The organism is Myxococcus sp. MH1, assembly GCF_059738865.1.
On sequence record NZ_AP026947.1, the window covers coordinates 5,143,579 to 5,604,951 of the forward strand.

At 70.3% G+C, this 461,373-nt stretch carries 295 protein-coding genes, 1 pseudogene and 1 riboswitch (2 of these 297 cut by a window edge); of the genes and pseudogenes, 154 read left to right on the top strand and 142 right to left on the bottom strand.

Features of this window, described 5'->3' with window-relative positions; all coding sequences use genetic code 11:
• Positions 1 to 245, top strand: partial view of a histidinol-phosphate transaminase gene (hisC, locus tag AC6JA9_RS20475; protein ID WP_223749914.1) — the final stretch only. The gene continues 847 nt to the left of window position 1, outside the view; the window shows 245 of its 1,092 coding nt (coding positions 848–1,092); its start codon lies off the left edge, out of view; it ends in the stop codon at positions 243 to 245.
• Positions 242 to 937, top strand: coding sequence for a (d)CMP kinase (gene cmk / locus AC6JA9_RS20480; protein ID WP_497960488.1), 696 nt, complete (start codon positions 242 to 244; stop codon positions 935 to 937). Before hisC ends, cmk begins: the two co-directional genes overlap by 4 nt.
• Before the next feature lie 40 nt (positions 938 to 977).
• Here the strand turns inward: cmk and AC6JA9_RS20485 are convergent, their stop codons facing one another.
• Positions 978 to 3,116, bottom strand: coding sequence for a lytic transglycosylase domain-containing protein (locus AC6JA9_RS20485; RefSeq protein ID WP_497960490.1), 2,139 nt, complete (start codon positions 3,114 to 3,116; stop codon positions 978 to 980).
• Positions 3,117 to 3,468: 352 nt separating this feature from the next.
• On the opposite strand from AC6JA9_RS20485, the gene AC6JA9_RS20490 reads away from it, so the two are divergent.
• Entirely contained in the window at positions 3,469 to 3,702 is a 234-nt protein-coding gene (locus AC6JA9_RS20490; RefSeq protein ID WP_046713590.1) for a hypothetical protein, read from the top strand.
• 81 nt (positions 3,703 to 3,783) lie between these two features.
• Here the strand turns inward: AC6JA9_RS20490 and AC6JA9_RS20495 are convergent, their stop codons facing one another.
• Together AC6JA9_RS20495 and AC6JA9_RS20500 are read right to left on the bottom strand one after the other, a co-directional pair.
• Positions 3,784 to 5,367 (bottom strand): CAP domain-containing protein, encoded by a 1,584-nt coding sequence (locus tag AC6JA9_RS20495; protein WP_473565563.1) that lies wholly within the window; start codon positions 5,365 to 5,367, stop codon positions 3,784 to 3,786.
• The gene (locus AC6JA9_RS20500) at positions 5,364 to 5,708 is read right to left on the bottom strand and encodes a DciA family protein (protein ID WP_483577834.1); all 345 of its coding nucleotides are present in this window, start codon (positions 5,706 to 5,708) and stop codon (positions 5,364 to 5,366) included. The genes AC6JA9_RS20495 and AC6JA9_RS20500 overlap by 4 nt, the downstream gene beginning before the upstream one ends.
• A gap of 134 nt (positions 5,709 to 5,842) precedes the next feature.
• On the opposite strand from AC6JA9_RS20500, the gene AC6JA9_RS20505 reads away from it, so the two are divergent.
• Both AC6JA9_RS20505 and AC6JA9_RS20510 read left to right on the top strand, forming a co-directional pair.
• On the top strand, positions 5,843 to 8,461 hold the full coding sequence (locus AC6JA9_RS20505; RefSeq protein WP_223749910.1) for a carboxypeptidase regulatory-like domain-containing protein: 2,619 nt from the start codon (positions 5,843 to 5,845) through the stop codon (positions 8,459 to 8,461).
• A 96-nt stretch (positions 8,462 to 8,557) separates the two neighbouring features.
• Complete coding sequence (locus AC6JA9_RS20510; protein WP_046717966.1) at positions 8,558 to 9,433, top strand: GGDEF domain-containing protein; 876 nt, start codon at positions 8,558 to 8,560, stop codon at positions 9,431 to 9,433.
• 45 nt (positions 9,434 to 9,478) lie between these two features.
• On the opposite strand, the gene AC6JA9_RS20515 is transcribed toward AC6JA9_RS20510, so the two are convergent.
• A complete protein-coding gene (locus tag AC6JA9_RS20515) occupies positions 9,479 to 11,137 on the bottom strand; it encodes a lysophospholipid acyltransferase family protein (protein WP_223749909.1) in 1,659 nt (552 codons plus the stop codon).
• Positions 11,138 to 11,928: 791 nt separating this feature from the next.
• Positions 11,929 to 12,894, bottom strand: coding sequence for an SDR family oxidoreductase (locus tag AC6JA9_RS20520; protein WP_223749908.1), 966 nt, complete (start codon positions 12,892 to 12,894; stop codon positions 11,929 to 11,931).
• A gap of 101 nt (positions 12,895 to 12,995) precedes the next feature.
• Here AC6JA9_RS20520 and mutL point away from each other — a divergent pair, with 101 nt between their 5' ends.
• From mutL to AC6JA9_RS20545, 5 genes are all read left to right on the top strand, one after another.
• Entirely contained in the window at positions 12,996 to 14,861 is a 1,866-nt protein-coding gene (mutL, locus tag AC6JA9_RS20525) for a DNA mismatch repair endonuclease MutL (protein WP_223784447.1), read from the top strand.
• A gap of 128 nt (positions 14,862 to 14,989) precedes the next feature.
• Entirely contained in the window at positions 14,990 to 15,148 is a 159-nt protein-coding gene (locus AC6JA9_RS20530; protein ID WP_170300476.1) for a hypothetical protein, read from the top strand.
• A gap of 18 nt (positions 15,149 to 15,166) precedes the next feature.
• Entirely contained in the window at positions 15,167 to 15,895 is a 729-nt protein-coding gene (locus AC6JA9_RS20535; protein WP_223749906.1) for an outer membrane protein, read from the top strand.
• A 154-nt stretch (positions 15,896 to 16,049) separates the two neighbouring features.
• The gene (locus tag AC6JA9_RS20540; protein ID WP_370640404.1) at positions 16,050 to 17,018 is read left to right on the top strand and encodes a tetratricopeptide repeat protein; all 969 of its coding nucleotides are present in this window, start codon (positions 16,050 to 16,052) and stop codon (positions 17,016 to 17,018) included.
• A gap of 88 nt (positions 17,019 to 17,106) precedes the next feature.
• Complete coding sequence (locus tag AC6JA9_RS20545) at positions 17,107 to 17,622, top strand: hypothetical protein (RefSeq protein ID WP_408890517.1); 516 nt, start codon at positions 17,107 to 17,109, stop codon at positions 17,620 to 17,622.
• A 7-nt stretch (positions 17,623 to 17,629) separates the two neighbouring features.
• On the opposite strand, the gene AC6JA9_RS20550 is transcribed toward AC6JA9_RS20545, so the two are convergent.
• The 7 genes from AC6JA9_RS20550 to AC6JA9_RS20580 form a co-directional block, all read right to left on the bottom strand.
• Positions 17,630 to 19,258, bottom strand: a complete 1,629-nt coding sequence (locus AC6JA9_RS20550) for a carboxypeptidase-like regulatory domain-containing protein (RefSeq protein WP_223749903.1) — start codon at positions 19,256 to 19,258, stop codon at positions 17,630 to 17,632.
• A complete protein-coding gene (locus tag AC6JA9_RS20555; protein WP_141331004.1) occupies positions 19,255 to 19,788 on the bottom strand; it encodes a hypothetical protein in 534 nt (177 codons plus the stop codon). The genes AC6JA9_RS20550 and AC6JA9_RS20555 overlap by 4 nt, the downstream gene beginning before the upstream one ends.
• A gap of 80 nt (positions 19,789 to 19,868) precedes the next feature.
• Positions 19,869 to 21,764: a sigma 54-interacting transcriptional regulator gene (locus tag AC6JA9_RS20560; protein WP_141330990.1), complete on the bottom strand. Its 1,896-nt coding sequence runs from the start codon at positions 21,762 to 21,764 to the stop codon at positions 19,869 to 19,871.
• A gap of 30 nt (positions 21,765 to 21,794) precedes the next feature.
• Positions 21,795 to 22,808 carry a tetratricopeptide repeat protein gene (locus tag AC6JA9_RS20565; RefSeq protein ID WP_408890516.1) on the bottom strand — a complete coding sequence of 338 codons (1,014 nt, stop codon included), beginning with the start codon at positions 22,806 to 22,808 and terminating at the stop codon, positions 21,795 to 21,797.
• On the bottom strand, positions 22,805 to 24,838 hold the full coding sequence (locus AC6JA9_RS20570) for a serine/threonine-protein kinase (protein WP_223749900.1): 2,034 nt from the start codon (positions 24,836 to 24,838) through the stop codon (positions 22,805 to 22,807). The genes AC6JA9_RS20565 and AC6JA9_RS20570 overlap by 4 nt, the downstream gene beginning before the upstream one ends.
• A 32-nt stretch (positions 24,839 to 24,870) precedes the next feature.
• Positions 24,871 to 25,968 (bottom strand): 6-phosphofructokinase, encoded by a 1,098-nt coding sequence (locus AC6JA9_RS20575; RefSeq protein WP_223749899.1) that lies wholly within the window; start codon positions 25,966 to 25,968, stop codon positions 24,871 to 24,873.
• A gap of 141 nt (positions 25,969 to 26,109) precedes the next feature.
• Positions 26,110 to 26,592 carry a hypothetical protein gene (locus tag AC6JA9_RS20580; RefSeq protein ID WP_141330997.1) on the bottom strand — a complete coding sequence of 161 codons (483 nt, stop codon included), beginning with the start codon at positions 26,590 to 26,592 and terminating at the stop codon, positions 26,110 to 26,112.
• Positions 26,593 to 26,767: 175 nt separating this feature from the next.
• Here AC6JA9_RS20580 and AC6JA9_RS20585 point away from each other — a divergent pair, with 175 nt between their 5' ends.
• Entirely contained in the window at positions 26,768 to 27,451 is a 684-nt protein-coding gene (locus AC6JA9_RS20585) for a hypothetical protein (protein WP_420715304.1), read from the top strand.
• Positions 27,452 to 27,616: 165 nt separating this feature from the next.
• On the opposite strand, the gene AC6JA9_RS20590 is transcribed toward AC6JA9_RS20585, so the two are convergent.
• Entirely contained in the window at positions 27,617 to 28,036 is a 420-nt protein-coding gene (locus tag AC6JA9_RS20590) for an acyl-CoA thioesterase (protein WP_223749898.1), read from the bottom strand.
• A 126-nt stretch (positions 28,037 to 28,162) separates the two neighbouring features.
• Positions 28,163 to 28,400, bottom strand: a riboswitch (cobalamin riboswitch).
• Positions 28,401 to 28,519: 119 nt separating this feature from the next.
• Between AC6JA9_RS20590 and AC6JA9_RS20595 the strand changes: the two genes are divergently transcribed.
• The 4 genes from AC6JA9_RS20595 (at position 28,520) to AC6JA9_RS20610 (ending at position 32,969) form a co-directional block, all read left to right on the top strand.
• Positions 28,520 to 29,860, top strand: a complete 1,341-nt coding sequence (locus AC6JA9_RS20595) for a S1C family serine protease (protein ID WP_223784452.1) — start codon at positions 28,520 to 28,522, stop codon at positions 29,858 to 29,860.
• Positions 29,848 to 30,816 carry an FHA domain-containing protein gene (locus AC6JA9_RS20600; RefSeq protein WP_483577835.1) on the top strand — a complete coding sequence of 323 codons (969 nt, stop codon included), beginning with the start codon at positions 29,848 to 29,850 and terminating at the stop codon, positions 30,814 to 30,816. The genes AC6JA9_RS20595 and AC6JA9_RS20600 overlap by 13 nt, the downstream gene beginning before the upstream one ends.
• Before the next feature lie 88 nt (positions 30,817 to 30,904).
• Positions 30,905 to 32,008 carry a DUF4130 domain-containing protein gene (locus AC6JA9_RS20605; RefSeq protein ID WP_223749895.1) on the top strand — a complete coding sequence of 368 codons (1,104 nt, stop codon included), beginning with the start codon at positions 30,905 to 30,907 and terminating at the stop codon, positions 32,006 to 32,008.
• Positions 32,009 to 32,162: 154 nt separating this feature from the next.
• Positions 32,163 to 32,969 carry a hypothetical protein gene (locus tag AC6JA9_RS20610; protein WP_223749894.1) on the top strand — a complete coding sequence of 269 codons (807 nt, stop codon included), beginning with the start codon at positions 32,163 to 32,165 and terminating at the stop codon, positions 32,967 to 32,969.
• A gap of 16 nt (positions 32,970 to 32,985) precedes the next feature.
• On the opposite strand, the gene AC6JA9_RS20615 is transcribed toward AC6JA9_RS20610, so the two are convergent.
• A complete protein-coding gene (locus AC6JA9_RS20615) occupies positions 32,986 to 33,966 on the bottom strand; it encodes an aldo/keto reductase (RefSeq protein WP_223749893.1) in 981 nt (326 codons plus the stop codon).
• 238 nt (positions 33,967 to 34,204) lie between these two features.
• Between AC6JA9_RS20615 and AC6JA9_RS20620 the strand changes: the two genes are divergently transcribed.
• Genes AC6JA9_RS20620 through AC6JA9_RS20630 form a run of 3 tightly spaced genes read left to right on the top strand, consistent with a single transcriptional unit; the run spans position 34,205 to position 69,166 of the window.
• Entirely contained in the window at positions 34,205 to 39,553 is a 5,349-nt protein-coding gene (locus AC6JA9_RS20620; protein ID WP_497960501.1) for an amino acid adenylation domain-containing protein, read from the top strand.
• Positions 39,546 to 50,903 carry a type I polyketide synthase gene (locus AC6JA9_RS20625; protein ID WP_497960503.1) on the top strand — a complete coding sequence of 3,786 codons (11,358 nt, stop codon included), beginning with the start codon at positions 39,546 to 39,548 and terminating at the stop codon, positions 50,901 to 50,903. Before AC6JA9_RS20620 ends, AC6JA9_RS20625 begins: the two co-directional genes overlap by 8 nt.
• Complete coding sequence (locus AC6JA9_RS20630) at positions 50,900 to 69,166, top strand: non-ribosomal peptide synthase/polyketide synthase (RefSeq protein ID WP_497960505.1); 18,267 nt, start codon at positions 50,900 to 50,902, stop codon at positions 69,164 to 69,166. Before AC6JA9_RS20625 ends, AC6JA9_RS20630 begins: the two co-directional genes overlap by 4 nt.
• 47 nt (positions 69,167 to 69,213) lie before the next feature.
• Here AC6JA9_RS20630 and AC6JA9_RS20635 read toward each other — a convergent pair whose 3' ends face one another.
• From AC6JA9_RS20635 to AC6JA9_RS20645, 3 genes are all read right to left on the bottom strand, one after another.
• Positions 69,214 to 69,681: an SRPBCC family protein gene (locus tag AC6JA9_RS20635; protein ID WP_046713612.1), complete on the bottom strand. Its 468-nt coding sequence runs from the start codon at positions 69,679 to 69,681 to the stop codon at positions 69,214 to 69,216.
• Complete coding sequence (locus AC6JA9_RS20640) at positions 69,678 to 70,067, bottom strand: ArsR/SmtB family transcription factor (RefSeq protein WP_223748777.1); 390 nt, start codon at positions 70,065 to 70,067, stop codon at positions 69,678 to 69,680. The genes AC6JA9_RS20635 and AC6JA9_RS20640 overlap by 4 nt, the downstream gene beginning before the upstream one ends.
• 82 nt (positions 70,068 to 70,149) lie before the next feature.
• A complete protein-coding gene (locus tag AC6JA9_RS20645) occupies positions 70,150 to 71,154 on the bottom strand; it encodes an N-acetylmuramoyl-L-alanine amidase family protein (RefSeq protein WP_497960508.1) in 1,005 nt (334 codons plus the stop codon).
• Between the two features lie 149 nt (positions 71,155 to 71,303).
• Between AC6JA9_RS20645 and AC6JA9_RS20650 the strand changes: the two genes are divergently transcribed.
• Positions 71,304 to 74,873, top strand: a complete 3,570-nt coding sequence (locus AC6JA9_RS20650; RefSeq protein ID WP_497960510.1) for a DEAD/DEAH box helicase — start codon at positions 71,304 to 71,306, stop codon at positions 74,871 to 74,873.
• Positions 74,874 to 74,964: 91 nt separating this feature from the next.
• Here the strand turns inward: AC6JA9_RS20650 and lon are convergent, their stop codons facing one another.
• Positions 74,965 to 77,457, bottom strand: coding sequence for an endopeptidase La (gene lon, locus AC6JA9_RS20655; RefSeq protein ID WP_141332086.1), 2,493 nt, complete (start codon positions 77,455 to 77,457; stop codon positions 74,965 to 74,967).
• Between the two features lie 262 nt (positions 77,458 to 77,719).
• Here lon and AC6JA9_RS20660 point away from each other — a divergent pair, with 262 nt between their 5' ends.
• The 4 genes from AC6JA9_RS20660 (at position 77,720) to AC6JA9_RS20675 (ending at position 82,032) form a co-directional block, all read left to right on the top strand.
• Positions 77,720 to 78,934: a vWA domain-containing protein gene (locus AC6JA9_RS20660; RefSeq protein WP_223783181.1), complete on the top strand. Its 1,215-nt coding sequence runs from the start codon at positions 77,720 to 77,722 to the stop codon at positions 78,932 to 78,934.
• Positions 78,935 to 79,120: 186 nt separating this feature from the next.
• Positions 79,121 to 79,984, top strand: a complete 864-nt coding sequence (locus AC6JA9_RS20665; RefSeq protein WP_497960513.1) for an ImuA family protein — start codon at positions 79,121 to 79,123, stop codon at positions 79,982 to 79,984.
• A gap of 7 nt (positions 79,985 to 79,991) precedes the next feature.
• Positions 79,992 to 81,491: a Y-family DNA polymerase gene (locus AC6JA9_RS20670; RefSeq protein ID WP_223748772.1), complete on the top strand. Its 1,500-nt coding sequence runs from the start codon at positions 79,992 to 79,994 to the stop codon at positions 81,489 to 81,491.
• 7 nt (positions 81,492 to 81,498) lie between these two features.
• On the top strand, positions 81,499 to 82,032 hold the full coding sequence (locus tag AC6JA9_RS20675) for a hypothetical protein (protein WP_267696308.1): 534 nt from the start codon (positions 81,499 to 81,501) through the stop codon (positions 82,030 to 82,032).
• A gap of 6 nt (positions 82,033 to 82,038) precedes the next feature.
• Here the strand turns inward: AC6JA9_RS20675 and AC6JA9_RS20680 are convergent, their stop codons facing one another.
• Positions 82,039 to 82,572 (bottom strand): FHA domain-containing protein, encoded by a 534-nt coding sequence (locus tag AC6JA9_RS20680; RefSeq protein WP_046713622.1) that lies wholly within the window; start codon positions 82,570 to 82,572, stop codon positions 82,039 to 82,041.
• A gap of 121 nt (positions 82,573 to 82,693) precedes the next feature.
• Between AC6JA9_RS20680 and AC6JA9_RS20685 the strand changes: the two genes are divergently transcribed.
• Together AC6JA9_RS20685 and AC6JA9_RS20690 are read left to right on the top strand one after the other, a co-directional pair.
• Positions 82,694 to 83,668, top strand: a complete 975-nt coding sequence (locus AC6JA9_RS20685) for an NAD-dependent epimerase/dehydratase family protein (protein ID WP_497960725.1) — start codon at positions 82,694 to 82,696, stop codon at positions 83,666 to 83,668.
• Positions 83,669 to 83,753: 85 nt separating this feature from the next.
• Positions 83,754 to 85,175 (top strand): hypothetical protein, encoded by a 1,422-nt coding sequence (locus tag AC6JA9_RS20690; RefSeq protein WP_426746486.1) that lies wholly within the window; start codon positions 83,754 to 83,756, stop codon positions 85,173 to 85,175.
• Between the two features lie 3 nt (positions 85,176 to 85,178).
• Here AC6JA9_RS20690 and AC6JA9_RS20695 read toward each other — a convergent pair whose 3' ends face one another.
• The 6 genes from AC6JA9_RS20695 to AC6JA9_RS20720 form a co-directional block, all read right to left on the bottom strand.
• Positions 85,179 to 86,681 (bottom strand): ATP-binding cassette domain-containing protein, encoded by a 1,503-nt coding sequence (locus tag AC6JA9_RS20695; RefSeq protein ID WP_497960517.1) that lies wholly within the window; start codon positions 86,679 to 86,681, stop codon positions 85,179 to 85,181.
• A gap of 246 nt (positions 86,682 to 86,927) precedes the next feature.
• A complete protein-coding gene (locus AC6JA9_RS20700; protein WP_223748769.1) occupies positions 86,928 to 88,043 on the bottom strand; it encodes an SPFH domain-containing protein in 1,116 nt (371 codons plus the stop codon).
• Positions 88,043 to 88,534, bottom strand: coding sequence for an NfeD family protein (locus AC6JA9_RS20705; protein ID WP_223748768.1), 492 nt, complete (start codon positions 88,532 to 88,534; stop codon positions 88,043 to 88,045). The genes AC6JA9_RS20700 and AC6JA9_RS20705 overlap by 1 nt, the downstream gene beginning before the upstream one ends.
• Positions 88,535 to 88,655: 121 nt before the next feature.
• On the bottom strand, positions 88,656 to 89,321 hold the full coding sequence (locus tag AC6JA9_RS20710; RefSeq protein ID WP_223748767.1) for a hypothetical protein: 666 nt from the start codon (positions 89,319 to 89,321) through the stop codon (positions 88,656 to 88,658).
• Positions 89,322 to 89,558: 237 nt separating this feature from the next.
• Positions 89,559 to 90,008, bottom strand: a complete 450-nt coding sequence (locus tag AC6JA9_RS20715) for a GNAT family N-acetyltransferase (RefSeq protein ID WP_497960520.1) — start codon at positions 90,006 to 90,008, stop codon at positions 89,559 to 89,561.
• Positions 90,009 to 90,126: 118 nt separating this feature from the next.
• Positions 90,127 to 91,848 (bottom strand): Hint domain-containing protein, encoded by a 1,722-nt coding sequence (locus AC6JA9_RS20720; RefSeq protein WP_497960522.1) that lies wholly within the window; start codon positions 91,846 to 91,848, stop codon positions 90,127 to 90,129.
• 267 nt (positions 91,849 to 92,115) lie between these two features.
• Between AC6JA9_RS20720 and AC6JA9_RS20725 the strand changes: the two genes are divergently transcribed.
• The gene (locus AC6JA9_RS20725; RefSeq protein ID WP_497960524.1) at positions 92,116 to 93,405 is read left to right on the top strand and encodes a glycosyltransferase; all 1,290 of its coding nucleotides are present in this window, start codon (positions 92,116 to 92,118) and stop codon (positions 93,403 to 93,405) included.
• 15 nt (positions 93,406 to 93,420) lie between these two features.
• On the opposite strand, the gene AC6JA9_RS20730 is transcribed toward AC6JA9_RS20725, so the two are convergent.
• Together AC6JA9_RS20730 and AC6JA9_RS20735 are read right to left on the bottom strand one after the other, a co-directional pair.
• Complete coding sequence (locus AC6JA9_RS20730; RefSeq protein WP_497960849.1) at positions 93,421 to 93,867, bottom strand: hypothetical protein; 447 nt, start codon at positions 93,865 to 93,867, stop codon at positions 93,421 to 93,423.
• Entirely contained in the window at positions 93,818 to 94,897 is a 1,080-nt protein-coding gene (locus AC6JA9_RS20735) for an NADPH-dependent F420 reductase (protein ID WP_497960526.1), read from the bottom strand. The genes AC6JA9_RS20730 and AC6JA9_RS20735 overlap by 50 nt, the downstream gene beginning before the upstream one ends.
• A 624-nt stretch (positions 94,898 to 95,521) precedes the next feature.
• Between AC6JA9_RS20735 and AC6JA9_RS20740 the strand changes: the two genes are divergently transcribed.
• The 4 genes from AC6JA9_RS20740 to AC6JA9_RS20755 all read left to right on the top strand — a co-directional run bounded on the left by AC6JA9_RS20740 (position 95,522) and on the right by AC6JA9_RS20755 (position 99,576).
• Complete coding sequence (locus AC6JA9_RS20740; RefSeq protein ID WP_141332539.1) at positions 95,522 to 96,073, top strand: RNA polymerase sigma factor; 552 nt, start codon at positions 95,522 to 95,524, stop codon at positions 96,071 to 96,073.
• A complete protein-coding gene (locus tag AC6JA9_RS20745) occupies positions 96,070 to 96,840 on the top strand; it encodes a hypothetical protein (RefSeq protein WP_473565519.1) in 771 nt (256 codons plus the stop codon). Before AC6JA9_RS20740 ends, AC6JA9_RS20745 begins: the two co-directional genes overlap by 4 nt.
• Positions 96,837 to 98,426, top strand: a complete 1,590-nt coding sequence (locus AC6JA9_RS20750) for a caspase family protein (RefSeq protein WP_267696300.1) — start codon at positions 96,837 to 96,839, stop codon at positions 98,424 to 98,426. The genes AC6JA9_RS20745 and AC6JA9_RS20750 overlap by 4 nt, the downstream gene beginning before the upstream one ends.
• 229 nt (positions 98,427 to 98,655) lie before the next feature.
• On the top strand, positions 98,656 to 99,576 hold the full coding sequence (locus AC6JA9_RS20755) for a hypothetical protein (protein WP_223748760.1): 921 nt from the start codon (positions 98,656 to 98,658) through the stop codon (positions 99,574 to 99,576).
• 27 nt (positions 99,577 to 99,603) lie between these two features.
• Here AC6JA9_RS20755 and AC6JA9_RS20760 read toward each other — a convergent pair whose 3' ends face one another.
• Positions 99,604 to 100,197 (bottom strand): hypothetical protein, encoded by a 594-nt coding sequence (locus AC6JA9_RS20760; protein WP_223748759.1) that lies wholly within the window; start codon positions 100,195 to 100,197, stop codon positions 99,604 to 99,606.
• A 271-nt stretch (positions 100,198 to 100,468) separates the two neighbouring features.
• On the opposite strand from AC6JA9_RS20760, the gene AC6JA9_RS20765 reads away from it, so the two are divergent.
• On the top strand, positions 100,469 to 101,287 hold the full coding sequence (locus AC6JA9_RS20765; protein ID WP_223783193.1) for a GNAT family N-acyltransferase: 819 nt from the start codon (positions 100,469 to 100,471) through the stop codon (positions 101,285 to 101,287).
• Between the two features lie 76 nt (positions 101,288 to 101,363).
• On the top strand, positions 101,364 to 102,062 hold the full coding sequence (locus AC6JA9_RS20770; RefSeq protein WP_267696299.1) for an iron-containing redox enzyme family protein: 699 nt from the start codon (positions 101,364 to 101,366) through the stop codon (positions 102,060 to 102,062).
• A 49-nt stretch (positions 102,063 to 102,111) separates the two neighbouring features.
• On the opposite strand, the gene AC6JA9_RS20775 is transcribed toward AC6JA9_RS20770, so the two are convergent.
• On the bottom strand, positions 102,112 to 103,206 hold the full coding sequence (locus tag AC6JA9_RS20775; RefSeq protein WP_267696298.1) for a helix-turn-helix transcriptional regulator: 1,095 nt from the start codon (positions 103,204 to 103,206) through the stop codon (positions 102,112 to 102,114).
• Positions 103,207 to 103,713: 507 nt separating this feature from the next.
• Between AC6JA9_RS20775 and AC6JA9_RS20780 the strand changes: the two genes are divergently transcribed.
• Together AC6JA9_RS20780 and AC6JA9_RS20785 are read left to right on the top strand one after the other, a co-directional pair.
• Positions 103,714 to 104,355 carry a hypothetical protein gene (locus AC6JA9_RS20780; RefSeq protein ID WP_223748755.1) on the top strand — a complete coding sequence of 214 codons (642 nt, stop codon included), beginning with the start codon at positions 103,714 to 103,716 and terminating at the stop codon, positions 104,353 to 104,355.
• Between the two features lie 151 nt (positions 104,356 to 104,506).
• Positions 104,507 to 105,949, top strand: a complete 1,443-nt coding sequence (locus tag AC6JA9_RS20785) for a serine hydrolase domain-containing protein (protein ID WP_267696297.1) — start codon at positions 104,507 to 104,509, stop codon at positions 105,947 to 105,949.
• On the opposite strand, the gene AC6JA9_RS20790 is transcribed toward AC6JA9_RS20785, so the two are convergent.
• The 4 genes from AC6JA9_RS20790 to AC6JA9_RS20805 form a co-directional block, all read right to left on the bottom strand.
• The gene (locus tag AC6JA9_RS20790) at positions 105,950 to 107,239 is read right to left on the bottom strand and encodes an adenylate/guanylate cyclase domain-containing protein (RefSeq protein WP_267696296.1); all 1,290 of its coding nucleotides are present in this window, start codon (positions 107,237 to 107,239) and stop codon (positions 105,950 to 105,952) included.
• A gap of 110 nt (positions 107,240 to 107,349) precedes the next feature.
• Positions 107,350 to 107,637 carry a hypothetical protein gene (locus AC6JA9_RS20795; protein ID WP_267696295.1) on the bottom strand — a complete coding sequence of 96 codons (288 nt, stop codon included), beginning with the start codon at positions 107,635 to 107,637 and terminating at the stop codon, positions 107,350 to 107,352.
• A gap of 22 nt (positions 107,638 to 107,659) precedes the next feature.
• The gene (locus AC6JA9_RS20800; protein ID WP_223783199.1) at positions 107,660 to 108,418 is read right to left on the bottom strand and encodes a DUF5953 family protein; all 759 of its coding nucleotides are present in this window, start codon (positions 108,416 to 108,418) and stop codon (positions 107,660 to 107,662) included.
• Entirely contained in the window at positions 108,415 to 108,999 is a 585-nt protein-coding gene (locus AC6JA9_RS20805) for a DUF6310 domain-containing protein (RefSeq protein WP_497960532.1), read from the bottom strand. Before AC6JA9_RS20805 ends, AC6JA9_RS20800 begins: the two co-directional genes overlap by 4 nt.
• A 497-nt stretch (positions 109,000 to 109,496) precedes the next feature.
• On the opposite strand from AC6JA9_RS20805, the gene AC6JA9_RS20810 reads away from it, so the two are divergent.
• The 4 genes from AC6JA9_RS20810 (at position 109,497) to AC6JA9_RS20825 (ending at position 118,246) form a co-directional block, all read left to right on the top strand.
• Complete coding sequence (locus tag AC6JA9_RS20810) at positions 109,497 to 112,565, top strand: error-prone DNA polymerase (protein WP_267696293.1); 3,069 nt, start codon at positions 109,497 to 109,499, stop codon at positions 112,563 to 112,565.
• 216 nt (positions 112,566 to 112,781) lie between these two features.
• A complete protein-coding gene (locus AC6JA9_RS20815) occupies positions 112,782 to 114,044 on the top strand; it encodes a Tat pathway signal protein (protein ID WP_223783202.1) in 1,263 nt (420 codons plus the stop codon).
• A gap of 328 nt (positions 114,045 to 114,372) precedes the next feature.
• Positions 114,373 to 117,168, top strand: a complete 2,796-nt coding sequence (locus tag AC6JA9_RS20820; RefSeq protein WP_497960535.1) for a phospholipase D-like domain-containing protein — start codon at positions 114,373 to 114,375, stop codon at positions 117,166 to 117,168.
• A 175-nt stretch (positions 117,169 to 117,343) separates the two neighbouring features.
• Positions 117,344 to 118,246, top strand: coding sequence for a serine protease (locus AC6JA9_RS20825; RefSeq protein WP_483577861.1), 903 nt, complete (start codon positions 117,344 to 117,346; stop codon positions 118,244 to 118,246).
• Positions 118,247 to 119,383: 1,137 nt separating this feature from the next.
• On the opposite strand, the gene AC6JA9_RS20830 is transcribed toward AC6JA9_RS20825, so the two are convergent.
• The 11 genes from AC6JA9_RS20830 to AC6JA9_RS20880 all read right to left on the bottom strand — a co-directional run bounded on the left by AC6JA9_RS20830 (position 119,384) and on the right by AC6JA9_RS20880 (position 141,023).
• Positions 119,384 to 119,923: a hypothetical protein gene (locus tag AC6JA9_RS20830; RefSeq protein WP_483577862.1), complete on the bottom strand. Its 540-nt coding sequence runs from the start codon at positions 119,921 to 119,923 to the stop codon at positions 119,384 to 119,386.
• A 565-nt stretch (positions 119,924 to 120,488) separates the two neighbouring features.
• Positions 120,489 to 120,806 carry a hypothetical protein gene (locus AC6JA9_RS20835; protein WP_223748746.1) on the bottom strand — a complete coding sequence of 106 codons (318 nt, stop codon included), beginning with the start codon at positions 120,804 to 120,806 and terminating at the stop codon, positions 120,489 to 120,491.
• 47 nt (positions 120,807 to 120,853) lie between these two features.
• Positions 120,854 to 122,470, bottom strand: coding sequence for an FAD-binding oxidoreductase (locus tag AC6JA9_RS20840; protein ID WP_497960538.1), 1,617 nt, complete (start codon positions 122,468 to 122,470; stop codon positions 120,854 to 120,856).
• A 27-nt stretch (positions 122,471 to 122,497) separates the two neighbouring features.
• On the bottom strand, positions 122,498 to 123,475 hold the full coding sequence (locus tag AC6JA9_RS20845) for an amidohydrolase family protein (protein ID WP_267696285.1): 978 nt from the start codon (positions 123,473 to 123,475) through the stop codon (positions 122,498 to 122,500).
• Positions 123,472 to 123,771, bottom strand: coding sequence for an acyl carrier protein (locus AC6JA9_RS20850; RefSeq protein WP_046713658.1), 300 nt, complete (start codon positions 123,769 to 123,771; stop codon positions 123,472 to 123,474). The genes AC6JA9_RS20845 and AC6JA9_RS20850 overlap by 4 nt, the downstream gene beginning before the upstream one ends.
• A 27-nt stretch (positions 123,772 to 123,798) precedes the next feature.
• The gene (locus AC6JA9_RS20855) at positions 123,799 to 125,415 is read right to left on the bottom strand and encodes an AMP-binding protein (protein ID WP_223748743.1); all 1,617 of its coding nucleotides are present in this window, start codon (positions 125,413 to 125,415) and stop codon (positions 123,799 to 123,801) included.
• The gene (locus AC6JA9_RS20860) at positions 125,412 to 131,996 is read right to left on the bottom strand and encodes an amino acid adenylation domain-containing protein (protein WP_497960540.1); all 6,585 of its coding nucleotides are present in this window, start codon (positions 131,994 to 131,996) and stop codon (positions 125,412 to 125,414) included. Before AC6JA9_RS20860 ends, AC6JA9_RS20855 begins: the two co-directional genes overlap by 4 nt.
• The gene (locus AC6JA9_RS20865; protein ID WP_497960541.1) at positions 131,993 to 135,313 is read right to left on the bottom strand and encodes an amino acid adenylation domain-containing protein; all 3,321 of its coding nucleotides are present in this window, start codon (positions 135,311 to 135,313) and stop codon (positions 131,993 to 131,995) included. Before AC6JA9_RS20865 ends, AC6JA9_RS20860 begins: the two co-directional genes overlap by 4 nt.
• A gap of 15 nt (positions 135,314 to 135,328) precedes the next feature.
• Entirely contained in the window at positions 135,329 to 138,664 is a 3,336-nt protein-coding gene (locus AC6JA9_RS20870; protein WP_497960543.1) for an amino acid adenylation domain-containing protein, read from the bottom strand.
• Positions 138,661 to 140,535 (bottom strand): alpha/beta fold hydrolase, encoded by a 1,875-nt coding sequence (locus tag AC6JA9_RS20875; protein ID WP_497960545.1) that lies wholly within the window; start codon positions 140,533 to 140,535, stop codon positions 138,661 to 138,663. The genes AC6JA9_RS20870 and AC6JA9_RS20875 overlap by 4 nt, the downstream gene beginning before the upstream one ends.
• 14 nt (positions 140,536 to 140,549) lie before the next feature.
• The gene (locus AC6JA9_RS20880; RefSeq protein ID WP_497960547.1) at positions 140,550 to 141,023 is read right to left on the bottom strand and encodes a hypothetical protein; all 474 of its coding nucleotides are present in this window, start codon (positions 141,021 to 141,023) and stop codon (positions 140,550 to 140,552) included.
• 198 nt (positions 141,024 to 141,221) lie between these two features.
• Here AC6JA9_RS20880 and AC6JA9_RS20885 point away from each other — a divergent pair, with 198 nt between their 5' ends.
• Positions 141,222 to 142,496 (top strand): FAD-binding oxidoreductase, encoded by a 1,275-nt coding sequence (locus AC6JA9_RS20885; RefSeq protein ID WP_483577870.1) that lies wholly within the window; start codon positions 141,222 to 141,224, stop codon positions 142,494 to 142,496.
• A 9-nt stretch (positions 142,497 to 142,505) separates the two neighbouring features.
• Here AC6JA9_RS20885 and AC6JA9_RS20890 read toward each other — a convergent pair whose 3' ends face one another.
• The 11 genes from AC6JA9_RS20890 to AC6JA9_RS20940 are packed head-to-tail and all read right to left on the bottom strand — an operon-like array spanning position 142,506 to position 152,518.
• Positions 142,506 to 143,597 (bottom strand): aminotransferase class I/II-fold pyridoxal phosphate-dependent enzyme, encoded by a 1,092-nt coding sequence (locus AC6JA9_RS20890; RefSeq protein WP_497960550.1) that lies wholly within the window; start codon positions 143,595 to 143,597, stop codon positions 142,506 to 142,508.
• Between the two features lie 2 nt (positions 143,598 to 143,599).
• Positions 143,600 to 144,616 carry a TauD/TfdA family dioxygenase gene (locus AC6JA9_RS20895; protein ID WP_141323952.1) on the bottom strand — a complete coding sequence of 339 codons (1,017 nt, stop codon included), beginning with the start codon at positions 144,614 to 144,616 and terminating at the stop codon, positions 143,600 to 143,602.
• The gene (locus AC6JA9_RS20900) at positions 144,613 to 145,170 is read right to left on the bottom strand and encodes a GNAT family N-acetyltransferase (protein WP_141323953.1); all 558 of its coding nucleotides are present in this window, start codon (positions 145,168 to 145,170) and stop codon (positions 144,613 to 144,615) included. Before AC6JA9_RS20900 ends, AC6JA9_RS20895 begins: the two co-directional genes overlap by 4 nt.
• A complete protein-coding gene (locus AC6JA9_RS20905; protein WP_223748735.1) occupies positions 145,167 to 145,661 on the bottom strand; it encodes a GNAT family N-acetyltransferase in 495 nt (164 codons plus the stop codon). The genes AC6JA9_RS20900 and AC6JA9_RS20905 overlap by 4 nt, the downstream gene beginning before the upstream one ends.
• Before the next feature lie 15 nt (positions 145,662 to 145,676).
• On the bottom strand, positions 145,677 to 147,401 hold the full coding sequence (locus AC6JA9_RS20910; RefSeq protein ID WP_426746465.1) for a fatty acyl-AMP ligase: 1,725 nt from the start codon (positions 147,399 to 147,401) through the stop codon (positions 145,677 to 145,679).
• A 38-nt stretch (positions 147,402 to 147,439) separates the two neighbouring features.
• Positions 147,440 to 148,441, bottom strand: coding sequence for an acyl-CoA desaturase (locus AC6JA9_RS20915; RefSeq protein ID WP_141323956.1), 1,002 nt, complete (start codon positions 148,439 to 148,441; stop codon positions 147,440 to 147,442).
• 16 nt (positions 148,442 to 148,457) lie between these two features.
• Entirely contained in the window at positions 148,458 to 149,486 is a 1,029-nt protein-coding gene (locus AC6JA9_RS20920) for a zinc-dependent alcohol dehydrogenase (RefSeq protein ID WP_497960555.1), read from the bottom strand.
• Complete coding sequence (locus AC6JA9_RS20925; protein WP_141323958.1) at positions 149,483 to 150,271, bottom strand: thioesterase II family protein; 789 nt, start codon at positions 150,269 to 150,271, stop codon at positions 149,483 to 149,485. The genes AC6JA9_RS20920 and AC6JA9_RS20925 overlap by 4 nt, the downstream gene beginning before the upstream one ends.
• A gap of 3 nt (positions 150,272 to 150,274) precedes the next feature.
• Positions 150,275 to 151,237 carry an SAM-dependent methyltransferase gene (locus AC6JA9_RS20930; protein ID WP_141323959.1) on the bottom strand — a complete coding sequence of 321 codons (963 nt, stop codon included), beginning with the start codon at positions 151,235 to 151,237 and terminating at the stop codon, positions 150,275 to 150,277.
• A complete protein-coding gene (locus AC6JA9_RS20935; RefSeq protein ID WP_141323960.1) occupies positions 151,237 to 151,509 on the bottom strand; it encodes an acyl carrier protein in 273 nt (90 codons plus the stop codon). Before AC6JA9_RS20935 ends, AC6JA9_RS20930 begins: the two co-directional genes overlap by 1 nt.
• The gene (locus AC6JA9_RS20940) at positions 151,490 to 152,518 is read right to left on the bottom strand and encodes an acyl-CoA desaturase (RefSeq protein ID WP_223748731.1); all 1,029 of its coding nucleotides are present in this window, start codon (positions 152,516 to 152,518) and stop codon (positions 151,490 to 151,492) included. The genes AC6JA9_RS20935 and AC6JA9_RS20940 overlap by 20 nt, the downstream gene beginning before the upstream one ends.
• Positions 152,519 to 152,592: 74 nt before the next feature.
• Between AC6JA9_RS20940 and AC6JA9_RS20945 the strand changes: the two genes are divergently transcribed.
• Positions 152,593 to 153,432, top strand: coding sequence for a carbon-nitrogen hydrolase family protein (locus AC6JA9_RS20945; protein WP_497960558.1), 840 nt, complete (start codon positions 152,593 to 152,595; stop codon positions 153,430 to 153,432).
• Positions 153,433 to 153,444: 12 nt separating this feature from the next.
• Here the strand turns inward: AC6JA9_RS20945 and AC6JA9_RS20950 are convergent, their stop codons facing one another.
• On the bottom strand, positions 153,445 to 154,017 hold the full coding sequence (locus tag AC6JA9_RS20950) for a prolyl hydroxylase family protein (protein ID WP_267696272.1): 573 nt from the start codon (positions 154,015 to 154,017) through the stop codon (positions 153,445 to 153,447).
• The gene (locus tag AC6JA9_RS20955) at positions 154,017 to 154,337 is read right to left on the bottom strand and encodes a hypothetical protein (RefSeq protein WP_483577873.1); all 321 of its coding nucleotides are present in this window, start codon (positions 154,335 to 154,337) and stop codon (positions 154,017 to 154,019) included. The genes AC6JA9_RS20950 and AC6JA9_RS20955 overlap by 1 nt, the downstream gene beginning before the upstream one ends.
• Positions 154,338 to 154,780: 443 nt before the next feature.
• Between AC6JA9_RS20955 and AC6JA9_RS20960 the strand changes: the two genes are divergently transcribed.
• Positions 154,781 to 155,605 carry a hypothetical protein gene (locus tag AC6JA9_RS20960; RefSeq protein WP_223748727.1) on the top strand — a complete coding sequence of 275 codons (825 nt, stop codon included), beginning with the start codon at positions 154,781 to 154,783 and terminating at the stop codon, positions 155,603 to 155,605.
• Positions 155,606 to 155,668: 63 nt separating this feature from the next.
• Here AC6JA9_RS20960 and AC6JA9_RS20965 read toward each other — a convergent pair whose 3' ends face one another.
• Entirely contained in the window at positions 155,669 to 156,769 is a 1,101-nt protein-coding gene (locus AC6JA9_RS20965) for a class I SAM-dependent methyltransferase (protein WP_483577874.1), read from the bottom strand.
• 117 nt (positions 156,770 to 156,886) lie between these two features.
• Positions 156,887 to 157,663, bottom strand: a complete 777-nt coding sequence (locus tag AC6JA9_RS20970; protein ID WP_497960562.1) for a DUF6209 family protein — start codon at positions 157,661 to 157,663, stop codon at positions 156,887 to 156,889.
• Between the two features lie 172 nt (positions 157,664 to 157,835).
• Between AC6JA9_RS20970 and AC6JA9_RS20975 the strand changes: the two genes are divergently transcribed.
• Entirely contained in the window at positions 157,836 to 159,650 is a 1,815-nt protein-coding gene (locus AC6JA9_RS20975) for a DUF8689 domain-containing protein (protein ID WP_497960564.1), read from the top strand.
• A 17-nt stretch (positions 159,651 to 159,667) separates the two neighbouring features.
• Here the strand turns inward: AC6JA9_RS20975 and AC6JA9_RS20980 are convergent, their stop codons facing one another.
• Positions 159,668 to 160,450 carry a WbqC family protein gene (locus AC6JA9_RS20980; protein WP_223748724.1) on the bottom strand — a complete coding sequence of 261 codons (783 nt, stop codon included), beginning with the start codon at positions 160,448 to 160,450 and terminating at the stop codon, positions 159,668 to 159,670.
• Between the two features lie 139 nt (positions 160,451 to 160,589).
• Here AC6JA9_RS20980 and AC6JA9_RS20985 point away from each other — a divergent pair, with 139 nt between their 5' ends.
• Entirely contained in the window at positions 160,590 to 162,650 is a 2,061-nt protein-coding gene (locus AC6JA9_RS20985; RefSeq protein WP_223783223.1) for an ATP-binding protein, read from the top strand.
• Between the two features lie 8 nt (positions 162,651 to 162,658).
• On the opposite strand, the gene AC6JA9_RS20990 is transcribed toward AC6JA9_RS20985, so the two are convergent.
• Entirely contained in the window at positions 162,659 to 163,450 is a 792-nt protein-coding gene (locus AC6JA9_RS20990) for a phytanoyl-CoA dioxygenase family protein (protein ID WP_223748722.1), read from the bottom strand.
• 104 nt (positions 163,451 to 163,554) lie between these two features.
• Here AC6JA9_RS20990 and AC6JA9_RS20995 point away from each other — a divergent pair, with 104 nt between their 5' ends.
• The 3 genes from AC6JA9_RS20995 (at position 163,555) to AC6JA9_RS21005 (ending at position 166,663) form a co-directional block, all read left to right on the top strand.
• On the top strand, positions 163,555 to 164,508 hold the full coding sequence (locus AC6JA9_RS20995; protein ID WP_223748721.1) for an alpha/beta fold hydrolase: 954 nt from the start codon (positions 163,555 to 163,557) through the stop codon (positions 164,506 to 164,508).
• Between the two features lie 65 nt (positions 164,509 to 164,573).
• A complete protein-coding gene (locus tag AC6JA9_RS21000) occupies positions 164,574 to 165,260 on the top strand; it encodes a response regulator transcription factor (protein WP_223748720.1) in 687 nt (228 codons plus the stop codon).
• Complete coding sequence (locus tag AC6JA9_RS21005) at positions 165,257 to 166,663, top strand: sensor histidine kinase (RefSeq protein WP_223783224.1); 1,407 nt, start codon at positions 165,257 to 165,259, stop codon at positions 166,661 to 166,663. The genes AC6JA9_RS21000 and AC6JA9_RS21005 overlap by 4 nt, the downstream gene beginning before the upstream one ends.
• Positions 166,664 to 166,708: 45 nt before the next feature.
• Here the strand turns inward: AC6JA9_RS21005 and AC6JA9_RS21010 are convergent, their stop codons facing one another.
• The 4 genes from AC6JA9_RS21010 to AC6JA9_RS21025 all read right to left on the bottom strand — a co-directional run bounded on the left by AC6JA9_RS21010 (position 166,709) and on the right by AC6JA9_RS21025 (position 176,716).
• Entirely contained in the window at positions 166,709 to 168,295 is a 1,587-nt protein-coding gene (locus AC6JA9_RS21010; protein ID WP_223783225.1) for an ABC transporter substrate-binding protein, read from the bottom strand.
• 4 nt (positions 168,296 to 168,299) lie between these two features.
• The gene (locus tag AC6JA9_RS21015; RefSeq protein WP_408890469.1) at positions 168,300 to 169,418 is read right to left on the bottom strand and encodes an SCO family protein; all 1,119 of its coding nucleotides are present in this window, start codon (positions 169,416 to 169,418) and stop codon (positions 168,300 to 168,302) included.
• Positions 169,415 to 171,400 (bottom strand): YncE family protein, encoded by a 1,986-nt coding sequence (locus AC6JA9_RS21020; RefSeq protein WP_223748716.1) that lies wholly within the window; start codon positions 171,398 to 171,400, stop codon positions 169,415 to 169,417. Before AC6JA9_RS21020 ends, AC6JA9_RS21015 begins: the two co-directional genes overlap by 4 nt.
• Before the next feature lie 84 nt (positions 171,401 to 171,484).
• On the bottom strand, positions 171,485 to 176,716 hold the full coding sequence (locus AC6JA9_RS21025) for a copper oxidase (RefSeq protein ID WP_497960568.1): 5,232 nt from the start codon (positions 176,714 to 176,716) through the stop codon (positions 171,485 to 171,487).
• 518 nt (positions 176,717 to 177,234) lie between these two features.
• On the opposite strand from AC6JA9_RS21025, the gene AC6JA9_RS21030 reads away from it, so the two are divergent.
• The 3 genes from AC6JA9_RS21030 to AC6JA9_RS21040 all read left to right on the top strand — a co-directional run bounded on the left by AC6JA9_RS21030 (position 177,235) and on the right by AC6JA9_RS21040 (position 183,100).
• Positions 177,235 to 181,443 carry a lamin tail domain-containing protein gene (locus AC6JA9_RS21030; RefSeq protein ID WP_497960569.1) on the top strand — a complete coding sequence of 1,403 codons (4,209 nt, stop codon included), beginning with the start codon at positions 177,235 to 177,237 and terminating at the stop codon, positions 181,441 to 181,443.
• Between the two features lie 85 nt (positions 181,444 to 181,528).
• Complete coding sequence (locus AC6JA9_RS21035) at positions 181,529 to 182,311, top strand: exodeoxyribonuclease III (RefSeq protein ID WP_223748713.1); 783 nt, start codon at positions 181,529 to 181,531, stop codon at positions 182,309 to 182,311.
• A gap of 18 nt (positions 182,312 to 182,329) precedes the next feature.
• Positions 182,330 to 183,100: a lysophospholipid acyltransferase family protein gene (locus AC6JA9_RS21040; RefSeq protein WP_141327203.1), complete on the top strand. Its 771-nt coding sequence runs from the start codon at positions 182,330 to 182,332 to the stop codon at positions 183,098 to 183,100.
• Positions 183,101 to 183,122: 22 nt separating this feature from the next.
• On the opposite strand, the gene AC6JA9_RS21045 is transcribed toward AC6JA9_RS21040, so the two are convergent.
• Positions 183,123 to 183,653 (bottom strand): hypothetical protein, encoded by a 531-nt coding sequence (locus AC6JA9_RS21045; RefSeq protein WP_223748712.1) that lies wholly within the window; start codon positions 183,651 to 183,653, stop codon positions 183,123 to 183,125.
• A gap of 261 nt (positions 183,654 to 183,914) precedes the next feature.
• Here AC6JA9_RS21045 and AC6JA9_RS21050 point away from each other — a divergent pair, with 261 nt between their 5' ends.
• Entirely contained in the window at positions 183,915 to 184,865 is a 951-nt protein-coding gene (locus AC6JA9_RS21050) for a hypothetical protein (RefSeq protein ID WP_473565472.1), read from the top strand.
• An 11-nt stretch (positions 184,866 to 184,876) separates the two neighbouring features.
• Here AC6JA9_RS21050 and AC6JA9_RS21055 read toward each other — a convergent pair whose 3' ends face one another.
• Positions 184,877 to 185,344 (bottom strand): universal stress protein, encoded by a 468-nt coding sequence (locus tag AC6JA9_RS21055; RefSeq protein WP_497960573.1) that lies wholly within the window; start codon positions 185,342 to 185,344, stop codon positions 184,877 to 184,879.
• Positions 185,345 to 185,505: 161 nt separating this feature from the next.
• On the opposite strand from AC6JA9_RS21055, the gene AC6JA9_RS21060 reads away from it, so the two are divergent.
• Positions 185,506 to 186,369 carry an SDR family NAD(P)-dependent oxidoreductase gene (locus AC6JA9_RS21060; RefSeq protein WP_223748709.1) on the top strand — a complete coding sequence of 288 codons (864 nt, stop codon included), beginning with the start codon at positions 185,506 to 185,508 and terminating at the stop codon, positions 186,367 to 186,369.
• A gap of 4 nt (positions 186,370 to 186,373) precedes the next feature.
• Here AC6JA9_RS21060 and AC6JA9_RS21065 read toward each other — a convergent pair whose 3' ends face one another.
• From AC6JA9_RS21065 to truD, 7 genes are all read right to left on the bottom strand, one after another.
• The gene (locus AC6JA9_RS21065) at positions 186,374 to 187,168 is read right to left on the bottom strand and encodes a trypsin-like serine peptidase (RefSeq protein WP_223748708.1); all 795 of its coding nucleotides are present in this window, start codon (positions 187,166 to 187,168) and stop codon (positions 186,374 to 186,376) included.
• A gap of 349 nt (positions 187,169 to 187,517) precedes the next feature.
• The gene (locus AC6JA9_RS21070; protein WP_267696257.1) at positions 187,518 to 189,005 is read right to left on the bottom strand and encodes an FAD-dependent oxidoreductase; all 1,488 of its coding nucleotides are present in this window, start codon (positions 189,003 to 189,005) and stop codon (positions 187,518 to 187,520) included.
• Complete coding sequence (locus tag AC6JA9_RS21075; protein ID WP_497960576.1) at positions 189,002 to 190,348, bottom strand: 2Fe-2S iron-sulfur cluster-binding protein; 1,347 nt, start codon at positions 190,346 to 190,348, stop codon at positions 189,002 to 189,004. Before AC6JA9_RS21075 ends, AC6JA9_RS21070 begins: the two co-directional genes overlap by 4 nt.
• Before the next feature lie 248 nt (positions 190,349 to 190,596).
• Complete coding sequence (locus AC6JA9_RS21080) at positions 190,597 to 192,069, bottom strand: DUF8173 domain-containing protein (protein WP_223783230.1); 1,473 nt, start codon at positions 192,067 to 192,069, stop codon at positions 190,597 to 190,599.
• 7 nt (positions 192,070 to 192,076) lie between these two features.
• Positions 192,077 to 192,580, bottom strand: coding sequence for a hypothetical protein (locus tag AC6JA9_RS21085; RefSeq protein ID WP_223748704.1), 504 nt, complete (start codon positions 192,578 to 192,580; stop codon positions 192,077 to 192,079).
• Positions 192,577 to 193,146, bottom strand: coding sequence for an RNA polymerase sigma factor (locus AC6JA9_RS21090; protein ID WP_174816812.1), 570 nt, complete (start codon positions 193,144 to 193,146; stop codon positions 192,577 to 192,579). The genes AC6JA9_RS21085 and AC6JA9_RS21090 overlap by 4 nt, the downstream gene beginning before the upstream one ends.
• Before the next feature lie 122 nt (positions 193,147 to 193,268).
• Positions 193,269 to 194,918: a tRNA pseudouridine(13) synthase TruD gene (gene truD / locus AC6JA9_RS21095; protein WP_483577881.1), complete on the bottom strand. Its 1,650-nt coding sequence runs from the start codon at positions 194,916 to 194,918 to the stop codon at positions 193,269 to 193,271.
• A 216-nt stretch (positions 194,919 to 195,134) separates the two neighbouring features.
• Between truD and AC6JA9_RS21100 the strand changes: the two genes are divergently transcribed.
• Together AC6JA9_RS21100 and AC6JA9_RS21105 are read left to right on the top strand one after the other, a co-directional pair.
• Entirely contained in the window at positions 195,135 to 196,793 is a 1,659-nt protein-coding gene (locus tag AC6JA9_RS21100) for an adenylate/guanylate cyclase domain-containing protein (protein WP_267696254.1), read from the top strand.
• Positions 196,790 to 199,627: a serine/threonine-protein kinase gene (locus AC6JA9_RS21105; RefSeq protein ID WP_497960579.1), complete on the top strand. Its 2,838-nt coding sequence runs from the start codon at positions 196,790 to 196,792 to the stop codon at positions 199,625 to 199,627. Before AC6JA9_RS21100 ends, AC6JA9_RS21105 begins: the two co-directional genes overlap by 4 nt.
• Positions 199,628 to 199,678: 51 nt before the next feature.
• Here the strand turns inward: AC6JA9_RS21105 and AC6JA9_RS21110 are convergent, their stop codons facing one another.
• The gene (locus tag AC6JA9_RS21110) at positions 199,679 to 199,960 is read right to left on the bottom strand and encodes a hypothetical protein (RefSeq protein ID WP_408890461.1); all 282 of its coding nucleotides are present in this window, start codon (positions 199,958 to 199,960) and stop codon (positions 199,679 to 199,681) included.
• 319 nt (positions 199,961 to 200,279) lie between these two features.
• On the opposite strand from AC6JA9_RS21110, the gene AC6JA9_RS21115 reads away from it, so the two are divergent.
• The gene (locus tag AC6JA9_RS21115) at positions 200,280 to 201,227 is read left to right on the top strand and encodes a hypothetical protein (protein WP_223783232.1); all 948 of its coding nucleotides are present in this window, start codon (positions 200,280 to 200,282) and stop codon (positions 201,225 to 201,227) included.
• Positions 201,228 to 201,374: 147 nt separating this feature from the next.
• Here the strand turns inward: AC6JA9_RS21115 and AC6JA9_RS21120 are convergent, their stop codons facing one another.
• The 3 genes from AC6JA9_RS21120 to AC6JA9_RS21130 all read right to left on the bottom strand — a co-directional run bounded on the left by AC6JA9_RS21120 (position 201,375) and on the right by AC6JA9_RS21130 (position 206,269).
• On the bottom strand, positions 201,375 to 203,711 hold the full coding sequence (locus tag AC6JA9_RS21120; protein WP_497960582.1) for a hypothetical protein: 2,337 nt from the start codon (positions 203,709 to 203,711) through the stop codon (positions 201,375 to 201,377).
• Positions 203,712 to 203,842: 131 nt separating this feature from the next.
• Complete coding sequence (locus AC6JA9_RS21125) at positions 203,843 to 205,420, bottom strand: sigma-54-dependent Fis family transcriptional regulator (RefSeq protein ID WP_223748699.1); 1,578 nt, start codon at positions 205,418 to 205,420, stop codon at positions 203,843 to 203,845.
• Between the two features lie 15 nt (positions 205,421 to 205,435).
• Positions 205,436 to 206,269 carry an MBL fold metallo-hydrolase gene (locus AC6JA9_RS21130; protein WP_497960584.1) on the bottom strand — a complete coding sequence of 278 codons (834 nt, stop codon included), beginning with the start codon at positions 206,267 to 206,269 and terminating at the stop codon, positions 205,436 to 205,438.
• 271 nt (positions 206,270 to 206,540) lie between these two features.
• On the opposite strand from AC6JA9_RS21130, the gene AC6JA9_RS21135 reads away from it, so the two are divergent.
• Positions 206,541 to 207,305, top strand: coding sequence for a ParA family protein (locus AC6JA9_RS21135; RefSeq protein ID WP_473565459.1), 765 nt, complete (start codon positions 206,541 to 206,543; stop codon positions 207,303 to 207,305).
• A 55-nt stretch (positions 207,306 to 207,360) separates the two neighbouring features.
• Here the strand turns inward: AC6JA9_RS21135 and rnk are convergent, their stop codons facing one another.
• Entirely contained in the window at positions 207,361 to 207,777 is a 417-nt protein-coding gene (rnk, locus tag AC6JA9_RS21140) for a nucleoside diphosphate kinase regulator (protein ID WP_223748696.1), read from the bottom strand.
• Between the two features lie 108 nt (positions 207,778 to 207,885).
• The gene (locus tag AC6JA9_RS21145) at positions 207,886 to 210,699 is read right to left on the bottom strand and encodes an ELWxxDGT repeat protein (RefSeq protein ID WP_497960587.1); all 2,814 of its coding nucleotides are present in this window, start codon (positions 210,697 to 210,699) and stop codon (positions 207,886 to 207,888) included.
• Between the two features lie 208 nt (positions 210,700 to 210,907).
• Here AC6JA9_RS21145 and AC6JA9_RS21150 point away from each other — a divergent pair, with 208 nt between their 5' ends.
• Together AC6JA9_RS21150 and AC6JA9_RS21155 are read left to right on the top strand one after the other, a co-directional pair.
• Positions 210,908 to 212,011, top strand: coding sequence for a carboxypeptidase-like regulatory domain-containing protein (locus AC6JA9_RS21150; RefSeq protein ID WP_267701069.1), 1,104 nt, complete (start codon positions 210,908 to 210,910; stop codon positions 212,009 to 212,011).
• A 36-nt stretch (positions 212,012 to 212,047) separates the two neighbouring features.
• A complete protein-coding gene (locus tag AC6JA9_RS21155) occupies positions 212,048 to 212,659 on the top strand; it encodes a hypothetical protein (protein ID WP_248542739.1) in 612 nt (203 codons plus the stop codon).
• Between the two features lie 30 nt (positions 212,660 to 212,689).
• On the opposite strand, the gene AC6JA9_RS21160 is transcribed toward AC6JA9_RS21155, so the two are convergent.
• Entirely contained in the window at positions 212,690 to 214,147 is a 1,458-nt protein-coding gene (locus tag AC6JA9_RS21160; protein ID WP_248542738.1) for a glutamate synthase subunit beta, read from the bottom strand.
• A 3-nt stretch (positions 214,148 to 214,150) separates the two neighbouring features.
• The gene (gene gltB / locus AC6JA9_RS21165; RefSeq protein ID WP_248542737.1) at positions 214,151 to 218,707 is read right to left on the bottom strand and encodes a glutamate synthase large subunit; all 4,557 of its coding nucleotides are present in this window, start codon (positions 218,705 to 218,707) and stop codon (positions 214,151 to 214,153) included.
• A gap of 238 nt (positions 218,708 to 218,945) precedes the next feature.
• Here gltB and AC6JA9_RS21170 point away from each other — a divergent pair, with 238 nt between their 5' ends.
• The 5 genes from AC6JA9_RS21170 (at position 218,946) to AC6JA9_RS21190 (ending at position 224,903) form a co-directional block, all read left to right on the top strand.
• Positions 218,946 to 219,434 carry an NUDIX hydrolase gene (locus AC6JA9_RS21170; RefSeq protein WP_223748690.1) on the top strand — a complete coding sequence of 163 codons (489 nt, stop codon included), beginning with the start codon at positions 218,946 to 218,948 and terminating at the stop codon, positions 219,432 to 219,434.
• A 133-nt stretch (positions 219,435 to 219,567) separates the two neighbouring features.
• Entirely contained in the window at positions 219,568 to 220,428 is an 861-nt protein-coding gene (locus AC6JA9_RS21175; protein WP_473565448.1) for an energy transducer TonB, read from the top strand.
• Between the two features lie 8 nt (positions 220,429 to 220,436).
• Positions 220,437 to 221,774 carry a PepSY-associated TM helix domain-containing protein gene (locus AC6JA9_RS21180; protein WP_497960592.1) on the top strand — a complete coding sequence of 446 codons (1,338 nt, stop codon included), beginning with the start codon at positions 220,437 to 220,439 and terminating at the stop codon, positions 221,772 to 221,774.
• Positions 221,775 to 221,903: 129 nt separating this feature from the next.
• Positions 221,904 to 224,204: a TonB-dependent receptor gene (locus tag AC6JA9_RS21185; RefSeq protein WP_267701064.1), complete on the top strand. Its 2,301-nt coding sequence runs from the start codon at positions 221,904 to 221,906 to the stop codon at positions 224,202 to 224,204.
• 18 nt (positions 224,205 to 224,222) lie between these two features.
• A complete protein-coding gene (locus AC6JA9_RS21190; RefSeq protein WP_497960594.1) occupies positions 224,223 to 224,903 on the top strand; it encodes a Fe2+-dependent dioxygenase in 681 nt (226 codons plus the stop codon).
• Between the two features lie 9 nt (positions 224,904 to 224,912).
• On the opposite strand, the gene AC6JA9_RS21195 is transcribed toward AC6JA9_RS21190, so the two are convergent.
• From AC6JA9_RS21195 to AC6JA9_RS21240, 10 genes are all read right to left on the bottom strand, one after another.
• The gene (locus AC6JA9_RS21195) at positions 224,913 to 226,634 is read right to left on the bottom strand and encodes a DEAD/DEAH box helicase (RefSeq protein WP_223748685.1); all 1,722 of its coding nucleotides are present in this window, start codon (positions 226,632 to 226,634) and stop codon (positions 224,913 to 224,915) included.
• 88 nt (positions 226,635 to 226,722) lie between these two features.
• Positions 226,723 to 227,571 (bottom strand): metallophosphoesterase, encoded by an 849-nt coding sequence (locus AC6JA9_RS21200; protein WP_497960596.1) that lies wholly within the window; start codon positions 227,569 to 227,571, stop codon positions 226,723 to 226,725.
• Positions 227,572 to 227,654: 83 nt separating this feature from the next.
• Positions 227,655 to 230,411 carry a phospholipase D-like domain-containing protein gene (locus AC6JA9_RS21205; RefSeq protein WP_497960598.1) on the bottom strand — a complete coding sequence of 919 codons (2,757 nt, stop codon included), beginning with the start codon at positions 230,409 to 230,411 and terminating at the stop codon, positions 227,655 to 227,657.
• A gap of 434 nt (positions 230,412 to 230,845) precedes the next feature.
• Positions 230,846 to 231,607, bottom strand: a complete 762-nt coding sequence (locus AC6JA9_RS21210; RefSeq protein ID WP_223748682.1) for a class I SAM-dependent methyltransferase — start codon at positions 231,605 to 231,607, stop codon at positions 230,846 to 230,848.
• A 51-nt stretch (positions 231,608 to 231,658) separates the two neighbouring features.
• The gene (locus AC6JA9_RS21215; protein ID WP_497960601.1) at positions 231,659 to 232,669 is read right to left on the bottom strand and encodes an MlaD family protein; all 1,011 of its coding nucleotides are present in this window, start codon (positions 232,667 to 232,669) and stop codon (positions 231,659 to 231,661) included.
• On the bottom strand, positions 232,662 to 233,408 hold the full coding sequence (locus AC6JA9_RS21220) for an ABC transporter ATP-binding protein (RefSeq protein WP_370640374.1): 747 nt from the start codon (positions 233,406 to 233,408) through the stop codon (positions 232,662 to 232,664). The genes AC6JA9_RS21215 and AC6JA9_RS21220 overlap by 8 nt, the downstream gene beginning before the upstream one ends.
• Positions 233,408 to 234,154 (bottom strand): MlaE family ABC transporter permease, encoded by a 747-nt coding sequence (locus tag AC6JA9_RS21225; protein WP_141324091.1) that lies wholly within the window; start codon positions 234,152 to 234,154, stop codon positions 233,408 to 233,410. Before AC6JA9_RS21225 ends, AC6JA9_RS21220 begins: the two co-directional genes overlap by 1 nt.
• The gene (locus tag AC6JA9_RS21230; RefSeq protein ID WP_497960603.1) at positions 234,151 to 234,957 is read right to left on the bottom strand and encodes an MlaE family ABC transporter permease; all 807 of its coding nucleotides are present in this window, start codon (positions 234,955 to 234,957) and stop codon (positions 234,151 to 234,153) included. The genes AC6JA9_RS21225 and AC6JA9_RS21230 overlap by 4 nt, the downstream gene beginning before the upstream one ends.
• Positions 234,954 to 235,652, bottom strand: a complete 699-nt coding sequence (locus AC6JA9_RS21235; RefSeq protein ID WP_223783247.1) for an ABC transporter ATP-binding protein — start codon at positions 235,650 to 235,652, stop codon at positions 234,954 to 234,956. Before AC6JA9_RS21235 ends, AC6JA9_RS21230 begins: the two co-directional genes overlap by 4 nt.
• Positions 235,653 to 235,674: 22 nt before the next feature.
• Positions 235,675 to 237,645: a putative metal-binding motif-containing protein gene (locus AC6JA9_RS21240; RefSeq protein ID WP_223783248.1), complete on the bottom strand. Its 1,971-nt coding sequence runs from the start codon at positions 237,643 to 237,645 to the stop codon at positions 235,675 to 235,677.
• A gap of 195 nt (positions 237,646 to 237,840) precedes the next feature.
• Here AC6JA9_RS21240 and AC6JA9_RS21245 point away from each other — a divergent pair, with 195 nt between their 5' ends.
• The 4 genes from AC6JA9_RS21245 (at position 237,841) to AC6JA9_RS21260 (ending at position 244,727) form a co-directional block, all read left to right on the top strand.
• Complete coding sequence (locus tag AC6JA9_RS21245) at positions 237,841 to 239,274, top strand: TolC family protein (RefSeq protein ID WP_497960605.1); 1,434 nt, start codon at positions 237,841 to 237,843, stop codon at positions 239,272 to 239,274.
• A gap of 5 nt (positions 239,275 to 239,279) precedes the next feature.
• Positions 239,280 to 240,479 carry an efflux RND transporter periplasmic adaptor subunit gene (locus tag AC6JA9_RS21250; RefSeq protein WP_223748674.1) on the top strand — a complete coding sequence of 400 codons (1,200 nt, stop codon included), beginning with the start codon at positions 239,280 to 239,282 and terminating at the stop codon, positions 240,477 to 240,479.
• Positions 240,476 to 243,604, top strand: a complete 3,129-nt coding sequence (locus tag AC6JA9_RS21255; RefSeq protein ID WP_497960608.1) for an efflux RND transporter permease subunit — start codon at positions 240,476 to 240,478, stop codon at positions 243,602 to 243,604. Before AC6JA9_RS21250 ends, AC6JA9_RS21255 begins: the two co-directional genes overlap by 4 nt.
• Before the next feature lie 598 nt (positions 243,605 to 244,202).
• Positions 244,203 to 244,727, top strand: a complete 525-nt coding sequence (locus tag AC6JA9_RS21260) for a DUF2267 domain-containing protein (protein ID WP_223783251.1) — start codon at positions 244,203 to 244,205, stop codon at positions 244,725 to 244,727.
• A gap of 59 nt (positions 244,728 to 244,786) precedes the next feature.
• Here the strand turns inward: AC6JA9_RS21260 and AC6JA9_RS21265 are convergent, their stop codons facing one another.
• The 4 genes from AC6JA9_RS21265 to AC6JA9_RS21280 form a co-directional block, all read right to left on the bottom strand.
• Positions 244,787 to 246,526 carry an LVIVD repeat-containing protein gene (locus AC6JA9_RS21265; RefSeq protein WP_497960610.1) on the bottom strand — a complete coding sequence of 580 codons (1,740 nt, stop codon included), beginning with the start codon at positions 246,524 to 246,526 and terminating at the stop codon, positions 244,787 to 244,789.
• Between the two features lie 188 nt (positions 246,527 to 246,714).
• A complete protein-coding gene (locus AC6JA9_RS21270; protein WP_223748670.1) occupies positions 246,715 to 248,463 on the bottom strand; it encodes an LVIVD repeat-containing protein in 1,749 nt (582 codons plus the stop codon).
• A 152-nt stretch (positions 248,464 to 248,615) separates the two neighbouring features.
• Positions 248,616 to 250,325: an LVIVD repeat-containing protein gene (locus tag AC6JA9_RS21275; protein WP_497957750.1), complete on the bottom strand. Its 1,710-nt coding sequence runs from the start codon at positions 250,323 to 250,325 to the stop codon at positions 248,616 to 248,618.
• Between the two features lie 120 nt (positions 250,326 to 250,445).
• On the bottom strand, positions 250,446 to 250,994 hold the full coding sequence (locus AC6JA9_RS21280; RefSeq protein WP_223748668.1) for a glutathione peroxidase: 549 nt from the start codon (positions 250,992 to 250,994) through the stop codon (positions 250,446 to 250,448).
• Positions 250,995 to 251,331: 337 nt separating this feature from the next.
• Between AC6JA9_RS21280 and AC6JA9_RS21285 the strand changes: the two genes are divergently transcribed.
• From AC6JA9_RS21285 to AC6JA9_RS21300, 4 genes are all read left to right on the top strand, one after another.
• Positions 251,332 to 252,738, top strand: a complete 1,407-nt coding sequence (locus AC6JA9_RS21285) for a PQQ-dependent sugar dehydrogenase (RefSeq protein ID WP_408890446.1) — start codon at positions 251,332 to 251,334, stop codon at positions 252,736 to 252,738.
• Positions 252,739 to 253,089: 351 nt separating this feature from the next.
• Complete coding sequence (locus tag AC6JA9_RS21290) at positions 253,090 to 254,469, top strand: metal-dependent hydrolase family protein (protein WP_223748666.1); 1,380 nt, start codon at positions 253,090 to 253,092, stop codon at positions 254,467 to 254,469.
• Positions 254,470 to 254,487: 18 nt separating this feature from the next.
• Positions 254,488 to 255,030, top strand: coding sequence for a GNAT family N-acetyltransferase (locus AC6JA9_RS21295; RefSeq protein WP_223783257.1), 543 nt, complete (start codon positions 254,488 to 254,490; stop codon positions 255,028 to 255,030).
• 415 nt (positions 255,031 to 255,445) lie between these two features.
• The gene (locus AC6JA9_RS21300) at positions 255,446 to 260,638 is read left to right on the top strand and encodes a PDDEXK-like endonuclease domain-containing protein (RefSeq protein ID WP_497957751.1); all 5,193 of its coding nucleotides are present in this window, start codon (positions 255,446 to 255,448) and stop codon (positions 260,636 to 260,638) included.
• Here AC6JA9_RS21300 and AC6JA9_RS21305 read toward each other — a convergent pair.
• Both AC6JA9_RS21305 and nhaA read right to left on the bottom strand, forming a co-directional pair.
• Complete coding sequence (locus AC6JA9_RS21305) at positions 260,519 to 262,210, bottom strand: ABC1 kinase family protein (RefSeq protein ID WP_141324077.1); 1,692 nt, start codon at positions 262,208 to 262,210, stop codon at positions 260,519 to 260,521. The genes AC6JA9_RS21300 and AC6JA9_RS21305 overlap by 120 nt on opposite strands.
• Positions 262,211 to 262,236: 26 nt before the next feature.
• Entirely contained in the window at positions 262,237 to 263,592 is a 1,356-nt protein-coding gene (gene nhaA, locus AC6JA9_RS21310) for a Na+/H+ antiporter NhaA (RefSeq protein WP_497960727.1), read from the bottom strand.
• 151 nt (positions 263,593 to 263,743) lie between these two features.
• On the opposite strand from nhaA, the gene mutS reads away from it, so the two are divergent.
• A complete protein-coding gene (gene mutS / locus AC6JA9_RS21315) occupies positions 263,744 to 266,509 on the top strand; it encodes a DNA mismatch repair protein MutS (protein WP_497957752.1) in 2,766 nt (921 codons plus the stop codon).
• A gap of 53 nt (positions 266,510 to 266,562) precedes the next feature.
• Here mutS and AC6JA9_RS21320 read toward each other — a convergent pair whose 3' ends face one another.
• Positions 266,563 to 267,147: a DUF2911 domain-containing protein gene (locus tag AC6JA9_RS21320; protein WP_408890441.1), complete on the bottom strand. Its 585-nt coding sequence runs from the start codon at positions 267,145 to 267,147 to the stop codon at positions 266,563 to 266,565.
• A gap of 265 nt (positions 267,148 to 267,412) precedes the next feature.
• Here AC6JA9_RS21320 and AC6JA9_RS21325 point away from each other — a divergent pair, with 265 nt between their 5' ends.
• Entirely contained in the window at positions 267,413 to 267,919 is a 507-nt protein-coding gene (locus tag AC6JA9_RS21325; RefSeq protein ID WP_408890440.1) for a hypothetical protein, read from the top strand.
• Between the two features lie 44 nt (positions 267,920 to 267,963).
• Here AC6JA9_RS21325 and AC6JA9_RS21330 read toward each other — a convergent pair whose 3' ends face one another.
• A complete protein-coding gene (locus tag AC6JA9_RS21330) occupies positions 267,964 to 269,778 on the bottom strand; it encodes a hypothetical protein (protein ID WP_408890439.1) in 1,815 nt (604 codons plus the stop codon).
• Positions 269,779 to 270,537: 759 nt separating this feature from the next.
• Between AC6JA9_RS21330 and AC6JA9_RS21335 the strand changes: the two genes are divergently transcribed.
• Both AC6JA9_RS21335 and AC6JA9_RS21340 read left to right on the top strand, forming a co-directional pair.
• Entirely contained in the window at positions 270,538 to 271,095 is a 558-nt protein-coding gene (locus AC6JA9_RS21335) for a TonB C-terminal domain-containing protein (RefSeq protein WP_408890438.1), read from the top strand.
• 101 nt (positions 271,096 to 271,196) lie between these two features.
• Complete coding sequence (locus AC6JA9_RS21340; protein WP_408890437.1) at positions 271,197 to 271,901, top strand: hypothetical protein; 705 nt, start codon at positions 271,197 to 271,199, stop codon at positions 271,899 to 271,901.
• Positions 271,902 to 271,988: 87 nt separating this feature from the next.
• Here AC6JA9_RS21340 and AC6JA9_RS21345 read toward each other — a convergent pair whose 3' ends face one another.
• Genes AC6JA9_RS21345 through AC6JA9_RS21355 form a run of 3 tightly spaced genes read right to left on the bottom strand, consistent with a single transcriptional unit; the run spans position 271,989 to position 274,547 of the window.
• A complete protein-coding gene (locus AC6JA9_RS21345; RefSeq protein WP_141332782.1) occupies positions 271,989 to 272,210 on the bottom strand; it encodes a P-loop NTPase family protein in 222 nt (73 codons plus the stop codon).
• Positions 272,211 to 272,247: 37 nt separating this feature from the next.
• Positions 272,248 to 273,669: a radical SAM/SPASM peptide maturase DarW gene (gene darW, locus AC6JA9_RS21350; RefSeq protein ID WP_408890436.1), complete on the bottom strand. Its 1,422-nt coding sequence runs from the start codon at positions 273,667 to 273,669 to the stop codon at positions 272,248 to 272,250.
• Positions 273,670 to 273,719: 50 nt separating this feature from the next.
• Entirely contained in the window at positions 273,720 to 274,547 is an 828-nt protein-coding gene (locus tag AC6JA9_RS21355; RefSeq protein WP_408890434.1) for a phytanoyl-CoA dioxygenase family protein, read from the bottom strand.
• 344 nt (positions 274,548 to 274,891) lie between these two features.
• Here AC6JA9_RS21355 and AC6JA9_RS21360 point away from each other — a divergent pair, with 344 nt between their 5' ends.
• From AC6JA9_RS21360 to AC6JA9_RS21370, 3 genes are all read left to right on the top strand, one after another.
• Positions 274,892 to 275,914 carry a DUF3616 domain-containing protein gene (locus AC6JA9_RS21360; protein ID WP_497957753.1) on the top strand — a complete coding sequence of 341 codons (1,023 nt, stop codon included), beginning with the start codon at positions 274,892 to 274,894 and terminating at the stop codon, positions 275,912 to 275,914.
• Between the two features lie 138 nt (positions 275,915 to 276,052).
• A complete protein-coding gene (locus tag AC6JA9_RS21365; protein WP_408890432.1) occupies positions 276,053 to 276,817 on the top strand; it encodes a DUF3592 domain-containing protein in 765 nt (254 codons plus the stop codon).
• Between the two features lie 87 nt (positions 276,818 to 276,904).
• Positions 276,905 to 278,695 carry an N-acetylmuramoyl-L-alanine amidase gene (locus tag AC6JA9_RS21370; RefSeq protein WP_223748653.1) on the top strand — a complete coding sequence of 597 codons (1,791 nt, stop codon included), beginning with the start codon at positions 276,905 to 276,907 and terminating at the stop codon, positions 278,693 to 278,695.
• A gap of 4 nt (positions 278,696 to 278,699) precedes the next feature.
• Here AC6JA9_RS21370 and AC6JA9_RS21375 read toward each other — a convergent pair whose 3' ends face one another.
• Both AC6JA9_RS21375 and AC6JA9_RS21380 read right to left on the bottom strand, forming a co-directional pair.
• Positions 278,700 to 279,179, bottom strand: coding sequence for an anthrone oxygenase family protein (locus tag AC6JA9_RS21375; protein ID WP_408890430.1), 480 nt, complete (start codon positions 279,177 to 279,179; stop codon positions 278,700 to 278,702).
• Between the two features lie 5 nt (positions 279,180 to 279,184).
• Complete coding sequence (locus tag AC6JA9_RS21380; RefSeq protein WP_408890429.1) at positions 279,185 to 280,054, bottom strand: NmrA family NAD(P)-binding protein; 870 nt, start codon at positions 280,052 to 280,054, stop codon at positions 279,185 to 279,187.
• 156 nt (positions 280,055 to 280,210) lie between these two features.
• On the opposite strand from AC6JA9_RS21380, the gene AC6JA9_RS21385 reads away from it, so the two are divergent.
• Positions 280,211 to 281,170, top strand: a complete 960-nt coding sequence (locus tag AC6JA9_RS21385; RefSeq protein WP_223748650.1) for an AraC family transcriptional regulator — start codon at positions 280,211 to 280,213, stop codon at positions 281,168 to 281,170.
• 2 nt (positions 281,171 to 281,172) lie between these two features.
• Here AC6JA9_RS21385 and AC6JA9_RS21390 read toward each other — a convergent pair whose 3' ends face one another.
• Positions 281,173 to 282,156: a Xaa-Pro aminopeptidase gene (locus tag AC6JA9_RS21390; RefSeq protein WP_408890427.1), complete on the bottom strand. Its 984-nt coding sequence runs from the start codon at positions 282,154 to 282,156 to the stop codon at positions 281,173 to 281,175.
• Positions 282,157 to 282,213: 57 nt separating this feature from the next.
• Here AC6JA9_RS21390 and AC6JA9_RS21395 point away from each other — a divergent pair, with 57 nt between their 5' ends.
• The 3 genes from AC6JA9_RS21395 to AC6JA9_RS21405 all read left to right on the top strand — a co-directional run bounded on the left by AC6JA9_RS21395 (position 282,214) and on the right by AC6JA9_RS21405 (position 285,587).
• Positions 282,214 to 283,083: a helix-turn-helix domain-containing protein gene (locus AC6JA9_RS21395; protein WP_408890426.1), complete on the top strand. Its 870-nt coding sequence runs from the start codon at positions 282,214 to 282,216 to the stop codon at positions 283,081 to 283,083.
• Positions 283,084 to 283,184: 101 nt separating this feature from the next.
• Positions 283,185 to 284,213, top strand: a complete 1,029-nt coding sequence (locus tag AC6JA9_RS21400) for a hypothetical protein (protein WP_223748647.1) — start codon at positions 283,185 to 283,187, stop codon at positions 284,211 to 284,213.
• A 132-nt stretch (positions 284,214 to 284,345) separates the two neighbouring features.
• Positions 284,346 to 285,587 carry a chymotrypsin family serine protease gene (locus AC6JA9_RS21405; protein WP_223748646.1) on the top strand — a complete coding sequence of 414 codons (1,242 nt, stop codon included), beginning with the start codon at positions 284,346 to 284,348 and terminating at the stop codon, positions 285,585 to 285,587.
• An 86-nt stretch (positions 285,588 to 285,673) separates the two neighbouring features.
• On the opposite strand, the gene AC6JA9_RS21410 is transcribed toward AC6JA9_RS21405, so the two are convergent.
• Together AC6JA9_RS21410 and AC6JA9_RS21415 are read right to left on the bottom strand one after the other, a co-directional pair.
• Positions 285,674 to 288,373 carry a M20/M25/M40 family metallo-hydrolase gene (locus AC6JA9_RS21410; RefSeq protein ID WP_408890424.1) on the bottom strand — a complete coding sequence of 900 codons (2,700 nt, stop codon included), beginning with the start codon at positions 288,371 to 288,373 and terminating at the stop codon, positions 285,674 to 285,676.
• A gap of 167 nt (positions 288,374 to 288,540) precedes the next feature.
• A complete protein-coding gene (locus tag AC6JA9_RS21415; RefSeq protein ID WP_223748644.1) occupies positions 288,541 to 292,044 on the bottom strand; it encodes a pyruvate carboxylase in 3,504 nt (1,167 codons plus the stop codon).
• A 133-nt stretch (positions 292,045 to 292,177) separates the two neighbouring features.
• On the opposite strand from AC6JA9_RS21415, the gene AC6JA9_RS21420 reads away from it, so the two are divergent.
• Positions 292,178 to 293,536, top strand: coding sequence for a cytochrome P450 (locus AC6JA9_RS21420; RefSeq protein WP_194869111.1), 1,359 nt, complete (start codon positions 292,178 to 292,180; stop codon positions 293,534 to 293,536).
• Positions 293,537 to 293,546: 10 nt separating this feature from the next.
• Here the strand turns inward: AC6JA9_RS21420 and AC6JA9_RS21425 are convergent, their stop codons facing one another.
• Positions 293,547 to 294,812 (bottom strand): MFS transporter, encoded by a 1,266-nt coding sequence (locus AC6JA9_RS21425; protein ID WP_223748642.1) that lies wholly within the window; start codon positions 294,810 to 294,812, stop codon positions 293,547 to 293,549.
• Between the two features lie 255 nt (positions 294,813 to 295,067).
• On the opposite strand from AC6JA9_RS21425, the gene AC6JA9_RS21430 reads away from it, so the two are divergent.
• Positions 295,068 to 296,930, top strand: coding sequence for an SBBP repeat-containing protein (locus AC6JA9_RS21430; RefSeq protein ID WP_473565405.1), 1,863 nt, complete (start codon positions 295,068 to 295,070; stop codon positions 296,928 to 296,930).
• A gap of 3 nt (positions 296,931 to 296,933) precedes the next feature.
• Here AC6JA9_RS21430 and AC6JA9_RS21435 read toward each other — a convergent pair whose 3' ends face one another.
• The 3 genes from AC6JA9_RS21435 to AC6JA9_RS21445 form a co-directional block, all read right to left on the bottom strand.
• A complete protein-coding gene (locus tag AC6JA9_RS21435; RefSeq protein WP_473565404.1) occupies positions 296,934 to 298,379 on the bottom strand; it encodes a FlgO family outer membrane protein in 1,446 nt (481 codons plus the stop codon).
• Complete coding sequence (locus tag AC6JA9_RS21440; protein WP_223748639.1) at positions 298,376 to 298,822, bottom strand: CsgG/HfaB family protein; 447 nt, start codon at positions 298,820 to 298,822, stop codon at positions 298,376 to 298,378. The genes AC6JA9_RS21435 and AC6JA9_RS21440 overlap by 4 nt, the downstream gene beginning before the upstream one ends.
• Positions 298,823 to 299,139: 317 nt before the next feature.
• Entirely contained in the window at positions 299,140 to 299,643 is a 504-nt protein-coding gene (locus tag AC6JA9_RS21445; protein WP_223748638.1) for a hypothetical protein, read from the bottom strand.
• A gap of 214 nt (positions 299,644 to 299,857) precedes the next feature.
• Between AC6JA9_RS21445 and AC6JA9_RS21450 the strand changes: the two genes are divergently transcribed.
• The 3 genes from AC6JA9_RS21450 (at position 299,858) to AC6JA9_RS21460 (ending at position 302,088) form a co-directional block, all read left to right on the top strand.
• On the top strand, positions 299,858 to 300,061 hold the full coding sequence (locus AC6JA9_RS21450) for a hypothetical protein (protein WP_223748637.1): 204 nt from the start codon (positions 299,858 to 299,860) through the stop codon (positions 300,059 to 300,061).
• A 136-nt stretch (positions 300,062 to 300,197) separates the two neighbouring features.
• Complete coding sequence (locus AC6JA9_RS21455) at positions 300,198 to 301,289, top strand: sensor histidine kinase (RefSeq protein WP_497957754.1); 1,092 nt, start codon at positions 300,198 to 300,200, stop codon at positions 301,287 to 301,289.
• Entirely contained in the window at positions 301,282 to 302,088 is an 807-nt protein-coding gene (locus AC6JA9_RS21460; RefSeq protein WP_497957755.1) for a LytR/AlgR family response regulator transcription factor, read from the top strand. The genes AC6JA9_RS21455 and AC6JA9_RS21460 overlap by 8 nt, the downstream gene beginning before the upstream one ends.
• Before the next feature lie 4 nt (positions 302,089 to 302,092).
• Here the strand turns inward: AC6JA9_RS21460 and AC6JA9_RS21465 are convergent, their stop codons facing one another.
• A complete protein-coding gene (locus tag AC6JA9_RS21465; RefSeq protein WP_223748634.1) occupies positions 302,093 to 303,085 on the bottom strand; it encodes an AraC family transcriptional regulator in 993 nt (330 codons plus the stop codon).
• Between the two features lie 168 nt (positions 303,086 to 303,253).
• On the opposite strand from AC6JA9_RS21465, the gene AC6JA9_RS21470 reads away from it, so the two are divergent.
• The 3 genes from AC6JA9_RS21470 to AC6JA9_RS21480 are packed head-to-tail and all read left to right on the top strand — an operon-like array spanning position 303,254 to position 308,070.
• The gene (locus tag AC6JA9_RS21470; RefSeq protein ID WP_483577904.1) at positions 303,254 to 304,429 is read left to right on the top strand and encodes an isovaleryl-CoA dehydrogenase; all 1,176 of its coding nucleotides are present in this window, start codon (positions 303,254 to 303,256) and stop codon (positions 304,427 to 304,429) included.
• Between the two features lie 11 nt (positions 304,430 to 304,440).
• Positions 304,441 to 306,048 (top strand): carboxyl transferase domain-containing protein, encoded by a 1,608-nt coding sequence (locus AC6JA9_RS21475; protein WP_223748632.1) that lies wholly within the window; start codon positions 304,441 to 304,443, stop codon positions 306,046 to 306,048.
• 9 nt (positions 306,049 to 306,057) lie between these two features.
• On the top strand, positions 306,058 to 308,070 hold the full coding sequence (locus AC6JA9_RS21480) for an acetyl/propionyl/methylcrotonyl-CoA carboxylase subunit alpha (RefSeq protein ID WP_223748631.1): 2,013 nt from the start codon (positions 306,058 to 306,060) through the stop codon (positions 308,068 to 308,070).
• Between the two features lie 144 nt (positions 308,071 to 308,214).
• Here AC6JA9_RS21480 and AC6JA9_RS21485 read toward each other — a convergent pair whose 3' ends face one another.
• From AC6JA9_RS21485 to fdh, 5 genes and pseudogenes are all read right to left on the bottom strand, one after another.
• Complete coding sequence (locus AC6JA9_RS21485) at positions 308,215 to 308,625, bottom strand: hypothetical protein (protein WP_483577906.1); 411 nt, start codon at positions 308,623 to 308,625, stop codon at positions 308,215 to 308,217.
• Positions 308,626 to 308,996: 371 nt separating this feature from the next.
• A complete protein-coding gene (locus tag AC6JA9_RS21490) occupies positions 308,997 to 310,103 on the bottom strand; it encodes an isopenicillin N synthase family dioxygenase (RefSeq protein ID WP_223748629.1) in 1,107 nt (368 codons plus the stop codon).
• Between the two features lie 112 nt (positions 310,104 to 310,215).
• On the bottom strand, positions 310,216 to 311,370 hold the full coding sequence (gene nrfD, locus AC6JA9_RS21495) for an NrfD/PsrC family molybdoenzyme membrane anchor subunit (RefSeq protein ID WP_497957756.1): 1,155 nt from the start codon (positions 311,368 to 311,370) through the stop codon (positions 310,216 to 310,218).
• Entirely contained in the window at positions 311,367 to 312,164 is a 798-nt protein-coding gene (locus tag AC6JA9_RS21500; protein ID WP_223748627.1) for a 4Fe-4S dicluster domain-containing protein, read from the bottom strand. Before AC6JA9_RS21500 ends, nrfD begins: the two co-directional genes overlap by 4 nt.
• A gap of 117 nt (positions 312,165 to 312,281) precedes the next feature.
• Positions 312,282 to 315,419, bottom strand: a pseudogene (fdh, locus tag AC6JA9_RS21505) (formate dehydrogenase); the annotation flags it as partial.
• 588 nt (positions 315,420 to 316,007) lie between these two features.
• On the opposite strand from fdh, the gene AC6JA9_RS21510 reads away from it, so the two are divergent.
• Positions 316,008 to 316,985: a terpene synthase family protein gene (locus AC6JA9_RS21510; protein WP_497957757.1), complete on the top strand. Its 978-nt coding sequence runs from the start codon at positions 316,008 to 316,010 to the stop codon at positions 316,983 to 316,985.
• On the opposite strand, the gene AC6JA9_RS21515 is transcribed toward AC6JA9_RS21510, so the two are convergent.
• Positions 316,955 to 319,837: a carboxypeptidase regulatory-like domain-containing protein gene (locus tag AC6JA9_RS21515; RefSeq protein ID WP_497957758.1), complete on the bottom strand. Its 2,883-nt coding sequence runs from the start codon at positions 319,835 to 319,837 to the stop codon at positions 316,955 to 316,957. The genes AC6JA9_RS21510 and AC6JA9_RS21515 overlap by 31 nt on opposite strands.
• 272 nt (positions 319,838 to 320,109) lie before the next feature.
• Here AC6JA9_RS21515 and AC6JA9_RS21520 point away from each other — a divergent pair, with 272 nt between their 5' ends.
• The 4 genes from AC6JA9_RS21520 to AC6JA9_RS21535 all read left to right on the top strand — a co-directional run bounded on the left by AC6JA9_RS21520 (position 320,110) and on the right by AC6JA9_RS21535 (position 323,976).
• A complete protein-coding gene (locus AC6JA9_RS21520) occupies positions 320,110 to 320,781 on the top strand; it encodes a phosphoribosylanthranilate isomerase (RefSeq protein WP_408890411.1) in 672 nt (223 codons plus the stop codon).
• 113 nt (positions 320,782 to 320,894) lie between these two features.
• Entirely contained in the window at positions 320,895 to 321,839 is a 945-nt protein-coding gene (locus AC6JA9_RS21525) for a patatin-like phospholipase family protein (RefSeq protein WP_223748623.1), read from the top strand.
• A gap of 77 nt (positions 321,840 to 321,916) precedes the next feature.
• Positions 321,917 to 322,693: a hypothetical protein gene (locus AC6JA9_RS21530; protein WP_497957759.1), complete on the top strand. Its 777-nt coding sequence runs from the start codon at positions 321,917 to 321,919 to the stop codon at positions 322,691 to 322,693.
• Positions 322,694 to 322,809: 116 nt separating this feature from the next.
• Positions 322,810 to 323,976, top strand: coding sequence for a proprotein convertase P-domain-containing protein (locus AC6JA9_RS21535; RefSeq protein WP_497957760.1), 1,167 nt, complete (start codon positions 322,810 to 322,812; stop codon positions 323,974 to 323,976).
• 55 nt (positions 323,977 to 324,031) lie between these two features.
• Here AC6JA9_RS21535 and AC6JA9_RS21540 read toward each other — a convergent pair whose 3' ends face one another.
• Positions 324,032 to 324,772 (bottom strand): TVP38/TMEM64 family protein, encoded by a 741-nt coding sequence (locus AC6JA9_RS21540; RefSeq protein WP_255653314.1) that lies wholly within the window; start codon positions 324,770 to 324,772, stop codon positions 324,032 to 324,034.
• Between the two features lie 354 nt (positions 324,773 to 325,126).
• Here AC6JA9_RS21540 and AC6JA9_RS21545 point away from each other — a divergent pair, with 354 nt between their 5' ends.
• The 8 genes from AC6JA9_RS21545 (at position 325,127) to AC6JA9_RS21580 (ending at position 331,937) form a co-directional block, all read left to right on the top strand.
• On the top strand, positions 325,127 to 325,576 hold the full coding sequence (locus AC6JA9_RS21545; RefSeq protein ID WP_141324348.1) for a general stress protein: 450 nt from the start codon (positions 325,127 to 325,129) through the stop codon (positions 325,574 to 325,576).
• A 38-nt stretch (positions 325,577 to 325,614) separates the two neighbouring features.
• Positions 325,615 to 325,953: a hypothetical protein gene (locus tag AC6JA9_RS21550; protein WP_046713755.1), complete on the top strand. Its 339-nt coding sequence runs from the start codon at positions 325,615 to 325,617 to the stop codon at positions 325,951 to 325,953.
• 32 nt (positions 325,954 to 325,985) lie between these two features.
• On the top strand, positions 325,986 to 327,206 hold the full coding sequence (locus AC6JA9_RS21555) for a sodium:proton exchanger (protein ID WP_223748619.1): 1,221 nt from the start codon (positions 325,986 to 325,988) through the stop codon (positions 327,204 to 327,206).
• On the top strand, positions 327,203 to 328,501 hold the full coding sequence (locus tag AC6JA9_RS21560; RefSeq protein WP_223748618.1) for a cation:proton antiporter: 1,299 nt from the start codon (positions 327,203 to 327,205) through the stop codon (positions 328,499 to 328,501). Before AC6JA9_RS21555 ends, AC6JA9_RS21560 begins: the two co-directional genes overlap by 4 nt.
• A 35-nt stretch (positions 328,502 to 328,536) precedes the next feature.
• The gene (locus AC6JA9_RS21565; RefSeq protein WP_223748617.1) at positions 328,537 to 329,148 is read left to right on the top strand and encodes an L-threonylcarbamoyladenylate synthase; all 612 of its coding nucleotides are present in this window, start codon (positions 328,537 to 328,539) and stop codon (positions 329,146 to 329,148) included.
• 60 nt (positions 329,149 to 329,208) lie between these two features.
• Positions 329,209 to 330,159 (top strand): hypothetical protein, encoded by a 951-nt coding sequence (locus tag AC6JA9_RS21570; protein ID WP_223748616.1) that lies wholly within the window; start codon positions 329,209 to 329,211, stop codon positions 330,157 to 330,159.
• A gap of 66 nt (positions 330,160 to 330,225) precedes the next feature.
• Positions 330,226 to 331,152, top strand: a complete 927-nt coding sequence (gene xerD / locus AC6JA9_RS21575) for a site-specific tyrosine recombinase XerD (RefSeq protein WP_223748615.1) — start codon at positions 330,226 to 330,228, stop codon at positions 331,150 to 331,152.
• A gap of 128 nt (positions 331,153 to 331,280) precedes the next feature.
• A complete protein-coding gene (locus AC6JA9_RS21580; RefSeq protein WP_497957761.1) occupies positions 331,281 to 331,937 on the top strand; it encodes a Uma2 family endonuclease in 657 nt (218 codons plus the stop codon).
• On the opposite strand, the gene AC6JA9_RS21585 is transcribed toward AC6JA9_RS21580, so the two are convergent.
• Entirely contained in the window at positions 331,841 to 333,025 is a 1,185-nt protein-coding gene (locus tag AC6JA9_RS21585; RefSeq protein ID WP_223748613.1) for a DUF4388 domain-containing protein, read from the bottom strand. The genes AC6JA9_RS21580 and AC6JA9_RS21585 overlap by 97 nt on opposite strands.
• Positions 333,026 to 333,307: 282 nt before the next feature.
• Here AC6JA9_RS21585 and trpS point away from each other — a divergent pair, with 282 nt between their 5' ends.
• The 6 genes from trpS to AC6JA9_RS21615 all read left to right on the top strand — a co-directional run bounded on the left by trpS (position 333,308) and on the right by AC6JA9_RS21615 (position 343,261).
• Positions 333,308 to 334,354, top strand: a complete 1,047-nt coding sequence (gene trpS / locus AC6JA9_RS21590) for a tryptophan--tRNA ligase (RefSeq protein WP_223748612.1) — start codon at positions 333,308 to 333,310, stop codon at positions 334,352 to 334,354.
• A gap of 163 nt (positions 334,355 to 334,517) precedes the next feature.
• Positions 334,518 to 335,387 carry a segregation and condensation protein A gene (locus tag AC6JA9_RS21595; RefSeq protein WP_141332429.1) on the top strand — a complete coding sequence of 290 codons (870 nt, stop codon included), beginning with the start codon at positions 334,518 to 334,520 and terminating at the stop codon, positions 335,385 to 335,387.
• Complete coding sequence (gene scpB / locus AC6JA9_RS21600; protein ID WP_223748610.1) at positions 335,374 to 336,357, top strand: SMC-Scp complex subunit ScpB; 984 nt, start codon at positions 335,374 to 335,376, stop codon at positions 336,355 to 336,357. Before AC6JA9_RS21595 ends, scpB begins: the two co-directional genes overlap by 14 nt.
• A gap of 24 nt (positions 336,358 to 336,381) precedes the next feature.
• The gene (locus AC6JA9_RS21605) at positions 336,382 to 339,039 is read left to right on the top strand and encodes a pseudouridine synthase (protein ID WP_408890407.1); all 2,658 of its coding nucleotides are present in this window, start codon (positions 336,382 to 336,384) and stop codon (positions 339,037 to 339,039) included.
• An 83-nt stretch (positions 339,040 to 339,122) separates the two neighbouring features.
• Positions 339,123 to 341,243, top strand: coding sequence for a HEAT repeat domain-containing protein (locus tag AC6JA9_RS21610; RefSeq protein ID WP_267701007.1), 2,121 nt, complete (start codon positions 339,123 to 339,125; stop codon positions 341,241 to 341,243).
• Complete coding sequence (locus tag AC6JA9_RS21615; RefSeq protein WP_408890406.1) at positions 341,243 to 343,261, top strand: cyclic nucleotide-binding domain-containing protein; 2,019 nt, start codon at positions 341,243 to 341,245, stop codon at positions 343,259 to 343,261. Before AC6JA9_RS21610 ends, AC6JA9_RS21615 begins: the two co-directional genes overlap by 1 nt.
• A 15-nt stretch (positions 343,262 to 343,276) precedes the next feature.
• Here the strand turns inward: AC6JA9_RS21615 and AC6JA9_RS21620 are convergent, their stop codons facing one another.
• A complete protein-coding gene (locus AC6JA9_RS21620) occupies positions 343,277 to 344,044 on the bottom strand; it encodes a cyclic di-GMP-binding domain-containing protein, MshE-related (protein ID WP_497957762.1) in 768 nt (255 codons plus the stop codon).
• An 86-nt stretch (positions 344,045 to 344,130) separates the two neighbouring features.
• On the opposite strand from AC6JA9_RS21620, the gene AC6JA9_RS21625 reads away from it, so the two are divergent.
• On the top strand, positions 344,131 to 344,955 hold the full coding sequence (locus AC6JA9_RS21625; protein ID WP_223748606.1) for a hypothetical protein: 825 nt from the start codon (positions 344,131 to 344,133) through the stop codon (positions 344,953 to 344,955).
• Position 344,956: 1 nt separating this feature from the next.
• Here AC6JA9_RS21625 and AC6JA9_RS21630 read toward each other — a convergent pair whose 3' ends face one another.
• Positions 344,957 to 346,204, bottom strand: coding sequence for an ArsB/NhaD family transporter (locus AC6JA9_RS21630; protein WP_408890402.1), 1,248 nt, complete (start codon positions 346,202 to 346,204; stop codon positions 344,957 to 344,959).
• A gap of 89 nt (positions 346,205 to 346,293) precedes the next feature.
• Between AC6JA9_RS21630 and AC6JA9_RS21635 the strand changes: the two genes are divergently transcribed.
• The 3 genes from AC6JA9_RS21635 (at position 346,294) to AC6JA9_RS21645 (ending at position 350,892) form a co-directional block, all read left to right on the top strand.
• Positions 346,294 to 348,711: a DEAD/DEAH box helicase gene (locus AC6JA9_RS21635; protein ID WP_223748604.1), complete on the top strand. Its 2,418-nt coding sequence runs from the start codon at positions 346,294 to 346,296 to the stop codon at positions 348,709 to 348,711.
• 19 nt (positions 348,712 to 348,730) lie between these two features.
• Positions 348,731 to 350,299, top strand: a complete 1,569-nt coding sequence (locus AC6JA9_RS21640) for a ribonuclease H-like domain-containing protein (RefSeq protein WP_497957763.1) — start codon at positions 348,731 to 348,733, stop codon at positions 350,297 to 350,299.
• A gap of 110 nt (positions 350,300 to 350,409) precedes the next feature.
• Positions 350,410 to 350,892, top strand: coding sequence for an FKBP-type peptidyl-prolyl cis-trans isomerase (locus AC6JA9_RS21645; protein WP_141333454.1), 483 nt, complete (start codon positions 350,410 to 350,412; stop codon positions 350,890 to 350,892).
• Between the two features lie 90 nt (positions 350,893 to 350,982).
• On the opposite strand, the gene AC6JA9_RS21650 is transcribed toward AC6JA9_RS21645, so the two are convergent.
• The 3 genes from AC6JA9_RS21650 to AC6JA9_RS21660 all read right to left on the bottom strand — a co-directional run bounded on the left by AC6JA9_RS21650 (position 350,983) and on the right by AC6JA9_RS21660 (position 354,785).
• Complete coding sequence (locus AC6JA9_RS21650; protein ID WP_223748602.1) at positions 350,983 to 351,990, bottom strand: hypothetical protein; 1,008 nt, start codon at positions 351,988 to 351,990, stop codon at positions 350,983 to 350,985.
• Positions 351,991 to 352,046: 56 nt separating this feature from the next.
• Positions 352,047 to 352,937 carry a bile acid:sodium symporter family protein gene (locus tag AC6JA9_RS21655; RefSeq protein WP_223748601.1) on the bottom strand — a complete coding sequence of 297 codons (891 nt, stop codon included), beginning with the start codon at positions 352,935 to 352,937 and terminating at the stop codon, positions 352,047 to 352,049.
• 222 nt (positions 352,938 to 353,159) lie between these two features.
• Entirely contained in the window at positions 353,160 to 354,785 is a 1,626-nt protein-coding gene (locus AC6JA9_RS21660; protein ID WP_497957764.1) for a M28 family metallopeptidase, read from the bottom strand.
• A gap of 149 nt (positions 354,786 to 354,934) precedes the next feature.
• Between AC6JA9_RS21660 and tesB the strand changes: the two genes are divergently transcribed.
• The 5 genes from tesB to AC6JA9_RS21685 all read left to right on the top strand — a co-directional run bounded on the left by tesB (position 354,935) and on the right by AC6JA9_RS21685 (position 361,823).
• Positions 354,935 to 355,813 carry an acyl-CoA thioesterase II gene (tesB, locus tag AC6JA9_RS21665; RefSeq protein ID WP_223748599.1) on the top strand — a complete coding sequence of 293 codons (879 nt, stop codon included), beginning with the start codon at positions 354,935 to 354,937 and terminating at the stop codon, positions 355,811 to 355,813.
• A gap of 54 nt (positions 355,814 to 355,867) precedes the next feature.
• Positions 355,868 to 356,563 (top strand): type 1 glutamine amidotransferase, encoded by a 696-nt coding sequence (locus tag AC6JA9_RS21670; RefSeq protein ID WP_223748779.1) that lies wholly within the window; start codon positions 355,868 to 355,870, stop codon positions 356,561 to 356,563.
• A gap of 266 nt (positions 356,564 to 356,829) precedes the next feature.
• A complete protein-coding gene (locus tag AC6JA9_RS21675) occupies positions 356,830 to 357,369 on the top strand; it encodes a PDC sensor domain-containing protein (RefSeq protein ID WP_408891726.1) in 540 nt (179 codons plus the stop codon).
• Positions 357,370 to 357,386: 17 nt separating this feature from the next.
• Complete coding sequence (locus tag AC6JA9_RS21680) at positions 357,387 to 359,279, top strand: methyl-accepting chemotaxis protein (protein ID WP_223783291.1); 1,893 nt, start codon at positions 357,387 to 357,389, stop codon at positions 359,277 to 359,279.
• Between the two features lie 186 nt (positions 359,280 to 359,465).
• Positions 359,466 to 361,823: a hypothetical protein gene (locus AC6JA9_RS21685; RefSeq protein ID WP_473565372.1), complete on the top strand. Its 2,358-nt coding sequence runs from the start codon at positions 359,466 to 359,468 to the stop codon at positions 361,821 to 361,823.
• A 115-nt stretch (positions 361,824 to 361,938) separates the two neighbouring features.
• On the opposite strand, the gene AC6JA9_RS21690 is transcribed toward AC6JA9_RS21685, so the two are convergent.
• The 4 genes from AC6JA9_RS21690 to AC6JA9_RS21705 form a co-directional block, all read right to left on the bottom strand.
• Positions 361,939 to 362,865, bottom strand: coding sequence for a bifunctional helix-turn-helix transcriptional regulator/GNAT family N-acetyltransferase (locus AC6JA9_RS21690; RefSeq protein WP_408890399.1), 927 nt, complete (start codon positions 362,863 to 362,865; stop codon positions 361,939 to 361,941).
• 27 nt (positions 362,866 to 362,892) lie between these two features.
• Entirely contained in the window at positions 362,893 to 363,882 is a 990-nt protein-coding gene (locus AC6JA9_RS21695) for a bile acid:sodium symporter family protein (RefSeq protein ID WP_408890398.1), read from the bottom strand.
• Between the two features lie 58 nt (positions 363,883 to 363,940).
• Positions 363,941 to 365,029, bottom strand: coding sequence for an exonuclease/endonuclease/phosphatase family protein (locus AC6JA9_RS21700; protein WP_408890397.1), 1,089 nt, complete (start codon positions 365,027 to 365,029; stop codon positions 363,941 to 363,943).
• A 127-nt stretch (positions 365,030 to 365,156) separates the two neighbouring features.
• On the bottom strand, positions 365,157 to 366,929 hold the full coding sequence (locus tag AC6JA9_RS21705) for a hypothetical protein (RefSeq protein ID WP_497957765.1): 1,773 nt from the start codon (positions 366,927 to 366,929) through the stop codon (positions 365,157 to 365,159).
• A gap of 178 nt (positions 366,930 to 367,107) precedes the next feature.
• Here AC6JA9_RS21705 and AC6JA9_RS21710 point away from each other — a divergent pair, with 178 nt between their 5' ends.
• The gene (locus tag AC6JA9_RS21710) at positions 367,108 to 368,331 is read left to right on the top strand and encodes a threonine aldolase family protein (protein ID WP_497957766.1); all 1,224 of its coding nucleotides are present in this window, start codon (positions 367,108 to 367,110) and stop codon (positions 368,329 to 368,331) included.
• A 92-nt stretch (positions 368,332 to 368,423) separates the two neighbouring features.
• Positions 368,424 to 368,618: a hypothetical protein gene (locus tag AC6JA9_RS21715; RefSeq protein ID WP_046713785.1), complete on the top strand. Its 195-nt coding sequence runs from the start codon at positions 368,424 to 368,426 to the stop codon at positions 368,616 to 368,618.
• A 2-nt stretch (positions 368,619 to 368,620) separates the two neighbouring features.
• Here the strand turns inward: AC6JA9_RS21715 and AC6JA9_RS21720 are convergent, their stop codons facing one another.
• The 6 genes from AC6JA9_RS21720 to AC6JA9_RS21745 all read right to left on the bottom strand — a co-directional run bounded on the left by AC6JA9_RS21720 (position 368,621) and on the right by AC6JA9_RS21745 (position 375,067).
• Positions 368,621 to 369,907 carry an MFS transporter gene (locus AC6JA9_RS21720; RefSeq protein ID WP_497957767.1) on the bottom strand — a complete coding sequence of 429 codons (1,287 nt, stop codon included), beginning with the start codon at positions 369,905 to 369,907 and terminating at the stop codon, positions 368,621 to 368,623.
• A 111-nt stretch (positions 369,908 to 370,018) separates the two neighbouring features.
• Positions 370,019 to 371,155, bottom strand: a complete 1,137-nt coding sequence (locus AC6JA9_RS21725; protein ID WP_223748590.1) for an ABC transporter permease — start codon at positions 371,153 to 371,155, stop codon at positions 370,019 to 370,021.
• A 16-nt stretch (positions 371,156 to 371,171) separates the two neighbouring features.
• Complete coding sequence (locus tag AC6JA9_RS21730) at positions 371,172 to 372,305, bottom strand: ABC transporter permease (protein WP_497957768.1); 1,134 nt, start codon at positions 372,303 to 372,305, stop codon at positions 371,172 to 371,174.
• 4 nt (positions 372,306 to 372,309) lie between these two features.
• Positions 372,310 to 373,248 carry an ABC transporter ATP-binding protein gene (locus AC6JA9_RS21735; protein WP_497957769.1) on the bottom strand — a complete coding sequence of 313 codons (939 nt, stop codon included), beginning with the start codon at positions 373,246 to 373,248 and terminating at the stop codon, positions 372,310 to 372,312.
• A complete protein-coding gene (locus AC6JA9_RS21740; protein WP_223748588.1) occupies positions 373,245 to 374,006 on the bottom strand; it encodes an ABC transporter ATP-binding protein in 762 nt (253 codons plus the stop codon). Before AC6JA9_RS21740 ends, AC6JA9_RS21735 begins: the two co-directional genes overlap by 4 nt.
• A complete protein-coding gene (locus AC6JA9_RS21745) occupies positions 374,003 to 375,067 on the bottom strand; it encodes an HlyD family secretion protein (protein WP_223748587.1) in 1,065 nt (354 codons plus the stop codon). Before AC6JA9_RS21745 ends, AC6JA9_RS21740 begins: the two co-directional genes overlap by 4 nt.
• Before the next feature lie 303 nt (positions 375,068 to 375,370).
• On the opposite strand from AC6JA9_RS21745, the gene AC6JA9_RS21750 reads away from it, so the two are divergent.
• From AC6JA9_RS21750 to AC6JA9_RS21790, 9 genes are all read left to right on the top strand, one after another.
• A complete protein-coding gene (locus tag AC6JA9_RS21750) occupies positions 375,371 to 375,559 on the top strand; it encodes a hypothetical protein (RefSeq protein WP_223783297.1) in 189 nt (62 codons plus the stop codon).
• 124 nt (positions 375,560 to 375,683) lie between these two features.
• Positions 375,684 to 376,235 carry a TetR/AcrR family transcriptional regulator gene (locus tag AC6JA9_RS21755; protein ID WP_408890391.1) on the top strand — a complete coding sequence of 184 codons (552 nt, stop codon included), beginning with the start codon at positions 375,684 to 375,686 and terminating at the stop codon, positions 376,233 to 376,235.
• A complete protein-coding gene (locus tag AC6JA9_RS21760; protein WP_408890390.1) occupies positions 376,232 to 377,446 on the top strand; it encodes an MBL fold metallo-hydrolase in 1,215 nt (404 codons plus the stop codon). Before AC6JA9_RS21755 ends, AC6JA9_RS21760 begins: the two co-directional genes overlap by 4 nt.
• Before the next feature lie 12 nt (positions 377,447 to 377,458).
• Positions 377,459 to 378,802, top strand: coding sequence for a sensor histidine kinase (locus tag AC6JA9_RS21765; protein ID WP_497957770.1), 1,344 nt, complete (start codon positions 377,459 to 377,461; stop codon positions 378,800 to 378,802).
• Positions 378,803 to 378,869: 67 nt separating this feature from the next.
• The gene (locus AC6JA9_RS21770) at positions 378,870 to 380,222 is read left to right on the top strand and encodes a sigma-54-dependent transcriptional regulator (protein ID WP_370640372.1); all 1,353 of its coding nucleotides are present in this window, start codon (positions 378,870 to 378,872) and stop codon (positions 380,220 to 380,222) included.
• A gap of 89 nt (positions 380,223 to 380,311) precedes the next feature.
• The gene (locus AC6JA9_RS21775; protein ID WP_223748581.1) at positions 380,312 to 382,252 is read left to right on the top strand and encodes a CocE/NonD family hydrolase; all 1,941 of its coding nucleotides are present in this window, start codon (positions 380,312 to 380,314) and stop codon (positions 382,250 to 382,252) included.
• A gap of 411 nt (positions 382,253 to 382,663) precedes the next feature.
• On the top strand, positions 382,664 to 383,740 hold the full coding sequence (gene rtcA / locus AC6JA9_RS21780; RefSeq protein ID WP_074952728.1) for an RNA 3'-terminal phosphate cyclase: 1,077 nt from the start codon (positions 382,664 to 382,666) through the stop codon (positions 383,738 to 383,740).
• Positions 383,737 to 385,059: a hypothetical protein gene (locus AC6JA9_RS21785; RefSeq protein WP_223748580.1), complete on the top strand. Its 1,323-nt coding sequence runs from the start codon at positions 383,737 to 383,739 to the stop codon at positions 385,057 to 385,059. The genes rtcA and AC6JA9_RS21785 overlap by 4 nt, the downstream gene beginning before the upstream one ends.
• A gap of 74 nt (positions 385,060 to 385,133) precedes the next feature.
• On the top strand, positions 385,134 to 386,153 hold the full coding sequence (locus AC6JA9_RS21790; RefSeq protein ID WP_223783299.1) for a hypothetical protein: 1,020 nt from the start codon (positions 385,134 to 385,136) through the stop codon (positions 386,151 to 386,153).
• A gap of 49 nt (positions 386,154 to 386,202) precedes the next feature.
• On the opposite strand, the gene AC6JA9_RS21795 is transcribed toward AC6JA9_RS21790, so the two are convergent.
• Positions 386,203 to 386,556: a hypothetical protein gene (locus tag AC6JA9_RS21795; RefSeq protein ID WP_141324930.1), complete on the bottom strand. Its 354-nt coding sequence runs from the start codon at positions 386,554 to 386,556 to the stop codon at positions 386,203 to 386,205.
• 103 nt (positions 386,557 to 386,659) lie between these two features.
• Here AC6JA9_RS21795 and sppA point away from each other — a divergent pair, with 103 nt between their 5' ends.
• The 12 genes from sppA to AC6JA9_RS21855 all read left to right on the top strand — a co-directional run bounded on the left by sppA (position 386,660) and on the right by AC6JA9_RS21855 (position 397,019).
• Entirely contained in the window at positions 386,660 to 388,447 is a 1,788-nt protein-coding gene (gene sppA, locus AC6JA9_RS21800; RefSeq protein ID WP_223748579.1) for a signal peptide peptidase SppA, read from the top strand.
• Positions 388,444 to 389,046: a hypothetical protein gene (locus AC6JA9_RS21805; protein ID WP_223748578.1), complete on the top strand. Its 603-nt coding sequence runs from the start codon at positions 388,444 to 388,446 to the stop codon at positions 389,044 to 389,046. The genes sppA and AC6JA9_RS21805 overlap by 4 nt, the downstream gene beginning before the upstream one ends.
• A gap of 200 nt (positions 389,047 to 389,246) precedes the next feature.
• Positions 389,247 to 390,332, top strand: a complete 1,086-nt coding sequence (locus tag AC6JA9_RS21810) for an Mrp/NBP35 family ATP-binding protein (protein ID WP_141324925.1) — start codon at positions 389,247 to 389,249, stop codon at positions 390,330 to 390,332.
• A 19-nt stretch (positions 390,333 to 390,351) separates the two neighbouring features.
• On the top strand, positions 390,352 to 390,879 hold the full coding sequence (locus AC6JA9_RS21815) for a hypothetical protein (RefSeq protein ID WP_141324923.1): 528 nt from the start codon (positions 390,352 to 390,354) through the stop codon (positions 390,877 to 390,879).
• A 2-nt stretch (positions 390,880 to 390,881) separates the two neighbouring features.
• Positions 390,882 to 391,316: a hypothetical protein gene (locus AC6JA9_RS21820; protein WP_141324921.1), complete on the top strand. Its 435-nt coding sequence runs from the start codon at positions 390,882 to 390,884 to the stop codon at positions 391,314 to 391,316.
• Between the two features lie 69 nt (positions 391,317 to 391,385).
• Positions 391,386 to 392,234, top strand: coding sequence for a 3-hydroxyacyl-CoA dehydrogenase family protein (locus AC6JA9_RS21825; protein ID WP_223748577.1), 849 nt, complete (start codon positions 391,386 to 391,388; stop codon positions 392,232 to 392,234).
• Positions 392,235 to 392,255: 21 nt separating this feature from the next.
• Positions 392,256 to 393,032, top strand: a complete 777-nt coding sequence (locus tag AC6JA9_RS21830; protein ID WP_223748576.1) for an enoyl-CoA hydratase-related protein — start codon at positions 392,256 to 392,258, stop codon at positions 393,030 to 393,032.
• A complete protein-coding gene (locus AC6JA9_RS21835; protein WP_408890383.1) occupies positions 393,029 to 393,781 on the top strand; it encodes a hypothetical protein in 753 nt (250 codons plus the stop codon). The genes AC6JA9_RS21830 and AC6JA9_RS21835 overlap by 4 nt, the downstream gene beginning before the upstream one ends.
• 69 nt (positions 393,782 to 393,850) lie before the next feature.
• The gene (locus AC6JA9_RS21840; RefSeq protein WP_223748574.1) at positions 393,851 to 394,993 is read left to right on the top strand and encodes an acyl-CoA dehydrogenase; all 1,143 of its coding nucleotides are present in this window, start codon (positions 393,851 to 393,853) and stop codon (positions 394,991 to 394,993) included.
• A gap of 5 nt (positions 394,994 to 394,998) precedes the next feature.
• Entirely contained in the window at positions 394,999 to 395,448 is a 450-nt protein-coding gene (locus AC6JA9_RS21845) for an AgmX/PglI C-terminal domain-containing protein (RefSeq protein WP_497957771.1), read from the top strand.
• Between the two features lie 10 nt (positions 395,449 to 395,458).
• Complete coding sequence (locus AC6JA9_RS21850) at positions 395,459 to 396,604, top strand: acyl-CoA dehydrogenase family protein (RefSeq protein ID WP_141333060.1); 1,146 nt, start codon at positions 395,459 to 395,461, stop codon at positions 396,602 to 396,604.
• Positions 396,605 to 396,608: 4 nt separating this feature from the next.
• On the top strand, positions 396,609 to 397,019 hold the full coding sequence (locus AC6JA9_RS21855) for a hypothetical protein (RefSeq protein WP_223783304.1): 411 nt from the start codon (positions 396,609 to 396,611) through the stop codon (positions 397,017 to 397,019).
• A gap of 13 nt (positions 397,020 to 397,032) precedes the next feature.
• Here AC6JA9_RS21855 and AC6JA9_RS21860 read toward each other — a convergent pair whose 3' ends face one another.
• A complete protein-coding gene (locus AC6JA9_RS21860; RefSeq protein WP_223783305.1) occupies positions 397,033 to 397,218 on the bottom strand; it encodes a hypothetical protein in 186 nt (61 codons plus the stop codon).
• 336 nt (positions 397,219 to 397,554) lie between these two features.
• On the bottom strand, positions 397,555 to 399,948 hold the full coding sequence (locus AC6JA9_RS21865; RefSeq protein WP_497957772.1) for an Ig-like domain repeat protein: 2,394 nt from the start codon (positions 399,946 to 399,948) through the stop codon (positions 397,555 to 397,557).
• 596 nt (positions 399,949 to 400,544) lie between these two features.
• Here AC6JA9_RS21865 and AC6JA9_RS21870 point away from each other — a divergent pair.
• The 7 genes from AC6JA9_RS21870 (at position 400,545) to AC6JA9_RS21900 (ending at position 408,289) form a co-directional block, all read left to right on the top strand.
• Complete coding sequence (locus tag AC6JA9_RS21870; protein ID WP_141330440.1) at positions 400,545 to 402,257, top strand: 30S ribosomal protein S1; 1,713 nt, start codon at positions 400,545 to 400,547, stop codon at positions 402,255 to 402,257.
• A gap of 219 nt (positions 402,258 to 402,476) precedes the next feature.
• The gene (locus AC6JA9_RS21875; protein ID WP_223748570.1) at positions 402,477 to 403,658 is read left to right on the top strand and encodes a thiolase family protein; all 1,182 of its coding nucleotides are present in this window, start codon (positions 402,477 to 402,479) and stop codon (positions 403,656 to 403,658) included.
• An 81-nt stretch (positions 403,659 to 403,739) separates the two neighbouring features.
• Positions 403,740 to 404,438, top strand: a complete 699-nt coding sequence (locus tag AC6JA9_RS21880; RefSeq protein ID WP_046713813.1) for a CoA transferase subunit A — start codon at positions 403,740 to 403,742, stop codon at positions 404,436 to 404,438.
• A gap of 7 nt (positions 404,439 to 404,445) precedes the next feature.
• The gene (locus AC6JA9_RS21885; protein WP_223748569.1) at positions 404,446 to 405,102 is read left to right on the top strand and encodes a CoA transferase subunit B; all 657 of its coding nucleotides are present in this window, start codon (positions 404,446 to 404,448) and stop codon (positions 405,100 to 405,102) included.
• 68 nt (positions 405,103 to 405,170) lie between these two features.
• Complete coding sequence (locus tag AC6JA9_RS21890) at positions 405,171 to 405,554, top strand: TIGR02266 family protein (protein ID WP_141330444.1); 384 nt, start codon at positions 405,171 to 405,173, stop codon at positions 405,552 to 405,554.
• 36 nt (positions 405,555 to 405,590) lie between these two features.
• A complete protein-coding gene (locus AC6JA9_RS21895) occupies positions 405,591 to 406,892 on the top strand; it encodes a class I SAM-dependent RNA methyltransferase (RefSeq protein WP_223748568.1) in 1,302 nt (433 codons plus the stop codon).
• Positions 406,892 to 408,289, top strand: a complete 1,398-nt coding sequence (locus tag AC6JA9_RS21900) for a vWA domain-containing protein (protein WP_223748567.1) — start codon at positions 406,892 to 406,894, stop codon at positions 408,287 to 408,289. Before AC6JA9_RS21895 ends, AC6JA9_RS21900 begins: the two co-directional genes overlap by 1 nt.
• Positions 408,290 to 408,322: 33 nt before the next feature.
• Here the strand turns inward: AC6JA9_RS21900 and AC6JA9_RS21905 are convergent, their stop codons facing one another.
• A complete protein-coding gene (locus AC6JA9_RS21905; protein WP_223783308.1) occupies positions 408,323 to 409,285 on the bottom strand; it encodes a bifunctional helix-turn-helix transcriptional regulator/GNAT family N-acetyltransferase in 963 nt (320 codons plus the stop codon).
• Between the two features lie 103 nt (positions 409,286 to 409,388).
• Complete coding sequence (locus tag AC6JA9_RS21910; RefSeq protein ID WP_497957773.1) at positions 409,389 to 412,406, bottom strand: HYR domain-containing protein; 3,018 nt, start codon at positions 412,404 to 412,406, stop codon at positions 409,389 to 409,391.
• 220 nt (positions 412,407 to 412,626) lie between these two features.
• Between AC6JA9_RS21910 and AC6JA9_RS21915 the strand changes: the two genes are divergently transcribed.
• The 7 genes from AC6JA9_RS21915 (at position 412,627) to AC6JA9_RS21945 (ending at position 419,097) form a co-directional block, all read left to right on the top strand.
• On the top strand, positions 412,627 to 413,154 hold the full coding sequence (locus tag AC6JA9_RS21915; RefSeq protein WP_223783310.1) for a hypothetical protein: 528 nt from the start codon (positions 412,627 to 412,629) through the stop codon (positions 413,152 to 413,154).
• Between the two features lie 73 nt (positions 413,155 to 413,227).
• Complete coding sequence (gene miaB, locus AC6JA9_RS21920; RefSeq protein WP_426746364.1) at positions 413,228 to 414,616, top strand: tRNA (N6-isopentenyl adenosine(37)-C2)-methylthiotransferase MiaB; 1,389 nt, start codon at positions 413,228 to 413,230, stop codon at positions 414,614 to 414,616.
• 3 nt (positions 414,617 to 414,619) lie between these two features.
• A complete protein-coding gene (locus tag AC6JA9_RS21925; RefSeq protein WP_046713821.1) occupies positions 414,620 to 415,135 on the top strand; it encodes a gamma carbonic anhydrase family protein in 516 nt (171 codons plus the stop codon).
• A 39-nt stretch (positions 415,136 to 415,174) separates the two neighbouring features.
• On the top strand, positions 415,175 to 415,645 hold the full coding sequence (locus AC6JA9_RS21930) for a cyclic nucleotide-binding domain-containing protein (protein WP_141330461.1): 471 nt from the start codon (positions 415,175 to 415,177) through the stop codon (positions 415,643 to 415,645).
• 28 nt (positions 415,646 to 415,673) lie between these two features.
• The gene (locus tag AC6JA9_RS21935; protein WP_497957774.1) at positions 415,674 to 416,693 is read left to right on the top strand and encodes a hypothetical protein; all 1,020 of its coding nucleotides are present in this window, start codon (positions 415,674 to 415,676) and stop codon (positions 416,691 to 416,693) included.
• 16 nt (positions 416,694 to 416,709) lie between these two features.
• Complete coding sequence (locus tag AC6JA9_RS21940; protein WP_223783312.1) at positions 416,710 to 417,549, top strand: DedA family protein; 840 nt, start codon at positions 416,710 to 416,712, stop codon at positions 417,547 to 417,549.
• Positions 417,550 to 417,705: 156 nt separating this feature from the next.
• Complete coding sequence (locus AC6JA9_RS21945; protein WP_223748560.1) at positions 417,706 to 419,097, top strand: MATE family efflux transporter; 1,392 nt, start codon at positions 417,706 to 417,708, stop codon at positions 419,095 to 419,097.
• A gap of 75 nt (positions 419,098 to 419,172) precedes the next feature.
• Here the strand turns inward: AC6JA9_RS21945 and AC6JA9_RS21950 are convergent, their stop codons facing one another.
• On the bottom strand, positions 419,173 to 461,373 hold the 3' portion of the coding sequence (locus tag AC6JA9_RS21950; protein WP_497957775.1) for a non-ribosomal peptide synthase/polyketide synthase. It continues 1,296 nt past the right edge of the window; only the last 42,201 of its 43,497 coding nucleotides appear in the window; the start codon falls outside the window, past its right edge — the gene reads right to left on this strand; the stop codon is at positions 419,173 to 419,175.

Below are 461,373 nucleotides of genomic sequence, written 5' to 3' on the forward strand. Positions count from 1 at the left end.
AAGGGTTGCGCTACTTCGAGGCGGAGCTGCCCAGGCTGGGAATCACGCTCACGAAGAGCCACGCCAACTTCGTGTTCGCCGACTTCCGCCGCTCGTCCACGGAGCTGTATGAGCTGCTGTTGCGCAAGGGGGTCATCGTCCGGCCGTTCGCGGGCGGCGGCTTCCCGACCTGCCTGCGCATCTCGGTGGGCACCGCGTCGGAGAACGAGCGCTGTGTGCGCGCGCTGAAGGAGGTGCTCGCGTGACGGGCGCTCGCTGCTTCATCGTCGCCATCGATGGTCCCGCGGGCGCGGGCAAGTCCACGGTGTCCAAGCTGCTGGCGCGCCGGCTCGGGTTCAGCCTGGTGGACACGGGCGCCATCTATCGCTGCGTGGCGCTGCTCGCGCGGCGTGAGCGCATCGCCTACGACGACGATGCCCGCCTGGGCGGGCTGCTCGGCCGCGTGCACATCCACTTCCAGGTGGTGGGTGAGGAGAACCGCGTGTTCCTCGGCGACGAGGACGTGTCCGGGGAGATCCGCTCGCCGGAGATCTCCATGGCCGCCTCGCAGGTGTCGGGCCGCCCGGTGGTGCGCGCGGGGCTGCTGCAACTGCAGCGGCGGCTCGCGCTCGAGTCGAGCAAGGGCTCCATCCTGGAGGGGCGCGACATCGGCACGGTGGTGTTCCCGGACGCGGACGCCAAGTTCTTCCTGGAGGCCAGCCCCGAGGTGCGCGCGCGTCGTCGCTTCGAGGAGCTGTTCCAGAAGGGCGTGGAGAGCAGCCTGGGCGACGTGCTCGCGGACCAGACCAAGCGCGACAAGGACGACTCCGCGCGCGCGGTGGCCCCGCTGAAGGCCGCGGACGACGCCGTCCGCGTGGACTCCAGCAGCCTCCCGCTGTCGGAGGTCGTCCACGACATGGAGGCGGAGATCCTCCGCCGCATGGCCGCGCGAGGGTAGGGGACGGGCCCGGAGCGACGGGCCCGCCGCCGCTCGACTTCTAGAAGGTGACGCCCTCCTTCGAGGGGGCGGGCACCACGAGCGACAGCCGGGGCTGCTGGGTTCCCTGGGCGCCGTAGAAGCCGTGGTAGAGGAACAGGTCCGCCACCACCTGCTTCACGTAGCCGCGCGTCTCGCGGAACGGGATGGACTCCACGAAGAGGTCCAACGGCAGGTCACCGCGCTCCTGGGCCCACTTCGCCGCGGCGGTGGGGCCCGCGTTGTAGGCGGCGGCCGCGAGCACCGGATGCGCGAAGCGCTCCATCAGCCGTGACAGATACCAGGCCCCGTAGCGGATGTTGCGCTCGGGCGAGAAGAGGTCCGCCGGCGCGGGAGCCGGCTCGGCGAGCTTCTGCGCGATCTCCGTCGCCGTCTTCGGAATGATCTGCATCAGCCCGCGCGCGTCCGCCGCGCTCATCACCTCGGGCTTGAACGCGCTCTCGCGGCGCATGATGGCCCAGACGAGGAACGGGTCGACCTTGTGCGCGGTCGCTGCCTGCTCCACGGCGTTGGAGAACGCGCGGGGGTAGAATGCCGCCAGCGCGTCCGGCTCGCGCGAGCCGAAGGCCCGGCCCCAAAGGTGTCGCGCCGCCACGGTGTGCGCGTGGCCGAACTCGCCCAGGCTCAAGAGCGCGTGCGCGAACGGCAGCGCCTGGTCCGCCGAGCGCAGCCTCGCCACGTGGGTCTCCACCTCGTCCGCCGCGTCCCGGAAGAGCCCCGCGCGCGTCAGCTCCACCGCGAGCGCCAGCTCGGGAGGCCGTGGCAGCTCCAGCGCCAGGGGCGGCTTGGGGAAGCGCGCCGGAGCCGGCCGTCCCAACTCCTGGAGCCGCTCCGAGGCGAGCAGCGCGTAGAACGACGCCGGAGACGAGGCGATGAGCCGCTCGTACTCCGGCCCCACCACGTCCGCCGTGGCGCCGCCCAGTTCCTGGCTGCGCGCCATCCAGTAGCGGGCCTGGGGCGCGAGGCTTCCTCGGGGATAGGCCGTCACCAGCGCGTCCAGCGCCTCGCGCGCCTTGGCGTAGTCCGCGAGCCGCAGATACGCGAGCGCGCGGAACCACATGCCCTCGTCCCGACGGCGCGAGCGCGTGTAGCGGTCCGCGTGCGAGGTGAAGGACTTCGCGGCCTCCTCGAAGCGGCCCGCCTGTAGATCCAACCAGCCCGCGAAGAAGGCGCCTTCCTCACCCGCCGACTGCGCCGCGTACTTCTTGGCCAGGCCCGCCATCAGCTCCCGGGCCCTGTCGTTGTCATCCGCCCGCAGGGCCCGCCGCGCGACGACCAGCTCCGCCTCCGCGGCCGTCTCCGCAGAGCCCTTGCGCGCCAGCGCCAGCGCCTTGTGCGCCTCCTCGTCCCGCTTCTGCGCGAACAGGCCCTTGGCCCTCAGGAGCGACACCTTCGCCGACTGTTCCTTGCTGAGCTTCTCACCCGCGAGCGCGTCCAGCTCCGCCAGCGCGCGCTGTGACGCGCCACCCGACAGGAAGCCCTCGGCCCGTCGCGTGCGCTCGGCGAAACCCAGGCGCACCGCGGGGCGACGCTCGGAGAGCGCCTTCAACGCGTCATCGGCATACGGGTGTGTGGGAAAGCGCAGCGCGACCTCCAGCAGGTCCGCCTGCTGACCCGCGCGGTTGCCCGACTCGCCCCGCGCCTGCGCCCGCTGGAACAGCAGCTCCGGCGTGGGCGTGGCCTTCACCGCCGACTCGAGCACCCCCACCGCCTGCTTCGCCTTGCCCGCCTTGAGCAGGGATTCCCCCAGCCGGGCCCGCGCGCGGGTCACCAGGTCCAGCGGCGCCCCCGGGAACTCCAGCACGCGCGCGAAGTCGAGCGCGGCGCCCGGTGCGTCCCCGGCGTAGAAGCGGGCCTGGCCCAGGTAGAAGGCGCGGTAGGGCTCCAGCAGGGCGGGGGCGGGGTTGGCCGCCAGCATGTCCCGGGCCTCGGCCGCGCGCCCCTCGGAGAGGGCCAGCGTGCCCGCCAGGAGGCCCAGCCGTCCCGCATCCGCGCAGCGCTTCGCCGCGCACTCGGTCCACTCCCGCTCGGCCAGGGAGGTCGCGTCCGCCTGGTGAAGCCGTACGGCCTCCAGGGTTGTCGGGGATTGTCCGAGGGAAACCCCCAGTGCACACCCCGCGACCATCCCCATCCAGCTCATGTGGTTCTTCCTTTCACGACGCGGCTTTGCGACCAGCCAACGAGATGTATCCGTCAGGCATTCCCCTCTCACACCAGGGGGGTGGTTTGACAGCCGGCCCGACAAGTCCTAAATCCGCGCGCCATCGGGCCGGTCCGAACTGTTCTTCATCCGCAGCATTCGCTGAAAGCGTTCAGGCGATTACGTGCTCTTGGGTCCGCCGAGTGGACCCATTGCGTCACCCGGGGTGCATCACTACGTTGCGCGGCCGTTGCGCGCTACCCCGGTCCGTCGAAGCCTGGCGGGACCTGTCGTCCGGTAACACTGCTCGTTCACAGCGCTCGGGGGGGAAACAGCACAGAGGGAGGGCTCCATGAAGCCGTGTCCAGCCGATCTGCCGCAAACCATCAATCCCGAGGCCGGGCCGAAGCGTGCCGGCGTCGAGACGCATCGCAATCTGAATTGCCATCAGTACGACAACTGCCTGGATGAGGCGGTGCGTCGTGGGTGGCAGTCCTTCACCTGCATGAAGTGCCCGATGTACCAGCACGTCGCGCCCCCGCAGATGGGGCTCGAGGCGTACGCCACCCAGCGTCGCCCCGTCTGATGCCGCACCGGAGTCGCTTCACCGTGTGAGGGGATGCCCCGTTATGGAGAGGGGCGCCCCACACGGAGGTTCCGCCCGTCGTCACTGCACGGCGGCGTAGATGACGGCGACCCAGTATTGCTTCGCGCCGAAGCGCTTCGAATCCCCGCGCACCACCCCGATGCCCACCCGGTTGTTGGTGGCCTCGGCGACGCTGCGGGACTCGGGGAGCGAGGCCGGGTCCGACACCACGAAGAAGTCCACCGACGCCGTGCCCGCGTCGGGCAGCACCTGGAACACGCGCTCGTGCAGCGGGGCCTCGCCCGGCTGCGCGGCCGGTTGGTCCATCTCCAGCGCGTGCCGGGCGTGCGCCTGCGCGAGCGACTCCAGCACCTCGCTGCGCGCCATGGGCGGCAGCTTCTTCGCCGTGCGGTGGCGGGCCAGCGCGTCGTAGGCGTCCTGCCTGGGATTCTCCGGGTCCGCGGACGCGGGAGACGCGGCGGTGAAGACCTCGGTGACGATGGCCTCGTTGCGTCCGCCGACCTTCTGGAAGGTGACGCCCACGCCCATGAACCGGAAGCCCGGGTCCAGCAGGTTGCGGCGGTGGCCGGGGCTGTGCTCGATGCCGAAGTGCGCCGCGAGCGGCCCGGCGGCCTGGCCCAGGTTCTCACCCGCCCGCACGTAGCGGGTCCCTGGCGGGAGTCGACGGGTGAGGGTGCTGCCATCCGGGGCCACGTGCGCGAAGAAGCCCTCGGCGGACATGCGCTGGCTGTACGCCTGGGCCACGCGCTCGAGCAGCGGGTCCGGCGTCAGCTCCACCAGGCCATGCGCGCGGCGCAGGGCGTTGATGCGCTCATGGAGCGCCACGCGCGCGGTCTCCACGGTGGTGGGCTCCACGTTGCTCTCGCGCAGGCCGCGTCGGCGCACCTCGCCAATCTGCGTGAGGAACAGCGAGGTGACCTCCGGTCCCGCTTCGCCTCGCGCCACCACCTCCACCGTGTAGGTGCCGGGGGTGAGGAAGTCCAGGCGCGAGCAGAAGTCGGAGCCCTGGGTGCCTCGCCGCGTGAGCGGGACGATGATGACCTCGCCATCGGGACGGGTGACGTAGATCTCCGGCTGGCTCAGCGAGGGGCCCAGCCGTCCGCAGAGCGTCTGGACCGCGCGCTCACCGGGCATGACGCGCGGGAAGGGGCGCAGCTCCGCCTTGCGGTCCGACAGCAGCGTCACCAGCGCGGCGCGCTTGTCGACGAACGCGACGCCCACGCCGAAGTGGGTGGCCCGCTCCGTGTTCAGGTCCGGCCGGGCGCGCAGGGACTCGAGCGCGTGCTGGTGGGCCCACGCTCGGATGACGAGCGCCCGGGGCGCGGGGTCCGCGGCGCCCGCGTCGCTGATGGCCTCGGTGAGCGTGAAGAGGTCCGGCGCGCCGGTGAAGGCCCCGCTGAGCGCCTCGCGCGCCAGCCGTCGGGCCGCTTCGACGAGCGAGGCGTCCTCGGCGGGGGCGCGGCGGCCCACGCGCTCGAACTCGCGCACCACGTGCTGCGCGGCTTGCTGCTCCATGGCCTCGGTGGGTGTCAGCGGCACCTTCGGCTTGGGCGGGGGCGCCTGTTGTTGTGCGGGCGGCGCGGCCGGGCCACGTGGCGCGGGCGCGGCGGTGAGCAACAGGGAGAGGGCGAGCGCGGCGATCATCGCCCCTCCCAACGGAAGGCGAGCGCCCTCACCGTGTCCGCGCCCAGCCGCTCGTTCAAGCGGGCGCAGAGCGACGCGGCCTCGGGCTCCAGCGTGCGCGCCCACTCGGGGCTCGTCACCGACACGAGCAGGGTGCCACCCTCGAGGGCACGTGGGGTCGCATGGCGGGCAATGTGCGCACCCACCACCGAGGCCCACACCGGCGCCAGGGGATGTCCGCGCCCGGACTCACCGGCGAGGCGACCCAGGACTCGGGGGAGAAGGCTTTCAAGTGACTTCGGCTCGCCGCGGGCCATCGCGCGCGATGATGATTCGTGAGACCCTGAAAGCCAACCTTCCATTGCGTGGTGGAAGGGCGAGCGGGCGGCCGGGTCCGACGAAGTCCAGTGGAGGCAGGTCGAGCCTCCACGACGTCGCGCGTCGGTCGTCGTCCCTGTAAGGTCGAGGGTGTTCCGCCCCCCGGGAGCCGCATCGCATGAGTCGCTCGCTTCGTCCCTACCTGCTGTCGGCCCTCGTGTGTGTGCTGGGGATGCTGGCGGGCTGTGGTGACGCGTTCGACTCGACCCCTGGCATCCCCGCGGAGCCCAAGCCCAAGCCGACGGCGTGCGCGGTGGACCAGGACTGCCCGGACCCCGCGCTCTTCTTCTGCAACACCGCGCAGTCCCGCTGTGAGCCCGCGTGTCGCACGCGCGCGGACTGTGGCTCGGCCCGGCGTCAGGAGTACGCGCTGCCCATGTGCGACGCTCCAATGGGGTGCGAGTGCGACATGAACCGGTGCATGGCGGCGCTGTGCGCGGCGGACGCGGACTGCGAGGTGGACGAGGTCTGTCGCGATGGCGCCTGCGTGGCGCCGCCAGCGCCCGTGCTCGCGGCCTCGTGTCAGGTGACGCCGGACGTCGTCATCGGGCGCCCAGGCACCTCCGTCGTCTTCAACGTGTGGGTGCGTGACGCCGCGGGCAGGCCCGTGGTCCCCCTTGACGGAATCGCGTGGGAGGCGCGCGCGCCGAGGGTGAAGGGGGGCGGCTCCGGGCCCCGGGTCGCGCTCGTGCTGGGCGAACCCGGTGTGGATCGCGAGGCCGTCACCGTCCGCGTCGGCTCGGCGGTCTGCTCCGCGAATGTCACCGTGCTGAGCCCCGAGGTCCCCGACGGCGGGCTCCGCGTGCTGGTGGTGGATGAGCTGACGGGACGCTCCCTGCCGCTCACCACCATCGCCATCTCCAATGAGAAGGGCGAGGTGCTCGACACGGCGCTGACGGGGCTGGACGGCGCCACCTGGGTGCCCGCGTCGGGGACGGTGGGCGTGACGGCCTTCCACCCGGACTTCGGCTACCTCACCCTGGCCCGCCATGAGGTCGAGGAGGGGCGCGACCTGCGACTCGCGCTGCGGCGCAATCCGTTGGACCTCTCGGGTGGACTCCAGGTCGACTTCGTCGAGCCGCGCGTCGTCACGCCGCCTCCGTTGACGACGCGGTCGCGGCTGCGGCTGGGATTGACGGGCCTGTCGGTGCCGGGACTCTTCTCCGAGGTCTCGACGGAGACGTTGCTGGGGTTCGAGCGCGAGGTGGAGGTGGATGCGGGCGGCACGCGCAGGCTGTCGCTGCCGTCGGGCACGGCGTTGTGGGTGGAAGGAGGGGTCGCGCCGCGGGTGTCCGCGCCGGGCGTGGCGGGGGTGTGTGACTTGTCGCTGTCGGGCGTGTTGGAGCCGGAGCTGTCCATCGCGATGGGCACGTGCGGCACGCGCTCGGCGTGGGCCGTGACGGGAGGCCTGCCGGTGGCGGAGCTGCCCCTCAACGCGTTCGACCTGGGCATGGATCCGCTGCTGATGCTGGGTCGGCTGCTGGTGCTGTCGCCCGACTTCCACTCGTCGGTGGTGCGCGACGCGTCCTTCCGCCTGGTCCCCACGCCGGGCCTCGTCGAGGGCGGGCCCCGACCGGACGCGGTGACATATCCGGAGGGGGTGTCGCTCGACTTCGAGGGCGTGCGGCTGGCGTTCCCGTTCGCCGTGCGCGTCCCGGCGCTGCCTCGCTACCGGGGTGCGTATCTGGACCGGGCCTATGTGCTGAGCACCGTGGCCGCGCCGGGTCGAGGGCTCGTGCCGCTGGGCCTGGGCGCCGCCGCCAATGTCGCGCCGGCGGATCCGAACACGGACGCGGACTCGCGGCTGGGACAGCCCGGCGTGATGTTCGTGCGCATGGCCCCCGCGCACCACGGGCTGGAGGGGCAGCCCTACCGCCTGCTCATGGGCGCCTCGTCCCGGGCGGCGCGGGATGATGCCTCGGCCGGCGTGGCGACGAGCCTGGTGGTGGCGGACCTGGCGGGGCCGCTGTTCGACCCGTCGGGGGAGCACCCGGTGCAGACCTGGTCGGGCTTCCTGCCCATCCCCGAGGACGTCCGCTACAACTTCGATGGCGCGGCGGAGGCCCGGGGGCTGGGGCCGCGTGAGCTGCGCGGCGAGGTGGACGGGCCCGCGACGTTGATCCGCGTCGTCTTCACCAACCGCCTCGGGCGCAGGTGGACGGTGCTCGTCTCTCCCGATGACCTGGAGGACGGGGTCCGGGTTCCCCGGGCGCCCATGGGCATCGAGGACCGGACCTTCTTCGGGGACCACCAGGGCTCGCGCTCGCTCTTGCGCACGGAGGTGTTGCAGGTGACGGGGCGGGACTCGCGGGATGTGCTGGGGCCCTCGCGACTGGCCGCGGCCGATGGGCCCGGGCTCGACCATGTGGGGGACCTGACCCAGGCCGCGTCGTCCCTGGACGTGGGACGTCCCGAGGTGGCCTGGCTCTATCCGGAGCTGGAGGGACAGCGGCTCACCCGGGGGAGCGCCGTGCGGGTGCGGGTCACCGGTTTCCGCCTGGGGACCAGCGCGGAGGCGGACGGCCGCGTGCGCATCGTGGTAAGGGGCGGCGCCAAGGGGTGCGAGGAGGTCCTCGTGAGTGACACGGCCTCATCTCCCACCTCGGGCGAGGTGGAGCTCCGGCTGCCGGCGAGCTGCTCCGGCCTGGGGGTGTCACTCATCGCGTCACTGGAGGACCCCGAAGGTCGCCTGCTCCGGCCCGCGGTCTCGGCCCTGCGAGGCGTGGATATTCCCTAGGTCAGGCGCGGATTCCCTACCCGGAGTCGCGTGCTCTGACTCGCTTTCTTGTTTTGCAGGGTGGTAGCGTCCCGAGGGTCGTTCGCTGGAGGAGTGGTGCAGAACGAGACGGTCGTCACGGTCATCTCCAAGATCTCCGACCGGCCGGTCAACCTCGACGCGGCGCTGGTCGTGATCTACGGATTGGACCTGGGTCGGAAGCACGATTTGACGCGCGAGGAGACCCTGATTGGTCGCTCGTCGAAGTCGGACATCCAGATCGACCAGGAGTCGGTGAGTCGCAACCACGCGGCCATCTCCAATACCCGGGAGGGCGTGCGGATCCGCGACGCGGGCTCCACCAACGGCACGTTCATCAACGACGAGCTGGTGGAGGGGGTTCGCGAGCTGCGCAACGGCGACCTGGTGAAGATCGGCCGCACCATCTTCAAGTACATCGCCGGCGGCAACATCGAGGCGGCGTACCACGATGAGATCTACCGGCTGACCACGATGGACGGCCTGACGCAGATCTACAACCGGCGCTATTTCGACGAGCAGCTGGACCGGGAGCTGTCCCGCAGCCGCCGGTACGAGCGCGGGCTGTCGCTGGTGTTGATCGACATCGACCACTTCAAGAAGGTGAACGACAAGTTCGGCCACCTCGCGGGGGACTCGGTGCTCAAGCAGCTGGCGTCCACGGTGCGCACGCGCATCCGCCGCGAGGACGTCTTCGCCCGCTACGGCGGTGAGGAGTTCGCCGTCCTGTTGCCCGAGGTCGCTCTGACGGGCGCGCGTCAGCTCGCCGAGAAGGTGCGCCGGCTGGTGGAGAAGCAGCGCTTCGAGTTCGACCGTCAGGCCATCCCCGTCACCATCTCCCTGGGCGTGGCGGTGCTGGAGCCTCGCCACCGCGAGCCCGGAGACCTGGTGCGCGCGGCGGACGAGAAGCTCTTCGAGGCGAAGACGACGGGCCGCAACCGCGTCGTCGGCTGAGGGCTCCGCGCGGAGGATTCGCGCGAACCGGTGGGGTCCCCCGCTTCAGCCCGCGAAGACGGAGCGCCGCTCGCGCAGCAGGGAGTGGAGCATGCCCTGGATGGCCTCGCGGGTGCGCTCGGTGAGTCGTCCCACCTCGCCCAGATCGTCCGCGGCCTCGGGGGGCAGCCCGTCCATGGCGATGGGCTCGCCGAAGCGGATGCTCCACTTGGCGGGCAGGGGCAGGGGACCTGGCATCAGCGGCAGGTAGGGCAGGCCGAGGAAGCTCGCGGGGATGCGGCCGAGCATCGGCGATGTCTCCTCCGCGCCGACGATGGCCACCGGGACGATGGGCGCGCCCGTGCGCAGCGCGAGCTTCACGAAGCCGCCGCGCCCGAAGCGCTTGAGGCGATAGCGCTCACCGAAGGGCTTGCTGAGGCCCTGGTAGCCCTCGGGGAAGACGACGAGGGGGCGCTGCTCGTCGAGCAGCCGCAGCGCGTTCTCCGGGCACGCGCGCACCGCGCCCAGGCGGTTGAAGAGCGTGCCCAGCATGGGCGCGTGGAAGACCTGGTCCTCCACGAGCCAGCGTGACTCGCGCAGGTCCGGCCGCTCACGACCGAGCGTGAGCGACATCACGAGGCCGTCGTAGGGCAGGGCACCCGAGTGGTTCGCCACCAGGATGACGGCGCCGCCGGGGATGTGGTCCGTCCCCTGCGCGGAGACCCGCCAGTACTGGCCGTAGAGGAACTCGAGCACCGGCTCCAGCCGTTCGACGAGGGACGGGTCCTTGCCGTACTCGTCCAGGTGCGCGCCGCCGCCCGTTCCCAGGCCCGCGCGCACCGCGTCCAGCATGCCGTTCATCGCGCCCCACGCGCGTCCCAGTCCCTCGCTGGCCAGCGCCTGTCCGGCGATCTCCCGGGCCAGGGCGAACATGCCGCTGGCGCGCTGGGCGAGGGGACGGGGGGACCCGGCGTCGTGAGCGGGCTCGGAGGAGGCGCCGTGAAAGGCGTCGTCTCGCGAGGGGGGCACCAGGGACAGCGGGCCTCGGCGACCCGGGGGGAACTCGTCGCGCGTCGTGTCTGGCATTTCCACCTCGGGCGCCTGGAAGGTGCTGTCCACCACGGGCCTGGAGATGGTCCGCTCCCAGCCGTCCTCGACCTCCTCGGGGGTCTCGTCGAGGTCCTCGAGCTCCAGCACGGCGCCGGCCATGGCCAGGTCCTCGCGCAGCTCCAGCGTGGAGACCTCTTCGTCCTCGGCCAGCTCGTCGAGGAAGCCCACCGTGGCGCGCTCCTCGAAGGAGTCGGTGAAGGGCGGCTCGGCGGAGCGGTGGACCATCACCTCGGCGACGGCGAGCTCGGCGGCGCTCTCGGCGACCTGCGCGGCGACGGTGGCGGCGAGCTCGCGCTCGTGCTCCGGCTTGCGAGTGACGGGGCTGTGGTCGAGGACCTCCTCCACTGCGGCCTCCGCCAGTCCGGTGGCCATCTCCGTGGCGAGCAGCCGGTCCGTGGCCTCCTCGCGGCCGGCGCGTCGGTCCATGGCTTCGTCCACGGCGTGCTTCGCGGTGACCTCGGCCACCTCGGCGGCCAGGGCCTCCGCGAGCGCGTGGTCCACGTTGCGCTGCTGGGGCGTCCGCTCCGCGGCGCGCTCCTCGAGCACCGCGGGGGGCCGAGACGGTGGGGCTGCTCGCGGAGTCACCGGCGCCGCGGGCTCGCGCAGCGGCTCCACTTCGTTCTCCGTCGCGGCGAGCGGGCTGCTGGCGGACGTGCCGGTACCACGCGAGGAGTGGCTGGCGGCGACCGGAGCCTGAGCGCTGGCCGCGTGAGATGGGTCGAGCGGAGGCGTCGAAGTTCCACGGGAGTCGCCCGCAGCGGTGGTGGCTTCTCCACGGGGCCTGCTCTCACCCGGGGTGGCGCCCGCGTGGAGCGCGCGCTCGCTCGTATCGGAGGCGCCCTTGTTGGTTTCAGAGGGCGTGCCACGTGCTGTGGTGGTGAGGGGCCGCTTCAGGCCATCCCTTTCGCCAGCGGAGCCTCGTGAAGGCGAGCCCTGCGTGGAGGTGGACGGCGGCTTCCCCCGGGCCGGGGCGCCGCGTGCGGCCTTGTTGTTTCGCGACGTCGAGGCAGGCCTCGTGTTGGCGGGGCGCTGCTCTCCATTCGACTCACCTTTCGCGCCCTTGTTGTTCCGAGCCGCACTCCGCGCGGCCGTGCTGTTCCGGTTGTCGGCGTCGCGCGCGGAAGAAGGCGCGGACTTCTTCGCGTCCTTCGGCTGGACGCGCCCGTTCTGCTCCGAGCCCCGGGCCTCGGGACCACGGGACTTCGCCTTCCCGGATGCGGGCTTTCCACGAGCGGGCTGCTTCTTCGCATCGGCCCCGTTCTTCGAGTGGGCCTTCTGCGTCGCCGTGCCCTCGCGCTCGGAGGGCGGGCGGTCCCGCGGAGGGGTGCCGGGTTTCGTGCGCTCACCCTCGCGGGAGGCGGCTCCGCGCTGGAAAGGATCGTTCCCGAGGACACCCTTGGCCATCTCTAGCTCCTCTTGAGCGCCGCCGCGGCGTCCCTGACGTGGTGGAAGGGGATGAAGCCGAGGGCAGTCTCCGCGCGCTCGCCGTCGGCCACCCACGAGTAATGGATGTAGTCGAGAAGGGCTACGGGCAACGTGTCCGCTCCAACCACATCCAGCGCGTGGAGTGCGCCACGGAACAATGGGCCGGGCAGGGGGAGCGGCCGGGCACCCGCCTGTCGGATGAGGCCGGACAGCGGGAGTACGCCTTGGCCAACGATGTTGAACTCCCCGGACGCCTCCGCCCGCAGCGCCAGGTGCAGCGCCCGCCCCGCGTCCTCCTCGTGCAGCCCCTGCCACAGCGGGTCGAACCCCAGCAGGGTGGGAACCACGGAGGTGCGCGTCAGCAGCCGCGTGACGGGGCTCTCGAACGCGGCCCCCAGCACCGGCGCGAAGCGCAGCACGAGCACCTTCATCTCGGGGTGCCGCTCACGGAACGCGCGGACCTGTCCCTCCACCTCCACCTTGTCGGTGACGAAGCGGCTGTGCGGACAGCCCTGCAGCGGCGAGTCCTCGCGCAGGAGCGCCGGGTTGTTCCCCCGCGCTCCATAGACGGCCGTCATCGACGGCACCACCAGCCGGGGGATGCGCGCGCGGCCCGCCGCGGTCAGCACGTTCATCGTGCCGATGACCTCCAGCTCGTGCGCCAGCGAGCCGTTGCGGATGGGGCCGAACAGGAACGCCAGGTGGTAGAGCGCGTCCACGGGGCGCTCGGTCAGCGCGTCGGTGAGCTCGCTCTCGGCGTCGTGCCGCGTGAGGTCCACCCGGTGGAACTCCACCTTGGCGCCCTCGGGACGGTTCACGTCCAGCACGACGATGCTCTCCACCTCCGGATCGCGCTCGAGCCGGGGCAGCAACAGCTTCCCGTACTCGCCGCTGGCTCCCGTCACCGCGACACGCAGCCGTCCCTTGCCTGGTCGTGACTCGTCCATACGCGAGGTCTCCTGTTAGCCCAGCCGCTCTCGAATGTCAGCCTGCACGGCTCTGTCTTGCTGGACAACGTCGTCCGGGTGGCGGAGGGTGGACGATTGCCATGGCACGCATCGCCCGTCTCAGTGACGTCCTCATCAACAAGATCGCCGCCGGCGAGGTGGTGGAGCGGCCCGCGTCCGTCGTGAAGGAGCTGGTGGAGAACTCGCTCGATGCCGGGGCGAGCACCGTGCGCGTGGACCTGTCGGGTGGGGGCGTGGACCGCATCATCGTGTCCGACGATGGACACGGCATGGGCCGCCAGGACGCCACGCTCTGTCTGGACCGCCACGCCACCAGCAAGCTGCGCGAGCTGGACGACCTGTTCCACATCGACTCCATGGGGTTCCGTGGTGAGGCGGTGCCCGCCATCGCCTCCGTGTCCCGCTTCAGCCTGCACACCGCGGAGGTCGGCGCGGACGTGGGCACGCGGGTGACGCTGGAGGGTGGGGTGGACGTGGTGGTGGAGGACGCCCCGCCGCGCACCGGCACGATCATCACCGTGGAGGACCTGTTCTTCAACGTGCCCGCGCGCCGCAAGTTCCTGCGCCGGGGCGACACCGAGCTCAAGCACGCCGAGGAGGCCGTCGTCCGGCTGGCCCTGGCCAACCCGGACGTGGGCTTCTTCGCCACCCACGAGGGCAACGAGCTGTTCTCCAGCGCGGCCTGTCCCGAGGACCCGCGCGAGCGCATCGCGGCGGCCCTGGGGCCCGCCTGTCACCCGCACCTGTTCCCCGTCGAGGAGCGCCGGCTGGGCGTCAGCGTCACCGGGTACGCGGCCTCGCCCGAGTTCACCTTCCCCAACGCGCGCGGCCTCTACACCTTCGTCAACCGCCGCTTCGTGAGGGACCGCGGCCTCATCGGCACCATCCAGCGCGCGTACCAGGACTTCCTCGCCGCCGGACGTCAGCCGGTGGTGGTGCTGAACATCGACGTGGACCCCGTCGCCGTGGACGTCAACGTCCACCCGCAGAAGCTGGAGGTCCGCTTCTCCGATGCGCGCGGCGTGTACGAGGCCATCAGCGCCGCGCTCAACCGCATGCTGCGCGCGGCCCCCTGGCTGGGCACCGGCGCCGACGCCCAGGCCGCCCTGGGCAACACGCCGCGAGACGCCGCGCACTACGCGCACGCCGTGGAGCGCTTCCTCACCCGCGCGCAGGAGGCGTCGTGGGGCGGCCCGCTGCCCACCACGCTGGACGCCGCCTCGCCCGGTCCGGGCCCCGCGCCCCTGTCCGGCGCCCCCGGCCCCATGGCCGGGATTCCCGCGCCGCTGCCCTTCGCCCACACCGGCATGCGCCCGCCCGCGTTCGGCGAGGCCCAGCCCCAGCTCAACGAGGCCCCTCCGCCGGGCTACTTCGCCGCGCTCAGGCCCATGGGCCTGCTGGGCGGCCGCTTCCACATCTGCGAGGGACCGGGCGGCACGCTGGTGGTCCTGGACCCGCACGCGGCGCTGGAGCGGGCCCGGCTGACGACGTACCTGCGCGCGCTCGAGGACGAGAAGGGCCCTCCGGCGCCGTCGCTGTTCGGCACCACGCTGGAGTTCCCCGTCGCGGTGGCCAAGTCGCTCGTCGAGGGCCGCGAGGCGCTCTGCCGGCTGGGCGTCGACGTGGAGCCCTTCGGTGGCACCACCGTGGCGCTCAAGACGGTGCCGCCGGGACTCGAGGGCGCCGATGCGCGCTCGCTGCTGGAGGCCCTGGCGCGCGCGCTGCCGCCTCGGGGCGCCACGCTGGACGCCGTCACGCTGGCGGAGGCGGTGCGGGTGCTGGCCTGTCACGCCGCGCGCAAGGCGAACACCGTGCCGCTCACGGACGCGCAGCTGCGCGCGCTGCTGGGCGAGCTGGACCGGGCCGACTTCCATCCCCCGTGCAGCCACGGCACGGTGGTGGTGCTGGAGATGCCGCTGCTGGAGCTGGAGCGCCGCGCCCGTTGACCTGGCCGGAAAGTTGACCCGTGGGAGGTCACTGCTACGGTGGGCCACACGCCTGTAGCACCGGGCGTTCCCCGGCACGGACGTCCAGGCCGAGCACCCCTCACGGCAACGCACACGGGAGCGGCCACATGCGCGGTGTCATCACCCTGCGAGACGTGGTGTCCAACCTGGGCGTGGTGCTCCGCGAGTTCGGGGCCTTGTGTGTCGTCCGCTGCGTGGTCGCGTCGCTGTGTCGTCAGCGGACGACCTTCCTGGAAATCGCCGTGCGCTGCTCCAAGCGCACCTGACCTTCGCCTCCGAGTCCGATGCTCCGTCGCCTCCTGCCGCCCCTCGTCCTGCTCTTCGCCACTCCCGCCGTCGCCCAGGACGAGGAGGAGCCCATCCCCACGTCGCTGGCGGGAGTGGGGCGCATCACCGTGCAGGGGGGCTGGCGCGTCACCTCCAACGAGACGCTCTACAAGACCTGGTACGACGTCGAGGCGAACAGGGGCCTGCCACGGGCGCGCGAGACGGACGGTGGTCCGCTCGGCGTGGCGACCTTCGCCTACTCCATCTCCGACCTGGTGGAGCTGGGCATCGACCTCTTCTTCACCGGCTCCAAGCTGTACCTCAACAGTCCCGGCCTGGAGGGCGCCGCGCCCGTCGAGCGCAGCCTGGAGACGCTGGGCTACGGCGCGCTGGTGGGCGTGCGCTTCCAGACGGTGCTCCCGGAGATCGGCCCGTATGGCCTGGTGCCCTTCGCGGGGCTCGCCACGGGGCCGGCCATCGCCAGCTCCAAGCTGTCCGGAGAGAAGCTGGAGGACAAGACCACCCAGGCCTGGGCGGGCTCGCTGGGGGCCACCTGGCGGCTGTCCCCCCGCTGGGGCCTTTCCGCCGAGTACCGGTTCATGTTCCTTCGCGGACCCGTGGGCCCGGCGCTGAACGACCAGGACAAGCGCATCGCCTCGTTCAGCCTCGGAGGCAGCTGGATGTCCCTGGGCGTGACGTACACTTTTCCGCCCGAGCCATCCCGCTCGTTGACGGGCGGCCTGTAGCCCGAGCAGGCATGCGCCGAGCAGGTTGAACGCTTCCGGAAATGCGGTGGAACGATTGCGGTGTTCCGCTGCGGAAATTGTCGCCGTATGACCGGGAGAACTCCTTACGATGCGTGAGTCGGCCGAGATCGTTACCGGGCCCAGGAAGATGTCCATGCCAGAGCAGGCGAAGACCGAGATTGATAAGGAACTGGCGGACCTCCGCCGCGAAGTCGTCGAGGCCCGCAACCTCGTCATCAAGAGTGACAACCTGCTGAAGAACCTCCACGCGGAGGTCAAGGCGGTAGGCAAGCGTCACGAGGACTTCCAGAAGCGTCAGTGGATTTCTTCCGCGGCGGCGTATGTGCTGTTCGCCGTCATCGCGGTGGGCGCGGCGGTGATGATCACCAGCGCCCGCTCCTCCAGTGCCACGAACGAGCGCGAGCGGCTGGAGAAGATGGTGGCGGACCTGACGGGCCAGCTGGAGAAGCAGCGCGCGGACACGTCCGCGCACCAGACGGCCCAGCGGGGCGCCGCGGAGGTCTACAAGATGATGACCTCGCTGCCCGGCGACGAGCGGCTCAAGGGCATCGACGCGCTGATGAAGCTGGACACCTCCCGGCTCAGCTCGCTGGAGCGTCAGGCGCTCAACGACCGGGCCTCGTCCCTGCGTCGTGAGACGGGCGACGTCGCCTTCGAGCGCGGGAAGATCGCCTTCCGCAAGAACGAGATGGACCAGGTCGTCGCGGAGATGGAGCGCTTCCTGGCCATGAACCCCCCGAACGAGCAGGCGCTGGACGCGTCCTTCTTCCTGGGCACGGCCTACAACCAGCTGCGCAAGCACGACAAGGCCGTGCCGCTGCTGGCGCGCTTCGTCGAGGGCGACCGCACCTCCAAGACGCGCGACTACGCCATGCTGCTGCTGGCCCAGTCGTACCAGGAGGTCGGGCAGATGGAGAAGGCGCTGGAGACGGCGCGTGACGCCGCGGGCAGCTACCTCAACAGCCAGTACCAGCAGCAGTTCCGCAGCCGCATCGCCATGGTGAAGCGCGCCATGAGCGGCAACACGGAGGCCGCGGGGCCCGCCCCGGTGGCCCCCGCCGCGGCGCCCGCCCAGCAGGTGGCGAGCCCCGCCGGTCAGTAGTCCCGGCCGCACCCCCGCCCGCTCAGCCGGGTGGGGAGACCACGGAAGCGTTGCCACGCGGGGTCCACGGTCGTAAGACCTGGACCCCGTGTCCGCTCCCGACCCCCGCAAAGACCCTCGCTTCCGCCGCTACCGTGGTGCCGCGTATGGGCTCTACATCGCGCTCACCTCGCTGTTCTCGGTGTGGATCATCGTGAACGTGAGCCGCTCGGTGGCGGCCATGACGCCGGAGAAGCTGCCGCCCGCCTCCGTGACGCTCGGCTTCCCGGAGTGTCTGGCCGGCGCCCGCGCGCTGTGGGACGAGCTGGAGCTGGGCCGCGAGAAGCTGGTGCGCGTGTCGCCCGCGCGCGACGTGGACCAGGAATGGATGCGCTTTCGCACCGAGTGGCTGACGCGGCTGCGTGAGCGCGAGTCCCAGTGTGACCTGCAGACGCGCGAGCGCGCCCCGCTGCGCACCGTGTACCGCCGGCTGGAGGCGGTGCTGGACCTCTACACCACGCACGCGGTGCAGTACGCGGACGAGGTGGGCGGCACGGTGGACTCGTTCCACGCGGCCTTCAAGGCGGCGAGCGCGAGCCCCGCGGCGAGGTCCTCGCTGCCCTGAGCGGCCTTCAGCGGATGGGCAGCAGCGCCGTGTAGCGGCCCAGCGTGTCCGTCACGGACTGGGCCAGCAGCACCGAGGTGGGACGGCCCTCCACGTTCACCACCCGGTAGAAGCGGATGGACGCGAAGGCCAGGCCCGGGGGCACGCCCGGCTCGCGAGCGAAGGACAGCGCGCGTCCGCGCAGCGTGCGCCCGCGCTGGAGGGAGAAGGTGGACACCGCCTGCTCGACGCCGTCGCTGCCGGGCACCACCGAGACGAAGCGGGCGATGCGCGGCAGGTTCTCCCCGGGCACGGCGTCCAGCCGGTACAGCGCCGGGTCCAACCGCAGCGTGTATTCGCCGTTGCCGTCCGTGATCGTCTCCGTGGCCAGGTCGGGCGGCAGCCGTCGCCCCGAGACGGTGTCCACGGGCTCCACCACCAGGCGCACGCCGGCCGCGGGCGTCGTGTCATCCGGCAGCCGCAGCAGGCCGCGCACCAGGCGTCGCTCGGCGCAGACCACGTCCGGCAGCACCGTGTCCGTGCGCGGCACCACCGCGTTGGTGATGGTGAGCCCGGAGGCGGCGCCGGGCGGCGGCACCACCACCAGCTCCAGGGGCGCCTCGGCGGGGCTGGGCAGTGAGCGCAGCTCGAAGCGGCCCTCCAGGTCCGTGGTGGCCAGGGGGCTGGCGAAGGTGCCGCCTCCGCTCACGCGCCCCTGGAGCGACACGGTGGCGGAGGCGACGGGGCGGCCATCCTGCGCCACCACGCGGCCCGTCACGCGCACCGGCGCGCCGAAGTCTCCCAGCTCCAGCTCCACCGGAGCCGTGAGGTCCACGGGGAAGGTCTGCTGGGGGATGAGCGCGTCGTCGTGCAGCGCCGTCACCCGGAGGAGCACGGTGCTGGCGCTGGCGGCCTCCGGGGCCAGCGCCAGCGAGAAGGCCCCGGTGGAGGCCGTCACCGGGATGCGCTGGGACAGCGGACGCAGCTGGGCGTCCAGGGCCTCCACCGCGAGCCCCGCGGGGACGGGGGCGCCATCATGGAGCGCCACCTGGCCCTGCACCCGCACGACGGCGTTGGAGGCGGGCAGCAGCCACTGCATCGCGAGCGTCTCGCCCGGGGACACGGTGCCGGTGTTCGTCACGGGCGGCACGTCCGGGTCCTCGGCCAGCAGCGTCACCGCGTACTGGCCGCTGGCGACGGGGAGCGTCCACTGCCCGTTGTCGGGCACGAGCAACGCCTGGTGGTAGCGGGCCACGCCCGGGATGAGGGCGCTGGTGCCGACGGCGCGCACGAAGAGCGGATCCGAATAGGGGCGGGTGGCGCTGCTCGACGGCGTGGGCGGCGTCACCGTGGCGCGCGTCACCAGGCCCCGCACGGACGCCTCGCCGAAGAGCTGCAGGTTCTGCTCGGCGCGCAGGCGCCCCACCGGGAAGTCCTGGGCGTACAGGCCCAGCGCCGGGTTGGGCGTCACCTCCACCACGATGTCCTGGCCCGGGTCTCCGCAGCCGTCGACGAAGCAGGTCTCGTTGGCCGAGCAGTCCGCGTCGGAGGTGCAGACGAGGAGCGAGTCCGCCGGGGGCTCGTCCAACAGGGCGCAGCGGGTGTTGCCGGACAGCAGCACCAGCGCGGCCAGGAGCCGGGCGGGAGCGCGGGTCATCGGCAGTCTCCCTGCACCGTGTTCACCACCCAGGTGTAGCTGATGACGAAGCCCGGGTCGATGATGGTGCCTCCGTCGGGCAGGTTCACCACGCGCGACTCGGGCTGCCGATCCGTCAGCTCCGCGTCGCTCACCAGGGCCTCCACCAGATGCTGGCCCGGCGCGCTCAGCTCCGAGTTCGCGGAGGCCAGGTTGATGCGCAGCGTGCCCCGGTCCGGCCGGCGCGCCTCGCCGTTGTTGGTGAGGGCGATCTCCCGGTAGGGTCCGCGCGGGTCCTGCGGGTTGTAGTCGATGAACCAGTGCACCTTGATGCGGTCATCGACGTCCGGGTCCTCCACGGCGACCTCGAACGTCAGCTCGCACCGCGTGGCGCCGAAGTCCCGGATGATGCGCTCCTCGGGCAGCACCAGCGACTCGATGATGCGCGGCGAGCGGTTCATGAACCGGGGCACGTCGTCGAGCAGGGTGTCGTCCTGGGGCAACAGACAGCCGACGAGCAGCAGGCCCAGGGCCGAGGCCAGGACACACATCGCCCGTCCCTGGCCGGGCGGCCTGTCCCTGGGTGCTCGCGCCGTCGTCGAATCCATCCGCGGTGTGTCGGGCGCCGCCGTCAGAGCAGCTCCTCGCCCTCCTCGGGGGGCAGCGGCCGGCCGGTCTTCTCCGCCTCCAGCTTCTCCAGGTGCCGGAAGATGGTGCGAGGGTCCACGCCCAGGTCCTTGGCCGTCTTGGTCCGGTTGCCGTTGTTCCGCGCCAGCACTTCGTTGATGTAACGCTTCTGGAACTCTTCCTTGGCCTGGAGCAGCGGCATGATGGGGTCCAGGTTCTCCGGCTTGAGGTCCAGGTCGTCCGGGCCCAGCAGCGGCTTGTCGGACAGCACGACGGCCTTCTTGATGCGGTTCTCCAGCTCCCGGATGTTGCCCGGCCAGCCGTACTTCTTCATGGCCACCGCGGCGGACGGGGTGAAGCCCTTGGCCCGGGAGCTGAACTCACGCGAGTACTTCTGGAGGAAGAACCGGCCCAGCACCACCACGTCCTCGCCGCGCTCGCGCAGCGGGGGCAGCTTCAGCGTGACGACGTTGAGGCGGTAGTAGAGGTCCTCGCGGAAGGTGTTCCGCTTCACCTCGTCCTCGAGGATTTTATTGGTCGCGGCGACGACGCGGATGTCCACCGGCTCGCCCCGGTTGTCGCCGACCTTGTAGACGATCTTCTCCTGGAGCGCGCGCAAGAGCTTCACCTGGAGCTGCAGCGGCATCTCGCCAATCTCGTCCAGGAAGAGCGTGCCGCCGATGGCCGCCTGGAACTTGCCCGCCTTGGTGGCCACCGCGCCGGTGAAGGCGCCCTTCACGTGGCCGAACAGCTCGCTCTCCAGGAGGTTCTCCGGGATGGCGCCGCAGTTGATGGTGATGAACGGGCCCTTCAGGCGCGGCGAGCGGCGGTGGATCTCCCGGGCGATGAGCTCCTTGCCCGTGCCCGTCTCGCCGGTGATGAGCACGGAGATGTCCGTGGGCGCGATTTTATCGATGCGCTTGTAGACGTCGCGCATGCCCTGACAGGCGCCCACGATGTCGCCGTAGCGCTGGTCCTCCAGCTTGCGGCGCAGCTCCGTGTTGTCCAGCTTGAGGTCGTTGACCAGCATCGCGTTCTGCAGGACGAGCGACGCCTGCGCCGCGAAGATGGTGAGCATGTCCGCGCTCTTGGGCTCGAACCGGTTCACCAGCCGGTCGTTGCCCACGTAGATGACGCCGAACAGGTCGCCCTTGTGCATCAGCGGCACGCACATGACCGAGTGCACGCGCAGGTTGACCACGGACTCGCTGGCCTTGAACTCGGGGGCGTCCACCGCGTCCGCGACGATGAGGGGCCGCTGCTCCTTGACCACCTTGGCGATGATGGAGTCGGACAGCTTCTCCACCGCGTCTTCGATGTTCTCGCGCGCCACGTTGCGCGCCACCTTCACGCGCGGGTCTCCGCTCTCCATCAGGATGAGGAAGCCCTTGTCGGCGCGCGTCACCTCGATGGCCTCGTCCATCAGGCTCTCGAGGATGCGCTCCACGTCGTAGAGCGCCAGCAGCCGCTCGCTGAAGGCCGTGAGCCGGCGCAGCATGGCCAGCTCGCGGCCGGGCACCCCGGGCAGCTCCGTGGTGTGTGAGTCCGACGTGTCCCTGGTCGCCGGCGCCTCGCGCTGCGCCGGGGCGAGCGTGGAGGGCGGGGGCGCGCGCGGGGCGTCCTCGCGGGAGAACTTCAGCTCCGTGTTGCCCACGCGCAGCACGTCGCCGGTGGCGAGCGCGTGGGTGTCGCGCTTCTTGCCGTTGACCTGCACGGTGGCGCCCAGGGTGCCCACCTCGTAGCGCGTGCCGTCGAAGGTGACGTGCAGGGCGCTGTCGGGGACACCGGGGTCGTCGAGCGCGATGTCGTTGTCCGCGCTGCGGCCGATGCTGGTGATGCGCTTGTGCAGGGCGATCTCGCGGACCTTGCCATCAGGACTGCGGACGGTGAGGCTGGCCATAGGGCTTCACATACCTGGAGGTTGAGGGGCTCAGAAGGTGAGGGACAGGGCGACGCCGCCGCCGCCGGAGGTGGGGTACACGCCCACGCGCGCGGTGGTGCGCGGCGGGGTGGCGCGGGGAGTCAGGACCTCGGAGCGCGGCGTGGTTCGCGCCGGAGGCTCGCGCGTCTCCACGGTGGTGCGCACCACCTGGTCCTCATGGTGGTACAGCGCGTCCACCACGCCCAGGGCGTAGATGGTGTAGAAGCCCGCGGCCGAGGCCAGCTTGAGCAGCTGCCAGGTGTCTCGCTGGCGCTCGCGGCTGGTGGGGATGAAGCGGATGGTGATGGAGGCCTTGCCGTCGTCATCGAGCACGTTGTCCAGCTCGAGCGTGCGCTCCTCGAAGAGCGACTCGTAGGCGAAGTAGGAGATGACGCTTGTCACCGCGAGCACACCCTCGGTGGCGGCGAAGACGATGCCCAGGCTGTTGCGGCCCTGCTGGAACTGGCCCGCGCCGAACGGGACGAAGTTGACCAGGAAGTTGCGCTTCTCCACGGTGCGCACGTTGACCTGGCTGGCCAGCTCCTCGGCGCGGCGGCGCAGCACCTCCGCCTCCACGCGCTCGCGCTCGCGGCGCTCGGTCTCCGCCTTCTCGCGCTCCTGGCGCAGCCGGCGCTCCTGACGCAGGAACTCCAGCTCGTTGGTCATGTCGTCCTTGATGCCCTCCAGGAAGGCCACCGCGGGGGGCGGGACGACGAACGGGTCCAGGCTGAAGTCGGGGTCCAACCGGAGCAGGGCGCGCAGGTGGCGCGAGGCCTCCTCGGTGCGGCCCAGGTTGAACGCGGCCAGGCCCGCCAGCTTGTGCAGCTCCACCAGCTCGTCCTCGCCCAGCCCGCCCCGGTCGATGCGCGCGCCGGCGCGGTCCAGGACCTCGGCGTACTTGCCGTACTCGAAGCTGGCGCGCAGGGCCGTCACCTCCGGGTCCCCGGTGTCCTCCTGCGCGAGCGAGGCGGCTGGCGTCCACAGCACGAGCCAGAGCGAGATGAGCGCGAGCCCACGGTTCATTCGGGGGACAGGCTCCCGGCCACGAGCGTCGGCTCTCCCGGGCGCAGCTGCACGACGCGGCGCTCCGTCTTGTAGCCGGGGTGGGAGATCTCCACCGCGACGGTGTGGAGGAAGCCCGCGGGGCCGCGCGGCGCGCGAATCTCGAACGGGTGCTGGACGCTGTCGCGGGCGGTGCGCACCTGGTCGCCCACGCGCACGGTGGCCTCGGCGGGCGTGTACTCGAGCGAGAGCGGTGACGGCTTGGGCTGGGCCCCCAGGTGGAAGCGGTTCTCGCCGTCGGACTGGACCTCGATGTCCTCCTTCACGTCCAGGCAGTAGTCGCAGGAGATGGTGACGGTGTGGCGCCCCGGGGACAGCTCCACGTCGTGCTTCGACAGGGCCTGGGCGCTCGGCGCGCCGTCGCCCACGCGGATGACCCCGAAGGGCCGCACGAGGATGGTGGCGAAGACCTTCTTCGCCCCGGGCTGCCGTCCGGCGACGCGCTCCTCACCAGGGCCTCCCACCGCGCGCGCATCGTCCGCGGCGCGAGGTGTGCCGCCCACCGCGCGCGGACCGCCCGTGCGCGGGGAGGGCCCGCCGGGGACCAGGGACAGCGCGTCGGCGCGGGTGCCCGGCGCCTCGGTGGGAGGACTCTTCGACGCCATGCCGCGCGAGCCCTCGCTCCGGGGCGACGGCGTGCGAGTGCCTGGACCCTCGGGGGCTCGCGGCAGCGCGCCGGGGGCCACGCCGGTGCCCGTGGGCGCGGCGGGCCCAGCCCCGGTCGGGTCGGTGGAGGAGGGCGCCGTCGCCTCGGGGCCGCTCGGCTCGCGGCCTCCGGACGTCATGGACGGGGGCGTGGAGGGCGTGCTCGCCTCGGGCGGATGGAACGCGGCGTCGGCGGGCGCGTGGTACAGCTTGTAGCCGCCGAGGCTCACGGCCGTGAGGGACGCGAGCCCCACCGCGAGCCGGATGCCGCGCCGTCGCCACTTCCGCGCGCGCTGCGCCCGCTGGATGCCCTTGAGCAGCCCCAGCGCCCGCGCGTTCTGCGCGTCCAGCGCCAGCACCTGGTTGAGGCAGCCGAGCGCGCGCGGCGTGCGCTTCTCCGCGAGCAGTCGCTCACCGCGCTCCAGCAGCGACGCGACGATGCGCTGGCGCGCGAGCTTCCGGTACGACGGCGGGTCGGCGAAGAACGACACCAGCTCCTCGCCCACGCGGGCGAAGCCCAGGCCCGCCAGGTAGTCCGCGAGCGCGTCGCGCAGCTTGCCGGCGTCAGGGTAGCGCTGGTTCGGGTCCCTCTGGAGACAGCGCGCGCAGATGTCCGCCAGCTCATCCGACAGACACGGGACGCGGCGGCGCGGGTCCTCGTAGTCGCCGTCGAGGATGCGCTTGAGCGTGGCCGTGGTGTTGGGCGCGGAGAAGGGCAGCCGGCCCGTCATGGCCGCGTAGAACATGATGCCCACGCTGAAGACGTCCGCCTCGGGGCCGGCCTCCAGGCCCTCGATGATCTCGGGGGACATGTGCGCGGGCGAGCCCACGAGCGTGCCCGTCACCGTCATCCGCTCCTCGATGTCGAGCAGCCGCGCGATGCCGAAGTCCATGAGCTTGAGGATGCCGTCCTCGCGCACCATGACGTTCTCGGGCTTCAGGTCGCGATGGATGACGCCCGCCTCATGCGCATGCGCGAGCGCCGCGGCCAGCTCGTGGATGACCATGGCCGCCAGCTCCGGCGGATCCATGGGCCCCTCGTCGAGCACCGTCTTGAGCGTCTGGCCGCGGATGTACTCGGTGACGATGAACGCGTCCTGCGCGTCCGCGGCGGAGAAGTCGAACACCTCGAGGATGTTGGGGTGGTGCAGCTTGGCCACCGCGCGGGCCTCGCGCGCGAGCCTCCGCCGCGACTCGTCCTTGCCCGCCAGGTGGGGGTGCAGCACCTTCACGGCCACTTCACGGTCCAGGGCGGTGTCGAGCCCCTTGTACACGACGCTCATGCCCCCCGAGCCGAGCTGCTCGAGGATGCGATAGCGACCGATATGGCGGCCGACGAGCGTCATGACGTGTGCGGCGAAAGTGCCTTCCCCCTCCCTCAGTCCCCGAAGCTGATGCCCATGCTCTTCGCGAAGCGCACCAGCTCGCCGGAAGGGTCCACCCGGCGCTCCTTGCGCGACTCGCTCAGCGGTACCGCGACAATCTCTCCGGCGCGCAGGGCCACCATGTGGTCCCACTGTCCATCGCGCACCAGGTCCAGCACCTTGCAACCATAGCGCGTGGCGAGCACGCGGTCCGCCGCGCTCGGGCTCCCGCCACGCTGCAGGTGGCCCAGCACGTTGACGCGGATCTCCGCTTCCACGTGCTGCGCCAGCAGGTCCGCGCACACCTTGCCGGAGCCGCCCAGCCGCACCACGCCGCGTCCGGGCACGTCCTCGGCCTTGTCCAGCACGGCCAGCGTGCCGCCCACGGGGAAGGCGCCCTCGGAGATGGCGATGATGGAGAAGCTGCGGCGGCGCGTGGCCCTGCGGCGCAGCTTCTCCACGATGGACTCCACCCGGTAGGGAATCTCCGGGATGAGGATGACGTCCGCTCCGCCAGCAAGCCCGCTCTCGAGCGTGAGGAAGCCCGCGTGCCGGCCCATGATCTCCACCAGCATCACCCGGTCGTGCGCCTCCGCCGTGGAGTGCAGCCGATCCAACGCCTCCGTCACGATGAGCCGCGCGGTGTCGAAGCCGAACGTCTGGTCCGTCCCGCTCAGGTCGTTGTCGATGGTCTTCGGACAGCCCACCACCTTGAGGCCCTTCTCACTGAGCCGGTGGCCGATGGACAGCGTGCCGTCGCCGCCCACCGCGATGACTCCGTCGAGCTTCAGCGCCTCGCAGCGGCGCAGCACGGCGTCGGACACATCGCGCTCCACCCAACGTTCACCCTCCCTGAAGGCGTAGATGAACGGGTTGGCGCGGTTGGACGTGCCCAGGATGGTGCCGCCCTTGGGGAGGATGCCGCGCGTGTCCTCCTCGGTGAGGGGACGCGTGAGGTCGGGCTCCACCAGGCCCATGTAGCCGTTCTCGATGCCGACGAACTCGTGGCCGAACTCGTGCGTGCCCCGCTTGACGAGGCCGCGGATGAGCGCGTTGAGCCCGGGGCAGTCTCCGCCACCGGTGAGGACTCCGAGTCTCAGTGAACGGGCCATAGGGGTCGGACGCGGGTGTCAGAGGCAGGAGTGCCCACCATGACAGCGACGTCGGACCTGATGATAGGAGGCCCCCGCGCCGGGGTGCAACGCGCGAATCACCTCACGGATCGGATTTCCGAGTGGAAACGCGAGCTTCCATCAGTCCCGCTTGAGGCGGCGACGAGAGGCGACGCGGTCCAGCAGGGCCTGCAGACGGGGCTGGGGCGCCTTGGGCAGCGCCTTGTCTGTCGGAGATTGTAGGGGCATCTCCTTCGCCATCCGGTAGACCTCGATCAACCGCTCCTTGAAGAGCTCGTTGTCGGGGCGCTCCTGGACGGCGCGGCGGTAGGCGGCGGCCGCTCCCACGTAGTCGCCGAGGGCGAACAGGCGCTCACCCTCCTGGGCGGGTGAGGAGGGGCCGAGCGGGAGCTCAGGCTCCTCGGGCGGTCGGGAGGCCTCCAGCTTCTGGAGCTCCAGGGGCTGGAGGGACTCGCGGAGGTTGGCGAGCTTGTCGGCGAGCGCGCCGTCGTCCGGGAATGCCAGGAGGAGCGCCTCATAGAGGTCGAGCGCCTCGACCAGCTCTCCACGGCGCAGCGCTCGGTCGGCGCGAGCCTCCATCTCCACCCGGGCTGCAGGATTCATCTCGGCGCGAGGTTACCCGTGCCCGACGGGGATGTCACAACGAAGGCGCGCCGGGCGCTGACTTCGCGGTGTGCCGGGCCGGCGGGCTCCGCGCCCGTGAAGCCGTGTCTTCTGGGTATCCATGGGTTCATGCGGCCCGGCACGCGAGTGGCCGCGTCCGGGGCGCGGGGGACCTATGCTGCGCGGTGTGAGTCTCTCGTGGGTGGCAGGAGGGTGGTTGTTGTTGTCGGGCGCGCTCGGCACCGAGCTGCGGCGCGACGGCTACGTGCTGCGTCCGCCCGAGGGGTTCCACATGGTGCGGTGGGAGCCGTACACGGGCTCGGTGGCGGGGGCGGTGACGTTGGACGCGGAGACGCCGAGGGCCTTGTCCGCGGCGCTCGCGGATGGTGAGGGCCCGGAGGCCGCGACGATGTTGGTGTCGGTGGTGGAGCGCGGCTTCTCCGCGAGCCCGTCCGAGCGTGACGACTTCGCGTCGGCGGTGATGCAGCACTTCCAGCGGGAGCTGGGGGTGGTGCTGTCGCCGGAGCGCGTGGACCGGATTGGAGGCGATGCGCCGCGCGTGGAGGTGCTGGGGACGCTGCGGGACGCGGGGCAGACGCGCACGGTGCTGGTGGCGGGGCTCGCGTCCGAGGGGCGGCACGCGGTGGTCGTCGTCAGCGCGCCCGCGGTGCGCTGGGAGGTGCTGGCGCCGAGCGTCCGAGCCTCGCTGGAGACGTTCCGCCTGGAGCCGACGACGACGCCTGGCGTGGTTCCCCGGCGCTTGTTGGGCGCGCTCGCGGGGGCGCTGGCCGGTGCGCTGGTGGCGTCATACGCGGCGTGGCGCCGGGGGCGCGCGGGGCGGATGGCCTCCGAGTCGTGACGACCGCGCGGCTCGCGCACGAATGAATCCCCGGTGGCGCCCTGGGCGGCGCCGCGAGCGGGCCGCCTCGGAGGCGGGCGGGTCCCCGCGTGATGCCATCTGCTGGAGTGCGCGCCGGAGCCCGAGGAGCCGGCCCCGGCGCACGTTGCGTTTCAGGGCTTCACGTCACTGCGCACCCGGCTCGGGCAAGAGCGGGGGCACGGCGGTGGGCTTGCGGTGCTCATCCAGCGCCACGAGCACGAAGCGCCCGCGCGTGCACAGCTCCCGCGCGCCCGTGAGCAGGTCCTCGGCGAACATCTCCACGTCCACGGTGACGGAGGTGCGGCCCGTCGCCGTCACGCGGCTGACCAGCTCCACGAGCTGCCCCTGCTGCACGGGCATGTGGAAGTCCACGCGCTCGCTGGACGCGGTGACCACGGTGCGGCGCGTGTAGCGGCTGGCGGTGATGAACGCGGACATGTCCATCCACCTCAGGGCCTGACCTCCGAAGAGGGTGCCGTAGTGGTTGGTCTGATCGGGAAACACCATGTCCACCATCCGCGTCTCGGTGGCGGAGGAGGGGAGGGACGGCTGCATGTGACTCATGGACGGACTCCTGGCCCACGGGCCTCCCCGGACATGAAGACCTCCGAGGGCGGCGGTGGGCCGCGAGGGATGGCCTGACCTTCCCGCGAAGGCCGGGGGCGAAGCGCCACCCGGGGCGCTGTCCGCGTCCCAGATGGGCTCGAGGCAGGTTTTCGGGCTCCGTGGGCCTCCCACCACCCGCCCCTCATCGCGGCGCGTGCTGGCGTCCTAGGCGCCGTCCCTTCCCAGCCCTCGTCTGCCGAGGACCAGTGCGTTCGACGGCGTTCGTTCCCACTGACCGCTGCGGGGCAGCTCCGGATTCACACCGGATTCCCTTGCTAAACCTCGTGGACCCCCACGAGGCACCTCGGGCGGGGCGGACCCTACCCGCTGCCCGGCGCGTCGCCAACAGGGCAGGTGGGTCGACGAGCGCACCGGAGGCCTCATGCCCCCGCCACTCGGTACCCCCGCGCGCGCGGCGCTGGGATAGCGTGCGCCGCATCCATGTTCGTCTTCCTCCTCGTCGCCGTGCTGGGGCAGGCGCCGGCCGTCGCCCCATCCGAACCGGGCGCGCCCTCCGCCGTCCGAAGCCAACCCGACGTCGTGCCCGCTCCCGCGCCCGAGCCGCCTCCGGCCGTGTTGCCCCCGGCCACCCACGAACTCTTCCAGCGCATCCAGAACCGCGTCGCCCAGGTGCGCATCATCGAGCGCCGCTCGGGCACGCGCTCCTCCATCGGCTCCGCCTTCTTCGTCTCGGGCGACGGGTACGCCATCACCAACTACCACGTGGTCTCCGACGTGGTGCTCCACCCGGAGGACTACACCGCGCAGCTCGTGCTGCGCACCGGCGGGGAGCCCGTGCCCGCGCGCCTGGTGGACGTGGACGTGGTGCACGACCTGGCCGTCATCCGCATGGATGAATCGGTGAAGGACTACTTCGTCCTGGAGGACCGCGAGCCGCCCCAGGGCGCGCGCCTGTTCGCCATGGGCAACCCCCATGACCTGGGCACCACCATCGTCGAGGGCACGTACAACGGCTTCATCCAGGACTCGCTCTACGAGCGCCTGCACTTCAGCGGCGCCATCAACCCGGGCATGAGCGGCGGCCCGACGCTGACGGGGCAGGGCACCGTGGTGGGCGTCAACGTGGCCACCATGGGCAACCAGCTGGGCTTCCTGGTGCCGGTGCACCGCGCGAGGACGCTGCTCGGCCGGGCGCTGAAGATGGCGCCGGACGCGACGCCCGCGCTGCTGGAGACGGTGCGCGCGCAGCTCATCGAGAACCAGCAGCGGCTCACCGAGCAGATGCTCGCGGCCTCGCTGCCGAAGCAGGCCCTGGGCAGCTACCACGTCCCGGGGCGGTGGATTCCCTTCCTCAAGTGCTGGGGCGACACGCCGCATGATCCGGAGGTGCCGTACACCGTGACGAACTACCAGTGCTCGTCCGAGGAGGACATCTACCTGTCCTCGCGGCACCGCACCGGCGTGGTGGCCTTCCTGCATCAGCAGGCCTCCAGCCAGGAGCTGGGCGCGCTGCGCTTCTCCGCGCTCTACACCGCGCTGTTCTCGCAGGACCCGGACACGGTGGAGGCCTCGCGCGAGGACGTCACCAACTTCCGGTGCACCTCCGAGTTCGTGGACGTGGGCGGGCTGCCCGTGCGCGCGGCCATGTGCCTGCGCGCGTACAAGCGCTTCCCGGGGCTCTATGACCTGGTGCTGCGCGCCGCCGCGCTCAACGCCAGCACCAGCGGGGTGGACACCAGCCTCACGCTGGGCGGCTTCACGGCGGACAACGCGCGCAAGCTGGCGCGCCGCTACCTGGAGGGGCTGTCGTGGACGAAGTGATCTTCCTGGAGGTGTTGGAGGGTGACTCCGTCCACACGCGTCACCGGCTGGAGCGCTTCCCGGCCACGGTGGGCCGCGCGTACTCGAACGACGTCATCCTGGATGACCCGAAGGTCTCCGCCGAGCACCTGCGCATCGACCGCCGCGAGGACGGCGCGCTCGTGCTGCGCGACGTCGGCAGCGACAACGGCACCTGGCGCGTGCAGCCCTGGACGCAGCTGGCGGAGCTGGAGCTGGTGCCCGACACCCGCGTGGCGGTGGGGGACACGGTGCTGCGCTTCCGGGCCCGCAACCACGCGGTGCCGCCCACGGTGGTGAGCACCGTGTCCGGCGAGCCCCGCGAGCGCGTGTTCGAGCACCCGCGCGCCTTCCCCGTGGCGATGCTGTCCCTGCTGCTGTTCAGCGCGCTGGCGTCCTACCTGGGCAACTACGCGCGCACGGACTGGGGCGAGCTCACGGTGGCCCTGGTGATGCCCCTGACGCTCACGCTCCTGTGGGCCGGAGGCTGGGCGGTGGCCAGCCGCATCTCCCGTCGCCACTTCCACTACCGCGCGCACGCGACCATCGGCGCGCTGGTGCTGCTGGGCGCCGTCGCGCTGCCGCTGCTGGTGGCCGCGCTGGGCTTCAGCCTGGGCCTGGGCGCGAGCCTCTCCTGGGTGTACCACGCGACGTTCCTGCTCCTCATGGGCTGGGGGCTCTTCTGGCACCTGCGCTACGTGGCGCGGTGGGAGCCGGCGCGGCTGGTGCGGGTGCTCGTCGTGGTGACGCTGGCCTTCGGCGCCGTGTCGCGGGCGAACGATTTGCTGGGCAACGAGCCCTTCAGCACGTCGCTCGACTTCTCCCGCACGCTGCTGCCGCCCGTCTTCCGGGTGGCCCGCGCCCAGCCCGTGGAGTCCTTCTTCGAGGACCTGGACGGGCTCCAGGAGCAGGTGGACGCGCTCGCCAAGGAGGAGTAGCGCGCGACGACGCCCTGGGTGGGCTGGCGGTGTCAGACCTGGAAGGTAGCCTGCGTCGCTCGGGTGGTCGAGCGACCAGGAGGTCCAGGTGCGAGTGAGCGTGGCGCCGGAGCTGTCGTCGTTCCGGGAGGTGGCGCGTGGGTTGTTGGTGCGCGGCATGCCTCCGGACCGGGTGGAGTTCGAACAGGGGCAGGGGGCGTGGACGCAGTGGGTGGACCCGCTCCTGTCCGGTGGTGGCGCCCGGGCCGTCCCGGCGCTGCCCGCGGACTTCCTGTCCCTGGCGGAGAAGGTGGTGTGTCACCGGGATCCGGAGCGCTTCGCGCTGCTGTACCGCGTGCTGTGGCGGCTGACGCACGGTGAGCGGCGCCTCCTGGAGAAGGACGCGGACCGGGACGTCCAGCGGCTGCGGCGCATGGAGCGCGCGGTGCGGCGGGACCTGCGGGAGCTGGTGATTCGCGTCCGGTTCCATCGCGCCGCCTCGGATGGAGAGGCGCGCCATGTCGCGTGGTACCGGCCGGAGCACCTCGTCGTCCGGCTGGCCGCGCCCTTCCTCGTGGGGCGCTTCCCCTCGCTCCACTGGAGCCTCTTCACGCCGGACGCCAGCGCGCATTGGGATCGGGCGAGGCTGTCCTTCGGCGCGGGGCTCGTGTTCCCGGAGCCTGGGCCCTTTCCGGCCCGCGCCGCGTCGCCGGACCCGGTCCACGCGCGGCCGCGGGTGTTGCTGCTGGGGGACGTGCCCGGCACCCGGGAGGAGGGAGACGCGGCGTGCTTCGTGGGGCCCTCGGGCCGGCTGCTGGAGCTGGTCCTCTCGCGCGCGGGGCTGCGGAGCTCGGACCTGCGGGTGTCCCGGGCCCGCTGGCCGGGGCGTCGCTCGGGCGCGCTCAGCTGGCCGGAGACCCGGGCCCTGCGGGAGGAGCTGGCCTCGGAGGCGGCGCGGGTGCGTCCCCGGCTGCTGCTCGCGTTGGGCGGCGCCGCGGGGCAGGTGCTGCTGGGACCGGGCTTCCGGCTGGACGTGGGGCGGGGGCGGCTGGTGCCCTCCGAATGGGCTCCCGGCGCGCTGGCCACCTTCGCGCCGTGGGACGTGCTGCGTCGGCAGGACCCTCGCGAGCGCGCGGAGGCCCGCATCCACTTCGAGGCGGACGTGCGCGCCGCGGCGCAGTGGCTGAAGAGCCCGGAGGCCCTGGGCTCCTGAGCGGGCGCACGCGGGCGGCCTCGACAACGCGCGAAGCCGCCCTCCATATCGACAGGGCTCCTGGATGATTGCCTTCCGGAGGGCACTGCAGCCGGGCGCGTGAGCGCGGTGCTAGCCTCGACCTGGCCCAGGTGCGCTTCTCGGAGGGGACGCCATGCGTCGTTCAGCCCTGACCCTGTTGTTGCTGTTGTGCGCCGCGTGCGCGCGGACCTCGTCGGTGGTGCCGCGCCGCGGCCCCCCCGTCACCGTCGTCCCACCGGAGCTGGCGCTCGAGTCCGGTGACTCGCCCTGGGCCATCTCCATGCCCTTCGGCCTCGCGCAGGATGGCAGCGCGCTGGTGCTGCGCTTCCTGGAGCGGGCCGAGGCGTCCGGCGCGCGCTACCTCAGCAACGTGCAGGTGGTGTTCGTCGCGGACGACGCGGGCACGTCCATGGAGTGCCGGACGAACCTGATGCCGGAGGGCACCATCCCCCCGTGGAAGCCGCTGATCCGCACCGCGATGGCCGCGGGCGAGTACGCGCCGCTGAAGCTCGTCAGCCGTCCCGTGCCGGACGTGGTGGTGAGCTGCCAGGAGACGTGGGCCGTCACCATGGTTCCCCAGGCCGTCCGCGTGTCCAACGTGGGTGGCGCGCACCCGGGAGAGCTCACCATCGGCGGCAACATGGTGCGCCGTCCAGAGGTGCGCTGCGGGCCGGTGGCCACCCTGCGCCTGCTCACGCGCTACGCCTTCGAGGACGCCGTCGGCTACGTGCCCCCGCGCATCGAGCGGATGGGCGAGCACCGCCCGGAGCTGAAGCTCCAGGAGACGGAGGCGGAGTGCTACCCGAGGGACCCGGCCTCTCCCGGCGTCAACCGCATCGAGGCGATGGCCTATGGCGGCGCCGGACCGCGCGCCGCGTTCCTGGACGGCCCCATGACCCCGATGGAGGCGCCCAGGTCCGCACCTCAGATGGACCTCTGAGGTGCCCGCGCGCGGCTCACATGCCGCGCAGCGCGTGGGGCTGGTATGGCGCCTCGAGCTGCTGAAGCTCCTCCGCCGTGAGCTTGAGGTCCACGGCGCGCACGGCGTCCTCCAGGTGCTCCGGCTTCGTGGCGCCGATGATGGGCGCCGTCACCACCGGCCGTGACAAGAGCCACGCCAGGGCCACCTGCGCGGGCGGCACGTTGCGCGCCTCGGCCACCTTCCGGTTGGCCTCCGCCACCTCCCAGTCACCCGGCTGGTCATACAGCACGGGCGCGTACGCATCCGTCTTCGCGCGCGTCGTGGAGCTGCGGTCCGTGAGCGACTTGCGGGAGCCCGCGAGCAGCCCGCGCGCCAGGGGAGACCACGGGATGACGCCGATGCCCTCCGCCTCGCACAGGGGCAGCATCTCCCGCTCCTCCTCGCGGTAGACCAGGTTGTAGTGGTCCTGCATGGACACGAAGCGCGACCAGCCGTGCAGGTCCGCCACGCCCAGCGCGCGGGCGAACTGCCACGCGAACGTGGACGACGCGCCCAGGTAGCGCACCTTGCCCTGGTTCACGAGCTGATCCAACGCCGCCAGCGTCTCCTCCAGCGGCGTGTGCGGATCCATCCGGTGGATTTGATACAGGTCGATGGTCTCCACCCCCAGGCGCTTGAGGCTCGCCTCGCACGCCTGGACGATGTGCTTGCGAGACAGGCCCCGCATGTTGGGCCCGTCCCCCATGGGGAAGTACACCTTGGTGGCGAGCACCACCTCCTCCATGCGCGCATACCGTCGCAGCGCACGACCCGTCACTTCCTCACTGACTCCCAGCGAGTACATGTCCGCGGTGTCGAAGAAGTTGATGCCCAGCTCCACCGCGCGGCGGAAGAAGGGCTGGGAGGCTTCCTCGTTCAGGACCCAGGGTCGCCAGGAAGGCGTGCCGTAGCTCATGCAGCCCAGGCAGAGGCGGGAGACACGCAGGCCGGTTCGGCCCAGCTGTGTGAACTTCATGAAGTGCTCCTCTCGTCGGTGTCGCGGGCCGTGAATATGCAGCCTGCGAGCGCCGATGTGCTGGGTCATTCGTGATGACACGCCTTTTCTGGATGCCCCGAATCCATTAAAAGATAGGCGCATCCAGGGGACGCCAGTCGGTGCAGCCAAGACAACGCCCCCGGGTCGCTGGGACGCGTGTGTGCCGAGCTGAAACGGCTGGTGTCCTGCTGAAAAAATCCCCCCTCGGGACATCGACATGTATCTGCCGACTCGCGCTGCCCCCGCCTCCGCGTTCGTCCGTCCAGGTTCCGCCACGCTCGTGGATGTCTGTCGCATGCGAGCGTTCGATCAGCCCACGGACCCCATCTACACATTCGTCGATGAGGAGGGGGAGCACACCGTCACCTACGCGCAGCTGGATGCGCAGGTGCGGGCCGTGGCGGCCCGGCTCCAACGGGAGCTGGCTCCGGGAGAGCGCGCGCTCCTCATGTATCCGCCGGGGCGTGAGTACGTGGTGGGGTTCCTCGCGTGCCTGTATGCGGGCGTGGTGGCGGTGCCCGCGTATCCGCCGGACGTGATGCGGCTGGGCCGCACGCTGCCGCGTTTGCAGGCGCTGGTGGCGGATTGCGGCGCGAAGCTGGCGCTCACCACCTCCGGCATCTCGGAGCTGGTGGGGCCGCTCACCGAGGGCCTGGACGACCTGCGCGCGCTGCGCTGGTTGTCGACGGACGCGGTGCCGCTGTCGGAGGCGGACGGCTGGCGCGCGCCGGCGCTGAGCGACGCGACGGTGGCCTTCCTCCAGTACACGTCCGGCTCCACGGGCACGCCGAAGGGCGTGGTGCTGGCGCATCGCCAGCTGATGCACAACAGCGAGCTCATCGCGCACGGCTTCGACGCGAGCCCGTACCCGCGAGTCGTCTCGTGGCTGCCGCCGTATCACGACATGGGGCTCATCGGCGGCATCCTCCAGCCGCTGTACCGGGACATGCATGTGTCGTTGATGTCGCCGATGTTCTTCCTCCAGCGGCCCATGCGCTGGCTGGAAATCATCTCCCGCCACGGTGGGACGGTGAGCGGCGGGCCCAACTTCGCGTTCGACCTCTGCGTGCGCAAGAGCACACCCGAGGAGCGGGCCGCCCTGGACCTGAGCCGCTGGGAGGTGGCGTTCTGCGGCGCGGAGCCGGTGCGCGCGGAGACGATGGAGCGCTTCGTCCAGGCCTTCGCGCCCTCGGGCTTCCGGCGTGAGGCGCTCTATGCCTGCTATGGCCTGGCGGAGGGGACGCTCATCGTCACGGGGCGCAAGCGCGTCGCGGCCCGTCCCGTGGACCTGGTGGTGCGAGACTTCTCGCGCGAGGCGCTGGAGCGCGGCGAGGCGCGCCGTCCGGAGCCGGGCGCCGAGGGTGTGACGCTGGTGGGCAGCGGCGAGGTGCTGGGCACGCAGGTGCTGCGCGTGGTGGACCCGGTGACGGGGGAGCAGAAGGCCCCGGGGCAGGTGGGCGAGCTGTGGTTGCAGGGGCCGAGCGTGGCGGAGGGCTACTGGCAGCGCCCCGAGGAGACGGAGCGGACCTTCCACGCGCGCATCGCGGGCACGGGTGAAGGACCCTTCCTGCGCACCGGAGACCTGGGCGTCGTCGACGGTGGCGAGGTCTTCGTCACGGGGCGCCTGAAGGACGTGCTCATCCTGCGCGGCCGCAACCTCTACCCGCAGGACGTGGAGCTGACGGTGGAGCGCAGCCACCCGGGCCTGCGCCCGGGCTGTGGCGTCGCGTTCTCGGTGGACGTGAAGGGCGAGGAGCGGCTCGTCGTCGTCCAGGAGGTCTCCGGCAAGGCGGTGGAGGCCGGGGCCGTCGAGGAGGCGGTGGCGCGCATCCAGGCCTCGGTGGCGGAGGAGCATGGCGTGGCGGCGCTCGCGGTGGTGCTCATCGCCGCGGGCAGCCTGCCGAAGACCTCGAGCGGCAAGGTGCAGCGGCGCGTCACCCGGCAGACGTTCCTGGAGGACGGGCTGGAGGTGGTGCACGCCTGGCGGGAGGGGAGGGTGGATGCGCACGCGCCGGACGCCGGTCCGCGCGAGCCCGTGTCGACGACGCAGGATGGAGACGTGCTCGCGTGGCTCCGGGAGGAGCTGTCGCGCAGCCTCGGTGTCGCGCCGGGTGGGCTGGATGCCGACGAGCCGCTCACACGCTACGGCCTCGACTCGTTGCGCGGGCTGGATGTGATGCACGCCGTGCAGCAGGCGTGGAAGGTGTCGCTGCCGCCCACGTTGTTGCTGCAGGGGCCCAGCCTGCGCGAGGTGTCCGCGTGGGTGGAGCGCATGCGGGGCACGGCGGAGGCGTCGTCCGCGACCGCGGGCGCCGAGGACTCGACGCCCCACGTCTCGGACGGGCAGCGAGCGCTGTGGTTCCTCCAGCGACTCGCGCCCGGTGCCACCGCGTACCACATCACGAGGGCCGTGCGGCTCTCGCCGAGGGTGGACCTGGCCGTCCTGGAGCGTTCGTTCAACGCGCTCGTCGCCCGTCACCCGGTGCTCGCGTGCGCGTTCCCCGAGGAGAAGGGCGAACCCGTGTGGCGCGCCGCGACGGCGCCGGTGTTGGAGCAGGAGTCCGCGCGAGGCTGGACGGAGCAGGTGCTCCACGAGCGACTGGTGTCGGAGTCACATCGGCCGTTCGATCTGGAGCGTGGGCCGCTGCTGCGGCTGCGTGTCTTCACGGACGTGGAAGGGGGGCCGGTGTTGTTGATGGTCCTCCACCACCTGGTCACCGACTTCTGGTCGCTGGAGGTGTTGGCCGAGGAGCTGGGCGTGCTCTACACGGCGGGGAGACGCGGGGTGCCCCCGCTGCTCCCCGCGCCTGCTCCCGCGGTGGGGCCCATCCTCCGGGCGGAGGAGGCCCGATACACGGGGGCCCGGGGCGAGGCGCTCCAGTCCTGGTGGCGTGAGCGGCTGAGCGGCGAGCTGCCCGTGTTGGAGCTGCCCACCTCGCGTCCCCGGCCCCGGCTCCAGTCGTTCCGTGGCGGGACGGTGTCCTTCCGTGTGGAGGCGGAGACGGCGTCGCGGCTCGTGTCATTGGGACAGGCCAAAGGCGCCACGCCATTCATGGTGCTGCTCGCGGGCTACCTCGCGTTCCTGCGTCGCTACACGGGACAGGAGGACCTGGTGGTGGGCACGCCCACGGCGGGCAGGTCGCGCGCGGACCTGGCGCGACAGGCGGGGTACTTCGTCAACCCGGTGCCCCTGCGCGCGCGGGTGGCCCGCGGGGTGTCCTTCTCCGGTCTGCTCGCGGAGGTGCGAGGCACGGTGCTGGAGGCGCTGGAGCACCAGGAGCTGCCCTTCGCGCGCCTCGTCGAGCGGCTCCAGCCGCGACGTGATGCGTCCCGTCCACCCGTCTTCCAGACGATGTTCGTGCTGCACTCGGGACGTCCGGGGCGCGAGGCGCTCGCGCCGTTCGCGCTCGGCGGCGCGGGGGCCCGCGTGAGGCTCGGCGAGCTGGAGCTGGAGTCGGTGCCGCTGCGCAACCAGGCCTCGGCCTTCGACCTCACGCTGTCGATGGCCGAGTCGTCTGGCGGCTTCGAGGCCAGCCTGGAGTACTGCTCGGACCTCTTCGACACCGAGCTCGCGGAGCGCATGGCCCGGCACCTTCGCGGGCTGTTGGACGCGGTGTCGCGAGCGCCGGAGACGCCGGTGCTGGACCTGCCGTTGCTCGATGAGGAGGAGCGACGCGCCACGCTCGCGCTGGGGCGGAGGCCCGCGGCGACCCGGCCCCCCGAACCGCGAGGGCTGCACGAGGCCTTCGAGGCCTGGGCGGTGAAGACGCCCGACGCCGTGGCGCTGGTCGCGGGCGCCACGAGCTGGACGTACCGCGAGGTCAACGAATGGGTGGACCGGATCGCGAGCAGGTTGCGTCATCAGGGTGTCGGGCCGGAGGGGCGCGTCGCGACGTTGTTCGAGCGCGGTGGACCCGAGGCGGTCATCGCGTTCCTCGCGGTGCTCAAGGCGGGCGGCGTGGTGATGCCGTGCGAGCCCTCGCATCCTCCCGAGCGCATCTCCTGGTTGTTGCAGGACTCGGGGGCACGTTGGTTGCTCTCGCAGGACCGACTCGCGCGGAGGCTCGAGGTCCCCGCGGGGGTGATGTCGCTGCGTTGGGAGGAGTACGGCGCTCGTGACGCGCAGGCCGAACCCTCCGCCGAGCGGACCCCCTCCGTGCCGACGCTGGAGGGCGCGGCGTACCTCATCTACACCTCCGGGAGCACGGGGCGTCCCAAGGGGGTGCTGGTGCCGCATCGCGGGGCCCTGCACCTCGCGGAGGCGATGGGCCAGCGCTTCAACCTGGGGCCTGGCGCGCGGGTGCTCCAGTTTGCCTCGCCGGTCTTCGACGCCTCCGTGTCGGAGTACCTCCAGGCGCTGATGACGGGCTCGACGCTGCACTTGCCGCCGTCGGGCGAGGTGCTCGCGGGAGAGGCCCTGCACCGCATCCTCCGTGAGCAACGCATCACCCACGTGACGTTGCCCCCGTCGGCCTGCGCGCTGTTGCCCGATACTCCGTTGCCCGATTTGCGGATGCTCATCTCCGCGGGAGAACCCTGTCCCGAGGACCTGGTGACGCGCTTCGCGCCGGGTCGGGAGATGGTCAATGCGTACGGCCCCACCGAGGCCACGGTGTGCTCCACCTGCGCCACGTGTCGGGCCGGGGAGGGGGCGCCGGACATCGGTCGGCCGCTGCCTCATGTCGACGCCTATGTCCTCGACGAAGCCCTGCGGCCCGTCCCCTCGGGCGTCGCGGGCGAGCTGTACGTGGGCGGTCCCCTGGTGGCCCGCGGCTACCTGGGGCGCCCGGAGCTGACGGCCGAGCGCTTCGTTCCGGACCCCCATGCCGACGAGCCGGGGGCGCGGCTGTATCGCACGGGAGACGTGGCGCGCTGGCGCGCCTCCGGTCACCTGGAGCTGCTCGGCCGCGTGGACGCGCAGGTGAAGCTGCGTGGGTTCCGCATCGAGCCGGGCGAAGTGGAGTGCGCCCTGCGTGAGCTCGCTGGCATGCGCCAGTCACACGTGCGCGTGTGGAGCCCGCCGTCGGGTGGTGAGCCTCGACTGGTGGCGTACGTGGTTCCTCCGGACGCGGGGATGCCGCCGCCAGGCGAAGTGCGCGCGAGCTTGCGGGCGCGCCTGCCGGAGTACCTGGTCCCCGCGGACTTCGTCGTCCTGGAGGCGCTGCCCGTGTTGTCCAGCGGCAAGGTGGACACGCGGGCCCTGCCACCGCCGACGCGCGCGACGCCGCAGGAGGGCGCGCCGCGCACGCCGCTGGAGGAGACGCTGGCCAAGGCCTGGGCGGAGACGCTCGGCTTCCCGGCGGTCAGCATCCACGCGCACTTCTTCGACGACCTGGGCGGCAGCTCGCTGTCGGCGGTGCGCGCGTGCGCCCGCCTGCGCGAGGCGCTCGGTCGTGATGTCCCCATCACCCACTTCTTCGAACACCCCACGGTCCAGGCCCTGGCTCGGAGGCTGTCCTCCGAGTCGGAGCCCGGGACGCAGGCCGTGAAGCACCAGGAGCGCGCGGAGGCCCGTCGTCAGGCCCTCCAGCGTCGCGGCGGAAGGAACAACCGAGATCATGGCTGACCAGGACCAGACGGGCGGTAGCGGCAACGACATCGCGATCATCGGCATGGCGGGCCGGTTCCCCGGCGCCGCGAACGTGCGGGACTTCTGGCGCAACCTCCTCGACGGCGTGGAGTCCATCTCCCTGCTGAAGCCCGAGGAGCTGGAGGTCTCGCCGTTGGTGCCGGAGTCCCTGCGGCGTCACCCGGACTTCGTGCCGATGGCCAGCGTGCTGGAGGACGCGGACGCGTTCGACGCGGGCTTCTTCGATGTGCCTCCTCGCGAGGCGCTGTGGATGGATCCCCAGCAGCGCGTGTTCCTCGAGTGCGCCCACGCGGCCCTGGAGGACGCGGCCTATGACCCCGCGCGCTACACCGGGAAGATCTCCCTGTACGCGGGCGCGGGGCCGTCGCTGCACACGATGGGCATGTTGGGGCAGGGGCAGCTGGACCCGGCCTCGCTCTACGAGGTGATGGGCACCTCGGGCGAGAACCTGGCCACCAAGGCCTCGTTCAAGCTGCGGCTGCGCGGCGAGAGCCTCGCGGTCTACACGGCGTGCTCCACGGGCCTCGTGGCCGTCCACATGGCCTGCCAGAGCCTGCTCCTGCGCCAGTCCGACATCGCGCTCGCGGGCGCGGTGCGGGTCTCGCTTCCGCAGCGCACGGGCTACCTCTTCCAGGAGGGGATGATCCTCTCCCCGGACGGGCACTGCCGCGCGTTCGACGCGAAGGCCGCCGGCACGGTTCCGGGCAATGGCGCGGCGGCGGTGGTGCTCAAGCCGCTGGAAGACGCGCTCCGGGATGGGGACCACGTCTATGCCGTCATCCGAGGCTCCGCGCTGAACAACGACGGTGGCCTGAAGGTCGGCTACACGGCGCCCAGCGTCGAGGGCCAGGCGGATGTGATTGGCGAGGCGCTCGCCTACGCGGGGCTCACCGCGGACGACATCGGCTACGTCGAGGCGCACGGCACCGGCACGGCGCTGGGTGACCCCATCGAGGTGGCGGCGCTCACCCGCGCGTTCCGTCGCGACACGGACCGAAAGGGCTACTGCGGCCTGGGCTCGGTGAAGACGAACGTCGGTCACCTGGACACGGCGGCCGGGCTCGTGGGCCTCATCAAGACGGCCCTCGTGTTGTCGGAGGAGGAGCTGCCGCCCACGCTCCACTTCACGACGCCCAACCCCTCCATCGACTTCGCGAACAGCCCGTTCACCGTCGTCGCCGAGCGCAAGCCCTGGCCCCGGGGCGAGGTGCCTCGGCGCGCGGGCGTGAGCTCGTTCGGCATCGGCGGCACCAACGCGCACGCGGTGCTGGAGGAGGCGCCTCGACGCGAGCCCTCGGCCGCGAGCACCCGGCCCTCACAGGTCGTCACCCTGTCCGCCCGGAGCGAGCAGGCGCTCTCCGCGTCCCTGCGCGAGCTGGCGGACTGGTTGGAGACGGCGTCGCCGGACGTGTCCCTCGCGGACGTGGCCTTCACGCGCAACCGGGGGCGCGGCGCCTTCGAGCACCGGCTCTCGGTGACGGCGACGGACCGCGCGGAGCTCATCAAGAAGCTGCGCGGCAAGAACACCCCGCGGGTCCTGGAGGACGTGGCTGCGGCCCGCGAGCGTCGCGTGGCCTTCCTGTTGCCGGGGCAGGGCGCGCAGTCGCTCGGCATGGGGCGGGAGCTGTACGGCGCGGAGCCGCGCTTCCGCGAGACGGTGGATGCGTGCCTGACGCAGCTGGGACCCGTGCTCGAGAAGGAGCTGCGGGGCGTCCTGCTGCCAGTCGCGGGCGAGGAGGCCGCCGCGCGTGAGGCCTTGAAGGACCCCCGCCTGTCGCTGCCCGCGTTGTTCTGCGTGGAGTACGCGCTGGCGAAGCTCTGGGAGTCGTGGGGCGTCCAGGCGCACGCGCTGTTGGGACACAGCTTCGGTGAGTACACGGCGGCGTGCCTCGCGGGTGTCCTTCCGCTGGAGGACGCGCTGACGCTGGTGGTGACGCGCGGGACGCTGATGGCCCGCATGCCTCCGGGCAGCATGACGGCGGTGGGGTGCGCGGAGGAGGTCATCCGTCCGCTCATCACGGGGACGCTGTCCCTGGCGGCCGTGAACGCGGCGGAGCGCTGCGTCGTCTCGGGCCCGACGTCGGAGGTGGAGGCCCTGGAGCAGGAGTTGCTCGTGCGCGGCATCGCCGTGATGCGGCTGCCCGCGGGCCACGCGTTCCACTCCGTGGCCGTCGAGCCGCTGATGGACGAGCTGAAGAAGGTCGTGTCGGGCCTGCGGCTCTCGGCGCCTCGGGTGCCGTACGTGTCCAGCGTGACCGGCACCTGGATTCGGCCGGAGGAGGCGACGGACCCTGCCTACTGGGCCCGCCAGATGCGCGCGCCGGTGCGCTTCGCCGATGGCATGGAGACGCTGAAGCAGGACGGCGTGGCCGTGTTCCTCGAAGTGGGACCGGACCAGGCGCTCACCGCGCTGGCGAGACTGGCGCTCACGGGCCCCTCGGGACGCGTGGTGTCTTCGTTGCCGCGCTTGCACATGAAGGTGTCCGAGCACGGCGTGCTCATGGCGGCCGTGGGCGCGCTGTGGGAGTCCGGGCTGGCGCTGGACTGGAAGCAGTTCTACGCGCACGAGCGGCGACGCCGCGTGTCCCTGCCGACGTACCCCTTCCAGCGGCAGCGCTTCGCCCTGGAGGCGCCCAGGCTGCCCGTGGCCGCTGTCGCCACGCAGCCCGTCGCGCCCGTTCCCGTCGCCGAGCCCGTCCGTGTCGAGCCCCCTCGGGAGGACGTCGCGGTGCCAGGCGACAAGGCCGCGCCGCGCACCGAGGTGGAGCGAGGCGTGCTCGCCATCTGGCGCGAGCGGCTGGGCCGCGCCGACTTCGGCATCCACGACGACTTCCTGGAGCTGGGTGGCAACTCGCTGATGGCGGCGCAGATGCTCACGCGGCTGCGCGAGGCGTTCCCGGTCCAGCTCCCGCTGAGTGACTTGTTCGAGGCGCCCACCGTCGCGGGCGTGGCCGCGCGCATCCAGGCGCGGATGGGGACGCAGAGCGCGGCGGGGAAGGCGGGCGTGCTCCCTCCGCTCGTCCCCATTCCTCGCGATGGCGAGCTGCCGCTGTCCGTGGTGCAGGAGCGCGTCTGCGCGCTGGAGCAGGCGCTCCCCGGCAACCCCGCGCTGAACATGTCGGCGACGTTGCGACTGTCCGGTGTGCTCGACGTGGCGCTGTTGAAGCGCTCCCTGGAGGCCATCGCGCAGCGGCACGAGGCCCTGCGCACGACGTATCCCCTCATCGGTGGTCGCACCGTGCAGCGCGTCTCCGCCGAGCCTCGCGTCCCCCTCGTCGTGGACTCGTTGAAGGCGCTCTCCCCGGAGGCGCGCGAGACGCAGTGGCGTGAGCGGGTGTACGAGGAGATGGCCCGGCCGTTCGACCTGGCCCAGGGGCCGGTGGTGCGCGCCCTGTTGCTCGAGCTGGAGGAGCGCGAGTACGTCCTGGTCGTCTCGGTCCACCACGTGGTGTGTGACACGTGGTCCCTGGTGGTGATTGGCGGCGAGCTGGGGGCCTTCTACGGTGCCTTCCAGCGCGGTGAGCCCGCGCCGCTGCCCGCGCTGTCCATCCAGTACATCGACTACGCGGCCTGGCAGCAGAAGGCGCTGCTGTCGGGCGCGTTCGCGGAGCAGACGCAGGCGTGGCGCGAGCGACTGGTGGAGCTGCCCGGGCCGCTGGAGCTGCCCGTGGACCTGCCTCCCACCGACGGGCCCGCGCTGAGTGGTCGGCGCAGGAACGTCGGCTTCCCCGAGGCGCTGACGGGCGCGGTGCATGCGCTGGCGAAGCGTGAGGGCGTCACCTCGTTCATGGTGCTGCTCGCCTCGTGGAAGGTGTTGCTGGCCCGTTGGGCGGGGCGTGACGACATCGTGGTGGGGACACCCATCGGCAACCGGAGTCGCCCGGAGCTCGAGCCGCTCATCGGCTACGTGGCGCACGCGGTGCCGCTGCGCACGGACCTGTCGGGAGACCCGACGTTCCGTGAGCTCATCGGCCGGGTGCGGGACGTGGTGGTGGAGGCGTACTCCCAGCCGGACGTGCCCTACGAGCACCTCATCCGCGAGGTGGAGCCCACGCGAAACCCGGGACGCGAGCGCGTCTTCGACACGCTCTTCATCCTGCATCCCCGCTTCGATGCGAACCTGGAGCTGCCCGGGCTGCGAATGCGCATCGTCGAGGTGGAGGACGGGCCGGCGCAGTTCGGCAACGTGTTGTCGCCGCTGTCGGTGTCGATGGGCGAGGACGCGGGCGGCTTCACCGGCACGCTCGACTACGCGTCGGAGCGCTTCGCGCCGGAGACGATGGCGCGGCTCGTCGCGCACTGGACGTCGCTGCTGACGGCGGCGGTGGAGGACCCCGAGCAGCGGCTCTCCTCGCTCCCGCTGGAGCACGTGGCCCCGAAGCCCCTCGTGCCCGCGCGGGAGGAGCCGCGCACGCTCGCGGCGCTCTTGGATGCCCGGTCCTCGGAGGCGCTCGACCGCGTGGCCCTGTCGGTGGAAGGTGGCGCGGACGTCACGTGGCGGGAGCTGCGCTCGGAGGCGAAGCGACTGGCGTCGGAGCTGCGTGCGAAGGGCGTGAAGCCCGAGGTGCTGGTGGCCCTCTGCCTGGAGCCGTCGGTGGAGCGCGTGGTGGCGCTCTGGGCGGTGATGGAGGCGGGAGGCGCGTACGTGCTCCTCGGCGCGCCGCAGCTCAAGGAGCTGTCCGCGCTGGCGCCCGAGGGGAGCCTGCCGCCGGTGTTGCTGACGCACGAGCGGTTGCAGACGAGCGTCCCGTTGGACCCGGACCGCGTCATCCGGGTCCGGCTGTCCTCGCAGCTCGACATGCCGCGAGCCTTCAAGCTCTTCCCGGTGCTGCCGTCGCGGATGCCGCCGGAGACGATGGTCTGCCTGGAGACGCTCGTCGCGCCCTCGGGTGAGCGGCTGCGCGCCGTGCACACGGTGCGGACGGTGGACGCGCTGTTCCGACGTCTCGATGGGGACGGCGTGGCCGGGGAGGGGACATGGCTGGCCGCGGAGGAGACGGGCTCACCGGGGACGGGCCTGGAGTTGTTGTGGGCGCTGACGCGGGGCCTGCGCGTGGTGCTGCCATCGGAGCGGGCGCGCCTGGTGTTCTCCTCGGCGCGCTCCGCGGGAGAGCGGCCCGGTCCGGACTTCAGCCTGTCCTTCTTCGCGAACGACGAGGACTCGCTGGGGGGGCGCAAGTACCGGCTGCTGCTGGAGGGCGCGAAGTACGCGGACACGCACGGCTTCTCCGCGATGTGGACGCCGGAGCGGCACTTCCACTCCTTCGGCGGCCTGTACCCGAGACCCGCGGTGGTGGGCGCGGGCGTGGCCACGGTGACGGAGCGGCTGGGCATCCGCGCGGGCAGCGTGGTGTTGCCGCTGCATGACCCCGTCCTCGTCGCCGAGGAGTGGTCCGTCCTGGACAACCTGTCCAACGGCCGCGTGGGTGTGTCCTTCGCCTCGGGCTGGCACGCGAACGACTTCGTCTTCGCGCCGGACCGCTACGCGAAGCGCAAGGAGGTCATGTTCAAGGGCATCGAGGAGGTGCGCACGCTGTGGCGTGGCGGCTCGGTGCTCCGACGCAACGGCGCGGGGGACGAGGTGGAGGTGTTCCTGCGCCCGCGGCCGGTGCAGAAGGAGCTGCCCTTCTGGCTCACGGCGGCGGGGAGCCCGGACACGTTCCGCATGGCGGGCGAGCTGGGGGCCTACGTCCTCACGAACCTGATGGGGCAGAACCTGGAGGACCTGGCCTCGAAGGTCGCGCTCTACCGCGAGGCGTGGCGGCAGCATGGCCACCCGGGCCGGGGCCATGTGAGCCTCATGATGCATGCGTACCTGGGGACGGACGAGGCCGAGGTCCGTCGGCTCGTGCGCAAGCCGTTGCTCGATTACTTCCGCAGCTCGGTGGACATCCTCCAGGCCTTCGCGTCCAGCCTCGGTTTGAAGGGGGACCTGCGCACGCTGACGAACGCGGACGTGGATGCCCTGCTGGAGCACGGGCTCACGCGCTACGTGGAGGAGGGCGGCCTGTTCGGTACGCCGGACACGTGCGGGCCGGTGGTGGAGCGGGTGCGGAAGCTCGACGTGGACGAGGTCGCGTGCCTCGTGGACTTCGGCGTCGAGGTGGAGGCGACGCTCGAAGGACTCGTGCACCTGAACACGCTGCGGCGTCGGTATTCACCGAGGCCCTCCGCCGCGATTCCGGGCATGGCCATCCAGGAGGGGCCTGGGGCCGCGGCGTCGCTGCTGTCGCTGGTGCGGCAGACGCAGGCGACGCACCTGCATGTCACTGCGTCGCTGGCGCGAGCGCTGGCGGAGCTGCCGGACGCCTCCGAGGCCCTGAGCCCGGTCCGTCATGTCCTGGTCGAGGAGGCGAAGGAGGACGTCACCGCCGCGCTGGCGCACGTGCTCTCCGCCCAGGTGTCCCGGCGTGACCCGCTGCTCGGCGTGGGCGCCTGGATTCGCGCGGGCGCGATGGAGGACTCCGGCTGGGAGGTGGTCGATGCGCAGGGCCGCCCGGTGCCGGTGGGCGTCGTGGGTGAGCTGGCCGTCACGGGGGAGCGCGCGCCTCGGGGGCTCTGGAATGCACCCGCGACCTCCGCGCTGCGCGCGCTCTCCGGCGCCGTCACGGGCTTCTCCCTGGGACGCAGGGCGCGCCGTCGCCTGGATGGAACGGTGGAATTGTTGGCACCCGTCCGGGGGCCTTCACGTCGACCGAAGCCACCCCGCGTCGCCCCGCAGTCCTCGGCACCGACGAAGCGCGAGGGCCCTCCGCCCATCCCGCGCATCTCGCGCGAGCAGCCGTTGGCGCTCTCGTTCGCGCAGCAGCGCCTCTGGTACCTGGACCGGCTGGAGCCGGGGAACGTCGCGTACAACAACTCGGTGATGCTGTCGCTGAGCGGCCCGGTCGACGCGGCCGCGCTCCAGCGGGCCCTGGAGGAGGTCGTGCGGCGCCACGAGGCGCTCCGGACCACCTTCTCCATGTCCGACTCGGGCGCGGTGCAGCACATCACCGCGCCGGGCCCGCTGCCACTCCCGCTCTCCACCCTCGAGGAGGATGTGTCGGTGGAGGCCTGGGCCAGGGCCGAGGCGCGCAAGCCGTTCGACCTGGAGCAGGGACCGCTGTTCCGCACGTCGCTGCTGCGCGTCCACGAGCAGGAGCACGTGCTGCTCATCGTGATGCACCACATCGTCTCGGACGGCTGGTCCTCGGGCGTGTTGTTCCACGAGCTGGCCACGCTGTACGCGGCGAACATCGAGGGCCGGCAGGCCACGTTGCCCACGCTGCCGGTGCAGTACGCGGACTACGCGGCCTGGCAGCTCGAATGGATGCGGGGCCCCGAGCTCGCGGCCGAGCAGGCCTGGTGGCGTGACGTCCTCGCGGACGTGCCCGTGCTGCGACTGCCGACGGACCGTCCCCGTCCTCCCGTGCAGACGTACCCGGGGGCGCGTCACGCCATCCGCATCCCGCGCGCGCTCACCGAGTCCCTGACGTCCATGGGCCGACGTGAGGGCGCCACGCCGTTCATGGTGTTGATGGCCGCGTGGCAGACGCTGCTCCATGCGTACTCGGGGCAGGACGACTTCGCGGTGGGCACGCCGGTGGCGGGCCGCAACCGGCCGGAGGTGGAGCCGCTCATCGGCTGCTTCATCAACTCCATCGCCCTGCGCGCCGACCTGTCGGGGGACCCCACGCTGACGGAGGTCATCGGGCGGGTGCGCCGCGCGGCGCTCGGTGGCTTCGGGCACCAGGAGGTGCCGTTCGAGAAGCTGGTGGACGCGCTGCACGTGGCGCGCGACCTGAGCCACACGCCCATCTTCCAGACGATGCTGGTGCTGCACAACACGCCGCCCATCGAGCTGTCCATGGCGGGCCTGCGTCTGGGGAGCCAGGTGGTCCACACCGGCTTCACCAAGCTGGACCTCACGCTGGAGCTGGTGGAGTCCAAGGACGGCCTCTCCGGAGGCATCGAGTACAACACCGACCTCTTCGACGCCGAGACCATCCGCCGCCTCTCCGGTCATCTGGTGGGACTGCTGGAGCAGCTGGCCGCGCGTCCCGAACAGCGGGTCTCCCAGCTCAGCCTTCTGTCCGAGGCGGAGCGTCATCAGCTCCTCGTGGAGTGGGGACCGACGCCCCTGCCGGAACCCACGGCGGCGGAGACGGTGTCGTCGCGCTTCGCGGCGCGGGCCGCGAGTGTGCCGGACGCCGTGGCGGTGGAGGACGACTCGCGCCGCCTCACGTACCGGGAGGTGGAGTCGCTCTCCTCGCGACTGGCCTCGGCGGTGAGCGCGCTGGGGGCGGGGCAGGGCGCGGTGGTGGCGCTCGCGTTGGCCCAGCCCACGGACGTCGTGGCCGCGATGCTCGGCGTGCTGCGCGCCGGAGCGGCGGTGGTGGTGCTGGACCTGGAGCACCCGGCGGAGCGGCTCGCGCGCATCCTCGAGGACACGAAGGCCTCCGTGGTGGTGACGTCGGGCGCCTGGCGTGCACGGGTGCCCGAGCGTGAGGGCCTGTCGGTGGTGACGGTGGAGTCGCTGCCGACGACTGTCGGAGCGCTGCCGCCGATGCCCGAGCCGCATCACGCGGCGTGCGTCGTCTACACATCGGGTTCGACGGGACGTCCGCGCGGCGTGGTCATCGAGCATCGCCAGCTGGTGTCCGCCACGCGGGCCCGACAGGCGGTCTACGGGGCTCCGGGCGTCGTGTTGTCCCTGGCGCCGTTCACCTTCGATGCCTCCCTGGCGGGCCTGTTCTGGTCGCTCTTCGAGGGCGGAACGCTGCGCTATCCCGACGTGGAGGAGCGCGAGGACCCGAGGCGGCTGGCGGAGCTGGTGGCGAGGGCGCGCGTCACGCACCTCATCTCCGTGCCGGCGCTCTATGCGCAGGTGCTCGCGGCGGCGCCCGCGGGTGGACTGTCGGGCCTGCGCGCGGTGAGCGTGGGCGGCGAGGCGTGCGCGGTGGAGCTGGCGCAGGCGCACCATGAGGCCCTGCCCACGGTTCCGCTGTTCAATGAGTATGGTCCCACCGAGGCGACCATCTGGAGCACGGTGCACCGTGTCCAGAAGGACGAGCAGGGCAGCGTGCCCATCGGCCGCGCGGTGCCGGGCGCGAGGGTGTACCTGCTCGACTCGCGGCGAGGGCTCGCGCTGCCCGGCGCACCGGGCGAGGTGTACGTCGGCGGCGGCGGTGTCGCGCGAGGCTACCTCGGTCAGCCCGAGCTCACCGCCGAGCGCTTCGGCGTGGACCCGTTCGACGCGCGTCCCGGAGCGCGCATGTACCGCACCGGCGACGTGGCGCGCTGGCGTCGGGACGGGACGCTGGAGTTCCTGGGGCGCGCGGACTCGCAGGTGAAGGTGCGTGGCTTCCGCATCGAGCCCGGTGAGGTCGAAGCGGCGCTGCTCGCGAATCCGGAGGTCCGCGAGGCCGCGGTGGTCGCGCGAGCGGACGGTGGGCCCAAGCGACTGGTGGCCTACGTGGTGGCCTCGGCCGTCGAGCCGGGGGAGGCCGTGTCCTCGGGCGCGCTGAAGTCCTGGCTGCTCTCGCGGCTGCCGCCCTACATGGTGCCGTCGACGTACGTGACGCTCGCGTCGCTGCCTCGTACGCGGCACGGCAAGGTGGACACGCGCGCGCTGCCCGTGCCCGAGTCCCAGGTGACGAAGTCGACGAGCGCGTCGAGCACGGGGCCGCGCACCGAGGTGGAGGAGCGGCTCGCGGCGCTGTGGAAGGAGGTGCTCAACGTGGACCGCGTCGGCATCCACGATGACTTCTTCGAGCTGGGAGGCGACTCCATCCTCGGCTTGCAGATCGTCACGCGGGCGCGCGCCGCCGGACTGGAGCTGTCACCGAAGCAGCTCTTCCAGAACCCCACGGTGGCCAGGCTCGCCGCGGTGGCGGGGACGCGGCTCACGGTGCAGGCCGAGCAGGGGCCCGTGGTGGGCCCCGTGGCCCTCACGCCCATCCAGCGCTGGTTCTTCGAGCTGGAGCTGGAGGACCCCGACCACTGGAACATGTCGCTGATGTTCCAGTCCCGCACGCCGTTGGACGCGGCGCTGCTGGAGCGCGCCCTGGCGCACGTGGTGGAGCACCACGACTCGCTCCGCCTGCGCTACGCCAGGACGGCGGACGGCTGGCATCAGACGTCCGAGGCTCCCGGGGCGCCCATCCCGCTGGAGCGCGTGGACCTGTCCGACGTGCCGCGCGAGGCCCTGGCGAGCACGCTGGAGCAGCGGGCGATGGCGCTGCAGCAGTCGCTGTCGTTGGACGGCGCCATGATTCGGGCCGCGCTGCTGGAGCCCGGGGATGGCGAGCCCGTGCGACTGGTGCTGGCGGTCCACCACCTCGCGGTGGACGCCGTGTCGTGGCGCATCCTGGTGGAGGACCTGTCCACCTCGTATGCGCGACTCGCCGAGGGCGCGCCGGTGCAGCTGCCGCCGAAGACGACCTCGTACCAGGCCTGGGCGCGGGGACTGGAGACGCTGGCGGGCTCGGAGAAGCTGGGCGCCGAGCGCACGTGGTGGCGCGAGCGTCCGTGGTCCGAGGTGGCGCGGCTGCCGCGGGACTTCCAGGAGGGCGGCAACACCGAGTCCACGGTGCGCACGGTGCAGGTGGCGCTGGATGCGGAGCGGACGAAGGCGCTGCTGCACGACGTGCCGAAGGCCTGGCACACGCAGCCCCAGGACCCGTTGCTGACGGCCCTGGCACAGGCGCTGTCCGCGTGGACGGAGCGGGGCATCGCGCTGGTCGACGTGGAGGGCCATGGTCGCGAGGAGGTGCTCCCGGGCGTGGACGTGTCGCGCACGGTGGGCTGGTTCACGCGCTTCTTCCCGGCGCTGCTGGACGTGCGTGAGGCACGAGGGCCCGGTGAGGCGCTGCGCGGCGTGAAGGAGTCGCTGCGCGCGGTGCCGACGCAGGGCATGGGCTGGGGCCTCCTTCGCTACGTGGCGCGGGACGCCGCGCTGGCGGAGTTGCCCCGGGCGGAGGTCGGCTTCAATCACCTGGGACAGGTGGACGGCCTCGTCGGAGCGGAGGGGCCCTTCACGCTCGCGCCGGAGAGCGAGGGCTTGCGGCAGCGCGCGGCGAGCTCGCGTCGGCCGTACCTGTTGGATGTGACGAGCGTGGTGCGAGAGGGCCGGCTGGAGGTGACGTGGACCTTCAGTGAGGCGGTGCACCGTCGTGAGACGGTGGTGCGAGTGGCGGAGGACTTCGTGGCGCGGCTGCTGGCCTTGATCCAGGCCTCGAGCGCTCCGGACGCGGGCGGGCATTCGCCGTCCGACTTCCCCCTCGCGAAGGTGAAGCAGTCGCAACTCGACAAGCTGGCGGCCCGGTTCGGAAAGAAGACGCGATGAGCGACAACATCGAGGACCTGTACCCGCTGTCGCCCCTCCAGGGCGGCATGCTCTTCCACGCCATCTCCGAGCCCGGCAAGGGCCTCTACTTCAACCAGCTCGTCTGTGAGCTGCGAGGCGCGCTGGACGTGCAGGCCTTCGCCGCCGCGTGGCGGGGCGTGGTGGCGGCGCATCCCGTGCTGCGCACCGCGCTCGTCTGGGACGACGTGGACGAGCCGGTCCAGGTCGTGCTGCGCGAGGTGGACCTGCCCCTGCGCGAGGAGGACTGGCGGGACCTGTCCCCGGAGGGCTTCGAGGCGCGGCTGGAGACCTTCCTGGCGAAGGACCGGCAGGAGGGCTTCGATTTGTCGCAGGCGCCGCTGATCCGCCTGACGCTCCTGCGCGCCGCGGACCGGGTGTATCGCTTCGTCTTCAGCCACTCGCACCTGGTGCTGGATGGCTGGTCCGTGCCGTTGGTGGTGAAGGACTTCTTCACGCTGTACGAGGGGACGGTCGCGGGCCGCGCTCCGAGGCTCGCGCCTCCGCGTCCCTTCGGTGACTACCTGGGGTGGCTGGCCGAGCATGACCTGAAGACCTCGGAGGACTTCTGGCGCCGGGAGCTGGCGGGGTTCCACGAGCCCACTCCGACGGGCGCGGGCGTTGGCGAAGGCGAGGGCCGGGCCACGCTCATCGGCCACCTGTCCGAGCAGACCACGGCCGCGCTCAACGCCTTCACGCGTCGCCACGGCGTCACCCTGAGCACCGTGGTGCAGGCCGCATGGGCCCTGGTGCTCGGGCGCCTGTCGGGCTCCGAGGACGTCGTGTTCGGAACCACCGTCTCCGGTCGTCCTCCGGACCTGGCGGGCGTGGAGGAGATGGTCGGCCTGTTCATCAACACCCAGCCGGTGCGCGTGCGCTGGTCGGGGGACCTCACGTGGGCCACCTGGCTCCGCCGCATCCAGGAGCAGCAGGTGGACGCGCGCCAGCACGAGCACGCGCCCCTGGTGAAGGTGCAGCGCTGGAGCGAAGTCCCCGCGGGGACGGCGCTGTTCGACACGCTGGTCGTCTTCGAGAACTACCCCCTGGACTCCGCGCTCACGTCGGCCTCGCGAGCACTGGAGGTCCACCGCGTCCAGTCGAAGGAGGAGGACCACTTCGGCCTCACGCTGACGTCGTCCCCGGAGGCGCGGCTCCCGCTGCACTTCCGCTACGACCGGAGCCGCTTCACGCGGGAGTTCGCGCAGGCGCAGCTGGACCGCATGGTCCTCGTGATGGAGACCCTCGCGACGCGGCCGGAGAGTCGCCTGGGCGAGCTGTCCCTGGTGTCCGCCGCGGAGCGGGAGCTGCTCCTGGTGCGCTGGAACGACACGGACCGGGAGCTTCCGTGGGAAGGCGCGCTGCACGAGCGCTTCGAGGAGCAGGCCGCGCGCACGCCCGAGGCCCTGGCCGTCCTCGACGACGAGACGTCGCTCACGTTCAGGCAGCTGGACCGTCGGGCCAACAGGCTCGCCCATTGGCTGCGTGCTCGCGGCGTCGGGCCCGAGTCCCGCGTCGCGCTCTGCCTGGAGCGCGGCGTCGACATGGTGGTGGCCCTCTTCGGCGTCCTCAAGTCGGGAGGTGCGTACGTCCCCCTGGACCCGGCCCATCCACCGGAGCGACTGGGCTTCGTGGTCCAGGACGCGGGCGCCACGTTCGTCCTCTCGCAGCGCTCGCTGGCCAAGCGACCTCGGAGCCAGGGCACCGAGGTCATCTGCCTGGATGACCCGGGCATGGTGGAGGCGCTCGCCGCGGAGCCGGACACCGCGCCGCCGCGGGTCTCGCTCCCGGCGCACCTGGCCTACATCATCTACACGTCGGGCAGCACGGGCCAGCCGAAGGGCGTGATGATTCAGCACGCGTCGGTGATGAACCTGCGCGCGGCGCTCGCGTCCAAGGTCTTCGCCGGACTGAGCGGCCCGCTGCGCTTCAGCCTCAACTCGCCGCTGGCGTTCGACATGTCCGTCCAGCAGCTCGTCCACATCTCGGATGGCCATGCCTTGTGCGTGGTGTCGCAGACCGTCCGCCAGGACGCGGCCCTCCTGGTGGAGTGGGTGGAGCGACACCGCGTCGACGTGTTCGACGGCACGCCGTCCCATCTGCGCGTGCTGCTCGATGAGGGGCTGGGAGCGCATCGCCCGCTGCGCATCCTCTTCGGAGGCGAGGCGACGGACGAGACGCTCTGGGCTCGCATCGCCGCGCACCCGCACATCACCGCCGTCAACGTCTACGGGCCCACCGAGTGCACGGTGGAGGCGACGGTGCGCTTCGTGCGCGGCACGTCGGGACCCTCGCTCGGCCCACCGCTGGCGAACGTGCGGGCGTATGTCCTGGACGCGAACCTCCAGCTCGCCCCCGTGGGTGTCGCCGGCGAGCTGTTCATCGCGGGCGAGGGCGTGGGGCGTGGCTATCTGGGCCGCCCCGCGCTGACCGCGGAGCGCTTCCTCCCGAATCCCTTCAGCACCGTCCCGGGCGACCGCATGTACCGCACGGGAGACAAGGTGCACTGGCTCCCGAATGGCGAGCTCCGGTTCCTCGGGCGCATCGACTTCCAGGTGAAGCTGCGTGGCTTCCGCATCGAGCTGGGGGAGATCGAAGCCACGCTCTGCCGACACCCCGAGGTTCGCGACGCCCTGGTCCTCCTGCGCGAGGACGCGGGGGCGGCGCCGAGGCTCGTGGCGTACGTGGTGTCCTCCGGCGAGCGGGGACGAGAGCCCGCCGTGCTGCGCGAGTTCCTGCTGGAGCAGTTGCCCGAGTACATGGTGCCCGCGGCCTTCGTCGCGATGGATGAGCTCCCCAGGACGAGCAGCGGCAAGGTGGATCGCCGCAACCTGCCGGCGCCCGAGATATCGGTGGTGGAGCGCACCGACGAGGTCGCGCCGCGCGACGCGAAGGAGGAGACGCTCGCCGCCATCTGGGCCCAGGTGCTCGGACGCCCCCGGGTGAGCGTGCACGATGACTTCTTCGAGCTGGGAGGAGACTCCATCCTCGGCATCCAGGTCATCTCCCGTGCCGCGCAGGCGGGGTTGCACCTGCGCGCGAAGCAGCTCTTCGAGAATCCGACCGTGGCGCGGCTCGCGGCGGTGGTCTCCGAGGCGCCCCGGGAGGTCATCGCCCAGGGCCCCGTGACGGGACCGGTGGCGCTGACGCCCATCCAGCACGGGTTCTTCGAGCACGAGCGGTCGGGAGTGCACCACTTCAATCAGGCCCTGCGCCTCACGCTGCGCGAGCGGATGGTGCCGGAGCACCTGGGCCGCGCCCTCCAGCTCGTGCGCGAGCACCACGATGCCCTGCGGCTGCGCTTCACGAAGGACGCGGAGGGACGCTGGCAGCAGGAGCTGTTGGGCCTGGACGGCGTCCTGCCCCTGGAGACGGTGGACCTCAGCAAGTCCCAGGCGCGCGAGGCCGAGTTGGTGGCCCACGCCGCGCGGGTCCAGGCGAGCCTGACGCTCTCCACGGGAGAGGTCGCGCGAGCGGTGCTGTTCGAGTCGGGACCGGACGTGCCGCAGGAATTGTTGATCGTCATCCATCACCTCGCGGTGGATGCCGTCTCCTGGCGCGTGTTGGTGGAGGACCTGCTGTCGAGCTACCAGCGGCTCCGCGCGGACGAGCCCGTGAAGCTCCCCGCGAAGACGGTGTCCTATCAGTCCTGGGCGTCACGTCTGGTGGAGCACGCGCGGACCCCCGCCGCACAGGCGGAGGCGACCTTCTGGCTCGGGCTGCCATGGGAGCGGGTGGGCGCGTTGCCGCGTGAGGTGGAGGGCGGCCCCGCGAACACGGAGGGCGCGTCGAAGGTGGTGGAGGTGGCGCTGGAGCCCGCGGAGACGCAGTTGCTCCTCCAGGACGTGGCGAAGGCGTTGCGCGCGAAGCCGGACGAGCTGTTGCTGGCGGCGCTCGCCCACGTGCTGCGTCGGTGGACGGGGGCGTCGTGCGTGCGGGTGGACATGGAGGGCCACGGGCGCGAGAACGTCTTCGGCGAGGTGGACCTCTCGCGCACGGTGGGGTGGTTCACCAGCATGTTCCCGGTGTTGGTGGAGGCGACGGGGGAGGGGCCCGGAGCGTGGGTGCGCGCCGCGAAGGAGGCGATGCGGCGCATCCCGTCCAAGGGCGTGGGCTTCGGCGTGCTGCGCTACCTGTCACCGGACCCGGCGCTGCGTGAGCGCCTGCGTGCGCTGCCCGCGCCGGAGGTGGGGTTCAACTACCTGGGACAGTTCGACAACGTGCTGCCGGCCACGGCGCCGCTGCGGATGTCCGAAGGCTCGGTGGGGCCCACGCGTGCGCCCGAGGGCATGCGCGAGCACCTGCTCGACGTGGACTGCATCGTCAGCGGCGGCCGGATGCGGCTGATGTTCACCCACGGCCCGGGGATTCATCGGACCGGGACGGTGGAGACGCTGGCTCGCGGGTTGAGCTCGGCGCTGCGTGAGCTCATCGCGCATGCGACGTCGGAGGATCCGCGCGGACTGTCACCTTCGGACTTCCCCTTGGCGAAGCTGGGCCAGGGCGCGCTGGAGGGGCTCGCGGACCGGATGGCCTCGAAGGGCCTGCGCCTGCGCGACGTGGAGGACCTGTATCCGCTGTCTCCGTTGCAGCAGGGCATCCTGTTCCACATCCTCCAGGACGAAGCGTCCCAGCCCTACTTCAACCAGATGGCGTTCGAGCTGGAGGGCGCGCTCGACGTGAAGGCGCTGACCGAGGCGTGGCGACAGGCGGCACGTCGCTTCTCCATCCTCCGGACGGCGTTCTACTGGGACGGGCTGGACGCGCCGCTGCAAGCGGTGATGCGTGACGTGGAGCCCCCGGTCCAGGTCGAGGACTGGCGCGCGGTGCCTCGGGGCGAGGTGGAGGCGCGGGTGTCGGCGTTCCTGGAGGAGGACCGTCGCCGCGGCGTGGAGCTCTCCGTCGCGCCGCTGTTCCGGCTGGGGCTGCTGCGGACGGACGAGCGGGTCTGGCGCGTGGTGTTCAGCTTTTCGCACCTCTTGCTGGATGGCTGGTCCACGCAGCTGGTGACGCAAGATGTGTTCACCCGGTACGAGGCGCTTCGGCGCGGTGTGACGCCGCCGCGAGGAGAGGTCCGGCCGTATCGAGACTTCATCGCCTGGCTGGAGCGACAGGACCCGCGCGCCGCGAAGGAGTTCTGGAGCAAGGCGCTCGTGGGGTACTCGGAGCCCACGCGCGTGGACGTCGCGGCGGCGGCGCGGGGCCTGTCGGGTCGAGGCGGACAGGAGCTGCGGCTCGGAGCGGAGGAGACCGCGGCCCTCGTGGCCTTCGCGAGGCAGCAGGGCATCACCCAGAGCACCCTGGTCCAGGGCGCGTGGGCCGTGGTGCTGGGGCGCTACAGCGGTCGGGATGACGTGGTCTTCGGCGCCACCGTCGCCGGACGTCCCGCGGAGCTGACGGACTTCGAGAGCATGGTGGGCTTGTTCATCAACTCCATCCCCGTGCGCGTGCGGATGCCCTCCGAGGCGAGGGTGGGCACGTGGCTGCGGGAGCTCCAGGGATGGATGCAGGAGGCCCGCCAGTACGAGTCGACGCCGCTGGTCGACGTGCGTCGCTGGAGCGAGGTGCCCTCGGGCGAGCCGTTGTTCGAGACGCTGTTCACCTATGAGAACTATCCGATGGAGGCAGGGCTCTCCACGCCGTCGGAGGACCTCGTGGTGCGCAACCCCATGGCGGTGGAGGCGGACCACCACCCCATCTCCCTGGTGGTCATGCCGGGGAACGAGTGGGTGCTCAAGCTGAACCATGACGCCGCGCGCTTCGACGCGCTCGCGGTGCGGCGGATGCTCGAGCAGGTGCGCCACCTGTTGTCCGAGCTGCGCGGCAAGGTCGAACAGCCCTTGTCGACGCTCGACCTGATGGGCGCGGACGAGCGGCGGCGGCTGCTGGAGGAGTGGAGCGGGCGGAGCGGGATCTCGTCACCCGGCCAGACGCTGCACGAGCGCTTCGAGGCGCAGGTCGCGCGCACGCCCGAGGCGTTGGCGGTCCTGGATGACGAGACGTCGCTCACGTTCAGCCAGCTCGACCATCGGGCGAACAGGCTCGCCCGGTGGCTGCGCGCTCGCGGCGTCGGGCCCGAGTCCCGCGTGGCCCTCTGCCTGGAGCGCGGCGTCGACATGGTCGTCGCCGTGCTGGGTGTCCTCAAGTCGGGCGGTGCCTACGTCCCCCTGGACCCGGCGCATCCTCGCGAGCGACTGGCCTTCGTGCTCCAGGACGCGCGCGCCGCGTTCGTCCTCACGCAGCGTTCTCTGGTCGAGCGAGTGGAGGCACAGGGCGTCGAGGTCATCCCTCTGGATGAGCCGGACATGGTGGAGGCGCTCGCCTCGGAGTCGGAAAGCGCGCCGCCGCGTGTCTCGCTTCCGGAGCACCTGGCCTACGTCATCTACACGTCGGGGAGCACGGGCCAACCGAAGGGCGTGATGATTCAGCACGCGTCGGTGATGAGCCTGCGCGCGGCGCTCGCGTCCACGGCCCTCGTGGGTTTGAACGGTCCGCTGCGCTTCAGTGTCAGCGCGCCGCTGGCCTTCGACGCGTCCGTCCAGCAGCTCGTTCAAATCTCGGATGGACACACCTTGTGCGTGGTGCCTCAGGCCGCTCGCCAGGATGCGGCCCTGTTGGTGGCGTGGGTCGAGCGACACGGCGTCGACGTGCTCGACTGTGCGCCGTCCCACCTGCGCCTGCTTCTCGGTGAGGGGCTGGCGTCACGTCGCGAGCTGCGAGTCCTCGTGGGCGGCGAAGCGGTGGACGAGGCGCTCTGGGAGCAGCTCTCCCTCCACCCGCGCATCACCGCGTTCAACGTCTATGGGCCCACCGAGTGCACGGTGGACTCCACGGTGCGTGCCGTGCGTGGAGCAGCGCGGCCTTCGCTTGGAGCCCCGCTGGCGAATGTCCGGGCGTACGTCCTGGACGCGAACCTCCAACCTGTCGCCGTGGGTGTGCCCGGGGAGCTGTTCCTGGCAGGCGAGGGTGTGGGGCGTGGCTATCTGGAACGTCCAGCGCTGACAGCGGAGCGGTTCGTTCCCAATCCCTTCAGCACCGTCCCGGGTGCGCGCATGTACCGCACGGGAGACAAGGCGCGCTGGCTCCCCGACGGTGAGCTCGCGTTCCTCGGCCGCCTCGACTTCCAGGTGAAGCTGCGTGGCTTCCGCATCGAGCTGGGGGAAATCGAGTCCGTGCTGCGCGCGCATCCCTCGGTGGGGGATGCGGTGGCGGTGGTGCGTGACGAGGGCTCCGCGGGCGCGAAGCTGGTGGCGTACGTGGTGCCCTCGCGTGAGCATCCCGAGCGGCCCGACCCTACGGAGCTTCGTGCGCATCTGGTGGGCCGGCTGCCTGAGTACATGGTTCCCTCCGCGCTGACGGTGTTGGAGTCATTGCCACTGACTCCGAGTGGCAAGGTGAATCGCAAGGCGCTGCCCGCGGTGGAGCTGGGGGCGACGGCGGGAGTCGACTTCGTCGCGCCGGGGACCGCGACGGAGCAGTTGCTGGCGGGGATCTTCGCGGAGGTGCTGGGGCTCGACAGGGTGGGGATTCACAGCCACTTCTTCGAGCTGGGCGGACACTCGCTGCTGGCGACGCGAGCCATCTCGCGGATTCGGAGCGCGTTCAGTCTGGAGGTCCCGCTGCGGGAGCTGTTCGTGTCGCCCACCGTGGCGTCGCTCGCGGTGCGCGTGGACCGGTTGATTCGAGCGGGGGCATCGTTGGCGGTGCCTCCGTTGAAGCCTCGTGAGGACAAGGGTCAGCCGGCGCGGCTCTCCTTCGCTCAGCAGCGACTGTGGTTCCTGGACCAACTGGAGCCCGGCAGCGCTTCGTACAACATGCCGGGTGCCGTGCGGATGAGCGGTCCGCTGGACACCGAGGCCTTGGCGAGGACGTTCCAGGAGCTCGTCCGCCGTCATGAGGCACTGCGCACCACGTTCCGGAGTGAAAACGGCGTGGCAGTGCAGAGTGTTTTGTCCGAAGTCGAGGTGCCCCTGCGCGTGGTCCAGTTGGAGGGACTCCCGGAGGCCGCGCGTGAGGCGGAGGCGCGTCGTCATGTGGAGCAGGAGGTGTTGCTCCCGTTCGATCTGGCGCGAGGGCCGCTGCTGAGGGTGACGTTGCTGAGGCTCTCCGCGGAGGAGCACGTGTTGGTGGTGGTGATGCACCACATCGTGTCGGACGGTTGGTCGACGGGGCTGTTGGTGAGGGAAGTGGCGGCGCTCTATGGGGCGTATGCGGAGGGGAAGCCGTCGCCGTTGGTCGAGCTGCCGGTGCAGTACGGAGACTACGCGGAGTGGCAGCGAGGGTGGCTGCGGGGGGAAGTGCTGGAGCAGCAGGTGGAGTACTGGCGCAAGCAGTTGGAGGGAGCGCCAAAGGCTCTGGAGTTGGTGACGGACAAGCCGAGGCCCGCGGCGCAGAGCTTCCGTGGGGCGGTGTTGGAGCGGCGGTGGGAGAAGGAGCTGTGGAGGAAGGTGGAGGAGGTGAGTCGTCGTGAAGGGGTGACACCCTTCATGGTGCTGCTGAGCGCGTACCAGGTGGTGCTGTCGAGGCACGCGGGGCAGCGGGAAGTGGTGGTGGGTTTCCCGATTGCAGGGCGTACGCACGCGGAGACAGAAGGGCTGATCGGGTACTTCGCGAACACGCTGGTGCTGAGGGGGCGAGTGGAGGAGGGGGAGACGTTCGGGGAGTTGGTGGGGAGGGCGAAGGAGGTGACGTTGGGGGCGTACGCGCACCAGGACGTGCCGTTCGAGAAGCTGGTGGAGGAGCTGCTGCCGGAACGGGATTTGAGCCGAAGTCCGCTGTTCCAGGTGAGCCTGACGTTGCAGAACACGCCCGGGGTGGAGGTGAAGCTGGGGAAGGGGCTGGTGCTGAAGGGGCTGGAGACGGACACGAAGACGTCGAAGTTCGACCTCTCGCTGTCCGTGGGCGAGGACGCGGACGGGGTGGTGGTGGCGCTGAACTACAACAGCGACCTGTTCGAGGAAGGGACAGCGGAGCGGTTGGTGAGGCACGTGAGGCGAGTGCTGGAGGGAGGCGTGGAGGGGTGGGGGAAGAAGGTGCGGGAGCTGTCGCTAGAGACAGCGGCAGAGCGGCAGCGAGTGGTGGTGGAGTGGAGCGGGCGTAAGCATGTGTCCGGGACGAAGTCCCGCGAGCACGGCCAGCTTCCGCACGCGATGACGAGCGCTGCGCTGTCTGATGTCCAATCGATGGCGGCGTGGAACGACCGAGGAGGAAGTCCTTCTTCACCAGGTGAACAAACCCTGGCTGCGCTGTTCGAAGCGACGGTGGCCGCTGGACCTGACGCGGTCGCGGTGGTCGACGCCGCCGGTGAGTCATTGACGTACGGGCAGCTCAACGAGAGAGCGAACCAGCTGGCGCACCACTTGAGGAGCGTGGGAGTGGGCCCCGAAGTGCGGGTGGGGCTGAGTGTGGAGCGCTCGTTGGAGTGGGTGGTGGCGGTGCTGGGGGTGGTGAAGGCGGGAGGAGCGTACGTGCCGCTGGAGGGGAGCAACCCGGCGGAGCGAATGAGGTGGATGAAGAGGGAGGCGGGGGTGGCGGTGGTGGTGGGCCGCGAGGAGTTGGTGGAGGAGGTGGCGGAGAGCACGGACGTGGTGGTGAGCCTCGACGCGGACGCGGCGTTGATTGGACGTCAGCCAAAGAGCAACCCGCCGCTCCGAGGAGATGGAAGCAGTCTGGCGTACGTCATGTACACGTCGGGAAGCACGGGGACGCCGAAGGGCGTGGGGGTGCCGCAGAAGGCAGTGGCGAGACTGGTGAAGGGAGCCACGTACGCGAGCTTCAGCGCGGAGGAGGTGTGGTTGCAGTTGGCTCCGGTGGGCTTCGACGCGTCGACGCTGGAGGTATGGGGTGCGCTGCTGAACGGAGCGAAGCTGGTGGTGTACCCGGCGAAGGCGCTTGCGCTGGAGGAAGTGGCGGCGACGCTGAAGGCGCACCAGGTGACGTCGCTGTGGCTGACAGCGGCGCTCTTCGAGCAGATGCAGGCGTACCAGCCGGAGGCACTGGCGGGAGTGAAGCAGGTACTGGCGGGAGGAGACGTGCTGCCGGTGCAGCGGGTGAAGGAGCGGCTGCGCGCGGGAGGCACGCTCATCAACGGGTACGGCCCGACGGAGAACACGACGTTCACGACGACGTGGAGGATGCAGAAGGAGTCGGACGTTGGAGAGAGAGGCGTGCCGATTGGGCGTCCGGTGGAAGGCACGGAAGTGTACGTGCTGGACGAGGGACTGCGTCCTGTGGCGGTGGGAGTGCCGGGAGAGCTGTACGCGGGAGGCGAGGGGCTGGCGCGGGGGTACGTGGGGAAGCCGGAGCTGACGGCGGAGCGCTTCGTGCCGAGTCCGTTTGGAGAGGGCGTGAGGCTGTACCGGACAGGGGACGTGGTCCGCTGGAAGGACGACGGAGCGCTGGAGTTTTTGGGGAGGCGAGACGGGCAGGTGAAGGTGAGGGGGTACCGGATTGAGTTGGGGGAGGTGGAGGAGGGGCTGAAGGCGGTGGCGGGGGTGCGTGAAGCGGTAGCAATGGTGAGGGAGGAGAGAGGGGACAAGAGGCTGGTGGGGTACGTGGTGGGAGAGGTGGAGGGGGCGGCGGTGAAGGAGGGGATGAGGAGGAGGCTGCCGGAGTACCTGGTGCCGACGGTGGTGGTGGTGCTGGAGGCGCTGCCGCTGACGGCGAACGGGAAGGTGGACCGCAGGGCGCTGCCGGCGCCGGAGGCGGTGACGTCACCGGAAGACGCCTACGAAGCACCGGGAGAGGGACTGGAAGCGAAGCTGGCGGAGGTGTTCAGCGAAGTGCTGGGAGCGAAGCGAGTCGGGAGGAAGGACGACTTCTTCGAACTCGGAGGACACTCGCTGCTGGCGACGCAGGTGGTGGCGCGAGTGCGCGCACTCACTGGCATCGACCTCCCGCTGCGGACTCTCTTCGAAGCACCGACCCTCGAAGCGCTCGCGAGACGTCTCGATTCCTCGCGTGGGGACAGCACGACGCCCGACGTCTTCCCGCTGGTCCCTCGGCCTCGCTCTGGCCCGCCGCCGCTGTCGTTCGCGCAGCAGCGCCTATGGTTCTTCGAGCAGCTCTCTCCTGGCAGCGCCGCATACAACGTTCCGATCCACCTCCAGTTGAATGGAGCGCTGCGAATCGACGCGCTCGAGCGAGCGTTCTCCGAGTTGGTGGCGCGTCACGAATCCCTGCGCACCGGCTTCGCCCTGCACGAAGGGGTCCCAGTCCAGGTCATCCACGCCTCCGAAGACTTCCAGCTCGCCTTCGAGGACCTGAGCGCGTTGCCCGAAGTGGGCCGCCGGAGCGCGGTGCGGCGCCGTGCCGTCGAGGAGTCGCTGCGACCGTTCGACCTCGGGCAGCCCAGGCTCCTGCGCGCCACACTGCTCCGACTCGCTCCCGAGCAACATGTGCTGTCGCTGGTGATGCATCACATCGTCTCGGACGGCTGGTCCCTGGGGGTGCTGGTGCGAGAGCTCGGCGCGCTCTACGTCGCCTTCTCCGAGGGACGACAGTCGCCGCTGCCCGCGCTCCCGGTGCAGTACGCGGACTACGCGCTCTGGCAACGCGAGTGGCTGAGCGGAACGCGACTGGAGACGCAGCTCGACTGGTGGAGGGAGCGGCTCGCCGGAGCGCCCCCGCATCTGGAGTTGCCCATCAAGGGGCCTCGCCCCGCGGTCCAATCGCAGCGAGGCTCCACCGTCCCCGTACGGCTCCCGGGCGCGCTGCGAGACGCGGTGGGCGCGCTGGCCCGCGAGACGGGAACCACCCCCTTCATGGTGTTGCTCTCGGCGTTCCAGGTGTTGCTGTCCCGCTACTCGGGGCAGGACGACATCAGCGTGGGCTCGCCCATCGCGGGCCGCCGGTATGCGGAGACGGAGGGCCTCATCGGCTTCTTCGTCAACACGTTGGTCCTGCGCGCGCGGGTGCAGCCCGCGGAGACGTTCCTCCAACTGCTGGCCCAGGTCCGTGAGACCACGCTCGGGGCCTACGAGCACCAGGACCTCCCCTTCGAGAAGCTGGTGGAGGCGCTGCGCCCCGCCCGCGACTTGAGTCGCACCGCGCTGTTCCAGGTCCTGTTCGTCCTGCAGAACGCTCCGGTGGAGGCGCTCGAGCTCCCCGCGTTGTCCCTCGTGCCGTTGGAGACGGCGGGCACGGAGGCCGCGCGCTTCGAGCTGTCCCTGAACCTGAGCGAGACCTCGGAGGGAATCACGGGAACACTGCTGTTCAACTCGGACCTGTTCTCCGAGTCCACGGCGGCGCGCATGGTGGCGCACCTTCAGGTGCTGCTGGAGGCGATCACCGCGAACCCTGGCCAGCGCCTCTCCGCGCTGCCGCTGATGACGCCAGCCGAGCGGCAACAGGTCCTGGGCTCGTGGTCCACGACCCCTGCGGACTTCTCGAACGCGGCGCCGTTGCATGTGCTCATCGAGCAACAGGCGGCCCGAACCCCCATGGCGCCCGCCGTGCGCTACGAGGACGTGCTGCTGTCGTACGCGCAGCTCGACGCACGAGCCAATCAGCTCGCGAGGCATCTGCGGGAGCTCGGCGTCGGGCCCGACGTCCCGGTGGCGCTGTGCCTGGAGCGGAGCGTGGAGTTGGTGGTGGCGCTGCTGGGTGTCCTGAAGGCCGGAGGCGCCTACGTGCCGCTGGAGCCAGCACAGCCCGCGACGCGTCTGCGCGTGCTCGTGGAGGAGGTCGCCGCGCCCGTCGTGGTGACGGAGTCTCGTCACGCTGCTTTGTTCGAGACCTGTGCCGCGCGTCGGGTGTTGATGGACCGGGACGCCGCGCTGCTAGCGGGGCATTCAGCAGCCGCGCCGGCCGTGCTGGTCGCGCCGGAGAACACCGCATACGTGTTGTTCACCTCGGGCAGCACGGGGCGTCCCAAGGGCGTGGCCGTGTCACACGGGGCGCTGGTCAACTACGTCCAGGCCGCGACCGAGCGGCTCGGGCTGCGTGAGTGCGCGAGCTTCGCGTTGGTGTCCACCTTCGGCGCGGACCTGGGCAACACGGTGCTGTTCCCGGCGCTGTGCACGGGAGGCGTGCTGCATGTCCTCTCGTCCGAGCGCATGGGGAATCCCATGGGCGTGGCGGAGTACTTCCAGCGTCACCCGGTGGACTGCGTGAAGATGGTGCCCGCGCACCTCTCCGCCTGGTTGACGGCGCCGGAGCCGGTGCGAGTGCTGCCTCGCAAGCGACTGGTCCTGGGTGGTGAATCCTCGACGTGGGCGCTGGTGGAGCAGGTGCGTGCCCTGACTCCGACGCTGGAGGTGTTCAACCACTACGGCCCCACGGAGACGACCGTGGGTGTGCTCGCGGGACCGGTGGATGCGGTGGTCCGGGCGGCGACCGTGCCGCTGGGGCGGCCGTTGGCGAAGGCGCGCGTGTACGTGCTGGATGCCGAGCAGCGTCCGGTGCCGACCGGAGTGCCCGGCGAGCTGTTCATCGGCGGCGAGCAGGTGGCGCGTGGGTATCTGGGGCGCCCTGACCTGACGGCGGAGCGTTTCGGTCCGGACCCGTTCAGCCCAGTGTCGGGAGCTCGGATGTACCGCACGGGGGACAGGGTGCGGTGGCTCGAGGATGGCAGGGTGGAGTTCCTGGGCCGCGCGGACTTCCAGGTGAAGGTGCGAGGCTTCCGCGTGGAGCCTGGAGAGGTGGCGGCGGTCCTGCGCGAGCATCCCTCGGTGGGTGACGCGGTGGTGGTGGCTCGCGAGGACGCGGCTGGTGACAAGCGGCTGGTCGCGTATGTCATCGCGAGCGCCTCGGGAGTCGTGGACCTGGGGATGTTGCGAGGCTTCCTCCAGGAGCGCTTGCCCGCGCACATGGTGCCCTCGGGCTTCATGATGCTGGAGGCGTTGCCGCTGACGCCGAATGGCAAGCTGGATCGCCGGGCGTTGCCCGAACCGGAGGCGGGGGCTCTGGCTTCAGGCGCGGTGCATGTGCCGCCCGCGACGCCGATGGAGGAGTCGCTGGCCTCCATCTGGAAGGAGGTCCTGCGAGTCGAGCGCGTGAGTCGTCACGATGACTTCTTCGCGCTGGGTGGGCATTCGCTCATCGCGACGCAGGTGGTGGCGCGGCTGCGTGGCTCGCTGGGCGTGGAGGTGCCGCTGAGGGCGCTCTTCGAGGCGCCCACGCTGGAGGGACTTGCGCGCAAGGTGGAGCAGGTCGCGCGAGCCGTTTCGGTACCGGCGTTGCGGCCCTCCGCGCGGCAGGGGGCACTGCCGTTGTCCTTCGCTCAGCAGCGCCTGTGGTTCCTCGACAAGCTCGAACCTGGGAGTGTCACGTACAACGTCCCGTCGGCGCTCCGGTTGGAGGGGGCTCTCGATGTGGAGGCGCTGGAGCGAGCGTTCTCCGAGGTGATTCGTCGTCACGAGAACCTGCGCACCAGCTTCCCTGATGAGGGCGGTGTGCCCGTGCAGGTGATCTCCCCACCATCGCCGTTCCAGTTCCGTCGAGTCGATCTGCACGAGGAGACGGAGCGAGAGTCGACGTTGCTGCGTCTCGTCGGCGAGGAGGTCGCGCGGCCGTTCAATCTGTCGCGCGGACCGCTGCTGCGGGCGACGTTGGTGAGGCTCTCCGCGGAGGAGCACGTGTTGGTGGTGGTACTGCACCACATCGTGTCGGACGGCTGGTCGACGGGGCTGTTGGTGAGGGAAGTGGCGGCGCTCTACGGGGCGTATGCGGAGGGGAAGCCGTCGCCGCTGGGCGAGCTGCCGGTGCAGTACGGGGACTATGCGGAGTGGCAGCGAGGGTGGTTGCAGGGGGAGGTGCTGGAGCAGCAGGTGGAGTACTGGCGCAAGCAGTTGGAGGGAGCGCCAAGGGCTCTGGAGTTGGTGACGGACAAGCCGAGGCCGGCGGCGCAGAGCTTCCGGGGTGGCTTCGTCCAGACGCAGTGGCCGAAGGAGCTATGGAGGAAGGTGGAGGAGGTGAGTCGTCGTGAAGGGGTGACACCCTTCATGGTGTTGCTGAGCGCGTACCAGGTGGTGCTGTCGAGGCACGCGGGGCAGCGGGAAGTGGTGGTGGGTTTCCCGATTGCAGGGCGTACGCACGCGGAGACCGAAGGGCTGATCGGGTACTTCGCGAACACGCTGGTGCTGAGAGGGCGAGTGGAGGAGGGGGAGACGTTCGGGGAGTTGGTGGGGAGGGCGAAGGAGGTGACGTTGGGTGCGTACGCTCACCAGGACGTGCCATTCGAGAAGCTGGTGGAGGAGCTGCTGCCGGAACGGGATTTGAGCCGCAGTCCGCTGTTCCAGGTGAGCCTGACGTTGCAGAACACGCCCGGGGTGGAGGTGAAGCTGGGGAAGGGGCTGGTGCTGAAGGGGCTGGAGACGGACACGAAGACGTCGAAGTTCGACTTCTCGTTGCTCGTGGGAGAGGGGCCGGACGGAGTGGCGGTGGTGCTGAACTACAACAGCGACCTGTTCGAGGAAGGGACAGCGGAGCGGTTGATGAGGCACGTGAGGCGAGTGCTGGAAGGGGGCGTGGAGGGGTGGGGGAAGCGTGTGAGGGAGTTGCCGCTGGAGACGGAGGAGGAGCGGCGGCGGGTGGTGGCGTGGAGCGGCCGAGGCTCATCGCGCGCGGAGAGGCTTGGCGCAGAGCCTCGTGAGAATGAACAGCAGGAGGCGCGACGCCAGCACGGACAGAGCCCGCGGTCGTTGCATGAGCAGACCCTGGCCGGGCTGTTCGAAGCGACGGTGGCCGCTGGACCTGATGCGGTCGCGGTGGTCGACGCCGCCGGTGAGTCATTGACGTACGGGCAGCTCAACGAGAGAGCGAACCAGCTGGCGCACCACTTGAGGAGCGTGGGAGTGGGCCCCGAGGTGAGGGTGGGGCTGAGCGTGGAGCGCTCGTTGGAGTGGGTGGTGGCGGTGCTGGGGGTGGTGAAGGCGGGAGGAGCGTACGTGCCGCTGGAGGGGAGCAACCCGGCGGAGCGATTGAGGTGGATGAAGAGGGAGGCGGGGGTGGCGGTGGTGGTGGGCCGCGAGGAGTTGGTGGAGGAGGTGGCGGAGAGCGCGGACGTGGTGGTGAGCCTCGACGCGGACGCGGCGTTGATTGGACGTCAGCCGAAGAGCAACCCGCCGCTCCGAGGAGATGGAAGCAACCTGGCGTACGTCATGTACACATCGGGAAGCACGGGGACGCCGAAGGGCGTGGGGGTGCCGCAGAAGGCAGTGGCGAGACTGGTGAAGGGAGCCACGTACGCGAGCTTCAGTGCGGAGGAGGTGTGGCTGCAGTTGGCGCCCGTGGGCTTCGACGCGTCGACGCTGGAGGTATGGGGCGCGTTGCTGAACGGAGCGAAGCTGGTGGTGTACCCAGCGAAGGAGCTGGCGCTGGAGGAAGTGGCTGCCACGCTGAAGGCGCACCAGGTGACGTCGCTGTGGCTGACAGCGGCGCTCTTCGAGCAGATGCAGGCGTACCAGCCGGAGGCACTGGCGGGAGTGAAGCAGGTGCTGGCGGGAGGAGACGTGCTGCCGGTGCAGCGGGTGAAGGAGCGGCTGCGCGCGGGAGGCACGCTCATCAACGGGTACGGCCCGACGGAGAACACGACGTTCACGACGACGTGGAGGATGCAGAAGGAGTCGGACGTCGGAGAGAGAGGAGCGCCGATTGGGCGTCCGGTGGAAGGCACGGAAGTGTACGTGCTGGACGAGGGCCTGCGTCCTGTGGCGGTGGGAGTGCCGGGAGAGCTGTACGCGGGGGGCGAGGGGCTGGCGCGGGGGTACGTGGGGAAGCCGGAGCTGACGGCGGAGCGCTTCGTGCCGAGCCCGTTTGGAGAGGGCGAGAGGCTGTACCGGACAGGGGACGTGGTCCGCTGGAGGGACGACGGAGCGCTGGAGTTCCTGGGGCGGCGTGACGGGCAGGTGAAGGTGAGGGGGTACCGGATTGAGTTGGGGGAGGTGGAGGAGGGGCTGAAGCAGCAGGCAGGAGTGAAGGAAGCAGTGGCGGTGGTGAGGCAGGAGAGAGGAGACAAGAGGCTGGTGGGGTACGTGGTGGGCGAGGTGGAGGGGACGGCGGTGAAGGAGGGGATGAGGAGGAGGCTGCCGGAGTACCTGGTGCCGACGGTGGTGGTGGTGCTGGAGGCGCTGCCGCTGACGGCGAACGGGAAGGTGGACCGCAGGGCGCTGCCGGAGCCGGAGGCGGTGACGTCACCGGAAGACGCCTACGAAGCACCACGAGAGGGGTTGGAAGCGAAGCTGGCGGAGGTGTTCAGCGAAGTGCTGGGAGCGAAGCGAGTCGGGAGGAAGGACGACTTCTTCGAACTCGGAGGGCACTCGCTGCTGGCGACGCAGGTGGTGGCGCGAGTGCGTGCACTCACCGGCATCGACCTCCCACTGCGTGCCCTCTTCGAGGCCCCTTCGGTCGAACAGCTCGCGTCGTGGCTCGAAGTGTCCCGTGGTGACAGCCCGGCCCGAGACTGCGTGACGTTGCAGTCCGAGGGCACGGGCACGCCGGTGTTCTTCGTTCACGCGGTTGGCGGAGCGGTGGGACCCTATCGGCTGCTCTCACGGTGGATGGGAGCGGGCCGACCGGTCTACGCCTTCCAGTCGCCAGGGCTCGACGGCGCGGAGCCTCCACTCGAACACATGGACGCGCTCGTGCGGCGTTACGTGGCCGCGCTGCGCGCCGTACGCCCCGAAGGCCCGTATGTGCTCGGGGGCTGGTCCATGGGCGGCGTCGTGGCCTTCGAGATGGCTCGCGAGCTGGAGCGTCAGGGACAGCGCGTCGAACAGCTCATCCTCCTCGACAGCTTCGCGTCCACGGACGAGCTGCTCACGCAAGGACCCGACGACGCGCTGCTCCTCGCGGGGATGGCGATGGACCTCGCGCGGACCGCGGGAGTCGAGTCGACGCTCCGGCCCGAGTCTCTCGCGGGGCTCTCCGAAGATGAGCAGCTCGCTCGGGTCATCGCGTATGCACGGGAGTCCGGGTGGCTTCCCCCCGAGGTCCAGGACTCGGACCTCCGGGCCTGGCGTGACGTGACCCGCGCGAACCTGCGGGTCCTGTCCACGTTCCGTCCAGGCGCCTACGGAGGCCCCGTGTTGCTGCTGCGCGCGAAGGACGCGAAGCGGGAGCGCTCCGTGGAGCCGACCCACGGATGGTCTCGCTACGTGGCCCCGGAGCAGCTCGAGGTCGAGGACGTCCCGGGCACCCACTACACCCTGCTGCACGCTCCGCACGTCCAAGCCCTGGCCGCGCGAATCGTGAAGCACGTCTCCGAGCCCTTCCTGCGGCAGGACGACGAACGGAACGAGGGCGCCTGAGGACTCCCCTGCGCCTCGCCCGACGTGGGCACTCGCGCGACGAGTGCCTACTGCCGCGTCGCGAGGTGCTGGTCGAGCCGCGCGAGCGTCTGCTGGCCACCTTCGATGGCGTACTTCGCCGCCTGCTCGCGCGCTTCGACGGTGGGCAGCGTGTGCTGCATCGTGACGCGCGTCTTTCCCGCCTCGTCCTGGAAGGTGACGACGGCCTTGAACAGCACCTCGCCTTCCTTCGTGCCGTGATCCCACTCGAGCCGCTCGTTGGGGACGACCTTCGTGTAGACGATGTGGTTCGCGTAGTCGGTGCCATCGGGCCCGTGCATGGTGAACTTCCACGCGCCCCCCGGCCGCACGTCCTTGCTCACCGTGGTCGTGCGGAAGCCGTTCGGCCCCCACCAGTGGGAGATCATCTCCGCGTCGGTGAACGCCTGGAAGACCAGCGCGCGTGGGGCGCTGATGAGCCGCGACAGTTCCAGCTGACGCTTCGCGAGTTCGTTGAGGTCGAGCGCTGCGTTCATGGGGGGGCTCCTCGGTCCTTCTTCTTCGGGGTTGGAATCTTGCGGCCGCGCGCCGGGCGCTTCTGCCCCTGGACGTCGGCGAGATAGTCCTCGAGCCGGTCGAGGCTGGCCTCCCAGAACTCGCGATAGTCCTCGAGCCAGTCGGTCGCGTCCTTCAGCGGCTCCGGCGCGAGTCTGCAGGGGCGCCACTGGGCTTCGCGGCTCCGCGTGATCAGCCCCGCGCGCTCGAGCACCTTGAGGTGCTTCGTCACGGCGGGGAGGCTCATGTCGAAGGGTTGGGCGAGCTCCGTGACGGAGGTCTCCCCCTTCGAGAGCCGCGCGAGGATCGCGCGCCGGGTCGGGTCGGCGAGTGCGGCAAAGGTGGCGCTGAGTGGGTCGCTCGGCATGGCTTGATTAACCTTCTGTTAAAATAACCAACTGGTTAAATGAAAGGCAAGCGCGAATCGCGTCGAGCGTTCGCTGTGCGGTTCAGGGCTGCTGCGTCGAAACGCGCGGGGGCGGAGGCGGCGCGAAGGCCTCCACGAGTCCCTGGGTCATCGCGGTGGCGAAGACCTCCAGCGTGCGCTCCTCGCGCCAGCGCGCGGCCTCCTCGAAGTCGAGCGCGTGGTGCGTCTCCACGATGACCGAGGGCATCGTCGGCTTGCGCAGGACGAAGATCTGCCGGTGTGACGGCTCGCGGGACACGAAGACGCCGGGCTGCGCGGTGTCGGTGGCGTAGAGGCCCACGTAGTCCACGCCGTCGTAGTGGAGGAACCCGCCGCGCGACAGGTTCCGCGCCAGCGCTCGCGCCAGCTCCGCGCGGCGACCCTGGAGGGGGGCGGGCGCATCCTCGGACCAGAGCACGCTGAAGCCGGGCGTCGTGTCCTGGCGGTTGCACGACTGTCCCTCCGCGGGCGCCCACGGCTGCGACGTGCCTCGCGAGTCCGAGTGCAGGCTCACGAACACGTGCGCGCCCCAGCGCTCCGCATCGGCGAGCCGACTCGTATACGGCACCCGCTGTCCCGGCTCACGGCTGATGCGCACCTCGAAGTGCCCCGTGGCCACCAACCGCCGCGCCAGGTCCTGCGCCACGCGCAACGTGAAGACCTCCTCGTCCTCGCACGTGACGGAGCGGTTGCCCGTGTTCCCCTCGGCGCCGTGTCCCGCGTCCAGGTACACCCGACGTCGCGCGAAGCCCTCGGGCACGTTCGCGGGGACGTGCGTCAGCGTGGCTCCCGGCGCGGGCCACCTGGCCACGACAGGCGGCTCGACGACCGTCTCCGCCGCGCGCATCGGCCTGTGGGGAAGGGCGCCCCGTGTGCCTTCCACGGCCCCACGGACGGCGCTCGGGTCGACGGGGAGCGAGCCCGGCCGCGCCGCCTGGGACAGGTGCGTCGAGGCATCAGGAGACACCTCGCTCGAGGCGCGCACGCAGGCGGTGCCCGTGAGCAGCAAGACTCCCAGTCCCCACACTCCAGCGGCGGATGTCGGCATGTCAGGTTCGACGCCTGTCGAGCGGGCGTCGTTCCGCAGTGTGGCCCGGAATGACGGGGAAGCGGAAGCCGGCCCGGGGAGCCCGCCTGCCCGGACGCCCTGTCGTCGCGCTTGCGTTTCCGTCGCGCATCGCGAAGAAGCGGGGAGCCATGTCCGTGGAGCGCCCGCAGCCCGATTCCTCCGCTGTCCCACACTTCGCCACGGAAGGAGCCCTGCGCGCCTGGCTGCGCGAGCACGGCGTCGAGCACCTGTCCCGCCTGAGCCTCACGGTGCTGTCGCCCTTCGTGGACCCCGCGCTGCTGCCTCAGTCCCGCCCCGCGATGGCCCGCCGCAGGCTGGTGGAGATGCTCAGCGAGGAGGGCCGTACGCGCTGGACGCAGGAGTCCCTGCCGTCGCCGAAGATGAAGGACCTCCTGCCCCGGCTCGCGTGGCGCTTCGTCGAGGAGGAGCGCAAGCAGGCGGAGGAGACCCGCGCCACGCTCGCCGCGCGACTGGCGCCGCCCGAGGACCCGCGCACCCACCGTGTCCATGGCCTGTTGCTGGACCTGCGCTCCCGCGCGCCCGCCACCGTGGCCACGCGGCCCTTGCACGCGCTGCAGCTGGAGTCGCTCCAGCACGACGCCGAGCTCCCTGGCTTCCGCTTCCGCGAGACGCGCTGCTCGGAGCTGCCCTACGGCGCGCAGATGGGCTTCATCCTCCCCGAGGCCCGGCTGACCTTCACGCCCTCCGTGGTGCAGGGCGACTGCACCTGTGGCGCGCCGCCGTGTGTCCACCTGGTCGCCGCCATCGACACGGTGCTGTTGTGGCTGAACCAGCCGTGGACGGAGCGCTTCGGCGAGACGCTCGACGAGCTGGTGCGACCGGGGTGGGACCGCACGTTGAGGGCGCTGGAGCGCGCGCTCGATGAGGGCACGGGCAGCGGCGCGGCGGTGGAGGTCTCCTGGCGCGTCGACGTCATCGAGGGCTACGGCGTGGAAGTCCACCCGTACGTGCACCGGCGCAACAAGAAGGGCCTGCGCTCCACCGGAGCCAAGGTGAGTCGCCGCAAGCTGCTCCAGGAGCATGGCTCGCAGCTCTCCTCGCTCGACGCGCGCCTCGCGTCGCTGCTGCCGGATGGCGACGCACCCGCCTCGCGCGCGCTGCTGCTGGAGCTGGTGGACCATCCCCGGCTCTATCAGGAGGGGACGCAGGACCTGCTGGTCCAGGTGGATCGCGCCAAGGTGGGCATCGTCGCCTCTGAGCGGGGCGGCGCTGTCGTCGTCTCCGCGGGCGTGGACGGCGCGAGCCTGCCCGCGTCCATGGTGGACCGCGTGCGCCGCTCGAAGCCGGAGGAGGCCCTCTTCCTCTGGGACGAGGGCTCGCGCAGGCTCACCGTGCTGGACGCGGGCCCGGAGGTCCGCGCGCTCGTCTCCGTCCTCCAGCGCCACGGCAACGTCTTCCCTCCCGAGAGCCACGGCGTGCTGCTGGAGAAGCTGGCGAAGCTCTCGGTGCGGCTGCCCGTGGCCATGCCTCGCGGTGTCATGGGCGAGAAGCTGCCCTCGCTCCAGCTGCCGGTGCTGCGCTTCGAGCTGGAGCCCGGCAGCGCGGTGCGCGTGGAGCTGCGCGTGCGGGCGCTCCCGGACAGCACCAGCTTCATCCCGGGCGAGGGGCCTCGGGACGTGTACCTGCGCCGGGGCCTGGAGCCCGTGCACACGGTGCGCGACTTCGTGAAGGAGCTCGCCGTGGTCCACGCGCTCCAGGCGAGCCTGCCCCTGGCCACCGCGGAGGCGCAGGCGCTGCCGTTCAGCTTCTCGTTCCCCAACGTCCAGGGCGCGCTCGGGCTCTTGTCCGCGTGTCAGTCGCTGGAGTCGCCGCCGGAGCTGGAGTGGGGTGGCTCTCCACTTCGCCTCGTGGGCTCTCGCGGGGCGAGCGCGCTGCGAATCACGGTGGAGCGCAAGCGCGACTGGTTCGGCGTGCTCGGAGGGCTGGCGGTGCAGGGCGAGCGCGTGGAGATGGCGCGGCTGTTGGACGCCGCGCGTCGCAAGGAGCGCTTCGTCCAGGTGAAGGACCAGACCTACGTGGAGGTCGAGGAGGCGCTGCGCCAGCACCTGGAGCGACTGGCGGACCACGCCCACCTTTCGCGCCACGGCTTGGAGGTGGGTCCGGCCGCGGCGGAGTCGCTGTCCGCCCTGGGCAGCGCGGGCGCGACGCTGGACGCGGACGCGACGTGGAGGGGGCTCGTCGAGCGCATCTTCGCCGCACGGGAGCTGAAGCCGAAGGTCCCCGCCACGCTGAAGACGGACCTGCGTGACTACCAGGTCGAGGGCTTCCGCTGGCTCACCCGGCTGGCCTCGTGGGGCGCGGGCGCGGTGCTCGCGGACGACATGGGGCTGGGCAAGACGGTGCAGGCGCTGGCCGTGTTGCTGGAGCGCTCGAAGCTGGGGCCCGCGCTGGTGCTCGCGCCCACCTCCGTGGCCTTCAACTGGATGGACGAGGCGAAGCGCTTCGCGCCGTCGCTGAAGATGCGGCTGTTCTCCGAGGCTGCGGACCGGGGCGGGCTGCTCGAACGGCTGGGTCCCCGCGACGTGCTCGTGCTGAGCTATGGCCTCCTGACGCGCGACATCGGCCGGCTGTCCGAGCTGCGCTTCGCCACGCTCGTCTTCGACGAGGCCCAGGCCCTGAAGAACGCGGGCACCCACCGCTTCCGCGCCGCGCGGGCGCTGCAGGCGGACTTCAAGTTCGCCCTCTCCGGCACTCCATTGGAGAACCACCTGGGAGAGCTGTGGAGCGTCTTCTCGCTCGTCTTCCCCGGGCTGCTCGGCAGCCACGACGCCTTCCGCACCCGCTTCGCGATTCCCATCGAGCGCAGGGTGGACCCCACCGCGGCGCCCGCCCTGGCCAGGGTGCTGCAACCCTTCCTCCTGCGCCGCACCAAGGCCCAGGTGGAGGCGCAGCTGCCGCCGCGCACGGACATCCGCGTGCCCGTCGTCCTCTCCACCCAGGAGTGGACCATGTACGAGGACGCGCGGCTGGCGGCCCTCTCCGCGCTGGAGTCCGCGCCGGAGGTGATGCGCGAGCGGCAGTCACGTGAGCTGGAGCGCCGCTTCGAGGTGCTCGCCGCGCTCACCCGGCTGCGCCTGTTGGCCTCGCACCCGCGCCTCTACGACGCCGAGTCCCGCGTGGAGTCCTCCAAGCTGGAGCGCTTCATGGAGCTGGTCGAGGAGCTTCGCGCCGAGGGCCACCGCGCGCTCGTCTTCAGCCAGTTCACCTCGCACCTGACCCTGGTGCGCGAGGTGCTGGACGCGCGGGGCATCCGCTACGACTACCTGGACGGCTCCTCCACACCCAAGGCCCGAGAGCAGGCCGTGCGCTCCTTCCAGGAGGGCAGCGCACCCCTGTTCCTCATCTCGCTCAAGGCCGGTGGCTTCGGCCTCAACCTCACCGCCGCCAACACCGTCATCCACCTGGACCCGTGGTGGAACCCCGCCGTGGAGGATCAGGCGTCGGACCGCGCGCATCGCATCGGCCAGGAGCGCCCCGTCACCGTCTACCGGCTGGTGGCGCGAGGCACCATCGAGGAGCAGATGCTGTCGCTCCACGAGCACAAGCGCGCGCTCGTCGCGGACGTGCTCGAGGGCAAGGACGGCGCCGGGCGGCTCTCCACGAAGGAGCTGCTTGGCCTCTTGTCCCAGCGCCTTGGGGGCCCCGACGAGGAGGAAGTCCCCCGGACGCGGCACTGAAGCGGGGCAGGGGAGCCCCGCAAAGACAACGGGCAGGTTCCTCACCGAGGGACCTGCCCGCGTCAGGCTTCGAGTCGCTGAAGCCCGCGCTTTACGCGCGGACCTCGGGCGACCCGGGCTCGGTGGACGCAGGAGGCAGCGAGGCCTCCTTGCCCGGCTCGCCACCCGGAGTCCCCGCCGACGACTTGAACGGCGACGTCTCCAGCGCGGCCTTCAGGACCTCGTCCATCTGGCTGACGAAGATGAACTCCAGCTCGTTCTTCGCCTGGTCCGGCACGTCCACCAGGTCCTTGCGGCAACGCTCGGGCAGGATGACCCGCTTGATGCCCGCGCGGTGGGCCGCCAGCACCTTCTCCTTGATGCCGCCAACCGGCAGCACCAGGCCACGCAGCGTGGCCTCGCCCGTCATCGCCGTGTCGTGCCGCACCCGGATGCCCGTGAGCAGGCTGGTGAGCGCCGTCAGGATGGTGACGCCCGCGGAAGGACCATCCTTGGGGATGGAGCCCGCCGGGAAGTGCAGGTGGATGTCCGTCTTCTCCAGGAAGTTGGAGCTGATGCCCAACTGCTCGGACTTGCTGCGCAGGTAGCTCAGCGCCGCCGTCGCGCTCTCCTTCATCACGTCGCCGAGCTGGCCGGTGAGCGTCATGCCGCCCTTGCCTGCCATCTTCGTCGCCTCGATGAAGAGCAGATCGCCGCCGGCCGCCGTCCAGGCCAGACCCGTGGCCACGCCCGGAACCTCCGTGCGCTCCGCGACCTCCGAGTAGAACATCTCGGGCCCGAGGATCTCCTTCACGCGCTCGGCGTTGATGGTCTGCTTCTCCAGCTTCCCACCCGCGACCTCCACCGCCACCGCGCGGCAGATGTCCGCGATGCGCCGCTCCAGGTTACGCACGCCCGCCTCGCGGGTGTACGAGGTGGTCAGCGTCAGCAGCGCCTCATCGGTGATCTCGATGTGGTCCGGGTTGAGCCCGTGCTCCTTGAGCTGCTTGGGCACCAGGTGGATGCGCGCGATGCTCTGCTTCTCCTCGAAGGTGTAGCCCGACAGCTCGATGATCTCCATGCGGTCGCGGAGCGGCCCGGGGATGGGATCCAGCTGGTTCGCCGTGGCGACGAACATCACCTTCGACAGGTCGAACGGCACGTCGAGGTAGTGGTCGCTGAACGTGTTGTTCTGCTCCGGGTCCAGCACCTCGAGGAGCGCCGCGCTCGGGTCGCCACGGAAGTCGGCGCCGAGCTTGTCGATCTCGTCGAGCATCATGACCGGGTTCTTCGTGCCGGCCTTCTTCATGCTCTGGATGAAGCGGCCGGGCAGCGCGCCGACGTAGGTGCGCCGGTGGCCGCGGATCTCCGCCTCGTCACGCACGCCGCCCAGCGACAGGCGCACGAACTTGCGGCCCGTGGCCTTGGCCACGCTCTGACCCAGCGACGTCTTGCCGACGCCCGGAGGACCGACGAGGCACAGGATGGGCCCGCGCATGTCGTTCTTCAGCTTGCGGACGGCCAGGTACTCCAGGATGCGCTTCTTCACCTTCTTGATGCCGAAGTGATCCTTGTCGAGCTGCTGGCGCGCGTTCTCGATGTCGAGGTTGTCCTCGGACAGCTTCGACCACGGCAGGTCGGCGATCCAATCCAGGTAGGTGCGCGCGACGGTGTACTCGCTCGACGCCGCCGGAATCGTCTTCAGGCGGTTGAGCTCCTTGTTCGCGACCTTCTCCACCTCGGGAGGCAGGGCGGCCTTCTTCAGGCGCTCCTGGAGCTCGTCGAGCTCCTCCTCCTCCTCGCCCATCTCGCCGAGCTCTTCCTTGATCGCCTTGAGCTGCTGGCGCAGGTAGTACTCGCGCTGGGTCTTCGACATCTCGCCCTTCACGGCGGAGTCGATCTTGTTGGAGAGCTTGAGGATCTCACGCTTGCGGTTGAGCAGCTCGAGCACAAGCTTCATCCGCGCCTTGAGGTCCACCGTCTCCAGGACGGCCTGCTTCTCCTCGATCGGCACGTCCACGTTGGCGGCGATGAGGTCGGCCAGGTGACCGGGGTGGGTGATGCTCTCCACCAGCTCCGTGGCGGCGGCCGGCAGCTCGGGCATCAGCTCGATGACCTCGCGCGCCAGCTTCTTGAGGTTGATGCCCAGGGCCTCCACCTCGACGTTCTCCGCGGAGGTCTTGTCCTCCACCGCGTCGACGCGGGCCTTGAGGTACGGGGCCTCCTGCACCAGCTCCACCACGCGGAAGCGGGCGAGTCCCTGGACGACGAGCGAGTAGTTGTCCTCGCCCATCTTCAGAAGCTTCACGATACGGGCCACCGTCCCCATGGTGTAGAGGTCGGCGGCGCCCGGATCCTCTTCCTCGGCGCGGCGCTGCGTGACGACACCGATGACCTGGTCGTCGCGCACCGCGTCCTTGATCAGGGCAATGGTCTTCTGACGGCCGACGGCCAGCGGGAGCACGCCGCCGGGAAAGAAGACGCTGTTCCGCAGGGGCAGGATCGGCAGCACCTGGGGAATGTCTTCCTTGTTGATGAGCCCCGGAGGGGCCATCGCGGTGGGCATTGCGCTCGCGGCGGTGCCCTTCTTCTTCTCATCGGACATGAAGTTCGGCCTCTTCCTTCTTCAAGCCCGGCCCTCCCTGCGACCGGACCGGTGAACATCTGTCGGTTTTCTGCGGCAGATGAACCAACGTAACAACCAAAACGCCCGTGGCAAACGCCGTGTGCGATTTTCCACGCTCAAGTCGGATGCCAGACGCTGCGTCCTTGTCTCGCGTCCGGGCCGGGGGTGGGGCATGCTCGCCCCCCCAGCCTCGCTGCGACGCACCGCCCGGGTGCGCCGCCTTCCCCCTCAGGAGGACGCCATGAAATCCAGAACCCGAGCCCCCCTGCTCCTGTTGCCGGCCCTCTGGGTGGCGTCCTGCACGTCGCCCGTCGACGAGGCCGGATCCACCCTGCCGGGCAAGTGTCAGAGCGAATCCCCGGTGGTGGCCCCGCAGAAGACGGACATCCTCTTCGTCATCGACAACTCCGGCTCCATGGCCGAGGAGCAGGCCGGAATCGCCACCGAGCTGCCCGCCTTCATCCAGGGCCTGCGGGAGGGCGGCGGCGTCACCCAGGACTTCCGCGTGGGGGTGATCACCACCTCCGTGTACCGCCGCGTCTTCACCCAGGGCCGGGAGTTCTACTCGGAGTATCCGAGGGAATCCGGCCTCCTGCAGCAGGTGCCGATGGCGAACGGGAGCGCGTCGGAGGACCGCTTCGTCGAGAGCTCGGATCCGGACCTGCTGGAGCGCTTCCGCTTGCTGGTGAAGCAGGGGACGAGTGGCAGCGGGCAGGAGTCCCCCTTCGAGGCCGCCCGACTGGCGGTCTCCGAGCCCCTGACCACCACCTCCATCGCCGAGGGTGGGAACGGAGGCTTCCTGCGGGACGGGGCGCGGCTGCTCGTCGTGGTGGTGACGGACGAGGAGGACTGCAGCTCCACCGCGCGGCCGCCGCCGGTCATCGTCACGGACGACACGTCGGTGGACAAGTGCCACGAGGGCGCGGGGCTGCTGACGTCGGTGGACGAGTACGCGGAGGTCTTCAAGAGCCTGCGCGACTCCAAGGGCGGACGTCGGGAGGTGCTGTGGGCGACGGTGGGCCCGGTGGCGCTGAGCGACAAGCGGGCGGAGTTCTTCCTCGATGAGTCGCCGCAGGGCACGTATGTGCGCAACGCGGACTGCCCCACGTCCTATGGGCCGGGCTTCCGTCACCGGGCGATGTCGGAGAAGTTCGACTCGGCGCTCGACAACCTGGATTCCATCTGTCGGGAGAGCTACCGCGACACGCTGCTGCGCATCGCGGAGCTGGCGGCGGTGGCGCAGAGCCTGGACGTGGTGAACCTGCCGGATCCGCGCCTGGCGCAGGTGGAGATCACCCGCGCCGGGGGCACGGTGGAGCGCTGCTCGGTGGCCGCGGGCGACCTGAGCTACGAGCCGTCCGGGGAGGACCGCCCCGCGCGGATCTACTTCGGCGGCAGCTGCCTGCGCCGCGCGGATGATCAGAAGGTCGAGGTGAAGGTCATCTGCGCCGGTTAGGTCCGCCGGAGGGGTGACGCCCAGGGGCTCGAAAACCCTGGCGTCGCCCCGGTGGATCCAAGCCATCACGTCGTGTCGCCGGGCCCGTCGCCGTGCGTCCTGTGCGGGCGCACGTCAGACCCTTGAGCATACTGAACCGTCGTGCAGGCGTGCGTTCGGTGTGTCGGGTCCTGGCGAGGAGGCGAGATGAGCGCGGTGGCGGAGCAGCGCAGTGGCGGCGCGGTGGTCGAGCAGCTTCGCGAGCGCATCCGCCAGTTGCAGGCGGCGCCGCGCAGCTACCTGGCGGTGTTGCGCACGGGGATGGAGGCGGTGGACGCGCTGCTCCCCTCGGGCGGCTTCCCGCTGGGGCAGGCGGTGGAGCTGTGTGGTGAGGCGGCCTCCGGCAGGACGAGCTTGGCGCTGAGCGCGGTGGCGTCCGCGCACAAGGAGGCGCGGCTGTGCGCGTGGGTGGATGGACCGCGCGAGCTGTATGCCCCGGCGGCGGCGGCGCAGGGCGTGGACCTGGAGCGGCTGCTGCTCGTGCGACCCAAGGCGCCCGAGCAGCGGGTGTGGGCGGCGGTTCAGCTGGCCCGGAGCGGGGCCTTCGCGTGCGTGGTGCTCGACCTGACGCGAGGCGTGGGCGCGACGGGGAGACCGCCGCGGGTGGGGCTGGCCGAGGCGCGGAAGCTGGCGGACGCGGCGGAGCGTGGCGGCGGGCTGCTGCTGCTGCTCACCTCGCCGGAGGCTCCGGCGGATGGGGTGACGCGGCTGCGCATGGAGTCGCAGGGGGCGGAGGGCTGGGCGGTGGAGGTGGTGCGCAGCAGGCGCGGCGGCACGGGGACGCGGGCGGTGCTGCCGTGGAGCGCGCTGTACCCGGAGCTGGGGCTCGAGGAGGGGGGGCGTGTGCTGGACGTGGGGCAGGTGGCCGCGGACGCGACGCCGGACTTCCTGCGGGAGACGCCGTGGGTGGCTCGCAACGGGCTGGGGCACCAGGGGCAGCGGTCCGGGCGGGATGGGGTGATGCCCTCGCTGCGGGTGGCGTCGGACGTGGCCTCGGCGGCGCACAACTGAGGGAGCCATGCGCAGGGCCTATCTGCATTTCACGCGCTTCCCGGTGCAGCGCAAGGTCATCGAGTGTCCGGAGCTGGCGGGCCGGCCCTTCGTGCTGGTGGAGGAGGCTCGCGGCCAGCGACGGGTGGTGGCGGCGTCCACGTCCGCGCTGAAGGCGGGCGTGCGGCCCGGGGTGACGCTCACCGCGGCGACGGCGCTGGAGCCGGGGCTGCGGCACTTCCCCTACCGGTTGGAGGAGGAGAAGCGGGCACTGGTGGCGCTGGGGGAGGCGCTGCTGAGCCTGGGGCCGGGCTTCCAGCTCTCCGCCCCAGATGGACTGTGGCTCGACGCGGGGGCCGCGCACCTGTCGGGAGGTGAAGCGGGGCTGTGCTCTCGGGCGTTGGCGTTGTGCGAGGGGTTGGGGTACCGGGCGCACGTGGTGGTGGCCTCAGAGGCGTTCACCTCGCGAGCGCTGGCGCGCTTCGGAGCGCGGCGGGTGGAGGTGGTGGCGCCGGGGGCGTCGGCCCAGGCGCTGGCGCCGTTGCCGTTGGCGGCGCTGGAGGGGCGGGAGTCCGCGCCGTTCTCCGCGTTGGGGCTGAGCACGTTGGGGGAGGTGGCCCAGCTGCCGCCGGGGGCGGTGGCGGCGCGGGGTGGGGTGATGGGGGCTCGGGCGCATGCGTGGTGTGGCGGGAGGGATGAGACGCCCTTCGTGGCGGAGGTGCTGGACGAGGTGCTGGAGGAGCGGCGGGTGTTGGAGTGGCCGGCGGAGTCGTTCGAGCCGTTGGGCTTCGCGCTGAAGACGTTGTTGGACCGGTTGGGGGCGCGGCTGGTGGGGCGGGGGCGGGCGGCGGTGCGCATCACCTTCACGTTGAAGCTGGACCCCACGGGGCAGCAGCGGGTGACGTTGTCGCTGGCGAGGCCCACGGCGGCGGCGAAGTTGTTGTTGGACCTGGCGCGGCACCGGCTGGAGGAGCTGCGGTTGGAGAACCCGGTGGCGGAGGTGTCCGCGCGGGTGGACGAGTTCTCCGAGGACCGGGGGCAGCAGCTCTCGTTGGGGGACGCGCCGGAGGGGGACGCGGCGCTGGAGGTGGTGTTGTCGCGGCTGGCGACGACGTTGGGAGAGGAGTCGCTGTGCTCGGCGGGGTTGGAGCCGGTGCATCGGCCGGAGGGCGCGCAGGGGACACGGGCGTTCCGCCCCCCCGAGGCTCGCAAGGGGTGGGGGGAGGCGCTGACGCCGGTGGAGCGGAGGGACGGTGGGCTGCGGGAGCGGCCGTCACGTTTGTTGGCGGAGCCCGCGTGGCTGGACGCGGAGCTGGGAGACACGGGTCGGTTGCTCGCCGCGCGAGTCGGCGGACGGCGTCACCGGGTGACAGCGGTGACGGGCCCCGAGCGATTGGGCGGCGAGTGGTGGGCCGAGACGCCCTTCCAGCGCGATTACTACCGGGTGCACTTCGAGGGACTGGGGCCCGCCTGGGTGTTCCAGGACATGCGCGACGGCCGCTTCTACCTGCAGGGGTTGTTCGACTGAGCTATGCATGGTGACCATGCGCGCCCTCTCACTCCTCCTGCTGTCGCTACTCGCCACCGCGTGTTCCGCGCCGCAGGTCCGGCCTCCGGGGGCCATCCGCAAGGTGGTCGTCGTGATCGGCACGCGCGTGGACTCGCTGCCCGTGGCGACCTATCGCGAGGACATGCTGGGGGAGGGCAACCCGCGCTCCGTCCTCATCGGCCAGACGCAAGCGGTGCTGCGTGAGCGCGGCTTCGAGGTGGTCGGCTCGCGCATCTCCGACGCACCATCCCCCTCCACCGGCGAGGTCGTCGCCCTCATCCGCGAGAACAAGGCCGAGGCCGCCGTCATCGTCGTGCTCAACTGGGTGGACGTGTCCTCCATCCGCGCCATGGGCCGCGCCGAGGTCTTCCTGGAGGCGGGCCTCGTCTCGCCGAACGGCGACCTGCTGTGGCGCAAGGACTCCCGCACCGTCTCGTCCATCAGCATGTACCAGTCGCAGACGGACTACAGCTCCTACCTGCGCAAGGCCGTCATCGACGCCGTCAAGGAAGTGCCCTGAGCCCCCTCAGGGCTTCGGCTGGGGGCTCGCCAGCCGAAGGTGCTCGTGCACCGTCTCCGCGCGGAGGTAGAGGAACTGCGCGTCGCCGAACGCCAGCGTGTCCCCGTCGTTGAGCGTCACCTGCGCGCGGAAGCCCAGCGGCGCGCCGTTGATCCACGTGCCGTTCATCGACTGCGCGTCCCGCACCTGGAAGCCACCCGTGGTCGCGTTCCAGCGCAGCGTCGCGTGGTGCTGCGACACGGACGGGTCTGGCACCACCAGGTCGCAGTCCGAGCGCCCCACGGTGAGCTCCTCCCCATCCACCTTGGGGTTCAGGAAGTGCACCTCCAGGTTGTCGAAGTCGCGGAGCATCGCGAGCAGCCGCTCCGTCATGCGCGAGCGGTGCGCCATGCCCACCGTGCGAGCGCCCGTCAGCTGCTGGGCGACGTTCCGGAAGACGGGATCCACGGGCTGCTGGATGAGCGCCACCGGACCGGACGCGGCGCGGAAGGCCTCCAGCGAGGCCGAGGCGAAGGGACGGAGCTGGTTCACGGACACCATGCCTCCCACCCTACGTCCAAGCGGGGGCCACGGGAAGTCGTGTGACAGTGCCCGCCAGGCCCCCTCATCGCCACATCACCAGCATGGCTTCCGACCCGAGGGCATGAAACCCTCACGCTTCATGCGGGTCCTCGTCACGGGCGCAGCGGGCTTCATCGGTCACCACGTCAGCGCGAAGCTGCTCGCCCGAGGTGACACCGTCATCGGCGTGGACAACCTGGACCCGTCCGGAGACGTCGCCCTCAAGCGCGCCCGACTGGCCCGACTCCGCTCGCTTCCCGGCGCGGAGCGCTTCACCTGTCACGAGGCGGACATCACCGACGCTCCCGCGCTCGCGGGAATCTTCCAACGGGAGCACCCCGAGCGAATCGTCCATCTGGCCGCGCGGGTCGGCGTGCGAGAGGCCGGAGCCTCCGCTTCGTCCTACGTGGACGCGAACATCGTGGGCTGGCTCCAGCTCCTGGAGCAGGGCCGCGCCGCGGGCGTCTCGCACCTGGTCTACGCGTCCTCCAGCTCCGTGTACGGCGCGGACACGCCGCCGCCCTTCCACGAGAGCGCCTCCGCCGACCATCCCCTCAATGTCTACTCCGCGACCAAGCGCGCCGGAGAGCTGCTGGCCCACACGTACAGCCACCTCCACGGCCTGCCCACCACGGGCCTGCGCTTCTTCACCGTGTACGGACCCTGGGGACGCCCGGACATGGCGCCGCTGCGCTTCCTGCGCGCCTTGAGAGCAGGGCGCCCCATCGACCTGTACGGCGAGGGACGCATGCTGCGCGACTTCACCTTCGTGGAGGACGTGGCGGAGGCGGTGCTGCGCGTCCTGGACCGTCCTCCCGTGGGGAGCCCTCCGTATCGACTGCTCAACGTGGGACGCGGGGAGCCCGTCTCCGTGCGGGACTTCGTCGCCGTGCTGGAGCGGCTCCTGGAGACCCGGGCCGTGCTGCGGCTCCTGCCCGCGCAGGCCGGGGAGATGGACTCGACCTGGGCGGACCCCGCGGCCCTGGAGCGCGAGACGGGCTTTCGCCCCCGCGTGTCCGTGGACGAAGGGCTCGCGGCGCTCGTGACCTGGGCGCGCGGGCACTCCGTCCCCTGAGCTAGCGTCCGTGCCCTCGTCACCCGGGCCGGCAGGTGGCCTGCTTCCCTCTCGAGGCTCCTGGTCCTCCAGGAGGAGTGTCGTCATGTCCCGGAATCATCGCGTGCGCTTGCGTCTCACCTTCTTCGCGCTGCTGCCGCTGCTCGGCGCCTGCTCGGACTCCCGCGAGCCTTGCGTCCGGGACTCCCAGGCGGCCTTCGCCCCCGTGGACTTCCTCGATGAGCACCTCCGGGCGCGGCGCGTCGACTGCGGTTTCCAGAGCAGCGTGAGCGATCTGGCCGTGGGGGCGGATGGCACCACCTGGCTCCGCCGCGGCGAGTACGAGGACCGGGGCGAGGACACCTTCTTCTTCCCGCCCGTCAAGCGCCTGTCGCAGGTGGACGCGGAGGGAGGGTGGCGGAGCGAGCTGTCGCTGCCGGACTTCGTCCACCACCATGTGGTTCATCCCAGCGGAGAGCTCACCGTCTTCGGCTGGGAGCGCGAGGAGGACCCGCTCGCCATCCAGGTGCGCCGCATCCGACCGGATGGAACCGTCGTCGCGCAGCGGCGCTTCACCCACGCGATTCCTCCGGAGGCGCGCATGGACTTCATCGCCCTGCCGAACGGCGCCCTGGGACGGGCGCAGCTCCCGGACTCCGAGCGCAACGCCGCCATCATGCTGGCGCGGGCGGATGGAGAGGAGGCCGTCCTCCTCCTGGCGCTCGACGGCATCCGCGTGGGGCGGCTCGACGCGCGCCTGGAGACCCTGTGGCTCAGCCCCGTGGCGCCCTCGGTGGCCCTGAAGGACTTCTCCACCTGGGAGCAGATGGAGGCCGTGGGCGCCCCCTGGGTCGGCTGGGGCCTGGACGTGGACGAGCAGCACCAGGTCCACGTCGCCACGCCGCTGATGGACCTCCAGCGGCGCGCCTACGAGGAGTCCTTCGAGCGCGAGCCCAGGGGCGCGACGGGACGCGCCTTCCTCCTGTCCTCCTTCTCGCCCACGGGCGCGTTCGTCTCCGCGCGCGCCGTGTCCGCGCCCGAGCCCCAGGAGATCGTCGGCCTGGTGGTGCGGGCCGGCACCTTCGCGCTCGGCGCCAGCGAGCGGGCGCTGGTGGGCGGCAGGACCCTCTCCCCGGACCTGTACTTCGCCTCCGGACGCCTCGACGGCGCCGCGGAGGACGACCTCGTGCGCGCCCTCGACGTCGAGCGCGACGACATGCCCGTGTCCTTCGTCGCCTGCGGTCAGGCGCGTTACTGCTTCGCGGGCGACACGGGCTTCGCGCAGGACTCCACGGACCCCGAGCAGCGCAAGAGCAAGGGCTTCCTGCTCACGGTGGACGCGAGCGGCCAGCAGCAGGGCCTGTTCCAGCTTCGGCGAGAAGAGGCCGTGCACGTCCTCATCGCCAGACAAGGCGTGGGGGACTCGGTGGTGTTCGCGTTCGGCATCGACGGCTCCCGGACCACGGGGGGGCCCGGGAGCCGCGCGAAGTCCAACGAGACGTGGGTCGGCATCCTCTCGCCGCCCTGAGGCTCACCCGCTCGTCACCTCCACCTGTCCGTGCTCCACGCGCCAGCACTCGCTGGTGCAGGCGCGCGCGAAGGTGGAGTCGTGGCTCACCAGCAGCAGCGCGCCGGGGTACTCGCGCAGGGCCGCCTCCAGTCGCTCGATGGAGGGCAGGTCCAGGTGGTTGGTGGGCTCGTCGAGCACCAGCGCCCAGGCGTGCTGACCCAGGCCCCGCGCGATGAGCAGCTTGCGCACCTCACCCGGGGACGGCTGCTCCGAGCCGAGCAGCCGCTCCGGGTCCACGCCGAGCGCGGCGACGAGGGACAGCACGCGGCCCTTCTCCTCGGGAGGCAGCGCGCGCACCGCGTCCAGGGTGGCCCGGGCCTCCTCGGCGCCCACGTCCTGCGGCAGGTACAGGATGCGCTCGCGCGGCACGCGGGTGTTCTCCAGCAGCGCGCGCACCAGGGTGCTCTTGCCCGCGCCATTGGGACCCTCGATTCGCACGCGCGCCTCGCGGCCCACCGACAGCTTCACCGGCCCCAGCAGCGGCACGTCCCCCGCGCGCAGCTCCGGCACGTCCAGCGTGATGAGCCACGGGTTGGGCGAGCGCACGTAGTCGACGAAGACGGAGCGGCCCATCGTCTTGTCCGCGTGGAACTCGCCCACCGCGTCGCTGACCCGCTCCAGCTCCCGGCGGAGGATGCCCACGCGGCGGCCCGCATGGTTCTCCGCCCAGCCCGCGACGACGGACGCGCCCATGGAGCGCGCGTCGTTGTCGTTCTTGTCCTTGAGCCGCTTGCGGGTGCTGCGCGCCGCGTCCGCGGAGGCCTGCTCGCGCCGGGCCTGGTCCAGCATCCGGGCCGTGCGCTTCTGCTCCGCTCTGGCCTGCTGATAGGCGCCCAGCTCGGCTTCACGCTCGGCCTCCCAGTGCTGCCTCGCCGCCAGGTAGGCCCCGGGCCACAGCCGCGCGTCGCCGCCGTGCACGCGCAAGGTGTTCGTGGTGAGTGACTCGAGCAGCGGCCGGTCATGTGACACCACCACGCCCACGCCCTTGAAGCGCTTGAGCGCGGAGACGAGCCAGGCCCGGGCCTCGGCGTCCAGGTGGTTGGTGGGCTCGTCGAGCAGCAGCACGTGTGGCTCGGCCGCGAGCGCCGCGCCCACCTGCCAGCGCTTGCGCTCTCCCGGTGACAGCGTGGACCAGCGCTCCAGCGCGGAGACGTCCAGGCCCAGCTGTCCATGCAGCCGCCGCGCGAGCGAGTCCCACGACTCGGCGAACTCGGTGATGTCGGGCGTGAGCGCCTCGACCTCCTGACGGCACAGCCGCAGGGTGGGGGAGGGCGGCTCGAACTGGAGATGCCCCTCGGTGGGCGTCAGCTCTCCGGCCAGCAGGCGGAGGAGCGTGGACTTGCCCGCGCCATTGGCGCCCACCAGGCCCGTCCAGCCCGTGGGCAGGTGGAAGTCGACTTCGGAGAGGACGGTGACAGCGTCGGAATAGGCGTACGACACGCGATGCGCGCGGAGGGATGACATATGAGGCGAACTCCTGAATCCAGGGCGCGAGCACGCACGAGGCGGCTCAGCGCGATGACGACTCGAACGACCTGGGACTCAGCGGTTCTGCCTCAAGGGTGAATCGACCTCGCGTAGGGAGGGGTTGTCAGGCCCTCCGGTGGATGCGTGCCTTCAATCTATGACGCTCGCCGGGGTGGATTGCAACCACGACGTGCCCGCCGTCCAGGTCCGACGGCGGGCGTGAAGCCTTCCAGACAGCGGCGGCTACTCGTCCTGCTCGGTGGGCGGGCGAGGGCGCCGAGGCGGCACGGCGGGGACGCCGGCGAGCGTGGCGGACTCGGAGAGCACGTTGCCCCGGGCAATCGCCTGCGCGCTGAGGGCCGCGGCGGTGGGCACCTGCCGCTGCGCGGGGACCTTCGCCTTGGCGGCCTCCTCGTCCTTGAAGAAGACCTCCTTGAGCGCGGAGACGGCGCCGAGCGTGGCGGTGGCCTCGTAGGGGATGAACATCTTGTTGTCCCCCTTGCTCATCTCCTGGAGGGTCTCCATGTAGCGCAGCGCGAGCACCTCGGGGGTGGCGCGGCCGTTGTGGATGGCCTCGAAGGTGAGGCGCGTGGCCTCCGCCTTGCCCTCGGCCTCCAGCATGGTGGCGCGCTTGTGGCCCTCGGCGCGGGCAATCTCCGCGTCGCGCTCGGCCTCGGCGCGCAGGATTCGGGAGATCTTCTCGCCCTCGGCCTGGAGGATGGCGGCGGCCTTGTCGCCCTCGGCCTTGGTCACCTCGGCGCGGCGCTCGCGCTCGGCGGTCATCTGCTTGGCCATGGCGGACTTGATGGCCTGGGGCGGCTCGATCTCACGCAGCTCCACGCGCGTCACCTTCACGCCCCACTTCTCCGTGGCCTCGTCCAGCACCATGCGCAGGCGCGTGTTCACCGTCTCGCGGCTGGTCAGCGTCTGGTCCAGCGTCAGGCCGCCCATGACGTTGCGCAGGTTCGTCATCGTGAGCTGCTCGATCGCCAGCGCCAGGTTCTCCACCTGGTACAGCGCCTTCGCGGGGTCGACGATCTGGTAGTAGATGACCGAGCCGACCTCCATGTTGACGTTGTCGTGGGTGATGACCTGCACCGTCTCGAAGCCCATGACCTGCTCGCGCAGGTCCACCATGGTGCTGCGCATGTAGCGGTTGCCCGTGCGCATCTCGATGGGGCGGGGGCTGTCGATGAACGGGATGAGGATGTTCAGCCCGCTGGTGGCCACGTCGTGGAACTTGCCCAGACGCTCCACCACCATGACCTTGGCCTGGGGAACGATGCGCACGCAGGTGTAGAGCAGGAAGCCCAGCGCGCCCACCACGGCGAGTAGAAGTACGACCGTCCCTGCGTCCATCAGCGCTTCTCCTGGTTCTGTTCCCCGGGGGGAACCGATGACAGCGTCGCCGAGGGGCGGCGCACCCAAAGCTTGAGTCCTTCGACCTGCTCCACGGTGACCAGCTCGCCCGCGAGGATGGCGCCCGTCAGCGAGCGGGCCATCCACAGCTCGCCGTTGATGCGCACCGTGCCCCCGTGGGGCGCGTCGATGGCCTCCGTCACCACGGCCTCCTGACCGACCATGGCCTCGATGCCCGTCTTCAAGTGCGAGGCATCCCGCATGAAAACGTTCTTGAACAGGGTGCGCGAGGCGGTGATCAACCCGATGGCCACGGCGCTGAAGAGCCCGAGCTGGACGATGAAGGTCAGCCCCAGGCCCGCGGCGAGCGAGGCGACGAGCGCCCCGGCCGAGAACCACACGAGCCCGAAGCCGGTCAGCTTCAGCTCCAGCACCCCGAAGACGAGGGCGGCGGCGACCCAGAGCTGCCATGCGGAGGGGAACAGGTCCATGAAGGTCTCTTTGTCAGTCGATTCCCCTCCCTGTCAAACGGGGGTCGGCCGGGACGAAAGCGTCCTTCAGGACTGAGAGGGCCAAAGGCGCCGCGTCCCCTCAACGCCGGACATTTCCAGGCTATTTCACCCGGAACAGCTCCCGCGTCTCGACGATGGGCTGATAGCCGCCGACGGTCCGGGTGAAGAGCAGTCGCTGGGGGACGCCCGTGCTGTCGCAGTCCAGGGCCTCCAGGGCGAGTGTCTCCTTGAAGACGAGCGTGTGCTGGAGGGGTTTGGAGTGGGAGGTGGTCTTCTCGATTCCGACGGTGCGGGGTGGCTCCTGGGGGCGGACGGGGTAGGACTTGGCGGGGCGGCGGGTGACGATGAACTCCACCTTGGCGGGGGAGCGCTCCAGGTCGAGCACGTAGTCGCTGGTGTCCCTGTGGCTGGGGCCCGCGGTATCCGGGGTCAGGCTGTCGAACTGCACGTGGGTGTCCGCCCAGTAGGCGCCCCGCTCATCGCGGTGGAAGCGCACGGTGAGCGTGTAGTTGTTCTTGAGCAGGGCGTCATTGGCCATGCGGACCAGCGGGTCCTTGAGCTGCGCGTCGGTGAGGGGTGTCTGCCATTCCTTGAACACGCGCCCCTTGTAGGTGCCCAGGTACAGCTCGCGGTTGACGCCACAGGGGGCGGGCTTGCGGGAGGCGTAGCGCGTTTCCGCGCCCTGGCCTGGCGACGGGAACAGCAGGGCGGACGCGAGGATGAACAGGAAGGGAAGGGCGAAGCGGTTGAGGCCGTGCGACGACATGGGTCCTCCTCGTCGGGAGATGACGGGGCGACATGGGCCGATGCCGCCCTCCGGAGCGACTCGCGCCAGGAATGGGGCGAGAGCCGAGCGGACGACGACGGTAGGCACCGCGCACGGGCGTGACAGGGATTCTCAGGAGTCGAGCGTTGCTGCGCGGACAGCCTCGCGGGGTGTGGCGCGCGCGTGTCCGAGGTCGAACGAGGACCTCGGACGAAGGGCTGTCTGGAAACGTCGTGGCTACGGGCTCAGGGTCATGAAGAGCTCGGCGACGCCGTCCACGACCTGCGGGTGGTCCTGGGGCTCCGCGCGGAAGCCACACTTCTTTAGGACGCGGACGGAGCCGACGTTGTGGACGGCGACGCACGCGTGCAGCGGACGTGTCGGCTCCACCGTCAGGAACTCCGAGAGCGCGCGGGTCGCGATGCCCCGGCCCCAGTGCTCCCTGCCAATCCAATAGGCGATGAGCCGCTCGCCGTTCTGCTCCCAGCTGCTGATGTACCCGGCGACCCGTCCGTCGACGACGATGGTGCGGGTGACGTTCTCGGGGCGGAGGACCTTCGTGCGCCAGTGCGTCATGAAGGCCTCGCGCTCCCGGGACGGGAAGGCGGCCATGTGCAGCGCGACCGGGTCGCGTTGGTGCTCGAAGAAGAGGGGGAGGTCTTCGTCCGTGACGTTGCGCAGGTGCATCAAGAGGGTCCAGCCTCCACGAGTCGGGTGTCGCGGCGAGTGTAGCTCGCGGCCCCGCTCGCGATGACTGGAATGCAAGGTGGGTGAGGGCGGCCCGAGCGCGACCGCCCTCACGTCCTCATCGGCCCGAGGGGAGCGTCCCCGCCTTCAGGCTGCTCTGGTAGTCCACCTGCCACCGCGCGGGGAGCCGCGCGAGCAGCTCCGCCGTCAGCGCCGCCCGGTCCTTGAACTCGTAGGCGCGCTGCATGGTGACGTCGCCGACCAGGAAGCCGTTGGCGTACAGCGTGCTGCCCTTGGCCTCGCGCTTCTCCTGGAGCGAGCTCCGGTCGAGCTTCAGGTTGTGCACGGCACCCGCGAACATCTCGCGGTCCGCCTTCACCAGGGTGGAGATGCCCGAGTCGGTGAGGACGCGGTTGCCGACCTTCAGCTCCTCCGCCCACACCACCCCGCGGTCCGGCGTCATCACCGGGTGGGTGCCCGTCAAGAGCAGGTCATGGCCCACGTCGTCGCGGAGGCGGACCATCTCGATGCTCTCGGTGCCCACCGTCGTGTCCGCCACACGCAGCGCCTGGCCCGAGCCGTCCGTCACCACGCGGGCTCCCTGGGCGATGCGCTCGATGGGGGCGCTCTTTCCTCCCGCGAGCTTCACCTGGGTGCCCGCCGCCAGACAGCTGTAGGAGATCTGGATCTTCGGCATGCACACCATGCTCGGCGTGAAGGTGGGCGACGAGGAGAACTGCTTGGTGACCTGCGTGGGCCTCCCCAGGCGGTTCATGGTCACGTCGATGCTCATGAACAGGTCCACGTCCTCGTAGGGCTGGAAGAAGACCCCGGTGAAGACGCCCTGGTTCTGGGGGATGTCCCACTGCACCTGCCGTGGGTCCGAGGGGTTGATGGTCAGCCAGTTGAAGAAGGTGCCGAAGGCCATCTCCCGAGGACCACCGCTCTCCTCGACGAGCTTGGCGTACGTGCCCGGCGTGTTGTTGATGCTCGTCACCGGGAAGGGGAAGGTCATCGTCCCCTTCAGCGGAATCTGCACCTGCTGGAAGTTGACCAGCGGGTAGTCACAATCGCCGTTGTTGCGCTGCAGGCAGATGGTGACGATGTTGTCCGGCCTCGCGGCGGGTGCCAGGTCCCTGGGGTGGACGATGTCGCAGCCCGGCGACGGCGAGACAGTGGCCGACTTGTAGAGGACGTACTCCTGGCCACCGAAGGAGACCAGGCTGGCCGAGTCGACATAGAGCAGCGGATCCCGGGTCAGCGGGAGCACTCCCGTGGCGCGGGCCCACAGCTTGCGCCCATCGGCATAGACCTCGCCCCATCCATAGTCAGACACCTGGTTCTGCTGGGTCTCGTCCCAGACCACCACGTCCAGGAAGCTGTAGTCCGCGCCTCCCTGCACGGTGGAGAACGCCGTCGCCTCGAAAGTCCTCCCGTCCGGCCCGACGATGACCTTGCCGATCAAGTGGTCCCTGGGGGCCTCCGCGGAGACCTGGGCGCTCACGCCCTGCCTGCGCGCGGCGTGGCGCTCGCGCACCGACTGGAGCATGGCGAAGAACTGGGGATACTTCTCCGGGGTCTTTCCCGCGGCCGCTACCCGGGCGCGGAGGAAGCGGTACTGGGCCTCGTCGGACAGGTCCAGCGCGACGACACCACCGTGCCTCGCGGCCAGTGCTCGCACCTGGGACAGGTCTCCGGGGCGCAGCTCGTTCGGGCCCGGCGCCTCGGTGGGGCTCTGCCCGGAGTCCTGGGGAGTCTCCTTCTGGCATCCAGCCAGGGCGAGGCTCACGGTGAGCAGCAACGACAAGGGAGCAGCATGTCTGCAAAGACGTCGTGACATGGTCTACCTCTGGGGGTGGGACTGCGGTGAGAGCGGCCGTGCCAGTGCACGCGTGTCCGTCCCTGGGGAGGAACGTGGGGCGAATGACAGGGATTGGCAAAGGCATATCAAGAGTTGTTATTCATTGATATCCGTCAGGGTCCCGCAAGGTTCCGAACAAAACAAAGACATCGATTGGAGGCATGGAAGGGCGAGGAGGCCTGGTGGTTTCCCACGAGGCGACATGGGGGTTTCCACGGTGGGACAGCTCGGTGATAAGCGTCCCCCATGTCGAAGATCCTCATGGCGGCCCACCCCACGGCGGGCCACACCAACGCCCTGCGCGCCATGGGCGTGCGGCTGCGCGAGCTGGGGCACGACGTCGCGATGGCGCTCGCCGCGCCGCCGCTCCCTTTCTCGAACCTCTGGCCGGAGCCCCTGCGCGTGGCGACGACGCTGCCCCAGGCCATCCAGCGCGACGGCCTGCGGCTCATCCGGCTCCAGCCCGCACCCGCCATGCTCTGGTACGGCGCCCGTATTCCGCACGCTCGGGGCGTCGACGAGCTGGCCCTGGCGCTGCGTCTGTTCACCGCCGGGATGAAGTCGCAGGCCCGCCACCTCGCCCGGGAAATCGAGGCGTCCGGCATCGACGTGGTGCTCGGCGACTACCTCATGCCCGCGGCACTGCTCGCGGCCCGGCTGACGAGGCGGCCCTACGCGGCGTTCTACCACTCCGCGCTGCCTTTCCCCGTGGAGGGTGCGTCTCCCTTCGGCAGCGGCCTGCCGGACGACGCGCCTCGCGACGAGACCTGGGCGCGCGCGGAGCAGGCCACCCAGGCGCTCGGCGCGTGGTTCGATGCCCGGGTCGCCAGGGATGCGCGCGCGTTGGGCGTGCGCCTGCGCCCTGGCGGTTTGCTCTCCGCGCCCATCTCCGACGACCTCAACCTGCTGGCCACCCTTCCGGAGCTGGAGCCCGGGCTGAAGCCGCTCACGGGGCCCGTGGAGATGACCGGCCCCTGTCTTCCCCGGGCGCGGGACGCGGACCGGGACGACCCCGCGCTGCGCTCCCTCCAGCCCGGACGTCGCCACGTGTACGTGTCGCTGGGGACGGTGTTCAACGGCCAGCCCCGCGTGTTCGACGCCATCCTCGACGGACTGGCGCGACACGACGTCCACACCGTCGTCAGCGCGGGCGCCAGCTTCGGGCGGCTGGAGCGACGCGCGGGCCCGCGCACGCTCGTGTTCCGTCAGGTGCCCCAGGTGCCCCTGCTGCGGCGCGTGGACTTGGTGGTGACACACGGCGGGAACAACACCGTCCAGGAGTCGCTCGCCGCGGGTCGCCCCATGGTGGTGATTCCCTTCGGTGGGGATCAGCTCGCGAATGCGCGCCGCGTGGAGCGGCTCGGCGTGGGGAGCGTGGTGCTTCCCTCGGCGCTGGAGGCCTCCTCCGTCGCGAGCGCGCTCTCCCGGCTCCTGGAGCCCGCCGTCACGACCCGGGCCCGCGCGCTTGCGTCCTCGCTGGAGGGCGTGGACGGAACCGAGCGCGCGGTGCAAGCGGTGCTGCGACTGTCGAAGTGAGCGCGGTGGCGCCGCTCAGTCCTGGACCCAGCGGAACGTCACGCGATCCCCGCCGGTGAGCCGCGCCGAGAGGTTCGAGAGCTCATACACGTCGGTATGGGTTCCGAAGAGGCCCTTCGACTTGCTGAAGAGGAAGCGGGTCGACGGATCCAGCACGATGCTCGACCACTCCGAGTTGGTGTCGCAGCCGGCGGTCGAAGGCGACGGCCAGTTGCACCAGCTGTTGCCGGACTCGTTCCAGACCTTCCACGGCTGGCTGCTGCTGAGGAGGGTCACCTGCTTCCAGCGACTGATCAGCCGCCAGGCGCTCGCGGACCGTGTGCCGGTTGCCGCGAGTGCCTCGGTCCACCATGGATACGCACAGCCCGCCGAAAGCTGGCTGCGGGCGGCGGTGCTTTCTTCCCGACGCGCGTCAGGGCTTTCGCTGGGCCGCCGCGAGGAAGAAGGGCTTCGCCGCGTCATCCGCGGCCTTCCGGTACTCGGGGATGCGGCCGCGGTCGGAGGCGGCGAGGGCGGCCTTCAGCTTCGGGGCGTCGAGGTCCTGGGTGTAGCAGGGCGTGCCCGGCTGCTGGCGCCAGGAGCCCTCGAGGTCTCCGGCGTCGACCGGGTCGAAGCCGAGCTCGTCGATGAGGCGCAGGACCTTCGCCTTGGCCTCGGGGGCGCCGGCGACGGGGAGCGCGACGCGGCCGGGCGTGCCCGGAGGCTGGCTCTTGTCCGCGAGGGATTGGGAGTAGATGTTGTTGAAGGCCTTGACCACCGGCCTGCCGAGCCGCTCGCTGACCCAGACGCTCTCCGTCCTGCCTTGCTCGAGCTCGGGGATGGCGCCGTCCCGGGTCGGGTAGTAGTTGCCGGTATCGATGATGACCACGTCGGCGGGCACGCCCTGGAAGAGGTCCTTGGGCAGGTCCATCACCGCGCGCTGGGGGATGGTGACGACCACGACCTCGCCGCTCTTCGCCGCCTGGGCCGCCGTGACGGCCGTCGCGCCGATCTCCGCCGCGAGCTCCCGAATCGAGTCCGGTCCCCGCGAGTTCGCCAGGGAGACCTGGTGGCCCAGCTTCACCCACTTGCGCGCCAGCGTGGCGCCGATGTGGCCCGCTCCGATGATGCCGATCTTCATGTGTGCCTCCTGGAAGGAGGGGAGCCGGCCATGCGGGCTCCCGACCGATGGGGCACGCCTGATAACCAGCTCCTCCGACGCCTGCCCGGAAGAAATCCATCTTTCGCGAAGTCGGACTGTCCCGCACGGAGTCTGGCGGGAGGTGACTGCTTGCCCCGCCACGACATGACAGGCGGGGCAATCGCGCCGGGCGGACCGATGCCTGTGTTTCAAGGCGCGCCAGCGCCCAGACCAATGGACGTGGAGGCTGCCCGACAGGGGGAAGGGCGGAGCCGACCTCTGAAAACGATCTCCTGCCCCCTGCGCTGCTGCGCGATCCCTCGAATCAACCAGGAGACGGAGATGCCAGGGAGGCAGGATGCCGTTCCTCATGGGAAGAGGCGTCGCCTTCCCTCCGTCGGTGCCCAGGCCGTGCGTTGCCCACCGGCTTGGGGTTCCGTGAAGGATGTGCTGGGCTCACTCCCGCAGTCCCAGCGCAGTCCCTCGTCACGGAGGATGCATGAAGAAGATCGTGTTGCTGTCGTGCGCGCTGCTGTGGGTCACCGCTTGCGGTGGTCCGGAGGCCCCGGAACCTCTCACCCCCGAGGCCCCCATCCAGGACCTCGTCTCGCAAGGAGATCTTGCCCCGACGTACTGGTACACCTGCCAGCTCCCGTGTCGGGCGGGCTTCTGTCCCACCAGCTCCATCCCATACCCAGACTGCTCCTCGGGTATCCGCTACACGTGCACGCCATGCATTGGGGGGCCTGACCCTCTGTGATGCACGTGACGTGAGTCCTTGTGAGAGGGGGGCGGAGAGCGCCCCCCCCCGAGTCGCGCGTCCCGTTCGCCGAAGCGTGTCGACCGTCTCCCCGTCAAGCTGGGAATGAATGTCCCGGGAAATGTCCCACGGAATGAGGGTCATGCGTCTCGCCTGGCGGGACGTGCCCCCGCTGGCGCCCGTGCCGGGCGAGACTGACGACGGGGGCGGCAATCGGCCCAGGGTGAGGTCCGTGCGTGCGCGAGCCGGCGAACGAGGTCGAGCAGACCGAGGGCTACTACCGTCGCTATGGCGAAGCCGTGCATCGGCGGTGTCTGCGACTGCTCGGCGATGAGGCGCTGGCCTGGGATTCGACGCAGGAGGTCTTCCTGCGCGTCCACTCCAACCTGAAGCAGCTGCGCGCCGCGGGCTCCGCCTTGTCGTGGCTGCTCACCGTGGCGGACCGACAATGCTTCTCCGTGCTGCGCCGCCAGCGCACCGAGGCCACCCATGCGCTGTCTCGACTGGCGCCACTTCCGGAGGCCCGCGCATCGCCGGAGGCCGCGCTGGAGCGGCTTCTGGTGGACGCGGACCTGGTCAGGCGGGTCCTCGCGCACTGTCCGGAGGACGTCCAGCGCATCGTCGCCCATCGCTTCATCGACGAGCTGGAGCAGGAGCAGATCGCCACGCTGCTCGACGTCTCCCGCAAGACGGTGCAGCGCAAGCTGCAGACCTTCTTCGACACCGCGCGGCGACTCCTGGAGGTCGCCCCCCGCACCGAGCCTCGAAAGGGAACGGCCCCCGCATGAACCCCACCTCCATCCCTCGCTTCCCGGGCGTGCCGGACCTCCTGCTGGAGCGCTACCTGTGTGACGAGCTCTCCCGGGAAGAGGCCCGGCGCGTGGAAGAGGCGGCGCGCGTCTCGCCCGAACTCGCGGCGCACCTGCGGGAGCGCCAGGCCGAGAAGGCCGCCTTCGCCCTCGTGCGCCCCTTCGGCCCGGTGCGGGCCCGACTGGAGACCCCGCGTCCGGGCCGCTGGCGCGGGCTCTGGCATTGGAGCCATCCCGTGCTGGTGCTCGGCGTCGTGCTCGCGGCGGTGCTGCCCCGGCTCGTCACCCTCGAGGAGGTGGAGAAGGTTCGCGTGCGCGGCGGGCTCACCGCGCGAGTGCTCGTCAAGCGAGGTGACGCGGTCTTCGAGCAGGGGCCCGGTGTGGTGTTGCGCCCCGGAGACCGGGTCCGGGTGGAGGTGGAGGACGTCAACGGCGGCGCGCTCTATGTCCTGGCGCTGAGCGAGCGCGGCCGCGTCACACCCCTCCAGGGCTTCGAGGCCACCGGCGGCGCGTTGTCCATGGGGCCAGGCCGATGGGTGCTGCCCGGGAGCCTGGAGCTGGATGACGCCCCCGAACAGGAGGCGCTGGTGGTGGTGCTCGCCTCCGATGCCCCGAGTGCTCCATCGCCCCAGACCGTCCAGCGCTGGCTGGAGCACGCGGCGAGGGAGACGGCCTTCCCACCGTCACCCACGCCGCTCCCTGGCACCCGCCACACCGTCCACGTCCTCTCCAAGGAGCTGCCATGAGGACGGTGCTGCGCTTCGGTGTCCTGCTCGCCCTGGTCGTTACCTCCGTCGCGAGCGCGGAGAGCCGGTTCTCCATCAGCGTGGGCCACAACCTGGGCCGGGACACGGACGAGCCTTTGCGCTGGGCCCAGCAGGACGCCGAGCGCATGGACGCCGTCTTCGGCCAGCTCGGCGGAGTCCCCGAGGACCGTCGTCTCCTGCTGCGCGGTGAGTCCGTCTCCAATCTCAAGCTCGGGCTCGCGCGGATGCGAGGCCGCATCGAGGAGGCGCGGCGCGCTGGAGAGCGCACGCTGCTGTTCTTCTTCTACTCGGGCCACGGTGACGAGTCGGCCCTGCGCCTGGGCGGCGAGGCGCTCCCGCTCGCGGAGCTGCAACGCCTGCTGTCGGAGGTCCCCGCCACCGTCACCGTCGCGGTGCTGGACGCCTGTCACAGCGGCGCGCTCGTGCGAGGCCGCTCCAAGGGCCTCAAGTCCGCGCCCGCGTTCGACATCTCCTTCCTCCGCCAGGTGGGACCGCAGGGGCGCGTGTTCATCGCATCCGCGGGGGCTCACGAGGTGGCGCAGGAGTCGGACAGCCTCCGGGGTTCGTTCTTCACGCACCACCTGATTTCAGGCCTGAGGGGCGCGGCGGACGTGGACGCCGATGGCCGCGTCTCGCTCACGGAGGCCTATGGCCACGTCTACCACCGCACCCTGGCGGGCTCGCACGCCTCCACGGCGGCGGTGCAGCACCCGGAGCTGTCCAGCCAGCTCGCGGGAGAAGGGGACCTGTTCCTCACCACGCTCTCGCGGGCCCACGCGCAGCTCGAGCTGCCACCACGGGTGGGAGACAGCGTCGTGCTCGTGGACGAGCGCACGTTGCAGGTCATGGCGGAGGTGGAGCCCCGAGGTGAAGAGCCGGTGCGCGTCGCGCTGCCAGCGGGTCGCTATCGGGTCCAGGTGCGGCGAGGCCCCCAGGTGCTCTACGGCAAGGTGTACCTGCCCTGGGGCGACAAGCAGCGCCTGGAGCCCGCGTCGCTGGAGGTCCGCACGCTGGCCCTGCACCAGCGCAAGGGCGCGCTCCTGGAGTCCAGCAACTGGCGGCTCCAGGCGGCGGTGGGCGCGGGCCGCTCGTCGACGCAGCTGGGAGGGTGGGGGCCTCAGGTGGGAGTGCTGCTCGCGAGGGAGAGCTCCGGTGGGCTTGGGTTGTCCTTCCTCGGAGGACTCAGCCTGGGGGGCACCCGGGGCGCAACGAACGCGCAGAGATTCGAGCAGGTGGAGCTGGGGCTGTGGAGTGGCCTGGGCCTCGCGGGCTCGGTGGGGCGAGTCTGGATGGGAGCCCACGCGGGCCTCGGTGTGCTGGGCCTGGCTCAGCGCGCGACGAGCCCGGATGCGGAGCGCCGCCGCGAGCTGGGCCTCCCCACGCGACGGACACGCACGGGCGCGGGCGCGGCCACCTTCGCCGCGCTCTCCGCGGAGGTCCCGGTGAGCGCGCGCACGGGCCTCTTCGCCCGGCTGGGCGGCCATGTCGCGCTGATGCGCGAGGACGAGAAGCTCAGGACGCAACTCGCGCCACAGTTGATGCTGGGTTGCACCTGGGGGCTGTGAGCGTGGGTGGCATGTCCCACGTGAGTCCGTCCACGCGTCTCCTTGCTCGCATCGACTGGATGGCGCGAGCGCTTCGAGAAGAGGGCGCGCGGGTTCGCCGGCTGATGCCTGTCACGTGACCTGGGATTGCGCCCGGGTCCGAGAGGAAGGCCATATGACGACGATGCGGGAGCGCGGTTTCTGGAAGTGGAGCCTGCTTGCACTGGCATTGACGGGATGCGGTGGTGTCATGGGAGACGAGGCGGAGGACGAAGCCCTGCTGACGCTGGAGGGCACGCTGCGCGCCTCTTCCACCTTCGACCTGGGGAACTCCGACCGCATTCGCGCGTCGCTCCTCTGGGATGTCTGGCCCAAGGTCGTCGTGGACTGCATGGTCCAGCGGACGTACCCGGAGGGCCTCGCCCGGTGCCAGCGATTGGCCCCGAAGACGTCGTACCACCACCCCGACGCGGACGTCAGGGTCAACGGCCACTTCCCCAACACCTTCAGCATGTCCCTCAATCGCCTGCCGGATCCCGCGGCACTGATTGGAGAGGAGGGCTCCAAGCTGGGCATGGCCTACGTGATGGCCTACGTGGACGGCAACGGCAACGGCACCCTGGACCGGGTGTCGAACGAGGCCACTTCCAGCCCTGACATCGTCGTCGGGTTCCAGTCGGGCTTCAGCGCGGACTCGACGGAGCAGTCCTTCATCCTGTACCGCGAGGGCGCGCTCCACCCGCTCTACCGCTTCGACTTCCCGGACTGCCCGGAGATTCCCCAGGGGTACTCCGTGGTGACGCTGCACTACACGGAAGAAGGGACGGAGTGCACCGTGAAGACGCGCAGGGTGGACCTGGACATGGATCTGGAGGCGAACCAGGCCTTCCAGCAGCTCGCCTGCGAGGAGCCCAACGCTCGAGTCCTCCTGGACACGGTGCGCGCCTCCACCGTGGGGCCTCCGCCCGTGGGGAGCACCCAGCGGTGCGGCACGTTCATCCACTCCATCTCGCGCAATGACCAGGTGCTGTACGTGAATCCCCACCCCGAGCGCTTCTGCTCCGTGGCGAACACGGAGGTGTACATGCTGAAGGACTACTGGGATGGCACCTGGGATGACCGGGCCTCGCCGCCGTCCTGGTGGCCCTGCCCGGTGGTGACCACGCCCTGAGGTGACGACCGCGGGGGCCCGCGCCCGTCACTGCCGCGGATAGGAGTCCTTCGCGGCTTCCCGGCGGGCGCGCTCCGCGGCCTCGCTCTCCTCTCGCCGACGGTCCGCTGCCGCGCGCTCTTCGATGGCGCGCGTCAGCGCCTCCGGCGTCTTCTCTCGGAGGAGCGGGGCGAGCTGCTCGAGCGCGCGCTGGAGGTCGGGGAAGGGAACCCGGTTCTTGTCGACCAGGATCTTCCACGGCTCGGAGACCGAGGTCCGCTCCAGGTCGAAGGTGACGTGCTGCACCTGCCGCTCGGTGGGGACGTCGATGCGGGCCCCTGTGAACCGGTCCTGCTCGCAAGCGCTGACCCAGACGGACTCGTGCGAGCCCGACTTCATCCGCCGTCCTCGAACGCCGTACTGGACCTTGCAGAGCTTCAGGGAGCCCAGCTGCGCCTGGATGCCGGCCATCTCCTGGAGCGCGCCGACGTCGATCTCCTCACTGTCTCCGGCCGAGCCACCTGACCCGCCCAGCATGACCCCGGCTCCCAGGGCGCCCGCCATGACCATCACTGCGGCGCCGGCGAAGAGGACCACCTTGTTGTTGGACCTGGGCGCGGGGGACGGGCGGGATGGGCTCATGGAGGAAGCACCTTAAGTGGGGGCTCTCGGGGAGAGAAATCGAAAGATGTCTCCCCGCATCGGGTGCGGCGCGGGCTGATGACTCGACGTGGATGGTGGCAACCCCTGCGGGGGGGATGAAGAACGACTGGGCGGGGATGAATCCGCCCGGGTGATATCGCGCACCCACGTGCGCCAGCGCTCCTCCGCCGTCGAACTCGGGTCTCCCGTCACGAAAGGACGTGAGAGGGCGGTGAGACACCGACCCTCTTCGTGACCAGGAGGGGTACCCATGACGTGCAGACACGGGCGCTGGCGTTGGTGTGTCGCCGCCACCCAGAAGGAACTCGATGCCGTGGCGCGCATCCGCTGGGCGGTCTTCGGCGGAGAGCTGGGCTTGTTGTCCGAGCAGTCCGCGGTGTCCCGGCGGGAGGTGACGTGCGTCGACACGCTCGACACCACGGTGCACGTGCTCGTCCATGCCGGTGACGAGCCGGTGGCGACGATGCGCGTGGCGCTGCCCAACGCGGAGGTGGCGGCGAACCTGGGCGGGAAGGTGGGGCTCGAGATGGAGCAGCGGGTGGACCTCTCGGGGCTGCTCCAGCCGGGGAGGCTGGTCGCGGAGCCCTCGCGCTTCTGTGTGTTGCCCCAGTGGCGGCGCTCGGAGGCCGTCACGTGGCTGCAGGCGGGCATGTACGCGGAGAGCCGGCGGCGCGGCGTGACGCACTGGATTGCGTCCGCGAACCTGGAGACGGACTCGGCCGAGGACGCGCGCCTCGCGTGGCGGGTGGCGGCCCGACGCGGTTGGCTGAGCCCTCACTGGCGCGTCTCCATCCCCGACACGTGTCGCGCCCCGGCACGGCCCCGCAGCCCCTTCTACACGCCCGAGGAGCGGGCGAGGGCGGCGCAGGGGCAATGGGACGGGCTGCGGCTGCCCCGGGCGCCCGCGCTCTTCGCCAGGACGATGGGCGCGCGCTTCATCGCCGAGCCCCTCTACGACACGTATTTCCAGTGGTTCACGCTGCCGCTCGTCATGGCGCTCGATGAGATTCCGACGGACTCCCTGGCGCGCTTCCACGCGCTGGAGCACGGCGTGAGCCTGGCCGCCTAGGCGGTCGCGGTTCCTTTCCCTTCACCTTCAACACGCAGCGACCGGGAGCCCCAGGGGCACCGGACAGGAGACGTACGTGCACACCCAGACGGAGAATCACGTGGGAGCGAATTGGTTGGCGGCGCTGGACGCGGAGGCGCGAGGACTGGTGGCGGCGGTGGACGCGCAGCCCGACGCTCGAAGCCTCCTCGAGGGCACCCTCGACAAGGAGGGCTACATCCACTTCCTCATCCAGACGTACCACTACGCCCGCTGGAGCACGCCCATCCTCGCGGAGGCGGGCGTGCGGCTGAGGCAGCAGGGCCGGCTCCCGGAGCTGGCGACGCTGCTCATCCAGAAGGGCGAGGAGGAGCGGGGGCACGACCGGTGGCTGCTGTCGGACCTGAAGAACCTGGGGTGCTCGGAGGAGGTCGTGGAGTCGGCGGCGCGCAGCCCCGCGGTGAAGGCCTATACCGGGTGGAACTTCTTCACCTCCCGCGCGGGCGTGGCGACGGCGGCGCTGGGGACCGCGTACGTGCTGGAGTACCTGTCACAGACGCGGGCGGGCCTGTGGGCCGAGCGGCTGCGGGAGCTGTCCACCATCCCCAACATCCGCAAGTCGGTGACGTTCCTGCGCAGCCACGGCGCGCTGGACGGGGACCACGTGGCGGAGATGGAGCGGCTCTTCGCGGGGCTGACGGAGCCGGAGGACCAGGAGGCGATCCTCTTCTCTGCCCGGGTCGCGCGGTGCGTCTACCCGCGCATCTTCCGTCAGGGCGGTGAGCTCGCGAGGTAGCGCTCCGCGCCCGCGAGTCGGAGGCACCTCCGACTCGCGGTGGGGCGCGTCACACCGGCTTGCTGAGGAGGGCGAGCTGGTAGAGGAAGTCGGCGCGGTCGTCGACGCCCAGCTTGCCGAAGAGGTTGCGCACGTGGGTCTTCACCGTCTGGTCGGAGATCTTGAGGTCGTCGGCGATCTGCCCGTTGGACCAGTTGCGGAGCACGCCCTTCGCGATGTCGAGCTCGCGGGTGGTGAGCTCGCGTTGCATGTGCAGGGGAAGGGGGATGGAGTGGGGGAGCTCGGTCAAGAGGAGGGCCCACTGGCGAGGAGCGTCATTGGCGGGCAGCTCGATGAACCGGCACGTGCGGTAGCCGTCGGGATGATTGACGACCCAGAGGTTCTTGCCGAGCCGCTCGTCCGGGGTCATCCGGATGAGGGTGTCCAGCTGCTCCTTGAAGGCAAACGGGAGCCCGGAGGCGTGGAGCTCCGACGGCGTGAACCAGCGCTCCAGCAGATGGGTGGCGTGCTGGGAGCGGAACACCTCGCGCCTGGGCGGCTCCAGGATGATGAAGGCGGAGTCGTCGCGCTGGTAGAGCTCCTGGAGCAGCTGCGCGCCGGCGGTCATGTCCTGGAAGTCCTGGCAGTTGCCGAGGGTGTTGGCGAAGTGCCGGGTGACGCTGGCGAGGGCGGTGACGCTCTGGTCGGGGAAGGGCGAGCGCTGGTGCCGGTAGAACGCGAGGGCGCCGACGAGGCCCGGGCGGATGGGCACGAGGACGGCCATGATGTGCTCCAGGGGCTGCTCCAGCTCCCGGCTGCGTTGATAGACGAGGGTGCGCTCGTAGTCCCGGCGTGAGAGGAGTTGCGTATCGCAGATGGGCACGCCGGGCTTGGCGAGGATGGGGTCCCGGAGGAAGTCATGGTCGACCAGGCCGGCATACTCCTCGAGGATGGGGATGCGGTGGCCGGGGACGTGCCAGCGGAAGTCGAGCGTGGGCGCAAGGCGCATGAGGCACAGCGCCATGGCGTCGGCCTGGACGAACTCGAGCATCGACGTGCGGCTCGCCTCGAGGGCTTTCGGAACGGAGCGCTGGCTGCCGAGCGCGATGATTGCGTTGTCCCGGACCACGAGCTCTCGAGTGTTGAAGTCCGTCGGATTGAACATCCACTCCTCCTGGTCAGGCCACCCCGTGGGGTGCGCCAGCATGTCCTTCATCCATACATAAGTCCGGGCTGTAAATCTGTCCCTCACCCCGCAGTGGTATGGACAGGAGGCCTCGATGGGCGTTGGTGTATGCCGAGTCAAAGACGACTCAGTGCATGGAGTCCGCGGACTGGTGCGGCGCACAGGCAACCAGGCCCCTCCTCGTTGAAAGCGTCATCGCATGAATCGGGGCGTGATGGCACCACCACGCCTCGGCTCGCGCCCGTGCTCGTCCCTGGTCTCGAGAAGGTCGTCGCGGTGGTCGCGGGCGCTCTCTTCTTGCTCGCGGATGGCCCCGTCGCCTGAGGCGCAACCTCTACGGTCGGCGTGTGGGCTTCTACGTGCTTGCGGTGGTGCCAGCGCTTCTTTAGAGAGGCGCTCAGCCGCGCAGTGCTCGGATGTCGTCGAGTGTCTCCTGGCGAGTGGCCGCGCGGCGCGAACGCCACTGCGCCATCACGAAAGCAATCCATGAACCGTTACATCGCAATTGTCGCGACGGGCCTTGCTGCGTCCATGCTCACCGCTTGTGGAGATGACGCCGAGAAGAAGCCGGGACCTTCGACGGAGGAGTCCGAGGGCTACACCTTGAGCGGGCAGGTGACGTCGTTGGAGCCCGCGATGGTTTCGGGTCGCAGCAAGGTGACCATCGCCTGGGACAACTGGATGGGATCGGGGGACGTCATCGTCTCCCAGGGCAACCGCCTGCTGACCGGGAGCGTTCCTGGGGCGTTCACCTTGACGCTGGAGGACGCACCTCCGACGGCGGCCCTCAACCACTTGAATCCCGGGCTGCTGGGCACGGGGTACTTCGCTGTCTACGACGATGTGGACGGTGATGGCGTCATGGACCTGGATGACGACGAGGCCCTCCAGGGACTCTCCATCCACCACGCGGTGCTCTACGTGCCGGAGGTGACGGAGGACGTCCTGGCGTGGCTGCGCAACAGGGGGCTCGTCACCAACCTGGAGGCGCTGAAGCCCGGCTTCAACCTGGCGCGGGGCGTCTGCCGCGAGGACCAGTCCTTCGACTCCCTGGAGATCATCCCCGTCGAGCCCGTGGAGGTGCTCGGTGGCGTCGACTTGAGCGACGGGTGTCTCAACATCCACTGAGTCGAAGTACCGCGTAGCGGTGGCCATGCGACGCGCGGAGCAGGTGCGTCGCGTGGCGCTCGGGGCGGGTGCACCGGCTCGCTCACCGTGGATTGACCCAGCGCCAGGGGGCTCCTTAAGGTGTGTTTCCACCTCTGGAAGGAACACCGGGATGTCTCGCCAGCTTGTCGCCGTGCTCTGCTGCGTGCTTGCCGTGGGGCCGTTGGCTGCTCCGGCGGCGAATCCAGAGCTGACCACTCGCCTCGACGCGCAACTGAAGCGCAACCGCGAGCGCTACGGTATCGCGGGTCAGGCCGTGCTCATCCGCCACAACGGTCAGCTCGTCTATCAGGCCGCGACCGGTGAAAAGGATGTCGAGCGCCACGCGCCTGTGTCGACCGACACCGTGTTCAACGCCTATTCGTTGGCCAAGCTGCTGGCCAGTGTGTTGGTGATGCAGTTGGTCGAGCAGGGCGGTGTCGAGCTGGATGCACCCGCCAGCCGCTATCTGCCCGAGCTTCCCGATGCGTGGAAGGCGATCAGCGTGCGCCACTTCCTGAACCACAGCTCCGGTGTGCCGGAGTACTTCGAGAACCGCGAGGGGACCCTGGTGTCGAAGGGACACGCGGGGCTTGCGCCCACGTTGGAGGCGGCGTTCGCGGGGCTGGCGGACACGCCGATGCAGTTCGCCACCGGCAGCAGCAACCGCTACACGCAGACGAACTTCCTGGTGCTGACCGCGTTGCTGGAAGCGCACTATCGTCAGCCCTATGCGGCCATCGTGCGCCAGCGCATCCTGAAGCCACTGGGGCTGCGCAACACCTGGCTGGGACCTGCTGGCGTGCCCTCCGCGCGCCTGGCCAGGGGGTACATCGGCAAGGACGGCGCGCTGCGGCGGGAGGATGATATCGCCTGGCCCGCCTATGCGCTGGGGCATGCCAGCCTGCACACCACCGTGGGAGATCTCGATCGCTTCCTGCAGGCGCTGGCCGCCGGCAATCTGGTGCGTCGGGCGACGCTCCAGACGCTGTTTCAGCCGCGGAAGCTCAGCACGGGTCGCGACAGTGGATTCATCAGTGGCTGGGAGTTCGGGCAGAGCGGCGACTATCGGCAGATGAGCCACGACGGTGGCACTCGCGTTCGGGCTCGCCTGTTGTTCAAGGACTCGCTGGCGGGTGACACCTGGACGTTCGTTTATTTCACCAACGGCAGCGTGCGCAATGTCTGGTCACGCACGCTGGTGGACAGCACCATGGCGCAGGTGGCGCCACGGCTGTTTCCTCGAGAGACGCTGTCCGAGCGGTTGATCACCCATGCCCTCGCTGATGATGGCGCGGACGACACGGCATTGAAGACCTGGTTGCGCGACGGCAGCGGCGTCGCCACGGAGGAGTTGGAGCGCGCGATCAACAGCGCCGGCTATTCCGTCCGAGAGAACCTCGGCGACCGCGCGGCGCTGAAGGTGTTCACCCTCAACACCGTGCTTCATCCGGAGTCAGCCAATGCCTGGGACAGCCTGGCTGAATGCCATGCCGCGCTGGGGGATGCGGTGATCGCGGCGGAGCTCTACGCGAAGTCGCGGCGACTGGCCGATGCCGTGAAGGCGAAGCCGTAATCAGGCGTGCGGGGTGATGACCGGCCTTCCTTCGGGCGTTGTCGGTGGCGCGATGGCCGTGGAGGGGACGAAGGTTGCGACGGGTTCGCTCTTGCCCTTGACCGCCACCGGAGGGGCAGGAGACCAGGTGAAGGTCTCTCCCGCGGTGGCGCGCGTGGATGAGGACACGAGCAGCGGCGTCCCCACCTGCTTGGTGAGCCCTTCGATGCGGCTGGCCAGATTCACCGCGTCACCGATCACCGTGTACTCGCGCCGCTGAGGGCTGCCGACGTCTCCCACGACGACGCGGCCGGTGTGGATGCCAATTCCGATCTGCAGTGGCTCCTCGCCCCGCGCCACGCGCTCCGTGTTGAGCGCCGCCAGCACGTCGAGCATCTCCAGTCCACACGACACGGCCGCGCGCGCATGGTCCGGGTGGTCCAGGGGGGCGCCGAAGTAAGCGAGGATGCCGTCGCCGATGAACTTGTCGAGCGTCCCGCCATGGCGGAACACCACCTCCACCATGCGCGACAGGTACTCGTTGAGCAGCGCGACCACCTGGGGGCTGTCCATCCGCTCGGACATGGAGGTGAAGCCGCGGATGTCGGAGAACAGCAGCGTCACCTCGCGATGCTGGCCCGTGGCGAGGCCGGTGCCTCGATCGGCGATGTGGCGGGCCACCTCGGGGGAGAAGTAGCGACCCAGGCGCTCGCGGCGAGCCTGCTCGCGGGAGATGCCATGCAGCAGGTGTTGGATGCGGTGCGTGGCATAGGCGAGCGTCAGGGCCGTGACGCCGAGGATGACGACGAGCACGGGGGCGAGGCTCCAGTCCTCGGCGGTGCCCTGACTCATGAGGAAGACCGAGAAGCCCATGCTCATCACCGCGCAGAGCGCCACGGTGCCCACGTCCAGCGACAGCACCGACAGCGCGAGGAGCACGCAGAACACCCCGCAGGACATGGGGCCGACGAGATCCGCGGGCACATCAGCCAGGAGGGTGACGTATTGCTGGATGAAGACCATGGGCGCGTCCACCAGCGCCACGGCCAGGCCCGCATAGCGGTACCCGCGAGTGAAGACCGCCGCCGCCCAGAGCACACCCGCGAGCACCAGGTAGACGCCCAGCGCCACTGGGGACGCGGGCCACGAGAGGCTCAGGCTCAAGCAGAGCCAGGCGAGCACACCGAAGAAGCGCAGCGCGCCCAGGCGTCGGGCCACGCGGAGCCGTTCGTCGACGAGGTTGCGCTCGAAGGCGATGGACAGGTCCGGCTCAGCCGGGTCGAGGAGAGGCGTCACGAGCTGCGGCAGCATGTATTCACGACGCTACCAGAGGCGACCCGGGCCCTTTCGCGTGAAGCGGGTCTGTCACCCGGGGTGTGTTTCGGACGGGGGCTCCGTCACCCCGGGTGATGCCTGTGGTTTCAGTCCGAGGACGCGTGGGCCGAGTCGGAGGTGTCTTGGCACATGCTGGGAGACGCGTCCGAACTGGAGGCACAGGTCTCGCTGGAGGTGCCATCGACCCAATCCGCCAGCCAGCCGCGAAAGCCGGTGAGTTCGAGCTCGCGTTGGCCGTAGATGCCGAGGGCTGCTTCAGCGGCGGCCTGTCGACACTTTCGCGCGTAGCGGTAGCCGAAGACGATTGCCCAGACTGCTCCCAGGAGACCCATCAGGACCGACAGCACCACCGCTGCTTGAAGTACCCAGGTCATGGCCACCTCCTGGTGGGACAATCTATCTCAAGTCCGAGCGGCCGCCGATCTGCGGGAAACGCTCATAAGTTCGCTTGAGGGCATCCAGGTGGGCGGGGTTGTCGAGATCGAGTGGAGCGTCCGTGAGTTGCACGACCCACCCACCCGATGCCGTGCGCCGCGACCGGGAGAGCAGGTCTGCGTCTCGTGCAGGGTCTGGGAATCCAATGGCCTTGGCGGCGGCCTCCGACCAGTAATTCAGCCACCCGAGGTAGTAGGGGATCTCGGGCGAGCGGATGTCCTCGAAGAGCTTCAAGGCGGGCAGTCCCCTGAGTGGAGACGGCGGCCCTTGCAGTGTGGGGGCTGTCTGATGGGCGATGTCAGTTGCGGCGTCGTCGGGCGTCGCACGTCCCCAGAATGCGCGGGCTCCTTCTGCCATGCCCTCGAAGATCGCCGTCGCCGCCGCGATCACGGGTTTTTCCAAGGGCAGCTCCGCATGCACTTGAAACTGTGCATGGCCGCCTGGGCTGAAGAGTCCATCCCTTTCCGAACCAGAGACTGTCACGGGAAAGCCCATGTCCCCGTTACACATGAGAGGGAAGCCTCCATCTACTGTATTCTTTGAGAGCCACTCATCTCGTTGAGGCAATGCGACGGGGCGCCCTCCGGTGGAGAGTCGCCACTCCAGTCGAAGGCCGGAGAGCGCCTTCTCCATTCCATGGATGACAGACAGTGGGCGGCCGTCGTTACCTGCGAGCGCGGGTGCATAGACAGTGATAATGAGAGTTTTTTGCTGAGTCATCGCCTGCAGCCTGTGACAACGATGGTGAGAGACTGATCTCGTCGCAACAGCGCGACTCTGTGCGCCTGGGTACTCACTCCCACGACGAGTTTGTATCCACAGGCCGCAGCGGCAGCGCGCTCTCTTCCGAGTTGCGCATATTCTCGCTCAATCTCCTGCCGCTGGACGAATGCATTGTACGTGTCGAACTGATGGGTCTTGATCTCCCACAGCACGCTCGCGCCGACTTGTAGCGCATCGAAGCGCACTCCGTTCACGATGACGTCCATCCCAGGGTAACGGTTTGGAGGAAACGTGTCGGCGCACGCGTTGTGCGGAGCATCATTCCCTGCGTGTGGCACAGGGATGGGCCGGCACTCCGGACGACGCTCTTGCTCCGCAGGCTCGGTTGGCACTGGTGGGAATGCGTCCTGACCCGCTGGCTCGCGCTTTCGATTCGCGGAAGGTTCCCGCAGGGCCGGCTTCGTCTGGAGCGAGGCCTCGTCATTCTCCGGGCTGCTCCCCCGCAGCTCATACGCCTCCAGCGCTTCCTCGATGACGACCCCCACCACCACGACACCCAAGACAATCACCGCGCCCACGACAATCTCGGGCGCGGCCAGGACACACAGGCCGATACCCAGGGCCGCCGCGCCCGCCGACGCGACCGTGCATCTCCGTGTCGGGTCGTTGAACCGGACCCGGTCATGGTCGAGCGCGTGGAAGCAGCGCTCCGCGAGTACGGGCCACGGTTGGGAGGCCTCGCGGACGACGCATCGTCCATCATCCCTCCACGGCAGCTCCGCCGCCCGCTGGAGGTTGGCGAGCCGCGTGGCCCGAGGTCCGAGGTCCGAGTTCCCTCGGACCCGGTGCCGACGTGGCGCACGCCGTGAGGAACAGCAGGAGTGCCGCACAGGCGCGCGAGCTCATGGTCACGCCCGTTCAATCAAGTGACGAAGCCGCAGGTCAAGGAGGCTCGGTCCTCGCGGGTCCCTCTGGAAGCACGTGGAAACAGCGGAACCGAACCCACCAAGTCCCTCGCACGTCGAACGAAGATCCGACCTGGCGCCTGAACGGCCGGTCAGTGTCTTGATCGGGCGTGGACTACGCCGAGCTCGTCTGTCGCTCCAACTTCTCGTTCCTGCGCGGGGCCTCGCACCCGGAGGAGCTCATCGTCACGGCCGCCCGGCTTGGTCAGCGCGCCCTGGCGCTGACGGACGCGGATGGTCTCTACGGGGCCGTGAAGGCCCACCTGGCCGCGAAGGAGCACGGCCTGCGCCTCATCCTGGGCGCGGAGCTGACGCTCGAGGACGGGCCTCGCGTGGTCGTCTACGCCGCGGACGCCGGGGGCTACTCCAACCTCTGCTCCCTGGTCTCCCAGAGCCGCATGACCCACCCCAAGGGTGAAGCCGGGCTGCCCTGGCGCGCCCTGGCGGAGCGCTCCAGGGGCCTCCTCGCGCTCCTCCCCGAACCCGCCCCCCTGGAGCGCATCGCCCCCCTCGCGGAGGCCTTCCCGGAGCGCTTCCACGTCGGCCTGTGCCGCACTCTGTCCGCCGGAGACTCCGCGCGCGAAGCGCAAGCCGTCGCACTGGCCCGAGAGCTGAGGACCCCCCTCGTCGTGCACAACGACGTGCACACGCACCACCGACGCCGTCAGCCGCTCCAGGACGTCCTGACCGCCGTGCGGTACGGCACCACCGTGGACCGCGTGGGCACGCGCCTGATGCCCAACGCGGAGCGCACGCTGAAGGGCCCCCAGGAGATGGCGCGCCTGTTCGCGGACCGGCCGGACGCGCTGGAGCGCACCGTGGAGCTGGCCTCGCGCTGCCGCGCCTCCCTGGACGACCTGCGCTACCGCTTCCCCGAGGAGGACCTGCCCCCGGGCCGCACCGCGGACGAGCACCTGCGCGCCCTGACCTACGAAGGGCTCACCGTCCGCTACCCAGCGGGTGTGCCCCCCGAGGTGGTCAAGCAGATCGAACACGAGCTGCGCCTCATCGCCGCGCTGGACTTCGCGGGTTACTTCCTGGCGCTCTGGGACATCGTCGGCTTCGCGCGGCGACGCGGAATCCTCTGCCAGGGCCGAGGCAGCGCGGCGAACTCGGCGGTCTGCTACGCGCTGCAGATCACCGCCATCGACCCGGTGCGCATGGGCCTGCTGTTCGAGCGCTTCCTCAGCATGGCCCGCAGGGAGCCCCCGGACATCGACGTGGACTTCGAGCACGAGCGGCGCGAGGAGGTCCTCCAGTACGTCTACGAGAAGCACGGCCGGCACCGCGCCGGCATGGTGTGCGAGGTCATCTGCTACCGGGGACGGCTCGCCCTGCGCGAGGCCGGCAAGGCCATGGGCCTGTCCCTGGACCAGGTCGACCGGCTCTCCAAGGTCTCCGCCGCCCACGGCTTCGAGGTGACGCCAGAGGTCCTTCTCGAGGCCGGCCTGTCCGCGTTCGACCGCCGCGTCCAGCGCACCCTGTCCCTCGCCTCCGAGCTGGAAGGCTTCCCCCGACACCTCTCCATCCACGTCGGTGGCTTCGTGATGACCCGCGAGCCCCTGACCCAGCTGGTCCCCGTGGAGAACGCGGCCATGCCCGGCCGCACCGTCATCCAGTGGGAGAAGGACGACATCAACTCCATCGGCCTGCTCAAGGTGGACCTGCTCGCCCTGGGCATGCTCACCGCGCTCTCGAAGTGTTTCACCCTGATTCGCGAGCACCACGGCCGTGAGCTGTCATTGGCCACCATCCCCGCCGAGGACCCCAGGGTCTACGACATGCTGTGCGAGGCGGACACCGTGGGCGTGTTCCAAATCGAGAGCCGCGCCCAGATGAACATGCTGCCCCGGCTCAAGCCGCGGACCTTCTACGACCTGGTCGTGGAGATCGCCCTCATCCGCCCCGGCCCCATCGTCGGGAAGATGGTCCACCCGTTCCTGCGCCGGAGGAACGGCGAGGAGACCGTCGTGTATCCGAGCGAGGCCGTGAAGGAGATCCTCGGCAAGACGCTCGGCGTGCCGCTCTTCCAGGAGCAGGCGATGAAGCTCGCCATGGTGGCCGCCGGCTTCTCCGCCGAGGAGGCGGACGGCCTTCGTCGCGTGCTGAGCCACAAGCGCGCCGAGTCGATGCTCCTCCAGTACCGGGGCCGCTTCGTGGAGGGCTGCCTGTCACGCGGCTACGCCCGCGCCCAGGCCGAGGAGTGGTTCGACAACTTCCGCGGCTTCGCGCACTACGGCTTCCCCGAGAGCCACTCCGCCAGCTTCGCGTTGATCTCCTACGCGTCCAGCTGGCTCAAGTGCCACTACCCGGCGGCCTTCACCACCGCGCTCCTGAACTCCCAACCCATGGGCTTCTACGCCCCGCACACCCTGGTCGCGGACGTGCAACGCCACGGCGTGGAGGTGCGCCCCGTCGACGTGCGCGTGTCCCGGTGGGACTGCACGCTGGAGGACGAGGGCAGGGCGCTGCGGCTCGGGCTGCGGATGGTGCGCGGCCTGGGCGAAGCCGCGGGCCGCCGCGTGGAGACGGGGCGCGGCGAGCACGGCTACACCGACGTCGGAGACCTGGCGCGGCGGGCCCGCATCCCCCGGCACGAGCTGACTCGCCTGGCCCTCGCCGGCGCGCTTGCGTCGCTGAGCGGCTCACGACGACAGGCCCTCTGGGACCTCCAGGCGCTGGGGCCGCTGGACTCGGACGACCTGTTCTTCGGCATGTCGATGGACGGCACGAAGGTGGAGCTGCCCTCGATGGACGTGTACGCGCGCGTCTGCGCGGACTACGACACCGTGGGCCTCTCCCTGGAGAAACACCCGCTGGAGCTCGTGCGCCCGCTGCTCAAGCGCCAGGGCGCGGTGACGGCGGAGGGCCTGAAGACGGTGGCCTCCGGGCGCACAGTGACGGTGGGCGGGATGATGATCTGCCGCCAGCGGCCTCCCACCGCACGCGGCATGTGCTTCCTCTCGCTGGAGGACGAGACGGGCATCGCCAACCTCGTGGTGCCTCCGGACGTCTACGAGCGCTGCCGCAAGGAGCTCCACGGCGCGCTGTTCCTGGTGGGGCAGGGCGTGCTGGAGCGCTCGGGCAAGGTGACCAACGTGAAGGTGAAGACGGTGTGGGGGCTCGAGGCCGCCGCCCGCCTGGAGCCCTCGAGCGAGCGGCGCCGCACCTCCGCCTGAGTCCCGCCAGGACGCACTGCCGGTCCGACGTCACTCCGGACACGCCACGGGTGCCTGTCTACCCCTCTGGCGCCGGGCTCGCGTACCACCGCGACGCAGCCGCGTCCTCGTGGACCGCGTCCCTGGCGGAGGGACCGGGGCGCACCGTGTGGAGCCGCCTCGGCACGCCGCTGGCAATAGGGGGCGCACCCCCTCCTCGACCCGGACGGAACTGGCATGCCGAAGGACGTCTTCACCGTGTGTTTCTGTGGAACCGGCTGCGCGCGCGACGAAGGCGAGGAGACCCGGTACTGGGACTACAAGACCTCGCTGGTCCGCTTCCTGTCCAAGACCGAGCGCCAGCTCAAGAGCGACAAGAACATCTTCGACCCGCAGACGGGCTACATCCCGGTGCGCATCCACAAGGAGATCTCCGGCGGGCTGCGCAACACGAAGCGCAGCGGCTCCGTGCGAGGAGTGGGTGAGAACGACTGGTACGACCAGATGGACCGTTGCGACCCCCTGCTCAGCAACCTGGAGCTGACTCCCGGAGACCTGCGCAAATACGTGTCGGGCTACTCCGAGGGCGATCAACGCGGCATGGCGAACCAGGGCCTGGGGTGGGCCGACGCCGCGCTCGCGCTCCACGGCGCGAGCCTCGCGGCGGCCAGCGGCGCGGAGCAATACAACTTCATCGGGCACAGCCGTGGCGGCGTCGAGGCCATCATGGCCGCCTGGTTCCTCTACGCCTATGGCGGAGAGGCCCGAAAGAACATCCCCATCAACATCTTCGCCATCGACCCCGTCCCGGGCATGGGTGAGTGGTACAGCATCCAGACCCAGCTGGCCCCCCAGGTCGCCAACTACGTCGGCGTCTATGCGTGGGACCACCTGGACACGGGCTTCAGCGCGGTGATTCCCCGGCCCAACGCCCGGATGACCAAGCAGCAGGCACACCAGGACATCGAGGATGGACGGGGACTGGGGAGCACCTGGGCGACGCTCGCGAACAACCGCCAGCTCGCCGACCCCCTCGTCCGTCAGGAACTGCCCCAGCCGGAGGGGTACAAGCTCTACGCCATCCGGGGACGCCACGGCACCGTCGCGGGCATCTACACCACGGACGGGCTCTATGACGCCTCCAAGGTCAGCGACGACGTCGGCGCGGTCCCCCGGCTCGTCTACAAGATGGCCCGTGGGTACCTGACCCAGTGGGACACCGAATTCCAGACGCGAAGCCGCGTGCGCGAGGGCGTCAAGTCACTGCGCAGGCGCATCCACACGGCGCACTCCCACTTCGACACCATGGCGCTCGGTGAGGTCCGCACGTCCCGGCTGCCCTTGCGCCAGTCCGTGCGGCGCGTCTCCTCCATCCACGGCATGCGCACCTGGGACCGCTACTACCTCGAGGACGTGGTGGGCACGCCTCCCTACAACCTGACCTATCCCTGCACCATCGAACAGGCCGGGGACGGGTGGATCGACTGGACCTTCCTGTGAGCCCGCGCGGCCACCGAGACATCGCAAACCCCTCCAGGCGTGGAGCTCGACGACGATGAGCAAGATCGATGACGTGCTGTCCGTGGTGCCCGACAAGTACTTCACGCACGTGAGCCACGACTGCTACGTGCGGCTGCTGGACACGCCCCGCATCTGGGGGCTGCCGTTCGGCCCGGAGATCATGCAGGAGGCCCGGCGCCGCACCAACGACTTCGAGCGCGCCCTGGTGGAGGTCCTCCAGAAGACGCGCTTCCGCTGCGACGTGGCGTCCCTCAACAGCCCGGACCCCGCCTGGGCGAAGATCATCCTGGGGGCACTGGACACGGCTATGTCCGCCAACAAGGGCAAGCCCATCCAGATCCGCTTCCTCTTCGGGCAGACGCCCATGCTCCTCAAGGACGGCACGTCGCCCAACCTCATCGACTTCCAGGGCGCGCTGATCCGGCTGGTGCGCTCTCGCAAGAAGGACTGGGGCGCGGTGCCGGAGATCTGGATGGCGAAGTTCTACCGCCTGCAGGAGGGCCTGCTGTCGGGCTTCTCCGCCTTCGTCAGCGCGTCGCTGCCGTCGTGGCTGGCGCCGGACTCCGACGACGACTTCACGAAGATGACGTGGAACCACTCGAAGATCGTCGCCTCGGATGGCGCCGAGGCGCTGGTCGGCGGGCACAACCTGAACATGGACCTGTTCACCAGCTATCCCCCCGTGCACGACGTGTCCGTCGTCATGCACGGCGCGGGGGCCCTGGGCGCGCAGCGGTTCCTGAACCGGATGTGGTCCTGCAGGACGGACGTGGTGACCAAGGAGCGCCTGGACCCGGACACCCTGACGTGGGTGAACGGGGACGACGACAAGGCGGAGGTGCGAAAGCCCCTGGACCCGCTGGACCTGAAGGAGGCCCAGGACCTGCGCGCGCAGCGCTACGAGCTCTTCTCCAGGATCCACATCGGCGGTCTGCCGGTGGACAGTCCTCGCGCCCGCCGCCGGATCGGCAACGAGCCCCTGCCCACCGTCTGGGAGGAGGACACCGAAGAGGACCTCCTGCCGGATGTCATCCGCGAGGACGACCTGCAGACGCTCAGGGACCTGGAGCAGCCCGTCTTCGAGGAGGACCGGACCATCGGCTACGCGGGCATGGGGGAGTACAAGCGCGCGACGCGCGTGCTGTCCATCGGCAAGCACTGGTCCGGCTCGGACATGAAGGAAGACTACGAGAAGGCGTCCGAGCTCATGAAGGAGAACCTCATCATGGGCTGCACGGACGTGCTGCGCCTGTCGCAGATGGACTTGGTGAGCGCGTGGAAGAAGAAGTGGTCCTCGCACGTCGTCTGTCATTGGATCATGGAGTCGCTGCTCGTCAACCCGCACCTGGTGGTGCAGGTGGTGGTGTCGCCCCTGGACGCGGGCGCGGGCGCGGAAGGAGACCAGTACTCGTTCGGCTCGGGCGCGTGCCGCACGTTCGAGCTGTTCCAGTACTACATGGCGAGGACGCTGGAGGACGCGCTGCGGCCGGATGCCGAGCGGCGGCTTCGCGCCCTGGACCGCCTGCACATCGCGCCGTTCTATTACACGGACGTGCCCCGGGATAAGACGCGGGAGGGGGAGTCGTACTTCTGGCCGCAGCTGACGCCCGAGGGCTACACGGCGACCTTGAAGCAGAAGGCGCTCTCCGAGGTGCCGCCGGTCAAGGGCATCATCGGCAACGCGGTGGAGTCCGTGCAGAAGGCCAGTGGCGCGGTCTTCCCCAAGGTCCCGTCGGCGCCGGGCAACCACTCCAAGATCATGATCGCCGACGACCAGGCGTACGTGGTCGGGTCCGACAACCTGTATCCAGGCTTCCTCTCGGAGTTCAACTACCTGGTGGAGGGGCCGGTCGCGGTGGGCGACATGCTGCGCAACTACTGGGAGCCGCTCTGGTCCTTCTCGGGCAAGCATTGCGTCAATCCCCGCTGTGATGGGGGATGCAAGACCCTCAAGAATCCTCCCAAGCCCAGGTCGGGCCGTGGGGTGATGTCCGAGCTGCCCGCGAGCCGGTTGTTGATGGGCATGGGGCATGGGAGCCCGCTGCCGCGTCCCGAGCTCTTCGGTGGCCGCATGCCAGGGGGGCTCCAGTCGTCCTCGTTCTTCGCCCGGAAGGGCTCGGGTCAGGACTGGTCCGAGCCGCTCCTGAACGCCGGCAACCAGGGGAAGGTCCTGCGGGTCGACCTGCGCGCGCCGCCGGACCTGATGGAGATCCTGAAGAAGGACGAGGAGACGGCGAAGAAGGAGAAGGAGGAGCGGGATCGCCTCAAGCGCCTGCAGCCCGTGTCCTCGTCCCCGTCGACGGGGACGACGCAGCAGACCGCCTCCACGACGACGGGCGGGTCCTCGCCCTCGACGAAGGACTCGTCCTCCAGTGCCTTCGAGAACCACGACAAGATCGAGGGGGCGCACTACTACACGGACCAGCAGATCGACACGCTCCTGCGCCACTACCTGCGCGGCGTGCCGAACGTGGTCGTGCTGCGTGGCATCAACCTCTACGTGCTCAATCGCATCGCGCCGGACACGTATGACGAGGCGCTCCAGGGCATGGTCGCGGATGGCCCGCCCCGCGTCCTCGTCCAGCCCTACAACATCAATGGCAACCACTGGGGGCTCATCTACATCAAGGTGGCGCCTCCGGCGCGAGGCGTCCGGGGCCAGGCCCGCGTGCTCTTCGTCGACCCGCTGGGGCCGCAGGGGGTCCCCAACCTGGGCACGCTGCGGCGCGCGTTCCCGGACCTGCTGGTCGAGCGCTCCGGCATCCGTTACCAGGACGATGTCATGGGGAGCTACAAGGACGGCCAGCACAGCTGCGGTCCGTGGATCATCCAGATCGCGCGGCACCTCGTCGCGAACGATGGCGCCCTGCCTCCCACGGCGCGCCACCCGCGTGACGCCGCCGTCGGGTTCCGCGCGGAGCATCAGCAGGTCCTGGACAACCTCAACCGACAGTTCATGGACGAGTTCGTCATCGTGGAGGACTACTTCGACTCGCCCAAGCCCCTGGTCAAGAGCGGGGAGCTCCCGAAGCCACAGCCTCCCGTGGACAACAGCAAGAAGGGCAAGGACTCGGACGACGACGACGACTTCGTCTTCGTCTGAGCCCGGGACTGCCCAGGGGGAAGCTGACGCGTCAACGCTCCAAGCGCCCGGAGCGCATGACGTGTCAGCGATGCTCCTTGTCGGGGTTCGCGCGCGGGGCTCCTTCTGGGTGGCCCCTGGTTCACGCATTGCAGTCGTCCGGGCCCATCTGGAACTGGAGGCTGCATTGCGTTTCGTGAGTCGTGTGGTGGTCGCGGTCGGGCTGTTGGGGTGTGGTGGGTCGGAGCTGGAGATGCCCGAGGCCCTGGAGCAGGGGACGCAGGAGATCGTGGGAGGCGTCGAGGCGCGTCCCGGCTCGTGGCCCTGGATCGTCAGCCTGCAGCAGGGTGGGAACCATTTCTGTGGTGGCAGCCTGATCCGGGTGGGTAGCAAGCAGGAGACCGACATCGTCCTCACCGCCGCGCACTGTGTCGTGGATGGATACGCGGGCGTGACGGTGGTCGCGGGAGCCCACGACTTCTATCGACCCACGTCCGCGCAGGTGGCCGTCCGCGTGGCGAAAGCCGTCTATCATCCGCAGTACGACTGGGACACGACGAAGAACGACATCGCCGTCCTCAAGCTGGAGCGCCCCATCCGCATCGGGGGAACGTGTGGCGAGCCCGCCGTGCCCCAGCGTCCCAACCTCTCCGCCGTGGTGTCCCTCACCGACGCGCTGAGCGTCCAGGCCGTGTGTCTTCCGGCCGTGGGCGCGGAGCTCGCGGAGGGCACGATGTCGTCCATCGCGGGCTGGGGCCTGACGCGAGAGGGGGGCTATGACTCTTCCAGCATCCTGCTGCAGGTCGGTGTTCCCATCGTCGGTGACAGAGCCCTGGCGCAGAGCTATCGCACGCAAGGTATCGAGATCGACGGCCCCACGATGTTGGGCGCCGGGTACGCGCAGGGGGGCAAGGACGCGTGCCAGGGAGACAGTGGGGGACCACTGGTCGTGAAGTCCGGGACGAAGTACGTGCTCCACGGCATCACGAGCTTCGGCGTGGGCTGCGCGAGGGCGGGGCTTCCGGGGGTCTACACCCAGGTCTCCAGCTTCCTGCCGTGGATCCAGGCGCGCGTCGCCGAGCTCAGCAGCGTCCGGTAGCCAAGGGCACCCGCGTCTCACCCGGCGCGGCGCGGCACTCGTGGCGCGTAGTGACGCACGACCGCCTTGGCGAGCGACTCGGGATACTTCCAGAACGACTGGTCCAGCAGGTACAGGCGGTCCCTCTCGTCCGGGGCAGCATGCCCGGCGGGTCGGAGAGGGACACCTGTGCGGACAAATCCGCGCAAGTGCCCTCGACACTCAGGCCCAGACCTGCCGGTGAGCGGCGCGAAGCCCCGCATGGGACAGTGTCAATCGGCCTTACATTCTGAACAAACAGCAGTCCAGACGGGCCACTGACAAAAAACGGGGTTCCCGAACGGATCATAACCGCAGACGCAAGGGTACATTCCGCCGAAGGCATCGCGACACGCCTGCAGTTCAGCCACTTTGCCCGCGCATTGCTGTGCTTCAATGCGTACGCCTTCTCCAATCTGGCCATATCTGCCAGCGGGAGGTTGCCAGCAGTTGCATGCTGTCACGAACTGGCCGGTCGGGACGGTGAGACAGGTTTCTCTCCAGGCTTGCACGCCAGGCGCCGTACACTTCATTTGTGTTGGAGAGCAGTACTCAAATTGGACAACACCTGTCGGGCATCGTGTGTCAAACCGCCGAGCCCCGGGCTGTGCTCCTGCGGGCACATCGGCGCAGTTGCAGTCGGTGACGAGATTCGATTTGTCAGATGAGACGCAACGGCCATTGTCGCAGATTGAGTTGGATTCGCATGAGCCGCAAGGACGTCCGCATCCATCGTCGCCGCACTGTCGCTCACGACAGTTGCCCTCACACGGTTGGCACTTGCCCTCAATGCATCTCAGTCCGCCAAGGCATCTGCCGCAATTTCCGTCACACCCATCGCTGCCACATTCTCTGTCAACGCAGGAGTATTTGTCGCAGGCGTCGCAGGCTCCAGTTTCTTTGTTGTACGACTCGTTCGGAGCGCTGCACTCACAGTAGTTTTCAAGGTTTACTTTCTGGCCGCTGTTTTTGCAATATGTCGATGCCAATATAGGGATGGTCAACTCTCCCGTATCTTCCAGGTCATCGCATATCGCTGGGTCGTCGCCGAATAGCGGTGGACACCCCATCAGGAGCAGACATGTTAGAGCCAGTAAAGGGAGGCTCAAGGGGTGCATTTTACCCTCGAATGTCGAAGTCGTTCGAGGTGACTTTTCCACCCGCAAAAGTGGTTTGAATAAGGTGGATCCCAGTCTTCTGAGAGAGCAATCGTGCCTCCTCAAGAGGGCGAATGCTTTCTTTGCCAGGGCAACTCTCGATTTCCAGTATTCCCTGTGAGACAGCCACACCCGTGGAGATGTCTGACTGCTTGAAGAGGTCCAGTGCGAACTCGTAGACTCGACACCGGTCGTTCTTGTCGCTTAACTTCAAATCGCCTTGGATTACTTGGCTTACGATCTGAACCGCCTTGGCGATAAGGATTAGGTATTTCTGAAGATCGGCGGGGCACTCTGCTTCGTCCTCCGTACAACAACCCGTCGTATAGATAGGTAGGACGGTGGCGATAAGTATCCCACCAGTCGTTCGCAGGATATTTCGTCTGGTGAAGGGGCGACCATGCCGGATTTCATCGTCGGCTTGGCGCTCTACGCGCTCCAGCGCTTCAGGGAAGTGGACAGTTGCACCAACAACATGCGGCCTGTTGCTCCAGTCTGACATGCATCCCCCATTTTTGAACACTATAGCATGCTGGCTTGTAGGAAGGAATAGAGTGCTTTCTGGTGTTCTCCATGCGCCTTGGTAGCGAATGTCGCTATTCTCTGAGCCTCGCCGTTGGGCGAGTGAGACTGCGCACGTGTGGGGTGTCAGGGGTATACGGCGGTGTTGCCTAGGGGCGTACGCAGTTGCGGGCCATCGAGATGAAGGCAGTCATCTCAGACCCCAGTGGCCTCGGTTGTTATGACAAAGGTGACGAGGATGCCTGGTTCCTTGATGACTCATGTTGCTGCGATTCAGAGTCACTTCGGCACTCCTCAGTTAGCGGGCGGCGCTCGAAGACGCAGTAGATAGAAGTTGGCGCTGCCCCGGCGCATCCGTGCATCCAGTGCCTTCTTCTCCTCCTGCTTCAGCTTCACGCCAAGCCTCTGCATGTCGCCCCGCCTACTTGGGCCAACATGCAAGTTGGCCGAACATACAGGCACGGCAGACTTCATCCGGAACGAAGACTGGCGCACCGAGGTCCAGACGGCCGGGAGACTGTCTTCCCGGCCGTCCCGTTCCCATGTCAGCGCGCGATGGACTCGCAGGGTGTCTCGGGGATGAGGATCTTCACATACGGCGTCGTATAGCCCGTCCTGCCCTGGGGCAGGCCGCACACGCACCGCCAGGAGCCGACGCGGGTGGTGAGCGTCTCGTCGCTGAAGTAGTGGATGTTGAATTCGGAGTCGCAGACGGGCGGCGCCTCGGCATGACGGGACTCGACGTCCGCTTCCTGTTCCCCTGAAGCCTCGGGACCTCCACAGGCCGTCGTCAGGACCGCGATGGAAATCGTCAGACTCCGCGTCAGCTGTCCGAAGCGCATGGGCTCTTCCTTGCCTGTCATTCGAGTGGAGGCCCTCCCTTGCAGGAGGGTCGCTCGAAAGCCTATCACTAACTCACCGGAATCGACTGGGCGTGATGGAAGTAGTTGGTCGGGTCCCAGCGGCGCTTCACCTTGACCAGGTTGCGCGGTGCCTGACGGAAGTTCTGGAGGAAGTACAGCCACAGGGCCTGGTCCACGTTTCCCCGGGCATGGGTGCCCAGCACCTCATCCGGGTAGTTGTAGTAGCAGCCGTCCACCGTGCCCGTGGAGTCCCGCGTGGGATTGGGTGTCCCGCCGTACGCCGCGTACACGTCCTTGTAGAAGCCGTTGATCCAGCTCACGTGGGCCTCGGCCTGCTCCCGGAAGGGCGACATCAGGCCCTCGCCGGGCTTGGAGGCGTTGTTCCAGTACGTCTGGTACTGGAGCTTCATCAGTGAGCTGCGCTGGGGCACCGGCGTCGAGTCCGCCGGGTAGCAGTTGATGGCCCCGCCGTAGCTGTCCACCTGCAGCAGGCTCTGCGCCATGTCCGCCTGGGGAATCCCCGCGGGGTAGCGGTGGAGCCACTCGTAGATGGCCGTCACCTGCTCGGCCGGGAACGCCTTCTTCATGTACGCGGACTTGTACTTGCCGAACTGGTTGGGCCCGGAGCCGTTCAGCGTCTGGAGCGCCTCCAGATAGGTGATGTGCTGGGCCTCATCGCTGGCCAGCAGGTGCGTCATCATCCCCGGGTGGCCTCCCAGCGGCCTCACCAGCGGTCTGGACCGGGCGACCTTCGCGAAGCGCTTCTGGATGCGCGCCACGCTGTCCTCCGCGTGCCTGCGGTGCTGGTCATGCTTCGTCCCGGCCGGGGACGTCACCTGCAACACCATGCCCACCTGGCTCGCCGCGACGTGGTTCAACTTGAGCAACGTGAAGTTGCTGTCGGGCAGCGTCGTCACCAGGTCCGCGTACTCCGCGAGCAGGTTCGTGAAGGCCGTCAGGTCCAGGCTGGACCAGTCCCACGCCAGCGTCCACAGCGTGGCGTGGTCCGGTGCGTCCGGGAGCTGCTGGAAGTAGTACCGCGCGATGACCCCGAAGTTGCCGCCGCCCGCGCCGCGCAGGGCCCAGAACAGGTCCTTCTCGTCCGGGTCCGCGCTGGACGCGGAGACATGGCTCAGCTTCCCCCGGCCCGCGGCCGCGTCCCAGGTGACGATGTCCACCGCGCTCAGGTGGTCCACCGTCAGTCCGTGCAGCCGGGACAGCAGCCCGTAGCCTCCGCCGGTGATGTGCCCGCCCGCGCCCACCGAGTAGCAGGAGCCCGCAGGCAGCGTCTTCCCGAACGTGTTGAGCAGCGTGCGGTAGACGGTCCAGTTCTCACAGCCCGCGTCGACGAAGTACGCCTGCCTCGCGTTGTCGAAGCCGACCTGGTTCAACGCGGACATGTCGATGACCGCGGCCGTCTCGTCGTTGTAGACGAAGTTCTCGTAGCAATGGCGGCCGGAGGTGATCTTCACGTTGCGCCCATGGGTCGACAGCGCCTCGTTGACGATGGCGAGCACCTGCTCCGGGTGCGTGGGGACGTAGACAGCCTTCAGGTTCGGCGCGAACCAGCGGCGGTCGAAGCCCTGGCGGTCGCTGAGGATCAGCGGGCGCGTCGGACCTCGACTCGCCAATGAGGGGTTTTCGACGACGGGGGCAGTGGTCATGGTCCATCCTCCGGGGTGGAGACAGCGTCAACGGCTTGCGACACGAGCCTGGTTCGAGGCGTTCCCAGCAGCTCCGGCGAGCAGACGCGCCATGTTGTCGTGGAGGACCAGGCGGGCCTCCAGCTCGGTGATGAGTGACAGCGGGCCATCCGCGGCGGTGAGGACGTCCACGAAGGCACGCTGGTCCCCCTGCATGCGGAACACGGGCCAGTCCGTGCCGAAGAGGACCTTGTGGTTGATGCCGCGAGCCACCACGCGCCGCAGGGCCTCGTCCGACGACGTCCTCAACAGGCTCTGATAGCCGCTGACATCCAGGTACACGTTGGGCCGGTACGCGCACAGCATGGCGCACTCGTCGGGGTAGCTCACCGAGCCGTGCGCGAGGATGAAGTTGACGGTGGGGAACGAGCGCGCCGCCAGGTCCAGCATCAGCGGCGTCGACGTGTCGAACGCCAGCACCGGTGACGTGGGCCCGATGTGCACCACCACCGGCACGCGGTGGTGCGCGCACAGCTCGTAGTAGGGGAACAGCTCCGGCGCGCTGGGGCTCATCCCGCACGGGGGATACACCTTGAATCCGCTGAAGCCCCACTCCACCAGCGAGCGCTCGAACAGGTCCACTCCGTCCTTCCCCCACCGGGGGTCCACGCCGCCGAACACCACGAGCTTCCCGGGGTGGCGCTTCAGCACCTCGGCGTGCGCCAGGAGGGTCTCCTCGACGGTGAGCGGACAGTCCGTGAGCGCGTAGCTGTAGTCGGCCGCGAGCAGCACCGCGCACTCGATGCCCGCGGCCTCCATCTCCGCCACCAACTGGTCGCAGAGCGGGTCCTGGAGCTTCTGGAGGTAGGCGTTCGCCAGCTTCTGGGGCGTGGCGCGCACGCCCTGCGCGGTGAGGGCCGCGACGCCGTTGGCCACGACGCCGTCGATGAAGGAGCGGGGGATGAACCGCTCCGAGGCGATGTGGCAGTGCGCGTCGATGATGCGCGGTGGAGGGCCTTGCGTCATGCCGACTCCGCCCGAGGGCCGGCCGCGCGGGCCTGTTCGACCAGGCGCCGGCTCATGTCGATGGCATCCCGCACGGTGTGGAGCCGGCCCAGGTCCACATCCGAGGCGAGCTCGTCCAGGGCCACGCCGAAGGTCTCCTCCAGCCGGAACAGCAGGCTCGCCACGCCGAGCGAGTCGATGCCCAGGTCCTTGCGCAGGCTCAGCTCCGGTGTGATCGCCGCCTTGCGGAACCGGCGCGGCACGGCCTGGGCAATCATCGCGATGACCTTCTCCTCGAACGTCGGGTCGCCCGTCATGGTGCTCCTCGAAGTCCTGCGGGGTGCTCAGCTCGCGGCGCGGTCGAGCTGGGTCTGGAAGACGTCGCCGATGCGCTTGCGGTCCAACTTCAGATTCGGGCGCAGAAGCCCGTTCTCCCGCGTGAAGGCCTCCTGCGCGAACACCACGCGCCCCACGCGCAGCGACTGCCGCTGTCCTCCCACTTCCTCCACGTGGCGCTCGATGCGGCGCTTCGCCTCCACGTCGTCGGGGTTCTTGGGGAGCACCACCGCGACCAGGCACGTCAGGGTGCCGCCGCCGAACACCACGGACTTGGCCACCTCCGGGCAGCGGTCGATCTCCGCCTCCACCAGCTCCGGATGCACCTTCTCCCCGCCCGAGGTGATGATGATCTCCTTCTTGCGGCCCACCAGGTACAGGTAGCCCTCCGCGTCGAAGCGCCCCACGTCACCCGTGGCCACGCGGTTGCCGCCGATGAAGGTCTTCTCGTTCTCTCCGTCCGCGCACTCGAAGTAGCCGGTCGCGTACATGTGCTCGCGGTGGACGATGATCTCCCCATCCGGCGCCAGCTCCACCTTGGGACCCGGGAGCAGCCGGCCCACGCTCCCCAGCCGGTGGGCCTCGGCGGTGTTGAGGGAGACCGAGCCGCACTCGGTGACGCCGTAGGTCTCGAAGACGGGCAGGCGCATCAGCTCGAGCAGCTCCAGCGTGGAGCGCTTGGTGGGGGCCATCCCCGTCACCATGAAGCGCATGCGTCCACCGAGCGTCTCGTGGACCTCGCGGAAGATCCTCCGGGCCAGGGCGTCGCGCGCGGACCGGGAGGGCAGACGCCGGGCGATTCCTCCGAGGACCCGGGCCAGCAGCTGCTTCGAGCGGGGCAGGTTGCCGAAGCGGGTCTCGATCGCTTCGTAGAGCGTGGGCGGGGCCACCAGCGCGGTGGGCCGCAGCTCCTTCATCGCGCGGAACAGGTGGACGGGCTCCGTGACGATGAGGTCGAACCCGTACCAGAACGCCGCGTAGTACATCAGCCGCTGCTGGAAGTTGGAGATGGGCAGGAACAACAGCATCGAGTCATCGGAGCGGGTCCTCGCCGCGCGGACGAAGGCGTCCAGGCTCTCCTCGACCCCCCGGCGGTTGAGGACGAGCCCCTTCAGCCACCCCGAGGAGCCCGACGAGAAGACGAGCCAGGGCTGGTCGAAGCCCTCCGGGGGTGGCTCGGTGCCTCGCTCGATGGCGCGCACGCCGTCGTTGGGGCCATCGAGCGCGGCGAGGGCGGCGTTCGTGTGTCCCTCCCGTTGCCTTCCAGGGACCAGGAGCAAGGAGAGCTGGTAGCGCTCGAGCAGCTCGTCGGGAGGTCTCGCGGCGAAGTCGTCGGGGAACGCGACGGTGACGGCGCGAAGCTCGAGCAGCGCCAGGTCGTGGACCAGCCACTCGTAGCAGTTCGGTGCCCGGAGGCCCACGCGCATGCCTGGGCGGATGCCCCAGCGCTCCAGCGCGGCCCTCGTCGTCACGACGTCCTCGTGCACCTGCGCGTGGCTTCGGCGGACGACCTTGCCCTTCTCGAAGGTGATGACCTCGCGCGAGGGATGCTCCAGCAGGCGGGGCAGCATCCGACGCACGTCGATGGCGTCCATCGGCGTCTCCTCGTTCCGGGCGTGGCTCATGGGCCTTCCTCCTGGAGCGCCGCCCACTGTCGTTGGGCCTCCTCGGCGGGGAGCGCCTCCAGCTCCGCGAGCAGCAGGGCCACCTCGTCCTCACTCGCTGCATCCGCACGGGTCTGGACGATGACCACCGCGAGCCGCTCGACGGTGGGCGCCTCGAACACGCGTCGCAGGGGCAGCTCCGTCCCCAGCTCACCGCGGATGCGGGACACCAGTCGGGTCGCGAGCAGCGAGTGGCCTCCCAGCTCGAAGAAGTCGTCGTGGACGCCCACGCGCGCGACTCGCAGCAGCTCCGTCCAGAGCTTCGCCAGGGCTTCCTCCACGGGCGTCCTCGGCGCGACGAAGCGGTCCGCGCTCGCGGGCAGGACCTCGTCGGAGTCGGGCAGGGCGCGCCGGTTGAGTTTGCCGGTGGGCGTGAGAGGCAGGGCGTCCATCCGCACGAACGCAGACGGCACCATGTGCTCGGGCAGCGAGGCTCCGAGCCAGGCGCGCAGCTCGCTTGCGGCGAGGTCGCGGGCGTCCACCGTCTGGAAGAAGGCCACCAGCCTGGGGCGTCCTTCTCCATCGGGCCGGGTCGTCACCGCGGCCTCCTTCACCGCCGGGTGTTGCCGCAGCCGTGCCTCGACCTCGCCGGGCTCGACCCGATGGCCGCGAATCTTCACCTGCTCGTCCACGCGCCCCAGGAACTGGACGGTGCCGTCGCGCAGATAGCGTGCTCGGTCGCCTGTGCGGTACAGGCGCTCGCCGGGCCGGGATGGGTCGGGCGGGCCGGGGATGAACTTCTCCGCCGTCGCGACGGGGCGGCCCAGGTAGCCGCGCGCGAGCATCATCCCGCCGAGGTGCAGCTCACCTGGGACTCCCACGGGGACCTGTTGTCCCCAGCGGTCCAGCACGTGGAGCGTGGCGTTGGGGATGGGGCGTCCGATGGCGGGGAGCGCGGGCCACGACGCGGGAGGCCCTTCCAGCGTCAGCTCGCTCACCACGTGGGTCTCCGATGGACCGTATTGGTTGTGCAGCGTGGCCTGGAGGCGCGAGAACAGGTGGGCGATGGACGGAGTGATCTGGAGCTGCTCGCCCGCGGTGATGACCTCGCGCAGGCTGGCGGGGGTGCCACCCAGCTCCCGGGCCCGGTCCGCGAGCTGCTGGAGCGCGACGTAGGGGAGGAAGACGCGGTGGATGTCCTCGGTCGCGAGCAGGCGCCACAGCACCTCCGGGTCCCTGCGCTGCTCCTCCGTGACGAGGACCAGCGTGCCGCCCGCGCACCACGTGGAGAACAGCTCCTGGAAGGACACGTCGAAGCTCAAGGACGCGAACTGCAATGTCCTCGCGCCAAGGGGGAGCTGGGAGCGGGCCATCTGCCAGTGGAGCAGATTGACCAGCGGACGGTGCGGCATCGCCACGCCCTTGGGGGTGCCCGTGGAGCCGGAGGTGAAGATGACGTACGCCAGCGAGTCCGGTGACGGTGGTGCCCGTGGCGCGATGGGGCGGAGCGGGGCGGTGTCCTCTTCGTCGCAGTCGATGAGCCGGGCGAGGTCGACGGGGAGCCGCTCGCGTGTGCCCCGGTGGGTGAGCACCACGGGCACCTTCGCGTCGGTGAGCATGAAGGCGAGTCGCTCCTTCGGGAACCCGGGGTCCAGGGGCAGGTACGCGGCCCCGGAGCGCAGGACGGCGAGCACCGCCACCACCATCTCCAGCGAGCGCTCCAGGCAGATTCCGACGACGACCCCAGGCCCGGCGCCGAGTCCACGCAGGCGTGTGGCCAGGGCCTCCGAGCGTTCATCGAGCTCGCGGTAGGTCAGGGCGCGGGGGCCGAGGAGGACGGCTCGCAGGTCCGGGGTGCGCTCGGCCTGCCGCGCGAACAGCTCGTGCACGCACAGGTCCGGCGCGGGCGTACGGGGCGGATTCCAGCGCGCCAGCGCGGCCTGTTCCGCCGGGTCCAGCATGGAGAGCCGCGCGACGGGGAGGTCCGGTGTGGCGAGCGCGGAGGCGAGGAGGTTGCGCAGGTGGGACGCCATCCCGGCGATGGTCTCCGGGTCGAACAGGTCCGAGTTGTACTCGAGGCTCGCCTGGAGGGACTCCGAGGTCTCCGCGACGAACAGGATGAGGTCGAACTTGGCGGTGCCCGTGCCCATCGCGGGGGCACCGGAGGCCAGTCTCGCGCCCTCCGCGGACAAGGGTCGCCCCGTGTTCTGCAGGGCGAGCATCACCTGGAACAGCGGGTTGTACGCGAGGTTGCGTCCGGGGTTCAGCTCCTCGACCAGCTTCTCGAAGGGCAGGTGCTGGTGCGCGTAGGCGCCGAGCGACACCTCGCGGACGCGTGCGAGCAGTTGCCGGAAGCTCTCCTCGCCGGTGACGCGGGTTCGCATGGGGAGCGTGTTTGCGAAGAAGCCGATCATCCCCTCCAGCTCGGGACGCACCCGGTTCGCGATGGGGGAGCCGACCACCAGGTCGTCCTGCCCCGAGTAGCGGTGGAGCAGCAGGTTGAACGCCGCGAGCAGCCCCATGAACAACGTGCAGCCCTCGGCCTGGCAGAAGCGCAGCAGGGCCGCGGAGGGCAGGGTGAAGGGATGGAGGCTGCCTCGGAAGACCTGGACCGGAGGACGCGCCCTGTCCGTGGGCAGCGACACCACGGGCGGCGCGCCGCGCAGGTGCTCCTTCCAATAGGCGAGCTGACGTTCGAGCACGGAGCCCGTCAGCCACTGTCGCTGCCAGGCCGCGAAGTCCGCGTACTGGAGCTCCAGCGGAGGCAGCGATGCGGGTGTGCCCGTCCGGCCCGCTTCGTAGAGGACGCTCAGCTCACGGAAGAGCACGTCGGCCGACCAGGCATCGGCCACGATGTGGTGCACGGTGAGGAGCAGGACGTAGTCGTTGTCCGCGAGGTGCAGGAGCCGGGCGCGCAGCAGCGGGCCGCGTGAGAGGTCGAAGGGATGCTGCGCTTCGAGGGCGGCGAGTCGTTGGGCCTCGTGTTCTCGCGTGGCCTCGGGCCAGGCGCGCAGGTCGACGACTGGCAGGGCGACACTGCCTGGGGGCGCGATGACCTGGACCGGTTGTTGGTCCATCACGGTGAACGTGGTGCGGAGCGACTCGTGCCGGAGCACGAGGGCGTTCAGGCTCCCCTGGAGCGCGGCCACGTCGAGGGGGGCCCGAATCCGGAAGGAGGTGGGGATGTTGTAGAAGGCGCTGTTGGGTTCGAACTGGTCGAGGAACCAGAGGCGCTGCTGCGCGAAGGAGAGCGGGAGCGGGCGGTCCCTGGGCGCGGGGCGGATGGGGGGAGGACGGCCGGAGTCGTGGCCGAGTCGCTCGATGGTTCGCGCGAGCTGCGCGATGGTGGGCGCCTCGAAGAGCTGACGCAGGGGCAGGTCCACGCCGAACGCATCGCATGCGCGCGCCACGACCTGGGTCGCGAGCAGGGAGTGTCCACCCAGGCGGAAGAAGTCATCGTGGATGCCCACGCGCTCCAGGCTGAAGGCCTGGGCCCAGATGCGGGCGAGGGTTTCCTCCACGGGGTCACGCGGTGCCGAGTAGGGCGCTGCCGAGGCACCGGCGGTGTCTCGACGTTCGAGCTCGGTCAGCAGGGCTCGGCGTGCGTGCTCCTCTGTGGGGGCACGTGGAAGTGCGTCCAGGAAGAGGAAGGAGTCGGGCAGGGCGGAGTCGGGGAGTCGGTCCTCGAGGTGTTGTCGAAGGGCTTCGCGTTCCGAGGACGGGGCGACCACGGCGGCCACCAACTGCGAGCCCGGCCTGAGGACGACCGTGGCTTCCGTCACCTGGGGATGCGCACGCAGGGCCTGTTCGACTTCGCCCAGTTCGAGGCGTGTTCCGCGATGCAGGTGTCGCCCATCGCGTCGACCCACCCACTCGAGCCCTCCGTCGGGCAAGCGACGCGCGAGGTCTCCCGTTCGCACCAGGTTGTCGCGGGGGAAGGTGCGCTCGGGTGAGGAGAGATATCCGGAGGCGAGCTGCTCACCGGAGACGTACAGGTCCCCGACGAAGCCCGAGGGAACGGGGGACAGGGCTTCGTCGAGCAGGTGCAGGGTGGTGCCCGCCACGGGTGTACCGATTCGGGTGACGGGGCGCTCGGAAGGAGAGGGCGCCGCCACGGGACGGAGCGCGGCGATTCCGCCGACTTCTGTCCAGCCGTACACGTGGAGGACGCGACTGAGGACATCAGGAGGAAGCGAGCTCGTCAGCAGGGACTCCTCGTCGGGGCCGCCGGTCCACAACACGAGTCGGAGGGAGCGGAGGGACCAGGGGAACTCACGGCCCAGCTTCACGAGCATGGGCGTGGTCAACGCGATGACGGAGACCGAGTGCTCGCGCAGATGCATGGCCAGCTTGCGCGGAGTCAGGCTTCGCCCGCCTGACAGAGGCGCGAGCCGAGCACCGGCGGCGAGCGCGCCCAACAGCAAGAAGGGCGCGGCCTCGTCCCACGCCCCTTCGGGGAAGGAGAGGCAATCGTCGGGGCTCAGCCTCAGGTCAGGCAGTCGACATGCCGCCGCGAGGGCCGCGTGGCTCATCACCACGCCCAGCGGCCGGCCCTCGGGACCTGGACGAGGCAGGACGCAGGCAAGCCCATCGAGTGTTGCCGCCGGTGGGGCCGCGGGGCCTGGACGTGGCAGGGAGCGAGCGAACCCGTCGCGAATCGTAGGGATGGGCTCGTCTTCTTTCGCTGGTGCGAATCCAGCGGAGCGCGTCCCAGCCGCGAGAGGTGCCATGTCACCGGTGGGGGGCGCATCAGCGCTCAGGCAATGCTCCAGGAGGATGTGCCGTCCAGGGAGCCCCTGCAGCCGTGCGGCCTGATGTTGCTGGCAGAGGATGTGCGACGGGCGCAGCGCCTCCACGGTGGCGGCCAGTCGAGACGCGGGCTCGCTCGTGTCGAGCGGGATGAACGCTCCTCCTGCGCACAGCACACCGAGATGGGCCACCACCAGCTCCGGCGATGGCTCCACGAAGAGCCCCACCAACATTCCCGGCGAGACTCCCTGTGTCCGCAGCGCTCGGGCCACCAGGTCCGCGCGGTGGACCAGCTCGCCGTAGCTCAGCGCGTCCTCACCGGTCTGGACCGCGACGGCCTCCGGGTGGCTCATCGCTCTCGCGGACACCTGCTCGTGAACACGTTCGACGCTCGACCGGACCGGCACCTCCGGCAACGGCTGCGCTGCCTCGACTCGTCGCCGCGCCTCGGCGTCCAGCAGCGGCAACGACGCCGTCGTCCGGTCCGGTTCCTCCGCGATGCCCCACAGCAGCGCGTGGAAGCAGCTCGCGAGGCGGGCGATCATCTCGCCCTCGAACAGGTCCAGGTTGTACTCGAAGAACGCGTGAGCCCCGGCCTCCGCCTCCGTCACGCAGAGGGTCAGGTCGAACTTGGCCGTGCCGCTCGAATACAACGGCGGCGTGTCGGATGCCGGTGCCCGGCTCGCATCACGAGGCCCCGTGTTCTGCAGGACGAACATCACCTGGAACAACGGGTTGTGACCCAGGTTGCGCTCGGGGCGGAGCTCCTCGACGAGCTTCTCGAAGGGCAGGTCCTGATGCGCGAACGCCCCCAGCGTCATCTCCCGGACCCGCCCCAGGAGCTGCCGGAAGCTCGGCGTCCCCGAGAGGTCGGCGCGCAGCACCAGCGTGTTGGCGAAGAAGCCGACCAGTCCCTCCAGCTCCGGACGCATCCGGTTCGCGATGGGCGTGCCGATGCACACGTCCGTCTCACCACTGAGCCGATGGAGGAGGGTGGCGAAGGCGGACAGCAGCAACATGAAGCTCGTCGCCCCCTCCCTCCGACCCAAAACCCCCAACCGCTCCATCAGCGCGGGCTCGAGCGAGAAGACGTGATGACCACCCCGCTGACCCACCACCCGGGGACGTGGCCCATGGGTGGGCAGCGCCAACAGACTGGGCACCGACGCGAGCTGCTTCCGCCAGTACGCCAGGTGCCCCTCCAGCACCTCTCCGCGCAGCGTCTTCCGCTGCCACGCCGCGAAGTCCACGTACTGGAGCGGCAGCGCCGGGAGCGGCGAGGGACGTCCCGCCGAGAAGGCCTCGTACAGCCGCGCCAGCTCGTCGAACAACACCCGCATCGACCAGCCATCCGCGATGATGTGATGCAGCACCAGCACGAGCAGGTGCTCGGTGTCGCTCGACGAGTAGAGCGTCATCCGGAGCAGCGGCCCGCGCTCCAGGTCGAACGGTCGCCGACACTCCTCCATCGCCAGTCGCTGCGCCTCCACCGCGCGCGTGGCCTCGTCCTCGCCAGAAGGGCGCACCGCGGACAGCTTCAGCTCCAGCGCAGGCAGGACCCGCTGCACCGGCTCGCCGCGCACCAGGGCGAAGAGGGTGCGCAGGGATTCATGGCGCTGCACGAGCGCATCGAGACAGCGTTGCAACACCGCCAGGTCGATGGGCCCCGTCAGCCGGGTCACCGCCGGAAGATTGTACGTCGGGTTCCCAGGCTGGAAACGGTCCAGGAACCACAGCCGCGCCTGTGCATAGGAGAGCGGAGGCTCGGGGCGCGTGCCCTTGTCCCGCAGGGTCCGCGCCAACAGGGCTCTGCGCTCATCCGGCGAGAGCTGGGCGAGGGCGGGAGCGCTCATTTCGCCAGCTCCCCGCGCGCGGCCAGCTCCTCCAACATCGCCGACACCTCCGCGTCCGAGAGGTGGGCGACGTCCGCCAGCTCCGTGTCCCGCTCCAGCTTGGGAATGGCCGAGGCCACCGGCGTCGCCCCCTGTTCCGCCACCACCTTCGCGAGCGCCTCCACGGTGGGCGTCTCGAAGAGCCGGCGCAGCGGCACCTCCACCCCGTAGGCGTCATGGATGCGCGACACCACGCGCGTCGCCAGGAGGGAGTGTCCCCCCAGCTCGAAGAAGTTGTCGTGGACCCCGACGCGCGCGCGGCCGAGCAGCTCGGCGAACACGTGCGCCAGCTTCTCCTCCACCGCGCCACGCGGCGCCACATAGGCCGTCCTCGTCGCCGTATCGAGCTCTCCAGGGAGCGGCAGCGCGCGTCGGTCCAGCTTGCCGTTGGGCAGCAGCGGCAAGGCCTCCAGCGCCACGAAGGCGGTGGGCACCATGTGCTCGGGCAAGGTGCGAGACAGGTGGCGTCGCAGCGCGCCGGGCAGGTCCTCCCCGGGGCCGCCCACCACATAGGCTACCAGCCGTTTGTCGCCCGGCGTCACCTCGCGAGCCATCACCACCGCATGGCGTACGCACGGATGCGAGCGCAGCGCCGCCTCCACCTCGCCCAGCTCGATGCGGAACCCTCGAATCTTCTCCTGGTCATCCAGTCGCCCGAGGAAGTCGATGTTCCCATCCGCCCGGAAGCGCGCGCGGTCACCGGTGCGATATAGCCGCTGTCCGGGCTCGGTGCTGAACGGGTCCGGGATGAAGCGCTCCGCGGTCAGCTCGGGGCGCCCGAGGTAGCCGCGTCCCACGCCGATGCCGCCGATGAACAGCTCCCCCGGGAGACCGACAGGAACAGGCTCCAGCGTCGCGTCCAGGATGAACAACCGGGTGTTGTGGATGGGCTTGCCGATGGGCACCCGACCACCACTGCCAGTCGCAGGACACGTCCACGCGGACACCTCCACCGCCGCTTCGGTGGGGCCGTAGAGGTTGTGCAGCTCCGCCCGGAAGCGTGCGTGGAAGCGCGCCTCCAGGTCGGGCGTGACGGCCTCTCCGCTGATGATGACCTGCCGCAGGGTTTCGCAGCGCTCGACACCCCGGTGCTCCAGCAGGACGCGCAGCATCGACGGGACGAAGTGCGCGGCGGTCACCCGTTCAGCGGCCATCAGGTCGATGAGGTAACCCGGGTCGCGGTGTCCTCCGGGCTTCGCGATGACCACGGTGGCGCCCGTCATCAGCGGCCAGAACAGCTCGGTGATCGACACGTCGAAGCTGGTCGGCGTCTTGTGGAGCATCCTGTCGCGCCCATCCAACCGGTACGTCTGGCGCATCCAGGCCAGGCGGTTGGCGATGCCCGCATGGGAGTTCATCGCGCCCTTGGGGCGCCCGGTGGAGCCGGAGGTGTAGATGACATACGCGAGCTGCGCGGGGTGCACGGGCAGCGCCGGGTCGCTGTCCTGTTCGCGATCCACCTCCGCCCACTCCGTGTCCAGGCGGAGCACGCGGGCACGCGTCCCGGGCCGCGTCGACGCGAGGCTCGCCTGGGTGATGAGCACCGCGGGCGCGGAGTCCTCCAGCATGAAGGCCAGTCGTTCCGAGGGATACTCCGGGTCCAGCGGCACATACGCGCCACCTGCCTGCAGGATGCCCAGCAGCGCGACGAGCAGCTCCGGCGAACGCTCCATGCACACGCCCACCCGGACCTCCGGCCCCACGCCGTGACGCCCGAGGAAGCGCGCGAGCTGGTTCGCGCGGGACACGAGCTCCCGGTACGTCACCCGCTCCAGCCCGGCCATGAGCGCCACCGCCTCCGGTGTCCGCGCGGCCTGCGCCACGATGACGCGGTGGAGGAATCCCGGCTCCTCCCGGGACACGGTGGTGTCGTTCCACTCCACCAACAGCCGCCGCCGCTCCTCGTCGCCCAGGAGTGGAAGCCTCGAGATGGGTTGCGCCGGCGCAAGGACGATGGCGTGGAGCAGGGCGAGGAAGTGCGAGCCCATCCGCGTCACGGTCTCCGGCTCGAACAGCTCCGTGTCGTACTCGAACAGCGCGAATGCTCCACCGCGCGGCGCCTCCGCCACCGACAGCGTCAGGTCGAACTTGGAGGTCGTGGTCGGTACCCGAGGTGCTTCCGGTCCACCGGGAGATGCGCTGCCCTGGGGACGCTCCGCGCTCTGGAACGAGAACATCACCTGGAACAGCGGGTTGCTGCCCAGGTTGCGCTCGGGTTGCAGCTCCTCGACCAGCTTCTCGAAGGGAATGTCCTGGTGGGCGTAGGCGCCCAGCGTCACCTCGCGGACGCGCGCCAGGACGTCCTGGAAGCCGAGCGCGCCCGAGAGCTGGGTCCGCAGCACCAGCGTGTTGACGAAGAAGCCGATCAACCCCTCCAGCTCGGGTCGTCCCCGATTGGCGATGGGTGTGCCGACGACCAGGTCCTCCTGTCCGGTGGCGCGGTACAGGAGGACATCGAAGGCCGCGAGCATCACCATGAACGGCGTGGCCCCGACGCGCTGCCCCAGGGCCCGGAGCCTCTCATGCAGGTCGGCGTCCAGCGTCACCAGGTGCCCGGCGCCGCGGTGGGCCTGCATCAACGGACGCACCCTGTCCGTCGGAAGCTCCAGCCGAGGCGGCGCCCCCGCGAGCTGCGTCCTCCAATACTCGAGGTGCCGGGTGTAGACGTCGCCGCGGAGCAACTCCCGCTGCCAATGGGAGTAGTCCGCATACTGGAGCCGCGGCTCCGGCAGGGGCGAGGGCCAGCCCGCGCTGAACGCGTTGTAGAGCGCCCCCAGCTCCCGCAGGAAGACGCCCATGGACCAGCCGTCCGAGACGATGTGGTGCATCGTCACGAGCAGCACGTGGTCTGCCTCCGCCAGCGTCACCAACGAGACGCGCAGCAGCGGACCCTCGGCGAGGGAGAACGGGCGCAGGGCATCGAGCGCCGCCAGGCGTTGCGCTTCCGACTCGCGCTGCGCGGCGGGCATCGAGCGCAGGTCGGTGATGTCCAGCGTCACCTGTCGCGAGGGCGCCACGACCTGCATGGGCTCGCCGTCGACGGCCGTGAAGGTGGTCCGCAGCGATTCGTGCCTGCGCACCAGCTCGTCGAGGCTCTTGCGCAGGGCCTCCACGTTCAGCGCGAAGCCCAGTCGGAGGGGCGAGGGGATGTTGTAGACGGGGCTCGCGGACTCGAACTGGTGGAGGAACCACAGGCGGCGCTGGGCGTACGAGGCGGGGAAGACGAAGGCCTCGCGAAGCTCCGGGACCGCGGGTGATGAGGCCATGGTGGGCGTCACGCGGCTCGTGGGTGCTCACACCCCCGAGGTGGGCGCGTCCTTTCCGACGACGGGGATGGGGATGCGTCGTGCCTGCCTGTCGAGCGGCAGGAGGGCCGGCTCGGTGGACTTCACGCCGCTGTCCCGCGAGGCGTCGAGCGCCTGCGCCAGCGCGGCCACCGTGGGCCGCTCGAAGAGGGTGCGCAGCGGGAGCTCCACCCCGGCCGCGGCGGACAGCCGGGACACGATGCGGGTGGCCAGCAACGAGTGGCCGCCCAGGTCGAAGAAGTCATCGAGCACGCCGACGCGCTGAAGCTCCAGGACCTCGCCCCACACGCGCGCCACCAGGGCCTCGGTGGCGGTGCGGGGCGCAACCGGCTCCGCGCGTGCCCGGGCGAGCGCATCCCGACTCACGGCTGGAAGCGCACGGCGGTCCAGCTTCCCGTGCGAGGTCCTGGGCAGTGACTCCAGCGGAATGAACGCGGCGGGGACCATGTACTCCGGCAGCGCTCGCCGGAGAGCCCCCCGCAGGTTCGCCGGGTCGACCGACTGCCCCTCCTTGGGGACGACATATGCGAGCAGGCGCGCGCCATCGGTGCCGGCGCGCTCGGCCACCACCGCGGCGGCCTGCACCTCGGGTCGGCTCAACAGGGCCGCTTCGACCTCCGCGGGCTCAATCCGGTAGCCGCGGACCTTCACCATCTCGTCCGCGCGGCCCACGAAGCACAGGTCGCCCTCGCGCTGACGGCGCACCACGTCGCCGGTGCGGTACATGCGCGCGCCGGGCTCGGTGGAGAAGGGGTCCGGCAGGAAGCGCTCCCCGGTGAGGTCCGGCCGTCGGTGATAGCCGCGCGAGACACACGCGCCCCCCAGGTACAGCTCACCCGGGACGCCGAACGGGACGGGCTCCAGGTTCGCGTCCAGGACATACGTGCGGACGCCAGGCAGTGACCTGCCGATGGGCGGCGTGACCTGGAGGTCCTCGGGGCACAGCGCGCAGGTGCTCCAGATGGAGCCCTCGGTGGGACCGTAGACGTTGAACAGTCGCCGTCCACGCCCCCAGCGCGTCACCAGCTCCAGGGGACAGGCCTCTCCGCCCACCACCATCATCCGCAGCTCGGGAAGCTCCGCCCAGGGCAGCGCCGCCAGCGAGGAAGGGGGCAGCGTGACAGCGTGGATGCGCTGCTCCTTCAGCAGCTCCAGCAGCGGGGCTCCAGGCAGCAGCGCCTTCGTCGGCGCCAGATAGAGCGTCCCGCCCGAGCGCAGCGCCAGCAGCAGCTCGAACAGCGAGACATCGAAGGTCCACGCGGAGAACTGGAGGATGCGGGCCGAGGGCGGCAGATCGAAGAGGCGCTGCTCGGCCTCGGCCGCGTTGCACACGGTGCGGTGGGCCACCGCCACGCCCTTGGGGCGCCCCGTGGAGCCGGAGGTGTAGATGACATACGCCAGGTTGTCCGGTGTGGCCTGGGGACGCAGGTCGCTTGGGTCCTCGTCCTCCAGCGCGTCCCAGAGCGTGTCCACCGTGAGCCGTGTTCCCGGGAAGGGCGGCAGCCGCTCGCATAGCGCCTCCTCCGTCACGACGAGCCGCGCTCCCGAGTCCTCCAGCACATACGCCATGCGGTCCTGGGGATGTGCCGGGTCCAGCGGGACGTAGACACCCCCGGCCTTCCAGAGGGCCAGCACGACGACGACCAGGTCTGGTGAGCGCTCCATGCACACGCTCACGGGGACCTCCGGGCCAACGCCCAGCGCACGCAGGCGTCGCGCCAGCTGGTTCGACCGTGCATTGAGCTGGCCATACGTCAGCGTGCGACCAGGTGACTCCAGCGCGAGCGCCTCCGGGCGGAGCCTCGCCTGTCGCTCACAGAGCTGATGGAGCAGCTCGAAGTCCGGCGCGTCGCCTTCGTCGCGCGGGACGTCGTGTGCTTCGCCATGCGGGCTCATCGAGAGCCGCGAGATGCGCCGCTCCGGATGGGACGCCGCGCTCGCCAGGAGGGCCTGGAGGTTCTCCGCGAGGCTCACCAGGGTGGGCGCGTCGAACAGGCTGGTGTTGTACTCCAGGGCCATGAGCAGCCCGCCGTCCGTCGTCTCCATGGCGCACACGGTGAGGTCGAACTTCGACGTCCCGGCGCTGAACTGCGGCGCGGCGAAGCGGGTGCTCGCCTCCAGGTTCGCCTGCGCGTTCTGCAGGATGAACATCACCTGGAAGAGCGGGTTGTGGGACAGGTTGCGCTCGGGCTGGAGCTCCTCCACCAGGCGGTCGAAGGGGAGCTCCTGATGCGCGAAGGCCTCCAGCGTCACGTCCCGTACTCGGGCCACCAGCTCACGGAAGGTCGGGTCCCCCGACAGGTCCGCGCGCAGGACCAGCGTGTTGACGAAGAAGCCGATCAACCCCTCCGTCTCCACCCGGGTCCGATTGGCGATGGGCGCGCCCACCACCACGTCCGTCTGTCGGCTGTAGCGCTGGAGCAGCACATCCACCGCCGCCAGCAGCGTCATGAAGAGCGTGGCGTTGAGCTCGCGGCCCACGGCGCGAAGCCCCTCCACCGTGGAGGCTTGAATCGGGAAGGTGTACGTGGCGCCTCGGAACACCTGCACCGGAGGGCGCGGCCGGTCCGTGGGCAGGTCCAGCAGGGTGGGCATCCCCGCCAGCCGCTGCTTCCAGTAGGAGAGGTACCGTCGCAGCACGTCGCCGCGCAGCCAGTCGCGCTGCCACACCGCGAAGTCCGCGTACTGGATGGGAAGCTCCGGGAGCGGTGATGGCTGGCCGGCGCTGAACGCGGCATACAGCGCGGAGACCTCGCGCGCGAGCACGCCCATCGACCAGCCATCCGAGACGATGTGGTGCATGCCCAGCACCAGCACGTGGTCGTCCTCGGCCAGTCGGAAGAGGGTGGCGCGCAGCGGTGGCTCCTCGGTCAGGCGGAAGGGGCGGTGGGCCTCGATGGCGGTGCGTCGCGCGGCCTCCGCTTCTCGCTGCTCGGGGGGAAGCTCGCTCAGGTCGACCACCGGCAACGTGAGCGCGCGGTGCGCCGCCACGCGCTGGGTCGGCTCCCCGTCCTGGAGGACGAACGTGGTCCGGAGCACCTCGTGACGGCGCACCACCTCGCTCAGCGCCTCCTCCAGCCTGGAGGGCCAGAGCAGGCCCCGGAAGCGCGTGGCGAGCGGCAGGTTGTAGAACGGATTGCCCGGCTCCAACTGCTCCAGGAACCACAGCCGCTGCTGCGCGAAGGACAGCGGGGGTGGGCCGGAGTCCCCGGGTCGCCTCGGGATGCGGTCCGGCGCGGCGGTGGGCCTGAGCAGGCGACGCTCCAGCAGGGCGCGTTTCTCGGGCGAGAGGTTGGCGATGCGCTCGCCGACGCGCTGGCTCATGTCACGCGCTCCACTTCTCCGGACAGGCCATCCACCTGGCGCGGGTCCTCGAAGAACCGCTCCATCACCTCGGCCACGAGCGCGGGCCGGTCATAGAGGCAGTAGTGCGTCCCGGCGTGGACCTCCAGGTAGCGTCCGTCGGCAAAGCGCCGAGCCACTTCACAGGCCGCCGCGGACGAGGCCACCCGGTCCAGCTCACCTCCCAACAGCAGCACGGGCGCGCGGACCTCCCGGGCCCGGGCCCGGACGTCATAGGCCCAGAAGTCGATGAGCTGCCGGGCGTAGTCGAGCGTCGACGCCTCCGTCCGGAACGGCGCCAGCACCTCCGTCTCGAGGTCCCGGTTCATCCGGGTGAGGACCTCGGTGGAGTCGGGCGGGTGCGCGCTCGCGCGGGTCCGCAGGGAGTTCATTACCGAGGACACCATCGCAGGGCGCCGGTCGAGCATCCGGAACAGCGGCTCCAGCGTCTCCTCGTAGTCGGTGTCCAGCTCCTTCGGGCCGCCGTCGCACTTGAACGACGGATTGAGGAACACCGACGAGACGACGGCGTCCGGGTGCCGGAGGCTGAACTCCACCGCCACCGAGGCGCCGGTGCACCAGCCCACCAGGTGGCAGCGGGAGACACCCTCCGCGTTGAGCACCGCCGCCAGGTCCTTCACCTGGTCCTCGAGGAGCAGAGGGCGCGTCGCTTCCCGTGGCTCCCAGAGCAGGACGCGGCGTCCCTTGGAGAGCAGACGCTCCACCAGCCGCGCCCAGTAGCGCAGGCCCTGTCCCAGCGCATTGAGGATGACCACCGGGGGCTCCCCCATGCCTCCGGAGAGGCACGTCAGCTCCGAGTCGCCACCGACGGCCACTGTCGAGCGTCGCAGCGAGGACCAGAGCGTGTCGACCCGCCGCCGCCGCTCCGCGTGGGCCACGTCCTGGGCCTTCCTCACGGCGCGGAACATCGAGCGCCAGGCCCTGGGCTCCATCGTCAGCGCTCGCGGCTCCACGCCCGCGAAGGCGTAGAGCTCCTCGGAGCCCCGAGGTGGTGACACGTGCAGGTGTCGCTCGAAGTCCCGGAGCCGCAGCTGGAACAGCCGGTCCACGGGCGCCAGGGATTCATGCGGACCGACGGCGAGCAGGCTCAGCCCATACTCCAGGCCCAGGTGCTCGCAGAGCTCCGCGAAGGGAAGGGGCACGGGCGCGACGAGGTCGAGGACGCGGCCTCGGGTGTCGGGACGGCTCGCCAGTCCGCGCGACAGCTTCACGGCGTGGTGGACCGGCAGGACGCTCGGTTGCGCGTCGATGGGGGCGCGTACCCGCAGCGCGTGGTGGTCGAAGTACCCGGGGGCACGCTCCTCGACCTCGTGCTTCAGCGTGTGCAGGGCCGAGAGCAGCGGCAGCAGCCCTTCACTCCAGCCCGTGCCTTCCTCGGAGGGCACGCCCAGCAGGAGCCCCGGGCGGAACAGCCGCCAGGGGATGTCCCGTGCCCCGCACGGCCCTGCGAGCTGACGCTCCAGCTCCTCCGTCGACACGGAGGGTTGGCTCACCAGGTTCAGCTCGCCGATGCGCGAGCGCGGCAACACCTCCAGGGCCGCCGACGACAGACACCACAGCTCGTCCACCGGTGCGTCCCACGCCCCTGGAACGACCCAGCGCAGGCGCGTGGCCAGCAGCTCCTCGCGGACGCCCTCCGACATCGTCGGCGCGAGGTGTCTCGCGGCGTGACGGATGGCCTCCAGGGGCCCCGTGCGGGCTCCCTGGAGCGGCGGGCTCGACACCCCACAATGGACGAGCTCTCCCGGCTCCCGGGGCGACAACAACGCGTCCGCCACCAGGTGGCTGCCGAGGAGGCTCTCCACTCCGAACATCAGCACCGTGCGGCTCACGGAGCGCGCTCGGGCTACTTCGGGGGAGCGGGGGGCGGCGTGGGCTTCCTGCTGGGATCCGGCTCGATGCGCTCAGCACCTCCCGAGGGCGTGTCGCTCTTCCCCAGCACCCCCGGGTCGTTCAGCCAATAGCCATACATGGCGATGTGATGAAAGGTCTGCGACCAGGCCATCAGCGCAATCGAGTCCAGGGCATGGACATCCGTGTTGGCCATGACCTTCTCGACCGCGGATTTGTAATCCTTCAATGCATTCAGATAACGCTGGGTGAGGTCGACGTCCTTCCAGGCGTCGTCGATCCGCTGGCGATGCTCCGCGTGGGCCGTGGCGTAATCCTTGCCACCGTCCCAGGGTTGCTGCGCGGCCATGAAGATCCGCCGCTGGGCCTCGTTCGAGGACCCTCCCAGTTCGAGCATGAATGCGTTGTAGGCGGACTCCAATTGCTTGTAGACGGAGTCCGCGGAAGCCCCAGGCCGCCCATTCGCCATGAGTCCCTCCCGGAAAGTTGGAGGATGCTATTGTAAAGGATTGTCACGGTCAATGCGTCGCCAGGGGTGGAGTGTCTTCTTTTGGAGAGAGCAGCCATGGAGTCATTGATTGCTCGGTTGCGGCAGTCCATCGGACCGGAGTCTGTCTTGACGGGGGTGGATGCCACCCGGCGGATGGCGCCGGGGAGCCGGTCATCCGTGCTGTTGCTGCCCCGTGACACCGAGGACGTGAGCCGGGTGCTCGCGCTGTGTCATCAGGCCCGTCGGCCCGTGGTCGCGCAGGGGGGGCTGACGGGGCTGGTGCACGGCGCCGTGTGCGGGGTGGACGAGGTGGCGCTCGCGTTCGACCGGATGCGGCGCGTCGAGGAGGTGGATGTGCTCAATCGCTGCCTGACGGCGCAGGCCGGAGTGCCGTTGCAGGCGGCGCAGGAGGCGGCGGAGGAGGTGGGGTTGATGGTGCCCGTGGACCTGGGGGCTCGCGGCAGCGCCACCGTGGGAGGCACCGTGGCCACGAACGCGGGCGGCACGCGCGTGCTGCGCTTCGGGATGATGCGGGAGGCGGTGCTGGGCCTGGAGGCGGTGCTGGCCGACGGCACCGTGGTGGACTCGCGCGGGAAGATGCTCAAGAACAACGCGGGCTATGACCTGAAGCACCTGTTCATCGGCTCGGAGGGCACGCTGGGGCTGGTGACGCGGGTGGTGCTGCGGCTGCGGCCCATGCCCAGGGGGCACCACACGGCGCTGGTGGCGGTGGACGGCTTCGAGCGCCTGGCCCGCTTCCTCGGGGTGATGGAGGCGGGACTCCAGGGCGAGCTCACCTCGTTCGAGGTGATGTGGCGCTCGTTCTACGACTTGATGACCACGCCTCCCTCGCGCGGCCGGCCCATCCTCCCCGCGGGGTGTGAGTACTACGTGCTGGTGGAGACCATGGGGCCCCGGGCGGAGGAGGGCGGCGAGACGCTGCTGTCGGCCCTGGCCCAGGCGGAGTCGCAGGGGCTCCTCGCCCACTCGGCGGTGGCCACCAGCGCCTCGCAGCGCCGCGAGATGTGGAGCCTGCGCGAGGAGCTGGACCCGCTCAAGCGCACCGGCCCCGTCTTCTCCTACGACGTCAGCCTGCCCCTCGACGCGATGGAGGACTATGTCGCGCGGGTGAAGGCGCGGCTCGCGGAGCGCTTCGGCGCCGCGCACCACTGCCATGTCTTCGGACACCTCGCGGATGGGAACCTGCACCTGTCCATCGGCGCGGGAGGCTCGGACGCGCACGGCGACGTCGACGACATCGTCTATGGGACGCTGGAGCGGCAGACGAGCTCGGTCTCCGCGGAGCACGGAATCGGGCTGCTCAAGAAGGGGCACCTGTGGCGCTCGCGGAGCGAGGCCGAGCTGGCCGTGATGCGCGTGCTCAAGCAGGCCCTGGACCCGCATGGCATCCTCAATCCGGGCAAGGTGTTCGAGCTCCACCGCCCGGAGTGAGCGGGCGCGTCAGGGATTCGGGACGGAGGCGAGCGCCTCCGCCAGCAGCTCGCGGGCCGCCAGCGGCCCCACGGTGATTCGCACGAGCTGACCGAAGGGCTCCGAGGGATGGCGCACGAGGATGTCCTTCTCGTCCAGCCAGCGCGCGACCGCTCGGGCCCGCGTGGTGCCGCCGAAGTCGAAGCTCACGAAGTTGGCGGAGCTGGGGAGCACTGTCGCGCCCACGCGCCGGGCCAGCTCGGCGTAGTGCTCCCGTCCCTCGCGCGTCGCGCCAATCACCTGGCCCAGGAAGTCGACATCCCGCCAGGCCGCCAGCGCCAGCTCCTGGGAGAGCTGACTCACCGCGAAGTGCTGACGGATGCGGTCCAGCGTCGACACCTGCTCGGGAGACGCGAGCGCATAGCCCACGCGCGCGGCCGCCAGGCCATGGGCCTTGGAGAACGTGCGCAGCCGCACCAGGTTGGGGCGGCTGCGCGTGAAGGGGAGCACGCTGCCCGGGTCTGCGAACTCGACGTAGGCCTCGTCGAGCAGCAGCAGGCACTCCTCGGGGAGCTGGTCCAGCAGCCGCTCCAGCTCCGCGGGGCCATGGTGCGTGCCCGTGGGGTTGTCCGGATTGGCCAGATACAGCAGCTTCGCGCGCTGTCGTCGCGCGGCGTCGACCAGCGCGTCCAGGTCGTTCCATCCGGCGCGGGTGTACGGCACGTGGACCAGTCGCCCGCCACAGCCGCGCACGTAGTAGTCGAAGCTGGGGTAGCCGCCGAGCGAGGTCACCGCGGTGTCGCCCGGGTCCAGGTAGGCCCGCGAGAGGAGGCCGAGCAGCCCTTCGATTCCCTCCGCCACCACCACGTGCTCGTGCGTCAAGCCCCGGCCCTGGGCGATCGCCGTCCGCAGCTCGAACTGCGCGGGGTCCGAGTAGTAGGGCAGCTCACCGCCGCGCGTGGCCAGCACCCGCGAGACGGCGGGGGACACGCCGAACAGACACTCGTTGGCGCCCAGCCGGACCCGGTAGGGGCGCCCCCGCTTGCGCTCCAGCTCCCGCCGCCCCGGGAACGGCTGCGACAGGTTCAGCGAGGCCACCAGATGGGAGAAGGAGGGAGGCATCGTCAGTCCTTGATCATCCCGACGAGGATGCGGCGCTGGCCCCGGTACTGGCGGCGGCCGTGCATGGCCAGGACGTTGTCGAGCAGCAGCACGTCACCGCGCTCCCAACGCAGGGGGACCTCCGACTGCTCGAGCACGTCCCAGACGTGCTCCGCGTCCTCGGCGGACACGCGGGTGCCGTCGCGGTGGAAGCAGTGGTCCATCAGCTCCGGCGTCTCGGCCATCTGTCGCCGCAGGTCCGCCGCGTCCGCGGAGCGGCCATCGCGCAGCGCCCAGCGCACCATGCACTCCGGCATGTGGTAGTGGACCTGGTTCGCCCAGACGCGCTCCCCGGTGCGCGGGTGGGCCTTGAAGGCGGGGAGCACCTGCTGCCACAGCAGCATGGACTCGTCCGGGCGCCACTCCACCTTCCATTCCTTCTCACGCGCGATGCGCTCCACCTCGTCCCGGTCCGTGGTGAGGAACACCTGGTTCCAGGGACGGGGGATGCTGTTCTCCTCGCCGGTGGACGGGCTGCGCAGGGCGCGCCGCACGCCGACCCCCTGGGCGTCGAACCGCGCGCGCACGCCCGCGTCCAGCCGCTCGGTCACCTTCCGCGCGTCGGCGAGGGGTGTCTCGCCCATCTCGTCGGGGGGCACCTCGCAGAACAGCGCCAGCGCGTCGGGGCGGCTGGCCTGGTAGGCCATCTCCTGATGCAGCGCGAGCGAGTGCGTCCCCGGCAGTCCGGACGCCGTGGTGACGCGGCCGTGGACGACCTTGCGAGGCGCCGTGCCGCCCACGTACTCCATCAAGTCATTGGCGATGGCGCCCAGCACGTCCGCGAAGGCCGGCGCGGAGTCCAGCGCCTGGAAGCCGCGCACCAGCACCGCGCCATGTCGGTCCCGGGCGGCGTTGAGCGCGCCCTTGTGCTCGCGCAGCCAGTCCACCATCTGCTCGCGCGAGGCGTCCTGTCCCTGGGTGATGCGCCAGACCCGGGGGAGCGGCTCGTCACCCACGAAGGTCTCCTCGAAACGAATCACCGTGCGCCTCCTCGACTCGATGGAACCTTCTCCAGCAGGTGACGCAGCGCGGGCGGGTCCTCCTCCAGGAGGTCCTTCTGGATCCACGCCACGTTCTCGAAGTGGTCGCCGAAGGTCGCCACGCCCGGCAGCAGGGCCATGGGCCGGAAGCCCGCCTGCAGACAGCCGGAGATGCTGACCACGTTCTTCTCGAACGCCAGCGACACCAACGAGCGCAGCCCGCGCTTGCGGGCCTCGGATACCAGACACGCCAGGAGCAGGCCGCCGATGCCGCTCGCGCGATGCGTCTCGTCCACGTACGCGGAGATCTCCGCGATGCCCGGGTAGGACGGCCGGACGGCGAAGGGGATGAGCGAGCACCAGCCCTGCACGTCACCGGACGGTGTCTCGTAGACCCACGCGCCGAAGGGCGCCTGGAAGCGCTTGAGCCACGCGACGCGGTCCTCGGCGGTGACGGGCTTGTTCACCGGGACGGCGTAGATGCCCGGCTTCATCGCCTGGTTGTAGATGCGCGCCAGCGCGGGCGCGTCTCGCTCCTCGGCGGGCCTCATCATGTCAGCGTCCTCTGGAAGACGAGGGTGTCACGCCACTCGGCGCCCACGGGCACCACGCCCTTGAGCCAGCCCACGTTGCGGAAGCCCTGGCGCACACACCACGCGATGAGGAACGCGGGCGTGGGCTGCACGAGCACCACCAGCGCCCGCAGCTCCAGCGCGCGTGCCCGGGCCAGCGCGTGCTGCGCCAGCTCCCGGCCGATGCCATGGCGGCGCTTGGGCTCATCGACGAAGAGCGCCACCTCCGCGATGGTGTCGTAGATGTCGCGTTGCGTGTGGCTGGTCAGGGCACCCCAGCCCGCCAGCTCGCCCGGCGTGTCCTCCCACACCCAGGACTCCAGCGGCCGGGGCCCGCCGGAGAGCCGCGCCCCCAGCTGGTCGGCGGTCAGCTCCGCCGGTCCCCAGGTGGAGCCACCTCGCGCAATCTCCGCGTTGCAGATGCGGACCGCGGCGGGCAGGTCGGTGGGCTCCAGTCGTCGAATCGCTCCCATGCCATCCTCCTCCCGCTAGCTCTGACCGACGAGGGGCAGCTGCTCCTTCTGCCAGAGCTCACGGGTGGCCTTGCGTCGTATCTTCCCGCTGGTGGTGCGCGGTATTGCCCCGGAGGTCGTGAGCAGCACTTTGTAGGTGGTGAGCTCATGCTCGTGGACCACCGCGCGTCGCACCGCGCCGACGACGTCCGCCACGTCCAGGCCGGCGACCTGGTCCTCGCGCACCTCGCACGCGATGACCAGCTGCTCCTGCTCCCGCGAGCCCGCCAGCGTGAAGGCGGCCGAGTGTCCCCGGCGGATCGCGGGGTGGCTCTTCTCCGCCGTCAGCTCCAGGTCCTGGGGGTAGAAGTTGGAGCCCCGGATGATGAGGATGTCCTTGAGACGACCGGTGATGAACAGCTCGCCGGTGTCGTCCATGCAACCCAGGTCCCCGGTGCGCAGCCACGTGGCGCCGTCCTCGCCGACGATGCGGGCCTCGAAGATCTCCCGCGTGGCGTCCGCTTTCTGCCAGTACCCGTGCGCGACGTTGGGGCCGTGCACCCAGATCTCCCCCACGTGCCCGGGGGGGAGCCGCTGGTGCGAGTCGGGCGCGACGATGGCCAGCTTCTCGCCGGTGAGGGCCCTGCCGCAGCCGACCAGGTCCTGCGAGCGCTCACCGGGCGCGGGCGCCAGCGCGCGATCCTTCTGCAGTGACTCACGCCCCACGTTCCACAGCCGGGGCGGACTGCCGCGCTTGCCCACGGAGATTTGAAGGGTGGCCTCCGCCATGCCGTAGGTGGGGCGCGGCGAGAAGCGGGGGAGGCCGTGGGCGGCGAAGACCTCCGCGAAGCGGGTGATGGTGCTGGCGCGCACGGGCTCGGCGCCGTTGAGCGCCAGCTCCCAGCACGACAGGTCCGTGCCCTTCATCCGCTCCGCGTCGTACTTCTCCAGGCACAGGTCGTAGGCGAAGTTCGGCGCGATGGCCATCTCCGCTCGGTACGTGCTGATGGCGCGAGGCCACGACAGCGGATGCGCGACGAAGGCCTGGGGCGACATCAGCACGCACTGCGCGCCGACGTACGCGCCCTGGAGGGCGTTAAAGATGAGCCCCATGTCGTGGTACATCGGAATCCACCCGACGCGCGTCGCGTGGCGCCACAGGTCGCCGCCCTGGCTGATCATCTCCACGTTCGCGCACAGGTTGCCGTGGCTGACCATCACGCCCTTGGGCGCCGACGTGGACCCGGACGTGTACTGCAGGAGTGTGATGGCGTTCGGGTCCGGCTCCCTCACCGCGAGCGGCGGCCCGCTGTCGTCGGTGGCGTTCGCATCCACGCCCAGCCACTCCATGCTCCGGGCGGCGGGCACCTGCGCATAGGCGGCGCTCACGGCCTCGCGAGCCGCGGCGGTGGTGAGGCCGAGCCTGGGCGCGCAGTCCTCGACGATGGAGATGCTGGAGTCGCGCAGGCGCATCTGGCGCGGGAGGATGGTGGGCACCGCCACGATGCCCGCGTACTGGCAGGCGAAGAAGGCGACGAGGAACTCCAGGCCCGGAGGGAAGGCCAGGAGCGCGCGCTCACCGGGGCCCGCCTTCGCGGCCATCACCCTGGCGAGCGCGGTGGCGCGTCGGTCCAGCTCCGCGTACGTCAGGACGGCGGCCTCCTCCCCGCGCTCGCCCAGGAAGACGTAGGCGCGGTCCTCGGGGTGGTCGGAGGCATGGGTGCGCAGCGCGGTGACGAGGGAGGGGTAGCGGGTCTGCATGGAAGCCTCGCGCAAGCAGGTCGTGGGGAACGGGGGACTCAGCCCGGCATCCGGGCGCCAGCGGTGGGCTCGGCGGCGGGCTCGTCGAGCGCCTCCAGGCGCTGGATGCGGCCGGCGATGCGCTCGGCGTCCGGGCGCTTCACGTCCCAGACGAGCCCCACCGCCTCCATGACGCGGATGATCCAATAGCCCGGGTCCAGCTGGTACCAGCGGAACCCGAAGTTGGCCGAGTCCGGGAACGCGTGGTGGTTGTTGTGCCAGCCCTCGCCCCAGGTGATGAGGCCGAAGAGCGCGTTGTTGTGGCTGTGGTTGTCCTTCATCTTGAACATCCGCGTGCCGAACATGTGCGTCAGCGAGTTGAGCGCGGACACCTGCTGGGCCACCACGAACTGGCGCACCACGCCGCCCCACAAGAAGCCGGTGAGCGCACCCAGCCAGCTCTGCGTCAGCGCGCCGGCGATGACGCCGGGCAGGACGAGCCCCAGCACCGCCCAGCGCAGGTAGCCCCGGTCCGCCTTCATGATGGCCTTGTCGGCCAGCAGGTCCGGCACGTAGTGCACCACGTTGGGGTACTCGTGCTTGAGCATCCAGCTGAAGTGCGAGTACCAGAGGCCCTTGAGGCGCAGGCGCCACGTCTGGCCGAACAGGTTGGGCGAGTGCACGTCGCCCTCATGGTCCGCCAGCTCGTGGTGGCGCCGGTGCTGCGACGTCCAGGTGATCATGGAGCTGCGCGCCGCCATGCAGCCGAAGACGGTGAGCAGCACGCGCACGGGCGTGCTCGTCTTGAAGGCGCGATGGGTGAACAGCCGGTGGAAGCCGATGCTGACCGAGAAGCCCGTCAGCGCCCACATCACCGCGAACAGGGTGAGGTCCAGGGCCGTGGGCGGCCGGACGGTGAAGGCGAGCCACAGCGCGCCCACGGTGCCCAGCGTGGGGAGGATGTCGAAGAGGATGAAGTGGCGGCGCTGCAGCTTGTGCAGATACGGGCTGCTCACCGCCTTCTTGTCCCGCTTGCCTGCGACCTGCTCGACGTGGGCCATGGGGCTCCTCCGCGTGCTACGTCATCCTCAACACCAGGCGTCCCTGGACCTGCCGCTGGCGCAGCGCGGTGATGGCGCCGTTGACGTCGTCCAGCGTCCTGCTCTCCACCAGCGGCCGCACCTTGCCGGCGGCCACCAGCGCCAGCGCCTCGCGCACGTCCTGCCGGGTTCCGATGAGCGTCCCGCGCACCGACAGGCCCTTGATGACCAGGTCGAACACGGACAAGGGCAGGGGCTCCGGCGCCACGCCGACCACCATCAGCGTCCCGGCCCGCCGGAGCATCCGCGCGCCTTGCTCCATCGCCTTCGCCGCGCCCGTGGTGACCACCACGCCATGCGCGCCGCCCCCGGTGCGGTGGACGATGCGGTTGACGGGGAACTCCTTCTCCGCGTTGACGGTGAAGCTCGCCCCGAGCGACTCGGCCAGCGCCGCCTTCTCCGCGCTCACGTCGACGGCGGCGACCTTCAACCCCAGCGCCGTCGCGTACTGGATGGCCAGGTGGCCCGCGCCGCCCACGCCGGAGACGACGACCCACGAGTCCGGCCGCGCGCCGAGCGTCTTCAGCGCCTTGTAGCTCGTCACGCCCGCGCAGAGGATGGGCGCCAGCTCCTCCATGGAGGGCCCGTCCGGCAGCGGCACGGCGAAGGACTCGGACACCACGCAGTAGTCCGCGTAGGTGCCGTTCACGTTGTAGCCGGTGCCCACCTGGCGCACGCACAAGGGCTCGTGGTCCGTGGCGCAGTCCTCGCACGTGCCGCAGGCGGAGTTCAGCCAGAACACGCCGACGCGGTCTCCCTCCTTGTGCGAGCGCACGCCCTCGCCCAGGCCCGCGACGTAGCCGGTGGCCTCGTGACCCAGCACCACCGGGAAGCGGGGCTTCTTCATCGGCCACTCGCCGTCGAGGATGCTCACGTCCGTGTGGCACACGCCGCTGGCGGCGATTCGCACCAGCACCTCGCCGGGGCCGGGCTCGGGGATGGGGACCTCGCGCAGCTTCAGGGGCTCGCCGATGGCCTCCGCGAAGGCGGCGCGCATGAGCTTCATGATGCGGACCTCAGGGGCGTGGGAGTGGACGCGGACAGCGTCGCGCGGACGCCCTCCACGATGGAGGTGATGAGCACGGCCTGGCCCTCCTTGCCGAAGAAGTGGCCGCCCGGGAGCACCCGCCGGGTGAAGGTGCCGCCCGCCAGCTCGGACCAGGCCTCCCAGTCCTCGCGGACCACCAGGTTGTCGTGCTCTCCGATGAACGTGTGCAGCGGGAACGGCAACGGAGGCTCGCGCCGGTACGCGTACTCGTCCGACAGGGCGAGGTCCGCGCGGATGGTGGGCAGGTAGTACTCGCGGCGCTTCGCGGTGCCGAGCAGCCCCGGGGGGATGCCGCCCAGCGCGTGGAGCCGGTCCACCAGCGCCAGCTCCGGCAGCGTGTGCAGCTCGTGCGCGGGCCGCAGCGGCTTGTGCGGCGCGCGGCGGCCGGAGATGAAGAGCGCCAGCGGCGGAGGCTCCTGCTGGCGACGCAGCTCGCTCGCCAGCTCGAAGGCGATGAGCGCGCCCATGCTGTGCCCGTAGATGACCAGGGGCAGGTCCAGCAGCGCGCGCACCTGGGCGAACAACGGAGGCAAGACCTCTTCCACCCGCTCACACGGCGGCGTGTCCCTGCGGTCCTCGCGGCCCGGGAGCTGGACCTTCACCAGCTCCAGCCAGTCGGGCAGGACGGCGCGCCAGCCATTGAAGCTGGAGGCGCCGCCGCCCGCGTGGCCCAGGCACAGCAGGCGCGCCGAGGGCGGAGCCGTGCCCTCCGCGTGGCGCAGCCAGGGTGAGTGGATGGACATGGCTCAGGCGCCCCGGGGACCCCAGTGGTCGGTGCCGTTGACGGACCAGTGGGGCGAGATGGGCCGCAGCATGAAGCGCAGCAGGTGCTGCTTGCCCAGGCGGAAGCCCATGGAGGTGAGCTTGAAGTAGCGCTCCGTGCGCGCCACCGTCTCCTCGCCGACGAGCTTCACCGCCTCCGCGCGATGGCGGCGCAGGTTGGTGGCCCACCGGTCGTACGTGCGCGCGTAGTGGAGCCTGTCGTTGCGGAAGGCGACGATCTCGAACAGCCCCTCGGCCGCGGCCACGATCTCCCCGAGGAAGGGCAGGTCCGAGTCCGGGAAGATCTCCCGGTTCATGAAGTCGCTGGCGTCCTCGCGCCGCATGTCCCCGAAGGCGATGGTCTGCAGGGACAGCCGTCCGGACGGCGTGAGCCACTTGTGGCAGCGCGCGAAGAAGTCCGCGTAGACGGCGACCTTCTCCTCGGGCGTCTCCTCGCGCTTGGCGAAGTGCTCCAGCGCGCCCACGGAGATGATGGAGTCGTAGGGCCGGGCGGGCTCGTGCGTGGCCCAGTTCTCCACCCGCACCTCCACCCGGGGCAGGTTCAGCGAGCGCAGGTAGTCGGCCTGCAGCGGGCTGAGGGTGAGGCCCACCGTGCGCTCCACGGAGGGACGCGCGGAGGTGTGCCGCAGGACCGAGCCCCAGCCGCACCCCACGTCGAGCACCGTGCGCGCGTTGGCCACGTTGGCGCTCGCCAGGTGCCAGTCGATCTTCCGGATCTGCGCCCGCTCCAGCGGCTCGTCCGGGTCCTCGAAGAGCGCGCAGGAGTAGGTCATCGTCGGACCGAGGACCAGCTCCCAGAAGCGCGCGTCGTGGTCGTAGTGCGCCTGGATGCCCTCCTGTGAGCCGCCGTACTTGTCGCCCTCGCGCTCCCGGAGCGCCGCGGCGGTGCCGGTGGGCGCCTCGTCCACCCGAGCCGGGCTGCCCATCACGCGCCTCCCGCCGCCGAGGGCAGCTTCGTGGCCAGGTGCTTGGAGATGGACGCGAGGGTGGGGTACTCGAAGAGCAGCTCCGGCATCAGCTCGATGCCCAGGTGCTCCTCCAGGGACATGATCAACGCCACGGCCGTGGACGAGTCCAGGCCCAGCCGCTCCACCTCCACGTTGGGGTCGATGCGGGATGGAGGTGTGTCGAGGATCCTCGCCACGTAGTTGATGCACCACGACTGAATCGACGCCGCGTCATGAGCCTTGGCTTCCATGGGTCGCTTCGTTCCTCTGTAGGTGGGCGTTGCTGTCCTTGATGGCCGCGCGGGCGCGGCGTGCTTCCTTCTGCTCCGGCGTGGGGACGATGACGTGCGTGGCCAGCCCGAGCTTCTCGAGCAGGCGGATGAACCAGTAGGAGAGGTCCACCCGGTACCAGGCCAGGGCGAACGAGGCGGACCGGGGGAAGGCGTGGTGGTTGTGGTGCCAGCCCTCGCCCCAGATGAGCATCCCCAACAACGGGTTGTTGCGGCTGTTGTCCTTCAGCTGGAAGGGCCGGGAGCCCAGCGTGTGGAGAATGGAGTTCAGCGCGGAGATGGACTGCGCCACCACGAACATCCGCACCACGCCACCCCACAGGAAGCCCGCGAGCGCGCCCTCCCAGGTCCGCGTCACCAGGGCGCCGATGGCCGTCGGCACGACGAGCCCCAGCACCACCCACGTCTGGTAGTGGCGCGAGGCGCGGACGATGGCCCGGTCCTCCAGGAGGTCGGGCACGTAGTGCACGATGTTCGGATACTCGTGCTGGAGCATCCACGTGAAGTGCGCGTGGACCAGCCCGCGCACCCGGCCCCCGAAGTCCGCGCCGTGCAGGTTGGGCGAGTGCATGTCCCCCGGGCGGTCCGCCAGCCGGTGGTGACGCCGGTGCATGGCCGCCCAGGAGATGACGGGCCCCAGCGCCGCCATGCTCCCCATGATGGCGAGCGCCACGCGCACGGGCGTGGGCGCCTTGAAGGAGCGGTGCGTGAAGAAGCGGTGGTAGCCCGCCGACACACCCAGCCCGGTGATGAGCCACATCACCCCGAACAACCCCAGCTCCAGCGCGCCGATGGGCCGCACGAAGGCCCAGCCCACCGCCGCGAGCGTCCCGAGCAACGGGCCCACGTTGAACAGGAAGAAGTGTCTGCGCTGCATCCGACGGAGGAAGGGGCTCTCAATCGCCAGGCGTCTGGCTTTGCCCTCCCGAGCGTCGCCCTCCAGGCCGTCCACGTCGAGTGCGTTGGACATAGCGGAACGAAGCCCCTTTCCGAAAGCCGGTATATAAAGACAACCGCGTTATTGGTCAAGGAGCCAAGAGAGACATGTCGAAGCTCATCGTCGGCCTCATCCAGGTGAATGCGCGCAATGAAATGGCGCCAAATATTTCGTTCATCGAGGAGCAGGCGCACAAGGCATTGGCGGCCGGCGCGAACTTTGTGATGACGCCGGAGAACTCCACGCTCCTAGGGGCAAACCACGAGGATACATTGTCGAAGGTGGTGGCAGAGGAGCACCACCCCGGGCTGATGTCGGCGCGGCGTCTGGCGAAGGAGCAGGGTGTCTGGTTTTTGATTGGCTCCATCCACGTCAAGGTGGAGGGCGAGCGGTGCGCCAACCGCTCCTATGTCATCGACCCGGAGGGTCGGGTGGTGGCCTGGTATGACAAGATTCACATGTTCGACGCGGAGTTACCCAACGGCGAGCGCTACCGCGAGTCCGCCGTCTTCAGGCCGGGCGAGCGCGCGGTGGTGGCCCGCACGCCCTGGGGTGGTCTGGGAATGGGCATCTGCTACGACATGCGCTTCGGGCACCTGCAGCGCGCGCTGGCGCGTGCGGGCGCGACGCTGTTGACGCTGCCGTCCTCCTTCACCGTGCCCACGGGGCGCGCGCACTGGCACGTGCTGCTGCGGGCTCGCGCCATCGAGACCGGCTGCTTCGTGTTCGCACCCGCGCAGGTGGGGCTCCACGCGGGAGGGCGGCACACGTACGGGCACTCGCTGGTGGTGAGCCCCTGGGGCGAGGTGCTGGCGGACGCGGGCGGGGACTCGGCGGGCTTCGTGACGGCGGAGATCGACCTGGCGCGCGTGGAGGAGGCGCGCCGGGCGCTCCCGTCGCTGGGGCATGACCGGGACTTCCGGGGGCCGGAGGTCCTGGAGTCATAGCGTGCGTCGGCTTCAGGGCCGGGGGGGCTGCGCGCGGAACACGCGAGGGCCGGGGCGCCTTCCCAGCAGGAAGGTGACGGCCACGTACTTGGTGCCGGAGGTGACGTCCGCCGGGTAATGACAGTAGTGCGAGGGGAAGACGGCGACCTTCCCCGCGCGCGGCTCGATGCGCAGGGCCAGGTCCGGGAACACGGTGGCGCCGCCCTGGTAATCGTCGTTGAGGTACCCGATGACGGTGAAGAAGCGCTCCGGGGTGCCCAGGTGGTCGAAGTGTGGCGGGTACATCTGCCCGGGCTCGTAGCGGACCAGGTGCGCCTGGGGCAGGTGCTCGCGCAACGACAGACTCCACCGCGCGTTCGCCGCGTCGAGCAGCGCGCCCTCCACCAGCGCGCGGTAGGGCGCGAGCGCCGGGAGCGTCATCTCCAGGGTGCGCATGTTCGCGTGCTTGTCCGTGACGGACGCGTTCGCCGTGGGCTGCCAGCCGTCGGGCTCGCGCGCCAGCTCCAGCAGGGCCTTCGTGTCCGTCAGCGCGTCAGGGAACTCGAGGATGCCGCCCGCACCCTCCACGGGGGTGAGCGCGCCCATCAGCGTCCCGGGGTCGGGTAGTAGGAGGCGTAGGGATAGGCGTACCAGGTCGGCATCCAGCCCCAATAGGACGGGTACGCGCCGGCGTAGGCGTTCATCGCGTAGGGCGCGGCATGGGGCTGGGCGCTCGGGGCGGGGGAGGCCGCCGCCAGCGAGCGCGCCATCAATTCCTCCTCGGTGGCCAGCGTGGCGGAGTCGAGGATCCTCTCGTCGAGCGGGACCCCCTGCTCCTTGAAGAACCGTGACAGGGCGGCGTGGAACTCCAGCCGCATCCGGCCATTCAAGGCCAGATGGGTCCGCAACGAGTGGATGTCATTCATGACCGGAAAGCCTCGCGGACAGCCGGCATGGATTGCACACGCCCCCGGCGTCACTCAGGGGCCGACTGTCAATGATCGAGCAATCCACGCAGGGGGCCGCGTCGGGAATGGTGGGGAAGCAGGCAGGCTGTCGGCTCCCGTGAGCCCGGCCCATGCCTCCTGGGTTGGGCGGCGCCAAGGCATACTCTGCGTATGCATTCTTACGGGAAATTTCCTTCCCAACCTCGTTGATCTCTGCGATGGGTCGGATCCGCTCCGAGTCTGGGGCGGGGTGAACCCAGATCGCCTGATTTCCGCGAAAAATGCAGTCGGGTTGCGATATTGCGGGGAGGCTGGATATAGTTGCCCGCAGAGCGATGAATATGCAGATCAGTACACCTGGTGCGTCCCGGACCCACTCCATGGAACCAGCATCCCGAACGGTGACCCAGGTTTCACGCCCTGTGCTGCGCACCGTGCTTCATGAGGCCCTGGAGAGCCACCAGGGAGGTGAGGTGGTGGTGAAGTCCGCCAGCGTCTCCGGGCGGATCTTCATCGTCGGGCAGAAGGTGGCCTGGGCGGTCCTGAACGGGCCCGGGGTGCAGAACTTCTCGTCCGTGTTGATCCACCAGCAGCTCGTCACGCGCGACGACGTCGAGCAGGTCATGGCGGAGTGTCGCAAGAGTGGCGGCAACTTCTGCGAGGTGTTGGTGTCGTGGGGGCTGGTACCGCGCGAGACGTTGCGCGACCTGCTGCGCGAGCACATGGCCGGCCACGTCCAGGCGCTGCTGGCGGTGCCGGATGCGCAGGCGCTCTTCGTTCCCCAACCGCGCACCTACTCCAGCCAGCTGACGTTCACGCTGGAGGAGCTGGTGCACCCTGTCGAGCAGCACCCCACCCACCCCCCAGTCGAAAGAGAAGTCATGGCGAACGTGAAGCAGACCCTGGAAGAGACACTGAAGATCGAAGGCGCGTTCGCTGCGTGCCTGGTGGATGCGAAGAGCGGCATGTGTCTGGGTTCCCAGGGCGGCACCGCGGCCTTCAACATCGAGACGGCGGCCGCGGCGAACACCGAGGTGGTGCGCGCCAAGATGAAGGCGATGAGCGTCATCGGCATCAAGGACAAGATCGAGGACATCCTCATCACGCTCGGCGAGCAGTACCACATCATCCGGCCGCTCTCGACGCGTGACGGTCTGTTCTTCTACCTCGCGCTGAACCGCGCCAACGCGAACCTGGCGATGGCGCGCTTCAAGCTGGCGGACATCGAGAAGAGCCTGGCGCTCTGAATCACCACGCGTCGGCGCCCGGCTCCTCCACGAGCGGGCGCCGACCGGGCGCGCGGGCGCCGTCTAGCGCTTGACGAGCACGACACCGTCCTGGTGCGCGCCGTGGACCTTCTGGAGCAGCTCGCGGACGTCGAAGAAGCGCGCCCACTTCGTCCGGATGTAGTCCGACTTGTAGAAGGTGTGGATGTTGTGGAAGGGCGAGGGCATGTAGCGCAGCACCACCCGCTCGGAGGGCATCGGCTGGTCGAACCACGCCGAGGGCACGGGCTGGGTGTCCGACTCCAGGCTCCGGTACGGGTGGTCGAGGAGGTGCCGCCGGATGGGGTGCCCCGCGTCCCGGGCCATGGCGTCCCAGGTGCGCTCCGTGTGCAGGGAGATGAACGCGACGCCGCCCGGCTTGAGGACGCGGCGGAACTCCATCAGCCACGACTCCTCGAACTCATCCATGTGCGTGAAGACCGAGCCACAGAAGATGAGGTCGATGGACGCGTCGGGGATGGGCAGCGTCGGGACGATGGCGGTCTGGAAGAAGAAGCCCTTGGGTGACAGGTACCGGTTCATCCACCGGATGGCGTTCGAGTAGATGTCCGAACCGTAGACCTCCGCCTTCGGGGCGTGCGCGAGGAAGTGGCGCAGCACGCGGCCCGACGAGCAGGCGAAGTCGAGGAAGCGGAAGTGCCCGTCCGGGTCGATGCCCGCGGACTTCAGCAGGCCCTTCAGGAACAGGTAGTCGCTCAGGCCGTTGAGCCAGTAGCTGACGTGCTGCTCGCCGAAGTAGTGGGCGCGCTCCTGCATGGGAGGGAGCGGGGAGGTGTCCGCCGCGACGTAGGCCTGGAGCTGCTCCTCGGAGAGCGCCTGGAGCAGGCCGGTCTGGACGGTTCCGTCGTCGCCGAAGAGGCCCTTGGCGACCAGGGTGAGCGGCTCGCCACCGTGCTTCTCGCGGAGCAGCTCCGCGATGGGCGGGAGCGACACCGTCAGGGGCCTGTCCGGCAGCGTCCAGACGGCGCTGGTGAGGTCGGGAGCAGGGGCGGGAGCGGCATGCACCGCCGCCGCGGCAGGCGGCGGCCCCAGCCAGGGCTCCAGGCGATGGATGAAGTTGCGGGCCGCGGACTTCACCAGGGGCTTGAGCTGCTGTGCCAGTGCTTTGTGGGTCTGATTGAACATGTCGGTTGCCGTCCGGCCCCTGGTTGGAAAGCGGCGCAGTTGACCGCCGGGCCTCGCAAAAAGCAACCGGGTCCACCCCACCGCGTGGGTCATCTCGGTGGGGCGGAGGGAAGGGGATTACGGCTGCAGCGCGAGGCGGTAGTTCTGTCCGTACAGGGAGTCCCAGCGGCGGCAGTAGCCGCGGTCCCAGTTCTCGAACCACAGCGTCACGGCGCGAGCCCCCGCGGGCGGAGTAAGCGTCACCGGGACGCCGTAGCGCGAGTAGCCGCTGACCTGCGTGACGCTCTGGCTCCCGGTGACGCCGTTGTCGAAGCGGTAGTGCACCCACACCTCCCACGTGGGCGCGCCGTTGTAGAGCAGGCGGCACTCGGGCAGCCGGTCGATGTCGTAGTCCACCAGGAAGGGCTGTCCCGCCTTCACGGTGCCCACCGTGTACTCGAGCCAGCCCTCCTGGAACACCCACGTCGGCGTCGGCGCAGTGCCCGCCGCGCGCACGGCGAACTGGAAGTTGGAGCCGAAGTGGGAGTCGTAGTGCTCGCAGCCGGGGCTCGAGACTCGGAACCACAGCGCCAGCGTGCCCTCCGCGGGCAGCGACACCACGGGCGGGGCGCCGGCGGTGGGCTGGCCCGCGACGTCGAAGCTGCCCTCGGGGCCGCCGTTGACGCGGTAGTGGCCGGTGAGGCTCCAGCCCGGCGTGCCATCCGGAAGCGTGAGCCGGCACTGCGGCAGCCGGTTCGTGTCGTACGTCACCTGGACCGCGTCGCCCGCGACCAGCGTGCGGGACTGGGTGAGCGTCCAGTCGGCGTGGAAGGAGATGCCGGGCGCGCCCTGGGCCGCGGCGGCGCTGGCGATGAACAGCAGGGGCAGGGTGAACAGGGTCAGGATGTGTTTCAAGGGTGTGGCTCCTGGGTGAATGGCGGGCCCGGGCCGGCGTGGACGCCGGCGACAGACCCCCTCCATGGGGAGGCGCGCGCATCATGGCCCGTGGGGCCCACGCCCGGGGCGCCTCGTTGTCCCCCGTCATTTCGGGTAGGCTCGCTGGCGAACACCCTGGAGCGAGCACCGAATGACCCTGTTCAGGAGGCCGTCCCCCCCGACGGCGGGTGAGTCGAGCGACGACTCGAGTCGCAGCGCCACCCCCACGGAGACGCCCGCGCAGTCCGACATCCCCAGCCCGGTCCTCAGCTCCCCCCCGCGCGCCCGCGGCCCGTTGGCCGGCGCGTCCCCCGGGCTCGGCGAGCGCAGGCCCGGTGCTTCCATGCGACCCCAGCCGCCTCCCTCGGATGATCCGGAGTTCCCCACCGAGCGGCGCACCGCCCAGCCGGGCCCGGGCGCCGAGCGCCGTCCTCCCCCGCAGGCCGGCGCGCTGCCGTCCGTCATCGTGTCCAACCAGGAGGGCGCCGCCCGCCGTCCTCCCTCCGCCGCCCCGGGCGCCCCGGAGCGCCGTCCCCAGGCCGCGGCCCCGGGCGGTGGTGCCTTCGGGGGCGCCGAGCGCAGGACGGTGCCTCCTCCGGCCTATTCAGGCCCGGAGCGCCGGTCCGCCGTCACCGGCTCGCGTCGCGCGCTCGAGTCGGGCGGCCCCGGGGCTCCGGACCGCTTCTGGCCCACCCAGCCCCGCGACCTGTCCGAGACGGGGCTCACGGCCACGTTCGTCGAGGAGCTGGTGCTCAAGGCGCTGTTCTTCGCCGGCGAGATGCGCGGCATGGACCTGGCCAGCCGGCTGCAATTGCCCACGTCCATCGTCGACGACATCATCGAGGGCCTGCGCCGCCAGAAGTACGTGGACATCCGCGGCGGCGGCGCGTCCGGCGTGGGCAAGTCGACGATGATCTACCAGCTCACGCCCTTCGTGACGGACGTGCTCCGGCAGATCACGGACCGCAATCGCTACAACGGTCCGGCGCCCGTGCCCTTCCAGGAGTACGTGGCGGCGGTGAAGAAGCAGACGGTGCGCGGCAATCGCATCACCCGCGCGCGGATGCAGGACAAGTTCGGCGACCTCATCATCCGCGACTACATCTACGACGGCATCGGTCCGGCGATGAACTCCGGGCGCGCCATCTTCTTCTACGGGCCGCCGGGCAATGGCAAGACAGCCATCTGCCAGGGCATGGTGAACTGCTTCGACGGGGACATCTTCATCCCCCACGCCATCCTCATCGACGACTTCGTGGTGCGCGTCTTCGACAGCAACCTCCACAAGCCCGTGGAGGAGGAGGGGGCCCCCTCGTACGACAGGCGCTGGGTGCGCTGCCGGCGGCCGCTCGTCGTCGTGGGCGGTGAGCTGACGCTGGAGATGCTCGACCTCGTGTACTCGCCCGAGGTGAAGTACTACGAGGCCCCGTTCCAGATGAAGGCCAGCAACGGGATGCTCCTCATCGACGACTTCGGCCGGCAGAAGGTCTCCCCCAAGGACCTGCTCAACCGGTGGATCGTCCCGCTGGAGAGCGACATCGACATGCTCACCCTGCACACCGGCAAGAAGCTGCAGGTGCCCTTCGATGTGTTCGCCGCCTTCTCCACCAACCTGGACCCCAGCGCGCTCGTGGACGACGCCTTCCTGCGCCGCGTCCGCTACAAGCTGGAGGTGCAGCGCCCGGACGAGGAGCAGTTCCATCAGATCTTCGAGGTGATGTGTCGCAAGCGCGGCGTGGCCTACAACGCCAACGCGGTCGACTACCTCATCGAGCAGCACTACCGGCCCACCCAGCGGCCCTTCGCGGCCTGCCAGCCGCGCGACCTGCTGGACCAGGTCATCGACATGTCCCATTACATGGGGCAGGAGCCTCGCCTGGACCCGGCGCTGCTGGACGCCGCCGTGCGCAGCTACTTCGTGCGCTTCGACAAGCCCGCGGAGACCACCGCGGCCTCCGCGGGCTGAAGGCCCTTCAGCGCTCCTTAGGGGGGCGCCGGGGCGAAGGGGCCCCACGGCGAGGGCTCCAACCACCGGCGCACCTCGTCCACGGGGACGTTGGACAGCACGTCGACGATGGACATCCCCTGCACGAACCTCCCGTCGCGCCCCTGCTCGTAGGGCGGGTGGCGGAAGCGCTGCCACAGCACGCGCACGTCCGCGCTCCGGAACAGCCCCACCTGGAGGTACAGCGACGAGCCCAGCCCCGAGTAGTACGTGTGGGCCTTCAGCTGTCGGCAGTACTCCACCAGCCGCGCCGACTTCTCGTCGCCCTGCTTCCGCAGCGTGGAGGCCAGCAGGATGCGCGGCGACAGCCCCAGCGGCGCGTGGAAGAGGGCGGTGCTCGCGAGCAACACCCTCAGGAGCGAGCCGGGGCCCGCCTCCGTCGCGACGCCGTCATAGAAGGGCTCCAGCAGCGGAAGCACCTGGGTGGCGAAATGGGGCCGCCGCCGGTACAGCGTCACCAGCGTGTCCAGGTGCTTGCGCGCCCAGCGCTGACGCGAGTCCACCGCCAGGTCGGCGATGAGTGTGTCGCGATGTGGGTCCTCCAGCGGAATGGACAGCCATTGGAAGCCGGGCTCGGTGGGCGGAGGTGTGGGCACGGTGGCGGGCAGCGCCACGCGCGTCCTGCGCTGCCAGCCACGCCGGAGCCACTGCACGTTGTCGAGCACCAGCAACGTGTCCGCGCGCGCCGTCTGCTCATAGAAGTCCACCCAGGGCAGGTAGTGGGGTTGCTCGGCGACGACGACTCCTGGACTGCCCGGCACGCACGGCCTCTTTTCCGCGGAGGATTGCTGGGGTGGCGCGGCCCCTCACTGTCGGACCGGACGCGGTGGATTGCTCCTGCTGCTAGATTGTAACATTCCAAAGCCGGTCAGGGACCTTCGCCGAGGTGGAAACGAACGGATGAGGTACCTGTGCATCAGCGCGGACCCGCAGCATCCCGTCGCGGAGGAGCTCCGACGTCAGGGGCAGGACGTGCTCATCCGGGGCGAGGCGGCGGAGGCGGACGCGGAGCTGGTGCACGGCCACGTGGACGTGCTCATCGTGGAGGCCGCGTCGCTCGCGCCGGATGCCCGGTGGCTGGATGCGCTGCGTGGGCGCGCCAGGCCCGAGGATCCGCTGGTGCTGGGGCTGGCGGACGAGGCTACGGACGAGGCGCTCGCGCCGCTGTTGTCGGCGGGCGTGGAGGAGTTCCTCGTGGCGCCCTTCCACGCGGTGGAGGTGCGCGCGCGCCGGCTGCTGCTGGAGCGCCGGGCGGCGCGGCGTCGGCAGATGCAGAGCACCCAGGCCGCGGCGCGTGGGGAGATGGAGCGGCTGGCCTCCATCATCCAGACGCAGGCGGACGTGGCGCTGGCGGGGCTGGACCTGTCGGGGGTGATGAGCCTGTTGTGCGAGCGCGCGCGGGTGTTGTGCGGCGCGGACGGGGCGGCGGTGGCGCTGCTGGAGGAGGGCTACGTGGAGTACCGGGTGGCCACCGGCAGCCTGCGGCGGCACATGGGCTTCCGGCTGAAGGTGGAGGGAAGCCTCACCGGCACCAGCCTCTTGCGCGGCGAGGTGATGCGCACCGACGACACCGAGGACGACGTGCGCGTCAACGTGGCGGCCACGCGGCAGGTGGGCGCGCGCTCCATGGTCTGCGTCCCGTTGTGGCGCGAGGCGCGGCCCGTGGGGGCGCTGAACCTGACCTCGCACCTGCCCAACGCGTTCGATGACCGGGACGTGCGCACGCTGGAGCTGATGGCGGGCCTGTTGGGCGCGGCCATGGGGAACGCGGCGGAGGCGGCGGCGAGGCAGGCGTTGATGGAGGAGCGCGCGGCGGCGCTCGCGGCGCTGCAGGAGTCCCAGGCGCTGTTCGCGGCCTTCATGAACCACAGCCCCGCGGTGGCGTACATGAAGGACTCGCAGGGGCGCCGCGTCTGGGTGAACGAACCCTATCGTCGCTTCTTCGGCCTGGCCGATGGCGCGGACGTGGAGGGGATGGACGACGCGCGGCTGATGCCCGCGGCCTCCGCGGAGCACGTGCGGCGCGAGGACCAGGCGGTGCTCGCGTCGGGGGAGCCCAGCGCGACGGAGGGCATGATTCCCGCGCCGGACGGCTCGGAGCGGCACTGGCTCACCTACCGCTTCATCGTGCGCGACCGCTCAGGGCGGAGGCTCCTGGGGGGCGTGTCGCTGGACGTCACGGACCGCAAGGCGATGCAGGCGCAGCTGGTCGTGTCGGACCGGCTGGCCGCGGTGGGCACGCTGGCGGCGGGCGTGGCGCATGAAATCAACAACCCGCTGGCCTTCGTGCTCTCCAACCTGTCGTTCCTCTCCGTGGAGCTGCAGAACGTGACGCGCGAGCTGCCCCCGGGGCGCACGTCCGAGATGGAGGAGGTGCTGCGCGAGGCGGTGGATGGCGCGCACCGGGTGCGGCAGATCGTCCGGGACCTGAGGACCTTCTCGCGCGGGGACGACGAGGTGGCCACCGCCGTCAACCTGCAGGCGGTGCTCGAGTCCGCCATCACCATGGCGCGCGGAGAGCTGAAGATGCGCGCGCAGATCATCCGCGACTTCGGCGACGTGCCTCCGGTGGAGGGCAGCGAGGGGCGCTTCGGGCAGGTGTTCCTCAACCTGCTCATCAACGCCGCGCATGCGATTCCAGAGGGCAAGCCGGAGCACCACGAGGTGCGCGTGGTGCTGCGCGCCTCGGGGGACCGGGTCATCGTGGAGGTGAGCGACACCGGCGTGGGCATGACGCCGGAGGTGCGCGCGCGCATCTTCGACCCGTTCTTCACCACCAAGCCCGTGGGGGAGGGGACGGGCCTGGGCCTGTCCATCTGCCACGGCATCGTCACCGGCTTCGGCGGGGACATCTCCGTGGAGAGCGAGGTGGGGCGGGGCAGCACCTTCCGCGTCTCCCTGCCGGTGGGGCACCGCGCGCGCGCGCTGGGACGTCCCCCTCCGTTGCACCTGGTGGGCTGAAGGCCGCTTCAGTCGCGTCCGTGGCGGAACAGCGGATGGAACACGCGGGGCGCCTTCTTCTTGCGCACGCAGCGGGTGTCCGCGCTCATGTAGCAGGCGGAGAACGCGCGGCGCCTCAGGCCGGGGCGGCCACGGCCTGAGCGGTGCCACAGGTGGTTGTGCACCAGGATGACCTCGCCCGCGAGCGCGGGGAGGGGCACCGCGCGGTGCTCCGCGTCCTCGGCGGCCACCTGGTCCGGCGGGATGACGCCGCCCAGCTCCGTCACCAGTCCTCGCCGGTGACTGCCGGGCACCACCTCCAGGCAGCCGCCGTCCTCGGGGGCGTCATCCAGCGCGGTCCACAGCTGGAGCTCCGGCTCCCGGGTGAGTCCCCAGAGCCGACCTCCGTCCTGGTGCCAGGGCAGGTTGCTGCCGCCGGCCTGGCCCTTGTGGAAGAGGATGGCGCGGTACAGGACGATGTCGCCGGGGATGCGCGCGCGGACGATGCGCTCGAACAGCGGATTCTCCAGCCACGCGAGGAAGCGCGCGTCCTTCTCCAGCTTCTCCAGCTTGCGGTAGTCCAGCGAGGGCCCCTGCCAGCCGAGCCCCAGGGGGGCGTCCTCGTAGCGTCCGGTGGTGGCGTCCGGCTGGAAGAACATGCCGGGGTAGACCACGCGGCCGAGCATCAGGTCGTCCGCCCGCTCGCGCAGGGCCACGAGGCCCTCCTCGTCCAGGACCCTGCCCAGCCGGGCATAGCCATGCTCGGCGTAGTGCGCGAGCACCGGGGTGAGGTCGAGCGCCTGCGCGTCGTCACGAAGCATGCGCCCTCATACCTCGGACGCCTGCGGTGGAGGAGTGTGACGACGGGGGCCTGGGGCACGCACGGCTTGCGCGCTCGCCGTCCTCGCACCATGGTGAGGGCGGCATGCCCTACCGTCGCACCACGCGCTTCGTCGTCGCTCCGGATGGAACCCGGGTGGCCTGGCATACGCACCTGGGGGAGCTGCTCGAGGAGTCCTCGGACGAGGCGCTCAAGCCGCGCGCCACCGTGCTCCTGAGCAATGGCATCGGCTCCTCGGAGAACTTCTGGCGCCACGTCGTCGCCAGCCTGGAGCAGGACCACCGGGTGGTGCACTGGAACTACCGGGGCCACGGGGGCAGCGAGGAGTCGCGCGGAGGCGACTACGACTTCTCCGTGCACGTGGGGGACCTGGAGCGCGTCACGGAGGAGGTGATGGCGCTCGGCGACGGACGGCCCCCGCACCAGGTGGCCTACTCCATGGGCGTGCGCGTCCTGTTGGAGCTGTATCGCCGCCGTCCGGACCTGGTGCCGGCGATGACGCTCATCGCGGGGAGCCCGGGCGCGGCGGGCTCGGGGGACGCGGGGCTGGCGGCGAGGACGCTGCTGGGCACGGCGCGCGAGGCCCTCCGTCTGGCGACGCCCGCGGTGCCTCTGGCGACACCCGTGGTGCGCGCGTTCCTGGGCAGCCGGCTGGCGTATCCGTTGGCCCGCGCGGTGGGGGCGCTGAGGCCCCGGGCTCCGCGTGACGACATCGACGAGTTCCTGCGCGCGCTGCGGACGATGAGCCCCCAGGCCTACTGGCACACGCTGCGTGGGTTCGCGGAGGGGCACGCCTGGGACGTGCTGCCCCAGGTGAAGGTGCCCACGCAGATCATCGCCGCGCGTCATGACACCCTCGTCCCGCTGCGGGAGATGGTGCGCATGCGTGACGCGCTGCCACATGCCCACTGGATGCTGGTGGAGGACGCCGGGCACGCGGGATTGTTGGAGGCCGGGACGGAGATCGCCGACGCGGTGCGCGGCTTCCTGGTGGACCACGGGCTGCGGCCGGCGGAGGCCCCCCCTCCTTCTTCGTGACGGGAACGATGCTGGTCCGTTCTCCCGGAGCGTGGAAAGCTCTGGAGCGCAGGGGGGACGTGCCCATGCGACTGCTGCTCGTCGAAGACGAAGTGAAGATGGTGGTGTTGCTCCAGCGGGGGCTGGAGGAGGAAGGCCACAGCCTGGAGGTCTGTACCGGCGGGCGTGAGGCGTTGGAGCGGGGCCGCGAGGAGGGGTTCGACGTCATCGTGCTCGACTGGGCGCTGCCCGAGGTCGACGGTGTCACCTTGCTCAAGCACTGGCGGGGCGCGGGCGTGCGCACGCCGGTGCTGATGCTCACCGCGCGTGGCACCACGCCGGAGAAGGTCACCGGGCTGCGCTCGGGCGCGGACGACTACCTGGTGAAGCCCTTCGATTTCGAGGAGCTGCTGGCCCGGCTGGAGGCGCTGGCCCGGCGTGGGGAGTCCGAGGATGGACCGGTGCGCCTGGGCTCGGTGGTGTTGGATCCACGGCGGCGGGTGCTGGGCCGCTCCGGCCGCGAGGAGCCGCTGACGGCGCGTGAGTTCGCGCTCTTCTCCGCGCTGGCGAAGCACCCGGGAGAGGCGCAGGTGCGCGCGCGGCTGCTGGCGCAGGCGTGGGGGCGGGACTTCGAGGGGCATGGCAACGTGCTCGATGTGTATGTCGGCTATCTGCGCGCGAAGCTCGAGCGGCTCTCGGCGACGGACGTGGCCATCCGCGCAGTGCGGGGCGTGGGGTACAAGCTGACGGTGTCGGAGGCCGTGACACCGTGACGTTGACCCGGCGGCTGTGGCTGCTGGGCGCGCTCGTTCCCGCGTTGGCGATGGTGGTCGCGCTGGGCAGCGCGGCGCGGCTGTTCCGCTACGACCTGGAGCGCTCGTTGGACAGAGCGCTGCTGGCGCAGGCGGCGGTGGAGAGCGCCAGCCTCTTCGACGGGCCCGAGCGCAAGGCCCACCTCCACATGACGGTGTCCCCGTTGCTGGAGCAGGTACGCCCCTTCGCACCGCACGGCTATCTCCATGGTCCGGATGGAGCCCTGGTGGCGCGCTATCCGCCCGGGCTCCAGGTGGAGGAGTCCGAGTCGAGACGGGTTCCGGGTGCGCCCGGTGCGCCGCCCCAGCTGGTCACGCGCATCGGAACGGATGGGGTGCGCTGGCGCGAGGTGCAGGTGGATGTCCGCTCTCCGCAGGGCGCGCCGTACGCGCTGCGACTGTCGGCGTCCCTGGGGCAGGTGGATGGCTCGGTGGGGACGTACCACCGGCTGGCGCTCTTCCTCGCGGTGTCGTTGGGGCTGGCCTTGCTGGTGGTGCAGACCTGGCAGGCGCGCAAGCTGGCGCGGAGGCTGGCGGCCATCACCCGGCACCTGCGGCGTCTGCGGGAAGGGGACTTCTCCCATGCCCCGGTGGAGGACCCGGCGCGTGATGAAATCGGACAGCTGCGCGCCGTGCTGGCGGAGGCGACGGAGCGTCTTCGGGGCGCGCGTGAGGCGCAGGAGCGGCTCATCGCGGGCGCGGCCCATGAGCTGCGGACACCCCTGACGCTGATGCGCACGAGCATGGACCTGGCGCTGCGACGGGAGCGGTCGCGTGAGGAGCTGCGGGTGGGGCTGGAAGAGGCGCGGCGCGAGGTGGACCGGCTGGCGGTGCTCGCGGGGAATCTGCTCGACCTCGCGGTGGCGGGGCGGGGGGCGTGGGACCGGAAACAGGGAGACCTGTCGCGGCTCGTCGCGCAGGCGGTGGAGGGGGCGCGCGCGGAAGCCGAGCGACGCGGGTTGCTGATTCGCGCGGAGGTGTCGGCGCCAGCCGAGGCCCTCTTCGACGCGGGGAGCCTGCGGCAGGCGGTGGACAATGTCTTGTCGAACGCGATGAAGTTCTCGCCCGCGGGCGGTGAGATTCAAGTGCGGCTCGTTCGCGAGGCGGAGCGTTATCAAGTCCGGGTCGCGGATGCCGGGCCGGGGATTCCGCTGGCGGAGCACCAGTCCGTGTTCGAGCCATTCCACCGGTTGGCTGGAACGGCGCACACGCCGGGCACTGGACTGGGGCTGTCCATCGTCCGCGAGGTGGCGGAGCAACATGGTGGCCGGGCCTATGTCGCTCCGGAGCCGCGTCGTTTCGGAACCGAGGTGGTCATCGAGCTGCCGAGGGACTCGTCGGAGGAGCGGGTCCGCGCGCGCTGAGCCGCGGCGGCGTCAGAGGCAGCGGATGCGACCGGTGGGGCGTCGTCACGGCGACAAGGGGAGCCACTCCGACGCGGGCACGAGTCGACCCGTGCCCGATTCCAGCGCGGCGAGCTGTCCTCCCTGCACCCCCACGCGGCGGTTGACGCCGAAGGTGAGCGGCGGCGAGACGCCTGTATCGAAATCCCGCAGGGATTCGAGCTGGAGCATCAAGCTCGCGCGGGTGACCTCCGCGCCCGTGCGCGTGAGTGCCTCCACGAGCACTCGCGCCGCCGCGTAGGCTCCGAGCTGGAAGGCGGCGTGGCCTTGCTCGAGGCCATGACGCGCCATGAACTCGGAGAAGGCCTCCAGCCTGGGCGCACGCTCACCCAGGCCCACGGGCGAGAGGAACCGGAGCTGCAACGAGGTCGCCCCGACGACCTCCGGCCGCGCGAGGCGGGCTGGCGCCAGCACCAGGACCGACGGGGCTCGAGCCTCCAACCATCGGAGCAGTGGAGCGAGATCCTCGGGTGCTCCCGCATAGAGCACCGCGACGGGGGGCCTCGCTGGCCATTCGCCGGGGAGTCCTCGAGGCAGGACGAGCTCCGTGATGGACGGCAGCGCCCGGCGCGTCATCTCGTCCTTCACGGCGCGGGTCCACTCCGCGCCCACGTCATCTCCCGAGTGTGCCACGACGAGTGAAGCACGCCGCAAACGAGGCTCCTGGCTGTTCGCGAGCCACTGCACCGCGAGCCGCGCCAGCGAGGGCTCATCCGGGTAGAGGAAGAACACGGGGCTGTCCACGTCGGAGGTTCCGCCACGCAAGACCAGCGGCAGCACGAGCGGAGCCCCCTCCCGCGTGAGCCTCGCATCAGAGGCTCGAGGTCCTCGACGCAGGCTTCCCACCAGCGCGAGCACGCCACGCTCCAGGAGGCGCTCCGTGGCATCCGCCTGCAGCGAGGGGACCTGTGCCGCGTCATCCTCCACCACCAGCTCCAGACGCCTGCGGAACACGCCGCCCCGCGCGTTCACGTCGTCGAACACCGCGCGCAGGACCGCGGCGGCCTCCCGACCCGCGGGCCCCAGGCTCCCCGTGAGCGGCAGCGCCGCGCCCACCGTGAGCGTCGTGGGGCTCACTCCCGGGTCGGGGCGTTCACCCAGCTCCCCCAGGTACGCCAGCAGCTCCCGGCGCGAGAGGTCGTCCAGCTCGTAACGAGGCATCGCCACGCTCAGCGTCCGGCCGCTCGCGGAGCGGCCCTCGGTGATGGCGCGCAGCAGCGTGTCGCGCGTGTAGGCCGGCCGCGACCTGTCCTCCAGTTCGCCCACGGCGCGGGGGCGTGAGTGGAAGAGCGCGCCCGGCGTGATGTCGGGCACCTCCACGCCGCCCTCGGCGCTCCCGCGTCCCGCGGGGCCGTGGCATCGCGCGCACGCGGCCACCTCGCCGCCGAGCTCCACGCGCTCGGGCGCGAGCAAGCCCACCAGCGGCATGCCACGCACACTCTGCCCTCGCTGGAACAGCATGCGTCCACGCCGGGCATGCTCAGGATCCTCGGGCGTCGAGGCCGACTTGCAGCCGAACCACACCGAAGCGAGCACCATCAGGAGGACGTGGTGCTGGCGCGCACTCACGGACAGGCCTCCGAGACCGCGCATGGGACTACCTCGGCGCATTCAGGTTCTCGACGGCGTGGACGATGTTCTCCACCTGCGCCATCGCCGGGGATTTCACCCACACGCCCGTGGCCGCGTCTCCGATGAGCAGCGTGGTGTTGTGTGCATCCGGGTCATCCACGTAGCCACCCAGCTTCTTCAGCACGAGCGTGATGTTCTCTCGCGCCCCCGTGAGGAAGTACCAACCGGGCTTCACCCCGAGCTTCTTCGTGAAGGCCCCCAGGCTCTTCGGTGTGTCGTTCGCCGGGTCCACCGAGAGGGTGATCATCGTGATGTCCCGCCCGACGCGCTCACCGAGCCGCTGTTGGACCTGGGTCAGGTGCTTCGTGATGGGCGAGCACGCGCCCTTGCAGGACGTGAAGGCGAAGTTGATGAGCACCTTCCGGCCTCGCACCAGGTCCTCGTAGAAGCGGTGCGTGCGGCCGTCCTGGTCCACCAGCTCCGTGTTCGTGAAGTACTTCGCCGCGGCCTCGTCCTGCGCGCGCGCATCGTCCTGGGGCGCGGCACCGCGCAGCTCGGACGGCCCCGCCGAAGCGGCCTGCACCTCACGAATCGCGGCGAGCAACGCGCTCGGAGCGCCCAGCCCATCCACCCGTGTCCACGTGTCGGAGACTGCATTGCCCACCAGCACGGTGGGACGGTGGGCCTCCTTGTCCGGCACATAGCCCCCCAATGCGACCAGCGCCTGCTTCACCTTCGCGGGGTCTCCCGTGAGGAAGGACCAACCCGGACGAGGCTGGAAGGGCGCCGCGAAGCGCGCGAGGCGCTCGGGCGTGTCGTTGGCCACGTCCAAGGTGATCGAGATGAAGCGCACCGGACTGTCCGGCCCCAGCTCCTTCTGGACGCGCGCGACGGTGGCCGTCATCGGCGAGCAGATGGTCTTGCAGCGCGTGAAGATGAAGTTGATCGCCACCGTGTGGCCACGGACCAGGTCCGACCACAGCTTCACCGGGCGGCCCGTCTGGTCCATCAGCTCCACGTCGGGAACCTCGATGCGCAACGAGGCGGAGTCCCTGGGTGGCGTGGGCACCGCCACGTCCTCGGCCCCGGCGAGGGCGCTCCACAGGGTGAGCAGCACGAACAGCGAGCGCATGGACACAGTCATCGTGCGACCTCGGAGAGGGAAGCGCGCGTCGGAGCCGAAGCCTCGACGACGCCGAAGGTGAAGTGCGGCAGACGACCCAGGTCGATGTTCCGGCTCTCCACGCCGACCACCAGCTTGTACTGGCCCGGAGAGGGCGGGGCGAAGTCCACCTCGAGGTCTCCGTCGTCGGTGAGGCGAGGCTCGGTGCGCCACTGCCACGTCCCGGGCGTCTTGAACATCAACACCCGGACCTCCTCGGGCCCCACCGGACGCGGGTCCATGCCCGGCGTGGGCTCCAGTCGGAAGCGCAAGGGCGTAGAGGTCCCCGCGGTGAAGTGCCGGGCCGGGTCGAACCGCGGCGTGAGCTTCAGGGGGAGCTTCTTCGCGAGCGCCGCGTCCTCGGGCACGCCTCCCACCTTCCACTCCATGCAGACGATGGTGCGTGGATTGTCCAGCAGGAAGGCCACGTCGTAGGTGCCGTTCTCGCGCACCGTGGCGGTGGCCGTGTACGTCCCGGCCTCCACCTCGCGCAGGGAGCGGTCCAGCACCAGCACGGCCCGAGGCTCGCGGCCGTAGTTCAGGTGCGTCCCGCGCGGCGCCATCATGCCCTCCTGGTAGAGGAACAGCGCCCGGTCCGCCGCGCCCGCGACGATGACCCCATTGCCCTCCGGGAGCGCGGCGATGGGGTCGGAGCGTCCCAGTCCACGCGCATCCGCCGGCGCCAACTGCCCCATGGTGACGTTCACCACGGACGGAGTGCTCGCGCCGCCCAGGGTGCTCAGGTCCACCAGCGACACGCGCCCGCTGGTGGTGTTGCGCACGTAGGCGAACGCATCGGTGAACACGACGGAGTCCGGCGCGGCGAAGCCGTGGAGCGAGTGCGCCACCTGGCTGGTCGCCGCGTCGATGATGTCCACGCTGCCCGCGTCCGGGTGGAGCAGGAAGGCCCAGCGCCCCGTGCGGTCGAGCCTCAGCGCCCCCAGCCCCGGCTTCACCGCGATGCGGCGGGACACCTCACGCCGCCCCACGTCCAACACCAGCACCTCGCTGGTGCGCGGCTGCGCGACGAAGACCGCGCGAGCCACGGCGCTCCACGCGACGTCACCCGCGCCGACGCCCACGCTCACGGTGCCCAGCACCTCGCGGGACGCGACATCCACCGCCGTCAGCGCGTCCGCCTCCGTGCTGGTGAGCCACGCGGTGCGACCCTCGTCGGAGAAGGTCACCTCGTGGCGCCCCGCGCCCACCTCCAGTGCCGCCAGCTCCGTGTGCGCCGTGGTGTCGAGGATGCTCACCGTGCCGTCCCCGTCATTGCTCACCCAGGCCGTGCGGCCGTCGGGCGCCACCACGATGCGCCCGGGGCGCTGACCGACGCGAATCGTGCGCGTCGTGAGGAAGCGCCGCAGGTCCACCACGGACACGCTGTCGCCACTGGTCACCGTCGCGTACAGCGCCGAGCGGTCCTTCAGGAGCGCCCAGTCCGCCACCTCGCCGCCCAGGGACACCAGGCTGTGCAGCTTGGTGCGCTCGAAGGCGAGCTGCGGGTTGATGACCGACACCGTCTGGTCATGGTTCAGCGTGAGGAACCAATAGGCGTTCAGGTCCACCTCCGCCTTCGTGGAGAGCAGTCCCCCCAGATAGGACTTCACGCGCTCCTTGCAGGCCGCGTCGTCCGGAGCCTCGGCGCCCGGGGCGCGAGGCGCCATCCAGCCCAGCACGCGCCGTCCCTGGAGGGACGCGCCGGTCTTCGCGTCCGCGAGCATGAAGCGCGCGGTGCCCTGCAGCGCGGACCCGGCGGCGGCCTCGCGGGGGCGCGCCTTGAGCGCGAGGTCGAAGGACACGCGGACACCCTCGCGCTCCGCGAAGGCAGGGGCCGCGGGCAGCGGAGGAGGTGGGTCTTCGAGAGGTGGCGACGCGTCCGGGCGCAGGGCGCCGTGCACGGTGGCGAGGGCGCCCGCGAACAGCACGCCCGAGACGAGGAGGACGAGGCTCTTGCGCATCATGAGGAGGGTGCTTCGAGACGACGAGAGGACGGGGCGGCGCGGCGCCGACTCGCGCCACGCCGTCCGAGGGTTGCCACACGCGCGCTACTCCACCCGGAGCACGCCCCACAGACCGCCGCCGCTCCACAGGAAGCTGGAGTGGTCGCGGTACAGGTAGTCACCCGAGGACTGGGTGATGCCCCCGGCGCCGTACTCGGGAATCATCGTGTACGACTGCATCACCGACGCGCCGCCCTGCGTGGAGATGATGGGCGACGAGGCGTTGGGCCCCATCACCCGCGACTGGCTGCCCGCGCGCCAGGGGTTGCGGCGCCACTCCGCGCCGTGCACGGAGAGCGCGTGCTGACGCGAGTGTCCTGACGGGTGACCGAAGCGCCAGCGCAGCGGGTCTCCCGGCTTCGCCCGGAACAGCGGCGTGGCCGGGTCCAGGTGCACGCTGGAGGCGAGGATGTGGTGCAGGTCGAAGTCGTTGATGGCCTCGGGGCTCGTCTGCGGCGGCACGCCCAGCCGGGCCCACAGCGGCTCGGTGCGGTAGTTGAACGCCTTCTGCCCGGTGTCCTGCGAGTCGTCGATGCCCGCGGTGTTGCGCAGCGCGGTGCCGCTCTCCAGCCCGTCCGTGTCCCAGAAGGTGGAGTCGTCGCTGTGCAGGCCCAGGTCATCTTGGAGGAGGGCGACCAGCTCGCGGAACGTCTCCTGCGTGCCGTCCGGCAGGGTGTGCGAGACATAGGCCTGGGCCTCGGTGCCCGGGTCCGTCATCCAGTACGCGTTCGTCGGCTCGATGATGAGCGCGCCGATGGCGCCGTGCATGCCGTGGTTCACCACGTCCGCCATGTTGCGCAGGTTGACGATGCCCAGCTCCATCGGTGTGCGGCGTCCCCAGGGGAAGGGAATCCCGAAGGGAGAGCTCTTGAACTCGCCCGCGAACCACCGGTACGTGCGCACCCCGCCGGGCGGCACCGTCTGCACGGCGTTGAGGCCCACGTTGGCGCCGTCATCCACGTTCACGTCGTAGTTGACGAGCTGCGGATGCAGCGACACGTGGTTCGACATCCGCACCTGGTTCACGTTGAAGTAGGGCGTGATGGCGGCGTGGTGCGCCCAGGTGTTCTGCTTCGTCAGCGTGCTCGAGGGCAACCGGTTGGTCAGCACCACCTGGACGCACTCACCCGCGCGGGCGCGGAGGATGAGCGGCTCGGGCTTGCGGCTGCCGTTCTTCAGCGCGGCCAGGTGCGCGTCCTGCGCGAAGATGATGGCGTCCGGGTCGTAGATCTTGTGCGCGTCGTTGTAGACGAGCCGCTTGCCGTACAGCCACGTCTTCGCGTCGATGGCGGACACCCGGTACAGCCGCACCGGCGCACCCACGGGGCACGAGTCCGTCTTGACGGGCTTGATGCCGAACCAGCCGAGCTCCTCGTATTTGAGCACCAGGTCCTTGTCGATGCGCATCATCCCGTCGCGGTCCGCCATGACGTGCTCGACCAGGCGCGGCTTCACCGGCTTGCCCTCCTCGTCCACCTCGTACGAGTCCTGGACCGAGTCGCGCTCCTTCTCCGGGTCCATCACCTCCAGGCCCGCCTCCTCGGGCAGGTCCAGCAGCTCCATGGGCGGATACGCCTGCGCCTGGGGCTCCGCGGCGCCTCGCGTGGTGAAGATGTGCAGCTTCGGGTTCTCGTCCGCCGCCAGCAGCGCCACGTCCGCCAGCGAGCGCAGGCCGCGCTGCCGGTGCTTGTACGTGCGGAGGATGCCCCACAGGCCGTTCCACAGGTCCCCCGTGGACGCGCTCATGTACATGTAGTCCGCGGTCTCGTACGGGCCGATGATCTGCGGCAGGCCTCCGGTCAGGTTGAACTCGAAGTGCTCGGAGATGCCGATGGCCTGCGCGTTGTAGTAGCCGCTGTCCGGGTCGTACATCTCCTTGAGCCACTTGTTGCCGTGCAGCGTGAAGGAGTGCTGTTCCTCCTGCGCGCCCTGGATGAGGCGGATGCGGATGTTGTCGCCCGGGTAGCCCGCCATCACCGGCGTGTACGGGTCGCCGTGGATGTCCGAGCGGAACACGTTCGCCATGTCGCCCCGCGCGCCGAGCCGCTGCACGCGCCCGCCGCAGGAGAGCCGGCTGCTGATGCGCAGGGGGATGGGCTCGTTGTGGTAGTTGATGGTCATCCCGCCGGGGTCCGCCGCGCTGATGGCCTCCGGCATGGGCACCGACTCGAAGTCCACGGCCCACGGCAGCTTCGTCTCCTTGTAGTTGGGCGGGTTCACCGGCTGACCACACTCGTCGTACAGCGGCACGTAGTCCGCGAAGGCGAGCCCGAACTCACGGAAGCTGTCGGCGGGGTTGGCGGCGATGATGTCCGCGCGCCAGCTGGTGGGTCCGCCGTCCGCCACGCGCGAGCCGAAGTAGACGCCCGTGCGCGGGTCCCTCCACTTGGAGCCCTCGGGCTCGACGATGAGCGCGCCGTAGAAGCCGTGCTGCTGATGGGACGACGGGCCGAAGTGGTCGTGCGTGAAGACGGTCTCCAGCGGGTGCTTGCGGCCGGTGTTGCTGGGCAGCGGGTCCGCCCACCAGCGCTGCACGGTGGTCTGCGCGGTGCCCGGCGCGCGAGGGATGCGCGGGTGGGTGGCCGGTGCGCTCAGGTACACGCGCGGCCCGGACTCGCCCACCGTGCCGTCCGCAGCGAACGCGCCGCCCGCGGCGTTGGCCAGGTGGATGCGGTGGGCCACCGTGTCCGAGGACAGCGTGCCGTCCTCGTAGTTCCAGCCGTTGCCGGCGCCGTCCGCCGCCATCACGTCGAACTTCACCAGGTGGATGTGCTGCCCGATGACGTCCGTGGGCGTGTAGATCTGGAAGTCGTCTGGGTTGAGGTGCGCGGGGATGATGTTGGTGGCGTAGAAGTTGATGCACTCGCCGGACGCGGCCCGGAAGAAGAAGGGCTCCGGGGCGCGCTTGCCGTCCTGCGTGGCGGCCACGTCCTCGTTGAGCACCATCAGCCGCGCCTGCGGGTCATGCCACCCGGCGCGGTTCACCCGCTGCATGGCGACCTGGAGATACGTCGCGCGGTAGTTGCGCTTCGTGGTGCGCTCGGGGCACGGGTCCGCGAAGGGTGCGCCGGCCACGGGCTTGCGGCCGTTGATCAGGAACCGCCCGGTGCCTCCCAGCGCGGTGTAGCCGGGGTAGTAGCGCGCCATCTCCGCGAAGGCGGGGTCGGCGTGCAGCGGCGCCACCGCGGGCGCGCTCGTCCCGGCGCTGCTGGGGAACTCGCCCGCGTGGAACGCCATGGCGGCCTTCTCCGTGGGCGTGCCGTCGTGGGGCAGCAGCTTGATGTTGAGTGCGGTGGGGTCCACGTCGAAGCGCCCCGAGTTGCCGTAGGCCACCGGGCCCACCGCGTTGGTGACGATGTGCCGCGGCAGGCCGCCGTCGTACTCCAGGTCCAGCGGCGCCTGCGGCGCGCGTCGGCCCGGCATGCCGGCGATGTAGAAGGGGAAGCCCGGGAACGCGGGCCGCGACATGGGGCCCGAGGGCGTGGTCACCGTCGTGGCGACGTACGTGGGCATGGGCGGCATGGCCCGCTGGGGGATGGGGATGACGGCGGGGTTGGGCGTGCCACCGGAGATCTCCGGGTCCGGCAGGCGGCGGTCCTTGGTGCCGGCCTCGAACACGTCGTGCACGCGCCACAGCGCCCACATGCCCTGCGCGAAGTGCGGGTAGAGGTGGCAGTGGTGGATGGAGTCGCCCGCGGTGAAGTTGCGGTTGCCCGAGCCTCCGAAGTTGATGTCGTAGGTGAAGGCGGAGCCGGGACCCACCGTCTGCGAGTCCAGGTAGTTGGAGTCCTCCGCGCCGGGCGAGTACTTCCACTGGTGCGCGTGCAGGTGGAAGACGTGCGTCTCCGCGGGGCCCGCGTGGATGTTGCGGATGCGCACCGGGTCGCCCAGGTAGCTGTGGTGCACGTTGGACGGGTCATCCGGGTAGAGCGCGCCCACGGCCTTGCCGCTGGCGTCCTTCTCCACGTTCATCGCCGGGTCCCCATTCGCCCAGGATTCGAGGAAGAACTCCTCGTACTCACAGGTGACGCAGTCCTTGGTGGGGCCGATCTTCGCGCGGTTGGCGAGCAGCTCCGCGCCCAGGCCCGCGACGCCGTAGTTGACGCCGAAGCCGTCGCGGACGCTGTGGAAGGTGGGGTTCCACTCCAGCTCGTCGAACGCCTGCACCGCCTTGATCTCATCGTGGTAGATGGCGGTGAGCTCGCGGAAGTGGCCCTGGTCGATGGATGAACGGGTACCCATCACCGTGCTGGAGTAGCCGGTGATGATGGCCTCCAGGTCGCCGTGGCGGATCTTGTGGTTGGCGTCGAGGATGGCCAGGTGCGGGCGCCCGGTGTCGTCCAGCTTCGCGTAGTCGATGAGGGGCGTGCCGTCCGGGTTGAGGCCGGTGGTGACGGACTTGAGCACCGACGCGCTCACCTTGGAGCGGTACCAGACGCTCCCGGGAGGCTCGACGTTGACGGCGCCGAAGAGCCCCTGCGCGGTGGAGCCGCCGTCGCCCTCGCCGCCGAACGAGGCGCCCATGCTGTGGAAGAAGAAGACGCCCTCGTGGTCGGCGTACCAGTGGTAGTCCGTCTGGCCGCCGGAGGGGGCCAGGCTGCTGGTGTTCCGGCCCACCCAGGCCCCGTCCGAGTCGATGCTCCAGTACTGCAGGCCCTGGATGTGGAGCGAGGCGTGGCGCGTGGCGGGGGAGTTGTCGCGGTGGTCGTTCTCCGCCTCCAGCTCCTGCCCCCACCAGAACCACCGGCCGCCCACGGCCTTGTTCTGCACCAGGGACTCGACGGGGTCATAGGTGGGCGTCCACACCCACGAGGGCAGCACCTTGCGCAGGAAGGAGAGGGTGGTGGAGCCCTCCGCCTTGCTCACGCCCGGCTGGGACTGGTTCGGGCTCGGGATGGCGGAGCGCGTGGGCGCCAGCCAGTTGAAGAACTTCACGTGGAGGCAGTCCCCCACGTTCGCGCGAAGGGTGAGGGGGCGTGGCCGCTTGCTCGTCTTGAGCCGCGTGTTGCCGGGCCCCAGGGGCTTGCTCGGGCTGATGGGCTCCACGTCCTCCATCAGCGCGTAGATCATCCCCGTGGGGTTGAACGAGCCCAGCCGGTTGTACGTGTACACCTGGTCCAGCGCGACGACGTCCGCGTGGACCGTGCGCGCGCAGCGGGGGGCGGCGACCTTCTGGGGGGAAGGGTCCACCTGCCGCGTCTGCGCCTCCGCCATGGGCTGGTTCCCCGGCGCCGCGGCGACCGTGGACGCGGCGTCCTTGTCGGGCTGGCAGGACATGGTGAGGAAGGTGGTCGCCGCCAGGAGGAGCCGCTGTCGCGCGCGCCCCTCCGGACCTCGGGGCGGAGGTGTTCCACCCGGGTGATGTCGTTTCTCGCTCGAAGACACACTTCCCCCAGTATCGGCCCCCTTCGGGGCGATTCTCTGATTAAGCCGCCAGGCGTGAGACTTCTGTTTCTGAGAGACTTCTCACAAACCCAGACGTTGTCTGTGTCTGGGATTTCTCACTATGGGTGCTTGCCGCCGGAAGTAAACACAGCGTGTAAACACCCGGACTCGCGACACTCCTCGGACGTTCCGTGAGGTTGTCTGAGAAGTTTCAAAGGAACAGGGAGTGCGGGGTTGTCTCGGGCGTACAGGTAATTGTTTGAATTGCCTGAATTTTCCTGGGGTGAAACCCACCCAGTGGGTGGCAATTTGCTACGCCGATGTTGGAATTTTGCCAGCTCGAAGGAGGGGCGACGGTTGTAGGCTGCAGGCCCCCCCGCAGGTCACACCTACTTCGGAGTCTCTCCTTCATGTCTTTCCGCCAATTGCTGGCGCCGCTCACGGCGCTACTCCTGGTCGTCACCGCTTGCGGCGATGATGATCCCCCCAGTCCTGTCTGTGGCAACGGTGTCGTCGAGCGCGGCGAAGCCTGTGACGACGGAAACACCACCAACGGCGATGGGTGTGAGAGCTCATGTCAGCCGACCCCGAGGCCGGATGCCGGTCCGGGCGGAGGCGACGGCGGCCCGGGCGAGCCCGATGCGGGTCCGGGTGAGACCGACGGTGGCCACGTCGAGCCCGACGCGGGCCCCGGTGAGACCGACGGTGGCCATGTCGAGCCCGACGCGGGCCCTGGTGAGACGGACGGTGGCCATGTCGAGCCCGACGCGGGCCCCGGTGAGACGGATGGCGGCTCGGGGATTCCCGACGCGGGTCCGGGCGAGACGGATGGCGGCTCCGGTACGCCCGACGCGGGCCCCGGTGAGACGGACGGTGGCTCGGGGACTCCCGACGCCGGTCCGGGTGAGACGGACGGCGGCTCGGGGACTCCCGACGCGGGTCCGGGTGAGACGGACGGCGGCTCGGGGACTCCCGACGCCGGCCCGGGTGAGCCCGATGCGGGTCCGGGGGGGGGCACCGTCGTGATGTGCCCCGCGGCGAACCTGCCTCCTCCGACGACGGGGAGCTGCACGGTGACGTCGGGTAGCGCGGCGAAGCTGTTCACGGGCATCGTGCTCGCGCCCGACAAGGTCTATCACGGGGGCCAGGTGCTCGTGGACTCCGCGGGTGTCATCCAGTGCGTGAGCTGTGATTGCTCGCAGGCGGCGGGCGCGGCCTCGGCCACGCAGGTGACGTGCCCCCAGGCGGTGGTGTCGCCGGGTCTCATCAACGCGCACGACCACATCACCTTCCAGAAGGCGCCCTTCGCCCGGACGGATGAGAAGTACGAGCACCGCCACGACTGGCGCCAGGGCAACAACCAGCACACGCGTCTGCCCGCGGGCAACACGGTGGGCGCGGACGGCATCCGCTGGGCGGAGCTGCGCCAGGTCATCGCGGGCACCACGTCCATCGCCGGCTCCGGCGGCGCCAAGGGCCTCCTGCGCAACCTGGACGCGCCGAACACGTCCGACACGGGCACCAACCAGGAAGGCCTGGGCGCGGGCTCGGGCGCGGAGTATCAGACGTTCCCCCTGGGTGACTCGGATGGTCGCGAGCGCGCGAGCGGCTGTGATTACGAGCGCGTCGACTCTCCGTCGGTCATCCCGGCCGCCTCGGCCTACCTGCCGCACATCGCCGAGGGCATCGAGACGAGCGCGCGCAACGAGTTCCTCTGCCTCTCCGGTCAGCAGTCCGGTGGCCAGAACATCCTGAGCTCCCGCACCGCGCTGGTCCACGGCATCGGCCTGAGCGCCAGCGACATCCGGATGATGGCCACCTCGAGCACCAGCCTGGTCTGGTCGCCGCGCTCCAACATCGGCCTGTATGGCGATACCGCGGCCATCCCGCTCTACAAGTACCTGGGCGTCAACATGACGCTGGGCACCGACTGGCTGCAGTCCGGCTCCATGAACATCCTGCGCGAGCTGCGCTGCGCGGACGACCTGGACACCGATTACTTCAATGACTCGCTCAGCGACGCGGAGACGTGGGCGCTGGTGACGGGCAACGCGGCGCATGCCTTCCAGGCGACGAACACCGGCGCGCTGGTGCCGGGCAAGGTGGCGGACGTGGCCATCTTCCGGCTCAACGGCCACCAGGCCTCTCCGCACCGCGCCGTCATCCGGGCGGAGCCCGCGGACGTGGTGCTGACGATGCGCGGCGGCAAGGCGCTCTACGGCGAGACCTCCGTCATCTCCGCCCTGAGCGGGGCGGGCTGCGACACGCTGGATGTCTGCGGCGTCGAGCGCTCGGTGTGCCTCCAGACCGAAATCAGCATGTCGCTGTCCACGCTGCAGTCGCGCAACTCCGGCGCCTACCCGCTGTTCGCGTGTGGCGTGCCGACGGATGAGCCGACGTGCGAGCCGTCCCGCACCTCCACCAACGCGCGCTGGCCGGCCTCCGTGTCGGGCTCCACCGTGTACTCCGGTGGCCTGTCGGGCGCGGACGTCGATGGCGACGGCATCCCCGACGAGGTGGACAACTGCCCCGGCGTGTTCAACCCGGTGCGCCCGATGGACCAGGGCGTGCAGCCCGACGTCGACGGCGACGGCGTGGGTGACGCGTGCGACGTGTGCCCGTTCGCGCCCGGCACCACCGAGTGCACCCGCCCCGACCCGAACGACACCGACGGTGACGGCGTCCCGAACGCCTCGGACAACTGCCCCAACACCCACAACCCGGACCAGGCGGACTCGGATGGCGACGGCAAGGGCGACGCGTGCGACCTCTGCCCGACGCCCAACCCGGGTGACGCGGCCTGCTCGCTGTCCATCTACACGGTGAAGCAGCCGGGGCCCGGTGGAACGTCTCCGTGGCTGGGCCAGCGCGTGTTCGTCTCCAACGCCACCGTCACCGGCGTGGGCGCGACGGGCTTCTTCGTGCAGGTCAACCCGTTGGATCAGGGCTACCAGGGGCCGGACTACTCCGGCGCCTTCGTCTTCACCCGCACGGCGCCGCCGAGCACCGTGATGGCCGGCTCGCGTGTGAACGTCGACGCGACGGTGGCCAACTACTTCGGTCAGCTCCAGCTCGCCTCACCCTCCGTGGAGGTGGTCTCCCAGGGCAGCACGCTGCCTCCTCCGCAGGTGGTGACGCCCGCCGAGGTGGCCACGGGGGGCTCGCGCGCCACGCCGCTGGAGGGGGTGCTGGTGCGCGTGTCGCAGGTGCAGGTGACCCACACCGCGCCCGCCCCGGGTGGCGGCGACTCCGCGCCCACCGGTGAGTTCGAGGTGGACGGCGCGCTGCGCATCAACGACTACCTGTTCTCGTTCCCGCTGCCGGCGCTGGGAGACCGCTACTTCTCCATCACCGGCGTGCTGGAGCTGCGCAACGACCACTCGAAGATCGAGCCGCGCTCGGCCGCGGACCTCGTGCCCGCGAGCGCGGGCGAGGTGTCGCTGGCGTCGCTGGCGCCCACGGGCGTCTTCGTGCGCTCGGGCGTCAACGGCCCCACGTTCCCGGAGCCGCTGACGGTGACGCTCACCGGACCGGTGACGGTGGACACGGTGGTGACGGTGGTGTCGTCCAGCCCCGCCGTCTCCGTGGTGGGGGGCCAGGTGGTGATCCCCGCGGGCGAGCGCTCCGCGGTGGTGCTCCTGAACACCGACTCCGCGTTGGACCCGGACGCGAAGAAGGCCACCCTCACGGCCACGCTGGGCACGGTGTCCCGCGACGCCACGGTGACGGTGCTGGCGGTGGACCAGCCGGCGGCGCTGGAGCAGCTGTCTCCCGAGCTCGTCGTGGTGACGGGCGGCGGGACGGCCACGCTCACGGTGACGCTGGATGTGCCTCCGTCGGTGGACACGGTGGTGAGCCTGTCCGTGCAGCCGGCCAGCCTGGGCGCGGTGCCGGCCCAGGTGGTGGTGCGCGCCGACACGCTGTCCGCGAAGTTCGACTTCACGGCGGCCAACGTCAGCGGCGAGGGCCAGGTGGTGGCGAGCCTGGGCGGCGACTCGGTGTCCGCGCAGCTGCGCGTCACGGAGCAGCCCGCGGGCGCCAACCACGTGGTCATCAGCGAGGCGGCGCCGGCGGGCCCGGGCGGCGCGAACGACGAGTTCGTCGAGCTGTTCAACCCGACGACGAGCCCGGTGGACCTGTCCGGCTGGAAGCTCCAGTACAAGAGCGCGACGGGCACCACGTACCTGTCGTTCACGCTGCCCGCGGGGTCGGTCATCCAGCCCCGGGGCTTCTTCCTGGTGACGCATCCGGACTACGCCGGCTCCGTCGCGGGTGACGCGAACTGGGGTCCGGCGTTCTCCATGTCCGCCAGCCGCACCGGCGGTGGCAACCTGCGCCTGGGTGGGCCGGCGTTGACGACCACCAACATGAACGACCCGGCCAAGGTGGACGCCTTCGCCTATGGAACGGGCAATGCCCCCGAGGGCACCGCCTTCCCGACGGTCCCCGCGGAGGCCGGCTCCTTCGAGCGCAAGGCGACCGTCTCCTCGACGGCGGCCACCATGGAGGGCGGCTCGGACGCGGCTGCGGGCAACGGGTATGACTCCGACGACAACGCGTCCGACTTCATCCTCCGGACGCAGCGCCAGCCGCAGAACAGCGCCAGTCCCACGGAGTAGTTGACTCAGGGCCTTCCGGCCCCTACCGGGTCCATCAACCGGTAGGGGCTGGAAAACCCGGCGCGGCCGGGTCATAAGCGTTCCCGTGCGAGTCGTCTCATGGAACGTGAATGGGCTGCGCTCGGCCCATACCAAGGGCTTCCTGCCCTGGCTGTCGGGCGCCCGGGCGCAGGTGGTGGCATTGCAGGAGGTGCGCGCGCGCCCCGAGCAACTGCCGGATGAGGTCCGTGCTCCGGCCCGGTGGAAGACGCACTTCTCGGCCGCGGAGCGTCCTGGCTACAGCGGAGTGGGGCTGTTCTCCCGCGACGAGCCGGACACGGTGGAGACCCGGCTGGGAGTCCCGGAGATGGACGCGGAGGGGCGGCTGCAGCTCGCCCGCTTCGGCAAGCTCACCGTGGCCAACGTGTACTTCCCCAACGGCAACGGGAAGGACCGTGACCTGAGCCGCATCCCGTTCAAGCTCGCCTTCTACCGACGCCTGTTCGACCAGCTGGAGAAGCCGCTGCGCGACGGTGAGCGGCTGCTCGTCGTGGGCGACTTCAACACCGCGCACCAGGACATCGACCTGGCCCGGCCCCGGGAGAACCGCGAGACGAGCGGCTTCCGTCCCGAGGAGCGCGAGGAGCTGGACCGCTGGCTGCGCGCCGGCTGGGTGGACAGCTTCCGACACTTCCACAAGGGCGCCGGCCACTACTCGTGGTGGAGCCAGCGCTTCGGCGTGCGCGAGAAGAACATCGGCTGGCGCATCGACTACGTGCTGGCGTCCCCCGCGGCCATGGCCTTCGTCAAGCGCGCCGCCATCCACCCCGACGTGTCGGGCTCCGACCACTGCCCGGTGAGCGTGGACCTGGACTCCGCCGTCCGCTGACCCCCCTCGAGGCTCTCAATGAACGCACTGCTCTCCATCTGGACCTGGGTCGAGATTGGCATCGTCGCGCTGGTCGGCTTCTTCGTTCAGCTCGTCATCGCCGTCTTCACGTTGCCGTTCGACAAGAAGCGCTACGCGGTGGGGCGGTGCTTCCGCATGGTGGGCGTCACCGCCGCGAAGCTGACGCCGTACTGGCGCTTCGGCATCCACGGGCCGGTGCCGGACCAGGTGGCCCCCAACACGGTGGTGGTCAGCAACCACGAGTCCAACGCGGACCCGTTCCTCATCTCCCGCCTGCCGTGGGAGATGAAGTGGCTGGGCAAGGCGAGCCTGTTCAAGGTGCCGGTGGTGGGGTGGATGATGGGCATCGCCGGGGACATCCCCGTGCACCGCGGCGACAAGGAGTCCGCCACGGGCGCCATGGCGCGCTGCAAGCAGTGGATGAGCAAGGGCATGCCGGTGATGATCTTCCCGGAGGGCACCCGCTCGAAGACGGACGAGCTGTTGCCCTTCAAGGACGGCGCCTTCCGCCTGGCCATCGAGCAGCAGGCGGACGTGCTCCCGCTGGCGGTGAGCGGCACGCGCAAGGCGCTGCCCAAGCACTCCTGGCGCTTCTCCACCTCGCGCGGCCTGGTGACGGTGGGCACGCCCATCTCCACCAAGGGCATGACGCTCGATGACGTGGAGAAGCTCAAGACGCTGGTGCGCGAGCAGATCCTCGCCCTGCGCGCCACGCTGCAGCCGCTCACCCAGGATGCCGCGACGCCGGGGACTCCCAGCGCCGCGTAGCGGCTTCGACGAGGCACGCCGCTCAGGCGTCCGTGACTTCGTTGTCGATGATGTGGCAGCCCGACTCCTCGTCGAGCGCGTCCTCGATGAAGCCGCGCAGCAGGTCCTTCCCGCCGATCTCGAAGGACAGGCTGATGCGGTCGCCCTCGATGTGGACGTCCTTGTCGGTGGTCAGCTTGCCGCCCAGGGCCACGGCGCTGCCCTCGACGCGGGCGTTGCCCCGGAGGCGGACCTCGCCGCCCATGGACACCGCGTCGCCCTTCACCACGGCGCCGGCCTCCACGATGACGCGGCCCCGGATGGCGACCGCGTCGTCGACGGTGGCGCCCTTGCGGATGATGATGTCGCCCTCCACGGCGACCACGTCCTTGGCCTTCTCGCCCGCCTCGATGACCAGGTCCGTGCCCTGCACCACGCGGCTGCCGTCCTTGGCCGTGGTGTCGCAGACGACCTTCACCGGGGAGGTCGACTTCCTGGCCGCGTCATCGCCGGCGAAGGCGGGCAGGGCCAGGGTGGACGCGAGAGCCAGAGTGGAAAGGAAGCGTGAGCGCATGGACGGCTCCTGGGGACGACCGGGTTGAGAGGTCTACGCGGCAGGCCCACACCCATTGCATGGGTTTGTTTCCCTCCCGGGAGGCAGGTCGGGGCGCGCGGCTTGCAGTAGGGTGGGGGAGGCCCTGGCCCGCACGCCCCGAGGTTTCCCCTGGCCACATCGTCGACGCAGCAAGACTCCTCCTCGCATGACCTGACCATCTGGGCCTATGCCTTCGGCTATTTCGCGGCGTATGCCCCGTACAGCGCGCTGACGAAGGCGTTGTCGAGCGGCTCCCTGCCGGGCATGGAGGAGGGCATCGTCGGCTTCACGCTCCTGCCGGTGAGCGCGGCGACGTCGATGGTGGGGATGTTCGTCTTCCTCTCGCTCAAGCGCTGGTGGCGCTTCGCGGCGCACCGCCAGGTGCTGGGCCTGCGGGTGCCCTCGCCGGGGGCGTGGACGTTCCTGTCGGGGATGTGCTCGGCGGCCATCATCGGCACCACGACGCTGGCGTACACGCTGGAGGGCACCTCCATCGTCTTCATGATGCTGCTGATGCGCGGCGGGGTGCTGGTGCTGGCGCCCATCGTGGACGTGCTCAGCCGCAGGCACGTGCGCTGGCCCTCGTGGGTGGCGCTGGGGCTGAGCTTCGCCGCCGTGCTCGTCGCGTCGGGGAAGGACGCGCGCGCCACCCTGACGTGGGTGGCCGCGCTGGACGTCGGCGTGTACCTGCTGAGCTACTTCATCCGCCTGCGCGCGATGAGCCGGCTGGCCAAGTCCGAGGACAAGAGCCTGTCCATCCGCTACTTCGTGGAGGAGCAGATGGTGGCCACGCCCTTCCTGGTGCTGGTGCTCGGGCTGGTGGCGGTGTGGGGCGGCGCGGGGCCGGCGCTGGACATCCGCGAGGGCTTCACCGGCATGTTCGCCCGCGGGCGGCTCTTGGAGGAGATGCTGGTGGGGCTGTTGTCCCAGGGCACCGGCATCTTCGGTGGGCTCATCCTGCTGGACGCGCGGGAGAACGCGTTCTCCGTGCCGGTGAACCGGGCCTCCAGCGTGCTCGCGGGCGTGGTGGCCACGCTGGGGCTGTCGCTGTGGCTGGGGCTGCCGGGCGTGGGGCCGCGCGAGCTTCTGGGCGCGGCGCTGGTCATGGTGGCCATGACGGTGCTGGCGGTGCCCACGGTGCTCGCGGCGCGCCGGCGCGAGGCCGCCCTGAAGGCGGCGCTCGGGCCTTGAGTCCCTGACGCCTACTTCTGGGTGTCCTGCGGGACGTGCAGCGTCAGCACGGGGCAGGGCGCGCGGGAGACCAGCTTCTGCGCCACGCTGCCCAGCAGCATGCGCGACAGCCCCCGGCGGCCGTGGGTGCCCATGATGATGAGGTCGAAGCCCTCCTTCTCCACCAGCTCCAGGATGGTGGAGGCCGCCTCGCCCACCACCACGCGGTGCTTGAGCGGGACGGAGGCCGGCTCCATCTGCTTGAGCAGCGTGGCCAGCTCCTTGCCCGCCGTGTCCAGGGCGACCTGCTCCAGCGAGAGCGGGTTCCATCCGGGGGCGGCGACGAGCAAGTCCGGCGCCACGTACTGAGGGGGCTCCCACGCGTGGAGGACCTCCACCGACGCGTTGAAGGGACGGGCGAGCTGGAGGGCGTAGTCGATGATGGAGCGAGAGCCCTCGCTCAGGTCGACGGGGACGAGAATTCGGGATGGCGCTGCCATGGTCGGCTCCTCGCTGAGGTGAAAGGCCCTCTCTTGGGGTGGGGCCGAACGTCCTCAGATGGAAGTTGCGTGCCAGCGCCTGCCCGCCCGTTCGCTACCGCGACGCGCAAAGCTTGCGGGGAGGCGAGCGCGGCCCGCGATTCGTGCGCAGGATGGCCCCCATGCGACCTCCCATTGATCAGGCCACGGTCCTCATCACCGGCGCGGCCGGGGGTATCGGCCGGGAGCTTGCCCGGCTGTTGTCCCGGCGCGTCCGCACGCTGGTCCTGGTGGACCGCGAGGTGGCGCGGCTGGAGCCGCTGCGTGAGGAGCTGCTCACGCGCTATCCCACCCTGGGCGTCCTCCTCCACGCCTGCGACGTGTGCGAGCCGCGCGAGGTCGACGCGATGGTGGCCTCGCTGGAGGCGCAGTTCGTCCGGGTGGACGTGCTGGTGAACACCGCCACGCTGGGCCTGCGGGGGCTCTACGCGGAGGCGCGCTGGGGAGGGCTGGAGGAGCTCCTGCGCTCGAACGTGTGGGTGCCCGCGCTGCTGACGCACCGGCTGCTCGCGCCCATGCTGGAGCGGGGGCGGGGCGGGGTGCTGAACATCGGCTCGGGCGCGGCGCAGCTCATGCTGCCCGGCTCCGCGATGTTCGCCGCCACGCAGCGCTTCCTCGACGGCTTCACCGAGTCGCTCCGGCTGGAGGTGGAGGGGCGCGGCGTGGTCATCACCCGCGTGGCTCCGGGACCGGTGGGGGACTCGGGCGCCGAGGAGGCGGGGCGCGCGCCCTTCTTCCAGATGTCGCTCGAGCGCTGCGCTCGCGCCGCGCTGGCGGCCTTCGAGCGGGGCGAGGCGCTGGTGTACCCGGGCTGGGGACACCGCTGGGTGATGCGGCTGTTGCCCCTCTTGCCACGAGGGCTCCAGCGGAGCCTGGGGCGGCTGGCGCTGCGCGGTGTCCGCCGCGAGGCCCTGGCCGCGCCCGACGCCCTGCCCGTGGGGCTCGCGTCGCCCGTGCTGCTGGCGCGCGAGCCCAATCCGGCGTGACGGCCTAGAGGCCGATCTCCGCCAGACGCGCCTTCACGCGGGTGGCCTTCACGCCGGTGTTTGCCGTGCCGCGGCCCTGCGAGTTGCCGCCCAGGCCGATGTGGTGCAGGCCCACCACCTGGTTGGAGCCCGTCGACAGCACCGGCGAGCCCGACGAGCCGCCCAGCGTGTCCGCGTCGTAGGACAGGTCCGTGGTGGAGTAGTTCGCGTTCTTCACCACGCCCGGCGACAGCTTCTTCGTCGGCGAGCAGCCCGACGACGTGTAGTAGTCGCAGTTCTGGTGCACCACGTAGATGCTCGCGTTGGTGGCGGCGTTGGCGCTGGCCACCGTCAGGTAGCCCTGCACGTTGCCGGGGAGCTGGCCGTTGGTCGCCGAGCAGCGCAGCGCCGTCATGTCGTCGGTGGACCACGTCCTGATGAACGTGGCGCAGGAGTACCAGACGCGGCTGGCCGAGGCGACGCCGTCGATGTAGTTGAAGGACACCCGGGCCCCCACGGCCTCGGACGCGCTGCCCACGCAGTGGTTGTTGGTGATGATGACATCCGGTGACACCAGCCACGCGGTGCAGCGGCTGCCCACCGCCGGGATGGACAGGTAGCCCACCGCCTTGGCCGCCGTGGCCTGCGCGCCCGTCAGCGTGGTGGAGCTCACCCAGTTCACCGAGCCGACGATGACGTTGGATTCCTGCGACTGCAGCGGCTCGTTCGCCTCCTGGTCCGGGACATCGGGGGACTGCTCGGTACCGCAGGCCGACAGGGCACCCATCACGAACAACGCACGCAGGCTCTTGGCGAACATCGGGTCTCCTCCACACGCGGGATTGCGCGCGGCGTGCCCAAGGCACTCTCCATGCCAGCGTTCCGCGCGGGACACTTCCACTCGACAGCCCTCCTCGCGCCGGGCCCCGGGTGGTGCGCGCGTGCTCCGCTCCGTCACCGGCGGTTGTAAAGCCCCTTCGCGTCGCCGCCGAGAGTCTTCATGATATTCACGATTTACAATTAATTCCGGAACTGTCCTGTAATGGGACGCTCCCGGCGTCGGGTGTCGTGGTCCCGGACAGCGACGGAAAAATCCACGGGCCGCGTTCCGCTCGCTCATTGAAGAGGGGGAACGCGGCCCGGGGGCGCGGTGAGCGGAGCGCGGGCGCCTAGCCGATGATCATATCCTCGCGCTCCAGCGTGCCCTCGGAGAAGCGGCGCAGGTTGAAGCGGGTGAAGAGCTCGTCGGACTCGCCGGTGCGCATCCACTTCGCCATCCGCTCGGCGACGGCGGGGGCCATCATGAAGCCGTGGCCGACGAAGCCGGACATCTGGAGCAGGTTGTCCAGGCCCGGGGTGCGCCCGAGGATGGGGTTGTTGTCCGGCGTCACGTCGTAGCAGCCGGCCCACTGGCGCAGCACCTTCACGTGGCCCACGTGGGGCAGCTGCTCCATGAGGGCCTGGGCGAAGCGGGACACGAAGCGCAGGGTGCTGCCCATGTTGAGCCCGGCGGGCTCCTTGGGGTCACCCATGCCGCCCACGATTTCGCCGCGCATGGACTGGCTGAAGTACAGGCCCGAGTCGAGCACGGACACGAGCGGCCCCAGGAAGGGCTTGAGGGGCTCGGTGCTGAGGATCTCGTGGCGGTGCGGCTCGTTGGGCAGCTGCACGCCGACGAGCTTCGCCACCTCGGGGCTCCACGCGCCGGAGGCGAGCACCACGGTGTCACAGGCGATGTCGCCGCGGTCCGTCTTCACCTTGCGGATCTGTCCGCCGCTGACGTCGAAGCCCGTCACCTCCGTGTACGTCTCCACGCGCACGCCCTTCTTGCGGCAGCCCTGCGCGTAACCCCACAGGAAGGGCCAGGGGAAGATGACGCCGTCCTCGGGGTTGAAGGACGCGGCCACGCAGCCCTTCATCGTGAGGCCCGGGACGATGTCGCGCGCGGCGTCCGGCGTGACGAGCCGGGTGGGCACGTCGAAGCGGTTGTGCAGCGCCACGTTGCGCTCCAGCCGCCTGGCCACCGCGTCGGTGCGCGCGAGGAACAGGTAGCCGCCCTGGCGCAGCCACACGTTGATGCCCATCTCCCGGGCGAAGCCCTTCATCAGGTCGATGGAGCGCTTGGCCAGCTCCACCAGCGCCGGGGTGCCCCACTGCATGCGCACGCCGCCGCCGTTGCGGCCGGACGCGCCCGCGCAGAGGTAGCCGCGCTCCAGCACCACCACGTCCGTCTCGCCCTCGCGCGCCAGGTTGTACGCGAGCGCCAGGCCCATGATGCCGCCGCCGATGATGACCACCTTGGCCTTGGCGGGCAGGGGCTCGGTGGGGCGCAGGCCCTTGGGGAAGGCATCCACCTCCTGGGGCACGCCGCCCACCGGGGGCTGCGACTCGTCCACCGGGGCGCTCGCGAGCAGCCGCAGCTCGGTGGGGTAGAGCGGAGGCCTGGGCGTGAAGGGCACCACCGCGTCGGCCTTGAGCGCCTTCTCCTGCTCCAGGAGCGCGGCCACGGCGGACAGGCAGCTCTTGCCCTGGCAGATGCCCGTGCCGAAGCCCGTGTAGCGCTTCACCGACTCCACGTCGCAGTAGCCCCGCGACACGGCGTGCCGCACGTCATCCGCGGTGACGTCCTCGCAGGAGCAGATCATCGACTTGCTCATGACAGTCCCTCCACCAGCGCCTGGGCCGCGCGGCGGCCCGCCTCGAACGCCTCCTTCGCGCTGCCTCCGCCCGTCACATCTCCGGCCACGAACACGTCCGCCGCGTCGGTGCGGCCCTCGGCGCTCGCCTCCACCCGGAACAGTCCGCGCGAGGCCTCGAAGGAGACCTTGGCGCCACCCTGCCGCGCCAGCTCGAAGCTGGGCGTCACCGGCACCGACACCAGCACCGCGTCACAGTCCACCTTGCGCCGTCCCCCCTGGCGCGGCGTGAAGCTGAACGCGCTCACGTGCCGGAGGCCGTGCGCCTTGGGCTCCGAGCCCTCCACCGTCGTCGGATGCGCTCCCGCGCCCGGCGCGCCCTTCAGGTCCACCACGACAGCGACCTTCACGCCGTGCTCCTCGAGCAGCCGCGCCAGCCCTTGCAGCTCCTGGCCCCAGCCCACCAGCGCCGCGCGCTCCGGCGCCACCGCGTGCCGACGCAACAGCAGGCTGGCCGCGCGGCCCGCGTAGACGCCGGGCAGGTCATTGTTCTCGAAGGGCACCATCGGCGGGTGTCCACCGGGCGTCAGCAGGAAGCGCTCCGCGTAGACCTTGAGCAGCCGCGCCTCGCCGTTCTCCCGGGCGCCCACCGCGAGGTAGCGGCCCTGCTCGTCGTCGTACAGGCCCAGCGCCGTGGCGCGGGTGACGACGCTGTCCCGCGCGAGCGTGGCCACGTCGTCGATGGCGGGCGCGTCCGCCTCCGGGGCGCCGTGCGCCAGCCGGCCACCCACGTGGTCCTCGCGCTCGAACATCAGGAAGGGGATGCCCCGTCCGGTCAGCTCCCTCGCGGCGGCGAGCCCGGCGGCGCCCGCGCCCACGACCGCGACGCGGGTGCGCAGCGTGCGAGACGGCGGGGGAGCGGGGGCTGCGTCCTTGGGCAGCAGGCCCAGGCCCGCCAACTGCCGGGCCACCTTGGCCATCACCGTCTCCGCGACGGGCACGCCGGCGAACATCTCGTGGTGGTCCAGGCCGTTGGGGAAGAACCAGTCGATGGTCTCGAACACGTCCACCTTCGCGGAGGGGTACGCGTTCTGCCGCTCCAGCTTCATGCCGTCGCGCGCGGGCGTGCGGCACGTGTAGACGTTGGGCAGCCCGTCCACGCGCATCAGGCACTGCGAGCACGCGGCGGCGAAGCAGTAGGGCCCGCGAGGGCGGTGGTACTTCACGGAACGGGCGAGCATGGGCTCGCCCGCGGCGACGAGGGAACATGCCACCGGCTCGCCCTCGATGGCGGGGATGCTCTCGCCCTCGAGGTCCACGGTGATGGCCCTGCCGCGCAACGAGGCATCTGGGAGACGTCGCATGGGTGCCGCGCAAAATGGCGTAACGCCCGCGGGTGGTCAAAGCCTGTCGGCGCATGACGCACCCCGGTCATGAGGCCCAGCCGACAGTCGAGGTGATGGCGCGCTGGAACTTCTCTAAGACTCCCGCAGAACGTCACCGGGGACCGCGACGGGCCGTCTCAGGCCTCGTGGCGATCCCCGGTGGGTGGAGCGGGCGGCCGTGCAGGCCGTGGTCCTTGACGCGCCGGGCAAATCCCGGCGCGGGTGCGTCAGAGCGGCTGCTCCCCGTGGGTGTGGATGGGCTCGGGGATGCCCATGCCGCGCGGCCGGTAGCCGAAGCGGGTCCGGATGACCGCGCCCAGGGCGATGAGCACCACCAGGCAGGAGACGATGGCGCCGAAGACGGGGATGGCGCCCACCACCAGCAACACCAGCAACCCCAGCGCGAGCACCACCGCCTGCGTCTTGCGTCCGCGCATCACCGGCAGCCGCGTGCCCAGCTCGCTCGCCACCGCCGCGAAGCCCAGGGCCGCCGCCAGGGGCGCCGCCATCCACAGCACCAGCGCCGCGGGGATGCCGATGATGGTGATGGCCAGCACCACCGTGAGCGGAATCATCGCCACCACCCCGAGCAGGCCCGTCAGGCCGCTCTGCACCGGCCGCGCGCGGATCTCATCCCCCAGCTGCTTCATCCGCGAGGGGAAGAACATCTGGCCCAGGAAGCCCAGCCCGAAGAGCACCGCGAACGTGAGGATGAACCCGGCGAGCCCGCCCCCGTCGTCGTCGTCGCGGTTGCGCCGCCGCTCCTCGCCCTCGTCGCTGGACTCCTGGAGGCCCTTGTTGAGCTCCTTCGCGACGACGCGGCCGATGTTGGCCCCGCCGAAGGTGTTGATGCTGCCCTCCACGTTCGCGCCGTCCTCGCGGTCCACGTTGCCGCCGAAGGAGGACACGTCGCCCTCCACGGAGGCGCCGGGCTTGAGGACCACGTTGCCGCCGAAGGCGTGCGCGTCACCCTCCACGTGGCCGTGGACGATGAGGTTGCCGCCGAAGGCCACCGCGTCCTTCTCCACGTTGCCCTTCACCACCAGGTTGCCGCCGTACACCACGGCGCTCTCCACCGTCTGTCCCTCCTTCACCTCCAGGGACTGACCGCGCGCCACCACGTTGCGGGCCCCCGAGCGGCGCGAGCGCTTGAGCTCGTCGCGGGTGCGGTGCATCTGCTCGCGGATCTGCTCGCGCACCTCGCGCATCGTCTCCGCGTCCGTGGCGGAGTCCTCTTCGTGCTCGGAGCCATCGGAGGCGACCGCGGGCGCCGCCGGAGCGGGTGGCGCGGGCGGGGCCACGGGCGCGGGGACCGCCTGGGGCGCGGGCGCCGGCTCGGCGAGCCCCTGGGCCGCGGCCTCCTTCTCCGAGGGCGTCATGGGGCGCAGGGTGATGATGGAGCCGTCCTGCTCCATGCGCAGCGAGTAGGCGCGGGACACGGTGCGCAGGGCCTGGTCGGCGGAGATGCCGCGCAGGTGGACCTCGGCGGGGACGTCCAGGTCGCCGGTGACGACCAGGTTGAGGCCGCCCTTGTCGGCGATGGTCTTCAGCGCGTCGCGCAGGCTGCCTCGGAAGGAGACGTCGATGCTCTTCGCGGCGGGTGCGGACTCGGCGGCGCGGGCGGCGGGCGCGGACTCGGCGAGCGCGAGGGGGGCGCCCAGGAGCAACGCGGGGATGAGGAATCGGGAGGAGATCTTCATGGGTCGCTCAGGCTTCGGAGGGGGTGGGGGCGCTGCCCGCGAGCCGCTTGAGACCGGCCAGCGACGTCAGGAGGAGGAACGCGAGGAATGCGGCCACGGCCAGGCCCTCGGTCGACCACAACGCGCGGGCGCCGCTCAGCACGCCCTCGGCCAGGAAGCGCCCCTCCACGAGGAAGGACGCCACGCCCGTGCCCAGCCGGCCGAGCGCCTGGTCGTTCATCACCAGGTAGCCCAGCCCACCGAGCAACGAGGTCAGCAGGATGGCGAGCCCGGACCAGACCTCGCGACGCTGAGGTACGGGCTCCGCCGCCACGCGTGCCATGACGCTGGCGACCAGGGTCGGCGGCGGGAGGGGATCCGCCAGCCGGTACAGGTCGTTCTCCATCAGCCGGTGCTCTTCGAGGACCCCCGCGCAGGCGTCACACTCGGCGGCGTGGTCCAGCGCGGGGCCTTCACCTTCCTCCAGCTCGGCGAAGAGGACCTCGAGGTCGGGGCAGGGGTGCGCGCTCATCGGGGGGCCTCCTCCGTGCTCATCTTCTTGCGAAGCTTCTCTCGGGCCCTGAAGAGCCGGGCCATGATGGTGCCAGGGGCGCACCCGAGGATCTGGGCGATCTCCTTCGTCGTGCGCTTCTGGACGTAGTAGAGCGCGAGGACTTCACGATCATCGACGGAGAGCGTGGCCATGGCCTCCTCCAGCGACTGGCGCTCCTCGCGGGCGATGGCGCCCTCCTCCTGGGAGGCCTCGTTGCTGGGGAGCACCTCCTTCATGGGCTCCAGCTCCTCGGTGCGCACCTTGGTGCGGCGGCGGAGCAGGTCCAGGCAGAGGTTGCGGGTGATGGCCAGCACCCAGAGGTCGAACGGGCGCGAGTCGTCGTACCGGTGCAGGTTCTGGTACGCGCGCAGGAGCGCCTCCTGGGACACCTCCGCGGCCTCGGCCTCGCTCTGCAGCAGCCGGAGCGCCAGGCCGTAGACCTGGCGCTGGACGCTGCGCACCAGGGACTCGAAGGCGGACGGATCTCCACGGCGGGCCGCCTGCACGTCGGCCTTCCAGGGGAGGGGGACGGCGTCGTCAGCCATCAGCATCCCGATGGCGTGGGCGAGGGTCCCGGGAGCGTCGTCGAGGGCAAGAGCGTTCACACCTGGGTCTACGGTGTGCGCGCTCCCCCATTGCGTCCAGGTGTTTCATCGCCGTTGCAGACTTATTTCTTCCGTGATTTCGAGCGCTTGGCTTCGGTCTCCGCCCGGGCGACCTCGCGGGCGGCCTTGCGCTGGCGCTGTTTTTCACGGAAGCCGAGCGGGGCGGCGGGCTCCTGCCTGGGCTTGGGCTCCGCCTGCTGGGCGAGCGAGCGGCCCCGGGTGGGCGTCTCGGAGACCTCGGCCGTGCTCTTGCGTCCGGGACGGGCGGGGGCCTCGACCTCGGAGGTGGTGCGCCGACCGGGCCGGCTGGGGGCCTCGCCGCGCGCGGGCGCACGGCGGTCCGAGGCGCGCGGACGCTCCTCGTCGAAGGTGGTCTCGGCGCGGCGGCCGGCGGCGCCACGGGCGGCGGGGGCCCGGCGGCCGGTGCCCCGCTCCTCACGGACGGGAGGGCCGCGGCGGCTGGAGGGGGCACCCTCGGCCTGCTCCTGCTCGACGAGGTGCGCGCGCTGGGAGGCGCGGATCTCCTCCGCGGTGTCCTCGGCGTACTCGAAGTGGAACAGGCGCTTGACGACGAGCGTGGCGTACGCGCCCGGCGGCAGGGTGAAGGCGACGTTGACCTTGATGTTGCCCCGGTTGAGCTCGTCGGGCTGCGTGCGACCGATGACCAGCTTGTGCGGGAAGGAGAGGACCGGGCGCTCCTCGTGCTTGAAGAAGAGCATGCGCTCGGCCCCGGGGATGACCAGGTCCGACAGCTTGAGCTTCTCGCGGCCGAGCACCCAGCGCACGGCGTCCTCGACCTTCGGATCCGTGAAGGTGCTGTTGGGCGCGAGCAGGGGGAAGGTGGCGTCGCGCAGCACGCGCAGCGTCTGCGGATCCGCATCCTTGTGGAACAGGAGCGAGCCGGCCTGGTAGCGCATGGGGAACAGCGACTCACGCGGCAACAGCAGTTGCAGGTAGCGCCGCACGCCCTCGTTCCAGAGGTAGCTCTGGTAGGTGAACAGCTGCATCGCGCGGTAGTCCGCGTCGATCTGCAGGAAGGCGCGGGTGAAGTTCTTGGGCTCCTCGCGCAGCGAGCGCAGGACGCGGTGGTACTTCTTGGTGCCCTCGAAGGGGACGCGCGCGTCCCAGTGGCCCCAGTTGTCGCGCCAGAAGGCCTTCACCTTGGCGTCCTCGGAGCGGTCCAGCTCCGACGGCTTGGCCAGGTAGTTGTGGAGCGCCGCCTCGAAGTCGCCCCGGATGAGGTCCTTGGCGATGAAGCCCTGCCCGTGCTTGAGCGAGCCGAAGCGCTGGCTGTCGAAGTAGTTGATGACGCCCAGGCGGTTCACCTCGGCGGCCGCCACGTTGAGGGGGCCCAGGGACGACTCCTCCAGGGCCCTCACCGTCACGGAGAAGCGGTTGGACGTGATGTTCGCCGAGGACAGGGCCTTGTTCGTCCGGCCCAGGTACTTCAGGCGGAGGTCCGGCTCCTGCATGTCCACGTCGGCGCCGTCCACGGCGATGAGCTGCTCGGTGCGGCCCTGCTTGTCCTTCAGGCCGCAATAGCTGATGGAGCCCGGCTTGAGACCGAACGCGTCCCGCAGGCGTGCCACGGCGTCGAACGTGGACAGCTTCTGCTTGTCCATCAGGTAGACGCGGAAACGCCCGGAGGCGACTTCATCGAAGCGGTAGGATTCCTTGACGCTGAAGTCTTCGGGCTTCTGTTTGATTCGCACGGGCCCCCCTTACCAGTGTGGGCCCTGGGAGAGAAGCGGGGCGGAGGACGGGGGGCCCAGGGGGAGGGGGGTGGACGGAGCTGACGCGCCGTCCCAGGAGCGGGACCCTGACCGGCCGTGCAGCCCTCCGGAGGGGGCCCTGGTCGGCCTGCGCCACCAGACGTTCCCCGCTTCCCAGGCGGCTCTGGTAGTGTCCGGGCCGGTGAGGATTCGCGCGTGAGCCAGGTTCCCGCCCCATTCGCTCCGAAATCCGGGCAACAGCTCCGAGGCCCCCGGCTGACCGGGCGCTTCGCGGACGGCACTCTGGGGGAGTTCCCCCTGGGGCCGTTGACGTCGCTCGGCCGTCATCCGTCCAACACGCTGCGCCTGGTGGACCGCGAGGTTTCCAAGGAGCACGCGACCATCGAGAAGGTGGGCAAGGACTTCGTCCTCAAGGACCTGGGGTCCTCGAACGGGACGTTCGTCAACGGCAAGCGGGTGAAGGAGCTGCGGCTGAAGGACGGGGACGAGATTGCCCTGGGCTCCTCGCGGCTCATCTTCCACAGCGGCGAGCAGCCGGTGGTCCCCGCGCCCGCGGCGCCCGGCGTGACGGTGGTGGCGCAGTCGGTGTCCATGCCCGCGTTCCTGGCGCAGATGGACCAGGTGCCGCAGAACTTCCGTCCGGTGGACCAGATGACGGACGGCGAGGCGCTGCGCCGCGACTACGAGAAGCTGCGCATCGCCCACGAGTTCCACCGGCAGGTGAGCACGCAGGGCAGCCAGACGGGCCTGTTCGAGCAGATCCTCAAGGTGGCCTTCCAGCTGCTCGCGGCGGACCACGGCGTCATCCTGAAGGTGGCCGGGGACGGGGAGTTCATCCCGGCGGCGGTGCACCACCGCACGGGCAAGCCGGTCAACGTCATGCTGTCCGACACGGTGCTCAAGCGCGTGGTGGAGACGGGCAAGGCGGTGCTGACGGCGGACGCCATCATCGACGAGCGCTTCTCCGCGGCGGAGAGCATCGTGGCGCAGGGCATCCGTTCGGCCATGGCGGTGCCGCTGATGGTGAACTCCAAGATTCAAGCGGTGCTCTTCCTGGACAGCCGCCAGCAGATCAACGCCTTCTCGGAGAAGGACCTGAACATCCTCTCCGGCATCGCCTCGCAGGCGAGCATCGCGCTGGAGAACGCGGCGTTGGGCGAGCAGATCCGCGCGGAGGCGGTGACGCGCGCGGAGCTGAGCCGCTTCCTGTCCAAGGCGGTGGCGGACGCGGTGATCTCCGGTGAGACGGAGGACCTGCGGCAGAGCCGGCTGGCGGAGGTGAGTTGCCTGTTCGCGGACATCCGCGGCTTCACCACCATCTCCGAGAACGAGTCGCCGCAGGAAGTGGTGTCGATGCTCAACACGTTCTTCACGGCGATGGCGGACGTGGTGTTCCGCTACGAGGGGAACCTGGACAAGTTCATCGGCGACTGTGTGATGGCGGTGTGGGGTCCGCCGCTGTCGCATCCGGACGACGCGGCGCGGGCGGTGCGGGCGGCGCTGGAGATGCAGGAGGCGGTGGATCAGATCAACCGCAACCGCGTGGCGGCCGGCAAGGCGCCCATCGAGGTGGGCATCGGCATCAACACGGGCCAGGCGGTCGTCGGCTACATGGGCAGCGCGGAGCGGCACGAGTTCACGGCCATCGGCGACACGGTGAACACGGCCTCGCGGTTGTGTGGCATGGCCAAGAGCGGCGAGGTGCTCGCGTCGGAGTCGACGGTGCGCAGGTCCGGCGCGGGCTTCGACGTGGAGGAGCTGCCGGCGCTGCAGGTCAAGGGCAAGGAGAAGGCCGTCCCCACCTACCGCGTCCATGGCGTGGAACATACGACCGCCGCCTCCCCGCGCCGATGACGACGACCCAGGAGTGTCCCAACTGCGGGACCCAACATGACACCCGGGTCTATGTCAGCGGGCAGAAGCTGACGTGCCGTTGCGGCATCCGCTTCGAGGTGCGTCGTCAGGACGTAGGCGGTGTGAAGCCGGTGGGGGCGGGCAACTCGAACATCACGTTCGCGCCGCACCGGGCGCAGCCGTTGAACGAGCACACGCGCGACACGGTGGTCCCGGGGCTGGGGGGGGAGGAGCGCGCGTCGCGCAGCCCCAGCTATGCGAACGGCGGAGCGCTGCGGGATGCGTCCGCGGGGTCGAGCGGAATCGATTGGAGTGAGGAGCGGGAGCCCGGCTCGTCGAGGGTCGGCGCGGCTCCGAGTGGAATCGCGAGGGCGGGTGCCTCGTGGGTGGGTGGGACGTCCGCGGCCGGCGTGACGTCGGGCTCCGAGGCGCGAGCGCGCCTGGGCGCCGCTGTGAGCGCGGGTGGTGACGCCGCGTCAGTGGGCCCGGTGGCGCGCGTGGACGCGTCTTCGGGTGTGGCCGACATGAGAGACGTGGAAGCGGCGGGGGACGCGGCGCGCGACAGTGGTGTGGAGGTGTCCTTCGGGGACACGGACGTGCCCGGCCTGCGGGTGACGGGGACCGCCATCGATTCCTCACCGGGCGGCGTCGCGCTGCCGGGCGTGCGCGTGGGCGGCGAGGCTCCGGTGGCCTCGGGGCTTGCCGGAGGCGAGGCCTCCGTCCGTGGCGGCGTGTCGCCAGGCGCGCCGTTCGGAGTGGCAGTGCCAGGGGTGGGCGCAGCGGGTGATGCGCTGGCGCGCGTCGCCGCGTCTCCGAACGCTGCGGGGGGCGATGCTCCCGGGCATGGCGGGGCATCTCCGGGCGCACCGTTCGGCGTGCCCCTGCCGGGCGTTCGCGCGGGCGAGGTGCCCGTGCAGAGCGCTTCGGGCGGAGGAGAGGGTCCGGGTAACGGTCGGCAGGGCGTCCCTCAGTCCTCGAACGAGTCGGGCGGCGTTGGCCCGAGTGGCGTGGCGCTGCCCTCCTCGACGCCGGGGATGGATGTGCCCGTGGACGCGACGGTGGTGCGCTCGACGCGGCCGACGGGGCGGGGCGACGCCGACTCCGACCTGGACATCCACTCGGTGGAGACGTTCGTGGCGGCGGCGCGGGTGACGCTGCCGGGCTTCGAGCTGAAGGAGCTGCTGGGCCGCGGCGGCATGGGCGAGGTGTGGCTCGCGCGCCAGACGTCGCTGGGTCGCACGGTGGCGGTGAAGCTGCTCCCGCCGAAGCTGGCGAAGGACCCGGAGTTCGTGGCGCGGTTCGAGAAGGAGGCCACGGCGCTGGCCGCCCTCAACCACCCGAACATCGTGCAGATCATCGACCGGGGCGTGGCCGGCGAGCACTACTACTTCGTGATGGAGTTCGTGGAGGGCCGCTCGCTGCGCGAGGCCATCTCCACCGGCTCGCTGACGCCGCAGCAGGGCCTGAAGCTGATGCTCCAGGCGGCGCGCGCCATCGAGTGCGCGCACGACAAGGACATCATCCACCGCGACCTCAAGCCGGAGAACATCCTGCTGGACGGGCGCGGCAACGTGAAGGTGGCGGACTTCGGTCTCGCCGGCATCCGTCAGTCCGAGGCCCGGCTGCAGCTCACCGCGACGGCGGTGGCCATGGGCACGCTCAACTACATGGCGCCCGAGCAGCGGCGCGACGCGAAGAGCGTGGACGGCCGCGCGGACCTGTTCTCGTTGGGCGTGGTCCTCTACGAGCTGCTCACCGGGGAGCTTCCCCTGGGGCGCTTCAAGCTGCCGTCCAAGCGGGTGCCGGGCCTGGACCCGCGCGTGGACCACATCATCGACCGGCTGCTGGAGACGGACCCCGAGGCGCGCTACGCGAAGGCCACGGAGCTGTGCGAGGCGCTGGAGCTGCTGGTGGCCTCGACGTCCGCGCCCAACCAGACGACCCGGCCGACGCATCAACTGGAGGGGCGTCGCAAGTCGACGAGTCAGATCACCCGCAAGCTGCGGACCGGGTGGCGACGGGTGCGTGCAGGCCTGTCGGTGGTGGGTGGACTCGCGGTGCTGGGGCTCGGCGCGCGATGGGTCAACGGGCGGATGCCCGAGAAGCCGAACCCGCCGAACACGTACGCGGAGGCCTTCTCCACGGCGACCCTGGTCGAGGCGGCGACGCCGGATGGCGAGGCGCGCTTCGAGGTGTCCTTCGACGACAAGGGCCCCGAGGAGCTCAATCTCCACAGCGGCCTGTGGAAGGTCGAAGGCGGACAGCTCCGCGCATGGCAGGGGGGGCAGGATGCCGGTGGCCGGCGACTGGTGCCTCGCGCCTATGTGGCGACGCGCTACTTCGCGGCGGACCACTTCGACGCCTCGGTGATGATGGACGTGAAGCCGCTCGGGGACGAGTACCGTCCGGACGAGCCGGACTCACAGCACTACGGCGAGCTGTCCTTCCGCATCCGGGACCTCCAGGTGTCGGCCTTCGCGATTCCGGAGGTCGGCATGCGCCTGGCGTGGCGCTACTTCGCCGAGGACGGACAGGAGATCGTCGGCAACAGCGCGCAGGACACGGACGGGCTCGTCGAGGACGAGATGCCGCTGCCCGACCGGGGGCCCTACCAGGTGCGCCTGAAGCTCAGCCGCGTGAAGGGCGGCGTGCTCGCGGAAGGGTTCCTCGGACGGCAGCGCTTCGCCCGCAAGCTGCTGCCCGGCCTGGAGAACCGCGTCGCCAAGGTGGCGGTGGGATGCCGCAACCTCGCTTGCACCTTCGATGACTTGAAGGTGAAGGGACAGCTTCGCGAGCAGCCGCTGCGCCGGGCCTCCGCGGGCCAGGAGCAGTAGTGGGTTCAGCGGCCTGAGGCGACTCGGGGGGGAAGGCGCCGTCGCTACCACTCACCCGGACAGCTTGTCCGAGAGCAGCCGAAGCATCGCGGCGACACGCTCGAAATCGACGGACGAGGCTCGCTCCGGCTGGGTTCGCAGCTTGTTCAACTCGACGAGGTCATCGTCGAGCGAACCCACCGTCAACTGCGGCTGCTTCGTCATGTCCACCCATTCCGGGCTCGGTACGTTCCAGTAGTAGTCGCGCTCCCCGGTATCGACCTCTTCGATTCCTCGCGAACGTGCGAGTGCGAGAAGTTGCGAGATGCATTGTTCCAGCGCTTCGAGGGTCACTGGCCGCCTCCGGGCAACTCCATGGCCGTCTGAAGCGCACTCTCTTGCTTCCTGAGCTGTTTCTCCAGCACCTGCGCGCCGAAGCGGGCTGGGCTCACGACTTGTCGGCGCCTGTCGTGGAATCCTCACGTACTCAACACTTCCCTCGCACGACCCGGCCGGACTCCGTCCGACCGAGGGCGGTTCACGCGGCACCTGTCAGGCGCGGGACGGGGTGAGACTCCGGGCGACCTTGCGCGAGCCTGTCCGGCGTACCACCTTCCCTCGGTATCCGGGGTCTGGCGTGGAGCGGGCCCTGTTCGTGCGGCCGGGGGACAGGATGGAATTCTGGCGCGCCGTGCTGGCGCCCATCTATGCGGCGCTCCTGGCGGGGCTGGTGGTGGCCGTGCTGACCGTGGGACGGCGGGGGCCGGACTCGCGAGTCCCCCGGCTGCCGCTGGTCTGGTTCGGCATGCTGGCCTTCGGCGGCTTCCTGCTCGTCTCCGGGCTGGGCAACGTGGCCTTCGTGGTGTGGTCGTCCGAGTCGTTCGGCAGGTCGGTGGGCATCGCGCTGCTGGTGGCGGCGGCCCTGCTCGCGGTGCGGGGCACTCGGGTCCGTTCGGGCTCGGAGCTGCTGCGCGACTCGGCGCCGAAGAGCCTGGATGACGCCGTGGCGGAACTGCGCGCCGGGGCCTCCACGAGCTGGGGTGTCTTCCAGGGCACGCTCGATGCGCAGGAGGAGCTGACATCGCCAGGGGGCGTGGGCTGCGCGTTCTACGAAGCGGAGCTGCGCGAGGTCGCCTCGGATGGGCGCAAGGGGACGCTGCTGTCTCGTGAGCGCGCCTATTCCCCGACGCTGACGTTGCGCGGCGCGCGCATCCGGGCTCGAGTGCGCTTCTCGCCCGCGTCGTTGATGGCGCCCGTGCGGCCCCGCCGCTGCAGGACGGTCTGTCTGCCGACGCCCTCCGCGTGGCTCGAGGAGCGGCCGGTGACGCCGGAGGGCGCCTCGGTGCCCGAGGCTCGCCAGCTGACGGACGAGCCCTGGGCCTTGTCCTGGGAGCGCGTGGGGACCGCGGGCGAGACGTGCTTCGTGGTGGGGGAGCTCCGACGGGGCTCGAGCGAGGGCTCCTACGAGCTGTGCGGTCGCGGCGGCGGACCCGCCCTGGTCGTCCTGGGTCCGGAGGCGCAGGACACGCGAGGTACGCTGGCTCGCCGCGCCTGGACGCACTTCACGGCGGCCGGGGTGATGTCCGTGGCCGCCGCGCTGATGCTGTCGCGCACGCTGTAAGCTCCGCGCCCTGACGACGAACGGGGCTCACGAACCGTGGCCGCCGCGTGGATGCGGCAGCGCATGCTTTGAGCCCCGCGCCCTGACGTCGGCGATGAACAGGGCTCACGAACCGTGGCCGCCGCGCGGACGCGACAAGCGCCCTGCCTACGTTGACGACGACGGGCCCCACGCGGTGGAGAACACGAGCTGCTCCTGGCTGCTCGCGATCCGCACGGTGAACGTGCGCTCGATGCCGCCGAGCCCGCGAGGAGTCGCCTTCGCGACCTCGGCGAGCAGTGCCCCCGCGGCGCGCAGGTGGAACCCCGTGTTCCACATCCCCTCCAACTCACCGTGCACCGCGCGCAGCTCCTCGCCGCTCCGCCGCTCGTCGATGGAGCGACGCAGCCGCACGAGGCCCTCCACGAACCGGCGGCACTTGCCCAGCGTCCCGCTGTTCGCCTGTGTCACCTCCGCGAAGGTGAACCTGCCGCCGATACCGCTCCACGTCTTCTCGCGCAGCAGCAGGTCCGAGGCGAGCTGCTTCACCGTCGCGTCGCGCTCGATGAACCACTGGGCGATCTGCGCGGCGCGGGTGGGGGAGAGGTCTCCGGACAGGAAGCTGCCCTTGTCGAGCACCTCGTTCAGATACGACTCCCAGATGGGCCCATAGACCAGCTTGCGGAACTCCGGGGACACGCGCGCCGTCTGCTCGCTCCAAGGCATGGCCCGGGCGAGCGCGCGGGAGAACAGCTTGACGTCGAAGCCCTGCAGTCTCGGCAAGAGCTCGCGCAGCATGTCGTCCGACACCTTGAGCTCCAGCTGCGTCTCCACGTCCGACCTGCCCACGTGCGCGTCGAGCTTCGTCAGCACCGTGGCGGCGTCGTTCGCGTCCAGCACGCCCCACACGACGGCGTCGTCCACCGCCTCGCGCAGCTCCTGCTTCGACAGCTTCTTCTTCTGGCCCCACAGCAGCATGTGCAGGCCCAGGCGGAAGTCCGGCGCCGTCGGGGCCAGGGTGAACGTCTCCATGTCCGCGCGGAAGTCCACCACCCACCGGCCACGGTGGCCCAGGAACGAGTCCTCGTACGCGCGCTGCCCGAGGAACGCCTGCCGCCGTGCGCCCTGGAGGTTCTCCTGGTTCACCCAGGTCTGCTTCCGCGTGGAGCGCGCCTTGAGCACCTCGAAGCTGCCCAGGCCGAGCGTGAAGCCCACCGTCGACTGGAGCGTGGCGGAGGAGGTGTTCAGGTAGTTGCGCAGCGTGTAGCTCCCCGCGTTCGCGGGCTCACGCAGCCACGCGAGCAGGTCCACCAGGCTGCCGCGCAGCAGCGAGCCGTGGAAGCGCAGCGCGGTGGCCTCGTCCAGCTCCACCTCCAGCAGCGTGGACGACTCGGACACGCGCAGGTACTCGTACTGGAAGGACGCCGCCACGCGCGCCTTCACCAACGTGTCGAGCGCGCTCGACACCTTCTGCTTGAGCTGCGCCCACTCCTGCTTCAGGTGGTCGAGGACGACCAGCTGCGGGTCCAGCCCCAGCCGCTCCAGGATGCCGCGAAGCTGGGCCTGCTCCTCGGCGCTGAGCACCTTGTCGAGGGCCTTGTCGACCAGCTCCTCCACCTTCGCCTCGGCCTGCCCGGTGATGGCCGTGAGCACCTCGCCGAGCCGCTTGCGCACCGCCTCCGCGTCGGCCAGCTCCACCTGGAGGTTGAGCCCCGCACCCAGCGTGGCCTCGCGCGACTTCGCCTTGCGCACGGCCAACTGGATGCGGCTCGCGGCGGGGCGGGAGAAGACGAGCTGGTAGTCGTCCGTGAGCGACACGCGCGCGCCCACCTTCGCGTCGAGCGCCGTCTTCAGCTCGATGAGCTCGCTGGTCCGCACGAAGGACAGGTTCGCCAGGTTCGTGGTGAACAGGTCCGCCCAGTTCAGCTCGAGCCCCGCCTCCAGCGTCCCGCGCACCTGCCACGCCACCGCGTCACCCGGGCCCAGCTTGGTCAGGTCCGTGGACAACACCAGCAGCCGTGGATGCGACAGGTCCTCCTTCGCCGCCTCGCGCATGTTCCGCGTCAGCGGGTGCGCACGGTAGTCGCTGAGCGTGGCGAACACCTCGCTCTTGCCCTGTCCGGACACGAACGGCAGCGAGCCGGTGGACCCCGCGGACTTGATGCGCGCCGTGGCCTGGTAGCGCATCCAGCCGGTCTCTCCTCCCAGCAGCAGCTGGGGCCGGGAGCCGTCGGAGGCCGGCGCGTTGGCGGCGGTGGGCTCGCCCACCACGCCGTTCTCGTCCACGTCACCGGGCGAGTTGAAGTTGCGCACCGTGGCCTCCACGGCCCCGTCGAATGACAGCGTGAAGTCCGCGAGGCTCAGCTTGGGCGGCAGGATGTTGTCCCGCGTGAGGCCCTCCTGCGCGAGCGTCACCCGGATGTCCTGGTCCTGCAGCTTCACGTCCGGAAGCTTCTCGGCCAGCGCCGGCGGAAGTTGGGCGAGCAGCGACTCGATGACCTTCATGGGCTTCCCCTCGGACGGAATGGATGGCCGCTCCAGCATGCTCCAGGTTCTACCGGGAGGCACGTGCTGTCGGTTCCAAGGGGTAATTCTGGACTGACGCGGAAGGCCGCCTGCCCACCGGGGCGCGGCGCTCACGCCTCGTCGGCGAGGCCGTACTCCTTGAGCTTGCGGGCGAGCGTGTTGCGGCCGATCTCCAGCACCTTCGCGGCGGCGGTGCGGTTGCCCTTCACGGCGTCCAGGACGCGCAGGATGTGCAGGCGCTCCACCTCGGCCAGGGACTTCAGGCCCGGCTCGGACGCGGCGGGCGCCAGGGTGCGCACGGGCTCCGCGGGCGTGCTCCCGGGGATGCGGTCCAGGTCCGGCAGGGGCAGGTGCTCCTCGAGGATCTCCCCCTCGCACAGCACCACGGCGCTCTCGATGCAGTTCTCCAGCTCGCGCACGTTGCCCGGCCAACGGTAGCGCTTGAGCCGCTCCAGCGCGGCGGGGCTGAGGCGCGGCGTCACCAGGCGATGTCTCCGCGCGGCGGTGGCGACGAAGTGGCGGGCCAGCCGCTCGATGTCCTCGGCGCCGCGCTCGCGCAGCGGGGGCAGCACCACCTCCACGACCTTGATGCGGTAGTAGAGGTCCTCGCGGAAGCGGCCCTCGGCCACCATGCGCGCCAGGTCCCGATGCGTGGCCGCGACGATGCGCACGTCCACCTTGATGGCCTGCGTGCCGCCCACGCGCTCGAACTCGCGGTCCTGCAGGACACGCAGCAGCTTGCCCTGCACGGGCAGGGGCAGCTCGCCAATCTCGTCGATGAACACGGTGCCGTTGTCGGCCGCCTCGAACTTGCCGGGCATCCGGTGGTCCGCGCCGGTGAAGGCGCCCTTCTCGTGTCCGAACAGCTCGTTCTCGATGAGCGTGGCGGGCAGGGCGGCGCAGTCGACCTTGATGAACGGCTTGTCGCGGCGCGGGCCGTTGACGTGCACGGCGCGCGCGAAGAGCTCCTTGCCGCTGCCGCTCTCTCCGCGCAGCAGCACGGTGGCGTCGGTGGGCGCGGCCTTGCGCACCAGCCGGTAGATGCTCTGCAGCTGCGGGGACTCGCCGATGATGCGGTTGAAGAAGTAGCCCACCGGCGCCTGGGGCTGGTCCTTGGCGCGCTGCAGCTCCTGGTAGAGGCTGGTGCTCTGCAGGGCGGAGCTCACCTGCGACGCGATGGCGTCCAGCCGCTCGGTGTCCTCATGCGTGAAGCGGTCCGCGCCCCGGCGGTTGAGCACCTGGAGCACGCCGTACAGCGCGCCGTCCACGTCGCGCAGCGGCACCGCGAGCAGGCTGGTGGTGCGGTAGCCCGTCATCCGGTCGATGTCCGCGAAGAAGCGCTGCTCGCCGCGCGGGTCCGGCACGTTGATGGGCTGGCCCTGCTGGGCCACGGTGCCGGCGACCCCCTGGCCCAGCTTCACGCGAATCTGGGACACCTCCGGCAGGTGCGCCGCGCGGCTGAACAGCTCGCGCCGTGCGGGGTCCAACAACCACAGCGTGCCCCGGTCCGCCTGCATGGTGGCGGCGATGCGGTCCATCAACGTCTGGAGGAAGGCGTCGAGGTCCACCTCACGGCCCACCAGCGCCCCGAAGGGGAGGAGGACCTGGGTGACATCCGGGGCGGGGGGCATGGTGGGCAGGGGCGGGAGGATGAAGGCCGAAGCGTCACCATAGCATCCGTGTGGCATCGTCCGGCCCACCTCTCAGGCCGCGCGGCCCAGCACCAGTCGTTGGCCCTCGCGCGCCGGCTCGCACACCGGGAACAGCGTCCGCGCCTGCTCGGCCATGTCCTCCAGCACCTCGTCCGAGTGCGCCGGGTCATGGTGGAACAGGCACAGCCGCCGCGCGCCCACCGTCTTCGCCACGCCCGCCGCGTCCATCATCGTCGAGTGGCCCCAGCCCCTCTTCGAAATGCCCTTCTTCCCGTCGTACTCGTCGGGCGTGTACTGCGCGTCCAGACACAGCACGTCCGCGCCCTCGAACAGGCGCGCCACCTCCGGCGACAGGTCCTCCAGGCGCAGCTCCACGTCCGTGGCGTAGATGAACGAGTGCCCGTCCGCCTCCACGCGGTACGCCAGGCACCCCTGCGGGTGCGGCACGTCGATGGGCGTCACCTTGAACGGGCCCACCTCCACCGTCCTCGCGTGCAGCGCGGACAGGAAGTCCATCTTCGAGCGCATGGTGCTCAGCGGCACCGGGAAGTGCGGCGGCTGCATCTGCGCCGCCAGCTCCGACTGGAGCGCCTGCGCGCCATTGGCGCCGGGTCCGTACATCGTCAGCCGCGACGTGGGCAGGTACGCCGGGGTGAAGAAGGGGAAGCCCTGCACGTGGTCCCAGTGCAGGTGCGAGAAGAACATCGTCACGTCGTGCGGAATCGGCTCGCGCATCATCGACTCGCCCAGCGCGCGCAGGCCCGTGCCCGCGTCGAGGATCAGCCGGTGGCCCTGGCTCGTCACCTCCACGCAGGCCGTGTTGCCGCCGATGCGTGAGCCAGAAACCGCGATGCTGCCGCGAACGCCGTAGAACCGGATATCCATGATGTGCCTCCTCAAGCTGGCGGGCCTCCTCGGGAGGACGCCCTGATGCCCCGTGCTTCAGCACGTGGGATGCCATGGCCAAGTGGCTGGAATTATTGGCGAGAGGTCTGACATTCCGGGACGCTGCACCATTCTGGAGCGCCCCCGGATGGTGCGGCCGTACCATTCCGGAGCGTCCGGAATTCATGGGTGTTCTGGGAGGTGCCGGGGCGTCGGAGGGGCTCGCCGGGAGGCCGGTGGCGGCGTGGGAGATCCGGTATAGGACGGGCCCATGGCGTTGATTGCGTTCTGCACCATCAAGGGCGGCGTGGGGAAGACCACGCTCTGCGCGCACGTGGCCTCGGCGCTGGCGGACGCGGGCCGGCGGGTGCTCGTGCTGGACCTGGACCCGCAGGCGCACGCGTCGCTGGTGCTGGGGTTGGAGAGTCGTGAGGGGCCGTGCCTCGCGGAGGCGCTGGGGCCGCGGCCGAAGTACCGGCTGGACGACGTGGTGGTGGCGTCACCGAAGCGTCCCACGCTCTTCATCGCGCCGGCGGCGCCGCGCATGGCGGCCCTGGAGCGCGATCTGTTCCAGTGGGGTCACCGGCTGCAGGCGATTCCACGGGCGCTCAAGACGCTGAGCTGGACGCCGGACATCATCCTGGTCGACACGCCGCCGAGCATCGGCGCGTACACGGAGGCGGTGCTGGCGTTCGCGGACCTGGTGGTGGCGCCGGTGCCCACGGGCGCGTTCGCGCTGCAGGGGCTGGGCGAGATTGAGGCGGCGTGGCGCGACGTGCGCGAGGCGCAGGGCGGCGAGCTGGTGGCGGTGGTGAACCTGTGGGATCGGCGCACTCCGGCGACGAACGGGGCGATGGAGGAGGCGCTGAGGGACTCGACGGTGCCGGTGCTGCGGGCGCGCATTCCGCGCTCGGAGTCCATCAATCAGGCGGGGTTGGGCTACGAGGTGGTGTTCGACACGAGCCCCGCGGCGCCGGGGGTCGAGGAGCTGCGCTCGCTGGCGCAGGAGCTGGCGAAGCGGGTGGGGCTGCGCTGAGGGAATCGTCGACGCCCGTCCCTCTCGACGGACGGGACGGGCGCCTCAAGGGCCCTCAGAGGTGGTAGTGGCCCGAGGCCTCGGGCTGGTACGGCACGGCGACGATGCGCAGCCGCTTGGTGCGGCCGTTCGGCAGCGGCCAGACGATGGACTGGCCCACGGACAGGCCAATGAGCGCGCTGCCGATGGGCGCCAGCACGGAGATGCGGCCCTCGTCGCTGCGCGCGTCCTTCGGGTAGACGAGCGTCACCTGGCGCTGCTCTCCGGTCTGCTCGTCCTCGAAGAGCACGGTGCTGTTCATCGTCACCACGCTGGGGGGCACCGTCTCCGAGCTGACGACGTGGGCCCGGCCCAGCTCCGACTCGAGCATCTCCACGAGCTCGGCCGTGCGGCCCCCTCCATGGTGGTCGATGACCTGGCGCAGACGGTCCAGGTCGGTCTCAGTCACGATGAGGGACTGCTCGCTGCTCATGGCGATGACTCCGGGGAAAAAGAAATGAGGATAGGGTGAACACTGGGGCAACGGTTGGGAGAAATATCTATTCCCGGCGAGCCCGGAGAGGGCTTGCGGGGTGGGGGGTCACTCCCGCTCGCGCGAGGCGGGGAGCCGCAGGACCCACCACTCGATGCCCTGGGCGCCGTCGTCCGCGAGGAAGAAGGTCTGCGTGTTCGTGGGCGTGAACACGTAGGGGAGCGAGCCTGTCGGGCCCGGGGCCAGCTCCTGACGCAGGAGGGTGCCCGCCGTGGTGCCGTTGGACTCCCACAGCTCGGGGCCGGTGCGGCCGTCGTCGGCGTGGAAGAGGGCGAGCGCGCCGACCGAGGTCATCCAGCGTGGCTCGGAGCCCTGGGGGCCCGGGTTCAGGTCCTTCACGAGGGCGGCGCGCGGAACCCCCTTGTCGGCGCGCCAGGGCTCTCGTCCGTGGACCCCGTCCTCCGCGCTGAAGAGGACGCTGGGGCCCAGGAGCGTGAAGTCCTGGGGGTAGGAGCCGGAGGGACCGGGGTGCACGTCGAACACGAGCGCGGTGCCGGGACGGGTGGCGTCGGTGGACCAGGGCTCGCGGCCGACGCTGGGCTCGGTGGCGGCGAAGTAGACGCGATCTCCCGTCGCGGTGAAGGAGGCGGGGGACGAGCCCTCGGGGCCGGGCCAGAGGTCTCGGAGGATATAGGTGCCGGGCGCGGTGCCGTCGCTGACCCAGGGCTCCTCTCCCTGGCGTCCGTCGTTCGCGGCGAAGACGATGCGCTGGCCGCGCACGGTGAGCGATGAGGGGAACGAGCCCGCGGGCCCGGGGCGGATGTCCTTGACGAGCCGGGTGCCTGTCTCGGTGCCATCGCTGACGCACAGCTCCCAGCCCAGGTCGGGGATGTCGGCGGTGAAGAAGAGGCGCGAGCCCAACGGCGTGAGGTGACGCGGGGAGCTGTTGTCGACACCCGGGGCGAGGTCCCTCACGAGCACGGTGCCCTGCGGGGTTCCATCGGTGCGCCAGAGCTCCTCGCCATGGAGCGCGTCGCGGGCGTTGAAGTACGCGACGCCGTTCATCACCACGGGAGTACCCGCGCCCTGACTGCTTCCGAGGCCGGGGCGGATGTCCTTGATGAGCGTGGTGCCCTCGGCGGTGCCGTCGGTGCGCCACAGCTCGCGGCCGTGCACGCCGTCATCGGCGAAGAAGAGGACCCAGGGGCCGAGGACGACGAAGCCGGAGGGCTCGGAGGAGAGCGGGCCGGGGCGGAGGTCCTTGATGAGCGTGGTGCCCTCGGCGGTGCCGTCGGTGCGCCAGGGTTCCTGGCCCACGCTGCCGTCGTTGGCGTCGAAGTAGAGGTTGCCCGCGCGGGTCACCCAGGCGTGGGGTTCCGGGCCGCCCGCGCCGGGGTGGATGTCCTGGATGAGGCGCGCGGGAGCGGAGGTGCGCAGGTGCGAGTCCTCGTCGTCGCTGGCGCGGGAGAGGCGTCGGGAGAGGACGCGGAAGTCGTAGCCGAGGTCTCTTGCCCACAGCTCCGCGCCGGTGGCCCGGGTGTTGGCGGTGAAGAAGACGCGTCGGCCGCTGACGGTGAAGTCGCGGGCTGAGGAGGAGTACGCGCCGGGGGCGAGGTCCTCCAGGCGCGAGGTGCCGCGTCCGGAGCCATTGCTGGTCCACGGCTCGTGGCCCTTCCCTGGCTCACGGGCGGAGAAGTACAGCCGGCCGTGGGTCGCGCGGAGGAACGCGAGCGCCGAGCCCTCGGGGCCTGGGGTGATGTCCTTGATGAGGACGGTGCCCTGCGGTGTGCCGTCGCTGCGCCACAGCTCGTCGCCGTGCTCGGGAGACCACGCGGAGAAGTAGAGACGTCCCTCCAGGGCGGTGAGCTCGCGAGGGTTGGCGCTGTCGGGGCCTGGGGCGATGTCGCGCACGAGGAGCGTGCCCTGGGGTGTGCCGTCGCTGCGCCACAGCTCGTCGCCGTGCGTGGGCGTATGGGCGACGAAGTAGAAGAGGGTGCCCGCGGCGATGGCTCGTGGTGAGGCATTGACGATGGGGAGTGAGAGATCCGCGACGTGCTTCGTACCGTTCGTGGTGCCGTCGCTGGTCCAGAGCGAGAGGCGCGGAGGCTGCGAAGGGAGGTCGTCCTCGCGTTCGTGGCGCACGAAGAAGAAGAGCTGTCCGGCCACGTCGGTGAGCGCGCTGGGGTGGAGGATGATGCCGGGCGGGGCTTCGAGGCTTCGGACGGCGTGGGTGCCTCGGGGCGAGCCATCGCTGCGCCACAGGGTGTTGCCCATGAAGAAGAAGAGGTGGCCGTTCGACGGGGTGAGGTGCGTGGGGATGGCGTCCTCGGCGTGCTTGTCGAGGGCCTTGATGAGCTGCGTGCCGGAGAGGGTGCCATCGGTTCGCCAGAGCTCGGTGCGGGACGGGGTCTGCGTGGCGAGAAAGTAGAGCGAGTCCTCGAGCACGGTGAGCGCCTGGGGGCCGGAGCCCTCGGGGCCGGGCATGAGGTCCGTGACGAGGCGCGTGGTGGAGGCCTTGCCGTCGCTGCGCCACAGCTCCTCGCCGTGGGTGCCGTCATCGGCGACGAAGAAGAGGGTGTTGCCCAGGGCGGTGAGCTCGCGGGGGTGTGAGCCGAGGCGGCCGGGGCGGAGGTCCTTGACGAGCAGGGTGCCCTGGTCGGTGCCGTCGCTCTTGAAGAGCTCGGTGCCTCGGGAGCGATCCGTGGCGACGAAGAAGAGCAGGCCGCCGACGTCGGTCAGCGCGTGCGGGTTGGAGCTGAGGCGACCTCCGGCCAGGTCATCCACGGGGTAGGGTGCGTCCTGGACTTCTGGCGCCCCGGCGAGGCCTTGGGTCGACTGGGATGGTGCATCCTGGTCCCCGCAGCACAGGCCCGTGAGCAGCAGCAGCAAGTACAGCGAGGAGCGGAGGAGCCGCGGGTCCATGGTGGGCACCGATGCGATGGGGCGCACAAAGGTGGCTTGTTCCAGGCGCGCGTGAAGCCACCCCCTGGGGAGGGGAAGTGTCTGTTTGACGAGAGAGCAGGGGTGGGGAGTGGTGGCGCGCAAAGACTGTCAGTCCCATTCGCGTCCAGTGGTCTTGGTGCGGGGACTGGTGCTAGACAATCCAGCCGGGGCCGGAGTCGAGGACACAATGCGATTGAAGCTAGTCGGGATGGTGGCGTGTGCCGTGGTGGTACTGGCCTGCGGTGGGACGAGTGATGGGCTCGTGGGCCGGGTGACGCAGGAAGGGCAGCCCGTGCAGGGCGCGCTCGTGTACCTGACCGAATCGCCGAGCGCGAGCACGGAGACGGACGCGGATGGGCGCTTCAAGCTGAGCGCTCCCTCGGGGCGACACGAGATCACCGCGCGTTATCAGGCGGAGGATGGGGCGCTCAACGAGCAGCGCTTCATGGCGGAGGTGGACGTCACGGCGGAGCTGCGGTTGCCGCGGCCCACGCGCCTCCAGGAGCCCGTGGTCGTCGATGCCGGCACCGTCCGGCTGTCGTGGAACCCGTACTCGGGCGCGGACTTCCGTGAGTACAAGTTGTACCGGGCGAAGAGCGCCGCGCTCGATGAGTCCACGGGCACGCTGGTGTACGTGGGCATGGTGCCGGGGGAGACGGAGTTCGTGGACGAGGACGTACGTCCCGGTGACGTCTTCTTCTACCGGCTCTTCGTGATGAATGACTTCGGGCGACTGGCGGGCAGCAACATCAAGCGTCTGCCGATGCCCAATGTGAACCTGGTGCAGGGTGGCGACTTCGAGGAGTTCGCTGTCGGCTCGACGCCCACGGGGTTCACGCTGGGCCCGGACCAGCAATGGGTCGTGAGTGATGAGCGGGCCTATTCGGGAACGCGCTCCGTGCGCGGCACGGGCAACTTCTCGAACATTTTCGATGGGATCAAGCAGCGCATTCCGGGGAAGCTCCTCGTGCAGGGAGCTCGCTACCGCCTCTCGTTCCGCTACATGCGAGAGGCGTTCGGCCGACCGGACCCCTCGCTCCCAGAGGATTATTCGAACGGCAACTTCATTCGGTTGGAGTCGAAGATGCCAGATTTGGGCTGGGCTGATCTGTACTTCTCCTCAGTGGGTGAGGGCGTCGATACCTCCTGGCAGGTCATGACCCGGACCTTCGTCGTGGAGAAGAGTGGTGACGCCACGGCGATGGTGTGTATCGAGCGTTCACGCAGCGGTCCGGGACCCGACTGGGTCTTGTGGGTCGACGACATGAGGTTGGAGCGGGTGCTGGAGTAGCAGACACCTGTTGCCCTTCGCAGGGCGGGGCCGGATATGTCTCTCATCCCTGATTCGCTCACGGCCTCGCTGACGCCCTTCGTTCCCCGGGACTACCGGTACCTCTTCGAGTCGGAGGTACTGGAGCCCGCGGACCTCGTCACAATCGGCTCGGCGCTGGCCTGGATGCATGCGGGCCAGCACGAGGAACTCGCGGGGTGGTATCGCTCGCTGGGGGACGTGTTGTTCGAGCGGTTTGGCCTCGGGGCGCTGCCGCAGCGGCGAGCGATTCAGGAACTGACCTCGGGGCCCGAACTGCTTCGGGCGCTCGGCGTCGTCGGCGAGCCCGATTGGGATGATGCCTTGGGTCGCTCCTGGTGGATGCGCAGTCGGATGTTGGGTTTGCCAGAGGTCGGCTCGGGAGCGCTGGCCGGGGACCCGTATCAGTTGACTCTCGACCGCTCGCGGATGCCGGTGGAGCTTCATCCTCTGGCCTCCGTGGTGGCAGAGGAGTTGTCCGCGCATGCGCGCTCCGCGAACGCGCTGGCTCGCAAGTTGGACCGCGCCATCGTCGCGCTGTGGGGCTGTCCGGTGGAAAGGCTGGACCAACGCGTCACGGTGGCCGAGCTTGTCACGGGTGGACTGGAGCTACAGACCTTCGAGCCGTGATGACCTCGGTCACCTAGGTGCCCAACCTGCTCAGAACGGACTGTCCGCGCCGCGTGTCGGCAACACGGAGACACCGCCGGACAGGTACGCGTCGATGGACTTCGCGGCCTCCCGTCCGTCTGACAACGCCCAGACGATGAGGCTGGCTCCTCGGCTCGCGTCACCCGCGCCGTAGACACCCTCCGCCGACGTGGCGAAGCGTGAGTCCACCTGCACCGTGCCTCTCGGCGAAATCGCCACGCCCAGCTCCTCGAGCCCCGTGGTCTCCGGCCCCGTGAACCCCATCGCGAGGATCAACAGGTCCACCTCGAGCGTCGTCTCCGAGCCCGGCACCTCCACGAGCCTCGTCCCTCCACCCACGGAGCGCTGCACCTCCACCTTCACCGCGTGCAGTCTCTCCAGCTTCCCCTCCGTCCCCTCCAGCCGCTTCGTCATCATCGCGAACGCGCGCTCGCCGCCTTCCTCCTGACTCGACGACGTCCGGAACACCACCGGCCACCGGGGCCACGGGTTCTCCGCCGAGCGAATCACAGGTGGCGCCGGGAACAGCTCCACCTGCCGCACGCTCTTCGCGCCCTGGCGCAGCGCCGTGCCCAGACAATCCGAGCCCGTGTCACCACCGCCCAGGATCACCACGTTCCTCCCCGACGCATCCAACCGCGCCTGCGCCTCGCCGTGCCCACCCACGAGCCGGTTCTGGTGTTCGAGGTACTCCATCGCCTGCACCACCCCGGACAGCTCGCGGCCCTCCACCTCCAGCTCTCGCGCCCTTCGCGCCCCCATCGCCAGCAGCAGCGCGTCATGCCGCCCGCGCAGCTCGCGGAAGCTCACCGAGCCCCCCACGTCCACCCCCGTGCGGAACACCACGCCCTCCGCCTCCATCAATGCAATCCGACGCTCCACCACGGACTTCTCCAGCTTGAAGTCCGGGATGCCGTAGCGCAGCAAGCCGCCGACGTGCGCATCCCGCTCGTACACCGTGACGGTGTGCCCGGCCGCGTTGAGCTGCGCCGCCGCCGCCAAGCCCGCGGGCCCCGAGCCCACCACGCCCACCGTTCGCCCCGTCCTCCGAGCCGGCTGCCGAGGCTTCACCCAGCCCTCCGCGAACGCCCGCTCGGAGATCTCCTTCTCCATCTGCTCGATCGTCACCGCGTCCCGGTCGATGGCGAGCACACACGCCGCCTCGCACGGCGCGGGGCACAGCCGCCCCGTCATCTCCGGGAACCCGTTGGTGCGGCTCAGCAGCTCATACGCCTCGCGCCAGCGGCCCCGGTACACGGCCTCGTTGAAGTCCGGGATGAGGTTCCCCAGGGGACAACCCTGGTGACAGAAGGGGACACCACAGTCCATGCAGCGTCCGGCCTGTCGCTTCGCCTCCTCGGCCGCGAGCGGCAGCGCGAACTCGCGGTAGTCCCCGAGCCGCTCCTGCTTGTCCCGCTTCGGCGCGTGGACGCGGCCCCACTCAGTGAATCCGGTCGGCTTGCCCATGGCTCAGCCCCTCCCGCCCACGACGTGTTGGAGCTGCGCACCCACCGAGGTCTCCGGGGGCTTCTTCGCCGCGCGCCGCGCCTGCAGCACACGCTTGTAGTCCGTCGGCATCACCTTCACGAACCGGGGCACCATCAGCTCCCAGTTGTCGAGCACCCGCCGCGCCAGCGAGCTGTGTGTATGCCGCAGGTGCCGCTCGATCATCCCGTGCACGAGCCAGATCTCCGACTCGTCCACCAACGACTCCAGCTCCACCATCTCCAGATTGCACCGCTGCCGGAAGGCCATCTCCCGGTCCAACACGTACGCCGTGCCGCCGCTCATGCCCGCCGCGAAGTTGCGGCCCGTGGGCCCCAGCACCACCACCACGCCGCCCGTCATGTACTCGCAGCCGTGGTCCCCCACGCCCTCCACCACCGCCTGCGCGCCGCTGTTGCGCACCGCGAAGCGCTCACCCGCGAGCCCGCGCAGGTACACCTCGCCCGCCGTCGCGCCGTAGAGCGCCGTGTTGCCCACCAGCACGTTCTCCTCGGCCACGAACCGGCTCGACGCGTGCGGGTAGACGATGATGCGCCCACCCGACAGCCCCTTGCCCACGTAGTCGTTCGCGTCGCCCTCCAGTTCCAACGTGACGCCGGACACCAGGAACGCACCGAAGCTCTGTCCCGCCGAGCCCTTCAGCCGCACGTGCAGCCGCCCATCCGGCAGCCCTCGCGCGCCATGCCTCCGCGCAATCTCGCCGGAGAGCATCGTCCCCACCGCGCGGTGCGTGTTGCTCACCGGCCGCGTCAGCAGCATCGCCGGGCCGCCCTCCAGCACGGCCTTCGCGTCCCGCAGCAGCTCGTGGTCCAGGTGGTCCGACACGTCCTTGGACCGGGCCTCGACGCAGTGCCGAGGCTCGCTCTCCGGAGCGGCCGGAGCCGCCAGCAGCGCGGACAGGTCCACCCGCCGCGCCTTCCAGTGGTCCACCGACGCGCGCTGGCGCAAGAGGTCCACCCGGCCCACCAGCTCCTCCAGGCTCCGCGCCCCGAGCTCCGCCATCTTCCGGCGCAGGTCCTCCGCGATGAGCAGGAAGAAGTTCACCACGTCCTCGGGCTTGCCCTGGAAGCGCTCGCGCAGCGCGCCATCCTGCGTGGCGATGCCCGCCGAGCACGTATTGAGATGGCACTTGCGCAGCATCACGCAGCCCACGGCCACGAGGCTCGCGGTGGCCATGCCGAACTCCTCGGCTCCCAGGAGCGCGGCCACCAGCACGTCGCGCGCGGTGCGCAGGCCTCCATCCACCTGGACGCGGATGCGCGAGCGCAAGCCGTTGTGCACCAGCACCTGCTGCGTCTCCGCCAACCCCAGCTCCCACGGCAGCCCCGCGTGGTGGATGCTCGAGATGGGGGACGCACCCGTGCCTCCCTCATAGCCCGAGACGACGACGCAGCCCGCGCCCGCCTTGGCCACGCCCGCGGCGATGGTCCCCACGCCCACCTCGCTCACCAGCTTCACGCTCACCCGCGCCGATGGGTTCGCGGACTGGAGGTCGTAGATGAGCTGCGCCAGGTCCTCGATGGAATAGATGTCGTGGTGCGGGGGAGGGGAGATGAGCGTCACGCCCGGCGTGGACCAACGCACGCGCGCGATGCGCTCGTCCACCTTGTGTCCCGGGAGCTGGCCGCCCTCACCGGGCTTCGCGCCCTGGGCGACCTTGATCTGCAGCTCGTCCGCGTTCACCAGGTACTCGGTGGTGACGCCGAAGCGCGCGCTCGCCACCTGCTTGATGGCGCTGCGGCGCAGGTTGCCGTCGTCGTCCGGCGAGTAGCGACGCGACTCCTCGCCACCCTCGCCGCTGTTCGAGCGCCCACCCAGCCGGTTCATCGCGATGGCCAAGGTCTCGTGGGCCTCCGCGCTGATGGAGCCGAACGACATGGCGCCCGTGACGAACCGACGCGCGAGCGACAGCGCCGACTCGACCTCATCGAGGGCCACCGGTTGACAGCGCTCCGTCGAGATCTCCAACAGCCCGCGCAGGTTGCAGTGCTCGCGCGTCTCGTCGTCCGCCAGTCGCGAGTACTCGGTGAACAGCGCCGCGTCGTTGCCGCGCACCGCCGCCTGGAGCTTCGCGATGGTGGCCGGGTTCCACTTGTGTCGCTCACCCTGGCGCCGCCACCGGTACTGGCCTCCCAGGGGCAGCTCGCCCTCGGGCTGCTCGAAGCCCCGGGCATGTCGCTCCGCCACCTCGCGCCCCAGCTCGGGCAGGCCCACGCCCTCCACGCGCGAGGACGTGCCGGTGAAGTGCCGCTCGATGAGCCCGCGCTCGAGCCCCACCGCCTCGAAGAGCTGCGAGCCCCGGTAGGATTGGAGCGTGGAGATGCCCATCTTGGACATCACCTTCATCAGTCCTTCCTCCACCGCGTGGACGTAGAGGTCCTGCGCCTTCTCCGCGTCCACGCCCAGCTCGCCCGCGTCCGCCAGCGCTCGCACCGTGTCCAGCGCGAGGTATGGATTCACCGCCGCCGCGCCGTAGCTGAAGAGGCAGGCGAAGTGATGCACCTCACGCGCCTCCGCCGTCTCCAGCAACAGGCCCGTGTACATGCGGATGCCGTCACGCACCAGGCGCTGGTGCACCGCCGACATGGCCAAGAGCGCGGGAATCGCCGCGTGCGTGACGTCCACGCCCCGGTCGCTCAAGAGCAGGATGCTCGCGCCCGCGTCCACGGCGTCCACCGCCGCGGCGCACAGCTTCTCCACCGCGTCCTCCAGCGCGCCCTCGCCACCCTCCAGCGGGTAGAGCAGCGACAGGCGCCGCGTCTCGAACAGGCCCTCGCCCCGGATGCTCGCGAGCCTCGCGAGCTGCCCGTTGGTGAGGATGGGGCCGGGCAGCGACAGCCGGTGGCACTGCTCCGGCGTCTCCTCGAAGGTGTTGCTCTCCGGGCCCAGCGCCGTGGCCAGCGTCATCACCAGCTTCTCGCGCAGCGGATCGATGGGCGGGTTGGTCACCTGCGCGAAGAGCTGGTGGAAGTACGAGAAGAGGCTCGGGGCCTGGTCGCTGAGCACCGCGAGCGGCGTGTCCGTGCCCATGGAGCCCACGGGCTCCTTGCCCGTCTCCGCCATGGGCGTCAGCACCGTGCGGATGTCCTCCACCGTGTAGCCGAACGCCCCCTGCAGCCGCGTCAGCTCGTCGCCGCGCAGCCGCTCCGGCGCGGCCACGGTGGGCAGGTCGTCGAAGGTGAAGACGTTGCGCTCCAGCCACTTGCGGTACGGCCAGCGTGTGCTGATGTCCCGCTTCACCTCCTCGTCCTCGAGGATGCGTCCCTCGGTGGTGTCCACCAGCAGCATGCGGCCCGGCGTCAGGCGCCCCTTGCGGCGCACCTGCGCGGGCGGCACGTCGATGACCCCCATCTCCGAGGCCAGGATGATGCGGTCATCCTCGGTGACGAGGTAGCGCGCCGGCCGCAGGCCATTGCGGTCCAACGTCGCGCCGATGAGCTGCCCGTCCGTGAAGGCGATGGCCGCGGGCCCGTCCCACGGCTCCAGCAGCGCGGAGGAGTACTCGTAGAACGCGCGCTTCTCGTCCGACATCAGTGCGTCGCCCTCCCACGCCTCCGGAATCATCATCATCATCGCGTGGGGCAGGGTGCGCCCGCCCAGGTAGAGCAGCTCCACCATGTTGTCGAACTGCGCCGAGTCGCTCTTGCCCGGGACGATGATGGGCCACAGCGGCTCCAGGCTCCCGCCCAGCCGCGCCGTCTGGAGCAGCCCGCGCCGCGCCGTCATCCAGTTGCGGTTGCCACGCAGCGTATTGATTTCGCCGTTGTGCGCGATGAAGCGGAACGGCTGCGCCAGCTCCCACGTGGGGAACGTGTTCGTGGAGAATCGCGAGTGCACCAGCCCCAGCGCGCTGACGAACTCGGTGTGCTGCAGGTCCAGGAAGAAGCGCGGCAGGTCCGCGGGCAGGAGCAGGCCCTTGTAGATGAGCGTCTCCGACGAGAGGCTGGCGATGTGGAAGCGGCCCTTGGGGTCCACGCCGCGCGCCTGCACGCGGTTCTCCGTCAGCTTGCGGATGCGGTAGAGCTTGCGCTCGAAGGCGCTGGGTACCACGCGCCGCCGCGCGATGAAGAGCTGCCGGATGACTGGCGCGGCCTCCAGCGCCACCGGCCCCAGGTGCTCGGGCGCCACCGGCACGTCGCGCCAGCCCAGCACGCGCTGGCCCTCTTCGGCCACCACCTCCTCGAGCGCCGCCTCACACGCGGCCCTCGCGTCCACCTCCTTGGGCAGGAACACCTGCGCCACGCCGTACTGCCGACGCGGGGGCAGCTCGAAGCCCAGGTCCGGCGCCTCGTGCTCGAAGAAGCGGTGCGGCAACTGCACCAGGATGCCGGCGCCGTCGCCCGTCCGTGGATCCTTCCCCGCCGCCGCCCGGTGACTCAGCCGGTTGAGCAGCTCCAGCGCGTCCTCGACGATTCCTCGAGAGCGCTCACCTCGCAGGTGGGCCACGAAGCCCACCCCGCAGGCGTCGTGTTCGGTCTCGGGCTCATAGAGGCCGTACCGGCCGGGGAGGATCGCGGTCATCAACTTCCCCTTTCCCGCCTGACGCGGGAGGTCATCGCTGTGTGGCTCTACGCTAACGCGTCGCGTCGACTCTCGTAAAGACGGGCAGGAGCAGGGGGCCGTCAGAGGGGCGGTGGGGCAGGGTGCCAACAGGGGGCCCCTCTCGGACGCAGGCTCGGGCCGTGGCCCGTCGGCGGATCCGCTATGAAGCGCTCCGCCCGGGCGAGCTCTCCTCGCGCGGCGTCATGAGGAGCGGGCCATGCCCTATTCACCCATCATCGGCACCCTGGGCTACGTGATGTCGCCGGATCAGCGCCGCGTGCTGCTCATCCACCGCAACGCGAGGCCGGAGGACGCGCACCTGGGCAAGTACAACGGCCTGGGTGGGAAGATGGAGCGCGACGAGGACGTGGCCGCCTGCATGCGCCGCGAGATTCGCGAGGAGGCCGGCATCGAGTGCACCCGCATGGTCCTGCGCGGCACGCTCTCCTGGCCCGGCTTCGGCAAGCAGGGCGAGGACTGGCTCGGCTTCGTCTTCCGCATCGACGCCTTCGAGGGCACCCCGCTGGAGCGCAACGCCGAGGGCACGCTGTCCTGGGTTCCCCTCACCGAGCTGCCTCGGCTGCCCATGTGGGACGGTGACAGGCACTTCCTGCCGCTCGTCTTCGACGAGGACCCCCGCGTGTTTCATGGCGTGATGCCGTACTCCGGCGGCCGCGCGGTGAGCTGGAGCTACACGCGCCTTTGAGGGGTGTCCGGGTGCTCTTTCCGCTCGCGGTACGGGCGCTATCAGCCTGTGTGGAAAATTTCGCGACTTCGCGCGCGGTGCGTTGACGACGCTCCCCGAGAGGCGTACTTCTGGGGAACTTCAGATAATGAGAATGATTCTCAATATCGGCGCTCACGCAGTCTCCGCCGAGGCCCCCACCTCGGGTGTCGCGACTCCGTCCGGAACCCTCTTCCGGATGGGCGAGTCGTCGGAGGGCGTGGGCGTCGGGTCCCGGTGGGGACGTGCGCTGGCGGTGGCGGTGGCGGTCCACGCGGGTGGGCTGGCCGCCGGGCTGGCGTTCGCGGCGCACCCGGTGGAGCGGGTGGTGGAGCCCGAGCCGGAGCTGGTGCTGCTGACCTTCAGGCCGCCGCCGCCGGCCTCGGGTGGACAGCCGCGGCAGGCGGCGAAGGAGCGCGCCGCGCGAGCCCGGGTGGCGCGCCCGGTGGTGGAGCCTCGGGCGGTGGTGCCCCAGCCCCTGCCGGAGCCGAAGCCGGAGGTCGTCGAGCCGCCCAAGCCCGAGGAGTCGCCGGCCGTCGCCCAGGATGAGTCGTTGCCGGAGTCGGACTCGGGCGCCCGGACGGAGTCGGGGCCCGGGCCGGTGGTGGCGGGCGGTGTCGCGGGTGGGGTGGAGGGTGGCGTGCAGGGCGGCATCGTCGGCGCGTCCGGCGGCGCGGGGGACGCGGTGGGGCTTGGGCAGGTCCTGCGGGCTCCGGCGGTGTTGAAGCAGCCCCGTCCCGAATATCCGCGACGTGCGCGGAGCGACGGCATCCAGGGGCTGGTGCTGGTGCGAATCATCGTCGGCACGGATGGCGAGGTGGAGACGGAGCACACGCGCGTCATCCGCTCGATTCCGTCGCTCGACGCGGCGGCCATCTCCGCCGTCAACCGGTGGCGCTTCACGCCGGCCATCGGCCGACTGGGGCGTCCCGTGCGTGTCATCCTCGAGCTCCCCGTTCAGTTCTCGTTGAAGTGAAGCAGCCCATGGCCCTCCCGTTTCGCAAGACGCTGTTCTGGATTCATCTCGTCGTTGGAGTCGTGGTGGGCATCGTCGTCGCCATCATGTCGGTGACGGGGGTGGCCATCGCCTTCGAGCACCAGGTGCTCGACTGGGCGGACTCCGAGGCGCGCACCGTGTCCGCTCCCGGGCCGGGGACGACGCGGCTGTCGCTCGAGGAGATGATCGCCAAGGTTCGCGACGCGAAGCCGGACGCGCAGGTGTCGGGTGTGACGGTGTTCCCGTCGGAGACCTCGGCGACGCAGGTGGCGCTGGGACGCGCGGGCGTGGTGTTCGTGAACCCGTACACGGGCGAGGTGCGTGAGAGTTCGGCGAAGGGCTGGCGCTCGTTCTTCCAGGTGATGGTGGAGTGGCACCGGTGGATCGCGCTGGGCGGCGACAACCGCGCGGTGGGCAAGGCCATCACCGGCGCGTGCAACGCGGGCTTCCTGTTCCTGGCCATCTCCGGCCTGTACCTGTGGTGGCCTCGCAAGTGGACGCTGAAGACGGTGCGTCCGGTGCTGTGGTTCCGGCGGGGGCTGAAGGGCAAGCCGCGCGACTTCAACTGGCACAACGTCATCGGCTTCTGGACGCTGCCCGTGCTCATCGTCCTCACGGCGTCGGGCATGGTCATCTCGTACAAGTGGGCGTCCGACTTCGTGTACACGCTGACGGGCAACGCCCCTCCGGCGCAGCAGGGACCGGGCTCGGCGGCCGTGAAGGTGGCGCCTCCGTCCGAGGACGCCGCGCGCAAGGACCTTGGTTCGCTGCTGGCCGTGGTGCAGGGGCAGGCCCCGACGTGGGAGAGCATCACGTACCGGCTGCCGTCGCCTCCGCGCGGGGCGGGTGGCAATGCGCCGGGTGCACCGAGAGGTGACGGTGAGGGCAAGGCTCCGGTTGCCGAAGTCGCGCAGCGAGCCGGCAACGAGTCCGCTCCCGGTGCCAGGCCCCAGCGTCGCGGCCCTGACGATGCGGGCAAGTCCGACGGCAAGGTGGACACCGTCAACTTCAACGTGAAGGTGGAGGACGGCTGGCCGTACTTCGCCGCCACGCAGTACGCGCTGAATCCCTTCTCGGGCGAGGTCGCCAAGCGCGAGGGCTACGCCGACTTCAACAGCGGCCGCAAGGTCCGCACCTGGCTGCGCTTCCTCCACACCGGCGAGGCGCTCGGCTGGCCCGGCCAGCTCATCGCCGCCATCGCCTCGCTCGGTGGCGTCTTCCTCGTGTGGACCGGCTTCGCCCTGTCGTGGCGTCGCTTCTTCCCGAAGCGCCAGCCGCGCCACACCGAGCCCGTGGCCACGGGCGCGTCGGAGACCCCCGTCTAGGTTCCATCGCACCGGGCGGGCGAGGTTCCCGCGATGCCCTCGGGCGTCATCAATTCCGACTTTGAAAATCGCAGTCATTCTCAAGATACATCCGAGACGACCCGTGAGGGTCGGGGAGTGGGGAGCGCCATGTCTTTCAGCAAGTCACGCAGCCCGGGGATTCGAACGAGCGTTGGTCATGTCGGAGGCGTCCGCGCGGCGCTGAAGCCGTGGGGGCCAGCGGTGGGGCTCGCCTCCGCGCTGGCCGCGGGTGGCGCGGTGGCCCAGGAGCCGGCCGTCGCTCCGGAGCCGGTGGCCGCGGAGGAGTCCGTCGTCGCGCAGCCCCAGGACGCGCAGCCCGCGCAGGGCGAGGCGCCCGGGACGCAGGGCACCGAGGGCCACTTCACGCTGCCCACCGTCGAGGTGCAGGCGGAGGCGGAGGGCTACCAGGTCCGCGAGAGCTCGCTGCCCCGCGCCCAGCGCGCGCTGGTCAACACGCCGCAGTCGGTGACGGTGGTCTCGGAGGCCGTGCTCGAGGAGCAGCAGGCCACGTCCGTGCGGGACGCGCTGCGCAACGTCTCCGGCATCACCATGAGCGCCGGCGAGGGGGGCCGTCAGGGTGACGCGTTCATCCTGCGGGGCTTCTCCGCGCAGAACGACATCTCCCGCGACGGCGCGCGCGACCTGGGCTGGTTCACGCGCGACACGTTCAACCTGGAGGGCGTGGAGGCCTACTTCGGTCCGTCCGCCGTCCTCTTCGGCCGGGGCTCCGCGGGCGGCGCCATCAACCTGGCGACGAAGAAGCCCCAGCGCACCAACTTCCAGGAGGTCGCCCTCAGCGGCGGCACCGCGCCCTCGGGCCGCCTGGAGGCGGACGTCAACCAGGTGCTGTCCGACGACCTCCAGGTCCGCGTCAACGCCATGGGCCAGCTCGCCTCCACCGCGGGCCGCGACGTCGTGCGTGACAACCGCCTGGGCCTCGCCCCGTCGCTGCGCCTGAAGATGGCGGAGTCCACCACGCTGGAGCTCGACTACCTCTTCCAGCGCGAGGACGGCATCCCCGACTACGGCGTGCCGTACTTCAACGGCCGCCCCGTCCCCGAGACGCTGGACGTGCCGCGCGAGAACTTCTACGGCGTGAAGGCCGACAAGGAGCGGGTGGACGCGCACGTCGCCACGGCCCGCGTCATCCAGGGCCTGGGGGACTCGCTCCAGTTCACCAACACGCTGCGCTTCGGCCGCGTGGACCGCTTCGCCAGCCCCACCGCGCCGCGCGGCCTCACGCCCGCCGCGGACCCGACGACCATCGGCCGCCAGCGCTTCCAGACGGAGACGGACAACTCCTACCTCTCCAACCAGGCCACCGTGGGCGGTGAACTCCAGACGGGGTTCATCAAGCACACCGCCAACGTGGGGCTCGACCTGTCCTGGGAGAAGCGCGGCCAGGCGCGTGACAACCTCAACGCCACCGGCCTGCCCACCGGCCCCAACCTCCCGGCGGACCTGTTCAACCCCGACGCGGAGCCGGACCTGTCCGCCGTGTCCCCGGTGTTCGCCAGCTCCAGCGTGAGCATCCAGCGCACCCTCGGCCTGTACGCCGCGGACCAGCTCCAGCTGGGCGAGTACGTGGAGGTGCTGGGCTCGCTGCGCTGGGACGTGTTCAACACGGACTACTCGCAGGTGGCCGCCTCGGGCGCGAAGACGCGCCTGCGCGACAGCGACCACACGCTCAACTGGCGCGCGGGCGTGGTGCTGCACCCGGTGGACAAGGTCAGCGTGTACGGCATGTACGGCACGTCCTCCAGCCCGTCCGCGGAGCTGGGCTCGGTGTCCGCGGACACGATGAGCCTGGACCCGGAGAAGAACGCCATCCTGGAGGCGGGCGCCAAGGCGGAGCTGTTCGAGGACCGCCTGGGCCTGACGGCCGCCGTGTTCCGCGTGCGCAAGACGGACGCGCGCGTGCCCAACACGGACCCGGAGGGGCCGCCGCAGGTGCTCCAGGGGGAGCAGCGCGTGCAGGGCTTCAACGTCGGCATCGCCGGCACCATCGTCGAGCGCTGGAAGGTGCTCGCCAACTACACCCTGATGGACTCCGCCATCCTGGAGCACACCAACGAGTACCTCATCGGTCAGCGGCTCCCGAACACGCCGCGCCACAGCATCTCGCTGTGGACCACGTACTCGCCGCTCAAGGACTTCACGCTCGGCGGCGGCGCCGTCTTCCAGGACGTGACGAGCGTCAACAACCCGGCGAACGCCAACACGGCCACCAGCTTCGTGCCGAACTTCTGGCGCTTCGACGCGTTCGCGAGCTACGCCCTGGGCAAGGCGCAGCTCCAGCTCAACGTCTACAACCTCACCAACGTGCTGTACTACGACCAGTACTACGGCGGTCACGCCGTGCCCGCGGACGGCATGTCGGCCCTGCTGACGGCGCGGTACCGGTTCTAGTCTCCCAGGAGCGCGGTCATGATGTTGCACATCCCGAAGGTCCTGACCGCCTCCGAGGTGGCCCATTGCCGTCTGGTGATGGAGCAGGCGGACTGGGCGGACGGCCGGATCACGGCCGGCCACCAGTCCGGCCAGGTGAAGAAGAACCTCCAGCTCCCCGAGGGCGGCGCCGCCGCGCGCGAGCTGGGGGAGCTGGTGCTGGCGGGGCTGGAGAAGAGCGCGATGTTCCTCTCCGCCGCGCTGCCCCAGCGCATCTTCCCGCCGCTGTTCAACCGCTATGACGCGAGCATGTCTTTCGGCTCGCACGTGGACAACGCCATCCGGCGCATCCCGGGCACCGGTCAGCGCGTGCGCACGGATGTGTCCGCCACGCTCTTCCTGTCGGAGCCGGACAGCTATGACGGGGGCGAGCTGGTGGTGGAGGACACCTACGGCCACCACGCCGTGAAGCTGCCGGCGGGGGACCTCATCCTCTACCCGGCGACCAGCCTGCACCACGTCACACCCGTGACGCGGGGCGCGCGGCTGGCGTCGTTCTTCTGGATTCAGTCGATGGTGCGCGACGTGTCCCAGCGCGCGCTGCTGTTCGACCTGGATGCGTCCATCACCCAGCTCCACCAGGAGGTGCCCTCAAGCCCCTCGCTGGTCATGCTGACGGGCGTGTACCACAACCTGCTCCGCCAATGGGCGGAGCCCTGAGTCGTCCGCTCAGCCCCGGTCCTTGCGGACGATGACCTTGCGGCCGCGAATCGTCGCCGCCTTCAGCGCGGCGATGACGCGGTTGGCGTCCGGCTCCGGCACCTCCACCAGCGAGAAGCCGTCGCCAATCTGGATGGCGCCGATCTGCGACGAGTCCAGGCCCGCCTCACCCGCGATGGCGCCCACCAGGTCCGCGGGGCGCATGCCGGCCTGACGACCCGCGCCGATCCACAGGCGGGTGACGTCCCACGTCGGGGCCGGGCCTCCACGGCGCGGTCCCCCGCGCTCGGGACGGCCAGGACCGGAGCGGCCCGCGGGAGCACCGGGACGGCCGGGGCGCTCCTTGCGGTCCTCCTTCGGCGCGACGGCGGGGATGTCCTCCTCCTCCTTCGCGCGGCCCTCGTCCTGGGCGTCCTGGAGCAGCTTCACCGCGGCGGCGGCGATGTCGAGCGGCTCGTACTCGCTGGCCAGGTCCTCCACCAGCCCCCGGAACGAGTCCTGTCCGCCCGCCACCAGCGTCTCGCGCAGGGTGGCGCGCAGGAGCTCCTGCCGCTTGGCGCGCAGGTCCGCCACGGTGGGGACGGTGGACACCTGGATGCGCTGGCCGGTGACCTTCTCGATGTTGCGCACGAGCCGGGCCTCGCGCGGCTCCACCAGGGTGATGGCCACGCCCTCGCGGCCGGCGCGGCCCGTGCGGCCGATGCGGTGCACGTACGCCTCCGGGGCGTTGGGCACGTCGAAGTTCACCACGTGGGACAGGCGCGGGATGTCCAGGCCGCGCGCCGCCACGTCCGTGGCCACGAGCAGGTCCGTGCCGTGGGACTTCAGCTGCTTGATGACCCTGTCCCGCTGCTCCTGCGTCATGCCGCCGTGGAGCGCGTGCGCGCGCCAGCCCCGGCCGTTGAGCGACACGGTGAGGTCATCCACCTCCGTGCGCGTGCGGCAGAAGATGATGGCGGCGGTGGGGGACTCCACGTCGAGCAGGCGCCCGAGCGCGGCGATCTTGAACGCGCGCGGGACGATGTACGCCGTCTGGCGGATGCGCGGCAGCTCGCCCGGCTCCACCTTCTCCTTGGCGATGCGCACGCGCACCGGCTGGCGCAGGTGGCGCTCGGCGATGCTGGCGATGCGCGGCGGCAGGGTGGCGGAGAAGAGGGCCGTCTGGCGGTCCTCGGGCGTGCCGGACAGGATGGCCTCGAGGTCATCGGCGAAGCCCATGTCGAGCATCTCGTCGGCCTCGTCGAGCACCACGGTGCGCACGTTGTCGAGCTGCAGCGTGCCCCGGCGCAGGTGGTCCAGTGCGCGGCCCGGGGTGGCGACGACGACGTCCACGCCCCGCTTGAGCACGCGCAGCTGCTGGCCGATGACCTGTCCACCATAGAGGGGCAGCACGGTGGCGCCGAGCTTCTGGCCGTAGCGGTGGATGGCCTCGGAGACCTGCATGGCCAATTCGCGCGTGGGCACGAGCACCAGCGCGGAGGTGGCGTGGGGGCCGGCCTCTCCTGGAACCAGGTGGTGCAGCAGCGGGAGGGCGAAGGCCGCCGTCTTGCCGGTGCCGGTGGCGGCGATGCCCAGCAGGTCCTTGCCGGCGAGCAGCGGCGGCAGGGAGGCGTTCTGGATGGGCGTGGGCTCCTCGTATCCGAGGGCGGTGAGCGCCTCCACGAGCTGGGGCTTGAGGCCCAGGGATTCGAAGGTGGCGTCGGGGGGCGAGGACGGCGGTGCGGAAGTCACGCGGGGCTTGTACCACCGGCCTCCGCCCTCGTGCCTCGAAGAATCGCCGTTCTGTCCCACATCTATCGCCCAGGCGTGCGTGTCGGCCTCAGCGGACAGGCAGTGTGCCCAGGTGGGTGACCTCCTGGATGGCGCCCCGGGAGACCTGGAAGAGGGCGAAGGCCTCCGCGCCCTGCTCCACGCTCGCCAGACAGCAGACCGGGGACTCCGCGCCGGAGGCCCACTTCAAGGTGGCCCGATAGCGTTTGTGCAGGTGGCCGCAGAGGACGAGCCGGGGCTGGAGCGCCTCGGCCACCAGTCGGGCGTACTCATTGCCCACCGCGTCCGCATGGGGGCTGCGGCGCTGGTGCTCGAAGTCCTGGCGGTCCTCGGCGGCGACGAGGCCGGAGGGCCAGTCATGGACGAGCAGGATGTCCGCCCGCTCCAGCCCCAGGGCCTGCTCGATGTCCTGCTCGTTGAAACACGCATAGTCCTTGTTGGAGACGGTGCCGAGCAGGGACAGGGCGGGGTGGGGCATCTGGAAGCCGGGGGCGTCGTGGATGCCGGAGAGGCCGGCGATGCGCAGGCCGCGGGTCTCCACGACGCCGACGCGGCCCAGGTAGCGGCAGTTGGAGGTGAGCAGGAAGCCCTCGGGGGCCGTGTCCAGGTAGCCGTGGGGCTCGTGGTTGCCGCCGATGAAGTACACGGGCCAGGGGAAGCGCCGACGCTTCTGGTGGTAGTGCGCGAAGTCGCCCAGGTGCTTGTAGCGGGCGGGGGCGGCCATCGTCGCCAGGTCCGCCTCGTCGCGGTGCGGCTCGAAGTCGCCGACCTGGAGGACGAAGGCCAGCTCCCGGTTCGCGCTCTTCGCCCAGGACTGGAGGGTGGACACCATCCGGTCCATCCGGCCGTGCACGTCGCCCACGGCGGCGAAGCAGAAGGTGTCGGGAGGCGGGGCCATGGGGGACTCCAGCATGGCGCATCCGCGCGCCGGACGGCGCAGCGACGCGGTGGGCAGCCGACGGCTGACCGGGCGTTGAGCCTTCAGCCGACGAGCGAGGGCCAGTTGCGGCCGACCCAGGCGCGCTGTTCGACCTCTTCGCGCCACCGCGGGTCTTCCCGGTCGATGCGGCGCGAGGTGGCGAAGAGGGCCTCGAGCGCCGCCAGCATCCGCTCGGTGAAGGGGGTGTCCTCGACGACGAGCAGGGCCTCGCTCTCCCAGTAGGCGGCGGTGACGTCCAGGTTGGCGCTGCCCACCGCGACGGCCCGGGTGTCGCACACGAGGAGCTTGGCGTGGACGTGGGGGAAGAGGCGCTCCAGCTCCGGCTCCCAACCGGGTCGCGAGGGCAGCGCCAGCTCGTGGGCGATGCCGCCCTCGGCGATGACCGCGTCCAGGCGGCTGCGGACGTAGCGGTCCGCCACCTCTCGAATCGCGCCCCCGGGGAAGTAGGTCCGCGCGTCGCCGTGATGGGGCCGCACGCTGCCGAAGAGGACCTCCACGCGGACACCGCGCTTCAGGGCGGCGATGAGCGCGTTCTGGATTTCGAGCAGCAGGGGGAAGGTGTTCACCAGGACCAGCCGTGAGCGCGCATGGCGGATGAGCGCGAGCTGCGTGTCCAGGGTGTGCGTGTCCTTGAGTCCCTCGTGCAGGGCGATTCGGGCCGCCATCGTCCCCGCCGGCGCGGAGGGCGTCAGGGGAAACGGCTCGCCGCCCGCGCGGGTCCACTCCGCGAGGAACGCGCGCTCCAGGTCGGTGACCAGCGGGCCTTCCAGTCTCGCGCCGCAGTCGAGCCAGGGGATGTCGCGGTAGTGTGTATCCCGGCGCAGCGGCACCTCGTCGAAGCCCGTGTAGTACGGCGCGCCGAGGTTCCGACCCGAGACGAACGCATGCGTGGAGTCGACGAGCGTGAGCTTGCGATGGTTGCGCTGCTTGAGCTCGTAGAGGTTGGGGCCTCCGACGAGCGGAGCAATCGCGCGCACCTCGACGTTGGGTGTCCCGGAGAGACCGACGAGGGCGGGGTTGAGCGCGCCGAAGGAGTCGTGCCCGCTGTAGAGCGCGTCGGCGAGGAAGCGCACGCGGACACCTCGGGTGGCGGCCCGCTTCAGCGCCTCGGTGATGCGGGCGGTGATGGGGTCGTCCTCGACGATGTAGCACTGCCAATGGACGGTGGTCCGCGCCCCGTCGATGGCGGCCAGGACCGATTCGCGGGCCTGGGCGTTGTCGAGCTCGAAGTCGATGTGATGGCCTGCCATGCGCGGGCTGCATCCGGCGAGCGTCAGGTCCCGGGCCCAGGCATCCTGCTCGGACGGGAGGGGGAGCGGCTCCAGGGGCGTGTTCCGGGGCAGGGCCTCGCACTCCTCGGGGCTGAGCGTGCGGATGGCGGGGTGGACGGGCTTGTAGGTGTCGCGGGTGATGACCGCGGCGATGGGGACGTGCGCGGCGGCGAGTCGGGTGGCGACGCGCAGGAGTCGCTGTCCATCGACCTGTCGGGGCACGTCGTCCGCCCGCGCATCGTCGAGCCACGCGCTGGCGTCGAGCAGCAGGGGCCACGCCAGGTCGGGCAGGTGCTCACGCAGCCGCGCGCGCTGTTCGTCGAGCGAGTCGCTGTCCCGCATCCGCACGAAGACCAGGTGGCACCGGTCCTCGGCGAGCTCGCGGACGGCGAGCAGCGTGTCCTCCTCGACGAGGCTGTCGACCAGCAGCAGCGGCTTGTCCGGGGCGAGCACGTAGCCGGGCACCAGCTCCCGCGAGGCGGAGGTGTCCGAGAAGGAGAACGCCAGGGGATGCAGCCCGCGCAGGTGCCCGAGCCACGCGGCGTCGAGGATGGCGGTGCCTCCCTGGTAACGGACCTCGCCGAGCGCGGCGCCATTCGCGAACACCGTCACGAGGCCCGGCTCCAGGAGGCTGACGCTCGACAGGAGGCCGACGCGCTCGACGGCGAAGCGCGGGGCCAGGCCGGGAGCCACCAGCGCATCGGAGACGGCGGGGTGGTCCTCGAAGAGCGTCAGCCCCGTCTGGGTTCGCGGCAGGAGGAGGGTGGGGACGCGGGCTTCCTGGAGCGCGCGGGCGCCCGTCATCCCGACGTACAGGGCCTCCAGGTCCGCGAGGGAGTCGGTGGGGACGACGAGCAGTCCCGCGCCCGAGCGCAGGGCGACGTCGTCGAAGGCCTCCGCACGGCTGCTGGCGGCGTTCGCGGTGAGGGACTCGACGAGCAGCGTCTGGGTGATGCCCAGCGCCTTCGAGAGCGCCTGGAGCTCTCCGGTCTGCTCCGGCGCCAGGCCCGTGGTGAGCGCGATGAGCTCCGAGGGCTGGGCGCAGTGGGACAGGAAGCTGGCCACGGCTCCGAGTCCCCGGCCATCGGGCGCGATGGCCAGGGCCATGCGTGAGGGCTCGGTGCTGGCCGTGTCCGGCGCGCGCCCCAGGGAGAGCACGGGCAGGTGCTCCCGGAGGACGAGCCGCAGCATCGCGCCCACCCGGGCCCTGGGAGACGTGTCCAGCAGGGGGCCGAGCACGACGAGCCCGGCGCCGTGTCGGCGCGAGACCTGGACCAGGTCGCTGATGTCGAGATGGGTCTCCAGTGCGCCGGTGACCTGGATGGCGGGGCTCCAGTCCTGGAGCGTGTGCCGGAGCCGGTCCAGCACGGTGAGGCTCGTGGGGGGCGGCGCATCCAGCTCGCTGCGCTCGGGGACCAGGCCGTACAGGTAGACGGCCTCGGGCTCGGACGTCAGCCGCCGCACCGCGTGGAGGACGTGCTCGGACTCGGAGCCTGCATCGAAGACGACCACCAGACGTCGGAACATGGCGCGCGATTCCCGGGACGGACGTGGGACGCGCCTTCACCGACGTTCGGCTCCCGGGCGCCCACGGCCTCATCATGCCGGGAACCGGCCCGGTTGGCGTCACTGGAACGAGGGAGCAGGAACTCCGGAGGCCACGTCGGACAGGGGAAGACTGCCACCTCGCGAAGTCGTGCGCCGGACGAAAGTGATTGCCTCGGTCAAGGAGTCTGGTTTGTCGCGTGCCAAGACTCAGGGCATGGCCCATTCAATGCGTTGCGGGAGGCAGTGGGTGGCGCTCGTCGTCGCGAGCATCATCCTGGGCTGTGGGCGTGACGTGTCGGAGCACCGGGAGGGGATTCGAGCTGGGACGTGCTACGGCGGGGCACGACATCGATGCGTGGATGTCGACCTACTCGCCCTGACGCCGAGGCGCGCTGGCCTCGTGACATCGAAGGCTATGACGGCTTCCTCGCCTCGACGAGGAAGCGCGTCGTGGTCGCGACGAAGGGGCCACCTCGTTGGAGGCGCTCGTGCAGGGCTCGCAGTTGGGGGCGGTACTGGTCCACGGTGAAGCCCGGGACCATCCAGATGACCTTGCGCAGGAAGTAGATGACCGCGCCGATGTCGAAGAACTCGGTGCGAAGGTGCTCCAGGCGCAGGTCGATGACCTCGAGCCCCGCGGCCTCGGCCTCCGCACGTGCATCGTCGGGGTGCCGCTTGCGGTGGACCTCCGCCGGGAGCGGCCCGAGGAAGTACTCCACCAGCTCGAAGACACTCGCGGGGCCGACCTGCTGCGAGAAGTAGGTCCCGCCCGGTTGCAGGACACGGGAGATCTCCCGCCACCACGTCGTCACGGGATGGCGGCTGACGACCAGGTCGAAGGCCTCATCCGCGAAGGGCAGGGGAGGCTCGTCCGGGTCCGCCACCACCACGACACCCCGGGGATGGAGCAGTCGGGTGGCCTTGGCGACATTGGGAGGCCAGGACTCGGTGGCCACGATGAGGCGGGGCAGGGGCGCCACGCCCGCGAGCACCTCACCGCCGCCGGTCTGGATGTCGAGCGCCGCCGAGGCTCGGGCCATCCTCGCGCCCAGCTGCTTCTGGTAGCCCCAGGAGGGCCGCTGCTCGGTCGCGCGTCCGTCGAGCCAGGAGAAGTCCCAGCCCTCCACCGAAACGCTCGCGGCTTCCGCCTCCAGGTCCTCATAGCTTCGAGACATGGTCTGGGTTCCTACCGGGGCCCTCTCGCCGTGTCACGGCAAGGCGTCACGTCAGTCCTTCCAGAGGATCTTCCACGGGTGCTTGCGCAGATCCGTGACGAGCGTTCTGAGCTCGTCATACAGCGTGGGATCCTGCAGGACCGCGCCCGCCGTGCCTTCTCCGGCCTCGATCCGGGCCAGCACCCGGTCCGCGCGGGCCGCGATGCTGTCGAGCTGTCCCGCCGCGGCCGTGAGCTTCTCCAGCGCCAGCTTCACGCGCTGCCCGTCCTCGGGCCCCAGGGAGCCGGTGAGGGCCGCGAGCCCATCCAGCGTCGTGCCCGCGGACTTCGTCAGCCCGGGCAGCTCGCCCCTCAGCACCGCCGCCGTCGCCGCCGCATCGTCGAGCAGTCGCGCCGCCTTGCCTCCCGGCTGGAGCGCCTCGCGCGCGAGCTGTGAGAGCTGGCGCAGGTCCTTCGACGCCGCCGCCAGCTCGGAGGCCAGCACCTTCACGTCACCCCGGTTCTCCGTCAGCACCTCGTCCAGCGTCCGCGTCAGCCGCGAGATGTTCGCCACCAGCCCCGTCACCGCCTCCGGGTCCTTCTCCAGCATCTCGGAGAACATCTCGATGAAGCGCGAGAGCTTCTCCGCCAGCAGGTCCAGCCGGGGCGCATCCGTGCCGCGCACGGCCTGGCCCGCGGGCAGCGCGCTCGACTGCGTGCCCGGGTTCACCTCCAGGTAGGGCTCGCCCAGCAGGCCCACCGTCGCCACCGTCACCCGCGCATCCGAGCGCAGCGCGCCGAGCGACTCCGGCGACACCGCCAGCTCCATCCGGACGGGCAGGGGACGGCCCTGGGCATCCCGACGCTCCGGCATCAGCCGGATGGCCTGCACGCGCCCCACCTGCACGCCGCCCAGCTTCACCGGCGCCCCCTCCACCACGTTGCCCGTGTGGCCGAAGTCCACCGGCAGCACCGTGCTGGAGCCGAGCGACAGCTCGCCCATCAACCACAGCAACACCAGCACGCCCATCACCGCCGCCAGCACCAGGGCGCCCACCTTCAATTCCAACCGTCGCTCATCCATCCGTCGCACCCTCCATGAACGGCGCCGTCAGCACGCGAAGCTCCGGCGCGGAGGACTCCAGGAAACCCTCGGGCGGCCCCAGGTACGCGCACTTCCCCTGGGCCACCACCAACACCCGGTCCGCCAGCCCCCGCAGCTGGCGATAGTCATGCGTCACCACCAGACCGCCCAGCCCTCGCGCCTTCAGCGAGGCCATGACCTCTTCCACCTGCGTCGCCGCGCGCCGGTCCAGCCCCGTGGTGGGCTCGTCGAGCAGCAGGTAGCGCGGTGAGAGCACCAGCGCCCGCGCGATGGCGGTCCGCTTCTTCGCGCCGGGCCCCAGCTCGGGCGGCAGCCGGTCCGCCCACTCGAGCAGCCCCACCTGCTCCAGCGCGGACTCCACGGCCTCCGCGGGAGCCGTCGGGTCCGCCAGCCACACGTTCTCCCGGAGCGTGCGCCAGTCGAGCAGGGCGGGGCCCTGGACCAGGTACGGCGCCCGGCGCCGCAGCTTCACCAGCTCCCGCTCCGGCCGCGTGTCCACGCGCTCGCCCCACAGCTCCACGCTGCCCGAGTCCGGCCGCAGCAGGCCCACCGCCATCCGACACAGCACGCTCTTGCCCGAGCCGCTCGCGCCCGCGATGAAGGTCAGCCCCCGCGTGGACACCTCCGCCGTCACGCCGTCCAGCACGCGCCGCCCCCCCTCGAACGCGACGCGCACGTCCGTGAAGCGCAGCGTGTCCGGAGGGGCGTCGTCCGCAATCACAGGCGCACGAGGTGGAAGGCGAGGGACACGGCCAGGTCGATCAACAGACACCCCAGGCTCGCGGCGACGACGCCGTCGGTGGTCGCCTCGCCCACGGCCTCCGCGCCTCCTCGCGCGCCCAGGCCCGCGACGGCCGCCGCCAGCGGGATGTACAGCCCGCACGCCACGGCCTTCAGCCCCGCGGCGAGCAGGTCCCAGCCATCCACGTAGCGCGGGTCCATGAAGGCCCGGCCATCCACGCCGAAGACGAGCCCCGCCACCGCCGCGGCGGACAGGGTCGCGGCCACCGTCCCCAACAGGCTGAGCAGCGGCACACCCAGGACGCCCGCCACCACGCGCGGCGCCACCAGGTCCGAGTAGGGGTCCCCCGCCGACATCTCCAGCGCCTCCACCTGCTCGTTGACGCTCATGGTGGACAGCTCCGCCGCGTGGCTCGCCCCGGCGCGGGACGCCGTCAAGAGCGCGGACACCACCGGCCCCAGCTCGCGAATCAGCAGCTCGAAGTACGCGGGCCCCAGCACGGCCACGTTGCCCACGAAGCGCCGCGCCTGGCTGTTGGCGATGGTCACCAGCACCGCCCCGAAGAACGCCATGCCGGTCATCACCAGCCACACGCTGCGCCCACCCAGCTCGTGGAGCTGCACCAGCGACTCGCGCCAGGACACGCCCTCGCGCAGCCCCGCCCGCGTCGTGCGCGCGAACAGCACCACCGGCGCGCCGAAGAAGCGCAGCACCCGGTTCATGTCATCCACCCGGCGAGCACGAGCGTGAGCACGAAGTCGAGCAGGAAGATGGCCGCGCACCCGCGCACCACCGCGCTCGCCGCCGCGCGTCCCACCGCCTGGGCGCCTCCCCGCGCGGACAGCCCCACCGCCGTGGACACCAGCGAGATGGCCAGGCCGAAGGCCCCCGTCTTCAGCACGCCGCCCAGGATGTCCAGCGGGCTCAGCATGTGCGCGAAGGTCCCGAAGAACGTCCGCAGCGGCAGGTCCAGGGTGAGCAGCGCGGCCAGGGCCTCGAACAGGATGGCCACCAGGAACGTGAAGGTGCTCATCGCGAGCATGCTCAGCTCCATCGCCACCACGCGCGGCGCCACGAGGATGGCGAAGGGGTCCAGGCCGATGCCGCGCAGCCCTTCACTCTGCCCGCCCACCTGCATGGTGGCCAGCTCCGCCGCGTTCCTCGCGCCGATGCGCGCGGACATGATGAGCCCCAAGAGCAGCGGACCGAACTCCCACAGCACCCCGTAGCCCGCGGCCCACCCGAGGAACGCCCGCGCCCCGAAGCGCTGGATGTACAGCCCCGACTGCAGCACGACGATGACGCCCGCCAGCGCCGCGGTGGCCAGGGCCAGGGGCAGCGAGTCGTAGCCGAACTGCACCAGCGCCCGCGCCAGCTCGCGTCGCTCCAGCCGCGGCAGTCCCAGCACCGTGCGCGCCGCGACGAGGGCCAGCGCGCCCGCGCCGCGCACCGCCTCCAGCCCCACCGCGCCCGCGCCACGCACGGTCCTCAGCCCGGGGCTCTCGACGCGCGGCGATGGGCTCACGGGAGCACCTCGTCCTGTTCGCGCTCCAGCTCCGGCGCGGGTGCCCCGTCGTATATCAACCGCCCGCCTCGCAGGTAGAGCCAGCGGGGCAGGGGAAGGTCCACCGGCGCCTCGGGCGCGGCGACCAGCAGCGTGCCTCCGCGCGAGACCTCCAGCAGCACCCGCGCCACCTGCCGCGCCGTGCCCGGGTCCAGGCCCGCGAAGGGGTCATCCGCCAGCAGCACCGACGGACGCGCCGCCAAGGCCCGCGCCAGCCCCGCGCGCTTCTTCATGCCTCCGGACAGCCGCTCCGGCAGCGTGTCCGCCGCGTCCGTCAGGCCCACGGCGCCGAGCACCTCGTCCGCGCGCGCCTGCGCCTCGTCGTGGGGCACGCGCCGACGCGTGAGCGGGAAGAGGACGTTCTGGCGCACCGTCAGCGAGTCGAACAGCGCGTCCGTCTGGAACACCATGCCGAACGAGGCCTGCCGCGCGCGGCGCTCGGCGGCGGACAGGCCCGCCACGTCCTGGCCATCCCACAGGACGCGTCCGCTGAACGCGGGCGACAGCCCCGCGAAGGCCTTCAGCAGCGTCGTCTTGCCCGCGCCCGAGCGGCCCAGCACCACCGCCTGTGTGCCCGGAGGCAGCGCGCACGCCACCTCCGCGAGCACGGTGCGCGCGCCATGCCTCACCGTCAGGCCTTCCGCACGCAGGTCCATGGTGGAACCCGGCTCCCGCCGCTCAGGGCTTCCAGCGCGTGAGCAGGCCGTCGTGGCCGGCGGCCCAGACCTCGCCCGGGCCGAAGCCGCCCAGCGCGTTCACCGTCTCCGACGGGGTGGCGACGGTGCTCCACGCGACGCCGTTGAAGAAGTGGAGATCATCCACCTCCGACGACGCCGCGTAGATGCCCGTGCGGCCGAACGCGACGATGTCCCGCAGGTTCGGCACCGTGCCTCCGTTCACCGTCAGCGCCGGCTTCTGGGTCCACGTGCCTCGCGCCTTCTCCAGGAGCAGGCCGTGATCACCCGCCACGTAGAGCATGTGGGGGGTGAGCACCTGGACCGCGTTGAGGTAGCCCGTGGTGGTCTCGGGGAGGCCCAGCGCCTCGCGGGTCCAGGTCGTCCCCGTCTGGGGCGAGCTCCAGGCCACCGGATGCTGTTCGCCGTTCACCGTCTCCGCGCCGACCACCACCAACGCCTCGGCGCTCAGGCCGTGGATGTCCCGCAGGTTCGCCGCGAATCGGGTGATGATCGTCGGGTCCGGCTGGTTCCCCGAGGCGCCATGGTCGTAGCTCCAGGACACGACGTGCCCCCCGCTGGAGACGCCATAGACGGTGAAGACGTTGCTCTCCGGGTCCGGGAAGCCCACCAGCCCGTTGATGGAGCCCGGCTGGCCACTGGGGCGGGTCTCGCAGGCGGTGTTGAGCTCGCCGGGCATCGACGTGGCGAACCGTCCGTCGCTCGAGCCCAGGAACACGCGTCCGTTCGGCGCGGCCCATGCGGACCGCCAGTCGCCCGCGCAGTTCGTCGCGGCCGTGAAGGTGTTGCCGGCCACATGGACGACGCGACCGCTCCTGCCGGCCAGCCAGCCCCGTTCCGCTTGATAGTTGGCCACCGCGTCGAACCGCGCGCTCGTGTCGTTGAGCACCGTCCGCTCGTTCCAGGACACCGCGCCGCAGCTCGGCAGCCCGTTGTCCACCCCACCGGCGCAGTCGTTGTCCAGGCGGTCGCAGACCTCGGTGCCGCTCTCGGACACCTGCTCCGAGCCCTCGTCGCAGTCACCGGACTCCGTCACCGCGCCAGGCTCGGGTGGAGTGCAGCTCAACCCCAGCGTGGGGCCACCCTGGCCGTCACCGTCGTCATCCGCGAAGTACTCCTCGGGCACCAGCGCGCTGACGCAGTCCGCCACCTCCGCGGACTGACACTGCCGTGTTCCCGCGCAGCGCTGGGCCGTGACGCAGCTCGCGCCCACGTTGAACGCGTCGTTGTCCGGGGTGCCATCGCAGTTGTCGTCCTTGCCGTCGCAGCGGAACTCCGACTGGCCCGGATGCACGAGGATGTCCTCGTCGTCGCAGTCGCCCGCGCGCGTCGCGAAGCCCACCGGCGCCGCGCAGCCGGTCTGGGGCGCGGCGCTCGCATCCCCGTAGCCATCCCCATCCACGTCCACCCAGTACTGGACACTTCCGGGCGCATCGCTCTCGCCCGCGACACAGTTGTTGTCCACGCCGTCGCACACCTCGGTGGCGCCGGGGTGCACGTCCGGGCGCGCGTCGTCGCAGTCGGTGCCCGGGTAGTCGCCCTTCATGGCGAAGAAGCCGTCGTCGTCCAGGTCCTCGGCGCGCAGATCCAGCTTCAGGTCCGTCAGGTTCTCCTCGGGAAACTGCACCTCCGCGGACTGCCGGGCGATGACGGGACCCTCGCACGAGCCCTCGTGTGCCTCGGCGATCACCCGGAGGTCCGGACTCCAGCCCGCCTGCTTCAGGATGACGCCGACGCGCGTGTCGCTCCGGGCCTCCGCGTTCACCGTCACCACGCCCGACTCCCGGCGCGTCGGCTCCCGGCGATCTTCCACGGCGAGCGTCAGGCACTGTGGCCGGAAGGTCGCATACGTGATGAAGACCCGGAGCCCCCCTTCGTTGGTCGAGGTCTTGCTCTTGCAACCCGTCATCGAAAGTGTCAGCAGCCCTACACCCACCAGGAATAAACGCATCATCAATGCATTCTCCGGCGCGCCGAGGCGCCCACTGTCGTGACGCCCCGTCGTAAACCCCAGGACATCCGGAACTCCCCCTTAGACCGCCGTGCTGGCATCGTCCAGCAGCCCACTCCGCCGGGTTCGCCGTTTCGCTCGTCGGGCCCCAGCACGCACACCCCGCACTCCGTCGGCCCGAGCCTCGACTTCCCGCTCATGTCCACTGTCCGAACCGCCCTCGTCGCGCCCCTGTGTGCCTGGATGGTGCTCGCCCCCTCCCAGTCCCAGGCGCTCCAGAGCGACGCTCCCGTGGCTCCCACTCCCTCGCGCGAGGCTGCGGATTCCGCACCCGGGGCTGCGAAAACCGCACCGGCCGCTGCGGATTCCGCACCCGCGGACGCCACCCCCGCGGGCGCGGCGCTGACGTTCGAGCAGGCGGTGGCGATGGCGGCCGAGCGCAACGAGTCCGCGCTCGCCGCCCAGCAGCGCGCCAATGCCGCCCAGGCCCGGGTGTCGCGGGCCCGCGCGTTCTTCTTCCCGGAGCTGACGGCCACGGGCACGTACACGCGCCGCCCCAACCAGACGACGCGCGAGGTCGGCGGACAGCAGGTCGTCATCCAGCGCTACAACGCCTTCGGCGCGAACATCGTCGCGCGGATGACGCTCTTCGACGCGCGCGGCTTCCCGCTGTACCGCGCCGCGAAGCGCGAGAGCGAGGCCGCGGGCATGGAGTCGGTGGAGGCCCGGCGGCAGGTCTCGTTCGAGGCCGCCAACGCGTTCCTCATCACGCTGCAGGAGCAGCAGGTCTTCCAGGCCGCCGAGCAGCGCATCGCCTTCGCCCGCCAGTCGCTCGCGGACGCGCAGGCCCGCGCCAAGGGAGGGCTCGCCAGCACCAACGACGTCACCCGCGCCGAGGTGGAGGTGGCCACCGCGGAGGTGGAGCTCATCAGCGCCCGGAACCTGGCGCAGACGAGCCGCCTGGAGCTGGGCTTCCTGCTGGTGGACCCGGTGGAGGGCGCGCTCGCGGCGCCCCAGCAGCTGCTCGACGACGCGGCCCGCCCGCTGGACACGCACGACGGCATCATCCCCGGCGCGGTGGAGCGGCGCCCGGACATCCTCGCCGGCCAGCTGCGCGTGGAGTCGCTGGAGGCCAACGCGTGGGAGCCGCTCGCGCGGCTGTTGCCCGCGCTCGGCGTGTCCGCCACGTACCGGCTCACCAACGAGCAGGGCCTCGCGGGCCGCACGGGAGATGGCTTCCTGGCCGCGGACCTCACGTGGAACCTGTTCGACGGCGGCGAGCGGTACGCGGAGCGCCACGAGCGGGTGGCCCTGGCGCGCGCCGCCAGGCTGGAGCTGGAGCAGGGCACGCGCCGCGTGGACGTGGACATGCAGCGGGCGCGGGTGGCGCTGGAGAACGCGCGGGCGGCGCTCACGCAGAGCGAGCTGGCGACGCGCGCGGCGAAGCAGAACGCGGAGGAGCAGGGCATCCTCTACCGCCAGGGGTTGTCCACGGCGTTGACGCTGGCGGACGCCTCGCTGCGGCTGTTCGAGGCGGAGGTGGCCCTGGCCCGGAGCCGGTACTCGCTGGGCGTCGCCCTGCTGGGCTTGAGGGCGGCAGTCGGACTCGATCCTTTGGGGAAGGAACCGTGAAGGTGATGCGACGCGCAGGAACGCTGACCTTGGCCGTGGCGATGCTCGCCATGGGGGCATGCAAGAAGGACGCGGAGGCGTCGAAGGGCGAGGCGCCCGCGGCGGGCGGAAAGGCGGGCGGTCGCCCCGGCGCTGGTGGCGGCCGGGGCCCCATCCAGTTCCCCGTCGAGGTCGCCCCCGTGGAGGCCCGCGACGTCGAGTACGTGGTGAACGCGGTGGGCTCCGTGGAGGCCTTCGAGCGGGTGCAGATCACCGCCCGCGTGGCGGGCGCCGTGGAGCGCGTGCTCTTCATGGAGGGGCAGGCGGTGAAGAAGGGGGATGTGCTCGCGGAGATCGAGCCCGCCCGCTACGCCATCGCCGTGCGCGCGGCCGAGGCCTCGCTCGCCAAGGCCCGCGCCTCGTTGGTGGAGGCCCAGGCCGGCGCCGAGCGTCGCACCGCCGTCAACGAGGCCAGCCCCGGCCTGTTGCCCGCCGAGCAGCTGGAGACCTTCACGGCGCGCGCGCGCACCGCGGAGGCGGACGTGGCCTCCGCGCGGGCCCTGCTGGACCAGGCGCAGCTCAACCAGCGCGACGCCTATGTCCGAGCGCCCATGGACGGCGTGCTCCAGACGCGCACGGTGCAGACGGGGCAGTACGTCCAGCCCGGCCTGGTGCTGGCGACGCTCCTGCGCCGCGACCCGCTGCTGTTGCGCTTCACGGTGCCGGAGGCGGACGTGGCGCGCATCAAGCCGGGGCTCCCGGCGCGCTTCACGGTGCGCTCGGAGAGCGGCTCGTTCACCGCGAAGATCACCCACGTGGCGCAGGCCGCGGACGAGGCCAACCGCCTGGTGCCGGTGACGGCCGAGGTGTCCGCCGAGGACGCGGCGAAGCTCAGGCCCGGTGCGTTCGCGTCGGTGGCGGTGCCGGTGGAGACGCGCGGCGGCAGCCCGGTGGTGCCGCAGACGGCGGTGCGCGCCAGCGAGCGGGGCTTCCTGGCCTTCGTGGTGGACGGCGAGAAGGCGCGCGAGCGGGTGCTGGAGCTGGGCATGCGCACGGCGGATGGACGGGTGGAGGTCCGCGAGGGGCTCAAGGCGGGCGAGACGCTGGTCATCCGCGGCGGCGAGGCCCTGCGTGATGGCGTGACGGTGAGGGTGGTGCAGCAGAAGAAGCCCACCCTGACGGCGGAGCCGCGCGCGGAGGACGGCGGCCAGGGAGCGCGGCGATGAACCTGACGGAAGCGTGCATCAAGAAGCCCGTCCTGGCGTGGATGATCATGGCGGCCACCATCGTCTTCGGACTGGTGGCGGCGCAGCGCATCGGCATCAGCCAGTTCCCGGACGTCGACTTCCCCACCATCAACATCAGCGTCACGTGGGAGGGCGCCAACCCCGAGGCCGTCGAGACGGACGTCATCGAGCCCATCGAGGAGGCGGTGACGCAGGTGGAGGGCGTCACCAGCATCACCTCCAGCGCGCGCCAGGGCGGCGCCAACATCACGGTGGAGCTGGACCTGTCGCGCAACGTGGACATGGCGCTGCAGGAGGTCCAGACGAAGATCAGCCAGGCGCAGCGCCAGCTGCCCGAGGACATCGACCCGCCCATCGTCACCAAGACGAACCCGGAGGACCAGCCCATCATCCAGGTGGGGGTGTCCGGGCCCTTCTCCCAGCAGGTGGTGAGCGACTTCGCCCGCTACCGCGTGAAGGAGAAGCTGCAGACGGTGCCGGGCGTGGGCGAGGTGTCCGTCGGTGGCTCGCTGGACCGCAACGTCCGCATCTGGGTGGACTCCGCGAAGCTGGACGCGCTCGGGCTGACGGTGATGGACCTCACCTCCGCGCTCCAGCGTGAGCACGTGGAGCTGCCCGCGGGGCGCATCGAGGCCGAGGGGCGCGAGGTCAACGTGCGCGTGCTCGGCGAGGCGCTGGACCTGGAGACGCTGCGCGACATCGTCGTGCGCGAGCAGGGCGGCCAGCCGGTGTACCTGCGCGACGTGGCGCTGGTGGAGGACGGGTTCGAGGACGTGCGGCGCATGGCGCGCGTCAACGGCACGCCCGCGCAGGGCCTGGGCATCCGCAAGCAGCGCGGCGCCAACGCGGTGTCCGTGGCGCAGGGCGTGCGCGAGGAGCTGGCGCGCATCCAGAAGGACGCCCCGGAGGGGATGGACGTGGCCATCCGCTTCGACACCACGCAGTACATCGAGGAGAGCGTCCACGAGATCGAGTTCGAGCTGATGCTGGCCTGCATCCTCACGGCCTTCGTCTGCTGGCTCTTCCTGGGCTCGCTGTCGAGCACGATGAACGTGGTGCTGGCCATCCCCATGTCGCTGTTGGGGACGGTGGCGGTCATCTACTTCCTGGGCTTCACGCTCAACACCTTCACGCTCTTGGGCCTGGCGCTGGCGGTGGGCATCGTGGTGGACGACGCCATCATGGTGCTGGAGAACATCTTCCGGCACTCGGAGGAGGGGAAGGACCGGGTGCGCGCGGCGCGAGAGGGCACCGCGGAGATCACCTTCGCGGCGCTCGCGGCCACCGCGGCCGTCATCGCCATCTTCCTGCCCGTCGTCTTCATGAAGGGCGTCATCGGCAAGTTCTTCCTCCAGTTCGGCGTCACGCTGTGCGTGGCGGTGATGCTGTCGTACGTGGAGGCCATCACCCTGGCGCCGGCGCGCTGTGCGCAGCTCCTGAAGACGTCCCGTGAGGGGCGCAGCAAGGTCGGCGTGTGGGTGGACAAGGCCTTCACGAAGCTGGAGCACGCCTATGGCCGGGCGCTCGGGTGGGCGCTGGTGCGGCCGTGGCGGGTGCTGGCCGGGGCGCTGGTCATCCTGGCGGCGAGCGTGTTCGCCTTCCGCGCGCTGCCCGGTGAGTTCGTGCCGTCGCAGGACCAGAGCCGGCTGATGGTCCGCATGCAGACGGCGGTGGGCAGCAGCATCGAGGAGACCAACCAGCTCTTCCAGAAGGCGGAGGCGTTCGCCGCCTCGCGCCCGGAGGTGACGAGCGTCTTCGCGTTGGTGGGCGGTGGTGGTGGCGGGGTGAACTCGGGCTTCATGATGCTCACGCTCAAGCCGCCCGACCAGCGCATGACGCAGTCGGAGTTCCAGCAGGTGCTGCGCAAGGAGCTCAACGGCTACCCGGGCCTGCGCGCGGTGGTGCAGGACCTGTCGCAGCAGGGCTTCTCCGCGCAGCGTGGCTTCCCGGTGGAGTTCAGCGTGCGCGGCTCGGACTGGGACGAGCTGGTCAAGGCCAGCCAGGAGATGCGCGACAAGGTCCAGGCCAGCGGCAAGGTGGTGGACGTGGACACCGACTACCAGCTCGGCATGCCGGAGCTGCGCATCACCCCGGACCGGGCGCGCGCGGCGGACCTGGGCGTGCCGATGCAGACGGTGGCGACGACCATCAACGCGCTGGTGGGCGGCGTGCGCGTGGGCAAGTACAGCACGGGCGGGCGCCGCATCGACGTGCGCCTGCGCCTGCTCGCGGGGCAGCGCTCGCGTCCAGAGGACCTGGCGCTGCTCAAGGTGCGCACGGCCAGCGGCGCGCTGGTGCCGCTGTCGGCGCTGGTGTCGCAGGAGGAGCGCCCGGCGCTGCAGGCCATCACCCGCCGGGACCGCGAGCGCGCCATCAGCATCTTCGCCAACGTGGCGCCGGGCTCCAACCAGGAGGAGGCGCTGGCCACGGTGGAGAAGCTGGCGAAGGACCTGCCGGGCGGCGTGCGCGTGGTGCCGGGCGGCGCGAGCGTGGCGTTCCGCGACTCGATGGGCAGCCTGTTCTTCGCGCTCTTCCTGGGGATTGGCGTCGCGTACATGGTGCTGGGGGCGCAGTTCAACTCGTTCCTGCATCCGGTCACCGTGCTGACCATCCTCCCGCTGTCGGTGGCGGGCGCGGCCTTCGCGCTCTTGGGTACGGGCAGCACGCTGAACATCTTCAGCATGATTGGTCTGTTGCTGTTGATGGGCATCGTGAAGAAGAACTCCATCATCCTGGTGGACTACGCGCTCCAGCAGCGGGAGCTGGGGCTGGGCGCGGTGGAGGCGATGCAGCGCGCGGGGCCGGTGCGCCTGCGTCCCATCCTGATGACGTCCACGGCGACGATGATGGCGGCGGTGCCGGCGGCGCTGGCGTTGGGCGCGGGCAGCGAGACGCGCGCGCCCATGTCCATCGCGGTGCTGGGGGGGCTGTCGGTCTCCACGGTGCTGAGCCTGGTGGTGGTGCCCGCCTTCTACGTGGTCGCCGACCGAATGAAGACGCGGCTGGCCCACTGGCGCGGCAAGCGTCCGGATGACGAGGAGGGCAGCCCCGCCGCCCACGGTCGCCCGAGCGGCGATGAGCCTCGCCCCGCGGCGCACGGCTGAGCTCGGCTGAGATGACGACGCGGGCCGGATCCGGAGCTCACCGGTGCCGGCCCTCCGCTTTTCAGGCGGAGGGGGCGAGCATCTCCTCCGTCGAAGACGCAAGGGGTGCACCTGACCCAGGGTGTCTGATTTGTGCTGGGTCATCGACTCCTGGAGGATGTGTGGAGCCCGGTCATCCTTTGCTCGGACACCCACACGAATGGAGATCCACCATGAAGTGCTTGATGCCGTGGTTGATGGCGCTCGCTGCCAGTCTGAGCCTGGGTTGTGGAGGCGGAGCCACCGACGTGGCCGACGAGCGAGCGATGGCCAATGTCCTGGAGTGCAGCCCCGGGCTGCCCAGCTGTGAGGACGTCCGACAGATGGGCTGCTCCGAGCCTGGGATCACGCCCTGCTGCCATGAGTGGTCGTACGACAGCTTCTGTGTGTGCGAACGGCTCCAGGGTTCCCCCAGTTGTGGGGGCATGCCCCTTCGGCCCGAGTCGCCGTCGGCACACTGAGCCTTCCCGGGCAGACGAGAGGCCGGACGTCGCGCCGTCGCGATGCCCGGCGGGTCGAGGAGGAGGCCCGTGGCCCCTCGCTGAAGGCCGCCGGCGCCGTGGACACCGTGACTGGCACGCCCGTGAAGCGCGCGTGTGTCCACGGCGAGCAAGGAGACGACCCCATGGCGCAGGAGACGGAGCTTCCTCCCAACATCATCCCGGTGAAGGAGCGCGACGAGTCGCTGGACCTCCAGGCGTTCCTGGACGAAATCGGCAACAGCCAGGAGGTCCGCGTCAACAAGCTGGACGGCCGGACCGCCGCTCACGCCGTGCTGTGCACGCTGGCGCGCAGGCTGTCGGACGGTGAGGACGTGAAGCTGATGCGCGCGCTCGGCGACGACATCGGCGAGCTCATCGGCGAGTGCACCATCCTGCGCGGCCCCTCGCACGCGAAGCGCATGAAGCGCGAGGAGTTCATCTCCGACGTGGCGGACCACCTGGGCATCAAGGTGGACCAGGCGTTCCGCGTGATGACGGTGGTGTTCACCGCCGTGAGGGACCGCATCCCCGAGGACGAGGTGGCCGCGGTGGCCTCGCAGCTCCCCGCGGACCTGGCCGACAGCTTCCGCCGGCCGGTGTAGCCCCGCCGTGGGCCCGACCCCGGAGAGCCTCCCCGGGGCCGGGCCCCTTCCATCCGGGGCTACAGTTCGTTGACGATGATGAGCCCGCGCGTCCCGTCCACGACGTACACGTAGCCGTCGCCGGGGATGCGCACGCCGAAGGCGCCCTCGAGGCTGCCGGCCCTTCGACCCGGGTCGTCCTCGCGGAACGTATTGAAGTGGGCGATCTGACGGGGTTGGGTGGGATGGGAGACATCCAGCACGCGCAGGCCCTCCTGGTACCAGGCGACATAGAGCCGGTTGCCACGCAGGAGCATGTTGTGGATGGATGTGGGCGGCCGCATCCGGAACGTGCCGATGAGCGGGATGTTCGTCGGGTCCGTCACGTCGAGCACGCGCACGTGGGTGCCAGGGCCCTCGCCGCCCTCGAAGGCGATGGTCCTGCCCGCGAACGTCCCCACCGCGCTGTGGTGCGCATACACGAAGCCCCCGGGCGGCGTGTAGTTGCCGAGGTGCGCGACGTTGTCCAGGTCCGTGATGTCCATGATGGAGTAGCCCGAGTCCGCGTTGCTCACGTAGAGCCGGTTCTCGTACACGAAGACATCATGCGGGCCACCGCTGAAGCCTCCCGGTGTCGGCGTGACGAGCTGGAGCAGGGTGGGCGCGAGCGGCGTGGTGACGTCGTAGACGTAGGTGGCCACGCCCGCGCTGTTGGCGTAGAGGCGGTCGCCGTCGACGAGCACGGTGTGGACGTGGGCCGGGCCCTCGGCGCGGCGGACGAAGACGGGATTGGCCGGGTCCGTGATGTCGAAGACGACGAGCCCCGACGAGTCGCTGGCGATGTAGAGCGCGTCGCCCTTCGCCCAGACGCCGTTCCACGCGCCATCCCCGGGAATGTTGAGGGTCTTGACGAGCGTGGGGTTCGTCCGGTCCCTCACGTCGAACACGGAGAGCCCACCCAGCCGAGGGGCCCGCTCCAGCGAGACGACGTAGGCGTGCTCCTTGGTGACGTAGACGTCCACGGGCAGCCCGAGGGGCGTGGAGGCCTCACCCAAGCGCGCGAGCCCGCCGGAGGACTCGCCCTCGCCGGGGGCCCAGGTCATCCGGTGGGCCTCGAAGGTGCCGAGCGTCTTGCTGTAACCGCTGATGGGGCTGTCGGTGCACGACACGTAGCAGCCGGTGATGATGCCCGGCGCGGGGACATGGCAGCCGGCGAACGCGGTGGTGGTGACATTGTCGCCCGACGGGGTCCGGAGGGTGCGGCGGCCCGCGACGAAGAACGTGCCGCCCTCCGTCACGCGGGCCAGCAGGGGCGCATTGCTCATCGAGTCCGCGGACCCATCCAGGCTGAGCTGGAAGGCGCTGCTCCCGTTGCCGACGGCGGTGGAGTTGGGGCGGCCCGGGCGGACGCGCAGCTCCGAGCGGGTGGTGAGCTGATAGATGCCCTTGCCTTCGATTCCGGAGAGCTGTTCGGTGGAGCAGCTCGACACGTCGAAGGTCGACAGGCTCTGGCAGAGCTGCGGGTCCAGGTTCTCGGCGTCGAGGAACTGGCACGTGTCGTAGCGGCCCTTGTCGATCCAATCGCCCCGGTCCTGCAGCACGGTGTACGTGCCGTCCCACGGCGGCGGTCCGCTGTCGGGCGTGCCCGCGTCCTCGGGAGGCGGACCGGCATCAGGTGTGCCCGCGTCCTCGGGAGGCGGGCCGCCGTCCTGTGTCCCCGAGTCGGGAAGCGTGCCCGCGTCCTTGCCGGAGTCAGAGTCTCCGCAGGCGATGAGGAGTGGGAGGAGGACACAGAGGAAGCGCCACGGGGATGTCGTCATGAAAGGCCTCGGGAAGACCACCCGGAAGGAGCGAATGGTGCCTCCAGGAATGGCGAGGCGCGCTCCTTGTGCCAAGGCGCGCTCCCGATGCTTGCCGGATGACGACGGAATCGCGGCCACGTGCCGTGAACGCCGCCCGCGGGACCCGCCGGGCCGTGTCCTTGCAACGACACGGCCCGGGGCCAGCGCTACAGCTCGTTGACGATGATGAGGCCACGTGACGAGTCGACGAGGTACACGAAACCGTCCCCAGGGATGCGCACACCGAAGGCGCCCTCGAAGATGCCGTTGCCTCGCCGCGGGTCGGTCTCCCGGTAGGTGTTGAAGTGGGCGATCTGCCGGGGCTGCGTGGGGTGGGAGACGTCCAGCACGCGCAGGCCCTCCTGGTACCACGCGACATAGAGCCGGTTCCCGCGGAGCAGCAGGTTGTGCATGGACGTGAGGGGGCGCATGCGGAACGTGCCGATGAGCGGGATGTTCGTCGGGTCCGTCACGTCGAGCACTCGCACGTGGCTGGCCGAGAACTCGCCGCCCACGAAGGCGAGGGTGCGCCCCGCGAAGGTGCCCACCGCGTTGTGGTGGGAGAAGACGCCGAAGAATCCCGGCTGCAGGTAGTCACCGAGGTGCCGGACGTCGTCCAGGTCGGAGATGTCCATGACGTGGAAGCCGGTCGTGTCGTTGCTGATGTAGAGCCGGTCGCCGTGCACGAAGACGTCATGTGGACCGCCGGTGTAGCCCTCGGGTGCCCACGTGATGAGCTGGAGCAGCGTCGGAGCGAGGGGCGAGGTGATGTCGTAGACGAAGGTGCCCGTGCCGGGTGAGTTGGCGAAGAGCCGCTCCCCCTCGACGAGCACGGTGTGCACGGCGTCAGGGCCCTCGCCATGGCGGACGAAGACGGGATTGGCCGGGTCCGTGATGTCGAAGACGATGAGCCCCGAGCTGTCGCTGGCGACGTAGAGCGCGTCACCCTTCGCCCAGACGCCGTTCCACGCGCCATCTCCGGCGATGGTGACCGTCTTGACGAGCGTGGGGCTCGTCCGGTCCTTCACGTCGAACACGGAGAGGCCACCGAGCATGGGCCCAGTGCTCACCGACACGACGTAGGCGTGCTCCTTGGCGACGTAGACGTCCACGGGCATGCCGACGGTCGTGGAGGCCTCTGCCACGAGCGCCAGCCCGCCGGAGGCCTCGTTCTCGCCGGGAGCCCAGGCCATCCGCTCGGTCCTGAAGGTGCCGACCGACTTGTTGAAGCCGTACATCGGATGGCTGTTGCAGGACACGTAGCAGCCGGTGATGACGCCAGGGGAGAGAACGTGGCAGCCGGCGAACGCGGTGGTGGTGACGCTGTCTCCCCAGGGGCTTCGGGCGGTCCTCCTCGCCGCGAGGAAGAACGTGCCGCCTTCCGTGACGCGGGCGATGATCGGCGCGGGGCCGTACGCGTCCTGGGTGCCATCCGCGCTGAGCCGCAGGCCGGCGAAGGAGTTGTAGACGGAGTCCGATGGAGGCCGGGTGGAAGAGTAGGACGCTTCCTCGCGGAGGTTGAGCTGGAAGATGCCCTGGTTCTCCACGCCGGAGAGCTGCTCGGTGGAGCAGCTCGACAGGTCGAAGGCCGCGATGCGCTCACACCGCTGCGGGTCCAGGTCCTCGGGCGTGACGAACTGGCACGTGTCATGGCGACCGGTGTCGATCCAATCACCCCGGTCCTCGAGCGCGGTGTACGTCCCGTCCCAGGGAGGACGGCCTGCATCGGGCACCCCCGCGTCGGGCGTCCCCGCGTCCTCGGGAGGCGGGCCGCTGTCCGCGGTGCCCGCGTCGGAGCCCGAGTCCGGGAGCGAGCCCGCGTCATCTCCCGAAGGGGAGTCGTCACAGGCGGACAGCAGCAGGAGCAGGAGGGGGATGCAGCGCCAGGGGCCCAACGGATGCGGCGATGGCTTCATGGAGCGCCTCGGGAGCCCCCCGCGACAGTGCGGGCGGCCTTCCCGAATAGGCGAGTGCGGGCTCCTGGTTCCATCGTGGGTTGCCGCTGTTTTCGGACAGCGGACAGCGGCAACCATGACTCGGGTCCTGGAGGACCTGTCGCGCGCGACGCCTACAGCTCGTTGAGGATGATGAGTCCGCGGGACGCGTCGACCAGGTACACGTAGCCGTCCCCGGGGATGCGCACGCCGTAGTTGCCCTCGAAGACGGAGTGCTCGCGCCCCGGGTCGTCCTCCCGGAAGGTGTTGTAGTGCGCGACCTGCCTGGGCTGCGTGGGGTTGGAGACGTCGAGCACGCGCAGGCCCTCGTGGTACCAGGCGACGTAGAGCAGGTTCCCGCGGAGCAGCAGGTTGTGCATGGACGTGGCGGCGCGCATGCGGAACGTGCCGATGAGTGGGATGTGGGCTGCCGGGTTCGTCACGTCGAGCACGCGCACGTGGGAGCCCGGGAACTCTCCGCCCTCGAAGGCGATGGTCTTCCCCGCGAAGGTGCCCACCGCGCTGTGGTGCGCATAGGTGGCGAGCCGAGGCAGGAAGTAGCTGCCCAACTGGCGGACATCGTTCAAGTCGGCGACGTCCATGATCTGGAAGCCATCGCTTCCGTTGCTGACATAGAGCCGGTCCTCGTACACGAAGACATCGTGGGGACCGTCGCCGTAGCCGCCCTCCACGGTCGGCCGGACGATCTGCAGCAGCGTGGGGTCCAAGGCGTTCGTGACGTCGTAGACGTAGGTGCCGGTGCCGGGGGCGTTGGCGTAGAGCCGGTCGCCGTCGACGAGCACGGTGTGGACGGTGGTGGGGCCCTCGGCGCGGCGCACGAACGAGGGGTTGGCCGGGTCGCTGATGTCGAGGATGACGAGCCCCGAGGAGTTGCTGGCGACATAGAGCGTGTCGTCCTTCGCCCAGACGCCGTTCCACGAGGTGTCACCCGGGAAGCTGAGCGTCTTGACGAGCTTGGGCGCCGTGCGGTCCCTCACGTCGAAGACGGAGAGGCCGCCCAAGAGGGGCGGGCGGTCCAGCGAGACGACATAGGCGTGCTCCTTGGCGATGTAGAGGTCCGCGGGGCGGATCATCGTGGTGGCGGCTTCGCCCACGCGAACGAGGCCGCCGGAGGACTCGCCCTCACCGGGGGCCCACGTCATCCGGGTGGCCTCGAAGGTGCCGAGCGTCTTCGAGTAACCGGTCACGGGGTTTTCGACGCAGGACACGTAGCAGCCGGTGATGACGCCGGGTGAGGGGACGTGGCAGCCGGCGAACGCGGCGGTGGTGACGAGGTTGCCGGTGGTGAGCGCGAGCGTGCGACGGCCTGAGAAGAAGAAGGACCCGTTCCCGGTGTCCCGCGTGAGCAGGGGCCCGGAGCTCAGCGCATCCTTGGAGCCGTCGGCGCTGAGGCGGAAGCTGATCGACCCACCGGAGGCGAACGTGCTGGTGGGTCTGTCCGGGCGCACGCGCCGCTCCGCGCGGAGGACGACCTGGTAGATGCCCTGGTTCTCCACGGTGGAGAGCTGGGCGGAGGAGCAGCTCGACAGGTCGAAGCTCGTGGGGCGCTGGCAGAGCTGCGGGTCCAGGTTGTCGGCGTCGATGAACTGGCACGCGTCATATCGGCCGGTGTCCACCCAGTACCCCAGGTCCTCCAGCTCCGTGTAGGTGCCGTCCCATGGCGGCCCCGCATCGGGAGTGCCCGAGTCCCCGGGTGGGTGCGACTCACCGCAGGCAGACAGGAGGAAGGGGAGCAGGACGCACAGAGAGCGCCGTGCTCCGCGCGAGGGAGTCGACATGGGGGCCTCGGAGATGGCGCCGCCCGCGCAGGTGCGGGCGGTCATCCTGGATACGCCACGGGGGCCCCATGTTCCCCGGCGCTCCGCCGATGCTTGCCGGATGATGCAGAACGCGAGGACGCGGGGGCTTGCCCTTGCAAACCTCCCCGTCGTCGGTCCTCCGCGTCAGGCGCCCTTGGCCAGCTCCGCGTCGATGGCCTGCACCAGGCGCGGGTCCTCCGCGGTGACGTCCGGAGCGAAGCGCGCGGCGACACGACCATCACGGCCGATGACGAACTTCTCGAAGTTCCACTGGACCTCCGGGATGGGGTTCGCCTCGATGCCGTAGCCCTTGAGGCGCGCGCGCATCGGGCCCTCACCGGTGGCGTCCGGGAACGCGCGGGTCAGCTCCTGGTAGAGCGGGTGCTTGTCCTCGCCGACGACGGAGATCTTGGAGAACAGCGGGAACTTCACCGCGTAGTTGAGGTCGCAGAACTGCTTGATCTCCTCCTCGGAGCCCGGCTCCTGGCCCATGAAGTTGTTCGCGGGGAAGCCCAGCACCTCGAGCCCCTTCGCGCGCTTCTCCTCGTAGAGCTTCTCCAGGCCCGCGTACTGCGGCGTCAGGCCGCACTTGGAGGCCACGTTCACCACCAACAGGACCTTGCCCTTGAACTGGCCCAGCGTGCTGGGAGCGCCATCGATGGACTTCAAGGGGATGTCGAAGAGGTTGCTCATGTTCGGCTCGCTTCAGGAGGAAAGTGGGGAGGGGTTCCCGGGTGGGTCGACCCGCGAGGTATACAGGACGAAATCGCCGGTCTCGGCAAGCAACATCCCGGGAGTCGGACGTGGGTTTCAGACGCCCGGTCCACCAGTGGACGCGGCCTTCGGGCTCACCCCTGGCGAGGCTCGTGCCGTCGAAGTGGAGCCGTGACACGGTGACTTTCCACCGTGGGATGACCGGGCGGGCATGGGCCGCGAATTGAATCGCGTCCTGGCGGCAACGAGGGTTGCGCCTCCATGCGCACGGCGGCAACTTCCCCCTCCGCACCATCCCCCCTCAGGAGAGAGACGCATGCGTTTCCTGTCGATGCCCCTCATCGTCGCCGCCCTCCTCGTTGGTTGCAGTGACGATCCAGATCCCACGCCGACACCTGACTCGGGCACGCCACAGCAGGACTCGGGCACCCCACAGCCGGACGCGGGGAATCCGCCGGAAGACGCGGGCACGCAGGAGCCTGACGCGGGCAATCCGCCGGAAGACGCGGGCACGCAGGAGCCTGACGCGGGCAATCCGCCGGAAGACGGGGGCACGCAGGAGCCGGACGCGGGGCCCCTGCCCAGCGGTCCTCCCGTTCCGCAGGGGCCGCCCAACGTGCCCGAGTTCCCTCCGGCCTTCCCCGGCCAGACGCGCGCTCCGGCGGTCCAGTCGCAGACGCAGTTCCAGGTCACCGAGGTGGCCTCCGGCATCCGGAATCCCTGGGGCCTCGCCTTCCTGCCCGACCAGCGCATGCTGGTGACGGAGAAGCCCACGGGGCGGCTCTTCATCGTCACCCAGCAGGGCGAGAAGTCGGCCGCCGTCACGGGCCTGCCCGCGGTGGATGGCCGGAACCAGGGAGGCCTGCTCGACGTGGAGGTCGGTCCCGACTACGCGGAGAGCCGGCTCATCTACTGGACCTATTCCGAGCCGCGGCAGGGCGGCAACGGGCTGGCGGTGGCGCGCGCGAAGCTGGTGGACGGCGCGCAGCCGGCGGTGGAGAACGTCCAGGTCATCTTCCGCATGATGCCCACGCTCGAGTCGACGCTGCACTCGGGCGGACGGCTGGTGTTCACGCCCGACGGAAAGCTGTTCGTCACGCTCGGCGAGCGCTCCATCCTCGACGGCCGCAAGCAGGCGCGGGACGTGAAGAGCCACTTCGGCAAGGTGGTCCGCATCAACCCGGATGGCTCCGTGCCGCAGGACAACCCCTACGTGAACACGCCGGAGGCGAAGCCGGAGATCTGGTCGGTGGGTCACCGCAACATCCTGTCGGCGGCGCTCGATGGGCAGAACCGCCTGTGGATCGTGGAGATGGGACCGCAGGGGGGCGACGAGCTGAACCGGCCCGAGGCGGGCAAGGACTACGGCTGGCCCACCATCGGGTACGGCGAGGAGTACTCGGGCGCGCCCATCCACGACAGCCCCGTGGGTGAAGGCATGGAGCAGCCGGTGTACTACTGGGACCCGGTGATTGCCCCCTCGGGGATGACCATCTACTCGGGGACGCTGTTCCCGGAGTGGCGCGACAACATCTTCGTGGGAGGGCTGGCGGCCCAGGCGCTGGTGCGGCTGATGGTTCGCAATGACCGCGTCATCGGCGAGGAGCACCTGCTCAAGAACCGCAACGAGCGCATCCGCGAGGTGGTGCAGGGCCCCGAGGGCGCGCTCTACCTGCTCACCGATGCGACCAACGGCAAGGTGCTCAAGCTCACGCCGCGCTGAGGTCTCCACCGTCCACGGTGGCAACCGCGCGTCCCGGGGAATCACACCTCGGGGCGCGCGGTCGTTTTGATGGAGGGTGAACGTGTCGAGCGTCTCGCAGGGCCGTGCGTCATGGACGTGACGCAGGTGGCGCCCTCGATGCTCACGAGCCCGCAGAGGCGCGCCGAGCCGTTCATCGGCGCACAGGCGCGCGTTCAGGAGGCGTCGCCGCGCGGAGCACTCGCTTGTCGGGGGTGGCCCCCGAAGTCAGTGTGCCGCGCGATTCCCGTGAGGCGTCGACGGGCGAGGAGAAGTCCTCCGCGTGCTCGGCGTTCCACGGTGCACCTCCACCCGTCACATCGAGGACTCGCCATGCGTTCGAGGTTGGGTCATGTCGTCCGCTGCATCCGCGCCGGGTCGAGCGCGGTGCTGTTGCTCCTGTCCAGCCTCGCGTCGGCGCAGCCTCCCGTGAGCGAGCCTCCTCCCCGCGCGGTCCTCTTCCAGGGCGTGCGCGTGTTCGACGGCAAGTCGAAGGGGCTGTCCGGGCCCGTCAACGTCCTGGTTCAGGGCAACAAGATCGCGCGCATCTCGAGCAGCCCCATCGCGCGCACGGGCGAGGTGCGAGTCATCGAGGGCAAGGGGCGCACGCTCATGCCGGGACTCATCGACGCGCACTACCACATGATGATGGCCTCGGTGCCGCTGACCGTGGCGCTGGCGGGGCCGGAGGGGTACCTCACGTTGGTGGCCGCGCGTGAGGCGAAGGCGACGCTGCTGCGAGGCGTCACCAGCGTGCGCGACATGGCCGGGCCGGTCTTCAGCATCAAGCGGGGCATCGATGAGGGGCTCATCGAGGGCCCGCGCATCTGGCCCTCGGGCGCGATGATCTCGCAGACCAGCGGCCATGGGGACTATCGTCGGGCGGAGGCGCTCCCGCGGACGGCGATGTCCTCGCTGACGTTCGCGGAGCGCGTGGGTGGGGCGGCCATCGCGGACGGGCAGGACGAGGTCCTGCTCCGGGTCCGTGAGCAGCTGATGCTGGGGGCCTCGCAGATCAAGCTGGCGGCGGGAGGCGGTGTGTCCTCGGACCACGATCCGCTGGATGTGTCGCAATACACGGAAGCCGAGCTCCGGTCCGCCGTGGAGGCCGCGGAGAACTGGGGGACGTACGTGGCCGTGCATGCGTACACGCCGCGCGCCATCCAGACGGCCATCCGGGCGGGGGTGAAGGTCATCGACCACGGGCAGTTGATGGATGACGCCACCGCGAAGCTCATGGCGGAGAAGGGGGTCTGGCTGAGCCTGCAGCCGTTCCTCGACGACGAGGACGCGACGCCCTTTCCGGAGGGCTCGGACAATCGGGAGAAGCAGCTGGAGATGACGCAAGGCACGGACAAGGCCTATGCGTTGGCGAAGAAGTACAAGCTGAAGACGGCGTGGGGGACGGACTCGTTGTTCGACCCGAAGGTGGCGGCGAGGCAGGGCGCGCAGTTGGTGAAGATGACGCGGTGGTACACGCCGGCGGAGGCCCTGCGGATGGCCACGGGCACCAACGCGGAGCTGCTGGCGCTGTCGGGCAAGCGCAGCCCCTACAAGGGTCGACTCGGCGTCGTGGAGGAGGGGGCGCTCGCGGACCTGTTGCTGGTGGACGGCGACCCGGTGGCCAACTTCGAGTTGATCGCCAACCCCGAGAAGAACTTCCTGGTCATCATGAAGGACGGGAAGATCTACAAGGACCTGCTCGGCCCGTGAGCTGTATAGAGGGCGACCATGACGACGTCCGATGCACCACGCTCGCCGCGAGTGAGCATCCGTCCCGCGACGCTGGCGGATGCCGCGACGCTGACGGAGCTCGGGGAGAGGACCTTCAGGGACACCTTCGCCGCCGAGAACACGCCGGAGAACGTGGAGGCGTTCCTGGCCTCGCACTACAGCCGTGCGATCCAGGAGGAGGAGCTGCGGGAGCCTCGCAACCTGTACCTGCTCGCGGAGGTCGACGGAGTCCCCGCGGGCTTCGCGCTCCTTTGCGACGGCGCCCGTGAGCCGAGTGTGCGGGCCGAGCGCCCGGTGAACCTGTCGCGCCTCTATGTCGACCGCGCCTTCCTCGGTGCGAAGGTGGGCGCCGCGCTCATGCGCCGCTGCCTGGATGATGCGAGGAGGCGGGGGCACGACGTGTTGTGGCTCGGTGTGTGGGAACGCAATACGCGCGCGCGGGCCTTCTACGCGCGCTGGGGTTTCATCGAAGTGGGGGAGATGCGCTTCGTGCTCGGGACAGACCCGCAGCGCGACCTGGTGCTCGCCCTCGCGCTTTGAGCCGCGTCCGCAGGACCTCTCGCACGACTCGCCTCAGCGAGCGATGCAGGCGGTCGACCTCGTGCAGGTGGCTGAGGATCTCGCGGCGCGTCAAGCGAGGGGCCGACGACGGCGTTTGCTGCCGGTCCCTGCCGAACGGCCGCGGGTCATCCATACCTCTGGAGTGGTATTCCGGCCCCTCCCGCCACCGACTACTTTCAGCAAATCAAGGAAGCGCGGGAAGCGCTCCGACTGGCGCCTGTGTATTGGCGCCTGACCGTGAATGGCAGTCGATGTCCACCCATGGTGGCGCGAGAGACTCGGTATCGTGTCGCGGGGGGCCCGGCGTTGTCATGTCGGTCGCGACGGGACAGGATGAATGAGGTGTCCATGCCTGCCCATGCGGCGTTGGCCATGGGTTCACCGAGGGGGGCACATGCTGGATCCAGAATCTCTTCGTGTCGCGCATGAGCGGACCACGAGAGTCTTTCGGTATCTCCAGGCGCTGAACCGTCATCGCAACCCCGCTCCGCGCCAGCTTCGGGATCAACCGTGGAGCCTGAGCCTCGCGACGCTGCCCGCGCATCCCTCCATCCTGTTCGTGCGCGATGCGAGCGCCGCGAGTGAGGGGGCTGAAGGGACGGAGGGCTCCGACGCGGACCTCATGCTCCGGGTGCGCCGCCCGCGGCTGGTGCCTCCCCCAGCTCCGCCTCCTCCTCTCGCGGAGTGGCTGACCACGCCCTGGGATGACCCACTCGTGGAGCCCGGGACGGCGGCGTCTCGCGACGAAGTGGATGACCAGGGCGCCACGCGCAGGGTGTCGTTCGACGAGCGTCCCGAGCGCGTCGAGGCCCTTGCGAGCTGGATGCCCCGTCACGCGGCCTGGGCGAGTGAGGAGCGGCAGGCGCGCGCGGCGCTGAGGATCTTCGAGCAGCTCTATGAGCTTCATGGCCGACTCGAACGAGAGGGAGAGCGGCTCGAGTTGCTGGTCGCCGATGGCATCCTGAGCTGGCGCCAGACGACGGGCGGATTGTTCCATCCCGTGCTGCTCCAGCGCGTCCAGTTGCGGTTCAACTCCCGGGTCCCCGAGTTCACGGTCTCCGACAGCGGGCGTGGCGTCGACCTCTACTCGGAGCTGTTCAGCCACCTGGAGGAACTCGACGGGAGGATTCTGGCGAGGTGTCGCGAGGAGCTCCAGGCCGGCGGGGTGAAGCCCCTGGGCGGTGAGCAGACCTCGAGCTTCTTGCGACGTCTGCTCATCCAACTGTCCGCGCGCGGGGAGCTACTCGAGCATGGCCGGCCGAGCGAAGACGCCGACCCGCCGCGCATGGGGCGAGAGCCCGTGCTGTTGCTCCGCAGCCGCAGCCTCGGTTTCGCCAGAGCCCTCGAGGGTATCCTGGAATCCCTCGAGAAGCGCCCGGACCTGCCGTCCGCGCTGGCCCGGGTGGTGGGCTGTGACGTGCCGAGCCCGCGCGAGGAGGCGGGCTCCAAGGGAACCCGAGGCCACGCTGGCGAGGTCGTGGATGTCCTGCTGAGCAAACAAGCCAACGCGGAGCAGGAGGAGATTGCCAGCCGGCTTGCTCGGAACGGCTGTGTCCTCGTCCAGGGGCCTCCGGGGACAGGGAAGACCCACACCATCGCGAACCTGATTGGTCATCTGCTCGCCGAGGGCAAGAGCGTCCTGGTGACCAGCCATACCACCAAGGCGCTGCGGGTGCTTCGAGGCCAGGTGGTGCCGGAGCTCCAGCCGCTGTGTGTGAGCGTCCTCGACAACGACCTCGACAGCCGAGCCCAGCTCGAAGGCGCTGTCTCCGCGATGGCGGAGCGATTGTCCGTGAGCAATGGCACGCGGCTGGACAGGGAGGCGTCCTCCATCGCGGAGCATCGCGAGCGGCTGAAGGATGAGCTTCAGCAGGCCCGACAGGAGCTGCTCCAGGCACTCTCCGACGAGTATCGAGACGTGGTGGTGGCGGGGCAGAGCTGGTCTCCCTCGGAGGCGGCCCGACGGGTCGCGGCCGAGCCGACGCAGCACCTCTGGCTGCCGGGGCCGGTGATGCTCGGTGCCGCGCTTCCCCTATCGGAGGACGAGGTCCGGGAGCTGTATCGCGGCAACGCCGTTCTGACGCCTCAACACGAGACAGAGCTGGCGTGTCCACTCCCGAGGCTCGACGAGGTCATGTCCCCTGGGGAGCTTGGGGGACTGCTGGAGAAGCGGAAGTCGCTCCGGGTGGAGGCGGAGGGCGCTCTTCCCAATCTCTGGCAGGGGCCTGCCCGGGCGGAGGACACCGTGGACCTGACGGAGCTGGCCAGACGCTGCCTTCGCGCCTTCGACCCATTCGAGGACGGTCTGCCCTGGAAGCTCGCGGCGGTGTCAGCGGGTCTGGCGGGGGACCGGGAGGCGGCTCCCTGGCGGTCCCTCATCGACGCCATCTCCGACGTGCGTGCCATGGAGCTGGCGACCCGGGAGTCCTTGTTCCAGCATGCCCCTGTTCCAGCACAGGATCTGTCCATGGACGAGCAGCTCTCCGTGCTCGCGGAGCTCCAGCGGCACCTCGAGGCGGGAGGGACGCTGGGGGCGTTCACGCTGCTCACGCGCTCCTCGTGGAAGCGAGTGATTCGGGGCTGCCGGGTCGAGGCGGGAGCGCCTCGGGAGCTGGCCCACTTCGCGGCGCTCTCCGCGTGCCTCTCGCTCCGCAAGCAGCGGCAGGTGCTGGCGCGGCGCTGGGATGGTCAGATGGCCGCGTTGGGCGCGCCGCTTTCGTCCGAGCTGGGAGAAGCGCTGGAGGAGCGGCTGCTCGAGTTTCGCGATGAACTCGGCCGGTGCCTGGACTGGGCGGAGTCCGTCTGGCGTCCGTTGGACAAGGCGCTGAGCACGAGCGGGATGCGCTGGAAGGAGCGGTTGGACGCGGAGCCCATCAATCCAGCGCCCCATGGGATGTTCCAGCGGCGGCGCGACGCATTGGTACGAGGCATCGCGCCTGCCCTGCGTGCGCGGGCACGTGAAATCGAACTGGAACGGGTCCGCGAGAAGCTGCGACAGGCTCGGGCCCGGCTCGAGGCGTGGGGAGGAATCTCCGCGGGTTCCGTCATCGTCCGGAGCCTCGCGAAGGCGCTGGAAGCGCGGGATGGCGAACTCTACGCCCGCGCGTTCGTGGGGCTCACGGAGATCCTGGAGAAGCGGCGGGCACTCACGCGACGACAGGAGCTGCTCACGAGGCTGAAGGCGGCCGCCCCGGGTTGGGCCTCCGCCATTCGCGAGCGTCGGGGCGTCCACGCGCGGGAGCGGCCCCCGGGAGCCCCCCAGGCCGCGTGGTGCTGGCGGCAGCTTCACGACGAGCTCGAGCGCCGCGGCGGCGTGCAACTGGCCAGCCTCCAGTCGCGCATCGAGGTGCTGTCGGAGGAGCTGCGCAAGTGCACCGCGAAGCTCATCGAGCGTCGTGCCTGGGCCTCCCAGGCCCATCGGACGACGTTGGGGCAACAGCAGGCGCTGGTGGGCTGGTTGGACATCCAGCGGCGCATCGGGAAGGGGACGGGAGTCCGGGCGCCTCGCTTGCGTGCGCAGGCGGCGCAGTTGATGAGCGAGTGTCAGCGAGCCGTGCCGGTGTGGATCATGCCGCTCACGCAGGTGGTGGAGAACTTCACGGCGGCGACCCGGTTCGATGTCGTCATCATCGACGAGGCGAGCCAGTGCGATGCGATGGGGCTCATCTCCCTGTACCTGGCGGACCGCGCGGTGGTCGTGGGAGACCACGAGCAGGTGAGCCCCTCTGCGGTGGGGCAGAACGTGGGCATGGTCGAGCAGCTCATCGCCGAGCACCTCGCCGGAATCCCCAACGCCGTGCTCTATGACGGAAAGATGTCGGTCTACGACCTCGCCCGGCAATCCTTCAGCGGCATGGTGTGCCTGCTGGAGCACTTCCGCTGCGTCCCGGACATCATCGAGTTCAGCAATCAGCTGTCCTACGAGGGGCGCATCAAGCCGCTTCGGGAGGCGGCGAGCGCCAAGGGACTTGCTCCCCTGAACATCCATCGGGTCGAGGGGCATGCCCAGGCGAAGGTCAACGAGCGGGAGGCCATCGCGGTGGCCTCCCTCATCGCCGCCGCCGTGGAGCACCCCGCCTATGCGGGGCGCACCTTCGGCGTCATCTCGCTCGTCGGAGAGGAACAGGCGTTGAAGGTGGATTCGTTGCTTCAGGCGCACCTGTCTCCGGCCGAGTACGAGCGACGGCGCGTATTGTGCGGAAGCGCCGCCCAGTTCCAGGGCGACGAGCGGGACGTGATGTTCCTGTCCATGGTGGACAGCCCCGATGGGGACGGCCCCCTGAGTCGACGGGAGACGCAGGACTTCAAGCAGCGCTTCAACGTCGCGGTGAGCCGGGCCCGGGACCAGCTCTGGGTCGTGCACTCGCTCAATCCCTCCATCGACCTGCAGCCCGGGGATTTGAGGCGCAGGCTGTTGGAGCATTGCGCGCAGCCGCAGGGCGTCGAGCGGGCGCTCCTGCGTGCCGAGCCCAAGACGGAGTCTCCCTTCGAGAAGGAGGTGCTCGCGCTCCTGGTCCGCGCGGGCTATCGGGTGACGCCGCAGTGGCGCGTGGGACACTACCGCATCGACCTGGTGGTCGAGGGGGGAGGGCGCCGGCTGGCGGTGGAGTGTGATGGAGATCGCTACCATCCCCTCGAGAAGCTCCCGGATGACATGGCACGTCAGGCGCTGCTCGAGCGGCTCGGGTGGCGGTTCGTGAGGATTCGAGGCAGCGCGTTCTTCCGGGACCCCGAGGCCGCGATGCGACCGGTCTTCGCGAGGCTGAAGGAACTGGAGATTCCTCCAGAGGGAGCTCCACCGGAGGAGGCCGCTCCGGTCGAGGACGCCCTGCGCGCGGAGCTCGTGCGCCGCGCCGAGGCCATTGCACGGGAGTGGGAGGCCTCACCCGAGCGCTTCCGGGCTCCGAAAGAGGCGCGCGCCTCCCGTGTCGGACGCCCGCCTCGCGGTGGTGCGCCGATCAAGAAGAGGAGCGAGACCACTCCAGGAGAAGAGGTGCCCGACCAGATTCCGACGCTCCTGCCGCTCGAGGTACCACTCCCCGCGGCGCAAGTCGTCACTCCCCGGCGGCCCAGGGTGGGGAGCTTGAGGGCGGTGCCGCGAGAACAGGACAAGCCCCTCGCCGAGAAGGATCCGCTCCCCGCCGCTTTACGGCGCCTGCTGACGCCTCAAGACTTCCTGTGCCAGTCGTGTCGGGGAGAGCGACGGCTCTGGATCGGAGAGCGGGGGCCCTTCCTCAAGTGCGCGGCCCAGAAGTGCTTGAAGACGGAGAGCGTGAGGTTCGAAGTCCTGGTGCTCGCGCTGGAGCTGCGGGCACGATGCTCGTGTGGTGCGTTCCTCCACGTCGCCCGAGGAGTGGGAGGCGCACCACGACTGGAATGCACCGGGGCGGGGTGCTCCAAGCGCTGGCCATGGCGGCAGTTCCGCGATCAACTTCGGGGCCGCAAGATGGATGAGCCCGCGCCAGTGCTACTTCCGCTTCGGCCCCTTCAAGTACTTGCTCAGCCGGACCTTGCCGAGCCCACGACCACCGAACAGATACCAGGTGATGGCCGCGCCAAAGAGCGCCGCGGCCAGGGCGATGCCTAGGGCCCCGAGCACCGGGATGTTCCCGTACATCCACGGCTTGGGCGCGAAGGAGATGAACGCCCCGACGATGAGGCCGCAGGCGCACAACCCCATGAACATGATGACCGACGCGCTGCGCAGGTTCTCGTTCAGCTTCTCGAACTGGTCCGCCCGCACCGTCACCGTGAACTTGCCCGACTCCATGTCCAACAAGATCTGCGACAGCTGCGTGGGCAGGTCCGCCGCCATCGACTGGATGCGCAGCAGCGTGCGCATCAGCCCGCCCTGCAGCTGCATCGGGTCATACCGCCCCGCGAGCAGCTCCTTCGCGTACGGCAGCACCACCTCGACGATGTTCATCTCCGGGTACAGGCTGCGCAGCATGCCCTCCGTGGACACCGACGCGCGGCTGAGCAGCGCGTACTCCTTCGGGATCCGGATGCGGTACTTCACCGCCAGATCCAGCAAGTCCCTCAGCAGCGAGCGCGTGTCCACCTGACCCAGCGTCGTGGGCAGGTGCTGCCCCAGGATGCTCTCGATGTCGTTGCGGAAGCCCACCAGGTTCGCCCGCGCGTCCGGCACGCCCACCCGGTAGAGGATGCGCGCCACCGAGTCGCTGTCCTTCAGCGCCACCGCCAGGCACAGCATCACCAGCGTCTCCTGCATCGGCCGCGTCAGCCGTCCCACCACGCCGAAGTCCAGCAGCGCCAGCCTGTTGCCCTCCAGCAGCAACACGTTCCCCGGATGCGGGTCGCCGTGGAAGAGCCCGTCGTCGAAGAGCTGCCGGAAGCTCGCCTCCAGGATGTGGTTGGCGATGGTCTTCCGGTCCTCGTCCGACAGCTCCGCCTGGCTGATCTTCACCCCCCGGATGAACTCCAGCGTCAGCACCGTCCGGCTCGACAGCGCCGCGTAGACGCGCGGAATCTTCATGTACGCGCGCTCCCGGTGGTTCTCCAGGAACGCGCGGACGTTGGCGGCCTCGTTGATGAAGTCGAGCTCCTCGTGGATGGCCCGGTCGAACTCGTCGACGATGCCCGTGGGCGTGTAGATGCCCGTCTCCTCCACCACGGCCTCCAAGAGGCGCGCCAGGTTGCGCAGCACCACCAGGTCCGAGTCGATGCTCGCGGCGATGCCCGGCCGCTGCACCTTCACCACCACCTCGTCGCCCTCCAGCGTCACCGCCCGGTGCACCTGGGCGATCGACGCCGCCGCCAGCGGCGCCTCGTCGATGTGCTTGAACAGCTCGCGCGCATCCTTGCCCAGCGACTCGCGAATCTGCGCGTGCACCTGCTCGAGTGGAATCGGCTCCACGTTGTCCTGCAGCAGCGCCAGCTCGTCCACGAACTCCGCGGGCAGCAGGTCCGCTCGCGTGGAGAGCACCTGGCCCAGCTTCACGAAGGTGGGGCCCAGGTCGTTGAGCAGCATCCGGAAGCGCCGGGCCGTGGAGGCTCGCTGGGCCTCCGGCGAGACCTCGACCTTCTCCTGCCGCCCGAGGATGCGCCACAGCCCCGCGCGCTCCAGCACCTCGCCGAAGCCATGCCGGGCCGCGATGACCGTAATCTGCCGCACACGGTTCAGGTCCTGGAGGTTCACGGAAACGCTTTCTCCTCGCGACGACGTTAGACCGCGACCGCCGGCTTCGCCACGAAGCGCAGGAGGACATACCCCACCAGCGCCGACAGCAGCGAGCCCACCACGATGCCCAGCTTCGCTTCGTTCAGCACCGCGGGCTGGTCCCCGAAGGCCAGCCCCGCCACGAACAGCGCCACCGTGAAGCCGATGCCCGCCACCACCGCCACCCCGTGCAGCTGCGCGAGGCTCCCGCCGCCCGGCATCGACGACACGCCCAGCCGCACCGCCCCCCACGTGAAGGCGAGGATGCCCACCTGCTTGCCCACGAAGAGGCCGACGATGATGCCCAGCGGCACGGGCGACAGCAGGTCTCCCCAGCCCATGCCCGCCAGCGGGATGCCCGAGTTCGCCAGCGCGAACAGGGGGACGATTCCGTACGCCACCCAGCCCTTCCACAGGTGCTCGAAGCGGTTGAGCGGCGGCTCGAGCTCCTCCAGGCGCTCCTCGATGTAGAGCAGCTGCGCGCCCCGCATGGACTCGTCCTCGGCGCGCCCGGTGCAGTCCCGGATGTAGACGGACAGGTCGTCGAGCACCTCGCGCCCGGGCCTCGTGGGCCGCGAGGGGATGCACAGCCCTATCACCACGCCCGCCAGCGTCGCGTGGATGCCGCCGTGGTGCATCGTGAGCCAGAGCGCCGCGCCGGCCAGCAGCCAGGGGATGCCATTGCGGACATAGAAGCGGTTGAGCGCGACCAGCACCGCCACCACCGCGCCCGCGGCCAGGAGCCAGCCCCCGTGCACGCCGGTGCCGTAGAACAGCGCGATGACCAGGATGCCGCCGATGTCATCGAAGATGGCGAGCGCCGTGAGGAACACCACCAGCCCGTGGCTCACGCGTGAGCCGACGAGCGACAGACAGCCGATGGAGAACGCGATGTCGGTGGCCATGGGGATGGCCCAGCCCGCCTGCGCGGCAGAGCCCGCGTTGATGACGGCGTAGAGCAGGCCCGGCACCACCATGCCGCCCAGGGCCGCGATGAGCGGGAGCACGGCGCGGGCCGGCGTGCGCAGCTCCCCGGCGCTCAGCTCGCGCTTGACCTCCATGCCGACGAGGAAGAAGAACAGCGTCATCAGCCCGTCGTTGATGAGCTGGCGGACGGTGAAGGTCGCGTGGGTGCTCGCCGCCCCGAAGGACAGCCGGGCGTCGAAGAGGCCCGCATAGGACGCGGCCCACGGCGAGTTGGCCCAGGCCATGGCGAGCACGGCGCACACGGCCAGCAGGATGCCGCTGCTGGTCTGGAGCTGGAAGAAGGCCCGGAGCGGAGCGATCGCCACCCGGAAGAGCGCGGGTACGGGCGTCGGGCTGCGTGTCCTGGGGGCGGTCGAGGGGGGAGGCGACTCCATGGCGGCGCGGAAGATGCACTCGCCCATGGACGGCTGCATCCGTTTTCGCGACGGCGCGAGCGGAAATGTCGGTGGTGGATGATAGGGAAACCGGGCGGGTAGGGTCAGCGGTTCGTTGATCCAGGGGTGGGGGCATGAGAGAAGGGCGGGGATGGCCGTGACGCAGCAGATGAAGGCAGCCAAGGCAGCAGCGGTGGAGCTTCCCGTGGACCCGACGCAGGACGTCGCGCCGGACGGGGACAAGGCGAGCGAAGGCTCGGGCGCGAGGGAGATCGCGTCCCTGACGCCAATGATGCGCCAGTACCTCGAGGTGAAGGCGCTGCACCCGGACACGGTGCTCTTCTTCCGGCTCGGGGACTTCTACGAGATGTTCTTCGAGGACGCGGTGAAGGCCTCGGAGATCCTCCAGATCACGCTCACCGCCAGGGCCAAGGGCGCCGACAAGGTGCCCATGTGCGGCATCCCGTACCACTCGTCGCGCCGGTACATCGCGCGCCTCATCGGCGAGGGCCTGAAGGTCGCCATCTGCGAGCAGGTGGAGGAGGCCGGCAGCGGGCCGGGCATCGTCCGGCGCGAGGTGACGCGGGTCATCACCCCCGGCATGGTGCTGGACGAGGAGGTGCTCGAGCCTCGCGACAGCAACTTCCTGGCCGCCGTGTACTGGAACGAGAAGGGCTTTGGTGGGGCGCTGCTGGAGGCGTCCACCGGCGAGTTCCTCGCGATGGAGGCGGGCTCGGCGGCGGAGCTGGCGGAGTCGCTGTCTCGCGTGGAGCCTCGGGAGTTGCTGGTGCCCGCGGGGCAGCGCAACTCGGCGGAGGTGGGGCAGCTGTGCTCGCGGCTGCCTCGCGTGCCGGCGGTGGCGGAGGGGGAGGTCGCGGCCTTCGAGCCGGCCCGGGCGGCGGGCTATCTGCGCTCGCACTTCGCGGTGCAGTCGCTGTCGGCGTTCGGGTTGGATGACGCGCCGCTGGCCACGGGGGCTGCGGGCGCGGCGCTGCGGTATCTGAAGGACACGCAGAAGACGCCCGCGGCGCACGTGGACCGGCTGAGCCGGCAGGAGCGCTCGGGCAGCCTGCTGATGGACGAGTCCTCTCGCGCGAACCTGGAGGTGCTGCGCTCGCAGCGGGACGGTGGGCGCAAGGGTTCGCTGTTGGGGGTGCTGGACCGGACGGTGACGAGCCTGGGGGCGCGGAAGCTGGCGCGCTGGCTGGCCTCTCCGCTGGGGTCGCTCCCGGAGATCCACGCGCGGCTGGACGCGGTGGAGGAGCTGTCCGCGAAGAGCGTGTGGCGTGAGGAGCTGACGGGCATCCTCAAGGAGGTGGCGGACCTGGAGCGGCTGACGGGCCGGCTGTCCCTGGGCGCGGGCAACGCGCGGGACCTGCGGGCGCTCGGGGTTTCGTTGGCGCAGCTGCCGCGGTTGGGCGCGGCGCTGGCGCGGTGTCAGGCGCCGTTGCTCCAGTCGCTCGCGGGGCCGCTGACGGCGTTGCCGGAGCTGGCGAATCTGTTGGCGCGCTCGGTGGTGGACGAGCCTCCCGTGGCGCTGAAGGAGGGTGGCTTCATCCGGCAGGGGTACCACGCGGAGCTGGACCGCCTGGTGGAGCTGTCGACGTCCGGCAAGGACGTGCTGCTGAAGATCGAGGCGCGCGAGAAGGAGCGCACGGGCATCGGCTCGCTGAAGATCCGCTACAACAAGGTCTTCGGGTACTACCTGGAGGTGACGAAGTCGAACCTGCACCTGGTGCCGGCGGACTACATCCGCAAGCAGACCACGGTGGGGGCTGAGAGGTTCGTCACGCCGGAGCTGAAGGAGCACGAGGAGCAGGTGCTGACGGCGGAGGAGCGCCGGTGCGCGCTGGAGCTGCAGCTCTTCGAGGAGCTGCGGGCGAAGGTGGCGCAGGCGGCCCCGCGCATCCGCTCCGCGGCGGAGGCGGTGGCCACGGCGGACGCGCTGCTGTCCTTCGCGCGGTGCGCGTCGGAGTACGGCTACACGCGGCCGGAGGTGGACGCGTCGGAGGTGCTGAGCATCACGGCGGGACGGCACCCGGTGGTGGAGCGGATGCTGGGGGCGGGGGAGTCCTTCGTTCCCAACGACGTTCGGATGGACCCGGAGGACGCGCAGCTGCTGGTCATCACCGGCCCGAACATGGCGGGCAAGAGCACGGTGATGCGGCAGGTGGCGCTGACGGCGCTGATGGCGCAGGCGGGCTCGTTCGTTCCGGCGAAGGCCGCGCGGATCGGCCTGTGTGACCGCATCTTCACGCGCGTGGGCGCGGCGGACAACCTGGCGCGCGGTCAGTCCACGTTCATGGTGGAGATGACGGAGACCAGTCACATCCTCCACCATGCGACGAACAAGAGCCTCATCATCCTGGATGAGATTGGCCGTGGGACGTCGACGTTCGATGGTCTGTCCATCGCGTGGGCGGTGGCGGAACACCTGCACGACCACGTGAGCGCGCGCACGCTGTTCGCCACGCACTACCACGAGCTGGTGGACCTGGCCCGTGAGCGGTCCAAGGTGAAGAACCTGTGCATCGCCGTGAAGGAGCAGGGCGGCAAGGTCATCTTCCTGCGGAAGCTGATTCCGGGAGGGGCGAGTCGCTCCTACGGCATCGAGGTGGCGAAGCTGGCGGGCCTGCCGACGGAGGTGGTGGGTCGGGCGCGCGAGCTGCTCCAGAACCTGGAGTCCGGGGAGCTGGACGACGCGGGACGGCCTCGGGTCGCGGTGCGGCAGAACCCGAAGAAGGCGGCCGTGGCGGCGGGACAGCTGGGGTTGTTCGGTGAGCCCGTGGCCCCGGCTCCCGCGCTGCCTGCGTCGCATCAGAAGGCGCTGGAGGTGCTCAAGTCAGCGGCCATCAACAACCTGACGCCGCTGGACGCGCTCAACCTGCTGGCGAAGCTCCAGCGCGAGCTGGAGTAGCAGCGGGCCGGGCGAGGTTCGCGGACCTGCGCCCGGCGCCGCGGCGATGGTGGCTACTTCTTCTTGGCGACGCTCAGGGGGACGGAGACCTGGGTGTTCTCCCAGGCGAAGTTGAGCGCGGGGGCCTTCACATCGATGGTGATGGTGAGGGCCTCGTAGGTGTCGGCGGACTTCTTGGTAGGAACGTCCACGCGCAGCACGTCCTTCGTCTTGTCGTACTTGTACGCGCCCCACTGGCCCACGTCCTTGCTGACGATGAGGGTCCACTTGTCGGCCTGGGGAATGGTGAAGAGCGAGTAGGTGCCGGCGGCGAGCTTCTTGCCGGCGAGCTCGATGTCACCGGTGGTGGTCAGCTCCGTGGCCTGGTTCGCGCCCAGGCGCCACACCTCGCCATAGGGGACGAGCTTGCCGAAGATCTGCCGCTTCTCGCCCGTCTTGGGGTCCTGGATGCGGGGCGAGTGGTACGTCACCTTCACGTAGGTGTTGTCGTCCAGCATCTTCGCCGTCATCGCGAGGGGGCTGGCAGGTGCCTTCTCGGGAGGAATCGACTTCTGGGCCACGGCGGGCGTGGCCGCGAGGAGGAACAGCGCGGCGAGGGCGGGGATGCTCAGGTGCCACGAGTAGCGATGGTTTGTCATGGGGGCGCCCATCATACAGGACGCGTGGAAGCACAGCCTGGTTCGCCGAAGACAGGTGCTCATGTCACCTCCCCAGCACAGCGCTCCCAGCGGCGCTCAGGCGCAATGGACAACCGTCCCAACGGCTCCGACGCAAGGCCCGCTTGGCGGAGTTCATCCTTCCAGGAGGGCTTTGAACGCCGCCGCCAACAGTCACGAAAGCAGGATATGCTTGAATTGGAGCTTTGGTGGTTGGGCGCTGTGTGCTCGCAACAGGAGATTGACAGTGGCTACTCAGAAGATCGGACGCTGCTTGGCGGTGCTGTTGGGGCTGTGCGCGGGGATGGCGGCCTGCGGCGGGAGTGACCTTGAGAGCGACCGCGTCCAGACTGAAGCGGATCACGGTCGTCAAGACAGCCAGCTCTTGCAGGCGCCCCAGGCCTACAGGAACAGCGACGTGTACAACCTGGCCAACGAGGGTGGCCGTTATGTGGAGTTGGTCGTCACCACCTCCCCAGCCCAGCCGTTCGCCGCGGTCCATGCGTGGCGGACGCACCAGCAGGGGGCGAATCCAGGGGCGTACGGCAACAACGGAGACCTGGTGGGATACACCAACCAGCATGGCGTCTTCGAACAGTCCGGATACTTGCCGTTCGACTTCAGCCTCTGTGGCGTGTATGCCGATGAGACCTTCGCGGTCGGCTCGGTGACAGGCCCTCGGTCTTCGCCGATCTCCTTCCGGATCTATGTCTCGCCGACTTCGGGCCCTCACGCGCCCGGCTGCCACCGCTGAGGTTGAGGCTCGCGGGGGAGGGCGCGACGCGGGACTCCTCGCGCTCAGCTCCCATGGTCGTGCAGGCACGTCTGGCACGTCTTGGAGAATGGGCTCGAGGCGACGAACTGCGAGCAGTCGCAGCCCATCACGAAGCACGAGTGCACGTTGTCGTAGCGCCCGCCGAAGGGGTGGGGCGCGAGCGTCTGCATCGAGACCTTGCCCACGCTGGTGGTCGGCGTGGGGAATGACGACCCTCCGTAGCCGATGAACAGCGGCTGGGGGATGGGGTCCTTCTTCAGCGGATTCGTCCCTTGGCTTCGCGGGCTGGGCCACGCCAGGAGCTTCACCTGGGGCGCGTCGTTCTGGCCCGGGTCGGGCAGACGCACCGCCACGCGGAAGTATAGGGCTCTCGTCTCCCAGTGCTCCGGTGACTGGAAGTCCCAGAACAGGTCGCTGACCGTCGCGACGGTGGGGTGGACCGAGGAGCCCTGATAGGCCCCGAGGCTCTTGTAGTTCTGGATGTGCATCACGGCCTTGGAGCAGCGGTCCATCACGAACATCCACTGCTCCTCCTCCGCGTGCTCCAGCGACGTCTGGAACTTCGCGGTGCTGGCCTTCACCTCGAAGAAGGCCCAGCGGGGGCTCGTGGGCGTGTGCTTGAGCTTCGCCGTGAGGTCCACGCCGTTGCCGGTGTTGTTCTGCACCGGCCCCCGGATGTCGAACCCGAGGTGCTGCAGGAACTGCATCGCGATGCGCTCACCCGTGTCGCCAATCCAGGCGCTGTCCATGTAGGTGATGCTGTTGCACTGGGCCAACAGCGTCATCGGCACGCCGCCGGTGCCACCCGTCTCGCCCCAGGCGTAGCGGACCGCCGTGATGGGCGCGCCCTGAAGGTACTCGGTGGTCCCGAACCGGGGCATCGATACGCGGATGAGGTGCAGCTCGAACTCGGCGCCCTGGTTCATCGCCGCTTCGACCGTGCCCGCGCCCTCGAGCGCGTCGTCGCCGTACTCGCCCTTCAGCGCCCGCTTGATGCGGTCATTGACGAACTTCTCGGCGTTCTTCTGCGCCTTGGAGCACTGCGCGTCGTTGACCTTCACCTCGATGCAGTGGATGACCTGGCCACGCTGCGTCACCTTCTGCGTGCGAGTCCGGGTCGGGAAGCGCGAGGTGCTGACCGGCACGGTCGAGGGCCCGACCATGCAGTTCCTCAGCAGGTCGTACTCGTCGTTTCCGTTCGTGATGAACACCAGGTCGATGCCGTTGTTCCGGCTCACGCAGATGGAGTCGAGGTTCGTCTCTGCCTTGATGTAGTTGCGGAAGAGGATCTCCGCGTGGACGCCTCCGTGGTACTGGGGCACGTCCAGATTGACCTGACTCACGGTGATGGCCTGGTTGCGCGCCAGCCCCTCGTAGTGCTTCCGCGCGTAGCAGTCCGCGCAGGTCGTCTGGGAGGTGCAGGACCAGAACAGCCGACCGCAGCCCGTCGTCGGGCAGGGCTTGATGTCGGAAGGCTTCTTCATCGCGCAGGAGCCGCAGATGAACTGGTTGAAGTCCGAGCTGCTGAACCAGTCGCTCCCCGTCCCGTACTTGTCCAGCTCCAACGGCGTCGTGCAGACCGTGCACTTCTTGCGGTCATCCCGGAAGACGAAGCCCTGGGTGAACGTGATCCGCGGCGCCTCCAATCGCTCGCGCCGCTTCTCCATGTACTCGATGACCGTCGATGCGACGTCGTTGCCGAAGGACTTGAAGCGCAGCGCGCTGATCGCCTGGTCGAGCATCCAGACTTCCGTGCAGGTGTCGATCGCCAGCGCGAGCGCGTTCTTCTGCGAGGTGTCGTCGGTCTCGTAGGTGATGCCATTGAAGGTGATTTGCATGGGGGCGACTCACGCCAGGCGAATGAGGCACGGAGCGAGTGCCCGTGTGTCCATCGCCGCCCCTCCGAGCAAGGGCCATACCAGCCCCGCGTTGGCGGGCTCCCAGGGCGTCACTCGCCGCGCGCTGCGTTCCATGGGGACGCAATGCGCGTCACGCCATGACGCTCGTGCCGACATGCTCCTCTCTCTCGAGGTGCTCCATCCGCCGGTCCCTGCACGGCCGGCTGCAAGAGGTGGACGATTTCAGCGCGGAAGGTGCTCAAGGTCTTCCTCCCACCGGGACAGGGTTCGCGGGCAGCGGCTTCCGGAGGCGCAAGGGTGGGTCGCCGCACTGGACGGCCGTCGTCCCACCTTCCCGATATATATTTGGCGCGTGCCGTTCCGGGAATCCCAACACCACACACCACGGTCCCCGCGGTGCGACGCGTGAAGCGAGCCTCCGGAAGAGCGGGGCTCGTCGCGGCGCTGCTCGTGAGCGGGGTCCTGCATGCGCTGCTCCTCGTGTGGGGCAGGTCCCGGAGCCCAGGCCCGGTCTCGAAGGTCGCCGACTCGCGGGCCGTGGAGTTCGACATCGTCGAGCGTCAGGCGCCGCCCGCCCCGCCTCTCGTCCCCCCTGCACCGGTCCGCCCCGCGCCCTCGAAGCGAAGGCCCGCGCCAGCCCAGGCGCAGGGACCTCACGCTCCTGCGTCCCAGCAGGACACCGCCGCCGCGCCACCGACCGGACAGCGCCGCCCGGAGGAGCGGGCAAGCGACATCCCCATGCGTGCCCCCTCGACGCCCATCGACCTGAGCCCCCGCTCCCTGGTCTCCCCGCTGACGACGGGGCCCGCGCCCGCGTCCCCCGGGAGCGCCGCTCCCCCGAGCGCGCCCGCGGTCAGCGACATGCTGCGTGACGGCGCGGCCGAGCTGCAGGTCCGGACCGGCGCCATGCACGCCTATTACGCGCGGCTGGCGGACGCGCTGAGGGCCGCCTGGCGCGCCCGGGGCACCCGCGCCCGGCGCAAGTCGGGGCGGCCCTGCGCGGCGCAAGTGCGGCTGGTCCAGGCCGCCGACGGACGCGTGCTCCAGCTCTCCATCCTCCTCCCCTCGTGCGACCCCCCGATGGACGAGGAGCTGCTCGCGGACCTGCGCATCGCGTCCCTGCCGCCGCCGCCGCCCGAGCTGCTGGCCGGCCGCGAGAGCCTGCGCAGCGTCTACCGTTTCGGCTTCCATCCGCCCCCCAGGGTGTCCCTCGAGTTCGACATCGTGGACCTGGTGGACCCCAAAGCCATCCCAGACCACGATCCGCGCCGGGTCGTCCTCGTGCGTCCCGAGTGAGCGCGACCGCATCGGGAGGTGCCGCATGTTTGACATGCATTTATTTCCAGACGCCTCTAACATGACGGACATCCGGCGCATGAAGGGATGAGGAGGATGCCATGATGAACCTCGTGGATGAGATCAGCTCCCTGCTCCGTGAGCACGACATCTCGCTCGCATCGGGATACCAGCGGGCGCTGGACGTACTCAGGGAGGAAGACTTCACCGCGAACAGCGACGTCATGCTGGGGGTGAACGAAGCCATGTTCCGCCATCCCGGCGCGCTGCTGCACCGGCTGGAGCGACACTCGAGGAACGAGACGGAGGGCGCGCGGCTCATCGCCTACGTGGCCGAGCACCACGCGGAGGGCCCGCTGAGGGAGGACCTGCTGAAGCACGCGCAGGACGAGTTCCGTCATGGCCGGATGCTCGGGGCCCTGGTGGATCGGCTCTCCGGCGTCGAGGGCGCCTCACCGCATGTGGAGCGCGAGGAGCACGCCGAGAACGCCGTCGGCTTCGATGGCAACGTCGTCGGCTTCCTCTGCGCCACCCACGTGGCGGAGATCCGCACCTTCAGCCTGCTGGAGCAGTACCTCATGCTGTCTCCGAGGTTGCCGAACACCACGGGGTCCAAGGTCGTCGCCTGCTTCGAGGCCATCCATCGGGACGAGGTCCGGCATCTGGTCTACACCGCGAGGCACCTGAACGAGTGGATGCGGACGAACGAGCAGCCGGGGCGGATCCTCGTCAACTACCTGCAGTCGTACAGCCGGGACTCGTGGCGGGAGATCTCCGAGATGGCCGGTTACCTCGCGCGCAACTGAGTCCTCGGGACACAGGCCGCGAGGACCTGTCTCCTCGCGGCCGAAAGCGCCCTCCCTTCGCGACGAAGGGCGCCCTTCGACGTCACCTCAGAACGGCCAGGTCCAGGTCCACGCGCTCTGCGCCTCGTCGCCCGACTGCTGGGCGCGGGCCGCGGCGTCCTCGCTCAGCAGTACCTCCCCGCCCGTCAGTCGCTGGAGGGCCTCCGCCCGCTGGGCGACCTTCATGTCGCCGCCGTGCTGCTGCAGGAAGCCCGCCATCATCTGCGACACGCGGGAGAGATCCGCCTTCTGCGTCTCGTTCGCAACCATGAGTCGTTTCCTTTTGTCGCCGGGGAGAGGGGAACGCCTACGGGCCGGCGACGGCCCCGTTCGGCGTCTGCAGGTGTGGGGAGGAGGGCTCGGCGACGGCGCGCATGCGCTCGAGCAGCGGTGACAGTCCACAGCAGGTGCCGTCGAAGGACGGTACGTAGCGCACGTTCAGCTTCACGTCGTGAGGGCAGCCGCCCTGGCACAGGCCGAACCACCCGCACGACTCCATCCCCTGGGTGACCTTCCGCGTCTCGGTGCGCTCGCCCTCCAGATAGCGGGACGTCGCCAGCAGGCGGGACACCGGGGACTTCATCACATTGCCAATCACGGACCCCGGGGCGCCCACGTACTTGTCACAGGGCGCCAGGTCTCCATTGGCCTCCAGGGTGACGTAGCGCCCCATGCAGTCGCCCTCCCAATAGCAGACAGGGGGCTTCGCGCCGCTCCTCACCGAGGGCATGAGGCTCTCGAAGTCCTTGATGCGCAGGGTGCCTCGGTAGCGTGCCCACCACAGGTCGAAGACCTCGACGAGGAAGGCGACATACTCCGGATAGCTCAGGTAGGTGCCCCGAGGCTGGCCGTCTCCCGCGTCGACATTGTCCGGCAGGACGTTGAGGAAGTTCACGTCCCGCAGCTCGATTTCGTCCAGGTACTCCAGCAGGCGCGCGGCGCCGAGGTCGCGGAGGTCCCGGTCCACGACCATGAGCGCGCCGTGGGGGATGCGGGCCTTGCGCAGTCTCTCGAGGCCCGCGATGACCGCCTTCGAGGTCGGGCCTCCCCCCTGGTTGAGGCGCCTGGAGTCATGCACCTCGGGAGGCCCGTCGAGGCTCACGCCGACGCCCATGTCCAACGCGGAGAGGAACTCCAGCCACTCCTCCGACAGGTGGGTGGCGTTGGTCTGCATGGAGTTACGGACCGTCTGCCCGGGCTGACGGAACTGTTGTTGCAGCCAGATGAGCTTCTTGAAGTAGCTGGGGCGCAGCAACGTCACCTCGCCGCCATGCCAGACGAACTCGACGCGCTCCAGGCCCGTCATGGACAGGATGTCCCGGACGGCGCGCAGCAACACCGAGAAGGCCATGGTCTGGTCTGGCCCCTCCGCCCAGGAGCGGCAGTAGGTGCACCGCAGGTTGCACAGCCGCGTGGCCTTGAGGACCACGACGAGGCTCTTCACCGGGGAGCGGAACGTCGGCGTCTTCCGGACGGTCTCGCTGTCGAAGAGGCACAGCTCCTCGGCGTCCAGGCAGCGCTCCTTGGGGAGCGAGCCGATGAACTCGACGGCGGACTTCTTCTTCATCGCGACGGCCAGCAACCGGAGCGCCTCCCGGTCCTCCCGAGAGAGGCTGTCCCGGAAGCGCAGGAAGGCCTCCCGGCTGCCCTCGGGAATGGCGAAGAGGTCCGCCTCGGACGCGGCCTGCTCCGTCCCTGGTGCCACGCAAGGCGATACCGGGTGACTCATGTCCCACTCCTCGTGAAGGATGCTGTCTGGGAATGCGCGGGCCGGTGCGTCTAACGGCGGGCCGGGAAGGGCGGGAACCAGGTCCGGGAGGGGCGCCCGTCGACGATCATCGTCGCGGGATCCAGCCACGGGTCGACGGTGCTGTACTCGTCGGGCTGGTAGAGCGCCTCCTCGCCCATCCATCGGCTCACATAGGCGATGCGCCGGCGGCCCGAGACGTTGGGCGGAGCGCCGTGGACCGTATAGGGATGGAAGATGACCGCGTCGCCCGCCTGGGCGGTCCAGGTCTGCACCTCGAGCCCGCCCTCGGTGATGAGCGTGTCGAAGTCGGGCGTGTCCTCATAGCCCCTGTTGAGCGCGGTGGTTTCGCGGCGGGTGGGAGGACGGTACCGGACCGACTGGTGCCGGTGGGAGCCGGCGATGGTCTGCAGCGGAGAGGCGTCCTCCGAGACGGCGGTCATCGGCAGCCAGACGGTCGGCGTCTGTTCTCCCTTGAAGGGAATGGAGGCGATGCCGTGGTGCCAGGGCGTCCCGTTGCTGCTGCTGCCGGCTTCCTTGTAGTGCACCTCGTCCCGCCAGAACTGGACCTCGTCCAATTCGAGGAGCTGGCTCACGACGCTCGCCACCGCGGATTGCTTCAGGAATCCAGCGAAGAATGGGAGGTCCCTGGAGAGGAATTCAAAGAAGAGGCTGCCACCCTGTTTCACGAACACGGCGTTGGGGCCGATGCGCTGTGTCTGGGTCTGCCGTGCCAGGACGGCATCGAGTGCCTCGACGAAGGCACCGACCGCCTCCGCCGATAACACGTTCCGGATGAGGACTGCGCCATTCTCGTGGTAATCCGCGATGTCCTTGGCGGTAACCAGTGGCGTGGTCATCGACTCCTCCCGTGACGGAAGACTGGCGGACAGACAGCTGCGCCCCCGTATCGACTTCACTCCGGGTATTTATTGTTTTAAGGGGAGTCCATTGTGATGTCAATCATCGGAGGGTGGAGAGCTGAGGTGTAAGTGTTTGCCGAGGGGTGAGGTCATCGGCGTGGTCTGGCTTTGAAAAATGATTGCGTGGGTGGAACCACGCGGAGGCGGGGCTTCGTCCGTGGAAGGTGCGTTCATCCTCTTCGGGCGAGCGGCGGAGCACCGACGCAGGGATTGTCTCGCAGCCCACAGTCGTACGTGGGGGACTTCCCGCGCGGCCGGCTCGTGACGAGATCTGGGGGTCTATGAGGCTGGCCTCCATCATCCTGGGAATCTGCGTGACGGGCTGTGCGGCCCGTGGTGTGTCCTCGGCGTCCGAGAGTGCTCCCGCCGAGGGGGGCTCGGGGCGGGATGTCCTCGTGTTCGAGGGCATGTGTGATGCCTCCGGGGCCGTGGCCCTCGGCGGCTCGCTGTTCGTCGTGGGCGATGACGAGGACAACATCCTCCGCGTCTACGACGCGCGGCGCGGCGGCGCTCCCGTGCAGAGCGTGGACCTGTCTCCGGACCTGGAGCTGCCGGCCCACAAGAAGAAGCCCCCCGAGGCGGACATCGAGGCGGCGACGGGGCTGGGCACGTACTCGTTCTGGCTCACGTCTCACGGACGCAACAGCGCCGGGAAGAAGGCCCCCAGCCGGCTGCGCTTCTTCGCCACCGAGGAGGTCGACGGCAAGCCCCGGCTCGTGGGCCGGCCTTATACGCAGCTCCTCGATGACCTGCTGGCGGCGCCGCAGCTGTCGAGCCTCCGGCTCGCGGAGGCGGAGCCGCTCGCCCCCAAGGCCGAGGGGGGGCTCAACATCGAGGGCATGACGGCGATGGCGGATGGCGCGTCCATATACGTCGGCTTCCGCAGCCCCGTTCCGCAGGGCAAGGCGCTCCTCGTCCCCGTGCTCAACCCCGTGCAGATGGTGCTCGAAGGGCAATCCGCGCGCGTGGGGGAGCCCCGCCTCGTGGACCTGGGCGGCATGGGCATCCGCTCGCTGTCCTGGTGGCATGGCCGATACCTCATCATCAGCGGCGGCACGGATGGCTCGGGCACCTCGCGCCTGTTCACCTGGCTGGGCGGGGACGACGCGCCCGTGCTCGCGAGCACCGTCGACCTCGCGGGCTTCAACCCGGAGGCGTTCTTCACGCCCGAGGACGCGGAGGAGATCCTCCTGCTCAGCGACGACGGCACCGTCCCCGTCGATGGCACCGCGTGCAAGAAGCTGAAGGACCCGGCGAAGAAGCGCTTCCGCGGCGTCTGGGTGAAGCTCCCCGCGCAGGGCTGACCGCGTCGACGAAAAGCCGCGCGGGGCGCACCGTCCCGCATCGAGGGCGGGACCCAAGCACCTCGCTGAGGCTCCTTTGCTCGTGCCCGTGCGCGAGCGGCTGGCGCCAAGGCGGATCGCGTGTAGGCTCGTGGCGCCATGCAGCTCGCCATCCCTCATGCACCTCGGAAGGTCCGTCTGACGCAGGTCCCCGGCGCGGTGGGCCGCCTCGCGCGTGACGCCGTGCTCGGGCTGGCCTTCGTGGCGCTGATCGGCGCGGTGGCCCTGTGGGCCGGCCGCCACTTCGTGGAGGAGCAGGGCTTCACCTCCCGCGCCGAGGAGGTCGACGGGACCATCGTCTCCACCCGGCTTCCTCCCGTCGATGCCCGCGTCGGCGCCGAGGCCACCCTGGAGGTGCTCTACACCTTCCAGGACGTGGAGCACTCCGTCTCCGGCGTCAGGACCTTCGCCGAGGACGCCGAGGGCCTCGGGAAGGGCGCGACAGTGAAGCTGCTGGTGGACCCCGCGGCTCCGGGGCAGCCCCGCGAGGAGCGCTTCGCCCGTTCGCAGGCCCTGCGCACCAACCTGGTCCCCTGGGGCGTGCTCCTGGGGTTGCTCCTCGCCGGAGTCTTCTTCACCCGCGAAGCGAAGCGGCTCGTGCGCTCCGAGGTGGAGCCCCTGCGCCTGGGCGCGCTGGTGTGGCTGACGCCGGACGGGCCGCTGCCGGAGGAGGGCGGCGAGGTCGTCTTCCCCGCGCATTACTTCCGTCAGGACGTGAAGATGGAGGTCCGCGCGCGGGTACGGCCGGGCAGGGCGCCGGTCCGCAACGGCACCAAGGTGCTCGCGGCGGTGGTGCCCCGGGAGCCCGGCTGGGCGCGGGTCATCGACCAGGACCTGGCCGGCGTGCTCGGGTGGCTGCGCTGACGAGCCCTCGGAGGGGGTCGAAAATTTGCCGGTGACGTGGGGCTGTGTGACACACGCCTGTAGCTCCCAGCCCGCCGGAGGTTCTTCATGTCCCCACGCCTTTTGCTCGCGCTGATCCTCCTGCTGCTCGTCCCGGGCACGGTGGGCGCCGCGAAGCGGAACGAGGCCGAGGACGCCTACCAGGGAGCCCGGCGCGCCTACTACGCGCTGAAGGACGACGCCGCCCGGCGCAAGCTGCGCCACCACTGGCTCAACGTCGTGCACAAGTTCCAGGCGGTGGCCAAGGCCCACCCCAAGTCGGACCGCGCCCCGGATGCCCTCTTCACCGCGGGCGAGCTGCTCCAGGAGCTCAGCCGCATCTCCTTCGTCGAGGAGGACCTCAAGGCCGCCATCGCGGACTACGACAAGCTGCGCACCGAATACCCCAAGCACCGGCTCGCCGATGACGCCGCCCTGGCGCTCGCGCGCATCCACGTCCACCGCACGGACCGCCCCGAGGAGGCCCGTCGCGTCCTGACCGAGATGCTCGCCGTCAACAGCAAGGGTGACCAGACGAAGGAGATGAAGGCGCTGCTCGCCTCGCTCCCCGCGTCCAAGGTCACGCCGCCCCCCGCGCGCAAGCCGACCCCCACGCCCGTCCCCGCGAAGGAGGACAAGGGCACCGCCGTGGCCCACGTCGAGACACCGGCCGAGAAGCCCGCGTCCGCGCTCGTCGGCGCCATCGAGAAGCTGGCCCGCGAGCCGTCCCCGATCATCCCTCGCCTGGACCCCACCACCCCCGTGGGCGGTGAGCCGTCCGGTGAGAGCAAGGGCGGCCTCGACGCCGCCGTCGCCTCGGCGCTGGCCGCCAAGGAGTCCCAGACGTCGAAGCCGGTGGAGACGGGCAAGGTCGCCTCCGTGACGAAGCCGGCCGAGCCGGCGTCGCAGCCCACGCCCGCGGTGGACGTGAAGCCGTCCGCGCCGGTGGAGGTCGCCTCGGCGAAGTCGGAGACGCCTCGCGCGCAGGAGCGCCGTCCGGAGCCCGAGCCCGTCAAGGTCGCCGAGGCCCCGAAGGCCGAGCAGAAGAGCCCGGTCGAGCCCCCCAAGCCCATCACCCGTCCCGTCGACGACGAGGTCGCGCAGGCGCGCCTCAAGGCCGTGGCGAAGCAGTCGCGCCGCGCGGAGCTGACGCTGGCCGAGCAGCTGGGGCTGAAGGTCCGCCGCGTCATCATCGACCCCGGTCACGGTGGTCACGACACGGGCGCCATCGGTAAGGAGGGGACGCGCGAGAAGGAGGTGGCCCTGTCCATCTCCCTCAAGCTGGCGGACCTGCTGCGCGAGAAGGGCCTGGAGGTGGTGCTGACGCGCGAGGATGATCGCTTCATCCGCCTGGAGGACCGCGCGAAGTTCGCCAACACCGAGCGCGGTGATTTGTTCATCTCCGTCCACTGCAACGCGGCCACCAGCCGGAAGCTGCGCGGCATCGAGACGTACACGCTGAACACGTCCGCGGACCGCTACTCCATCCGCCTGGCGGCGCGCGAGAACGCGTCGTCGGAGAAGGGCATCAGCGATTTGCAGTTCATCCTCGCGGACCTGGCGACCAAGGCGAACACCGAGGAGTCCTCGCGGCTGGCGAACCAGGTGCAGCGCAGCCTGGTGACGGAGCTGTCCCGCAAGTACTCGGACATCAAGGGCCTGGGCCACAAGGAGGCGCTGTTCTACGTGCTGCTCGGCGTGAAGATGCCGGCCATCCTCGTGGAGACCGCGTTCCTGTCCAACCCGGAGGAGGAGAAGCGGCTGGCCTCGGGCGCGTACCAGACGGACGTCGCCAAGGCCATCGCGCACGGCGTGGAGGAGTTCCTCGGCGACCGCAACCGCGTGGCGAAGGTGGACTGACGCCTCAGTCCCGCGACAGCACCAGGCTCACCAGCGCACCCAGGCACGCCAGGGTCCGCACGTGATTCCAGGCCGTCCACTCCGACTGGTAGCGCGCCCAGTACGCCGGTGCCTCCGCGCTCTGTGCGGAGAGCCTCGCCAGCGCATCGTTGCGCGGGACGTTGAACCCGGCCGTCACCCCGAAGCAGCCCACCAGGTACAGCATGCCGCCCAGCAGTCGCAGGCGCGCGGCCGGCTGGGCCCAGGTTAACACCGAGCACACCACCAGCCCCGCGCAGGCGAGGGCGGTGGCCATGAACACCCCCAGGAACACGCTCGGCATCACGGCGGTGTTGATGCCTTGCATGGCGGCGATGCCCGTCGCCGGAGGCACTCGCTCCAGGCCCTTCATCACGAAGGTGGAGAAGGCGAAGAACACGCCCGCCATCAGGCCGCAGCCGAGCAGGGACGCCCACGTCAGGAGGGGCAGCAGGGTTTCGAGCATGGTGTTCACCGGAGCGTGGCGACGAAGTCCTCGAACCGCGTCGGGGTCGTGTTGTCGGGAGTCCTGCCCGCGCGAGGCTGGATGCGCCCCGTGTTGAAGGCTTGTGTCATCTCGACATAGAGCCCGGCGAACGTCTCGGAGATTCCGGCCTGCATGAGCGCCTGTTGCATCGCCTCGGGCGGGAGCTGCACGTAGTCGAGACCGGGGCGACCCAGTCGCTCCCCGAGGATGCGGGTGGCCTCGCGGTAGCTCAGGTCCCGGGGACCGAGCAGCTCGCGGACGACGACGCCCGTCCAGTCGCGTCGAACGAGCGCTCGGGCAGCGACCTCCGCGATGTCGCGTGACGCAATCATCGGCAGGGCGAGGTCCGGCGTGACGGAGTCCGCGTTGACGCCCTCATGCTCGATGACGGGGAGCGCGTCGAGGAAGTTCTCGAAGAAGGACACCGGACGCAGCAGCAGCACGTGTGTGTCCTTCAGCGTCCGGAGACGCTGCTCCTGCGCATGCAGCGTGGCGAGCAGACCCGTACCCTCGGCCAGGTCCGCGCCCAGGCTGCTCAGCGCGACGATGTGTCGCACGCCGCTGTCACGCAGCGCCTGGACGATGGCCTCGCCCTTGCGGCGCTGGGCTTCGTGGTAGCTCGCGGACTCGCGGTCCGTGGGGAGCAGCGTGTAGACGGCCTCGGCGCCACGGAAGGCCCGCGTCAGATACGCCGAGTCCTCCGAATCGCCCGCGAGCACCTTGGCGCCTTTCGCCGCCAGCTCGCCCAAGCGCTCCTCCGAGCGTCCCAGGGCCAGCACGTCCTGGCCCGCCTCCAACAACAGCTCCACCACCTTCTTGCCGGTGTTCCCGGTCGCTCCCATCACGGTCAGCATGTGTTCTCCCGGGGCCCGAGGCCCCACGGCATTGGCTTGCCTGGAGTCCAATATCGGGCCCAGGACCGGGACTCTCAATGACACCAAGTCGCTGGTTCATGCTCGTTCGTCCAGGAGGGGCTGGACTTGGAGGAGGGCAGGGCGCATCGTCACGACATGGCTGAACTCAGACCCCCGGTCGACGCGCTGGGCGAGGCGCTGCACTTCCTGCGGATGAGCGGCACGTTCTATTGCCGCTCGGAGCTGACGGCGCCGTGGGGGCTCGATCTGCCCGCGACGGAGGGGAGCCTCATGTTCCACGTCGTCACCACGGGACAGTGCTGGCTCGAGGTCGAAGGTGTGGAGGCGCGGCTGCTCCAGCCGGGCACGTTCGCGCTCGTGCCGCATGGCGCGGGACATCGATTGGTGCACGAGCGCGGCGGCCCCGCGCGCAGGCTCGAGGAGCTCTCCGAGGAGCTGGTGAGCGAGCGCTACTCCATCCTCCGGCACGGCGGCGGTGGCGCGCCCACGACGCTCATCTGCGGCGCCGTCCGGCTGGACCATCCCGCCGCGCGACACCTCATGTCCCTGTTACCGGGCATCATCCTGGTGGAGCCGTCGAACTCGCCGCGCATGGACTGGCTCCAGAGCACGCTGCGCTTCATGGCCGCCGAGGCCCAGGAGCTGCGGCCCGGCGGAGAGACGGTCATCACGCGGCTCGCGGACGTGCTCGTGGTGCAGGCCCTGCGCGAGTGGATGGCGCAGGACTCCCAGGCGAAGTCAGGTTGGTTGGGCGCGCTTCAGGACCCCGACGTGGGCCGCGCGCTCGCGCTCATCCACCGCGAGCCCACGCGTCCGTGGACGGTGGCCTCGCTGGCGTCGAGCGTGGCCATGTCCCGCTCCGCGTTCTCCGCGCGCTTCACCCAGCGGGTCGGCGAGCCGCCCATGCACTACCTCGCGCGGTGGCGGATGTACGTCGCGCACTCGGCGCTCAAGGACGAGCGCCCCGGACTGGGGGAGCTCGCCACGCGCATGGGCTATCAGTCCGAGGCCGCGTTCAGTCGCGCCTTCAAGCGCTTCATGGGCGTGTCTCCCGGCGCGGTCCGGAAGACGGGCTCGCCCACGCTCCGGGCCTGAGGTCAGAGGCCGATGGCGCTCATCGGGATGCGGTACATGTCCCCGGTGCCGTTGCCGATGCCCTGGAGGCTTGCATCATCCCTGGGCGTGTCGAAGCGCTCGCCCACGTCTCCGGAGAACGGCCGCGTGCTGCTGAAGTAGAGCCACTTCCCGTCCGGCGACACGCTGTGGTTGTACTCGCTGTCGCGCGTGTTGATACCCGCGCACAGCCTCCGCGCGGGCTCCCACTTGCCGTCGACCTTGCGGCTGAGGAACAGGTCATATCGGCCCAATCCATCGGGTCGGCGCAACGCACTGAAGATGAGGTAGCTCTCGTCCGGGGCGATCCACGGCTCCAGCTCGTGCATCGAGGAGTTGATGGCGGCCCCCAGGTTCTCCGGAGGTTGGTAGGCCCCGTCGACCCAGCGGGAGACCCACAGGTCGCTGCCTCCGTGCGTGCCCGGGAGGTCTCCGCCGAAGTAGAGGTTGCCGTTCGCGGCGACCGCCGGAGACCACTCGTCACGGCCCTTGTCGTTGACGGGCGCGGGCAGCCGGCGTGCGTCCTCCCACTCACCATCGGCGCCCAGGGACGCGGACCAGATGTCGTAGCTGGCGCGAGGCCCGGGCTCACCCGGCTCGGGGCGGTCCGAGATGAAGAACACCGTGCGTCCGTCCGGCGACAGATGCGGGTCCGCGTTGCTCCACTCCCTGGCGAAGCGCGGGAGCTCCGGCTGCGACCAACGTCCCTTGGCGTCGAGCCGCGTCTCGTACATCGTGAAGCGCTCGAAGGCATCATCCGCGCGGCCGAAGAGCACGCGCCGCTGGTCCGGCGAGAAGGCCATGAAGAAGTCCCAGGCGCCGGTGGTGAAGAGGCCCGCGCCGTAGAGCTCCGGCGTGCAGCTGTCGGCGCGCTTCGCCGCGGTCATTCGCTCACCGCCTGGGTGCGCGCCGCACCCCAGGCCCAGCAATCCCAACGTCACCAGCACGCCGCGCATCGACCCCACCATGTGCCACTCCTCCTGAACGACGGTTCCGTCCCTCGGAGGTCGGAGTAGCATCGGCCCATGACGCGGAACTTTGGGAATCTTGCCGTGCTCCCCGAGCGCGCCCCCGGCTACCACGTGCTGGGGGAGGGCGAGGCGTTCGACGTCAGCGACTGCGTCTGTCGCGCGGGCTGCCACAGCCCCGTGGTCGAAGGCGCGCACGCGCGGGCCTGCGTCAGCGTCGTGCTGTCCGGAGCCTTCCACGCGCGAGGCCCCGAAGGGGACGCGGTGGTGGGGCCGGGCGCGCTGCTGCTCGGCAATCGCGCCGCGCCGTATGAGTTCCGCCACGTCGATGACGGAGGAGATCGCTCGCTCGTCATCGAGTGCTCGGACGCGATGCTGGACGAGGCCCTCCTGGGTTCGCGGGCGGAGGACACGCGCCCCTTCGAGCGGACGAGCGTCCCCGCGTCGCTCGGGTCGCTGGAGGCGGTCCTCCTGGCGCGGCAGGCCCTGGAGCCGGGCGACGCGGAGGAGCTGCGCGAGGTGGTGCTGTCCGTGCTGGACGTCGCGCTGCGCCTGGGCGGTGCGCCCGCCGCGACACGGGTGGAGCTCTCCGAGCGACAGGCCCGAAGCGTGGCGCGCGTGCTGCGCTACCTCGAGGACCATGTCTCGGACGACTGCTCGCTGGAGACGCTGGCGAGCATCGCGGGGCTGACGCGCTTCCACTTCCTGCGCGTGTTCCGAGCGGTGACGGGACAGACGCCCCGGCAGTGGGTCATCGCCATGCGGTTGCGCCTGGCGGCGAATCTACTCAGGGCAAGTCGGACCCGGGTCACGGACATCGCACTGGAATCCGGCTTCGGTGACCTGTCCCATTTCACGATGAGCTTCACGCGAGCGTTCGGTATTTCACCTCGGGCCTACCGGGTGCGTGCACTTGAACGCGGGTGAATCCCCGCCTTGGAATCCATCGGCACCGGCGGGATGATTCCCGGGCACCCTTCGAGATGTGAGGATCCGTGGCGAACCGTGCCCCGTCGTTGGATGAGTCCGTGTCCCGCCTTTCCTCCTCGGACCCGCGAGGCGTGTCGGAGGCACTGGAGACGCTGGGCGACGCGCTCTGCGCGGAGGACCATCAGGTCCGTGAGCGGGTCGCGAGGCTGCTCCTGAAGGAGCTGGAGCGTCCGGAGGCGACGAAGGCCTATGCCCCCATCCTCCACCTGCTCCAGACGACCTGGTGGCCGCCGCCCGTGTCCCTGACGCAGCCCGCGATGGAGGCGGTGCTGTCCGCGGTGTCCCGCCTGGATGCGGAGGCGCCCGCGCTGGATGACGCCGCGCTGCTCGTGGCGAACCTGTACCGCATGGCGCCCTTGCCGCTGAGCGCGCTGGAGCAGGCGCTGGGGCACGAGCAGCCCTCAGTCCGACGCGTGGCCGCCGGCGTCGTGGGCCGCGTGGGCGAGTCCGCCGTGTCGCTGCTGCCGCGCCTGCTGACCGCGTTGGAGGATGTGGAGCCGGTGGCCGGGGCCGCGCTCGAGTCGCTCGGTTCGCTCGCGCCCGCGGCGCCGCGGCTGGCCGTGCCCGCGCTCGTGGACCAGGTGGGGCGCGCCGAGGGCACGCGTCAGTACCTGGCGCTGATGTCCCTGCGCAGCCTGCTGGAGGACGACCGCCGCGAGGGCCAGGCCGCGCCCGAGCTGGCCGCCCTGGAGCCCGTGCTGCTGAAGTCGGCCGAGGACCCGCAGGCGCCCATCCGGTTGGAGTCCGTGTCGTTGCTCGGACTGGGGCGACTGTCCTCGCTCGCGACGGTGGCCACGCTGCGCAGGCATCTGCTGGACGAGAGCCCTCGTGTGGCCGCCAGCGCCGCGGTGGCGCTGCTGCGGGTCGGCGCGCCTCCGCTGGAGGCAGCCACGCTGCTGTCGACGCTGCTCACCTCGGAGGACTCGGAGAAGGACACGGCGGCGCTCACCGCGCTGGAGGGCGTGGAGTCCGCCACGCTCGGGCGAATCCGGGACTCGCTGGAGCAGGCCGCGAACAAGGCGAAGGGGCTGGTCGCCGAGGCCATCCGCGAGCTCCTGCTGGCCTGAGATATTTCCGGAAATTCACAGAATCCTGCTTCAAGTCCTCCGCGTGAAGTGATGGAGTCCCGGGTCGCAGCGCCCGGCGTGTGTCCGCGACCGACCGGCCGGGACTCACCCGTGGTCGTGGGGGCGAACGTCATGCGCCAGCAAGCGATTCTTCGTGTCGTGGTGGGCAGTGCCTCGCTGTGCCTGGGAGGCTTCAGTGATGCGGCGTGGGCCGGTGGGCCGACCGCGGAGCCCGCCAGCAGTAGCAGTGCCGCGCGTCCTCGGACGTTGGATGAGGCGCTGCTCGAGGTGGAGCGCTCGGCGCCGGGCTTCGCCGGCATGTACCACGATGAGAAGGGGCGTCTGGTGGTGCGGCTGGTGAATGCCTCCGCGGCCCCGGCGGCGCGCGGCGCCATCACCTCCGTGTTCGGCGTGGACAAGATTCCCTCGGCGGGCGTGGTGACGGAGCCGGCGACGCGGACGTTCTCCCAGCTGAAGGCGATTCAGGAGCGACTCACGCCGGAGGTGCTCGCGCTGCCGGGCGCCGTCTTCACGGACGTGGACGAGAAGTCGAACCGCGTGGCCATCGGCATCGAGCGCGCCGAGTCGCGTGCCCGCGTCGAGTGGACGCTCGGGCGGCTGGCGGTGGACCGCGACGCGGTGGACGTGGTCGAGGTCGGCCCCGTCCGTCCCGCCAGCGTGCAGGGCGGATGGACGCCCGTGGCGGGCGGACTTCAGATTGAAACGCCGGGCAAGTACTGCACGCTGGGCTTCGCGGCGCTGCAAGGCGGGACGCTGGGCTTCGTGACCAACTCCCACTGCACCACGGTGCAGGGGGGCGTGGAGTCGACCCTCGCCTATCAGGCCGTGTACCCGTGGCAGGTGGGGACGGAGACGACGGACCCGTTCTACGCGACGGGAGGCAGCTGTCCCGCGGGGCGTCGTTGCCGCTACAGCGACAGCGCCTTCTTCCGCGCGGATGCGGCCATCAGCTCCCGCGTGGTGCAGACGCCTGGGGCGTTCAACCTGAACATCTCCGCCTGGAATGAGGTGACGGGGAAGGTGCTCTATCCGTCGCAGGGGCAGACGGTGTTCAAGACGGGCCGGACCTCGGGCACCACCAGCGGCACCATCCAGTGGGCCTGCGCCACGGTGAACGGCGGCGGAGTGCCCGACACGTTCTACTGCAACTACATCGCGACCAGCGGCGCGCAGAATGGCGCGGGCGGTGACAGCGGCTCTCCCGTGTACGTCTTCACCGCCAATGGCGTGGCGCTGACGGGCCTCATGTGGGGCGCGGGCTCCAACCCCTGGAACTTCGCCTTCGCGCCCCTGGGCGGCGTGGAGTTCGAGCTGGGCATCGTCCCGTACTGCTGGGGCAACGTGGGCTGCTGAGCCCCCGGAACGACACGGGCCCGGGACGTCCTTTCACGGACGTGGCCCGGGCCCGTGGGCCCTTCATCGACGCGTGACGCGAGGACTCAGCGAGGGCGCTTGCTCTCCTGGAACGTGACCTCGAGCGGCAACTCCTTGCCGTCGCGAATCACGCGGGCCTCCACCGTCTCACCGGGCTTGGAGGCGTTGAGGACGAACATCAGGTCCTCCACGCCGCCGATGATGTGCTTGCCCAGCTTCACCAGGACGTCGCCGCGCAGCATGCCGGCCTGGTCCGCCGCGCCACCCGCGCGCACGCCCGCAAGCAACATGCCCTTCAGCCCGTTCGGTGGGCCCGCGTAGTCCGGCACCGTGCCGAGCGACGCGTTGAAGCTGCGCATGTCTCCGCGCGGCGTGGGGGAGGGGACCTTGCGGTACGTCAGCGTGGTGGCGCCATCCAGGCCCAGCGCGACCCCGGACGCGACCTGCGCGACCTGCGCGGTGCCCACGGCGTTGAGCCCCTCCACCGTGTCGGAGGGCTTGTGGTAGTCCGTGTGCGTCCCCGTGAAGAAGTGCAGCACCGGCACGCCCGACGCGTAGAAGGGCGAGTGGTCGCTGGGGCCGTAGCCATCACCGCTCGGGTTGCACGCGACGCGCGCCTCGGCGCACGCGCGGGTGAGCAGCGGGGCCCACTCACTCGCGGACTCGGCGCCCAGCACGGAGAGCCCACCGGAGCGCAGCCGGCCCACCATGTCCAGGTTCAGCATCGCGGCCACCTGCTTCATGCCCGCGTCGCCCCGCTGACGGGTGAAGTGCGTGGAGCCCAGCAGGCCCGACTCCTCACCCGAGAAGGCCAGGAACAGCACGTCGCGCTTCAGCGCGGCGCGGCGCTCCTTCAGCGTGCGGGCGATCTCCAGCAGGCCCGCGACGCCCGAGGCGTTGTCATCCGCGCCGACGTGCGGCTCGTGCCGGTCCGGCGTCAGCGAGCCACGGCCCCCGAAGCCCAGGTGGTCATAGTGCGCGCCCACCACGACGACGCCGGGCGCCTTGCCCTCGCCAGCCTCCAGCAGGCCCGCGACGTTGAACGCCGAGCGCTGCTCGACCTCCAGCTTCACGCCGACCGCCGCGTCCACGCGCTGGCCCTTGGTGAGCGGGGCCCACACCGGCTCCAGCGCCGCGCGCTTCACCACGACGACCGGCAGCCCCGCGTCGCCAGGACCCTCGGGGTGCAGCGCGGGCAGGGTCGCCTCGGGCGGCATCTGCCACTCCTTGGGCGTGGGCGTCGGAGCCTGCGGCCAGTCCACCACGATGAGCGCCTTCGCGCCCCGCTGCGCCGCCTGCCACGCCTTGTAGCGGAGGTCACCGAAGCGCCGCTGCTTGTCCGTGTCGGCGAACGCCGCCGTGTCCGGGACGAAGCGCCGCACCACGACGATCTTCCCCTTCACCGACAGCTTCGCGTAGTCGTCCACGGAGAGCGACGGCTCGACGATTCCGTAGTTGGCGAACACCAGCGCGCCCTGCGCCTGCTGCTGCGCGGAGAAGCCGAGCACGCTGAACGCATCGCCCGTCAGCGCCGTCTTGCCGATGCGCACCTCGGTGCCGACGACGGGCTTCACCGCGGTGACGACGGGGAACGCCTGACGGAAGGAGTCCGAGTCCCCCGCGGGCTTCAGGCCCAGCTCCTGGAAGCGCTTCTCGATGTAGCCGCCGGCGGCCTCGATGCCATCCGTGCCGATGCCACGACCCTCGCGCTCGGACGCGGCCAGCCAGGTGACGTCCTGACGGACGCGGTCCGCGGCGGACGCGGTGGTGGACACGGGCTTCGCGTCCTCCACCCACCGGGCGATGAACAGGTTGGTGTCGCTCTTGCCCGGCGCGGTGGCGCGGTTGCTGGAGAACGCCAGCCACTTGCCGTCCGGCGAGAACATGGGGAAGCCATCGAAGCCCGGCGCGTGGGTGATGCGCTCCAGGTTGGCGCCATCGACGTCCACCGCCCAGATGTCGAACTCACGGCCCTTCGGGTCACCGTGGTTGGACGAGAACAGGATGCGTCGGCCGTTGGGGTGGAAGAAGGGCGCGAAGGCGGCGCCGTTCAGCCAGGTGATCTGCCTGGCCTCGGAGCCGTCCGCGTTGGCCACGTACAGCTCCAGCTTCGTCGGCCGCACCAGCCCCTTGTCGAGCAGGGCCTTGTAGTCGTCCAGCGCCTTGCCGGGCGCCGGCCGCGACGCGCGCCAGACGATCTTGGAGCAGTCCGCGTTGAAGAACGCGCCGCCGTCATAGCCGGGCGTGTGCGTCAGCCGCTTCACGTTCTTCCCGTCGCGGTCCATCCGGTACAGCTCCAGGTCTCCATCCCGCACGGACGTGAAGAGGATGGAGCCGTCCTTCGCGCAGACCGTGCCCTCGGCGTCGTAGCCCGGCGTCTGGGTCAGCCGCGTCAGGCCCGAGCCATCCGCGTTCGACTTGAAGACGTCATACGAGTCGTAGAGGGCCCAGACGTAGCCCATCGAGTGGTCCGGCTTGGGAGGGCACGCGGCGCCTCCCAGGTGCGTGGACGCGTAGATGACCTCCTGGTCTCCGGGCAGGAAGTGCGCGCACGTGGTGGCGCCCTCGCCGCTGGAGACAGGGGACACCTTGGCGGCCGCGCCGCTCGCCGGGTCCACCTCCATGCGGTAGATGCGGTCGCACCCCATGCCCTCGTGACGGGCCTGGAGCGAGAGCTGCTTGCCGTCGAACGACCAGTACGCCTCCGCGTTCTCACCGCCGAACGTCATCTGCCGCAGGTCCGCCAGCCGGACCTCTTCCGGCAACGCGGGAACCTGCGACGCGGTGGAGTCCGAGCCCGGTGCCGTGGTGCTCGAGGAGGTGGCGCACGACGTCAGTGCCAATAAGGACAGGAGTGAACGCTTCATGGGGCGCGACCATGTCAAAGGCCGCGCCCACACTCAACGTTCCGCCCGGGTTTCGTGAAGCGCCGCTACTGGAGCACCGCGAGCAGGTCACCGCCCTGGACCGCGGCCTTCAGCGTGGTGGCCACCTCCGCGATGGTGCCCGCGCGAGGCGCGCGCACCACCGTCTCCATCTTCATCGCCTCCAGCGTGACGAGCGGCGCGCCCGACTCCACGCTGGCCCCGGCCTTCACGTGCACCGCGATGACCGTGCCCGGCATGCTCGCGGCGACGTGGTTGGGGTTGGCGCGGTCCGCCTGCCGACGGGCCTCCACGCGCGCGGCGCGGCTCCGGTCTCGCACCTGCACCGTGCGGTTGTGGCCGTTGAGCGCGAAGTAGACGGTGCGCAGGCCGTCCTCGTCGGGCTCGCCCACCGCGGACAGGCTGATGACCAGCGTCTTGCCCGGCTCCAGGTCCACCCAGATCTCCTGGCCCACCTCCATGCCGTAGAAGTAGTTCGGCGTGTCGAGGATGGACACGTCCTCGAACCGGCCCGCGTCGTCCAGGTACCCGGCCATCACGCGCGGGTAGAGCGCGCTGGAGATGGCGTCCGCGTGGGAGATGGGCTGGCCCGTCTTCTTCGCCAGCTCCGCGCGCAGCGCCTCCAGGTCCAGCGCGGGCATGCTCGCCGACGGGCGGCCCTCCACGCGCGGCAGGCCCTTGAGCACCGCGGCGCGCAGGTCCTCGGGGAAGCCGTTGGGCGGCTGGCCCAGCTCGCCGCGGAAGTAGCCCACGACGCTGGAGGGGAAGTCGAGCCGGGGCGCCTCGGCGATGAGCTTCTGGTGGGTGAGCGCGGCGGCCTCCGCGAGCGTGGCCGCGCGCACCATCAGGTCGTTCTTCAGGAGGAAGATGGCGAAGTCGCCCACCATCTTCGACGACGGCGTCACCTTGGGGATGTCCCCCACCAGCACGTTGACCAGCGCGAACGCGTCCTTCACGTCGTTCCACCGGCTCAAGAGCCCCATCTCCGCCACCTGCGGCCGGAGGTTGGAATACTGACCGCCCGGAATCTCGTGGTAGTAGACCTCGCTCGTCGTGCTCTTGAGGCCGCTCTCGAAGGGGGCGTAGTACTCGCGCACGTCCTCCCAGTAGTTGGCGAGCGGCTGCAGGCGCGCGTTGGCCAGGCCCGTCTCGCGCGGGTGGCCGCGCAGGGCGCTGACCAGCGCGTTGAGGCTGGGCTGGCTGGTGAGGCCCGCCATGCTGCCCAGCGCCACGTCGACGATGTGCACGCCGTGTTCAATCGCCTCCAGGTAGCTGGCGACGCCGTTGCCCGCGGTGTCGTGCATGTGCAGGTGGATGGGCAGCTTCGTCACCTCGCGCAGGCGGTCCATCAGCATGGCCGCGGCGCGGGGGCGCAAGAGGCCCGCCATGTCCTTGATGCACAGGAAGTGGGCGCCCGAGTCCTCGATGCGCTTCGCCAGGTCCGCGTAGTAGTCCAGCGTGTACTTCTTGCGCTTGGGGTTGGCGACGTCGCCCGTGTAGCAGATGGCCACCTCCGCCACCTTGCCCGTCTTGAGCACGCGCTGGATGGACACCTCCATGCTGCCCAGGTCATTGAGGCTGTCGAAGATGCGGAAGACGTCCACGCCCGCCTCGGCCGCCTCGTCGATGAAGGCCTCCACCACGTTGTTCGGATAGCTGGTGTAGCCCACGGCGTTGGCGCCGCGCAGGAGCATCTGGAGGAGCAGGTTGGGCGCGGCCGCCTTGAGCGAGCGCAGGCGCGCCCACGGGTCCTCGTTGAGGAAGCGGTAGGACGTGTCGAACGTGGCGCCGCCCCAGCTCTCCAGGCTGAACAGCTCCGAGGCCAGGTGCGCGGTGGCCGGCGCCACGCGCAGGATGTCGCGCGTGCGCATGCGCGTGGCCAGCAGCGACTGGTGTGCGTCCCTCATGGTGGTGTCCGTCAGGAGCACGCGCTTCTGCGCGAGCACCCACTCGGCCAGCCCCCGGGGGCCCTTCTCCGCGAGGATCTGCGCGGTGCCCTTCGGCACGGGGCCGGGCGGCGCCACCGGCACGCGGGGCTCCATGAACTGGGTGGGCTTGAGCCGCTGGTGCTTCTTGATGGTGGGGTGGCCGTTGACGATGACCTCGGCCAGGTACGTGAGCAGCTTGCTCGCGCGATCCCTGCGCGGCGTGAGCTGGAACAGCTCCGGCGTCTCGTCGATGAAGCGCGTGTACGTCTCACCGGCCTGGAAGGCGGGGTGGCGCAGCACGTTCTCCAGGAAGGGCAGGTTGGTCTTCACGCCGCGGATGCGGAACTCGCGCAGCGCGCGCTGGCCCTTCATCACCGCGCCTTCGAAGGTCGGCGCGTAGGCGATGACCTTCACCAGCATGGAGTCGTAGAACGGCGAGATGTGCGCGTTGGTGTAGCCGTTGGAGCCGTCCAGGCGGATGCCGAAGCCGGTGGCCGCGCGCCACGCGGTGATGATGCCCGCGTCCGGCATGAAGTTGTTGGACGGGTCCTCCGTGGTGACGCGCAGCTGCACCGCGTAGCCGCGCGGCTGGAGCGACGCCTGCGAGGTGATGCCCACCTCGGGTGAGCCGAGCGCGTAGCCCTCCGCGATGCGGATCTGGCTCTGCACCAGGTCCACGCCCGTCACCTGCTCGGTGACGGTGTGCTCCACCTGGAGCCGCGCGTTGCACTCGATGAAGTAGAAGTGGCTGTCGGAGACGAGGAACTCCGCGGTGCCCGCGCTGCTGTAGCCCGCCTCGCGCGCCAGCCGCACCGCCGCGTCGCAGATGGCGCTTCGCAGGGCGGGGGCCAGGTTGGGCGCGGGGGCGATCTCGATGACCTTCTGGTGCCGGCGCTGCACCGAGCAGTCGCGCTCGTGCAGGTGGACCAGGCCGCCATGGAGGTCACCGAGCAGTTGCACCTCGATGTGGCGCACCCGCTCCAGGAACTTCTCCAGGAACACCGCCGAGGAGCCGAAGGCGCTCTGGGCCTCGGAGCGCGCGGACGTGAGCGCCGCCTCCAGCTCCTTCTCCTCGCGCACCACGCGCATGCCGCGCCCGCCGCCGCCGTGGGCGGCCTTCACCAGCACCGGGCCGCCGTGCTCCTGGAAGAACCGGCGCGCCTGGGCGAGCACGCTCGCGTCGTCGCCCTCCAGCGTGGTGCCCGGCACGGTGGGCACGCCGACCTGCTTCGCCAGCTGCTTGGCGGCGACCTTGTCGCCCATGGTCCGCACGACGGCGGAGGTGGGGCCGATGAAGCGGATGCCCCGGCGCTCGCAGGCCTCGGCGAACCCAGCGTTCTCCGACAGGAAGCCGTAGCCAGGGTGGATGGCGTCCACGCCGGCGCGCTCGGCCACGTCGAGGATTTCGTCGATGCCCAGGTAGGCCTCCACGGGGCGCTTGCCTCGGCCCACCAGGTAGGCCTCGTCCGCCTTGTGGCGGTGCTCGTGGGTCCGGTCCTCGTCGCTGTAGATGGCGACGGTGCGGATGCCGAGCTCGTTGCAGGCCCGGAACACGCGGATGGCGATCTCGCCGCGGTTGGCGCACAGCACTTTCTGGATGGGTCGGATGGAAGAGGGAGCCATGGCTTGGGTCCAGGGGATAGGGCGGCTGGGGGGCCTGGTGCAACCGGCCCGAGGGCGGACGTCGGGTTCAAGTCAGTGGGGCCACCTTGACGGCCCGGAGGTGACCGGCGCAAATCGGGCCATGGACACCTCCGTGAACTCATCCTCCGGGCGCCGCGTGGCCGGCCCCCGGGGACTGCCCGTCCTGGGGAGCTTCTTCCCCATGCTCAACGAGCCCCTGGCGCTCGCGAACAAGCTCCATGCCGAGTACGGCGACGTGTCCCTCGTCCGGGTCTACGGCACCCCCATCGCGTTCCTGCGAAACCCCGTGGACGTCAAGCGGGTGCTCATCGACGAGCCGCAGCTGTTCCCCAAGCCGCGCATCGAGAACCCCTTCAACGGCAATGGGTTGACGGTGAGCCGGGGGGACCACTGGAAGCGCCAGCGGCACATGGTCCAGCCGCTGTTCAGCAAGGAGAAGGTGCGCCTGTGGTCCGGGTTGTTCTCGGACGAGCTGCACAAGGGGGTGGAGCGGTGGATGGCGCTGGGGGCGAAGGGGGAGTCCTTCGACATGTACACGGAGGCCGCGCGCCTGATGTTCGGGGTGATGTGGCGCACGTGCTTCGACGAGAACCCCCGCGAGGAGCACTTCGCGCGCATCATGGACGCCATCGACGTGTTCGGCCGGCGCCACACGCCGTGGGGCGTGCTGTTCTACAAGCTCCTGCCCCGCTTCGACCCCAAGGCCCCGCGCATGGGCATGGCGCTGTGGCTCATCAACGGGTGGATCTACGGCCGGCTGAGCAAGCGCCGGGAGCGCGGCACCCGCGACGGCGACATCACGCTGCTGTCCATGCTGGTGGAGTCGCGCGCGAGGGAGACGGGCGAGTCGATGAACGACAAGGAGGTGCGCGACGAGATCGTGAACCTCTTCGGCGCGAGCTTCGAGATGATCGCCACGTCGCTCACGTGGGCCGTGCACGCGTGCACCCAGTACCCGGACGTGGTGCGCCGCATCCGCGAGGAGGTGCGGGAGGTGTGCGGCGACGAGGCGCCGAAGTACGAGGACGTGGCGAAGCTCCCGTACACCACGCGGGTGGTGCAGGAGATCAACCGGCTGAGCCCTCCGGCGTGGACCATCCTGCGCGAGACGGCGGAGGACGTGGAGGTGGGCGGCGTCATGCTCCCGAAGGGGACGCAGCTGCTCATGTGCCCGTACGCCATCCACCGGCACCCGGACCACTGGAAGGACGCGGAGACGTTCGACCCGGACCGCTTCCTGCCGGAGCGGCAGGTGGGGCAGCACAAGTGCGCTTACGTGCCCTTCGGAGCGGGTCAGCGCATCTGCGTGGGCCAGCACATGTCCCAGGTGGACACGGTGCAGACGCTGGCCTTGCTGCTGCAACGCTGCGACGTGGAGTACCTGGGCCGCACGCCGGTGGAGTGGCAGACGCGGCTGACCTTCGTGCCCAAGCGCGGCATGCCCGTGCGGGTGCGCGCGCGCCAGGGCTGAAGCGGCCGCTTCAGGAGGCCTGGGGGCCGGCGCTCGGCGCGGTGGCCGCGTCGGGGCCGGTCTCCTCGTAGTCGAGGTCTCGGTGGAAGGTCTCCTCGATGCGGGTGAGGGCCAGCAGGGCCAGGCCGAAGCAGATGCTGCCCACGGTGAGGGCGGCGGCGGGCACGCTGATGTGGCCCTTCAGGACGGCGAAGCCGCTGGCGGCGATGGCGGCGGAGCCCCGGACGAAGTTGGGCACCGTCGTGGCCACCGTGCCTCGGATGTTGGTGCCGAACTGCTCGGCGGCCATGGTCACCAGCACCGCCCAGTAGCCCACCATGATGCCGATGAGGAAGCTGAGGATGTAGACCATGGTGCTGGTGAGCCCGGGCACCAGCCCGTAGACGAGCATCAGCAGGAAGCCACCGACCAGGTTGAGCGCCACGGCGCGCTTGCGGCTCTTGAGCCACTGGCTGAAGAGGCCCGCGAGCAGGTCGCCAATCGTCAGGCCGATGGAGCCGTAGAGGATGGCGTTGCCGGCCGTCACGGTGCCCTGGACGTTGAGGCCCGCGGTGAGCTCCGGCGCGAAGGTGAAGAGGATGCCCGTGGTGAAGTAGATGGGCACGCCGATGAGGATGCAGCAGATGTACTTGAGGAAGCGGTTGCCCTGCAGCAGCAGCAGCGGATTGGCGCGCGACGGGTCCGTCTTCTTGGTGAACAGCTCCGACTCGGAGACCTTGAAGCGGGCGAACAGCAGCGCGATGCCCATGATGCCGCCGGTGAAGTAGGCCACCTTCCAGTTGAGGTGCTGCCCCACGAAGGCCGCGGCGACGATGCCGAGCATGCCGAGCGTCGCGACGATGGTGGTGCCCAGGCCGCGCTTCTCCTTGGGGAGCGACTCGGCGACCAGGGTGATGGCCGCGCCCAGCTCACCCGCGAGCCCCACGCCGCCCAGGAAGCGGAACACCGCGTAGCTCGTCACGTCCCAGGCGAAGGCGTTGGCCAGGTTGGCGAACGAGTACAGCAGGATGGAGCCGAACATGACGGAGAGCCGTCCGCGCTTGTCGGCGAGCACGCCCCACAGCAGGCCGCCCACCATCATCCCCACCATCTGGCAGTTGTAGATGAGGATGCCCTTCGACAGCACCTCCTCCGGGCTGGTGATGCCGATGTCGCGGAGCGAGGCGGCGCGCACCACGCCGAACAACGTGATGTCGAAGAGGTCGACGAAGTAGCCGAGCCCCGCCACCAGCACCGTCAGGTTCAGGACCGAGCGCAGCTCACGCAGGAATTTCATGAGCACCATTCAATGGGTTGGGTCGCCCTGCGGCAAGGCCGATTCTTTCGACGCAGCGCGTGGAAAAGCGGCTCGCTCGCAAGGGGCTGGAAAATATGAACTTTGATTCAGGTCTCATCCCCGGCGGGGGCGGTTTCGTCCCGCCCGGGGGCGGTTTCGTCACTCTCCTCCCGGCCGTTTCCCGGGGGGCCGGTATCTCCGTGGCCCCCCGGAGCCCCATCAACGGGGCCCGTGGCGGGTCGAAGGAGAGACACCATGAGAGGCGTGAACGCGGTAGCAGGGTGGGCGTTGTTCGGCGCGCTGGCGCTGGGGGGCTGCCAGGGTGGGGAGCCACCTGCCGACGGGCCCCAGGAGGAGCTGACGAGCTCGGCGCAGGCCCTCGACAACTGCGTCAACATCCTGCCGGTGATGACGAGCGCCACCAGCCCCTCGGGCATCGTCACCAGCTCCGGCGGGTGGACGTCGAACCCGACGATCTACGAGGCGTGGAAGGCGTTCGACAACACGAGCGCCTTCTGGCTGTCCACGAAGAACGTCGCGCCCGCGTGGCTGGCGTACGAGTTCCCGGGGCTGCCGCGCATCGTTCGGCGCTACGCGCTCAGCTACAACAACGGCGGCATCACCTCGCGGGCGCCACGCAACTGGACGTTCGAGGGCTGGAACGGCAGCGCGTGGGTGGTGGTGGACACGCGCTCGGCGCAGACGGGGTGGGCGGGCGTCGAGCGGCGCCAGTTCGACGTGGCCTCCCCGGGTGCTTACAAGAAGTACCGGCTGAACGTGACGGACGACAACGACGCCCGCGCGGGCATCGAGACCATCTCGCTCAACCTGATGGAGATGTACGAGTGCCGGGCCTTCCCGTCGGTGGATGACCTGTGGACGAACACAGCCGGTGCCACGGGCGGCTTCACCCGGATCCACGACATGGCGGGCGACCCGGCGGCGCGGACCTACGTCACGGGCATGACCAACGTGGGGCTGCATGGCTCGCCGCTGGTGGGCGGCATGGACGCGTTCCTCACCGCGAGGGACTGGAATGGGAACGTCAGCTTCCACAGGCAGCTGGGCGTGCCGAACGGCATCGTCGTGGGCGAGAGCGTGGCGCGCAATCGGCGGTTCGAGGAGATCTACGTCGCCGGGTACACGAGCGGCTCGCTGCAAGGCGCGCCGCTGATCGGGACCAAGGACGCGTTCCTGCTGCGCTACCGCTACACGGGCGTGCACGGCTGGACGCGGCAGGTGGGCGCTCCCGGAGTGGGGACGGAGGGGCTTGGCGTGTCCCTCGACCACGTCGACAACGCGTTCCTGGTGGGGCAGACGGACGGGGCGCTGCCGGGCAATACGAAGACGGGCATCGCGGATGGGTTCGTCAGCAAGTTCAACGCGGCGGGCACGCTGCTGTGGACGCGGCAGTTCGGCGTCGCGGGGCAGCGCACGCGGGCCAATCGGGCCGCCGCGGATGACTCGGGCAACGTCTACGTCGCGGGCATCACGGCGGGCAACCTGGACGGCCAGGTGCTGACCGGTCCGGAGGATGCGTTCATCATCAAGTACGACGCGGATGGCGTGAAGCAGTGGACGCGGCTGTTGGGGGCGCCGGGCACGAACGCGAGCCTCCGGGACGCGGCGGTGGACACGAACGGCCAGCTCTACGTGACGGGGTACAGCGGCGGCGGCATGGATGGGCTGCCCGTGGGCACGCCCCAGGTCGCGACCTTCGTCGCGCGCTACAGCCCGGCGGGCACGCGGCAGTGGGTGAAGGAGCTGGACTCCGGCGCGGGCAACTTCGCCTGGAGCCTCTTCAGCAACCCGTTCGACAACTTCCTCTATGTGGCGGGGACGGGCCACGGGGACGTGGGCTCGCCCACGGACACGGCGGGAGGCGCGGGACATCCGTTCGTCTTCAAGATGGACACCGCGGGTGCCATCCAGTGGATCCGGCAGACGGCGCCGGCGGTGCTCGGCGGCGTGGAGAAGCCGGTGTACCCGATGGGCGTCGTGCTGGACGAGGACGACAACCTGTACCTGGGTGGCTACCTGGAGGGGAACTACGAGGGCAACACGCTCCTGGGCAATCCGGACGGGTTCGTGACGAAGCTGCCCGCGATCGTGCCTTGAGGCTCACTCCTCTTCGTGGGCACCGATGTTGAGCACCACGGCGCGGGCGCGGCTGATGCGCTCGCCGTCGGGGTCCTCCTGGCGGAAGGCGGCGAGACGCGCACGGGCCTCGGCGTAGCGGCGCAGGCCGACGAGGGAGGTCAGCTCCGCCTCCCTCGCGTAGCGCAGGTCGTTCTTCTGCGCGGGGGTCGTCGCGCTGGCGCTCCAGGTCTCGTAGTACGCGCGGCATGGAGCCAGGACATGGACGCGGAAGCGCGGGTGGTTGTTGTGCTCCAGGCACCGACGCAGCGCGATCTTGCGGTGCTCCTCCTGCGTGGGCTTGCCCTTCTTCTCGAGCTCGCTGATCCGCAGGGCCACGGCCTGTTCCTCCGCGGCGAGGTCCGCGCGCATCTTCTCGAAGGCCCGCTGGCCGTCCGCCACGTTGCTCGCGGTGGTGCGCAGCATCAGGTCCACATAGGCCGCCAGGGGGCTGAGCGGCCAGCGGCGCAGGAAGTCCTCGCCCGCGACACGTTGGGCGTCCCAGTCGTCGAGATAACCGAAGGCCTGGAAGCGGTAGAGCGAGGCCTCCTCGGACGGACGGCGACCGAGATGCGCGGACAGGTCGAGCGCGAGGATGCGCTCGGAATCACGGATGAGCGTGCGCCAGCGTCCGCGCGCGCGGGACAGGTTGAGGAGCTGGAGGGCCGCGGCCGAGCGCTCGTCCGCGGGGCTCTTCGGGTCCTCCATGACGCCACGCAGGCGAGCCTCTTCGTCCTTCACCTCGGGCTCTGCCTCGCGCGCGAGCTCGGCCAGGCGCTGGTCCATCCGGGACAGCTCCTCCTGGGCGTAGGCGAAGTCCGGCGAGCCGGACAGCGTCGCGCGCAGCAGCCACGCGCGCTCATCGGGCGAAGTGGTGGCCATGGCGCGGCCGTAGGTCTCGAGCGCGAGCACGGCCGCCTTGCCCGAGGGGCGTCCCGCGCGTGGCTTCACGGGCTCACGGAGCAGCCGGCCACAGACTTGGTCCTGGAGGGCGAAGATGCGCTCCAGGGGGCCGGTGACCTTGGCGGTGTCGAGGACGACGCCCGTCTCCACGTCGATGAAGCGCGCGTTGATGCGGACCTGATTCTCCGCGCGCTGGATGCTGCCGAGCACCAGGATCCGGGCGCCGACGAGCCGGCCCACGCGGACGGCCGAGGATTCGGTGAGCTGTTGTCGCTCCTGGGCGTTGAGTTCGGCCAGCGCCGCCTCGAGCTGCTCGCGCTCGACGACCTGGACGCGTCCGCTGGCGCGCAGGTCGGAGATCAACGTCTCCGTCATGCCGCGCGCGAGCCAGTCCATGGCCATGTCGCCGTTGAGGTTGCGGAACGGCATCACCGCGGCGGGACCGGGAGGAGGCTTGGACGGGGTGGCCGCGAGCGCGGTCTGGGCGCAGAGGAGGAGGAGGAGCAGGAGCGCGCGAGCGGGGCTCATGGGCGCAGCCTCGCGGACAGTGCCGGGAGCAGGGCGCGCACCCGCGTGGTGAGGGCGTCCTGCACCTCGAAGGGCTGCTGTGCGGGGCCTTCGACGCGCGCGGTGTCGAGCACCTCGCCGGTCTCCACGTGGACGAACCGGGCGGCGACGCGGAGCAGGGGGCCGGAGCGCTGGATGCTGCCGAGCACGACGACCTCGGCGCCGATGAGGCGGCCCAGGCGAGCGCGCGTCTCCGGGTCCACTCGGTCCGACTGGTGGAAGTCTTGTTCCTTCATCGGGAGGTCGAGCTGCTCGCGCTCGACGACGCGCAGGCCGGGATGCGCGCCGATGTCCGTGATGACGGCCTCGGCGAGGGCAAGCTCGAGTGACGTGTCCTCGTTGACGTCGCGGAACTTCAGGACGCAGATGCTCACGGGGCCCGTGCGTGGGACGGGGTTCGCCACGGAGGGCAATGGCTCGCTCGCGGTGGTCGGCGGTTGAGGTCGGAGCAGGTTCGCGACGCCCCCCGGGAGAGCGAGCCCCACGGCGATGAGCAGGGCGGTCCCCGTGTTCCGCACGAAGCCCCCGCGTGGGGCTGGTGCCTCCGTCACATGCAGCGTGCGAGCTCGCTCGGGAGAGGTTCCAGGAGCGTGGGAGCGGGAGTCATCGGGCGCGGAGCCCGGGGGCGTCGTGTTCACGGAGTCGGAGGAGCATAGCCGAAGGCTCCGTCACCCACGCGAGGCCCGCACGCGGGTCATGACAGGCCTCGCGTGTTCAGCGGCTACTCGAAGTCGGCCTGCTCGTAGAACAGCACCGTCCCCGAATGGGCGAAGAGGATGACGTAGGCCTGGTAGTACCGGGGGAGCCGATGGTGCTGGTAGGCGGCGACGAAGACCTCCTCCTCACCGTCCCACCAGTTGTTCAGGTAGGCGTCCGCCAGCGGCTGGAAGGGGTAGTAGAGCCGCGTCGCGAACTGCTCGTACGTGATCGTACCGGCGCTGACGAGGTTGGGATTGAAGCCCGGCATCGCCTGGATGGCGCGCGCGGCCATCTCCACCGTGGGCGCGTCCTCGAACTCCCAGTCGAAGGTGAAGACTCGCGTCCATCCCTGGCATTGGCCGAGACAGCGATTGTAGCCCTGCATCTCCAGGTCCTGGATGTCCCCAGGTGTGAACTGCTCGTCCAGCTCCAGCGCGTACCCCGGGGGCGCCGTCTGGGCATGCGCGGCGAGCGGAGACACCATCAGGAACAGCGCCACACAGGTGAGCGACAGGCTGCGATGCATGCGTTCTCCTCCGATTGTGCTGTGGCGAGGATGGTCTCACGCAACATGCCCACCCAGAAAGAGCAGGAACCGTGACATCTCGGTGGCCCTCCGGAGAAAACGCCGGGCGCCCGCGAAATAGCTCGCGCCGAGCGTTCGTTGTGCCAGCGGGGGGCAACCGACCACACGGAGCCGTCTTCTTCTGAGTGACCTCATCGTCGTTCCAGGTCGTGTCTTGATGATCGTCGGCCACGTGGATGGCGAGCCCTACGTCATCCAGGACCTCCCGTTCGCGGTGTTCAAGGATCCGGCAACGCAGCAGCTCCGCAAGACGAAGCTGAACCAGGTCGCGGTCATCCCGTTGCTGCCGCTGTATGCCGACAACACCACTCTGTACGTGGACGCGATGACGAGCCTCGTGCACGTCACGAGCCCCTAGGCCCGGCCGCCGGGCGGGATGCCACACCCAGGCCGGGGGCGCTCCATCCGAGCAGGGCCGCGGCTTGGGTCCGCATCTCGAGTGTGGTGAAGTCGCGTGCGCCCAGCGACAGCCTGGAGCAGAGAGGGGGCGCACCGTGAGCCGAGCCTGGTGGTGGGGGATGGGGCTTGGCCTGCTCGCGGCGTTGCCGCAGGCGCTGACCGCGCAGGTGCGTGACCGGCAGGGCTTCGTCTCGGCGCTGGTTCTGGCGCTGATTCCCTACAGCGTCTGGGCCCTGCTGGCGCCGCTCGTGCTCATGACGTTCCGTCGGGTGTCGCGCGATGCCCCGCTCGAGGCTCGGACCGGGGGATGGCTCATCGCGCTGGGTGGCGGCTTCGTCCTGGCCCATTCGGTGCTGCTCTCGCTGGCGCTCTCGGTGCTCGAGTCGTGGTCGACTCGCGAGCTCACGTTCACCGACGGGTTCCGCAGACTCCTGCTGGAGCGAGGCGTGCTCGGGTCCTTCGAGTACCTGCTGTTCCTCGCGGCCTGGGCGACGCTGGGCGCGTTCCGTCGAGCCCGTGAGCGGGAGCTGGGCGAGTCGCGGCTCGCGGCACGTCTGGCGGAGGCGCGGCTGGAGGCGCTCCGGGCGCAGCTCGACCCGCACTTCCTCTTCAACACGTTGAACGCCGTCGTCTCTCTCGTTCGACAGACGCGGAACGCGGAGGCCGAGGACGCGCTCGTGGAGCTGAGCTCGCTGCTGCGGGCCAGCCTGGACGGACGCAACGAGCAGGGCATCACGCTGTCCGAGGAGCTGGAGCTGGTCCGCCGCTATCTCGGCATCGAGCAGCTCCGCTTCGGCAGTCGCCTGCGCTTCCACCTGGAAGCGGAGCCGGAGACGCTGGGGGCACGCGTGCCCCTGCTCATCCTTCAACCCCTGGTCGAGAACGCCATCAAGCACGGCACCTCCCGCCGCGCGGCCCGAGGGAACATCTGGGTGCGCAGCCTGAGAAGGGGCGAACGGCTGGTGCTCGAGGTCCGCGACGACGGCCCCGGGCTCCGTCCAGGGAGCACCCCGGGAACGGGGATCGGCGTGGCGAATACCCGCGAGCGCATCCAGCAACTCCATGGCGAAGGCTATGGTGTGACCCTCGAGGACGCACCGGGCGGTGGCGCCCTGGCCCGCGTGGAGCTTCCGTTCCAGGTGTCCACGGTCGAGCCGTCACCGCAGGGGAGGGCAGCGAATGGGTGAGGGGAGCGAGGCAGGCTGGCGGGTGCTGGTGGTGGACGACGAGCCGCTGGCCCGCGACAACGTGCGCCACCTCTTGTCCCGTGCCCCCGACGTCACGGCGCTCTGGGAATGCGAGAGCGGCGGCGACGCGGTGGACGTCATCCTCCGAGAGAGGCCGGACCTGGTGTTCCTCGACGTCCAGATGCCCGAGGTCGACGGCTTCGACGTCCTGCGCGAAGTCGGGCCCGAGCTGATGCCGCCGGTCATCTTCGTCACCGCCTTCGACCAGCACGCCGTGCGCGCCTTCGAGGCGAACGCCCTCGACTACCTCCTCAAGCCCTTCAGCGCGGCCCGCTTCCAGGAGGCGCTCTCGCGCGCACGCAAGCAGCGTGAGCAGGGCCGGGAGCGGGCGCTCCTCGAGCGACTGTCGTCACTGCTCGCGGGCTACACGCCGGCCAACGCGCCGCCCGCGGACACCGGACAGTACCTGGAGCGCATCGCGGTGAAGACGGACGGCAAGGTGGTCGTCGTGCCCGTCGCCGAGCTGGACTGGTGCGAGGCGGAGGGCAACTACGTCGTACTGCACTCCGGCGCGAAGAGCCCCATGCTGCGCGAGACGCTCAACCGGGTCGAGCAGTGGCTGGACCCGAAGTGCTTCGTGCGCGTCCACCGGTCCACGTTGGTGAACGTCAGTCGCATCCAGGAGCTGGAGCCCGACGTGGACAAGGGCTGGGTCGTCGTCCTGCGCGACGGCACCCGGCTGCGCCTGAGCCCAGGACGCAAGGCTGCGGTGGAGGCCGTGCTGCGCCAGTCGTTCTGAGACCTCACTCGCCCGCGCGTTGGAGCCGCTGGCGGTACTCGCTCGGCGACTCTCCGGTCCACTGCTTGAACGCTCGCGAGAAGATCTTCTCGTCCGCGTACCCCACGTCCAGCGCCACGTGTTTGATGGGCACCGAGGAGCGCCCGAGCAGCTCCAGCGCGTGGCGTCGCCGCACGTCGTCCTTGAGGTTCTGCAGCGACGTCCCCTCGAGCGCCAGCTGTCGATGCAGCGAGCGCACCGACACGTGCAGCGCGGACGCCACGTGCTGCGCGGTGGTCCCCGAGGCGCGAGGGTCGCTCAATTGTGAGCGCACCCGCTCGACCAGCCGCCGGTCCCTCCGGTACTGCCGCACCGTCAGCGGCAGCGCCCGCTTGAGCATCGCCCGCAGGGCCTGCTCGTCACGCTTGGCCGCCAGCTCCAGGTAGCCCACGTCGAAGCTCATGCTGGCGCGGGTGGCCGAAAAGCGCACCGGCCCCGGGAACAGGAGCGGGTACACGGACTGGTGCGCCGGCGTCGCGAAGGGGAACGTCACCTCGCGCAGGGGCAGCTGTGAGTTGACCAGCCAACAGGCGTACCCATGCACGTAGCGCAGGCTGCTGAGCAGACAGAACTCGCGCATCGCGCCCAGCTCGTGCCGCTCCTCGATGGCGAGGCGCGCCGTCGTGCCCTCCACCTCGAGTGAGAGCAGGATGTCCTCGGTCAGCAGCCGGTGGTGGCGACACCAGCGCTGCAGCGCGATGCCCAGCGTCGGCGAGCTGAGCGAGGCCCGGCAGAGCATCCCGTACGTCCCCCAGGGGAGCCGGCGGGTGAACCACCCCAGGGCCTCGTCATCCAGCTCCTGCATCGCCGTGGCCGAGAGCGTCTCGAACTGCCCGGCGTTGATGCGCGCCGACACCCGGCCGAGCTGCGCGCGGGTGATCTCCGCCTTTCGCAGTGCGTCGTGCGGGTCCACACCGTACTTCTCGTACGCGAGCACGATGGCCCGGACGAACGCCATGGGCGTCTCCGCGCGCGGCAGGGGTTCGGGGGAGCGCTGGAGGCGTCGAGGCATCGGCGAGCAGCATGGCCGGGTTGGCACGATTTGCAACCACCCTGGCGCACGCGAGCCCTCCCTCGTACCTAATGTCCGCCAGCCACCTCGAGACGCTGGTTGGGAAACGACTTCATGGCTCACTTCGCAGAGCTGGGCTTCGCGCTCGGTGAATCCGTCGAGATGTTGCGCAACACCGTGCGCGCCTTCGCCGCCAAGGAGATTGCTCCCCGGGCGGCCGACATCGACCGGGAGAACCTGTTCCCGGAGGACCTCTGGACGAAGCTGGGCGCCCTGGGCGTCCTCGGCATGACGGTGAGCGAGGAGTATGGCGGAGCGGGCCTCGGCTACCTGGCCCACATCGTCGCCATGGAGGAGATCTCCCGCGCGTCCGCGTCCGTCGGCCTGTCCTACGGCGCGCACTCGAACCTGTGCGTGAACCAGGTCTACCGCAACGGCACCGACGCCCAGCGGCGCAAGTACCTGCCCGGGCTCCTCAGCGGCGAGCACGTGGGCGCGCTGGCGATGAGCGAGCCGGACGCGGGTTCGGACGTCGTCAGCATGAAGCTCAAGGCCGAGAAGCGCGGGGACAAGTACATCCTCAACGGCGCCAAGATGTGGATCACCAACGGCGCCAACGCGAAGGTGCTGGTGGTCTACGCGAAGACGGACGAGGCGCTGGGCCCCAAGGGCATCACTGCCTTCATCGTCGAGGGCGGCACCAAGGGGCTGAGCTTCGGCACCAAGCTGGACAAGCTGGGCATGCGCGGCTCCAACACGTACCCGGTCTTCTTCGAGGACTGCGAGGTGCCGGAGGAGAACGTGCTCGGCGGCGTGGGCGCGGGCGTGAAGGTGCTCATGTCCGGGCTCGACTACGAGCGCGCGGTGCTCGCCGGCGGGCCCCTGGGCATCATGGGCTCCTGCATCGACGTGGTGCTGCCGTACGTCCACGAGCGCAAGCAGTTCGGAGAGAGCATCGGCCAGTTCCAGCTCATCCAGGCGAAGCTCGCGGACATGTACACGTCGTGGTCGGCGTGCCGCGCGTACGTCTACGCGGTGGGTCAGGCCTGCGACAAGGCGGACCACGCCAGGACGCTGCGCAAGGACGCCGCGGGCGCCATCCTCTATTCCGCGGAGAAGGCGACGTGGATGGCGGGACAGGCCATCCAGATCCTCGGCGGCAATGGCTACGTCAACGAGTACCCCACGGCGCGCTTGTGGCGCGACGCCAAGCTCTATGAGATCGGCGCCGGGACGTCGGAGATCCGCCGCATGCTCATCGGGCGCGAGCTGTTCGCCGAGACCGCATAGGGAACACCACCATGGCCATCCTCAAATCAACCACGGATACCCGCTCCGCCGACTTCCGCGCGAACGCGGAGGCGATGCAGAAGCTGGTCGGCGACCTGCGCGAGAAGGTGGCGCTCACGGCCAAGGGCGGCGGCGAGAGCTCCCGCCAGCGCCATGTCTCCCGAGGCAAGCTGCTGCCCCGGGATCGCGTCGAGCGCCTGCTGGACCCCGGCTCGCCGTTCCTGGAGATCGGCCAGCTGGCGGCCTGGAACATGTACGGCGGTGAGTCCCCGTCCGCGGGGATGATCGCCGGCATCGGCCGCGTCCAGGGCCAGGAGTGCATGATCGTCGCCAACGACGCGACGGTGAAGGGTGGCACGTACTACCCGATGACGGTGAAGAAGCACCTGCGCGCGCAGGAGATCGCCCAGGAGAACCGCCTGCCGTGCGTGTACCTGGTGGACTCCGGCGGCGCGTACCTGCCGCGCCAGGACGACGTGTTCCCGGACCGGGAGCACTTCGGCCGCATCTTCTTCAACCAGGCGCAGATGAGCGCGGCGGGCATCCCGCAGATCGCCGTGGTGATGGGCTCGTGCACGGCGGGCGGCGCGTACGTGCCGGCGATGAGCGACGAGACCATCATCGTCAAGAACCAGGGCACCATCTTCCTGGGCGGCCCGCCGCTGGTGAAGGCGGCCACCGGCGAGGTCGTCACCAACGAGGACCTGGGCGGCGGTGACGTGCACACGCGCATCTCCGGCGTGGCGGACCACCTGGCGGAGAACGACGCGCACGCGCTGTTCCTCGCGCGGCGGATCGTGGCGAACCTGAACCGCACGCGGCCGCACACGGTGGCGCTGGAGCGCTCCGAGGAGCCGCTCTACGACCCGAGCGAGCTGGGCGGCATCATCCCGTTCGACGCGCGCAAGCGCTACGACGTGCGCGAGGTGATTGCCCGGCTGGTGGACGGCTCGCGGCTGGACGAGTTCAAGGCGCGCTACGGCACCACGCTGGTGACGGGCTTCGCGCACCTCTACGGCATCCCGGTCGGCATCATCGCCAACAACGGCATCCTGTTCGGCGAGTCGGCGCAGAAGGGCGCGCACTTCATCGAGCTGTGCTCGCAGCGCGGCATCCCCCTGGTGTTCCTGCAGAACATCACCGGCTTCATGGTGGGCCGGAAGGTGGAGAACGCGGGCATCGCGAAGGACGGCGCGAAGATGGTGACGGCCGTGGCCACCGCGCGGGTGCCCAAGGTGACGATGCTGATCGGCGGCAGCTTCGGGGCCGGCAACTACGGCATGTGCGGCCGGGCGTATTCGCCGCGCTTCCTGTGGATGTGGCCCAACGCGCGCATCAGCGTGATGGGCGGCGAGCAGGCGGCGTCGGTGCTGGCCACGGTGAAGCGGGACGGAATCGAGGGCCAGGGCGGCACGTGGGCGAAGGAGGCGGAGGAGGAGTTCAAGGCGCCCATCCGCGCGCAGTACGAGGAGCAGGGGCACCCGTATTACGCCACCGCGCGGCTGTGGGACGACGGGGTCATCGACCCCTCGCAGAGTCGTCGCGTGCTCGGCCTTTCACTCTCGACCGTGTTGAATGCTCCGATTCAGGAGACTCGATTCGGCGTCTTCCGGATGTAGGACTCGACCATGTTCGAAAGTCTGCTCATCGCGAATCGCGGCGAGATTGCCTGCCGCATCATCCGCACGGCGCGTCGGCTCGGTATCCGCACGGTGGCCGTCTATTCGGACGCCGACGCGGGCGCCCGTCACGTCCGCCTGGCGGACGAGGCCGTCCGGCTGGGGCCTCCCGCCGCGCGCGAGTCGTATCTGGTGGTGGAGAAGCTCATCGACGCGGCGAAGAAGACGGGCGCCCAGGCCATCCACCCGGGCTACGGCTTCCTCTCGGAGAACCCCGTGCTCGCCGAGGCCTGCGCGGCGGCGGGCATCGTCTTCGTGGGGCCGAACGCCGAGTCCATCCGGGCGATGGGCTCCAAGTCCGCGTCCAAGGCGTTGATGGAGAAGGCGAAGGTGCCGACGACGCCGGGCTACCACGGCGACGAGCAGGGCGTGGAGCGGCTCAAGGCGGAGGCCCAGCGCATCGGCTTCCCGGTGCTCATCAAGGCGAGCGCGGGTGGCGGCGGCAAGGGCATGCGCCGGGTGGACCGCGCGGAGGACCTGGAGGCGCAGCTGGCGTCGTGTCGGCGCGAGGCGCTGGGGGCGTTCGGCTCGGACCTGGTGCTCATCGAGAAGTACGTCGAGCGGCCGCGACACATCGAGGTGCAGGTGTTCGGTGACACGCACGGCAACTACGTGCACCTGTTCGAGCGGGACTGCTCGGTGCAGCGGCGTCACCAGAAGGTGCTCGAGGAGGCGCCGGCGCCGGGGATGACGGAGGCTTTGCGCGCGAAGATGGGCGAGACGGCCATCCTCGCCGCCAAGGCGGTGAACTACGTGGGCGCCGGCACGGTGGAGTTCATCGCGGACCCCGCGGGGAACTTCTACTTCATGGAGATGAACACGCGTCTCCAGGTGGAGCACCCCGTCACCGAGGAGATCACCGGCCTGGACCTGGTGGAGTGGCAGCTGCGGGTGGCTTCCGGTGAGCGGCTGCCGAAGACGCAGGCGGAGCTGTCCATCCGGGGCCACGCGATGGAGGCGCGCATCTACGCGGAGAACCCGGACGCGGGCTTCATCCCGTCCGTGGGTCGGCTGGTGCACCTGGTGCCGCCGGAGACGTCGCGGCACGTGCGCGTGGACACGGGCGTGGAGCAGGGGGATGAGATCTCCACGCACTACGACCCGATGATCGCGAAGCTCATCGTCTGGGGCGAGGACCGGGAGGCGGCGCTGCGGCAGATGCGCGAGGCGCTGGAGCGCTACCAGGTCGTCGGCGTGGCGAACAACGTGGAGTTCCTGGGCCGCCTGGTGAGGACGGCGTCGTTCTCCCAGGCGAACCTGGACACGAGCCTCATCGAGCGTGAGCGCGAGGCGCTGCAGCCGCCCAAGGGGGAGATTCCCGACGACATCTGGAGGCTGGGCGCGGTGGCGGTGCTCTCGCGGGCGCGTGACGAGGCCGCGAAGGCGGAGCCGGGCTCGCCGTGGGCGCAGCTGGATGGCTTCCGGCTGGGCGCGGTGGCGCCGTTCCTGGTGACGCTGCGTCACGGGGACGTGGTGCGGGAGATTCGCGCGGAGGCCTCTGGCCCTGGCACGTATGTGATGCGGGTGTCCGCGCCGGGGGGGCAGGACAGCGCGGCGCGGGTGCCGGTGCGGTTCACGGTGGGCGAGCGGGACGCGGTGACGCTGGCGTCGCCCGAGGGGACGGTTCACGCGACGGTGGTCCCGGTGGGGGCGCGCTGGAGCGTGTTCGCGCGAGGCCGGCGGTGGGAGCTGGAGTCGTTCGATCCGCTCGACGTCGAGGCGACGGCCCCGGAGGCAGAGGGCGGGCTGCGCGCGCCGATGCCCGGCAAGGTCATCGCGCACCTGGCCGAGGTGGGGGCGAAGGTCTCCAAGGGCACGCCGCTGCTGGTGATGGAGGCGATGAAGATGGAGATCACCATCTCCGCCCCGCGCGATGGCGTGCTCGCGAGCTTCCGGCATCACCCCGGTGAGCAGGTGAGCGAGGGGACGGAGCTCGCGGTCATCGAGGAGAAGGTGGCCTGAGGACAGCGGGGGCAGCGTCGTGGGTCTCCGACGCTGCCTTTGGTTCATCGTGGAGTGAGGCTCGTGTCGTGGCCCGGCGCCGGATTCTCGCCGCCGCCTGGCGTCGCGGCACGCGCTCCCCCTGAACAGACTCTCAGGGGTTTTTCACGGGAGCCGACTGGAGTCGGATCCGCGCTGGGCGGCCGCCCGCTTGCGGAAGTCGATGATCGGCGACGCGTCGAGTCGCCACACCCCGTCGATGCGACGGAGCTCCATCGGGATAGGAGAGTCGGAGCCCTTCATGAGGACCCACTCGAACTTCTCCTCGATGCGGACGATCTTCATCTCGCGGTAGTGTTTGCCGAGTTCCTCCGCCACGTCCGCGGGGTAGGCCCCTTCCGACCATAGGATTGCCGCGTCCGGGTGGTCGATGATGAGGGGGCGGATGGCCTGCTCACTGCCCGTGAGGTTCGCGAGCGCGAAGCGCCGATAGACATCCTCCGGAGAGCCGGGGACCTCAGGCTTCTTCGCGCATCCCGCCGCCATCACCAGACCCAGACTGAGCGCCACCATCACGGTCGTCGTACGTCCGCTTTGCATCTCGATATCTCCTGAAGCCTACTGCCATGATGTTCAGTGGTTTTTCGCTGCGAGCCTTGGCTGAGATGGTACGCACTGGGTGTGCAATGCCTACATGAACAACTTATCAGCTACTTTTTCGAGGGCCTGTCACCCTCGCGAACAGGATTCTGGAGGCCAATGCCTACATGAACAGCCCTTCAGCCATTTCCAGCCCTCTCGAGCAGCGATCATACAGGGGCCGTGACTCGTGCCTACATGCACGAACCATCAGGTAGGCCTGCATGAGAGGAGAGCAATCCAAGACAAAACAGACATGTCTATCAATGCAATGATAGACATGTCTGTTTTTTTGGTTCGTCGCGGAGCTACTCGCCCGCGCGCTGCTGGTTGAGCCGGTCGTAGTGGCGGTAGCCCAGCTTGTCGAGCGCGCTCGGCGGCGCGAGGCCGATGTCCACGAGCGTCTTGATATCATACGTCCCCGCGAGGACCGGCGGCGCGTAGCTGCGGATGGCCGAAGGCGTGCGGAACTTCTCCAGCGGGAACAGCACCGCGCTGGTGTGCACATGCACGAAGTGCGCGGCGGACTGACGCTGCCAGCCCGCGACTCCGGGCGCCGTAATCACGTGGGGCGTCGCCAGGAACGTGCCGCCCGTGAGGATCTCCAGCTGCTGTCCCACCTGCGCCACGATGCAGCCCGCCGGCGCGGTGCCACGGACCTTGCGGCCCTGCGGATCCTCGTCCGTCGCGCGCGTGCGCAGATACAGCCCGCTCTTGTCATCCGGGCTCGGCGCCGGCTTGCCCTCGGGGTTCAGGAACCGGCCACCGGGCAGCAGCGTGAGCAGGTTGAAGTCCGTGTGCTCCTCGCCCCAGACGATGTCCGTGTTCACCTGCTCCGGCCGCAGCGGCAGGTACTGCAGCGCGCGGGTGATGTGCGGAGCCCGCTCGCAGAGCGCGGTGAAGGTGTCCTCGGGCAGCCCCAGCGCCACCGCCGAGCCTCGCAGCAGCTTGAGGCCCGCCTCGTGGAGCGAGCGCCCCAGCGTCACGATGCCTTCCTGGAAATACTCCGGCGCGTCGGGCGGCCAGACGTTCTCCGGATACAGCTCCGGGAACTCCATCGCCGCCACCTCGTCGTTGGGGTAGGGCGCGACGAAGTAGCACTCCTTGAAGTCCGGCTGACCATTGCCAGCGACGGCCACCTCGGTGTTCGGCGGCGTCCAGCCCCGCTGGTACCAGAGCTCCGCGCGACCGTAGGGCTTCTTCGCCTCGGCCGAGCGCGCGATGAAGGCCGCGAAGGCGTCGTAGTAGCGATGGAGCGCCTGCGTGTCGACGCCGTGGTTCTTGATGTACACGAGACCGAAGACGCCAAACGCCTCACGCAGCGCCGCCGCGGCGCGCTCGATGCGGCTCGCCTCGCCCGAGGCAAGGTCTGCAAGGTCGACAGTGGGGATGTTCAGCGAAGAGGTCTCGGCCATGGTGCCCCCAGGTTTATCGCTCCTGGCGACCAAAAGGGAGGGCCTCGTGGGTGCCACTACCCCTGGTATCAGCGCCCCTCCCCAGACAGGGCCGAACCACCAGGGCCCGCACTCACCGCACCACGGGCAGCGGGAAGCTCCAGGGCTTCCCATCCGAAGCCACCGCGTGGCCCGTCACCTCCGCCGCCCCATGGCCCTGTCGCTGCGGCTTGAACGTCGCCTGCGGATTCCTCGCGGACGCCTGCCCTCCATGGAACACCGCGAAGCGCGCGGCCACCGCCCCCACCGTCGTCAGCACGTCCGCCGCCACCTGCTTCCAGCGCTGCCGCCCCGGGAGGGCATCCACCACCAACCCCGCCACCGAGCAGGCCCGGGAGGTCTTCCAGAGCGCCCCCGAGAGGCCCTCGGACAGCGGCCGGGCGACCTCCGGGGCACGGCGAGCGTCGAGCTCCACTGCGTGCGCCATCACCACCTCCGCGGCCTTGCCCGCGAGGCGATACGGCCGCAGCACGTCCGCCTCACGCTCCGTGTGCGGCGCCAGGGACAGCAGGCTCCCCGCGCTCGCGCTCGCCGACGCCATGAAGAACAACGGCAGGGTGCGCCGCGTGGACTGCCACAGCGGCACCGCCGTGTTGTTCAGCAACACCGCCGTGTAACCGGCCAATGGCATTCCTAGCATCGCGGCCGAATACCCCGCGACCTTGCCCGTGACACCGAGCACACCTCGCGAGCGACCCAACACCAGTCCCACCGTGTTGAGTGCTCCCGACAGCGCCAGCACCCACGATCCCACGCTCATCGGTGACGTGGGCCGGAACACCCGCAGCATGTTCAGGAAGCGCGTCGGGCGGCCGAGGTCGGCGATCAACAACCCCGCGCTGACCATGTCCCCCGCGGTCCCCAAGATCCGGCAGCGCCGCGCGAGCGGCTCCATCGACTTCTCGCCAAGCACGTCGATGGCCAGCCCCAGCAGGCTCGCCGCGCCCGCGACGCCGCCCACGAAGAGATACGCGGGCACGGTGGCGATCCACACCGGCTGCTTGATGGCGGCCAGCCCGTGGTAGCTCGGCGACTCCGCGGTGTCCGCGACGAAGTGGGAAGGAACCCGAGCCTGGAACCCATGGGTCGGATTGGCGCTGTCCAGGTCCATCACCCGCTGCTGTGCGCCCTCGCCGAGCAAAGTCCCCAGGTCCGGGTTCACATTGCGGCCATCCGAGCGCCGCTGGAGCTTGTCCAGGAAGGTGTCTTCGGCGTCACGCGCGCTCATGGGTTCCCCCGGCGGCCGAGCAGCACCGCGCCCACGGCCATGGCCGCCATCCCCAGCGCCCCCACGGCCACCGCGCCCCAGGCCTGTCCGGCCTTCATCGTCGGGACGACGGGGTCGGGCGGCAGGTTGTAGACCTCCGGGCGATCCACGAGCAGGAAGAAGGCGTTGAGCCCGCCCGTCCCCGGCTGGTTCGTCGCGTCCTTCCCGTAGAGATAGGCGCTGATGATGCCCTGCGAGTGCAGCTCACGCAGGCGGTTGTCCGCGCGCTCGTGCAGCACGTCGAGGTCTCCGTAGACGATGGACTCGGTGGGACACGCCTTCGCGCAGGCTGGCGTCATGCCCTCGCCAATCCGGTCGTAGCAGAGGGTGCACTTCCAGGCCCGACCGTCATCCGGTCTCCGGTCGATGACGCCGAAGGGACAGCCCACCACGCAGTAACCGCAGCCATTGCAGACATCCGGCTGGACGTAGACCGTGTCGAACTCCGTGCGGACGATGGCGCCCGTGGGACACGCCTCCAGACACCCCGCGCGCTGACAGTGTTTGCAGACGTCCGACACCATCAACCACGAGAAGTCGCCCACGCCCGTCGAGTGGCCCGGCATCGGCACCGGCCGCTCCACGAAGGCCACGTGCCTCCAGGTCGAGCAGCCCAGATCCCCGGTCTGGTCATAGGACATCCCGGTGAAGTGGAAGCCGTCATCGGGGAGCTGGTTCCATTGCTTGCAAGCCACCTCACAGGCCTTGCAGCCGATGCACACCGTCGAATCGGTGAAGAAGCCCTTGCGACTCATGCGCTATCGCTCCTCGTCCTTCTTCTCCTGCCAGGGGACATGGTCGACGTCGCCCGCGGCGAGGCTGTCGCGTCGGTGCGGCGCCAGGTCCGAGGGCAGGGCGGGAGGCGTGGCACCCGTCGCCGCCCGGGCCCGCGTGGCGTGGCGGCCCGCGATGAGGTCGCAGGTGAGCGCCTTCGACTCCTGGATGTCCACGTTGGGGTCGGCGACGAAGCCCAGCAGCTCATTCGCCCCATCCCCGCGCGAGCGGCCCGTCACGCCCCAGTGATACGGGATGCCCACCTGGTGCACCGACGTGCCGTTGAGCTTCAGCGGACGCATTCGCTCGGTGACGAGCACGCGGCACTCCAGGTCTCCGCGCGCTGTGCGCAGCGTGGCCCAGCCGCCGTTGCTCAGCCCCCGCTCGCGCGCCAGCTCGACGGAGACCTCGCAGAACTGCTCCGGCTGGAGCTCGCTGAGCCAGGACAGCCAGCGACTCATGCCGCCCGCCGTGTGGTGCTCGGTGAGCCGGTACGTGGTGAGGATGAAGGGGTAGCGCGGGTCACCCCACGCGCGGTGGTAGGGGTTGCCCTTGCGGTGCCACTCCAGCCGCGTCGGATTGCACTGCTGCCCGTAGAGCGCGTTCTTCACCGGCGACTCCATGGGCTCGTAATGCGTGGGCAGGGGGCCATCGAGCATCCCGCTCGGCGCGAAGAGCCAGGCCTTGCCGTCGGCCTGCATGATGAATGGGTCATCTCCCGCCAGGGACTCGATGCCCTTGGCGCCGGGAGGAGGGCGATGGTCCGGAGGTCGGTCCGCGATGCAGTCGGGGACATCCTCGCCGGTCCACTTCCGCTGCGTCTCGTCCCACCAGACGTACTTCTTCCGCTCGCTCCAGGGACGGCCCTGCGGGTCCGCGGAGGCCCGGTTGTAGAGGATGCGGCGATTGGCGGGCCACGCCCAGCCCCACTCGGGCGCCACCCAGGTCTGCTCGTGCCCTGGCTTGCGGCGCGCCGGCTGGTTCACGCCCTCCGCGTAGGCTCCGGAGTAGATCCAACATCCGCAGGCGGTGGAGCCGTCGTCCTTCAGCGCGGTGAAGCCGCTCACGGGCTGGCCATCTGTCACGGTGTAGCCGTTGATCTCCCGGAGCACCGCCTCGGCGCTCGGTTCCTCGAGTGCGCCGTGGGTCGGGTAGTCCCATGTCAACTGGCGCAGGGCCTGGTCCCTGGGCGCTCCCGAGGCCGCGTACAGCCGCTTGAGCCTCCGGCCCAGGTGGAAGGTGAAGTGCAGCTCGCTGCGCACGTCCTCGCGGGGCTCCACCGCGGCGTGGTGCCACTGGAGCATCCGCTGCGTGTTGGTGAAGGAACCGTCCTTCTCCGTGTGCGCGGCGGCCGGGAAGAAGAAGACCTCCGTGCGGATGTCCTCCGTCTTCACGTCGCCGCGTTGGACCTCGGGGGCCGTGCGCCAGAACTCGGCCGTCTCGATGAGCGTGAAGTCGCGCACCACCAGCCACTCGAGCTGACGCAGGCCCTTGCGCTGGAGCGCCCCGTTCATGGATCCCACCGCGGGGTTCTCGCCCATCACGAAGTAGCCCTTGATGCGGCCCTCGGCCATGTCGACCACCGTCTGCATGTGCGAGTGATTGCCGGTGAGCCGGGGCAGGTGCCGGAAGCCGAACTCGTTCTCCTCGGTCGCCGCGTCCCCGAACCAGGCCTTCAAGAGCGAGACGACGTACTTGGGGAAGTTGTTCCACCAGCCCGTGCTGGACGTGTGGGACGCCAGGTAGTCGGCCAGGGCAGGGGACTGCGTGGCGCTCGGCATGGGCAGGTAGCCGGGCAGCAGGTTGAACAGGGTGGGGATGTCCGTGGAGCCCTGGATGGACGAGTGCCCGCGCAGCGCGAGGATGCCGCCGCCGGGCCGGCCGATGTTGCCCAAGAGGAGCTGGAGGATGGTCGCGGTGCGGATGTACTGCACGCCCACCGAGTGCTGCGTCCAGCCCACCGCGTAGCAGAACGCCGTGGTGCGCTCGCGGCCGGAGTTGTCGCAGAGCGTCTGGGCGACCTTCAGGAACTGCTCCTCGGGGACGCCGCAGACCTTGGCGACGATGGCCGGGGTGTAGCGCTGGAAGTGGCGCCGGAGGACCTGGAACACACAGCGCGGGTGCTGGAGCGTGGGGTCCTTGATGGCCTCGGTGATGAGGGTGGCGTGCGTCTCGCCTTCACCCGCGCCGGGCTCCGCGTAGAGTTCCTTGTGGCCGGACGCGGGAGTGGGGCCCTCGACGCCCTCGTAGCTCCAGGAGCTGACGTCGTACTTGTTCTCCTTCGGCAGGAAGCCACTGAAGAGCCCGTCCAGGTCCTCCGTGTCCTGGAAGTCCTCGCGCACCAGGTTGGCGGCGTTGGTGTAGTGGACGACGTACTCCTTGAAGTAGCGCTCGTGCTCGAGCACGTAGCGCACGAGCCCTCCCAGGAACGCGATGTCCGAGCCGACACGGATGGGCACGTGCTGGTTCGCCACGGCGCTGGTGCGCGTGTAGCGAGGATCCACGTGGATGACCGTCGCCCCCCGGGCCTTGGCCTCCATCACCCACTGGAAGCCCACCGGGTGACACTCGGCCATGTTGGAGCCCTGGATGAGGATGCAGTCAGAGTTCCGCAGGTCTTGTTGGAAGGTCGTGGCTCCGCCACGTCCCAGCGTGATGCCCAGACCGGGCACCGTCGATGAGTGTCATATGCGGGCTTGATTCTCCACCTGGACGATGCCGAGGGCGGTGAAGAGCTTCTTGAGGAGGTAGTTCTCCTCGTTGTCGAGCGTGGCGCCGCCCAGGTGCGCGAGGCCCAGCGTGCGCTGGACGCTGAAGCCGTTGACGTCGGTGTCCTCCCAGGTCTCGTCGCGGGTGCGCTTCACGCGCTCGGCGACCATGTCCATGGCCTGCTCCAGCGGGAGGCGTTCCCACCCGGTGCCGCCAGGACGGCGGTAGAGCACGTGCTGGACGCGGTGGGTGCCGGTGACGAGCTGGAAGGTGGCGGAGCCCTTCGGGCACAGGCGGCCCCGGGAGATGGGCGAGTCGGGGTCGCCCTCGATGTCGATGATGCGCTCGTCCTTGACGTAGATGTCCTGTCCGCAGCCCACGGCGCAGTAGGGGCAGACGGATTTGACGACGCGGTCCGCGCGAGCGGTGCGGGGCTCCAGCGTCCGGCTGCGCTCCGTCATGGCCGTATCACCGAGCGCCTTGACGTCGCCGCGCGCAATTTGACGCAGCACGGGCCAGCGGAGCATCAGATCGAGGATTCCCACGGCGGACCTCCCGGTCGGCGTCATGCCGGCGCGCGTCCGGATGATGGGGGCGAGCGCGCATGAAACAGTGGCTCTGAGCGGCGCGGTCACCCGCACACGTCAGGGGCCTGACGGTTCCGAGGATGAGTTGTCTTCAGTTGGATGGCTGTTTCAGGTCGACCCCGCACCCGGCTGTCGTCATCCCCCGCACCGCACGGGAATGAGAGTCGTTCCGTCGGACACCCTTCGGGTTGTTGCTGAACATTGCGCTGATTATCGTGCGTGGATGCGAGCAGAGATTCCGCGGATAGGCATTCCCTATCCGTCTGACATCAGCCCGGATGCGGAGGCCTGTCGCGCGCACACCTCGCGGTGGCCGTCATCGACTTCATGGCCTGGGGCCTCATCTTCGACGCCCCGTTCGACGGACCGCTGGGCCGAAACATCGAGGCCAGCCGCGCCTTCGAGGAGGCCGTTACAGCGACTCCGAGCAGCTCCGCTCCAAGGACGGCGCGTGGCCATGGGGCTCGCTGCTCCACCCTTCTCGGGAGCAAGCCAAGGCGTCGTGACGACAGCCAACAGGAGGGTTCCATGCACAGCCGCGTTCCTCGAATCGACCTTCGCTACGTCGCGGGCATCAGCCCTGACGTCGAGGCCACTCGGGCGCATACCCTGCATTGGCTAGCCTTCCAGGGACTCATCGTCCAGCCCGAAGCCCTGCGGACCTATGACGCGAGCCGGTTCGACCGGCTGTCCGCGAGGATGTGTCCGAACAGCCGGGGGGCGGGCCTCGACCTGGTGAGCGACTGGATGGGGTGGCTCTTCGTCTTCGACGACCAGTTCGATGGACCGATCGGCCTCGACCTCGAGGCGACCCGCGCCGTGCTGGACGAACTGTTGGCGGTGATCCAGGGCTCGGCCCCCCAGCGGTACCCCTCATCGCGCCTTGGCGCCGCCCTGCTGGAGTTGTGGGGGCGTTCGACCGCTGGCGCGAGTGCGTCCTGGAAGGCACGGTTCACCCAGGACCTCGCCGGGTACTTCGAGTCGTACTACCAGGAGGCGCGTGAGCGCACGCAAGGATGGCCCGTGGACCTCGAGACCTATCTGCGCACGCGACGGCTCTCGATCGGCGTCCTGCCGAGCCTCGACATCTGTGAACGCTCCGAGGGACTCGACGTTCCGCCCGCCGTGCATGGCACGGAGGACATGACGACGCTGCGCTCGCTGTGCACGGACGTCGTGGTGATGGTCAACGACATCTATTCAGCGCCCAAGGAGGCCGCGAGCGGGCAGATGCACAACATGGTGCTCCTCCAGATGCATCACGAGGGCTGTGGGCAGGCCGCCGCCATGGACCAGGTCGAGGGTGAGATCGCGAAGCGGGTCGAGACCTTCGCCGCCGTGGAGCAGCGGATACGACAGGGCGTCCAGTGCATCGAGACCTGGAGCGTCATCGACCGCGACATCGCCGCGATCAAGAACCTGATGCAAGGCACCACGGACTGGACCCGCGAGACGGCTCGCTACGCACAGCCGTCTCAGGGGGCTCGGGAGAGGGTGACGGGATAGGTCCTCGTGTCGCGCCGGATGATCAGGATGGCGGGGCTGCCCGGCGCCCCCAACTCACGCTCACGTGCCTCTCCCGCCGTCAGCACCGTGGCGCCATCAATGGACTGGACGATGTCTCCCACGCGAAGCGCATCGCCGTGCATGCTCTCGAGCACGCCGCGCACCAGGACGTCGTCTCCGGCCATCCCGAAGAAGATGCCCAGCCGCCCCGGCTCGATGCGCGGTGGGCCCAGCTTCCAGTCGCCCACATCCTGGCTCTTTCCCACCGCCAGCGTGAGCTTCTTCTCCGCGCGCTCCGTCTTCTCGCTCCAGGCGATGAGCCGGTGCTGGCCCGGCGCGACATCCTCCACCCGGAACCGCCCATCCGCGCCCGTGGGCGCCGAGGTCAGGCCATCCACGTCCACGAACGCCTGGGCAATGGGCTTGCCTGCCTTGTCGACCAGCCGGCCCGAGATGGCACTGCCCGGCTCCACCACGACGTCGACCGGGGTCGTCTGGCCCGCAACGCTCATCGTGTCCGCCTTGCCCGCGCGACCGTCGGGCAGCGTCACGGACACCGTCACGGCGCCTGGGTTGACGTCCTCGACCACGAAGCGATCTCCCGCGAGCTCCAGCTCCTGTCGCGACAGGAAGTCGTCCTCGCTCTTCGTCGCGGAGACCACCAGGCGGAAGCCCTCGATGCTCCGGCCTCCCGCCGAGCGGACCGCCCCCGTGAGCCGCCCTCCGGGCTGGAGCTGGATGACCAGCGACCTCTGCGTGGCCGGCACGGAGGGCAGGTCGCCCCGGCGCCCGCCATTCGTAGCCCAGATGTGCAGCGGCTGGGTGCCCAGTGAGTCGGCGACCAGCGTCACCTGTCCCGAGGCATCCGTGGAGTCCTCGAGGAAGATCTCGTTCTTGCCCGCCTCCGCCCCCATGACGGTGGCCGAGACACTCGGCGCGCCATTGGGTTCCAGCACCGTGACGGAGAGGGGACGCTCCGCCTCGCGGACCTGCAGGTCCACGCGCTCGGTCGCGCCCGCCTTCAGGTCGACGACCTTCTCCTGGTCGCTGTTCTGGTTGCCCACGTCGACGAGCCATGCGGCGACGCGGTAGCGCCCGGCTCGCACTCGCATGCTCCAGTTGCCGTCCGCCGCGGTGGGGATCTGATGTGCCTCCGTGCGCGCCGTGTCCGCGAGCTGCGCGAAGACCGTCACGGCCGCCGTGGGCACGCGCCCGTCCGCGAGCTTCACGGTTCCCTCGAGCGTGCCTTCGCCCCCCAGCTTGAGCTTCACCTGATGTGTCTGGCCGGGGCTCACCGCCACGCGCTCGCGGACATGGAGCTGACTGCCCGGCCGGCGCGCGGCGACGAAGACGTCACCCGGCGGGACGTCCTCGAGAACGAAGGCACCCTGTGCATCCGTCACCGACGTGAGCACGCCTTCCATGGGCATCATCCGCCAGCGACGCTCGGGGGTGACCTGGATTCCCGCGAGAGGTTGGTCGCTGTCGTCGACGACCGTGCCCTCGATGCGCCCATTGGCGTCCAGTTCGGCCAACATCTCGAAGCGCTGACCCGCGAGCACCGTGATGCCTTCTCGCCGCAGAACCCGGAAGCCCTTCGCCCGGACCGTCACCGAATAGGAACCCGGTGCGAGGTTCCCCGCATCGAAGCGTCCGTCCGTGCCGCTCGTGGCGCTCGCGACCTCGGCGGGGGCGGCGTCGAAGGTCGCCACCATGGTGCCCGGGGCGATGGACACCGTGGCTCCCGCGATGGGCACGGAGGTGCCCTTGCCGCGCACGATTCCCGTGAGAGACGCGGCGGCGCCCAGTCGGATGCGGACGTCACGGAGGGTCATCCCCGCGCCGACGACCGCGCGCTCCCGCGCGGTGCCCGTCAGCGCATCCAGCCGCGCCGACACTTGATAGACGCCCGGGGGCACATCGAGCGAAAACCCACCGCCCGCGCTGGTTTCCGTCTCGAACGTCTCGCCCATGCCCGTGGCCGTGACGCGAGCCCCCGCCGCCGGCTTGCCCTCCGGCAGCTCGACGAATCCCTCGATGAAGGCCGAGCCATCGAGCTCGACGACGAGTCCGGAGGCCGGAGCCTGGACCCGGGCGATGCGCCGGGTCGAGTGGGCGGGCGCCGTGACCTCGAGCTGGTATTCGCCGGGCGTGAGTCCTTCGCAGCGGAAGAGGCCGCGCTCGTCGGCCGAGGCTTCGTGACGTTCCTCCTCCGGAACGGAGGTGGTCGCGACGGAGGCGGAGGCCAGCACCGTGCGCGGCGTGAGCGTGAGCCTCGCGAGAGGGACGGGGGCCTTCGAGGCGCGCTCGACGACCGAGCCCGACAAGGTCACACCCTCGCCAAGGGTGAGGCGTACGGGCGTGAGTGCCTCGCCACGAGGACGGGTGAGCGACAGCCTCGCGGTGGCGAACCCCCGCGCCTTCGCGGTGACGAGGTACGGACCGGGCCTCGCGGGGAGTCGCAGCGTGCCCGTGGCGTCCGTGGTTCCTCGCCCCGCGACGAACCACGTGGGGCGGCCTGTCTCAGGTGAACGCGGCCCCTGGACGTAGAGCGATACCTGCGCTCCCTCGACGGGCCGCGAGCTTCCGCGGACTTCGACCTGGACGGCTCCTTCCTCCTCGCGCATCGCTTCGGCGACCGGAGGTGTCCCTGTCGCGGGAGCCTGGGCCACGGTCCCTCGCGAGGTGGAGGGTGGCGCAGGCTTCGCCTTGGCCGACTCACCACGAAAGGCGGAGTCGGACGCGGCGGGAATCGAGGCGTCTCCCCCCTCTGTCGACGCCGCGCGCCAGATGAAGAGCACACCCACGAGCGCCAGGCCGATCGCCACCGCGAAGACAGTCTTTCGACTCATTGTCCCTCCCGCGCTCATTCTCTCGCCAGACGGACCGGGAGTGCCAGTCCCTCGGCTGTTCGCCGCGACGTTGCAGGAACTCCGAGCGCTCGTGACTCGGCGAAGACCGCATCCGACGAGCTTCGAGGTGGGCCTCGACAGGCCACGGAAGGCACCGAAGCGGCGCGTGCAGCGGCAAGGTGCCCGGCCGATGGACTTCTCCTTTCGCGGCTCCCTCTCGTTACCTATGTCGTCGTGCTGGCTCAGGCCCGCTCGAAGGATGGAGGAATCCGATGCAACCGGTGCGACATGTCCGGGTGAAGGTGTGCTGCATCTCGTCGCGCGAGGAGGCGAGACTCGCGGTGGAGTGGGGCGCCGATGCACTGGGGCTCGTCTCCAGGATGCCCAGCGGTCCCGGTGTCATCGATGAAGCGCTCATCACCGAGCTCGCCGTCACCACACCTCCCGGTGTCTCCACCTTCCTGCTGACCTGTGAAGAGGACGCCGAGCAGCTCATCTCCCAGGTCCGTCGCACCCGCGTGAACACCGTGCAGTTCGTCGACAGCCTTCCGGTGGAGACACTGCGGCGGCTGCGCGCGGCGCTGCCCGCTGTGAAGCTGGTGCAGGTGGTCCACGTCGTCGATGCCGCGTCCGTGGAGGAGGCTTGTGCCGTCGCTCGCGAGGTGGATGCCTTGCTGCTCGACTCCGGCAACCCGTCCCTCGCGGTGAAGGAGCTGGGTGGCACCGGCCGCGTGCACGACTGGTCCCTCAGCCGGCGCATCCGTGAGGCGGTCGCCGTCCCTGTCTTCCTGGCCGGGGGCCTCAAGCCCGAGAACGTGGCGGAGGCGATTCAATCCGTGGGACCGTTCGGCCTGGACGTGTGCAGCGGACTGAGGACTTCGGGGGCGCTCGACGCCGACAAGCTCCAGCGCTTCATGCGCGCGGTGCGGGCCGCCGAAGGCTGAGTCGACGCGGGAAGGGCCCAGGGGAGGACAGCGGGCCTGGGCCCTCGGGCGATACCGGGCCTCCGCCAGCCTGCCTATCTCCCGCTTCCCACCGTCCCCAGCGAGGTAGCCCCATGTCGGACCGTCCCGCGACGCTCGTGCTGTCTGGTGGTGGAGGCAAGGGCGCCTTCCAGGTGGGCGCCGAGCGGGTGCTGCGTGAGGTGCATGGCTTCCGCTGGGAGCGCGTCTTCGGCGTCTCCGTGGGCGCGCTGAACGGCGCCGTCATCGCCCAGCGCGAGTACGAGCGCCTGACGGACCTCTGGATGAACCTCCGCGAGTCGGACGTGTACCGGAGATTCCCCTGGCTCGTCGTCGCCCTGCGCATCGGCCTGCTCAACAAGCTGGGCATCCATGACAACACGCCCTTGAGAGATCTGGTCGAGCGCAACCTCGCCGGAAGGCCCTTCGCCATCCCCGCCCACGTGGGCCGCGTGTCGCTCACCTCGGGGCAATACGAGCTGGTGTCGAGCGACGCGAGCGACTTCCTCTCCGCCGTCTGGCAGAGCGCGACCATGCCCGTCATCTGGGAGCCCATCGGTCCCCAGGCCATCGTCGACGGAGGCCTGCGCAACGTGACGCCGCTGGGCGACGCGCTCGGGTACTCGCCCACGGAGATCGTCGTCATCGCCTGTTCTTCCTCGCGACTGGAGCCCGTCCGCCATCCCGCCAACATCCTGGACGTGGCCCGTCGGAGCCTCACGGACATCACCCTCAACGAAATCCTGATGAACGACGTGGATGTCTTCGTGCGCATCAATGACATGGTGAGACAGGCCCATGAGCAGGGGACGTCGCTCCGCGCCCCGGACGGCAAGCCGTATGTCTATTGCCGCATCACCGTCATCGAACCCACCGCGCCCATGGGCGATACGCTCGACTTCTCCCCGGAGATGATTCGCATGCGCCTGCGCCACGGCGAGGACCGGGCCCGCGCGGTGATGCGGCCGACAGGCGTGGGCCCCGGAGAGCGCATGCCCCCGCGCATCGCCGCCCAACTGGAGCCCATCCTCCATTCCTGAGCCGCCATTTCGAAATGTGGGGGCGGCTGGCTACGATGCCTCCCGCCCTGCCGCAACCGGGGCGCGGGAGGAGCACGGTGGGTGAGCTTCAGCGAGTGGCGGTGTCCGGACCTGGCGCGGAGGACTCCGCGACCGAGCGCCTCGCAGCCCTGGTCCGTCGGGCGCAAGGCGCCTCGGAGGAGGAGCGAGGACTTCTGGCCGAGGACATCAACACGCTGCTGCTCCAGTTGCCCTCCGCGCCCGACCCCCAGCGCAGCGCGACGCTGGTGCGCTCCTACCTGGAGACACATGCCCTGGCGGGGCTCGGCACGCCGACGATGCCGTCGACCATCGCCGCCACCCAGGCGCTGCTGAGCCTGGGCTACCCCGATGCGCTCACGCTGACACCCGAGGAACTCGACGCCCTGCGCCAATGGCAACGGCAGCGCTTCGCGGTCCCCTGGCTCATCCTCCTCGTGACGTTGTTCGGGGTCATCCTCGTCCAGCTCTTCCTCCTGACCATGGGCTCGGAGAACGCGCTCTTCGTCCGCTTCAACGCGACGCTCCGGGCCCTGTCCGGCGAGCCCCCGGCGCCGCCCACCCTCATGGAGCTCCATGAGGAGCTCGTGCGGAACTCGGCCTACCGATTGCTGTTCGCCCAGTTCGTCGCGGGCGCGGCGGCCTTCTTCTACTCGGTGACCGCGGGCCGTCGGCGCGGAGGCCGGGCCCGCGCGCGACGCGTCTTCCTGACGCTGGCCGGAGTCGGAGCGGCCATGGCCCTGTTCCAGCTCCCCGCGAACGGGTGGATCGCCGCCACCACCTTCACCGCCGCCGCGGGCGCCTTCTTCTGCGCCGCCAGGCTGAAGCCGACCTGAAGGGGCCGTGACCGGCGACTCGTGACGTCTCTGTTGAAGATTACGTCGGACACCTGATGTACACGGTTCTCATGACCTTCAACTTGATGCGGTATCTACCGCTTTCCATTCTTCCCATGCTGTTGGGCTGTGGAACCCCCGCCGACGAGAAGCCCGCCGCGGTGCTGATGACGCGCGCGCAGGCCCTGATGACGGGGACTCCGGCGTCCACGGGCGTGCTGGCGTTCCTCAACAGCCGCTCGACGACGGTGGCCGTGCTGGACAACGAGGTGCCGCTCAACGCGCTCACCGCGCAGAGCCTGGTTGCGTACCGCAACGGGCCGGACGGCATCGAGTCCACGGCGGATGATCGCCACTTCGTCTCCATCGCCCAGGTGGACGCGGTTCCGCAGGTGGGCCCGGCCGCGCTGGAGGCGCTGGAGGCCTATGTCCGGGGCACCGGCCGCGTGGAGATGCCGCTGGACGAGCAGGTCGGCATCTTCCACGGCATCGCGTTCAACCTCGCCGAGGCCCGCCGGGTCATCGCCGCCGCGAACTCGGCGCCTCTCAACGTCCTGCAGGGCACCGTGGGCCTGAGCGCGGCCCAGGCGCAGGCCATCATCGACGCGCGCCGCATCGACCATCTGGTGGAGTTGTCCCGCCTGCCGTTCATGGATGGCGCGGGGCTGCAGGCGCTGAAGAACCACGTCGCGCTCGCGCCGGAAGGTGACCCGTGCACCGGGCCGAACACGTGTCAGGCGGGCCTGTCGTGCACGGGCCTGGCCTTCGGAGGTCCCATCGCCTACGGCCGCTGCCGCAACACGGCGTACGTGCCGGGCGACGGCGACAGCTGCTCCGTGCTGCGTCCGTGTGCCGCGGGCCTGACGTGCTCGGGGCCCCAGTCCGGCGCGGAGGACGGGCTCTGCCGTCCGTCGTGGATGGCGGGCACGTTCACGAACCACGCGGACCTGTCGCTGCCGGCCTCGACGACGACGCCCTGGGTGTCCACGGTGGGCGTGGTGGGGCTCGCGACCGTGCCCGAGGACATCACCGTGGAGCTGGACCTGGTGCACGCCCAGCCGTCGAAGCTGGTGCTGACGCTCGAGGACCCGGGTGGTGAGACGGCCCTGCTGTGGGACGGCCCCAACGAGGGCGTGCCCCCGGCGCGCATCCCCGTGACGCGGGGCATCCCGCGCGACGGCACCATCAACGGCAAGTGGCTCCTGCGCATCTCCAACCCCACGGGGCAGGGCAGCGGCACGCTCCGCTCGTGGTCCGTGAAGCTCACCAGCCGCTGGGACTGAGGTCGGAGGGAACCTCCGGGGCCGCGCGGGTGTCCGCGCCCGCGCGCGCCTCCACTCAATACGTGGCAGGGACGCCGCTGCTCTTGGCCTGAGCGGCAGGCACCGCCGCGGCCGTCGCGCTCCGCAGCTCGGGAACCGTCGAATCCCCTCGCGCATCAGATGGCGGTGAAGGGACTTCCGGAGCCTCATTGAGCTCCTTGTAGAAGCGACGGCCGATGAACACGCCCAACACCAACGACAGGACCAGGCCCGCGGCGGACACCGCGGTCATCACCGTGCGTCCCTGGGCCAGCCCGCTGCCGAACTGCGCGGTGAGGAAGGTGCCGGGAATGGTGCCGAGCATCACCCCGGCCACCGAGGGCCAGAACCGCGCGCCACTGGCGGCGGCCGCGGCCAGCATCACGTCGGTGGGGCACAGCGGGTTGATGCACATGGTGAACGAGAAGAGGAAATCGTTGCGCTTCGCCGCGCGCACGAGCGCCGGGTACTTGCCGCCGGCCAGGCGCTTCATCGGCCGGGTCCCCAGCTTGCGTGCCAGCACGAAGAGCAACATGGCGGCCAGGAAGCTGCCCGTTAGTGAATAGAGGGTCGCTGCGAGCGTCCCGAACATCATCCCGCCCACGGCGGTCATGAGCTGCCCGGGCAGCAACGTCAGGGGACGTACGGCGAGGAAGGCGATGTATGCCAAAGGCGCCGCATCACCCAGTGGGGCCAGCAGATCCGAGAGATGTCGCTGGTCGATGAAGTCCGGCCCCAGGAGCCGGAGCGTCAACAGTCCACCCACGGACACGAGCATCGGGGCCAGGACCCGAAGCCATGTCTTCGCACCCTGCGCCACGCAACGCCTCCCCGCGGCACGAGAACGCGCGCCGCGGGCATGAAAGTGAGTGTCGGTTCGGGAATCGGCAATGCGGAGGGAATTGTTTTCAACAAGAGAGCGTCCTGCCGGGCATGCCTCCGCCGGGAAAGTAAGCAGGGCGAGCTTGACGAACCCACCGGAATCATTGGGGTTTTGGTGTGGTGGGTCAGGCGAGAACGGCTGGCGGTGTACGGAGCTTGCTTGCATCGGGGCGCTTCCGTCCCAAGGTTTCAGGCAAGGGGCAATCGCGGTGAGGGATGGGGGCAGGCAGCCAAGAGAGGAGAGGGCGCAATGTCGGACAAGGACAACAAGGGCAGCATGACGGTGGCCGAGGCGGGCCGTAAGGGTGGCGAGACGGTCCGGAACGAGCGAGGTCGCGAGTTCTACGAGACCATCGGTCGCAAGGGCGGAGCGACGGTGAAGGCGGAGCGAGGTCGCTCGTTCTACGAGGAGATTGGCCGCAAGGGCGGCGAGACGGTGAAGGCCGAGCGCGGCGCCAAGTTCTACGAGGAGATCGGCAAGAAGGGTGGCGACCGGGTCAAGGCCACCCGAGGGCCGAACTTCTACGAGGAGATTGGCCGCAAGGGTGGGCAGAAGGTGAAGAAGCTCATCGAGGAGGGCAAGCGCGCGGCCCGGGCCGCGATGGCGGCGACGCCGGAGGGCTCCGCGCCGCAGCAGGAGGGCTCCACGCCTCCGGCGGCTCCCTCCGGTGAGACGGCGGGCCCCGGCCAGAACGAGTAGCGTGGCCAACGGCACGCGGACCCGGTAAGACGGCCCGCGTGTACCTGGTCATCACGTTCCTCGAGCAGGTGGAAGGCACCGAGCGAGCCATCCGTCGGCTCCGGGAGTTTGGAATCCCGGAGCCGCTGGTGGTCCGAGCTCGCAGCGCGGCCGCGGCGCTGTCCGCCGAAGTCCCCGTGTTCGCGGGGCTTCGCAGTCTGGCCCTCGGAGCGGACGAGGACCGGGTGTTGTTGGTGAGCACCCTGCCTGGCGTGTCGGCCGAGGAGATGGAGCGGATGATCCAACGTGTCCAGCTGGAGATGGACGCGGATGATCCCCCGATGGGTCGGCTGGTGGCCCTCCCGGTGATCGCCGCCCCCACCCACCGGCGCTCGTGACGAGCGGGGCGTGGCCGGTGTAAGCAAGCCCCGTGCAAGCGCTGCTCGTCTTCCTCGCCATCGCGGCGCTCTCCCTGCTCGCATCGAGTCCGGCGTTGGACCCGGGGCGTTTCCCCGCGCTGGCGCGGCTGGCGGCGGGGGGATTCCTGTTCCTGTTGTTCGGCGTGGTGTTGGGGCCCTCGGCGGCGGGGGTGCTGTCCGCGGAGGACGTGCAGCTGATGCGCCCGGTGATGGCGCTGGGGCTGGGCACCGCGGGCGTCATCCTGGGGTTGAACCTGGAGCCCCGGCTGCTGCGGCTGTTGCCCCGGCCGGTGTACGCGGCGGCGCTGGCGCACTCGGGCACGGCGTTCCTGTTCGTGGCGGTGCCGCTGGTGGTGCCCCTGATGCTGACGTCGCGGCCGTCCGTGGTGGCGGCGGTGGGGGCGGCGTCGCTCCTGGGCGCGGCGGCGAGCCTGTCCTCCGGACACTTCGCGGTGCTGGCGTACCGGGGCGGGCGGATGGACCGGGCGCGGGGGCTGGGCGTGGCGCTGCTGACGATGCTCGACGACGCGCTGGGGCTGGCGGTGCTGGCGGTGGCGCTGGTGCTGGGCGCGGGCTCCAACGCGGGGGAGGGGCTGGGGCTGGTGTGTCTGGCCATGCTGCTGGGCGTCCTGTGCGGCGCGTTGCTGGCGTTCCTGACGCGGGCGATGAAGGACCCGGCGGAGCTGACCACGGTGACGTTGGGCATGGTGGCGCTCGTGGGCGGCGCGGCGGCGTACCTGCGGGTGTCGGCGCTGCTGGCGGGCGTGGCGTGTGGGGCGACGCTGGCGCTGGTGGGCGGGCGCACGGTGGAGCGGGTGGCGCGCGCGCTGGGGCGGGTGGAGCGGCCGGTGTTCCTGGTGGTGGTGTTCCTGGTGGGCAGCGGGCTGTACACGCGCGACTGGGCGGCCTGGGCGCTGGTGCCGGGCTTCGTGGGGCTGCGGTTCCTGGGGAAGGTGGTGGGGGGACGGATGGCGCAGCGGCTGGCGCGGGGCGTGTTGGAGCTGCCGCCCCGGGTGGGCTACGCGCTCATCGCGCAGGGCGGGCTCGCGCTGTGCCTGGTGGCCGAATACGAGTTCCTGGTGCCGGGCACATTGGCGCGCCGGGTGTTGGACGTGGTGGTGGTGGGCGCGGTGGTGAACGAGCTGCTCGCGGGACCGGCGTTCCGCCAGGTCCTCTCGCCACCGCCGCCGCGTGAGCCTCCGGAGTCCGCGAGCGTGGGGGTGGCCACATGAGGGGCGCGGTGCTGCGGTTGCTGCTCCTGGTGGGGCTGCTGGCCATCATCAGCCGCGCCCAGGTGCTGCGCGAGGACGCGGGCACGCCGGTGACGCTGGCGGCCGGCGCGCTGCTCTTGTGCGGCCTGTTCGCGGGCAAGGTGGCCAAGGGGCTGGGGCTGCCCCGGCTCACGGGCTACCTGCTGGTGGGCGTGGCGGTGGGGCCGTACGCGTTGGGCTTCATCCCGGGCGAGGGCGTCAAGGGGTTGGACCTGGTGAAGGGGCTCGCGGTGAGCCTCATCGCGCTGGTGGCCGGCACGGAGCTGCGGCTGGGGCTCATCCGCCGCGTGGGCGCGAGGGTGGCGCTCCTGTGCGCCGCGGTGTGCGGCGTGACGTTCGCCGTGTGCTTCGGGGCGACCTTCGCGCTCAAGCCGCTGCTGCCGTTCCTGGCGCCGATGTCCTGGCAGCAGGCGCTGGCGGTGAGTGCGCTGGTGTCCACGGTGGTGGTGTCGTTCTCGCCCACGGTGACCATCGCCATCGTCCAGGAGACGAGCGCGCGGGGCTCCTTCACGGAGTTCCTGATGGCGCTGGTCATCATCGGCGACCTGTTCGTCATGGTGGCGTTCGCGCTGGCGGCCGGCGTGACGCGGGCGAGCTTCGGCGGCGGGCTGGACGTGACGGGCCTGTTGAGCGGGGTGGGGTGGGAGCTGTTCGGCTCGGTGGTGGTGGGCGGGGTGCTCGCGGTGGTGATGCTCCTCTACATGCGAGGAGTGAAGCAGGAGCTGCCGCTGTTCCTGGTGGGACTGTCCTTCGCGGCGGCGGAGGGGGGCACGCGGCTGCACCTGTCCCCGCTGCTGGTGTCGCTGGCGGCCGGCGCGCTCATCGCCAACCTGGACGAGCGCGAGGGGGAGCGCATCCACCACGCCATCCAGCGCGCGGGGCTGCCGGTGTTCGCGCTCTTCTTCGCGGCGGCGGGCGCGGGGTTGAAGCTGGACGCGTTGATGACGGTGGGGCCGGCGGCGCTGCTCCTGGTGGTGCTCCGGGGGCTGGCCATCTGGTTCGCCTGTCGACGCTTCGCCCCCACGGATGACCCGCGGCTGAAGGAGTACCTGTGGATGGGGCTCATCTCGCAGGCGGGCGTGACGTTCGGCCTGGCGGCGCTGGTGTCGCGCACGTTCCCGACCTTCGGGCCCCAGGTGGAGGTGCTCATCGTCGCGATGATCACCGCGCACGAGCTGGTGGGCCCGGTGTTGACGCGACGTGCACTGACGGCCAGTGGCGAAGTCAGGACGGACGAGGCACAGGGAACCGCGTAGGCTTTTGGGCCGCACGCAGGAGGGACACACGAATCATGGCCGCACCCATCCTCGAGGTGGACATGGAGCACCCGTCGCCGCGCCACATCCAGCGCGCGGTGGAGGTGCTCGAGCGCGGCGGGCTCATCGCCTACCCGACGGACACGTACTACGGCATGGGCTGTGACCTGGGCTCGAAGAAGGCCATCGAGCGGCTCTACCAGCTCAAGGGACGCGACAAGAAGAAGCCCCTGTCCTTCCTCTGCCCGGACCTGTCGGACGTCGCCCGTTACGCTCACGTCAGCAATTTCGCGTATCGGACGATGAAGGGTCTCACTCCAGGTGCGTTCACCTTCATCCTCGAGGCGACGCGGCTGGTGCCCGATTTGATGATGTCGAAGCAGAAGCAGGTCGGCATCCGGGTCCCGGATGCCCCCCTGGCGCGCGAGCTGACGCGTGCACTGGGGCGCCCCCTGGTGACGACGTCGGTGAGCAATACGGACGGTGAGCCGCTCACGGACGCGCGGGAGATCAAGGACGCGTTCGGGCATGGCCTGGAGCTCATCCTCGACGGAGGCGTGACATTGAACGAACCGTCGACAGTGGTTTCACTCATCGGCGACACGCTTGAAATCCTCCGGCAGGGCAAGGGTAGGCTGGAGGACTGAAACTCGAACAAGAGGGGGGCCGCCGTGGAATCAGGGGCCGCGGAGCCAACGCGAACGGACATGCCGCAGCAGGTTCCGTCGCTGATGAGGTTGCTATTGCTACTGTTGTTCCGCCCGGTGGACCTGCACTACAGGCTCCGCGCGGCGGGAATCCTCGCGCCCGGGGGGCGCATCGGCCAGCTGTGGCGTGAGCAGGCCAATGGCGGCCGGGCCGCGGGGCTCTACGTCCGGCGGATGTTGTTGATGCTGGTGGTGGGCTCGCCGCTGGTGACGGGGCTGGTGGGGCTGGGGTTGTACTGTGCCGGCATTCCACTTCGCGGCGGCTGGGCGGTGTCCGCGTTGTGTTGTTCGGCGGTGGGTCTGGCCCTCGCGCAGGTGTCGGGGCTCGCGGCCGGGGTGATGTTGGGCTCCTTGGCGAGCCTGTCCATGCTGGTGGGGTTGCACGCGACGGCGGCGGGGGCCTTCGGGCCGGTGCTCGGGGGCGCGGCGGGGGTGGCGGTGGGCATCTGCCTGGGCATGGTGTCCGGGCTGTCGGTGGGCAGCATCGCGAGCATCAGCGGCGGGCGGGGTCCGTCGGTGTGGCGGGTGCAGGTGGCGGCCATCGTCACCAGCGTGGTGCCCATGTTGGTGTGGAGCCGGCAGGCCAACGTGTCGTTCGCGGGCGCGGTGGCGGCGTCGGCGCTGGTGGCCTTCCTGGTGAGCGCGTTCCGGTTGCCGCTGTACGCGCTGGAGGTGCTCGCGTCGGCGGTGGCGTACGCGGTGGAGCGGTGGACGGGGCGCCCGACGTTGCACTGGGTGCCGGTGCGCCATCACAACCTGAGCTACCTGCCGCACCCGTTCCTGAGCCGGCACCTGGCGCTGGCGGTGCGCTCGCGGCCGGCGGAGGTGCTGGCGGTGGCGGATGCCTGCCTGCGCTCGCCGGGCAACATCCTGGTGGGCTGGCCGTGGGTGGTGCAGGCGCTGGAGCGCGCCTCGACGACGGAGGGCGCGGCGGGCGGGCCCCATGGCTGAGGGGCGCGCCCGGGAAGTTGGGGGCGTTGGATTGCCTCGGCGCGAGGCTCCGCTAGCCTGAAGGCCATGGAAGGGTTGCTCGACGCGTTCATCGCGTTCATCCGCGCCGAGCGCGGGCTGTCCGGCAAGACGGTGGATGCCTACGCCGCGGACCTCACCGCGTACTTCGAGGACCTGCGCGGGCGCGGCGTCGACGATGTGACGCGGGCGCGCCAGGAGGATGTGACGGCGCACCTGTCGGCGCTGACGAAGGGCGGCCTGGGCAAGCGCAGCCAGGCGCGACACCTGGCCGCGCTGCGCGGCTTCCACCGGTTCCTCGTCGCGGAGCGGCTGGCGGACAAGGACCCGACGGAGGACGTGGACACGCCGCGCTCGGCGCGCAAGCTGCCCTCGTTCCTGACGCTCGAGGAGGTGGAGCAGCTGCTCGCCGCGCCGGACGAGGGCTCTCCCGCGGGGCTTCGGGACAGGGCGATGCTGGAGGTGCTCTACGCCACGGGGCTGCGCGTCAGCGAGCTGTGCGGCCTGGGCGTCAACGACGTGCAGCTCAGCGCGGGGTATCTGGTCGCGAAGGGCAAGGGCGCCAAGGAGCGCGTCGTCCCGTTGGGGCGCGTGGCGGTGGAGAAGGTCCGCGAGTACCTGGCCGGCTCGCGTCCGGCGATGCTCGGGCGGCGTGAGGCGCGGGCGCTGTTCGTGACGCCCCGGGGCTCAGGCTTCACCCGGCAGGGGTTCTGGAAGCTCATCAAGCGCTACGCCCTGAAGGCGGGCATCCTCAAGCCGCTGTCTCCGCACAAGCTGCGGCACTCGTTCGCCACGCACCTGGTGGAGCGCGGCGCGGACCTGCGGGCCGTGCAGCAGATGCTCGGTCACGCGGACCTGGCCACGACGCAAATCTACACGCACGTGAACAGCGCCCGGCTGCGCTCGGTCTACGACGAGTTCCACCCGCGCAGCGACGCGTTCACCCCCAAGAAGAAGCGCAAGACGGGGTCGTAGCCGCGACGGTGGGGTCGGTGGACCCGACATGTCAGACCGGGCGTTAGACTGCCTACGTATCAGGTCGACACCCTGTGGGGTGGGGTGTCACGCGAGGGACGCTGGGCGTCCCATCGACGGAGGCAGGCGTGGGAGACATCCGAGGAACGAAGCCCAGGACGTATGAGGACATCGAGACGCCGCCCCTGCCGTGGGTGGCGGAGCCGCTCGAGGCGCTGTGGCCCGCGCCCATGCCCCGCGCGGCGGTGGACCTGAATCCGCTGGTGCATCGGCTGGGAGCGCTGCTCGTGCGGCCCTTCGACTGGGCCCGGAGCGGGCCGGGGGGCTGGTGGTTCCTGGAGACGCCGGAGCTCCACCTGGAGTCGGGCGTCGTCGTGCCCCCGTTGGCGGCCTGGCGACGGGCGGAGGTGCCGGAGCCCCCCGAGCCTGAGGCACCCTGGCTCACACCCGCGCCGGATTGGGTCTGCGAGGTGCTCTCGCCACGGAGCGGGGAGCTCTCCTCTCGGATGCAGGCGTATCACCAGGCCCGCGTGGAGCATGTCTGGCTCATCGACCCGGCCCGGTGTCGCCTGGAGGTGTACCGACGCGGGAACAGGGGCTGGGCGCGGGTGGGGGTGCACGAAGGCTCCGCCCGGATGCGCGCGGAGCCCTTCGACGCGGTGGTCCTGGACCTGGGGGAGCTCTGGCTTCAGGAGCCCACGTTGACCGCGGGGACGCCGAAGGGGTCCGTGCTGGTGCGGCGCGCCTCGGCGGTGGCGTCGGAGCCGGGCAGGGGCGCGACGTGAATGAGCCCGGAGGCCATCAGTCGGTGCACCGAACGCGACGCGGCCAGCTCGCCCATGGCCGCGGTGCGCAGCGCCTGGCGGATGCTCCGGCTGCCTCGCAGCTTCGAGTACAGATAGAGGTCATCTGCCGTGAGCTGCGACGGGGTGGGGCGGGGGATGGGCTCGAAGACGAGCCGTCCATCCAGCGCGAACAGCTCGTCGCTCAGGGCCAGCGTCAGGCGGACCTCGGCCTCCCGGTACAGGGCGTGGGCCTCGGGGACGGGGCCTCGCTCGAGGATCTGCGCGGCCAGGGCCACCGCGTGGTCGTACTTGCCCGACTCCAGGAAGCGCTTCACCAGGTTCAGGAGCTCGGCCAGCTCCGCGGCCTCTCCCAGCCTGGGGCCCTTGGGCAGGCGCGGCGCCAGGGCGCCCCGGCGATAGAGGTGGAGGATCCACCGCGCGGCGAACAGCGGGGCCTCCTTCGCCGTGGCCAGCATCTCCCCCAGCGTGGCGCCGCTCGCGGCCAGCTCCAGCAGCTTGTCCTCCTCCTCGGAGAAGGTCTCCACGGCGAACTCGCGGAACACCCTGAAGGTGGCGTCCAGGTGCGGGAAGACCTCGCGGAACACGGACCACTCGCGCAGCCGCGTCACCGCGTCGCGGTGCAGGCTGTTCAGCGCGAGCTTCAACCCCACCGCGCGGGAGGACGGCGGGAGCTTCGGGGTGAACTCCACCTCGCCCGACTCCCAGCCGTAGCAGTCGAAGAGGGCCTCGCGGGCCTTGTGCTCCATCGCCTCGATGAGGCGGGGCAGTTCCACGAAGCAGCGCTGCACCAGGAAGGTGCCATAGGGGGTGCCCGCGCCCTCCGCCGCCTCGAAGGCCGCCGCGGCCCGGGGAGCATCCAGGATGCGCAGGTTCACCAGGACCTGGGACAGGTGCTCGCGGGGGTCATTCGAGCTCTCACCCACCAGGAAGCCGTCCTTCACCTGGAAACACCGCCGGATGGCTCCGCGCTCCACGCGCAGGGTGCCTTCCACCCCCGCGGTCGAGAACAACGGCGGCATCACCATCTGCAGGCGATAGCTGGCGAGACTTCCCTTGAATGACTCCATGCCGGTCTGTCCTCCCGAGGTGAGGTTGCTCGCAGGTGTGGCGGTCAGGGTACCGCTCCACCCACCGGCGCTCAACCGCAAGCGCCTGGAATCACTCAGGATTTCCGTGCGCGCCACAATTTTCCACGAGGGCTCGCGGCGGGCGGGCGTCAGGCCCGGGGAGTGCCCGCGACTGAACGGAAGATTGCAGGGGCGCGGCGGGTGTGCGAACCACCTCGACGCTGCAGAACACAAAACGCGCGAAAACGACTCTGCGCGCTGACTCCCGACTCGGAACCCGACATGCGGACCCTCTCAGGCGTGCAGTCCTCCGGCAAGCTGCACATCGGCAACTACTTCGGCGCCATTCGCCAGTTCGTGCAGCTCCAGGAGGAGGGCGAGGCGTACTACTTCATCGCCAACCTGCACGCGCTCACCACGGTGCGTGACGCGAAGCTCGCGCTGGAGCTCACCCGCGAGGCGGCGCTGGCGTACCTGGCGCTCGGGGTGGACCCGAAGAAGGCGGTGCTCTTCCGCCAGAGCGATGTGCGCGAGGTGCTCGAGCTCAACTGGATCCTGGGCACCGTGGTGCCGCACGCGCACCTGGAGCGGGCCCACAGCTACAAGGACAAGGTGGCCAAGGGCATCAGCCCGGACTTCGGCCTCTTCGCCTACCCGGTGCTGATGGCGGCGGACATCCTGCTCTACAGCACGGACTTCGTCCCGGTGGGCAAGGATCAGATCCAGCACGTGGAGTTCGCCCGTGACTGGGCGGTGAAGTTCAACACCGAGTACGTGAAGGGCTACGACCCGGCGGACCCGGACGGCAAGGAGCGCGGCCACGCGCCCGGCATCCTCAAGCTGCCCCAGGCCCGCATCCAGGAGGCCACCCAGACGGTGCCCGGCGTGGACGGCAAGAAGATGTCCAAGTCCTACGGGAACACCATCGAGATGTTCGGGGACGAGAAGGAGATCAAGAAGCGCATCATGTCCATCAAGACGGACTCCACGCCGGTGGAGGCGCCCAAGCCGGTGCCCGAGGGCAAGCCGGCGGACGCGTCGCTCGTCAGCGAGGTGCCGCTCTACGACTTGCTCAAGCTGATGCTGCCGGCGTCCGAGTTCGCGGAGGTGGACGCGTCGTGGAGGGCGGGAGGGAAGGGCTACGGGGAGTACAAGAAGAAGCTCCTGGAGGCCTTCCACACGACCTTCGGACCGGCCCGTCAGCGGTACGCCGAGCTGGCGGGCGACCCGGCGGAGCTGGAGCGCATCCTCCAGGATGGCGCCCAGCGGGCCCGCCAGGAGGCCTCCGTCCTGATGGACAAGGTCCGGCGCGCGGTGGGCATCCCGTGAGGTTCCGGGCCTGAACGGGTGTTTACCGCCGTTTGTTTGACCCACCTGGGACCCACTGTTAAGGAGGTGTGTCCCCCGGTTCGCGCTCGAATCACGCGAATCCGGGCCCTTGCGTGATGACCAGCAGCCACCGACAGCCAGAAGGGCCGCCAGGAACACGCCGGTGAGTGACGGCCGCCCGACATCGGCCGATGAAGGCCTCGGCGAAGGCGCTCCGCCCCGGACCCCGGCGGACGCCTTCCGCGTCGCGCTGCCCAACTTCGAGGGTCCGCTCGACCTGCTGCTCCATCTCATCAAGGAGCACCGGGTCGACATCTTCGACATCCCCCTGGCGCTCATCACCGAGAAGTACCTGGAGCACCTGGAGCGGATGCGGGAGATCAACCTGGACATCGCCGGGGAGTTCCTGGTGATGGCGTCCACGTTGGCCCACCTGAAGAGCCGCATGCTGCTGCCCCGCCAGGACGCGGTGGCGGTGCCCGAGGGCGGCGAGGCCCTGGCGGCGGTGGAGGAGCCCGAGGACCCCCGCGCGGAGCTGGTCCGCCGGCTGCTCGAGTACCAGAAGTACAAGGACGCCGCCGAGCACATGGCCCGCCAGGACATCCTGGGCCGGGACGTGTTCGCGCGCAGCGTCCCGGTGGAGGCGGTGCCCATCCCCGAGGAGGAGGTGGGCCTGCAGGAGTTCAGCGTCCTCAAGCTCATCGAGGCGCTGGACCGGGTGCTGGAGCGGCTGACGCCCAAGGTCCAGCACGAGGTGGTCCGGGAGAAGATCACCCTCTCCGAGGCCATCCTGCGCATCGTCGGGCGGCTGCGTCCCCAGGGACAGGTCCTCTTCGAGAGCCTGTTCAACGAGGAGGACACGCCCACCCGCCAGGAGATTGTGGTCACCTTCCTGGCGGTTCTGGAAATGGTGAAACGCCGGCTCATCCGTGTGGTACAGGACGAGCCGCTCGGGCCCATCCTGTTGTTGCCCAACGGGGATGCCCTGGAGCGGCTGGCCCCCACGGAGGTCGACGAGAGTGACTACCGGTAGGAAAGGCTCCCGAGGCGGAGACGGCGAGGAGTCCGCCGCGTCCGGAGGGCCGAGCCCCTTCTCCGAGGAGGAGCTGGCGGCCGTCACGGGCCCCGGCCCGGCGGACGAGCTGGACGAGGTGGAAGCGGCGGCCATCGAGGAGGACTCCGAGTCCACGCCCGACCTGGAGACCTCCTTCGAGAAGCTGGTCTCCAAGAGCCGCAAGCTGTCGCAGGACCGCGTCCGGACGGTCATCGAGAGCGTGCTCTTCGTGGCGGAGCGCCCCCTGTCCGTGGACGAGCTGTACCAGGCGACCGGCATCGAGCAGACGCTCATCGCCGAGGCGCTCAACCAGCTGTCCGGCATCCACCGGGACGGCATCAGCGGCATCGTCCTGTACGAGGTGGCCGGCGGCTGGCAGTTCCGCACGGACCCCCACTCGGGCGAGTACGTCCGGCGCTACCTGCGCGTGAAGCCCCAGCGGCTCACCCGGGCGGCGGTGGAGACCCTGGCCATCATCGCGTACCGGCAGCCGGTGACGCGGCCGGAGTTGGAGGACATCCGCGGCGTGGATTGCGGCGCCGTGCTCAAGGCGTTGATCGACCGCAAGCTGGTGAAGATCCTGGGCAAGCGCGAGGAGGTGGGGCGACCCATCCTCTATGGCACTACGCGTGAATTCCTGGAGTTCTTCGCCCTGAAGGACCTGTCGGCGTTGCCCACGCTGCGGGAATTCCACGAGCTCACGCAGGAGCATCGCGAAATCGTGGAGAAAGAAGTACGACCCGCACCGGCAGCGGCGGGGACGGTGGAAGCACTCTCCGACCCGGGATTCACGAAGCGGATGGAGAAGAGCGCGGCGGCGAGCGAGGCCGCGCTGGAGGACCTGGAGGAAGCCATGGCGGCGGCTGACCAGATACAGAAGGCCAGCTCCAGTGTCCTGGACACAGCCCCCAAGCCCGAGACGGGCACCGAGGGGCAGAAGCCCGAGTGACGGGCAGCAAGTGAAGGGGAAGTAATGGCGGCCGAACGACTACAGAAGTACCTGGCCCGCGCGGGAGTTGCTTCGCGCCGGCACGCAGAAGAGCTGATCACCGCGGGCCGCGTGGCGGTGAACAACACGACGGTGACGGAGCTGGGAAGCCGGGTGGAGCCGGGGACGGACCTGGTCTCCGTGGACGGCAAGCTCGTCACGCCGCCGGACGAATCGTCCTACTTCCTGCTCTACAAGCCCGTGGGCGTGGTGACCACGCTGTCGGACCCCCAGGGGCGCCCGACGGTGGCGAACTACGTGGAGGAGACGGGCAAGCGCCTGTTCCCCGTGGGCCGGCTGGACTACGACGCCGAGGGAGCGCTGCTGTTCACGGATGATGGCGCGCTGGCGCACAAGCTGACGCACCCGAGCTTCCAGGTGCCTCGCACATATCTGGCGAAGGTGAAGGGCCAGCCCGACGTGCCGACGCTGGAGAAGCTGCGCGGCGGCGTGCGGCTGGAGGACGGCATGGCCACGCCGGTGTCGGTGGGCGTGTTCGAGGCCGCCGAGAAGAACACGTGGCTGAAGATCGTCGTGGCGGAGGGCCGTCCGCACCTCATCAAGCGGCTGTGCGCCGCCGTGGGGCACCCGGTGGTGCGCCTGTTCCGTCCGGCCTACGCGGGCGTGGGCGTGGAGGGTTTGCGTCCGGGTGAGCTGCGTCCGCTGAAGAAGGCGGAGGTCGAGCTGCTCAACGAGGTGGCCGACGGGAAGGCGTCGCCTCCGTCGTCGGACCTGCGGCTGCCGCCTCGGCGCCATGGTCGCGCGGCGCCGGGCTTCGATGAGTCGGACGAGGACGAGCTGGCCATGGACGATGACGCGGCGCCGGTGCGCCGCAAGCCCGCGGCCCGTGCGGAGCGGAAGCCGGCGGGTGAGGGTGGCTCGGGGCTCGCGCGCTTCGGCCGGGACCGTGCGGGCGCGGGTCGTCCGGCTCGCAAGGAGTTCGGGAGCGGGGATGCTCCGCGCTCGCGTGGACCGCGTGCGGAAGGTGGTGCGTCGCGCTTCGGTCGTCCTGCTCGGAAGGAGTGGGGCGAGGGCGCTCGCGGTGAGGGGCGCCCGGCGCGCAAGACGTTCGGCGGTGACGAGGGGCCTCGTGGCGCTCGGAGCGCTGGTGGCGAGGGGCGTCCGGCTCGTAAGTCGTTCGGTGCGGGTGGTGAGGACCGTCCGGCCCGTAGGGCATTCAGCGCCGGTGGCGAGGATCGCCCGGCTCGTAAGTCCTTCGGCGGCGATGAGGGCCGCCCGGCGCGTAGGTCCTTCGGCAGTGACGAGGGTCGTCCGGCGCGCAAGCCCTTTGGCGGTGACGAGGGTCGTCCGGCGCGTAAGTCTTTCGGCGGTGATGAGGGCCGTCCGGCGCGCAAGTCCTTCGGCGGTGACGAGGGTCGTCCGGCGCGTAAGTCTTTCGGCGGTGATGAGGGCCGTCCGGCTCGCAAGTCCTTTGGTGCCGGAGGCGAAGGTCGTCCGGTTCGCAAGTCTTTCGGCGGTGACGAGGGTCGTCCGGCTCGCAAGTCCTGGGGCGGCGATGACAGTCCTCGTAGCGCGGGTGGCGAGGGCCGCCCCGTACGCAAGACGTGGGGCGCTGGTGGCGACGAGGGTGCACGCGGTGAGGGACGTCCGGCTCGCAAGACGTGGGGCTCCAACGACGAGGGTGGTGCCCGCAGCGCGGGACGTCCTGCCCGTAAGGAGTGGAGTGCGGGTGGCGAGGATCGTCCTGCCCGTCGGTCCTTCAGCGCGGGTGGAGCGGATCGTCCGGCTCGCAAGTCCTTCGGCGCGGGTGGAGAGGATCGTCCGGCTCGCAAGTCCTTCGGCGCCGGGAGCGAGGATCGCCCGGCTCGCAAGTCCTTCGGCGCCGGCGAGGATCGTCCGGCTCGCAAGTCCTTTGGTGCCGGCGAGGATCGTCCTGCCCGTCGGTCCTTCGGCGCGGGTGGCGAGGATCGTCCGGCCCGTCGGTCCTTCGGCGCGGGTGGCGAGGATCGTCCGGCCCGTAAGGCCTTCGGTGCCGGCGAGGATCGCCCGGCTCGCAAGTCCTTCGGCGCCGGGAGCGAGGATCGTCCTCGGGGTCCTCGTGGTGCGGGTAGTACGGGCCAGGCCCGGTTCGGCCGTGGCGGGAGCTCCGATCGCGCGCCCAGCGGCGAAGGCCGTCCTCGCTTCGGCGGCGCTGCGTCCCGTGGCGCATCCAGTGGCATGAGCCGTCCCCGCTTCGGCGGTGCCGCGGGCGGTGAGTCCAGCGGAGAGGGACGTCCTCGCTTCGGTGGTGCGCGAAGCGCGGGTGGCCCGGCGCGTCGTTCGTTCGGCGACAAGGCCGCTCCGCGCGGCCGCGCCGAGGGGCGTCCGTCTCGGGGTCCCCGTGACGCGGAGGGCGCTGGCCCTCGGGGTCGCGGCTTCGGCGCGAAGCCCGGCGGCAGGGGCGCCAAGGGAGCAGGCGGCGAGGGGAAGAGCTGGGCCCCCTACGACGACCGTGGCGCTCCCCGTGAGCGAGTCGTCCGCGCGGGCGCCCGAGGGGCCGCTCCCACGGACGGTCGCAAGTCCGAGGGCTTCCAGGACTGGGGCAAGAAGAAGGAGTCGGGCTCCAAGCCCCGCTGGAGCGCTCAGGCTCCGCGCGGCGGCCGGTCCGGCGGACCTTCCAAGGGACCTCGCCGTCCTCGCTGAGGACCACACGGCGGATTGGGCGACAAGGGGGGTGTTGATATAACCCCCCGCGACTTTTCCACCGTTTCCCTCAGCGGAGACCGATGCGAACCGGCGCACGCCCCTACATCCTCATGCTGGCCCTGGTCCTCGGTTGCAACGGGAGCCGGGACCAGCTCCTCGCAGACCTCCAGAGTCCTCGACCGGAGGTCCGCGCCCTGGCGGTGAAGAAGCTCGCCGGACAGGGCAATCCCGATGACCTGATCCTCTTCACCCGCGCGGCCAAGGACCTGGCGTCCATCGTCCGCGCGGAGGCGGCCGTCGCGCTCGGCGAGAGTCAGGATCCTCGCGTCGTCGACCTGCTGGGCGAGCTGCTCGAGGACTCCGACGAGGAGGTCCAGGGCCGCGCGGCCATGGCGCTCTCCAAGGTGCGCAACGACAAGGCCAAGGCCTACCTCACGCTCCAGTACGGGCGCCGGGGGCGCACCACCCGCCAGGTCATCGTCCAGGCCCTCAAGAACGCCAACGTGCCGGGCGCCATGGCGGAAGTCGTGGCCGCCGAGGCCAAGGGCCAGTGGGACCGCAACCTCCTCACGCTCACCGAAGGCGAGCTCCCCGAGCGCGTCGGCGCCGCCGAGGAGCTGGGCAAGAGCGGTCGTCCCGAGGCCGTGAATCGGCTCCTGCCCCTGGTCCGAGACAGCCAGGTCATCCTCGCCGCCGCCGCCGTGCGCGGCCTGGGCGACGCGGGTGACAAGCGGGCCGTGGGCGACATCGCGCTGCTGCTCGACGAGAGTTTCCCGGAGCTGCGCGAGTCCGCCATCATCGCGCTGAGCAAGCTGCAGGACCCCGCCGCCGCGCCGCGCCTCCAGGCCGTGGCCGTGGAGAAGAGCGCGGTGAGCCCTCTGGCCATCGACGCCATCCTGTCCTTCCCGCGCACGCCGGAGACCGACACCGCGCTGTGCGCCGTCGCGCTCGATGGTGCCCCGTCCGACGCGCTCGCGGCGGCCCTGGCGATGCGCACCCGCGGCGGCTGCCCGTTGGACCCCATCGGCGAGCGCCTGGCGCGTCCCGCCACCGCCGCGAGCGGGCTCCAGGCCGTCGCCGGGCTCGGCCCCGTGGCCCAGCCGCTGCTCGCGAAGGTGACGCCGTGGCTCAACCAGAACGATGCCACGCTGCGCATGCTCGCGGTGGACGCCGTGGCCGCGGTGGGCGACGCGTCCGTCGTGCCCCAGCTCCAGAAGCTCTACGAGCAGGAGGCCAAGGGGCTGGAGGCGCTGCGCTCGGACTGGGTCCCCCAGAAGCTCCCCGAGACTTACGGCGCCGGGTTCGACCCGTCCGCCACGACCTCCCCGCACGTCGCGGCCTCGCCGAATGACGAGCGCGCGTCCCGCCACGCCTCGCTCTTCGAGCGGGTGAAGGCGCTCAACGCGCAGCGGGCCAAGGACGCGGGCCGCACCGTGGTCAAGCCCCGCGTGCCCAGCGAGCTGTTCGACGACGTGGAGGCCGAGCGGCTCGTCCCGCTGGCGACGCTGATTCGCGCGCTGGGGACCCTGCGCGCGCCGGGCGCCCTGGAGCTGCTCAAGGGATACAGCCAGGACCCGAGCATCCCCCTGCGCACGGCGGCGCTCGTGGGCCTGACGCGCCTGGGCGCCGAGGGCGTGGCCGTGGCTCGCGAGGGAATCTTCGAGCCCGAGAGGGATCTCCAGAAGACGCTGGCGCAGGCGCTCGCCGAGTCGGGCGAGGCGGGGCAGGTGGCCTTGCTGGAGGCGCTGCCGAAGATGGGCGGCGAGAAGCTGCTCGTGCTGGACGCGCTGGCGAAGGGCCCCGGGGTGCCGGCGTCGGCGTCGGCGGTGCTCCAGGGCGTGGTGAAGGAGGGTGGGCCGGAGGCGGCGCTCGCGGCGGTGGTGCTCGCGCGCATCCAGGCGAAGGACGCGGTGCCCACGCTCATCAAGGCGCTCGACGAGACCAACAGCGTGGCGAGGCGCGACGTGCTGCTGGCGCTCGGGACGATCGGGGATGCACAGGCGGCCGACGTGGTGGCGAGGGACCTGTTCCACGACCTGCCGGAGATTCGCGCGGCGGCGGCCACGGCGCTCAAGCGCATGGGCGCGACGACGCACTCGGAGTTCCTCGATGCGCTCAAGAGCGACTACTTCCGGACCGTGCGTGACGCGGCGGGCGCGGCGCTGGCGAAGGGGGGCACGGCTTCGGAGGGGGCTCGGTAATGGAAGCACGCAAGCTCAAGGACAGCGCCGCCGCGGCCTTCACCAAGGGGCGCTTCTCCAAGGCCGCCGAGCTGTACGAGGACTTCTGCAAGCTCGACCCCAAGGACCACCAGTCGCGCCTGCGCATGGGTGACGCCTGGGCGAAGGCAGGGGAGCGCGAGCGCGCCGTCGCCGCGTACCAGTCCGCCGCCGAGGGCTTCGCCAAGGAGGGCTTCCTCCCGCGCGCCATCGCCGCGAGCAAGCTCATCCTCGAGCTGGACCCGAGCCACCAGGGCGTCCAGCAGATGCTGGCGAACCTCTACGCGCGCCGAGGCACGCCCGTGGGCGCCCGGGCCCGAGGCCCCATGGGCAGCGCGCTCTCCGCGCCGCCGCCGCCCGAGCGCCCCGCGCCGTCCCCGCAACCGGTGTCGGGCGACGCATCGGATGGACTCGAGCTCTCCGTCGAGACGTCCTCCACGACCTCCAGCGCGGAGGAGGTCGTCGTCCATTCCGTGAGCGTGGGGCAGGAAGCCGAGCCCGCCACTCACGATGACGAGGCACCGTCCTCCCACGTCGAGCCGTCGAGCACCGGATGGGCCGAAGCGGGCCTCTCCCCCTCGAGCACCGTTGCCGTGGCACGGGCTTCGATGGCACCGTCGCCCTCCTCGCGCACCGCCTCCGAGGATGAAGGCTTCGACGTCGTCGTGGGCGAGCCCGAGCCGGGTGCGCCCCCCTCGGCGAGCACACTGCCTCCAGGACTCGCGCCGCGCACCCCGCAGCGAATCACGCCCCCCTCGGCACCTGTGCCCGCGGCGAAGTCCCCCGTGAGCGGGAAGTGGAAGGCGTTGTCCTCGCCCATCGCGGATGCACAGGCGATGGAGCCCGGCCTCCCGCCGACGCCCACGCTCATCGACCCGCCCTCGGCGCCTCCGGGCCTGCGCCCGCGCCGCGCGGATGCCACGCCCCCCGCGGGCGCCACCGCCGTCCCGTTCCGCGAGGTGTCCCGCGAGCTGGGCGCATCGCTGCGCGCGGTGACGCCGCGCCCGTCGTCCTTCACCGAGCTGGAGCTCGAAGCGGACTCCCTGCTGCACGCCGTGGAGCTCGCGGCCCAGGCCGGTCTGAATCAGCGGGCCGGGAGCGCCGCCGTCAGCGACGAGGAGGAGGTCTTCAGCCTCACCGAGGAGGTCATCACCGACGCGCCCTCTCTGGACGCGCTGCCGACCATCCCGCTGTTCTCGGACCTGCCTCGCGACGCCTTCATCGAGCTGTTCGAGCGCTGCCCGCTGCGCCGCTTCAGCGCGGGGGAGCGCATCATCGAGCAGGGCAGCCACGGCGATGCCTTCTACGTCATCTGCGAGGGCCAGGCCCGCGTCTTCCGGATGGACGCCGAGCGCCGCGTGGAGCTCGCGGTGCTCGAGGGCGGCGCGTTCTTCGGCGAGATGGCCATCCTCTCCGGAGCGCCGCGCACCGCCTCCGTGGAGGCCGCCTCCGAGGACACGCAGCTGTTGGAGATCTCCGCGCCCGTCCTGGCCTCGCTCTCCCGGAGCCATCCGCAGGTGGCCGCGGCCCTGAAGAAGTTCGTGCGCCAGCGTCTGCTCACCAACGTGATGAACACCTCCGCGCTCTTCCGGCCCTTCAACCGGAAGGACCGGCGCACGCTGGTGGAGCGCTTCCGCGCCCGCGACGTCGAGCGCGGTGACGTCATCATCCGCGACGGGGACCAGACGGACGGGCTCTACGTCCTGCTCTCGGGCGAGGTGGAGGTGCACAAGGACGGGCACCTGCTCACGCGGCTGAAGGAGGGAGACCTCTTCGGCGAAATCTCCCTGCTCCAGAAGACCCCCGCCACGGCCACCGTGACCGCGGGGCGTCACACCACGCTCCTGCGACTGCCGCGCGCCGACTTCGACGCGCTCATCTCCAGCCACCCTCAGATCCTGGTGCTCATCTCCGAGCTGACCGACGAGCGCCTTCGCCGCACGGAGCAGGTGCTCGGCGTGGAGGCCCTGGGCGGCGACGAGGACCTCATCCTCGTCTGAACCGGGCCTCGTCCCTCAGCGCACCTTCGCGAGGTAGTCGTCGCGGGTGACGAGGCCCCGTGTCTCCAGGAGCTCCAGCATGGCGCGCAGCGAGCGCGCCTGCTGCGCCACCATGCGCTCCAGGTCCGTCACCTTCTGGGTGAGGGACTCCACCTGCTGCGTGAGTTCACCCTCCCGGACGGACGACGGGCCCGACGCGCGCGGGGCGGGCATCAGCTCCACGGCCGACTCGGACGGAGGCGCCAGCTCGAACGTCTGCTCGTCGATTCCGAACGCCAGCGGCGACGCCGTCGTGGAGGTGATCTCCCCATGGTAGTGACGGCGGATGGCCCGCTCGATGGACGAGGCCGCGGCCACCACCACCTGGAGCCGCTGGCCCGTGTGGAACGCCAGCTCCTGGAGCGACTCCACGTTCGTCGGGTCCGACGTGGCCACCGTGAGCAGCTTGCTCGACGGCTCGTAGGCGGTGGGGAACACCGTGTAGCGCTCGGCGATGTCCACGCGCAGCGCCTGCATCGCCGGAGCCGAAGGCGTCAGGGCATCCAGGTCCACCGTGGGGATGGCGAGCTGGCGCGACAGGGCGTGCACCATGGAGCTCTCGTCCACGAAGCGCATCTGCACCAGCGTGAGGCCCAGGCGGCCTCCCCACTTGCGTTGCTCGGCCAGCGCGGAGCGAAGCTGGGTCTCGGTCAGGAGACCCGCATCCATGAGGATTTCCCCGAGCCGGCGCTTACGGCCGGGGGGAGGGGGTGCCACGGAGGAAGGATTCACGCGCGGGAGCATACCAGCGGACGGCTCGGCGGGAGGGCAGGGCGGCGCCACGGGCCCGGAAGGGGCGGGCCGCCCCGCAATGGGGTAAGTCTCAGGTCATGACGCGAAGCCTTCTCCCGTTTCTCGCGCTGGCGCTCTGCGCCGGCTGTGCGTCGCAGCGGCTCGCCGGCGCCGACCTGGACCGCGTGCGCCGCCCCGCCTTCATCTCCCGCATCGAGGACGGCGCGGGACCTCGCAGCTTCGTATTCCGCGAAGACTCCGCGTACGGAGACAAGCTCAAGAAGCTGGAGCCCGTGGAGGCGGACCGGCGGCTCACCGTGAAGCTCCAGCAGGCGGTGACGCGCTTCGAGATTTCCGAGCGGCTGCGCGTCAACACGCTGACACAGCTGCCTCGCGAGGCCCCGTGGACGTACACGGTGGACCCCGCGCGCGTGGCGTCCGTGCTGGAGAGCTTCCTGGTGGAGGAGGTCCCCGCGAACGCTCCGGACTACGACCTGGTGACGCCGCTGGGCGCGGACACCATCGTCGAGTTCGTGGTGCAGGAGTACGGGATGCGCAGCAAGAAGGGCCACGCGGGCGCCTTCCTGCGCGGCTATGGCCGGATGTTCACGCTGGATGGGCGCTCGGAGGTGTGGCGCCACCCGTTCGAGGTGGACCAGGTGGAGGCGGGCGCGGAGCACCTGGACCCGTTCAAGGTGGGGAAGAACCCGGACCTGTTCCGCCAGGCGCTCACCACGCTGCTGGACCAGGTTGCGCTCGAGTTCGTGAAGGACCTCACGCCCAGGGACCGTCGCGGCGGCCCCTCGGTGGCGACGCCTCCGGGCCCCGCCGCTCCCGACGCCGTCGCGCCCACCTTCGTCGAGCCGCCCAAGCCGCCCGACCCGGAGCTGGCGCCGGGCGAGCTGCCGGACCCGGACCCCTGAGTCAGAACAGGGCGTGCTCCGCGAGGAGCACCGCGATCCCCACCACGAAGCTGACGAGCGTCACGGGCAGCCCCACGCGCAGGTAGCGCATGAAGGACATGTCCACCTTGCCGCGCGCCGCCTCGAAGACGATGAGGTTGGCGACGCTGCCGACGAGGGTGAGGTTGCCGGCCAGCGTGGAGCCCAGGGCGAGCACGTGCCAGCCCAGCTCCACGTTCTGCAGCGTGGGCACCCACGAGCGCGCGAGCATGACGAAGGGCACGTTGCTGAAGAGGTTGGACGCAACCAGCGTCAGCCCCGCGAAGCCCAGCGTCTCCCGCCACGGCGGCCCCGCCATCAGCGGCGCGAAGATGAGGCGGATCTCCTCCGCCCAGCCGTGCTTGTTCACGCCGTAGACCACCACGAAGAGGCTGGCGAAGAACAAGAGCAGCACCCAGTCCACGCGCTCGAGCGCCTCGCGCGGCTCGCGACGGGACAGGGCCATCACCAGCGCGGCGCCGGCCAGCGCGCTCCAGCTCATGGGCAGCCCGGCGAAGAAGGCCACGATGACGCCCACCGTCACCGTGAGCGTCAGCACCAGGAGCCAGCGGTCCACGGGCGGCGGTGGCGGCTGGGGCTCGAAGCGCTTCGTGCTCAGCTCGTTGCGGAAGAGGTACACCAGCGCGGCCGCGACGATGATGGTGGACAGGAGCGCGGGCACGGCCATGTACGCCGCGAAGCTGGCGTACGAGATTCCCGACGCGCCCTGGATGAGCATGTTCTGCGGGTTGCCGGTGAAGGTGGCCACCGAGCCGCTGTTGCTGCCCATGCACACGGCGAGCAGGTACGGCACGGGCGGCAGCTTCGCGTCATCCACCGTGGCGAGCACCAGCGGCGTGAGCATCAAGCACACCGTGTCGTTGACCAGGAACGCGGACAGCACCGCGGAGATGAACGTCACGGCGATCAACAACAGGCGGGGCGTGCGGGCGCGACGTACCGCCCAGGCGCCGGCCGTGCGGAAGACGGCGGCCTGGGACATGTACGCGGCCAGCAGCATCATCCCGAGCAGCAGGACGATGGTGTCCGCGTCGATGGCGTGCTTCGCGGTGTCCTCGCTGTGGTTGAAGACCTCCGCGGGCGAGACCACGCCGAACACCACCATGAGGACCGCGCCGAGCAGCGCGCCTCCGGGGCGGTCGAGCTTGAGGAAGGGGAGCCGGGCGCCGGCGATGAAGACGTAGGTGAACAGGAAGATGGCGAGGGCCACGGGCGCGGGAACCTAGCCGAGCCACGTCCGGCGTGCTCGACCGTGTTCGCGTTGTCCGCCCCGGTACACACCTGTACAGTGCCCGACCCATGAAGTTCGAGAAGGAAGAAGGGGCCTTCGGTGGCCCGCGTCGCACCCCGTGGAACGCCCCCCGGGGGTTGGACTCCGTGCTCCAGCAATGGAAGGCGGACCGGGGCCTGTCGCCCTGCTTCTCGCTCGACGAGGCCACCCCCGCCCGGGTCGGCTCGTTCGCGCCCATCCCCGAGGACGTGGCCCCCCAGGTCCGCGAGGCGCTCCGCCAGCGAGGCGTCGAGCAGCTCTTCTCCCACCAGGCCGAGGCCTTCCGGCTGGCCCGCGCGGGCAGGAACCTGGTCATCGCCACCCCCACCGCCTCGGGCAAGAGCCTCTGCTACAACCTGCCGCTGATGGATCGCTTCGCCCGGGAGCCCCAGGCGCGCGCCCTCTACCTGTTCCCCACCAAGGCGCTGTCCAGGGACCAGGAGGAATCCCTCCGGGCCTTCATGCGCGAGGCCGGGCTGACGCATGGCGCGATCACCTTCGACGGGGACACGCCGGCGGACGCACGCCGCGCCGCCCGGGAGCGAGGGGGCGTGCTGCTCACCAACCCCGACATGCTCCACACGGGCATCCTCCCGCACCACGCGAGCTGGGCTCGTTTGTTCTCAAACCTGCGCTACGTGGTCATCGACGAGCTGCACACGTACCGGGGCGTCTTCGGCTCGCACCTGGCGAACGTGCTGCGCCGGCTGCGTCGGGTGGCGCGCTTCCATGGCTCGGACCCGGTGTTCATCGCCGCGTCGGCGACCATCGGCAATCCGCAGGCGCACGCGCGGCGGATGCTCGGGTGTGACGTGGAGCTGGTCGCCCAGAGCGGGGCGCCGGCGGGGGAGCGGCGGGTCATGGTGTTCAACCCGCCCGTGGTCAACGCGGAGCTGGGCATCCGGGCCAGCTACCTCAAGACGGCGGTGCGGCTGACGTCGGACCTGGTGCGCGCTGGCGTGTCGACGCTGCTGTTCGGACAGTCGCGCAACAACATCGAGGTGATGCTCAAGTACCTGCGCGACCGGTTCGTCGAGGAGAAGCTGGACCCGTCGCTCATCCAGGGCTACCGGGGCGGCTATCTGCCGGGGACGCGGCGGGCGACGGAGGCGGCGCTGCGCGCGGGGGAGGTGCGCTGTGTCGTCGCGACGAACGCGCTGGAGCTGGGCATCGACATCGGCTCGCTGGACGCGGTGGTGTGCGCGGGGTACCCGGGCTCGGTGGCGGCGCTGATGCAGCGCTTCGGCCGCGCGGGACGTCGTGGCGCGGGGAGCCTGGCGTTGCTGGTGACGTCGAGCGCGCCGTTGGACCAGTACATGGCCGCGGACCCGCGCTTCCTCATCGGCGCGCCGGTGGAGCACGCGCGCATCGACCCGGACAACGTGGAGATCCTCGTCCAGCACCTCAAGTGCGCGTCGTTCGAGCTGCCGTTCGAGGAGGGCGAGGCCTTCGGCGACGTGCCGGCGGAGTCGACGGCGGAGGCGCTGGGGTTCCTCGCACAGCACCAGGTGGTGCATCCGACGGCGGGGGAGGGTGGCCGGCGCGTTTTCCACTGGTCCTCGGACGCGTATCCGGCGAACCACGTGTCGCTGCGCAGCGTGGGCTGGGACAACGTGGTCATCATCGAGCGCGGCACGGACCGCACGCTGGCGGAGATGGACTTCCGCTCGGCGCACACGATGTTGCACGAGCAGGCCATCTACCAGCACGAGGCCGAGCAGTATCAGGTCGAGCAGTTCGACTACGAGAACCACAAGGCCTTCGTGCGCAAGGTGGCGCCGGACTACTTCACGGACGCGATGACGTACGTGCGCGTGAATGTCATCCAGGAGGACCAGGGCGCGCCCGTGGGCCCGTCGCTCCAGGCCGGCATGGGCGAGGTGAGCGTCATCGAGAAGGTCGTGGGGTACAAGAAGATCAAGTACCACACCCACGAGAACGTCGGTTACGGCGAGGTGGCGCTGCCGGAGATGCAGATGCACACCACGGCGCTGTGGCTCACGGTGCCGGAGTCGGTGGTGCGCTCGATGAAGGCGCCGAGGCCCGCGGTCATCGACGCGCTGCGAGGCATCGCCACGGCGCTGCGCACGGTGGCGTGCGTGGGGTTGATGATCGACCCCCGGGACATCGGCAAGACGCTGGGCAGCCGCGATGACGCGGACGGGCCTCCGCGCAAGGATGGCGGGGTGGGGTTCGATCCGACCATCTTCCTCTACGACAACATCCCCGGCGGCGTGGGGCTGGCGGCGCGGCTGTATGACCAGCGCGACGAGCTGCTCGTGCGCGCGCGGCGACTCCTGGAGTCCTGCGCGTGCGAAGAGGGCTGCCCGGCGTGCATCGGTCCGGCGTCGGGTGTCATGCCGGGACAGGCGCCCGTGGACCCGCATCCGCGCAAGCGCTTGGGGCTCGAGGTGCTGAGCCTGCTCGGCGTCGCGGGCGTGCAGTAGACGGCGGAGGGCTCGGCGCGTGGACCTCAAGCGAAAGCTGGCGCGACTGACGGGCGTGGGCCCCGGCGGCAAGCCCGCGAGCCGCGTGGCCACGCTCCCGGAGCCGTCGGACGAGGGGAGGGCTCCACCGGGGAACGTCGCGGAGCGCTCCGCCGAGGCGAACACCTTCGCTCCTGCTTCACCGCCGCCGACGGTTTCACACGAGGAGTCAGCCGCCCCGGCTCCTGCCCATACGGGCCAAGCCCCCGGGCCGGACGAGACATCGCGCCACGCCATCACGCCCGAACCGTCAGCCGCCGCATCGCCCCTGGCCCCCGCGCGCCCGAGCGACCCGCGCATCGAATCCCTCCGGCGGATGCTCGCGGACTGGTCCGAGCGACAGGGCCAGACCGCCGCGCGTTGCCCCACCCAGCCTCGTCCTCCTCCCGGTCCGCTGCCCGTCGTGGCCCAGGAGACACCGCACGGCACCGTCCACGTCTCCGAGCGCCTCCTGCCTCCGGACCATCACCACGGCAGCGCCCCCGTGGCCGGCGCCCTCGACGTGGAGGGCGCCCTGGTCGCCCGGCTCGCGCTCCACGAGGACCTGGCCGGCGTGGACTACCAGCGCATGCTCTTCCTCGACACGGAGACCACGGGCCTCGCCGGCGGCACCGGCACCGTGCCGTTCCTGGTGGGCCTCGCCTGGTTCGAGGGGCGCTCGCTGCGCGTCCACCAGCTCTTCCTGCGCAAGCTCGGCGAAGAGGCCCCCATGCTGCGCGTGCTCGCCGAGCGCATGGCCCGCTCCTCCTGCATCGTCACCTTCAACGGCAAGAGCTTCGACTGGCCGCTCTTGCGCACGCGCTTCGTCCTCAACCGCGTGAAGGCCCCCGCCGAGCTGCCCCACCTGGACCTGCTCCACTGCGCCCGCCGCGTCTTCAAGCACCGGGGCGCCGGCACGCGACTGGTCCACATGGAGGAGCAGGTGCTCGGCCTGCGCCGCGTCGATGACGTGGACGGCTCGCTCATCCCGGACCTGTACTTCCGCTACCTGCGCGGCGGCGACGGCGCCTCGCTGACGCCCGTGCTCGAGCACAACGCCAACGACCTCCTCCTCCTCGCCGCCCTCCTGGGCGAGATGGTCCGCCGCTTCCGCGCCGGCGACGGCACCGCCGTTCCCCGGGACGAGGACCCCAGGGACCTGCTCGGCTTCGCGAGCGTGGCGCTCCGGGCGGGAGACCACACCCGGGCCCGGGCCTTCGCGGCCGCGGCGACGAAAGGCTCCGGCACCGTGGGCATGGAGGCCCACGCCCTGGCCTCGCGCCTGGCCCGCATGGCCGGCGAGCCCCAGGCCGCCGCGGACCACCTGCACCAGGCCCTCCAGTCCGCCCGGGGCTTCCAGGCGGCGAGCCTGCACCTGGAGCTGACCAAGCTCTACGAGCACTCCCTCAAGGACCTCGCGGCCGCGCTGCGCCACGCCCGACTCTCGGCGGCGGCGGAGTTGCCGGAGGACCACCGGCGCCGCATCGTTCGCCTGGAGGGCCGAATCGACCGGAGCACGCGGGCCCGCGCGCTGGACCTGGGCGCCCGCCCACCTCGCCCCGGCCCCTGAAAGCCCTTGCGTCCGGTTTCGGGCGGGGGGCCCCGCTCCCATGCCCTCCCGCAGACCGGCCGAGCACATGATGGGAGCGTTGGACAACGGCCTGCGCTAAGAGAGGCGCCATGAAAATCGCGAAGGACAGTGTCGTCTCCATCGACTTCAAGCTTCACCTCGGCGATGGAAAGCTCATTGACGAGAGCGAGCCGGGAGATCCGCTCGTCTACCTGCAGGGCCACGAGGAGGTCGTCCCCGGCCTGGAGAAGGCCCTGGAGGGCAAGGCGAAGGGAGACAGCCTGTCGGTCGTCATCCCCCCCGAGGACGGCTACGGGCCGCATGACCCCGAGGGCCTCGAGGAGGTCCCCCGTGACGAGTTCCCCGAAGGGCTGGAGCTCCAGGAGGGCGGCATCCTCACCGCCACGGACCCCGAGGGCGACGAGGTCGACCTGCTCGTGAAGGAGATCAAGGGCGACACCGTGGTGGTGGACTACAACCACCCGCTCGCCGGCAAGACGCTGCACTTCCAGCTGACCGTGGCCGACGTCCGCGCCGCCACGGCCGAGGAGCTGGAGCACGGCCACGCTCACGGCCCGGACAGCCACCACTGATTCGAACCCCGGGGCCTTCGTGAGCCCCGGGCCCCACCACCGCTCCCGCGAAGTCCTCTCGCGGGAGCGGCCCTTCCTCCCTGACGCGGACTAGCGCCCGCCCATCAGGTCCGAGTTGAAGGAGAAGCCCAGCAGCAGGTACGGCATCGCCTCCTGACGGCTGGGGTGCTTCAGGTACCAGGCCACCATGCCCAGCACCGTGGGGCGGTTGAACATCGTGCCCTCGTCCGTGTTGAAGGCGTAGGAGACGACGGGGCCCGCGCGCATGTGGCTGTTGTCCGCCTTCAACGCGTCGGAGACGCCCTGGTCCTCGGTGTACTGCGGCCACACGCCGCTGAAGCGCGCGCCCAGCATCCACCGACCGGACAGGTAGACGACGTCCGAGTCGTTGGTGAAGACCCAGCCCTTGCCCGCGAGCAGCGAGTCGAGCATCGGGTCGTAGAACGTCGTCTCGCCGTCGCGCAGCGACAGGTTCCAGTACTCGATGCTGAACTTGGTGCGCACCGCGATGGGGCCCACCTTCGCCTGCAGCGTCGGCTCCACCAGGAAGTGGTGGCCGCTGGTGCTGTAGGCCGCGTCCTCGCGCGCATCCAGCGCGTCATCCGAGAAGTCGTTCAGCGGGTTCGCGTACCCCTGCAGGAAGCCCATGGTCCCCAGGAAGTTCGTGTACTCGTAGCTCAGCCGCAGGTTGAACAGGGCGATCGGCTGGATCTCGAACATCGGACCCACCTTCAACGAGGCGGGGTTCGCCTTGATGAGGGCCGCGGCGTTGACGAACGTGTCACGCATCAGCACGGACTCGCTGTTGAACAGCCGCTTCTGGATGACCAGCCGGTTCTGCGTCTCCAACCCGATGGGGTTGACGCGGAACAGGTTGAAGCTGGTCATGTACAGCCGGACGTTGGGGATGGGGCGGGGTGGGGGGACCGGGGAGGGCTCGCTGGCGGGGGCGACCTCCGGGGTGTTCGTGGGCCCGGCCGTGGGAGCATCCGGCGGAGGCGTCGGCGTGGCCGCGGACTGCTGCGCGGCCGCGGGGGACACCAGACCCAGGCTCAAACAGAGCGTGCAGATGGACAGCGATAGACGCTTGAGCATCATCTCGACACTTCCTCGGGTGGGGGAGACCGCGGCGGGGAGGAACCGCGGCGGGTGCTTCAGGAACGACTGGGGGTTGCGGCGGGAGAGTCCTGCTCGTCCGCGTGGCGTCGCGTCACCGCGTAGCCGAACGCCGCGGCCGTGAAGTACATGATGATGCTGTAGATGGCCGGCGGGATGGCCATGGTGGCGTTGCCCAACAGCAGCGGGCTCATCGCAATCGTCATCGCGAGGATGCCGTTGTGGATGCCGATCTCCATGCCGATGGCCACCGCCTGACGCCGGGGGAGCCGGAACAGCAGCGGCGTCACGAAGCCCACGCCCATGCTCAACAGGTTGAAGCTCAGCGCCGCCAGGCCCACCTGCTGGAAGTACGCGCCGATGTTCTGGCGCTCCTGGTACACGGCCGCCGCGATGACCACCGCCAGGAACGCGGCGGACATGATGCGGATGGGCTTGTCCAGCTTGAGCGCCACCTGGGGCTTCCTCGAGCGCACCAGCATGCCGATGCTCACCGGCCCCAGCACGATGATGAAGACCTGCAGCACCTTGGCGAACTGCATGGGCACCGCCCGGTCCTCGCCCATGAAGTGGTTGAGCGAGAAGTTCACGATGAGCGGCAGCGTCACCAGCGTCAGCGCGCTGTTGACCGCCGTGAGCGTGATGTTCAGGGCCACGTCACCGCGGGCCAGGTGGCTGAAGAGGTTCGCCGTCGCGCCGCCGGGGGAGGCCGCCAGCAACATCAGCCCCACCGCCAGCTCCGGCCCCAGTCCGAAGGCATGGGCAATGAGCACACCGCCGGCGGGAAGCACCAGCATCTGGCACACGAGCCCCACGATCACCGCTCGCGGGTAGACGATGACGCGCTTGAAGTCCGCGAGCGTCAGCGACAGTCCCAGGCCGAGCATGATGACGGCCAACGACAGTGGAATCAGAACCGCGGTGAACACGTTTGACTGCATTCGCCCCCCGTCGATGTGCGGGCGCTCCTCGCCCGTCTCGCGGCAGATGTCTCAATGCAAACAAGCGTGGCGCAAATGGGTGTCTCGCTTCAAGCCACCCCTTGCGATTTGCATCCCGCACGTGAGCAGCGATGACGCCGGGCGTCATTGTTTGTCACGTCGATGGAAAGCTACACCTGTACGCGTGTTACCGGGCCCGCATGGGCGGTGTCATGGATTGCTCAGGGAGGGGGTCGCGTTCGCCTTCGTCGGCGCGAAGCGCAGGAAGAAGCTGTCGTCGTTCCAGCGCGGGCGCTCCGGGGCGTTGGCCACCGCGAGCGTCAGGTCCGCGAGCATGCGGACGAACTTCACGGCGCCCTCCTGGTGGATGGGCTGCGACAGGTCATCCGACGGCGCGTGGTAGTGGCGTGTGTACCAGCTCTTGAAGGTGCGCTCCTCGGCGGAGCCCGGCGCGTAGCCGAACTTGAAGGACAAGGCCGGCACGCCCTGGCGGATGAAGGAGTACTGGTCGCTGCGGATGAAGAGCAGCCGGTGGGGCTCCGGGTCCGGCATCGGCTTCACGCCGTGCCGGGAGGCGACCTGGGCCAGCGGCGTCGCGAGGTTGGACTCCTCCTGGCCGTACGCGACGACGCGCTCGAAGGCGAACAGCGGCAGGAACATGTCCAGGTTGAAGTTGGCGACCAGCGTGTCCGCGGGCACCGTGGGGCGCAGCGCGAAGTAGCGCGAGCCGAGCAGGCCCTTCTCCTCGCCCGTCACCAGCACGAACAGCACGGAGCGCCCCGGCTTCCGGGCCGTGAGCGCGCGCGCCACCTCCAGCACCGCGGCCACGCCCGTCGCGTTGTCCATGGCGCCGTTGTAGAGGTTGTCACCGTCCACGGGCTGGCCCACGCCCACGTGGTCCAGGTGCGCGGTGAGCACCACGTACTCACCGGCCAGGGCCGGGTCGCTGCCCGGCAGCAGGCCCACCACGTTGGGCGACGTCGTGCGCGAGGACACACGCTCGGAGCTCGCCTTCAGGCGCGCGGGCAGCTCGAAGCGCGGCATCGGCTGGTTCGCGTTCGCCCGCTTCAGGAGGTCCTGGAACGAGTGCGGCGCGCCGGCGAACAGCTTCTGCGCGTGGGCCGCGTTGACGGTGACGCCCACTTTCAGGCCCGTGCTCTCATCCAGCGCCGGGTCCGCGAAGGTCATCGCCTTCTGGTGTCGCGACGCGGCGGTGCGCGACCACGGCGTCTCCTCCAGCTTCGGGTTGAGCAGCATCACCGTGCCGAGGGCGCCCGCCTTCTTCAGCGCCTTCGTGCGCTCGGCCTGCGAGCTGTGGTGCGCGCGCAGCGGGCCGGAGACGTGCGCCGGGCCGCCCTGGAGATAGACGGCGATCTTCCCCTTCAAGTCCACGCCGGCCAGGTCGTCGTGGCCCGCCTCCGGGATGGACAGCCCGTGGCCCACGAAGACCATGGGCGCCTCCACCGAACCCGCCTCGCCCGAGCGCGGGGAGATGATGGCGTCCTGACCGATGACCAGCGGCGTGGCGCGGCCGTCGCGCACCAACGCCAGGCTCGACTTCGCCTCGACGAGCTGTCGGGAGACGAGCGGCACCTCCTGGAGGTAGCTGTCACCCGCGCCGGGCTTGACGCCGAGCGCCGCCAGCTGCTCGGCCACGTAGGCCGCGGCCTTGCGGTGGCCCTCGCTGCCGGTGTCCCGCCCCTGCAGTGCGTCGTCCGCAAGGTGGCGGACATGGCCCCACCAGCGCTCCGCGTCGGACGGGGGCGCGGCGGGCTCGGCGCCGAGGGCCAGCGAGGGCAACAGGCACAGCGTCGTCAGCAGATGGGGTGTGCGCAAGGGCGGGCTCGTGGAAGAAGGGCTTCCCTGGCTCAACGCCCGGCCCCGCTCCTCATTTCCTTTCGTTCCCCGAGCGGCCGTCCTCTCCGGGACGCGTCACGCACACGGGGCGCGACAGCCGTGGCCAGGGTCGGCTAGGACGACGCCTCATGAGCCGCGTCCTGGACGAGCTGCTGGAACTCCTCAAGCTGGAAGTCATCGAGGAAAACCTTTTTCGCGGAAAGAGCCAGGATCTGGGCTTCCGTCAGCTCTTCGGCGGACAGGTGCTGGGGCAGGCCCTGTCGGCGGCGAGCCAGACGGTGGAGACCGCGCGGCACGTGCACTCGCTGCACGGGTACTTCCTGCGGCCCGGCGACGCGAGCCAGCCCGTCGTCTACACGGTGGACCGGGTGCGCGACGGCGGCAGCATCAGCACGCGGCGCATCGTCGCCATCCAGAAGGGGCAGCCCATCTTCACGATGATGGCCTCCTTCCACGGCGACGAGCCCGGGTACGCGCACCAGTCGCCCATGCCGGCGGTGCCGCCTCCCGAGGCGCTGCCCACGGACCTGGAGCTGCTCAAGCGCCAGGTGGACCGCATCCCCGCGCGGCTGCGCGAGAAGATCCTCTGCGACAAGCCCATCGAGATGCGGCCGGTGGACTACATGGACCCGTTCCATCCGGTGCCGGGGGAGCCTCGCAAGGCCGTCTGGATTCGCGCGGACGGAGCGCTCCCGGAGGACCCGCAGGTGCACAAGTACGTGCTCGCGTACGCGTCCGACTTCAACCTCATCAGCACCGCGCTGCTGCCGCACGCGGCCAGCTTCTTCCAGCCCCACGTCATCGGCGCGAGCCTGGACCACGCCCTCTGGTTCCATGGGGACCTGAAGGTGAACGACTGGCTCCTGTACGTCATGGACAGCCCGTGGTCCGGCAACGCGCGCGGCCTGTCTCGCGGCTCCGTCTACACGCGCGAGGGAAGGCTCGTCGCGTCCGTGGCGCAGGAGGGACTGCTGCGCATCCTGAAGGGCGACAAGCCCACGTCGTGAGCGAAGGACGTCGCTGGCCGAGCAGCCCCAGGCGGGGCGGAAGGGGACGTGACGATGCGCGCGGTGGTGTATCAGCACGAGGAGCACGAGGGCGTCGGCCTGCTGGGACCCGCGTTGACGGAGGTGGGCTTCACGCTGGTCCACCGCTTCCGCGCCGTCCGGCACGAGGACGTGGACGCGGAGCTGGTGGTGGTGATGGGCGGCCCCATGGGCGTCTACGAAGCCGACCAGCACCCGTTCCTGCGCGACGAGAGCTCCATCCTCATGGAACGGCTGGCCCATGAGCGCCCGTGCCTGGGCATCTGCCTGGGCGCGCAGCTGCTCGCGGACGCGGCGGGCGCGGAGGTCTTCCCCGGCAAGAACGGCTTCGAGGTCGGCGTGGGCCCGGTGCGCTGGACGCCGGAGGCCCTGAAGGACGCCGTCATCACCGGCGCGCGCCCGCGCGGCACCGTGGCCCACTGGCATGGTGACACGTTCAAGGCCGTGCCCGGCGCGACGCTGCTCGCGTCCACGGACCGCTACACGCAGCAGGCCTTCCGGCTGGGCAGCTCCTACGGCTTCCAGTTCCACCTGGAGCTGACCGCGCGCGAGCTGGGACGCTGGTTCGAGCTGGGCGCCGAGGACCTCGCGCTGCGTCACAAGGACGTGACGCAGCTGGTGAGCCAGCTCCCCAGGCTCGAGGCCGCGGAGCCGGAGAACCGCGAGCTGCTGCAAAGACTCGCACGTCACTTCGCCCAGGCGGTTCGCTGAAGACATCGCTGACGCGAAGGGCTCGCGGTCACGTTGTACCCGGCGCAGCCTCGTCGTCCGCTTGGGGTTTCAGTGTTTCACGAATGAGCGGGGCTGAGCCTGGGTCAGGATGGCTCCGGGCGGGCAGGTGAGCGGAGGGAAGGTGAGGGGCCGTTCAGGTGTGGGGCTCACCGGCGACGTCTCATTCATGTATCGTCGACACATCCGCCGGCGGAGAGGGGGAAGTCTGTCTCGCCGATGCAGCGTGCGGACGCGTTGAGGTCGTGATGTGGCATTTCGGCATGGCGCTCCTGCTGCTCGGAGGACTTCCTCCGGACGGCGCCGCGCAGCTCGCGAAGGTGAGCCGGCTCCAGGCGGCGTTGCAGCGCGTGGCCGCGGATCCGGAGCTCGTTCAAGCCGTGCGGGCCCAGAACGCGCGCGGCCTGACGCTCGCCACCATCCGCGCGGAGGATGACGTCTGGCTGTCCACGCCGGCGCTCACGCCCTTCAAGCAGCGCGTGCTCGACGCGAGCTGCTCACGGGTGCTGGCGCGCCACCGCGAGGCCCTGGGCAGCCGGGTGGTGGCGGAGGCCTTCGCGATGGACCGGCTGGGCGCGCTGGTGGGCGCCACGCGCCGCACGTCCGACTACTGGCAGGGTGACGAGGAGAAGTTCCAGGTGCCGTTCCGCGAGGGACGCATGCTCGAGGAGAAGCCCTTCTTCGACGAGTCCTCCCAGGCCTACGTGGTCCAGGTGTCCCTGCCGGTCCGCGACGCGGGCCGCGTCATCGGCGCCGTCACCCTCTCGCTCTCCCTGCTCGACCTCTGAAGTCCCGCCGCCACCCCATGCGCCTCTTCGACGGACTCTCCCTTCGTACCCGACTGACGGTGGCCGTCGCCCTGCTCACGCTCGGGGCCCTGCTGCCCTTCAACCTGTTGGGCCGCGTCTTCGTCTTCAACAACCTCCAGGACCAGATCCACGCCACCCTGCGCGTGGAGGCCCAGGGCCTGAGAGACCTGGTGGAGAGCGCCCTGGTGGAGCGCGAGGCCAACGCGCGCTCCTGGTCCGAGGACGCCATCCTCCGCGGCGCGCTGCTGTTCGACACCTTCGAGAAGAGCGACGCGGTGCTCGTCGCCCTGGAGAAGCGCCACCCCTCGTTCGCGGGCCTGGTGCTCTTCACCGAGGACGGCCGCGCGGTGTCCGCCAGCGAGGAGAAGCTGCGGCGCGCCTACGAGGGCCGCGAGAGCCAGGTGCGCGCCGCGCCCTGGTTCAAGGCCGCGCTCAACGGCACCCAGGACATCACCGGCTTCACGAAGGTGGACCCGTTCTTCGAGCGCACCGTGCTCCCGCTGGCCGTGCCCGTGCTCAGCCCCATCAGCGGCGCGCGCATCGGCGTGCTGCTGGCCGCCTACGAGTGGAGCCAGGTGGGCGAGGTGGTGGCGCCCGCGCTGGAGCGCTCCCGCGCCCGGGGCCAGAAGAGCTTCGCGCTGGAGGTGCTGGACGCGCAGGGCACCACGCTCTTCGACACGCACGAGCGGGACATCGCCCGGCCCGATGACGTCGTCAGCGTGGAGGCGGTCAACGCCAGCAGCGTGCGGGACGTGGGCGACGGCTGGCGCTTCGTGGCCACCGTGGACCCGGAGGACGCGTACGCGCCGCTGGCGGAGGCGGGCAGGGTGGCCGTGGGGCTGACGGCGCTCGCGCTCGTCGTGGCCGGCGTGGGCGGCTTCCTGCTCGCGCGCGGCGCCACCGGGCCCATCTCCCGGTTGAGCCAGGTGGTCACCCGCGTGGTGCGCGAGGGCGACCTCACCCAGCGCGTGGACATCTCCACCCGGCGCGACGAGGTGGGGGAGCTCGCCTCCGCCTTCGCCCTGATGATGGAGCACCTGCGCGAGTCCACCCGCGGCCTGCAGGCGGGCACCAAGGTCCTCAGCCAGACGGTCTCCGAGCTCACCGCCGCCGCCGCCCAGCAGGAGCGCACGCTGACGAAGCAGGCCGCCGCCCTCCAGGAGACGCAGGTCACCGCTCAGGAGATCAAGCAGACCTCGCTGATGGCCGCCGAGCGCTCCCAGGCCGTGCTCGGCGTCACCGCCCGCGCCCGCGAGGTGGGCCTGGCCGGCGAGGCCACGGTCTCCGCCAGCCTCCAGGGCTTCGAGGAGCTGCGCGAGCAGGTGGGCGTCGTCGCCCGCAGCATCGCCGCGCTCAACGAGCGCACCCAGCAGATTGGCGGCATCACCCAGACGGTGAAGGACCTGGCCGACCAGTCCAACATGCTCGCCCTCAACGCGGCCATCGAGTCCGTGCGTTCGGGCGAGCACGGCAAGGGCTTCGGCGTGGTGGCGCGCGAGATCCGCAGCCTCGCCGACCAGTCGATCACCTCCACCGGCCGCGTGCGGGAGATCCTCGAGGACATCCGCCGCTCCATCCAGTCCACCGTCACCCAGGCCGAGCAGAGCCAGGGCAGCGCGGAGACGGGCCTCACCCAGGTGCGCGCCAGCGGCGACAGCCTCCGCGAGCTCACCGGCATCATCCAGGACAACGCCTCCGCCGCTCAGCAGATCGCCGCCGCCGTCACCCAGCAGAACGCCGGCGTGGCGCAGATCTTCACCGCCGTCACCGACCTGTCCCGGATGATGGAGGAGTCCATGCAAGGCCTTCAGGCCGCCCAGCGCATCACCGCCTCCCTGCGGGAGGTCGCCGCTCAGATGGACACCGTGGCGGCCACGTACCGCGTCTAGTCAAAGTCTTGCGGGAAACACTTTCAGTGCCAATCTAGAGCACTCTCCGTGCAAATCTGGATTATGCGCAACCCGGGGATTCCTTGGGCCAATCCCGGCCCCATGGAGTCCCCGTTTCGTTGGTCCTTCACGTGAAGGAGCACCGCAATGCGCAGCGTCGTGAAAGCCGCCGTATGCATGGCAGTGATGGCGACGTCCCAGGCGTGGGGCTTCAATCCCACGGACAACTCCCCCAAGGGCGCCCTGGCCTCCCAGGCGTTCTTCAAGCCCGAACTGTCGTTGGCCAGCGGGCAGGTGCCCTTGTCCGAGGCCCTGCCGAAGCTGGGCCCTGACAGCAAGAAGGTCTGGGACGACTTCTTCGCCCGCAACGGGAACAACTTCGAGATCTACATCGACGTCGTGACGGGGACGGCCGCCAACATCCAGGGCGCCGTCCCGCTCATCCCCGGCAACGGGGTGGGCAACAAGCTGACCCTGGGGAGCCTGGGCCGGCAGCTGGGTCGCTCGGTCGACAAGGTGGACGGGGCCGTCGTGGCCGACCTCGTCTTCAAGTTCGTGGAGGCCAACCGCGCCGCGGTGGGCGTGGACCTGCTGCAGTTGGGCGAGGCCCGGGCGGATCAGATCACCCCGGACCTGTGGCAGGTCTCCATCCCGCAGCAGTACCAGGGCATCCCCGTGCGGTACGGGCGGCTGGCGGCCACCATCAGCCACGGCAACCTCATCCTCCTGGGCACCGAGTCCTGGGCGAACATCGGCGTGTCGCCGATGCCGCTGGTGGACGCGGAGAAGGCCACGGTGCTCGCGCACGAGCGCTTCGGCCTGTACGAGAGCCCGGAGGGCATCTGGAAGGAGCCCACGCTGGAGGTGACGCCGGTGTCCGTGCCCAACGCGGGCTTCGGCCGGGGCATGACGCACCAGCTGGTGTGGACGTACGGCTTCACCACCACCGAGGGCCACGAGCGCTGGAAGGTCACCGTGGACGCGGCCACCGGTGACGTGCTCGCGCTCGAGGACGACAACCACTACTTCGACCAGTCCGTGACGGGCGGCGCCTACGTGTTCACCAACACGGGCATCCCCAACCCGTGCACGCCCGGCTCGTTCTGCGGCGCCCACCAGCCCAACTACCCCATGCCCTGGGCCAACGTGGGCACCGGCGTCTACACGGACGGCTACGGCGTCTACAACTACACCTCCGGCACGACGACCACCACGCTCAACGGCCGGTACATCCGCCTCTCCGACACCTGCGGCTCGCTCAGCGCCTCCGGCGCGGGCAACATCAACCTGGGCACCGGCACCGTGACCTGCCCGTCGCCGACGAGCGGCAACACGGCGGCGACCCGCAGCGCGTTCTACGAGCTCAACCGCATCAAGGAGCTGGCGCGCGGCTGGCTGCCCACCAACACCTGGCTGCAGGCGTCCATGACGGCCAACGTCAACATCCAGAGCACCTGCAACGCCTTCTGGAACGGCTCCACCGTGAACTTCTACCGCAGCGGCGGTGGCTGCCGGAACACGGGGGAGATTGCCGCCGTGTTCGACCACGAGTGGGGCCACGGCATGGATGACAACGACACGGCCGGCACGCTGAGCAACTCCAGCGAGGCCTACGCCGACATCGCGTCCATGTACCGCCTGCCGTTCAACCCGTCGGCCACGCCGACCTCCGGCCAGTCTCCGGCCTCGTGCGTGGGCTACGGCTTCTTCCAGACGCTCAACAACGGCTGCGGCATGACGGCCGATGGCACGGGCTACAACGTCAACGAGGCGCAGACGGGCGGGGCCTGGTGCGCGACCAACTGCTCGGGTGTCCGGGACGCCGACTACGCGGCCCACAACCCGCCCACGCCCACCACCCCGCAGAACTTCGTCTGCACGCGCTGCTCCAGCGGCACCGGCCCCTGCAGCCGTCAGGTGCACTGCGCCGCGTCCCCCGTGCGTCAGGCCGCGTGGGACTTCATCGCGCGGGACCTGCGCTCGGCGCCGTTCAACTACGACTGGAACACGGCGCAGAACATCGGCAACAAGGTGTTCTACCAGGGCAGCGGCAACATCGGCTCGTGGCACGCCTGCAACTGCACGGCGGGCACGTCCGACGGCTGCGCGGCCACCAACGGCTACAAGCAGTGGCTGGCGGCGGACGACGACAACGGCAACATCAACGATGGCACGCCGCACATGACGGCCATCTACAATGCGTTCAACCGCCACAACATCGCCTGTTCCACCCCGGCGCCGGTGAACAGCGGCTGTTCGGGCGGCCCCTCGGCGGCGCCCACCGTCACGGTGACGCCGGCCACGGGCCAGGTCTCCCTGAGCTGGAGCGCCGTCAGCGGCGCGACCCAGTACTGGGTGATGAAGTCGGACGGCATCAACGGCTGCCAGTACGGCAAGGCGCGCGTCGCCACCACCACGGCCACCAACTACGTGGACGGCGAGGTCCTCTCCGGCCACAACACCTGCTACTCCGTCGTCGCCGCGGGCAGCAGCGCCGCCTGCTACGGCGCGGCCAGCACCTGCACCTGCGTGAGCCCGCTGTAGTCCGGCGCTCACCCTGACCTCCGGCACGGTGGGGCGCGCTCGCGCGGGGCGCTCCCACCGTCGCCCGGGGTCCTCCCGGCGGCCTCGCGCTCACGCGTGGGGCCGCCTTACTCGTTCAGAGCTTCAGCTCCCACGTCTCGCTCATCAGGCCCTCGCCGAACATGGCGTGCGGCTCCTTGCCCACGAGCGTGAAGCCCGCGCGCTCGTACATGCGGCGCGCCGAGTGGAGCTGCTGCTCCGTCCACAGCCGCACCTTGCGGTAGCCGGCCTCGCGGGCGAACTGGAGACAGGCGTCCATCAGCTTCGTGCCGACGCCATGGCCCCGGGCCGAGGGCTCCACGAGCAGCAGGCGCAGCTTCGCCACCGTCTTGGTGTCGCGCACCAGGAACACCGAGCCGACGGGGCGGCCGTTCAGCTCGGCGATCCAGCAGCGCTCCCGCGCCGGGTCCCGCTCCTGGATGAAGCGCGAGGTGATGCCGGCCACCAGCGCCTCGAAGCGCAGGTCCCAGCCGTACTCCTGGCTGTACAGGACGCCGTGGCGCTGGACGACCCAGCCCATGTCCCCGGGGCGGTGCTCGCGCAGGACGACGTGGGGCGGGGCGGCCTGGGTGGAGCGCTCGCCCAGCAGCTCCTCGATGGTCTGCATCGCGTCCAGGAGGCGCGGGCGCTCGTCGGCGCGCAGCGGGGAGAGCAGGGCGCGGATGGAGTCGTTGGAGCGGCTGTTGAGCCGGTGGTAGGTCTGCTCGCCCTTGTCGGTGAGCCGCACCAGGTGCTGGCGGGCGTCGAGCGCGGAGGGGACCTTCTCGATGAGGCCCTGGTTGCTGAAGTTGCGCAACAGCCGGCTCAGGTAGCCCGCGTCGAGCGCCAGCTCGCGGCTGAGCTCCGTCGCGGTGGGGGACTCGCGGTGGTACAGCTCGTAGATGACGCGCGCCTCGGTGAGCGAGAACTCGCTGTGGAGCAGGCCTTCGTCCAGCACGCCGATCTTCTGCGTGTAGAAGCGGTTGAAGTGCCGAACCGCCGCCACGGTGGGGTCACGTCGCATCGGTGCCATCCGCGTAGCATCGCCGATTCAGGGCCCCTGTGGGCGGGCCGCGTAGCGCTCCGCGAGCACCGAGCACACCAGGAGCTGGAGCTGGTGGTAGAACATCAGGGGCAGGACGATGAGCCCCAGGGCAGGGTGCGCGCCGAACAGGAGCCGCGCCATGGGCACGCCCGAGGCGAGCGTCTTCTTCGAGCCGCAGAACACCGCGGCGATCTCATCCTCCTTGTCGAACCCCAGTCGCCGCGCGGCCTGGGTGCTCAGCGTCAGGACGATGACCAGGATGAGCGCCGCCCCTCCGAGCACCAGCGCCAGGGTGGCGCCGCCGTGGAGGCCGAAGATGCCGGAGGCCACCGAGTCGCAGAAGGACGCGTAGACGAGCACCAGGATGAACAGCCGGTCGATGCCGTTGGTGTACTTGCGATGGCGGGCGAACGTCGCGCCCAGGAGCGGCCGGGCCAGCTGTCCCAGGGCCAGGGGCAACAGCAGCAGCGCGGACAGCTTGAGGATGGCCTCGCCCATGGACAGGCGCGCCCCGGTGGTCTGCGCGAGCAGGCCGACGATGAGCGGGGTGAGGACGATGCCCAGGAGGCTGGACAGGCTCGCGTCGAAGATGGCGCCCGCCACGTTGCCCCGGGCCACGCCGGTCATCGCCACGGACGAGGAGATGGTGGACGGCACGGCGCAGAGGAACAGGAAGCCGAGCGACACCTCGTCCGACACCCACCGGCCCACCGTGAGGTTGAGCACCACCCAGAGCGCGGGGAAGACGAGGAAGGTGAACGACTGCACCAGCACGTGCAGCCGCCACTGGAGGGCGCCGGCCTTGAGCTGGGAAGTGGGCATGCCCAGGCCGTGCAGAAAGAAGACCAGGAAGATGCCGACGTTGGTGACGACGTCGGCGTGCATCGCGCCGCCGGACCTGCCGAAGTCGGGGAAGAGGAGCGCGAGCCCCACGGCACCGAGCATCCCCAGGAGGAACCAGTCCCGCGACAGGCGCTTGATGAGGCGAAGAGACATGTGGGGGCTTGAATACTCCCGGACCCGGGAGACCTCCAGCCCTCCGTGTGTCACACCCTCAGCGCTCGACGCGGAACTCCACCACCACGCCCGCGTGGTCGGACGGCCAGAGGCCCGCGGCGTTGCGGTCGTCCAGCTGGTTGCCGACGATGATGGCCGAGCGCACGTCGATGTCGTCGTCATCGTCGGCGAACAGCACCAGGTCGATGCGCTCGTCGAGCGCGGCCGTGGTGGTGTCGTTCACCGTCTCGCTGAAGCAGCAGGTGAAGCCGTCGCCGGTGCCCACGCGCGTCCAGGCATCGACCAGTCCGGTGTTCGCGCTGACGAGGGTCTCGTAGCCGGTGGTCACCGCGCCCGGGCCGGTGTTCATGTCGCCGACGACGATGAGCGGCCGCTTGTAGGTGTTGACGAGGGCGGCCAGCTCCGCGGCCTGGTTCTCGTTGCCGGGGCGGAGCGTCTCCAGGTGGGTGTTGACGAAGGTGAAGGGGACGCGGTTCAGCGTGGCGTCGAGCTTGGCATAGCCACGCGTGAAGCGGATGGACGCGCCGCCCACGGGGACGTCCTGGGCGAAGGCGAAGTTCGCGGTCTCCACGTTGGCGATCTGCACGTCGCCCCGCGCGAGGATGACGTCGCGGTCCGTCAGGCGGACATCGGTGAGGTCGGTGGCGTTGCCGGCGAGCGCCGCGGGGACCTCAGCGTCCGCGTTCTGGATGGTGGCGGCGACGCGGTAGCTCAGGCCCCGGGCCTGGAGCTCGGCCTGGAGGATGGCCAGGAAGTCGTACGTCACGGTGGTCGCGTTGGGCAGCGGGTTGTTGCTGAAGTCGCTCGGGCTCTGGGTGCGGAAGAGGGAGACCTCCTGCAGGCCGATGAGCGCGGGGTCGGTGGCCTGGATTTCATCCGCGATCAGCTTGGCGCGCGCGGCGAAGTCGGTGGCCTGGACCGTGGTGTAGATGCGCGCGGCGAGGGCGGGGATGTCCTGGGGGGCCTGGGCGGTGGCGAGCAGCTCGATGTTGCCGCCCAGGTAGATGTTGCGGGTCATCACCTTGAACTGCGCCTCGTCGGGCTCCAGCGAGTCATCGTCGCTGTCGTCGTTGCAGGCGGAGAGGAACAACGGGGCGCAAGCGAGGAGCGGTGCGAGGCGGAGCATGCGGAGTGGCGTCATGAGGGCCTGGGGCAGGGGTGGAGTGGCGCGATTTGCGCGCCGGTGCCCTGGCTCGGGCAATCGACCTGCCGGGCCCGCGTCGGCTCATGCACAGCCCCTCGCGGGGGAGTGTTCACATCCCTGCGGGACCCCGGCTGTAAGGCAGAGCGAGATGTTGGCCAGGAGCGGGCAGGTCGATTCGACGCAGGCCGGTGTCGCTCCAGGTGACGAAGCAGAACGCGTCGGACTCGAGGGGTCGGCCGAAGTCGAAGCTCGCGCGGGTGAAGCCCGTGTCGGTGGACTCCTTCACGGTGACGAGGAGGTCGCCCAACGTCAGTCGTGAGCCTGGAGGCGGAGGCACGTCGCGGTTGACCTGCTCCCAGAACCCCAGGTTGCGGGGTGTGCCGCGCACGATGAGGTCGAACGCGTGGGCGGAGGTCCGCTCGAGCACGTGGTCATGGGGTGCGGCGCTGAGCAGGCGGTAGTGCTGGGGGGCGCGGCCCTGGAGGGCCATGGCGGCGGGGACGTAGAGCGAGATGCTCGGGTCCGCGGCGACGACCAGGACGAGGGTCCCCTTGCAAGGAGGCGCCTCGCGGGCGATGCGCCACTGCGCGTCGGCGAGGCGGCCCAGGGAGATGCCGAGTCCCACACGGAACGCGGGGCCCAGGAGACAGTGGCCGAGGACGAGGGCGCTGACGGCCGTCCAGAGCAGCAGTCGATGGCGACGGGGACGTTGGGCTTCACGAGCGGCGGTCCAGCCGCGGAGGATGAGCGTCGCGATGAGGGCGCTGCCGGCGAGGAGCGGCACCATGAGGACCCGGCCGCCGATGATGCCGGCGGCGCCGGGGAGGGTGGCGGCGATGCCTCCGGGGATGAGCCAGTGGAGGGAGTGTTGCTCCTGTTCGGAGAGGAGCGGGCGGATGGCGCGGAACATCAGCAGGACGAGTGCCGAGGTGAGGGCGCCCCAGGCCGCGAAGCCCGCGTGGGAGGCGGGGGTGCCCGCGGCGGCGTCGGAGGGGGTGGCCACGACGAGCTCGCCCATGAGGATGAAGACGCGCTGGAGGAGGGTGGCGAGGAAGTCGCCGGGAGCGGCGATGGGGTTGAGGTAGCCGCCGCTGCCGCGCGCGCCGTAGCCCTGGGTTGCGTAGAAGGCGAGATAGGCGACGACGAGGACCGCGTAGGGCGCGAGCCAGCGAATCCGGGTGTGGAGGGTGTCGCGACGGCCGAACAGCTCGTAGGCGCCGAGGAGGGCGCCGGCGCTCAGCGCGGCTTCGCCCGAGAGCAACGCGAGCGCGAGGGCGAGGGGCGCGAGGACACGACCGGGAGCCCAGCTGTCTTCACGGGCGCGCAGGTGCGCGGCGAGGGCGAGGAGGCCCAGCAGCGCGGAGACCAGGGGATGTCGGGCGGCGAGCCACGCGACGGGGAACAGGTGCGCGGCGGCGATGGCGTGGAGGACGGTGGCGAGCGCGGCGACGGGGGCGGGAAGGAGTCGTCGATGGAGCCAGCCCACCACGGCGATGAGACCGAGGAACCAGGCGAGGCTGTGCAGATGGGCGGGGAGGGGAGCGTCGCCGAAGAACCATTCATCGGCGGAGAGCAGGGCGCTCGGGATGGGGCGGAAGAAGCGAATGGACAACGTGTCCGAGGTCCACCAGGGGAGCAGCCCGGCTTCACGGAGTCGCTGTGGATCGGTGCGCGGGCCGCCCACGAACTCATAGAGCGTCAGGGGTCCCCAATCGCCCAGCGCGGCGACCTGCCCGGAGAGGGCGAGACGGTGGACCAGGTCATCGAGCAGCAGTCCGACGCGAAGGGAGGGCAGGGAGACGAGGGTGCCCAGCGCGAGCGCCAACAGGAGCGAACGGGGCCAGGTCCACCAGGAGTTCGCGCGAGGAGGGCTCTCCGCCATGGTGGACATCACCTTCGCGCGAAAGCCTCCAGCGCATCAAGGCGGGGCACGGGTGACTCGGGCGCGGACGTACGCATCCGGGATTGCGTGTGCCAGAGGCGGGAATCGCCCAAGTCACACGGGCCACGGGATTACGCTCGAGCGCGAGGACCATCATCCGTGCCCCGAGGAGTGCTCGATGTCCCACCACCGCTTCAGCCGAAGTGAGTTCCTCGCGTTGACCCGCCTGCTCGCGGGGAGCGCGCTGCTCGCCCCCGTCGTCTCACACGCCGCCCCCGCGAAGCCCCAGGCCTCGAAGCCCGCGACCGCTCCGCCCACCCGCGCAGAGGTCGATGCGATCCGCCGCGCCTGTCGCGGCTCCGTCACCGGCACCATCGCTCCCGACCCCGCCGCGGAGCTCATCGCCATCGGTGAATGGATGCGCCGCCAGGGCACCGGCAGCGACTTCTACGGACAGGGCGAGCTGGTCGAGTCCTTCGAGAAGAAGCTCGCGACGCTGCTCGGCTTCCCGGCCGCCTGTTACATGCCCACCGGCACCATGGCCCAGCTCATCGCGCTCCGCATCTACGCGGATGCGCGCGGCAACCGGAATGTCGGCCTCCACCCGTCCTCGCACCACGTGCTGCACGAGGACAGCAGCCACGTCGTCCTCCACAACCTGCGCGACGTCATCCTCTCGCCCTGGACGCGCCCGCTCCTCGCCCGCGACGTACAACACTCACCGGACCCGCTCGGCACCGTCAGCGTCGAGCTCCCCGTGCGCTGGCTGGGCGGTCAGCTCCAGACCTGGGAACAACTCCAGGAGCTGAAAAGCACCTGTCGCGAGAAGAACGTGAAGCTGCACATGGACGGCGCCCGCCTGTGGGAGTGCCAGCCTTTCTACGACCGCCCCCTCGCCGACATCTGCCGAGGCTTCGACTCCGTCTATGTCTCCCTCTACAAGCGCATCGGCGCGCTGAGCGGAGCCATGCTCGTGGGCAGCGAGGACTTCATCCGCGAAGCTCGCCTGTGGCGCCACCGACACGGCGGCAACCTCTACCACCACTATCCCTCCGTCGTCTCCGCGGCGATGCGTCTCGATGGCGCCATCGCCGGCCTCCCCGCGCTGTTCCGCCGTACCAAGGCCTTGAGCGAAGCCCTGGCCGCGGACCCACGGCTCACCGTGCAACCCCGTCCCATCCAGACGAACATGTTCCGCGTCTACGTCCGAGGCGACGCCCAGGCCTTCTCGTTCCGCTCCCTCGCCCAGGCGAAGGAGTCACGCATCTGGCTGGGAGGCTTCGCCCCCACGCGGGTCCCCGGAATCATCGACACCGAACTCGAGGTCACCGATGGACTCAACGACCTCACCGACGCGGAGATCGTCCGCGCCTATCTCCGGCTCCTCGACGAGGCCACCTGAAGCGACACGGCACACGGCCTCTCGTGTGCCCGCCTGCTTCCGGCGCGGTCCCGCGCGCTTGCGGAGGTCGACGTCTGCGTTACCTCAAATGCATGACCGAAGCACACCCCGCATCGCGCGACTTCAAGATTCCCGAGGGTTGCCCTGTCTGCGCATCGGACCTGCCCGTGCGTGTCACGGCGTCAGGTCCCAGCGGCGTCTGCAAGCACTGCGGATGGATGGGCCGCCCCGTCATCACCGTCACGCACCGTGGCCTGCGCGTCAGCTACGAGGGCGCCGCGGCCTGACCTCACCCTGCCTGTGACGCGGGAGCCTCGGCCTCCCGGGGCTCGGGCTGCGTGCCTCGCGTCGCCGTCTCCAGCCGGTCCACGCGCCGCAGCTCGGGGAAGCCCCAGGCCCAGAGCACCACGATGGCCAGCGTCCCCACCGCGCCCGTCACCACGGCGGGAACCGCGCCCACGTGCTCCGCGAGCCAACCCGCGCGGAACTCACCCAGCTCGTTGGAGGCGCCGATGCACATCATGTTCACCGCGCCCACCCGCCCACGCATCTCGTCCGGCGTGGCCATCAGCTCCAGCGTGTGACGCACCACCACGCTCACCATGTCCGCCGCCCCGGCCACCGCCAGCGCGAGCAGCGACAACGGCAGCGAGCGGCTCATCCCGAACACCAGCGTCGCCCCGCCGAAGATGGCCACCGCCACGAACATCTTCACGCCCGCCCGTCCCCCCAGCGGCCGCATCGCCAGCACCACCGCCACCAACGCCGCGCCCGCCGCCGGAGCACACCGCAAGAGCCCCAACCCCCACGGCCCCGTGTGCAGCACATCCCGCGCATAGATGGGCAGCAGCGCCACCGCGCCACCCAGCAGCACCGCGAACAGGTCCAGCGTGATGCTGCCCAACAGCATCCGCTGCCGACGCACGAACCCCAGCCCCGCCACCAATGTGGAGAACGACAGGGGCGCCGAGGAGGCCCGCCCCGTCCGAACCTTCAGCGAGAGGATCCACACCACCGTCAGCGCGCACAGCGTGGCCGAGCCCAGATACGCGCCCGTCGGTCCCGCCCACCCATAGAGCACACCGCCCACCGCCGGACCCGCGATGGTGGCCACCTGCCACGTGGTGGAGTTCACCGCCACCGCGCGCGTCAGCTCCTCCTTCGGAACCAGGTGCGGCGTGAGCGCCGAGCCCGCCGGCGCATAGAACGCGCGCGCCGTGCCGAACAGCACCAGCACGCCATACACGAAGCGGACATCCCGGATGTGCCCCAGCGAGAACGACAGCAGCGCCAGGCTGCACAGCAGCATCACGCCCTGACAGATGGCGAGGATCTTCCGTCGGTCGAACCGGTCCGCGACCTGTCCCCCAATCAGGCAGAAGCACAGGAAGGGCACGAACTGCGAGAGCCCCGTGTACCCGAGCGCCAGCGCGCTCCCGGTCACCTCGTACACCTGCCAGCCGATGGCCACCGACTCGACCTGCATCGCGAGCACCGCGCAGAGCCGGGCGATCTGGTAGAGGCGGAAATCGCGATGACGGAAGACGGAGAGGGCAGGGGCGGCGGTCTCGGACATGCTGGTGCCCGCCTGTAACGCACGCCCCGCGCGCTTTCCAGTCTCAGTGCGAGCGCACGGGAGCGGGCCTCCGCAGCGCTCGCTCCCCTGACGACTCCACCCCACACGTCCTCAGGCGGACGTCTTCCGGAACCGCCGCGCCGCCACGGCCATCATCAAGATGCCGAAGAAGGCGAGCAGGACCAGCTGCAGCCACAAGTCCGGCAGCCCCGCCTCTCGCAGCAGCACACCGCGCAGCACCTCCACGTAGTAGCGCACCGGGTTCAGGTACGTCACCCACGCGAGCCAGTCCGGCATCGCCCGGACGGGGCTCATCACCCCCGACAGCAGCACCGCCGGCAGCACGAAGAGGAAGCCTCCGACGAACGCCTGCTGCTGCGTGCGACTCACCGTGGCGATGAGCAGCCCCACGCCCAGCGTGGACAACAGATAGAAGAGCGTGGCCACCGTGACGAGCGTCAGGCTGCCACGCAGCGGCACGCCGAAGACCCACACGCCCACGCACAGCGCCAGCCCCACGTCCACCAGACCGATGAGCAGGAACGGCGTCACCTTGCCGGCCATCAGGATGCCGGGGCGCAGCGGCGTCACCTGGAGCTGCTCCAGCGTCCCCGTCTCACGCTCACGCGACAACCCCATGGCCATGATGACGGTGGTGACGATGAGCAGCAGCATCGCCGCGATGCCCGGCACCACGTACACGGACGTGGCCAGCTCCGGGTTGTAGAGCACGCGTGGCACCAGCTCCACGGGGGCGAGAGGAAGCAGGTCTCCCTGCCGCTGGGCCTGCGCCGAGGCGAGCTGGGTCGCGCGCAGCACCGCGAACTGTGCCACGGCGTTCCCCGCGACGGACGAGCGCGTCGGGTCCGAGCCATCCACCAGCGCCTGCACCTGCGCGCCCTGGCCCTTCAAGACATCCCTCTGGAAGTCCCGGGGGATGATGAGCGCGACCGAGGCCTCGCCTCGCTCCAAGGCCTCCTCGGCGGTGCGCTCGTCGGAGAGCTCCGCCTTCAGGTCCAGCGTGTCCCCGGCGAGCAGGGAGCGCGTGTAGTCGCGGCTCTCCGCCGTCCTGTCCCGGTCCACCACCACCGTGGGGACATGGCGCACGTCGAAGTTCACCGCGAAGCCCAGCAGGAAGAGTTGCATCAGGGGCGCCAGCGTCAGCAGCGCCATGACGCGCCTGTCCCTGGCCGTCTGGCGCACCTCCTTCACCACCACGGCCCGGTACTGCACCATCAGCGGATGCATGTCCGTGTCCCTCCCTTCAATCCAGGCGCCGCTGGAAGCGGCGGGTCGCCAGCACCAGCATGAAGAGCGCGAACAGGGCCAGGGCCACCAGCTGAGGCCACAGCACCGACATTCCATTCCCGCGCAGGAGCACCCCGCGCAGCGTCGCCACGAAGTACCGCGCCGGAATCAACGTGCTGATGAGCTTCAGCGGCACCGGGAGGTTCTCGATGGGGAAGATGAACCCCGACAGCAACATCGACGGCAGCACCGACGTCATCGTCGCCACCTGCGTCGCCACCACCTGGTTGCGCGTCACCACCGAGATGAGCAGCCCCTGGCCCAGCATCCCCACCAGGAACAGGACCGAGCCCAGCCCCAGGACCACGAGGCTGCCGCGCACCGGCACGTCGAACACCCAGGCCCCCACCGTCAGCACCAGCAGGACCTGGAGCAGGCCGATGCCCAGGTAGGGCAGCAGCTTGCCGACGACGATCTCCAACCGTCCCACCGGCGTCGCGAAGAGCTGCTCCATGGAGCCGCGCTCCCACTCGCGCGCCACCGTCAGCGCGGTGATGAGCACCGCGACGATGGCCAGCAGGTACGCGGCCAGCCCCGGCACCAGGAACATCGCCGAGCGCGCATCCGGGTTGAACAGCGTCCGCACGTGCGCCTCCAGCGGCGGCGCCGCGAGCAGCACCGTCCCCCCCATGGAGCGACCCGCCATCTGCACCAGCGCCTGCGCCTTCGCGAGCGCCTGGGTCGCCGTGTTCCCGTCCGAGCCGTCCACCAGCCACTGCACCTGCGCGCCGCCGCGCTTCACGTCCTCCGCGAACCCCTTGTTCAAGAGGAGCACGCCCGTCACGGCGCCACGGCGCAGCTCGCCCAGGGCGGCCTCGGGGGAGATGCCGTCGTGCGTGACGACGAACTCGTTCGACGCGGTGACGTGGCGCACCAGCTCGCGTGACAGGTCCGTGCGGTCCTGGTCCACCACCGCCAGCTCCAGGTGGTCCACGTCGAAGCTGATGCCGAAGCCGAACAGCACCAGCATCAGCACCGGCATCGCCAGGGCCAGATACAGGGTGCGGATGTCCCGGCGGATGTGCAGCACCTCCTTCTCCGCCATCGCGAGGATGCGTCCCACCCGATGATTCGCGCGTGTCGCGGCCATGGCGTCAGTCATCCCCCCGCTGGGCGCGGGCCGTGAGCGCCAGGAACACGTCATCCAGCGTCGGCGCGGAGTCCTCGAGCTCCAACGGGTCCACGCCCCGAGCCCGCAGCCACCCGGCCAGCGTCTCCGAGGGAAGCCGCGCCGGGTCCACCCGCACCGTGGCCCCCGAACCGAAGCGGCTCACGTCCAGCACCCCGTCCATGCCGCGCAGCGAGTCGAGCGCCGCGGACAGGTTCGGCCCGCGCACCTCCAGCACCCGGCCCGGCGCGTGTGTCGCCTTCAGGCCCGCCGGCGTGTCGAGCGCCACCAGTCTCCCGTCCACCATGATGCCGATCCGGGCGCAGTTCTCCGCCTCGTCCATGTAGTGCGTGGTGACGAAGACGGTGGTTCCGCGGGACGCGAGGTCGCGAATCAGCTCCCAGAAGGAGCGCCGCTGCACCGGGTCCACCCCCGCGGTGGGCTCGTCGAGGAAGACGATGCGAGGACGGTGCAGCACCGCGCTCGCCAGCGCCACGCGCTGCTGCATGCCGCCGGGCAGGGCGCCCGTCACCTCGTCCTGGACCGCCTCCAGTTGCATGCGCTCCACCATCTCGCCGATGCGCGTGCGCAGCTCCTTCCCATGCGCACCGTACGCGGACGCGAAGAACTCCAGGTTCGCGCGCACGCTCAGGTCCAGGTAGAGCGAGAACTTCTGGGACATGTAGCCGATGCCCGCCTTCACGCGCTCGGGCTCGTGCTCCACGTCGAAGCCCGCGACCCGCGCGTCTCCGCCCGTGGGTCGCAAGAGGCCACACAGCATCCGGATGGTGGTGGACTTGCCCGCGCCGTTTGCGCCCAGGTAGCCGAAGATCTCTCCGACCCCCACGTCGAAGCTCACGTCGTCCACGGCGGTGAAGGCGCCGAACCTGCGCGTCAGGTGACGCACCTCGATGGCCGGCGTCATGCGGCCCTCCCGCCGGTGTGCTTCTCGACCAGCGCCAGGAACACGGCCTCGAAGTTGGACGCCGCGGCGCCGTGTTCGCGCGCCAGGGCCCGCGGGTCTCCCTCCGCGATGAGGGTGCCCGAGTAGAGCAGGCCCACCCGATGACACCGGGCCGCCTCGTCCATGTACGGCGTGGACACCAGCAGCGTCATGCCTTCGTGGACCAGCGAGTAGAGCAGCTCCCACAGCTCGCGGCGGCTCACCGGGTCCACGCCGTTGGTGGGCTCATCCAGCAGCAGCACGCGCGGCCGGTGGAGCAGGGCGCACGCCAGCGCCAGCTTCTTGTACATGCCTCCGGACAGCGCATCCGCGCGCCGCTCCGTGAAGCGGCCCAGGCGGGTGATGTCGAGCAGTCGCTCGCGCCGCTCCGCGAAGTCCTCGCGCGACAGGCCGAACAGCCGCGCGAAGAAGCGCAGGTTCTCGTCGACGCTCAGGTCGCCATAGAGCGTGTTGCGCTGGGGCACCAGGCCCAGGGACTCGCGCACCGCCGAGCGGGTGTCCGCCGGGTCCTCACCGAGCATCCTCACGCGCCCCGCGTCCGGCAGCAGCAGCCCCGCCATCAAGCGGATGGCCGTCGTCTTCCCCGCGCCATCCGGCCCCACCAGTCCGTAGACCTCGCCGGGCTGCACGGCCAGCGACACGCCTCGCAGCGCCAGGGCCTTCCCGAAGCTCCGGCGCACGTCCTCCAGCGACACGTCCACGTCGGGGCAGGGGCTCATGGCCGCTGCTCCGCCACCGCCGCGTCGTTCACCGGGCCCAGGGTGATCTCCACCGGCATGCCGGGCAGCAGCACGTCCGCGGGCGCCTCGATGTGCACCTCCACGGGATAGACGAGCCTGTCGCGGTCGCCGCGCGTCTGCACGTTGCGAGGCGTGAAGGCGGCCTCGCGCGCCACCGTCACCACGCGGGCATTGAAGGTCCGGTCGGGATACGCATCCGCGCGCACCGTGGCGGACTGGCCCGGCCGCGCCGCCGCGAGCTCCGCGTTCGGCAGATAGAAGGTCGCCTTGGGACGATGCGTGTCGACCAGCCGCGCCACGACGGCGCCGGGCAGGGCGAGCTCACCCACCTCGAGCGCCAGCGTCTCCACCGTTCCGCTCAGCGGCGCGCGCAGCTCGCACTCCGACACGGCGACCTGGGCCCGCCTCACCGTGGCCTCCGCGGCCTGGATGGCGCGAAGCGCGGACTCCGCCTGCTGCAGGCTCGCGCGCTCCTGTTCGGTGGCCGCGCGCGCCTGACGGGACGCGGCCGTGCTCGCATGGCGCGCCGCCGCGAGCTGCTGCTCCAACGACTGCGCCTGCGCGCGGGCCTGGTCCAGCGCGGCCTCCGTGGTCGCATCACCCATCTTCTGGAGCCGGTCCGCCTGCCGCTGGGCCAGGCCCTGCTGGTCCGCCAGCGAGGCGATCTGCGCCTGGCTTCCCTGCGCCTGCGCCGCCACCGCCTCGCTGCTGCGGCTCGCGGCCACCGCCGCCGCTCGCGCCGCGTCCGCCTGCGCCTGGGCCATGGACAACCTCGCGCGGGCCTCCTCCAGCCCGGCCTCGGGCTCGGTGCAATCGAGCGTGACGAGCACCGCGTCCTTCTCCACGCGGGCGCCTTCCTCCACCTGCCGCGACAGCACGCGGGCGTTGATGCGGGCGCGGAGGTCCACCGCCGTGCCCTCCACCACCCCCGAGCCCCCCGCGGGTCCCTCCGCGGCCCGTCGGTCCTTCAGGATGCGCACCCCCAGGAGCGTGGCGAGCGCCACCACCAGGACCACGAACAACACGACGGCACGTCGCATGGAGTCTCCCCTCGATGCCGCGGCCTCGCGCCGCGTGACGACCGCCCTCGATGGCAAACCGCATGCCAGGGTTTCCACACCAGGGCCGCCCGCCAGGTGTCGGAGTCCCGCGCGGCCACCCCGCCGGATATCCGGCACCCCCGCCGGAAGCCCGACACCCCACGACAGTCCAACATCCCTTCTTCATGCTTCTTCACGCCCGTGGACGCAGCGCCATGGCACCTTGCGCTCGCCGTGGCACCGCCATTGCTCTACGGCCGCGCGCCACGCTCCACGCGCAAGTCCCGAAGGCGAAGAGGCCCCATGCTGCTCGACATGTACCTGTTCTTCAGCCTGCCACTCCCACACCCACGCAAGCGCCTGCCGGCCCAGAAGCCCAAGGCCGCCGCGCCTCCCAAGAAGAAGGCGGCGAGCAAGCCCAAGGCCTCGGCCCGTCGCACCTCCAAGCCCGCGCTGCGCGCCATCGACGGCGGCCGCTCCAGCCTCCGCTGAGCTCAGCCACGGGCCCGGCAGGTCGAGTTGACAATCTGGGTCCATCTTGTCAAATCTGACAAGAATGGGCACGGACACGAAGACTCCCGCCAGGCCCGCGGCGGAGGACGCACGGAGGCACCGCTTGCTGGACGCGGCGCTCGGCGTCTTCCTGCGCTACGGCTTCCGCAAGACGTCCATGGACGAGGTGGCCCGGGCCGCCGACATCTCGCGCCAGGGGCTGTACCTCCACTTCGCGACGAAGGAGGAGCTGTTCCAGGCCACCTTGCGGCACGCGATGGAGGGCGCGCTCCAGCGGGCCCGCGAGGGCCTCTCGGACGACTCCCTGTCCATCGAGGCCCGGCTGGTGCGCGGGTTCGACGCGTGGATGGGACACTTCGTGGGCAGCGTGGGCGCGGGGGCGTCGGACCTGACCGAGGTGGTGAACGGCACCGCCGCGCGCGAGGTCGTCGTCCAGCACGAGGCCCTGTTCGTGGAAGCGGTGACGAAGGTGGTGCGGGCCTCGGGGCTCGCGGCCGCCTACAAGCCGGCGGGACTGTCCGCCCGGCAGCTCGTGGACACGCTGAACGCCACGGCGCGAGGACTCAAACACAGCGGTGACACACGCGAGGCCTTCGTCGATGGGTTGACCCTCGCCGTGCGCGCGCTGTGCATGCCCTTGGGAGCAGCCCGATGAAGACACGAGGAACGGCCCGACGCGTGCTGCGTCGAGGGATGATGGGACTGGGCGCGGCGCTGGTGCTGGGCACGCTCTTCCTGGTCGTGGATGGCTACACGGCCTTCGGCAAGCGGGCGACGGGGGAGCGCAGGGCGCGCATGGAGCGCTCGCCCCAGTGGAAGGACGGGCGCTTCGTGAACCCACAGCCCCTGGTGAACCACTACGGGGAGATGTTCGGGGGACTGCTCGACGCCAGCCCCCATGCGAGCCCCCAGGCCCCGCTCGCCGTGGAGCCCATCGACCCGAAGCGCTTCCAGACGCCGCCCGCGTCGGGCCTGCGAGTGACGTGGATGGGGCACTCGTCGCAGCTGGTGGAGCTCGACGGCCTGCGCATCCTGACGGACCCGGTGTGGAGCGAGCGCGTGTCCCCCTTCACCTGGGCGGGCCCCAAGCGCTGGTTCCAGCCGCCCATCGCGATGAAGGACCTGCCGCCCATCGACGCCGTCGTCGTCTCCCACGACCACTACGACCACCTGGACCAGCCGACGATGGTGGCGCTGAAGGAGCAGACGAAGGCGGTCTTCATCGTCCCGCTCGGCGTGGGTGCGCACCTGGAGTACTGGGGCGTGCCGGTGGACCGCATCGTGGAGCTCGACTGGTGGGAGCGCACGAAGGTGGGGGCGGTGGACATCGTCGCCACGCCCGCGCGCCATGCGTCCGGCCGGTACCTGTTCGACAACGACGCCAAGCTCTGGGCCAGCTACGCCTTCGTGGGCCCCACGCGCCGCGCCTGGTTCTCCGGCGACACGGGGCTGTTCCCGGCGATGAAGGACATCGGCGAGAAGCTGGGGCCCTTCGACGTGACGATGATTGAGACGGGGCAGTACCACCGGGCGTGGCCGGACTGGCACATCGGTCCGGAGCAGGCGGTGCTGGCACACCAGATGCTACGGGGGCAGGTGATGCTGCCCATCCACTGGGCCCTCTTCGGGCTCGCCTACCACGGTTGGACGGAGCCCGCCGAGCGGGTGCGCGCGGCGGCCACCAGCGCCTCCGTGACGTTGCTGCTGCCCCGGCCGGGGCAGAGCGTGGAGCCGGACGCGGAGCTCGTCCGCGAGCAGTGGTGGCCCACGCTGACGTGGGAGACGGCGGCGCAGCATCCGGTGCTCTCGACGGGCATGGACGGCCCTGTCACCGTCACCTCTCCAGGCGGGCCCGCCGCTCGCTGACCGAAGGCGCACATGGAACCGCGAAGTCGACGCAGCTTCCAGGCCATCCAGCTCAAGCACATCGCCCATATCTTCGGGCGCATGGTGCGCCTGAGGGCGTACGGCGGCGCGGTGCTGATGCTCGCCGTGTCCACCGCGGCGCTCGCGGATGGCGCGCCCTGGCGACGCTACTGGTTGGTGGGGCAGGTGGTGGTGGCGCTGTCGTTCTTCTTCTACGAGCTGCGCCGCTACGAGCGCGAGGGGCTCACCACGCGGAGCATCTCCGGCAACCTCGCGCTGGGCATCTTCCTGGAGCAGAGCCTGACCTGGGGCACGGGAGGGCTGGCCAGTCCGCTGCTGCCGCTGGTGTTGCCGCTCGCCTTCGTGGGCGCCGCCGTGCTGCCCCAGCGGCAGCGGTGGGCGTTGATGGCGGCGGAGCTGGTCCTGGTGTCGCTCCTGTCGGCGGCCCACCTGTTCGAGTGGACCCCGCCGTTGCACCTGTCGTTCCTGGGCGAGCCTCCCAAGGCGATGTTGTTCGCCATCGCCGTGGGGATGTTGTTCCTGGTCGTCGCGGCCAACATCGTGGGCGCCGCCATCCGCGGCACCTTCGAGGACATGCTCACCGAGTCCTTCCTCCAGCGTGACGAGCTCTTCGCCACGCACCGCACCCACGCGCGGACGCTGGAGGCGCTGTCGGGAGAGATTGCCCACGAGCTGAAGAACCCGCTGGCCACGGTGAAGGGGCTCACGCAGCTCATGCTCCGAGAGGACGGGCGCGCGCAGCCTCGCGAGCGACTGGAGGTGCTCGCGGGCGAGGTGACGCGGATGCAGGGCATCCTGGAGGAGTTCCTCAACTTCTCGCGCCCGCTCGTCCCGCTCTCGGTCAACCAGGTGGACCTGGCGTCGCTGTGTGACGAGGCGCTCGTCCTCCACGAGGGCCTGGCCACCGAGCACCAGGTGCGGCTGTCGCGCGGTGGGGACGGGCCGGTGCTCGCGGTGTGTGACGCTCGCAAGGTGAAGCAGGTGGTGATGAACCTGCTCCACAACGCCATCGAGGCCAGCCCTTCGGGAGGCCAGGTGTCCATGGATGTCGAGTCGGGGAGCGCGGGCGACGTGCGCGTCACCGTCCGCGACTCGGGGACGGGGCTGTCGCCGGAGCTGGTCGACCGCGTCTTCGAGGCGGGGGTCACCACGAAGGCGCGGGGCTCGGGACTGGGGTTGACGGTGGCGCGCGCGCTGGCGCGGCAACACGGGGGCGACGTGACGCTGCGCAACGAGGACACGGGGGGCTGTGTCGCGGAGCTGATGTTGCCTCGGGAGCTGCCCGCGGGCTCGCTCGATGGCGTGCGGGAGCGGGAGGTGGCGCGTGCGGGCTGAGGCGAACGAGACGACTCGCGTGCTCGTGGTCGATGACGACGCGGGCGTGCGCTTCACGCTCAAGGAGATGCTCCGGAGTCTGCGGGGCGTGGAGGTGGAGCAGGCCGAGGACGGCGCGGCCGCGCTGGAGAAGCTCGCGGCGCGTTCCTTCGAGCTGGTCATCACGGACCTGCGGATGCCCCGGATGGACGGTCTGGAGCTGGTGCGCCGCGTGAGCGCGACGCCGAGGGCTCCGCGCCTCATCGTCATCACCGCGCATGGCTCGGAGCGCTTCGCGGTGGAGGCGGTGAAGGCCGGCGCCTACGACTACTTCCGCAAGCCCTTCGACGTGGACGAGCTGCTCGCCGTCGTCACGCGCGCGCTCGAGTCCGTGCGCCTGCGGGACGAGAACGAGCGACTGACCGGAGAGCTCAACCTGTCGCGCTCGCTGGTCTTCTCCTCGGAGTCCATGGGGCGGCTGGCGCAGCTGGTCCAGCGCGCGGGCTCGCGAGACGTGACGGTGCTCATCACGGGTGAGAGCGGCACGGGCAAGGAGCGCGTGGCGGAGGCGCTGGTGCGCGCCTCGCCGCGCGCGAACCGTCCCTATCTGCGCTTCAACTGCGCGGCGCTCACCGAGGAGCTCGCGGAGGCGGAGCTGTTCGGACACTCGAAGGGCGCCTTCACCGGGGCCGTCAAGTCGCGCCAGGGCCTGTTCCGCGAGGCTGACGGGGGCACGCTGCTCCTCGACGAGGTCGGTGAGCTGGCACCGCCGCTCCAGGCCAAGCTGCTGCGAGTGCTCCAGGAGGGCGAGGTCCGCCCGGTGGGAGAGGACCGGCCCGTGAAGGTGGACGTGCGAATCCTGGCGGCGACGCACCGCGACCTCCGCAAGCGCGCGGCGGAGGGACAGTTCCGCGAGGACCTCTACTACCGGCTCAACGTGGTGCAGCTCCGCGTGCCACCGCTGAGGGAGCGGCCGGAGGACATCCCCGTGCTCTCGCGCATGTTCCTGGACCGCTTCAGCGGCCGCTTCCACACGGGCCGCCTGGCGCTTCCGGAGGGGTTCTTCGAGAAGCTCTCCGCGCTGCCATGGCCCGGCAACGTGCGCGAGCTGGAGAACACGCTGGAGAGCCTGGTGGCGCTGTCCAGTGACGGCGAGCTGGACCTGGCCCTCCTGCCGCCCCCCGTCACCACCGGTGCGCCAGCGACGATGGCGCAGTCCGAGGTGCCACCTCGCGGCGAGGAGGCTGGGGCAGGTCTGGGGCTCAAGGAGCGGGTGGAGGCCTACGAGCGCGGGCTCATCCTGGACGCGCTGCGCATCGAGGGCGGCAACCGCAGTGGCGCGGCGCGGCGTCTGGGCATTGGCCGGGCCACGCTCCACGACAAGCTGCGCAAATACGGACTGGACAGCGCCCCCGAGGAAGGCGGAGAGGGGAAGGGCTGAACCCGGGCGGCTCGGGAACAAACGTCGTTCCGGGGAGTTCGGGGCCGGCTTGCGTCCCCCACGATGTCGCGTCTCTTCCAGGAGCGTGCATGTCCCCCGTATCCCGTCGCCTCGTGGCAGTGTTGCTGTGCGTCCTCGGCAGTCCCGCGGTGGCCCAGCGCTCGAAACCGCCCGAGGGCCCGCCTCCGGAGCGCGCCGAGCGCATCCGCAAGGGCTACACCAAGTTCGAGTACCGCATCCCCATGCGGGACGGCGTGAAGCTCTTCACGTCCGTCTACGCGCCGGTGGATGCGTCGCCGGCGAAGAAGTACCCCATCCTGTTGGTCCGCACGCCCTACAGCGTCGCGCCCTATGGGCTGGACCGGTACCGCGGCGCCCTGGGGCCGGGTGAGGAGTTCGAGAAGGACGGCTACATCTTCGTCTTCCAGGACGTGCGCGGCCGGAACATGTCGGAGGGCGAGTTCGTCAACGTGCGGCCGCACAACCCGAACAAGCGCGGGCCCAAGGACATCGACGAGAGCACGGACACGTACGACACCATCGACTGGATGGTGAAGCGCCTGCCGAACAACAACGGCAAGGTGGGGCAGTGGGGCATCTCGTATCCGGGCTTCTACACGTCGGCGGGCGCCATCGACTCGCACCCGGCGCTCAAGGCCGTGTCGCCGCAGGCGCCCATCGCGGACTGGTTCTGGGACGACATGCACCGGCATGGCGCCTTCAACCTGACGCTGGCGTTCAACTTCTTCTCCAGCTTCGGCAAGCCGAGGCCCGCGCCGACGGACAACGAGGACTGGAACCGCTTCCCGTTCGGCACGCCGGATGGGTATCAGTTCTTCCTGGACCTGGGGCCGCTGAGCAACGCGGAGACGAAGCACATGAAGGGGGACGTCGCGTTCTGGAAGGACGTGGTCGCGCACCCCAACTACGACGCCTTCTGGCAGGCGCGGAACCTCTTGCCCCACCTGAAGAACATCAAGGCGGCGGTGCTGACGGTGGGCGGGTGGTACGACACGGAGGACCTGTACGGACCGCTGCGGACGTACGCGGCCATCGAGAAGCAGAACCCGGGGACGCAGAACACGCTGCTCATCGGACCGTGGCCGCACGGTGGCTGGGCGCGGGGCGAGGTCGACAAGCTGGCGGACACGGAGTTCGGCTTCAACACGGCGGAGGCGTTCCAGACGCTGGCGCAGGGGTTCTTCAAGTACCACCTCAAGGGCGGCGCGAAGCCCGAGGTGCCGGAGGCGATGGTGTTCGAGACGGGCGCCAACCGCTGGCGTCAGTTCGACGCGTGGCCGCCGAAGGGGCTGCGTGAGACGCGGCTGTTCTTCCAGCCCAAGGGTGGGTTGTCGATGAAGGCGCCCGCGGGGACGAACCCGGCGGAGTCCTTCGCCGAGTACATCAGCGACCCGGCGAAGCCCGTGCCGTACACACAGGAGATCCTGACGCGCTGGAGCAGCAGCTTCATGGCGGAGGACCAGCGCTTCGCGTCGACGAGACCGGACGTGCTGGTGTTCCAGACGGAGCCGCTGGAGCAGGACCTCACGGTGGCGGGGCCGCTGGAGGCGGAGCTGTGGGTCTCCACGACGGGCTCGGACGCGGACTGGGTGGTGAAGCTGGTGGACGTGAACCCGGGCACGATGCGCGGCTGGTCGCGCGCCGACGCGGAGAAGGGGCTGGAGAACCGGGGCGCGCAGCAGACGCTGATTCGCGGCGAGCCGTTCCGCGGCCGCTTCCGCGACAGCTACAGCGAGCCCAAGCCCTTCAAGCCGAACGAGGTGACGAAGGTGCGCTTCACGATGAACGACGTGTTCCACACGTTCCAGCGCGGGCACCGGGTGATGATCCAGGTCCAGTCCAGCTGGTTCCCGTTCATCGACCGGAACCCGCAGACCTACGTGCCCAACATCTTCGAGGCGAAGGAGTCGGACTTCACGCGCGCCTTCCATCGCGTGTACCACTCCTCCACGCATCCGAGCTCGCTCAAGGTGGGCGTGCTGCCATCGCTGGACGCGCAGGGCGGGTGATGCCCTGCCTGACCGCTCGCTCCGTGGCGGAGGACGCATCCTCGCTGGATGCATGAGGTGGGGGCGCGGCACGGTCGTCCGCGCGGTGGCGGACGACGCGCCGTCAACAGCCGACCAGCGCGACGGCGGTGGAAGGATGACACGGCATTCGGTTCGCCTCCGGCACCCGCCGAGGAGGCACGGCGAGCGGCGCCGGACACCCAGGACCGCTCGATGCACCCTGGCTCGTAGCCTCAGCCGCACTCGAGGTGGGCATGGCGCCACCCCGGGGTGCACAGGGTGGCGGGCCCGAGGGCGCATGTGTCAGGCATCGCCCGCTCGACGAGGCGTGAGGGTTGACGGACGGGAGATCCCCTCCCGTTCCTGTTAGGTTTCGCCGCATCGCGGGACGACGGACGGGAGGGTGGGACAGTGACTGGCACCGAGGGGCCCGACAACGGGCTGGTGCGACTCGACGGGAGTGAGGGCGAGGGAGGAGGGCAGATCCTCCGCTCGGCGTTGTCGCTGTCGCTCATCACCGGCCGACCGTTCCACATCACCCACCTGCGCTCGCGGAGGGACCCTCCCGGACTGCGTCCGCAACATCTGGCGTGTGTGCGCGGCGCGGAGGTCCTGGGCGGCACGAGTGAGGGCGCCTCCGTGGGCGCCTCGGAGCTCTCCTTCACCCCGGGCTCCGTGCGCGCCGGGGACTACCTGGTCGAGGTGGGCACCGCCGGGAGCACACCGCTCCTGTTCCAGTGTCTCGTCTATCCGCTGGCCCTCGCGGGCGGCGGACGGCTGACGCTGCGCGGTGGGACGCACCTGCCGCACAGTCCCAGCTTCCACTACGTGGCCACGGTCTGGCAGCCGGTGGCCATGGCGTACGGGCTGCCGGTGCACCTCACCATGCCGCAGGCGGGCTTCTACCCCGAGGGCGCGGGGGAGCTGGTCGCGGAGGTGGGCGCGCCCAGGCAGCCGCCGCTGCTGGTGGAGCTGCCCGCGCGTGGGATGCTGCACGAGGTGCATGTCTCGTCCTTCGTGGGCGGCTTGCCCTTCAGCATCGCGGAGCGACAGTCGCGAGCCACGGTGGCGACGCTGCGCGAGCGAGGCATCGTCGCGGAGGCGGAGAACCGGCCGCTGCCCGTGACGCGTTCGACGGGCACGGTGACCTTCGTGCTCGCCCAGTTCGAGCACACCATCGCGGGCTTCACGGCGCTGGGAGAGAAGGGCCGTCCCGCGGAAGAGGTGGGGCGCGAAGCGGGCGAGGCCCTGGCGCACTTCATGGAGACCGGCGGCGCGCTGGACGAGTACCTCGCGGATCAGATCCTCCTGCCCGCGGCGCTGCTGGCCTCGGGCCGATTGGGGAAGGCGGAGCCCGGGACCACGCGCTTCACGGCGGCGCGGGTGACGGACCACCTGACGACGCATGCGCGCGTCGTGGAGCGCTTCCTGCCGGTGCGCGTCCAGGTGGACGCGAGCGGGGCCGTCGAGGTACGCCCCGCGGGATGAGTCCTCCTGACCCCGAAGTCATGGCGTTGCTGGCCCGCGTCTACGGCACGAACAGCACCTTCTTCGACGACGACGGGAACTACTGCCACCGCATCCCCACCTCCTTCACGAAGGAGGACCACCAGCGCCTGAAGACCGCGGGGATGGTGCCCAACACCTTCGTGCAGTGGGAGCACGACGAGGTCATCCAGAAGCTGCGCAAGGCCGCCAAGGCCGTGGACCTGCAACGCGCCGCGGATGCGTTCGTGGCCTCGATGACCTCCGCCGATGTAGCGTGGTTGGCCGTCCTGCCCGCCGCCATCCTCGGGCGCGCGATGCCGACCCACAAGGAAGACCCCATGGGCGGTGGCCACTGCCGGGTCTGCTTCTTCGAGGAAGATGCCGTCGACGCCACCTGCACCGCGTACCTGAATCACGTCCAGGGGGCGATGTGGGGGGCGGCGCAACCGACGGAGGGCGTGCTCACCCTGACGCGGGCCCTGGACCAGAAGGCCGCCGGGTGGCCCAAGCCCACGCCGCGCGATGTCTGGGTGTTCCACCAGATACTGGACCTGCTGCGCCGCCTTCCGCCCGCGTCGCGCTACAGCCATGCGCGCACCGCGCTCCACAAGGCGAAGCTGCTGAGCGCCAGCAGCACCTATCGCTGCGAGACGGTGCTGGAGGCGCTCGCGTTCATCAGCATCCTCGAGACGCCCGAGCACCCGGGCCTGCTGACCCGCTTCACCCGGGCCGTGGAGCGCGACCAGCGCCCCACGATTCGGGTCGAGGTCCCGGCCCCGCTGGCGTGGTGGTCGGCCAAGGACGGCGTCCGGAAGGAGAACGTCGAGAAGCTGTTCGGCCACCTCGAGCGACCGAAGAAGGAACCCGTCGCCGCCCCGGCACCGCCGGCCACGAAGCGACGCAAGCCGGCCAGCGCGGCGACTCCCGCCAGCGCGAAGCCGAAGTCCCTCCCTGGACCGCCGACGCCGGGCAGCGTGTATGCCATCCAGTTCCGAGAGGACCTCTGGGGCGCGGCCTATTGCCATCAGGTTCGCACCGATGAGCCCACCGGAACCGTGCGCGGCCGGATGGAGTTCCTCGACCTCTTGTCCCCCACACCCCCCACGGCGGAGCAGGTGGTGGGCCTCAAGTTCCGGGACCGCCTGAACGGCGAGCGATGGCAGAGCTGGTGCGCGAGCCTCGACAAGACGACCGGCATCAAGCGCATCGCGGTGGACGTGCCCGCGCCGACGCACCCCCAACCCATGCCGACGCGCCTCCCCGTCGGTGGCGCCAAGGACCTGAAGCACCTCGCGGGCTGGAACTTCAAGGAGGTCTGAAGAACGGCGACTTCGCCGCGTAACCTTCGCGCGGGGTGCGGGTTCTCATGGGGCCATTTCAGGAGGAAGGTCCCATGAAGCGAAGCGGAACGACGCGGTTCATCTGGGCGTGCGCGCTGTGGTCCCTGGGCAGTGTCGGCTGTGGTCATCCCGACGCCGCGCTCGAAGCGAATGAAGGGACGACGCGCGCGGCCCTCACGGTGTACGAACAGGCCGCGTTCGACACGGCCCACGAAGCGCTGGGCTGCAAGTCGCTCGGGAACTTCTACTGGGAGATCGGCACCGGGACAGGGCCGCTCTACGGCCTGTCGAAGGGGAGCGGCGTCACGGCGACGACGGTGATGCCCATCGCCTCCGCGAGCAAGTGGCTCTACGCGGGCGCCTACGTGGAGTCCAAGGGCTACGCGAACCTCACCGTGGACGAGAAGAAGCGCCTCAACTTCACCAGCGGCTACATCGACGAGAACACCACGCTGTGTGACGTGGCCGGGACGAACGTGTCCACGTGCTACGGGGCGTCGTTCAAGGACGTCACCTACCGCCCGCTGCAGAATGGCCGCTACTTCTACAACGGCGGCCACATGCAGAAGCTGGCGCTGGATGACATGCCCCTGCGCAGGGGCACGGGCATCGCGAGCGTGATGGACTGGCTCAACCCCTTGCTGGGCACCACCTTCCCGGAGTCCGACAGCGACGTGGCCCCCGCGGGGGGCTTCTCCGGGAGCGCGGCGCAGTACCGCGTCTTCCTCTTGAAGCTGCTCAACAACCAGACCGCGCTGGCCACCCGGCTGACGGTGGACGCCGTGCCCGCCGGGCCCGGAGGCACGGGGGTGTCATTCACGCCGTGGACGGCGGGCGAGGCGTACTACGGGCTGGGGCACTGGATTGAAGGGGAGCGCGTCGGCGGCACCTGGACGGTGACGGGACACTCGTCCGCGGGGGCCTTCGGCTTCTACCCGTGGGTGAACGCGGCCCGGACCCGGTACATGGTCCTGGCGCGCCTGCGTCAGCTGGGGAGCGAGGAGGGCGAGAAGTCACGGGCCTGCGCGCAGAGCATCCGCACGGCCTACGAGACGGGGGTGGCGCAGCCGTAGGCCGCGCCGTCGGCTCCAGCTCGACGGAGAGCTGGAGCGCGAGGGTGCTTCAGGCCGCCTCGTCGTCGGCGCGGTTGGAGTTGTTCCCGAAGGTGTTGATGTTGTCCATGTCCTTCGACGTGTTCCGGAAGGCCCGGATGGCGAAGGGGATGGCGACGAGGAACACGATGCCGGCGAGGCCCGCGGCCTTCCAGGGGAAGGGCTGGGTCTTCACCTGGATGTCCTTGCCGTAGTTGTTGAGGTTGTTGCCCATGGCGCGCTGCTTGGCGGCCTCGCGCTCCTCGGCGGTGAGCTCACGGGGGGCGTTGAATTCCTGGACCGGTTTGCGCGGCTGGGCCAGCGCGGCTCCGCCCGTCGCGAGCGCGAGGACGAGGAGGAGTCGGGCAAGGGAAGGGGTTCGCATGGCGGGGGAGGCTATCACGACCCAACGGGCCTGCTGAACAGGGCTTGCACCGGGAGAGCGTGTCCAGTACGCGCCTGGGTGCCCACATCGACCTCGGGACGCCATGCTGCGCCTGCCCTTCCTCGCCATCGCCAACCTGTTGCTGCTCCTGCGAACCCTGTTGGGTGCGCCCTTCCGGATGTTCGCGGCCGGGAGCCGTCCGGCCTACGTGCGCTTCCGCCTGACGGGGGATCCGCCGTACCGGGAGCAGCGCAAGCCCCGGTTCTCACTGGGCGGCGGCTCGAAGCCGGAGCCTGCGGACGTGACATCCCTGGAGACGTTCGGGGAGGCGCTGCGGCTGTTGGCGCGGGACGCCAAGGTGAAGGGGGTGTTGTTGGAGGTGGAGGGGTTGGGGTTGCCCCAGGCGAAGCGGGACGCGCTGCTGGCGTTGCTGGCGGAGTTCCGTGCTGCGGGCAAGCGGGTGGTGACGTGGGCGGTGATGGTGGACACGGATTCGTATCCGGTGCTCTGCGCGGCGGACGAGGTGCTGCTCGCGCCCATGGGGCGGCTGGAGCTGGTGGGGTACGCGGCGGAGTCGACGGCGTTGGGGGAGGGGCTGTCGCGCATCGGCATCCGGCCGCAGTTCATCCGGCGCGGTGACTACAAGACAGCGCCGGAGCTGTTCACGCATCCGGAGGTCTCCGACATCCAGCGGCGGACGGTGGAGTCGTTCCTGGACGAGCGCTACTCGGCGCTGGTGGAGGCGGTGTCCGCGGCGCGGAAGAAGACGCCGGACGAGGTGAGGGCGCTCATCGACCAGGGGCCGTACAGCGCGCAACGCGCGCAGGCGGCGCGGCTGGTGGATGGGCTGGTGAGCGAGGTGGACCTGCCGCTGCACCTGGGGATGGTGGAGAAGAAGGACGGCGCGGCTCCGGAGGATGACGACACGGAGCTGGAGCCGATGGAGATGTACCTGGAGACGGTGCCGTTCCCGCCGGTGAAGTGGCGGCGGTGGAAGCGCAAGCCCCGGCTGGCGTTCGTGCCGGTGTCCGGGATGATCGTCCCGGGGAGCGGGAACGCGGGGGGCCGGTTCGCGACGTCGGACGCAGTGGTGAAGGGGTTGAGGGCGGCGGCGCGGGACAAGCGGTCCAAGGCCATCCTCCTGTATGTGAACAGCCCGGGTGGGGCGGCGATCGCCTCGGAGCAGATCCTCGAGGTGGTGCAGCGGGTGGCGAAGAAGAAGCCCGTGATTGCGTACATGGACCGGGTCTGCGCCAGTGCGGGCTACATGGTGGCGCTGGGCGCGAAGGAGCTGTGGAGCGCGCCGCACGCGGTGGTGGGATCCATTGGCGTGTTCGCGGGCAAGTTCGACACGTCCGGGCTGATGCAGATGTTGGGCATCCACAAGACGGTGATCACGCGCGGGGCGAACGCGGGGCTGCTGTCGTTCTCGCGCGCGTTCACGGAAGGGGAACGGGCCGCGCTCGAGGCGGACATCGAGGAGATGTACCAATCCTTCCTGGGGCACGTGGCGAAGGCGCGCGGGCGGACCAAGGAGGAGATCCACGCGCTGGCCGAGGGCCGCGTGTACTCGGGCCTGCGCGCCAAGGAGGCCGGGCTGGTGGACAAGCTCGGCGGGTTCGAGGAGGCGTGCCGGTACGCGCTGTCGCTCGCGAAGGTGGCGCCGGGTGACTTCGAGTTGAAGTCCTACGGTGCGCCCGCGCCGCGGATGTCAATTCTGAAGCTCCTGATGGGCGCAGCGCACCCGGCCACGTATGCCCTGTGCCCGGTGTCGTGGGACCTGAGCGGCGATGCGAAGGAGATGCTCGTGTCGTTGGCGGACGAGCCCGAGGTCGACTCGTGGCTGCGCCGGTTCGCGCACAAGCTCCGTGGTACGGTCCGCGCCCCATGAAGCGCACCGTCCTCACAGGGCTCCTCGTGCTGGCCCCCGCCTGCGCCACGCCGTCGCGTGAGCCCGTCTCCGTGGCGGAGGCCTACGCGCGAGCCCTCGACGAGGGACGGCTCCAGGACGCCTACGCCCTCACCACCAACGGCCCCGACGGGGAGACGGCCTTCCTGGAGCGCTACTCGGACGAAGCCACCCGCCGTGAGCGCGCCGCCGCCGTCCGCTCCAGCACCGAGCTCCTCGAGGCCCGAGCCCCCGCGCTCACCCTCGCGCGCTCCGGCCCCGACTGGCGCGTCGTCGAGGCCCGCCCGGCCGATGTCCCTCGCGCCGCGCTCCGCCGCTTCCTCGACGCCTCCGACGCCAAGGACTGGAAGACCGCCTACGGCCTCCTCGCCGCTCCCTTGCGCGCCCGCTACACCCCCGAGCGGCTCAAGGAGGACTTCGAGCGCGAGCCCCTCTCCAAGGAGCGCCTGCGCCGCGCCCGGCTCGCCCTCAACACCCACGTGCGAGTCGGCGCCGGTGAGGCCGTCTTCCCCCTGGGCGACGAGCGCGCCGTCCTCCTGGTCCTCGAGGACGGCGAGTACCGTGTCTTGGCCCTGGAATAGGCCCGCCTGCCCGTTCCCACAGTGTCCCTGATGGACACCTTCAGCCTGTCGACACCCTCCGGCCCTCCAGTCCGCCGCCAGGGTGCGTCCTGGGCCACACCGCGTTAAACGACGTTGTACAGCTCCTCCCGGACTGGCATGTTCCGCGCCCCTGGGGGTGCTCCCAAGCGCCCGTTTTCCAAAAGGTTTCAGGTGTCCCGATGAGCGTTACCGAGGCCGACGTCCTCGCGGCCATGTCGAAGGTGATCGATCCCGAGCTGCACGTGGATCTGGTGAAGGCCGGAATGGTGAAGGACGTCCGCGTCACCGGCGACACCGTCAAACTCAAGATCGAGCTCACCACGCCCGCCTGCCCCATGAAGGGGAAGATCCAGGCCGACTCCGAGGCCGCCCTCAAGGCCGTCCCCGGCCTGAAGTCCTTCAACATCGAGTGGGGCGCCCAGGTCCGCTCCGCCGGCGGCGGTGTCCCCGCGGGCGCGCTGCTCCCCAAGGTGAAGAACATCATCCTCGTCGGAGCGGGGAAGGGCGGCGTCGGCAAGAGCACCGTCGCCGTCAACCTGGCCACCGCCCTGGCCCAGCACGGCGCCAAGGTCGGCCTGCTCGACGCCGACTTCTACGGCCCCTCCGTCCCCCTGATGACGGGCCTGGGCGACAAGAAGCCCGTGAGCCCCGACGGCAAGTCGCTGGATCCGCTCATCGCCCACGGCCTCAAGGTCATGTCCATCGGCTTCCTCGTCGAGGCCGACCAGGCGCTCATCTGGCGCGGCCCCATGCTCCACGGCGCGCTGATGCAGCTGGTGCGTGACGTGAACTGGGGCGAGCTCGACTACCTCGTCCTGGACCTGCCCCCGGGCACCGGTGACGTGGCCCTGTCGCTGTCGCAGTCCATCCGCGCCGCGGGGGCGGTGCTCGTCACCACGCCGCAGGACGTGGCCCTGGCCGACGTGGTCCGCGCCAAGCAGATGTTCGACAAGGTCCACATCCCCGTGCTGGGCATCGTGGAGAACATGTCCCAGTTCGTCTGCCCGAACTGCTCGCACGTCACCCCCATCTTCAACCACGGCGGTGGTCGCAAGGCCGCGGAGATGTTCGGCATCCCGTTCCTCGGGGAAGTTCCGCTGGACTTGAAGGTGCGTGTGTCGGGAGACTCGGGCGTACCGGTGGTGGTGGGCGCCAAGGACAGCCCGGAGGCCAAGGCCTTCCTGGAGGTCGCTCGCAACATCGCGGGCCGCGTGTCCGCGCAGAGCGCCAAGAGCATCCCGCTGCCGGTGGTGCAGGCACGCTGACCCACCCAGGAGACGCTTCATGCCCCCGGCCGGCAACGACGAGTATCCCGACGACCCGCTCATCGACGAGGACCGTTCCGGCCGGGAAGGGCGCGCCTCGGGGCCCGCGGGTTTCGTCCCGGAGTTCGTCCGCCGCATGGCCGTCGCCGGCCTGGGCGCCCTCTTCATGACCGAAGAGGGCATCCGCAACCTCGCCGGCCAGCTCAAGCTCCCGAAAGAAGCCCTCGGCTTCATCCTCTCCCAGGCGGAGAAGACCAAGGATGAAGTCACGGGCGCGATCACCGAGGAGCTCCGCCGCTTCCTCCAGTCCGAGAAGCTGCGCGACGAGTTCCTCAAGCTGGTCTCCGGCATGACGCTGGAGATCAAGGCGCAGGTCCGGCTCGTCCCGCCGGACAAGGCCGAGAAGCTCGGTGAGGATGAGCCCGAGCCTCCCGCCGCCGAGCCGCGCCCCAAGGAGAAGAAGCACGCCGCGGCCCCCACCGCGCGCGTGGTCATCTCCGAGCTCAATGCCCGCCGCCCCGGCTCCCGGCGCTCGAAGAAGGAGTAGTGGTGGCGGACACGCCTCCCCCTGAAACACCCGCCGCGCCCGCGCGGAAGGGCTTCCGTTCCTCGCCGCTCGCCAAGCGGCTGCCGCTGCTCGTGGCCGTCGGGCTGGGCCTGTGGTTCTGGCAGGTGACCGGCATCCCCGAGCGCGAGCTGGTCATCCATCCCTCGGGTGACGGCTGGCGACAGGCGCGCGCCCTGGACCTCCAGGTGAGCGGCGCGGACGGCGAGCTCATCAAGCGCGAGGAGCGCTTCTTCGGCGACACCGGCGCGCCCCCGGAGCTCACCTTCAAGGTGGACCTGCCGGAGGGTGACTTCCGCGCGGTGTTCTTCGTGAAGCTCGCGGGCCGCGAGGAGCGCCAGCGCGTGGAGGAGCGCCTGTCGGTGGGGGAGGAGCGCTACATCGTCCGCCAGGTGGAGTTGCCCGCCGCGACTCGTTGACCGCCCCGGGGGCGTGGGCTAAGGCCGCTCGACGTCATTCACATTCCGACCGAGGGGTTCGAGAGCACCATGGCAACGGAGCACATCGTCGTCGTCGGCGCCGGGCAGATGGGCGCGGGCATCGCGCAGGTGGCATTGCAGGCGGGTCTGCGCGTCACGCTGGCGGACGTGTCCAAGGAAGGTCTCGCCAAGGGCGCGGACCGCATCCGCGCGGGCCTGAAGAAGCTGGTGGAGAAGGGCAAGCTCGACGCCGCGAAGCAGCAGGCCGCCGAGGCCAACCTCGCCACCCTCACGAACGTCACCGAGGCGAAGGATGTCGACTTCGCCATCGAGGCGGTGACGGAGAACGAGGACCTCAAGCGCCGCATCTTCCAGGACCTGGACGCCGTCGTCCGGCCGGGCGGCATCCTCGCCACCAACACCTCCTCCATCCCCATCACCCGCATCGCCGCGTCCACGAAGCGCCCCGAGTCCGTCATCGGCATGCACTTCATGAACCCGGTGCCGGTGATGCAGCTGGTGGAGCTCATCCGCGGCGCCGCGACGTCCGACGAGACCTACGCCACCACGCGCGCCTTGTCCGAGCGCATGGGCAAGACGACGGTCGTCTCCAAGGACTTCCCGGGCTTCATCGTCAACCGCATCCTCATCCCGATGCTGAACGAGGCCTGCTACGCGCTGATGGAGGGCCTGGGCTCCGCGGAGGACATCGACACCGCGATGAAGCTGGGCACCAACCAGCCCATGGGCCCGCTGCAGCTGGCCGACTTCATCGGCCTGGACACGGTGCTCTACATCGCCGAGGTGCTGCACAAGGGCCTGGGTGACTCGAAGTACCGCCCGTGCCCGCTGCTGCGTCAGTACGTGGACGCCGGCTGGTACGGCAAGAAGAGCGGCCGCGGCTTCTACAAGTACTGAGCCCAGAGAGGACACCGGACCATGACCTACGAGAACCTCCGACTGGAGCACGACGGCGCGGTCGCCACGCTGACCATCGACCGTCCCAAGGCGCTCAACGCCCTCAACAACAAGACGCTGCAGGAGTTCGAGGCGGCGGTGCGCTCGCTCGGCGTCGAGACGCGCGTGCTCATCGTCACCGGCGGAGGCGAGAAGGCCTTCGTCGCGGGCGCGGACATCGCGGAGATGGCGGCGCTGAACGAGTCCCAGGCGCAGGAGTTCGCCGCCCTGGGCCACCGCGCGCTCGCGCTGCTGGAGTCCTTGGCCATCCCCACCATCGCCGCGGTGAACGGCTTCGCGCTGGGCGGCGGCTGTGAGCTGGCCCTGGCGTGCGACTTCATCTACGCGTCCGAGAAGGCGCAGCTCGGCCTGCCGGAAGTGGGCCTGGGGGTCATTCCGGGCTTCGGCGGCACGCAGCGGCTCACCCGCGTGGTGGGCCGGGCCCGCGCGAAGGAGCTCATCTTCACGGGCGCGCGCATCGACGCGGCCAAGGCGAAGGAGATCGGCCTGGTGCTGGAGGTGCTGCCGGCCGACGGGCTGCTCGCGCACTGCCGCGCCGTCGCGGCGAAGATGCTCAAGAACAGCCCATTGGCCATCGGCAAGGCCAAGCGGGTCATCGAGCAGGGCGCGGACAAGGACCTCACCGAGGCCAACACGCTCGAGCGCCAGGGCTTCGCGGAGCTGTTCGGCTCCCATGACCAGCGCGAGGGCATGCAGGCCTTCCTCGCCAAGCGTCCCGCGAGCTTCACGGGCGTGTGATTCACGCGCGCGCGGTCGGGAGTCTCCTCACGGTCCTCCTGGCCGCGTCGCCGGCCCGCGCCGAGCGTGTCCCGACGGGCGTCCTCGATGGGCGCCTGGCCCCTTCGAGCCGCGCGCTCGCCGACGAGCCCGTTCGTCCGCCCGCGCGCGAGGGTGAGCCCCCTGAACCCGCTCGCGAAGCCCCGCCCGACGACGAGCACGGCCGCGCCTCGCCGCTCGTGTCGTGGAAGCGCTCGCTGTGCATCTATACCGGGTGCTTCCTCGAGCCGTTGATGCCCGATGTCCGCTACCAGTGGGCCTCGGGGGCTCCAGACCACTGGGTGCTCTCCTGGCCCATCCATCCGTGGGCGCTCGGAGCGTGGGACATCCCCGGGCCCACGCTGCTCGTCTCGCCCTTCCTCGAGCCCCAGGTCCGCCTGGCCCCCGCGAAGTGGCGGCTGCTCGCGGGGGCACGCGTGTCGGTGTTCCCGGACCGGGCGCGCCTCGGGGTGCTCGCCGAGGGAGCGGGCCTGTGGGGGCAGGACGGCTCCGGGGGCGTGGCGGGGGTGGGCCTCACGTATGACCTGATCGAGCGGCACGAGGCCACGACGCCGTGGACGCTGTCGGTGGTGCTGCGCCGGGCCTGGACGGGGGAGGGGGCGCGGATGGACGTGTCCCTCGACGTCACGGTGCCCTTGAACATGTTCCTGGGCTCGCCCCTGGAATCCGGGGAGCGGGGGCGGGCAGCCGGTGGCTCATCGGCACGGTAACCGTCGCTTGGGGACGGGTCCTTCGTCTTCGCTATTCCCTGGGAGCACCCCCCGTAATATGGAGCCCTCATGAACTTCGAGCTGACCGACGTCCAGCGCGAGATCCAGCGGATGTGCCGCGAGTTCGCCGCCAAGGAACTGACCCCCAACGCCCGCAAGTGGGATGAGCACCACACGTGGCCCACCGATGCGGTGAAGAAGCTCGCCGAGCTGTCGCTGCTCGGTGTCGCCGTCCCCGAGCAGTACGGCGGCGCGGGCCTGGACAATGTCTGTTACGCGCTCGCCATGGAGGAGATCAGCCGCGGCTGTGCCTCCACCGGCGTCATCATGAGCGTGAACAACTCGCTCTACTGTGATCCGGTGATGAAGTTCGGCACCGAGGCGCAGAAGGAGGAGTTCCTCACGCCGTTCGCGCGGGGTGACAAGCTCGGCTGCTTCGGCCTGACGGAGCCCGAGGCCGGCAGCGACGCCGCCGCCCAGCAGACCGTCGCGGTGCGCCGGGGTGACGAGTACATCATCAACGGCTCGAAGAACTGGATCACCAACGGCCCCAAGGCCGACGCCATCGTGCTGTTCACGATGACGAACAAGGAGGCGGGCCACAAGGGCATCAGCGCCTTCCTGGTCCCCACCAACACCCCCGGCTTCACGCGCGCCGAGCCCGACAAGAAGATGGGCATCAGCGCCGCCTGGTCCTGCTCCATGTTCTTCGAGGACATGCGCGTGCCGGCCAAGAACCTGCTGGGCAAGGAGGGCGAGGGCTTCAAGGTCGCCATGTCCACGCTGGACGGCGGCCGCATCGGCATCGCGTCCCAGGCGCTGGGCATCGCGCGCGCCGCGTACGAGGAGGCCGTCCGCTACTCGGGTGAGCGCAAGTCGTTCGGCAAGCCCATCCGCGAGCACCAGGCCATCCAGTTCATGATCGCCGACATGGCCATGGAGATCGACGCGGCCCGGCTGCTCATCTGGCGGGCGGCCCTGCTCAAGGACAAGGGCGTGCGCCACAGCGCGGAGAGCGCGATGGCGAAGCTGTTCGCCAGCGAGATGGCCAACCGCGTGACGAACAAGGCCCTCCAGGTGCACGGCGGCATGGGCTACAGCAAGGAGATGGACGCGGAGCGCCACGTGCGCGACGCTCGCATCACCGAGATCTACGAGGGGACGAGCGAGATCCAGCGCATCGTCATCTCGGCCAACGTCCTGAAGGAGTAGGCATCATGAAGAGGGCACTGCTTCCCGTACTGGTCCTGGCGTCCGCCGCGGCGCTCGCCCAGGGCACTCCGTCGAAGAAGTCCGAGGGCGGGAAGCCCGCGGCCCCCACGAAGCCGGCGCCCGCGAAGAGCGACGCGCCGGACGTGGAGCGGATGCCCTTCACGCCGGACTCCATCCGCCAGGTGGTCGCCTACAACCAGGGGCGCATCCAGGAGTGCTACGAGGACCACATGGCGGAGAAGGACAAGAAGGTGGAGGGCAAGCTGCACACGTCCTTCACCATCGACGCCAATGGCCTGGTGAAGAACGCCAAGGTGAAGAAGGGCAGCACGCTGAAGGACCCGAACCTGCACGACTGCGTGGTGGCCGTGCTGACGTCCATGACGTTCCCCAAGCCTACGGACGGCGCGGACCACCCCATCGAGTACCCGTTCAACCTCAAGGCCGTCGAGTAGGAAGACTTCCGTGAACCTCGAGCTGACCGAGACCCAGACGCTGATTCGCGAGACGGCCCGCAAGTTCGCGCGCGAGCGCGTGGCGCCGCTGGCCCGAGAGTTGGACCGCACGGAGCGCTTCCCGACGGAGCTCTACAAGGAGCTGGGGGAGCTGGGGCTGCTCGGGGTGAACATCCCGGCGAAGTACGGCGGCTCGGAGGCGGGCGCCGTCTCCTACGCGCTGGCGATGATGGAGATGGCGGCGGCGGACGCGTCCACCGCGGTGACGATGGCCGTCACGAACATGTGTGGCGAGCTGATCAACGCCTTCGGGACCGAGGCCCAGCGCGAGAAGTACGTGACGCGGCTGGCGTCCGGTGAGGCGGTGGCGGGCTCGTTCGCGCTCTCCGAGCCGCACGCGGGCTCGGACCCGGGCGCGCTCAGGACCACGGCGGTGCGGCGTGGCGACACGTGGGTGCTCAACGGCAGCAAGCAGTGGATCACGTCGGGTGCGCACGCCGGGGTGTTCGTGGTGTGGGCGCGGACGTCGGGCGCGGGCAACAAGGGCTTGTCCTGCTTCATCGTGGAGGGCGGGACGAAGGGCCTCATCGTCGGGCGTCACGAGGACAAGATGGGCCTGCGCTCGTCGAACACCGTGCCGCTGACGTTCGAGGACTGCGTCATTCCGGCGGAGAACCTGCTGGCGGCGGAAGGGCAGGGGTTCCGGCTGGCGATGGTCGCGCTGGACGGCGGGCGCATCGGCATCGCGTCGCAGGCATGCGGCGTGGCGCGGGCAGCGCTGGAGGCCACGGTCTCGTATGTGAAGGACCGCAAGGCCTTCGGCCAGGCCGTGGGGGAGTTCCAGGGCCCGCGGTTCATGATCGCCGACATGAAGACGCAGATCGACGCGGCGGAGCTACTGACCCTGCGCGCGGCGTTCCTCAAGGACCAGAAGCAGCCGTTCTCCCGCGAGGCGTCGATGGCGAAGCTGTACGCCAGCGAGACGAGCAACCGCGTCTGCGACAAGGCCGTGCAGCTTCATGGTGGCTACGGCTACATCGACGAGTTCCCGGTGGAGCGGTACTTCCGCGACGCCCGCGTGCAGACCATCTACGAGGGCACCAGCGAGGTGCAGCGCGTGGTGATTGCGCGCGAGAGCTTCAAGCTGCTGGGGTAGGCGCGTGGCGTTGAAGAAGAAGGGCCGGCATTACTACGGCGATTCGCGCGCGGACATCCGCCCCGAGCTGGAGCGGTACAGCAAGGCGAACAAGTATCCCCTCGAGCGGCTGGATGAGTTGAGCTGCCCGGAGTGTGGCCACGAGCGCTCCCATCTCATCCTCGACGAGGAGGCGGGTGCGGCGGTGCAGTGCTGCGTGAAGTGCGAGCACGAGGTGCCCCTCGCGGACAGCGAGGAATTCCTCGAGGAGGCTGAGCTCCAACAGGCCGAGTGCCCCTGTGGGAATGGGGCGTTCGAGATGGCCGTGGGCTTCGCCTTCTACAAGGGCACCACGGATGTCCGCTGGGTCTACATCGGCTGCCGGTGTCCTGAGTGCGGACTCACGGCGTGCTACGGGGACTGGAAGACGCCGTGAGGCCTGGGGCGAATCAGCCCCGACAGTTGGAGTAGGTGTGCGTCCTGAAATACATGCTGCGCGAGCCGTGCATGTACAGCTCGCCGCAGATGCAATCCTGCCGCCCGACCTCCACGGTCATCGAAGAGTCTGAATAGTAGGCGGTGTACCCGAAGGTCTCGCTGGTGCAGTGCAGCGGCGGGGGAAGCGTCTGCTCCATCTGCCCGAGCCCCTCCTGCTCAGCAGGGGCGTCATCCGTCTCTGGGAGACCGCCTCCGCAGGCAGCCGCCAGGAATGCGAACGCCAGCAACGCACCACGCCTCGATTGGCTGCTGTTTTGTATTTGCATTCCTGTGGCTGTAGCACCTGTCATGCAATACAAGCCATGGAGGAAAGCCACTGGAGGAAGTGTCGTTGTCCCGTGAGGGGCAATTCCTTCATCGCACCTCCGTCCGATAGGCATCGGGCCGAGGTGCCCACCACGACCGAGGGCTTCACGAGGGCGGGCGACTCTCGGCGTTGACAATCCATCATACCGAGAGTCCCGTCCTCGTCGTCAGTCGAGCTTCCGCCTCCGGAGGAACGACACTCCCACCCAGAGCGCCATCATCACGAAGGACGCGCTGCTGGCGTCGGTGGCGCCGCAACCCCAACCGGTGACCGTCAAGTCGCGAGGGCCTGGCAGTTCCGGCTCGCTGGGGCCGTTGGGGGCCGAGGGTCCCGCGTCCTCGGTGCCTGCGTCGGGAGCAGTGCCGGCGTCGCCGTCACCCGCGTCCGGTTCTGGCTGCGGCGTCGTACCCGCGTCGTCACCGGCGTCAGGCTCGGGCGGCGTGCCCGCATCTTCACCGGCGTCAGGCTCAGGCGGCGTGCCTGCATCTTCACCGGCGTCAGGCTCGGGCGGCGTGCCCGCATCTTCACCGGCGTCAGGCTCGGGCGGCGTGCCCGCATCTTCACCGGCGTCAGGCTCGGGCGGCGTGCCCGCATCTTCACCGGCGTCAGGCTCGGGCGGCGTGCCCGCATCTTCACCCGCGTCGGGCTCCGGGGGAGCTCCCGCATCAGGCTCCGCGCCCGCGTCGGCGGTGCCCGCGTCGGGCGTGCCAGCATCCGGAACCCCCGCATCGGGGGTACCCGAGTCCGGCGCTCCTGCATCCGGAGGTCCTGCGTCGAACGCCCCGGCATCGGGCGCCCCGGCATCCCGAGGGCCGCCATCCGGCTGCCCCGCATCCGGCAGGCTCCCGCCGTCCGCAGGCTCCGCGACCACCAGCAGTTCCTCGGACATGCTCCACGAGTACACGTTCTCGATGCCACCGAACTCCGCGACGACACGATGTTCGCCCATCGGGAAGAACGAGAGCGCCACGGTGGCGGACCCCGCGCTGTCGACGTCCTGGGACGTGACGAAGTCCCCATTCACGAAGAAGCTCATCGTGCCCGTCGGCAGCGGAGTGCCCGAGACGTCCGTTACATACGCCGTGAAGAACGTCGGCTCGCCCTCGATGATGGGCCCGCCCTGGTGCTCCAGCCGCGTCACCGTGGGCTCGATGCCCACGCCCCGGATGAGCAACGTCAGGTCGTTGAACGACAGATCTCCGCCCGCGGTGAGATCCTCCCAGCTCATCACCCACGTGTCCGTCGACTCCATGGGCGCCAGCATCAACACGTGGGGCGTGCGCTGCTGATAGCTCCACGCGTCCATGTCGTAGGATTCGACGATCTGGACCTTGCCGTACTCCCGCGACTGGAGCCGCGAGTAGCTCGTCGGGCTGAGCCAGTTCGAACTCGGGTTGACCGTCGTCACCCGGTCCGTCGACAGCGACTGATGCAGGTCCAGGTTCAGTATCGTCTTCGAGAAGAAGACGTTGATGTCCCCGTGCCCCCACAGCTCGCACTGGTACCGGCCCTCGGGGGTGATGGCGGGCAGGAAGCACGCATCCGTGGCGCGGTCGTAGTCATGCTCCAGATACGTGACGAGGAAGAAGACGATCTCCCGCCCCCCCGTCACCGTCCCCAGGCTCACCCGGCGGTCCTCCTCGTTGATGGCCGCCGTCACGTCCCGCCCCGCGATGACGCGCCCGTCCGGACCGAACGCGCTCGCCTTGTAGTCGGGCAGCCCATCCAGCGCGCCCGACAGGTCCCAGATGGGCCCCACGGACGCCGGCTGCCCCGGGCCCCGGGATGCCAGCCGCGGCGTGAGGCACTCCACCGCGGGCGACCCCGGGCACAGGTTCTCATCGTCATCCGTGCTCAACAGGATGATGTTCCCCAATCCCATGTGGCCGTTCTGTGCATCATCCGGCTCGAGCAGGTTGGGGATGTGGGGGAAGACGCCCCGGTCGCTGAAGTACGCATCCAGCAGCCCCGGCACCGCGCCCGAACGGAAGTTCCCGCTGGCATCCACCAGGTCCGTCGCATCGCGCATGCGCTGCCCCACCACCGCGCCCACCGGACGCGCGGGATAGTCCGGCACATCGTCCGGCCATCGCTTGGGCCCACCATTCGGCGAGTAGCTGGTGGCCGACGTGCAACCGCCCGTCAGCAGCTCCGGCTCGCGCAGGCGGAGCACCTCACCGGTCTCCGCCCGCCGATGGAAGAAGATGCGCTCCGGGATGCACCGCGTGGCCTCGCCGATGTAACCCCGGTCCGGATTGAGGTTGTACAAGTCCTCGTGGAAGTCCGGGATGCCATTGCCCTCGACGTCGATGAGCACGTCGTCGTTGGGATCATCCGGGTTCCCGATGTCCACGTACCCCCGCGACACCAGGTCGTCGTAGTAGAGCCACCCCAGCGTGTGGGACGCGCCCGCGTAGGCCTTCTCCTCGACGAGCAGGACCTCCACGTTCCTGTCGCGCGACAGGATGAGCCGGTTCGAGTCCACACCCTGCGCGGACACACGACCCGCGCCCAGCAGGACGACGACCACCAGAAGCAGGGAAGGGCTCCAACGAAGCATGGACATCCTGTGCCAGCCGAGAAGTGAACGCGGCATTCTATGTCCTTCTTGGAATCCCAGTACACGGTGCCAGCCCGGAGCGAGGGCGACGACCTCATGAGAGGGAAGGGAAGGAAGAGGCCCGCGGCCGCCGACGTGCGGGAAAACAGTCCACCCCCCCGGGCGCACCTCCCCCATGACTCACGCCGGGCACCGGACTCGCGGACCTCGACCCACGAGCGGAACGGGCCTGCACGCGAGCGGTCGCATTTCAGCGGATTTTTCGAGTACAGTGCGCGGGCTCGCTGACCGGGCAGGTGCACCGGTCGCTCGCGTGACTCCCTGAAGTCAGGGGTGCACGGGAGGGCGAGCGGTCTTAGTTCGAGTGATGCGGAAGGTCCCACCGGGTCTTGACAGTTCCGGCGGAGCACATCCCGTGATCAGCACATGGGGCACGAGCGCGCTTGACTACCGGAATAACCGGTGTCTAGGGTGCGCGGCTTCATTCAAAAGTCCCCAGAGGTGGGGACGTCCGTGACCTCCCGCTGCTCCCCGCGCGGAGGCCCCGTCCATCAAATCAGGGGGCAGCTGTACCGTTTCAAAGGACTTCCAACTCCATGCAGCAGAACGTGAACCAGCAGATCGAGACGGACGCCGGCGATGAGAACTTCGCGGCGATGTTCGAAGAGTCGCTCAAGCAGCGCGGTGGCGACGGCATCCTGAAGGAAGGGGAGATCGTCAAGGGCACCGTCGTGCAGGTGACCAAGGACTTCGCGATCGTCGACATCGGCTACAAGTCCGAGGGTCAGGTCCCGATCTCCGAGTTCACCAGCCCTCGCGGAGAGATCTCCGTCAAGGCGGGCGACCCGGTCGAGGTCCTCCTGGAGAGCCGTGAGAACGACACCGGCATGGTCGTCCTCTCCAAGGAGAAGGCCGACAAGATGCGCATCTGGGACGAGATCAGCGCCGCCTGCGAGCGCGATGAGATCGTCAAGGGCACCATCGTCGGCCGCGTGAAGGGTGGCCTCTCCGTCGACATCGGCGTGAAGGCGTTCCTCCCGGGCAGCCAGGTCGACATCCGGCCCGTGCGCAACCTTGACCAGTACATCTCGAAGGAATTCGAGTTCAAGGTCATCAAGTTCAACAAGAAGCGCGGCAACATCGTCCTGAGCCGCCGCGTGCTCCTCGAGAAGCAGCGCGAGGAGATGAAGAAGGAGACCCTCAAGAACCTGAAGGAGGGTGCGGTCCTCAAGGGCGTGGTCAAGAACCTCACCGACTACGGTGCGTTCATCGACCTGGGCGGCATCGACGGCCTGCTCCACATCACGGACATGTCGTGGGGCCGCATCGGTCACCCCAGCGAGATGTTCAACGTGGGTGACGAGGTCCGCGTCGTCGTCCTCAAGTTCGACCCGACGCAGGAGCGCGTCAGCCTGGGCCTGAAGCAGATCCAGGAGGACCCGTGGCACCGCGCCGACGAGAAGTACCCGGTCGGCACGCGCGTCAAGGGCAAGGTCGTCAGCATCACCGACTACGGCGCGTTCATCGAGATCGAGCAGGGTGTCGAGGGTCTGGTGCACGTGTCCGAGATGTCCTGGACCAAGCGCCTCAAGCACCCGTCCAAGATCCTGGAGGTCGGCCAGGAGGTGGAGGCCGTCGTCCTGGACATCGATCCGAAGGCCAAGCGCATCGCGCTGGGCATGAAGCAGATCGAGCAGAACCCCTGGACGCTGCTCGAGGACAAGTACCCGATCGGCTCCGTCATCAAGGGTCAGATCCGCAACGTCACCGACTTCGGCGTGTTCGTCGGCGTCGAGGAGGGCGTGGACGGCCTGGTGCACGTGTCCGACATCTCCTGGACCCAGCGCATCAAGCACCCGGGCGAGATGTTCAAGAAGGGCGACGAGGTCGAGGCGGTGGTCCTCAACATCGACGTCGAGAACGAGCGCTTCAGCCTGGGCATCAAGCAGCTCCAGCCGGACCCCTGGGAGACGCTGTCCGAGCGCCTGCCTGTCGGCAGCCGCGTGAAGGGCAAGGTCACCAAGGTCACCGACTTCGGCGCGTTCGTGGAGATCGAGCCGGGCATCGAGGGCCTCGTCCACGTCTCCGAGCTGAAGGAGGAGCGTGTCGAGAACCCGCGTGACGTGGTGCAGGAGAACCAGGATGTCGAGGTGAAGATCATCGACATCAACACGCCGGACCGGAAGGTCGCGCTGTCCATGAAGGCGCTGATCGGCGAGGGCGACGACTACCGCGAGTACCTCCGCAAGCAGGCGGAAGGCTCCAAGGCGCGCCTCGGCGACGTGATGGGCAAGCTGACCAAGAAGTAGTCAGCGAGCCGCTTCACGGCGTGACGGCCGGGTTCCCGCAAGGGGGCCCGGCCGTTGCCTTTTCGGGGGAATGGGCGCCGACCTCCCGACCGGTCGGACAGGCGACGCTCCGGCCCGGACGGCGAGCGAGGACGCTTGAACTCCGGGGAACGCCCGGTGATAAGGGCGAGCGCCGCTGTTATCGAAGGACCTCCGTACATCCTCAAGGGAGACAGATTCATGGCTCGTGAAGTCGTCATCGTGGGCGCGGCCCGTACCCCCATCGGCTCCTTCCAGGGGGCGCTCTCCAAGCTGACGGCTCCGCAGCTGGGCGCTGTGGCCATCAAGGCCGCGCTCGAGCGCGCGGGCGTCAAGCCCGAGGCCGTACAGGAAGTCATCATGGGCAACGTGCTCCAGGCCGGCGTCGGCCAGGCGCCCGCCCGTCAGGCCACGCTGTTCGCCGGCCTGCCCGAGGGAGTTCCCGCCACCACGCTCAACAAGGTCTGTGGCTCCGGCCTGAAGGCCGTCATCGCGGGCGCGCAGGCCATTGCGCTGGGCGAGGCGGACGTCGTCGTCGTGGGCGGCATGGAGTCCATGAGCAACGCGCCGTACATCAGCCACACGATGCGTGGCGGCGCGCGCATGGGGAACGTGGAGTTCAAGGACGCGATGATCCACGACGGCCTCTGGGACGTGTACGGCAACGTCCACATGGGCAACTGCGCCGAGGAGTGCGCCACGTCGCAGAACATCAGCCGCGCGCAGCAGGACGAGTTCGCGCTGGAGTCCACCCGCCGCGCCATCCAGTCCCAGAAGGAGGGCCTGTTCGCCGCGGAGATCGTCCCCGTGGTCATCCCCGGCAAGAAGCCCGGTGAGGAGACGACGGTGTCCGAGGACGAGGGTCCTCGCAACGCCAAGCCGGACAAGATTCCCGGCCTCAAGCCCGTGTTCAAGAAGGACGGCACGGTGACGGCCGCCAACGCGTCCTCCATCAACGACGGCGCCGCGGCGCTGGTGCTGATGAGCGAGGAGCGGGCGAAGGCGGAGGGGAAGACCATCCTCGGCCGCATCACCGGCTACGCGCAGGCGGCGCGCAAGCCCGTGGAGTTCACCATCGCGCCGGCGGACGCCATCAACACGCTGCTGACGAAGAAGGGCGTGAAGGCGGCGGACGTGGACCTGTGGGAGATCAACGAGGCGTTCGCGGTGGTGTCCATCGCCAACAACCGCATCCTCGGCCTGGACCCGGCGAAGGTGAACGTGCGCGGCGGCGGCGTGGTGCTGGGCCACCCGATTGGCGCCTCGGGCGCGCGCGTGCTGGTGACGCTGCTGCAGACGATGAAGGACCAGGGCAAGAAGCGGGGCGTCGCGTCGCTGTGCATCGGCGGCGGCGAGGGCATCGCGCTGATGGTGGAGCGGTAGTCCACCCTCTCCCCACGGGGAGAGGGGCGGGGTGAGGGCCTTCGACGGGCCTTCACCCCGTTTCCGTTATCAGGAGGGCGCATGAACAAGGTCTACGCGAGCGCGGACGAGGCGGTCGCCGACATCCCGGACGGCTGTACGCTGATGAGCGGCGGCTTCGGGTTGTGTGGCAACCCCGAGAATCTCATCGAGGCGATTCATCGCAAGGGCGTGAAGAACCTCACCATCATCTCCAACAACTGCGGCACCACCGAGCTCGGGCTGGGCATCCTGCTCCAGAACAAGCAGGTGAAGAAGATGGTGTCGAGCTACGTGGGGGAGAACAAGGAGTTCGAGCGCCAGTTCCTCTCCGGCGAGCTGGACGTGGAGCTCAACCCGCAGGGCACGCTGGCCGAGCGCATCCGCGCGGGCGGCTGCGGCATCGGCGGGTTCTTCACGCCGACGGGCGCGGGCACCCAGGTGGCCGAGGGCAAGGAGACGCGCGTCATCGACGGGCGGCTGCACGTGCTGGAGACGCCGCTGAAGGCGGACTTCGCCATCATCCACGCGGCCAAGGCGGACACGTGGGGCAACCTGGTGTTCAACAAGACCGCGCGCAACTTCTCCCCGATGATGTGCATGGCGGCCAAGGTCACCATCGTCGAGGCGGAAGAGATTGTTCAGCCGGGCGAGCTGGACCCCGACCAGGTGCACATCCCGAGCATCTTCGTGAAGCGCATCGTCCAGGCGAAGAACCTCCAGAAGTGGATCGAGCGGCGCACCGTCCGCAAGACGGCCTGAGGACCCCATGCCACTGACTCGTGAACAGCTTGCGAAGCGCATCGCCCAGGAGCTGCGGGATGGCTTCTACGTGAACCTGGGCATCGGCATCCCCACGCTCGTCCCCAACTACATCCCCGAGGGCGTGGAGGTGGTGCTCCAGTCGGAGAACGGCCTGCTCGGCATCGGGCCCTATCCCGAGGCGGGCAAGGAAGACCCGGACCTCATCAACGCGGGCAAGGAGACGGTGACGACGGTGAAGGGCGCGTCGTTCTTCGACTCGGCGCTGTCGTTCGGGATGATCCGCGGGGGCCACATCGACATGGCCGTCCTGGGCGCGATGGAGGTCTCCGAGGAGGGGGACCTGGCGAACTGGATGATCCCCGGGAAGATGATCAAGGGCATGGGCGGGGCCATGGACCTGGCGGTGGGCGCCAAGCGCATCTACGTGGCCATGGAGCACGCGAACAAGGAGGGTCAGCCGAAGATCCTCAAGAAGTGCTCGCTGCCGCTGACGGGCCTCAAGTGCGTGCACCACATCGTCACGGACCACGCCTACATCGACGTGACGCCAGAGGGCCTGGTGCTGCGCGAGGTGGCCCCGGGCGTGACGGTGGAGCTGGTGCAGAAGCTCACCGAGCCCAAGCTGAAGATCGCCCCGGACGTGCGCGAGATGAAAGTCTGAGCGACCGAGGCTAAGGTGCGCCGCTGGGGGAGGGTGGTACGGACGACTTCCCCGGCGGAGCCCCTCGAATGGCCGATACCTCGGAGAAGCAGAACCCCATCGACCACCGCGCGCCGCGGGTGGAGTACGAGCTGCCGGTGGCGTACCGGAGCGTGGCGGGGTTCGTGACGGACTGGGCCGTCAACCTGTCGCGAGGCGGGCTCTACATCAACACCGACAAGCCCCTGCCGGTGGACACGGTGGTGAAGCTGCTGGTGACGTTGCCGGGGGCGCACTTCCCGGTGGAGTTGAAGGGCCGGGTGACGCGCACCAACGCGCTCGGCGCCGCGTCCTCCCAGTCCCCGGGGATGGCGGTGGAGTTCCTGGACGTTGACGACGACAAGCGGTCGCGGATCGGCGAGTTCGTGGAGCGGTTGCGCTCGGAGCTCCCGTCGGACGCGACCCGGAAGTAGGGCGGCCCGCCTGAGGGCGCCCCATCGAGCGCCTGCATGCTGCCCCTCCCCGAGACACCCATCCCACTGGTCATCGAGCGCCTCGGGCAGCTCGGCGAAGGCGTCGCGTCCTGGCAGGGGCGCACCGTCTTCATCCCGGGCGCGTTCCCCGGCGACACCGTCCGCGTCCACCTGGAAACCCAGGGACGGGTGCTGCGCGGGGTGCTGCGCGAGGTCGTCACCCCGGGGCCCGCCCGGCGTCCGGCGCCGTGCACCCTGGCCGGAGAGTGTGGAGGGTGTGACTGGCTGGGGCTCGCGGAGTCCGCGCAGCGTGAGGCGAAGCAGGAGATCGTCCTCTCGACGCTCGAGCACCTGGGGCACCTGCGGCGCGAGGACTTTACCGTCCGGCCGCTGATGGTGGCGCCTCGGGACTGGGGCTACCGGCGGCGCGCGGTGCTGCACCCGGCGGGCAAGGGAACGCTCGGGTACTTCAGCCGGCGCAGCCATGAGCGGCTCGCGGTGTCCGAGTGTGGCGCGTTGACGCCCGTGCTGACGGCGCTGCCCGGGAAGCTGGTGCCGCTGCTCAAGCCGCTGGCGAAGGACACCGAGGAGGTGTTGCTGCTGGCCGAGGGCGACAAGGCGGCCTTCGCGGTGACGTTGACGGGGCCGGTGACGGCGCGGCACCTGGAGGCCGCGGAGGGCGCGGTCCGGGCGCTGCGGTTGGAGGGGGCGGTGCTGGTGCCGAAGGAGGGCTCGCCGAGGCTGGTGGGCAGGCCGGTGCTGCGCTCGCTCTCGCCGTTGCGGCCGGAGGTGCCGTTGTATCTGCGACCGGATGCCTTTGCCCAGGCGCACGCGGAGGCGAACGTGGGGCTGGTGACGTCGGCCATCTTCGAGCTGGCGGGGCGGGACGAGGAGTCGGTGCTGGAGCTGTATTCGGGCAACGGCAACTTCACGTTCCCGTTGGCGGCGGGCGTCCAGTCGGTGCTCGGGGTGGAGTCGAGCCCGGTGGGCGTGGAGCTGGCGCAGCGCAGTGCCCGTGAGGCGGGCGTGAGCAACGTGCGCTTCGTCCAGGGTGATGCGCGGAAGGTGTGCGACGGGCTGGTGGCCGAGGGGCGTCGGTTCGACGTGTGCCTGGCGGACCCGCCTCGCGCCGGGGCTCCGGGGCTGGCGAAGTGGATGGTGGCGCTGGGGGTCCGGCGGGTGGTGTACGTGGCGTGTGACCCGGCCTCGCTGGCGCGGGACGCGGCGGGGTTGGTGGAGGCGGGCTATCGGCCGGTGGCGCTGCAGGTGGTGGACATGTTCCCCCAGACGCACCACGTGGAGGCGGTGATGTCCTTCGAGCGGGTGGGGCAGGGCTGATGGACGCGCGCATCGTCGAGTTCGCGGAGGTGCTGCGGCAGAACGGCGTGCGGGTGAGCACGTCCGAGGTGCAGGACGCGCTGAAGGCGACGGCCGAGGTGGGACTGACGGACCGGGCGCTGTTCCGGGCGGTGCTGCGGACCACGCTGGTGAAGCGTGAGCTGGATGTGGACACGTTCAACCGCGCGTTCGACTTCTTCTTCTCGGGGGCGGCGGCGACGTTCGAGGCCATCGACAAGTCGCTGGCCGCACAGCTCCAGGAGGAGGGGTACCTGGATGGGGACCTGCTGAAGATGGTCACCTACCAAATGAACCTGTTGCTGCCGGAGATGTCGCCGCTGGCGCAGGCGGTGCTGGAGGGGGACAGGGCGCGGCTGGCGCAGATCTTCCGGATGGCGTCGCTGCAGTTGGACCTGTCGCAGCTGGAGAGCCCGCTGCAAGCGGGGTTCTTCGCGCGGCGGATGTTGGCGGGGGCGGGCATCGACAAGGCCCGGTCCGACATGAAGTCGCTGGAGGCGGAGCTGAAGGCGCGTGGGTTGGCGCCGGAGGGCGTGGAGATCGTCTCGCGGCACGTGGCCGCGGCGATGCGGAAGATTGAGGACGCCGCGCGGCAGGAGGTGAAGCGTCAGGCGGAGGCTCGCATCCGTCGGCGGACGGACACGGCGCAGGACAAGCCGCTGCACCTGCTCTCGCAGGCGGAGGTGGACCAGATGGAGTCCGCCGTGCGCACGCTGGCGGAGAAGCTGCGCAGTCGGTTGATTCGTCGGCAGCGCTCGCACCGCAAGGGGGCGCTGAACGTGCGCAGGACGCTGCGTCGGAACATGACGTGGGGTGGGGTGCCGATGGTGCCCCAGTTCCGCAGCCGTCGGCCCGAGCGTCCGGAGCTGGTGGTGCTGTGTGACGTGTCGGACTCGGTCCGGAACGCGTCGCGGATGATGCTGCTGTTCATGCACACGATGCAGTCGCTGTTCGTGCGCGTGCGCTCGTTCGTCTTCGTGTCCGACGTGGGCGAGGTGACGCAGTACTTCAAGGATTTGGATGTGGACGAGGCCATCGACATGGCGACGGCGGGGAAGACGGTGTCCCTGAGTGCCAACTCGAACTATGGCCGCGCGCTGGCGGACTTCACCCGCGACCACCTGGGCAGCATCACCCGGCGGACCACGGTGATGGTGATTGGGGATGGGCGGAACAACTACAACGCGAACAACGTCTGGGCGCTGAAGGACTTGCGTCGCAAGGCAAAGCGCGTGCTGTGGATCTGCCCCGAGGAGCGCGGCAACTGGGGCATCGGTGACAGCGAGATGCTCACCTACGAGAAGCACTGTCACCAGGCCGTGGTGGTGACCTCCGTGTCGGACCTGGCGCGCATCGCGGACCAGCTCGTTCCGGCTTGAGCGGGCTGCCGCCTGAATGGCCGGGCAGGGGACTCACGAGCGGCTCCTCGGCTGATACGACATCGCCACGTCGCAGCGCGCGTAGCGTGCGCCGAACCGCTGCATGATTTCCGCGTCGTGCACGAAGCCCAGCTTCTCGTACAGGTGGATGGCCGGGCCGCACTTCTTGTTCGTCAGCAGGTAGATCTTGTCCATGCCCAGGCTGGACGCCCGCTCCAGCGTCTTCGCGAGCAGGAACTCACCGACCTTCAGACCGCGCGCGCTCTTCAGCACGCCCATCTTCGTCAGCTCCACCCAGCCGTCCTTCGACACCATCAGCGCGCAGGTGCCGACCACCCCCAACTGCGGCGTCTCCGCGAACAGCACCACGCCGCCCTTGTCGAGGATCAACTCGCGCGGCTTCGACAGCAGCGCGATGTCGTTCTCCTCGAGCTTGAACATCTCCTGGATCCACTCGGCGTTGATGCGGTGGAAGGCCTCCGCCTGGTCATCGGAGAAGTCTCGCACCCACATCGCCGGCGGGCCCGCGGCCTCAATCCGCTTCAGCATCGAGGACTCGGCCAGCCGCGCCTCCACCTTCGCCAGGCCCTGCATGAAGTCCCCCGACAGGCCCTCGACCAGCTGGGCCGCTGCGGGCTCGATGCGCGCCAGCAGCTGCGTCTGCACCCGGACCAGCAGCGCCTCGCCTTTCTCCGTCAGCGCCAGCACCTTCGCGCGCTGATCGTCCGGCGAGCGCCGCGTCTCGATGAACTCCTCCAGCGACCCGAGCGCCCGCGTCACCGTCGGCTGCGCCACCCCCAGACGCTCCGCCACCTCGCCCACCGTCATCGGCCCGTGCAGCCGCAGCGTCATCAACAACGACATCTGCGCGGGCATCACCGGCAGGTCCAACGAACGGGCCACCTCCCCAGCGTCGGCCTGCATCCGCTCCGCCAACCGCTTGAGACGACTGCCCAGGAAACCCACTCCGAGCCCCGCGAGGAAATCGACTTCCATGCCGAACCTCCAATCCATAGCGCGATATATAGCTAGCTATATATCCAACGGATTGCAAGGCGGCTTTCAGCGCGGCTCGGAAGGCCGGGCCTGCGACAAATGCCTACCTGGGCATCACGCGAGGGCGACGCCGCGACAGGCCGAGCAGCGCGAACAGCGCCATCGCCCAGGGAAGGGAAGAGGCACCGCTCTGGCAGCCACAGCCGCTGTCCTCGCCCGGCGGCTGCGTGGGCGGAGGACCTCCCGCATCCGGCGTGGACGGGCCCGCGTCGGGCTGGGAGGTCCCCGTCACCGTCACCGAGAAGGAGCACGTGCCCTCGTTGCTCGCGAGGTCCTTGGCCGTGAACGTCACCTCCGTGGTGCCCACTGGGAACGTCGCTCCGGAGGCGTGGCTTGCGTCGAGCGTGAGCACTTCACCCGAGTCGTCGTAGGCCGTGGCGTCCTCGAAGCGGACCTCGGCGCCTCGAGTGCTCGTCGCCTGCACGGACTGGTTGGGCGGACAGCTGACCCTCGGCGGGAAGGTGTCCGCGATGAGGCCCGCCAGCTTGTAGACCGTCATGCCCTGCCCGTAATCCGCCTGGAAGTAGAGCGTCGAGCCCACCATCGTGAGGCGGCTCGGGTTCGAGCCTCTCGCCCCCGGAATCATCTCCGCGAGCAGGGTCGGCGCCCCCGTGGGCGAATCCAGCCGCCACAGCTCGCGCCCCGTCGTGGGACCGAGCGCCGCGAACACCAGCGGACCCTCGGGCGACGCCAGGAGCAACGCGTTCGGATGTGACGAGTCGACTCCGGGCATCAGGTCCGCGACGCGCACCGTGCCTTCCTCCGTCCCATCCGTGCGCCACAGCTCGCGGCCACCTTCCGCGTCCGCGCCGCTGAAGAACAGGTGGTCGCCCCACGCCACGAAGTTCGCGTCGTCCAATCCATATGCCGTGGCAGCACGCCGCAACGTCGCCGCGCGCAGCGACACCGTGCCCGCCTCCGTCCCATCCGTCTTCCACAGCGTCGTGACACCTTCCGTCGCCGTCGCCCAGAAGTAGAGGTGGCCCTTCCACGCGAAGAGCTGCTCGGGTGACGCACCGGCCTCCCCCGGACGGAGGTCCGCCACGCGCACCGTGCCGCTCGTGGTGCCGTCGGACTTCCACAGCTCGCGGCCGGCCTGGTCCCTCGCGGAGAAGAACGTCAGCGCGCCCAGCCCCGTGAACTCGCGTGGAGCCGAGCCCCCGTCGCTGGTGACGACGTGGATGTCCTTGAGCTTGCGCGTCAGGCCGAGCTCTCCCGTCGTCGTCCAGGGCTCCAGGCGACCATCCTCCGTCTTGCCGCTGAACCAGAGACTCCCCTGGACGTACGCCGGCTCGGACACGCCCTCAGGGGCATCCGAGATGCGCCAGGTCCCCGACTGTGTGGCGTCCGTGCGCCAGAGCTGGCCTCCCACCGTGAGGAAGGCCTTGTCCCCGCCGGGGATGATGCGGGCCGAGGAGACATCCCCCGTCACGTGGTGGATGCCCGAGGCGCTGTCATCCGTGGCCCACAGGCCCGACGCCGTGGAGAGCAACGCCTGGCCCTGGAAGGGCGCCAGCTGGATCCAATCGTTGAGGCTGTTCGTCGCGAAGTGGAGGTTCTTGGCCATCGTCGTGCCGTCGAGCCGAATCAGTCGCTGGCCCGCCCCCAGGTGCGATGTCACATAGAGCCGCTCGTCGAGCGCCGCCATGTCCAGGACCCGACCCGTACCCCGCCTCGGGGTGGGGTCCGCCACGATGTTCGTGCCCTGCTGCGTGCCATCCGTGAAGTGCAGCTCCAACCCACGCAGTCCATCGCTCGCGGGGAAGAGCAGCTTGCCCCCGAAGACGACCGCGTCCCGTCGCAGGTCCGCGATGACGAACTGCTCGACGGGCGAGAGCTGCAGCAACAGCCTCGTTCCATCCTGCGTGCCATCCGTCGCCCACAGCGAGCTCGAGCCCCCTCCCTGATGACCGTAGAAGACGAGGTGGTTGCCCACCGCGCTCAATCCGGCACGCATCCCGATTCCCGCGAAGGGCTTCGCCCCCCAGACAACCTCGCTGCCGCCCACCGTGCCGTCACTCGCATGGAGCCGACACTCCTGACCGTTGCCCACGCCCAGTGACGCGCACGCCTGGAAGATGAGCCTCCCACCGAGTACGGCCGGCTTGCGCGGCGACGTGGCGCCCGTGCCTGGATTCAGGTCCAGGATCGTCGTGCTCTCCGCCGTGCCCTCGGTTCGACAGAGCTCCTCGCCCGTCGCCTCGCTCGCGCAAGGAAAGTACGCCGCGCCGTTCAACAGGGTGGGGGACTGCGCGAGCCCCATGCCCGCGATCGTCTCCTCCGCGGCATCCCGGACCGACGCGGTGGCGTGCAGCAGGACCGTGCCCGACTCCGTGCCGTCACTCGCGTAGAGTCGACGAGGGCTCGTCGCCGTTCCCGCGCTCGTCGAGAAGAGCACCCGGTCTCCCACCGCGCCCAGCAGCCGAGGCACGCCACTGCCGAAGCCCGGCACCAGGTCCGCGACCACACCCGTGCCCGCGGCCGTGCCATCCGTCCGGCACAGCTCGAGCCCCGACGTCTCGGACTCACACCCGAAGAAGAGCTGGCCTCCCGCCTCCACGGCCGGCGTCACGCCGAGGTCCTTCATGGCGAACGCCGCGAACTCTCGCGTGCCCTCGAGGGTGCCATCCGAGCGATACAACCGCGAGCCCGCCGAGAAGTAGAGCGCGCCTCCGAAGGAGACGGGCGTGGTCGGCGACTCGGCGAGCCCCAGGCTCCCCATGAAGCGCGTGCCCTCGGGGGTGCCGTCCGTGGTCCACAGTCCCTCGGGGCCTCGCCACCAGGCGCTCGCGCCCAGGACGGCGAAGCGGGGCGGAGGCTGCCAGCCGAAGTTGTCGGGGCCGAGCGGCTCGGGCCGCCACGCGAGCGTGCGCAGCAGCTTCGTCCCCTCGGGCGTCCCATCCGTCCGATAGAGCTCGCGCGAGTTCTCCCCGAAGAAGAGCGCGTAGCCCTCCATCGCCGTCAGCCCCATGGGCCCCGTGTTGACGACGCTCCCGGGAGTCGACACATCCGCCAGTCGCACCGGCTCGGCCCACGCGGGCAGGGCACCCAGCAGACCCAACCACCACCACCGCCCCACCACAGGTGCTGTCCAAGAAGTCATATCGCCTGATACGCAACCGCCCCCGGATTCCGGTCGGCCGGGAGGAGCAGGGACGAGGAGCCGACCTGCCTGACGGGCCCTCGACCGACATGCCCCCACCCGAGACCCGGCGCGCCACGAGCCTACCGTGGCGCACCAGGCCCTGTTACACATCCCCGCGATTTCCCCAGGAGCGCCCATGGCCCCCTCTCTCTTCGACGACCACGGCTACCAGGACGTCCCCAACCGCGAGGTCCACAGCACGGACCTCTCCGCGGCGGATGACCGGACCCTCCGCATGGCCACGCCCCGCGTGGACACCTCGCTGCTCGACGCCCTGGTGCGCTTCCAGGAGTCCTTCCTCTCCCACGCAGGCTCGGACCGGAGCGCCCAGGCCCTCGCCACCGCCCACCGCCAGGCTCAGGACGCCTCCGGCCTGGACGCCAAGACGCTGGAGCAGGGCGTGTCCCTGCTGCGCGCCTTCGGAGGCCGCCGGTGGACGGCTCGCAAGCTGGACGACAAGCTGCGTCAGCTCGAGTCCCACCCCCCGAGCCCCGAGACGGACGAGCTGAGGGCCCGCCTCCGCGGGGAGCTGGTCAAGCAGGAGCAGGCCACGGACGCCCTGGCGCGCCGCTATGGCGAGGACACCCTGGCGCTCCTCAAGGCCCACGAGGCGCGGCTGGTGGACCTGCACACCCGGATGACCGGCCTCTTCAGCCAGGGATGACCGCCGTCCCCGGTTCGGTTGATTTCCACGCCCGGCCGTCGCATAAGGGCACGTTCTTGCTCAGAGAAATCCCATGAAGCGCTACTTCATCCACACCTTCGGCTGCCAGATGAACGTCAACGACTCGCTCCGCATGAGCGAGGTGCTGGCGAAGATGTCCTACGAGCCGACGCCGGTGCCGGAGAACGCCGACCTCATCATCCTCAACACCTGCTCCATCCGCGAGAAGGCCGAGGACAAGATGCTGTCCGCGCTGGGCCGCTACAAGCCGGTGAAGGCCAGCCGCGGCGCGCTCATCGGCGTGGGCGGCTGCGTGGCCCAGCAGGAGAAGGACCGCCTCATCAAGAAGGTGCCGTACCTGGACTTCGTCTTCGGCCCCGACAACATCGCGCGCCTGCCGGACATCATCGGCCGCGTCGAGTCGGAGCGCGCGCGCGTCGTCGAGACGGCCTTCGTCGACTCCGAGGAGTACGTCTTCCCGCGCGCCGACCCGGAGACGTCCCGCGGCAAGGTCACCGAGTTCGTCACGGTGATGAAGGGCTGCGACAACGTCTGCTCCTTCTGCATCGTGCCGCACACGCGCGGCCGCGAGGTGAGCCGCGCCTTCCCGGACGTGCTCCAGGAGGTGGACGGGCTGGCCAAGGTGGGCGTGCGCGAGGTGACGCTCATCGGGCAGAACGTGAACTCGTACCTGGGCGGCGTGTCCTTCGCCCAGCTGCTGCTGCGCTGCGCGGAGGTGCCGGGCATCGAGCGCGTGCGCTTCACCACCAGCCACCCGCATGACCTGTCGGACGAGCTCATCGAGGCGTTCCGCACGCAGCCCAAGATCGCTCCGCACTTCCACCTGCCCGTGCAGTGCGGGAGTGATCGCATCCTGAAGATGATGCGCCGCGACTACACCGTGGAGCAGTACCTGGAGCGGCTGCAGAAGCTGCGCGACGCGCGGCCCGGCATCGCCGTCACCACCGACATCATCGTGGGCTTCCCCGGCGAGACGGAGGAGGACTTCGAGATGACGATGAAGCTGACCGAGCAGGTCCGCTTCGACAACCAGTTCTCCTTCATCTACAGCCCGCGTCCCAAGACGGGCGCCGCGCTGCGCGAGAAGGACTGGGGCCCGGTGGAGCACGAGGTGAAGATCGCCCGCCTGGAGCGCCTGCAGAAGCTGCAGCGCCGCATCAGCGCGGAGACCACCGCCGCCCTCGTGGGCACCGAGGTGGAGGTCATGGTGGAGGGCCACTCGCGCTACGACGCCGCCAAGCGCTTCGGCCGCACGCCGGAGAACCGCACCGTCAACTTCGACGGCGACGCCCCCGCGGGCGCGTTCGTCACGGTGAAGGTGGACCGCTCCACGCCCAACCAGCTCGCCGGCAAGCAGGTGGCGGTGCTGCAGCTGCCCACCGTGGAGCCGCTGCCCGTGCCGCGTCCCGACTCGCCGTTCCACGTCGTCGCGGAGGCCTGAGACATGGCGCTCAGGCCGTTTCGCGGCGTGCTCCCCACCGTCCACCCCAGCTGCTTCGTGGACGAGTCCGCCCAGGTCGTGGGCGACGTGCACCTGGGCGAGGACTCCTCGGTGTGGATCAACACCGTGATGCGCGGGGACGTGAACCCCATCCGCATCGGCCAGCGCACCAACATCCAGGACCTGTCCCTCATCCACGTCACCGGCGGCCGCTCCAGCACCGTCGTCGGTGACGACGTGACGGTGGGGCACCACGTGGTGTTGCACGGCTGCACCGTGGGCAACCGCGTGCTCGTCGGGATGGGCGCCATCCTCCTGGACGACGTGGAGGTGGGGGACGACTGCATCATCGGCGCCGGGACGCTCTTGACGCCCGGGACGAAGATTCCCCCCGGCTCGCTCGTGGTGGGCTCCCCCGGCAAGGTGAAGCGCGCGGTGACTCCGGAAGAGCGGGAGTTCCTGTTGTTGTCCGCTCAGCACTACGTCCACATCGCCTCCGAGTACCGCGCCAGCCGTTGACTCGCCGGCCCGCGCGGCCCGTGTTAGGACCCTGGCACCATGGCTCTCGTGCCTGCGAACACCCTCAAGGCGTGCCCTCTCTTCAAGGGCTTCACCGACACCGGCATCCAGATCTTCGCGGGTGTGGCCGTGCCTCGGGCCTTCCCCAAGGGCACCGCGTTGTTCGTCGAGGGCAAGACGGGCGAGTCGCTCATCATCGTCGGCGAGGGCACGGTGCGGCTGAGCGCCAGGAGCCCCTCCGGCGAGGACGTGTCGCTGGGCGAGGTGGGCACGGGAGAACCCCTGGGCGAGCTGGCCCTGGTGCAGAAGGGTGAGCGGCTCTGCACCGCGACGGCCGTCACGGACGTGTCCGCGCTGGAGATTCGCGCGGCGGACTTCCAGAAGCTGCTGGCCACCAAGCCCCAGGCCTGCGTGAAGCTGCTGATGGGCATCGTCGGCTTCTTCGGCCAGAAGGCCCGGGACAACCGGGACATGATTCGCACCCTCATCGGAAAGGCGCCGGCCGCCTGAAGGGCGCGTGCTAGCCTGGGGGCTCCGTATGCGAGCCCCCCACCTGGCCGTCCTCCCACTGCTCGGGCTCCTGGCGTCGCCCCCGGCGTTCGCGGGGTCGGCCGCCCAGGTTTCCATCGCCTCGGAGGAGGACTGGTTCGCCAGCCAGTACACCCCCGGTGGCCTGGAGGTGCTCGCGGATGTCCGCGTCTTCACGCTCTATGCGCTGCTCAACCGCGCGGGCTACGACGCGGGCCCCGTCGAGCGGGCCCACCCCGTCCCCGTCATCCGCTACACCCGCGCCCGCGCCCGGGTCCGCCAGGTGCTGGCCTCCGCGCCGGACGCCGTGCTCACCGAGGCCCGCGCGTACTTCGCCGCGCACCCGGAGCCGGTGGAGGTCTACCTGGCGCGCGTCCTGGGAGGAGCGAAGGCTCCAGGCCGCGCCGCGAGCCTCACGGGGTTGGAGGAGCTGCTGGCCCGCGCCGAGCAGGAGTGGCCGGTGACGGCGCTGCGCGCGGAGACGCTGCCGGACTTCCGCTTCGAGCAGCGCGCCTGGCTCCCGCTGCTGGATGCCCCCGTCCAACAGGCCACGCGACTTCTGGGCCTGCCGGAAGGCGGGCCCGCACCTCGGGTGGTGGTTAATCTGCTCGAGGCCGAGGGAAGCGTGCGACCGGTGGACACGGGGCAGGGGTGGGTGGTTGTGGTGGGACCTGTCACGCGCACGCCTGACGCCGAGCCGGTGGTGCGGGAGCTGGCGCGTGGGGTACTGAGCTCACGGCTGTCCGGCCGCCTGGGTGCTCGCTGGGCGGGCGGGGCGGCGGCGCTGAAGGACGCCCGGGCCCGGGGGGCGGGTGAGGGGACGGTCGACGAGTACGGGGTGGCGCTCCTGAGTCGGGCGCTGGCCCTGACGGCCACGGGGGCTCCGGCCGGGGCCTACGAAGCGGCCGGGCGCGACGGGTATTTCGGGTTGAAGACCCTGTCGCGGAGTTTTGAGGAGGCGCGCCCGGTTGATGCGTGGGCGCTGGATGGGCTGGCTCGGGCGGTGCCCCAGCAGGCCCCTCGGAAGTGAACGGACGGGACAACGCGTGCTTGATTTCCTCACCACCCTGCTTGGCGACTCCCAGGGCTTCATTGCCTACGCCATGGTCTTCGGCATCCTCGTGGCCTGTGGCCTGGGCGTGCCGCTGCCTGAAGACATCTCGCTCATCCTGGGCGGCTTCCTGGCCCACAAGGGCGCGGCGAGCCTGCCGGTGATGATGGTGGTCGGCTTCATGGGCATCCTGGTGGGCGACAGCCTCATCTTCTTCGCCGGCCGCAGGCTGGGCGGGAGGCTGGGGCGGGGCACCGGGGCCACCCAGGAGGCGCCGAAGGGCGGCGGAGGGTTCTTCGCGCGCATCGTCACGCCGGAGAAGCGCGCGCGCGTGGAGGGGCTCTTCGAGCGCCACGGGCAGAAGATCGTCTGCATCGCCCGCTTCATGCCGGGCGTGCGCGCGGTGACGTACTTCACCGCGGGCTCGGTGGGCATGTCCTACTGGCGCTTCATCTTCTGGGACGGCCTGGCCGCGCTGCTGTCCGCGCCGGTGTTCATCTGGCTCGGGTTCCACTTCGGTGGCGAGCTGGACATGCTCATCAGCAAGTTCAAGGAGGGCCAGTACACCGTCATGGGTGTGCTCGCCGTCGCCGCGGTGGGCTTCTTCCTGTGGCGCCGCAGCCGGAACAAGCGGCTGGCCGCCGCGCAGGCGCAGGGCAACACCGCGGTGACGTCGTCGCCCGTGTCCAACGACGAGCCCGCGGCGCCCACGTCCGGGCCCCGCAACACCGTGAAGGGCAGCGGCTCCGACCCGCTCTTCAAGGTCGCCTCCACGTCGTCGCCGGAGAAGGTGACCGTCTCGGTGGACCCGTCGCGCGAGTTGATGAAGCACTGAGGCCCGCGCCGCTCGCGCGACCATCGCGAGCGAGGCGAGGTGGTTTGAGCTCACAGGAGCCGCGAGGCTCTTGTGACGCGCGGCAGGCGAGCACGATGTGGCTGGCGACGCATTGCGGCGCCTGTTAGTCCCAGCCCGCGTTCATCGCGGCGAACCATGTCACTCTCGACTGCGCAGGACCCCGCCAGGATGGGGTTGTTCCGGCTCACGTGGCCGATACTCCTGGAGCTCCTCCTCTTCATGATGATGGGAACGGCGGACACGCTGATGCTCAGCGGTGTGTCCGACGACGCCGTCTCCGCGGTGGGGGTCGTCAATCAGTTCCTGTTCATCTGTCTGCTCATCATGGAGGTGATGAGCAACGGCGCCTCCGTCGTCGTGTCCCAGTACCTGGGCGCGCGGCGCTCCGAGGAGGCGGCGCGCATCGCCGCGGTGGGAATCACGTTGAACCTGCTGCTCGGCGTGACGGTGAGCGCGGGGCTGCTGCTGGGCGGAGACGCGCTGCTGGCGCGGATGAACCTGGAGGGCGTGGTGCTGGCGCAGGCCCGCACGTACATGGGCATCGCCGGAGGGTTCATCTTCCTCCAGGCGCTCATCAACGTGTGCTCCGCGCTCATCCGCACGTACGGCTTCACGCGTGAGTCCATGTTCATCGCGATGGGGATGAACGCGCTGCACGTGGGCGGCAACGCGCTGCTCATCTTCGGACTGCTGGGGCTGCCCCGGCTCGAGGTCGCGGGCGCGGCCATCTCCACGGTGGTGAGCCGCGCGCTGGCGCTCGTGGTGTTCGTGTGGCTCTTGTACCGGGTGATGGACGTGCGGATGAAGGCGCGCGACTTCGTCCGGTTCACCTCGGACATGGTGCGGAAGATCCTCCGCGTGGGCGTGCCCTCCGCCGTCGAGCAGGGCACGTACCAGTGCTGCCAGGCGGTGTTCCTGTACTACGTGACGTTCCTGGGCTCGACGGCGCTGGCCTCCCGGCAGTACGCGAACGCCATCTCCCAGTACGTGTTCCTGTTCAGCCTGGCCGTCGGCATGGGCACGGCCATCATCGTGGGACGGCTGGTGGGCGCGCGCCGCGCGGACGACGCATACCGGCGGGTGCTCCAGAGCCTGAAGTGGGCGGTGGCCATCACCTTCCTCGTGGACGTGGCCGTCATCCTGGTCCGCGTGCCGCTGGTGGGCATGTTCACCCATGATGGCGACATCGTCCGGCTCACCACGCAGGTCATCGTGATCGGCTTGCTCCTGGAGACGGGGCGCTCGTTCAACCTGGTGCTGGTGAACGCGCTGCGCTCGGCGGGGGACGCGCCGTTCACCGTGTACATGGGCTTCCTGTCGATGGTCTGCATGAGCCTGCCGCTGGGCTACGTGCTCGTCTTCAAGCTCCACCTGGGGCTCGCGGGCGTGTGGCTGGCGGTCGCCGCGGATGAGTGGGTCCGAGGCATCTCCATGTGGGTCCGCTGGCGGTCTCGCATCTGGGAGCAGAAGTCCCTGGTCGAGCCCCTGGCCCCGGTGGCGGAAGCCCCCGTCGTCGTGGCGGCGTAGGCCTTGTTCCTCGGGTGGCTGCCGCCTCGGACCTTCGAGGTTCGAGGACAGCAGCCACCTGGGTGAAGCCGCCGCTCAGGGCAGGTGCTTCATCGCCTCACGCAGGCGCTCGGACAGCGCCTGGACGCCCGGCTCACGGAGCACGCCGTAGTGGCTTCCGACCACGGGGTGCCGCTCCAATCCGGCGCCGACGAGCGTGGACCAGCCGCCATCCGCGGGCAGCTCGGCGTCATGCTCGGTGGCCTTGAGCAGCACCACGCGCTCCTGGGTCGGCCGGGGGACGTAGCGCCGCGCGGCCTTCAGGTTCGACTCGAAGACCTGGAGCAGGGACTGGAGCTGCCGGGGGGCCGTCCCGAGGGGCAGGACTCCGGCGCGCTCGCCCTCGACACGCAGGTGTTCGAGCACCGCGTCCGGAGACATCGCCGCGAGCGCCTCCAGGTCCAGCTCGACGTGGGCCAACGAGGCGCCGAGCAGGTCCTGGATGAACATGCCGATGACCTGGAGCCGGTCCATCTCCGAGGGCTCCGGGGCCTTCACCGCGCCCGGGGCGTACGTGTCGATGAGCGCGAGCAGCTCCACCCGCTGGCCCTGCTCACGGAGCTGCCGCGCCATCTCGTAGGCGATGACGCCTCCGAGCGACCAGCCGCCCAACAGATACGGGCCGGACGGTTGGACCTTCCGCATCGCGTCCACGTAGGCCGTCGCCATCTCCTCGACGGTGCCTCGCGGCGTGGCCTCACCATTGACGCCCTGGGCCTGGAGCCCCACGAACGGGCGCTCCGTCCCCAGCCGACGCGCCAGCTCCGCGTAGCAGAGGACGTTGCCGCCCACGGGGTGCACGCAGAAGAACGGCGTCTTCCCGCCCGGACGCAGGGCGCCGAAGGGGACCACCGGCGAGGTGCCTGTCATCGTGGCCCCGTCGCGCAGCAACGCGGCGAGCTGCTCCACCGTGGGCGCCTGGAACAGCGCGGCCAGCGGCACCGGTCGGCCCACTGCCTCGCTCACCGCGGACATCATGCGCACGGCGAGCAGCGAGTGGCCGCCCAGCTCGAAGAAGCTGGAGCGGACACCGATGGGACGAACCCCGAGCACGTCCTCCCAGACGCGCACCAGCTGGAGCTCGAGCGGCGTCCTGGGCGGGAGCACCTCCTGGGTGCTGGAGACCTCGAGCGTCGGCTCCGGCAAGGCCCTGGTGTCCACCTTGCCGTTGAGCGTCAGCGGCAGGGCGGGGAGGGTGACGAACGCGGAGGGCACCATGTACTCGGGCAGGCGCTGCTGGAGCCACGTCCTCAGCGAGAGGACCTCCGGAGCGACGGACGACGAGGCCACGACGTAGGCCACGAGCTTCCGGCCCGCGCCATCTCCCCGCGCCACGACGATGGCGTCTCGCAGGGAGTCATGGCCGCGCAGCACCGTGGCGACCTCGCCCGGCTCCACGCGGAAGCCACGCACCTTCACCTGGAAGTCCGTGCGGCCGATGAACTCCACGCGGCCATCCTCGAGCCACCGGACGCGGTCTCCCGTGCGGTACATGCGCGCCTCGGGGGCCTTGCTGAACGGGTCCGCCAGGAAGCGCTCCGCCGTCAGCTCCGGGCGACCGAGGTAGCCCCGCGCCACCTGCGGGCCTCCGACGTACAGCTCACCCGGCACACCCACGGGCACGGGCTGGAGGCTCGCGTCGAGGATGTAGAGGCGCGTCTGTCCCAGCGGATGACCGAGCGGCACCTGCGCCGGAGCCTTGTCACCGGGCGGCAGCTCCACCCGCCCCGCGAGGACTCCCACCGTGGTCTCCGTGGGCCCGTAGTGATTGAAGACCTGGCACTCGGGCGCGAGGGCATGCACCCGCTCCAGCAAGGCCCACGACGAGGACTCGCCGCCGAGGACCAGTCGCTTTCGCGGCACGATGGTTCCCGTCTCGCCCCCCGTGAGCAGCGCCGCGAGGTGGGACGGGACGATCTTCATGCAGTCCACGGCGTGGCGCTGGAAGTACTCGGCCATGCCTTCGGGACTGCGCGCTCGCTCCTGTGTCAGCACGTGCAGCAGTCCACCCGTGACGAGCGCGGGGAACAGCACCGTGTTGCCCAGGTCCGCGGCGAACGTCGAGACCAGCGCGAAGCTCTTGCACTCCGTCAGCGCGATCCGGTCGATGACCGCGTTCACGTAGCTCATGAGCGCGCCGTGCGACACCGCCACGCCCTTCGGTCGACCCGTGCTGCCCGACGTGAAGAGCACGTAGGCCAGGTGCTCGGTGCGGACCTCGACCTTCGGCGCCTCGGTGGACTGCTTCGCGAGCACAACCGCGTCCGTGTCCACGCGCACGCGGTGGAGGGACAGTCCCTCGAAGGCCGACTCATGGGCGGACCCCGTCACCACGACGGGCGCGGAGACCTCCTCCACGAGCGCGCGAAGCCGCGCGGCCGGCTGTGACGGCTCCAGCGGGACGTAGGCTCCGCCCGCCTTGAGGACCGCCAGCAACGCGGCGATGAGCTCCACGCCGCGCTCCAGGCACAGGGCCACGGGGACATCCGGGCCCACGCCCAACGAGCGCAGGTGGTGCGCGAGCTGGTTCGCCCGTTCATCGAGCCGACGGTACGTCCACTCCTGCTCCTCGCAGCGGAGCGCCGGCGCGTCAGGGGTGCGCGCCGCCTGCTGCTCGAAGAGCCGATGGAACGGGAGCCCCGGCGACACGGGCGCGGACTCCGTCACGAGGACACGCTGTCGCTCCGCGTCCGTGAGGAGCGGGAGCGTCGCGAGCGGCGCATCCGGGTTCGCCAGCGCGCGCTCCAGGAGCTGCTGGAAGTGACGCACCAGTCGCTCGCCGGTGGCGGGCTCGAACAGGTCCGTGCTGACGAAGAGCCCGCCCCGGTAGCCGTCAGGTGCCCGGAACAGGTGGAGGTTGAGCTCGAACTTCGTCGAAGCCAGCTCCACGTCCATCGCCTCGAGCGTCAGGCCCGACAGCGACACCCCGGGCGACGGCGCGTTCTGCAGCACGAACATCGCCTGGAACAAGGGCGTGCGGCCCAGGTCTCTCGCGGGCTGGAGCTCTTCCACCAGTCGCTCGAAGGGGAGGTCCTGGTGCTCGAAGGCCCCGAGCGTCGCGTCACGGACCTGGGACAAAAGGCCCCTGAACGTCAGCTCCGGCGTGAAGCGGGCCCTCAGCGCCAGCGTGTTGATGAAGACGCCCAGCAGTCCCTCCGTCTGCGCGTGACGTCGGCCCGCGATGGGCGAGCCCACGACGACGTCCTCCTGGCCCGAGTAGCGCTGCAGCAGGGCCTGGTAGACGGCGAGGAACAACATGAACGGGGTGACGCGCTCGCGCTGCGTCGCCACGTCCACCGCGTCGCTCAGCGCGGCCGGCAGCCACACCGGCACCAGCGCGCCGTTGGACGAAGGCACGGCCGGACGAGGCTTGTCGTTGGGCATCTCCAGCGCGGGCGCGGCGCCGTCGAGGTGCTGCTTCCACCAGTCGAGCTGTGCACGCAGGGCGCCGCCCTGGAGCCAGCCTCGCTGCCACACGGCGTAGTCGGCGTACTGCACTGGCAGCACAGGCAGCTCCACGGCCCCACCTTGATGGAAGGCCGTGTAGAGCATCGTCAGCTCACGCACCAGCACACCGATGGACCAGCCGTCCGAGATGATGTGGTGCATGCACACCAGCAGCACCTGCTCCGTCGACGACAGCCGCATCACCGTGACGCGGAGCAGGGGACCGGTGGACAGGTCGAACGGGCGCACCGCGTCCTCGCTGATGACGCGTCGCGCTTCGGCCTCGCGCTGCTCCGGCGACGACGCGCGCAGGTCCACCGTCGCGAACGGACGGGGCGCCGGCGCGTGGATGACCTGTCGCGGCTCACCCCCCTCCATGCGGAACGTCGTGCGCAAGGACTCGTGACGCTGAACCAGCGCATCGAAGGCGCGTTGGAGCGACGACAGGTCCACCTCGCCCGTCAGCTTGAGTGCATAGGGGATGTTGTAGAGCGCGCTGCCCGGCTGGAGCTGGTCCAGGAACCACAGGCGCTGCTGCGCGAAGGACAGCGGGAGCGGCCCGTTCCTCGGCGCGGCGACGAGCGGCGGCAGCACCGTCACCCCTTGCTCCTCGGGCAGGCCCTGCTGGAGGCGCGCCGCGAGCGAGGACAGCGTGGGCGACTCGAACAGGGCGCGGACGCCCAGCTCCTGTCCCAGCTCGTCGCGGATGCGGGCCACCAGACGCGTGGCCAGCAGGGAGTGGCCACCCAGCTCGAAGAAGCTGTCGTGACGTCCCACGCGGGACACCTGAAGCAGCTCCTTCCACAGCTCGGCCAGGCGCTGCTCGGCCGGGGTCGCCGGGGCTTCGTGGGCCTTGCCGGTGTCGAGCCCCGAGGCGTCCGGCTTCGGCAGCGCCTTGCGGTCCACCTTGCCGTGCGTCGACTGGGGCAGCGCGGGCAGGAACACGACGTGCGCGGGCACCATGTACTCGGGCAGCCGCTGCCGCAGCCACGCCTTCGGGTCCTCTCCCTTCGGCGCGTGGCCGTCGGCCGTGGCGACGTAGGCCACCAGGCGCTTGTCTCCGGGCACGTCCTCGCGGACGACGACCGCCGCCTCGCGGACCTCGGGGTGCGCACGGAGGGAGGCTTCAATCTCTCCCAGCTCGATGCGGAAGCCGCGCACCTTCACCTGGAGATCGATGCGCCCGAGGAAGCGCAGCGCGCCGTCCTCGGTCCAGCAGACCTTGTCCCCGGTACGGTAGAGGCGCTCGCCGGGCGTGGTGGAGAAGGGGTCCGGAACGAAGCGCTCGGCGGTGAGCGCGGGTCGGCCCTGGTAGCCACGCGCGAGGCCCGGGCCGCCGATGAACAGCTCACCGGGGATGCCCACGGGCACGGGATGCAGCGACGCATCCAGCACGTACACCCGTGTATTCGGAATCGGGCGTCCGATCGGGACGGCCGTGTCGATGGACGTGCCCGCGGGTAGCACGTGCTGCGTGGTGACGACGGTGACCTCCGTCGGGCCATACGCGTTGATGAGCGAGCCCCCCTTGGCCAGTCGCTCCCGCGCCGTGGGCAGGGGCAGCACGTCTCCGCCGACCCACAGGCGGGGCAGCCGGGACAGCGCGGCGGGCTCGTGCTGCTGCATGACATCGAAGAGCGCGGTGGCCAGGAGCGCCGTGGTCACGCGGTGCTCGTCGATGACGCGCGCGAGCTCGGAGACCTCCGGGGTCCTCGGCGGGTACACCGCGAGCCGAGCGCCCGTGAGCAGCGCGCTCCAGACCTCGAGCGCCGTCGGGTCGAACGTCAGCGGCGCCACCTGGAGGATGACCTCGCCCGGCTCGCGGGACGCGAAGCCCACGCCCGAGACCAGCCGCAGCACCCCGCGGTGGGTGATGGCCACGCCCTTGGGCGTCCCCGTGGAGCCGGACGTGTACGTGACGTACGCGAGGTTGTCCGAGCTCATCGGCACGAACGGAGCCTCCGTCGACTGGCGGGAGATTCGCTCCCACTCGGTGTCGAGCGTCACCACGGGCCACGAGCCCGAGGGCAGCAAGGCTCCCAGCGCGCTCACCGTGAGCACACCCGCCACACCCGAGTCCTCGAGCATGAACGCGATGCGCGCCTGGGGATGCGCGGCGTCGAGCGGGACGTAGCAGCCACCGGCCTTGAGGATGCCGAGCAGCGCCACGTACAGCTCCAGCCCACGAGGAATCAGCACCGCGATGCGCGGCTCACGGCCCAGGCCCAGCGACAACAGATGTCGGGCGAGCTGACCCGACCGGGCCTCCAACTCCGCGTAGGTGAGGCGCTGGCCCTCGAACTGGAGGGCAATCGCCTCGGGCGTGCGACGGGCCTGCTCGGAAAACAGGGCGGGCAGGGTGGACTCCGACGGGAATTCGGCCGTCGTGTCGTTCCAGTCCACGAGGATGCGCTGGCGCTCCGCCTCGTCCATCAGGGACAGGGAGGACAACGGCGCGTCCGCCTTGGCGACAGCCGCCTCCACGAGGCGCAGCAGGTGCGTCACCATCCGCTCGGCGGTGGAGCGCTCGAACAGGTCCGTGCTGAAGCTGAGGGCCCCTTGGTAACCCGCTGGCGTGCGGACCAGGGCCAGCTCCAGCTCGAAGCGACTGACGGTGGACTCGACCTCCACGCCCTTGAGCGAGAGCTCCGGCAACGTCAGCTCCGCGCTCGGCATGTTCTGGAGGGCGAAGAGCGCCTGGAACAACGGCGTGCGACTCAGGTCGCGCGTGGGATGCAGCTCCTCGACCAGCCGCTCGAAGGGGACGTCCTGGTGCTCGTAGGCCCCGAGCGTGGAGTCGCGCACCTGCGCCAACAGGCGCCGGAACGTGAGCGTCGGCGTGAAGCTCGCGCGCATCACCAGCGTGTTGACGAAGAAGCCGATGAGGCCCTCCGTCTTGGCGTGACGCCGACCCGCAATGGGCGTGCCCACCAGCAAGTCATCCTGCCCCGAGTACCGGTGCAGCAGCGCCTGGTACGCCGCCATCCACACCATGAAGGGCGTGACGCCTTCACGGCGCGCCAGCGCCTCCAGCGCCTGACTGAGCGAAGGGGCCACGCTCACGGGCACCGTGGTGCCCTGGTGCGAGAGCACCGCGGGACGCGGCTTGTCGGTGTGCAGATCCAGCGCTCCCGGGGCTCCGGCGAGCTGCTGGCTCCACCAATCGAGCTGCTTCCGGAGCGTCTCTCCCTGGAGCCACTGCCGCTGCCACAAGGCGTAGTCCGCGTACTGCACCGGCAGCTCCGGCAACGGCGACGGACGACCGCTCCTGAACGCCTCGTAGAGCTGGACGAGCTCTCGCACCAGCACGGCCTGCGACCAGCCGTCCGAGATGCTGTGATGCATGCACACGAGCAGCGCGTGCTCCTTGGTGTCCAGCACGAGCAGCGTGATTCGCAGCAGGGGACCCGTACGCAGGTCGAAAGGGGTGAGCGAGTCCTCGCGCGCCAGCCGGTAGGCCTCCTCCATCCGCTCGTCGGCAGAGACGCGGGACAGGTCCACCACCCGGAGGTTGCCGGGCTGCGCGGGGTGGATGACCTGTCGCGGCTCACCGCCCACGGTCTCGAACGTGGTGCGCAGGGACTCGTGACGACGCACCAGCTCGTCGACGGCGCGATGGAACGCGGCGCGCTCCACGCGCCCCGACAGGCGCAGCGCCACGGGCATGTTGTAGATCGCCATCCCTGGCTGGAGCTGGTCCAGGAACCACAGGCGCTGCTGCGCGAAGGACAGCGGAATCGGCCCGTCACCGCGATCCACACCGAGGTCCGGGAGCGTGGCCCCCCAGGTGGCGCCGGAGATGCGCTCGGCGAGCCCCGCCAACGTGGGGGTCTCGAAGAAGGCCCGCAGGCCCAGGTCCACCTTGAAGTCCTCGCGGACTCGAGCCACCAGCCGCGTGGCCATCAACGAGTGGCCCCCCAGCTCGAAGAAGTTGTCGCGACGACCCACGGTGGGGACGTTCAACAGCTCCCGCCACAGCTCGGCCAGTCGCCCCTCCAGCGGCGTCGCGGGAGGCTCATGCTGGCGGCTGACCCGGTGCAGGTTCGCATCCGGCGCGGTCAGCGCCTTGCGGTCCACCTTGCCGTTGGGCGTGAGGGGCAGGGCGGCCAGCGGCACGAAGGCCGCGGGCACCATGTACGCGGGCAGGTGCTGCCTCAGGTGGTCATGGAGGCCCAGGATGTCCAGGGTCGGCTCCAGCCCCTCCTTCACTTCCGTCGGCACCACGTACGCCACCAGGCGCTTGTCGCCCGGCGGGTCCTCGCGCGCCAGCACCACCGCGTCACGGACCTCCGAGCGAGCGCGCAGCGCGGCCTCGACTTCCCCCAGCTCGATGCGGATGCCGCGCACCTTCACCTGCGTGTCGCCGCGCCCCAGGTACTCCAGGCCGCCGTCACGTCGCCAGCGCGCTTTGTCTCCCGTGCGGTAGAGCCGCTCACCCTCGCCGAAGGGGCTCGGGATGAAGCGCTCCGCCGTCAGGTCCGGCCGGCCGAGGTAGCCACGCGCGACGCCCTCACCGCCGATGAACAGCTCGCCCACCACGCCCGTGGGCGTCGGCATGAACGCGCTGTCCAGCACGTACGTCGTCACGTTGGTCAGCGGCCGACCGATGGGCACCTCCTGGGCGCTCTCGAACGACGCGGCCGGGGACGCCATCAGGTCCACCGCCGTGGCCACCGCCGTCACCTCTGTGAGTCCGTAGGTGTTGCGCAGGGGCAGGGTGGAGCCCACCGTGCGACGCCACGCGGCGACCCGCTCCGGCGCGGCGCGCTCTCCGCCAATCACCACCCACTTGAGCTTCGAGGGCAGCTTCGCGCGGCCTTCCTCCAGGCTCGCCGTCACCTCGTGCCAGAAGGCCGTGGGCAGGTTGAGCTGCGTCACCCCCGCGGCCTCGCACCGCGCCAGGAAGACCTCCGGCACGTCGAGCATGTCCGGCGTGCGCAGCACCAGCGTCCCGCCTCGCGTGAGGCACGGGTAGATCTCCTCCGCGCTGGTGTCCCAGCTGATGGAGGCGAACTGGAGCACGCGGTCCCCCAGCTCCACGGGGTACGTCTTCCAGGCCGCGCGGGTGAAGTTCACCAGCGAGCGGTGCTGCACCACGACGCCCTTGGGCCGACCCGTCGAACCCGACGTATAGAGCACGTAGGCCGCCGCCTCCGGAGGCACCACCACGGAGAGCGGAGCGACGTCCCCCGTCTCGGGCACGGCGTCCACGTCCAGGTAGACGCGGTCCGTGGTGTCGCTCAGCTTCTCGCGGACCTGCCCGCGTGCCACCACCACGCGCGCGCCGCTGTCCTCCAGCATGAAGCTCAGCCGCTCCGCCGGGTACTCCGGGTCCAGCGGCACGTAGGCACCACCGGCCTTCAGCACGCCGAGGAGCGCCACCAGCTGCTCCACCGAGCGCTCCACGCACACCGCCACCCGCGTCTCCAGCCCGACGCCCAGCTCGCGCAGGCGCCACGCCAGCCGCGTGGCCCGCGTGTCCAGCTCACGGTAGGTGACCGAGTCCTCACCGGACACCACCGCGATGACGTCCGGCGTGCGCAGCACCTGCTCCTCGAGGAGCGCGTGGATGCGCGCGTCCGCGGGCAGGGGCTCGCGCTCACCCGTCCACTCCAGCAGGAGCTGCTTGCGCTCCTCGGGAGGCAGCAGCGGCAGCTCCTCCAGCGGGGTGCCCGGGTTCGCGACGATGCCTCGCAGCAGCACGAGCAGGTGCTCGGCGAAGCGCTCCATCGTCGCGCGCTCGAACAGGTCCGTGCTGTACGTGAAGCCCCCGGAGAAGCCCTCCGGCGCGCGCGTCAGGTCCAGCCCCAGCTCGAACATGGCCAGGTTGGTGGAGTCGATGGGGTGGGGCCCCACGGACAGCTCCGGCAGGACGATCTCCGGCAGCGGCGCGTTCTGCAGCGTGAACATCGCCTGGAACAGCGGCGTGCGGCTCGCGTCGCGCGTGGGCTGGAGCTCCTCGACGATCTTCTCGAACGGGACGCCCTGGTGCTCGTAGGCGCCGAGCGTCCGCTCGCGCACCTGGGCCAGCAGCTCGCGGAAGCACATCTTCGGCGTGAAGCGCGCGCGCAGCACCAGCGTGTTCACGAAGAAGCCGATGAGCACCTCCGTGTCCGCCACGTTGCGGTTCGCGATGGGCGAGCCCACCAGGATGTCGTCCTGGCCCGAGTACCGGTGCAGCAGCGTCTGGAACGCGGCCATCAGCACCATGAACGGCGTGGCGCCTTCCTTCTGGGCCAGCGACTCCAGCGCCTGGCTGAGCTTCAGCGGGATGACCAGGTCCAGCACGGCGCCCTTGTGGGTGAACACCGCCGGGCGCGGCTTGTCCGTGGGCACGTCCAGCGCGTACGGCGCGCCCTCCAGCTGCTGCTTCCACCAGCCGACCTGCGCCTCGAGCGTCGCGCCGCGCAGCCACGAGCGCTGCCACACGGCGTAGTCGGCGTACTGCACGGCCAGCTCCGGCAGCGGCGAGGGCAGCCCCTTGCGGAACGCCTCGTAGAGCGACGTCAGCTCCCGCACGAACACGCCGAGCGACCAGCCGTCCGACACGATGTGGTGCACGTGGAGCAGCAGGATGTGGTCCTGCGGACGCAGCTTGATGAGCAGCGTGCGCAGCAGCGGCCCGCGCGAGAGGTCGAACGGGCGACGCGCCTCCTCGTTCGACAGCCGCAGGGCCTCCGCCATCCGGAGGTCCTCCTCGTCGATGCGCGACAGGTCCACCTTCTGCACGGGCACGAAGGTGGCCGGGTGGATCTTCTGGACCGCCTGGCCTCCCTCCGCGCGGAACGTGGTGCGCAGCGACTCGTGACGCCGCACCAGCTCGTCGAAGGTGCGCCGCAGGGCCCGCTCATCCAGCGTGCCCTCCAGCCGCAGCGGGAACGGGTTGTTGTAGAGCGTGGACCCGGGCTCCAGCTGGTCGATGAACCAGAGCCGCTGCTGCGCGAAGGACAACGGCAGGTCCGTCGTGCGCGGCACGCGCGTCAGGGCCGGGGCCTTCGCCACCGTGGCGTTGGCCAGGCGCTCCGCGAGCTTTGCCACCGTGGACGCGCCGAACAGCTCACCCAGGGGCAGCTCGACGCCGAGCGTGGCCCGGATGCGAGACACCACCTGCGTGGCCAGGAGCGAGTGGCCGCCCAGCTCGAAGAAGTCATCGTGGATGCCCACCGAGTCGTGGTGCAGCACCTCCGCCCAGATGGCCGCCAGCTGCGTCTCCAGGGGCGTGCGCGGGGCGTTCTCGGCCGGGTCCTTGGAGACAGGGGCCTCCGGGGCCGGCAGGGCCTTGCGGTCCACCTTGCCGTTGGACGACAGGGGCAGGGCGGCCAGCTCCACGATGGCCGACGGCACCATGTACTCGGGGAGCTGACGCTGGACGAAGGTCTTCACCGCGCCCACGTCCACTCCCGCGGTCTCCGGGACGACGTAGGCCACCAGTCGCTTGTCGCCCGGGATGTCCTCGCGGGCCACCACGACGACGTCCCGCAGGCCGGCGAAGCGGCGCAGCGTCTCCTCGACCTCGCCGGGCTCGATGCGGAAGCCGCGGATCTTCACCTGGAAGTCGACGCGGCCCATGAACTCGAGCGTGCCGTCCGCGCGCCAGCGCGCCTTGTCGCCCGTGCGGTACAGGCGGGCGCCCGGCGTCGAGGCGTACGGGTGCGGCACGAAGCGCTCGGCCGTCAGGTCCGGGCGGTTCAGGTAGCCCCAGGCCAGGCCGTCGCCTCCGACGAACAGCTCACCGGAGACTCCCGGCGGCACGGGCTGGAGCGCGGCGTCCAGCACGTAGGCCGTGGAGCTCGACAGCGGACGGCCGATGGGCACCGAGCGGCCCACCGTGTCCCCGGCCCGCAGCGTGTGCGTGGCGGAGAACGTGGTGTTCTCCGTGGGGCCGTAGCCGTTGATGAACACCGCGTCCGGCCCGATTCGCGACAGGTGCTCCGTCACGCGCTGCACGGGCAGCACGTCGCCACCCGCGAGCACCTGGCGCACTCCCGCCAGCGCCTGGCCCTGGTGCTGGACGACCTGGTCGAAGAGGGCCGCCGTCAGCCACAGCGCGGTGACTCCCGAGCTCTTCAGCAGCGCGCCCAGCGACTCGATGGACTGCGCCTTCGGAGGCGCGAGGACCAACCGTCCGCCGTTGAGCAGCGCGCCCCAGACCTCCAGCGTGGAGGCATCGAACGCCACGGGCGCGAGCTGGAGGAAGACCTCGTCCGGCCCGAAGCGCATGAACGTGTTGTCGCGCACCAGTCGCAGCACACCACGGTGGGGAACGCAGACGCCCTTGGGCTGGCCCGTGCTGCCCGACGTGAACATCACGTAGGCCAGGTCCTCCTCACCCACGGAGACGACGGGAGCGCTCGTCGGCTGCCTCGAGATGGCGCGCCACTCCGCGTCCAGCAGGACGGGCAGGCAGCCCAGCTCGGGCAGCTCGTCCGCGAGGTGCTCCTGGGTCAGGAGGATGCTGACTCCGGACTCACGGATGATCCACGTGAGGCGCTCCGTGGGGTAGCTCGGCTCCAGGGGCACGTAGGCCGCGCCCGCCTGGAGGATGCCCAGCATTCCGACGATGAGCTCCGGGGAGCGCTCCACGCACAGACCCACGCGGCCACCGGGGCGCACGCCCATCACGTGCAGGTGGTGCGCGACTTGGTTGGCGCGGGCGCGCAGCTCGGCGTAGGTGAGCTGGCCCTCCGCGTGCGTGAGGGCGATGGCCTGGGGCGTGCGCTCCGCCTGCTTCGCGAAGGCGTCGTGAATCGACGGGGGACGCGGCGTCTTCGTCGCGGTGTCGTTCCACTCCACCAGCACCCGGTTGCGCTCCTCGCGGGTGAGCATGGAGACCTGGGCGAGCGGGACGTCCGGCGAGGCGATGACCTCTTCGAGCAGCACGCGCAGGTGGCTCGCCATGGCGGCCACGGTGTCGTGGTCGAAGAGGGACGTTGCGTAGTTGATGCCGCCACGGAAGCCCGTCTCCTCGCGATGGAAGGACAGCTCCATGTCGAAGCGGATGACCCCGTGGTGGTGGTCCATCGGCCGCAGCGTCAGGCCGGGCAGGGACAGCGCCGGCAGCGGGGCGTTGTGCAGCGTGAAGGAGACCTGGAACAGCGGCGTGCGGCTGGCGTCACGGGCCGGGTGCAGCTCCTCCACCAGCTTCTCGAAGGGCACGTCCTGGTGCTCGAACGCCTCCAGCGTGGTGTCCCGCACCTGGGCGAGCAGCGCGCGGAACGAGTCCTGCCCCCGGATGAGGGAGCGCAGGACGAGCGTGTTCGCGAAGTAGCCGATGAGGGCCTCGGACTCGGCCAGTCGACGTCCGGCGATGGGCGAGCCCACCAGGATGTCGTCCTGTCCGGAGTGCCGCTGCAGGAGGACCTGGAAGGCCGCGAGCAGCACCATGAACGGCGTGGCGCCCTCGCGACGGGCGAAGGTCTCCAGCGCCTCGGTGAGCGGCAGCGGCAGGTGCATCAGCGCCGCGGCCCCATGGAAGGACTGCTGCGCGGGGCGCGGCTTGTCCGTCGGGAGGTCGAGGTGCGACGGCGCGCCCTCGAGCTTCTTGCGCCAGTAGCCGACCTGCTCCTCCAGGACCGGCCCCTGGAGCCAGTCGCGCTGCCAGACGGCGAAGTCCGCGTACTGCACGGGGAGCGCCGGCAGCGGCGAGGGACGCTCGTCATGGAACGCCGCGTACAGCGCGGCCATCTCGCGGACCAGCACTCCCGTGGACCAGCCGTCCGAGACGATGTGGTGCATGTTGAGCACCAGCGCGTGCTCCTGTTCGCCCAGCTTCAACAGGAGCGCGCGGGCCAGCGGGCCGCTCAGCAGGTCGAACGGGCGCCGTGCCTCTTCGAGTGCGAGTCGGACGGTCTCCGCCTCGCGCTCCTTCGCGTTCGTGAGCGACGTGAGGTCCACGAACTGGAAGGGCAGGGGGAAGGCCGGGTGGATGACCTGGACGGGCGTGTCACCGTCCGCGCGGAAGGTGGTGCGCATCGCCTCGTGGCGCTCCATCAGCGCGTCGAAGCCACGCTGGAGCGCGGAGAGGTCCAGCACGCCCTCGAGCTTCAGGGCCAGCGGGATGTTGTAGGCGCTGACCGCGCCGGCGAACTGGCTGATGAGCCAGAGGCGCTGCTGCGCGAACGAGAGCGGGATGGGCTTCGTCCGGTCCACGCGGACCATCGGCGGCAGCTCCGCACCCGGACGACGGGCATCCAGCCGCTCCGCGAGCGCGGCGACGGTGGGTGCCTCGAACAGGGTGCGCAGCGGCAGCTCCAGCCCGAGCGCGCCCCGGACGCGGACCACGACCTGGGTCGCGAGCAGCGAGTGACCGCCCATCTCGAAGAACCCATCGTGAATCCCGATGCGCTCCACGCCGAGGACCTGCGCGAAGAGCGTGGCGAGCGTCTCCTCCACGGGCGTCCGAGGTGCGACGTAGCGGCCGGGCTGGACAACAGGGGCCTCCGGCGCGGGCAGGGCCTTGCGGTCCACCTTGCCGCTGGGCGTCAGCGGGAGCACGCCCAGGTGCGTGAAGGTCGAGGGCACCATGTACTCGGGCAGCCGAGACTGGAGGTGCGTCTTGAGCAGCGACGCGGTCAGCGGCTCGGCGTCACCCGTGACATAGGCGACGAGGCGCTGGTCGCCCGGGGAGTCCTCTCGCACGAGGACCACGGCCTCTCGCACCGAGGCGTGTGACAGCAGCGCCGCCTCGATGTCTCCCAGTTCAATCCGGAAGCCTCTGAGCTTCACCTGGAAGTCCGAGCGGCCCAGGTACTCCAGCGTCCCGTCCGCCAGCCACCTCGCCACGTCCCCGGTGCGGTACAGCCGCGCCTCGGGCACCTGCGAGTACAAGTCCGGCACGAAGCGCTCCGCCGTCAGCTGCGGCCGGCGCCAATACCCCAGGCCTACCTGCACACCGCCGATGAAGAGCTCTCCGGGCACTCCCACCGGCGTCGGCTGGCCCTGCGCGTCCAGCACGTACAGCCGCGTGTTCGCCACCGGACGCCCAATCGGAATGCTCGTGCGCTGCGTGCCTCGCGCGCAGTGGAAGTACGAGACGTCCACCGCCGCCTCCGTCGGGCCGTAGAGGTTGTGCACCTCCGCGCCCGCCGGCAGTCGCGCGTGCGCCTTCGCCACCAGCTCCGCCGTCAGCGCCTCACCACTGCACACCACCCGCCGCAGGTGGCTCAGCCCCTCCAGGCCCGGCTCCTCCAGGAAGGCTCTCAGCATCGACGGCACGAAGTGCACCGTCGTCACTCGCTCGTCCCGCAGCAGCTTCGCCAGGTACGCCGGCTCCTGGTGCCCGCCCGGCTTCGCCACCACCAGCCTCGCCCCCGTCAGCAGCGGCCAGAAGAACTCCCACACCGACACGTCGAAGCTGAACGGTGTCTTCTGCACCACCGTGTCCGCCGCCGTCAGCCCGTACTCCTGCTGCATCCACAAGAGTCGGTTGACGATGCCCGCGTGCGCGTTCATCGCCCCCTTCGGACGGCCCGTCGAGCCGGACGTGAAGATGACGTACGCCAGTGAGTCCGCGCCTCCCACCGGAGTGGGTGCAGTCGCAGGATGACGGGCCACCGTGGCCCACTCCGTGTCCAGGCTCACCACTCGCGAGCCGTGCGCGGGCAGCACCGACTTCAGCTTCTCCTGCGTGACGAGGACAGGCGCGTCCGCGTCCTCCAACATCCCCGCCAGGCGCTCCCTCGGGTATGCCGGGTCCAGCGGCACGTAGGCCGCTCCCGACTTGAGCACCCCCAGCAGCGCCACCACCAACTCCAGCGAGCGCTCCAGGCACACCCCCACCAGCACCCCCGGCTTCGCTCCCAACGTCCGCAGGTGGTGCGCCAGCTGATTGGCCCGTGCATCCAGCTGCGCGTAGGTGAGGGTGCTTCCCTCGAAGCGGACCGCCTCCGCCTCCGGTGTGCGTCGCACCTGCGCCTCGATGAGCGCGTGCAGCGTCGCCTCCTTCGGGTACGCCTCCGTGCGTCCCTGGAACCCCACCAGCACCTGCTGCCGCTCCGCCTCACCCATCAGCGGCAGGCGCTGCACCGGCAGGTCCGGAGATGCGACGACGGCGCGAGCGAGCACGGAGAGGTGCTCGACCAGTCGCTTCATCGTGGACTCATCGAACAGCTTCGCCGCGTACTCGAAGCGGCAGTGGAGCTCGCCCTGGCCTTCGACGACCTCGAAGCTCAGGTCGAACTTCGACGTCCCTGTGGCGACATCCAGCTGGCTCAGCTTGAGCGTCTGGTGCGACGTCTCCGCGGGCGGCGTGTTGATGACGTTGAGGACGACCTGGAAGACGGGCGTGCGGCTCTGGTCCCTCGGCGTCTGGAGCAGCTCGATGAGCCGCTCGAACGGCGCATCCTGCCGGGAGAACGCGCCCAGGGACTGCTTCTTCACCCGGCCCAACAGCTCACGGAACGTCGGGGCCTCGGTGAGCTGGGTGCGCATCGCCAACGTGTTGACGAAGCAGCCGATCAACCCCTCCGTCTCGGGCTGCGTACGACCCGCGATGGGGATGCCGATGGCGAAGTCGTCCTGGCCCGCGTGACGACCCAGGAGCGCCTGGTAGAGCGCCAGCATCACCATGAAGGATGTCGCGCCTTCCTTGCGGCCCAGGGCGAGCAGCGGCTCCGCCACCTCGCGGCCCACCACGAAGCGCAGGCTCCCACCGTCGTAGGACTGCACCGCCGGACGCGGCCGGTCCGTGGGCAGCTCCAGCGCGGGGACTCCGAGGAGCTGCTCCTTCCACCAGCGGAGCTGCCCGTCCAGCACCACGCCTTCCAGGTACTCACGCTGCCAGACCGCGTAGTCCGCGTACTGCACGGGCAGCTCGGGCAACGGCGACTCGATGCCCGCGTTGTAGCAGGCGTAGAGCACGGACATCTCGCGCGCGAGCACCAGCGAGCACCACGCGTCGGAGATGACGTGGTGCATGACCAGGTTGAGCACATGGTCCTGTGGCCCCATGCGCAGCAGCACGGCGCGGATGACCGGGCCGCGCGCCAGGTCGAACACCCAGGCGCCTTGTTCCTCGCAGCGGCGAAGCATCGCGGCTTCACGGGCCTCGGGCGTCTCGCCGGGCACGTCCTCCAGCGGCATCGGCAGCCCGGTCGCGGGCTGGACCACCTGCGTCGCCCCCGTCTCGGTGAGCTGGTACGTGGTCCGCATCACCTCGTGACGACGCATCAGCTCGTCGAGCGCACGCTGGAGCGCGGCGGTGTCCAACGGGCCCACCAGCCGGAAGCTGGAGCTGTTGTTGTACGCCGTGCTCGTGGGGTCCAACTGCTGGAGGTACCAGAGGCGCTGCTGCGCGAACGACAGCGGCAGCGGCTTGTCCCTGCGCGCGCGTGGAATCCCCGTGGGCACGGCGGGCGCGGCGACAGGGCGAGCCTCGGTCCGCACGGGCGGCGGGGCCTTGGCGGCCGGGGCAGGGGCCTTGGGAACCGGGACGTTGACCGGCTCCAGACGACCATCCGCGCGCAGTCGCGCGTGGCGTCCCGTGCGGAACAGCTGGGACGACGCGCCCTTCGGATGCGCCACCAGTCGACGACGCTCCTCTTCCTCGGAGCGCCACAATCCGGAGGGAAGACCCGCGCCCTCCAGCGCCAGCTCCCCGACGACGCCCACGGGCACAGGCAACCCCGCGGTGTCGAGGATCCATGGGCGCAGCCCCGCTGGCACGCGCTCATCGGGAGCACGCGGCAACAGCGCGCCCTCACGTGGCGCACCCGCGAGCAGGACCTGGAGCCCGGAGCTCTTCGCGAGCGCCGTGGCCAGCTCGGCCGAGGCCCCATCGAGCACCAGCGCGCCCACGGGGCTCAGCGCCTCACGGGCACCAGGCAGCTCGGTCAGCGTGCGGGCCAGTCGCGCCGACGTGTGCAGCAACACCTGGCCGGAGCGACGCGCCAGCTCCAGCACCTCGCTCACGCCCTGGTCGCCTTCGACCACGACCTGCTCCTGGCGGGACGCGGCCTCCTGCACCAGCTTCTGGCGGAGCACCGCCAGCTTCTCCAGGCCCTTCAGGACGATGGGCGTGTCCAGACCGAAGTCGATGAGCGCGGCCACCTCGTCCACGTCCGCCTCGCGGACATCGAGCAGGCGCTTGAACCCGCTCTCCACGGTGCCGATGAGGCCCGTGCCCTTCGCGTGGTGCTCGAAGGTGTGCTCCAGGAGCGTGTTGATGTCCTCCTCGGAGACCTTGTCGATCTCCCCCTGGTGGCCCTGGGCCGCCAGCAGCGACGCGGTGATTTCGGCCGAGCTGCGGAAGTAGCCGAGCAGCGGCTTTCGCACCGTGCGCAGCACCTCCTGCTCGTCGTCACCGATGAACGCGTGCAGCATCACCGTGATGTGGCCACGGCCCGGATGACCGTTGCGGCGCCACGCCTCGCGGTACATCGCGACCTTCCACTTCAGCTCGTCGATGGACTGCGCGAGCAGGCCCGTGAGCACGCCCGCGCCCACCTCGCCGGCCAGACGGAAGGTCTCCGGGTTGCCCACGGCCGTGAGCCACACGGGCAGCTCGCGCTGCACGGGCTTCGGACGCAGGGCCACCTCCACCGTCACGCCGCCGCCGCCCACGCGCTTCTGCTTCTCGCCCCGCCAGAGCGAGCGCAGCGTCTCCAGGTGCTTCATCAGGACGTTGCGGCGGTCCTCGAAGTTCGCCGGGGCGAAGGAGAAGTCCGCCACGTGCCAGCCCGTGGCCACCGACAGGCCCACGCGGCCGCCGGAGAGGTTGTCCACCACGGACCACTGCTCGGCGACCTGCATCGGGTCGTGCAGCGGGAGCACGACGCTGCCGGAGCGCAGCTTCAGGTTCTTGGTGACGGTGGCGATGGCCGCGGCCACCACGGCCGGCTGCGGGTACAGACCGCCGAACGAGTGGAAGTGCCGCTCCGGCGTCCACACCGCGGAGAAGTCATGCGCGTCCGCGAACTTCGAGCCCTCGATGAGCAGCTCGTACTTTGGCCCCGTGAGCGAGTCCTCATCGTTGGCGAAGTAGATGAGGCTCATGTCCATCGCCTGGGTGCGCGGACCACCGCCCTGGAGCCGCACCAGCCGGGCCGTGACGGCCTCGGAGGGGAAGGCCACGCGCAGGCCGCGCGAGAGCGCCCACAGCATCTCCAGCTCTGGCCGCTCGGTCGACGTGTCGAGCGCCGCCAGCCAGGTGCCGCCCTCCGACGGACGCAACCGCGCATCCATCGCGATGAACAGGTCCGCCAGCGCGTGGTGGTCCAGCGTCCACGCGGGCTGGTTCGTCCCCGAGGGCAGCAGCCACGCGGGTGCGTTCGCGCGAGTCACGCTCGGGTTCACCGATGCGGTGGTCTCCAGTTCCTCCACGTACAGCACGCGCGAGGCGTCCAGTTTGGAGGACGTGACGACACCACGCCACGTGATGAGCAGGGGCGTCGCGGCATCCTGGGACGCATAGGTCGACAGTCGCCCCAGGTCCGTCGCGCCCAGGGCTACGACCGCGCCACCCGTGTCGAGCACACCCCAGAGGACCGCCAGCTTGTCAGGGGAGGGGGGGAGGCAGACCGCGACTGTCGCACCGCTCTTCAAGCCGCTGGCGCGCAGTCTCGCGGAGACGCTCGCCGCGCGACGGGACAGCTCCGCCCAGGTCCAGGACTTCTCACCGACGAGCGCGGCCACTGCGTTGGAATCCCGCTTCGCGCGCTCGGCGAGCTGTGCCGGGATGGAGGTGATGACCTGCGCGGGGCGTGGTGCGGGCCACGCGGAGCGCTCGGCCTCGGTGACGAGCGGCAGTCGGGAGACCCGCTCGTCGGGCCGGGCCATCGCGGACGCGAGCAGCACGTGCAGATGGTCGACCAGGCCCTGCGCGGTGCTCGCGTCGAACAGCTCCGTCGCGTACTCGAGCGCGCCGTGGACCCGGCCGGACTCGTCACCCAGCACGAGCGTCAGGTCCGACAGGGTGGTGCCCCACTGCACCGGACCGTCCGGGACCTCGACGATGGAACCGCGCACGCCCGTCATCTCCAGGGCCGCGGCGCCGCCGCTGATGCCGCTGTGGAAGACGAAGACGGTGTCGGCCATGCGGCCCCGGCCGATGTCCTTGCCCGGGATGAGCGCTTCGACCAGGTACTCGTAGGGAACGTCCGGACGGGACTGGACCTCGTTGAGCTCCTGCTTCACGCGGTTGAGCAGGTCCCGGAACGTCGGGTCATCCGCGAAGCTCGTGCGGAACGCCGCCGAGTGCGCCACGTAGCCGATGAGCGGCAGCAGCTCCGGCCGGGTGCGGTTGCCGATGGGCGTGCCGACGATGATGTCCGTCTGCCCGCTGTAGCGGTGCAGCAGCGTCTGCCACGCGGCGAGCACCAGCATGTACGACGTGTAGCCTTCGCGCTTGCCGAACGCGCCCAGCTCGCGGGCCAGGGCGCGTGGGAACTCCACGGGCAGGCGCACGGAGGTGAGCGGGCAGCTCGCCGGACGCTTGCGGTCCGTGGGGACGTCGAGCTGCTTGGGCATGCCAGCGAGTCGCTGACGCCACCAGGACTCCTGCTCGGGGAAGCGGCCTTCGAGGATGCCGGTGCGCTGCCAGGCGCCGAAGTCCGCGTACTGGATGGGGAGGGGAGGGAGGGGCGACGGGCGGCCCTGCTTGAAGGCGCCGTAGAGCTGCATCAGCTCGTTGATGAAGAGCGCGGTGGACAGCGTGTCGCAGACGACGTGGTGGATGCTGCCCAGGAGCAGGTGGTGCTTCGGCTCCAGGCGCAGCAGGACGGTCCGGATGACGGGGCCCGTCACCAGGTCGAACGGCAGCATCGCCTCCTCGCGGGCTAGCCGCATCGCCTCATCCTCGCGACGGGCGGGCGTGTCCCCGGCGACGTCGACGATGGGCAGGGGGATGCGCACGTTCTCGTGGAAGCGCTGCACGGGACGGCCATCCACCACGTCGTACGTGGTGCGCAGGGCCTCGTGCCGACGGACGATCTCCTGGACGGCGCGCTCCAGCGTGGCCGGGTCCAGGTCTCCCTCGAGCCGCAGCACGAAGGGGATGTTGTACGCGGACAGGCCGGGCAGGTGCTGCTCCAGACGCCACACGCGCTCCTGCACGTAGGAGAGCGGCAGCTCGCCCGTGCGAGGCAGCGGAACCAGCGGGAGTTCGCGTGTCGGCGCCGCGGCGGGGGCCTGTCGCAACAGCGGCTCGATGCGCTGGGCGATGCCCGCCACCGTGGGGGCCTCGAACAACGCGGCCAGGGGGAGCTGGACGCCGAAGGCTTCACGGACCTGGTTGAGCAGCTGCGCCGCCATCAGCGAGTTGCCGCCGATCTCCAGGAAGTCGTCCTCACGGCCGACGAACTCCAGGCCCAGGCGCTCGCGCCACAGACCCGCGAGCCGCTCCTCGATGGGCCCCCGAGGCGCGTCTTCACGCACCGGGGCGACGGGCTCGGGCTCCTGAATCGAAGGGGGAGGCTCAGCGGGGGCCACCGGAACCGCGCGCAGCGACGTCATCGCTGGCGCAACCACCGGAGGCAACTGCGGCGCGATGCCCGTCGACGCAGGCGATCCGAAACCCGTCGCCGCAGCAGGCGGCGTGACGCCGGTCGCGACAGGCGGCGCGAAGCCCGTAGACGCTGGCGACCCGAGATCCGTCGGCGCAGCCAACCCGAAACCCGTCGACGCGGCCAACCCGAGGCCCGTCGACGCAGAAGACGGCGTGACGCCCGTCGCAGAAGGCGACCCGAGACTGGTCGAGGCAGGCGCCCCGAAGCCGGTCGACGAAGCCGGCGGCCCGAAACCCGTCGACGCAGCAGGCGACGCGAAGCCTGGCGACGCGGCAGCCGATGGTACGAGGCTCGGCGACGTAGGACGTTGCGCCTCCATCCCGGACGACATTGTCGTCACGGCCTGCGTCTCCGCGACGGGGAGCGGCGCCCCCGAGGCGGCACGGAGCTGCACGGGCTGCTGGGCCACCATCGCGGGCACGGCCTGCGCGCCCGGCTTCGCATCCACCCAGACTCGCTTCTCCTGGAACGGGTACGTGGGCAGGTGCAGCCGGCGTCTCTGCTCGTGGGCGAAGAAGGCGGACCAGTCCACCTCCACGCCCTGCGTCCACAGCTCACCCACGGACGCCAGCAGGCTCGCGTCCTCCGTCGTGGAGGCGCTCCGACGCAGCGTCGCCAGCGCCTTCACGCGGTCCTTGTCCTGGCCCAGCGACGCGCGCACCAGCGGCGTCAGGTCCTGACCGGGGCCCACCTCCAGCAGCACGCTGCACCCATCCTCGAGCAGCGCCCCCACCGCATCCGAGAAGTACACGGGCTGACGCATCTGGTCCGCCCAGTACTGCGGCTCGGCCAGTGCACCGCGCTTCGCCCACGTGCCCGTCACGCTGGACGCGTAGCGCAGCGTCGGCTCCGAGCGCGTCAGCGACGCCACCACGCGCGACAGCTCCGGCATCAGCGGCTCCACGTCCGCCGAGTGGAACGCATGCGGCGCGGGCATCCGCACCACGCCCACGTCCCGCGCCTTCAACGTCTCCTGGAGCGCCTCCACCTCCGCCACCGGACCCGCGACGACGCAGCGGTCCGCCGCATTGACGGCGGCCAGTGACAGCCTCCCGGACAAGAGCGGCTGAACCTGCGACTCCGGCATCGCCACCGCGAGCATCGCCCCCGGAGGCATGCGGTGCATCAGCTCACCCCGCGCCACCGCGAGCTTCAGCGCGTCCTCCAGCGACAGCGCCCCCGCCACGCAGGCCGCGGCGTACTCACCGAAGCTGTGCCCCAGGACCGCATACGGCTTCAGGCCCCAGTCCATCCACATCCGCGCGAGGGACACTTCGACGGAGAACAGCGCCGGCAACGCCACCCGTGTGTCCGCGAGCAGCGACGCGTGCCGCGCCTCCTGCCCAGGACCCGACGTCAGGAGCGTGCGCACGCGCTCCCGCAGCTCCCCGTCCAGCAGCGCCAGGCACGACTCCAGATGCCGGCGGAACGTCGGCTCCGTGTCGAGCAGCTCGCGCCCCATGCCGAGCTGCTGCGTCCCCTGACCCGGGAAGATGAAGGCCACGCGGCGACGGCGCGCGGCCTCCAGGTCCTTGAGCTTCGTGGGCGTGAAGGGCTTGAGGAGCTGACGGGTCAGCTCGGCCGCGTCGCGGGCCACGACGACGCGCCGGTGCTCGAAGCCCTTGCGGCCCACGGCGAGCGTGAAGGCCGCATCGGCCACGGCCAGCGCGTCACCCTGGGCCTCCGCATGGGAGGCCAGGTTCTTCGAGGCCGCGTCCAGCGCCTCGGGCGTGCGCGCCGACAGGACGAACAGGTGGTGCTTGCGTGAGCTGGAGCCACTCGGAGACATCGGAGCTTCCTCGAGCACGGCGTGGGCGTTGGTGCCACCAATGCCGAAGGAGCTGACCGCGGCACGCCGCGGCGACTCGCTCCTCGGCCACGGCCGAAGGGTGGTGTTGACGAAGAACGGGGTGGCGTCGAAATCAATCTGGGGGTTGGGGCGCTCGAAGTGCAGGCTCGGCGGGACCTCTCCGTGCCGCAGCGACAGCGCCACCTTGATGAGGCCCGCGAGGCCCGCCACCGTGTCCAGGTGGCCGACGTTGGACTTGAGCGAAGCCAGGGCGATGGTGCCCTTGTGCTCGGGCCCCAGGCCGTAGGCGCGCTGGAGCGCCGTCACCTCGATGGGGTCGCCCAGCGGAGTCGCCGTGCCGTGCGCCTCCACGTAGCCGATCTCCTCCGGCTTCACGCCCGAGCGCGCGAGCGCCTGCCGGATGACGGCCGTCTGGCCCTGCACGCTGGGCGCGGTGAAGCCCGACTTGTCGCGCCCGTCGTTGTTGGTCGCCGTCGCGCGAATCACCGCGTGGATGGAGTCCCCATCCCGCTCCGCGTCCTCCAGTCGCTTGAGGACGATGCAGGCCACGCCGTTGCCGGAGACGGTGCCCTGAGCCGCCGCGTCGAACGAGCGGCAGTGCCCGTCCGGCGAGAGGATCATCCCTTCCTGGTACACGTAGCCGGTGCGCTGCGGCACCGACAGGCGCGTCGCGCCGGCCATCGCCACGTCGGACATGCCCGCCAGCAGGTTCTGGCAGGCCAGGTGCACGGCGACGAGGCCCGTGGAGCACGCGGTGTGGATGAGGACGCTCTCACCCGTGAGCCCCAGCTTGAAGGACGTCTTCGTCGCCAGGCTCTCGTGCGTCGCGGTGCCGTAGAGCTCGAACAGCGCGGCGCCGTCCAACGGCACCGTGGCCCGCACCGCCTCCGTGTAGCCGGAGTCGATGGCCCCCGCGTACAGCGAGATGGCGCCCGGGAAGCGCTCGGGGTCGATGCCCGCGTCCTCCAGCGCCGTCCACGCGGACTCCAGGAACACGCGCTGCTGCGGATCCAACCACTGCGCCTCGCGCAGGGACATGTCGAAGAACGCGTGGTCGAACCGGTCCGCGCCCTCGAGCACACCACCGGCCGGGACGAACGCCGGGTGCTGGCTCAGCTCGATGCCCTCGGGCAGGCCAGGCATGCGCTCCAGCTCCTCGGGCTTGAACCGGGAGATGGACTCGACGCCCTCGCGCAGGTTGCGCCAGAACGCGTCCACCGAGCCCGCGCCGGGGAACCGACCCGCCATGCCGATGATGGCCACGGCCCCCGTCGTCGACGGACGTGACACCGGCCGATCCGGCGCCGGCACCGACTGGGGCGCGGTCGCCGCGGCCACCTCCGCGCGCTGCTTCTCCAGGGCTCGCGCCAGCCCCTGGACCGTGGGGTGCTCGAACAGCCACACGACGGGAACCGACTGACCCAGCTCTTCGCGCAAGCGCGCCGCGATGCGCACCACGGAGAGCGACGTGCCACCCAGCTCCTCGAACAGGTGGTCATGCACGCCGACGCGCTCGGTGCCCAGCTCCCGCGCCCAGACGGCGGAGATGCGCTCCTCCAGCGGATTGGCCGGCTCGACGAAGCGCCCCTGACGCCCCGTGGAGGCGGCGTCCGGCTTGGGCAGCGCCTTGCGGTCCACCTTGCCCGTGGTGCTCAGCGGCAGCGAGGGCAGGGTGACGATGATGGACGGCACCATGTACTCGGGCAGCCGCTGCCGCAGGCCCGCGCGCAGGTCCGTCGTGTCCAGCGACTGACCCTCTCGCGGCGACACGTAGGCCACGAGCCGACGATCTCCCGGAACGTCCTCGCGGACGACGGCCACGGACTCGTGCACCGCGGGCTGGGCGGCCAGCGCGGCCTCCACCTCGGACAGCTCGATGCGGAACCCGCGAATCTTCACCTGATGGTCGGTGCGGCCGATGAACTCCAGCACGCCCTCGGGGCGCCAGCGCGCCACGTCGCCCGTGCGGTAGAGCCGCTCACCGGGCTGGGTGCTGAACGGATGCGGGACGAAGCGCTCGGCCGTGAGGTCCGGGCGCGACACGTAGCCGCGCGCGAGCCCCACGCCTCCCAGGTACAGCTCGCCCGGGACTCCCACGGGCGCCAGTTGCATGCGGGCATCCAGGACGTAGGCCGTGGTGTTGTCGATGGGCGTGCCGATGGGGAACGAGCTCCCCGACGGCATGGGCCCCGTCAGCGCGTAGTTGGTCGCGATGACCGAGCACTCCGTCGGCCCGTACGCGTTGATGATGGGCACCCGCAGCGAGGCCAGCGCCCGGTGCGCATGAGGCACGGAGAGCACCTCGCCGCCGACGTGGAGCTGTCCCATCCGGGCCAGGATGTCCGGGCGGTGCTCCACGAGCTGCGCGAAGAGGCCGGAGGGCAGGTGCGAGAAGGAGACCTCGTGCCGCGCCATGACCTCCCCCAGGCGGTCCAGGTCACTCGGCACCGCGTCGGCCGGGAAGAGGACCACGCGGCCACCATGGAGCAGTGACGGGCAGACCTCGAGCACGGAGCCGTCGAACGAGATGGGCGCCAGCAGGATGCTGGTCTCCTTCGCGCCGAAGCGGGCATAGGGCTCCGAGTAGCACAGGCGCATCAGGCCCCGGTTCTCGATGGCCACGCCCTTGGGGCGCCCCGTGCTGCCGGAGGTGAAGATGACGTAGGCCAGGTTGCGAGGGCCCGCGTGGGACACCGGCGCCGTGGTCGGCCACGACGCGAGCTCCAGTCCCTCGACGAGCAGGCGCTCGGGCCCCGCGTCCGGCAGGGTCAGCTTGTCGCCCAGCACCCGCGAGGTGAGCAGCAGCGAGGGCCGCGCGTCCTCCACCATGAAGGCGAGCCGCTGCACCGGGTACGCCGCGTCGAGCGGGACGTAGGCACCTCCGGCCTTCATGACGGCGAGGATGGAGACCACGACATCGAAGCCGCGCTCCAGGCACACGGCCACGAGCACATCGGGCCCCACGCCCTTCGAGCGGAGCAGGTGCGCGAGCTGGTTGGCCCGGGCCTCCAGCGCGCCGTAGGTCATCCGCTGGTCGCCCGACTCCAGGGCGATGGCCTGGGGACGCTGGCTCGCCTGTCGGGAGAAGCCCTCCACGAAGGTGGTGTCCGCGGGGTAGGGCCGCGTGGTGTCGTTCCACTCGGTGACCAGCTGGTGGCGCTCGTCGGCGGACAGCAGGTCCAGGGTCCAGAGCGGCCGGTCCGGAGCGGCGACCAGCGCTTCGAGCAGGTTGCGCAGGTGGCGGGCGAGGCGCGCCACGGTGGGCGCGGTGAACAGCTCGGTGCTGTACTCGATGACGCCGCGCAGGCCATCGGCCTCCTCGACCAGGACGAGGCCAAGGTCGAAGCGCGCCGTGTCGTTGTCCACGTCGAGCTGACGCAGGGTGAGGCCCGGCACGCGCATCGTCGGCGTGGGCGTGTTCTGGAGCGCGAACACCACCTGGACCACGGGGCCGCGGCCCAGGTCACGCTGGGGTTGGAGCTCTTCGACGAGGCGCTCGAAGGGCAGGTCCTGGTGCTCGTAGGCCGCGAGCGTCGTCTCGCGCACCTGGGCGAGCAGCGCGCGGAAGGACTCCTCGGGACGCACGCGGGCGCGCAGCACCAGCGTGTTGACGAAGAAGCCAACGAGTCCCTCCAGCTCGCCATGACGACGCCCCGCGATGGGCGAGCCGACGAGCAGGTCCTCCTGGCGGCTGTAGCGGGAGAGCAGCGTCTGCCAGGCCGCGAGCAGCGTCATGAACGGGGTGGCCCCGGCCTGTCGACCGAGCGCGACCACGCGGTCCACCAGCTCACGCGGGAGCTGGATGGGATGCGACGCGCCTTGAGGTGTGCGCATCGCGGGACGGGGCAGGTCCGTGGGCAGGTCGAGGACGAGGGGCGCCCCGGCGAGCCGCTGCTTCCACCAGTCGACCTCCTTGGCCAGCGTGTCGCCCTGGAGCCACTGGCGCTGCCACGCCGCGAAGTCGACGTACTGCACGGGCAGCGGGGAGAGGGCAGGGGCCTTCCGCGCGGCGAAGGCCTCGTAGGCCAGCGCCACCTCGCGCACCATCACCGCCAGGGACCAACCATCCGAGACGATGTGGTGCATGACCAGCACCAGGACGTGCAGCTCATCGTCCAGCTTGAGCAGCGCGGTGCGCAGGAGCGGGCCCGTGGACAGGTCGAAGGGCTGACTGGCCTCCTCGGCGGCGTACTTGCGCGCGGCGGCCTCGCGCTCCGGCGGCGCGACGTCCGACAGGTCCGTGAGCGGCAGCGACCAGGGCCTGTGCGGATGGAGCGTCTGGACGGGCTGACCGTCCTTCAGTCCGAAGGTCGCGCGGAGAGGCTCGTGGCGGGACACGAGCAGGTCGAGCGCCTGTCGCAGCGCCTCCGGGTTCAACGCGCCCTCCAGCCGGATGGCGCCGGAGATGTTGTACTGCGTGCCTCCGGGCTGGACCTGGTCGAGCAACCACAGGCGCTGCTGCGCGAACGACAGCGGCAGCTCGCCATCGCGCGGGATGGGCCGCAGCGGGGGCACCTGTGACGGTGCGTCGCGGAACAGCATCCCTTCCTCGACCAACTCCGTGACTCGGGCCACGGTGGGCGCGTCGAACAGGGCATGCACGGGCAGCTCGACGCCGAACGTGGTGCGCAGGCGCGAGACGAGCTGGGTGGCGAGCAGCGAGTGTCCGCCCAGCGCGAAGAAGTCATCGTGCAGGCCCACACGCTCGACGCGGAGCAGCTCACGGAAGGCGGTGGCGACGCGCTGCTGGAAGGGGGTGAGACGTTCGGGTGCGGAGGGCACGGCGGGGCCTCCCGGGGTCGAGGGTGCCACGGGGGCCGGGAGCGCCTTCCGGTCCAGCTTCCCACTCGGGGACAGCGGGAAGGCCGGGAGGACGACGAAGGCCGAGGGCACCATGAAGGTGGGCAAGCGCGTCGACAGGAAGTCCTTCAATCCACTCGTGTCGGCGGACGGAGTGGACTGGGTGACGTAGGCGATGAGGCGCTGGTCGCCCGGGGAGTCCTCGCGCACGAGGACCACGGCCTCTCGCACCGAGGCGTGTGACAGCAGCGCCGCCTCGATGTCTCCCAGTTCAATCCGGAAGCCTCTGAGCTTCACCTGGAAGTCCGAGCGGCCCAGGTACTCCAACGTCCCATCCGCCAGCCACCTCGCCACGTCTCCGGTGCGGTACAGCCGCGCCTCGGGCACCTGCGAGTACACGTCCGGCACGAAGCGCTCCGCCGTCAACTGCGGCCGCCTCCAGTACCCCAGGCCTACCTGCACACCGCCGATGAAGAGCTCTCCGGGAACTCCCACCGGCGTCGGCTGGCCCTGCGCGTCCAGCACGTACAGCCGCGTGTTCGCCACAGGCCGCCCAATCGGAATGCTCGTGCGCTGCGTGCCTCGCGCGCAGTGGAAGTACGAGACGTCCACCGCCGCCTCCGTCGGGCCGTAGAGGTTGTGCACCTCCGCTCCAGACGGCAGCCGCGCGTGCGCCTTCGCCACCAGGTCCGCCGTCAGCGCCTCGCCGCTGCACACCACCCGCCGCAGGTGGCTCAGCCCCTCCAGGCCCGGCTCCTCCAGGAAGGCTCTCAGCATCGACGGCACGAAGTGCACCGTCGTCACTCGCTCGTCCCGCAGCAGCTTCGCCAGGTACGCCGGCTCCTGGTGCCCGCCCGGCTTCGCCACCACCAGCCTCGCCCCCGTCAGCAGCGGCCAGAAGAACTCCCACACCGACACGTCGAAGCTGAACGGTGTCTTCTGCACCACCGTGTCCGCCGCCGTCAGCCCGTACTCCTGCTGCATCCACAAGAGTCGGTTGACGATGCCCGCGTGCGCGTTCATCGCCCCCTTCGGACGGCCCGTCGAGCCGGACGTGAAGATGACGTACGCCAGCGAGCCCGCTTCCGCCTCCCAACCGGGGTACCCCACCGGTTCTCGGGTTTCCTCGGCCCACCCGCCGTCCAGGCTCACCACTCGCGCGCCCGTCGTCGGCAGCACCGACTTCAGCTTCTCCTGCGTGACGAGGACAGGCGCGTCCGCGTCCTCCAGCATCCCCGCCAACCGCTCCCTCGGGTACGCCGGGTCCAACGGCACGTAGGCCGCTCCCGACTTGAGCACCCCCAGCAGCGCCACCACCAACTCCAGCGAGCGCTCCAGGCACACCCCCACCAGCACCCCCGGCTTCACTCCCAACGTCCGCAGGTGGTGCGCCAGCTGATTGGCCCGTGCATCCAGCTGCGCGTAGGTGAGGGTGCTTCCCTCGAAGCGGACCGCCTCCGCCTCCGGTGTGCGTCGCACCTGCGCCTCGATGAGCGCGTGCAGCGTCGCCTCCTTCGGGTACGCCTCCGTGCGTCCCTGGAACCCCACCAGCACCTGCTGCCGCTCCTCCTCGCCCATCAGCGGGAGGTCGGCGATGGGGCTCCGGGCATCACGAACCACTGCCTCCAGCAGGACGCGGAAGTGCTGTCCCAGTCGCTCGGCGGACGCGGCCGAGAACAGGTCGAGGCTGTACTCCAGCGCGCCATCGAGCCCGCCATCCGGCTGCTCCATCATCGACATCGTGAGGTCGAGTCGCGCCGTGTTCGTCGTGGTCTTGAGCACGTCCACGCGGACACCCGGAAGCGCGGGAGGCTGCATGGGCGCGTTCTGGAGCGCGAACATGACCTGGATGAGCGGGGACCTGCGGCCCTCGCGCTCGCCACCGAGCGCCTCCACGAGCTGGTCGAACGGCACGTCCTGATGGACGTACGCCGCCAGGGACTCCTCTCGGACGCGAGACACGAGCTCGCTGAACGTCGGGTTGCCATCCACGCGGGCGCGCAGCACCAGCGTGTTGACGAAGAAGCCGATGAGCGGCTCCAGCTCGGACCGGGTGCGCTGCGCCACGGGGCTGCCGACGCAGAAGTCCTGCTGCCCCGAGTAGCGGGACAACAGCACCTCGAACGCCGCGAGCAGGACCATGAACAGCGTGGCCCCTTCCTTCCGCGCCAGCGTCTCCAGCTCCGCCACCAGCTCCGGCGGCAGCGTGAAGAAGTGGCTGCCTCCCCGAATCGTACGGGTCGCCGGACGGACGGTGTCCGCGGGGAGCTCCAGCGCGGGTGCGCCGGTGAAGCGGGCACGCAGGCCCTCGAGCTGCGTCTGGATGCCCTCCGACTTCACCCACTCGCGCTGCCATGCCGCGAAGTCCGCGTACTGCACGGGCAGCTCGGGCAGGGGCACGGACCGGCCCTCCGCGAGCGCCTCGTAGATGGACGCCACCTCGTGGACCAGCACGCCCATGGACCAACCGTCCGAGACGATGTGGTGCATGCACAGCAGCAGGACATGCTCGGAGGCGGACGTACGCACCAGCACCGTGCGCAGCAACGGCCCGGTCTGGAGATCGAACCGGTGATGCGCCTCCTCGGACATCCGGGCACGCAGCGCCGATTCACGCGCGGAGTCCGGCAGCGTGCTCAGGTCCACCACTGGCAACAGCCACTGCTTCGGCGCGGGCTGGATGCGCTGGAACGGCACACCCTCCCTTGCACCGAAGGTCGTCCGCAGCACCTCGTGACGGCGCACGAGCGTCGCGAACGTCTGCGTCAGCACCTCGACGTCGAGCGCGCCCGTCATCCGCAGTGCCACGGGGACGTTGTAGACGGCCTGTCCCGGCTGGAGCTGCTCCAGGAGCCACAGGCGCTGCTGCGCGAACGACAGGGGCAACGCCTCGTCGCGAGCCACCGATACCAGCGGCGGCATCTGCGTCCGGGACGCCTTCAGCATCAGCTCCTCGAGGTGTCGCGCGAGGCCGGCCAGCGTCGGGGCCTCGAACAACACGCGCAGCGGCAGGTCCACGCCCAGCAGCGCGCGCACCCGGGTCACCAGCTGCGTGGCCAGGAGCGAGTGGCCTCCCAGCTCGAAGAAGTCGTCGTCCGGGCCCACCTGGTCCACCTTCAACACCTCGCGGAACAGCGCCGCGAGCTGCTGCTGGAGGAGGGGCAGGGAGTCCTCGGAGACGGTCGTCGTCGAGCCGAGTTCCGGCGCGGGCAGCGCCTTGCGGTCCACCTTGCCGTTGGGCGACAGGGGCAGTGCCTGGAGCGCGACGAACGCGGTGGGCACCAGGTACTCCGGCAGCTGACGCCGCAGGTGCTCGCGCAGCGCGCCCGTCTCCAGCGACTCCGGGACCACATAGGCCACCAGGCGCTTGTCACCGGGCGAGTCCTCGCGCACCACCACCGTGGCCTCGACCACGCCCGCGTGGGCGCGGAGCACGGCCTCGATTTCGCCCAGCTCGATGCGGAAGCCACGCACCTTCACCTGGAAGTCCGTGCGGCCCAGGAAGCGCAGCGTGCCGTCCTCCGCCCAGCGCACGCGGTCTCCGGAGCGGTACAGCCGCGCTCCCGGCGTCGACGAGAAGGGGTGGGGGACGAAGCGCTCGGCGGTGAGGGCGGGCTGGCCCAGGTATCCGCGCGCGAGGCCATCGCCACCGATGAACAGCTCGCCCGGGACCCCCACGGGCACGGGCTGCATCGACTCGTCCAGGACGAAGACCTGGGTGTTCCCGATGGGGCGACCGATGGGCACGGACAGGCCCACGTCGTCACCCGGGGACATCCGGTGGCAGGCCGTGAACGTCGTGCCCTCCGTGGGGCCGTAGCCGTTCACCAGCCCCTGGCCACTCGCCAGTCGCTCGCGCACTCGCGTCGCGGGCAGCACGTCGCCACCCGCGAGCAACTGACGCACGCCAGCGAGCGCCTCCGGCTGATGCTGCTGCATCTGGTCGAACAGCGCCGCCGTCAGCCAGAGCAGTGAGACCTGGTGACGGACCAGGGCCTCGCCCAGCTCCTTCAGGTCCGGCGTCGCCTGCGGGTAGATGACCAGCCGGCCGCCGAACAGCAGCGCGCCCCACAGCTCCAGCGTGGACGCATCGAAGGCCAGCGGCGCGAGCTGGAGGACCACCTCCTTGGGCCCCAGGTCCACGAAGCGCGCACCGGTGAGCAGGCGGATGACGCCTCGGTGCGGGATGGCCACGCCCTTGGGCGTCCCCGTGGAGCCCGACGTGTACGAGACGTACGCCAGGTGGTCCGGACCGAGGTCCGCGCTCACCGCGTGCGTGGGCCGGCGCGCGATGGCGTTCCATTCGGAGTCCAGGCTCACCAGGAACTGCGAGCCCGCGGGCAGCTCGTCCTCCAGCGAGGACTGCGTGAGCACCGCCACCACGCCCGAGTCCTCGAAGAGGAACGCCAGGCGCTGCGCCGGATACGACGGGTCCAGCGGCACGTAGCAGCCGCCGACCTTGAGGATGCCCAGCACCCCCACGACCATCTCCAGCCCCCGATGCAGGCACACGCCCACGCGGGACTCGACGCCCAGGCCCAGGGCGCGCAGGTGGTGCGCGAGCTGGTTGGACCGCTCATCGAGCTGCGCGTACGTGAGCGTCTGACCTTCGACCTCCACCGCCACGGCCGACGGAGTCCGCGCCACCTGCGCGGCGAACAGCGCGGGAATCGTCGCCACGGCCGGCAGGTCCACGTGGGTGTCGTTCCACGTGCGAAGGAGCGTCTCGCGCTCCTCGTCGCGCATCAGCGGGAGCTGGCTGAGCCGCTGCTCCACGCCGCCCCGGGCCAGGGCCCCGAGCACCACGCCCAGGTGCTCGGCCATCCGGCGGATGGTCGCCTCGGTGAAGAGGTCGGTGCTGTACTCGAGCTGTCCCTCCAGCGCGCCGTCGCGCTCCATCAGCGAGAGCGTGAGGTCGTAGCGCGCCGTCCGGGTCGCGCTCGGCAGCAGGTCGACCTGCACACCCGACAGCGACGGAGCGCGCATGGGCGTGTTCTGGAGCACGAACAGCGTCTGGAACAGCGGCGTGCGGGACAGGTCTCGCTCACCGCCGAGGGCCTCGACGACCCGCTCGAAGGGCACGTCCTGGTGCGCGAAGGCGGCCAGGGCCACATCCTTGACCTGCTGGACCATGGTCGCGACGGTGGGGTCCTCGTGCCACTGGAAGCGCAGCGGGACGGTGTTGACGAAGAAGCCGATCAACCCCTCCAGCTCGGGCCGCTCGCGGTGGCCCACCGTCGTCCCGGTGGTGAAGTCCCGCTGTCCCGAGTACCGCGCCAGCAGCGCCTGCCAGCCCGTCATCAACACCATGAAGAGCGTCGCGCCCCGCGCGCGCCCCAGGGACTCCAGCCCCGTCACGAGGTCCGCGGGCAGACGGAAGGCGTGCATCGCGCCCTGGTAGCTGCGCGACGCGGGCCGCGAGTGGTCCGTGGGCAGCTCCAGCACGGGAGCCCCTTCGAGTCGCGAGCGCCACCACTCGACCTGCGCGCCCACCGTCGCACCATCCAGCACCCGACGCTGCCACGCCGCGAAGTCCGCGTACTGCACGGGCAGCTCCGGCAGCACGGGCACCTTGTCCTCCAGGAGCGCGGTGTACAGCTCGGCGATCTCCCGGATCAGCACGTCCACGGACCAGCCGTCCGAGACGATGTGATGCATGCACAGCAGCAGGATGTGTTCCCGCGCGCCCAGCTTCAGCAGGGCGGTGCGCAGCAGCGGACCGTGCTCCAGGTCGAAGGGTCGGTGGGCCTCTTCGACGATGCGACGCTCGGAGGCGGCCTCACGCGCGGGGGACTCCAGCGCGCTCAGGTCCTCGACCTCCAACGCCCAGTGCTCGGGCGCGGCGTGGATGCGCTGCACGGGGCTTCCGTCGCGAGACGTGAAGGTGGTGCGCAGCGACTCGTGTCGTCGAGCCACCTCGCGGAAGGCCCGGCGGAGCACGTCCACCTGGAGCGGTCCGCGCAGCCTCAGCGCCGCGGGCATGTTGAACGCCACGAGGCCCGGCTGGAGCTGGTCCATGAACCACAGCCGCTGCTGGGCGAACGACAGCTCCAGCGCGGCCGAGTCACGGGATACGGGCACCAGGGGCGGCAGCTCGGTCACGGGCGACGCGGCGGACAGGTGCTCGGCGAGCCGCGCCACGGTGGGCGCCTCGAAGAACGCGCGCAGGGACAGCGACGTCCCCAGCCGGGCGCGCAGGCGCGTCACCACCTGGGTGGCAAGCAGCGAGTGGCCACCGAGCAGGAAGAAGTCGTCCTGTCGGCCCACGCGCTCCACGCGCAGCACCTCGCGGAAGAGGTCCGCGAGCTGTCGTTCCAAGTCAGTCCGGGGCTCCTCGAAGTCCGCCGCGCCCGACGTGAAGTGCGGCGCGGGCAGGGCCTTGCGGTCGACCTTGCCGTGGGACGTCTGGGGCAGGGTGGCGAGCGTGACGAACGCGCTGGGCACCATGTACTCGGGCACGTGGCTCCGCAGGTGGACACGCAGTGCCTCCACGTCCACGGTGGCGGGCGCGACATAGGCCACCAGGCGCTTGTCGCCGGGCGCGTCCTCTCGCACCACCACCGCGACCTCGGCGACTCCGGCGTGGGCACGCAGGAGGGACTCGACCTCGCCCAGCTCGATGCGGAAGCCGCGCACCTTCACCTGGAAGTCGATGCGCCCCAGGAACTCGAGCGTCCCGTCCTGACGCCAGCGCACCCGGTCGCCCGAGCGGTAGAGGCGCTCGCCGGGGGTGGTGGCGAAGGGATGCGGCACGAAGCGCTCCGCGGTGAGCGCGGGCTGATGCTGGTAACCCCGAGCGAGCCCCGGGCCGCCGATGAACAGCTCACCCGGGACCCCCACGGGCACCGGACGCAGGTGTGCATCCAGCACGTAGACCTGCGTGTTCGCCAGCGGGCGTCCGATGGGGATGGAGTCACCCGGCACGTCACCGGGGTTCAGCGTGTGCTGCGTGGCCGCGACGGTGGCCTCGGTGGGACCGTAGCCGTTGGTGATGGAGCGCCCCTGCGCCAGTCGCTCCTGGACGCGAGGCGCGGGCAGCACATCGCCACCGACCACGAGTCGCCGCACCTGGGCCAGGGCCTCCGGCTGGTGCTGCTGCATGACGTCGAACAGCGCCGTGGCCAGGACGGCCGCGTTCACCTTGCGCTCGATGATGAGGCTCGCCAGCTCCGCCACCTCGGGCGTATGTGCCGGGTAGACGACGAGCCGCGCGCCGAAGGTCAGCGTGGTCCACACCTCCAAGACGTGCGGATCGAACGTGGGCGCGCAGACCTGGAGGACGATGTCCTCCGGCCCCGTCGCCATGCGCAGCCCCTGGGCCAGCCGGAGCACCGCGCGATGCGAGACGGCCACGCCCTTGGGCAGGCCGGTGGAGCCGGAGGTGTACGTGACGTACGCGAGCTGGTCCGCGCTCTCCGGGAGCGATACCGGGTCCGTCGACTGGCGCGCGATGACGCTCCAGTCCGAGTCCAGCCGGACACGCGAGCGGGCCGGGAGCACCTCGGAGAAGGCGTCCACGGTGAGGACCGAGGAGAGCCCCGCGTCCGCGAGGACATGGGCCCGTCGCTGCTCGGGCCACGTCGGGTCCATGGGCACGTAGCTGCCCCCGGCCTTCAGGACGCCGAGCATGCCCACGATGAGCTCCAGCCCTCGCGTCAGGCACAGGCCCACGCGAGGCTCCGTGCCCAACCCCAGGGACAAGAGGTGCCGGGCCAGCTGGTTCGAGCGAGCGTCGAGCTGTCCGTAGGTGAGCACCTGCGCCCCGGCCTCCACGGCCACGGCGTCAGGGTTGGCCCGGGCCCGCGCGGCGACGAGCGCGTGCAGCGTGGTCTCGGGCGCGGCCTCGGCCACGCGGGTGTCGTTCCAGTCGACGAGCACCTGGCGACGCTCGGCCTCGGACATCAGCGGCAGCGCCGAGAGCCGGCTGCGCGAGTCCTCGACGATTCCCTGGAGCAAGCGCTGGAAGTGCTCCACCAGTCGCGCGGCCGTGGCCGGGGTGAAGAGGTCCAGGCTGTATTCGAGCTGTCCTTCCAGCGTTCCCTGGCGCTCCATCAGCGAGACGGTGACGTCGAACCTGGACGTGTCCGTCGCCGTGGGCAGCAGCTCCACGCCCAGGCCCGGGAGGGACGGAGGCTGGAGCGGCGCGTTCTGGAGCACGAACACCGTCTGGAACACGGGCGTGCGGGACAAGTCCCTCGCGCCGCCCAGCGCCTCGACGAGGCTGTCGAAGGGCACGTCCTGGTGCGCGAAGGCCGCGAGTGACTCCTCGCGGACCCGGCCCAGCAGCTCCAGGAAGGTCGGGTCACCCTCCAGTCGCGCGCGCAGGGCCAGCGTGTTCACGAAGAAGCCGATGAGGCCCTCGAGCTCCGGACGCGAGCGGTGCGCCACCGGCGTGCCCACGCTGAAGTCCGTCTGGCCCGAGTAGCGCGACAGCAGCGTCTGCCAGCCCGCGAGCAGCACCATGAACAGCGTGGAGCCCTCGGCCTGGGCCAGCTTCTCCAGGCGGGAGACCAGGGCCTGCGGCAACGAGAAGAACCGCGTCGCGCCGCGCGAGGTCCGCACCGCGGGACGCGAGTGGTCCGTGGGCAGCTCCAACACGGGAGTGCCCTGGACATGGGTGCGCCACCCTTCGAGCTGGGTCCTCGCGGCGTCGCCCTCCAGGACGCGCCGCTGCCAGGCCGCGTAGTCGGCGTACTGGACCGGGAGCGTCGGGAGCGACGACTCACGCCCCTGCGAGAAGGCCGCGTAGAGCAGCGCCACCTCGCGCACCAGCACGCCCATGGACCAGCCGTCCGAGACGATGTGGTGCATGCACAGCGACAGCAGATGCGCCTCGGCGCCGAGCCGCAGCAGGGCCGTGCGCAGCAGCGGGCCGTGCTCCAGGTCGAACGGGTGATGCGCCTCCTCGGAGAGCCGCTGCTTCACCGCGGCCTCTCGCGCGGAGGGCTCGAGCGCGCTCAAGTCCTCGACGGCCAGCGCCCAGGCGTCCGGCGCGGGGTGGACCCGCTGCACCGGCTGGGCGTCCTGGGTGGCGAAGGTGGTGCGCAGCGGCTCGTGCCGACGGACCACCTCCGCGAAGGTGCGGCGGAGGACCTCGACATCGAGACGTCCCGACAGCCGCAGGGCCACGGGGATGTTGTACGCGGCCTGTCCCGGCTGGAGCTGCTCCAGGAACCACAGGCGCTGCTGCGCGAACGACACCGCCAGGGCCTCGTCCCTGCGCGGGATGCGCTCCAGCGGCTCCGGCCGTGCCTCCGCGGGCGCACCCTGCAGGGGCGCGAGACGCTCGGCGAGGCGCTCGACGGTGGGGGCCTCGAAGAGGGCTCGGAGGGACAGGGAGACGCCGAGCTGCGCGCGCAGTCGGGTCACCACCTGGGTGGCGAGCAGCGAGTGCCCGCCGAGCGCGAAGAAGTCATCGCGCGCGCCCACGCGGGAGTGGCCGAGCACCTCCGAGAAGATGCGGGCGACGGTCTCCTCCATCGGAGTCCGCGGCGCCAGGTACTCGTCCTCGATGACCGAGCGGTCCGCTTCCGGCGCGGGCAGCGCGCCACGGTTGACCTTCCCGCTGGGCGTCAGCGGCAGGGACGGCAGCACGACGAACGCCGACGGCACCATGTGCGGCGGCAGGCGCTCCGTGAGGGCCTGACGGATGCGCGCGAGCTCACGCGCGCTCCGGGCCCCGCGCATCGGGTCGTTCGCCAGCGCGGAGACGGGACGCGGGTCCTCCTCGGACGAGAGGTCGAAGAGCGCGGGCTCGCCCGTGCGGGTGAAGACCACGTCCAGCGCACCGTTCGAGTGCGCGCCCGCCCAGCTCACCTTGACGTCGTAGCCGAGCACTCCGCCCAGCGCGTAGAGGTCCTCCGGCTCCACGCCGCGCGAGCCGGGCCAGTCGCGGAGCACCTCGCGCAGCGCGGCCACATGGGGCGGGCGACCCGAGCCGGACAGCAGGTCGACCAGCCGGGTGTCATCGAGGATGCGCGCGTTCGGCAGGCCGCGCACCGCGAGCATCGTCGGCTGGGCCTCCAGCTTCTGGCGCAGCGACTCCAGCGACAGCTGGCTCCCGTCCGTCCAATCGGGGCGCGGGAGCGAGGTGGCCTCGCCGACGTGGAGGATGACCTCGTAGCGGAAGCGGCTCAGCTCGTTGTCGTAGCGGCCATGCTTGGGCAGGACCTCCACGCGGGAGATGCCGGGCAGGCGCGTGGTCAACGACGTGAAGAACGCGGGCGAGAGGACCAGCTCCTCCTCGGCCATCACGTCGCGCTGCACGCGGTACTGGAGCTGCGCGGTGGACAGGTTTGGAGGCGCGCGGTGCAGCCGCACCGAGGCGCGGAAGGCCTCCAGCACCTCCAGGTTGCGCACGTCGCCCAGGAAGATGCGGCCCCCGGGCTTGAGCACCGCCACCGCGCCCTTGAGCACATGGAGCAGGTAGTCCCCGCTCGGGAAGTACTGGATGACGGAGTTCAGGATGACGGTGTCGAACGAGCGAGGCTCGATGCCCGACAGGTCGTCCGCCGTGCGGTGCAGCAGGTGGACCGAGCGCAGCGACTCCCCGAGCCGCTCCTTCTGACGCTCGATGCGGTCCAGCGCGGGGCGCGCGAAGTCCACGCCCCAGTACGCCTCGCAGCGGGGGGCTAGCCGGTACAGGAGCAGCCCCGTTCCGCAGCCCAGCTCGAGCACGCGTCGGGGACGCAGGGACAGGATCTGTCGGACGGTGGTGTCCACCCACTCGCGCATCTGCGGCGCCGGGAGCGGGCCTCCGGTGTAGCTGTCGTTCCAGCCGGAGATGTCGAAGGTGGCATCCTCGCTGCGCTCACCTTGCGTGTACGTCTCGTCGTAGACGGCCTTCCACTGCGCCGTCTGCTCCACGCTCGCCGAGGTGTCCAGGTCGCCCAGGACGACGTACGCGGCCAGCCGCTTGTCCCCGGGCGAGTCCTCGCGGGCCATCACCACCGCCTCGCGGACCGAGGGGTGGGTGCTCAGCGCGGACTCGATCTCCCCCAGCTCGATGCGGAAGCCGCGGATCTTCACCTGGTTGTCGATGCGGCCCAGGTACTCGAGGTCCCCGTTGGCCAGGCGCCGCGCCAGGTCGCCCGCGCGGTACAGCTTGCGCCCACGCACGGCGCCGAAGCGGTCCTCCACGAAGCGGGCGGCGGTGAGCTCGGGGCGCCGCAGGTAGCCGCGCGCCACGCCCGCGCCCCCCACGTGAATCTCGCCTGGGACACCCACGGGCACCGGCTGTCCGGAGGAATCCAGCAGGTAGATTTGGAGGTCCGGAATCGGGCAGCCGATGACGCTGGACCACGGTCGGTCCACGTCCGCCATCCGGACGGGACGGTAGGTGACGTGCACCGTGGTCTCGGTGATGCCGTACATGTTGACGAGCGTCGGCTGCTCATCGCCGTGCCGCTCGAACCAGGGACGCAGCGCGGCCATGTCCAGCGCTTCACCGCCGAAGATGACGTAGCGCAGGGACAGCGTCGCGACCGGTCCTCGCGCCGCGGCCTGCTGCTCGGCGTGGATGAGCTGACGGAACGCGGTGGGCGTCTGGTTGAGGACGGTGACCTGCTCGTCGGCGAGCAGTCGGTGGAACGCCTCGGGCGAGCGGCTCACCCAGTACGGCACCACCACCAGTCGGCCGCCGTACAGGAGCGCGCCCCAGAGCTCCCACACGGAGAAGTCGAACGCGTACGAGTGGAACAGCGTCCACACGTCCTCGGGCCCGAAGTGGAACCACGCATCCGTGGCGGTGAAGAGGCGCACGACGTTGTCGTGGCGCACCATCACGCCCTTGGGACGACCCGTGGAGCCGGAGGTGTAGATGACGTAGGCTAGGTCGCTCGGCGCATTGCAGCGCGGCGGACGCGGGGCGGAGCCCGAGACGTCCGCGTCCGTGTCCATGCGAATCACGGCCGCGCTGCCCTGCGCGGGGATGCGGTCCTCCAGCGACGACTGCGTGATGAGGACCGGGGCCTGCGCGTCCTCCAGCATGAACGCGAGGTTCTCGCGGGGGTAGGACGGGTCCAGCGGGAGGTAGGCACCGCCGGCCTTGAGGATGCCGAGCAGGGCCACCACCAGCTCCAGCCCGCGCTCCAGGCACACGCCCACCAGGACATCCGGGCCCACGCCGTGGCGCAGCAGCACCTGGGCCAGACGGTTCGCGCGTCCGTCCAGCTCACGGTACGTGAGGCGCGTGGACTCGAAGGTGACGGCGATGGCGTCGGGTGAGCGGTCCACCTGCGCCTCGAAGCGCTCCACCAGCGTGCCGTCACTCGGCGCGTCGGCGCGGGGGTTCCACGCGTGGAGGACGTGCTGACGCTCGGCCTCCGTCATCAGGGGCAGCTCGGCGATGCGCTGCTCGGGGGCCTCGGTCATCGCGCCGACCACGACCTCGAGGTGGCCCAGCAGACGGTCGATGGTCTCCGCGTCGAAGAGGTCCGCCGCGTACTTGCAGCCGATGAGCAGGCCCTCGGGACGGTGGACGGCCTCGAAGGTGAGGTCCAGCTCGGTGGTGCGGTTGTCCAGCAGCGACACGTCCAGCGTGAGCCCCTGGCCCACGGACAGGTCACGGGGGATGTCGTAGTCGTCGAGGACGAAGGCCACGTTGTACAGCTCGCGCCGCTGTGAGCCGGGCTGCACGGCCGCGAGCACGTGGTCGAACGGGCAATGCGAGTGCGCGAGCGCGCCCAGGGTGCTCTGCTTCACGGCGGAGAGCAGCCCCTTCACGGTGGCCTCGGCCGGCAGGCGGACGCGCAGGGGGATGAAGTTGGTGCAGTCGCCCATCAGCGCGCGGATGCCCGGGACCTCGCGGCCGGAGACCGCGGAGCCGAGCACGAAGTCGGACTGTCCGCTCCAGCGGTGGAGCACGGTGGACAGCGCGGTGACCACGCTCATGAACGGGGTGACGCCTTCACGGCGGCCCAGCGCGTGGAGCTTCGTCATCAGCGCGGCGGGCAGCAGCCGTGAGCGGCGGGCACCGTGGAACGACAGGCGCTGGGGGCGAGGACGGTCCGTGGGAAGCGCGAGCAGGGACGGCGCCTCCGCGAGCGCCTGCTTCCACCACGTCAGCTCCTTGCGCAGGGCCTTGGGGGTGAGGTGCTCGTGCTGCCACACCGCGAAGTCCGCGTACTGGAGCGTGGGCGTGGGCAGCGGGGACGGGTGCCCCTGGGTGAACGCGACGAGCAGGGTCGCGAGCTCCCGAGCCATCAAGCCGATGGACCAGCCATCCGCGACCAGGTGGTGCACGGAGACCACGAGGGCGTGGTCCTCGGCGGCGAAGCGGACCAGGGTGAAGCGGAGCAACGGACCCGTCGCGGGGTCCATGGGGCGCTGACCATCACGTACGGCCACCGCGTCGATCACGGAGGCCCGGTCCGCGACATCGTCCGCATCCGCGATGACCCTTTCGAGGGTGACGGAAGCAGGGGCGTGGACGTGCTGGGTGAGCGCGCCGTCCTTCGCCATGAGCGTGGTCCTCAGGACATCATGGCGGCGGACCAGCTCGTTCAGCGCGCGCTCCAGGGCCTGCGTGTCGAGCGGACCGCGCAGCGAGAAGGCGAGGGGGATGTGGTAGGCGGTCGACGCCGGATCGAGCTGCTGGATGAACCACAGGCGCTGCTGCGCGAAGGACGCGGGGTGGTCTCCCGTGCCGGGTCCGCCCCGGGCCACGGGCCCCGGACTCGAATCCGTGCCGCCCTGGCCGGCCTTGAGGACCTCCGAGATGAGGCCCTGGAGGCTCACGTCCTGGAGCAGCGTGGCCGCGGAGACCCGTACGCCCAGGCGCTTCTCGATGCGGGACTGCAGGTCCGCCGCACCGAGCGAATCCATGCCCAATCGCGTCAGCGGCGCATCCGCGTCGAGTGCCGACGATGCCCCACCCAGCACGGCGGAGATCTCCTCGCGCAGCGCACGCTCCAGCTCCGCTGCTGACACCGAGGACGACGCGGCGACCGCACCTGCCCGCGCCAGCGAAGAGCCCGCGTCCGTGCGGCTGACAGAACCCGATTCATTGAGGGAGGGTCCGCCGTGCGAAGGCACGGTCGAGGCGCTCGCATCCGCTCTCCCCGTGGCGCCCGACGCTGCGATGGTGGACGAAGCGGCGCCTCCGGCCGAGGGCACACCGGACGCGGACGACGCGGCGTCTCCAGTAGAGGGCACACCGGACGCGGAAGGCACGTCGTCGCGCGTCGGCGCAGAGGGCGCATCGCGTGCCGGAGTCGACGGAGCCCCCAGGTCCGAGCGCCACAGCACGGTCAGCTCGCCCGAGGCGAGCCCCGCGCGGCACGCGTAACGCTGGATCTTCCCGCTCGACGTCTTCGGAACGGCGCCCGGCGGCAGCAGCGCCACGGTCCTCGGCTGGACCTCCAGCTCCCGCGCAATCGCCTGGCGAACGGCATCCGCCACGGCCGTCAGCGCCTCGGCGTCCTTCGACTCGGCCAGCTCGCGCGCCACCTCGGCCACCACCGCGAGCGCCTCGCCCTCCGACGTCTCCACCCCGAACGCCGCCACGCCACCAGGCCGCACGCGTCGATGCGCACGCTCGATGACCGCCTCCACATCCTGCGGGTACAGGTTGCGTCCCCGCAGGATGATGAGGTCCTTGCTGCGCCCCGTGACGACGAGCTGCTCGTCCTCGAGCAGCAACCCCAGGTCCCCCGTCCGCAGGAACGCGGGCCCATCCTC

Bases quoted from the DNA above. Each gene is read 5' to 3' on its own strand.
- gltB (WP_248542737.1), bottom strand. From the start codon at position 218,707: ATGACCGCGATCCTCCCCGGCCGGTACGGCCTCTATGAGCCCGAGACC.
- AC6JA9_RS21745 (WP_223748587.1), bottom strand. From the start codon at position 375,067: ATGCGACGTGCCGTCGTGTTGTTCGTGGTCCTGGTGGTGGCGCTCGCC.
- AC6JA9_RS20920 (WP_497960555.1), bottom strand. From the start codon at position 149,486: ATGAAGCTCATGCGCGCCGCCTTCGCGGAGGCCATCGGCGAGCCCCTG.
- AC6JA9_RS21435 (WP_473565404.1), bottom strand. From the start codon at position 298,379: ATGAGCCCCGCTCGCGCGCTCCTGCTCCTCCTCCTCCTCTGCGCCCAG.
- AC6JA9_RS20840 (WP_497960538.1), bottom strand. From the start codon at position 122,470: ATGACCACTGCCCCCGTCGTCGAAAACCCCTCATTGGCGAGTCGAGGT.
- mutS (WP_497957752.1), top strand. From the start codon at position 263,744: ATGGCCGTGACGCAGCAGATGAAGGCAGCCAAGGCAGCAGCGGTGGAG.
- AC6JA9_RS20930 (WP_141323959.1), bottom strand. From the start codon at position 151,237: ATGGGCAGCCCGGCTCGGGTGGACGAGGCGCCCACCGGCACCGCCGCG.
- AC6JA9_RS21205 (WP_497960598.1), bottom strand. From the start codon at position 230,411: ATGTTCCGACGTCTGGTGGTCGTCTTCGATGCAGGCTCCGAGTCCGAG.
- AC6JA9_RS21870 (WP_141330440.1), top strand. From the start codon at position 400,545: ATGCAGCAGAACGTGAACCAGCAGATCGAGACGGACGCCGGCGATGAG.
- AC6JA9_RS21765 (WP_497957770.1), top strand. From the start codon at position 377,459: ATGGAACCGCGAAGTCGACGCAGCTTCCAGGCCATCCAGCTCAAGCAC.
- AC6JA9_RS21840 (WP_223748574.1), top strand. From the start codon at position 393,851: ATGAACTTCGAGCTGACCGACGTCCAGCGCGAGATCCAGCGGATGTGC.
- AC6JA9_RS20635 (WP_046713612.1), bottom strand. From the start codon at position 69,681: ATGAACGCAGCGCTCGACCTCAACGAACTCGCGAAGCGTCAGCTGGAA.
- AC6JA9_RS21320 (WP_408890441.1), bottom strand. From the start codon at position 267,147: ATGACAAACCATCGCTACTCGTGGCACCTGAGCATCCCCGCCCTCGCC.
- AC6JA9_RS21805 (WP_223748578.1), top strand. From the start codon at position 388,444: ATGAAGCGCACCGTCCTCACAGGGCTCCTCGTGCTGGCCCCCGCCTGC.
- AC6JA9_RS21395 (WP_408890426.1), top strand. From the start codon at position 282,214: ATGACGCGGAACTTTGGGAATCTTGCCGTGCTCCCCGAGCGCGCCCCC.
- AC6JA9_RS20880 (WP_497960547.1), bottom strand. From the start codon at position 141,023: ATGGCGAATGGGCGGCCTGGGGCTTCCGCGGACTCCGTCTACAAGCAA.
- AC6JA9_RS21120 (WP_497960582.1), bottom strand. From the start codon at position 203,711: ATGAAGGTCATCGAGTCGCTGCTCGCCCAACTTCCGCCGGCGCTGGCC.
- AC6JA9_RS20550 (WP_223749903.1), bottom strand. From the start codon at position 19,258: ATGACCCGCGCTCCCGCCCGGCTCCTGGCCGCGCTGGTGCTGCTGTCC.
- AC6JA9_RS20950 (WP_267696272.1), bottom strand. From the start codon at position 154,017: ATGGGCGCGCTCACCCCCGTGGAGGGTGCGGGCGGCATCCTCGAGTTC.
- AC6JA9_RS21190 (WP_497960594.1), top strand. From the start codon at position 224,223: ATGATGTTGCACATCCCGAAGGTCCTGACCGCCTCCGAGGTGGCCCAT.
- AC6JA9_RS21445 (WP_223748638.1), bottom strand. From the start codon at position 299,643: ATGCATCGCAGCCTGTCGCTCACCTGTGTGGCGCTGTTCCTGATGGTG.
- AC6JA9_RS21570 (WP_223748616.1), top strand. From the start codon at position 329,209: ATGCCGCAGCAGGTTCCGTCGCTGATGAGGTTGCTATTGCTACTGTTG.
- AC6JA9_RS21875 (WP_223748570.1), top strand. From the start codon at position 402,477: ATGGCTCGTGAAGTCGTCATCGTGGGCGCGGCCCGTACCCCCATCGGC.
- AC6JA9_RS21390 (WP_408890427.1), bottom strand. From the start codon at position 282,156: ATGGTGGGGTCGATGCGCGGCGTGCTGGTGACGTTGGGATTGCTGGGC.
- AC6JA9_RS21830 (WP_223748576.1), top strand. From the start codon at position 392,256: ATGACCTACGAGAACCTCCGACTGGAGCACGACGGCGCGGTCGCCACG.
- AC6JA9_RS20945 (WP_497960558.1), top strand. From the start codon at position 152,593: ATGTCGAAGCTCATCGTCGGCCTCATCCAGGTGAATGCGCGCAATGAA.
- AC6JA9_RS20735 (WP_497960526.1), bottom strand. From the start codon at position 94,897: ATGAGGAACGGCATCCTGCCTCCCTGGCATCTCCGTCTCCTGGTTGAT.
- AC6JA9_RS20890 (WP_497960550.1), bottom strand. From the start codon at position 143,597: ATGCCTCCCTCCTTCTCCCATCTGGTGGCCTCGCTGAACCTGTCGCAG.
- AC6JA9_RS20555 (WP_141331004.1), bottom strand. From the start codon at position 19,788: ATGTGTGTCCTGGCCTCGGCCCTGGGCCTGCTGCTCGTCGGCTGTCTG.
- AC6JA9_RS20985 (WP_223783223.1), top strand. From the start codon at position 160,590: ATGAGGTACCTGTGCATCAGCGCGGACCCGCAGCATCCCGTCGCGGAG.
- AC6JA9_RS21735 (WP_497957769.1), bottom strand. From the start codon at position 373,248: ATGACGCCGGCCATCGAGGTGCGTCACCTGACGCGCAGGTTCGGCGCC.
- AC6JA9_RS21675 (WP_408891726.1), top strand. From the start codon at position 356,830: ATGTGGCATTTCGGCATGGCGCTCCTGCTGCTCGGAGGACTTCCTCCG.
- AC6JA9_RS21900 (WP_223748567.1), top strand. From the start codon at position 406,892: ATGGACGCGCGCATCGTCGAGTTCGCGGAGGTGCTGCGGCAGAACGGC.
- AC6JA9_RS21030 (WP_497960569.1), top strand. From the start codon at position 177,235: ATGTCTTTCCGCCAATTGCTGGCGCCGCTCACGGCGCTACTCCTGGTC.
- AC6JA9_RS21025 (WP_497960568.1), bottom strand. From the start codon at position 176,716: ATGTCCTGCCAGCCCGACAAGGACGCCGCGTCCACGGTCGCCGCGGCG.
- AC6JA9_RS20675 (WP_267696308.1), top strand. From the start codon at position 81,499: ATGGTGACCATGCGCGCCCTCTCACTCCTCCTGCTGTCGCTACTCGCC.
- AC6JA9_RS21515 (WP_497957758.1), bottom strand. From the start codon at position 319,837: ATGAGTCGAAAGACTGTCTTCGCGGTGGCGATCGGCCTGGCGCTCGTG.
- AC6JA9_RS20610 (WP_223749894.1), top strand. From the start codon at position 32,163: ATGCGTCGTTCAGCCCTGACCCTGTTGTTGCTGTTGTGCGCCGCGTGC.
- AC6JA9_RS21560 (WP_223748618.1), top strand. From the start codon at position 327,203: ATGAGGGGCGCGGTGCTGCGGTTGCTGCTCCTGGTGGGGCTGCTGGCC.
- AC6JA9_RS21275 (WP_497957750.1), bottom strand. From the start codon at position 250,325: ATGACCGCCCGCACCTGCGCGGGCGGCGCCATCTCCGAGGCCCCCATG.
- AC6JA9_RS21730 (WP_497957768.1), bottom strand. From the start codon at position 372,305: ATGGCCGCGACACGCGCGAATCATCGGGTGGGACGCATCCTCGCGATG.
- AC6JA9_RS20775 (WP_267696298.1), bottom strand. From the start codon at position 103,206: ATGTTCAATCCGACGGACTTCAACACTCGAGAGCTCGTGGTCCGGGAC.
- AC6JA9_RS21710 (WP_497957766.1), top strand. From the start codon at position 367,108: ATGTCCCACCACCGCTTCAGCCGAAGTGAGTTCCTCGCGTTGACCCGC.
- AC6JA9_RS20640 (WP_223748777.1), bottom strand. From the start codon at position 70,067: ATGCCGAGCGACCCACTCAGCGCCACCTTTGCCGCACTCGCCGACCCG.
- nhaA (WP_497960727.1), bottom strand. From the start codon at position 263,592: ATGGAGTCGCCTCCCCCCTCGACCGCCCCCAGGACACGCAGCCCGACG.
- AC6JA9_RS21045 (WP_223748712.1), bottom strand. From the start codon at position 183,653: ATGCGCTCACGCTTCCTTTCCACTCTGGCTCTCGCGTCCACCCTGGCC.
- AC6JA9_RS21365 (WP_408890432.1), top strand. From the start codon at position 276,053: ATGCAGCTCGCCATCCCTCATGCACCTCGGAAGGTCCGTCTGACGCAG.
- AC6JA9_RS21175 (WP_473565448.1), top strand. From the start codon at position 219,568: ATGATTCTCAATATCGGCGCTCACGCAGTCTCCGCCGAGGCCCCCACC.
- AC6JA9_RS21300 (WP_497957751.1), top strand. From the start codon at position 255,446: ATGCTGGATCCAGAATCTCTTCGTGTCGCGCATGAGCGGACCACGAGA.
- AC6JA9_RS21360 (WP_497957753.1), top strand. From the start codon at position 274,892: ATGAGGCTGGCCTCCATCATCCTGGGAATCTGCGTGACGGGCTGTGCG.
- AC6JA9_RS21080 (WP_223783230.1), bottom strand. From the start codon at position 192,069: ATGAAGATCTCCTCCCGATTCCTCATCCCCGCGTTGCTCCTGGGCGCC.
- AC6JA9_RS20990 (WP_223748722.1), bottom strand. From the start codon at position 163,450: ATGCTTCGTGACGACGCGCAGGCGCTCGACCTCACCCCGGTGCTCGCG.
- AC6JA9_RS21090 (WP_174816812.1), bottom strand. From the start codon at position 193,146: ATGGCTGACGACGCCGTCCCCCTCCCCTGGAAGGCCGACGTGCAGGCG.
- AC6JA9_RS20535 (WP_223749906.1), top strand. From the start codon at position 15,167: ATGCTCCGTCGCCTCCTGCCGCCCCTCGTCCTGCTCTTCGCCACTCCC.
- AC6JA9_RS21000 (WP_223748720.1), top strand. From the start codon at position 164,574: ATGCGACTGCTGCTCGTCGAAGACGAAGTGAAGATGGTGGTGTTGCTC.
- AC6JA9_RS21625 (WP_223748606.1), top strand. From the start codon at position 344,131: ATGACGCGAAGCCTTCTCCCGTTTCTCGCGCTGGCGCTCTGCGCCGGC.
- AC6JA9_RS20835 (WP_223748746.1), bottom strand. From the start codon at position 120,806: ATGACAGGCAAGGAAGAGCCCATGCGCTTCGGACAGCTGACGCGGAGT.
- AC6JA9_RS21725 (WP_223748590.1), bottom strand. From the start codon at position 371,155: ATGCATCCGCTGATGGTGCAGTACCGGGCCGTGGTGGTGAAGGAGGTG.
- AC6JA9_RS20670 (WP_223748772.1), top strand. From the start codon at position 79,992: ATGCGCAGGGCCTATCTGCATTTCACGCGCTTCCCGGTGCAGCGCAAG.
- rnk (WP_223748696.1), bottom strand. From the start codon at position 207,777: ATGAGCAGCGAGCAGTCCCTCATCGTGACTGAGACCGACCTGGACCGT.
- AC6JA9_RS21405 (WP_223748646.1), top strand. From the start codon at position 284,346: ATGCGCCAGCAAGCGATTCTTCGTGTCGTGGTGGGCAGTGCCTCGCTG.
- AC6JA9_RS20690 (WP_426746486.1), top strand. From the start codon at position 83,754: ATGTCCCGGAATCATCGCGTGCGCTTGCGTCTCACCTTCTTCGCGCTG.
- AC6JA9_RS21525 (WP_223748623.1), top strand. From the start codon at position 320,895: ATGTCGGACCGTCCCGCGACGCTCGTGCTGTCTGGTGGTGGAGGCAAG.
- AC6JA9_RS21490 (WP_223748629.1), bottom strand. From the start codon at position 310,103: ATGGCCGAGACCTCTTCGCTGAACATCCCCACTGTCGACCTTGCAGAC.
- AC6JA9_RS21180 (WP_497960592.1), top strand. From the start codon at position 220,437: ATGGCCCTCCCGTTTCGCAAGACGCTGTTCTGGATTCATCTCGTCGTT.
- AC6JA9_RS21130 (WP_497960584.1), bottom strand. From the start codon at position 206,269: ATGGATATCCGGTTCTACGGCGTTCGCGGCAGCATCGCGGTTTCTGGC.
- AC6JA9_RS21795 (WP_141324930.1), bottom strand. From the start codon at position 386,556: ATGCGAACCCCTTCCCTTGCCCGACTCCTCCTCGTCCTCGCGCTCGCG.
- AC6JA9_RS20745 (WP_473565519.1), top strand. From the start codon at position 96,070: ATGAACCCCACCTCCATCCCTCGCTTCCCGGGCGTGCCGGACCTCCTG.
- AC6JA9_RS20785 (WP_267696297.1), top strand. From the start codon at position 104,507: ATGTCTCGCCAGCTTGTCGCCGTGCTCTGCTGCGTGCTTGCCGTGGGG.
- AC6JA9_RS21740 (WP_223748588.1), bottom strand. From the start codon at position 374,006: ATGAGCCCCTGCCCCGACGTGGACGTGTCGCTGGAGGACGTGCGCCGG.
- AC6JA9_RS21185 (WP_267701064.1), top strand. From the start codon at position 221,904: ATGTCTTTCAGCAAGTCACGCAGCCCGGGGATTCGAACGAGCGTTGGT.
- AC6JA9_RS21155 (WP_248542739.1), top strand. From the start codon at position 212,048: ATGTCTCTCATCCCTGATTCGCTCACGGCCTCGCTGACGCCCTTCGTT.
- AC6JA9_RS20615 (WP_223749893.1), bottom strand. From the start codon at position 33,966: ATGAAGTTCACACAGCTGGGCCGAACCGGCCTGCGTGTCTCCCGCCTC.
- AC6JA9_RS21565 (WP_223748617.1), top strand. From the start codon at position 328,537: ATGGCCGCACCCATCCTCGAGGTGGACATGGAGCACCCGTCGCCGCGC.
- AC6JA9_RS21500 (WP_223748627.1), bottom strand. From the start codon at position 312,164: ATGAGTCGCAAGGGCTTCTTCACCGATTCGACGGTGTGCATCGGCTGC.
- AC6JA9_RS20540 (WP_370640404.1), top strand. From the start codon at position 16,050: ATGCCAGAGCAGGCGAAGACCGAGATTGATAAGGAACTGGCGGACCTC.
- AC6JA9_RS21695 (WP_408890398.1), bottom strand. From the start codon at position 363,882: ATGTCTCTTCGCCTCATCAAGCGCCTGTCGCGGGACTGGTTCCTCCTG.
- AC6JA9_RS21635 (WP_223748604.1), top strand. From the start codon at position 346,294: ATGAAGTTCGAGAAGGAAGAAGGGGCCTTCGGTGGCCCGCGTCGCACC.
- AC6JA9_RS21690 (WP_408890399.1), bottom strand. From the start codon at position 362,865: ATGCGACGTGACCCCACCGTGGCGGCGGTTCGGCACTTCAACCGCTTC.
- AC6JA9_RS21255 (WP_497960608.1), top strand. From the start codon at position 240,476: ATGAACCTGACGGAAGCGTGCATCAAGAAGCCCGTCCTGGCGTGGATG.
- AC6JA9_RS21105 (WP_497960579.1), top strand. From the start codon at position 196,790: ATGACGACGACCCAGGAGTGTCCCAACTGCGGGACCCAACATGACACC.
- AC6JA9_RS21115 (WP_223783232.1), top strand. From the start codon at position 200,280: ATGGAATTCTGGCGCGCCGTGCTGGCGCCCATCTATGCGGCGCTCCTG.
- AC6JA9_RS21150 (WP_267701069.1), top strand. From the start codon at position 210,908: ATGCGATTGAAGCTAGTCGGGATGGTGGCGTGTGCCGTGGTGGTACTG.
- AC6JA9_RS21295 (WP_223783257.1), top strand. From the start codon at position 254,488: ATGACGACGTCCGATGCACCACGCTCGCCGCGAGTGAGCATCCGTCCC.
- AC6JA9_RS21060 (WP_223748709.1), top strand. From the start codon at position 185,506: ATGCGACCTCCCATTGATCAGGCCACGGTCCTCATCACCGGCGCGGCC.
- AC6JA9_RS21070 (WP_267696257.1), bottom strand. From the start codon at position 189,005: ATGAGCAAGTCGATGATCTGCTCCTGCGAGGACGTCACCGCGGATGAC.
- AC6JA9_RS21270 (WP_223748670.1), bottom strand. From the start codon at position 248,463: ATGAAGCCATCGCCGCATCCGTTGGGCCCCTGGCGCTGCATCCCCCTC.
- miaB (WP_426746364.1), top strand. From the start codon at position 413,228: ATGAAGCGCTACTTCATCCACACCTTCGGCTGCCAGATGAACGTCAAC.
- AC6JA9_RS20910 (WP_426746465.1), bottom strand. From the start codon at position 147,401: ATGCAGACCCGCTACCCCTCCCTCGTCACCGCGCTGCGCACCCATGCC.
- AC6JA9_RS21775 (WP_223748581.1), top strand. From the start codon at position 380,312: ATGTCCCCCGTATCCCGTCGCCTCGTGGCAGTGTTGCTGTGCGTCCTC.
- AC6JA9_RS21670 (WP_223748779.1), top strand. From the start codon at position 355,868: ATGCGCGCGGTGGTGTATCAGCACGAGGAGCACGAGGGCGTCGGCCTG.
- AC6JA9_RS21380 (WP_408890429.1), bottom strand. From the start codon at position 280,054: ATGCTGACCGTGATGGGAGCGACCGGGAACACCGGCAAGAAGGTGGTG.
- AC6JA9_RS21720 (WP_497957767.1), bottom strand. From the start codon at position 369,907: ATGTCCGAGACCGCCGCCCCTGCCCTCTCCGTCTTCCGTCATCGCGAT.
- AC6JA9_RS20755 (WP_223748760.1), top strand. From the start codon at position 98,656: ATGGGAGACGAGGCGGAGGACGAAGCCCTGCTGACGCTGGAGGGCACG.
- AC6JA9_RS20915 (WP_141323956.1), bottom strand. From the start codon at position 148,441: ATGGCCCACGTCGAGCAGGTCGCAGGCAAGCGGGACAAGAAGGCGGTG.
- AC6JA9_RS21020 (WP_223748716.1), bottom strand. From the start codon at position 171,400: ATGATGCGCAAGAGCCTCGTCCTCCTCGTCTCGGGCGTGCTGTTCGCG.
- AC6JA9_RS21650 (WP_223748602.1), bottom strand. From the start codon at position 351,990: ATGATGCTCAAGCGTCTATCGCTGTCCATCTGCACGCTCTGTTTGAGC.
- AC6JA9_RS21680 (WP_223783291.1), top strand. From the start codon at position 357,387: ATGCGCCTCTTCGACGGACTCTCCCTTCGTACCCGACTGACGGTGGCC.
- AC6JA9_RS20680 (WP_046713622.1), bottom strand. From the start codon at position 82,572: ATGGTGTCCGTGAACCAGCTCCGTCCCTTCGCCTCGGCCTCGCTGGAG.
- AC6JA9_RS21335 (WP_408890438.1), top strand. From the start codon at position 270,538: ATGCGTGCCCCCTCGACGCCCATCGACCTGAGCCCCCGCTCCCTGGTC.
- AC6JA9_RS20780 (WP_223748755.1), top strand. From the start codon at position 103,714: ATGAACCGTTACATCGCAATTGTCGCGACGGGCCTTGCTGCGTCCATG.
- AC6JA9_RS21480 (WP_223748631.1), top strand. From the start codon at position 306,058: ATGTTCGAAAGTCTGCTCATCGCGAATCGCGGCGAGATTGCCTGCCGC.
- AC6JA9_RS20925 (WP_141323958.1), bottom strand. From the start codon at position 150,271: ATGTCCATCCACTCACCCTGGCTGCGCCACGCGGAGGGCACGGCTCCG.
- AC6JA9_RS20595 (WP_223784452.1), top strand. From the start codon at position 28,520: ATGTTCGTCTTCCTCCTCGTCGCCGTGCTGGGGCAGGCGCCGGCCGTC.
- darW (WP_408890436.1), bottom strand. From the start codon at position 273,669: ATGAGTCACCCGGTATCGCCTTGCGTGGCACCAGGGACGGAGCAGGCC.
- AC6JA9_RS21250 (WP_223748674.1), top strand. From the start codon at position 239,280: ATGCGACGCGCAGGAACGCTGACCTTGGCCGTGGCGATGCTCGCCATG.
- AC6JA9_RS20765 (WP_223783193.1), top strand. From the start codon at position 100,469: ATGACGTGCAGACACGGGCGCTGGCGTTGGTGTGTCGCCGCCACCCAG.
- AC6JA9_RS21145 (WP_497960587.1), bottom strand. From the start codon at position 210,699: ATGGACCCGCGGCTCCTCCGCTCCTCGCTGTACTTGCTGCTGCTGCTC.
- AC6JA9_RS21845 (WP_497957771.1), top strand. From the start codon at position 394,999: ATGAAGAGGGCACTGCTTCCCGTACTGGTCCTGGCGTCCGCCGCGGCG.
- lon (WP_141332086.1), bottom strand. From the start codon at position 77,457: ATGTCCGATGAGAAGAAGAAGGGCACCGCCGCGAGCGCAATGCCCACC.
- AC6JA9_RS21715 (WP_046713785.1), top strand. From the start codon at position 368,424: ATGACCGAAGCACACCCCGCATCGCGCGACTTCAAGATTCCCGAGGGT.
- AC6JA9_RS20700 (WP_223748769.1), bottom strand. From the start codon at position 88,043: ATGGACGCAGGGACGGTCGTACTTCTACTCGCCGTGGTGGGCGCGCTG.
- AC6JA9_RS21340 (WP_408890437.1), top strand. From the start codon at position 271,197: ATGATGAACCTCGTGGATGAGATCAGCTCCCTGCTCCGTGAGCACGAC.
- AC6JA9_RS21705 (WP_497957765.1), bottom strand. From the start codon at position 366,929: ATGGCGGAGAGCCCTCCTCGCGCGAACTCCTGGTGGACCTGGCCCCGT.
- AC6JA9_RS21585 (WP_223748613.1), bottom strand. From the start codon at position 333,025: ATGGAGTCATTCAAGGGAAGTCTCGCCAGCTATCGCCTGCAGATGGTG.
- AC6JA9_RS21615 (WP_408890406.1), top strand. From the start codon at position 341,243: ATGGAAGCACGCAAGCTCAAGGACAGCGCCGCCGCGGCCTTCACCAAG.
- AC6JA9_RS21225 (WP_141324091.1), bottom strand. From the start codon at position 234,154: ATGAACCGGGTGCTGCGCTTCTTCGGCGCGCCGGTGGTGCTGTTCGCG.
- AC6JA9_RS21040 (WP_141327203.1), top strand. From the start codon at position 182,330: ATGAACGCACTGCTCTCCATCTGGACCTGGGTCGAGATTGGCATCGTC.
- AC6JA9_RS21760 (WP_408890390.1), top strand. From the start codon at position 376,232: ATGAAGACACGAGGAACGGCCCGACGCGTGCTGCGTCGAGGGATGATG.
- AC6JA9_RS21935 (WP_497957774.1), top strand. From the start codon at position 415,674: ATGCGAGCCCCCCACCTGGCCGTCCTCCCACTGCTCGGGCTCCTGGCG.
- AC6JA9_RS20795 (WP_267696295.1), bottom strand. From the start codon at position 107,637: ATGACCTGGGTACTTCAAGCAGCGGTGGTGCTGTCGGTCCTGATGGGT.
- AC6JA9_RS21930 (WP_141330461.1), top strand. From the start codon at position 415,175: ATGGCTCTCGTGCCTGCGAACACCCTCAAGGCGTGCCCTCTCTTCAAG.
- AC6JA9_RS20485 (WP_497960490.1), bottom strand. From the start codon at position 3,116: ATGAGCTGGATGGGGATGGTCGCGGGGTGTGCACTGGGGGTTTCCCTC.
- AC6JA9_RS21465 (WP_223748634.1), bottom strand. From the start codon at position 303,085: ATGGCGTTCGTCCGGGCCATCGTGCTCGCGTACGAGAAGTACGGTGTG.
- AC6JA9_RS21425 (WP_223748642.1), bottom strand. From the start codon at position 294,812: ATGAAATTCCTGCGTGAGCTGCGCTCGGTCCTGAACCTGACGGTGCTG.
- AC6JA9_RS21345 (WP_141332782.1), bottom strand. From the start codon at position 272,210: ATGGTTGCGAACGAGACGCAGAAGGCGGATCTCTCCCGCGTGTCGCAG.
- AC6JA9_RS20815 (WP_223783202.1), top strand. From the start codon at position 112,782: ATGCCGAAGGACGTCTTCACCGTGTGTTTCTGTGGAACCGGCTGCGCG.
- AC6JA9_RS20590 (WP_223749898.1), bottom strand. From the start codon at position 28,036: ATGAGTCACATGCAGCCGTCCCTCCCCTCCTCCGCCACCGAGACGCGG.
- AC6JA9_RS20900 (WP_141323953.1), bottom strand. From the start codon at position 145,170: ATGATGAGGCCCGCCGAGGAGCGAGACGCGCCCGCGCTGGCGCGCATC.
- AC6JA9_RS21865 (WP_497957772.1), bottom strand. From the start codon at position 399,948: ATGCTTCGTTGGAGCCCTTCCCTGCTTCTGGTGGTCGTCGTCCTGCTG.
- AC6JA9_RS21375 (WP_408890430.1), bottom strand. From the start codon at position 279,179: ATGCTCGAAACCCTGCTGCCCCTCCTGACGTGGGCGTCCCTGCTCGGC.
- AC6JA9_RS20790 (WP_267696296.1), bottom strand. From the start codon at position 107,239: ATGCTGCCGCAGCTCGTGACGCCTCTCCTCGACCCGGCTGAGCCGGAC.
- AC6JA9_RS21010 (WP_223783225.1), bottom strand. From the start codon at position 168,295: ATGCGCGGTCTCGGAGGCCTGTCCGTGAGTGCGCGCCAGCACCACGTC.
- AC6JA9_RS21605 (WP_408890407.1), top strand. From the start codon at position 336,382: ATGGCGGCCGAACGACTACAGAAGTACCTGGCCCGCGCGGGAGTTGCT.
- AC6JA9_RS21370 (WP_223748653.1), top strand. From the start codon at position 276,905: ATGTCCCCACGCCTTTTGCTCGCGCTGATCCTCCTGCTGCTCGTCCCG.
- AC6JA9_RS21415 (WP_223748644.1), bottom strand. From the start codon at position 292,044: ATGGCTCCCTCTTCCATCCGACCCATCCAGAAAGTGCTGTGCGCCAAC.
- AC6JA9_RS21470 (WP_483577904.1), top strand. From the start codon at position 303,254: ATGGCTCACTTCGCAGAGCTGGGCTTCGCGCTCGGTGAATCCGTCGAG.
- AC6JA9_RS20665 (WP_497960513.1), top strand. From the start codon at position 79,121: ATGAGCGCGGTGGCGGAGCAGCGCAGTGGCGGCGCGGTGGTCGAGCAG.
- AC6JA9_RS21520 (WP_408890411.1), top strand. From the start codon at position 320,110: ATGCAACCGGTGCGACATGTCCGGGTGAAGGTGTGCTGCATCTCGTCG.
- xerD (WP_223748615.1), top strand. From the start codon at position 330,226: ATGGAAGGGTTGCTCGACGCGTTCATCGCGTTCATCCGCGCCGAGCGC.
- AC6JA9_RS21810 (WP_141324925.1), top strand. From the start codon at position 389,247: ATGAGCGTTACCGAGGCCGACGTCCTCGCGGCCATGTCGAAGGTGATC.
- AC6JA9_RS21925 (WP_046713821.1), top strand. From the start codon at position 414,620: ATGGCGCTCAGGCCGTTTCGCGGCGTGCTCCCCACCGTCCACCCCAGC.
- AC6JA9_RS20955 (WP_483577873.1), bottom strand. From the start codon at position 154,337: ATGAATGACATCCACTCGTTGCGGACCCATCTGGCCTTGAATGGCCGG.
- AC6JA9_RS21915 (WP_223783310.1), top strand. From the start codon at position 412,627: ATGGCCCCCTCTCTCTTCGACGACCACGGCTACCAGGACGTCCCCAAC.
- AC6JA9_RS20500 (WP_483577834.1), bottom strand. From the start codon at position 5,708: ATGGAAGGTTGGCTTTCAGGGTCTCACGAATCATCATCGCGCGCGATG.
- AC6JA9_RS21860 (WP_223783305.1), bottom strand. From the start codon at position 397,218: ATGGAGCAGACGCTTCCCCCGCCGCTGCACTGCACCAGCGAGACCTTC.
- AC6JA9_RS21540 (WP_255653314.1), bottom strand. From the start codon at position 324,772: ATGCTCGTGTCCGTGGGTGGACTGTTGACGCTCCGGCTCCTGGGGCCG.
- AC6JA9_RS21510 (WP_497957757.1), top strand. From the start codon at position 316,008: ATGCACAGCCGCGTTCCTCGAATCGACCTTCGCTACGTCGCGGGCATC.
- AC6JA9_RS21215 (WP_497960601.1), bottom strand. From the start codon at position 232,669: ATGGATGAGCGACGGTTGGAATTGAAGGTGGGCGCCCTGGTGCTGGCG.
- AC6JA9_RS21240 (WP_223783248.1), bottom strand. From the start codon at position 237,645: ATGATGCGTTTATTCCTGGTGGGTGTAGGGCTGCTGACACTTTCGATG.
- AC6JA9_RS21055 (WP_497960573.1), bottom strand. From the start codon at position 185,344: ATGGCAGCGCCATCCCGAATTCTCGTCCCCGTCGACCTGAGCGAGGGC.
- AC6JA9_RS21170 (WP_223748690.1), top strand. From the start codon at position 218,946: ATGCCCTATTCACCCATCATCGGCACCCTGGGCTACGTGATGTCGCCG.
- AC6JA9_RS21545 (WP_141324348.1), top strand. From the start codon at position 325,127: ATGTCGGACAAGGACAACAAGGGCAGCATGACGGTGGCCGAGGCGGGC.
- AC6JA9_RS21285 (WP_408890446.1), top strand. From the start codon at position 251,332: ATGCGTTTCCTGTCGATGCCCCTCATCGTCGCCGCCCTCCTCGTTGGT.
- AC6JA9_RS20870 (WP_497960543.1), bottom strand. From the start codon at position 138,664: ATGAGCCAGCGCGTCGGCGAGCGCATCGCCAACCTCTCGCCCGAGAAA.
- AC6JA9_RS20580 (WP_141330997.1), bottom strand. From the start codon at position 26,592: ATGAATCCTGCAGCCCGGGTGGAGATGGAGGCTCGCGCCGACCGAGCG.
- AC6JA9_RS20625 (WP_497960503.1), top strand. From the start codon at position 39,546: ATGGCTGACCAGGACCAGACGGGCGGTAGCGGCAACGACATCGCGATC.
- AC6JA9_RS21125 (WP_223748699.1), bottom strand. From the start codon at position 205,420: ATGCCACACGGATGCTATGGTGACGCTTCGGCCTTCATCCTCCCGCCC.
- sppA (WP_223748579.1), top strand. From the start codon at position 386,660: ATGCTGCGCCTGCCCTTCCTCGCCATCGCCAACCTGTTGCTGCTCCTG.
- AC6JA9_RS21785 (WP_223748580.1), top strand. From the start codon at position 383,737: ATGAGTCCTCCTGACCCCGAAGTCATGGCGTTGCTGGCCCGCGTCTAC.
- AC6JA9_RS21945 (WP_223748560.1), top strand. From the start codon at position 417,706: ATGTCACTCTCGACTGCGCAGGACCCCGCCAGGATGGGGTTGTTCCGG.
- nrfD (WP_497957756.1), bottom strand. From the start codon at position 311,370: ATGAGCGCGCGTGACGCCGAAGACACCTTCCTGGACAAGCTCCAGCGG.
- AC6JA9_RS21475 (WP_223748632.1), top strand. From the start codon at position 304,441: ATGGCCATCCTCAAATCAACCACGGATACCCGCTCCGCCGACTTCCGC.
- AC6JA9_RS21885 (WP_223748569.1), top strand. From the start codon at position 404,446: ATGCCACTGACTCGTGAACAGCTTGCGAAGCGCATCGCCCAGGAGCTG.
- AC6JA9_RS21880 (WP_046713813.1), top strand. From the start codon at position 403,740: ATGAACAAGGTCTACGCGAGCGCGGACGAGGCGGTCGCCGACATCCCG.
- AC6JA9_RS21895 (WP_223748568.1), top strand. From the start codon at position 405,591: ATGCTGCCCCTCCCCGAGACACCCATCCCACTGGTCATCGAGCGCCTC.
- AC6JA9_RS20685 (WP_497960725.1), top strand. From the start codon at position 82,694: ATGCGGGTCCTCGTCACGGGCGCAGCGGGCTTCATCGGTCACCACGTC.
- AC6JA9_RS20935 (WP_141323960.1), bottom strand. From the start codon at position 151,509: ATGGAAGCCAAGGCTCATGACGCGGCGTCGATTCAGTCGTGGTGCATC.
- AC6JA9_RS20850 (WP_046713658.1), bottom strand. From the start codon at position 123,771: ATGACGGGCGACCCGACGTTCGAGGAGAAGGTCATCGCGATGATTGCC.
- AC6JA9_RS21535 (WP_497957760.1), top strand. From the start codon at position 322,810: ATGCTGTTGGGCTGTGGAACCCCCGCCGACGAGAAGCCCGCCGCGGTG.
- AC6JA9_RS20995 (WP_223748721.1), top strand. From the start codon at position 163,555: ATGCCCTACCGTCGCACCACGCGCTTCGTCGTCGCTCCGGATGGAACC.
- AC6JA9_RS20620 (WP_497960501.1), top strand. From the start codon at position 34,205: ATGTATCTGCCGACTCGCGCTGCCCCCGCCTCCGCGTTCGTCCGTCCA.
- AC6JA9_RS20650 (WP_497960510.1), top strand. From the start codon at position 71,304: ATGTCCGTGGAGCGCCCGCAGCCCGATTCCTCCGCTGTCCCACACTTC.
- AC6JA9_RS21750 (WP_223783297.1), top strand. From the start codon at position 375,371: ATGCTGCTCGACATGTACCTGTTCTTCAGCCTGCCACTCCCACACCCA.
- AC6JA9_RS21610 (WP_267701007.1), top strand. From the start codon at position 339,123: ATGCGAACCGGCGCACGCCCCTACATCCTCATGCTGGCCCTGGTCCTC.
- AC6JA9_RS21065 (WP_223748708.1), bottom strand. From the start codon at position 187,168: ATGTTCGCCAAGAGCCTGCGTGCGTTGTTCGTGATGGGTGCCCTGTCG.
- AC6JA9_RS21085 (WP_223748704.1), bottom strand. From the start codon at position 192,580: ATGAGCGCGCACCCCTGCCCCGACCTCGAGGTCCTCTTCGCCGAGCTG.
- AC6JA9_RS21135 (WP_473565459.1), top strand. From the start codon at position 206,541: ATGGCGTTGATTGCGTTCTGCACCATCAAGGGCGGCGTGGGGAAGACC.
- AC6JA9_RS20725 (WP_497960524.1), top strand. From the start codon at position 92,116: ATGTCGAAGATCCTCATGGCGGCCCACCCCACGGCGGGCCACACCAAC.
- AC6JA9_RS21460 (WP_497957755.1), top strand. From the start codon at position 301,282: ATGGGTGAGGGGAGCGAGGCAGGCTGGCGGGTGCTGGTGGTGGACGAC.
- AC6JA9_RS21430 (WP_473565405.1), top strand. From the start codon at position 295,068: ATGAGAGGCGTGAACGCGGTAGCAGGGTGGGCGTTGTTCGGCGCGCTG.
- AC6JA9_RS20705 (WP_223748768.1), bottom strand. From the start codon at position 88,534: ATGGACCTGTTCCCCTCCGCATGGCAGCTCTGGGTCGCCGCCGCCCTC.
- mutL (WP_223784447.1), top strand. From the start codon at position 12,996: ATGGCACGCATCGCCCGTCTCAGTGACGTCCTCATCAACAAGATCGCC.
- AC6JA9_RS21290 (WP_223748666.1), top strand. From the start codon at position 253,090: ATGCGTTCGAGGTTGGGTCATGTCGTCCGCTGCATCCGCGCCGGGTCG.
- AC6JA9_RS20630 (WP_497960505.1), top strand. From the start codon at position 50,900: ATGAGCGACAACATCGAGGACCTGTACCCGCTGTCGCCCCTCCAGGGC.
- AC6JA9_RS21265 (WP_497960610.1), bottom strand. From the start codon at position 246,526: ATGACGACATCCCCGTGGCGCTTCCTCTGTGTCCTCCTCCCACTCCTC.
- AC6JA9_RS21790 (WP_223783299.1), top strand. From the start codon at position 385,134: ATGAAGCGAAGCGGAACGACGCGGTTCATCTGGGCGTGCGCGCTGTGG.
- AC6JA9_RS21770 (WP_370640372.1), top strand. From the start codon at position 378,870: ATGCTCCGGAGTCTGCGGGGCGTGGAGGTGGAGCAGGCCGAGGACGGC.
- AC6JA9_RS20965 (WP_483577874.1), bottom strand. From the start codon at position 156,769: ATGTTCAATCAGACCCACAAAGCACTGGCACAGCAGCTCAAGCCCCTG.
- AC6JA9_RS20820 (WP_497960535.1), top strand. From the start codon at position 114,373: ATGTCCGCCAACAAGGGCAAGCCCATCCAGATCCGCTTCCTCTTCGGG.
- AC6JA9_RS20505 (WP_223749910.1), top strand. From the start codon at position 5,843: ATGAGTCGCTCGCTTCGTCCCTACCTGCTGTCGGCCCTCGTGTGTGTG.
- AC6JA9_RS21685 (WP_473565372.1), top strand. From the start codon at position 359,466: ATGGCGACGTCCCAGGCGTGGGGCTTCAATCCCACGGACAACTCCCCC.
- tesB (WP_223748599.1), top strand. From the start codon at position 354,935: ATGAGCCGCGTCCTGGACGAGCTGCTGGAACTCCTCAAGCTGGAAGTC.
- AC6JA9_RS21075 (WP_497960576.1), bottom strand. From the start codon at position 190,348: ATGCGACGTCTCCCAGATGCCTCGTTGCGCGGCAGGGCCATCACCGTG.
- AC6JA9_RS20800 (WP_223783199.1), bottom strand. From the start codon at position 108,418: ATGACTCAGCAAAAAACTCTCATTATCACTGTCTATGCACCCGCGCTC.
- AC6JA9_RS21200 (WP_497960596.1), bottom strand. From the start codon at position 227,571: ATGGCCCCGCCTCCCGACACCTTCTGCTTCGCCGCCGTGGGCGACGTG.
- AC6JA9_RS20520 (WP_223749908.1), bottom strand. From the start codon at position 12,894: ATGGACGAGTCACGACCAGGCAAGGGACGGCTGCGTGTCGCGGTGACG.
- AC6JA9_RS20560 (WP_141330990.1), bottom strand. From the start codon at position 21,764: ATGGCCAGCCTCACCGTCCGCAGTCCTGATGGCAAGGTCCGCGAGATC.
- AC6JA9_RS20750 (WP_267696300.1), top strand. From the start codon at position 96,837: ATGAGGACGGTGCTGCGCTTCGGTGTCCTGCTCGCCCTGGTCGTTACC.
- AC6JA9_RS20845 (WP_267696285.1), bottom strand. From the start codon at position 123,475: ATGACGCAAGGCCCTCCACCGCGCATCATCGACGCGCACTGCCACATC.
- AC6JA9_RS21825 (WP_223748577.1), top strand. From the start codon at position 391,386: ATGGCAACGGAGCACATCGTCGTCGTCGGCGCCGGGCAGATGGGCGCG.
- AC6JA9_RS21645 (WP_141333454.1), top strand. From the start codon at position 350,410: ATGAAAATCGCGAAGGACAGTGTCGTCTCCATCGACTTCAAGCTTCAC.
- AC6JA9_RS21355 (WP_408890434.1), bottom strand. From the start codon at position 274,547: ATGACCACGCCACTGGTTACCGCCAAGGACATCGCGGATTACCACGAG.
- AC6JA9_RS21890 (WP_141330444.1), top strand. From the start codon at position 405,171: ATGGCCGATACCTCGGAGAAGCAGAACCCCATCGACCACCGCGCGCCG.
- AC6JA9_RS21905 (WP_223783308.1), bottom strand. From the start codon at position 409,285: ATGGAAGTCGATTTCCTCGCGGGGCTCGGAGTGGGTTTCCTGGGCAGT.
- AC6JA9_RS21620 (WP_497957762.1), bottom strand. From the start codon at position 344,044: ATGCTCCCGCGCGTGAATCCTTCCTCCGTGGCACCCCCTCCCCCCGGC.
- AC6JA9_RS20720 (WP_497960522.1), bottom strand. From the start codon at position 91,848: ATGTCACGACGTCTTTGCAGACATGCTGCTCCCTTGTCGTTGCTGCTC.
- AC6JA9_RS21700 (WP_408890397.1), bottom strand. From the start codon at position 365,029: ATGCTCCGCCTCGCACCGCTCCTCGCTTGCGCCCCGTTGTTCCTCTCC.
- AC6JA9_RS20710 (WP_223748767.1), bottom strand. From the start codon at position 89,321: ATGTCGTCGCACGGCCTCAACCGCTTCGCCCTTCCCTTCCTGTTCATC.
- AC6JA9_RS21815 (WP_141324923.1), top strand. From the start codon at position 390,352: ATGCCCCCGGCCGGCAACGACGAGTATCCCGACGACCCGCTCATCGAC.
- AC6JA9_RS21280 (WP_223748668.1), bottom strand. From the start codon at position 250,994: ATGAGCAACCTCTTCGACATCCCCTTGAAGTCCATCGATGGCGCTCCC.
- AC6JA9_RS20695 (WP_497960517.1), bottom strand. From the start codon at position 86,681: ATGTCATCCCTCCGCGCGCATCGCGTGTCGTACGCCTATTCCGACGCT.
- AC6JA9_RS20940 (WP_223748731.1), bottom strand. From the start codon at position 152,518: ATGTCCAACGCACTCGACGTGGACGGCCTGGAGGGCGACGCTCGGGAG.
- AC6JA9_RS21235 (WP_223783247.1), bottom strand. From the start codon at position 235,652: ATGGACCTGCGTGCGGAAGGCCTGACGGTGAGGCATGGCGCGCGCACC.
- AC6JA9_RS21245 (WP_497960605.1), top strand. From the start codon at position 237,841: ATGTCCACTGTCCGAACCGCCCTCGTCGCGCCCCTGTGTGCCTGGATG.
- AC6JA9_RS20490 (WP_046713590.1), top strand. From the start codon at position 3,469: ATGAAGCCGTGTCCAGCCGATCTGCCGCAAACCATCAATCCCGAGGCC.
- AC6JA9_RS21330 (WP_408890439.1), bottom strand. From the start codon at position 269,778: ATGCAAATCACCTTCAATGGCATCACCTACGAGACCGACGACACCTCG.
- AC6JA9_RS20530 (WP_170300476.1), top strand. From the start codon at position 14,990: ATGCGCGGTGTCATCACCCTGCGAGACGTGGTGTCCAACCTGGGCGTG.
- AC6JA9_RS20855 (WP_223748743.1), bottom strand. From the start codon at position 125,415: ATGAGCCACGCCCGGAACGAGGAGACGCCGATGGACGCCATCGACGTG.
- AC6JA9_RS20860 (WP_497960540.1), bottom strand. From the start codon at position 131,996: ATGAGCGCTCCCGCCCTCGCCCAGCTCTCGCCGGATGAGCGCAGAGCC.
- AC6JA9_RS20660 (WP_223783181.1), top strand. From the start codon at position 77,720: ATGAAATCCAGAACCCGAGCCCCCCTGCTCCTGTTGCCGGCCCTCTGG.
- trpS (WP_223748612.1), top strand. From the start codon at position 333,308: ATGCGGACCCTCTCAGGCGTGCAGTCCTCCGGCAAGCTGCACATCGGC.
- AC6JA9_RS21210 (WP_223748682.1), bottom strand. From the start codon at position 231,607: ATGTCTCGAAGCTATGAGGACCTGGAGGCGGAAGCCGCGAGCGTTTCG.
- AC6JA9_RS20730 (WP_497960849.1), bottom strand. From the start codon at position 93,867: ATGACGCGGCGAAGCCCTTCTTCCTCGCGGCGGCCCAGCGAAAGCCCT.
- AC6JA9_RS20645 (WP_497960508.1), bottom strand. From the start codon at position 71,154: ATGCCGACATCCGCCGCTGGAGTGTGGGGACTGGGAGTCTTGCTGCTC.
- AC6JA9_RS20715 (WP_497960520.1), bottom strand. From the start codon at position 90,008: ATGCACCTGCGCAACGTCACGGACGAAGACCTCCCCCTCTTCTTCGAG.
- AC6JA9_RS21160 (WP_248542738.1), bottom strand. From the start codon at position 214,147: ATGGGCAAGCCGACCGGATTCACTGAGTGGGGCCGCGTCCACGCGCCG.
- AC6JA9_RS21385 (WP_223748650.1), top strand. From the start codon at position 280,211: ATGGCTGAACTCAGACCCCCGGTCGACGCGCTGGGCGAGGCGCTGCAC.
- AC6JA9_RS20975 (WP_497960564.1), top strand. From the start codon at position 157,836: ATGACCCTGTTCAGGAGGCCGTCCCCCCCGACGGCGGGTGAGTCGAGC.
- AC6JA9_RS20585 (WP_420715304.1), top strand. From the start codon at position 26,768: ATGCTGCGCGGTGTGAGTCTCTCGTGGGTGGCAGGAGGGTGGTTGTTG.
- AC6JA9_RS20575 (WP_223749899.1), bottom strand. From the start codon at position 25,968: ATGGCCCGTTCACTGAGACTCGGAGTCCTCACCGGTGGCGGAGACTGC.
- AC6JA9_RS21015 (WP_408890469.1), bottom strand. From the start codon at position 169,418: ATGACTGTGTCCATGCGCTCGCTGTTCGTGCTGCTCACCCTGTGGAGC.
- AC6JA9_RS20905 (WP_223748735.1), bottom strand. From the start codon at position 145,661: ATGGGAGCGATTCGACGACTGGAGCCCACCGACCTGCCCGCCGCGGTC.
- AC6JA9_RS20760 (WP_223748759.1), bottom strand. From the start codon at position 100,197: ATGAGCCCATCCCGCCCGTCCCCCGCGCCCAGGTCCAACAACAAGGTG.
- AC6JA9_RS20495 (WP_473565563.1), bottom strand. From the start codon at position 5,367: ATGATCGCCGCGCTCGCCCTCTCCCTGTTGCTCACCGCCGCGCCCGCG.
- AC6JA9_RS20830 (WP_483577862.1), bottom strand. From the start codon at position 119,923: ATGTCAGACTGGAGCAACAGGCCGCATGTTGTTGGTGCAACTGTCCAC.
- AC6JA9_RS20565 (WP_408890516.1), bottom strand. From the start codon at position 22,808: ATGAACCGTGGGCTCGCGCTCATCTCGCTCTGGCTCGTGCTGTGGACG.
- AC6JA9_RS20570 (WP_223749900.1), bottom strand. From the start codon at position 24,838: ATGACGCTCGTCGGCCGCCATATCGGTCGCTATCGCATCCTCGAGCAG.